The 461,373-nt window shown below is 42.1% G+C and carries 360 protein-coding genes, 5 tRNA genes, 1 other RNA gene and 1 riboswitch; of the genes, 123 read left to right on the top strand and 243 right to left on the bottom strand.

From position 1 onward, the window contains the following. Nucleotides 1-141: 141 nt before the first annotated feature. From J0L60_01830 to J0L60_01815, 4 genes are read left to right on the top strand one after another with little or no spacing between them, the layout of a single operon-like run. The gene (locus J0L60_01830) at nucleotides 142-834 is read left to right on the top strand and encodes a hypothetical protein (protein MBN8544846.1); all 693 of its coding nucleotides are present in this window, start codon (nucleotides 142-144) and stop codon (nucleotides 832-834) included. Next, the gene (locus J0L60_01825; protein ID MBN8544845.1) at nucleotides 831-1,400 is read left to right on the top strand and encodes a hypothetical protein; all 570 of its coding nucleotides are present in this window, start codon (nucleotides 831-833) and stop codon (nucleotides 1,398-1,400) included. The genes J0L60_01830 and J0L60_01825 overlap by 4 nt, the downstream gene beginning before the upstream one ends. After that, nucleotides 1,387-1,779: a hypothetical protein gene (locus J0L60_01820; GenBank protein ID MBN8544844.1), complete on the top strand. Its 393-nt coding sequence runs from the start codon at nucleotides 1,387-1,389 to the stop codon at nucleotides 1,777-1,779. The genes J0L60_01825 and J0L60_01820 overlap by 14 nt, the downstream gene beginning before the upstream one ends. 54 nt (nucleotides 1,780-1,833) lie before the next feature. Further along, a complete protein-coding gene (locus J0L60_01815; protein ID MBN8544843.1) occupies nucleotides 1,834-2,046 on the top strand; it encodes a hypothetical protein in 213 nt (70 codons plus the stop codon). Between the two features lie 2 nt (nucleotides 2,047-2,048). Here J0L60_01815 and J0L60_01810 read toward each other — a convergent pair whose 3' ends face one another. Further along, complete coding sequence (locus tag J0L60_01810) at nucleotides 2,049-3,065, bottom strand: site-specific integrase (protein MBN8544842.1); 1,017 nt, start codon at nucleotides 3,063-3,065, stop codon at nucleotides 2,049-2,051. 290 nt (nucleotides 3,066-3,355) lie between these two features. Here J0L60_01810 and J0L60_01805 point away from each other — a divergent pair, with 290 nt between their 5' ends. Together J0L60_01805 and J0L60_01800 are read left to right on the top strand one after the other, a co-directional pair. Further along, on the top strand, nucleotides 3,356-3,688 hold the full coding sequence (locus J0L60_01805) for a DUF4286 family protein (protein ID MBN8544841.1): 333 nt from the start codon (nucleotides 3,356-3,358) through the stop codon (nucleotides 3,686-3,688). 122 nt (nucleotides 3,689-3,810) lie between these two features. Beyond that, on the top strand, nucleotides 3,811-4,899 hold the full coding sequence (locus J0L60_01800; GenBank protein ID MBN8544840.1) for a T9SS type A sorting domain-containing protein: 1,089 nt from the start codon (nucleotides 3,811-3,813) through the stop codon (nucleotides 4,897-4,899). Nucleotides 4,900-4,990: 91 nt separating this feature from the next. On the opposite strand, the gene J0L60_01795 is transcribed toward J0L60_01800, so the two are convergent. The 14 genes from J0L60_01795 to J0L60_01730 form a co-directional block, all read right to left on the bottom strand. Continuing rightward, on the bottom strand, nucleotides 4,991-5,491 hold the full coding sequence (locus J0L60_01795; GenBank protein ID MBN8544839.1) for an HIT domain-containing protein: 501 nt from the start codon (nucleotides 5,489-5,491) through the stop codon (nucleotides 4,991-4,993). Between the two features lie 133 nt (nucleotides 5,492-5,624). After that, a complete protein-coding gene (gene fusA, locus J0L60_01790; protein MBN8544838.1) occupies nucleotides 5,625-7,715 on the bottom strand; it encodes an elongation factor G in 2,091 nt (696 codons plus the stop codon). Between the two features lie 12 nt (nucleotides 7,716-7,727). Next, a complete protein-coding gene (locus J0L60_01785; GenBank protein MBN8544837.1) occupies nucleotides 7,728-8,114 on the bottom strand; it encodes a DUF948 domain-containing protein in 387 nt (128 codons plus the stop codon). Nucleotides 8,115-8,137: 23 nt separating this feature from the next. Further along, a complete protein-coding gene (locus J0L60_01780) occupies nucleotides 8,138-8,476 on the bottom strand; it encodes a YtxH domain-containing protein (GenBank protein ID MBN8544836.1) in 339 nt (112 codons plus the stop codon). A gap of 242 nt (nucleotides 8,477-8,718) precedes the next feature. Beyond that, complete coding sequence (gene icd, locus J0L60_01775) at nucleotides 8,719-9,972, bottom strand: isocitrate dehydrogenase (NADP(+)) (GenBank protein MBN8544835.1); 1,254 nt, start codon at nucleotides 9,970-9,972, stop codon at nucleotides 8,719-8,721. Further along, nucleotides 9,972-10,940, bottom strand: coding sequence for a flippase-like domain-containing protein (locus tag J0L60_01770; protein ID MBN8544834.1), 969 nt, complete (start codon nucleotides 10,938-10,940; stop codon nucleotides 9,972-9,974). The genes icd and J0L60_01770 overlap by 1 nt, the downstream gene beginning before the upstream one ends. Further along, nucleotides 10,937-11,515: a septum formation protein Maf gene (gene maf, locus J0L60_01765; GenBank protein ID MBN8544833.1), complete on the bottom strand. Its 579-nt coding sequence runs from the start codon at nucleotides 11,513-11,515 to the stop codon at nucleotides 10,937-10,939. Before maf ends, J0L60_01770 begins: the two co-directional genes overlap by 4 nt. Further along, the gene (locus tag J0L60_01760) at nucleotides 11,505-12,776 is read right to left on the bottom strand and encodes a SpoIID/LytB domain-containing protein (GenBank protein MBN8544832.1); all 1,272 of its coding nucleotides are present in this window, start codon (nucleotides 12,774-12,776) and stop codon (nucleotides 11,505-11,507) included. The genes maf and J0L60_01760 overlap by 11 nt, the downstream gene beginning before the upstream one ends. A gap of 13 nt (nucleotides 12,777-12,789) precedes the next feature. After that, a complete protein-coding gene (locus tag J0L60_01755) occupies nucleotides 12,790-13,185 on the bottom strand; it encodes a hypothetical protein (GenBank protein ID MBN8544831.1) in 396 nt (131 codons plus the stop codon). Nucleotides 13,186-13,335: 150 nt separating this feature from the next. Then, nucleotides 13,336-14,250: a ribosome small subunit-dependent GTPase A gene (rsgA, locus tag J0L60_01750; protein MBN8544830.1), complete on the bottom strand. Its 915-nt coding sequence runs from the start codon at nucleotides 14,248-14,250 to the stop codon at nucleotides 13,336-13,338. Between the two features lie 59 nt (nucleotides 14,251-14,309). Then, on the bottom strand, nucleotides 14,310-15,725 hold the full coding sequence (locus J0L60_01745; GenBank protein ID MBN8544829.1) for a hypothetical protein: 1,416 nt from the start codon (nucleotides 15,723-15,725) through the stop codon (nucleotides 14,310-14,312). Beyond that, entirely contained in the window at nucleotides 15,722-16,264 is a 543-nt protein-coding gene (locus tag J0L60_01740) for a hypothetical protein (protein MBN8544828.1), read from the bottom strand. The genes J0L60_01745 and J0L60_01740 overlap by 4 nt, the downstream gene beginning before the upstream one ends. Before the next feature lie 11 nt (nucleotides 16,265-16,275). Then, entirely contained in the window at nucleotides 16,276-17,574 is a 1,299-nt protein-coding gene (locus J0L60_01735) for a hypothetical protein (GenBank protein ID MBN8544827.1), read from the bottom strand. Between the two features lie 202 nt (nucleotides 17,575-17,776). Then, nucleotides 17,777-18,121: a hypothetical protein gene (locus tag J0L60_01730; protein ID MBN8544826.1), complete on the bottom strand. Its 345-nt coding sequence runs from the start codon at nucleotides 18,119-18,121 to the stop codon at nucleotides 17,777-17,779. Nucleotides 18,122-18,299: 178 nt separating this feature from the next. On the opposite strand from J0L60_01730, the gene J0L60_01725 reads away from it, so the two are divergent. The 10 genes from J0L60_01725 (at nucleotide 18,300) to menD (ending at nucleotide 30,990) form a co-directional block, all read left to right on the top strand. Next, nucleotides 18,300-19,202 (top strand): hypothetical protein, encoded by a 903-nt coding sequence (locus tag J0L60_01725; protein ID MBN8544825.1) that lies wholly within the window; start codon nucleotides 18,300-18,302, stop codon nucleotides 19,200-19,202. An 82-nt stretch (nucleotides 19,203-19,284) separates the two neighbouring features. Next, the gene (locus J0L60_01720; GenBank protein ID MBN8544824.1) at nucleotides 19,285-21,813 is read left to right on the top strand and encodes a TonB-dependent receptor; all 2,529 of its coding nucleotides are present in this window, start codon (nucleotides 19,285-19,287) and stop codon (nucleotides 21,811-21,813) included. A gap of 35 nt (nucleotides 21,814-21,848) precedes the next feature. Further along, a complete protein-coding gene (gene xseA, locus J0L60_01715; GenBank protein MBN8544823.1) occupies nucleotides 21,849-23,039 on the top strand; it encodes an exodeoxyribonuclease VII large subunit in 1,191 nt (396 codons plus the stop codon). Further along, nucleotides 23,032-23,244 (top strand): exodeoxyribonuclease VII small subunit, encoded by a 213-nt coding sequence (gene xseB, locus J0L60_01710; protein MBN8544822.1) that lies wholly within the window; start codon nucleotides 23,032-23,034, stop codon nucleotides 23,242-23,244. Before xseA ends, xseB begins: the two co-directional genes overlap by 8 nt. A 39-nt stretch (nucleotides 23,245-23,283) precedes the next feature. Continuing rightward, a complete protein-coding gene (locus tag J0L60_01705) occupies nucleotides 23,284-25,203 on the top strand; it encodes a 1-deoxy-D-xylulose-5-phosphate synthase (protein ID MBN8544821.1) in 1,920 nt (639 codons plus the stop codon). Then, nucleotides 25,203-26,204, top strand: coding sequence for a Gfo/Idh/MocA family oxidoreductase (locus tag J0L60_01700; GenBank protein MBN8544820.1), 1,002 nt, complete (start codon nucleotides 25,203-25,205; stop codon nucleotides 26,202-26,204). Before J0L60_01705 ends, J0L60_01700 begins: the two co-directional genes overlap by 1 nt. A 2-nt stretch (nucleotides 26,205-26,206) precedes the next feature. Further along, the gene (locus tag J0L60_01695; protein ID MBN8544819.1) at nucleotides 26,207-26,902 is read left to right on the top strand and encodes a response regulator transcription factor; all 696 of its coding nucleotides are present in this window, start codon (nucleotides 26,207-26,209) and stop codon (nucleotides 26,900-26,902) included. 25 nt (nucleotides 26,903-26,927) lie between these two features. After that, complete coding sequence (locus J0L60_01690; protein ID MBN8544818.1) at nucleotides 26,928-27,911, top strand: ATP-binding protein; 984 nt, start codon at nucleotides 26,928-26,930, stop codon at nucleotides 27,909-27,911. 6 nt (nucleotides 27,912-27,917) lie between these two features. Further along, entirely contained in the window at nucleotides 27,918-29,261 is a 1,344-nt protein-coding gene (locus tag J0L60_01685) for a chorismate-binding protein (GenBank protein MBN8544817.1), read from the top strand. Next, nucleotides 29,245-30,990, top strand: coding sequence for a 2-succinyl-5-enolpyruvyl-6-hydroxy-3-cyclohexene-1-carboxylic-acid synthase (menD, locus tag J0L60_01680; protein MBN8544816.1), 1,746 nt, complete (start codon nucleotides 29,245-29,247; stop codon nucleotides 30,988-30,990). The genes J0L60_01685 and menD overlap by 17 nt, the downstream gene beginning before the upstream one ends. A gap of 2 nt (nucleotides 30,991-30,992) precedes the next feature. Here menD and J0L60_01675 read toward each other — a convergent pair whose 3' ends face one another. After that, complete coding sequence (locus J0L60_01675) at nucleotides 30,993-32,114, bottom strand: DUF5009 domain-containing protein (GenBank protein ID MBN8544815.1); 1,122 nt, start codon at nucleotides 32,112-32,114, stop codon at nucleotides 30,993-30,995. Nucleotides 32,115-32,198: 84 nt separating this feature from the next. Between J0L60_01675 and J0L60_01670 the strand changes: the two genes are divergently transcribed. Beyond that, nucleotides 32,199-32,813, top strand: a complete 615-nt coding sequence (locus J0L60_01670) for a DedA family protein (protein MBN8544814.1) — start codon at nucleotides 32,199-32,201, stop codon at nucleotides 32,811-32,813. A 60-nt stretch (nucleotides 32,814-32,873) separates the two neighbouring features. Here J0L60_01670 and J0L60_01665 read toward each other — a convergent pair whose 3' ends face one another. From J0L60_01665 to J0L60_01635, 7 genes are read right to left on the bottom strand one after another with little or no spacing between them, the layout of a single operon-like run. Beyond that, nucleotides 32,874-34,757, bottom strand: coding sequence for a family 10 glycosylhydrolase (locus tag J0L60_01665; protein ID MBN8544813.1), 1,884 nt, complete (start codon nucleotides 34,755-34,757; stop codon nucleotides 32,874-32,876). 4 nt (nucleotides 34,758-34,761) lie between these two features. Beyond that, complete coding sequence (locus J0L60_01660; protein ID MBN8544812.1) at nucleotides 34,762-35,952, bottom strand: family 10 glycosylhydrolase; 1,191 nt, start codon at nucleotides 35,950-35,952, stop codon at nucleotides 34,762-34,764. Between the two features lie 11 nt (nucleotides 35,953-35,963). After that, the gene (locus tag J0L60_01655) at nucleotides 35,964-36,659 is read right to left on the bottom strand and encodes a hypothetical protein (protein MBN8544811.1); all 696 of its coding nucleotides are present in this window, start codon (nucleotides 36,657-36,659) and stop codon (nucleotides 35,964-35,966) included. Between the two features lie 7 nt (nucleotides 36,660-36,666). Then, complete coding sequence (locus J0L60_01650) at nucleotides 36,667-37,386, bottom strand: outer membrane beta-barrel protein (GenBank protein MBN8544810.1); 720 nt, start codon at nucleotides 37,384-37,386, stop codon at nucleotides 36,667-36,669. A 10-nt stretch (nucleotides 37,387-37,396) separates the two neighbouring features. Further along, nucleotides 37,397-38,335, bottom strand: a complete 939-nt coding sequence (locus J0L60_01645) for a PorV/PorQ family protein (GenBank protein ID MBN8544809.1) — start codon at nucleotides 38,333-38,335, stop codon at nucleotides 37,397-37,399. 8 nt (nucleotides 38,336-38,343) lie between these two features. Next, complete coding sequence (locus J0L60_01640; GenBank protein MBN8544808.1) at nucleotides 38,344-40,380, bottom strand: hypothetical protein; 2,037 nt, start codon at nucleotides 40,378-40,380, stop codon at nucleotides 38,344-38,346. Between the two features lie 22 nt (nucleotides 40,381-40,402). Beyond that, entirely contained in the window at nucleotides 40,403-43,456 is a 3,054-nt protein-coding gene (locus J0L60_01635; GenBank protein MBN8544807.1) for a TonB-dependent receptor, read from the bottom strand. A 108-nt stretch (nucleotides 43,457-43,564) separates the two neighbouring features. Between J0L60_01635 and prmA the strand changes: the two genes are divergently transcribed. After that, nucleotides 43,565-44,416: a 50S ribosomal protein L11 methyltransferase gene (gene prmA, locus J0L60_01630; GenBank protein ID MBN8544806.1), complete on the top strand. Its 852-nt coding sequence runs from the start codon at nucleotides 43,565-43,567 to the stop codon at nucleotides 44,414-44,416. 62 nt (nucleotides 44,417-44,478) lie between these two features. Here prmA and J0L60_01625 read toward each other — a convergent pair whose 3' ends face one another. Further along, nucleotides 44,479-46,131, bottom strand: coding sequence for an amidohydrolase (locus J0L60_01625; GenBank protein MBN8544805.1), 1,653 nt, complete (start codon nucleotides 46,129-46,131; stop codon nucleotides 44,479-44,481). 110 nt (nucleotides 46,132-46,241) lie between these two features. Continuing rightward, on the bottom strand, nucleotides 46,242-47,495 hold the full coding sequence (locus J0L60_01620) for a choice-of-anchor J domain-containing protein (protein ID MBN8544804.1): 1,254 nt from the start codon (nucleotides 47,493-47,495) through the stop codon (nucleotides 46,242-46,244). A 213-nt stretch (nucleotides 47,496-47,708) separates the two neighbouring features. Here J0L60_01620 and J0L60_01615 point away from each other — a divergent pair, with 213 nt between their 5' ends. After that, nucleotides 47,709-48,689 (top strand): cation transporter, encoded by a 981-nt coding sequence (locus J0L60_01615; protein MBN8544803.1) that lies wholly within the window; start codon nucleotides 47,709-47,711, stop codon nucleotides 48,687-48,689. Nucleotides 48,690-48,708: 19 nt separating this feature from the next. Further along, entirely contained in the window at nucleotides 48,709-49,692 is a 984-nt protein-coding gene (locus tag J0L60_01610; GenBank protein ID MBN8544802.1) for a dihydroorotate dehydrogenase-like protein, read from the top strand. A gap of 10 nt (nucleotides 49,693-49,702) precedes the next feature. On the opposite strand, the gene ispE is transcribed toward J0L60_01610, so the two are convergent. From ispE to J0L60_01590, 4 genes are read right to left on the bottom strand one after another with little or no spacing between them, the layout of a single operon-like run. Continuing rightward, the gene (gene ispE, locus J0L60_01605; protein MBN8544801.1) at nucleotides 49,703-50,536 is read right to left on the bottom strand and encodes a 4-(cytidine 5'-diphospho)-2-C-methyl-D-erythritol kinase; all 834 of its coding nucleotides are present in this window, start codon (nucleotides 50,534-50,536) and stop codon (nucleotides 49,703-49,705) included. A gap of 32 nt (nucleotides 50,537-50,568) precedes the next feature. Continuing rightward, entirely contained in the window at nucleotides 50,569-51,690 is a 1,122-nt protein-coding gene (locus J0L60_01600; protein MBN8544800.1) for a glycosyltransferase family 9 protein, read from the bottom strand. Continuing rightward, a complete protein-coding gene (locus J0L60_01595) occupies nucleotides 51,671-52,771 on the bottom strand; it encodes a glycosyltransferase family 9 protein (protein ID MBN8544799.1) in 1,101 nt (366 codons plus the stop codon). Before J0L60_01595 ends, J0L60_01600 begins: the two co-directional genes overlap by 20 nt. After that, the gene (locus J0L60_01590) at nucleotides 52,758-53,804 is read right to left on the bottom strand and encodes a glycosyltransferase family 9 protein (GenBank protein MBN8544798.1); all 1,047 of its coding nucleotides are present in this window, start codon (nucleotides 53,802-53,804) and stop codon (nucleotides 52,758-52,760) included. The genes J0L60_01595 and J0L60_01590 overlap by 14 nt, the downstream gene beginning before the upstream one ends. A gap of 85 nt (nucleotides 53,805-53,889) precedes the next feature. Here J0L60_01590 and prmC point away from each other — a divergent pair, with 85 nt between their 5' ends. Genes prmC through purE form a run of 6 tightly spaced genes read left to right on the top strand, consistent with a single transcriptional unit; the run spans nucleotide 53,890 to nucleotide 60,274 of the window. Continuing rightward, nucleotides 53,890-54,753: a peptide chain release factor N(5)-glutamine methyltransferase gene (gene prmC, locus J0L60_01585; GenBank protein MBN8544797.1), complete on the top strand. Its 864-nt coding sequence runs from the start codon at nucleotides 53,890-53,892 to the stop codon at nucleotides 54,751-54,753. Beyond that, the gene (locus J0L60_01580; GenBank protein ID MBN8544796.1) at nucleotides 54,750-55,199 is read left to right on the top strand and encodes a D-tyrosyl-tRNA(Tyr) deacylase; all 450 of its coding nucleotides are present in this window, start codon (nucleotides 54,750-54,752) and stop codon (nucleotides 55,197-55,199) included. Before prmC ends, J0L60_01580 begins: the two co-directional genes overlap by 4 nt. A 1-nt stretch (nucleotide 55,200) precedes the next feature. Further along, nucleotides 55,201-56,145, top strand: coding sequence for a metalloenzyme (locus J0L60_01575; protein ID MBN8544795.1), 945 nt, complete (start codon nucleotides 55,201-55,203; stop codon nucleotides 56,143-56,145). Continuing rightward, a complete protein-coding gene (locus J0L60_01570; GenBank protein MBN8544794.1) occupies nucleotides 56,126-58,633 on the top strand; it encodes a DNA internalization-related competence protein ComEC/Rec2 in 2,508 nt (835 codons plus the stop codon). The genes J0L60_01575 and J0L60_01570 overlap by 20 nt, the downstream gene beginning before the upstream one ends. 48 nt (nucleotides 58,634-58,681) lie before the next feature. Then, complete coding sequence (locus tag J0L60_01565; GenBank protein ID MBN8544793.1) at nucleotides 58,682-59,776, top strand: 5-(carboxyamino)imidazole ribonucleotide synthase; 1,095 nt, start codon at nucleotides 58,682-58,684, stop codon at nucleotides 59,774-59,776. Continuing rightward, nucleotides 59,777-60,274, top strand: coding sequence for a 5-(carboxyamino)imidazole ribonucleotide mutase (gene purE, locus J0L60_01560; protein ID MBN8544792.1), 498 nt, complete (start codon nucleotides 59,777-59,779; stop codon nucleotides 60,272-60,274). Here the strand turns inward: purE and J0L60_01555 are convergent. Next, nucleotides 60,271-61,194: an LD-carboxypeptidase gene (locus J0L60_01555; GenBank protein MBN8544791.1), complete on the bottom strand. Its 924-nt coding sequence runs from the start codon at nucleotides 61,192-61,194 to the stop codon at nucleotides 60,271-60,273. The two genes, purE and J0L60_01555, sit on opposite strands and share 4 nt — an antisense overlap. Nucleotides 61,195-61,309: 115 nt before the next feature. Here J0L60_01555 and J0L60_01550 point away from each other — a divergent pair, with 115 nt between their 5' ends. The 7 genes from J0L60_01550 to J0L60_01520 all read left to right on the top strand — a co-directional run bounded on the left by J0L60_01550 (nucleotide 61,310) and on the right by J0L60_01520 (nucleotide 67,717). After that, a complete protein-coding gene (locus J0L60_01550) occupies nucleotides 61,310-62,416 on the top strand; it encodes a hypothetical protein (protein MBN8544790.1) in 1,107 nt (368 codons plus the stop codon). Nucleotides 62,417-62,459: 43 nt separating this feature from the next. Then, a complete protein-coding gene (locus tag J0L60_01545) occupies nucleotides 62,460-63,227 on the top strand; it encodes a glycosyltransferase family protein (protein MBN8544789.1) in 768 nt (255 codons plus the stop codon). Between the two features lie 27 nt (nucleotides 63,228-63,254). Next, the gene (locus tag J0L60_01540; GenBank protein MBN8544788.1) at nucleotides 63,255-64,592 is read left to right on the top strand and encodes an aminotransferase class III-fold pyridoxal phosphate-dependent enzyme; all 1,338 of its coding nucleotides are present in this window, start codon (nucleotides 63,255-63,257) and stop codon (nucleotides 64,590-64,592) included. A 1-nt stretch (nucleotide 64,593) separates the two neighbouring features. Then, nucleotides 64,594-65,415 (top strand): SDR family oxidoreductase, encoded by an 822-nt coding sequence (locus J0L60_01535; GenBank protein ID MBN8544787.1) that lies wholly within the window; start codon nucleotides 64,594-64,596, stop codon nucleotides 65,413-65,415. Beyond that, nucleotides 65,409-65,939 carry an HAD hydrolase family protein gene (locus J0L60_01530; protein ID MBN8544786.1) on the top strand — a complete coding sequence of 177 codons (531 nt, stop codon included), beginning with the start codon at nucleotides 65,409-65,411 and terminating at the stop codon, nucleotides 65,937-65,939. The genes J0L60_01535 and J0L60_01530 overlap by 7 nt, the downstream gene beginning before the upstream one ends. Nucleotides 65,940-66,005: 66 nt before the next feature. Further along, nucleotides 66,006-66,887, top strand: coding sequence for an N-acetylneuraminate synthase family protein (locus J0L60_01525; protein MBN8544785.1), 882 nt, complete (start codon nucleotides 66,006-66,008; stop codon nucleotides 66,885-66,887). A gap of 23 nt (nucleotides 66,888-66,910) precedes the next feature. Further along, nucleotides 66,911-67,717: a sterol desaturase family protein gene (locus tag J0L60_01520; protein ID MBN8544784.1), complete on the top strand. Its 807-nt coding sequence runs from the start codon at nucleotides 66,911-66,913 to the stop codon at nucleotides 67,715-67,717. Between the two features lie 120 nt (nucleotides 67,718-67,837). On the opposite strand, the gene J0L60_01515 is transcribed toward J0L60_01520, so the two are convergent. Next, on the bottom strand, nucleotides 67,838-69,826 hold the full coding sequence (locus J0L60_01515) for a T9SS type A sorting domain-containing protein (protein ID MBN8544783.1): 1,989 nt from the start codon (nucleotides 69,824-69,826) through the stop codon (nucleotides 67,838-67,840). A 320-nt stretch (nucleotides 69,827-70,146) separates the two neighbouring features. On the opposite strand from J0L60_01515, the gene J0L60_01510 reads away from it, so the two are divergent. After that, on the top strand, nucleotides 70,147-70,542 hold the full coding sequence (locus J0L60_01510; GenBank protein ID MBN8544782.1) for a hypothetical protein: 396 nt from the start codon (nucleotides 70,147-70,149) through the stop codon (nucleotides 70,540-70,542). Between the two features lie 5 nt (nucleotides 70,543-70,547). Here J0L60_01510 and J0L60_01505 read toward each other — a convergent pair. The 3 genes from J0L60_01505 to J0L60_01495 all read right to left on the bottom strand — a co-directional run bounded on the left by J0L60_01505 (nucleotide 70,548) and on the right by J0L60_01495 (nucleotide 71,737). Then, nucleotides 70,548-70,620: transfer RNA gene (locus J0L60_01505), tRNA-Ala, on the bottom strand. 65 nt (nucleotides 70,621-70,685) lie between these two features. Further along, nucleotides 70,686-71,129 (bottom strand): copper chaperone PCu(A)C, encoded by a 444-nt coding sequence (locus J0L60_01500; GenBank protein ID MBN8544781.1) that lies wholly within the window; start codon nucleotides 71,127-71,129, stop codon nucleotides 70,686-70,688. A gap of 2 nt (nucleotides 71,130-71,131) precedes the next feature. Beyond that, nucleotides 71,132-71,737 (bottom strand): SCO family protein, encoded by a 606-nt coding sequence (locus J0L60_01495; protein MBN8544780.1) that lies wholly within the window; start codon nucleotides 71,735-71,737, stop codon nucleotides 71,132-71,134. Nucleotides 71,738-71,885: 148 nt separating this feature from the next. Here J0L60_01495 and J0L60_01490 point away from each other — a divergent pair, with 148 nt between their 5' ends. Continuing rightward, nucleotides 71,886-74,669, top strand: coding sequence for a cation-translocating P-type ATPase (locus J0L60_01490; GenBank protein ID MBN8544779.1), 2,784 nt, complete (start codon nucleotides 71,886-71,888; stop codon nucleotides 74,667-74,669). Between the two features lie 2 nt (nucleotides 74,670-74,671). On the opposite strand, the gene J0L60_01485 is transcribed toward J0L60_01490, so the two are convergent. The 12 genes from J0L60_01485 to J0L60_01430 all read right to left on the bottom strand — a co-directional run bounded on the left by J0L60_01485 (nucleotide 74,672) and on the right by J0L60_01430 (nucleotide 89,271). Then, nucleotides 74,672-75,679 (bottom strand): DUF4837 family protein, encoded by a 1,008-nt coding sequence (locus J0L60_01485; protein MBN8544778.1) that lies wholly within the window; start codon nucleotides 75,677-75,679, stop codon nucleotides 74,672-74,674. Next, nucleotides 75,666-76,334, bottom strand: coding sequence for a dolichol kinase (locus tag J0L60_01480; GenBank protein MBN8544777.1), 669 nt, complete (start codon nucleotides 76,332-76,334; stop codon nucleotides 75,666-75,668). The genes J0L60_01485 and J0L60_01480 overlap by 14 nt, the downstream gene beginning before the upstream one ends. Further along, the gene (gene ftsH, locus J0L60_01475; GenBank protein MBN8544776.1) at nucleotides 76,327-78,270 is read right to left on the bottom strand and encodes an ATP-dependent zinc metalloprotease FtsH; all 1,944 of its coding nucleotides are present in this window, start codon (nucleotides 78,268-78,270) and stop codon (nucleotides 76,327-76,329) included. The genes J0L60_01480 and ftsH overlap by 8 nt, the downstream gene beginning before the upstream one ends. 81 nt (nucleotides 78,271-78,351) lie before the next feature. After that, nucleotides 78,352-78,903 carry a hypoxanthine phosphoribosyltransferase gene (gene hpt / locus J0L60_01470; GenBank protein ID MBN8544775.1) on the bottom strand — a complete coding sequence of 184 codons (552 nt, stop codon included), beginning with the start codon at nucleotides 78,901-78,903 and terminating at the stop codon, nucleotides 78,352-78,354. After that, a complete protein-coding gene (gene tilS, locus J0L60_01465) occupies nucleotides 78,896-80,254 on the bottom strand; it encodes a tRNA lysidine(34) synthetase TilS (protein MBN8544774.1) in 1,359 nt (452 codons plus the stop codon). The genes hpt and tilS overlap by 8 nt, the downstream gene beginning before the upstream one ends. Then, nucleotides 80,247-80,885, bottom strand: a complete 639-nt coding sequence (locus J0L60_01460) for a riboflavin synthase (GenBank protein MBN8544773.1) — start codon at nucleotides 80,883-80,885, stop codon at nucleotides 80,247-80,249. Before J0L60_01460 ends, tilS begins: the two co-directional genes overlap by 8 nt. Beyond that, a complete protein-coding gene (ribD, locus tag J0L60_01455; GenBank protein ID MBN8544772.1) occupies nucleotides 80,885-81,982 on the bottom strand; it encodes a bifunctional diaminohydroxyphosphoribosylaminopyrimidine deaminase/5-amino-6-(5-phosphoribosylamino)uracil reductase RibD in 1,098 nt (365 codons plus the stop codon). Before ribD ends, J0L60_01460 begins: the two co-directional genes overlap by 1 nt. A 4-nt stretch (nucleotides 81,983-81,986) precedes the next feature. Continuing rightward, nucleotides 81,987-82,457 carry a transcription elongation factor GreA gene (greA, locus tag J0L60_01450; protein MBN8544771.1) on the bottom strand — a complete coding sequence of 157 codons (471 nt, stop codon included), beginning with the start codon at nucleotides 82,455-82,457 and terminating at the stop codon, nucleotides 81,987-81,989. Between the two features lie 115 nt (nucleotides 82,458-82,572). Then, nucleotides 82,573-83,952 (bottom strand): M20/M25/M40 family metallo-hydrolase, encoded by a 1,380-nt coding sequence (locus tag J0L60_01445; GenBank protein ID MBN8544770.1) that lies wholly within the window; start codon nucleotides 83,950-83,952, stop codon nucleotides 82,573-82,575. Further along, complete coding sequence (locus J0L60_01440; GenBank protein MBN8544769.1) at nucleotides 83,953-85,431, bottom strand: MBOAT family protein; 1,479 nt, start codon at nucleotides 85,429-85,431, stop codon at nucleotides 83,953-83,955. A gap of 18 nt (nucleotides 85,432-85,449) precedes the next feature. Next, on the bottom strand, nucleotides 85,450-87,633 hold the full coding sequence (locus J0L60_01435) for a LysM peptidoglycan-binding domain-containing protein (protein ID MBN8544768.1): 2,184 nt from the start codon (nucleotides 87,631-87,633) through the stop codon (nucleotides 85,450-85,452). 21 nt (nucleotides 87,634-87,654) lie between these two features. Then, entirely contained in the window at nucleotides 87,655-89,271 is a 1,617-nt protein-coding gene (locus tag J0L60_01430) for a hypothetical protein (GenBank protein ID MBN8544767.1), read from the bottom strand. A gap of 225 nt (nucleotides 89,272-89,496) precedes the next feature. Here J0L60_01430 and J0L60_01425 point away from each other — a divergent pair, with 225 nt between their 5' ends. Further along, nucleotides 89,497-90,429: a hypothetical protein gene (locus J0L60_01425; protein MBN8544766.1), complete on the top strand. Its 933-nt coding sequence runs from the start codon at nucleotides 89,497-89,499 to the stop codon at nucleotides 90,427-90,429. A 4-nt stretch (nucleotides 90,430-90,433) separates the two neighbouring features. Here the strand turns inward: J0L60_01425 and J0L60_01420 are convergent, their stop codons facing one another. Then, nucleotides 90,434-90,871 carry an Rrf2 family transcriptional regulator gene (locus tag J0L60_01420; protein ID MBN8544765.1) on the bottom strand — a complete coding sequence of 146 codons (438 nt, stop codon included), beginning with the start codon at nucleotides 90,869-90,871 and terminating at the stop codon, nucleotides 90,434-90,436. Nucleotides 90,872-91,059: 188 nt separating this feature from the next. Between J0L60_01420 and J0L60_01415 the strand changes: the two genes are divergently transcribed. Continuing rightward, complete coding sequence (locus tag J0L60_01415; protein MBN8544764.1) at nucleotides 91,060-92,763, top strand: AMP-binding protein; 1,704 nt, start codon at nucleotides 91,060-91,062, stop codon at nucleotides 92,761-92,763. Between the two features lie 415 nt (nucleotides 92,764-93,178). Here the strand turns inward: J0L60_01415 and nuoF are convergent, their stop codons facing one another. The 6 genes from nuoF to J0L60_01385 are packed head-to-tail and all read right to left on the bottom strand — an operon-like array spanning nucleotide 93,179 to nucleotide 97,607. Next, complete coding sequence (gene nuoF / locus J0L60_01410) at nucleotides 93,179-94,489, bottom strand: NADH-quinone oxidoreductase subunit NuoF (protein MBN8544763.1); 1,311 nt, start codon at nucleotides 94,487-94,489, stop codon at nucleotides 93,179-93,181. A gap of 10 nt (nucleotides 94,490-94,499) precedes the next feature. Continuing rightward, nucleotides 94,500-94,973: an NAD(P)H-dependent oxidoreductase subunit E gene (locus tag J0L60_01405; GenBank protein ID MBN8544762.1), complete on the bottom strand. Its 474-nt coding sequence runs from the start codon at nucleotides 94,971-94,973 to the stop codon at nucleotides 94,500-94,502. A 13-nt stretch (nucleotides 94,974-94,986) separates the two neighbouring features. Next, nucleotides 94,987-96,240 (bottom strand): NADH dehydrogenase (quinone) subunit D, encoded by a 1,254-nt coding sequence (gene nuoD, locus J0L60_01400; protein ID MBN8544761.1) that lies wholly within the window; start codon nucleotides 96,238-96,240, stop codon nucleotides 94,987-94,989. Nucleotides 96,241-96,248: 8 nt separating this feature from the next. Next, entirely contained in the window at nucleotides 96,249-96,737 is a 489-nt protein-coding gene (locus tag J0L60_01395) for an NADH-quinone oxidoreductase subunit C (protein MBN8544760.1), read from the bottom strand. Beyond that, nucleotides 96,727-97,248 (bottom strand): NADH-quinone oxidoreductase subunit NuoB, encoded by a 522-nt coding sequence (gene nuoB, locus J0L60_01390; GenBank protein MBN8544759.1) that lies wholly within the window; start codon nucleotides 97,246-97,248, stop codon nucleotides 96,727-96,729. Before nuoB ends, J0L60_01395 begins: the two co-directional genes overlap by 11 nt. Further along, nucleotides 97,239-97,607, bottom strand: coding sequence for an NADH-quinone oxidoreductase subunit A (locus J0L60_01385; GenBank protein ID MBN8544758.1), 369 nt, complete (start codon nucleotides 97,605-97,607; stop codon nucleotides 97,239-97,241). The genes nuoB and J0L60_01385 overlap by 10 nt, the downstream gene beginning before the upstream one ends. A gap of 137 nt (nucleotides 97,608-97,744) precedes the next feature. On the opposite strand from J0L60_01385, the gene J0L60_01380 reads away from it, so the two are divergent. From J0L60_01380 to J0L60_01360, 5 genes are all read left to right on the top strand, one after another. After that, nucleotides 97,745-99,145: an MBL fold metallo-hydrolase gene (locus tag J0L60_01380; protein MBN8544757.1), complete on the top strand. Its 1,401-nt coding sequence runs from the start codon at nucleotides 97,745-97,747 to the stop codon at nucleotides 99,143-99,145. A 79-nt stretch (nucleotides 99,146-99,224) separates the two neighbouring features. Next, nucleotides 99,225-100,316, top strand: a complete 1,092-nt coding sequence (locus J0L60_01375) for a hypothetical protein (protein ID MBN8544756.1) — start codon at nucleotides 99,225-99,227, stop codon at nucleotides 100,314-100,316. A 208-nt stretch (nucleotides 100,317-100,524) separates the two neighbouring features. After that, complete coding sequence (locus J0L60_01370; protein MBN8544755.1) at nucleotides 100,525-101,418, top strand: fibronectin type III domain-containing protein; 894 nt, start codon at nucleotides 100,525-100,527, stop codon at nucleotides 101,416-101,418. Continuing rightward, entirely contained in the window at nucleotides 101,376-103,325 is a 1,950-nt protein-coding gene (locus J0L60_01365; protein ID MBN8544754.1) for a hypothetical protein, read from the top strand. The genes J0L60_01370 and J0L60_01365 overlap by 43 nt, the downstream gene beginning before the upstream one ends. Before the next feature lie 58 nt (nucleotides 103,326-103,383). Beyond that, on the top strand, nucleotides 103,384-103,794 hold the full coding sequence (locus J0L60_01360; protein MBN8544753.1) for an ATP-binding protein: 411 nt from the start codon (nucleotides 103,384-103,386) through the stop codon (nucleotides 103,792-103,794). 135 nt (nucleotides 103,795-103,929) lie between these two features. On the opposite strand, the gene J0L60_01355 is transcribed toward J0L60_01360, so the two are convergent. The 4 genes from J0L60_01355 to J0L60_01340 all read right to left on the bottom strand — a co-directional run bounded on the left by J0L60_01355 (nucleotide 103,930) and on the right by J0L60_01340 (nucleotide 118,339). After that, nucleotides 103,930-107,232 (bottom strand): T9SS type A sorting domain-containing protein, encoded by a 3,303-nt coding sequence (locus J0L60_01355; protein ID MBN8544752.1) that lies wholly within the window; start codon nucleotides 107,230-107,232, stop codon nucleotides 103,930-103,932. A gap of 202 nt (nucleotides 107,233-107,434) precedes the next feature. Then, on the bottom strand, nucleotides 107,435-113,152 hold the full coding sequence (locus J0L60_01350) for a choice-of-anchor J domain-containing protein (GenBank protein ID MBN8544751.1): 5,718 nt from the start codon (nucleotides 113,150-113,152) through the stop codon (nucleotides 107,435-107,437). Nucleotides 113,153-113,354: 202 nt separating this feature from the next. Beyond that, nucleotides 113,355-115,811 (bottom strand): AMP-binding protein, encoded by a 2,457-nt coding sequence (locus J0L60_01345; protein ID MBN8544750.1) that lies wholly within the window; start codon nucleotides 115,809-115,811, stop codon nucleotides 113,355-113,357. 137 nt (nucleotides 115,812-115,948) lie between these two features. Further along, nucleotides 115,949-118,339, bottom strand: a complete 2,391-nt coding sequence (locus J0L60_01340; protein MBN8544749.1) for a sodium-translocating pyrophosphatase — start codon at nucleotides 118,337-118,339, stop codon at nucleotides 115,949-115,951. Between the two features lie 223 nt (nucleotides 118,340-118,562). Between J0L60_01340 and rplU the strand changes: the two genes are divergently transcribed. The 4 genes from rplU (at nucleotide 118,563) to J0L60_01320 (ending at nucleotide 121,852) form a co-directional block, all read left to right on the top strand. Further along, the gene (gene rplU / locus J0L60_01335) at nucleotides 118,563-118,871 is read left to right on the top strand and encodes a 50S ribosomal protein L21 (GenBank protein MBN8544748.1); all 309 of its coding nucleotides are present in this window, start codon (nucleotides 118,563-118,565) and stop codon (nucleotides 118,869-118,871) included. An 11-nt stretch (nucleotides 118,872-118,882) separates the two neighbouring features. Further along, entirely contained in the window at nucleotides 118,883-119,143 is a 261-nt protein-coding gene (gene rpmA / locus J0L60_01330; protein ID MBN8544747.1) for a 50S ribosomal protein L27, read from the top strand. Nucleotides 119,144-119,157: 14 nt separating this feature from the next. After that, nucleotides 119,158-120,084, top strand: coding sequence for a malate dehydrogenase (gene mdh / locus J0L60_01325; protein MBN8544746.1), 927 nt, complete (start codon nucleotides 119,158-119,160; stop codon nucleotides 120,082-120,084). A 100-nt stretch (nucleotides 120,085-120,184) separates the two neighbouring features. Beyond that, on the top strand, nucleotides 120,185-121,852 hold the full coding sequence (locus J0L60_01320; protein MBN8544745.1) for a glycosyltransferase family 39 protein: 1,668 nt from the start codon (nucleotides 120,185-120,187) through the stop codon (nucleotides 121,850-121,852). A 1-nt stretch (nucleotide 121,853) separates the two neighbouring features. Here the strand turns inward: J0L60_01320 and J0L60_01315 are convergent, their stop codons facing one another. The 18 genes from J0L60_01315 to J0L60_01230 all read right to left on the bottom strand — a co-directional run bounded on the left by J0L60_01315 (nucleotide 121,854) and on the right by J0L60_01230 (nucleotide 148,013). Continuing rightward, nucleotides 121,854-122,594: a glycosyltransferase family 2 protein gene (locus J0L60_01315; GenBank protein MBN8544744.1), complete on the bottom strand. Its 741-nt coding sequence runs from the start codon at nucleotides 122,592-122,594 to the stop codon at nucleotides 121,854-121,856. Between the two features lie 4 nt (nucleotides 122,595-122,598). Then, nucleotides 122,599-126,000 carry a PAS domain S-box protein gene (locus J0L60_01310; protein MBN8544743.1) on the bottom strand — a complete coding sequence of 1,134 codons (3,402 nt, stop codon included), beginning with the start codon at nucleotides 125,998-126,000 and terminating at the stop codon, nucleotides 122,599-122,601. 9 nt (nucleotides 126,001-126,009) lie between these two features. Beyond that, nucleotides 126,010-127,311: a hypothetical protein gene (locus tag J0L60_01305; protein ID MBN8544742.1), complete on the bottom strand. Its 1,302-nt coding sequence runs from the start codon at nucleotides 127,309-127,311 to the stop codon at nucleotides 126,010-126,012. A gap of 17 nt (nucleotides 127,312-127,328) precedes the next feature. Beyond that, the gene (locus J0L60_01300; GenBank protein ID MBN8544741.1) at nucleotides 127,329-129,221 is read right to left on the bottom strand and encodes a polysaccharide deacetylase family protein; all 1,893 of its coding nucleotides are present in this window, start codon (nucleotides 129,219-129,221) and stop codon (nucleotides 127,329-127,331) included. Beyond that, the gene (locus tag J0L60_01295; GenBank protein MBN8544740.1) at nucleotides 129,212-129,688 is read right to left on the bottom strand and encodes a hypothetical protein; all 477 of its coding nucleotides are present in this window, start codon (nucleotides 129,686-129,688) and stop codon (nucleotides 129,212-129,214) included. The genes J0L60_01300 and J0L60_01295 overlap by 10 nt, the downstream gene beginning before the upstream one ends. 18 nt (nucleotides 129,689-129,706) lie before the next feature. Beyond that, nucleotides 129,707-131,005, bottom strand: a complete 1,299-nt coding sequence (locus J0L60_01290) for a glycosyltransferase family 2 protein (protein ID MBN8544739.1) — start codon at nucleotides 131,003-131,005, stop codon at nucleotides 129,707-129,709. 224 nt (nucleotides 131,006-131,229) lie between these two features. Next, a complete protein-coding gene (locus J0L60_01285) occupies nucleotides 131,230-134,124 on the bottom strand; it encodes a tetratricopeptide repeat protein (protein MBN8544738.1) in 2,895 nt (964 codons plus the stop codon). A gap of 8 nt (nucleotides 134,125-134,132) precedes the next feature. Next, nucleotides 134,133-135,431, bottom strand: a complete 1,299-nt coding sequence (locus tag J0L60_01280; GenBank protein MBN8544737.1) for a hypothetical protein — start codon at nucleotides 135,429-135,431, stop codon at nucleotides 134,133-134,135. 164 nt (nucleotides 135,432-135,595) lie between these two features. Continuing rightward, the gene (locus J0L60_01275) at nucleotides 135,596-137,299 is read right to left on the bottom strand and encodes a glycoside hydrolase family 9 protein (GenBank protein MBN8544736.1); all 1,704 of its coding nucleotides are present in this window, start codon (nucleotides 137,297-137,299) and stop codon (nucleotides 135,596-135,598) included. A gap of 18 nt (nucleotides 137,300-137,317) precedes the next feature. After that, nucleotides 137,318-137,947 (bottom strand): sterol desaturase family protein, encoded by a 630-nt coding sequence (locus J0L60_01270; GenBank protein ID MBN8544735.1) that lies wholly within the window; start codon nucleotides 137,945-137,947, stop codon nucleotides 137,318-137,320. Nucleotides 137,948-137,962: 15 nt separating this feature from the next. Then, entirely contained in the window at nucleotides 137,963-139,462 is a 1,500-nt protein-coding gene (locus J0L60_01265) for an insulinase family protein (protein ID MBN8544734.1), read from the bottom strand. A 4-nt stretch (nucleotides 139,463-139,466) separates the two neighbouring features. Then, nucleotides 139,467-140,795, bottom strand: a complete 1,329-nt coding sequence (locus tag J0L60_01260; protein ID MBN8544733.1) for an insulinase family protein — start codon at nucleotides 140,793-140,795, stop codon at nucleotides 139,467-139,469. 17 nt (nucleotides 140,796-140,812) lie between these two features. Continuing rightward, entirely contained in the window at nucleotides 140,813-141,943 is a 1,131-nt protein-coding gene (locus tag J0L60_01255) for a dipeptide epimerase (protein ID MBN8544732.1), read from the bottom strand. 7 nt (nucleotides 141,944-141,950) lie between these two features. Next, nucleotides 141,951-143,090, bottom strand: coding sequence for a C40 family peptidase (locus J0L60_01250; GenBank protein ID MBN8544731.1), 1,140 nt, complete (start codon nucleotides 143,088-143,090; stop codon nucleotides 141,951-141,953). A gap of 65 nt (nucleotides 143,091-143,155) precedes the next feature. After that, nucleotides 143,156-144,667, bottom strand: a complete 1,512-nt coding sequence (locus J0L60_01245; GenBank protein MBN8544730.1) for an MBOAT family protein — start codon at nucleotides 144,665-144,667, stop codon at nucleotides 143,156-143,158. A gap of 12 nt (nucleotides 144,668-144,679) precedes the next feature. After that, on the bottom strand, nucleotides 144,680-144,910 hold the full coding sequence (locus J0L60_01240; GenBank protein MBN8544729.1) for an acyl carrier protein: 231 nt from the start codon (nucleotides 144,908-144,910) through the stop codon (nucleotides 144,680-144,682). A gap of 15 nt (nucleotides 144,911-144,925) precedes the next feature. Further along, the gene (locus J0L60_01235) at nucleotides 144,926-146,632 is read right to left on the bottom strand and encodes an AMP-binding protein (protein ID MBN8544728.1); all 1,707 of its coding nucleotides are present in this window, start codon (nucleotides 146,630-146,632) and stop codon (nucleotides 144,926-144,928) included. 13 nt (nucleotides 146,633-146,645) lie between these two features. Further along, complete coding sequence (locus tag J0L60_01230) at nucleotides 146,646-148,013, bottom strand: hypothetical protein (GenBank protein ID MBN8544727.1); 1,368 nt, start codon at nucleotides 148,011-148,013, stop codon at nucleotides 146,646-146,648. Between the two features lie 131 nt (nucleotides 148,014-148,144). Here J0L60_01230 and J0L60_01225 point away from each other — a divergent pair, with 131 nt between their 5' ends. Then, complete coding sequence (locus J0L60_01225) at nucleotides 148,145-149,467, top strand: nodulation protein NfeD (protein MBN8544726.1); 1,323 nt, start codon at nucleotides 148,145-148,147, stop codon at nucleotides 149,465-149,467. Between the two features lie 62 nt (nucleotides 149,468-149,529). Here J0L60_01225 and J0L60_01220 read toward each other — a convergent pair whose 3' ends face one another. From J0L60_01220 to ccsA, 29 genes are all read right to left on the bottom strand, one after another. After that, on the bottom strand, nucleotides 149,530-150,564 hold the full coding sequence (locus J0L60_01220; GenBank protein MBN8544725.1) for a hypothetical protein: 1,035 nt from the start codon (nucleotides 150,562-150,564) through the stop codon (nucleotides 149,530-149,532). A 22-nt stretch (nucleotides 150,565-150,586) separates the two neighbouring features. Then, the gene (locus J0L60_01215; GenBank protein ID MBN8544724.1) at nucleotides 150,587-151,867 is read right to left on the bottom strand and encodes a DUF1343 domain-containing protein; all 1,281 of its coding nucleotides are present in this window, start codon (nucleotides 151,865-151,867) and stop codon (nucleotides 150,587-150,589) included. Next, a complete protein-coding gene (locus tag J0L60_01210) occupies nucleotides 151,864-152,415 on the bottom strand; it encodes an NUDIX hydrolase (protein MBN8544723.1) in 552 nt (183 codons plus the stop codon). The genes J0L60_01215 and J0L60_01210 overlap by 4 nt, the downstream gene beginning before the upstream one ends. Further along, a complete protein-coding gene (ndk, locus tag J0L60_01205; protein MBN8544722.1) occupies nucleotides 152,415-152,849 on the bottom strand; it encodes a nucleoside-diphosphate kinase in 435 nt (144 codons plus the stop codon). Before ndk ends, J0L60_01210 begins: the two co-directional genes overlap by 1 nt. Nucleotides 152,850-152,868: 19 nt before the next feature. Beyond that, nucleotides 152,869-153,765 carry a succinate--CoA ligase subunit alpha gene (sucD, locus tag J0L60_01200; GenBank protein ID MBN8544721.1) on the bottom strand — a complete coding sequence of 299 codons (897 nt, stop codon included), beginning with the start codon at nucleotides 153,763-153,765 and terminating at the stop codon, nucleotides 152,869-152,871. A gap of 156 nt (nucleotides 153,766-153,921) precedes the next feature. Then, nucleotides 153,922-157,191: a choice-of-anchor A family protein gene (locus J0L60_01195; protein ID MBN8544720.1), complete on the bottom strand. Its 3,270-nt coding sequence runs from the start codon at nucleotides 157,189-157,191 to the stop codon at nucleotides 153,922-153,924. Nucleotides 157,192-157,452: 261 nt separating this feature from the next. After that, on the bottom strand, nucleotides 157,453-158,283 hold the full coding sequence (locus J0L60_01190) for an alpha/beta hydrolase (protein MBN8544719.1): 831 nt from the start codon (nucleotides 158,281-158,283) through the stop codon (nucleotides 157,453-157,455). Nucleotides 158,284-158,318: 35 nt separating this feature from the next. Beyond that, nucleotides 158,319-159,260 carry an alpha/beta hydrolase gene (locus J0L60_01185; GenBank protein ID MBN8544718.1) on the bottom strand — a complete coding sequence of 314 codons (942 nt, stop codon included), beginning with the start codon at nucleotides 159,258-159,260 and terminating at the stop codon, nucleotides 158,319-158,321. 11 nt (nucleotides 159,261-159,271) lie between these two features. After that, entirely contained in the window at nucleotides 159,272-160,813 is a 1,542-nt protein-coding gene (locus J0L60_01180; GenBank protein ID MBN8544717.1) for a hypothetical protein, read from the bottom strand. 80 nt (nucleotides 160,814-160,893) lie between these two features. Then, on the bottom strand, nucleotides 160,894-161,820 hold the full coding sequence (locus tag J0L60_01175) for a hypothetical protein (GenBank protein ID MBN8544716.1): 927 nt from the start codon (nucleotides 161,818-161,820) through the stop codon (nucleotides 160,894-160,896). Nucleotides 161,821-161,832: 12 nt separating this feature from the next. Continuing rightward, nucleotides 161,833-163,341, bottom strand: a complete 1,509-nt coding sequence (locus J0L60_01170) for a long-chain fatty acid--CoA ligase (protein MBN8544715.1) — start codon at nucleotides 163,339-163,341, stop codon at nucleotides 161,833-161,835. Beyond that, nucleotides 163,338-164,846, bottom strand: coding sequence for a sodium:solute symporter (locus tag J0L60_01165; protein ID MBN8544714.1), 1,509 nt, complete (start codon nucleotides 164,844-164,846; stop codon nucleotides 163,338-163,340). Before J0L60_01165 ends, J0L60_01170 begins: the two co-directional genes overlap by 4 nt. A gap of 12 nt (nucleotides 164,847-164,858) precedes the next feature. Next, complete coding sequence (locus tag J0L60_01160) at nucleotides 164,859-165,848, bottom strand: ketoacyl-ACP synthase III (protein MBN8544713.1); 990 nt, start codon at nucleotides 165,846-165,848, stop codon at nucleotides 164,859-164,861. A gap of 4 nt (nucleotides 165,849-165,852) precedes the next feature. Continuing rightward, entirely contained in the window at nucleotides 165,853-166,596 is a 744-nt protein-coding gene (gene fabG / locus J0L60_01155; GenBank protein ID MBN8544712.1) for a 3-oxoacyl-ACP reductase FabG, read from the bottom strand. A gap of 75 nt (nucleotides 166,597-166,671) precedes the next feature. Continuing rightward, a complete protein-coding gene (locus J0L60_01150) occupies nucleotides 166,672-167,166 on the bottom strand; it encodes a MarR family transcriptional regulator (protein ID MBN8544711.1) in 495 nt (164 codons plus the stop codon). A gap of 72 nt (nucleotides 167,167-167,238) precedes the next feature. Continuing rightward, entirely contained in the window at nucleotides 167,239-169,974 is a 2,736-nt protein-coding gene (locus tag J0L60_01145; protein ID MBN8544710.1) for a response regulator, read from the bottom strand. Nucleotides 169,975-169,993: 19 nt separating this feature from the next. Next, nucleotides 169,994-170,266, bottom strand: coding sequence for a circadian clock KaiB family protein (locus J0L60_01140; protein ID MBN8544709.1), 273 nt, complete (start codon nucleotides 170,264-170,266; stop codon nucleotides 169,994-169,996). 1 nt (nucleotide 170,267) lies between these two features. Beyond that, nucleotides 170,268-171,458 (bottom strand): HAMP domain-containing histidine kinase, encoded by a 1,191-nt coding sequence (locus J0L60_01135; protein MBN8544708.1) that lies wholly within the window; start codon nucleotides 171,456-171,458, stop codon nucleotides 170,268-170,270. Nucleotides 171,459-171,472: 14 nt separating this feature from the next. Next, the gene (locus tag J0L60_01130) at nucleotides 171,473-171,982 is read right to left on the bottom strand and encodes a cobalamin-dependent protein (GenBank protein ID MBN8544707.1); all 510 of its coding nucleotides are present in this window, start codon (nucleotides 171,980-171,982) and stop codon (nucleotides 171,473-171,475) included. A gap of 32 nt (nucleotides 171,983-172,014) precedes the next feature. Further along, entirely contained in the window at nucleotides 172,015-172,536 is a 522-nt protein-coding gene (locus J0L60_01125; GenBank protein MBN8544706.1) for a hypothetical protein, read from the bottom strand. A 6-nt stretch (nucleotides 172,537-172,542) separates the two neighbouring features. Continuing rightward, on the bottom strand, nucleotides 172,543-173,688 hold the full coding sequence (locus J0L60_01120; protein ID MBN8544705.1) for a HAMP domain-containing histidine kinase: 1,146 nt from the start codon (nucleotides 173,686-173,688) through the stop codon (nucleotides 172,543-172,545). Nucleotides 173,689-173,762: 74 nt separating this feature from the next. Further along, nucleotides 173,763-175,139, bottom strand: a complete 1,377-nt coding sequence (gene hemG / locus J0L60_01115) for a protoporphyrinogen oxidase (protein MBN8544704.1) — start codon at nucleotides 175,137-175,139, stop codon at nucleotides 173,763-173,765. Nucleotide 175,140: 1 nt separating this feature from the next. Continuing rightward, nucleotides 175,141-176,145 carry a ferrochelatase gene (gene hemH, locus J0L60_01110; GenBank protein ID MBN8544703.1) on the bottom strand — a complete coding sequence of 335 codons (1,005 nt, stop codon included), beginning with the start codon at nucleotides 176,143-176,145 and terminating at the stop codon, nucleotides 175,141-175,143. 39 nt (nucleotides 176,146-176,184) lie between these two features. Beyond that, a complete protein-coding gene (gene hemN, locus J0L60_01105) occupies nucleotides 176,185-177,567 on the bottom strand; it encodes an oxygen-independent coproporphyrinogen III oxidase (GenBank protein MBN8544702.1) in 1,383 nt (460 codons plus the stop codon). A gap of 11 nt (nucleotides 177,568-177,578) precedes the next feature. Further along, entirely contained in the window at nucleotides 177,579-178,619 is a 1,041-nt protein-coding gene (gene hemE, locus J0L60_01100) for a uroporphyrinogen decarboxylase (GenBank protein ID MBN8544701.1), read from the bottom strand. A gap of 2 nt (nucleotides 178,620-178,621) precedes the next feature. Further along, nucleotides 178,622-179,416, bottom strand: a complete 795-nt coding sequence (locus tag J0L60_01095) for a uroporphyrinogen-III synthase (GenBank protein MBN8544700.1) — start codon at nucleotides 179,414-179,416, stop codon at nucleotides 178,622-178,624. 2 nt (nucleotides 179,417-179,418) lie between these two features. Then, the gene (hemC, locus tag J0L60_01090; GenBank protein MBN8544699.1) at nucleotides 179,419-180,345 is read right to left on the bottom strand and encodes a hydroxymethylbilane synthase; all 927 of its coding nucleotides are present in this window, start codon (nucleotides 180,343-180,345) and stop codon (nucleotides 179,419-179,421) included. A 21-nt stretch (nucleotides 180,346-180,366) separates the two neighbouring features. Beyond that, a complete protein-coding gene (locus J0L60_01085) occupies nucleotides 180,367-181,653 on the bottom strand; it encodes a glutamyl-tRNA reductase (GenBank protein MBN8544698.1) in 1,287 nt (428 codons plus the stop codon). A 33-nt stretch (nucleotides 181,654-181,686) separates the two neighbouring features. Continuing rightward, the gene (ccsA, locus tag J0L60_01080) at nucleotides 181,687-182,514 is read right to left on the bottom strand and encodes a cytochrome c biogenesis protein CcsA (GenBank protein MBN8544697.1); all 828 of its coding nucleotides are present in this window, start codon (nucleotides 182,512-182,514) and stop codon (nucleotides 181,687-181,689) included. A 193-nt stretch (nucleotides 182,515-182,707) separates the two neighbouring features. Between ccsA and J0L60_01075 the strand changes: the two genes are divergently transcribed. After that, the gene (locus J0L60_01075; GenBank protein ID MBN8544696.1) at nucleotides 182,708-183,448 is read left to right on the top strand and encodes a DNA-binding protein; all 741 of its coding nucleotides are present in this window, start codon (nucleotides 182,708-182,710) and stop codon (nucleotides 183,446-183,448) included. Between the two features lie 97 nt (nucleotides 183,449-183,545). Here J0L60_01075 and J0L60_01070 read toward each other — a convergent pair whose 3' ends face one another. Then, nucleotides 183,546-184,172 (bottom strand): YceH family protein, encoded by a 627-nt coding sequence (locus tag J0L60_01070; protein MBN8544695.1) that lies wholly within the window; start codon nucleotides 184,170-184,172, stop codon nucleotides 183,546-183,548. Between the two features lie 120 nt (nucleotides 184,173-184,292). On the opposite strand from J0L60_01070, the gene J0L60_01065 reads away from it, so the two are divergent. The 4 genes from J0L60_01065 to J0L60_01050 all read left to right on the top strand — a co-directional run bounded on the left by J0L60_01065 (nucleotide 184,293) and on the right by J0L60_01050 (nucleotide 188,000). Next, complete coding sequence (locus J0L60_01065) at nucleotides 184,293-185,213, top strand: hypothetical protein (GenBank protein ID MBN8544694.1); 921 nt, start codon at nucleotides 184,293-184,295, stop codon at nucleotides 185,211-185,213. A gap of 162 nt (nucleotides 185,214-185,375) precedes the next feature. Next, the gene (locus J0L60_01060; protein ID MBN8544693.1) at nucleotides 185,376-186,158 is read left to right on the top strand and encodes a sulfite exporter TauE/SafE family protein; all 783 of its coding nucleotides are present in this window, start codon (nucleotides 185,376-185,378) and stop codon (nucleotides 186,156-186,158) included. A 73-nt stretch (nucleotides 186,159-186,231) separates the two neighbouring features. Next, nucleotides 186,232-186,573 carry a rhodanese-like domain-containing protein gene (locus J0L60_01055; protein ID MBN8544692.1) on the top strand — a complete coding sequence of 114 codons (342 nt, stop codon included), beginning with the start codon at nucleotides 186,232-186,234 and terminating at the stop codon, nucleotides 186,571-186,573. 11 nt (nucleotides 186,574-186,584) lie between these two features. Then, a complete protein-coding gene (locus tag J0L60_01050) occupies nucleotides 186,585-188,000 on the top strand; it encodes an MBL fold metallo-hydrolase (GenBank protein ID MBN8544691.1) in 1,416 nt (471 codons plus the stop codon). 28 nt (nucleotides 188,001-188,028) lie between these two features. Here J0L60_01050 and J0L60_01045 read toward each other — a convergent pair whose 3' ends face one another. Genes J0L60_01045 through J0L60_01030 form a run of 4 tightly spaced genes read right to left on the bottom strand, consistent with a single transcriptional unit; the run spans nucleotide 188,029 to nucleotide 192,174 of the window. Further along, nucleotides 188,029-188,646 (bottom strand): hypothetical protein, encoded by a 618-nt coding sequence (locus J0L60_01045; protein MBN8544690.1) that lies wholly within the window; start codon nucleotides 188,644-188,646, stop codon nucleotides 188,029-188,031. Nucleotides 188,647-188,682: 36 nt separating this feature from the next. Beyond that, nucleotides 188,683-189,243, bottom strand: a complete 561-nt coding sequence (locus J0L60_01040) for an archemetzincin (GenBank protein ID MBN8544689.1) — start codon at nucleotides 189,241-189,243, stop codon at nucleotides 188,683-188,685. 19 nt (nucleotides 189,244-189,262) lie between these two features. Continuing rightward, nucleotides 189,263-190,594, bottom strand: a complete 1,332-nt coding sequence (locus J0L60_01035) for a sigma-54-dependent Fis family transcriptional regulator (GenBank protein MBN8544688.1) — start codon at nucleotides 190,592-190,594, stop codon at nucleotides 189,263-189,265. Beyond that, nucleotides 190,594-192,174, bottom strand: coding sequence for a HAMP domain-containing histidine kinase (locus J0L60_01030; protein ID MBN8544687.1), 1,581 nt, complete (start codon nucleotides 192,172-192,174; stop codon nucleotides 190,594-190,596). The genes J0L60_01035 and J0L60_01030 overlap by 1 nt, the downstream gene beginning before the upstream one ends. Before the next feature lie 353 nt (nucleotides 192,175-192,527). On the opposite strand from J0L60_01030, the gene J0L60_01025 reads away from it, so the two are divergent. Genes J0L60_01025 through J0L60_01015 form a run of 3 tightly spaced genes read left to right on the top strand, consistent with a single transcriptional unit; the run spans nucleotide 192,528 to nucleotide 195,749 of the window. Beyond that, entirely contained in the window at nucleotides 192,528-193,634 is a 1,107-nt protein-coding gene (locus J0L60_01025) for a hypothetical protein (GenBank protein ID MBN8544686.1), read from the top strand. 10 nt (nucleotides 193,635-193,644) lie between these two features. After that, a complete protein-coding gene (locus tag J0L60_01020) occupies nucleotides 193,645-194,862 on the top strand; it encodes a cytochrome C (GenBank protein MBN8544685.1) in 1,218 nt (405 codons plus the stop codon). 17 nt (nucleotides 194,863-194,879) lie between these two features. Further along, complete coding sequence (locus J0L60_01015; protein MBN8544684.1) at nucleotides 194,880-195,749, top strand: CxxxxCH/CxxCH domain-containing protein; 870 nt, start codon at nucleotides 194,880-194,882, stop codon at nucleotides 195,747-195,749. A 255-nt stretch (nucleotides 195,750-196,004) separates the two neighbouring features. On the opposite strand, the gene J0L60_01010 is transcribed toward J0L60_01015, so the two are convergent. The 4 genes from J0L60_01010 to J0L60_00995 form a co-directional block, all read right to left on the bottom strand. Beyond that, the gene (locus J0L60_01010; protein ID MBN8544683.1) at nucleotides 196,005-196,685 is read right to left on the bottom strand and encodes an ABC transporter ATP-binding protein; all 681 of its coding nucleotides are present in this window, start codon (nucleotides 196,683-196,685) and stop codon (nucleotides 196,005-196,007) included. An 80-nt stretch (nucleotides 196,686-196,765) separates the two neighbouring features. Beyond that, on the bottom strand, nucleotides 196,766-198,001 hold the full coding sequence (locus tag J0L60_01005; GenBank protein ID MBN8544682.1) for an ABC transporter permease: 1,236 nt from the start codon (nucleotides 197,999-198,001) through the stop codon (nucleotides 196,766-196,768). Beyond that, a complete protein-coding gene (locus J0L60_01000) occupies nucleotides 197,998-199,227 on the bottom strand; it encodes an ABC transporter permease (GenBank protein MBN8544681.1) in 1,230 nt (409 codons plus the stop codon). Before J0L60_01000 ends, J0L60_01005 begins: the two co-directional genes overlap by 4 nt. 1 nt (nucleotide 199,228) lies before the next feature. Beyond that, nucleotides 199,229-200,650, bottom strand: a complete 1,422-nt coding sequence (locus tag J0L60_00995; GenBank protein ID MBN8544680.1) for a hypothetical protein — start codon at nucleotides 200,648-200,650, stop codon at nucleotides 199,229-199,231. A 257-nt stretch (nucleotides 200,651-200,907) separates the two neighbouring features. On the opposite strand from J0L60_00995, the gene J0L60_00990 reads away from it, so the two are divergent. The 5 genes from J0L60_00990 to J0L60_00970 all read left to right on the top strand — a co-directional run bounded on the left by J0L60_00990 (nucleotide 200,908) and on the right by J0L60_00970 (nucleotide 203,312). After that, a tRNA-Pro gene (locus J0L60_00990) sits at nucleotides 200,908-200,982 on the top strand. Between the two features lie 28 nt (nucleotides 200,983-201,010). Continuing rightward, nucleotides 201,011-201,084, top strand: a tRNA-Arg gene (locus J0L60_00985). A gap of 56 nt (nucleotides 201,085-201,140) precedes the next feature. After that, a tRNA-Glu gene (locus tag J0L60_00980) sits at nucleotides 201,141-201,212 on the top strand. 115 nt (nucleotides 201,213-201,327) lie between these two features. Then, nucleotides 201,328-201,783, top strand: a complete 456-nt coding sequence (locus J0L60_00975) for a DUF2975 domain-containing protein (protein MBN8544679.1) — start codon at nucleotides 201,328-201,330, stop codon at nucleotides 201,781-201,783. A 500-nt stretch (nucleotides 201,784-202,283) separates the two neighbouring features. Beyond that, nucleotides 202,284-203,312: a virulence RhuM family protein gene (locus J0L60_00970; GenBank protein MBN8544678.1), complete on the top strand. Its 1,029-nt coding sequence runs from the start codon at nucleotides 202,284-202,286 to the stop codon at nucleotides 203,310-203,312. An 81-nt stretch (nucleotides 203,313-203,393) separates the two neighbouring features. On the opposite strand, the gene J0L60_00965 is transcribed toward J0L60_00970, so the two are convergent. From J0L60_00965 to J0L60_00955, 3 genes are all read right to left on the bottom strand, one after another. Continuing rightward, nucleotides 203,394-204,107: a YebC/PmpR family DNA-binding transcriptional regulator gene (locus tag J0L60_00965; protein ID MBN8544677.1), complete on the bottom strand. Its 714-nt coding sequence runs from the start codon at nucleotides 204,105-204,107 to the stop codon at nucleotides 203,394-203,396. Between the two features lie 105 nt (nucleotides 204,108-204,212). Continuing rightward, entirely contained in the window at nucleotides 204,213-208,145 is a 3,933-nt protein-coding gene (locus J0L60_00960; protein MBN8544676.1) for a CHAT domain-containing protein, read from the bottom strand. A 188-nt stretch (nucleotides 208,146-208,333) separates the two neighbouring features. Continuing rightward, nucleotides 208,334-208,978 (bottom strand): carbonic anhydrase, encoded by a 645-nt coding sequence (locus J0L60_00955; protein ID MBN8544675.1) that lies wholly within the window; start codon nucleotides 208,976-208,978, stop codon nucleotides 208,334-208,336. Between the two features lie 207 nt (nucleotides 208,979-209,185). On the opposite strand from J0L60_00955, the gene J0L60_00950 reads away from it, so the two are divergent. The 7 genes from J0L60_00950 to recG all read left to right on the top strand — a co-directional run bounded on the left by J0L60_00950 (nucleotide 209,186) and on the right by recG (nucleotide 219,509). After that, nucleotides 209,186-211,027 (top strand): 2-oxoacid:acceptor oxidoreductase subunit alpha, encoded by a 1,842-nt coding sequence (locus J0L60_00950; protein ID MBN8544674.1) that lies wholly within the window; start codon nucleotides 209,186-209,188, stop codon nucleotides 211,025-211,027. Then, a complete protein-coding gene (locus J0L60_00945) occupies nucleotides 211,020-212,054 on the top strand; it encodes a 2-oxoacid:ferredoxin oxidoreductase subunit beta (protein ID MBN8544673.1) in 1,035 nt (344 codons plus the stop codon). Before J0L60_00950 ends, J0L60_00945 begins: the two co-directional genes overlap by 8 nt. 226 nt (nucleotides 212,055-212,280) lie before the next feature. Next, the gene (locus J0L60_00940) at nucleotides 212,281-213,966 is read left to right on the top strand and encodes an STAS domain-containing protein (GenBank protein MBN8544672.1); all 1,686 of its coding nucleotides are present in this window, start codon (nucleotides 212,281-212,283) and stop codon (nucleotides 213,964-213,966) included. Nucleotides 213,967-213,992: 26 nt separating this feature from the next. Further along, a complete protein-coding gene (locus tag J0L60_00935; GenBank protein ID MBN8544671.1) occupies nucleotides 213,993-214,997 on the top strand; it encodes a bifunctional oligoribonuclease/PAP phosphatase NrnA in 1,005 nt (334 codons plus the stop codon). Then, a complete protein-coding gene (locus J0L60_00930) occupies nucleotides 214,990-216,462 on the top strand; it encodes a leucyl aminopeptidase (protein ID MBN8544670.1) in 1,473 nt (490 codons plus the stop codon). The genes J0L60_00935 and J0L60_00930 overlap by 8 nt, the downstream gene beginning before the upstream one ends. Continuing rightward, the gene (locus J0L60_00925) at nucleotides 216,459-217,301 is read left to right on the top strand and encodes an EcsC family protein (protein MBN8544669.1); all 843 of its coding nucleotides are present in this window, start codon (nucleotides 216,459-216,461) and stop codon (nucleotides 217,299-217,301) included. The genes J0L60_00930 and J0L60_00925 overlap by 4 nt, the downstream gene beginning before the upstream one ends. Before the next feature lie 12 nt (nucleotides 217,302-217,313). Beyond that, a complete protein-coding gene (recG, locus tag J0L60_00920; GenBank protein ID MBN8544668.1) occupies nucleotides 217,314-219,509 on the top strand; it encodes an ATP-dependent DNA helicase RecG in 2,196 nt (731 codons plus the stop codon). Here the strand turns inward: recG and J0L60_00915 are convergent. Continuing rightward, nucleotides 219,506-220,186, bottom strand: a complete 681-nt coding sequence (locus J0L60_00915; protein ID MBN8544667.1) for a DNA alkylation repair protein — start codon at nucleotides 220,184-220,186, stop codon at nucleotides 219,506-219,508. The two genes, recG and J0L60_00915, sit on opposite strands and share 4 nt — an antisense overlap. Nucleotides 220,187-220,247: 61 nt before the next feature. Here J0L60_00915 and J0L60_00910 point away from each other — a divergent pair, with 61 nt between their 5' ends. Further along, nucleotides 220,248-220,721: a nuclear transport factor 2 family protein gene (locus J0L60_00910; GenBank protein ID MBN8544666.1), complete on the top strand. Its 474-nt coding sequence runs from the start codon at nucleotides 220,248-220,250 to the stop codon at nucleotides 220,719-220,721. 225 nt (nucleotides 220,722-220,946) lie between these two features. Here J0L60_00910 and J0L60_00905 read toward each other — a convergent pair whose 3' ends face one another. Next, on the bottom strand, nucleotides 220,947-222,539 hold the full coding sequence (locus J0L60_00905) for a T9SS type A sorting domain-containing protein (protein ID MBN8544665.1): 1,593 nt from the start codon (nucleotides 222,537-222,539) through the stop codon (nucleotides 220,947-220,949). 31 nt (nucleotides 222,540-222,570) lie between these two features. After that, nucleotides 222,571-225,318 carry a carboxypeptidase-like regulatory domain-containing protein gene (locus J0L60_00900; protein ID MBN8544664.1) on the bottom strand — a complete coding sequence of 916 codons (2,748 nt, stop codon included), beginning with the start codon at nucleotides 225,316-225,318 and terminating at the stop codon, nucleotides 222,571-222,573. A gap of 210 nt (nucleotides 225,319-225,528) precedes the next feature. Between J0L60_00900 and J0L60_00895 the strand changes: the two genes are divergently transcribed. The 4 genes from J0L60_00895 to J0L60_00880 all read left to right on the top strand — a co-directional run bounded on the left by J0L60_00895 (nucleotide 225,529) and on the right by J0L60_00880 (nucleotide 233,219). After that, complete coding sequence (locus tag J0L60_00895; protein ID MBN8544663.1) at nucleotides 225,529-227,169, top strand: NAD+ synthase; 1,641 nt, start codon at nucleotides 225,529-225,531, stop codon at nucleotides 227,167-227,169. Nucleotides 227,170-227,510: 341 nt separating this feature from the next. Next, on the top strand, nucleotides 227,511-229,094 hold the full coding sequence (locus J0L60_00890; protein ID MBN8544662.1) for a thioredoxin fold domain-containing protein: 1,584 nt from the start codon (nucleotides 227,511-227,513) through the stop codon (nucleotides 229,092-229,094). A gap of 160 nt (nucleotides 229,095-229,254) precedes the next feature. Beyond that, nucleotides 229,255-231,846, top strand: coding sequence for a glycoside hydrolase family 9 protein (locus tag J0L60_00885; GenBank protein ID MBN8544661.1), 2,592 nt, complete (start codon nucleotides 229,255-229,257; stop codon nucleotides 231,844-231,846). Between the two features lie 38 nt (nucleotides 231,847-231,884). Then, a complete protein-coding gene (locus J0L60_00880; GenBank protein MBN8544660.1) occupies nucleotides 231,885-233,219 on the top strand; it encodes a sodium:alanine symporter family protein in 1,335 nt (444 codons plus the stop codon). Nucleotides 233,220-233,318: 99 nt separating this feature from the next. Here J0L60_00880 and J0L60_00875 read toward each other — a convergent pair whose 3' ends face one another. The 4 genes from J0L60_00875 to J0L60_00860 form a co-directional block, all read right to left on the bottom strand. Next, on the bottom strand, nucleotides 233,319-235,946 hold the full coding sequence (locus J0L60_00875; protein MBN8544659.1) for a T9SS type A sorting domain-containing protein: 2,628 nt from the start codon (nucleotides 235,944-235,946) through the stop codon (nucleotides 233,319-233,321). A gap of 10 nt (nucleotides 235,947-235,956) precedes the next feature. Continuing rightward, complete coding sequence (locus tag J0L60_00870; GenBank protein ID MBN8544658.1) at nucleotides 235,957-238,725, bottom strand: T9SS type A sorting domain-containing protein; 2,769 nt, start codon at nucleotides 238,723-238,725, stop codon at nucleotides 235,957-235,959. Nucleotides 238,726-238,735: 10 nt separating this feature from the next. Beyond that, nucleotides 238,736-243,715 (bottom strand): T9SS type A sorting domain-containing protein, encoded by a 4,980-nt coding sequence (locus tag J0L60_00865; protein MBN8544657.1) that lies wholly within the window; start codon nucleotides 243,713-243,715, stop codon nucleotides 238,736-238,738. 94 nt (nucleotides 243,716-243,809) lie between these two features. Continuing rightward, nucleotides 243,810-247,316: an SUMF1/EgtB/PvdO family nonheme iron enzyme gene (locus J0L60_00860; GenBank protein MBN8544656.1), complete on the bottom strand. Its 3,507-nt coding sequence runs from the start codon at nucleotides 247,314-247,316 to the stop codon at nucleotides 243,810-243,812. 537 nt (nucleotides 247,317-247,853) lie between these two features. Here J0L60_00860 and J0L60_00855 point away from each other — a divergent pair. From J0L60_00855 to J0L60_00835, 5 genes are all read left to right on the top strand, one after another. Next, nucleotides 247,854-249,872: a glycosyl hydrolase family 2 gene (locus J0L60_00855; GenBank protein ID MBN8544655.1), complete on the top strand. Its 2,019-nt coding sequence runs from the start codon at nucleotides 247,854-247,856 to the stop codon at nucleotides 249,870-249,872. Nucleotides 249,873-250,142: 270 nt separating this feature from the next. After that, on the top strand, nucleotides 250,143-251,072 hold the full coding sequence (locus tag J0L60_00850; protein MBN8544654.1) for a histidine kinase: 930 nt from the start codon (nucleotides 250,143-250,145) through the stop codon (nucleotides 251,070-251,072). Then, nucleotides 251,069-251,785, top strand: a complete 717-nt coding sequence (locus J0L60_00845) for a response regulator transcription factor (GenBank protein ID MBN8544653.1) — start codon at nucleotides 251,069-251,071, stop codon at nucleotides 251,783-251,785. Before J0L60_00850 ends, J0L60_00845 begins: the two co-directional genes overlap by 4 nt. Before the next feature lie 119 nt (nucleotides 251,786-251,904). Further along, on the top strand, nucleotides 251,905-253,656 hold the full coding sequence (locus J0L60_00840; protein ID MBN8544652.1) for a VCBS repeat-containing protein: 1,752 nt from the start codon (nucleotides 251,905-251,907) through the stop codon (nucleotides 253,654-253,656). Nucleotides 253,657-253,716: 60 nt separating this feature from the next. After that, complete coding sequence (locus tag J0L60_00835; protein MBN8544651.1) at nucleotides 253,717-254,790, top strand: transglutaminase domain-containing protein; 1,074 nt, start codon at nucleotides 253,717-253,719, stop codon at nucleotides 254,788-254,790. Nucleotides 254,791-254,795: 5 nt separating this feature from the next. On the opposite strand, the gene J0L60_00830 is transcribed toward J0L60_00835, so the two are convergent. The 8 genes from J0L60_00830 to J0L60_00795 all read right to left on the bottom strand — a co-directional run bounded on the left by J0L60_00830 (nucleotide 254,796) and on the right by J0L60_00795 (nucleotide 264,651). Next, nucleotides 254,796-255,434: a hypothetical protein gene (locus tag J0L60_00830; protein MBN8544650.1), complete on the bottom strand. Its 639-nt coding sequence runs from the start codon at nucleotides 255,432-255,434 to the stop codon at nucleotides 254,796-254,798. A 15-nt stretch (nucleotides 255,435-255,449) separates the two neighbouring features. Beyond that, nucleotides 255,450-257,564, bottom strand: coding sequence for a TonB-dependent receptor (locus J0L60_00825; GenBank protein ID MBN8544649.1), 2,115 nt, complete (start codon nucleotides 257,562-257,564; stop codon nucleotides 255,450-255,452). Between the two features lie 146 nt (nucleotides 257,565-257,710). Next, a complete protein-coding gene (locus J0L60_00820) occupies nucleotides 257,711-258,376 on the bottom strand; it encodes a hypothetical protein (GenBank protein ID MBN8544648.1) in 666 nt (221 codons plus the stop codon). Nucleotides 258,377-258,451: 75 nt separating this feature from the next. After that, nucleotides 258,452-259,768: a tRNA (N(6)-L-threonylcarbamoyladenosine(37)-C(2))-methylthiotransferase MtaB gene (mtaB, locus tag J0L60_00815; protein ID MBN8544647.1), complete on the bottom strand. Its 1,317-nt coding sequence runs from the start codon at nucleotides 259,766-259,768 to the stop codon at nucleotides 258,452-258,454. A 144-nt stretch (nucleotides 259,769-259,912) separates the two neighbouring features. Next, on the bottom strand, nucleotides 259,913-261,727 hold the full coding sequence (gene rpsA / locus J0L60_00810) for a 30S ribosomal protein S1 (protein MBN8544646.1): 1,815 nt from the start codon (nucleotides 261,725-261,727) through the stop codon (nucleotides 259,913-259,915). A gap of 108 nt (nucleotides 261,728-261,835) precedes the next feature. Continuing rightward, on the bottom strand, nucleotides 261,836-262,738 hold the full coding sequence (locus J0L60_00805; protein ID MBN8544645.1) for a 4-hydroxy-3-methylbut-2-enyl diphosphate reductase: 903 nt from the start codon (nucleotides 262,736-262,738) through the stop codon (nucleotides 261,836-261,838). A 32-nt stretch (nucleotides 262,739-262,770) separates the two neighbouring features. Continuing rightward, nucleotides 262,771-263,448 carry a (d)CMP kinase gene (locus J0L60_00800; GenBank protein ID MBN8544644.1) on the bottom strand — a complete coding sequence of 226 codons (678 nt, stop codon included), beginning with the start codon at nucleotides 263,446-263,448 and terminating at the stop codon, nucleotides 262,771-262,773. A 189-nt stretch (nucleotides 263,449-263,637) separates the two neighbouring features. Next, a complete protein-coding gene (locus J0L60_00795) occupies nucleotides 263,638-264,651 on the bottom strand; it encodes a glycosyltransferase family 9 protein (protein ID MBN8544643.1) in 1,014 nt (337 codons plus the stop codon). A gap of 62 nt (nucleotides 264,652-264,713) precedes the next feature. Here J0L60_00795 and J0L60_00790 point away from each other — a divergent pair, with 62 nt between their 5' ends. Beyond that, nucleotides 264,714-265,439, top strand: coding sequence for a class I SAM-dependent methyltransferase (locus tag J0L60_00790; protein ID MBN8544642.1), 726 nt, complete (start codon nucleotides 264,714-264,716; stop codon nucleotides 265,437-265,439). Between the two features lies 1 nt (nucleotide 265,440). On the opposite strand, the gene J0L60_00785 is transcribed toward J0L60_00790, so the two are convergent. The 3 genes from J0L60_00785 to J0L60_00775 all read right to left on the bottom strand — a co-directional run bounded on the left by J0L60_00785 (nucleotide 265,441) and on the right by J0L60_00775 (nucleotide 267,936). After that, entirely contained in the window at nucleotides 265,441-266,565 is a 1,125-nt protein-coding gene (locus tag J0L60_00785; GenBank protein ID MBN8544641.1) for a glycosyltransferase, read from the bottom strand. Continuing rightward, the gene (locus J0L60_00780) at nucleotides 266,555-267,517 is read right to left on the bottom strand and encodes a GNAT family N-acetyltransferase (GenBank protein ID MBN8544640.1); all 963 of its coding nucleotides are present in this window, start codon (nucleotides 267,515-267,517) and stop codon (nucleotides 266,555-266,557) included. The genes J0L60_00785 and J0L60_00780 overlap by 11 nt, the downstream gene beginning before the upstream one ends. Before the next feature lie 101 nt (nucleotides 267,518-267,618). Then, entirely contained in the window at nucleotides 267,619-267,936 is a 318-nt protein-coding gene (locus J0L60_00775) for an isoamylase early set domain-containing protein (protein ID MBN8544639.1), read from the bottom strand. Between the two features lie 382 nt (nucleotides 267,937-268,318). Between J0L60_00775 and J0L60_00770 the strand changes: the two genes are divergently transcribed. The 4 genes from J0L60_00770 to J0L60_00755 all read left to right on the top strand — a co-directional run bounded on the left by J0L60_00770 (nucleotide 268,319) and on the right by J0L60_00755 (nucleotide 273,725). Then, a complete protein-coding gene (locus tag J0L60_00770; protein MBN8544638.1) occupies nucleotides 268,319-269,656 on the top strand; it encodes an amino acid permease in 1,338 nt (445 codons plus the stop codon). A 15-nt stretch (nucleotides 269,657-269,671) separates the two neighbouring features. Beyond that, a complete protein-coding gene (locus J0L60_00765) occupies nucleotides 269,672-270,913 on the top strand; it encodes a hypothetical protein (protein ID MBN8544637.1) in 1,242 nt (413 codons plus the stop codon). A 167-nt stretch (nucleotides 270,914-271,080) separates the two neighbouring features. Then, nucleotides 271,081-272,226, top strand: coding sequence for an aminotransferase class V-fold PLP-dependent enzyme (locus J0L60_00760; protein ID MBN8544636.1), 1,146 nt, complete (start codon nucleotides 271,081-271,083; stop codon nucleotides 272,224-272,226). A 2-nt stretch (nucleotides 272,227-272,228) separates the two neighbouring features. Further along, a complete protein-coding gene (locus J0L60_00755; protein MBN8544635.1) occupies nucleotides 272,229-273,725 on the top strand; it encodes a PLP-dependent transferase in 1,497 nt (498 codons plus the stop codon). 12 nt (nucleotides 273,726-273,737) lie between these two features. Here the strand turns inward: J0L60_00755 and J0L60_00750 are convergent, their stop codons facing one another. The 6 genes from J0L60_00750 to J0L60_00725 all read right to left on the bottom strand — a co-directional run bounded on the left by J0L60_00750 (nucleotide 273,738) and on the right by J0L60_00725 (nucleotide 283,764). Beyond that, nucleotides 273,738-275,333, bottom strand: a complete 1,596-nt coding sequence (locus J0L60_00750) for a twin-arginine translocation signal domain-containing protein (protein ID MBN8544634.1) — start codon at nucleotides 275,331-275,333, stop codon at nucleotides 273,738-273,740. A 45-nt stretch (nucleotides 275,334-275,378) separates the two neighbouring features. Beyond that, a complete protein-coding gene (locus J0L60_00745; protein MBN8544633.1) occupies nucleotides 275,379-276,797 on the bottom strand; it encodes a hypothetical protein in 1,419 nt (472 codons plus the stop codon). After that, entirely contained in the window at nucleotides 276,751-277,419 is a 669-nt protein-coding gene (locus J0L60_00740) for a thiamine diphosphokinase (GenBank protein MBN8544632.1), read from the bottom strand. The genes J0L60_00745 and J0L60_00740 overlap by 47 nt, the downstream gene beginning before the upstream one ends. Then, nucleotides 277,419-279,812 (bottom strand): TonB-dependent receptor, encoded by a 2,394-nt coding sequence (locus J0L60_00735; GenBank protein ID MBN8544631.1) that lies wholly within the window; start codon nucleotides 279,810-279,812, stop codon nucleotides 277,419-277,421. Before J0L60_00735 ends, J0L60_00740 begins: the two co-directional genes overlap by 1 nt. Nucleotides 279,813-279,865: 53 nt before the next feature. Continuing rightward, a riboswitch (TPP riboswitch) is annotated at nucleotides 279,866-279,957 on the bottom strand. 34 nt (nucleotides 279,958-279,991) lie between these two features. After that, complete coding sequence (locus J0L60_00730; protein ID MBN8544630.1) at nucleotides 279,992-282,157, bottom strand: LysM peptidoglycan-binding domain-containing protein; 2,166 nt, start codon at nucleotides 282,155-282,157, stop codon at nucleotides 279,992-279,994. Nucleotides 282,158-282,219: 62 nt separating this feature from the next. Further along, on the bottom strand, nucleotides 282,220-283,764 hold the full coding sequence (locus J0L60_00725; protein ID MBN8544629.1) for an acyl-CoA carboxylase subunit beta: 1,545 nt from the start codon (nucleotides 283,762-283,764) through the stop codon (nucleotides 282,220-282,222). A 117-nt stretch (nucleotides 283,765-283,881) separates the two neighbouring features. Here J0L60_00725 and J0L60_00720 point away from each other — a divergent pair, with 117 nt between their 5' ends. Genes J0L60_00720 through J0L60_00710 form a run of 3 tightly spaced genes read left to right on the top strand, consistent with a single transcriptional unit; the run spans nucleotide 283,882 to nucleotide 285,697 of the window. Beyond that, on the top strand, nucleotides 283,882-284,727 hold the full coding sequence (locus J0L60_00720) for a hypothetical protein (GenBank protein ID MBN8544628.1): 846 nt from the start codon (nucleotides 283,882-283,884) through the stop codon (nucleotides 284,725-284,727). A gap of 42 nt (nucleotides 284,728-284,769) precedes the next feature. Beyond that, the gene (locus J0L60_00715) at nucleotides 284,770-285,186 is read left to right on the top strand and encodes a DUF2085 domain-containing protein (GenBank protein MBN8544627.1); all 417 of its coding nucleotides are present in this window, start codon (nucleotides 284,770-284,772) and stop codon (nucleotides 285,184-285,186) included. Continuing rightward, nucleotides 285,179-285,697, top strand: coding sequence for a DUF4199 family protein (locus tag J0L60_00710; GenBank protein MBN8544626.1), 519 nt, complete (start codon nucleotides 285,179-285,181; stop codon nucleotides 285,695-285,697). Before J0L60_00715 ends, J0L60_00710 begins: the two co-directional genes overlap by 8 nt. A 7-nt stretch (nucleotides 285,698-285,704) precedes the next feature. Here the strand turns inward: J0L60_00710 and J0L60_00705 are convergent, their stop codons facing one another. The 11 genes from J0L60_00705 to J0L60_00655 all read right to left on the bottom strand — a co-directional run bounded on the left by J0L60_00705 (nucleotide 285,705) and on the right by J0L60_00655 (nucleotide 298,591). After that, entirely contained in the window at nucleotides 285,705-286,379 is a 675-nt protein-coding gene (locus J0L60_00705; protein ID MBN8544625.1) for an energy transducer TonB, read from the bottom strand. After that, on the bottom strand, nucleotides 286,376-286,792 hold the full coding sequence (locus J0L60_00700) for a biopolymer transporter ExbD (protein MBN8544624.1): 417 nt from the start codon (nucleotides 286,790-286,792) through the stop codon (nucleotides 286,376-286,378). Before J0L60_00700 ends, J0L60_00705 begins: the two co-directional genes overlap by 4 nt. Before the next feature lie 7 nt (nucleotides 286,793-286,799). After that, a complete protein-coding gene (locus J0L60_00695; protein ID MBN8544623.1) occupies nucleotides 286,800-287,456 on the bottom strand; it encodes a MotA/TolQ/ExbB proton channel family protein in 657 nt (218 codons plus the stop codon). Nucleotides 287,457-287,472: 16 nt separating this feature from the next. Next, the gene (locus tag J0L60_00690; protein ID MBN8544622.1) at nucleotides 287,473-290,493 is read right to left on the bottom strand and encodes an SPOR domain-containing protein; all 3,021 of its coding nucleotides are present in this window, start codon (nucleotides 290,491-290,493) and stop codon (nucleotides 287,473-287,475) included. A gap of 98 nt (nucleotides 290,494-290,591) precedes the next feature. Next, the gene (locus tag J0L60_00685; protein ID MBN8544621.1) at nucleotides 290,592-292,187 is read right to left on the bottom strand and encodes a hypothetical protein; all 1,596 of its coding nucleotides are present in this window, start codon (nucleotides 292,185-292,187) and stop codon (nucleotides 290,592-290,594) included. Further along, nucleotides 292,184-295,021 (bottom strand): tetratricopeptide repeat protein, encoded by a 2,838-nt coding sequence (locus J0L60_00680; GenBank protein MBN8544620.1) that lies wholly within the window; start codon nucleotides 295,019-295,021, stop codon nucleotides 292,184-292,186. The genes J0L60_00685 and J0L60_00680 overlap by 4 nt, the downstream gene beginning before the upstream one ends. A 137-nt stretch (nucleotides 295,022-295,158) precedes the next feature. After that, a complete protein-coding gene (locus J0L60_00675; GenBank protein ID MBN8544619.1) occupies nucleotides 295,159-296,634 on the bottom strand; it encodes a DUF92 domain-containing protein in 1,476 nt (491 codons plus the stop codon). 75 nt (nucleotides 296,635-296,709) lie between these two features. Continuing rightward, nucleotides 296,710-296,794, bottom strand: a tRNA-Leu gene (locus J0L60_00670). 61 nt (nucleotides 296,795-296,855) lie between these two features. Continuing rightward, nucleotides 296,856-297,332, bottom strand: coding sequence for a hypothetical protein (locus J0L60_00665; GenBank protein MBN8544618.1), 477 nt, complete (start codon nucleotides 297,330-297,332; stop codon nucleotides 296,856-296,858). A gap of 10 nt (nucleotides 297,333-297,342) precedes the next feature. Then, nucleotides 297,343-298,056 (bottom strand): hypothetical protein, encoded by a 714-nt coding sequence (locus J0L60_00660; GenBank protein ID MBN8544617.1) that lies wholly within the window; start codon nucleotides 298,054-298,056, stop codon nucleotides 297,343-297,345. Further along, entirely contained in the window at nucleotides 298,007-298,591 is a 585-nt protein-coding gene (locus J0L60_00655) for an RNA polymerase sigma factor (GenBank protein ID MBN8544616.1), read from the bottom strand. Before J0L60_00655 ends, J0L60_00660 begins: the two co-directional genes overlap by 50 nt. Nucleotides 298,592-298,787: 196 nt before the next feature. On the opposite strand from J0L60_00655, the gene J0L60_00650 reads away from it, so the two are divergent. Both J0L60_00650 and J0L60_00645 read left to right on the top strand, forming a co-directional pair. Next, nucleotides 298,788-299,324, top strand: coding sequence for a Spy/CpxP family protein refolding chaperone (locus J0L60_00650; GenBank protein MBN8544615.1), 537 nt, complete (start codon nucleotides 298,788-298,790; stop codon nucleotides 299,322-299,324). A 160-nt stretch (nucleotides 299,325-299,484) separates the two neighbouring features. Continuing rightward, the gene (locus J0L60_00645; protein MBN8544614.1) at nucleotides 299,485-300,186 is read left to right on the top strand and encodes a prolyl oligopeptidase family serine peptidase; all 702 of its coding nucleotides are present in this window, start codon (nucleotides 299,485-299,487) and stop codon (nucleotides 300,184-300,186) included. Nucleotides 300,187-300,259: 73 nt separating this feature from the next. Here the strand turns inward: J0L60_00645 and J0L60_00640 are convergent, their stop codons facing one another. The 62 genes from J0L60_00640 to J0L60_00335 all read right to left on the bottom strand — a co-directional run bounded on the left by J0L60_00640 (nucleotide 300,260) and on the right by J0L60_00335 (nucleotide 379,643). Then, entirely contained in the window at nucleotides 300,260-302,359 is a 2,100-nt protein-coding gene (locus J0L60_00640; GenBank protein MBN8544613.1) for a glycoside hydrolase family 97 protein, read from the bottom strand. Nucleotides 302,360-302,426: 67 nt separating this feature from the next. Continuing rightward, nucleotides 302,427-305,375: a choice-of-anchor D domain-containing protein gene (locus tag J0L60_00635; GenBank protein ID MBN8544612.1), complete on the bottom strand. Its 2,949-nt coding sequence runs from the start codon at nucleotides 305,373-305,375 to the stop codon at nucleotides 302,427-302,429. A gap of 27 nt (nucleotides 305,376-305,402) precedes the next feature. After that, on the bottom strand, nucleotides 305,403-305,810 hold the full coding sequence (locus J0L60_00630) for a cobalamin B12-binding domain-containing protein (protein MBN8544611.1): 408 nt from the start codon (nucleotides 305,808-305,810) through the stop codon (nucleotides 305,403-305,405). Between the two features lie 13 nt (nucleotides 305,811-305,823). Beyond that, nucleotides 305,824-306,237 carry an HIT family protein gene (locus J0L60_00625; GenBank protein ID MBN8544610.1) on the bottom strand — a complete coding sequence of 138 codons (414 nt, stop codon included), beginning with the start codon at nucleotides 306,235-306,237 and terminating at the stop codon, nucleotides 305,824-305,826. Between the two features lie 27 nt (nucleotides 306,238-306,264). Then, nucleotides 306,265-307,017 (bottom strand): 3-deoxy-manno-octulosonate cytidylyltransferase, encoded by a 753-nt coding sequence (kdsB, locus tag J0L60_00620; GenBank protein ID MBN8544609.1) that lies wholly within the window; start codon nucleotides 307,015-307,017, stop codon nucleotides 306,265-306,267. Between the two features lie 63 nt (nucleotides 307,018-307,080). Then, entirely contained in the window at nucleotides 307,081-307,383 is a 303-nt protein-coding gene (gene gatC, locus J0L60_00615) for an Asp-tRNA(Asn)/Glu-tRNA(Gln) amidotransferase subunit GatC (GenBank protein MBN8544608.1), read from the bottom strand. Then, the gene (locus J0L60_00610; protein MBN8544607.1) at nucleotides 307,367-308,095 is read right to left on the bottom strand and encodes a 1-acyl-sn-glycerol-3-phosphate acyltransferase; all 729 of its coding nucleotides are present in this window, start codon (nucleotides 308,093-308,095) and stop codon (nucleotides 307,367-307,369) included. The genes gatC and J0L60_00610 overlap by 17 nt, the downstream gene beginning before the upstream one ends. A gap of 86 nt (nucleotides 308,096-308,181) precedes the next feature. Next, on the bottom strand, nucleotides 308,182-308,955 hold the full coding sequence (locus J0L60_00605; GenBank protein ID MBN8544606.1) for an SH3 domain-containing protein: 774 nt from the start codon (nucleotides 308,953-308,955) through the stop codon (nucleotides 308,182-308,184). Further along, on the bottom strand, nucleotides 308,952-310,721 hold the full coding sequence (locus tag J0L60_00600; protein ID MBN8544605.1) for a protein BatD: 1,770 nt from the start codon (nucleotides 310,719-310,721) through the stop codon (nucleotides 308,952-308,954). Before J0L60_00600 ends, J0L60_00605 begins: the two co-directional genes overlap by 4 nt. After that, complete coding sequence (locus J0L60_00595; GenBank protein ID MBN8544604.1) at nucleotides 310,715-311,473, bottom strand: tetratricopeptide repeat protein; 759 nt, start codon at nucleotides 311,471-311,473, stop codon at nucleotides 310,715-310,717. The genes J0L60_00600 and J0L60_00595 overlap by 7 nt, the downstream gene beginning before the upstream one ends. Before the next feature lie 69 nt (nucleotides 311,474-311,542). Next, a complete protein-coding gene (locus J0L60_00590; protein MBN8544603.1) occupies nucleotides 311,543-312,544 on the bottom strand; it encodes a VWA domain-containing protein in 1,002 nt (333 codons plus the stop codon). Nucleotide 312,545: 1 nt separating this feature from the next. Then, entirely contained in the window at nucleotides 312,546-313,535 is a 990-nt protein-coding gene (locus tag J0L60_00585; protein MBN8544602.1) for a VWA domain-containing protein, read from the bottom strand. Next, entirely contained in the window at nucleotides 313,528-314,478 is a 951-nt protein-coding gene (locus J0L60_00580; GenBank protein MBN8544601.1) for a hypothetical protein, read from the bottom strand. The genes J0L60_00585 and J0L60_00580 overlap by 8 nt, the downstream gene beginning before the upstream one ends. 1 nt (nucleotide 314,479) lies before the next feature. After that, a complete protein-coding gene (locus J0L60_00575) occupies nucleotides 314,480-315,355 on the bottom strand; it encodes a DUF58 domain-containing protein (protein ID MBN8544600.1) in 876 nt (291 codons plus the stop codon). Nucleotides 315,356-315,416: 61 nt separating this feature from the next. Beyond that, on the bottom strand, nucleotides 315,417-316,400 hold the full coding sequence (locus J0L60_00570) for an AAA family ATPase (protein MBN8544599.1): 984 nt from the start codon (nucleotides 316,398-316,400) through the stop codon (nucleotides 315,417-315,419). Between the two features lie 51 nt (nucleotides 316,401-316,451). Then, nucleotides 316,452-317,006: a BMC domain-containing protein gene (locus tag J0L60_00565; protein MBN8544598.1), complete on the bottom strand. Its 555-nt coding sequence runs from the start codon at nucleotides 317,004-317,006 to the stop codon at nucleotides 316,452-316,454. A gap of 7 nt (nucleotides 317,007-317,013) precedes the next feature. After that, nucleotides 317,014-318,330, bottom strand: a complete 1,317-nt coding sequence (locus J0L60_00560; GenBank protein MBN8544597.1) for a 4Fe-4S dicluster domain-containing protein — start codon at nucleotides 318,328-318,330, stop codon at nucleotides 317,014-317,016. A gap of 1 nt (nucleotide 318,331) precedes the next feature. Then, on the bottom strand, nucleotides 318,332-319,897 hold the full coding sequence (locus tag J0L60_00555; GenBank protein MBN8544596.1) for an aldehyde dehydrogenase family protein: 1,566 nt from the start codon (nucleotides 319,895-319,897) through the stop codon (nucleotides 318,332-318,334). Further along, nucleotides 319,894-320,718 (bottom strand): SDR family oxidoreductase, encoded by an 825-nt coding sequence (locus tag J0L60_00550; GenBank protein ID MBN8544595.1) that lies wholly within the window; start codon nucleotides 320,716-320,718, stop codon nucleotides 319,894-319,896. Before J0L60_00550 ends, J0L60_00555 begins: the two co-directional genes overlap by 4 nt. Before the next feature lie 101 nt (nucleotides 320,719-320,819). Further along, complete coding sequence (locus J0L60_00545) at nucleotides 320,820-321,320, bottom strand: Rrf2 family transcriptional regulator (GenBank protein MBN8544594.1); 501 nt, start codon at nucleotides 321,318-321,320, stop codon at nucleotides 320,820-320,822. A gap of 9 nt (nucleotides 321,321-321,329) precedes the next feature. Continuing rightward, on the bottom strand, nucleotides 321,330-321,860 hold the full coding sequence (locus J0L60_00540) for a BrxA/BrxB family bacilliredoxin (protein MBN8544593.1): 531 nt from the start codon (nucleotides 321,858-321,860) through the stop codon (nucleotides 321,330-321,332). A 59-nt stretch (nucleotides 321,861-321,919) separates the two neighbouring features. After that, nucleotides 321,920-322,240 carry a DUF59 domain-containing protein gene (locus tag J0L60_00535; protein ID MBN8544592.1) on the bottom strand — a complete coding sequence of 107 codons (321 nt, stop codon included), beginning with the start codon at nucleotides 322,238-322,240 and terminating at the stop codon, nucleotides 321,920-321,922. 4 nt (nucleotides 322,241-322,244) lie between these two features. Continuing rightward, nucleotides 322,245-322,700: an SUF system NifU family Fe-S cluster assembly protein gene (locus tag J0L60_00530; GenBank protein MBN8544591.1), complete on the bottom strand. Its 456-nt coding sequence runs from the start codon at nucleotides 322,698-322,700 to the stop codon at nucleotides 322,245-322,247. Then, on the bottom strand, nucleotides 322,697-323,920 hold the full coding sequence (locus tag J0L60_00525; protein ID MBN8544590.1) for a cysteine desulfurase: 1,224 nt from the start codon (nucleotides 323,918-323,920) through the stop codon (nucleotides 322,697-322,699). The genes J0L60_00530 and J0L60_00525 overlap by 4 nt, the downstream gene beginning before the upstream one ends. Then, nucleotides 323,917-325,224, bottom strand: coding sequence for a Fe-S cluster assembly protein SufD (gene sufD / locus J0L60_00520; protein MBN8544589.1), 1,308 nt, complete (start codon nucleotides 325,222-325,224; stop codon nucleotides 323,917-323,919). The genes J0L60_00525 and sufD overlap by 4 nt, the downstream gene beginning before the upstream one ends. After that, nucleotides 325,221-325,991: a Fe-S cluster assembly ATPase SufC gene (gene sufC, locus J0L60_00515; GenBank protein ID MBN8544588.1), complete on the bottom strand. Its 771-nt coding sequence runs from the start codon at nucleotides 325,989-325,991 to the stop codon at nucleotides 325,221-325,223. The genes sufD and sufC overlap by 4 nt, the downstream gene beginning before the upstream one ends. An 18-nt stretch (nucleotides 325,992-326,009) precedes the next feature. Continuing rightward, entirely contained in the window at nucleotides 326,010-327,458 is a 1,449-nt protein-coding gene (sufB, locus tag J0L60_00510; GenBank protein MBN8544587.1) for a Fe-S cluster assembly protein SufB, read from the bottom strand. A gap of 1,139 nt (nucleotides 327,459-328,597) precedes the next feature. Next, a complete protein-coding gene (locus J0L60_00505) occupies nucleotides 328,598-330,055 on the bottom strand; it encodes a cryptochrome/photolyase family protein (GenBank protein ID MBN8544586.1) in 1,458 nt (485 codons plus the stop codon). 455 nt (nucleotides 330,056-330,510) lie between these two features. Beyond that, a complete protein-coding gene (locus tag J0L60_00500) occupies nucleotides 330,511-330,966 on the bottom strand; it encodes a hypothetical protein (GenBank protein MBN8544585.1) in 456 nt (151 codons plus the stop codon). Between the two features lie 37 nt (nucleotides 330,967-331,003). After that, complete coding sequence (locus J0L60_00495) at nucleotides 331,004-332,863, bottom strand: ABC transporter ATP-binding protein (protein ID MBN8544584.1); 1,860 nt, start codon at nucleotides 332,861-332,863, stop codon at nucleotides 331,004-331,006. Nucleotides 332,864-332,871: 8 nt separating this feature from the next. Continuing rightward, nucleotides 332,872-333,840: a hypothetical protein gene (locus tag J0L60_00490; protein ID MBN8544583.1), complete on the bottom strand. Its 969-nt coding sequence runs from the start codon at nucleotides 333,838-333,840 to the stop codon at nucleotides 332,872-332,874. Nucleotides 333,841-333,956: 116 nt separating this feature from the next. Beyond that, a complete protein-coding gene (gene xerD / locus J0L60_00485) occupies nucleotides 333,957-334,874 on the bottom strand; it encodes a site-specific tyrosine recombinase XerD (protein MBN8544582.1) in 918 nt (305 codons plus the stop codon). Next, the gene (locus J0L60_00480; GenBank protein ID MBN8544581.1) at nucleotides 334,858-337,017 is read right to left on the bottom strand and encodes an HDIG domain-containing protein; all 2,160 of its coding nucleotides are present in this window, start codon (nucleotides 337,015-337,017) and stop codon (nucleotides 334,858-334,860) included. Before J0L60_00480 ends, xerD begins: the two co-directional genes overlap by 17 nt. Nucleotides 337,018-337,025: 8 nt before the next feature. Further along, nucleotides 337,026-337,853: a Cof-type HAD-IIB family hydrolase gene (locus J0L60_00475; GenBank protein ID MBN8544580.1), complete on the bottom strand. Its 828-nt coding sequence runs from the start codon at nucleotides 337,851-337,853 to the stop codon at nucleotides 337,026-337,028. Next, nucleotides 337,853-339,607: a Na+:solute symporter gene (locus J0L60_00470; protein ID MBN8544579.1), complete on the bottom strand. Its 1,755-nt coding sequence runs from the start codon at nucleotides 339,605-339,607 to the stop codon at nucleotides 337,853-337,855. Before J0L60_00470 ends, J0L60_00475 begins: the two co-directional genes overlap by 1 nt. Before the next feature lie 43 nt (nucleotides 339,608-339,650). Then, complete coding sequence (locus J0L60_00465) at nucleotides 339,651-341,105, bottom strand: sodium:solute symporter (GenBank protein MBN8544578.1); 1,455 nt, start codon at nucleotides 341,103-341,105, stop codon at nucleotides 339,651-339,653. A gap of 43 nt (nucleotides 341,106-341,148) precedes the next feature. Then, nucleotides 341,149-341,499 carry an STAS domain-containing protein gene (locus J0L60_00460; GenBank protein ID MBN8544577.1) on the bottom strand — a complete coding sequence of 117 codons (351 nt, stop codon included), beginning with the start codon at nucleotides 341,497-341,499 and terminating at the stop codon, nucleotides 341,149-341,151. 62 nt (nucleotides 341,500-341,561) lie between these two features. Further along, nucleotides 341,562-343,598, bottom strand: coding sequence for an NAD-dependent DNA ligase LigA (ligA, locus tag J0L60_00455; protein MBN8544576.1), 2,037 nt, complete (start codon nucleotides 343,596-343,598; stop codon nucleotides 341,562-341,564). Further along, nucleotides 343,555-344,532, bottom strand: a complete 978-nt coding sequence (locus J0L60_00450; GenBank protein MBN8544575.1) for a helix-turn-helix domain-containing protein — start codon at nucleotides 344,530-344,532, stop codon at nucleotides 343,555-343,557. Before J0L60_00450 ends, ligA begins: the two co-directional genes overlap by 44 nt. Nucleotides 344,533-344,545: 13 nt before the next feature. Then, nucleotides 344,546-345,907: a 16S rRNA (cytosine(967)-C(5))-methyltransferase RsmB gene (gene rsmB / locus J0L60_00445; GenBank protein MBN8544574.1), complete on the bottom strand. Its 1,362-nt coding sequence runs from the start codon at nucleotides 345,905-345,907 to the stop codon at nucleotides 344,546-344,548. 88 nt (nucleotides 345,908-345,995) lie between these two features. Next, a complete protein-coding gene (locus J0L60_00440) occupies nucleotides 345,996-347,267 on the bottom strand; it encodes a GlmU family protein (GenBank protein MBN8544573.1) in 1,272 nt (423 codons plus the stop codon). A 128-nt stretch (nucleotides 347,268-347,395) separates the two neighbouring features. After that, a complete protein-coding gene (locus J0L60_00435) occupies nucleotides 347,396-347,647 on the bottom strand; it encodes a type B 50S ribosomal protein L31 (GenBank protein MBN8544572.1) in 252 nt (83 codons plus the stop codon). Between the two features lie 81 nt (nucleotides 347,648-347,728). Continuing rightward, nucleotides 347,729-349,606 carry a mechanosensitive ion channel gene (locus J0L60_00430; protein ID MBN8544571.1) on the bottom strand — a complete coding sequence of 626 codons (1,878 nt, stop codon included), beginning with the start codon at nucleotides 349,604-349,606 and terminating at the stop codon, nucleotides 347,729-347,731. Between the two features lie 36 nt (nucleotides 349,607-349,642). Then, nucleotides 349,643-350,155: a hypothetical protein gene (locus J0L60_00425; GenBank protein MBN8544570.1), complete on the bottom strand. Its 513-nt coding sequence runs from the start codon at nucleotides 350,153-350,155 to the stop codon at nucleotides 349,643-349,645. A 127-nt stretch (nucleotides 350,156-350,282) separates the two neighbouring features. Then, the gene (locus J0L60_00420) at nucleotides 350,283-350,510 is read right to left on the bottom strand and encodes a DUF433 domain-containing protein (protein ID MBN8544569.1); all 228 of its coding nucleotides are present in this window, start codon (nucleotides 350,508-350,510) and stop codon (nucleotides 350,283-350,285) included. Nucleotides 350,511-350,696: 186 nt separating this feature from the next. Beyond that, nucleotides 350,697-353,960: a T9SS type A sorting domain-containing protein gene (locus J0L60_00415; GenBank protein MBN8544568.1), complete on the bottom strand. Its 3,264-nt coding sequence runs from the start codon at nucleotides 353,958-353,960 to the stop codon at nucleotides 350,697-350,699. A gap of 386 nt (nucleotides 353,961-354,346) precedes the next feature. Next, entirely contained in the window at nucleotides 354,347-355,984 is a 1,638-nt protein-coding gene (locus J0L60_00410; protein MBN8544567.1) for a T9SS type A sorting domain-containing protein, read from the bottom strand. A gap of 447 nt (nucleotides 355,985-356,431) precedes the next feature. Beyond that, nucleotides 356,432-358,549, bottom strand: coding sequence for a hypothetical protein (locus J0L60_00405; protein MBN8544566.1), 2,118 nt, complete (start codon nucleotides 358,547-358,549; stop codon nucleotides 356,432-356,434). Nucleotides 358,550-358,762: 213 nt separating this feature from the next. Then, nucleotides 358,763-359,860 (bottom strand): T9SS type A sorting domain-containing protein, encoded by a 1,098-nt coding sequence (locus J0L60_00400; protein MBN8544565.1) that lies wholly within the window; start codon nucleotides 359,858-359,860, stop codon nucleotides 358,763-358,765. Nucleotides 359,861-360,484: 624 nt separating this feature from the next. Then, the gene (locus tag J0L60_00395; protein MBN8544564.1) at nucleotides 360,485-361,825 is read right to left on the bottom strand and encodes a T9SS type A sorting domain-containing protein; all 1,341 of its coding nucleotides are present in this window, start codon (nucleotides 361,823-361,825) and stop codon (nucleotides 360,485-360,487) included. 511 nt (nucleotides 361,826-362,336) lie between these two features. Beyond that, nucleotides 362,337-365,537 carry a PD40 domain-containing protein gene (locus J0L60_00390; protein MBN8544563.1) on the bottom strand — a complete coding sequence of 1,067 codons (3,201 nt, stop codon included), beginning with the start codon at nucleotides 365,535-365,537 and terminating at the stop codon, nucleotides 362,337-362,339. 24 nt (nucleotides 365,538-365,561) lie between these two features. Next, a complete protein-coding gene (gene rnr, locus J0L60_00385) occupies nucleotides 365,562-367,670 on the bottom strand; it encodes a ribonuclease R (GenBank protein ID MBN8544562.1) in 2,109 nt (702 codons plus the stop codon). Further along, nucleotides 367,670-372,199, bottom strand: coding sequence for a hypothetical protein (locus J0L60_00380; GenBank protein ID MBN8544561.1), 4,530 nt, complete (start codon nucleotides 372,197-372,199; stop codon nucleotides 367,670-367,672). The genes rnr and J0L60_00380 overlap by 1 nt, the downstream gene beginning before the upstream one ends. Before the next feature lie 4 nt (nucleotides 372,200-372,203). After that, complete coding sequence (rfaE2, locus tag J0L60_00375; GenBank protein MBN8544560.1) at nucleotides 372,204-372,683, bottom strand: D-glycero-beta-D-manno-heptose 1-phosphate adenylyltransferase; 480 nt, start codon at nucleotides 372,681-372,683, stop codon at nucleotides 372,204-372,206. Continuing rightward, the gene (gene rfaE1, locus J0L60_00370) at nucleotides 372,680-373,675 is read right to left on the bottom strand and encodes a D-glycero-beta-D-manno-heptose-7-phosphate kinase (GenBank protein ID MBN8544559.1); all 996 of its coding nucleotides are present in this window, start codon (nucleotides 373,673-373,675) and stop codon (nucleotides 372,680-372,682) included. Before rfaE1 ends, rfaE2 begins: the two co-directional genes overlap by 4 nt. Nucleotides 373,676-373,699: 24 nt before the next feature. Further along, a complete protein-coding gene (locus tag J0L60_00365; protein MBN8544558.1) occupies nucleotides 373,700-374,800 on the bottom strand; it encodes a hypothetical protein in 1,101 nt (366 codons plus the stop codon). 4 nt (nucleotides 374,801-374,804) lie between these two features. Then, nucleotides 374,805-375,620, bottom strand: coding sequence for a 3-methyl-2-oxobutanoate hydroxymethyltransferase (gene panB / locus J0L60_00360; GenBank protein MBN8544557.1), 816 nt, complete (start codon nucleotides 375,618-375,620; stop codon nucleotides 374,805-374,807). Between the two features lie 8 nt (nucleotides 375,621-375,628). Next, nucleotides 375,629-376,381, bottom strand: coding sequence for a hypothetical protein (locus tag J0L60_00355; GenBank protein MBN8544556.1), 753 nt, complete (start codon nucleotides 376,379-376,381; stop codon nucleotides 375,629-375,631). Nucleotides 376,382-376,397: 16 nt separating this feature from the next. Next, on the bottom strand, nucleotides 376,398-377,171 hold the full coding sequence (gene lpxA, locus J0L60_00350; protein ID MBN8544555.1) for an acyl-ACP--UDP-N-acetylglucosamine O-acyltransferase: 774 nt from the start codon (nucleotides 377,169-377,171) through the stop codon (nucleotides 376,398-376,400). Beyond that, nucleotides 377,164-378,570, bottom strand: coding sequence for a bifunctional UDP-3-O-[3-hydroxymyristoyl] N-acetylglucosamine deacetylase/3-hydroxyacyl-ACP dehydratase (locus tag J0L60_00345; GenBank protein ID MBN8544554.1), 1,407 nt, complete (start codon nucleotides 378,568-378,570; stop codon nucleotides 377,164-377,166). Before J0L60_00345 ends, lpxA begins: the two co-directional genes overlap by 8 nt. A 135-nt stretch (nucleotides 378,571-378,705) precedes the next feature. Continuing rightward, on the bottom strand, nucleotides 378,706-379,386 hold the full coding sequence (gene rsmI / locus J0L60_00340) for a 16S rRNA (cytidine(1402)-2'-O)-methyltransferase (GenBank protein ID MBN8544553.1): 681 nt from the start codon (nucleotides 379,384-379,386) through the stop codon (nucleotides 378,706-378,708). Beyond that, nucleotides 379,386-379,643, bottom strand: coding sequence for a hypothetical protein (locus tag J0L60_00335; protein MBN8544552.1), 258 nt, complete (start codon nucleotides 379,641-379,643; stop codon nucleotides 379,386-379,388). The genes rsmI and J0L60_00335 overlap by 1 nt, the downstream gene beginning before the upstream one ends. A gap of 116 nt (nucleotides 379,644-379,759) precedes the next feature. Here J0L60_00335 and J0L60_00330 point away from each other — a divergent pair, with 116 nt between their 5' ends. Then, complete coding sequence (locus J0L60_00330; GenBank protein MBN8544551.1) at nucleotides 379,760-381,853, top strand: response regulator; 2,094 nt, start codon at nucleotides 379,760-379,762, stop codon at nucleotides 381,851-381,853. A 158-nt stretch (nucleotides 381,854-382,011) separates the two neighbouring features. After that, nucleotides 382,012-383,322, top strand: a complete 1,311-nt coding sequence (locus J0L60_00325) for an ammonium transporter (protein ID MBN8544550.1) — start codon at nucleotides 382,012-382,014, stop codon at nucleotides 383,320-383,322. On the opposite strand, the gene acs is transcribed toward J0L60_00325, so the two are convergent. Both acs and J0L60_00315 read right to left on the bottom strand, forming a co-directional pair. Then, complete coding sequence (gene acs, locus J0L60_00320; protein ID MBN8544549.1) at nucleotides 383,319-385,292, bottom strand: acetate--CoA ligase; 1,974 nt, start codon at nucleotides 385,290-385,292, stop codon at nucleotides 383,319-383,321. The two genes, J0L60_00325 and acs, sit on opposite strands and share 4 nt — an antisense overlap. Before the next feature lie 60 nt (nucleotides 385,293-385,352). After that, nucleotides 385,353-386,114, bottom strand: coding sequence for an alpha/beta hydrolase (locus J0L60_00315; protein MBN8544548.1), 762 nt, complete (start codon nucleotides 386,112-386,114; stop codon nucleotides 385,353-385,355). Between the two features lie 177 nt (nucleotides 386,115-386,291). Between J0L60_00315 and J0L60_00310 the strand changes: the two genes are divergently transcribed. Next, on the top strand, nucleotides 386,292-387,047 hold the full coding sequence (locus J0L60_00310) for a hypothetical protein (GenBank protein ID MBN8544547.1): 756 nt from the start codon (nucleotides 386,292-386,294) through the stop codon (nucleotides 387,045-387,047). Between the two features lie 28 nt (nucleotides 387,048-387,075). Here the strand turns inward: J0L60_00310 and J0L60_00305 are convergent, their stop codons facing one another. Continuing rightward, a complete protein-coding gene (locus tag J0L60_00305) occupies nucleotides 387,076-388,416 on the bottom strand; it encodes a SpoIID/LytB domain-containing protein (protein MBN8544546.1) in 1,341 nt (446 codons plus the stop codon). A 124-nt stretch (nucleotides 388,417-388,540) separates the two neighbouring features. Here J0L60_00305 and rocF point away from each other — a divergent pair, with 124 nt between their 5' ends. Together rocF and J0L60_00295 are read left to right on the top strand one after the other, a co-directional pair. Beyond that, entirely contained in the window at nucleotides 388,541-389,452 is a 912-nt protein-coding gene (gene rocF, locus J0L60_00300) for an arginase (protein ID MBN8544545.1), read from the top strand. 2 nt (nucleotides 389,453-389,454) lie between these two features. Further along, nucleotides 389,455-389,994 carry a hypothetical protein gene (locus tag J0L60_00295; protein MBN8544544.1) on the top strand — a complete coding sequence of 180 codons (540 nt, stop codon included), beginning with the start codon at nucleotides 389,455-389,457 and terminating at the stop codon, nucleotides 389,992-389,994. Here the strand turns inward: J0L60_00295 and J0L60_00290 are convergent. Together J0L60_00290 and J0L60_00285 are read right to left on the bottom strand one after the other, a co-directional pair. Then, the gene (locus J0L60_00290) at nucleotides 389,987-391,447 is read right to left on the bottom strand and encodes a hypothetical protein (GenBank protein ID MBN8544543.1); all 1,461 of its coding nucleotides are present in this window, start codon (nucleotides 391,445-391,447) and stop codon (nucleotides 389,987-389,989) included. The genes J0L60_00295 and J0L60_00290 overlap by 8 nt on opposite strands. Further along, nucleotides 391,444-392,007: a sigma-70 family RNA polymerase sigma factor gene (locus J0L60_00285; protein MBN8544542.1), complete on the bottom strand. Its 564-nt coding sequence runs from the start codon at nucleotides 392,005-392,007 to the stop codon at nucleotides 391,444-391,446. Before J0L60_00285 ends, J0L60_00290 begins: the two co-directional genes overlap by 4 nt. Before the next feature lie 110 nt (nucleotides 392,008-392,117). On the opposite strand from J0L60_00285, the gene J0L60_00280 reads away from it, so the two are divergent. Then, nucleotides 392,118-392,639, top strand: a complete 522-nt coding sequence (locus tag J0L60_00280; GenBank protein MBN8544541.1) for a hypothetical protein — start codon at nucleotides 392,118-392,120, stop codon at nucleotides 392,637-392,639. A 229-nt stretch (nucleotides 392,640-392,868) separates the two neighbouring features. Here the strand turns inward: J0L60_00280 and J0L60_00275 are convergent, their stop codons facing one another. From J0L60_00275 to J0L60_00255, 5 genes are read right to left on the bottom strand one after another with little or no spacing between them, the layout of a single operon-like run. Continuing rightward, a complete protein-coding gene (locus J0L60_00275) occupies nucleotides 392,869-395,478 on the bottom strand; it encodes a valine--tRNA ligase (GenBank protein ID MBN8544540.1) in 2,610 nt (869 codons plus the stop codon). A 23-nt stretch (nucleotides 395,479-395,501) separates the two neighbouring features. Then, a complete protein-coding gene (locus tag J0L60_00270; GenBank protein MBN8544539.1) occupies nucleotides 395,502-395,678 on the bottom strand; it encodes a hypothetical protein in 177 nt (58 codons plus the stop codon). Nucleotides 395,679-395,719: 41 nt separating this feature from the next. After that, complete coding sequence (locus tag J0L60_00265; protein MBN8544538.1) at nucleotides 395,720-396,493, bottom strand: hypothetical protein; 774 nt, start codon at nucleotides 396,491-396,493, stop codon at nucleotides 395,720-395,722. Beyond that, complete coding sequence (gene rdgB / locus J0L60_00260) at nucleotides 396,490-397,080, bottom strand: RdgB/HAM1 family non-canonical purine NTP pyrophosphatase (protein MBN8544537.1); 591 nt, start codon at nucleotides 397,078-397,080, stop codon at nucleotides 396,490-396,492. The genes J0L60_00265 and rdgB overlap by 4 nt, the downstream gene beginning before the upstream one ends. A gap of 23 nt (nucleotides 397,081-397,103) precedes the next feature. Then, nucleotides 397,104-397,466, bottom strand: a complete 363-nt coding sequence (locus J0L60_00255) for a carboxymuconolactone decarboxylase family protein (GenBank protein ID MBN8544536.1) — start codon at nucleotides 397,464-397,466, stop codon at nucleotides 397,104-397,106. A 142-nt stretch (nucleotides 397,467-397,608) separates the two neighbouring features. On the opposite strand from J0L60_00255, the gene J0L60_00250 reads away from it, so the two are divergent. The 3 genes from J0L60_00250 to J0L60_00240 are packed head-to-tail and all read left to right on the top strand — an operon-like array spanning nucleotide 397,609 to nucleotide 400,254. Then, on the top strand, nucleotides 397,609-398,187 hold the full coding sequence (locus tag J0L60_00250; protein ID MBN8544535.1) for an RNA polymerase sigma factor: 579 nt from the start codon (nucleotides 397,609-397,611) through the stop codon (nucleotides 398,185-398,187). An 8-nt stretch (nucleotides 398,188-398,195) separates the two neighbouring features. Continuing rightward, complete coding sequence (locus J0L60_00245) at nucleotides 398,196-399,137, top strand: HEAT repeat domain-containing protein (protein MBN8544534.1); 942 nt, start codon at nucleotides 398,196-398,198, stop codon at nucleotides 399,135-399,137. A 1-nt stretch (nucleotide 399,138) separates the two neighbouring features. Beyond that, a complete protein-coding gene (locus J0L60_00240) occupies nucleotides 399,139-400,254 on the top strand; it encodes a hypothetical protein (GenBank protein MBN8544533.1) in 1,116 nt (371 codons plus the stop codon). Between the two features lie 4 nt (nucleotides 400,255-400,258). Here the strand turns inward: J0L60_00240 and J0L60_00235 are convergent, their stop codons facing one another. Further along, the gene (locus J0L60_00235; protein MBN8544532.1) at nucleotides 400,259-401,392 is read right to left on the bottom strand and encodes an aminotransferase class V-fold PLP-dependent enzyme; all 1,134 of its coding nucleotides are present in this window, start codon (nucleotides 401,390-401,392) and stop codon (nucleotides 400,259-400,261) included. 112 nt (nucleotides 401,393-401,504) lie between these two features. Here J0L60_00235 and J0L60_00230 point away from each other — a divergent pair, with 112 nt between their 5' ends. Continuing rightward, the gene (locus tag J0L60_00230; GenBank protein MBN8544531.1) at nucleotides 401,505-401,891 is read left to right on the top strand and encodes a TerB family tellurite resistance protein; all 387 of its coding nucleotides are present in this window, start codon (nucleotides 401,505-401,507) and stop codon (nucleotides 401,889-401,891) included. On the opposite strand, the gene J0L60_00225 is transcribed toward J0L60_00230, so the two are convergent. Continuing rightward, nucleotides 401,888-403,333, bottom strand: coding sequence for a nitronate monooxygenase (locus J0L60_00225; protein MBN8544530.1), 1,446 nt, complete (start codon nucleotides 403,331-403,333; stop codon nucleotides 401,888-401,890). The two genes, J0L60_00230 and J0L60_00225, sit on opposite strands and share 4 nt — an antisense overlap. Before the next feature lie 205 nt (nucleotides 403,334-403,538). Next, nucleotides 403,539-404,663, bottom strand: a complete 1,125-nt coding sequence (locus tag J0L60_00220; GenBank protein ID MBN8544529.1) for a 4Fe-4S binding protein — start codon at nucleotides 404,661-404,663, stop codon at nucleotides 403,539-403,541. A gap of 257 nt (nucleotides 404,664-404,920) precedes the next feature. Here J0L60_00220 and J0L60_00215 point away from each other — a divergent pair, with 257 nt between their 5' ends. From J0L60_00215 to tsaA, 3 genes are all read left to right on the top strand, one after another. After that, the gene (locus J0L60_00215; GenBank protein MBN8544528.1) at nucleotides 404,921-407,995 is read left to right on the top strand and encodes a DUF4082 domain-containing protein; all 3,075 of its coding nucleotides are present in this window, start codon (nucleotides 404,921-404,923) and stop codon (nucleotides 407,993-407,995) included. A gap of 179 nt (nucleotides 407,996-408,174) precedes the next feature. Further along, nucleotides 408,175-410,871: a T9SS type A sorting domain-containing protein gene (locus tag J0L60_00210; protein MBN8544527.1), complete on the top strand. Its 2,697-nt coding sequence runs from the start codon at nucleotides 408,175-408,177 to the stop codon at nucleotides 410,869-410,871. Between the two features lie 6 nt (nucleotides 410,872-410,877). After that, nucleotides 410,878-411,585: a tRNA (N6-threonylcarbamoyladenosine(37)-N6)-methyltransferase TrmO gene (gene tsaA, locus J0L60_00205; protein ID MBN8544526.1), complete on the top strand. Its 708-nt coding sequence runs from the start codon at nucleotides 410,878-410,880 to the stop codon at nucleotides 411,583-411,585. On the opposite strand, the gene J0L60_00200 is transcribed toward tsaA, so the two are convergent. From J0L60_00200 to J0L60_00190, 3 genes are read right to left on the bottom strand one after another with little or no spacing between them, the layout of a single operon-like run. Further along, a complete protein-coding gene (locus J0L60_00200) occupies nucleotides 411,575-412,126 on the bottom strand; it encodes a GNAT family N-acetyltransferase (GenBank protein MBN8544525.1) in 552 nt (183 codons plus the stop codon). The two genes, tsaA and J0L60_00200, sit on opposite strands and share 11 nt — an antisense overlap. Continuing rightward, nucleotides 412,126-413,319 carry a PAS domain-containing sensor histidine kinase gene (locus J0L60_00195; GenBank protein MBN8544524.1) on the bottom strand — a complete coding sequence of 398 codons (1,194 nt, stop codon included), beginning with the start codon at nucleotides 413,317-413,319 and terminating at the stop codon, nucleotides 412,126-412,128. The genes J0L60_00200 and J0L60_00195 overlap by 1 nt, the downstream gene beginning before the upstream one ends. Continuing rightward, complete coding sequence (locus J0L60_00190; protein ID MBN8544523.1) at nucleotides 413,316-415,397, bottom strand: PAS domain S-box protein; 2,082 nt, start codon at nucleotides 415,395-415,397, stop codon at nucleotides 413,316-413,318. The genes J0L60_00195 and J0L60_00190 overlap by 4 nt, the downstream gene beginning before the upstream one ends. A 348-nt stretch (nucleotides 415,398-415,745) precedes the next feature. Between J0L60_00190 and J0L60_00185 the strand changes: the two genes are divergently transcribed. Both J0L60_00185 and J0L60_00180 read left to right on the top strand, forming a co-directional pair. After that, nucleotides 415,746-418,646: a PAS domain-containing protein gene (locus J0L60_00185; GenBank protein MBN8544522.1), complete on the top strand. Its 2,901-nt coding sequence runs from the start codon at nucleotides 415,746-415,748 to the stop codon at nucleotides 418,644-418,646. Between the two features lie 18 nt (nucleotides 418,647-418,664). Beyond that, nucleotides 418,665-419,939 carry a PAS domain-containing protein gene (locus J0L60_00180; GenBank protein ID MBN8544521.1) on the top strand — a complete coding sequence of 425 codons (1,275 nt, stop codon included), beginning with the start codon at nucleotides 418,665-418,667 and terminating at the stop codon, nucleotides 419,937-419,939. A gap of 30 nt (nucleotides 419,940-419,969) precedes the next feature. Here the strand turns inward: J0L60_00180 and J0L60_00175 are convergent, their stop codons facing one another. From J0L60_00175 to J0L60_00145, 7 genes are all read right to left on the bottom strand, one after another. Continuing rightward, on the bottom strand, nucleotides 419,970-421,379 hold the full coding sequence (locus J0L60_00175) for an endonuclease (protein MBN8544520.1): 1,410 nt from the start codon (nucleotides 421,377-421,379) through the stop codon (nucleotides 419,970-419,972). 148 nt (nucleotides 421,380-421,527) lie between these two features. Further along, nucleotides 421,528-421,880, bottom strand: a transfer-messenger RNA (tmRNA) gene (gene ssrA, locus J0L60_00170). Nucleotides 421,881-421,893: 13 nt separating this feature from the next. Further along, entirely contained in the window at nucleotides 421,894-422,442 is a 549-nt protein-coding gene (locus tag J0L60_00165; GenBank protein MBN8544519.1) for a cob(I)yrinic acid a,c-diamide adenosyltransferase, read from the bottom strand. Between the two features lie 41 nt (nucleotides 422,443-422,483). After that, a complete protein-coding gene (locus tag J0L60_00160; protein MBN8544518.1) occupies nucleotides 422,484-423,563 on the bottom strand; it encodes an aminomethyltransferase family protein in 1,080 nt (359 codons plus the stop codon). Between the two features lie 87 nt (nucleotides 423,564-423,650). Next, nucleotides 423,651-424,529 (bottom strand): hypothetical protein, encoded by an 879-nt coding sequence (locus J0L60_00155; protein MBN8544517.1) that lies wholly within the window; start codon nucleotides 424,527-424,529, stop codon nucleotides 423,651-423,653. Between the two features lie 14 nt (nucleotides 424,530-424,543). Then, on the bottom strand, nucleotides 424,544-425,911 hold the full coding sequence (locus tag J0L60_00150) for a dipeptidase (GenBank protein ID MBN8544516.1): 1,368 nt from the start codon (nucleotides 425,909-425,911) through the stop codon (nucleotides 424,544-424,546). Between the two features lie 14 nt (nucleotides 425,912-425,925). Continuing rightward, nucleotides 425,926-426,936: a hypothetical protein gene (locus tag J0L60_00145; protein ID MBN8544515.1), complete on the bottom strand. Its 1,011-nt coding sequence runs from the start codon at nucleotides 426,934-426,936 to the stop codon at nucleotides 425,926-425,928. Between the two features lie 115 nt (nucleotides 426,937-427,051). Between J0L60_00145 and J0L60_00140 the strand changes: the two genes are divergently transcribed. Genes J0L60_00140 through J0L60_00130 form a run of 3 tightly spaced genes read left to right on the top strand, consistent with a single transcriptional unit; the run spans nucleotide 427,052 to nucleotide 430,967 of the window. Continuing rightward, a complete protein-coding gene (locus tag J0L60_00140; GenBank protein ID MBN8544514.1) occupies nucleotides 427,052-428,356 on the top strand; it encodes an LptF/LptG family permease in 1,305 nt (434 codons plus the stop codon). Then, nucleotides 428,349-429,434 carry an LptF/LptG family permease gene (locus J0L60_00135; protein MBN8544513.1) on the top strand — a complete coding sequence of 362 codons (1,086 nt, stop codon included), beginning with the start codon at nucleotides 428,349-428,351 and terminating at the stop codon, nucleotides 429,432-429,434. Before J0L60_00140 ends, J0L60_00135 begins: the two co-directional genes overlap by 8 nt. Nucleotides 429,435-429,488: 54 nt before the next feature. After that, the gene (locus tag J0L60_00130) at nucleotides 429,489-430,967 is read left to right on the top strand and encodes a protein kinase family protein (protein ID MBN8544512.1); all 1,479 of its coding nucleotides are present in this window, start codon (nucleotides 429,489-429,491) and stop codon (nucleotides 430,965-430,967) included. A 63-nt stretch (nucleotides 430,968-431,030) separates the two neighbouring features. Here J0L60_00130 and J0L60_00125 read toward each other — a convergent pair whose 3' ends face one another. The 3 genes from J0L60_00125 to J0L60_00115 all read right to left on the bottom strand — a co-directional run bounded on the left by J0L60_00125 (nucleotide 431,031) and on the right by J0L60_00115 (nucleotide 435,382). After that, nucleotides 431,031-431,675: a PorT family protein gene (locus J0L60_00125; GenBank protein ID MBN8544511.1), complete on the bottom strand. Its 645-nt coding sequence runs from the start codon at nucleotides 431,673-431,675 to the stop codon at nucleotides 431,031-431,033. Nucleotides 431,676-431,717: 42 nt separating this feature from the next. Beyond that, nucleotides 431,718-432,860 (bottom strand): DUF3095 family protein, encoded by a 1,143-nt coding sequence (locus J0L60_00120; GenBank protein ID MBN8544510.1) that lies wholly within the window; start codon nucleotides 432,858-432,860, stop codon nucleotides 431,718-431,720. 167 nt (nucleotides 432,861-433,027) lie between these two features. Then, complete coding sequence (locus J0L60_00115; protein MBN8544509.1) at nucleotides 433,028-435,382, bottom strand: family 10 glycosylhydrolase; 2,355 nt, start codon at nucleotides 435,380-435,382, stop codon at nucleotides 433,028-433,030. Nucleotides 435,383-435,536: 154 nt separating this feature from the next. On the opposite strand from J0L60_00115, the gene J0L60_00110 reads away from it, so the two are divergent. After that, nucleotides 435,537-435,854: a hypothetical protein gene (locus J0L60_00110; GenBank protein MBN8544508.1), complete on the top strand. Its 318-nt coding sequence runs from the start codon at nucleotides 435,537-435,539 to the stop codon at nucleotides 435,852-435,854. Here the strand turns inward: J0L60_00110 and J0L60_00105 are convergent, their stop codons facing one another. After that, complete coding sequence (locus J0L60_00105; GenBank protein MBN8544507.1) at nucleotides 435,855-436,847, bottom strand: NAD-dependent epimerase/dehydratase family protein; 993 nt, start codon at nucleotides 436,845-436,847, stop codon at nucleotides 435,855-435,857. It lies immediately after the preceding gene. Between the two features lie 246 nt (nucleotides 436,848-437,093). Between J0L60_00105 and J0L60_00100 the strand changes: the two genes are divergently transcribed. The 16 genes from J0L60_00100 (at nucleotide 437,094) to J0L60_00025 (ending at nucleotide 456,333) form a co-directional block, all read left to right on the top strand. Continuing rightward, entirely contained in the window at nucleotides 437,094-438,230 is a 1,137-nt protein-coding gene (locus tag J0L60_00100; GenBank protein MBN8544506.1) for a pyridoxal phosphate-dependent aminotransferase family protein, read from the top strand. 116 nt (nucleotides 438,231-438,346) lie between these two features. Beyond that, a complete protein-coding gene (locus J0L60_00095; protein MBN8544505.1) occupies nucleotides 438,347-439,468 on the top strand; it encodes a hypothetical protein in 1,122 nt (373 codons plus the stop codon). A 1,486-nt stretch (nucleotides 439,469-440,954) separates the two neighbouring features. Continuing rightward, complete coding sequence (locus J0L60_00090; GenBank protein ID MBN8544504.1) at nucleotides 440,955-441,437, top strand: peptidylprolyl isomerase; 483 nt, start codon at nucleotides 440,955-440,957, stop codon at nucleotides 441,435-441,437. Beyond that, nucleotides 441,430-443,316 (top strand): ATP-binding cassette domain-containing protein, encoded by a 1,887-nt coding sequence (locus tag J0L60_00085; GenBank protein MBN8544503.1) that lies wholly within the window; start codon nucleotides 441,430-441,432, stop codon nucleotides 443,314-443,316. Before J0L60_00090 ends, J0L60_00085 begins: the two co-directional genes overlap by 8 nt. A gap of 112 nt (nucleotides 443,317-443,428) precedes the next feature. Then, nucleotides 443,429-444,553, top strand: coding sequence for an N-acetyl-alpha-D-glucosaminyl L-malate synthase BshA (gene bshA / locus J0L60_00080; protein ID MBN8544502.1), 1,125 nt, complete (start codon nucleotides 443,429-443,431; stop codon nucleotides 444,551-444,553). A gap of 3 nt (nucleotides 444,554-444,556) precedes the next feature. Then, entirely contained in the window at nucleotides 444,557-445,999 is a 1,443-nt protein-coding gene (locus tag J0L60_00075; protein ID MBN8544501.1) for an NOL1/NOP2/sun family putative RNA methylase, read from the top strand. 331 nt (nucleotides 446,000-446,330) lie between these two features. Continuing rightward, the gene (locus J0L60_00070; GenBank protein MBN8544500.1) at nucleotides 446,331-446,714 is read left to right on the top strand and encodes a hypothetical protein; all 384 of its coding nucleotides are present in this window, start codon (nucleotides 446,331-446,333) and stop codon (nucleotides 446,712-446,714) included. Between the two features lie 24 nt (nucleotides 446,715-446,738). Further along, nucleotides 446,739-447,128 (top strand): cyclic nucleotide-binding domain-containing protein, encoded by a 390-nt coding sequence (locus J0L60_00065; GenBank protein MBN8544499.1) that lies wholly within the window; start codon nucleotides 446,739-446,741, stop codon nucleotides 447,126-447,128. A gap of 147 nt (nucleotides 447,129-447,275) precedes the next feature. Beyond that, a complete protein-coding gene (locus J0L60_00060) occupies nucleotides 447,276-447,668 on the top strand; it encodes a hypothetical protein (GenBank protein MBN8544498.1) in 393 nt (130 codons plus the stop codon). Nucleotides 447,669-447,735: 67 nt separating this feature from the next. Continuing rightward, the gene (locus tag J0L60_00055) at nucleotides 447,736-449,175 is read left to right on the top strand and encodes a type II secretion system F family protein (GenBank protein ID MBN8544497.1); all 1,440 of its coding nucleotides are present in this window, start codon (nucleotides 447,736-447,738) and stop codon (nucleotides 449,173-449,175) included. Further along, entirely contained in the window at nucleotides 449,112-450,905 is a 1,794-nt protein-coding gene (locus tag J0L60_00050) for a type II/IV secretion system protein (GenBank protein ID MBN8544496.1), read from the top strand. Before J0L60_00055 ends, J0L60_00050 begins: the two co-directional genes overlap by 64 nt. A gap of 81 nt (nucleotides 450,906-450,986) precedes the next feature. After that, complete coding sequence (locus tag J0L60_00045) at nucleotides 450,987-452,234, top strand: PilT/PilU family type 4a pilus ATPase (GenBank protein ID MBN8544495.1); 1,248 nt, start codon at nucleotides 450,987-450,989, stop codon at nucleotides 452,232-452,234. Next, nucleotides 452,235-453,764, top strand: coding sequence for a hypothetical protein (locus tag J0L60_00040; protein MBN8544494.1), 1,530 nt, complete (start codon nucleotides 452,235-452,237; stop codon nucleotides 453,762-453,764). It begins immediately after the preceding gene. Beyond that, entirely contained in the window at nucleotides 453,742-454,653 is a 912-nt protein-coding gene (locus J0L60_00035) for a hypothetical protein (protein MBN8544493.1), read from the top strand. Before J0L60_00040 ends, J0L60_00035 begins: the two co-directional genes overlap by 23 nt. 5 nt (nucleotides 454,654-454,658) lie before the next feature. Beyond that, nucleotides 454,659-455,924 carry a hypothetical protein gene (locus tag J0L60_00030; protein ID MBN8544492.1) on the top strand — a complete coding sequence of 422 codons (1,266 nt, stop codon included), beginning with the start codon at nucleotides 454,659-454,661 and terminating at the stop codon, nucleotides 455,922-455,924. Between the two features lie 49 nt (nucleotides 455,925-455,973). Beyond that, the gene (locus J0L60_00025; protein ID MBN8544491.1) at nucleotides 455,974-456,333 is read left to right on the top strand and encodes a response regulator; all 360 of its coding nucleotides are present in this window, start codon (nucleotides 455,974-455,976) and stop codon (nucleotides 456,331-456,333) included. Between the two features lie 5 nt (nucleotides 456,334-456,338). Here J0L60_00025 and J0L60_00020 read toward each other — a convergent pair whose 3' ends face one another. After that, a complete protein-coding gene (locus J0L60_00020) occupies nucleotides 456,339-457,448 on the bottom strand; it encodes a response regulator (protein MBN8544490.1) in 1,110 nt (369 codons plus the stop codon). Between the two features lie 75 nt (nucleotides 457,449-457,523). On the opposite strand from J0L60_00020, the gene J0L60_00015 reads away from it, so the two are divergent. After that, nucleotides 457,524-458,108, top strand: a complete 585-nt coding sequence (locus J0L60_00015; GenBank protein ID MBN8544489.1) for an isoprenylcysteine carboxylmethyltransferase family protein — start codon at nucleotides 457,524-457,526, stop codon at nucleotides 458,106-458,108. Between the two features lie 3 nt (nucleotides 458,109-458,111). Here the strand turns inward: J0L60_00015 and J0L60_00010 are convergent, their stop codons facing one another. Both J0L60_00010 and J0L60_00005 read right to left on the bottom strand, forming a co-directional pair. Next, nucleotides 458,112-459,515, bottom strand: coding sequence for a carboxypeptidase regulatory-like domain-containing protein (locus J0L60_00010; protein ID MBN8544488.1), 1,404 nt, complete (start codon nucleotides 459,513-459,515; stop codon nucleotides 458,112-458,114). Between the two features lie 78 nt (nucleotides 459,516-459,593). Beyond that, the coding region (locus tag J0L60_00005; protein ID MBN8544487.1) for a penicillin acylase family protein at nucleotides 459,594-461,373 on the bottom strand (1,780 nt) is incomplete at its 5' end.

Below are 461,373 nucleotides of genomic sequence, written 5' to 3'. Positions count from 1 at the left end.
CACCAGACCTTTGATAATCATGGTGACGAAGACGAGGAGAAGAAACAGTAAAACTCAAAGAACACCTAAAAGAAACACCGGAAAGATATTATCGTGAAAGAAATACAGATCAGCACATTATACCATTTTATGAGATTTCAATTGTTTATCGAAAAGCAGACGAATCTCTCATCCTACTTCAAGGATTTTGATGCAATCCTAAAGGAATATCATCCTGACAGCAATATGATCCTCTGGAGGTATAAGGAACATGTACCTGATGATAGCCCTGTAATGAGTGCTGATTTTATGGAGTCAGATTCCTCAGCTCAGGTTCGTTTGAACATCAGCAGCGTTAATATTGGGGTGGGGATTGCTTTTTATAATCATGTCTCGCTTGAAGATGCGAAATCCCGTTTAAGGAGTTTCGCTAATATCATACTTAAGTTTGGTGAGAAGGTACAGAAAATATCTTACATGAAGATCGACACTAACATCGAATACACTTTTAATGATTCCAGTCTGATTAACCAATACTTGCGAGAGAATGGTCTCGATTACTTTGTGGATGACAGATTCAAAGCATTTTCTTTTAACTACTTAAGATCCTTTAAAGACGATTATTTGCTCCGTGTGAACAATTCGATGGATGAAAGGTCTAATATTGGTACCGAGGATAAACTTACTATGGAAAGATATCGACTTTTTGTTATCAATGTCATTCAGGACACGATACCTTTACTTGAAAAAAGAGTAAAAATGAATGATTATGTTTTTCAACTCCTTTGGGATTCGTACTTTAGTATATTAGAAAATAACAATTTAATAAACTTTTTGTCGAACAAACTAAAATGAGTGCAATTAAACCACAAACCGCCCATAATTCGGTCGTCTATCGGTCTGTGAGACTGGATCCTAAAATTGATCGACCGGACACAGGTGATAACTATTATATAAACACCCGTCTCCGTGATCAGTTTGCTTCAGATGCAGATTCCGTTAAACGATTCCGGTACATTGCGATCTTCGGTGACTATCTCAGGCAGATTATTAACGATGATAATCTTGAGCAAAGAAAACTCTCCAAGAATATTCAAAAATTAGTGGAATTTCAAAATCTCAAAGAAGATTGGGACGATGATGGTGCTCTTCCCATCCCGCAGCAATTGATTTTTGAAGTTTTCGACATTCTTAAGGATGCTAAACTACTGAAGCAACCTTTCCTGTCGCCGTTGGCAACAGGTGGTATTTTACTCTCTTTCACCAGTTGGAAGAATAACACCATGGATGTCTTTATCACATTGGAACGGTACATTGCAATTATTACTTCCACAAAAAAAGGGAAGAAGAACTTCAAAGAGATAGAATCAGACAGATCAAAAATTTTCGAAACAATTAATTTTTTCTATGCTAATTACTGATCCTTCAGAACATGTTTATAGGGCAAAAATCAATTTGGATGATAATGACAGAATACTCCCTACCTCATTTACAGTGCAAGGAAAAGGAATAAGCGTGCATCTCGGGATGAACAGGGATACCCCAACCATCTGTGAACATCTCTTTAATAATGTTGGCAATTCAAGAGGAAAGCCGGTCGGCATAGTCAGCGTCCCTGATGTCCTTTTAGTTCCACTTGAGATTCATAAGACGAATGCCGCCTCAAATCCCCATGTAGAAATTACAAATATTGGCGGCAGTAAACATATTGAATATCTAAAATCAGTAAGACTTGCAAGTTTTTGTTCACTCGTTGATTGTGCATGCGGAGATAACACAACCTTTGACAATGAAAATTAAAGACGAATAGTAAGATTACTAATATTTTTAATAAACACAATTCTGAGATTAAAAATGAACTACTCAGAAATAGCAGCAATGCTCGCATTTTTATTTACCGGGATTTTCTGGTTGGGTGCTATCTTTCTGAAGTATCGTCTAAAGGAGAGTGACCCGCCGGTAATTGTTCCGAAGTTCAGAACTGAATCGAAGGCAGCTCTCACCATTATCTCCTGGATAACAACATTCATTCTGTTTAACCTGTTCTTCGACTGGATCCGTTCCTGATCTCACTCGAAACTCGGGAACTTCTTCATGTCTTCTATCTTTGCTTCATCCAACAGGCGTGCATATATCTTTGTTGTCTTCAGATCACTGTGCCCCAGTACCGAGCTGACAACCTCAAGACGCATATTGGCATTTAGTGCCAGGGTTGCAAATGTATGCCTTGCACAATGAAATGTGACATCCTCAATCCCCGCACTACGGGTCCAGTACCTCACAATTTTTGACATCACCGTTCTGTTCGGCAGATTAAACAACCTGCCTGTTTCGGGTCTCCCCTCCAGCAGATTCAGAGCATCGGGACCCAAAGGAATTGTAACAAGGTTCTTCGTCTTCTTCTGGATGATTCTGATACTCCCTTCCCTGATATCACTTCTTGTAAGTCGCTCGATGTCTGAAAGTCTGAGACCGGTATAGCAGCTAAAGAGGAATGCATCTTTTATTTCAGGGTTTTCAAAGTAGTCGGTTGCACGGAGTTTCGCCTCTTCCTTGAATGTGAGGAACCGTCTGTCGCTCTGGTAAACTTTCCCCTTCACACCCTTAAGCGGCTTCGAGGGAATATACTTGTTCTTCACTGCCTGATTAAGAACGAACTTCAGGATGTAGAGCGTGTGAGTGATCGTATTCGGTTTCAACTCTTTCATCTCCATGAATCTTTTGAATCGCTTCCAGAATTCTTTATCGATCTCATGGAAAAGCAACTTTCCGTAAGTAAATTTTTGTAAATTTAGAAGTGCATATTTTTTGAATTTGTGTTCCGGGTGATCGGCGATCAACTTCGAAAAGAAATCAATAAAATTCTGTCCGTTCTTTTTGATACTGTTAAGATTAAAATCGTTCTCCGACAATTTTAAGGTCATCATCGCCGCAGTCTTTTCCGCCTGCTGCATGATTTTTTTGTCGATAGAACTGTTTCCGGTCAGCTTGAAACCGGTTGCTTTGTTGGTTCTTTGCCTTTTATAATCGATATCGAGGTAGAGATATACACCATTTTTCCGTTTTCGTTGGATTACCTTTATCATACAACGCACCTGTATTTTGGGTTGAAAAATCCGGTACTCAATGTACCTGTTTGAAAATGTCCGGTGCTCAACTATTGTGCTCAATGCCGGTACTCTTAAATACGAAAAAGACGGGAAATAATGGTAATAATGACGATGTTTAAAATGTTGCACTATCATTGTAACTATCAACAAAAACAACAATATAGAGGATTTGAGGCGGATTTACACAGTTTAAGTTAGCTTCAGATATAATAAATATTTATGTAATACACTTTCTTTTAATTTCGGAACAACACGGGAGATCCCAAATGATTTATTATTATGTTCAAATTTCCGTAAATACTTCAGTTCAGACCGACTGGATTCAATGGATGATGGAAACCCATATTCCTGATGTGGTTAAAACAGGTCACTTTAAAAATTGTTATTTTCAGCAGATCATCGATCCGATGCCGACAAATGAAAAAGTTGAATTTCTCGTTGTTTACGAATGTGAATCTGTGGAAATACTGAGAAAATACCGTGAAAACGATGCACCCGGTTTAATGGCTGAGCATGAAAAAAAATTCGGCGGTTCGTTTGAGGCTAAAAGATTCGTCGGAGCCCCCCTTAGAATACCTGAAGGCAAAGTAAAATTCTAAATTTCAACGGGGAGTGATGTAAAACACCACTCCCCTTTTTTCTGCTGTTTTCATCGATTTATTCGCTATTTTGCGGATTAATACTTTAATATTTCCGATGCTTTTACAAATTCCGGACTCTCATGCGATACTTTAAAATATTTCTGTTTTTATGTCTTCCTCTGTTGGCATTTGCTCAACAGGCTACAGATTACTTTCCTGCAACCAGTGGATTCAAATGGTACACCAAAACCGCAATCCTCGACTCACTGAACAGGGAAATAGATTCTCTTACAACTTTTTCGATCGATTCACTCGCCGGTGAAACCACTTACAAAGGTTTTCAATCAAAATATATTCTCGGCAAGACTGGATTATACCTTACTGTCCCGTTCCAACCATATATCGATACTTCTTATGTTTCGCTGCAAGGTAGTGAAGGTAAAACTTATTTTGGTATAGGTAACCTGAGCAGTCTTTTGGGTTTGGCTGATACAACCCTTTTGGACAGTAATCTTGCAGGTTTCCTTGGACTGCTTTCATCTCTCGAAGGCTGGTATTCCACGTATAAATTTGCAAGTTCGCTTGGAGATAATTATGAACTTTTCAAAAAAGATACAAATATCACCATCGATTCCATTTCTGTGCCGCTCAGATTTCAGGTTAGAGCAAAACGGGTGGCAGATGGTCTGGTGTCTACCGAAATCGGTGACTTCAATTGTAAAAAATTCGTACTTTCTTATTCGGTTAGTTATATCCTTATCCCGATATTTCCCATAACCCTGATATCAATCCCTGATACACACTATGTAGCACCCGGAAATTGGGTAGTCAAAACTTTTGCACCATCCTCAAGACTGGATCTGTCTGTAATCGGTCAAGGATCATTCACTTTCCCGGGACGATTTGAGGTGGTGATACCACCAATTTATCCGGTTTCTGTTGAAGACGAGAATTCAGGAGAAATTCGTGGTTTTGAACTGCTTCAAAATTTCCCCAACCCGTTCAACCCGGTGACAACCATTAAATTCAGCATTCCAAAAGATGCCCCTGTATCTCTAAAAGTGTATGATAATCTAGGCAATGAGGTTTCTGTTTTGCTTAATGAGTTCAGACATGCAGGTCAGCACAGGATCAGTTTTGACGGTACGAATTTCTCGAGCGGTGTATATTTTTACAGGCTTGAAGCAGCTGGTACCTCAAAAACGGGACGAATGATTCTTTTGAAATAGTGTTATGAGAAGTTTTTTGTACGGGAAGGGAAAAAGCAAATTAGACTGTAGCAGTTGTTTATTTTCGCTTCCCGTACAACTAAAATAGAGGTTAGATTATCCCAAGTTCTTTCTGAAGTTGAATTTTTGTGGTCAACAAATCCTGAGAAAGCACTTTCACACTTCCAATCACCGGCATAAAATTGGTATCCCCGTTCCATCTTGGTACGACATGAAAATGAATGTGATCCGCAATTCCTGCACCTGACACTTTACCCAAATTGGCTCCAATATTAAATCCTTCTGGATTGCTCGTTGCCCGCAACGCTGCAATCAACCTTTGTATTGTTGTTAATACTTCAGTCATCTCTTCCATCGTCAATTCTGCGATATCGGAAATATGTCTGTAAGGGACCACCATCAAATGCCCATTATTATATGGGTAGAGATTAAGAACTGTAAAAGTCTTTTCTCCTTTATAAACAACCAGTGACTGATCATCATCCAAACTGTCGTTCATCGACCCGCAAAAAACACACCCCTTGATATCACTCTTTTTTTCCTTGAAAGATTCAATATATTGTGAACGCCATGGAGACCACATCTTTTCCATCAATTACCTCATTTGATTTATATTAAAGCACAAAAATAGCGATATTAAAACCATTTTTTACCATTGACCCCCGTGCATAAAAAAAAGGCTGCCCGAATGAACAGCCTCTTCTGAATTACTGTAAGGTTGAAGTTTAATCTTCTTCCTGTCTTGACTTGTTGTACTCTTCGATAATCTTGACTTCCTGTTCTTTCGGAACTTCCTCATAGAAAGAGAATCTCTCTTTATGAGTGCCTCTTCCGGCAGTGATACCACGAAGATCGACTGAATACTTGTAGAGAGACGAAAGTGGCACATTTGCCTTCAGAATCTGGAAATGTCCGTCTGATTCCATACCAAGAATTCTTCCGCGTCTTGAAGTGAAATCGCTCATTACATCACCCATGAACTCTTCGGGCACCTTAACCGTAACTTCGTAAATAGGCTCAAGAAGCACAGGTTTTGCAGCCGCAAAAGCTTTTTTGAAGCACTGCGAGGAAGCGAGTTTGAACGACATTTCATCTGAATCCACATCGTGGAATTTACCGTCAAAAAGTGTCACTTTAACATCGACAACATTGTAACCGGCAATTACGCCTTTTTCCATCTGTTCGATGATACCTTTTTCAACCGCCGGAATGAATCTGCCAGGAACGACACCACCAACGATGGCGTTCACGAATTCAAATCCTTTACCTCTTTCGACCGGTTCCATCTTGAAGAATACATGAGCAAACTGTCCGCGACCACCCGATTGTTTTTTGTGGCGGTAATCGACGCTGTCAACTCTTCCTTTGATAGTTTCTCTGTAAGGGATTCTTGGTTGAACCAGATCCACTTCAACATTGTATCTCTCTTTCAGTCTTTTTACTGCAAAAGTAAGCTGGGTCTGGCCCTGGCCTGTGATGATAGTCTGTCCGATTTCAGGATCGAATCTCACATTGAATGAAGGGTCTTCTTCGTGAAGTGCATGGAGACATGCAGCAATTTTATCTTCATCTCCCTTTGCTTTCGGGATGATGGCTCCTCTGATCGAGGGTTCCTGGAATTCAATCGGTTTAACTTTAACCGAATAATTCTTTGAGCTAAGAGTATTATTTGTATGCGAGTCTTTTAATTTAACTACTGCGCCTATGTCGCCGCATACCAGATTTGGGATTTCTTTTCTGTTGTGACCATTCAGCATGAAAAACTGGTTGAGTCTTTCAGGTTTACCGCTGTTCTGATTGATCAAATCCATTCCGGGCTTTAATGTTCCCGAATAGACTCTGAACAGGGAGAGCTCTCCTACATGCTGCTCGGCTATGATCTTAAAGATAAATAATACCGGTTCACCATCTTTATTGGCGACAATTTCAACTTCCTTGCCATCACCGAGCAAACCTTTTGCTGGTGGCATATCGACCGGTGAAGGGAAGTAATCAACTGCAAAATCAAGAAAATTGTTGATTCCGATGCCTTTTGTTGCTGCTGTAGCAAAAACGGGTACGAGATCACCATTTCTGATTGCTATTTTTAAACCTTTTGTTGCCTCTTCAGGGGTAAGATCCCCGTTCTCGAAATAATTATTCATTAAATCTTCGTCGGCTTCGGCAACTTTTTCTATGAGTATTGTTCTGTACTCCTCCGCCTGAGCTTTCACATCGGCAGGAATATCAATTTCAGTTACTGATTTTGAACCGGGCGCACCATATTTGTACGCTTTCATTTTCAGTACATCAACTACGGTGTCGAACTGCAGTCCTTCCTTTGCCGGGAAAGTAACAACAACAACTCCGTGCGAGAGTCTGTCGTTAGCCTGTTCGACTATTCTTTTAAAGTCTGATCTTTCATGATCTATTTTATTTATAACAACCGCTGCCGGTTTACTGTCTGCTTTCAGATATTCCCAGGCATGTTCAGTCCCTACTTCAACACCTTCCACTGCTTTAACAAAAATAACACCCGTATCGACAACCTTTGCACCTGCAAGCACTTCGCCTTCGAAATCTGATGTGCCCGGCACATCAATGATATTCAATTTTGCATTTTTCCATTCGAGGTGGCAGGCTGACAGAGAGATGGAAATTTTTCTTTCAACTTCATTTGCTGTGTAATCTGAAATTGTATTTCCTTCTTCGATTTTGCCGATACGGGTGGTTTCACCGCCAATAAACAATGCCAGTTCGTTAAAAGTTGTCTTTCCGGCACTGGCATGACCAAAAAGACCGATGTTCCGGAGGACTTCCGGAGTATAATCTTTCACAGATGATCTCCTTTATTTCTTTACAAAAAAAGCTCTGAAGATGGCAGAAATGCCACCTCTCAGAGCCGTTAAATTAGATAATAACTTTTCAACAGGAGACTCAAGGCTTTCCTTGACTTTCTCTTCGAAACCAAAAAGACTTTCCAGTCTCATTTTGACCTGATCCACTATCCAACCCGTTTTATCGAGTTGTTGTTGCACTTCAGTTGAAGTCTGATTCAATGAGTCAGAGAGTGTTTTCACTGAGTCAATCAGAGGTTCCATTCTGTCTTTCATCTGTCCGATATCTTCCTGCATCCGCTGAACGCTGATTGTCAGCTTTTTCAAATAGATGATGAGAGCGATACAGAGAGCCGAAGCACACAAATAAAGGATTACCTGAAAAATCTCCGTTAACATAAGCTAATCTTTCAAATTAATTGTTAGGCGTGTTCAGTTTCCTGTTCTGCTGCAGGTTTTTCCTTTGCACCTCTCATGAGTTTTTCAGCATCGGATTTTATTTCCTCTGCTTTTTTCTTTGCATCTTCAATGATCTGCTGACCTTTTTTCTTGCCTTCGTTGAGCACTTCCTGTGCTTTTTCTTTGGCTTTTACCAACTGGTTTTCAGCTTCTTTTTTGAAGTCATCCGCCTTGTCTTGAATATCCTTGCGGAGTTCTTTGCCACTCTTGGGAGCGAAAAGCAGAGCTAATGAAGCGCCTACCAATCCACCGGCCAATAAGCCCAAAAGTAATCCTTTGCTTAGATCTTTGTCACTTGACATTGCTACCTCCAATTTTTTTATGGGTTTACAACAATTTTTTAATTGTAATATAATATACTTCCATTTTGAAATAAAATCAAAGACAATCTTTGATGTTCCTTAAAAATAAAAATATATAATACTGTCAAAAATAATAGTTATTAAGATACCGTCAAATAAAAAAAGGAGACCGAAGCCTCCTTTTTGAAAAAATAGTATGATTAATGGATTTCAGGGTTCGGATGGAACCTCGAATCCGGAAATCAGCCCATGTTTTTTACTATTTCGTTTGCGAATTCGCTCGTCTTCACTTCCCTTGCACCTTCCATCAGTCTTGCGAAGTCGTAAGTAACCACTTTGCTCGAAATGGTTTTCTGAAGCGCTGATTCAATAAGTCTGGCAACTTCTGTCCAGCCAAGATAATCAAACATCATCACACCGGAAAGGATAACCGAACCGGGATTGATTTTATCGAGATTTGCATATTTTGGTGCTGTACCGTGTGTTGCTTCAAACAAACCGATTGAGTAGCTGAGATTTGCACCCGGAGCTATTCCAAGCCCGCCAACCTGTGCAGCTGCAGCATCTGAAAGGTAATCACCGTTAAGGTTTGGAGTAGCTACCACATCATACTCATCAGGTCTCAAAAGCACCTGCTGGAACATGCTGTCTGCTATTCTGTCTTTAATAAGCAGTTTGCCTTCGGGTATCTTACCACCGTATGTCGACCATACTTCATCTTCTGTTACGGTCACATTTCCGAACTCTTCCTTGGCAACCTCATAACCCCACTCTTTAAATGAGCCTTCGGTAAATTTCATTATATTACCTTTGTGCACGAGGGTTACGCTTTTTCTGTTATGATCAAGTGCGTATTCAATAGCTTTCTTTATTAATCTTTTCGAGCCAAAAGCCGACATTGGTTTAACACCAATTCCTGATTCGGGACGAATATTTTTTCCGAACTTTTTATTAATAAGTTCGATTATCTCATTCGCTTCAGGCGAACCTGCTTTGAATTCGACTCCGGCATACACATCCTCTGTGTTCTCTCTAAAAAGAACGATATCGAGCTTTTCAGGTGTTTTTACAGGGCTTGGGGTCCCTGTGTAATATTTGACAGGACGAACACAAGCAAAAAGATCGAGTCGTTGTCTTAGAGTAACATTCAGGCTTCTTATTCCGCCACCTACAGGAGTAGTGAGAGGTCCTTTGATAGCAACGAGATACTCTTCAATCGCCTGAAGTGTCTCCTCAGGAAGCCATTCGTTTTCACCATAAACTGCGAGTGATTTTTCACCTGCAAATATTTCAGCCCAGGCAACTTTTTTCTTTCCGCCATATGCTTTTTCCACAGCTGCGTCAAATACTGTCTGTGATGCTTTCCAAATATCCGGACCCGTACCATCACCTTCAATATATAACAACACCGGATTATCGGGCACTACAAGTTTCCCTTTATCAACCGTAATTTTTTCACCAAAAGCGGGAACTTTAATGTGTTTGTAGTTTCCCATTAGCTGACCTCCTTCTCATTAAGTTTGTTTAAATCGATTTTCCCTGAGCGCCTCTGAAAAAAGCCAAATGCAACCAGTCCAACGATCACTGCAAACCAGAGTGTTGCAACTCTGATCAGTATCGTTGAAGATACGGCTATGGCCTCAGACTTCCCAAGGGACTGAATGAACAGTGTAAAAAGTGCATCCGCAGCTCCAAGCCCCCCCGGCAGAAACGACAAGGCTCCTGCAACAGTTGCGAATGAATAATAAAATGATGCTCTAAATAAAGAGACATCAACAGAAAAATCTTCCAAAATCAAAAAATACGCATAACATTCGAAAAACCATGACACTAAACTGAATATCGTCATTAGGAAAATCGGCTTGGGTTTTAACAAAATATACGCACTCTCATACAACTCATGCAGGTGCGGAATAATTTTCTTCAGAAAACCGATTTTCCCCAGTAAATCTATCATCCCCAGAGAAAGCTTACGGCTTGAGATCACCACAATCATAATAATGAAAGCAATGATCGCTCCGATGGCGAACACCCTCCCGTAATTGAAGCTCATCGCCCCCACCAAAGCGATAATCATAAGTGCAGTCATATCAGTTACTCTCTCAGCGAAGATGACCGGAGCAGTCCTGCTGACGGCAACTCCCGTTCTTTCTTTCAGGAGAAAAGATTTCAACACTTCTCCCATCTTCCCGGGAGTAACACTTAAAACAAATCCGCTAAGAAAAATGAGGAATGACTCCCCTGCCCCGATTTTCACCCCTATCAGGCCGAGGTAATAGTGCCATTTGATGAAGCGGAAAAGGTAATTTGCAAAAACCAGTAAAAGAATTACAGGAATGAGGTACAGACTGAATCCCGATAGTGCCTTTAACACCTTATCGAGATCGGCATAAATCGAAAAACCCAAATATATGATCACCGATGCGATTATGGAAATGATGATCTTTTGCTTGTAGTTTTTCAATTCAAAACTTTCTTCAGTGCCTTGTAAACGGCATTCGTAGGAAGACCCATGACATTATAGTAACACCCCGAGATACTCTCCATAAAAATGGAACCGTAGCCATCCTGTACACCGTACCCGCCTGCTTTGTCGAAAGAACTTCCAGTAGCTACATAACCATCTATTTCTTCTTCGGTAAGATGAGTGAACCTTACTTTGGTTTCTACAGAAGAATCGATCCTTTTTCCGTTTCTTGTATTGACCACAGAGAATCCCGTAACAACCGTATGTTCATTTCCACTTAGCATTCCAAGCATCTTTTTTGCTTCATTGGCATCTGCGGGTTTTCCGAGTATTTCATCGTCCAACACCACTATTGTATCTGCAGTAACAACAATACCCTGGATGCCCCGGGAAAGTGCATCATCCATTTTCCTTTTTGCGAGAAGTGTCGCCACTTCCTTTTTGGGAATTGCTGGATCAAAAGATTCATCGGTATCAAGGGAAATAAATTCCAGTTTACGGACTATCTGACCGAGGAGAAAACGCCTTCTTGGGGAAGCGGATGCCAAAACCACTTCAATATCAATTATCATAAGCTTGAGTTATTTCAGTTCCCGGAAAATAGTGTTGTAGAATTTCAGTAAATGGGGTTTTGCTCCGGCTTTGATTTAATGCTCCCCATTGGCACATGCCAACACCGTGACCATTACCTTTGCCTGTAAAGACTATTTTGCTGAGAATCCCGTCCTTTTCGCTCATTTCAATAGTAAAATTGGAACTTCTAAGAATTGAATTATCTTTTTTACTCTTAATGACATCCCTGATTTTTGAACCGGGGATTGAAAATGGTTTTTGATCTCTTATATAAACAACAAGACTTTTTGCCCGTCCCGATCGATGGCGCTCTTTTATCTCAAGTCCCTCGAGAACAAGGTTTTTTGACTTAATAAGTTGAGCATCAAACAGATACCTGATAATTTCAAATGGAGTGTATGACTCTGTCCAACGGAATGAGGGGGATTTTTCGCAATATGGCGGATCTCCATCGGGAATCCCTTTCAGATAAGGGAGATCAACAGGGCCAAAGACATTTGCAATATCCTCAGTATGCCCGCCGCAGTTGGCATGATAAAATACAAGTGCAGGTTTTTTATTATAGGTCAGGATTAAGCCTTCAGTCTCCCTCACAGCCCGGCTGTCAATACCTGTTTCGACATCCAAACCACCATAAGCCTGATCTTTAACTCCATCAGTTACATCAAAAAAAGCTCTCTTCTCGACGATACGATTCAAGGCAAAGGTTCGTCCGGCAACTGCAGCACACTTCAGAGCTTCGAAAAAATGATTGTCCTTCAACCCAATCTCAAGAGGAACCACCCCAAGGAGGTAATCTTCAAGATCGAGATAGTTGACCACAAAAGTTTTTGATCCCTGAGCCAAAAACCAGAGCTCACCCCTGTAAGTTTTTTTATGGAAATTGATAAATTCCTGCTTGTTAGCGGGTTTCAGTTTTATAAACTGAGCAGAAATCACACCCGAAGGTAATGTTATATTTACAACTCCTCTTGCTGAATTGACAACAATTTTTTCACCGTCACCTATAGCTCCTTTTTTTTCTTCACCGATAAGAAATTCTGCATCAATGTCCAGTTTGAAAGAAAATTCCTTAACCTCTTCATCTATCAAGACGCGAATGTTTTGCCTTAATTTTGATGTGGTGCTATTGTTGTTTTGTTCGGGAACCTTGCCCGATGAACTCCGCACAGTGGTTGAACAGGATGAGAATAGAAATGGAAAAACTAAAAGGAGGTAAAAGAAAATTCTTTGTGGTGAATTGAGAGGAAGAGGAACCAATTTAGCGTTTATTCTAACGGAACATTGCCTTTATACTGCCCCAGGTCTTTTTGAAACCTGAAACTGAATGACTGACCGACACTTCTTTTGAATAGGAAGCAGAATTATCTCTGTCATTAATTCTAAGCCGGTAAACATATATAACATCGGTGGTTTTGTATGCACCTTCGTCATAATAGACATAGTAGGAGTTGTTACCTTTGGGTCTTACAGTGGTAACTTCTGTGAAGGGAGTATTGTGAGTTCTTCTCTCAATGGTAAACTCTCTGAGATTGCTTTCAGAGGTGGTTTTCCATTCAACCTTCACTTTCCCGTCTTCACTCTTTGCGTAGAAAAAGTCGAGAAAAGCGCCGGCTACAAGGGTGCCGATCGAAAAAAGGAGTGCGAGAAAAATTACTTTTACTTTCATACATGCAATATAAGGGGTTTACAACAAAAATCAAAGAGAAAAAGAAATATTTTTTTGTCCTGTGTGACGGGGAGTACCTCGGTACTTCGGAACTTCAGAGGTTCAGTATCTGCAAAGTTCAAAGGTTCCGAAGCTCTGAGGTTCTGAACTTCAATATACCATATCCTCTTCAATGTTATCCAAAAGCCGGAGATAACTGTCGTATCTCTCGGGAGATATCTCTTCCCTTTCGACAGCTTCGATTACTCCACAGCCGGGTTCATGCAGATGAGTGCAGGGTTTGTATTTACATTTTTGGAGATGATCAGCAAATTCGATGAAATAATGGCTTAAATCATCTTTTTGAATACCGAAGGGGGCGATTTCTCTAATTCCTGGAGTATCGATAAGAAAAGTATCATTGTCAATTCTGTTCATATTAACAATAACTGTGGTGTGTTTTCCCCTTTGCGAGAAGGCACTTACATCCCCGGTAGCAAGATTGAGTTCGGGGAAAAGTGCATTTATCAGAGACGACTTGCCAACACCTGAGTGTCCCCAAAACAGACTCTTCTTTCCCGTGAATCCTTTTCTTAATTCAGCAATACCCTCACCTGTCAGAGCAGAGACAGCGTATAATTCATAACCCAATCCGGTATAAAGGTCGGCCCAGAGTTCGGGTTCCTCGGGAATCTCGACAAGATCCAGTTTGTTAAACACAACTACCGGATGGATATTTGAACTTTCGGCAATCACAAGAAACCGGTCGAGAGCTTTGTTATTGAATGGCGGCACACCAAATGAGCAGATGATAAAAATCTGATCTATGTTGGCTGCAATTACCTGTTCGAGGCGTTCTCCCCTGAGGGTTGAGCCTTTGATTTTGGGTGCTTTTCTTGAAATGTAATTTTTTCTGGAATCAACGGCAAAAATCACGCCTGAAGTGTCATCTATCTGGTCAAATTCAACATAATCTCCAACAACTGCAATGTCGGTAAGCAGGAGTTTGTCTTTTTTCATACGGAGGTCATGCTTGAACCTGCCTCGAAGAACACACCTGATAACCCGGTTTTCCTTTTCGGGCATCACCCAGTGGCTTTGGCCCTCTATCCGGATAAGTAAACCCTTAATAGGAGACTCCGGATTTAGAAACGGAAAGAAACACCAAAAACTGCATTGTGATAGGTTATATCCTGAAGAGTTCTTGACTGGTTAAACCCGTAGTTTTCACCGAAATCTTTCCACCAGCCATACATGTAAGCCACATCAAAAGACAATTCACCGTCGAGAAGATAACCAAGACCAAAAGTCAGGAATTTTCTGTCATATTCTGACGGATCCTCTTTATAAGGCGATTTCAAAGTGAAATATCCGGCCCTTACCCGTGCATCAATGAAGGGAATGGTGTATTCAGCCCCAAAATTGTAATTGAGTACTGCCCTTAAAGTTGCCTGCACATCTTTATTCAGACCGCTAACAAATGAATTTCCAAGTCCTGAAATATCCCTGAACTTTGTCTGAGAGTAATCCATAAATGACGCCTGTCCGGAAATAATCAGTCCTCTGAAATTGAATGAAACTCCTCCCGTAAACTTAAACGGTTTCGAAATCTCATATTCAACATCACTTGCATAATCAGCCGGGTCAACTGAAACTACCCTGCCCGTGCCCCACGATGAGGAAGCTTCGACACCATATTTTTCCTTGATGGTGTAGGTCGTAGGCATTTCAACGGTCATTCCTACTCTTGCCAGGTCCCTGACCTGATAAAGCATACCTAATTTTATGTCGTAGAAACTGACATCCCAGTTCAGAATTGTTTTGTAGTCAAATGCTCTGAACTGTTTGGTGAAGGTATTTCCGGGAGCCAATTCATTACCTTCATAAACTCCATTGATATCACTTTCCCTTAGATCAAAATTGTTTTCATAATCTCCGCGTCCAATACCTATGGTTACACCGAGAAAGAGATTTTTATAGGCTTCATAGGCTGCGGAGAAATTCCAGATTCCGGTTGATCCTGTCTGTAACCGCGTCCCTGACTGATTGAGTCTTCCGTTGATTTTCGTGACCGAATTATCATCTGTAAGATACAACTCAAAAGGAATATTGGAATAACTGTTCAGATCCTGAATCATGGAATTGCTGCCACCGTTGAAACCATTGAAAGCCAGCTTACCCGAAAAGTCATGTACGTTATTGTAGGAAGTGCCGAGCACAAGACTTCCTCTCAATGTGGGAACAGGGATAAGAATCGAGAAATTATCCAGAAGTGCTGCAGAATTGTTCACACTGTTCTGATTGCCGAAAAATGTGGTATTATTCCCTGTGCTTGAGTATTTGAATCCTGTTCCAAGTTCGAACCTTCTGACTAATGCAATTCCGGCAGGATTGGAATTCATGCCCAATCCGTCATCGCTCATCGCTACGAATGCATTGCCCATACCTATCGATCTTGCTCCCGATCCAAATCCGGGCATTACAAGCCTTACTGCATCATTCACAGTTTGAGAATAAATGAAACCCGTCGTAAAGAGAAATAATATCATCAATTTTTTCATTTTCTTCCGCCTCCTGAATTCGTACGCCCTGAACTGTTCTTATTATCACCGGAATTCCCGCTTCTGCTTCCACTGTCATCACTGTTGGATGATTTTGTTGCAGGTGCAGTTGAATTCGTGGTAGTGGGGGTCGTTGAACCCGAATTTCCGCCAGAACTTCCTGAACCACTTCTTGTGGTAGTAGCTCCTGAATATTCACCCGATGAATTCCTTCCACCATCACGGTTTCTAAGATTCGTCTTTTCCTTGTCTCTTTTTCTTGTAACCACGGACTCGGTCTCCGTACCATCTGAAGAACCGCTTGAACCTACTGTTACGGGGGTTATGGAGTACCACCATGGCAGACTGTGGTAGCTTGAATATCCACCAAAATAATTTCCTGAATAGTAGGACTGCACATAATCTTCTTCATCATAGTCTCTTTCTATCTCGGTTATCTCCTCTTCAGAGAGACTTTGTCCACTGTCAACTATTGTATAACAACCGCTCAAAATGAGGGGAGAAAAGAGCAACAGGAACATCAAAATCAAATTTTTCATTTTATACCTCGTTATCTGGAACCTGACCGTCTGCTGCTGCCTGAGCTCGAACCTGAATTTGAACGGGACGAACCTGATGAATGACCACTGCTACCTGATGAGGAAGAGGGTGACCTGTAAGTTCCGCTGCTCGAACCGCCGTCATTTCTGCCGGAACCTCTGCTGCTGCTTCTGCCTGAACTTCCCGAACCGCTTGAATTACCGTCATTCCTTGATGGTGATCTATAGGTTTTTCCCGAACTTCCCGATCCACTTGAGTTACCGTCATTTCTGGACGGGGATTTGTATGTTTTTCCGGAACTGTTGTTATCACCATCATTTCTTGAAGGTCGTTTTGTTTCTCTTCCGGTACTTCCTGAATTGTCATTTTTCTTGGTTTCACGGGTTGATTTTCTGCTACCGGAGTTATTGTTACCCTTTTTCTCGCCGTCTGTACGGTTATCTTTTCTGCGAGTTACAGTTGTAGATTCGCCGTCATTTCTGTCGGTTGATCTTTTTTCAATCTTTTTGGTATCGTTTCCTGTGCCATCGGTTCTGTCGCCTGAACGGACATCCCGTTTTGTGACTTCCCTGCCGGAATTTCTTTTAACTACCGGTTCTTCATCCCTATTCCAGGTATCAAATCCGCCCCGTTTGCGTTCAGTTTTTACTTCATCATCTGTACTTCCTGAACCGGTTCGTGAACCATCATTTCTTACACCGGAGCGTTTCGCAACCTGATCATTGCCTCCTGTAATACCGGGAGTTCTCGCACCTGATCCGTCACCTCCTGAACCTCTCGATCCTCTGCCTCCATCTCTGCCACGAATCGAACTGATATCTCTGTCACGATATTTGTATTTCGAGAAACCATCGTTGTAACCATAATATCCGCCATAATGATGTCCGTAGCCGTAGTTCCATCCATAGTAGTAAGGATAGGGGTCATACCAGTAGTACCACGGATGGTAAACCCATCTTGGATAGTATATGTAAGGATTGTAATACCATGCCCAGAAAGGATCATAGCAAAAATTATCCCAGACATAGCCGTAGCCGTAACCAATGTTGACGGAAACTACCGGACGGGTCCAGTAATCATCCTGTTCCACATATTTATATCTCTTGATGGTTATATTATAGTCCGTATCATTTTCATTCGCGGAGACGATGGTAGTATCAGCAATATCAGAGACTGAATCATCAGACTCTCTTTGCACTACCTCAACCTCTACCTCTTTGGTTTCGGGTCGCTGCACTTCAAACTGGGTGTAGCATCCCGTAGCCCAAATGGCGAACAATAAAACTGGTAAAAAAATCGTGGTTTTCATGACGGCTCCTTTTTTTTAATGATTCAGCAAATATCGTGCCTGATCATTTGTGCCTTGTTTCTTCTAAATTCAAACATAATCAAATAGTACATTGTTCAATAAAACAAACAACTGTTTAATTTATTGAACAAATTACAATTATCCAATAGTTTAATATATTAATTGGATTTCCAATAAAAAGGGTAAAAAGGGGTTGGAAGTGCTAATTTGCCATCAAAATGTCGATTTTTCCCGACATTTCTTCGAAATCAAATGGCTTGTAAAGAATCGCGTTTACATAGCTGCGAATCTGGGATTCCAGCGACAAAATATTCCTCGTGAATACATATGTCATTATGATGGGCATGGGTTGTATATTCTTGATGAGATTTTCAATCTTCTCATTAGGCTGGCAGTCGATAATAAGCATGTCGAAGTCTGAACTCTTCAGAAATCTTTCGATTTGATCAAAATCATTGGTCGTGGTAACTGCGTACTTCTTCTCAAAGTACATCAGCACACTGGCACAAAAACTAAGATCCGGTGAATAAAAAAGTATGTTTTTCATTTTCTTCATGCTTGTTGCTTTTTATTAAGCGAATTTTATGCCAAACTCTTTGATATATTAATTTTTAAAGATTTTTTGCGTTTTTATACAGATTTTGGGTAATTTGCCCGGGAAATAATTCTCTTTTTCGGTAATACTTTTACTCAATTCTCAATTTTGAAAATCTAACTGATACAAAATGAAAACTATGAAGCTGATATCCATTTTTGTTTTACTCCTGCTTGCAACAAATTTTGCGCAGGAAAACCCTGATACTTCGTCTGTAATTGATGAACAGGATTCTCTTGCTGCCGGGACTGATTCAAATTTTGTATTTGCTGAGGATTCCGTCGGAGTTTATGTCATAGAGTCATATGTAAGAGAGGAAGAGAAAAATGAAATCGTTATCTATTTCTTCACAACCTCACCCGCAAAAGCATCAGTCGTTTTTGAGGGGAAACAACGATTTGTTGTATCTGACACTCTCGGTGAAAGTTTTCGATTTACCACTGATGTTTCAAATGTGAAGGCCTCTTCCCAATTGTTAAAGGTAATAATTTATGTTGAGGATGCCTTGGGAAACAAGAGTTCAAGTGAGGAATTTGAAATAAAGTTGCCTTTCGAACCTCAGATTGAGGGAACATGGCTTGGCTATCTTACTGATTGTACATTGGGTGGACTTGCTTTTCTTGTCCCTTCGGTTGGTACCTCCCTTTTCAAAAATGAGAACAGATTTTCGTTTTTTAAGGAAATCCCCGTTGTAGTTTTTCAAAGCGAGATTTCAGAACTGCCATGGATGGCGTTCTCTTTGGAATATGCTCACACTCCTGATATCGACTTCAGAAATCGGTTTTTCGCAGGCGTAAAATTCCCCTTTGATGTTCCGATAATTAAATACGCAGCTCCGGGAATAAGCTATACAACCAATTTTCTTGGTGTGAACGGCATTTCTCCTGAAATATCCTTAGGATTTTTCGAGATTTTCAGAGTGATTAATTTCAACCTAAAAGCGAGATACAACTATTTCCCATCCGCTGAAGGCTTGAATCATTTTGACATCAACATAGGTCTCACCTCCTACTTTCTGACTTTCTCATTCTAAATTAAAAGAAAGAGGGCAACTTTGGAATTTATGTTATCAGTCATGTGTTATAACATATGATGTGTATCATAACCGAGGAACCATGTTTAAGAAATTTGCTTTCATATATTTTATATCTGTTGTTTCACTTTTAGCTCAATCAGGAAGTGTAAAAGGCGTAGTCTCAAGTCAGGGAGAACCTCTCCCGGGAGTAACTGTAAAAATCAAAGATACCAGACTTGGTGCAGTTACAGATCTTGATGGTTATTATGAAATAAAAAACATTCCCGCCGGAAAAAAGACTATCTCTTTTACATATATTGGCTTTTCAATGGTTGAAAAGAGCATTCTGATAGAAGCTGGTAAAACGCTCACTGCCAATATTTCCCTCTCTGAAACAAATATTCTTCTCGATGAGGTTGTCATTTCAGAGAAATCACGGGATGCTTCCGACACCGAAACGAGTGTAATAGAACTTGAACCCGAACAGGCTAAAGTACTCCCGGGTGCCGGTGAAGATGTTCTAAGAACGCTACAGGCTCTCCCAGGAATTGTAGCCCCAAATGATTTTTCCTCCCAACTCGTTGTAAGAGGTTCAGGTCCCGACCAGAATCTAATAATAATGGACAATGTCGAGGTTTTCAATCCCTACAGGCTTTACGGATTCATAAGCATGTTCAACCCCGATGCAGTTTCAGATATTACTCTTATTACCGGCGGTTTTCCGACAAATTACGGTGACAGACTTTCCGCAGTCCTCGAAGTATCCAACAGAGAGGGTTCTACCAAGAAAGGAATCACCGGAAGTTTAAACGCTTCCATCACCAACGCAAATCTGGTACTCGAAGGAAAAAATCCCTTTAACATTAAAGGGAGCTGGTTGATAAACAGCAGAAGAACTTATTATGATTTGATTCTTGAACCGTTCGCAAAAAGTGCCGGACTTATCGAGGACGACTCGGCTTTCCCCAATTTTTATGATGTGCAGGCAAAATTCACCTTCGGTCCCTTCGATGGTCATAAAATCAAACTTTTCGGAATCTACTCCGCTGATGGTGTAAACATTGTCTCCGGTAAGGACAGGGTTTCACCGGACAGCATTTCCGTTAACAATGTGACGCGAAATGATGTTATAGGCTTGACCTGGGATTATGCACCGAACTCAGACCTTTTTATTCAGTCAACCCTTTCCTGGTATAAAAACAGCGGCGATGCCGGGTTTGACTCGGAAGTGCTTGATCCCTCACTAAACAGAGAAAGCTTTAAAGGATTCGATTCTGATACCTTAAGCCCCTATCTCCTGAATTTTAAGTTTAAGTCTGAATTTATTTTCGAAAAATACTCCTGGGACTCAAAACTCAATCTCCTTTGGGGAAACAATAATCTTCTCGAAACCGGATTTGGGCTCGACCGCCTAACAACCACACTGGCATTTGATTTTGAATTTGACCCCCAGCTCCGTGCATTGTTTTCTGCAAATCCAAATTTTCGTTCCTCAATTGACGATCTGAACGACACGAAAACCTATTTCCGCTACAGGGCATATCTCCAAAACAGATTTAATCTTTGGGACAGGTTTTACATAAGTGCAGGACTAAGATTCGATAATTATCAGATTCTTGAAAAATCATACATCGCCCCAAGAATATCAGCTTCCTGGGCATACGATGACCTTACGACCATAAGAGCTTCATGGGGTATATTCTACCAGTCTCCCGGATATGAAAAACTTCAGGATGCAGGTGTCCTCTACGATTTTTCCCGCCAAAACACTGAGACACTTGAAGCATCAAAAGCTATTCATTATATCCTGGGTGTAGAAAGATGGCTTTCCTTCGAATGGAACCTGAAAGTGGAAGCTTACTACAAGGATTTTCGTGATCTTGTGGTTCCAAAAATAGTTACCGGTACCCGCTTCTACACTGAACGGATTCCCGGACAGGACCCCAACTCGAGTTCCGGTTGGACAAGACCGGTAAGAGTCCAATCAGATTCACTCACCCAGATTCCGGTAAATGATTCCTACGGTGAATCATACGGACTGGAAGTAATGCTGGCGAAGAAGAATCTTGACAGAAATTCAAAGATAAGTGGCTGGATATCATATTCCTTTGCAGTAGCTGATCGATTCGAGAGAAATTTTACAGTTCCATTCAGATTTGACCAGCGACATACAATAAACATTGTGCTCGATTACCAGTTTGCCAAATCCTGGAATCTGGGTGTCAGATGGCAATATGGTTCAGGATTTCCTCTAACCACACCCGAGGGAGTTGCGCCCAGAGTCATATTTATGGATACTGATGGCGATCGTCAACTCGACTCCCCCATCCTCGCTGTCAGAAGGAGCGCCAACGGAAGTTTCTCGGAAGTAATCTATGATGTGGCGTTCGAAGACAGAAACCGGTTCAACTCGAGAAAACCGGAATATCACAGGCTCGATGTACGAGTAACTGCTCTCGCCCGGTTCTGGGGTCTCGACTGGAGTTTTTATCTCGATGTTATAAATGTATACAACAAATCGAACATTATCGGCTATAATTATTATGTAACGGAGGATAAAAAACTGGGTGTCAGACCGACCTCCATGTTTCCAATTCTTCCCACTCTGGGTTTTAGCATAAAGTTTTAATTTCGTATTATTATAGTTTCATTTTTTAAATATTTATGCAACTCCCGCAATACAAATCTGTATCAAAACTGACGCTCGAAATCAAGGCGACCCTGGAGATGGGTTTCCGTTATGAGACGATAATTGGTGAAATATCCAACTTCAAATCTCATTCATCGGGGCACTGGTATTTCACACTGAAAGATTCAGATGCTTCCATCTCCTGTTCCATGTGGAGCGGTAACAACAGAAAGCTTGGATTTACTCCGAAAGATGGAATGCAGGTAATTTGCAGCGGACCGGTAACGGTTTATGCACCCAGGGGAAGTTATCAGCTCGATGTTCAGACGATGAAAAATGTCGGAGTCGGGGACCTTCAGGTTGCATTCGAATTTCTTAAGGAAAAGCTTGGAAAAGAGGGACTTTTTGATGCCTCACGGAAGAAGCCAATTAGCTCGTTTCCTTCCAAAATCGGAGTTGTTACCTCCTCCACCGGTGCTGCGTGGCAGGATATAATAGCGGTCGCCCACAGAAGATTTCCGATGGTCGAGCTTGTTCTCGCCCCGGCCAGGGTACAGGGTGAAGGTGCCGCTGAAAGCATTGCCGGAGCAATCGACGATCTTAATAAAATGGATGATATCGATGTAATGATTGTCGGCAGAGGTGGAGGCAGCCTGGAAGATCTCTGGGCTTTTAACGAAGAAGCAACAGCCCGAGCAATCGCCCGCTCCCGGATTCCTGTGATTTCTGCTGTCGGTCATGAAGTTGATTTCACAATTTCAGATTTTGTAGCCGACTTGAGAGCAGCCACTCCCACGGCAGCAATGGAGCTCGTTACCCCCGATTCAAATGAGGTTTTTTCAGCCATAAAGAACCTCGCACAAATAATTGAAAACAGAACTCTGGCCAATTTTAAATCAAAACAGGATCGGGTTTTCAGGTTTGTTGAATCTCCGGTGATGTCTGCTCCTCTGAACCTTATCAAATTTAACAGCCAACGACTCGATTTTGCCATGATGCAAATCGACAATAACATAAATAATCTCGTAAAGGATTTTAAGAACAGAGTAAATTCAGCATTGCTCCACTTGAAATCCAATGATCACAAACGAATTCTTAAAAAGGGATTTGTCTATGTTACACAGGATGGAAGATTTGTAAAACTTTCCACGGCGCTCGACAAAGAAAAATCTTTCGACTTGAACTTTTTTGACGGAAAAATTCTTATTAAAGGTAAAGATGAGTAACAATACCAGCGAAGTGTCGCAATTTAAAATAAAACTCGAGAGGATTGAGCAAATATCCTCGCTGTTAGAGGATCCTGATCTGGACCTTGAACAGGCTATAAAACTTTACGAAGAAGGGATGAAACTTTCTCAGGAATGTCTCTCTTCGCTCAAACAGGCTGAACTTAAAATCACGGAATTGAAAAATTCCTTTAAATCAAATTAATGATCACCAATGTTTTAATCTATTTTTTGGAGAATAAGAATGGTTGATATGAACAACTACCCCGCTCTTTCGAAGGTAAATGTTCCTGCTGATTTCAGAGACTTTTCCATCCCTGAACTGCGGCAACTCTGTACCGATGTCAGACAATATATGGTAGATGTTATTTCTGTAGTCGGTGGTCATTTCGGTGGCGGACTCGGAGCAGTAGAACTTACCGTCGCGATGCACAAAGTTTTCAATACACCCGAAGATCAAATTGTTTGGGATACAGGTCATCAGGCATATCCGCATAAAATTCTGACCGGTAGAAAAGAACTGCTCCCCACGATCAGACAGTTGAACGGGCTTTCGGGGTTCCTGAAAAGAAATGAAAGCGAATATGATGCCTTCGGTGCCGGTCATGCTTCAACCTCCATTTCCGCTGCACTCGGTATTGCTGAAGCAAACAAGTATATGAATACAAACCGGAAAGTGATTGCGGTCATCGGCGATGGCGCAATGACAGGTGGCATGGCTTATGAAGCGATGAACAATGCCGGTATGCTCCATTCGAATCTCATTGTCGTGCTGAACGATAATAATATGTCAATAGCACAAAATGTCTGGCAGTTTTCCAACTATTTTACATCAATTATTACAAGTCCTGATTACAACAAATTTAAAGGTTATGTTTGGGATCTAACAGGCAAAATGGACAACTTTGGAGACAGACTGAGAAAAGTCGTCGGCAGAGTAGAAGGAGGTATCAAATCGATAGTGACTCCCGGTATGCTGTTCGAAGCGCTGGGTTTCAGATATTTCGGACCTGTAAACGGTCATAATGTTCATCAGCTTGTCAAGGTTTTTGAGGCCGCCAGGAATTTAACCGGACCCATCCTTATTCACGCTAATACGGAAAAAGGCAAAGGTTACGCCCCCGCTGAAAAACATGTACAAAGGCTTCATGCTTCCACTCCTTTTGACAAGGTTACAGGGGTTGCATATAAGAAAGAGGGTGCGCCCCCTGCCTACACTACGATCTTCGGGGAAGCTCTCGTTGAACTTGTAAAGGAAAACCCTAAGATTGTGGGAGTTACGGCTGCCATGCCCGACGGAACAGGTCTTAACATTCTGCAAAAATGTTGTCCGGAAAACTATTATGATGTGGGTATTGCGGAGGAACACGGAGTTACATTTGCTGCCGGTTTGGCAACACAAGGTGTGATTCCTGTTGTCGCCATCTACTCAACATTCATTCAAAGAGCAATCGATCAAATAATTCATGACATTGCACTTCAAAAACTGCATGTAGTATTTGTGCTCGACAGAGCAGGACTTGTTGGTGCGGATGGTCCGACTCACCATGGTACACTCGATCTTACATTCCTGAGAATGATTCCACATCTGGTATTAATGGCTCCGAAAGATGAAAATGAATTGAGAAACATGCTTTATACCGCCACAAAACTAAAGGGTGGTCCCGTTGCAATAAGATACCCAAGAGGAAATGCTCTCGGTGTGCCCCTAAGCGATGAGTTTGTTGAGTATGAGGTCGGTAAAGCCGAGGTGATGGAAGAAGGAAATGATGTTGCTATTCTCGCTGTTGGTTCAATGGTAGATTATGCCGTCAAAACTCTTCCCAAACTCGAAGCTGCCGGCATTTCTGCAAAACTTGTTAACATGCGATTCATTAAGCCCCTCGATGAGAAACTTCTTGATGAAATTTCGGGTACCCACAAAAAAATCGTCACGCTCGAAGAAAATACAATCGTGGGTGGTTTCGGTTCTGCGGTTGCGGAATACTTTGTTGACAAGGGGTATAAAAATGATATCCTGCGTATCGGACTCCCGGATAAATTTGTTGATCACGGTACCCAGGCAGAGCTTCACAGGATTCTCGAAATCGACCCCGAAGGTATCCTGAAAAGAATCACTGATTTTGTTGAAATAGATAATCATATAAACAAGGTTTTAGTCTGATGTCAAAAATCAAATTCGGCATAATCGGGCTGGGCGGCATCTCCCAATTGATACACCTCCCCGACCTCTACCGAAACAAAGAGGTTGAGATTACAGCCATTGCTGATATTAACAAAAACGCACTCCATGAAGTTGCGTCAAAATTCAAAGTGAGCCATGCGTTTACTGATTACCATAAAATGCTGGAGCAGGTCGAGATTGACGCAGTGATCGTTGCAACACCAACAAAATCACACATGCAAATCGCTCTCGATTGTCTCAATGCCGGTAAACACATACTTGTTGAGAAACCCCTTGCCAGAACCATTGACGAAGCACAAAAAATTGCCGATACCGCCAAGGAAAAGGGGCTGATTGCTATGGTGGGAATGAACATGAGATACAGGCCGGATATCATGCTCTTAAAGGGTATCATAAATTCAGGAGACCTTGGCGATCCTTTCTTTGTAAAGTGCTCCTGGTTCAAGTCCCAGTCAAGTTCATCAAAATGGTTCACTAAAAAAGATGAATCAGGAGGCGGAGTAATTTTTGACCTTGGTATTGTTTTACTTGATGTTGCGTTATGGTTCCTAAATTTTCCCGAGATACTTTCGGTTTCGACCCATAATTTTTTCATCAATACAAAAAATGTTGAGGATTCCTCTGTTAGTATGATAAGAGCCAAGTCAAACTCGATGATTTACCTTGAATCATCCTGGGCGATTGCTTCACAAAAGAATACTTTCGATCTGGAAATCTACTGTACCAAAGGAAATGCCCTCATTAATCCACTTAGGATTATAAAAAACATTGACGGTCAGGATGTCGAATTGAAACCGATGTTGAATGACAACAGGAAAACCCATCTGGAAAAATCTTATCAAAATGAACTGAATCATTTCATTGGTGCTATTAAAGGACTTAACCCTGTGCTCTCCTCTGCTGAGGATTCGGTAGCCCGGTTGAAAATTATCCAAAATATGTACTTGTCAGCATCCACCAGAAAAGAGGTCTTGGTTTAACAATGGCTACTAAAATACTCATCATTGAAGACGAAAAAGATATTATCGAGTTTATCAAGTACAATTTGGAAGAGGATGGATTCGAAGTAATTTCTGCAACCGATGGTGAAGAGGGCCTGAAGATGATGAGTCACGACCCTGATCTCGTTTTGCTTGATATAATGATGCCTAAACTTGACGGGTACGAAGTGTGCCGTAAGATAAGAGCGAACAAAGCTACTGAAAAAACTCCCGTTATCTTCCTTACTGCCAAATCAAGTGAGTTTGATGAGATAAAAGGTCTGGAACTTGGTGCCAATGATTACATTACAAAACCAATTTCTCCTTCCAAACTTGTCGCGAGAATTAAAGCAACTTTAAGAAACTCCATCCGGGCAGAATTCAGTTTTGAAGATGCTGCCAACCTGATAAAATACGGGCCGATTGAGATTGATCGCGATAAGTACATTGTGGTAGTTGATTCCGAGGAAAAGATTTTTCCGAGGAAAGAATTTGAACTTCTTTTTTTCCTGTTGAACAGCCCCGGTATCGTCCACAGCAGATCTGCTCTGCTGAAATATGTCTGGGGTTCGGATGTTTATGTGGTTGAAAGAACTGTTGATGTCCATGTTAGAAAAATAAGGGAAAAACTGGGTGCATTCCAGGATCTCATAGAGACTGTCAAGGGTGTCGGATACCGGTTCAAAGAACTTGATTAACAGCATCCGTGCTGCGTCACGATACATGAAGGAATTGCTCTATTCACTGGGCATATTTCTTTTGTTGTCGTTGTGTTTGTTCCTTTTCGAACTTGATTCAATCTTCATGCTCCTCCCGGGACTGGTTTCGTTTGCTTTCTTCTTTTATTATATTGGTAAAAAAAGGCAATCTGATTTGTCCAATATAAAGCAAACTCTGAACCTGATTGCTTCCAAGGAGATAGACCTTACTGCCGAACTTGTTTTGAACGAAGGTCTGGAGGATATTCAGCTTGAAATGAATGAGATGGTTAAAAAGATTCAGTCCGATTTTATCTATCTCAAAAAACTTGAACAAATGAGGAAAGAGTTTCTGGGAAATGTCTCCCATGAATTGAAAACACCCATTTTCGCGATCAGTGGATACATAGAAACACTCTTAAACGGGGCTATTGCAGATCCAAAAGTAAATATGCATTTCCTGAGAAAAGCTTACGAGCACACGGGAAATCTGAGCAACCTCCTGAACGATTTGATCGACATCTCTTTGATTGAATCAGGTCAGATGAAGATGAGTTTCAGGTATTTTAACCTGAAGAACTCGCTTGATGAGTTGTTGGACGAGTTTGAACCAACCATCGAAAATGATAATATTGAGCTACTCCTTCATCCCGTCAGAAAGGGTTTACAAGTTTACAGTGACAAAGCGAGATTCCGTCAGGTAATGGTCAACTTGCTTCAGAATGCTGTAAAATATACAAACGAAGGCAAAGTTGAAATAATTGTTGAAGAAGAGGACAGCGATTGTATCATCAAGGTCAAAGATTCCGGGGTCGGCATTCATTCCGAGGATCTTTCCAGGATATTTGAAAGATTTTATCGCGTAGATAAGGCAAGATCGAGAGATGTCGGCGGAACGGGACTGGGGCTCGCGATAGTTAAGCATATTCTCGAAGCACATGATTCAAAAATCGAAGTTGAAAGCAGATTTGGCGAAGGCTCCACTTTTTACTTCAGACTTAAAAAATAGACTATTATGAGAGACATTAAGGACCGGGTTTTCGAATTAAAAGAATCCCGAAGGTTCTGTTCAATAAACAAAATTACTACACGCATATTCGAGACAGAACACTCCGGAAGAAGACTGTCTTCACTGCTCACTGATCCTGATTTGGCGACTTTTTATGTAGCCTCGCCGGAAGAAGATTCTGAAATAATTGCATTTGGAGTCGTTCAAGATATTTCAGTAGATGATTATAACGCGTTACAAAAACTTGAATTGCCTCATCCGGCCCAAGATATCAAATATTCCGGTTCACCACTACCCGATTTTTTTTCTTACATCTCCTTCCCTTGGCACAGTTCGGAAGACTCGCTCTTTTCACGCTGGGTGATGCCTGTTTCGGTTTTCAGAAGAGAAGGAAGTAAATATCATCTCAGACTAAATATGCCTGAAGGTGACGAAACCATACCGGAATTCATCTACAATTTCTTTACTGCAACCGATTTTGATAACCATTTCTCTCCTCGAATAAAACAGCAGATATTTGTTGAGGGAATTAATGATGAATCTTATGAAATATTTGCCTCCAAAATCTCTCAAATGAAAGACGAGATAGCTGCAGGAAATATTTCAAAAGGAGTTATCTCGAGAGTAAGAAAAATTAAATTCTCAGGCGATTTTGATTTCGAAGCTGCCGTATCATCACTGGCACTCTCTTATCCGGAGTGTACAATTATACTTACTAATTACTCAGGTAGATATTTCCTCTGCGCAACCCCCGAAAAACTTTTTAAACTGCAGAACGGAAAACTAACGGCTGAAGCTTTGGCCGGTTCGATCAGATCATCCGAGAAACCCCGTTTGCAGGACACTTTGGAAGATGAATTGCTCGGTTCTTCAAAAAACCTTTTGGAGCATATGATCGTAAGGGATTTTATCGTATCAAATCTCAGTAAGATATCTGACGACATAAAATATGATGAAATGCCTTCAACCAAAAGACTTTCGAATGTGACCCATTTGAGGACTCCTGTAACTGCAATCGTTGATAAAGAGATGGTCCCTCTCGTGCCGTTGAATCTTCTATTCCCTACACCCGCACTCTGTGGTGAGCCAAAAATGGAAGCCGCACGGATTATTAACAAAATAGAGGGGAAACCACGCGATCTCTACGGAGGAGTTTTGGGCTACACCTCTACAAGAGGAGTAACAGAATTTTTTGTTTCCATCCGGTGTGGATACATCGATGAAAGGTCTGCCACACTTTATGCGGGAGGCGGCATTGTTGGTGAATCCGACCCGCAAAGTGAATATTCCGAGACAGAACTGAAGTTCATTCCACTCACTGCACTGTTTCTCGATGAAAACCAATCTTAATTATTTCTTTTCTTCAATTATTGTCGGTACCCTAAAGCAATTAGGGCTCAAACATGTGTGTATCTCCCCTGGTTCGCGAAATACGCCAATCACACTCGCGTTTGCAGCAAATGACTTTATAAAGAAACACTTGATAATAGATGAGAGAGCATCAGCATTTTTTGCGTTGGGAATTGCAAAAATTACAAGAGAACCGGTTGCTGTTGTGTGTACATCAGGAACTGCCGTTGCAGAGTTGTATCCGGCGATAATCGAGGCATATAACTCACAAATTCCGCTGATTGTTCTTACCGCTGACAGACCTTCAAGGCTGTTAAATACCGGCTCGAATCAAACAATCAACCAAATTGGAATTTTTAAGTCAAATTGTGATTTCTTCTACAACCTGAAAATAGATGAGCCCTCGGAATCCCGATTTTTGGAAACAATTTTCGAACTCGGTATAGCCTGGAGCAACTCGCTGTTCCCCTATCCTGGACCGGTGCATATCAACCTTCCTTTCGAAAAGCCTTTGGAACCTGATACCTTTAATGTGGAAATCGACGATGACACTGTATTAAGACTAAAAGACACTGTTTCACAACAGGGAGTTCAAAATTTTTATAAAGACCTTGTATACGGACCCGGTCACGAATTTGAGATTTCAAGCGACAGTAACACCCTCATTTTACTCGGAAATGATAATTATACTGATCTCTTTATTCAGGATTGTGTACAGCTAAGCCAAAAATATTCAATACCTGTTTGTCTCGAATCACCTCTCCTGAATCCAACAACACTCAAGCCCGGAATTATTAGAAACTTTGGCAATCTCCTTCAGTCAACTGAATTTGTTGAAAAACTTGAGATCGATAAAATCATAATTTTTGGACGGAATTTCACCTCCAAAAACATCGAAAGGTTCCTGGACAGGTTTAAGAACAAAATACTAAAAATCAGTCAAAAAGGTGAAGGTTTCGGGGAGTTCTCTGAGACGAGGGAAACAGTCATTATCTCAAATGAAGATGCGATAAAAATTCTTGACGGCTTGTTAACTAATCCTTCGAAGGAACGGAATTCATTTTATAATCTGCTTCAATCTTTTGATTCACGATTCGCTGCTCAAATGGTAAAACAGTTTGGAGAGGATAACATCTCTTCTGAATTGGAGGCAATGGCTTCGCTGGCTCACCTGGTGGAAGAATTCAGCACTGCTCCCGTCTTCTTTTCTAACAGTCTCCCTGTCAGGGATTACGACTATCTGAAAGAAATGTTCCGCAATCCCGTGCTTGTGAGCCGGGGTGCGAGCGGAATTGATGGTATCCTGGCTACCGCAGGCGGTATTTCCACAGGATCCGGTTCGCCTTCTATACTTGTAGTTGGTGATATAGCTTTTCACTATGATTCGAATTCACTTCAGTTTATAAAAAAATACTCCATCCCTCTGTTAATTATTTTGATCAATAATGGTGGTGGCAGCATATTTGAATACCTGCCTGTCTACAAAGAATCCGAGGAATTCTCGACCTACTTTAAAACTGAAACGGGTTTGAATTTTGGAAATCTGGTGAGGGCTTACGGTATCGATTATAGACTTATCAGTACTGTTAGCGAATTCAGAGCCGGTGTTGACAATTTCTACAAAACTCCTTCACCGATGGTGATCGAGCTTCAATTTGACTCCCAAATATCAAAAAAGAGGAAAGATACCATTAAAAATGATATCATTTCCTCTCTTAAAGTCAATTAAATCTATATCTTTATAAAAATCTTATAATGATAGAGTACCCACAAAATTCCCAGCCAAAATGTGATAAAGAGTATCGCAAAGACCAGCGAGGCGTTTATCGGATCAAAGTATGGAAGAAGTAAAGTCTGATAAATGTAATCTTTCGAATTTATTTCTTTTCCGTCAAGTCCTGTAACTTTTATCATTCCCATTATTTTTGCCATCAAACCGGAACCTGCAAAAACTGTGATTGCATTCATTCCGTAAACGACAAATGGTTTCGCCCACTTCTTATAACCTTGAACATCTGCTATCCAATAACAAAAGCCGAAGAATATCAAAGCTACACCCGTTGTGTAAACAACATATGAACTGCTCCAAAGACCTTTGTTCAACGGGAAGAAAATACTCCAGATAGAACCGGCAAAAATGAAGAAAGCTCCTGCGGTAAATATCCAGGAGACCTTTTCAGCATCGCTGAGTTTCGTACGCAGAAAATGACCAAGAAGAACGCCACTCAAGCAGGTTGAAATCGCAGGAATAGTGGAGAGAACTCCTTCAGGATCCCATGTTTTTGTCACTTTCCACATATGCCCGGTCAGAATTTGACTGTCTACCCAGGCAGCGAGGTTTTTGCCCATTTCATAATTTGCATCACCCACACCCGGTACCGGTATCAGTGCCATCGCGAGCCAGTAAACCACCAGCAAACCGATTGCGATATAAATCTGGCTTTTTAATGAGGCTTTTAGAAAAATGACTGCAGTAATAAAATAGACCACACCTATTCTTTGTAAAACACCGGGAATCCGGAGTTCTGCAAGATTGAAATAAGGAAAGGCATTGAGAAAGAGACCAACGAGAAAAATCATTGATCCTCTTCTGAAAATATTCAGGATTAGTTTATTCTGGTCATCGCCTCTTTCTTTTCGTTTGGTTAGCGACAGGGTTACCGCCACACCAACTATGAAAAGAAAGAACGGGAAAATCCAGTCAGTAGGTGTACATCCATGCCATTCAGCATGTTTCAAGGGTGGATAAATTGCACTCCATGAGCCGGGGTTGTTCACCATTATCATTCCGGCAATAGTGATCCCTCGAAAAATGTCAAGAGAGATCAGTCGCGTAGTTTTTACTTCTTCCATATTGTTTCCGGTTGTTCGTTAAGTTGTCTATATGCTATCGTTTTAGCATATTAGAAGTTTGTAAAAAAATTAATTTCGAGCCTTATGAAATACATTAGACGATTATATGACTGGATGCTGCACTGGGCGGACACGCCCTACGGTCCAATAGCTTTATTCCTTATTGCTTTTGCCGAATCCTCTTTTTTCCCCATTCCCCCGGATGCTCTTCTTATTGCACTTGTGCTTGGAGCAAAAACAAAAGCCTTCAAATTTGCACTGAACTGTACAATTGGTTCAGTCCTCGGAGGTATTGCCGGTTACCTCATCGGTTTCCTGGTCTGGTGGTCATCCCCGGGAGAGTTTTCCGGTGTTGCAAACTTCTTTTTTGCATACATCCCAAGTTTCACACACGCACTTTTTTATGACATCCAAAAACTGTTCGAACAATACAATTTCTGGATCGTCTTTACTGCCGGTTTCACTCCCATCCCCTATAAGGTCTTCACGATTGCCGCTGGTGCATTCGATGTAAATTTTGTTATGTTCATGCTCGCATCAGTCATTAGTCGTGGAGCGAGATTTTTCTTGGTGGCCACTCTTTTATGGAAATATGGTGAACCGATTAAGGCATTCATCGACAAATATTTTGACTGGCTCGCAATCGGATTTACTCTGCTGCTAATCGGTGGTTTTGTTGTAATAAAATTTGCGATCTGACAGCCTGTTTTAAATTAAAAAAAGGATATCGTTAAATCGACCGATATCCTTTTTTTATCTTTATTTCAAAAGAACCATTTTTCGTGTAATCCTTGTTTCCCCTGTCGATAACCGGTAGAAATAGACACCGCTCGTTAGTGAATGCTTTGCCGCATCGAACACAATCTCATGTTTCCCGGCCTGCTTAAATCCTTCAAACAATTTCACAACCAAACTTCCCGTGATATCGTAAACATCGAGTGAAACCATAGAACCTGCTGATAGTGAATATGTAATTCTTGTCTCAGGATTGAAAGGATTCGGATAATTTTGTTGCAGAGAATAACCGGATGGAATTTCTTCTTCACCGGTTTCAATTTCATCTCCGGTCGAGGTAACAACGATATTTGGTGATAATTTTCTATTAAGAATGAGCATTGTCGCATCTGCGATCAGGTATTTTCCGTTTTCAACAAAACTGTTATCAACTTTAAGTACAGTCTTTTTACCGGGAGTGACATAGACATCTCCAAGTTTTATCCATGATTTATTAGCTGTATTGCGCTGACTGAAGAGAAACTTTAGCGAATCATTGTTGCTGTACAATGTATAATAAGCACTGTCAGTGAAAGTAAAATTTGGGATAAAATAAGAGTAAAGACTGTACCAGGCAGGAACCGCAACATCAAACTGCCATTCAAAAGATGCATAACTGGTATCTTTCGTCCAGTATATTTTAGGATTGTAACCCAAAACGCTAACCTGTTCCCAGTTGCCCTTCCTAATTGTGTTGGAAGAACTGTCTTCATTAATTATGGAAGCTTTTGGTCGCCAAAGGTTGTCTCCCCGGTAAGGAAGTGTGGCCCTCTCTTTGTAAATCCGTTTGAGTGTATCTCCAAGGGCTCCGTTATTTGCTTTTAAAGCTTCATAAAAGAAAAGACTTTCACCGTTTACACCCTGAAATCTGTTTTCCTGTATACAGTCTTTCAGCAGTTGCTGATTTACCACATACGACCCGGCCTTAGCCAGTACACCTGCGAAAAAGATATTCTTTTTACCGGGAGGTATATAAGTCAATGCCTGACCAAGCTCGTAACGATATGAAATAATATCCTGGCGGTACAGTTGAGGGATAAAATTGTCGAGAAGTGAAGAGTCCATCCATGCTTTGGAATCCTGCAAATAATTGTCATATCCCCAAGGGTAAACACTCGGTGCAACTGACAGAATATAGTTCTCACTTCGTGTTTTTACACTGTCGCGCCATCTTTTCAAAAAGCTGCTGAGTTTATTTGCCCGCCACTTTTTCCAGTTTGCATCATATTCATTTGCAGGTGGATTCTGCCCGGAATTCTCAAGTTTATAGATAGCAACTGTTGTGCTGTCATACCCTCCCTCAAACGGCATCGCAGGCAGTCTGTCGTCTCCCTGAACTCCGTCGACTTCGTAATTGTCAAGTACTTCAGTTGTTAAAGAGATAAGAAAATCCTGAACCTCGGGGTTGGTTCCCGCCATCCAGTCAAAACCGTTTTTTACGACCAGTTCGCCGTTATATTTTTTCGCTGCCCATGAGGGTTTAGTAGCGAGAATGTGTCCGCCGTTTTCGGAATAACCACATGAGAACCCAAACTCGAACCATGGAATCACTTCGATACCGTTTCTGTGAGCTTCGATAATAAGTTTTTTAAGCGGGTCTCTGCCGGTAAACTGAGGAATGATTGGCTTCTGAAATATTGAATCCATTATCCTGCTGGGATAAAGGGTATACCCTTTATTCCAAACCACCGGAAAAACAACATTTATTCCGATTGAGGCAAGATAATCCATCGCAGAAGCAATTTTTGCATCGTCAAACAGGACATCGCTGTCAACATTAGTGATCCAAACTGCCCTCATCTCCTTTTTAGGCTGAGCCAACAGGATGAGAGGTAAAATAATAAAAACGACAAACAGCTTCTTAATCATAAACTCACTTTAATAATTTCGGAAAATCGACTCTGTCAGTGTAAATCTCATTTTTCAATAAATCGGAGTACTTTTTGATACCTTCATAGAAGAAAAAGACCTCTCCCTGGATTCCGAGTTTTCTGTTCTCCTCGATCATTTGAACAAAAAGTTCATCCGTCGGTTGATAACCTCCAACCTTGATGAGAACTCCGGGGAAGAAAATATTTTCATATCCTTTTGGAAGCCATGTCAAGAATGCCTCAGAAAGGGTACTTGAATATTCTTCAATTTTATATCTGTAAACCTGTGGACAGAGGAGCTCAACATATCCTCTTCGAACCCATTCGGGCCAGTCCTGAAGATATTCCTCTTTGCTCCAAGGGTAGATACTCGGAGACATTGAAACAATACATTTTGGATTGATCGCTTTCACAGTTTTGAATATTTTCCCTCCAAATTCTGTCAGGATATTAGCACGCCACTGAACCCATTTCTCATTTTTCGAATCCTCGGGTGGTAAGGCTCCATTATTTTGTTGTTTGTAGAGATTAGTCGTGTAAGTGTCGTATCCTGCTTCACTTGGCATTGCGGGCAGTCTGTCATCTCCCTGGATCCCGTCCACTTCGTAGTTTGTAACCACTTCGGCTATCAGAGACAGCATAAAACTCTGGACATCGGGATGGAATCCGTTCATCCATTCGAAACCGTTTTTCGTTGTAAGGTTACCTTTTCTGTCCTTCGATGCCCACTCAGGCTTAGCCTGTAGAAGATGGCCACCACCGAGCTTGAAAGAGGAGGCAAATCCAAACTCAAACCAGGCAAAAACCTTTATATTTTGTGCATGAGCTTCTTCAATGAGTTCCTTTAAAGGGTCCCTTCCGGTTAGTGCAGTGTCAATTTCGATGCCGAAAGTATTCTTCATTACCTTACTCGGGTAGAGAGTGAATCCTTTGTTCCAAACAACGGAAAAAATTGTGTTTATACCGAGCTTTTTGCAAAGAGTTACCGCCTCTTTTATTCCTTCCCGTGAATTAAGAACCTTGCTGTCCACATTGGTCAACCAGACTCCCCTGACTGCCGGAACCCCCGTTCGCTCCGTGGCGGGTGGAGGTGGTGCGCCACCACTTCCTCCACTACCGTGTGAGGTGTCGGAGTACGAGCTGCAACCCTGGATTAGCAAAGCGAAGAACAGTCCAAGAGACAAACGAAATATTACCCGAACCACTAAAACCTCGCTCTTAGCGTGGCTTTTATGTCGATCATCTGCATTGAAGCTACATTCTCAAAATCGAGTTTTAATGTTGACCACAACTCGCCAAGAATGTTTTTATAACCCGCAGAGATTGAAAACCACAACGGATCAACAATCTGCACACCAAATTCCGCTCCAACATTGAATGTTCCGCTCCAGTCATCCTGATCGAGAGTCGGGACCTGAAGAGCTTCCTGCAATTTGCTGACGCCCGCTGTATCAGGAGCAAAAAGTGAATCTGAGTAACTTCCTCTGCTGAAATTCCATTTGTAGATGCCAAAACCAAGATTCAATTTAACATCATACCATGTATCTCGAAAAATATGGTAGTCAGCCTGAAAAGAAGCTCCATAGGCTTTAAGATCCATCTTCAGGGACTTTATCGGGTAAGAGAATGATTTATTTTGAGTTCCAATCAGGTATTCCCGTTTGATGTTCATTTTATCTTCGTTTATTTTATCGAAGACGAGGTACTCAAGTTTTCCGCTTAAAGTCCATTTAGCAGACATATCCTTGCCGAAGAACACCGAGGCTCCATAACCCGGACTAAACCGGTTCTTCAACTCACCAACCGGAGTAAGGTAGGAGTAACCGGCACCCGCGAAATATTTGCCCTGTGCGAGCAATCCTGTTGACAACAGTAATAGTATTGTAAATATCTTTTTCATAATCTGATCAATAACTGAATGATAAACCGAATTTAAAGTTTAAGCTGTTTCCGAAAGGAAGTTCCGAATAACCCATCCCGTCAGTCTCCACAAAATGAGTGTAATTAAACTCACCCGTCAGATTCACAAAATCGATCAATGGATATTCCAGGGAAATTCCTCCGTGCAACATTATCGGATTACCCTGCTTGGATGGAGCAAAGTTCCGGTAATTGTAATTGAAAGTTGAATTAAGTTTAGTCAATTTCTTGGTCCAGTCTTCCACAACATAAAACCAGCGGGTAAAGAAAAAGATACCAGCTCCCGCATATGGTTTTATTTTTAAATCACCCAGCTTTGTTTCATATCCAACAAGCACAGAAACAGGAATGCTGCTGATGCCCTGGTTTGGAGTAATGACCAACTGATACTTTGCGGTGTCGGTGAGATCAGCCCGTATGCTTCCGTAGTACCTGTTATCCCAAAAATACCACTTCCATTGTGTCAATGCTGAGTCCTGATCGATTGAAAATGACTGATAACCGGCAGACAGAGAGATATAAAAGTTATCAAATGTCTTAAAATTCACTTTTATTCCGCCTCCAAAACCATTTGCCTTCGTAACGGCATTTTTAAGGGAACCCGCCGTCGAGAATGATCCGGTGGTCTCTATAGTAGTTAACTGGGCAAAAAGTGCCGGTGATATAATCAGTGAAAAAATGCACAAAAGTAAAATTCTTGATTTCATTTTCTCCTCCCTAATAATTCAGATTAAGAGTAAAACGGAGAATATTTCCAAGCCGTCCATAGTCGGCAAATGAAAAATCTACACCGACCGGAATCTGAGCAGAAGGAGTCAGACCGACACCAAAGCTCCATGTTTCTTCGTCGTAGAAGAATTTATAGCCTCCCCGCAAAAAGATCATGTTCTTCCAACCGACTTCGAGACCGGCATTCATTTTTTCATCACCATCATTAGGATGCAATGCCTCTACGATTCCGGTGACGCGGTATTCTGATTTCATGTCACCAAGAAGTTCTGCTGCCAGCCCGAGTTTAAGAACGGATGGCATCTTGAAAGGATCATTGATATATTTGGTTTCGACGCCAAAATTTTGGATGGAAGCTCCAATCCTGAGAGAAGAAAGACCGGTGTAATATAACACTCCTCCATCGAACAGAATGTTGCTTGCTGAATAGTCATCAATCCCTTCTCTTACATATTTTACCGTAACGCCAAACGAGAATTTGTCTGTAAGAGCCCGGGAATAACTTAATCCCACAGCGAGAGCATTGGCACTGAAATTACCTAAGACTTCGTAGACTTTTTGTCCTGCAGTCCGCTTGGTTTTTGGCATCGTGCCATAATCTACGGCGAGAGCACCGAGAGCAATCACACCAAAATCGGTGTTTAAGGAATATGCTGCTGCATAGTGTTTGATATCAGCTATCCATGGGGAGTAGGAAGCTGAAAATGAATGCTGTTTTTCATTGAATCCCATCCCGGCAGGGTTGGTAAAGAAGGATCCGGAACCCATATCTGCGAGTGCAACAGATGACTCACCAAGTGAGGCACTTCTTGCAGTTACCGGCAGTTGCAGAAATACAAATCCGGCAGTTGCGGTTTTCTTAAACTCCTGCCCGTAGTTCAAAAGCGAGCAGAGCATCACAAAAAATATTATTGTTCTAATTTTCATATCAGCGCTCACCTTATAATTGCGAATTTACCGGTTGAGTTTCCATACTGCGATTCGATATGGAAAATATAAACACCGCTTTCGACATACTGACCAAAATCTGTGACCTGATTCCATGTAACGATTCCACCTCTGGCATCACTGACTGCAATCGTTTTTACCAGATCGCCTCTAACGCTGTAAATTCTGATTGTACATGGATTTGGCACATTCACAAACTGAATCTGATCAGACTCTCCGGGCTGGCTTGATCCTTCACCGATTACAAACGGATTGGGCACTACAAGTACCTCATTCACGCTGTTGGGAGCAGGAAGTGTGGCAAGGAACGGTCTGGTTGTCCTGTTGGCAAAGAGTGACGATTCCATTGCGGGAACTCTTACCGTATTTCCTGTTTCGGGAAATCTCTGAGTCGGATTTATCGCCCAGTTCACTTTTCCTGTATCGTAGGCTGTAATTGAGTAATAATAACCTGTACCGATCTGTACCGTTGAATCGACAAATGTGTATTTAGTGCCCGAAATGTAGCCGGGATCACCTTTTTTAATGTCTGCGATCTGTGTCCAGGGACCCATTGGCAGAAAGTCCGATCTGTAAATCCGGTACCCGGCGAGATCAAAGAGTCCGTCATCGGGATCAGGGAGTGATTCAGAACTGTTTTCCCATGTCACCACATTGGCCACTTTACGGTCTGCTCCAGAGTAAAAATTGACATTGAATTTTGGTGCTGCCGGTGGATCGGGATGGTTGAACTTGTTTTCATAGGTCAACTGTGCCCTTCTCATCGCCGGAATAAAATTCTGGGTGTAGCTCAAATTGAAGATAAGGCTCGGGGAAATCGACTTGTCAAGTGCATAGGAATAATCCATTCCCGCTACGATTTCTGCCAAAACAATTTTAATCGTATCTTTTGGCTTCATTGTCCACGGACCCAAAGACATCAATGACCATTTTCTTGCATTATTGATGAATGTTGTATCAGTAAGATTTCTGGGAAACTGAACAAACCGGAATGCATTTGTCGGATACTTAAGAACCTGATACTTTACTTCATTGAATCCGGATACACCGTTGAAGGGACCGCTTAGATCAAGCGTCGCCTCTCCTTGTGACCAGCCAACTTTCGTTTCATCAACTCTGGTTGCAATTCCTGATGAATCAGGAGAAGAGTAGATTAGCTTTACTCCTGCATAACCTGGGGCGAGCCACTCTCCCTGTGGGTTTCCGTTTACAACCCTGCCAAGTGAATTCGTAAAGCCATAATTGGCGTTCTCAGCCTGAAACATCTTGTTTACGCGATCATACACAACTTTGGTATTCCTCGCGCCATTTGTCTCTTGGGGGAACAAGACTCGCCATGAACGGGAATTTGCCTGCATCGCGTAGGTAAGAAGCATCTGAACTCCATAAAGTGTATCAGAGACCTTCTTTTGCGGGTATGCCGCTTTTATTTCATCAGAAATGTTGATAAAATAATATTCGTATAAAATATAATTTTCATCTCTCTTCGAGCCACTCCACTGATGAGCGCGCCTTACCACTCTCATTGGCAACTGAAGTTCGTCTTCCTGACTTGGAGTGTAATAATTGGGGTTGTATTCCCACACCGACTCTATCACTTCCTCACCAACAAGCGGATTTGCCTGAAGCCAGTAGTTTTCACCATTTGGAAAGAGCTTCCTGTGGGTTTTCAGAGTGTATTTTGACGACTGTTCTGTAGAGACTGTCGAGCCGTAAATTGCCCAGTCTTCAACTGTAATCACCGAGTCTTTTTTATTTTTGGCACCAATCCAAAAGCCACCTGTAGCCATATGACTCGCGGTACCGCCAATGTTTTCACCAATCCACGAAGCATCGAATCCAGGCCAATCGAGAGTGGGTCCCGTGGGTGCCCAGTTATTGTAAGCAGGACCCGATTTTGACGGAGAAAGTGAATGCCAAAGGGATCCACGGTTGAAAATGAGAAGTGGAGATTCCACTTGTGCCATCAAACCGGTGGTCGCAATTAAAAGAAATACTGTTAATTTAATCTTTATGTTCTTCATCTTTATTTCACTGCCTTTATGGTTAGAATCCAAATCCAAGTGTCAGATACACCTGTCTTGGAACATTTCTGTAAGCTTTATAGAATGATGAAATATAGCTAATCCTGTAGGGATCATTACCCGGCTGATCAATCGTAGTTCCGTAGTCAACCCAGTTGATAAGATCATTTCCTGATACAGGTGTAAGCCACTTGTTCTCGAACAGGTTCATGACTCTAAGTCCGATTACGAATCTGTAACCTCCCTCGAGCACCACATTCTTTGTGAAATTAAGATCAAACATCGATTCAAGCGGATACCTTCTGTTATTCACTACATCCTTCAGGTCGAAAGAAGTACGATAAGTGAACGGTGTGCCCGACTGAACAGAATAAGTGAAACTTATGCTTGAGTTTTCGAGCAGATTTACACCAAACAGTTCAGGTCCCTCTCCGGTACCCCAATTATACTGAAGTAATGCTCTGAAATTATGGGTTCTGTCGTTGCCTGATATAAACTCACCGGTATAGTCTCTCGATTCACCTGCAGCAGATGTAACAGGGTATATTACCTGAGGACCGTAGTTTCCTTCTGATGTCTGTGAAATACTGTAAGTCAGCCTGTACATCCAGTTTCTTGCATTCACTTTCTCGAGCGAAATCTCGAAACCCAGTGTGGCTCCGAAGGCATTATTCGAGAATGTTGTGTAGTTGAACAATGGAGTATTGTCTGAAGTGTAAGCTGAAGGACTGTTCAACACTGTCCCTGTAAAGGCTGCATACCGGAGAAGTCCGATTTGAGTCACTCTGTCATTGTAATAGAGTGCCATGTCGATTCGGTTGTCATCATCTATCACCTGTTGAAGACCAAATTCATATTGAATGGTCTTTTTGGGCTCAAGATTTGCATTACCATATCCGGTTATGCCTTTATTGCCACGATTCGAAAGGGCCTGACTAAAAGTAGGCATGGAAGTAAAATGACCGTATTGAAGTCTGAACGCTGTGTTCTCCCCAATCGGGAATGAAAGTCCGACGCGCGGCAGCAACATGAAATAAGTTTTTGATTTTTCAGTGTTAAGGTTACCGTTTTCAGGTCCTTCAGTTCCAATATATACGATATTGAAAGGATCAACCGGCACATTGGCACCAAAATTGTAAGCCTCTGCCCTCACACCGATATTGGCTATCATTCCTTCATATTCCATTTTATCCTGAATGTAGAAGGCGATGTTGTATGGTTTTGCAGTGTAATATTCTGCAACACCTGTCGTAGCTACAAGGGCATTTGCTTTAAAGCGCGAATTTACCCCATTATTGTAGAGATCCCAGTAATAGAATCTTAATCCGGCTTTTAAGAGATTTCCCTGGTTTATCTGGCTTGTAAAGTCGAGATTAGCTGCAATATATTCTGTCCTCGTATCCTGATAATACAGTGTACTGAATGCATCGGGAGCTCTGAAATATTGGGTATCCCACCAGGCTCCGGCTTTAAGCAGATTTCCCTGCTTGTCATACAAACTGTCCAATCTGTCTCTCTCCTGCGAATAACTTGTCAGATATTCATAGGGCAGCTCATACTTTTCGCTCATGTGTGTAAGAGTAGCTTCAAAGAACGACTTTGCATCAATTGTGTAAACATAATTCAGACTTTGAGTTACAGTCTGTTCTGTCCTGATCGGGTCGATCAAAACATAATATTTGTAAGAGGTGGAAGGGGGTGAAAAAGCCAGACCCGACCATCTAATATCATCGGAACCTGACCAAATACCACCACGGTAATTCTGATATCCGAGCATCAATTTAAATTTATGAGCGGAAAGTGGTGTCCAAGTTAGATTCAGGATATAATTCTGAAAAATCTGATCTTTCTCAGCGGTCGGCAGTCTTGTCGGATTCTTTTTATACTCACCCGAGAAAAAGAACTTCAGTTTGTCAGGATTTTTCCCCAACGGACCGCCAAAACCAACCATCACTCTTGCATATCCGCGTTCCCTGTAGTCATAAACTCCAAGAGGATTGTTATCTCCGGGCATGTGGTTATTCAACCAGGTATTAAAAGCCCAGTTAATCTCACGATTCAAAACATCATTCCATGCGGCAACCTGATCAGGGGTGGCTGTACCGTTTTTAACTTTGTCATAAAGCCATTTGTATCTGCCTTCGGAGGTAATCCCGAGATCCTGAAGGAAAAATGCCGAGTCTTTGTATGCCATCCATCGGTCAATATTACCCCATCTCTGCCACTCATAAGTCGAAGGATCATAGATATATTTTCCGAAATGGTATTGTCCCGGTGGTCTGTATTCAACCCTTACCTCGCCTGAGAGCCGCGGGGAACCTTCTTTGAGAACAACTTTCACTACACCGGCCTGAGCATTACCATATTCAGCCGAAAATCCACCTGATATCAACTGCATCTGTTGAACTCCGATAGGATTAACATCATATTTCCACGAGTTATTGGCTTTTTCAACACCGAATGACCCGGGTGATGTTGTAGTTGAATTTATCTGATCCACTCCGTTGATCTGGTAATTCACCTCATATGAACCGGAACCTCTAACCGAGTAGGTTCCTTTTTCATTTTTCTGGAAACCGGCGGTAAGGTCAAGGATACCCCTTAATCCTTCGATTGGGGCAGCAGAGATTTGTTCGTCGTCGATTGTTGATGAGGAGGAGGTTTGATCTTTTATGATCTTCGGCTTTTCAGCGACGACGATCACTTCATCCATTTCCATTGTGGATTGTTTGAGCTTGATATCAAGTTCGGTGGTTCGGTCAACATTGATATCAACATTGGAGACAATGTACTTTGCATATCCGACATAACTGGCAGTAACTGTGTACTTGCCTGCCGGAATATTCAGAACGAAAAATTTCCCGTTCAGGTCTGATACGCCACCAAGAGTGGTTCCGTCAATCCTGACAGCCACTCCGGGAAGCCTGTCGCCCGTCTGTGCATCTTTAATTTCGCCTGACAGCTTTCCTCTTTGTGCGTGGACTAATGATACTCCCGTTAAAAGTATCAATAAAAATAGTATTTTAGCCGGCACAAATTGTCTTTTTTCCCGATAATAGTGTAGATTATTCTCCATAGTGTCTTCGTTTCTACATATTATGAAATATTTTCATTTAAAAATAAATAATTATCAGTATCTAAATCTCTATATTTATTCCTTAACTAACAAGCACTTTTTACAATTATGAAATATTTTTATCAAGTAGATATCATTTCTGATCCCGCATTGAATGATGAGGATGCAGCCTTTCTTTGGATGTTCAATCCAGACGGTATTAATTTCGAAAACAACACCACAAGGCTTTTCTTCTCTGAATTGCCCGACGGCGTGATCGATCAGTTAAGGTCAGGAATGAATGATCTTCTCTCCTCGAATATCGTTGAAAAATTTGATATTTCCGTAACCAAAGAGCTCCAGAAAAACTGGAACGAGGAGTGGCAGAAAAATCTAAAAGTGCTGAAAGCCGGCAAACACTTCGCAATTAAGCCTACTTTTGTGGACTATACCCCTGCCGAAAATGAGATTGTGATAGAAATTGATCCGAAAATGTCATTTGGAACAGGAGAGCACGAAACAACAAGACTGATTCTTTCTCTCCTCGAAAAACACGGTCACAACAGGGAATTCGTTCTCGATGCAGGTGCCGGAACTGCGATACTTGCAATCGCTGCAGTAAAACTTGGCAGCAAAATGGCAATTGCTTTCGACAACGATGACTGGTGTCTCGAAAACGGTATTGAAAATGTAAAGTTGAATAATGTTGAAGAGCAGGTTGAAATCAGAATCTGTGAAACCAGCGACATTTCCGAGAACAATTTTGATCTGATTCTTGCGAATATTCAGAGAGATGTTCTTTTGATGATCGCCGAGGAATTGCGGAAAAGACAAAAACCGGGTGGAACCCTGATCCTTTCAGGTCTCCTGATGACTGATGAAGAGATTATTCTTCCTTTTTACGAAGCTCTCGGTTACAGAATGGTCGAAAAAACAGGCGAGAACGAATGGATCAGCCTTGTTATGGAACTGGCAGTTTAATTTAATATTATCGGAAAGAGTTAAAGTAATTTAGCTTTAACTCTCTCCCTTAATCTGATAAATTATCTTTTGTAGACGATCTTTCCATCCACAATTGTGTAAAGAACTTTTGTTTCCTTGATCTCCTCAGGATCAATTTTGAATATGTTCCTATCCAAAATTGTAAAATCTGCATACTTACCTGTTTCTATAGTCCCGAGTTTATCCTCCATAAAAGCCGCATAAGCATTGTTAATGGTATAACCTCTTACCGCATCCTCAACACTTATTTTTTGATCAGGAATCCAGCCGTCAGGGTTCTTGCCGTCAAGTGTTCTTCTTGTCACAGCAGCATAAATTCCCAACAATGGATTCAGTGGAGCAACTGTCCAGTCAGAACCAAAACAAAGCTTTACTCCTTCATCGATCATTTGTTTAAACCGGTAGGATGATGATACTCTCTCTTTTCCGATTCTTTTATGTGCCCAGACACCATCGTCGATACAATGATAAGGCTGTGCTGAAGCAATCACTCCCAGTTTTTTGAACCTCGTAACATCTGTAATGCGTAAATGTTGAGCATGTTCAATCCTGAATCTTCTGTCTCGTGCTGGGTTTGTTTTTACAATCTCTTCGAACATATCGAGTACAAAGCTGTTCGCTCTGTCCCCAATTGCATGAATTGAAAGCTGTAATCCTGCTTTGTCTGCCTCGAGAGACCAGACTCTTAAACTGTCGTTTGTTATTATCTCCATTGGCAGCCCGCAGGTTGAATGATCACTTTCGTAGGGATCAAAAAACCATGCAGTGGAAGAACCCAATGAACCATCTGCAAAAGCTTTTAAAGAACCAATCTTCAGAAAATCGCTTCCAAAGCCATTCTCAATACCAAGTTCCGAGTGCTTTCTTACTTCAGCAATGGGAAGTCTGCAATATATTCTGCATGAAAGTTTTCCCTCTTTCTCAAATTTTTGATAGACTTTCAAATCATTTCTGTAGGTTATATCATGCACCATGGTTACTCCAAGTCTCGCAGCTTCCTGCAATGCAAGAGTCAGTGCGGATTCCATCTCCTTTTCTGAAGATGAAGGAATCAGCTTCGAAACAAGATCCATGGCATTGTCTTTCAGTATCCCGGTTGGTTCTCCTGTGGTTTTGTCAAGGACAATCTCCCCCCCTGCAGGTACGGGAGTTTTGGAATTTATTCCCGCAAGTCGAAGTGCGGCACTGTTTGCAAGTGCAAGATGGCCGTCAAACCTGTTTATAAAAACGGGATTATCTCCGGTAAAGTCATCTATCATCTCCTTCGTTGGAAGATTTTTAACTTCCCATGCCTCATGATCCCAGTCTCCCCCTGTAATCCACTCCCCTTTTTGCTTTTTGGCGACATATGCTTTCAAAATCGATTTGAATTCAGCGGTGGATTTTGCGGGTCTAAGATCGAGCCCCCCAAGGTAAAATCCCCCTGCAGTAAAGTGGACATGGTTATCTGTCAATCCGGGAAGCATAAGAGTACCCTTAAGATCGATAACCGTTTCCATTTGTGGAAAGAGTTTATTAGCCCCGCTCAAATCTCCGGTATATACAATTTTGTTCCCCTCAGTGACAACGCATTCTACATATTTTTTTTGACTGTCACCTGTGTAGATTATTCCGTTTTTATATAAAATTCGTGGCATCTGGCAAACTCCTTCGACTGAAAGAAGAAATACAAAAAATAAAATCAGTTGTCGCATCTTAAGAATGTTTTTTGTTGGGAAAGTCTAATTTAAGCAAATTCTGACAAAAAAGACATAAAAAAAGGCTGCCGTTTCGGGCAGCCTTATTAATCTTTAAGAAGGAATTTTTATTTGTTGAGCATCATTTTGATGTTTGAAACAAAATTCTGTCCGTCAACTCCGATTGCGTTGATTTTTGCAATGTAAAGACCGGAAACAAGAGCTGAAGCATCAAAGTTTACACTGTGAACGCCGGCTGAAATGTTACCGTTTACGAGTGTTGCAACTTCCTGACCAAGTACATTGAATACTGAAAGAGTAACTTTTGCATCTGAAGCGAGGCTAAAGCTGATCTTGGTTGAAGGGTTGAACGGGTTAGGATAGTTCTGGCTGAGAGCAAATGTGTTTGGAGCAGCTACATCAACTTCAACTGATTTTGAGTAAGCGGATGTACCGTCAAAATCAACCTGTTTCAGTCTGTATGTATATGTGCCAACATTTACGCCTTTATCTGTAAAGCTGTATTCTCTGTTGGATGTTGAAGATCCTGCACCGGAAACAAATCCGACATTTGCAAATTCACCGTTAACAGTTTTTCTTTCAACGAAGAAACCCTGGTTGTTGGTTTCAGTTGCAGTTGACCAGCTAAGCTGTACATCTGAGCCGACTGAAGCTGCATTAAAGGAAACAAATTCGACTGGAACAACACCACCACCAGCTTGTACATCATCAATAAAGAATGCTGCACCATCGTTCAGATTGTCAGTAACTCTTTCTCTGAAAGCAATATAGATGTTTGATCCGGCAGGAACTGCAGGAACCAAAGCATATGATTTCAATGACCAGCCTGAATCAGCAGCGGCATATGTCAAGGTTGCAAGATTTACTGTGAAAGCTGCAGTAGATGAGTTTGTTGTAGTCGAAATCTTTATGTCAAGGTTGTCAAGATAGGTTCCGAATTTTCTAACCCAGAACTTCAATGAATCACCAGCCTGGACATTCAGAAGCTGTGGAGTGATTAACCATGAATCATTTGATGTGGCGCCACCGAACTGATATGACATAAAAGCCATGCCTGTACCTGTGTTTCCTGTGTAGTTGATTACGGTACCGCCATTCCATCCGGGAATCGGGGTTGTTCCTACAACTGCGTTTGTCCAGCCTGTTCCACCGTCAGGTGTCAGTTTAGCCCAACCTGCAGGTGGAAAAGTACCGCCTTCAAAGTTCTCATTGATTGAGTTGGTACTCTCTACCCATGGTCCTTTAACAAATTCAGGAGCTTCGGATTTAGCGCCTCTTTTTATATTTTCAGCTTTTTGCTGTGCATGAGCATAAGTGAAAACAAAAACGGTTAACATGAAAATACTGAAGATTTTTTTCATGGATTGTTCCTTTGATTGATGATGAGATTATTGATAGATATAAAATTCGTTTGCTGTTCAGATCAATTGGAATTTCAAATAAATTCCGCTGCTAATATTACGGCTTTTTTTTTATTTGTCCAAATTTTTTAAAGATTTTTCCATTAATTTCGTTTATTTTTGATTTTATAGCTACATTCGTATCAGTCTATTTAAAGATTTATTGCAAATATTATGTACGCTCAAAGATTAAAAGCCGGTCAGATATCCCTCTTTGTTGGTATCTCCATGTTGATTATGAAATTTGGTGCCTACCTCCTTACAGGTTCCGCAGCCATCTTTTCTGACGCCCTCGAATCAGTTGTCCATATCGCTGCCACTTCCATGGCACTTTTCAGCATAATCTATTCTTCAAAGCCACCTGACAAGGAGCATCCATACGGTCACGGCAATATGGAATATTTCTCGGCCGGAGTTGAGGGACTGTTGATCCTGATAGCCGCAATCGGGATAATTTACTATGCAACTATGGATATTATATATCCCCCCGAGATCAAAAAACTTGATATTGGTATGGGAATCATTGCCTTTGCCGGTTTGATTAACCTCTTTTTAGGGCTTTTTCTTATTCGTACCGGGAAAAAAACCAACTCGATCACACTGATCGCTGATGGTAAACATGTTCTCACAGATTCATATACGAGTCTTGGTGTGATAATTGGGTTAACAATCGTTTACTTTACTGACTTCGCAATTATCGATCCCCTGTTCGCAATTTTTGTCGGTATGAACATTATATACACAGGTTACAAACTGCTCCGGGAAGCCTTCGGTGGTCTGATGCATGAAGCTGATCCGGCAACTGTTACAACAGTATCAAACGAGATTGTCTCTCTTCGAAAAGAAGACTGGATTGATGTTCATGAACTCAGATGCAGACGGTCAGGTAGCTTCATATCTATCGATTTTCATCTGATTCTCCCCTTTTACAGAACCATAAAAGAGTCACACGATGAAGAGACGCGTATTAAACACGACTTGCGGGAAAAATTCAGCGAGTCTGATGTAAAAATACACTTCGATTATTGCCAACCAAAATTGTGTAAATACTGCTCGTATGCAAATTGTGCAGACCGGGCCGAATCACATTCGGTAAATTTTGACTGGAATGAGGAAAAAACTGCAGGTCGCCCAATTTATGAATTTTTAACTTAACTATTAAACAGGACTGAATATGCCTGATCTTAGTGTAAATTATCTGAATCTAAAACTAAATAATCCTGTAATTGCCGCATCTTCCGGTCAAACAAAAACTCTGGACAATCTCGTAAAATTACAGGATAACGGTGTTGGTGCCGTGGTGCTAAAGAGTTTCTTCGAGGAGTCACTTACCAAATCACAAAAGCTTGATCCTGCAGAAAATTATCACCCGGAGATTTATGAATATTTCGGCTACGAACATGACAAATACTTTGGGTTAAAGGATTATTGCGATCTGGTATCAACCGCAAAAGCCAAACTGTCGATTCCTGTAATTGCCAGTATCAATTGTGTAAGTGCCGACTGGTGGTTTAGATTTTCGGAACAACTCGAAGCAGCCGGTGCAGACGCAATCGAATTGAATGTATTTAATTATGCATCATCGAAAAATTTCGCATCTCCGAATATCGAAAAGATCTATCTTGACATCGTGAAGGGTGTGAAAAACATTGTCAAAATACCGGTTGCCATCAAAATAGGACAGAATTTTAGCAGTATTCCAAATTTTGTCTCATCCCTTGAAAGAAACGGTGTAAATGGAATCGTCCTCTTCAATCGATTTACAGATCTTGATATCGACATCAACACATTTAAATTTAAGACAACATTTGAATTCAGCGACAGACACGAGTTTTTTGTACCTCTAAGGTGGATCGCAATACTCTACAGACAGGTGAAGTGCAGCCTGAGTGCTTCAACAGGAGCCAAAAGCCACGAAGAAATCATTAAATTCCTGCTTGCCGGTGCATCAACTGTCCAACTGGCTTCTGTGATTTATCAGAAAGGACCGTCAGTTGTTTCAGACATTCTGAAGAATATTGAGCGATGGATGGGAGAGCACAATATAGAAAAACTGGAGAGTATCAAAGGGAAATTGAGCTTTTCACAGGATGCTGAAGGGATTGCCAATTACTATATGCGTTCGCAATTCATGGAAAAAATTACTGAAGTGGAATAGAATCGGTTTTTTACAGTTCCTCAATGTGGACAAAATAATTTTGCGGAAGAGTTTTTGTGAATTCTTCCGCTTTTTTTGTACTCTCAAAAATTCCAAAAACAGTCGAACCGCTGCCACTCATTAGTGCAAATTCCGCGCCCGCTTTGAAGAACCGTTCTTTCACCTCACCAATTTCAGGGTGGTCCATAAACACCGTCTCTTCAAACGAGTTTTTAATCACATACCTTAACTTGTTGTAATCAAATGATTTTTGCTCATTTAGTTCAAGCAGGTTGAAGGGAGCTTTTCCCGGTTTACAGTTTTTGTAAGCAGGTCCCGTTGCAACATGAATACCGGGGTTTACAACAACCATCACACCCTCGAGTTCAAAATCCAGAGGTGTGAGTATTTCACCACTGCCTGCTCCAAATGAAGGAACGGGATGAATAAAAAATGGAACATCCGAACCAAGTTCTGCACCAAATCCTCTCAGATCATCCTTTGAGAATTTAAGATCAAACAAGTCATTCAACCCAAGTAAAACTGAAGCAGCGTTTGACGATCCACCCCCAAGACCAGCTCCCATCGGAATTCTTTTTTCAAGCCTTATCCTGCAATTTAGGGGCCTGCCTGTCTTTGATTCCATCAATTTTACTGCTTTAAAGATGAGATTGTTTTCAATATCGATATTCAGTTCAGGATTGTCCGTCTCAATCAGAAGGTGATCACATTCCCGCATGACGATCTCGTCACACAACTGTAAAGGGTAAAAAATTGTTTCAATGTTATGAAAACCATCCTCGCGTCTTTGAGTGATGAAAAGTCCAAAATTTATCTTTGCAGGTGAGTTTATGATCAGTTTCATTCTGTATTGTACCGGAAATGTTCTCTCTTAAGCTATTTAATCAACTTTGTGGCTGCATCGATCACGGCATTATACATTCCATCGAGATCGATTTGATCGATGCACTCAAGTTTGTAAGGACAGCTTTTCTTCCAACACGGTGCGCACTCCAGATCCTTCGGATAAAACATCACGCCGTGATCATAAAGATCAATCTCTGTCCAGCAACTCAACCCAAACCAGGAAACAATATATTTTTCCAGTGCAATCCCAAGGTGCATTCCAAATGAATCACCTGTCACGATTATGTCTGCCAAAGCTTCATAAACTGCACCCATGCGAACGCCCTCATTTGTCGGAGTACTGATCACTTCGAGAGGAAATGCATTTGCTATCTCTTTATTCCTCTCTGCGTCTTCAGGTCCCCCGAGAAGGATAACTCTGTAATCTGTTTCCTTCAATAATCTGTCAATAATCTTGATGTGCTGGTCGACCCTCATTTTTTTGTTCGGAAATAGAGTGGAGCAACCTGTATTAAATCCAATAACTATCTCTTTTTTATTGAAACTGAAGCGTCTCCTTAAGCTTTCCACCTTCTCTTTCTCTTTTTCGGAAAGTTCGAAAACATACCGGGTTCTTTCGTACTCCAGATCAAGAGTCTCGGCTACATATTCCTGTTTCGTGCGTCTGTTCACTCTGAATTTCAGATGATCATCCAGCCCAAGTCTGTAGTTGTACCATGCTCCGTCATTTACAGGAACAATTTTTCCGTCAGGGTTCAGTCCGAATCCCTTCTTTTCATTTGCGTGAATCGAATTCAGAAGTGCACAAGCACGATGAGATTTGTCAAGATTTGCAGCCAAATCAAACTGCATGTTCCTCATTACATTCAGCGATTCAAAATTATAAACGAAGACCCTTTCCAACAAAGGATTATTCTCAAGCAGTGGGGCCGAAATCTTGTCGGTAACCCAAAATATTGAAGAAATCGGGTATTTCTTTTTAAGCAATGGTAATTGAGCGGTAGTCATAATTACATCGCCCATCGCATCCAGATTGATGATCAGTATCTTCACACCCATAGGGTTATCTTCTTTGCATCCGTGTTCAAGGCAGTTATATCCGGGGAAACAAGGTTTGTAGCCGTTGAAGTTTTTACAATTTGGAATCTTCATAAGTCTTTACTTCACGATTTAGAAATGGTTCGAATTTTTCAATTACTTTATGCCAGTTCACAAATTTGAGAGTTGGCTCTTTTGTTACAACGGCATCATACCGGGTGTTGTATGGATACCAGATAACATCCTCAGTGTCATATTTTACATATAACCCAAAAACTGGAACACCATAAATGGAAGCAAGGTGAACTGTTGCCGTATCAGGACTGAACAAGAGGTTTATTCTCCCGATCATGGCACAGAACTCACCAAAATCTGGTGTATAGTAGGTTCTCTCAGAATATGGATCAATTTCGAGGCTTAATTTAATATCTCTGGTCGAACATAACAAAAGATATTCAATATTTTTTTCTTTTAGGTACTTCACCAGATGTCTGAAATTTTCTGTACCCCAGTATCTTGCCAGACTTCCTGCGGATATATTGATGCCGACCACGAACTTTCCGGGTTCGAACTTTGACTCAAAATATTTCTTTGTGACCGAAATATTCTCTTTGGTTGGAAAGTATCTTATCCGGCTGAGATCCTCGTTTAATTCATCCGGAAACAAATCAGTTGTAACTTCGAATAAATCAGCCAGTCCCAGTGATCTTTCTATAACATGATGATCAATTGAACTTAGTCTGGATGCTATGTGAGTGTATATCGCACGATTCCCCTTTTCCAAACCGGCAATGTATTCAGTTTTTAACTTGGTCAGAAGAAAACTTACAGTTACAGAGACATCATCATGCAAATCGAGTACAACCTTGTAGCCGGCTTTTTTAATCTGTCTGATGATCTTCTTTGTCCCTTTACTCCCCTTCTCAAAAATGATCACCTCGTCAATGTCGGGATTGTTTCTGAAAACAAAATGGTTGTGCCTGTCGGCCAACACTGAAATACTGCACCCCGTTCTCCTTTTTATTTTGTGGATCAGGGGGGTGACCACAAGAGCATCCCCAATCCTGTTTAATCTGATACACAGGATTTTATCCCCCTCTTTTAACACGATTTTACCTGTTTCTTTTTTTCTTTTCCCGATAAAAAGAATCCACTTCAAAAAGAGATTTTTAAAGAATATTTCAATTTTTTTCATCTGTATTCATGTTTATGTGGTTTTTGTTGATGAGGACATCAATCTTCGACATAATCCTCTCCAAGGGCAGATCAAGAAAACATTCATGTTTTCGATTGCAAACAAGAAGATTACAGCAGATACAGTCCAGTTCATCCAATCGTACAGTTTCATGATTTTTCCCAAATGGTCCCTGTAGTGACGGGTCTGTTGGACCATGCAGAGCCAGCACTGGAACTCCGAGTGATGAAATAAGGTGCATCGGCCCGCTGTCGTTGGCAACGGCAAATTTGCAGAATTCAGCTACAGCACCCATCTCAATGAATGTCGTTTTTGGTGCAAGGAAAGCCCTCTCCCCCATCAATTTCTTTATTTCTTCAGCTTCCTCAAGGTCCCCTTTACCCCAAAGTATCAGGCACTTTACCCCAAATCTGTCATAAACAGCATTCCCGATCTCCGCAAACTTTACAGGATCACATCTTTTAGATTCCCAGCCACCGCCCGGAACAAGTGCAACAAAATTTTTACCGGTGTCGGTTGTTTTGAAATAGTTTCCTGCAAAGTTTTTGGCTTCCCCCGGAATTACTATGTATTGTTCTGAATATCTGACGGGAATCCCGATTTTCTCGAGGAATTTTAGATGGAGATCACCCGCATGGTGAACTCCTCTCTCTTCAGGTCCGAAAAGATTATAAGCATATTTCCTTCCTCTGTAAGGGAAACCGGCTCTGAAGCGGGCGCCACTTGCAAATGTCAGTTGTGCAGATTTTGGATTCGAATAAAGGTCGAGAACCAGATCGTATCTGTTCTTTCGTACAGCAAGAATCTGTTTTACGATTTCAAATTTGTTCTTTGTATTGTAAACCAAAACCTGATTAATCAAGGGGATTTCGGTCAATAATGGAGCAGAAGGTTTTTCGGTCAGGAAATCAATTTTTGCCCCCGGAAACATCGCCCTGATGTTCTTTAGCACAACCGTGCTAAGAATAACATCGCCAATTCCTTTGAATTTTATCAATAATATTTTCTTTACGGGAGATTTCGGAGTTAGCATGGCTGATTTTCTTAACCTTGTTCATATATTTCACCGTTGCAAATCTATAAATTCTGAATTAGTTATACAATTATTGAAGAGCCCAATGCCCACTGTACTGGAAATTTTAGACAAATCCACGACTTTTTTAAATGAAAAAGGTATCGAATCGCCCAGACTGAATGCCGATCTTCTCATGGCTAATGTGTTGAACTGCAGAAGACTCGATCTATATCTTATGTTCGACCGTCCGCTTAAGGAGAATGAACTGGAAAAGTACAGGGAATTTATCAGGAGACGAATCAAGTTTGAACCACTTCAGTACATAGTCGGAAATGTTGAGTTTTACGGTTTAAATCTTACAGTTACTCCTGCAGTTCTGATTCCCAGACAGGAAACTGAACTCCTTGTCGACATCATTGTAAATGAAAATAAAGAGATTCCAAATCTTAGAATACTTGATCTGGGCTGCGGCAGCGGCAACATTTCGATTGCCCTTGCCAGGTCACTCCCCGGTTCCGAAGTTACTGCTTTGGAGATCAGCAAAGATTCAATTGAGATTGCAAAAAAAAATGCTATTGACAACGGAATTGAAAACATCTCCTTCATCAATTCAGATATGTTTGATTTTTTCCACTACAATGGAGAGCCAGACCGCATTTTCGATCTAATTATCTCGAACCCGCCATATGTCTCGGAAGTTGATTACAAAACAGTTCAGGAGGAAGTGCTTCGATACGAGCCCTCGATAGCTGTTACAGATTTTTCAGATGGTTACAAGTTTCACTCAGAAATTATTAAAAATGCCGGAGAGATTCTCAACGGTAACGGGAAAGTATATCTCGAGATGGCGCTTGGACAGGACACTCTGCTAAAGGAATTGATGGAGAGCGAAGGTTACTCGGCTATCGAGATTTACAAGGATTATAATCGCATCAGCCGGTTTATCAGAGGGGTAAAATCAAAATGATAGCACTTGTACAAAGAGTCTCGGAAGCCGGAGTTTACATCGAAGAACCTGTTTACTCAGCAGAAACAGGACCGGGTATGGTGATTCTGCTGGGTGTAAAGGAAGGAGACACGCCAAGTGATGTTGTCTTCACCGCCGATAAATGCGCCAACCTCCGGATTTTCGAGGATTCAGAGGGTAAAATGAACATCTCCATAAAAGAAACACAGGGTGAGGTGCTCATTATATCTCAATTTACGCTGTATGGTGAGACTGCAAAAGGTAACCGTCCAAATTTCACAAAAGCAGCAAAACCTGATGTCGCAAATACTCTTTATGAAGCATTCGTTGAAAAGATGAGACAAAACCTGGGAAGTGAAAAAGTAAAAACTGGTGTGTTCGCTGCCATGATGTCGGTAAAAATAATTAACGACGGTCCCGTGACCCTGATTGTTGAATCGAAGTAAAATGGACGGAAAAAAATGTAACGGGTCTATTTCACTGTTTTTCATTGATGGTGTGGGCATTGGTGAACCGGATCCCGCCAAAAATCCATTTTTCTCTTATCCTTTCAAAATATTTTCCGAGTTTTTCACACAAATACCACATTTGGATAATGTGCCTTTGTCAGCAGGTAGAGCGGTACTGTTCCCCGTGGATGCTTCTCATGGATACCCCGGTTTTCCTCAGAGTGGAACCGGACAACTTTCCATTTTTGGTGGATATGACGCCATAGAATCATTTGGAGGTCACTTTGGTCCTTATGCACCCCTGTCTCAAGTCGACAGAATTTATGAGTCAAATCTGTTCAAAAATGCCATCTCCAATAGCTATAATTTCAAATTTTTAAACGCCTATCCCCGTCCGTTTTTTAACTATTTGCGTAAGAAGCCAAAACGGTTGAATGTAACTGCTCACTGTATGATCTCCTCAGGGACAGGATTTAACAGTTCAAGGCAAGTATATGATAAACAAGCACTTACCGCAGAAGTAACAAACTATCGCTGGAGGCAAAAGCTTGGTTCTAAACTGCCTGAAATCTCTCCGGAAGAAGCAGGAAAGATATTTTTAAGAAATTCGCGAAAAGCGGACATTTCTGTTTTCGAATACTATCTCACCGACTATGCCGGTCACCGGAGATATGATGGGAAGATCGAAGAAATATGTGAAATTATCGACAGGTTTCTGCTGCACTTGTTCACGAATCTTGATAATGAAAACGATACCCTCCTTGTCTGCTCAGATCATGGAAATTTCGAAGACATCTCAATAAAGACACATACAAAAAACCCGGCGATGTTCATCGCTTGTGGGAAATATGCAACAGATGCAGAAAACGAAATCAAAAACCTGTCGGATATTACCCCTTTCATCTTTCGAAAATTGAAAGAAAATGAAAAAACTGAGTCTTGATGATATAAAATATTTTCCGGCTATCCCTTTCACAATAGCACTTTGTTTTGGGATAATAATCTCGAATGTTTCACCCTTCCCAATCTGGTTCTCAATTCCTCTTTTTGTCATCTCCACTACACTTTTTTTTCTGCTAAAATTCAGAAATCTTGAAAAATTCGTCCTGATGTTTGCATTACTGTCCGGGTTCGGATTTGGCATCGCAGCAATCAAGATTTCGAATGATTCGCTTATGTTGAACCCGTTTAACACACCAAGAAAATCGGGTATGGAGGTAACTGCAAGAATTATTGAGGTAAGAGAGATGAGCAGGGATAACTTCATCTTCACCGGTGAGGTAACTACAGCTAGCTTCGATTCTTCATTCGTTAATGAGAAGGGAAAGAAAAACAGGAAAAGAGTTTCTCATGCTTACAACCCTGCTCCCGAACTTATATTTAAAATTAGAGATGCTGAACCGGCTGTCTTCAGTTATGTGAAGCAGAATATCAAACCCGGTAGAAGTATCAGGTTGTTTGGCACTTTTAATCTTCCACAGGGCAAACGAAACCCCAGTGGATTCGATTATGCTGCATATCTAAAGCACGAAATGATTTCCGGTACTTTTTCAGTCTATTCGGATTCAGTACTCGAAATTTCAGGAGAAAAGGATTTTATTTCAGGAAACATCTTCGATCTAAGAAAAAATATTGCCGAAATGCTCGATTCACTGCACGATCCGGAGACCGCTGCCATTCTAAAAGGACTGATTATAGCTGACAGGAGCGAAATCGATGAGGAAACTGTTAATTCTTACATAGATACCGGAATTGCTCATATTCTGGCGGTTTCGGGTTTCAATGTCGGTATCATCTATCTTCTGACCCTCCTCCTCTTTCAAAAAATAAAACCACACAGCAGGTGGTTCGATATAATTGCCCGTTTAACTATTTTGTTCCTTTTCCTTATGCTGACTCAATTTCAGGTAACTGTTTTGAGGGCGGTGATAATGTTCTCAGTGCATTCTTTATTGAAATTTTCCGGCAGGTTGACCAACAGGTGGAATACATTAGCGATCGCCGTTTTTATTATTCTGCTGTTCAATCCTCAGGATCTTTTTAGCACCAGTTTTCAACTTTCGGCTGCCGCCGTGGCAAGCCTTTTTATTGCAGAATCAATTTACTCATCTTTCAGATTTACCATCACCTCATTTTTTAACTCAAAAAAGGCAGAAATCAAAAGAAAAGCATCTTCGTTTTTCGATTCTTTTGTATTCAGAAATTTGTCAGAACTCATCGTTGTGACTTTTTTCGTGCAATTGGGGATGTTGCCGTTTTTACTCATTTACTTCGGAAAAATTACCCTCCTCTCGTTACCTGCGAATATAGTTGCTGTTCCGGTCTCCTCACTTATGCTACTCAATGGTCTTTTGACACTGTTTGTTTCGGTCTTCTCCACTTCGGCTGCGGCATTATTAGCCTCTGCTTCCGGGCTGCTAAATAAGATACTGAATATTACCATCGTCGCACTAAAAGATACAAATTGGGGCAAAATTGAATTGCAAAATTTCTCTTTAGCCGACGGTATCGTCTTTTATCTCCTGATTTTCTCCTTAATTATGATCTATTCAAGAAAAAGGGATCTGAAATGGAGGTTGTCATCCGCTGTATTTGCTTTACTCATCATGGTTATTACCCACTCTGCATTTAAAGCAACAGAGTTGAGCAAAAACGCGTCATACATTGTTGCAATAGACACCGGTCAGGGTGATTGCTATCTCCTAAAAGATAAATCCGGAAGAACGGTTCTCATAGACGCAGGTGTTCTCAGTGAACGGTATGACGCAGGAAAATCAACCGTTCTCCCCACCCTTAAACGACTGGGAGTCGACTCAATCGATATTGCCTTTATCTCCCACTACGATATCGATCACGCCGGAGGAATGGTTACTCTTTCAAGGCAGGGTGTGATAAAAAGACTGTTTGTACCCCCACCTGACTCATCTGATATTTCTGATCTGTCGCTCTTTGCACTCTTTTCCACATTCATAACTCCAACCGTTTTCAAGGAGGGGGAAACTCTAAAAACGGGAGAGTTTGCAATAAAATCACTAATCCACACAGATTCATTGGATGTAAACACAGAAAGCAACCGTAGAAGCATGGTTTTAAGTATTTCTGTGAATAACTTCAAAATGTTGTTTACCGGTGATCTTGACAGAGTTGGGGAAAGGAAGTTAATCAGAAATAATATAAATTTGGAATCTGATTTGTTAAAAGTTAGTCACCACGGCAGTAATTCAGCCACGACAAACCTCTTCCTGAATGCGGTAAAACCAAAGGTGGCAATAATCAGTGCCGGTGTGGCAAACAGGTACAATCTTCCGCACCCCCCGGTGATTGAGAGGCTTGAGGGTTTTGGATGTTCGATTTTACGAACCGATATTGAGGGATGTATCATTCTTGAAATTGATGATGATAAACATTTACAAAAAATTGACTGGAGATAGTTGGTAGTGTACACAATAGGTTTTCTGGGTGGTGGTCAACTCGCAAGAATGTCTGCTATGGCAGCTTACAGACTCGGTTTTAGGGTTGCTGTGTATGAATCGAAACTTGATTCACCCGCTGGTATGATGACAAAACTGGACTTTGCGGGATCGATTGATGATGATGCGACTCTAAGCAAATTCGCTGATGTTTGTGATATCATTACTTTGGAGAATGAGTTTATAAACCCCGACAGATTACGGTTTCTGGAATCTCTTGGAAAAAAAGTGTATCCGACTCCTGAGACCATCGGACTCATTCAGGATAAACTTACTCAAAAAAGAACTTTTCAGGAGGCCGGTCTTCCTGTCCCCCGTTTTCACTCTGTTTCAGATTCAGATAATTATGAAGATCTGAAATCTGTCCTGGGTTCTGAATTCATACTGAAATCAAGAAAAATGGGATATGACGGTTACGGCAACCACTTTGTCAGAACTGAAAAGGATTTTCTTGAAGGCATGAAAAAACTTTCTTCAAGACACTCGACAGTGATGGCAGAAGAGGTTATACAATTCACCAAAGAGCTCGCGGTAATGGTTGCCATAAATACTCATGAAGTTGCCGTCTATCCCGTAGTCGAAACAGTGCAGGAAAATCACATTTGTAAATTCGTGCTCGCTCCCGCTGAAATAAGCAAAGCCACAGAAAAACGGGTTTTGGATACAGCAGTCAATGCCGTAAGAAGTGTTCACGGGAAAGGTATATTCGGCGTTGAACTTTTCCTTACTGCTGACAACGAAATATATATAAATGAAATAGCTCCCAGACCCCATAATTCAGGGCATTATTCGATCGAAGGATGTGTAACATCACAATTTGAAAATCACATCAGAGCCGTTCTTGAGCTCCCTCTGGGCAACACTTCCCTGCTGAAGAATTGTGCCGTTATGGTGAATACTCTCGGAAAGTCGGATGGTGAAGGAAAAATATTTAACTACGATGAAATTTTATTCGATTCAGCGGTTCATCTCCATTTTTATGGTAAGTCGGAATCAAGAAAAGGACGGAAAATGGGGCATCTTACCAAAACAGGAGAGAATATTAACACTTTAAGACTTGAACTCGAAAAACTTGAAACTATAATAAAAATTGGAAAGCCATAAATGACAAAAGCAGCATCACCTCTCGTAGGAATTATCATGGGCAGCGATTCAGACCTTACGGTCATGAAAGAAGCTGCCGTCGTTCTCGAAAATTTTGGGATAGAATATGAGCTCAATATCGTTTCTGCGCACAGAACTCCCGAATTGATGGCAGAGTATGCATCAAATGCCCATTTGAGGGGTATCAAGGTGATTATTGCAGGGGCTGGTGGTGCTGCACATCTTCCGGGAATGACGGCGGCTTATTCCCCGCTTCCTGTTATTGGTGTACCGGTAAAATTAAAGTCGCTCGATGGACTCGATTCGTTAATGTCAATAGTCCAAATGCCGGGAGGAGTGCCTGTGGCGACAGTTGCGATAGATCAGGCAAAAAATGCAGGAATTCTTGCAGCTCAGATACTAGCAACCTCTGACAGTTCTCTGTTACAAAAAATTATCGAATACAAAAACTCCCTTCGCGAAATGGTGCTCGCGAAAAACCAAAACCTTTCAACTTAGATTACGGCACTCTCCTTATAAACGACGATACCTGAATCTGAGTCTATCTCCACTTCGATGCCGAATGGTATCGTGTAAAGGTCTTTTACATGACCAAACGGGAAATTGGTTATCACCGGCTTGTTGATTTTTGAAATGTAGTGTTCAAATACCTCGGCTTGGGAGAGTGTTGGTCCATCCCCGGGATCACCTTCGGTAAACTGACCAAAAATAAATCCTGCCGCTTTTTCGAAATATCCGTTAAGAAAGAGTTGATTCAGAAAACGGTCAATCCTGTAAGGAGGTTCGGAAACATCCTCAAAAAAGAAAATCTTTCCTGACGGATCAGGCAGATATTCACTCCCCAGCATGGAACAATAAACAGCGAGATTTCCGCCATAAATCTTTCCGGATGCCATGCCCTTCCGGTTTCCTGACATCGAAATTCCTTTTGGAGCGATTACTTCCCCGCTTTTCCCTGATTCAACAATGTCAAAAAAACTTTTCAAAGTATATTCGCTCAGTTCACCCGCAAAATCCACTGCAGCCATGGGTGCAGCGAATGAAACAAGGCCTGTCTTTACAAGAAACGCCATTTGAAGTGTTGTCAAATCGCTGTATCCGCAAAATATTTTCGGGTTTGACCGGATAATCGAATAATCAATTCCTTGCAGTAACCTGCCGGCACCGTACCCGCCTCTCAAAGAAATTATGGCTTTTACTTCCTCATTCGAAAATGCACTGTGGATGTCATCAATTCTCTCCTGATCACTACCTGCAAGATATCCTTTTTGCTTCATACAGTTGGGTAACATGACCGTTCTGTATCCCCTCTCGTTGAGAAATTTAATCCCTTCTTCCACCCGGCTAATTTTTGAGGGTGAGGATGCGGGAGTGATTAAAGCAATCAGGTCATTTTCTTGCAGTCTGGAAGGTTTCATTTTCTGTTTTCTCGATGTGTTATTTTATCGTTATGTTTGAAAGTGCTAATTGATTTACAATTCATTTATCACTAATTTTGAAAGTGCAAATTTACAATTTAATACGATTTATATATTGCTACAAAATAAAACTGAAACAAAAAATCATAATATTCTGTTCATCGGTGGCTCTCTTAATCAGACCACAATGATGCATGAAATTTCCAAGCACTTTGAAAAAGACAACTTGTATTTTACACCCTATTATGGTGACGGTTATATTCATTTATTGAGACGGGCAGGAATTCTCGATTTCTCCATTCTTGGAGGTAAATTCTTCGATACTACAATGAAGTACCTGAAAGAAAATAATCTGAAAATCGACTATAGAGGGTTGCAAAGAAAATACGACCTTGTTTTTACCTGCTCCGATCTTATCTTTCCAAAAAATATTAAAGATACAAGAGTTATACTTGTCCAGGAAGGAATGACGGACCCTGAGAACTTAATGTACTACCTGGTCAAACATCTTGGATTCCCCCGCTACGCGGCCAGCACATCAACCACAGGCCTCTCTGATTTGTACGACCGCTTTTGTGTTGCATCACAAGGCTACAAGGATCACTTTATCAAAAAAGGAATAAAGGAAGAAAAACTGGTAGTTACCGGCATCCCGAATTTTGATAATTGTGAACAGTTCCTGGAAAACGATTTCCCTCACAAACATTTTGTACTCGTGGCTACTTCCGATGCCAGAGAAACTCTCAAATTTGAGAATCGTAAAAAGTTTATAAGAGAAGCCATTAAGATTGCCAACGGCAAACAATTGATATTTAAACTCCATCCAAATGAAAAAGTAGAAAGGGCAACAGCCGAAATTAAGGCTCTCGCCCCCGATGCAATGGTATATCCGACCGGTAACATCAACGAGATGATAGCCAATGCAGATGTTCTCATCACGAAGTACTCCTCATGTTCGTATGTGGGATTGGCACTAGGCAAGGAAGTTCACTCATACTTCAACATAGAAGACCTCAAAAAGATGATGCCGCTCCAAAACAAGGGTACATCCGCGAAATCCATAGCCCAAGTGGGTATGTCGCTCCTTGAAATGTCAATCGAGGAGGTGAAGGCTGGCAATAACGGAGGCCAAACTTCTTCAAAAATTTACTTTACTGACAAATCGAAATCTTTTTCACAATCCCGGTCAAACCATTCACTTTCAACAAGAGAGAAGCTTTAGATTGATACCTGTTGAAAAAATCGCCACAGTTATTCAGGCAAGAATGTCCTCTACCAGACTTCCATACAAAGTGATGCTATCACTGGCCGGAAAACCCCTTTTACAAAGATTGTACGAAAGAGTAAATGCCTCAGTACTAAAAGGAAGTGTAATAATTGCAACCTCAACAGATCAATCCGATGATCCGGTGGAAAACTTCTGCAAAAGTGAAGGAATCAGATGTTATCGCGGGAGTTTGAATGATCTGCTTCAAAGGCATCTTGGTGCCGCCGAAACCATGGGCGCAGAGTTCGTAATCAAAATTCCTTCAGATGTCCCGCTTATTGATGTGGGTGTTATCGGACGCGTTGTTACTGAATTTTTTAGAGAGGGTTCAGACTGTGATTACATCTCCAACCTCCATCCTGCAACTTATCCCGATGGAAATGATGTGGAGATCATGAAAATTGATGCTCTGCGAAAAGCTGACCGGGAAGCAACCAGAGACTTTGAAAGAGAACATACTACTCCCTATCTGTGGGAGAATCCTCACCTTTTCAAAATCGGTAATGTCACCTGGGAAACGGGTTATGACTATTCAATGTCTCACAGATGGACGATTGATTATGAAGAGGATTACCTTTTTATAAAAACTGTTTACGATGAGCTCTGGTCTCCAAATTACCATTTTTCCATGATTGATATCCTGAATCTGATCGACAGAAAACCATCTATTGCCGCAATAAACAGCAAATTTGCGGGAGTAAACTGGTACAGGCACCATCTCGGCGAACTTCGCACAATTTCGAATGAACAGACCAAAATTTTATAATTGTTACAAATGCACGAAAGAATTTGAATGAGCAATAAAATAGCTTTTAACAAAAACTACCCGGATATCACAGAGTCGAACAAACTTTATGAGCGATCGAAGGGGCTTATACCCGCTTTCACTCAGACTTTGGCAAAAGGACCTGCACAGTATGTAAACGGTGTCGCACCGAAATATCTCAAAAGAGGCAAAAATGCCCATGTTTGGGATGTGGATGGAAACGAATATATCGATTTAAATATGGCTATCGGTCCCCTCTCTCTCGGGTACGCCATCCCTGAGGTTGATCAGGCGATAAAAGATCAACTCGAAGACGGAATCACTTTTTCACTGATGCATCCGTTGGAGGTGGAAGTCGCAGAATTGATAAGAGAAGTTGTGCCGAATGCTGAATCGGTAAGATACAGTAAGACAGGTGCCGACGTGGTTAGTGCTGCTGTACGGCTTGCAAGAGCATTTACAAAAAAGAATAAAATTCTCTGCTGCGGATATCACGGGTGGCATGACTGGTATATTTCTGTCACAGATCGTAACGCAGGTATACCAAAGGTAATCGAGGATATGAGTTTTACCATCAACTACAACGACATCCAATCGGTTATCGATTCAATCGATGAAGATGTCGCATGCATTATCCTTGAGCCTTTCGTTTTTCAGGAACCAAAGAATGATTTTCTTCAGGAACTCAGACGAATCTGCGATGAAAAAGAGATACTTCTTGTCTTTGATGAAATGTGGACCGGATTTCGTATCGCGCTCGGAGGTGCTCAGGAGTATTTCGGAGTAAGGGCGGACCTCGCTCTCTTTTCAAAGGCAGTGGCAAACGGAATGCCTATCGGAATCATTACGGGTCGTAAAGACATAATGACATTGCTTGACAAAGATGTATTTTTCTTCACAACTTTTGGTGGTGAAGCTCTTTCATTAGCCGCAACTAAAGCCACGATCGAATTCATGAAAAAGAACAGTGTTCAGGCTGTAATTGCTGAAAAAGGAAGAAAACTGAAGGATGGCTATAACAGAATTGCTTCAGAACTCGGAATGGAATACACTTCCTGCTCGGGATTCGACTGCAGGACTATTATGACTTTCGACGCCTCTGCCGGTAATCCACTTGAGATGAAATCACTGGTTCAGCAGGAAATGATAAAGAGAGGTGTACTCTGGGGTGGTTTCCATAATGTAAGTTTTTCACTTACTGATGAGGATATCGAACATGTTATTGCCTGCTACGGTGAAGTACTCCCGATACTGAAAAAAGCTGTTCAGGATGGCAATGTGAAAGACCTGCTTCGCGGTGAACCTGTCGGTCCCGTTTTCCGGAAAACTTCCAATTTCAATATGAAACCAAGGAATATGGGTTAAAATGGAAAATATATTTAACCTTTCCGGAAAGGTAGCCATTGTAACAGGCTCCCTCGGACTGATCGGAAAAAATCACTGCCGGGCACTTGTAAATGCGGGAGCGAATGTTGTGGTCACCGATTTAAATGGTTCACAATGTGAAGAGTTTGCAAAAGAAATCTCCCCTTTCGATGACGCGATTAAAGTTATTGGATTTGGTGCGGACATCACTTCTCCAAAGGAAATAGAGAATCTGCGGGATTTCACTCTGGAAAAATTGGGAAGGATCGACATTCTTGTCAACAATGCTGCAATTAACGATAAATTTGAAGATCCTGCAGCACTTTTTGAGCAATCCAAATTTGAAAACTACCCTCTTGACCTGTGGAACAAGTCTCTGACTGTGAATGTCACAGGTATGTTCCTCTGTTCTCAAATCATCGGAAAAGTGATGGCTGATGCCGGGAAAGGAAGCATTATCAATGTTGCTTCCACCTACGGAGTTGTTGCTCCCAACCAGGACATGTATATCGATTCAGAGGGTGTTCAGAAATTCTACAAGACTCCCGCTTATCCCGTAACAAAAGGAGCAGTCATCTCGTTCACGAGATATCTCGCTGCCTATTGGGGCGAAAAGGGAGTCAGAGTGAATACACTTACTCCCGGCGGAGTCGAAAACAATCAGGATGATTTTTTTATAAATGAATATTCAAAACGCACACCATTAAAAAGAATGGCTAGACCTGATGATTATATGGGGGCGCTTGTTTTCCTTGCATCAGATTCCTCTGCTTACATGACGGGAGCCAACCTTGTAGTGGATGGAGGATTCACTATATGGTAGATTTGTCAGGACTCAAAATTCCACTCGAAGAAGCAGTTTCGAGAGCAAAAAAATTAAAAATAATAATCACGGATGTTGACGGCGTTCTTACTGATACGGGGGTTTTTTACTCCGCAGAAGGTGAGGCGATGAAACGGTTTTCCATCCGGGACGGAATGGGAGTCGAAAGACTGCGCACTGAATGTGGTGTTGAAACTGGTATAATGACGGGTGAAAACTCTCCGGCTGTTTCTAAACGGGCGGAAAAACTAAAGATTGTTCATTATTTCCCCGGAATTAAGGATAAAAAATCTGTCTTCAAGGAAATTGTTGCTTCAGGAAATTTTTCTCCGGAAGAAATAGCGTTTATCGGTGACGATTATAACGATATCGGGATTATTAAGGAGGCAGCTTTCACAGCTTCCCCTGCCGATGGAATGCCTTACATCAGATCCCTTGTAAATTATGTCTGTTCCGTAAACGCCGGTTATGGTGCCTTCAGGGATTTTGCCGAATTGATTATCTATCTCAGGCAGAATTTTTAACCGAAATGCCTTAGCACAAATTTTACAAGTTAAGCGGACTAAATTTTTATATACTTGAGGTTTTTTTTGAGAAATGAAAGATTAATTAAGGTTGGCAATCGATTCATTGGTGACGGGCAACCTTGTTTTGTAATTGCTGAGATTGGCATCAATCATAATGGATCAGTTGAGATTGCTAAAAAACTGATTGATGGTGCCGCAAATGCAGGTTGCGATGCGGTCAAATTTCAGAAGCGAACTCCGGAAATTTGTGTACCAAAGGATCAGTGGAATATCGAAAGAGACACTCCGTGGGGTAGAATGACCTATATCGATTACCGTCACAGGATGGAGTTTACACCGGAACAGTTCGGAGAGATAGCAGATCATTGCAGCACGAAAGGGATTGAATGGTTCGCTTCATGCTGGGATGAAGAAGCTGTTGATTTTATTGACCAGTTTAATCCCTCACTTTATAAAATCGCATCTGCTTCACTGACAGATCATAAATTGCTAAAAAGACATTCGAAGCTCTCGAAGCCGTGTATTTTATCAACCGGGATGTCAACTATTGATGAAATTGAGGAAGCTGTAGAAGTTTTTGGCACTGAAAATCTTTTGCTGGCGCACGCCACCTCCACATACCCGTGTGTACTCGAGGAATTAAACCTCAAGATGATTTTAACTCTCAAAACCATGTTCCCTCACACAGTTATTGGATATTCAGGTCATGAAACCGGCTTGGCACCAACTGAGGCTGCCGTTGCGATGGGTGCTGCTTTTGTAGAACGACACATTACTCTCGACAGGGCGATGTGGGGCTCTGATCAGGCTGCTTCAGTAGAAGTCGGAGGTTTTGCCAAACTTGTGGCCAACATAAGAGATATTGAGACTGCTCTTGGAGACGGTATCAAAAAAGTATATGACAGTGAAATTGGTCCCCGGAAAAAACTGAGAAGAGTTCAATAGGAGGTTCTGTTTTGGAAAGCATCATAAATTATATCAAGAACTACCTGCTTCATCTTGATACGACGACCATCGTAACCGGTTCGATCATAGTAATTTTTGCAATAGCTCTTATTCTTCTCGAGAAAAAGTTTCCCTACACCAAAGGGCAAAAGCTCCTCAGGGAAGGATTTTTCAACGATCTTGTTCTTTACACCATTGTTCAGTCATATGTCCTGGGTCTGGTCATCGGTGAATTAATTAAGTTTATCGACGGTCAGACTGGTATCCAAAGATACCAGCTTCTTTCCGATGTGCCTGTATGGATTATCGTACTCGGTTCCCTCTTCTTTCATGATTTCTATATCTACTGGTTTCACAGATGGATGCACAACAACAAATATCTGTGGAGATTACATGAGGCTCACCACTCGACAAAAGAGGTTGATTGGTTGTCCGGATCACGGTCACATGCCCTCGAAATCCTTATCAACCAGACTGTTGAGTTTGCCCCTTTCATTCTGCTGGGTGCTCCTGCAGAGGCAGCAATTATTAAAGGATGTATTTCCGCTGTCTGGGGAATGTGGATCCACGCAAATCTGGACATCCATACAGGGAAACTTCACTACATTATTAACGGTCCCGAGATGCATCGCTGGCACCATTCCGATAAACACGAGGAAGCATACAACACCAACTACGCAACCAAATTTGCTTTCTGGGATTATCTATTCGGCTCTGCCTTCTTCCCCGAAGGCGAAAAGCCAAAGTATTACGGATTATCTGAGTTTTTCCCCTCCAATTATGTAAAGCAGTTCTTCTTTGCTTTCAGAAAAATGAAATCGGAAGGATGAATAGCGAGGGCTGAAGGATGAAATCAGAGGGATGAAAATTGAAGGATGAATTTTAAAATAAAAAAAGGCTGCCGGGTTTTGGCAGCCTTTAGCTAATAGTTCACAGGTAAAAGATAACAGCTACTTTAGATAGACTATTTTAACCACTCCGGTAGTTTTACTGTTGGAAACTGAAAACAGATAAACGCCCGAGGGTACTGAAAGTTCCGAGAAATCAATTGAATAGTCAATCACTCCTGATTGAGTAACATTTATTACTTTCCTTGAAATCACCTCACCCGTAATTCCGGTAATTTGCACAAAATATTCACCTGCATCTGCAAATGAAATCTGTACCTTAGCCATATTATTGAATGGATTAGGGTATGCATTTGAGATCGTGAATGAATGTGGCACAGGAGTCAGGTCGTTTACAGAAACAGGTGCAAAAAGATTTTTGAATGCGAAGAAGTTGCCGTCAGAATCTCCGATTATCAAATCTTTTCTTGTGTCTCCATCTATATCAGCGAAATATGGTGTGGAATTCTGATCCATCTCAATACCCGCAACCAGGGTGCTGTTGTTTGTCCACACAGGTGCAGTCGCTGTTCCTGTGTTTTCGTAATACTTAAGGTCTCCCCAGAGGCTTCCAATGATAAGATCGTAATCTCCATCATTGTCAGCATCTCCGAACGACGGACGGTTGTACGAACCAAAGTTGATACCTGTGATCATCGAAGGATTGGATGTGAAGGTGTTATTTCCGACATTTTCCATAAATACCACATTTGCTGATGTCTCAGCTCCAACGAGGAGATCCATGTCTCCGTCTCCGTCCAAATCAACAGGTGCCGGTATGCTCGTCCAACCAATATCAACCGCAGAAAACCAGTTGGCAAGTGTGAAACTGCCATTATTATTGAGATACAGGTAAACTTTTCCATCAGTTGCACCGGTCACAACATCATAATCTCCATCTTTGTCGAAGTCTGCAAATCTCGGTACCGAATAGGAGGATGTTGACAAATTCCCGTAATTCCCGGAAGTAAGCGCAAACTGAGGTATAAATTTAGTGCCGTTGTTTTGCACAAGTCTGATTTGTCCTCCGGAAGTTCCCGTTATCAAATCGAGATCGCCATCGTTATCGATGTCTGCAAGCGAGGCAGTGGAGTTACCCGACACTTTAACAACCGGGAAATATGTCCCATTATATGCAAAAACCGGAGATGTGAGAGTGCCGTTATTCTGATACATTAACATGTTGCCATCATCAGTCCCGTAGATAAGGTCACGGTCGCCATCGTTATCGATATCCACGAGGTCAGGGTTTTTCCAGTAGTGGGAAGTTTCGGTTGTAAATACATCAGCAACCCCCGTCCAAACCGGTGCGTTTAGGGTACCGCTGTTTCTGTAGTAGAGAAAAGAAGCAAGGTCTCTGCCGAGCAGGAGATCAAGCTTCCCGTCATTATTCATATCTGCAAGCCTTGGGTAAGAATTTCTGCCGATATCCGGAATTCCGGAAACGAATGCCTGATATTGTTCGAATACAGGTTCTGTCGTAGTGCCAATATTTCTGAAACCGAGAGTGATACCGGGTGTTGGTCCTCCGAGAAGCGACTCCCCTATCCCGGCTAAAAGGTCGAAATCACCATCTCCGTCAAGATCGCCAAATTCAGGTTTGGCATCCGACCCGATCAGGGTATTCACACTCATAAAAACTGAGTCTTTTTTCACCCATTCAGGAGCTGAGATCGTCCCAAAGTTAAGAAAACAGGTAAATCCTCTGAATCCTCCTGTTACAAAATCCATTTTACCGTCACCATTCAAATCCACAAAAACACCATAAGAATAGCTGTTTGTTGGATCCAGGACAGCAATTTGTGCAAGATAGACGGTATCTTCTGTAAAATACGGTTTCCCGTTTACCGGATCGTTCCTGTAAAATTTGGCATCGCTGCTCAGATAACAGAGACTTAAGTCCTGGTCACCATCATTGTCGTAATCAATAAAAAATGGTGCAGTGAAATGCTTCATCAACAAGCCTGTGGGATTAAATACTCCCTTCATTTCAGACCAGTTTTGAGAAAAGAGGTTGATTGTAAATAATACAGATAATATCAGGTATCGCATGTTTTCTTCACTTATTTATAATAATAATTTGTGTATGCAATTTAGGAATTTTTAACCAATTATGAGGGGTTCTGCGTGCCCTCTTGCAGTTTCACTACATAAACGGAGTATAAGAAAGACAAAAGGCAACAATTAATCGGGCATAGTCGGATCACGGACTTGCAAAACTCACCGTGCAGAAAAAAAATTTGAGAATTCAAAATTGTATGCAAATAATATGAGATTTTTTTTGTAATTTTCAGTCATACTAGATGTGAAATAGTATACAATCAAAAATACTAAACTTAATTAATGGTGAACAATACAAAAAGAGGCAGGATATGTTAAGTGATAGCACAAAGAAGGAGATAGCTGACAGATTACGGTATTATGCGCACATGAAGTTTGGCAGTCTGAAGTTGTTGGCAAGGCAACTCGGAGTAACTTCCAGCACATTATCGCAATATGCAACAGGGAAAAGCATTCCCGGTAACACAATGCAGAACAGATTGCGTGAGATAGGGTGTGATGTAGAGTGGTTAATGACGGGAAATTCGGAAAACATGGATGCGGAAGTGATTTCGATTCCAAACGAGTTCAAACTTTTAAGACGGGATTTCACAGTCTTGATGAGAGATAATGAAATTTTTAATCTGCGTCTTCAAAGGATTGAATCAGCCTTGGAATCTCTCTCAATCGATCTAAATTCTTACAGGCGGGAAAACGATATGAGATGACTAAGTGGAGCTACGGGGATTCGAACCCCGGGCCTTTTCATTGCGAACGAAACGCTCTACCAACTGAGCTATAGCCCCCTGTCATAAAGTACGCGGGATTTGGGTACCTGTCCTCTTTGATTGAGAAGAGGTACCTCTGAATTCTATTTTTTCTTTTTGCTTGGTTTGGTATTCTTTGCAGGAGCTTTATCTGATGCCAGGGCACTGACTTTTACTTTACCTGCTCTTTTGAATTTGTATATCAAAGAGTACTTCTTCCCTTTTGCAATGTCTTTGTTCAGCTTGATCAGCATTATGTGCATCCCGCCGGGTTTCAACTCAATGGTCTTTTTTGCAGGAATTACGATGAAATCGACTTTTCGCATTCCGGTCTTGCCGTTTTCTTCGTAGGATTCGTGTATCTCTGTTACTTTTGCAAGATCAGATTCGACTGCATACAGCGTGTCAGCTTTATCGCCTTTGTTTGTGATCTTTGCATATACTGCAGTGTTTGTGCCCTTCGAATTGGGCCTTATCCAATTGGACGAAACCTCCATTTTGGGAGCGAGTGCGGTTATTAATAACAGGCTTGTGACTAATTTAAACATTTTTACCTCAGTTTTTCAATATCTTGGACAATTTCGGAAGTGTTGGCTTTGCTTCCCGAATATTCTTTTCTTAAAAATCCTTTTTTGTCGATCAATGATATCCTGTCGGTATGTGTGAAGAAATATGACAGGGTGCCGTCAACTATGGTTGAATCTTCAGGCACCGCAACTATCCTCATTATTGACATCAGAGAATCGGTTGTCCTCTTATCGCCGGTAAGAAACCTAAAATTCTTCTCGTTTATCTCCCGAAGTGCTGCAAACTTTTTTAACAGGGCAACAGTATCTCTTTCGGGATCGAAGGAAATGGCAACAAAAACTATATCGTCAGTTTCCCCCTTGCCAATAAGTTCGTTTTGAACCAATTGCATATTATTTACTGTTAAAGGACATATATCGGGACAGTGTGTGAAGACAAATCCAACTACAACCACTTTGTTCTCAAAACCGGTTGGAAAATCCACGGTTTGTCCGTCCTGATCCAGCAACTTAAAAGAAAAACCTTTTAGATTCTCGTCAAGTTCGAATTTTGATTTGCATCCCGCAAAAAGAAGCAAAAGAAAAACGAATGAAGCTAATAAATACTTTTGAAATTGAAAAATTATCATAGGTAAATATCAGCAAAATTATCAAGAACTAAAAGTCAAAATCATGAAGCTAATTTAGAGAAAATATTCTTTTTATGCGATTATTAATCTTCTACAAATTATATTCAGGTTCGGAATTTATCCATTTCTAATCATCAGGTAGTGAATAATGAACAACATTCAATGGCATTCTCTTAAATCGGACGAAACGCTCAGAAAGCTAAATTCTCACACCGACGGTCTGACTACTCAGGAAGTCAGTGAAAGAATTGCGAAGTATGGTTACAACGAAATAGAAGAAAAGGCAGCAGTCTCCCCTCTTGCGCTGTTTATCTCACAGTTTAACAGTCTGCTGATCATTATACTCTTCGTGGCAGCAATTGTTTCACTAAGCTTTGGAAAAATTACTGAAGCGATCTCGATCATCATCATCGTGATATTTGCCGGTGTTTTGGGATTCATTCAGGAATTCAGAGCTGGTAAGGCATTGCAATCGCTAAAGAAGATGGCAGCGCCTCTTGCTATCGTTATAAGAAACGGCAAGGAACAGGAAATTGCGTCAAGAGAACTGGTGCCAGGAGATATTATCAAGATATCGATGGGAGCTAAAATTCCTGCCGATGCACGGATAATAAAATGTGCAAATCTTAAGGTTGAAGAAGCCGCTCTAACCGGAGAATCTGTTCCGGTGGATAAACACACGGACCCTGTTCAAGGTGAAAACATCCCATTGGGTGACCGGAACAACATTCTGTTTGCCGGTACCGCTGTTTCATTCGGAAGAGGAACTGCTATTGTGGTTGCTACCGGAATGGAAACAGAGTTCGGTAAAATAGCCACCATGCTTCAAAATACCGAAGATGAAAGAACCCCAATCCAGGTAAATCTTGACCAGCTCGGAAAAAAACTCGGCATTTTTGCCATTTCGCTTTCGGTCATTATGTCGGTATTTCAGCTCATCAGAGTGTTTTCCTCAGGTGAACTCACTTCCGACAAGATAATGGATGTGTTTATTTGGGGTGTCGCTCTTGCTGTAGCGGTTATTCCGGAGGCACTTCCCGCTGTAGTGACCATTTCTTTGGCACTCGGTGTTAGAAGAATGGTAAAAAGAAAAGCTCTTATACGGAAACTTCCTGCGGTTGAAACTTTAGGTGCAACCAATATAATCTGTTCCGACAAAACAGGTACCCTGACACAGGACGCAATGACCATTAAAAAGATGTTTACAGGCGGCACCGTTTACAAGGTTACAGGAAACGGTTACAAACCCGAAGGGAGCATTCTTGTCGATGAGACTGAAGTCAAGGAATTGCCGCTTCCCCTGAAACATACTCTGGAGAGTGGTGTACTTTGTAATGACACAAAACTCGTAAAAGAGGATGATGAGTGGGAAATCATCGGTGATCCAACCGAGGGAGCTATTGTCGTGGTTGCCGAAAAAGCCGGCATCAGTAACAGTGCATTTAATTCAAATAATCCCCGCTTGTATGAAATTCCCTTTTCATCCGAAACAAAAAAGATGACAACCGTGAACAAGACTGAAGAGGGGCTTTGGGTTTCTTCCAAAGGTGCACTTGAGATGTTACTTGCTTCCTGTAAGTATATCTACAGGGCTGATGGCATTGGTGAGATCACACAGGATGACATCGATCTGATTCAGAAACATTACAAGGAATTTGCTGACGATGCCCTGCGTGTTTTGACAATATGCGGTAAGAGAGTTGAACTGGATATCGATGCCTTTAAAACTGTCGCAGAAGAAGCGAATGAGAAAGAGGACATCCGGCAGGATCTGATTCATATAATTGAAAATGATCTTATATTTCTCGGACTGGTAGGTATGTTCGATCCACCCCGCGAAGAGGTTAAGGAAGCCATCAAAATTTGCGACAAAGCCGGCATCAGACCAATCATGATCACAGGTGATCACAAGGATACAGCAGTGGCTATCGCCCGTGAACTCGGTATTCTGAAGCATGGAGGGGCATTATCCGGACAGGAACTGGATAAACTGACCGACGAGGAATTTTTGGACAGTGTGGACAATACGGATGTTTACGCCAGAATCTCCCCCGCTCACAAGATGAAAATCGTGGAATCTTTGATGAAAAAGGGTAATATCGTTGCAATGACGGGAGACGGTGTGAATGATGCACCTTCGCTCAAGAAAGCCAATATCGGCGTTGCGATGGGTATTACAGGAACGGATGTGAGCAAGGAAGCAGCCGACATGATCCTTACGGACGATAACTTCACTTCGATTGTATCTGCGATTGAGGAAGGCAGAAGTATCTTCGAGAATATCCGGAAATATCTCGTATATCTTCTCAGTGGTAATCTGGGAACCGTTTTTGGTATCCTGATTACTTTTTTCCTTGGTTATTCGCTTCCCATTAATGCAGTACAGATTTTGTTCATTAACTTTATAATGGACGGACTTGTAGCTATCGCCTTGGGGGTTGAACCACCCGAGCCCGGCATAATGGACAGAAAACCAAGAAACACGAAGGAAGGAATTCTTAATACACCAGCTCTTCGTTCCATCGGAATTCTTAGCGTCTGGATTGCGATAATTACCACCGCTGCCTACGCGTACTCAATGGAATATGGTCATGCAGCCGGAGTTACTGATATCAAATTGATTGAGAAAGAAGCTTCAACAGTATTCTTCATCACCCTGCTTGCAGCGAGATTCTTCAATGGATTCAACTGCCGTTCGGTTTCCAGATCAATGTTCGCAATTCCGTTTCTCAGCAACAAGACACTTATCTACAATATTTTGGCATCAATTGGTATCATCGCCCTAATTTTCATCATTGAGCCATTGAGAAATGCTTTTGATTTGTCAACTGTAACCACAAGTGAAATAATTGCTGCAGCAATCACTTCATTCTCAGTCATTATTTTCTCAGAATTGCTTAAGCTGTTTTACAAAAACAAAACAGAGAAGTGATTCTAAGGAAGATTCCTTATCATATTTTCAAGCCGGAGCAGATTCAAAGTTTTTGGTCTGCCCGGCGAATATATTCCTGCCTCGATATAAAACACTTTAGTCCCCAATTTTAGAATTCTTCCTGTAAACACCCCCGCCATCGGATATGGACTTGTAGTCCAGTCTCCCCGAAAAGAGTTAATTACGATAGAGTCTAAAAGCAGTCTGCCCGTTTTCATCACGGAACCATCTCTGTAAACAATCGCCTTTGGGATGACAACATCCCTGATCTTAATGATTTGTGAAGTGTCATAATTGGAAATCGTATCGGTAATCTCAGCAATCAGAATCCATTCTTCTGTTTTTGTTCCGGCTCCCCTCCTCAGTAGCGAGAATCCTTTCTTATTCAGGGGCAATGCCGCTTCAAAACCAACCGGAATTTTAAAATCAATACCGTGGATCAGCTTGACAGAGTCAGATATTTCTTTTTCATATTTTTCCGGCTTTTTTTCAGACCGGGAGGTACTCAAGCAATTGTCTTTTATTTTCTGTATCAAAGAAACAGAGGAGGAGGTCAGGAAACTATCAAGGTTAAACTCCCTTCCATATATCAGAAACCAGACAGTCTGTCCGTTAAAAAATAAATTTTCCTTCCTGATTATGACGGGTTCACTTCCCTTTTCCGCCCGGGAAATTACTTCATCTCTAAAAATACTTTTGAAGCGTTGATTCATAAGTGAGGAAGAAGTCCTCAGAAATATGAGTAGATTTTTCCCTGACGGGGTTTTATCGAAGTTCTGTTTTATAAAGGTTACTGATTCGAAAAATGGTTCACTCATTCCGTCGAGCGACACGGTTGAAATAACTGAATCGACAATTCCCTTCTGAGAACCTGTTACGGTCTCATCGGTAATTATTTGAATGTCAGTAAGTTTTCCGGAGGATTCAGGTTGCTGGTTGTTGCAACTGATAAAAATGAGCGAGAGAAGAAGGAGGAGAGAAGAAAATCTGAAGTTGCTACACCGGAACATTCTTCAGAACCAGTTCCAGATTCGGGAAGAAGAGCCAGTATAAAAGCCACAGGACAGTCCCTGTTGAGAGCGGAATGGCTACATTGTCATCGAGTACACCTGAGGCTATATTCTCCGCTATAGCCGCAATAAAGCCACTAAAAACTATCATCCCGATTTCGATCCAGGAATCGGTGAATTTCGGTGTCAGAAATGCGATGACAACTGTACTAAGGAAAAACGCTCCTGTGCCCTCAAGGCTTTTTTTGAGAAAACGGGTTTTGCCCCATTTCCTGCCGATAAGAGCAGCTACGGTATCTCCTACAATAAGAAAGAGGAGAGCAACGATGGCAATTGCCTTTGGGAAGACGATAATACACAGAATGGCTGCACCGAGCAAATATGTTGCTCCTGACAGTTGTTTTTTTCCCTCATCGAGCTCGTGCTTTCTAAAGATGGAGCCGAAAAACTTGTAAACAAATTTGGCAAATGGCGGGCTGATAAATCTTCCGACATCAACAATCAGTGAGATTATCAGAACGAGACCGAGAATTATCAGTCCCGTATTTTTGGGAATAAAGTAATAAATGATGGGAATAGACAGACTACAAGTATGGATCATCTTACGATAGATCTCATATTTGTAGTCTATCTGAGTCTGTTCAGAGCTATTCATCTGCCGGTTTAACAACTGATGATCTGCTTTTCAGCATCTCTTTTACATGGTCCGGCAGTTCTTCTTTTTTGTCAGCTTTGGGTACAGGAGGCAACTCTTCGCCTCTCATAATTTTGTCGATTTCCTCTGAATCAAGGATTTCTCTCTCGAGCAATTCAGCGGAGAGTTTGTGAAGCATCTCAATATTGTCTTTGAGGATGATCATAGCCCTGTCCATGCATGAATTAATGATTCGTTTAATCTCCTCATCAATTTCAATTGCAGTTTTTTCGCTGTAATCCCTGTGCTGCTGAATTTCCTTTCCGAGGAAAATTTCTTCATGCTTTGTACCATAGTTAAGTGGTCCGAGTTTGTCGCTCATACCCCACTCACAGACCATTTTTCTGGCGAGATTTGTAGCCCGCTCAATGTCGTTTCCGGCACCTGTTGTATAATGGTCGAAGATTATCTTTTCCGCTGCTCTGCCGCCCAATGCGTAAGTAATAACAGCTTCAAGGTACGATTTTGAATAAGTGTGTTTCTCATCCACAGGCAGGTAACTTGTTACGCCAAGAGCCCTTCCACGCGGAATGATTGTAACTTTGTGTACAGGATCGGCCTCGGGAATCATTTTCGCTACAAGAACATGTCCAATTTCATGATATGAAGTGGTTTTCTTTTCTGCATCGGAAATAATCATGCTTTTCCGCTCCATGCCCATCATAACTTTGTCTTTTGCCTCTTCGAAATCATCCATATCAACTTTGGATTTATTCTTTCTTGCGGCAAGAAGAGAAGCTTCATTAACAAGATTGGCAAGCTCAGCACCTGCGAGTCCTGGTGTTCCTTTAGCGAGAATCGAAAGTTCAACATCATCAGCCAGTGGAGTGTTCTTGGTATGCACCTTTAGAATGCCTTCTCTTCCCTTAACATCAGGTCTGTCGACTACAATCTGTCTGTCGAACCTGCCGGGACGGAGCAGAGCAGGATCAAGAACATCGGGTCTGTTTGTGGCTGCAATAATTATTACGCCACTGTTTTGTTCAAATCCATCCATCTCAACGAGGAGCTGGTTTAAAGTCTGTTCCCTCTCATCGTGACCGCCACCAAGACCGGCACCTCTGTGACGACCGACAGCGTCAATCTCATCGATAAAAATAATACAAGGGGCGCTTCTCTTTCCTTGTTCAAAAAGGTCTCTTACACGGCTTGCACCCACGCCTACAAACATCTCGACGAAATCAGCACCCGATATCGAGAAGAATGGGACACCTGCTTCACCAGCAACAGCTCTCGCGAGAAGGGTCTTGCCTGTCCCCGGAGGTCCCAGCAGGAGAACACCTCTTGGAATTTTTCCACCAAGTTTTTGGAATTTTGAAGGTTCTTTAAGGAATTCTATAACTTCCTGCAATTCAACTTTAGCTTCATCGGCACCGGCAACATTTTTAAATGTCACTTTATTGTTCGACTGATTGATCAGTTTGGCTTTACTCTTGCCAAAATTGAAGATACCGCGCTGACCACCGGCTCCGCCACCACCCTGCATTCTTCTCATGAAGAAGAACCACAGACCTATGATGAGAATCCAGGGAATCATGCTGATAAGAATTGTCATGAAATTATTTGATTGCTGATTAATAGTCAGATCAATCTTTTTTTCATCCCATTTTTTCTTTTCAAGTTCAAAATCCGGCTCGGCTATGTTCACAGTAATTTTATCAGTTAACACTTTTTTGTCTGCAATTCCGACATTGACTTTTTCCCTGAGTTCCGCCTGAAAAGTATGAACCTTTGAATCAGTGATGTTCACTTCAGCCGATTTAATCAGGCTGTCATTAAGGATTTTAACATACTGATAGTAAGGTATTTCAACATATTTGACTGTTTCACCTTTGAAGAGTTGCATGGCAATAACGGCTGCGATAATAACAACCCCCCAGCCGAAAACCACCCTCATGATTTTATTCCAGTCGAAATTCTCGTCAGGTTTGTTACTATTCTTATTCTTGTTTTTTTGATCCATCTTAGTCGTATTTCCTTATTTGCTTCCTTCTTCGACCATTGAGTATACCGCCCTAAGATTGCGGTATTTTTGAACAAGGTCGAGTCCGTAACCTATTACAAAATTATTTGGAATATTAAATCCTACATAATCAACATTGATGTTATACTTAACACTTTTAGGCTTAAGTAGTAATGACGCTATTCTTACAGAAGCAGGGTTATGCTTTTTGAGGTGCGCCATGATAAATTCAGCGGACAAGCCGGAATCTATTATATCTTCAACAATTATAATATCTCTTTGGTTCAAGTCAGCGTTGATATCTTTTAACAAATCCACTTTGCCCGAAGATACTTTTGCCTCATGATAGCTGGAGAGTTTGAGGAAATCGACCTCACACTCACCGCAGAAATTTTTCAACAAATCAGAAAGAAACATAAAGGCACCATTAAGGATACCGATAAAAATGGGCACTTTGCCCTTGTAGTCCTCCGAAATTTGAGCACCAAGTTCAGATATTCTTTTTTGAATAACTTCTTCAGAAAGAAATATCTCAAATGTTTCGTTATTAACAACCAGCTTATCCATATGTTTCGATCTCTAACTTGTAAATTCTTTTTGTCTCGTTAGTTACTTTAAATCGGTCATCGAGCCTGAAACCACAAATCCAAACGATTTGGTCACCCGATGAGACAATGGGGTGATTCCATTTCTTCGAAGGTTCCAGCTTGATATCATTAAAAAAATCAGACACTTTCCTTTTCCCTTTGCCGTTTATTGGCAGGAACCATTCCCCTTTCTTTGGCGGACGGACAGACAGACTTCCTGCAATTTTGTCGCTGTCTATAAACTCAACACTCCCGGATTCAAAAACTTTGTAATCGCCAATTTCACAGAGATGGCAGGAAATCCTGAAATTGCCAAATTCCACGGTACTACCGGGATTAAGGTCAATTTCCGAAAGAATTTCTTCATTACTTGTGGAAACAAGCACCTTGTCTCTGGTTCTGACAGCGGTCAGGTTGTAACCAAGAGAAATCTTTTTGCCTGACTGAGCCCCAAATAATTTTTTTAGACTATAAAAATTTTCGAACTTTAAATTTAAACTAAAAAGTTCAATAAATCTAATTGATAACTCGTTGTAGAGGTTGAATTCGTTTGATTTTTTAACCGCTGCCAAATCTATCACAAGGATTTTCCCGTCCTGTGAAGAAGTAACCGGTTCAGTAGCGATGATTGAAGCAGGGAGTGAGTGCATCATTTCCGAGAATCGAAAAAGTGCTTCACCGGCATGGGGATTTATCTTCTCGAAGAGTGGAAATATTTCGTTGCGAATCAGATTTCTCTGGTAGATGGAATCGAAGTTGGAACTGTCTGTTACAAAACCTGATTTGATTGTGTCCAGATACTTGATAATCTCTTTTTTTGAGATGCAAAGAAGCGGTCTGATAAGATTATCTCTTTTTACGGGGATACCTGAGACTGCAGTGAGACCTTTCCCTTTTATCATATTGAGAATTACCGTTTCGGCATTATCATCCAGGTTGTGACCTGTTGCAATTTTGTCAAAATTCAATTCCTTCAGAAGGGTTTTCAGCGATTGATACCTTAATTCCCTTGCCGCCATTTCGATCGATATTTTATAGCCTGTGGAATACTCCTTTACCGGAAGTTCCCTCACGACTAATTCGACATTCAACGAATTGCAGAGTCCGATACAAAAATCACGGTCTCTGACAGATTCTTCGCCTCTTAGCTGATGGTTAAGGTGAACAGCTACAAGTTGCAAATCAAGGCGGGATTTTAGTTTAAGAAGGAAATGGAGCAGGAGTACCGAATCAGCCCCTCCACTGAGCGCCACAAGAATTTTATCACCTTGTGCGAGAAATTTTTGATCAGTACAAAACTTCGTAAATTTTAAGAAAAGTGTATCAGGCAAACCCGGATTCTTTAAGTTTCTCTATGGAAATGCCCCCGTAATTTGTCCCGCTTACTAAATTGAGAACATACTTACCCAGAACATCAAATTCCAGATTCACAGGGGAATTGGCTTTAAGAGATGCAAGAGTTGTGTTCTCCCAAGTGTGAGGGATTATTGCAGTTTTCAACCACCCACTCCCCTTTTCTGCCACCGTCAGGCTCACTCCATCGATGCAGATAGATCCCACAGGAATAACATACTTATCAAATCTTGAGTCGAAAGAAATTTTCAGATTGTAGCTTCCCGACAATTTTACAACCTCAGTCACTCTGCCGGTTGTATCCACATGTCCGAGGACAAAATGCCCTCCGAGTCGTGAATCTGCACGAAGAGCCCGTTCGAGGTTTACCCTGTCTCCTTTTTTGAGTGTACCCAATGTTGTTTTTTTCAGTGTTTCCTGAACAGTATCGAACAGCAGCAGGTCACCATGTACCTCCACCACCGTTTGACAGGCACCGTTAATATTGATGCTGTCACCAACTTTCACATCCCCTGGAATGACACTTGCCCTAAGCTGCAGAGAAATCTCATTTCCTCTGTTTCTTATATCGATGATAACACCTGTTTCTTCCACCAGTCCGGTAAACATTATTGCTCCATTTTTGAAAAGAAGAGTGCAACATCACCATTCAGTTGCTTCACATGATCCAGTTTCAATTTCTTGGCTTTTGCCAATCCATGATTACTGATGCCATCGAAGAGATTTATTCCATTGCCCATGAGTTTGGGGGCAATAAAGCAGACAAATTCATCAAACAGATCGGAGTTAATCATTTCTGTAGTCAATTTGGCTCCCGCCTCCACCATAACGGAGGTAATTCCAAGAGAATGCAGACTCTTCAAGGTCTGTACCATATCCGGTTTACCTTCTTTGTCGGGTTTTACAAAAATGATCGGGATTTGAAACCAGTTGAGTTTTTGAAGGATTTCCTCGTTCTGCTGCTCCTCTTCGAGGGTCACGATAAAAGATTTTCGATCATCGTTCCGGAAGAAATTGTATCCGTCTTGAAAGAAAAGTTTTGATGTAACCATCACTCTTTTTGGTGAGGGTTTGTGGTTGTGCCTGACCGTAAGCATCGGGTCATCCACGAGAACTGTTTTGGATGAGGTAAGCACAGCGTCATGTTTGCTTCTCAAGAGATGGACCAGTCGCCGGGATTTTTCACCCGTAATCCATTTGGATTCACCGGACACACCTGCAATTTTTCCATCGAGGGTGAGTGCTGACTTAATGGTCACAAACGGGAAATCACTAGTAATATACTTTGTAAATTTCCTGTAAAAATTTCTATATAAGGGGAGGTCAGCGACCTCCACCTCAATTCCTGCATTTTTTAACTTTGCTATTCCCTTTCCGGACACCAGAGGATTCGGATCGGTCATACCGATCACTACCCTCGCAATATTCTTCGAAACAAGAAGATCCGCACATGGAGGAGTTTTGCCAAAGTGGGAGCAAGGTTCAAGACTCACATAGACAGTTGCACCTGTAATATCCTGTTTGCTTCTTGCTATTGCATCCACTTCTGCATGAGCCCCGCCAAATTCCCGGTGATAACCGACTGAAAGTACTCTGCCATCTTTTACAATGATACAACCGACGGCTGGATTGGGGCTGACCTTCCCTTCGGCTCGCGATCCCAGAATGATACAATCACCAAGATACTTCCTGTCTTCTTTTGTCATGATATCAACGGATCTCGAGGATCTCGAATTGTATCAAACCGGCCGGAGCTTTTACCTGTGCAATGTCTCCTACTTTCTTGCCGAGCAATCCCTGTCCTACCGGAGAGGAAACTGAAATCTTTCCATTTTCCAGATTGGATTCTTCGTTGGAAACAATCTGATACTCAATTGTTTTAAGCGTCTTAAGGTTTTTAATTTTAACCTTCGCAAGGATGTGCACTTTATCCTTCGGCATCGATGCAGGATCAATCACCTTTGCACGAGCAAGCACAGCCTCAAGTTTGTGAATTCTAAGTTCAAACAGTCCCTGTGCTTCTTTTGCAGCATCGTATTCAGCATTTTCAGAAAGGTCACCGTGTGCACGGGCTTCGGCAATTTTGCCGGCGATTTCCTTTCTTCCTGATGACTTCATTTCCGCGAGCTCTTTCTCGAGCTCAATCAATCTTTCTTGTGACAGATATACAATATCGTACATGACACTCCAGTATGAAAATTTACAAAAAAAATTGCCACTCCTCCGGGAATACCGGGGGTGTGGCATTGCAAATTTAAACAATTTTTATCAGATAATCAAGCCCTTATCGCAGAGCCTAAAATGGATATTCTTCCTGCTTTTTCAACCGTTTCTCAAGGTTGTGCTTCTTCAGGAGTTCCTTCACCTCATCAGGCGAGAACCGGAATAATTTGAAGTCAGAATCTGCGAGACCTGCCGCAAGAAATGCAACTGCAGCCGCGCCGTGAGAAATGTAATCTTTATCGAGTTTATCAAAGGAATCGCCAAAATCGTGATAGTGATCAGTCATTTCCTTGGTCATTCCTCCAACCGGAGTGATAACCGGGATCCCGTTGAACATAAAAAACATATGGTCGCTGTTTGTCCAGGCTGTGCTCATTGATTTTGAGAGATCAAAAGAACCGGAAGTATCGGTGATTTCTTTGATTGCCGGTAACAATGGGTCAAAGCCCATCACATTAAATCCGTTAATTTTGCCGGGCATATCGAGATTTATCATCGCAAATATTTTATCATTCCTGTGGGCTTCCACATATTTTTTCGAACCCCACAGCCCAGTTTCTTCTCCGTTGAACCAGACAAACTCGATGGTTCTTTTTGGTTTGATTCCAAATTCCTTTAGAAGTGCGGCTGCTTCAAACATGACAGCACTTCCGTGACCATTGTCCGCAGCACCATCACCCAGGTCCCAACTGTCGAAGTGACCACCAATCACCAGCTTCTCGTCACTTGTTCCGTCTATTCGGGCTACAAGATTATTGGACTCCCCTGTTTCCACCCGTGAATTGGATACGACATCAAGAACGACATTCACCTTGCGTTCCAAAAGTCTTCTAAGTTTTGCACCCTCCTCAAATGTGAGTGTAAAAGCCGGTATTTTAAGAGGGTCACCCTTGAAATTCCCCACCCCGCACAACACTTTTCCGCCTTTTGCCTCATTTATGAAAAGGCATGCGACCGCACCTTTGGCAGCAGCAATCTTGATTGCCTCTCCCCTGAGAAGTTCATCTCTTCCTGCAGGTCTTTCCTGACTGATTACGACAATTTTTCCTGCCACATCTATATTCCGGTAATCTTCCTCATATCCCGAATAAACAAAAACCGCTTTGGCATCTTCAATCTTCGCAGGTGAGACCCAGGCAAGGGCGTATGCTCGAAGGTTCTTTCGATAAGGCAGCTTTAAGACGACCTTGTCTTCACCTCTGAACCAGACCGGTGATGTAAATTTCTCGTAAAAAGGCTTCATACCTTTATTTTCCAACTCTTTTTTTAGCATTTCGAATGCTTTTTTGTTGGACTCGCTGCCCATCAACCTTCCTCCTGCAAGATCACAAACATCCCTTATCATATAGTATCCATAATTGGATGTAAAAGCTTTGCCGGTCAGGGTTGCGATAAAGGATTGTGTAAAAAAGGATGGTGATACAAAAACGAGGAGAAACAGCAGTTTTTTCATTTAAAACTCGATGTAAACGAATGGTAAGGTAGAGGTTCCGAGAACCTGATAAACAAAAATAATAACGACTGCAAATGTGAGGGCTTTCAAACTCCAGTGGATGGAGGCAAATCGAATGTAGAGTGACTTATAAAATCTCTCAGGAACGATCGCGAGAATCAGCCCTCCTGCCATCACGAGGAACGGAACAAGATAGAAACTCAACCACTTTTCAATATGAGCAAATTTTATTTCACTGAAAAGTTTCCCTATAAAGACCATTGCACTGTCCAGGGATGGCGACTTGAAAATAATAAATGAAAATGCTATGACATGGAAAGTGATAACAATCTCGACCATTCTGAAAAATTTTTCATTCACAACAGCAACAATCTTTTTCCGGGTGTTTCGGAACATGGTATCGAAGACGATGCAAGCCCCGTGTATCAGTCCCCAAACAATAAAAGTCAGATTCGCACCATGCCAGGTTCCGGAAACCAGAAAGGTCACAAGAATGGCAATATAAATGCCGTAAACTCCGAGTCGTCTGAGAGCGAAACTTAACGGATTGAATACATTTTCACTCAGGAAAGTGTAGAGGGTAATATGCCAGCGCCGCCAAAACTCACTGACAGAATTGGCGAGGAACGGTTTTTTGAAATTTTCTTCAAGTTCAAAACCGAACAGATACGCCATTCCACGAACAATGTCGGTATATCCCGAAAAGTCAAAATAAATCTGCAGGAAAGCTCCATATCCGGCGAGCAGGCATTCGATTGATGTGAAAAGATCGGGATTTTCAAAAACTCTGTCCACGAAATTGAGGGCGATGAAATCTGCAATAAGCACCTTTTTAAGGGTTCCCGTGATCAGAAGGAAAATTCCCTTGCTTACATTTTCCCGTGTAATCCTGGTAGGACTGTTAAACTGAGGCAGCAGATTAGCAGCCTTGGAAATTGGACCGGCTACTATTGTCGGGAAAAACGAGACATAAAGAAGGTAGGTAAAAAGATTTTGCTCGGCTTCCTCTATTTCCTCTCTGTAGATCGAAAGAGTGTAGCCGACGGATTTAAAGATATAATAGGAAATTCCGACAGGAGTAAGAATTTCTCTGGTAAAATAGGAAAAGAACTGAGATGATTGCAGTCCAAATTCATTCACAATGAAAAAAGTGTACTTAAAATAGACAAGAATTCCAATGTTTACCAGAACAGAAAAGGAAAGCAACAGTTTTCTTTTGATATCTGATTTTTCGCGTACAAGAAACTTCCCTACGAAAAAATCAATTATGCCTACAGCAATCAGAATACCAATGTATCCCCCTGATATCTTGTAATAAAAGTAGAGGCTGAATAGCAGAAGCACAAGGTTTCTTGCTTTGATATTCTTCTCGAAACCGGTATATATCAGATAAACAATAGTAAACAGGAAAAAGAACAATACCGAGTTGAACAGTAATGGATTTCCGGAATTATATTTTAGTAACTCAATTACATCCAAGAAACAGAATATTCCTTTTTATTTCTTTTTAGCCGGTTTTTGATTGTTTTTATTGGTTGTTGGCGTTTTGGTGGTAGCCTTTGGTTTTGTTTTATTAGGAGTCGTACCTGGTTTTACGGTAGACTTCTTGGTTGTGGTTTTCCCCTGATTAACAGTCGTTTTCTTGGTAGTTTTATTCGCGTTGTATTTTGTACCATATTTGGCAGTGGTTTTTGGGGCGGTATAGGTTGTTTTCGCCGGAACCTTTATCTTCTGTCCGGGTCTGATAATATCACCTTTTGTGCCGTTGGCTGCTTTCAACTGATTGACGGGTATTCCGGTTCTCTGAGAAATTGCAAACCAGGTGTCTCCGTTCCTCACGCTGTAGTTTGTTGCAGGTGGAGTGTATTTTGGAGTTGCATTATAGCTGTAGTTTTTACCATAATAGGTATTTCTTGCGGAATAACTCCCTGGCACAGTGGTATTACCTGGTTTCACAGGTGTAGTCACCTTTGCTGTGAGTGCAGGGTTCGATTTCCCCTTCTTCACATATATCTTTAATTCCTGGTTGATCGAGAGAGCACCGTAAAAATCGTTCCAGGATCTTATATCGCTGATTTCCACATTATAAAGTTTTGCAATAGAGCGGATTGATTCTCCACCCAAAACTTTGTGCATTTTGTACTCGCCTTTATCATCCTTCAGAGTCCCGGCAGCAGAGACACCGTTGATTACAGTTGTGTTTGCTGCGGAGACACTCTGGCTTTCATTGTTGTCAACATAGATTGCGAGTCCTTCAGGCACTTCACTTTCAAGTTGCTTGTTTGCAACGAGAAGCGTCGATTCACCTGCAACAAATTTGTCATAGGAGTTCTGGATTGCAGTAACAAAAAGTTCACCCTTAAGATTATACCCCTTTGAAGTGAGGTGTATCTGATCCACATTGGCGAGATAGTTTGCCCGCCAGTTGAGCATTGAATTTTTACCACCGCTGACATTGTAGATATCGTAAAGCAGACAGTCGTTTTCAACCGCCACATCTGCCACAAGTTTTGCAAAGTCGAGACAGGCGGAAACATTCGTTCTTTTATTGAAGGCATCCTGCACATTCATAAGAAGAATTACAGCATCAGGTGAAGATTTTTTTACTTTTTGGATAATGGAAACGAGATTTTCCTTTGTTGAGGCGGCATTGAAACCACCACCAAAAAAATCATTAATCCCGAGATCGAGAATAAACAGGTCAGGTTCAAAAGCCTTAACTTCCTCTTCAAATCTTGACTCACGAACTATACTTGAGAGAGTCGCACCGTTTACACCTGTGCTGGCATACAGAATACCATTCTGACTGTCCGCCTCGATCAGAATACCATACAGGACAAACTCATTTTGCAGATCGGATGATTTTTTGAACGAAATTTCAATGCTTTCGCAATCGGAATTAACTGGTACTGTGATGTAAGGACCCGAATTCGCATCGGACTTGACCGTAATCGGCTCACTGATCCCTTTAATATTCAACACCATGTCAAAAACCGAAGGACCGGTTTTCGAAAATATTTTGAGAATGTTATTTGAGGCTTTTTGAATTGTCTTCGAAAATACAAGTTTGAAGTTGGAATTGGGATCAACGGTACGAATCGAGTAACCCGTCAATCCGATGTCAAGCGCCGGATTTTGCTCGGTGTTTTTTGCGAAAGTCCAGCTTCCTTTAGAGTAGGTAAAGTAATCGTATGCCGAGTGGGTCTTTGCTGCGGAATAAGGAAAAACCAGTCCTCTTCCGCCGGTTCCATAAATTTTTTGGAGTTCTTCACGCACATAACCGGTGTAAATGTCCGCCTGGAGGTGGGAATCTCCTACATGAAGTACACGAAACTTTTTTTGCTTTGCATTTGCAAGTTTCGAAAAGAACTTTTGTGCCACTTCCCTGTTTTTCCACTCAATAAAATTCTGGTTTGTACGCAAAAACGGGAAACTGCCAAGTCTGGTCGAACCTCCATCGGTTGTAGAAACGGAATTGATAACGGGCTGCTTCTCGGTCTCACTGATCGAATCCTGTGATTGTGAGATGATTGAATCGGGTGGGGAGAATTTCGTTTGGTGGTTCAGGTCATAGTTGTTAGAACCGGCGAAAAGGACTCCCAGACTGCCAAACGAAGCAATCAAGAAGAGCTTTCCGCTTTTCTTCATTGCTCCGGTCAGATAATGTAACTGATAGGTCATATTGCCATCCGTTCTGTTTATTTAACGGTTATTTGAATTTTTTTTGTCTAAATATTGCCTGTACGAATCATTAATCCCCTTGAACAGTTCGGCAGCTATAATTTTTTGCCCTCTGTTAATGAAATGACCGTCGCGGGCTGCATATCCCTTCTGAGCCCATGCAGCAATTGAGTTTTCTCCCCCCATAAGTTCATATGTATTCCAAAAGGCACAGCCGTTCTCTATGGCGCATTCTTTCATAATTTTTACCACTTCTGCAATGTATGGATGCGAAACAGAACTTCCCCTTCTGATAACACCCATATCGCCCGGACCAACAACGAGAACTGAAGCATTTTGTGCTCTCTCCCTGATTCCCGCATAGAGACGGTTATAGTAATCCCTGACCCGTTTCAAATCCTTTTCTTTTGTTACGGTCGGCATTATATTCATACCGAACTGCAAGATAATAAGTTTTACATTCAATTCATCATATTGCGCTGATAATAGTTCTTTATCTATCTTCAAAAGTCCGTCACCGGAGTGACCACGAATAGCGAAATTATCAACCTGAACCCCTCTGTCCCCGTCAAAAAAGAAGCCAAAAATCTCGGGATTTCTCCCGCTTGAGATGTCAAATCTAATGGAACTTCCATCACCCCTGAAAGCGGTTGTTGCAAGATTGAAAGGATTTTCACCGTTGAGTTGCAAAGTACCGATTTCAGTTCCGGTTTTTTGGTCACTAATTCTGACTTCGCATTCATCCCCGACTTTTCCGTAAAAAACCTTTATTTTGGAGAACTTAGCATTTTTCACAAAATTAAGGGATACTCTCCCCCGAAGTGCAGCCACCACTTCTGTTTTATCTCTCGGAGAGGCGAGAAAAGCAGATTTGACTGCGAACCAGGTGTCCGCAAGTAATAAATGCGGTAAACCGTATTTATTTAAGACGGTTGAGCTGTCAACAGGTTGCTCTTCTTCAGCAGGTTTTTCATCCTTTTGCTTCTTCTTTTTTTTCCCTTTTGGCTCCTGCTCATCATTTTCCTTCTTGGATTTGCCGTTTCCGTATTTGAAAACCAGCCCAGAAAGTGCATATTTTCCTGAAGAATATGCATGGTTAAAAACATTATATCTCTCCCAGTTTTCAGAGGTGCTTCTAAAGTAGTTTACATTGTCGGTTATGTCATCCACAGGAGCATAGCCGATACCCTCACCGCCAAATTCCTTCTGAAAGTTTTCCCGGAGATAGGAGGTGATTCTGTCCCCTTCTATCTGGGAGTCACCGTAATGAGCAACTCTCACCGTTCTGGATTTGCTTTCCTTGTCAAGGGCTTCGAAAAAATTGTCGAGCGCCTTCTTTCCCCTTGTCTCAGGATTTATCAGAAATCCGTTCTCTTCATTATTGTCAACTGACGGTTTTTCATCAATTACTGCGTTTTCATCAGCTGTTTCATATTTGCTGAGAAAATTTTCTGCATTCTCGTTTTTCTGTTCAGCCGATTTAAAGAGACTCTCTTTTATGTCAGGAAAACTGATGACCAAATCCTCATCGGAGAAGGGATTAGGCACACTGAATTCGGGACCTGCCAGAGAGAACGACAGAAGTATCCCATTTACTATAAGGATGCTGAAGAGTATTTGAAGAGAATATTTATTCATTTTTTTCCGTATATTCAAACATCAAATTTAATTAATCCTGTCCTTTTACGCGGTATAATAAAATATCCCTGAAAAATGCCATAAATGAATTCGATCTTGAAAAAAGTTATAATTTGCCTGCTTTTGTGTTTTTCCATTGCATATTCACAAAAATCCAATAACGAGTTTCCTTTTCTGCGACCGGATCTAAACAAAATCGGGAATCCGCAATCACTCAAAGTTAAATTGCAGAAAACTTTTTCTGACAGCTCCACTTCAAAGATATTTAAAATATTCGTGATTGGTGACTCCTATACTGCCTCGGGGGAGTTTGTTCACTGCCTTGAAGAAGAACTTGCAGCGGAATTTGGAGACGGCGGGAAAATTAAACTTTCTCTTAAAAGTGAATTTCCGACTCTTCTTCCGTACAACCCGTTGCCGATGAAGAAAAAATCATCACTTCTGAGAGGATTTGAGCTTTACTCGATCGCCGACTCAAGTTCAATTGAAGTAATGGATGCATCTTCACAGAAGATTCCTTTTGCAATCAACCCCATAAACAAAGGTCGTGCAATTAAGGTCACTTTTTCGTCACCTGTCGAGAGTTTTTACATAAATAACCGGCAAAATGTTCCACAAAAATCGACAAAAGGAATCCTTGCTTTCTCTGAAAAAGGGGTTGTTTCAACCTTTTTTGGCAAGATTTCGGCTTCGATTAGGACATATAACACAGAACTGAATTACCTCTACCCCTTCATTGAAACAGTAAATCCTGATCTGGTGATTGTCTATCTCGGTACGAACGACTGTGCCGGACCAAATTTCAACAAGAATTATTTTGATGTTGAATATGGGAATTTGCTCAAACGGCTTAAAAAAGGGGCACCGGCAGCATCATATTTGTTGATTTCGCCGCCGACATTTTATTCGTATGGAAAGGAAGGATTCAAGCCTAACAAAAATATTAAGATTTTGAAAGAAGGGATAACTTCCCTCTCGTTAAAAGAGGGGTTGAGTTACTGGGATCTAAGCGAAGTGATGGGAGGAGATACGATAATGCCTGTTTGGGTCAAGTCGAAACTTGCAGTTCAGGACTATATTCATCTGACCAAGGAAGGTCACGAAACAGCAGCAAAATTCCTCGCCAAAGCAATCATCGATTTATATAAGGAGGATTAACAGACTATTTCGCAAGTGATTCGATCTTGTCGATCGATTTATGTTTCATACTCTCCAAAGTTTCTGCGTTCAACATCGAAAAAGCCATATTTCTGATTTTCCCCCATTCGTCATGCATCGGACATGGAGTGGAGACGGAACAACCCGGGAAACCCAGAATACAGGTATTAAAGACATCCCCTCCATCCAAAACCATGACTATGTCGATTAGTTTTATTTCAGACGGATTTTTCCCGAGATAGAATCCGCCGTTTTTCCCCTTCTTTGAAGCAACTATCCCCGAATCTGTAAGGATTTGCATCACTTTTGAAACGAACTCTTTAGGCACTTTCAGTTTGGTAGCCACATGAGCAGCACTTACCCTCTGATCTTTGTCGAGTGTTGACAAATATAATACAGCTTGTAAACCAAGTTCACATTTTTTTGAGAAGATTACGGTCATTTACTTTAAATCCCGGAATAATAAATCAGATAAAAAAGACCGTTTAATATAGCATTTCTCTCTTATAATTCAAAAGGAAAAAGGAGATTTGGAAGTTGAACATACTTTAAAATATTTTTATTCTTCACAATCGTTAATGAAATATTAATTAAGTTTCCTGTTATTAAAACAAGATTTTTGAGGAAAAAATGGATCTTAAACACAAACTTTATGATGTTCCTAAAATTTCCAATATTCAGGAAATGGTGCTTCTAAACAGTAAAAAATATGCAGGGAAAATTGCTCTTGAGGATTTGAACGATACTCCGTTTAAGCGGCTTACTTTTGACGGATTGCTTGAGACTGTTCTGAGGTTTGGCACAGGCCTACAAAAGTTGGGTCTAAAAGAACGCTCCCATATAGCTGTTATTTCTGAAAACCGCGTGCAGTGGAGCATTACATATCTTACTGCGATGACATTTAATTATGTAATTGTGCCTATTGATAAAAATCTTACATCGAATGAAATTTTAAACATTATCTACGAGAGTGAATCAGAAGCCATTGTCTTCTCAAAAGGATTCAGCAATCTGATGAATGAAGAGGCCGCTGCCATTAAAAGACTCAAAATGAAAATAAACATGGACATCCTTCAAAATGAAGGAGATGTAATCTCCATGACCGCTCTGATAAATTCCTCCACTCCCATCGACATCAATTCCCTGCCAAAAATCAATAATGAGGAGATGGCGGAGATAATTTTTACCTCCGGCTCTCTTGGAAGAGCAAAAGGGGTTATGCTTACTCAGAAAAATCTTGCAGTTAACCTGGTAAGTATGACAAGCATGATGTTTATTTTCCCCGAAGACAAATTCCTTTCTGTATTGCCGATACACCACACCTATGAATGTACTTGTGGAATGCTATGCCCTCTCTATTCGGGTGCCTCCGTGCATTTTGCCAGATCATTAAAAACAATTGTGGATGATTTGCAGGTCGTGAAAGCAACAGTACTGCTTGGAGTACCGTTACTGTTTGACAAAATGTTCAAAAGAATTTCCAAATCGATCAAGGAAGACAAGGTAAAATCTAAAATTGTGCCTCCTCTCGTAACAGTCACCGGGTTTTTGCAGAAACTGGGTCTTAAAGAGATAAAAGCAAAAGTTTTCAAAGAGCTCCATGCGAGATTCGGCGGACATGTCAGAATTTTCATTGCAGGTGGTGCTGCCCCCGACCCTGAGGTAGCTAAAGGACTCCGTGATTTTGGCTTTACATTTGTGCAGGGTTACGGACTAACAGAAACCGCTCCCATAGTCGCCTTGAACAGACTGATGGCTTTCAAGGATGATGCTGCCGGACTGCCACTACCCGGAGTTGATATAAAAATTGTTGACCCCGATCAGGATGGTGTTGGTGAAGTTTTCGTGAAAGGCGGAAATGTCATGCTCGGATATTACAAAAACGAAGCATTAACCAAAGAAGCTTTCGTGGATGGTTACTTCAGAACGGGTGACCTCGGTTATATCGATTCAGACGGTTTCCTCCACATCAGAGGACGGAAAAAGAATGTCATAATTGCGAGCAATGGCAAGAATGTGTTCCCTGAGGAAATCGAGGATATAATTAACAGAAATCCATTGATTCTTGAGTCATTTGTTTATGGAGAAGAGGATGCAAAACACACCGAAATAATTGCTGTTCAGGTCGTTCTCAATGCCGAAACCCTCATCGAATATTCTGAAAAGAACGGCATAAAAATCGACAAAGATATGATGGAAAAAATTGTTGCCGAAATTGTAAAAGAAACAAACAAACACCTCCCGGTATACAAACAAATCAAAAAGTTCTATCTGAGAGAAAAAGAATTCGAAAAAACCACCACTCAGAAGATCAAGAGGTACCTGGTTAAGTAGCTATTAACTATGATCTATGATCTATGAGCTGACCGAAACCTTTAATTTCGGAAAAGGAGCGACAATCGTCTCGATTGTCCTACCGGAAAACTTTGCGTTCCATACGCAAAAAAAATAATACCTGATTATCCCCAGGAGTGGGGTTGAATGTTCGTAGATTAAAATCGTTATTCATTGAATACTCCCGGAGTGGGTTTAAATGTTCGTAGATAATAATCGTTGTTCATTGAATAACCCCGGAGTGGGTTTGAATGTTCGTAGATTATAATCGTTGTTCATTGAATAACCCCTCTACGGGGGTTACATCCTTTTTATTCTTTGACATCCTGAAGATCGTGTTCAAAAAAAAAAGCCTGTGATTTCTCACAGGCTTAAAACAAACAACCAACAATTTCAAATTAATCAGGTACTCAGTTCACTCCACACCAATGCCGGTATGTCTCATTGAGTGAACTTTGTTTCTGGAGGGGAGGTCAACGGTATCGTTCATTCTGGCTTCGAATTCATCTCTGAATCTTGTGACCATAAATTTCACGGGCCAGGCAGCAGCTTCCCCGAGTGCACAGATGGTGTTGCCGTCAATGTTGTTGGCAACATTCAGGAGCAATTCGATATCGCTTTTCTGACCTTTTCCTTCAGCCATCCGGTTAAGGATTTTAAGCATCCAGCCTGTTCCCTCACGGCACGGTGTACACTGTCCGCAGCTTTCGTGGTAATAGAATTTGGTGATTCGGGCTAGTACTCTGACGAGATCTGTATCTTCATCCATTACCATAATTCCTGCAGTACCGATAGAGCTTCCTGCAGCCTTCAGGGATTCCGCATCCATGGCGATTCCTTCGAGCTGATCACCACGAAGTGGTGGCATGGAGGAACCTCCGGGGATGACACATTTAATCTTTTTATTGCCGGGTACTCCACCTGCATAATTATAAATTATATCTGTGAGGAGAGTTCCGGAAGGAAGTTCGTAAACACCGGGCTTGTTAACATGACCGCTTACGCCATACAAGATTGTCCCGGGATGCTTTTCGGCTCCAATTTTTGAAAACCATTCCCAACCTTTGTTAATGATGGCAGGAACATTTGTAAGAGTTTCCACATTATTGATGGTGGTCGGATTGCCCCAAAGACCATTCTGAGCAGGAAATGGAGGTTTTACTCTTGGGTATCCCCTTTTTCCTTCGATGGAATTCATGAGTGATGACTCTTCGCCACAAATGTAGGCTCCGGCACCCTTGTGAACATAAATATTCACATGGAATTTTGTGCCGTAAGTCTGTTTCATTTTCTCACCGACCAGACCTGCTTCATAAGCATCATCAAGTGCTTTCTGGAAGAGTTTTATCCATTTATGGTATTCACCGCGAATATAGACATAAGCATCATGAGCACCAATTGCATAGGATGCAATCAGAATGCCTTCGATACACTGGTGTGGATTATACTCGAAAATTTGTCTGTCTTTGAAAGAGCCGGGTTCTGATTCGTCACCGTTTATGCAGAGATATTTTGGTTTATCAGTTGTTTTAGGCATGAATGACCATTTTAGTCCCGCTGAAAATGCGGCACCACCTCTGCCCCTAAGACCCGATTTCTTAACAATATCGATAACATCATCAGGTGTTGTGGCGAGAGCTTTTTTAATGGCTTCATATCCACCGTTCGCACGGTAGACATCCAGTTTATGTAAATTTTCTATTTCAGGTAAAACAATCTTTTCCATATCACCACTTCTACTTTAGGGAGTCAATTAATTCGAGGGCTTTTTCTTTAGTCAGATTTTCATGGAAATCTTCATTGACGGCAATCATTGGAGCAGTTCCGCACGATCCCATGCACTCCACTTCCTCGAGTGAGAAGAGTCCGTCTTCTGAAGTTTGTCCATTTTGGAGCCCGGTACGCTCTTTAACCGCATTCCAGATATCGTAGGCACCACGAAGCATGCACGAAACATTGGTGCAGACCTGCAAGTGGTACTTGCCCGGCTGGTGCTGATGATACATGGTGTAGAAAGTTACGACACCCATAACTTCTTCTTCGGTGATCTCGAGAATTTTGGCAACCTCTTGGATCACTTCGCCTGAAATGTAACGGTTTTGATCCTGTGCGATGTAGAGCACCGGCATAACCGCAGCTTTTTTCGTCGGGTAGTTCTTAAATACCCGGTTCACTTTTTCAAGATTTTCTTCAGTGAATTTGAATTCCATTAATATCCTCTTATTATTTATCGGCTTCACCCATTACAGGGTCGAGACTACCGATTATTGCCACAACATCAGAGATCATGTGCCCCTTGACCAATGGTCCGAGGGCTTGTAAATTAGAGAAGGAAGGAGATTTTATTTTCATTTTCCATGGATGTCCCTCACCGGTGCTGACAATGTAGAAGCCGAGTTCGCCTTTTGGATTTTCGACAGCCTGATACACTTCACCAACAGGAGGCTTCACACCAAAATTGACGATCATAAAATCATGAATCAATTCTTCCATTTTTGTGTAAATCTCAGTTTTTCTGGGAAGTACCTTCTTGGGAGAATTCAACATGATATCGCCTTTTGGCATTTTATCGAGGCACTGCAAAATTATTTTGCAGCTTTCGCGAAGTTCATCTGCCCTCACGAAATATCTTGCAAGGCTGTCACCTTCATTGTAAACAGGTACCTTGAAATCGATTTCGTTATACTGTAAATAGGGATTTGCTCTTCTAAGATCGAAATCAACACCCGAACCTCTTAGACTTGGACCTGTCATCCCCAAGGAAATAGCATCTTCCCTGGAAACCACACCAACGCCTTCAAGTCTTTCGACAAAAATTCTGTTTGTATTCAGAAGTCTTTCAGCTTCATCGATCTTTTCTTCGAACTGGGCAATAAAATCTTTGATAATTTTAATTGCATTATCAGGCATATCAGCAGCCACACCACCGATTCTGGTATAACTCGTGGTGAATCTTGCTCCGCAAATTATATCATATGCATCAAGAACTTTTTCGCGTTCACGAAGACACCAGAGGAAAACGGTGAGAGCACCGACATCCATTGCCAGGGCACCGATTGCCACGAGGTGTGAGGTAATTCTCGCCAGCTCCGACATGATCATCCTGATGTACTGAGCTCTCAATGGAGCTTCAATTCCTACAAGTTTTTCAACTGCGAGGCAGAAAGCATTATTGTTTGCCGGTGGTGAAATGTAGTCAAGTCTGTCGGTATGAGGTATAAACTCATAATATGACATGTTTTCAGCCATTTTCTCATAACCTCTATGGAGGTAGCCGAGATCGGGAACGGCAGCCACAACTGTTTCACCATCGAGTCTGAGCAGCACTCTAAGTACACCGTGTGTAGCGGGGTGCTGAGGACCCATGTTCAGGATCATTTCATTTTCCAGTGCATCCTCGAAAGAAATATTTGATTCCTGATCCAAAAGAGCTTTCACAATACTTGGATGCACATCGTCTTTAGTTAATCTTTCCATAAACTCACTTATTTCTTGGGGAGGGTTAAATCACCGGGAATTCCCATCAGCGGATATTCTTTCCGGAGAGGATGGTATTCATATTCTTCGGGCATATACATTCTTCTAAGATCCGGATGACCGTCAAATTTGATTCCGTACATATCATAAGTTTCCCGCTCATACCAGTTTGCTGATTTCCAGACTGATGTTACAGTATTGATATGTGCTTCATGCTCTTCCACATCACATGCAAGGCGAAGGCGGAATCTGTTTTCGATCGAGTAGATATGGTAGACCACTGTGAATCTTCCCTTTTTCTTTGCCCAGTCGACAGCAGTTACATCTTCACACATTTCGAAGTGAAGTTCAGGGTGATTTTTAAGGAATTCGCAGACCGGAATGATCAGCGCCTTGTCAAACTTTATCTTAAGATCTCCCCTGAAATCCGTGGTTTCGAACTTTGTTTCGGGGAATCTTTCCTCAAGAAGTCTGAGGATATTCTCTTTAATTTCCATTTACTTTCACAGGCTCCAAAAGTGGTATATCTTGAAATTCTCTGGCTTTTGTGTGTTTTATTTTATCCTGAATGAGCATAAGAGCGTTCAACAGGTTGTCGGGTCTTGGCGGACATCCGGCAAGATAAAGATCGACAGGGAGAAACTGATCGATACCCTGAACAACAGGATATGAACGGTACATTCCACCGGTGGAAGTACAAACACCCATTGCAATTACCCATTTGGGATCGGGCATCTGATCATAAATTTTCTTGACAACATGCGACATCTTATATGTTACAGTTCCTGCAACTATCATCAAATCACACTGTCTTGGTGTAAAACGCATCACTTCAGAACCAAACCTGGCGATGTCATATTTAGGTCCACCTACTGCCATCATCTCGATGCCGCAGCAGGAAATTCCCATCGGCATAGGCCAAACGGAACTTTCTCTTGCCCAGCCAACTATGGCATCAATGGTGGTCGTTATAAAACCATCATTCATCAATTTCGCTTCTAATCCCATCTAAAACCTCCTTTTTTGTAAGCATACAAGAAACCAAGCTCAAAAACAACTAAAAATATAAACATCGAAACGAAGACGGAAATTCCAATTTCTTTGAACAGGGAGATAAATTTGACCGCCCAGGGATAAACAAAAATCACTTCGAGGTCAAAAATGATGAAGAGCATTGCGACAACATAATATTTAACCGAAACCCTCTCCTCTGTGGAGCCGATCGGTTTCATTCCACTCTCGTAAGGCGACATTTTCACTTTTGTGGGCCTTTGGGGTCCGAACAGCTTCGACGAAGCCACCACGGCTACGGCAAAGACCACAGCGAAACCTAAAACTACAATTAATGGAATATAATTTTCAAGCATTATTTATCCGGCAATTATTTCTTAAAACTCAAACTTTAAATTTATTATAATTTTTCAATATAGTCAATTTTTAATTTGATTATTGATAAATCTCGTAACTTTTTTGTAATTTTACGGGACAATTACACGGGAGAATTATGGACATTCAATTTATTGGCGCCGCCGGAACTGTTACCGGTTCAAATCATCTTCTTAGAACAGCAGCCGGGAAAATTGTTCTCGATTGTGGTATGTTTCAAGGTAAGAGAAAAGAGGCTTTTGAATTAAACAGAACATTCGATTTTTACAATCCTAAAGATATTGATGCAGTAATTTTGTCTCATGCACATATCGACCATGCAGGTAACCTGCCAAATCTCGTAAAAAAGGGCTTCAGAGGACCAATTTACTGCACACACGCTACGAAAGACCTCTGCGAGATCATGCTTGCAGATTCAGCTCATATCCAGCAAAAAGATACTGAATTCGTTAACAAAAAGAGGGCCAGACAAGGAAAAAACCTTTTCGAACCTCTTTATACGCAGGAGGATGTTGATGAGACTCTTCAACTAATGCAGGGCGTTAATTATCATCAGGAGTTTGAAGTTATTCCGGGAGTTACTGCCTCATTTTACGATGCCGGTCATATCCTCGGAAGTGCCGTCACTTATCTCAAGATTATCGAAAATGGAAAACTAATTGAACTCGGTTTTTCTGGTGATCTCGGGCGACCGAACATGCCAATTCTTCGCGACCCGGAGATAATTCCGGATGTCGATTATTTTATCTGTGAAAGCACTTACGGTGGCAGATTCCATGAAGACTTCGATATGTCTGAAGCCAAAGTTGTTGAAGTGATAAAGCGGGCAATTGAAAGGAGAGGAAAGATAATCACCCCTGCTTTCAGTCTCGGTAGAACTCAGGAACTGGTATATCTTCTGCATACAATTTTTGAAAAAGGTTTGGTGCCCAACATCCCTGTTTATGTTGACTCTCCCCTCTCCTTCAATGCAACTGCTGTGTTTAGAAGGCACACCGAGTGTTACGATCTCGAAACTTCAGCTCACATCCTGCAGAATGAAGACCCTCTGGGTTTCAACAAATTAACCTATATAACCGAGGTTGAGGAATCGAAGAGGCTGAATGACAGAGAGGGTCCGATGATGATTATCTCTGCATCAGGTATGGCAGAGTCCGGAAGAATTCTGCATCATCTTGCCAACAATATCGAAAACCCGAACAACATCATAATGATGACGGGATACTGTGCAGAACACACTCTTGGCAAGCGAATTATTGAACGAAATCCTGAAATAAACATTTTTGGAGAGCCCTACAAGTTGAAAGCGGAAGTGGTGGTTTTCAACTCACTTTCTGCACATGCTGATTCTGATGAACTTATCTACTATGTGAATAAATTCAGCCGTGAAAAAATGAAGGAGATTTTCCTTGTCCATGGTGAACCCGACCAGCAGGAGAAGTTTGCGAATCGCCTCACTCTGAACCACTTCAAATCAGTGAAGATTCCGAAAAAAGGAGAGTATTTTACTCTAAAATAAAAAAACAGTTTAACTGTCTATTTAACAGGCTGTTTTAGGCAGCCTGTTATTTAAAGGAATTTGTATGAAGCTTGAACATATAACAAAAATTATTTTATCAGCTATCCTTTTAATTCATGGCTTAATCCATCTTATGGGATTTGTGAAAGGATTTGGCTTTGCTGAAGTACCCCAAATTACTGAATCGATATGGAAACAGGAAGGGGTTTTCTGGCTTATTGTCACACTTCTCTTCGGGGTCTCTACCATTTTGTATCTAACCGGAAACCGGAACTGGTGGTTGGTGTGCGGAATTGCGGTAATCATCTCGCAGATACTGATATTTAACAACTGGCAGTCGGCAAAGTATGGCACTGTGTTAAATATCATCATTCTACTGCCCGTTATTGCTCACTTTGGGATGTGGAACTTTGAGAACAAATTCATCAATGATTATGATGAAAACATAAAAAGAGTTGCATTACAAAAATCTGATATTCTCTCAGAGAATGACATTCTCCACCTTCCCGTTCCGGTTCAGAAGTACCTCCACTACACAGGAGTTGTCGGAAAAGAGAAAGTAAAATCTGTCCGGATTGTATTCGAAGGTCAGATGAGAGATAAGGGGAAGGAATGGTTCACTTTCAGGTCGGAGCAATACAACTTTTTTGATGACCCGACACGCCTTTTCTTTATGAAAGGTGAAATGTTTGGTCTGACCGTACCCGGATATCACAAATATTCAAAAGAGAAGGCTTCCATGGATGTGCGGCTCTTTGGATTCTTTACGGTCATGGGTGTTGATGGCGAAATTATGAATAAGGCGGAAACCGTTACCTTGTTTAACGACATGTGTTTAATGGCTCCGGCTTCACTTATCGATAAAAGAATAAAATGGGAGGAAATCGACACGCTTTCAACTAAAGCAACTTTTAAAAATGGAAATATCACCATCTCTGCCACCTTGATTTTTAACTCCGAAGGACAATTGATAAATTTTGTCTCTGACGACAGATACGCTGTTTCAGATATGAAAAGTTACAGATTCTCCACTCCCCTACAGGAATATATAAAGATAAACGGAGTTAATGTTCTTTCGAGAGGTGAGGCAGTGTGGCACTATCCTGACGGAGAATTTACATACGGAGTATTCAACCTTGTTGATATCGAATATAATCCCGGTTTGAAGTAAGGCGGTCTGAGGTTCGAGTATCCGTTTTTACCCGTTATTCGGGCTTTAAATCTCGTCAAAATCTGTTATTTTGAAATGCTGATTTATACAAATTGCGGATTTAACCATCTTACTAAAATCGCCACCAGTTCTGTTTTTTTTATTCCTGCTGATACTACCCTTTTCAGGGTGTGAGCAGGTTACACCTCTTTCGCCCTACGATTCGGGATTGCCTCCTGCCGTTCCCGAGAACCTGAGGGTGGTTACGGCGACTGATGGAGTTATCATTCTTCGTTGGTGGGAGAACATTGACCCTGAATACTCTTCCTACAAGCTTTACAGGGGGTTAAATGATTCTGTTAATCTTGTTATGTATAAAGAACTTCGCACCAATTTTTTCAGGGATGAGGGATTGTTTTACGATTCCACTTACTATTACGCAGTGTCAGCAGTTGGAAGAAACGGAAAGGAGAGCAGAAAAGCATTTTTCCCCGGTACCAAACCCGTTAACAACTCAGACCCCGTGCTCCCCTTCATAATTAATGTCAGACCTGTAAATTTTGAAGGAAGATTACTCGTATCTTTTGAATGGAGCAGGGATGAAAATCCCGATCTTAAGGGACTCGAGGTCTACAGATCAACAATTGCCGGATTCGTCCCTTCGCAAAACGATTTTGTACTTCTTTTGGATGATTCAAATGATACCGATTCCCTTGCCCTCTCCCACTCGGTCAACTATTACTATAGATTCAGGACAGCCGACAAAGGTGGAAGATACAGCGGGTTTTCAAAAGATTATCCGGCGTTTCTATATCCACAATCAGAAAAACTCTTTCCACTGAATGGAGCCATACTTCCCTTGTTCGATGTGTTTTCTGTCAAGTCTCTCGCCTACGATCTCGAATATGAAATTATCGTTTACGAGTCGCCTGTAATCAATGAAATCTGGAGGTCAAACAGATACAGAAAAGCAGAACAAGGTGAGCTTTTTATTCCTTTTACCGCTTACTCCTTGGTTCTCAATAAAAAATATTACTGGAGGGTTGCTGTTTATCTTCCCGGATCAACAAATGCTGTCTATTGGTCAGACTTCTCATCATTCCAAATTTCTCAGTTCAATTGAACCGGCATCTGATCATTCTCCTTCTTTTGGCTCTATTCCCTGCTTCACTGTTCGGTCAGTATGAAGGTGATTCAACGGGCTCGTATATTTTCCCTCTTTCGAAACAAAATTCGATTTCTACAGTATTCAACAAGGAATTGAGCATTTACTCTCTTGTTACTAATATTGAGTATACGACATCCCTTGGCGGACTTAACCTCAGACTAAATGAAAATCTGAATTCCTCACTTCTGAAATACTCGGGTTCGAATACAACAAGAGATGAAAATGTTCTGAAGCTCTCGGGTGACTACAGATTCAACAACTGGTTTAATCCCGGTGCACTTGTCAGCAGCAAAATATACAGTGACTCACGAACGAGTGATATCAACACCGCAGCTTCGAACTATGGGATGCTGTATAATCGCTTACTGGTTGAAAATCTGTTGGATATACTTCCCTTTGCGGGCTACATTGAGGATGTGCAGTCCGGCATCTCAAACAACGGAGGCATCTACGGTATTCAGGCAGGGATGGACAAGACGCAGCTCTCCGAATTCCTCATCGGGGGAAATTTTATTTTCAGAAATGAAGATATTAGTCCCAGGAAAAACACATTGAGAGAATTCCGAACCACAATTGAAAATTTTCTTGACCCGGGAATCCAAAACCGTTTTGCATTTAACTATCACGAATCGGGAAGGGATTTTTTCTTCGATGCTGATTCAACCCTCAAACCGCTCTTTGCTATTGAGAAGAACCTGCAGCGAAGGAATGACAGACAAATAGCCTTTTCCGATGAATTCATGTACAGCGATGTGGTGCAAAATACCTCTGTTAATTTTCGACTCAATTTTTCCGATCGAATTGTCGAACGAACAACAAAATACAAACTTCCCGGCGACCGCTTCCCAACCTCCTTTGACTCGCAAATTGAGGAATTGAAATTTGATCTTGGTGGCGGTATAAATTATCTCTCGGAGATTCTTGATTTGAAACTGTTTGCGAGTTATGCAGAAAGAAATGAAAAATTTCTCCTGATTAATCCATCGGATGCAAATTCCGACTACTTCGAACAGAAACAGAAGAATGAAGGAGTGAAGAACAACATAGCCTCACAAGTGTTTCTCTCTTTTACCGGTGCCTTTCTTATAAGTCCATACGACAGAGTGGATTTAACAGTTTCACATTTCAAACTAAGATACGACACTCCATCGATCGAGAACTTTGACGAAAGAGATGAATTGTTATCCCAGTTCCGAACCCGCTACACCAGGGTTCTAAACTCAAATCTTTCTGTCTTTGCCGGGTTTGACTTCTCTTACGGTAAACTGGTTTACATCCTTGCAGCCCGGAGCTCGAATAATAACACTAACAGAATTTTTAGACTAAATACGGGCTACAGCTACAACTCTGCCGCAGTAAGAAATTACGGGACTTTCGAAATAATAGCCAATTATCTCGTCTATGATTTTGAAGACCTGAATCCGGGATTTAAAAGTTTCAGTTTTAGACAAATTTCTTTGGTTGATTCCGCCTCCATTTCGATTTCCAAAGACTTTCAATTTGAATTCACAGGTTTCTACAAGTTGAGTGAACAAGGTGACTTGAGGTGGAGTGAATACAAAATCAAACCAAGCCGTGAGATAAGGGAACTCCTCTTGCTGCCCGCACTTGTTACAAATTTTGGGAATTATTCCTTCAAAGTAGGTCTGAGATATTACTCATATAATTCTGATATTATATTAAACGGAGTAAACAAGGAGGAAAATTTTTATTCCGGGATTGCCCCGTTAACAGAAATCAGCGCGCTGTTTTACAACTCTTTTTTGCTCTCAATAAAGGGCTGGTACGAGAGAATCGATTCAAAAGGAAACGACCGACGCTATTTAACCACTTTAAATATGAATGTGAAGTGGTTTTTATGATTTTCCGGCTTGAAATAAATTAATTTTTTACTATTTTGCAATAAAAAAAACAGAGTTAGTGGAAACAAAAAAGTTTTTTCTGGAATTACAAAGCATCCCCGACAATCTTTACACTGTCGAGGAGTTTCTTCTTAAAATTGCCGAGGAAATGGCAATAGAGGAAGACAAACTTTATGGTATTATGCTCTCAGTTTCTGAAGCAACTACCAATGCCATATTCCATGCCAACAAGCAAAACCCGGATAAAACCGTCACCATTAACATCACTGTTTCAGATGGACTTTTTGTCGTCTCAATAAAAGATCAGGGACCCGGATTTAATCCCACTTCAATACCTGACCCCACAAAACCCGAGAACCTGCTTAAAGATTCCGGAAGAGGCCTCTTCCTCATGAGAATCTACTCAAAGTCACTCAGTTTCAACCCCTCCCCTCTCGGAACCGAAACCGTTCTCGAATTCGAAATATAACTCACCCAAAAATTCAAAATTGATATCTCACACCCCTTAAATAAAAAAGCCCCCCATTTTCATGAGAGGCTTTAAATTATTTTTGGATTAAGATTACGATTTCGCCATTAATGACGGCTAAATCATAACTCACAACTACTTAACAAGTATCATCTTCTTAACTGAGGAGAACTTGTCAGCCTGAATTTTGTAGATGTATGTACCTGAAGACATTCCGTACTTCACAGCATCCATATCAACAAAATGATATCCGGCATTCATGAAACCTGAAACGAGAGTTGCAATCTTCTGACCGGAAATGTCAAATACCTCGAGGGTAACATTTGCGGCTGTTGGGATTGCGAAATTGATCCTTGTTGTCGGGTTAAATGGATTTGGATAGTTCTGGCTTAAATCGAATGCAGTCGGTATTCCAACTTCAACTTCAACTGCGTCAAATGTCTGGGTAGAACCATCAAAATCAACTTGTTTTAGTCTGTAGGAATATTTTCCTGCTGTAAGATTCTTCTCCGAGAATGAATAAGTTTTGGTTGTGGTAGAGGTTCCGGCAGCTTTAACTGTTCCGGCTTCTGTCCACTCACTACCCGCTGTTTTTCTCTCAACGATAAACTGATTCGAGTTTGTCTCAGTAGCTGTTGACCATGCAAGATTAACATTGTTTTTATCAGCGGTTACTGTAAATGATGTCAGTTCAACAGGAACGATTGTAACAACCTGAGCCTGATTTGAGTAAGCAGAGCTGATTTGTCCGTTGAAGGCTTTGATTCTGTATGTGTACGATGTTGAACCCTGAATCGAGGAATCCCTTACAGAGGTCGCACCTGCAATGAGGGTTTTGATAACAGAATAAGCATTCACGCTTGTTGAGTCACCATCTTTACGCTCAAGGTAGAAACCTTCTTCGTTACCTGAATTGTCTGTCCATGTCAGTTGAACATAGAAAGGATTGTTACTTGTAGCTGCAAGATTTGAAGGGGCGTTTACTTCATTTGTGAACTCTTCTGCACCAATGTCAGGTGTATTTGCATTTCTGAAGTTACCATAGAAATCGGTTGTAACACCTGCAATCGGAAGTGCACCGGCGTTAGCCTGGGTTGGCATGCCTGTGTTGATTCTTGGATTTACAGGAGCTGCGTAGCTCTGGAATGGCACTTTCTCAGTTACTGCAAATGTATCTCTTGGAGTTACATAAGCTTTGTAATCAGCAAGGGTTACATAGTCAAGGGCTGCGTTGTAAGCTATCACATCAAGAACCTGTGCTGTATCAGCATAAAGCAGGTTGTTGTTTGTGGTTGCAGCAAGTTTCAGGAAGTTTGTTCCCGATGAGGCAAAGAGAACAGAATTTCTTCCTGTACCTGATTGTGTCATGTTCACAAGAATATTATTTCTTAAGTCAAGAACACCGTTACCAAAGTTTCCCCAAAAGAGGTTTGTTGAATGGGTGGCTGCAAGAGTTGGAGCAGTATTACCATCGAGAAGTACTGTATTGTAGTAAACTTCATAAGTAACCGGTCCGGCTGTAGCCTGAAGGTTCATTCCATGAAGTGCGGGACCTGTTGCAGTACCTGATGCAGTGGAACGAGGCGCTCTGAGATCATAAATATAACAATTCTGTATTCTGGTAACATTTGCACCGGTTGCGAAACCGTTGTTCATCTGAAGACCAAAAGCTCTACCGGTAGTGCTGCCATTGCTGTAAATGTCTTTAATGGAGCATTTATCAATAAGCAATGTTGAATTTAGACCCAATTGCTGAATGTCCATACCGACTGCAAGACTGGTGGTTGGTGTAGTTCCATCTGACCAGATGCCTTCTATACTTACATTTCTGATAACAACATTACCTGAGACATGATCTGTGGCAGAGTTGGCCGGATTCAATCTGATACCATAAACACTGTTTGTAACCATGACTGAAGCTTTGATATTGGATATCTTTACATTTTCAATTAGCGGGTTAAATTGAGCATTCATCTCGATAGTTCTGATATCGGCTGCTGCACCTGCATTGACATTAACATTTCTGAATTCGCAGAAATTGCCATCAGTACCGATAATTCTGTTGCCTCTGTCAGGATTGGTAACGCCCTGGAAACCATACATTTGTACAGCAGCTCTCCAGAAATCTTCGATGATACAATTCTGAATTGTGTTGTAACTGTTCGCACCCAGGGTATCAGTAGCGTTAGTTCCCAATGTTCCGAGTCTGATACCAATTGCTCCGGCATTTGGCTGGCCGTTCATTGCATTAAGATCGATAGAAACATTTTTAATTGTATTGTATTTCGCACCAATGAATGTTGCGACACCTGACACAGGGTAAACAGCATTACGCATCAGAACACCCATGTTGAATTTGGTTCTGGTTGTCAGGTTGTTCAGGTTGTCAACCAACTGAAGACCTTCAATGGTTACATATTGAGCACCTTCGAGTCTGATAATAGCATCACCTGATGCTGCACCCGGAGATGTGGTTGAATAACTTCCGTTAAGTGGAGAAAGCACCACAGTACCTGAACCAACAAGTTTAATTGTATTAGTTGACGAGGTTCCTGCAACATCTATAAGATGAAAAATGTCATCATATGTGCCTGAATTAACCGTAAGTGTAACAGGACCCGAAACACCATTTCTATTTAAAAACATTGCTGCAGCACTAAGTGTTGCAAAGTTTCCACCACTACCAACAGTATAGTTGCCGGAGAGAGGATTGGGTGTTGTCGGTGTAAAAGTAAAAACGGTTCCTGAATCAGGAAAAGCAGCCACGCCGTTAAATTCCTGACCCATGGACTGATGGAATACTCGTGCACCCGCGATTCCACCGATATTGATCGAAAAGAATTGACCCGTTGCCTGGCTTGCAGTCAGAATCGTGGTTGAGTTCGACATTCCAATTGATGCAGTAGGAATAGTAGTTGAAGTAGGTACAACGAAACCGCCATACACATACTCAATGATATTTGTAGTCTCATAGAGTTTGACCATGAAATTTGAATTTGGGTCAACATTATTGTATGGGAAGTGCATTAATTTCCACTCAACAGTCAGGATTCTGTTAGGAGCATCTCCTGTAACCTGGTAGGTTACTTTAGAGGAATCCGAGGCTTTTAAATCATCCCACAACGGTGCCAGAATGCTTCTGAGAGTACCGTTTAATGCGTTAGAAAATGTGGAATTTGCAAGACCTGATCCAAATCTAAAAAAACCATTCGTCGATACCTGGAATGTATCGCGGGCTACTCCGGCGTATGTAAAAGGAAATCCTATAAGAACAGGAGCTGAATATCCATCGTCTGCGGTACCTGTCCATGTGAATTGAGAACCGGCAGTATTACCCTCATAAGCTGCGGTAGCCCTGCCGAAATTATACTGCATTTGTGCAAAAGCAAAACTTGATGCTATACTCAAAAACAGTAAGACTGTAACAAGTTTTTTCATAACTCGTTCCTTATTTATTTGATTGTAGTGAATAATTAAATTAATCGTTTCTATGACATGCAAATTAATCATTATTTAGCTTATATCAAGTGATTTAAACAAAAAAAGCTGCCCCATTTCTGAGACAGCTTAATTTTCTTCTTGGTATTAGGTATTAGGCATCAGGTATTATTTTACATACCTCATACTTCATACTTCCTACTTATTTCATCAGAATCATCTTCTTTGTTGAAGTAAACTGACCTGCCGATAATTTATAGAGATAAATACCGGAGGAAAGTCCAAACTTCTGTGCATCGATGTCTGCTGAATGATAACCTGCAGTCAGGTAACCTGAGATTACAGTAGCTACCTTCTGACCCGAGATATCAAAGACTTCGAGAGTAACATTCGATGCTGTTGGCAGCGAGAAGTTAACTCTGGTGCTTGGATTGAACGGGTTAGGATAGTTCTGACTCAGATCAAATGTTGCGGGTGTTCCGACTTCAACTTCAACTGCTGCGAAAGTAGTGGAAGTTCCGTCAAGATCAACCTGTTTCAGTCTGTAGGAATATTTGCCTGAGGCAACATTCTTATCGACGAACGAGTATGCTCTTGGTGAAGTGGTGGTACCTGCAGCTTTTACTGAACCTGCTGATTCCCAGTTTCCGGTGTTTGCTTTTCTTTCAACCACAAATTCCGAAGAATTGGTTTCAGTTGCAGTTGCCCAGCTAAGATTCACATTTGAACCAGTGGCAGTTGCAGTGAAAGAAGTCAATTCAACAGGAACGGTATTCAATAGCTTGTAAGCACCGAAACCGTTGTTCGTCGAAAGAACGAAAACGGTGATGGAATTGTCAGAATTAAACATGTAAGCAACATCACCTGTTCCGTTCGCGTTGGAGTTGGCGCCGAGTGTAGTTGATTTACCATACAAGGTACCGAGTTTTGGATTACCATCAGGAACCTGAGCGATAAATCCATTCTCATTTCCTGCACCATGTGCGAATGTAACTACATATTCATTTGTTGCTCTGGATACACTTCCAAGAAATTGAATCGAGTTGGAGCCCGTTCCGATAATGGAACCGGGGATGGTATCGATGATTGTACCTGTTGAAGTGTATTTCATAACATTTTTGCCGCCGGCATTATAGTAGAACGAACCGTCAGGAAGCGGAGCCACTGAGGCTGATCCACCAAAAGCACCGTTGCTAAGTGTAATAATCTCTGGAATGTTGCTAAAAGCACCATTACTCATAGAGAATTTATAGACTTTTGCATTCGAAGCATCGGCTGCCCAGAGAACTGCTGTGTTGTTGTAGAAGTTTCCGGTAACTCTGAATTTGTCTCCAATTCTGATAGCTGGTGTGTTTGCGGGAGTCATATATGAAAGTGCCAAAACAGGGGTAGCTGTCAGACTGTTCCACATATATACTCTGTATTCGGCACCGGCAGTTGAACCGACAACATTGGAAGCAAGAATTTTACCGTCATATGTAACTTCGATGTCATTTATCACGATAAGACCGCCTGCAATTATGGCATCCATTGTCAGTGAACCGGCGTCAGCACCTGTAGCAGGATCGACGACTTTAACGCTGTTTCCGCCATTTCTTGAAACAACAAGGAGTCTTCCGACTTTACTTCCCGTTCCATCATCAACCATACCATAAGCAAATCCTCTTTCATTGTTCGTAGTCGAGAACCATGAAGGAAGTGATGCTTGTGCAGCGGATTTTTCCCACAATGTGCTGTAGACCGGTGGTGGTGGAGGTGTATAAGGTACACCCACAGAACGCATAGTCCATGCATAAGGTGTGGATGAAAGTACCAATGGCAACCAAACAGATCCGCCATCGGATGACAGGAAGCTTCTTCCCGGTTTAGGAATTGTACCTGTGTGAGCACCCATCGGGAATTGGATTGCAGCAACGAATGAAATACTAACCCAGAAATCGCTTCCGTTAAGGAATGTCGGAGCGTCATTTCCAAGTGGAAGTGTCACGAGCTGAGTTGCGGCACCACCGTTAATGTAGTTGATACCGGCAAATTTCTTCGAATAAAGGAGAGCACCAGGAGCAAGTGTATCAACACCGGCAGCCCATACTTTCACTTCGATCGAATCGGGAGCGTTTTCATTTCTGTAAATCGCATCTATGTTTGCAAGTCTCATGTTTCTGTCAGCGGTAAAACGAACTCCTGCCGTCAGCGGGAGATTATTTGTTCCGAAACCGACAGATGTTAGAGGGTTGTTTTCTGCATCATCGTTTTTGAGAACTATTGCTGAATCCGGATAAACGCGGATTTTATGATTGTAGAGAGAATCATTTGATGAAACGGAATCACCCGCCGATGTTACAAACGACAGCACGGAGAAAGTTCCTCTTGCTGTTGGGGTAAACTGGAACGGTACATTTTCTATCTCTCCAATAGTTCCGATACCGGGTCTGTTCACAGGTGCAGCACTGGTTCCATCGAATGATGCATTTACTGTAAATGCAGGCCCTGTGCTTCCGAGTCTCTTTATTGTTGACTGGATGTATACAGGAAGAAGTCCGGCCAGTTCGGTTGTAAGTATGTCTGATTTAATCAGCGAACTGTTATTTACATTCGAAGCAGCTCTTCCGGTATTCTTCATGTCGAGCTGAAGTGTAGGATTTTTCTTCGACATATTGAATGATTTGAAACCTTCTCCCTGACCGGTAGTCTGGGTTAGGCCAACAACAGCATAATCAACAATTCTTGGAGCTGAGATGGTGATATCATCAACATCAAGATTCCATTGATCTGCTATCGAATATGCCTGGAATCCAAAGTAATAGACTCCTGTTGCAGGCGCAGTGAAGAAAACAGCATTGTTTTCATAGACAGTATTGATAATGTTCGGGTGATCTGCGAGAACTGTTGTTAAACTGTCTGCAGTCTGTGCGCCTTTACCTACAAGAACTTTTAATTTCTCGGGGTAAGCATTGGAAGCGGCCTTAAACCAGTATGACAATTGGAGTGATTGACCGGCCGTCATCTGGACCCCGGGTGAAATCATCCAGTCGTTACCAGGAGTTGTTCCGTTATATGTATAACGCATATGACCGAGACCGGTTCTTGGTGAAGCAGTTGCTCTCGTCCATGTGGTACCACCGTTTTTATCTTCTCTTACCCATCCTGTTGGCGGGAAAGCGACATCTTCAAAACCCTGGAAATAAGGGAATGAAGTAATTGTCCAAGGATTAACTGTGAGAACACCACTTACATTGGTGGTTCCATCCCAGAATCCACCGCCACCTGAACTGTAACCTCCGTAACGGAAAGGTCCGCCCAGGTATTCATATCTGTAGGCGTAATAGTAGGTTCCGGGTGCAAGAGTTTTTCCGATGGAAGCCATGAACTCATCGTTATTACCTGACTGAACATTGAAAGTTGCTTGTGTCCAGTTAGGCCACGTTGATGGATCTGTGTTTGTAGCACTAACACCAACCCATGCCTTCAAGCCAAATGCCTGACCCGTAGAGTCAGTCACACCGGCTTTATAAGCCTGACCGTAAACGGTAACTGAGTCACCTGCGGTGATGGTTGCAGTTGCGGGCCATTGCAGGTTACCCCAATCAATGGCTACTACAGGAGGAGTTCCCATGAACCAGTCATCAAAATCAGAGTAGAAATCGGCTGTATTTAATCTTGTGCCATCTATCTTTACCTGGATATTTTGACCGGCATAAGCGCTCAGATTCCAAGATTTTTGGACATAGTTGGTATCTGGATTGTGATTATGGGCTCCTATTGAATCAACAACGGTGAATGATCCACCATAGTTGGTTGACACTGAAATCCAAATCTTGAAATCAGAAGCAGGAGTAGCTGTAGCTGTACCGGTGCCGTATCCGCTAAAATTCACTGCTCTGTATTTAAATCTCAGAACTGAAGAGGCAGTTGCAGAGAAAAATGGAGTTGTGAACAGACCGGTCATATTGGTTGATGTACCATAAAGATTCTTGGTGAGTCTCTTTGACCAGCCAACTCCTCCACCAGCTACAACGGTGTAATTGCCTGTCCAGTTTGCAGGAATTGTACCTGTGGAAGTATCAAAATTTTGTACTACTTCATTAAGTACGAAAGGAGTTACAGCGGTACCTGTGAGTTTATAGTAAAAATCACTCGCTGTTGCATCATTCGTTACGAATCTTATCGAATCACTGTATGCACCCGCACCTGTTGGTGTCCATGTCAGAATAAGATTGAATGACTGTCCGTTTGGAACATTCAACGAGGTTGAATTCGCTGTTATTCCTGTTGGCAAAGTCAATGTAGCTGTAAGAGGTACGCCACCTGTATTGCTGACGACAACTGTTTTTTGCATGTTGCCACCAACATAGGTTGTTCCAAATGCAGTAGTTGTTGGATTCAATCCAATAACTGCAACCTGTGGAACAGGTTCAATGAGAATATCATCAAGACCAAAACCATAAGCAGAGAATGTACCGTTGGTTTTATCTCTCCATCTCATTCTGAAATTGTTTCCTGCATATGCGCTCAGATCAAAAATTGCTTCTTCATAAGCAGCCATTGAGCTGGCTCTCGACATAAACCCAAGGGTGGTCCATGTCGAACCGTTATTGGTTGATACTTCAAAAAATGTTGTATCCTGACCAATTACGGCAGTAATATCATCATCTTTCCACCAGAATTTAACCCTGTGCCCTGCAGGAAGCTGAATTTTAGGTGAAGTAAGGTTACCAAATGTTAAACCGGCCTGAGTGGTCGGAATATAATTGTAGAGGTATCTGGCGGCATAATTGGTCCTGGATTCAGTACCTCTGTCAATAAAATTACCAGACCAGCCGTTACCGGTGATTAAACCATTGCTAAAATCATAGGTATAAGGGAAAGTAGTAACAGTATTTGTCTCAGGTAATCCATTAAAGAAGTATTTATACGCAGCGATACCATTGTTTGTCGCAAGTACATAAAAAGTCACTTCTCCTGAACCAAGCAACATCGCAACATCACCTGTTCCATTAGCGTTAGCAGTAGTACCTATACTCGGGGTATAGTCAAGAACCAGGTGTTGTGTGCTGTACTGGTTGGTTACATCTATCAAACGAATTCCATTTTGTGGATTTCCTGTGTAGAGATAAATGGCAATGTACTTCCGTCCGTTCATCGTAAAGTAACGAAGAGCATTGGATCCTGTGTTCCCAACTGCATTCGCACTTAAAGAGTCTATTACAGTTCCATCAGCATTGAATCTTCTGCCCTGTGAACCGTTTGACTTGTAAACGAATTCCGATAAACCGGCTGTTAGAGGATATACTACTGGAGTTGAACCGGGCGATGTGGTTGAAACACCTGTAAGTGTTATTGAATCTTGTAAATAGGTAGTACCGTTGTCTGCGGTTGTCCACTTGTAAACCTTGTTGGTGGTTGAAGTGGCAGCATATATTACAAGTGAATTGTTATTCGTGGAACCAACTACTGTAAACTTGTCACCAAGTCTTGCAGCAGGAGTTGATGAAGAAATGATATTTACCGGCACTGCCGCATCATTCGCCCATCTGTAAATTTTGAATGCCGAAGTTGTGGCAGTAACAACAAGGTTGCAGGCATAGATTGCTCCATCTGCATCCACTTCAACATCAGCAATTGCTGCTCCAGAACCACCGGAGACGCCTGTCATGTCAAGAACGCCAACAGAATCTCCCGTAGCAGCATCCAGAACAAGCACTCTGGTCCCGTATTTAGTTGTTGAAACATAAATTTTACCATTGCCGTAAGCAAGGCCACGCTCTGAGTTAGCGGTGCCAAACCACGCCGGAAGAGAGGCGAGCTTTGCACCCTTCTCCCAAAGTGTCGTCCGGTATTGTGCTTGCGATTGATTTATTCCTAGAATCAGGAATAAAGCAATCATCCAGGCACTAACCGTAAAAGTAAGTTTATTTCGCATAAACCACCTGTCTTTAATGAATGATTGATTGATGAAATTTTCCGGATAACTGTTGTCAGCAACCCGTATGTACCTCTTCAAAAATGAATTCGAAGAGGAAAAAAATTATGATATCACAACTTTCTTCATCCTCAAGGTAAACATTTTCCCTGAACTAAAAAAAGCAAAAAGGGAAGGATAATTATAAGTTCAATTATACTAATTATGCCTTCTTCAACTCACCGGAAACCTGTTCGAAAACTGCATCCACGAGCGAGTCGTAATTATGTCCTTCGGGATAAACAGGTTTGTGAAACTTTACTTTGATCTTTTTCCAGGGTCTCGGGACGAAACTCCCTCTTGGCAATGCATCAATTGCACCATCAATTGAAACAGGAACCACCGGGACATTCTTCTCGTGAGCAAGAATGGCAAAAGCCTTCTTAAACTCTCCCAAGGCACCTGTGCGGGTTCTCGTACCTTCAGGGAAAATTATGATGTTTTTCCCTTTTTCGAGCAGTGACGCAAGTTTTTGCAATGACTCTTTCAAATCTTTGTTTATATCCATCACAACTACATTATTCCTGTTCGCAAGAGCCTTCAGGAACTTACCTTTCACATGCTTCTCTTTGGCATAGAAATATGTGTTTTTAAAAATGGAATTTTTAATGAACATCGAAACAAACAGTCCGTCAAAGAAGCTTTGATGATTTGGTGCGAGAATAAACGGACCTGAAGGAAGATTTTCGAGACCCTCACCTTTTATTCTGAAATAAAGCTTGAACAGAACCTTGGAGGAGTTTTTGAACAGATTTTGAGTAAACCAGCTTTTTGGAAGCTTAAGGTCAACTTTTTCCTTGAAAATCTCCGACCATTTTACGGTTTCAACACTGATTTTCGCTTTGTTCTCTTTCATGAAACGGGAGAGTTTTTCAACGGTCGGATGATGGACAAAAATGTCCTCTTTTACCTTGATACCGAAAGTTGATTCGAGAAAGACATGAAAATTGACTTTGTCAAGACTGTCGAGAGCAAGATCCATTTCGAAATGATCATCAGCATAAACAGCGGTTTTCTTCTGTTCTGTCAGATAATCTCTGATCACAATGAATTCTTCGAATTCAGGTTGCGGCTTTTTATCGACTGCCTTGTCTCGTGAGGTATCCGCTACCATTGAAGCAATTTTAAACCGTTGTATTTTACCAAGTCTTGTCTTTGGAAGTTCTTCCTTAAACAAAACAAATTTGGCAATCTTTTTTGACGGGTGTGAATTTTTGTTGTATTTGTCGATCACTTCCCATCTGAAAGTTTCTTCATAGTTGTGGATTTCTTTTTCAGCGAGTTTTTTGAAATTCGGGAAGATTGCTACGGCAATATTATCGTTTTCAGCATAGGCAGCAACTTCAGACACATAATCAGAGGTTTCTTTCAACTTTCCCTCTATCTCCTCGGGCGAAATATTTTTCCCGTTTGAGAGGATTATTATCTCTTTCGATCTTCCGGTGATGTGGATGTACCCTTCCTCATCGAGGTGACCTAAATCTCCTGTCCTCAACCATCCGTCCTGAAGCACTTCGGCTGTTGCCTCGGGTTTGTTGTAGTAGCCCTTCATCACATTTCTGCCTCTGACGAAAATCTCACCGTCACGGGTTTCAAGTTCAACACCCTGAAGCAACTCGCCTGCTGAACCGATTTTCCATCTGCCTGGTCTGGTGAATGTGATCATTGGTGCACATTCTGTCATACCGTAGCCCTCAAGCATCTCGAATCCGAGCGTCTTGTAATCAGATGCAACTTCCTCATTGAGTTTTGCTCCACCACAAACCATAAATTCAACTTTGCCCCCAAACTTTCTGTGGACAGTACCAAATATCTTTTTGGAAAAACTTCTTGAATTCACTTTTTTTGCCAGTGCAAAGAGGGCTCTTGCCACAGGACTTTTCTTAATCTTGTCCATTATCCCCTTGCGAATGGCTTCATATAACCTGGGAACTCCGATGATGATAGCAATTCCATTGTTTTGAAGTGTCGCAATAATATCCTCTGAAACCATTGAAGGCGAAAAGGCAAGTGTCCCACCTGAATAGATCGGTGCGATGAATGAACCTAAAAGGGGAAGGATGTGATGCATTGGCAAAAGAGCAAGTGTGTTTCGTTCCGGTGTGTATATCGGTACACTTTCACAGACTCCTTCAAGATTCTTCAAAATATTTTCGAATGAAAGCATCACTCCCTTCGGGTTTCCTGTCGTGCCTGAAGTGTAGGTTATCACCGCAGTTTTATCGTGATCATCCTGAATAAAATCCTGAGCTGTAAATTTCTCAAAATCGCCGGTCAGTTCTTCAAAAACCACTACTTTCGGTTTGTATTGGAGAGATTCTTCAATTTTCGAAAAATTTTCACGAAACTCTTCCGGAATAAAAACCACCTCGGGTCTTGAATCATTGAGAATGTATGAAACTTCCGAAGGCTGTGACATAAAGTCAATCGGGACAGCGGTTGCATTATTCAACCAGGCGGAGAAAAATGCAAAAGTCCACTCAGGGCGATTTGGTGAATAAATCGCAACTTTATCTGCTTTGATTTCAGAGTAAAGAGAAGCATAGTACTGTGACTGCTGAAAGAATTCCTGATACGAAATTTTTCGGTCTTTCCAGATTATTGCTGTCTTGTTTCTTATGGTAAATTTCAATCTAATCTCCGTTTATTTTTCAATCTTTAAAATACGGAAAATCCTGCAATCAGTTACGACTTGTTTTTCCGACATAAAAAAAAGCTGCCTCCTCACAGAAGCAGCTTGGAAAATAAAACGACAATCTATTTTTTGATAATTCGCATCTTATAAAAAGATCTCCAGACAAAATAAAGGGCGATGGCAAAAAACAACAATCCCACAAGAGGTGCGGTATCTCTAAAACTCTCTTCAATGGCAATTTCCATTGCAAGGAGTCCAAAGAGAGTTGTAAACTTAATTACCGGATTAAGTGCCACGGAGGATGTATCTTTAAATGGATCTCCGACTGTATCCCCTACTACAGTTGCATCGTGAAGCGGGGTTCCCTTCTCTTTGAGGACAACTTCCACATATTTTTTTGCATTATCCCAGGCTCCTCCGGCATTTGCCATAAACACTGCCTGCGAAAGCCCAAAAATAGCAATGGAAATAAGAAAACTGACAAAGAAGGCGACGGGCTCTTTCGCTCCGTGCGCGGGAGCGGATAGAAATGCAAAAGCCAAGGCGAAACTGAAAACAGCGACAAAGATATTGAACATTCCGCTCTGAGCATACTGAGTACAGATTTTAACAACCTCTTTCGAAGTCTCAATTGATGCACTCTTCTCTGCAGAATCTCCAAGCTTGATGTTTTTCTTAATATACTCCACCGCTCTGTAAGCCCCGGTAGTAACAGCCTGAGTTGATGCTCCTGTAAACCAGTAAACCACAGCACCTCCCGCAATCAACCCAAAGATAGTGTAAGGATTCAGCAGGTTCAGAAGTGCTTCGGGCTCAATACCAAGTGACTTTTTGATGACAAGAATCAGTGAGAATATCATTGTTGTAGCACCAACCACCGCTGTACCAATCAGTACAGGTTTTGCGGTTGCCTTGAATGTGTTGCCCGCACCGTCATTCTCTTCGAGATAGTGTTTCGCTTTTTCGAAATCGGGTTTGAATCCGAAATCGCGCTCAATGTCTCTTGAGGCATTTTTATCTTCTTCAATGAGTGAAAGTTCATAAATCGATTGAGCGTTGTCGGTAACGGGACCGTAACTGTCAACCGCGATGGTAACAGGTCCCATTCCCAGCATACCAAATGCAACAAGTCCGAATGCAAAGATTGCCTGATAAGCCATCATACCTTCGGGAATGTACTGAGAGAAGTAGAAAGAGGAATACATGAGAACAATGAAGAGTATTCCTTTCCAGAATGCACTGAAGTTTCCGGCTACAAATCCTGAGAGAATATTCAATGACGGTCCGCCCTCTTTCGATGCAGCTACAATTTCAGCCACATGCTTGGATTTCGTGCTGGTAAAAATCTTGGTAAATTCAGGAATAAGAGCAGCACCAAGCGTCCCGCAACTTATAATGGCTGACAAGGTTAACCATAAATCGTTAGGGAGATGTCCTATTTGAATTTTGCTAACGATGAATGTTACGATGATTGATAGTATCGAAGTGATCCATACAAGATTAGTGAGAGGCTTTTCGAAGTCGATATCATCGCTATTACCGTAGAGGAGACTGCTTAGTGCCCGGTTCAAGCCGAAGGCAACTACTGATGTCACAATCATGAGTATTCTCATGACAAATATCCAGGTCAACAAATCCTTTTGATGTTCCACTGAGCCAACGGCAAGCACTATGAAGCTGATGAGGGCAACTCCGGTAACTCCGTAGGTTTCAAAACCATCCGCTGTGGGTCCAACACTGTCTCCCGCATTGTCCCCGGTACAGTCAGCGATTACACCCGGATTTCTGGGGTCATCTTCTTTTATCTTGAACTCAATCTTCATAAGATCACTGCCAATATCTGCGATCTTTGTAAAAATTCCTCCGGCAATTCTTAATGCGCTTGCTCCGAGTGATTCACCAATTGCGAATCCGATGAAACTCGCTCCGGCAAGTGTGCTCGGAACAAAAAGAAGGATAATGAGCATCATTACAAGCTCAACACAGATCAACATCACACCGATACTCATCCCCGAATCGAGAGGAATGTTGAGTAATTTGATTGGTTTACGCTCCAGTGAGGCAAACGCCATTCTGGAGTTGGCCAGGGTGTTCATCCTTATACCAAACCATGCAACGCTGTAAGAACCGAGAATTCCAATCACAGTCCAGCCTAAAATGAAAAGGACATTACCCACACCGTTTCCTTGAAGGAAGCCAAAGTAGAAAGCAACACAAACTGCGATGAATGCAAAGAGAATGGCAAGGAACTTTCCTTGCTGAACAAGGTAGGTTTTGCTGGTCTCAAAAATCACCTGTGCGATGTCAAGCATCGATTTGTGAGCTTTCAGTTTTTTGACCTTCAGGTACTGATATATACCAAAAGCCAGTCCCGCCACGCAAACCACCAAACCATAGTATAAAAGTATGGTTTGATTGTCATTCAAAGCGGGAATTTTCAGATCTGCTTCGCTTGCGAACAAATCGACAGACAAGAACAGAAAAGAAAAAGCGAAAAGTAGTTTTTTGAACATGACTCCTCAATTTGAGTTGTTTATTAATGAATAAATTATCAAGTTATTGCAGTTATATCAGTACAAAATCGCTGTTGCGGGTGGGGTAAAAAACAATGGACTAAATTACTACAAATTCTTCATACTGTCAAAATAATTTAAAGATTTTTTTTGCATTCGGTGTTTACTTGACTATATTTGTAATCTGTTAAAAATGTTTTTTTACAAACCATAAAGGACCGCAATGTTTGCAGTTGTAGATATAGCAGGACAGCAGTTTAAAGTTTTAGAACAGGAGAAACATTATGTTCCCCTTCTAAACGCTGAGCCTGAAAGTGAAGTAGTATTCGATAATGTATTGCTTTACTCAGACGATGCCGGCGTAAAAGTTGGCAAGCCGTATGTGGACGGCTTAAAAGTTACCGCAAAAGTTCTGAGCCATGTTCAAGATGATAAAGTTCTCGTTTTCAAGAAAAAGAGACGCAAAGACTATGACAAGCTCAATGGACACAGACAGCAACTTACCAGAATTGAAATTTTAAAAATCGGATAAGGAGTTAGTAAATGGCACATAAAAAAGGACAAGGATCGACCAAGAACGGTAGAGACAGTAATGCCCAGAGATTGGGAGTGAAAGCTTTCGGCGGTCAATTCGTTGAAGCAGGCTCCATAATCGTCCGCCAGAGAGGCACTAAATTCCATCCGGGACTTAATGTTGGCAAAGGCAAAGATGACACTCTGTTTGCTCTCACAGATGGAACGGTTCAATTCAGAGCCCGGGCAAACGACCGTCAGTTTATCTCCATAATACCTCCAACTGAATAGTTTAAGAGGCTATAATGAAAAAAATCACCGTGGTAGGCGCCGGAAATGTCGGTGCAACTGCAGCTCAGAGGATTGCTGAAAAACACCTCGCAGAGAATGTTGTTCTGCTTGATGTTATTGAAGGAATTCCACAAGGTAAAGCCCTCGACATGTGGGAAAGTGCCCCAGTTGAGGATTTTGACAGCTCCGTAATTGGTACTAACGATTATAAAGATACAGCCGGATCAGATATCATTGTGATAACAGCCGGTCTTGCAAGAAAACCCGGTATGACCCGCGATGACCTTCTGATGAAAAACGCAGAAATTGTCAAGTCAGTTACCGAACAGATTGTTCCGGGGTCGCCGAATTCAGTCATTGTTGTTGTTTCCAACCCCCTCGATGTAATGACCTGGGTTTCCATGAAAACAAGTGGTTTCCCAAAACACCGCGTGGTTGGTATGGCAGGAATTCTTGATTCAGCCCGTTTCCGTCTTTTTATTGCTAAAGAGCTAAATGTATCTGTTATGGATGTGCAGGCTCTCGTTCTTGGTGGTCATGGTGATTCAATGGTTCCCCTCGTAAGATACTCAACAGTTTCAGGTATTCCCATTAGTGAACTCCTTCCGGCTGAGCGAATTGCTCAACTCGTTGACAGAGCTCGTAACGGGGGTATTGAGATAGTTAACTACCTTAAAACAGGCAGCGCATACTATGCTCCTTCTTCTTCAGCAGTTGAAATGGTTGACGCCATTGTGAAAAACAGGCAGAGAATCCTCCCCTGTGCTGCTTATCTCGAAGGTGAATATGGTCTTGATGGCATGTATGTTGGTGTTCCTGTTCAACTGGGAAGTAACGGTATTGAAAAAATCATCGAACTTAAATTGACGGATAGTGAACTTGAAGAACTTCACCGCTCTGCCAACGATGTGAAAGCTAATATCGCTAAACTCAGTTTGTAAGGTGACTGCTTCCTGCAAATCAGTTGATTAATAAATTTAAAACCCTCCGTCAGAAATGGTGAAGGGTTTTTCTATTTTAAATAACAGGCAACTTGAAGTTATGATTGAAACCATTAAAAATCTTTCCGATCTGAAATTAAAGCTGAGTATTATTGTTATCGCGGCTGTTTTGTTCCTTCCATTTCTGGGGAGTGTACATCTGTTTGATTGGGACGAAATCAATTTTGCTGAAGCTTCCCGGGAGATGATCGAAACGGGTGACTGGTTACGCGTCCACATCGATTATGAACCATTCTACGAAAAACCTCCTCTTTTCTTCTGGGTTCAGGTAATCTCGATGAAAATCTTTGGCATCAATGAATTTGGCGCAAGATTTCCAAATGCAATCATCGGCATCATTACACTTCTGTTGCTCTATTCCTTCGGTAAGAGACTGTTCGACAGGTCATTTGGTTTGTTATGGGTGGTTGCCTATGCAGGTTCAATCCTTCCCTACTTCTACTTCAGGTCCGGTATCCTCGATCCCCTCTTCAATCTGTTCATGTTTATTTCAGCGTGGTACATATTTCGTTTTTTTGATGATGAAGAGGGAAAGAACTACAATTACCTCTATGCAGGTTTCTTTTCCGGACTTGCGATTCTAGTAAAGGGACCCGTCGGGTTACTTCTTCCCGGACTGTCGTTCATCATATTTAACCTGATTACGATAAAAAAATTCAGATTCAAAATCATTCAGATGCTCCTTTTCGGAGTTGTCGCAATTCTTACAGCAGGTGTCTGGTTCGGTGTCGAATTGTCTGTGAATGGTCCTGTTTTTCTCGAAGCTTTTTTCAAATACCAGATCAGGCTGCTTACGACCGGCGATGCAGGATTCAGCGGTCCGATCTACTATCATTTGGTTGTAGTTCTTATTGGTTGTTTCCCTGCTTCTCTTTTTATTTTCAATTCATTTAAAAAGCAGGATTCACTGACGGACGGACAGAAAAATTTCAAACTGGTGATGTTGATTCTGCTCGCAGTGGTAATGATAATTTTTTCAGTCGTCAAAACAAAAATTGTGCATTACTCATCTCTCTCCTACTACCCAGTGACTTTTCTTGGCGCACTTGTTTTGTATGAGATTGTGAATGAGAGACTCACAAATTTCAAATGGACGAAAATTGCAATCGTCATAACCGGGGTTTTTATCGGATTACTTATCTCTGCTCTTGCAATGATCGGAATTTTCAAAGAGGATATCATCCCTTATGTGCAGGATGAATTTGTAAGGGCAAACCTTCAGGCAGATTCCCTGTGGTACGGTTATGAACCTGTGATTGGACTATTGCTCGTCGGAACGACAATTTTCGCTGTAATCCTTTTCAACAAAAGAAAGCCAATGCGCGGAATTTTGTTCCTTTTTGGTGGGACCGCTCTCACACTTTCTCTGATGTTGCCTCTTATGTTACCACAAATCGAAAATTATGTACAAGGTGCACCGGTCGGATTTTATGAATCGCTTCAGGGGAAGGATGTCTATGTGAAAGCTGTTGGATTCCGGAGTTATGCTGATATCTACTACAGTAAAAAGGAGAAGAAAAACAGTGCATCCGGGATTGGAATATTACACAAAGACATCGAAGATTTCTTGATAAATGGTGACATAAAGAAGCCTGCCTATTTCGTGACAAAGATTAATGAACGCGACAAGTGGACAAAAATCCACAATCTCAAGGTTCTTTACGAGAAAAACGGGTTTATTTTTTTACAGAGGAGAGAAAAACCGTAGACTAATTGTAGATATCAAATCTGGCAAGCCCCATTTTCTGGAGACGGTGTTTTACGGAGGTAACAAGAACCCCGATTCCGTAGATGGAACTTCGTTTGAAATTTATAGAGGAAGCTTCTTCAAAATATTTTGTTGGGCAGGTTACTTCTCCGATCTCATATCCTTTAAAGATAATCTGGGAGAGCATCTGATTATCGAAAACGAAATCATCAGAATTGGCTTCAAGATTCAGATCCCGCAACACTTCCGCCGAAAACGCCCTGTATCCTGTATGGTATTCTGACAATTTCTGCCCAACCAGCCAGTTTTGTACAAGTGTGAGAACTCTGTTTGCAATGTATTTATATATTGGCATTCCCCCTTTCAATGCACCCTTCCCCAATATCCTTGAGGCGAGTACAACAGGATAGAGCCCGTTGGCTATGATCCATGAAATTGAAGGAATAAGTTTAGGAGTGTACTGATAATCGGGATGCAGCATGATAACAATATCAGCGTTTAGTTCGAGCGCCTTTTTGTAACACGATTTCTGATTTCCCCCGTACCCTTTATTTTTATCGTGTTTTATAATGTGCTTTATCCCGAGGGCTTTCCCGACCTCGGATGTATCGTCTTTGCTCGCATCATCCACAAGCACCACATCGTCCACTATATCAAATGGTATTTCTTTGTAAGTTTGTTCAAGAGTTTTAGCTGCATTATAGGCAGGTAAAACTACAACTATCTTCTTATTATTTATCATTTAATCAGAATATTTTACTAAGTACTTCCACAAGTTTGTTTCGGAAGATAGGTTTTGATACAAAATCGGTAAACCCGGTTGCAATAAATTTCTCTTTGTCACCCGGGAGAACATATGCAGTTACGGCGATTATTGGAATCAACTCAAGACCTTCCATAGTCCTGATAACTTTTAGCGCATCCAGTCCATTGTACTCACCTTGAAGATTGATGTCAAGCACAATAAAATCAAATTTCTCGTTTTCAAGCAAAGGAATCGCATCTTCAAAACTTTGAGAAAATTTGATCGATTTCAGTTCTTTCATCTGGACTTTAAAGAGTATCTGTGAATCCAGTTGATCCTCGATATAAAGACAACTCATATTGCGGAGATCGATCGAGGATGGCTCCCTGTTCTCAGTGACCTTGGCAACAGAAGCTGACCGGCTTTCTGGTGGCTCAGGGGCTTGTGGTGGCGAATAAGTCCTTACCGGCTCTTTTGGTACAGAGGGCGGTTCTTCTCTTAGCGGAGGCTTCTGTGGCGTAACCTCTCGGGAGGAAGTGTCAGGATATGAGGTTTGCACCGGTTTAGCCGGCTTCTTTTCACTATAATCCGAACGGGAGAAACCCGAATCGAAATCAAACGAAGTGTCGGATCGTCTTGCCGGCTCCCTCAATTCCTCCCTTTGCAACGGCGGCTCCTCGAAAGACCGGCGGAAGTTCCTTGTTTCACTTCTCTCGCTTTCTCTCCTGTCGGCTTCTCTCTTTTTTCGTCTGCTTAAGAAATCGAGTTCGCTGTCAAAATCAAAATCGATATACTCGCTTTTCTCCTTTTCGACGGATTTCGCAGGCGGTTCCTGTTTGGGCATCAGATAATCATACTGAGAACCGCTTACATTTTCGATTGGATTGCTGCGAGCGGAAGTGTCGGCATATTCGGCTGAGGCCCGGGGAGAATTAACTTTTTCAGCGGTGATCGCCGGTCTGAAAATATTTTCCTTCTGCTCCTCCACGGCTTCCGTTTCCGAAACAAATTCCGCATTAATTGGAAGAATCAATCCAATCTCAAACGGTAAACCCGATTTTTGAACAATTTCAAATCTGCCGTTCAAGAGAGTAAACAGTCGTTGCGCGGAAAAGATAGTAAATCTGGAAACTCCAAATGCCCTCAACTTCGAGACATCCTGTTCCGAAAAGAGATTTTGGATGATGTAAAGGAGCTTTTGCTGAATTTTCAGGTGGTGATCTCTAAAGGTCACAATGAAATTTGCATCATCGAGCTGGTAGGCGCTGATTATTATTTCGCGCTCATCAGTTACATGAGAAATTATTTTAAGAATCAGGCAGACTATATTCAGAACTTTTTCCTGATCTGAATTTATCTGAACCCCCATCGAAATCCTGTCATGCACAATTTCTTTTTTCCACGGACTCTGGGAATCATGCATCTCTTTAAATACTTTCTGCACAAGTTCATCAAGGTTGAACTGTGTTTTTGTTATATCACCAAAATGCTGCTCGATTTGTGCATATTCCGATATGGAATCCATGGTATAGAGGAGTTTTTTTCTGTTCTCGTCTATATATCCGATTGCTTCTTCCTGCTCCTCGGAAGGAGTCTCGAGTGTATCCTTCAATTCTGAGATAAACCCGACAATCACATTTATCGGAGTCAGAATTTCATGGAAGATAAATGAGAGCTGACCCGGATCAATACCACCGGCTTTAATCTCGTGGTTGCCTTGTGTCTGTTTTTCGACATAAACAATTTTTTCGACCGGTTTGTCGACATAAACAATTTTTTCGACTTCCTTTTCGACAACAACTTCTTTTGGTTCCGAAACCGCATCTGCGATTCTGCCAATATATGCCACCTGAGAAACTTCGCCGTCAATCCCCGCGAATGCAACCGAGGTTACCTCAACTGCAACATCAGCTTTGGAACTGTTTTTTATTGTGGCACTAAAGTTATAGGGCGTTTCGCTTTTCTTGAGAAAATCAGCACGCGAACTCTCGGAGGCGAGACTGATAATACTGTTATTGAGAAGATCGGTTCTCCTAAAACCAAGATGTTTTTCTACGGCCGGATTAATATAATTTATAAAACCTGTATTGTCAGTTACTATTAAAATGTCCTGTGAATATTCGAAAACTGTCCGCATCATCTGCAACTGCTCTTCGATTTCAAGAATTTTTGTTATGTCTCTGACAATGTTGAAGTGGGCTTCCGCACCTTCATAAGTAAAGGATATTTTGCATATTTCCACTTGAATAAGGGAACCATCCTTCTTGCGATGGTTGAAGGGACCGACGAATCTGCCTTCCTCATTTTTTGCTGATTCAGCAATTGTTTGAATTTCCTCGGGAAGATAAAGGTCAGTCAGATCCATTTGCAAAAATTCCTGCCTTGAATAGCCGTATATGCTCAAGGCGGCATCGTTTACATCAAGAAACTTGAAGGATTCCAGATCATAAATAAAGATTGCATCAGGATTTTTGCTGATTATAAATTCATACATCTTGTTTTTTAACTTTAGGATGGTTTCAAGATTAAAATTAATGTCGTCCGTAAATATAAGATTATTCTCTGAATCCTTTCCCCCAAGGAGCTTTTTTTCATCGGACGGTCTTGCAACACCAACAATGGCAACAAGATTATCATCAAGATCGAGAAGCGGGATTTCGATAATTTCGTGAGGTGTATCCACGGCAATCCCTTTGACTTTATCGGAAGTCAGGATCGCGATGGAAAGACTCTCTTTCAGGTATTTTTCGAGAGCTGTGTAAAAATCGTTGATAAAGTTAGGGATGAAGTTTTTTTCTGCCCTGCCCTCCATCTGCCCCGGTTTCAGGTTAAGATGGTTTGAGAACTTGTCATTTACAAGGACATACTTCCCTTCCGAATCTTTCAACCAGATCATCTCAGAGAACTGGTTTGCCTTCGTTTGAAGTTTGTTTTTTGCAAGGTAAGTAAAGGGATATGAGGACTCTATCTCACCCAGAAATGTTGAAAGTTCATCCTGAATTCCAAGATCCTTCATCTCTTTTCTGGTTACATTCAGATTAAAGTGGTTGACACCTCTTTGTGATGATTCCCTGAACTGGAAAAAAAGATACTTCTCACCGGCCACTTCAGGCGATTGTACAGCGTAACTTACAGTTATCTCTTTCCCATTCCTTAAATAGAGGGTCACAGTATCAGAAAAATCGGTTTTAGTCTCAGGAATAAGCAAACTCTTGAGTTTAAGCCCCTCCGAGATCAGAAACAAATCAGCAAACGAATCATTCCCCTCTTTGATGGCGAAGAGAGTTTCTGCTTTCTCATTGAAGGAGAGCAACTTCCCTTTCAAATCCATTATCACAAACGGATAGACTGCACTTCCTGCGAAGCTGTCAAAAAGTTGTTTCAGAGAAGAGGCGTCGATCATCACACCCTTCTATTTACTCTTTTTCTGATCACGCATATATGCCCTGGCTGGTTCCGAAACAGTAACAAATACTTCATTTGATGGCTTTGAAACATATCCGTTGCGGCTGATTTTTATTCTGTAATAATATGTTCGCCCTTTAACAATCAATGTATCATCAAATGCAGTTACATCCTGACTGAGGATTGCAATCGCCTGATAGGTACCACCGGCTCCATCTTTTCTTTCGACAATGTTATTCTCTTCCTGGTTGGAATTATCTTTCCAGGTAAGTTTGACCATCTTCTTCGATACTGCGGGAGTATCGGCAAATACACCAACAAGATTTGTAACGGGCGTCAAATCGAATGGCCAAGTTGTAACTGAAACTTCTTTAGAAAAACCTGAATCAGATTGAGCCACAACTTTCAGGCGGTAGTAAAAGGTACCTCCTGATGATAAACCACCGGAATTGTCGGTATAGGAAGTCCTGCTCAAAGAAAGAGTGGCTATATTCGTCCAGAGCACTGAACTTGCCGCCCTTCGTTGAACATTAAGAAATACTGCATTTGAAGCCCTGTTTACCCATGTAAGCTCCACTTCCCTGGTTCCCCAAGGGGTTGCTGTAAGACTGGTTGGTGCAAGTACACCACTTCCCGAACCACCCTCTGAATTGATTATGGTGCTGAAATTCGATTTACCAATCTTGTTGAAACCTTTGATTTTGTAATAGTTAATCAAAAATGGCTTTGGCAAGGGCAGCAGTCGCGTATTCCCCGAAACTGTTGTATATAGAAAGAATGACGAATTATCAGTGTTTACTTCACTCAACCAAATCTCATAACCCTCAACAAGCTTTGATGTGTCCTTCCAGGACAAAATAATATCTGATGAACCTTCGGGTTCAATTATCTCGAGTCCGTAAGGCGCAGACGGTGGTGATTTCGAAGTCACGACGGCTATTTTGGTTTTTGTATCACTTGCAGTTGAATTACCACCGAGATCGTACACTTTGATGTAATAGCTGAATGATTTGTTTACGAAAGTTGCTGAATCAAGGTTAAGAGTAACTTTGGGTCTGTTTCCACTTTCCGCCGGGAAGCTGCCTGCGAGTAATCCGTCAACATAAATTTCCACTTTTGCAATACCCTGGTCATCAGATGCATCATAGATGATCTCCTGTGGTCCCAGGATTATTGTATCATTCGTGGTTGGTTTATAAAGCGCAACTGACGGGGGAATGGAGTCACTTCCTCCCAATGGTTCAACACACGAGGATAGAGTCAAAACTGTTATTAGAAGAAGCGCGATCGAAGCAAACTTTTTTATCATGATTAAATACCAAATTCTTAATTTTTGTAGTCTATGTAATAAATTCTGGATTCTGACGGTTTTAAATTCTTAATTTTTAGTGTCAATTTTCTAAGTTCTCTGTTCACATCTGTGTCAGGCAGAGGTGTGTTTATAATTTCGGTTGAAATTTTATAGGTTTTCGGCATTAGAGTGAAATCAACAGGAACGAGTACCTCTTTCAATATTGTATTTCCCACATTCGATAGAGCAATTACCATCCTGCTGGTACCTCTGGCTTCAACTCTAAGTTCAACCCTGTTATTGTTTGTCCACCATGTATATAAAACCGGCATGCTTGTTATCCACATGTCTTTCTCTTTCATATACTTGATTACATCTTTGACAACTGAGACATATTCAGGTTTCAACTGATAATTGGTATGTAACTTGAGAACATACAGTCCACCTTCAAAAATCAGTCTGTCAACATCTTCCAGGTAAGTGTAGAGCTGATAATCGTGCTCGACAAGCCCGTATTTTCCGACAATTTCCTTGTCGTCCCTTACAGTCTTGGTAACCGTTATGATTGCTTCCTCACCTTTAACGACATATTTTGGAACCGATCTGTCGGTCAAAGAATCGGTAATTATATACTTTATTCCACTTGCAGCAGCGGCCATCAGAGAGTTGTCATCAAACAATCCGTAAAGCGGCTTAACCCCTTTTAGTGTACCACCCGTGGCAGTTTTGAATGTCTTAATTGAGTTATTAAAATCAGCTTCCTGAACCTCGAGCTTTTTAAGCTTGTTCACGGTATCATTTACCGAATTCATAAATCCGATATCAACGACCCCCGAAATGTCGCCATAAGCTGAAAGACTCTTAACGAGATCCGCGTTCGTACCGGCAAGCGCCCCCTCTACAAGAAATGTAGCCTTTACCCCCTCCTGAGCAAGAATTGGAAGGAGATTTTTGATATTTCCCGGTTCTTCACCTATTGAGGCAAGAATTACGGCAGCAGCTTTTTTATTTCCGGGCCAGTCAACAATATAAGCACTCGGTTTTTTTGCAAGCCAGTTTAAAGAATTTCTTATCAGCTTGTCGAGAACAAGGTATTCTTCTCTTTGTCCTACAATGGTAATAATATCAAATCCGTACCACACAAATCTCCCCTTGCCATAAGTACCATAGCAGAGTCCCGAAGTATTAAGAACTTCTTCTCTAACAAGACCTGAGTCAATTTTAAAGTCATACCAAAAACTCAGTTGTTGAGTTCTGGGATCCAAAACTCTCGTCGCAACCATGTTATCCCATGTAGCAATCTTTAACCGGTACCCGGTGGGAATGTCGAACGTGATTGGAGAGCCGCCTTTTAAAGTCAGCAAGCGAGGTGACGGAATTTTTGCGGTCTCTTTCGTAAAAAGTGTTCCGTAAACTTCCTTAAAATACTCCCATCCGCGCCACTTGCCATCAGCAGAGAATGTGCCGGTTGCCCCGGTCGCCATAATGTTGCCGCCCTTGTCAAGATAATCTTTAATTGTAAGAATTTCCCTGTCGCTAAGAGCCTTGATACTGGGCATGATGAGAATCTGAAAATTTTCGGGAGTGAGGACGCCTTTTTCAAGATCGTCTTCAGTTATCACGGTAACAGGGAATTTATTCCCCTGGGTGTACCGCTCCCATGCAGTCACATTATCTTTGATCCAAGTGGAACCTTTAGGGAGAAAATTCTCGGTTTTCTTTGAATAAAGAATGGCAACCTTGGTCTGGTCAGCACCAAATATTTTGGAAAATGCCTCGAGGGAAAATCCATCAGACGCAAATGCATAAGACCCGAAGACGCCCTGAAGAATGTAATTGTAAATCAGGACGGAGGTCACAAGCATCAGCCCTCCTGCGATTAAAATCAGGAGCGATGTAAAAAAGGCATTTCTCTTTTTTAACGCCACTTAAGGTTCCCGCCTTGTCTTTGCTGTTGTGGAGCCTGTTGCTGCTGCTGTTCCTGTGCGGTTTCAGAGGTGACTTTAACAAATTTCTTTGCATTAGTGGTAACTGCAGAAATAGGAGCTTCCCTTCTGGGAGGAGCATACTGCTGAGCAGCCGGAACATTCTCTGTGGCAAAATTACCGGTAACTCTGCTTGGAGCACTCGTTGCTCTGTATTCAGGCGCATGAGTTGTCTCGAAGGTTTGTCCGGTTCTTCTCTGTGTTTCACGAGTCGACATGGTGGCGGAGGTCCGTTCAGAAGCCAGTTCAGGAGTTACAAGTTCAGCCTGAATTGTTGCCGGAGGCACTGCTTTTGCCCTGACTCCCTGAGCCTCCCTGATCTTGAAGAGTATATAAGCTCCGATCGAGAGGAAGAAAGTACTGATGGTTGCCACCAGAATAATTGTTGCGAGAATAGGTATTAATTCCATATAAATTCCTTGTTTTTTCTATTTACCGGTTCCGATGCGTTCCAGTTTTCCCCAGTTCATATCCAAACCGAGAAACTCTTCAATGGTCGACATCATCTTACAAATATCAATTGCGAATACGAAAAACATTCTGTACACTAAAGAATAAGGTACAAGTCGTAATTCTTCATCTTCCACAGCTACACAATATAGTGCCGTCACTGTATCAAGTAAAGCCAAAAATACCCACCAGAAAAAAATCAGACTGGTGTAACCGTAAAAAATCGATACCACGATGAAGAAAAAGTTGGCAACTATATTCATCGTGGGCCAGATAAGCGCTTCATAGAACATGGTCCAGAGAATGAAGGTATCACCAAAGTTAATCGTGGGATTGTAAAGCAAATTTTTATGTTTTCTGATCGCCTGGAGAATTCCCCTCGTCCAGCGATATCTTTGTTTCAGAAGCTGTTGCAGCTTGACCGGAGCCTCTGTCCATGCGATTGCTGTTGGTTCATAATAAACCTTCCATCCCTTGGATAATATCTTCAGGGTCAGATCTGCGTCTTCAGCAAATGTGTCGCTTGAATAGTAACCGACCTCTTCAATTGCCTTTTTTCTGAACAAACCGATGGGTCCCGGTATAATGTTTACCAGCTTAAGAAAACTCTGTGCTGCCCGCGCCATGTTTAGACCTTCGATGTACTCGAGAGCCTGAAGGTCGGCGTAAAATCTTTTTCTGTTCAATACTTTAACATTACCGGCAACCGCACCGATTCTAGGATCGATAAAGTGCCTGGCCGCATTTCTGATCGTTTCGGGTGAAAGCTGACTGTCACCGTCCATACAGAGTACAATCTCGGATTTCGAATAGCTGATTCCTGCATTCAAAGCTCTCGCTTTTCCACCATTAGGTTTGCTAATCAGTGAAACCTTTACCTTACCGTATAAACCTTGCTGGAACCCGACAAGTGTCTTCGCAACATCGTAAGTATTGTCGGATGAACCGTCGTTGACAATGATAATTTCATAATTTGAGTATTCAAGTTCAAGAAGCGACATAATCGCATCTTTAAGTAATAATCCTTCATTGTATACAGGCACTATTACCGATACGAACGGTTGAAAATCGGGTCTCTTCGAAAAGGTGTAGTTATTCAGCCACAAATAAGCCATCCCCAACAATCCAAAATATCTGATGAGGAGAATCAAGAGAAATAGAAGCAAGGAAATCATTGTCGAATACTCAAAGAGAGCAGAATACGACAAAACAGTCATTGGCATCGTAAAGACGATCACGAGAATCAATGCAAGCGAAGATACTCCGGATGAGATCATCCTTCTAAGAATTTGTCTTAGACGATTCTCTCCGGCAACTTCAGTCGCTTCAGTGTTTTTAACAGTGATCCGGGTAGATCTTATCTTATTTTGAGCCATTGGTTCCTTTATGCTTTTCCACAGTTATTCATCAAATTCCATACCAAACTACAAAGTTGCATTTACAGTGCAAATAATCAATTTTTTCATTTTTCATTTTCATCGAATATCTCATTTTGAGACGACTAAAGCATCCAGAAAATTGAGGCACTAAAGGATCTCGAGCTGTATCCGGTTGTTTCTCTGGAGGTACTGCCGATCTGGGCTCTCCCGTTTATCCTGAGATTGGAAAGAAGGTTATAAGATCCCTGGAAGTAGAATTCCCTTAGCCAGTATGAACTTTCAGGAATGTAACCAAATCTTCCGCCCGCAGAAAGATCAAGCTGATCAGCCTTGTAGAAATTCCAGTCAGCAAACAAACTGTGCGACAGGAAGCTCTGCGGGGAATAATAGAATATTGACTTTCTGGCGTATATCGTCGAATAGAATTCGTAACCCGCCAGCAACTCCGGATAGAAGTATCTGCCGATTCTCAATTCGGTATTGGCTCCCCTGTTGCCATCTGATATCATCAAATATGTATAAGCACCTGATACCCGATATTTGGAGGGCAGGTTATACCATCCCTCACCCTTTATCATTTCCACTCTAAGTCTGTCTTTTAACGATCCAAAAGGATAAACCAGTGCTGCCGAATAAAGCATGGTGGCAGCTTCCTGTTGGATGTAAGTTATCTGAGCGTGATACTCTTTCTCTACATTGGCACGAATAAATGCCTCGTACAAAGGATACTTTTTCTTTGGTGACAAAAATGACTGTTCGCCATAAGAAAGTCCGATCAGAAAAGGTTCAAAAGGTCGAATGAACAGAGACCCTTTCCAGGTATTCAACTCCACTTTAGTGTAGGGACTCGAAAGTCGCCCCAGACTTCCCTGCAAACCAAGAGATAAGAAGGAAGTAATTCCCATATCTGAGGCAATGCCGTAATTTAAATAGCTAAAATCAGTATTGTCACCGAAGTATGAGATGAACGGATTTAACAGAATGTACTGTGGGAACGAACCAAGCAATGCACCGAGTCCTGTAACCGGCAACCAGCCAAGTCTCTGATTAATCAGAGCTATTTGGGTTGTGTCAGTATTTCCGACCAGAAGCGAATCGTAAATATCTCTCGCTCTCCCATACTCTTGAGTTTGCGCGTAGGCGTCACCAAGGAAAAGTTTAACTGCAAAATCTGCATTATCCTCTTTCACAAGCCTTTCGAACTCGGTGATCGATTTATTATAGTCACCTTTGAAGAAAAATACTTTCGCTCTCTCGAGATCGATAAGGTAATCGTATTCACCTGTCAGAAGAGAATCATAAATTTGAATTGCCCTGTCATAATTCTTCAAACAGGAATTGATGTCAGCATATTCCTTCAGGATTGTCCTGTTGCCTTCATGTTTCGAAAGAAAGTCATCATATACTGCAAGGGCACCGGCACAATCACCCGCCCGAATCATCTCTCTTCCCTTTTCGAGACTCTCAAAAAGTGCTTCTTCGGCAGCTCTTGCTTTCGAGGTCTCCAGATTTGAAAGAAGTGTCTCAAGCTCGGGGTGTGTAGGCTCGATGGCTTTGATCATCTCGATATATTCGGCAGATTTGTCAAAATTATTTTTTTTCATCTCGAGAGATGCCAGTCCGACAAGTGCTGTAACTTCTTTCGGTTTCGCTTTAAGTACTTCATTCAAGTACTGATATGCCAGGTCTTCATCTTTTCCGAGCCAGACAGATACGATTCCTCTTTGTAATTTCAATTCAAGATCTGTTGGATCTTTTGCGATACAGAAGTCAAGCTGATCTATTGCGGTGTAATTATCTTGATAATCAACGGCAATTCTTGCATATATCTTCCTCAATTTACAGTCTGGAGAATCAGGATTTGCTTCAAAGTAAGCTTTTAACAGGTTGAAAGCTTCCTCATTCCTCTCAAGATTACTTAGCAATCCAACCATCTCGGTGAGAGCCTTGATGTCGTTTGGATTCTTCTGAAGCAGTTTTTCAAGCTCTAAAATCCGTTTTGTATAGCTTTCAACTCTTACGGCTTTCACCTTCTCATACAAAGCCATCCATTTTTTGTCTTCTTTATACTTTTCCTGAAGAATAATGAGTTGCTGCCAAGCCTCTTCCCATCTTTTATAAACAATAAGTTCATCAATAAGAAGGAAACGGGTTTTATCGTCTTTTGGATTGTTTCTAAGAATCCTGTAATATTTATCAATTGCAAACTCCGGAGGAGGTGGAGGTGGCTTCTGATTTTTCTGCTCCCAGGTTCCGGTTGTGTCTTTGTAAAGATTTGTAAAATATTTACCGAGCACCTGATCAAGTCCGTCCTGTGCCTCTTTAAAGTAGGGCCTCAGTTTTAATGCGGTCTCGAAAGCAACTTTTGCTTCTTCGCTCTTTCCCAGCCAGTAAAGAATGTAGCCGTAACGACTCCACAGTCTGTGGTCGTTCGGGAATTTTTTTACGAATCTTGCGAGGATGGGCTCGGCTTTTGCGTATTTTTTAAGATAGCTCAAGACCTCGGTGTATCTGATAACTTCATCAGAGGAGGGCTCTTCCAGTTCGAGATACTTGTCGTACCACTCTTCACTCTGAACCCAGTTAAACATCAGTTTATAACACTTTGCGATCTCAAGATAGTTTTTTGGGTTCTTTGGATTGATGGCTATTTCACGCTGGTATCCCTTGATTAGAGCGTTAAGATCACTGTTCAGCTTCTGGTTTACCCTGGCGAGATCATTTTGATATTCGTTGTTACCGGGTGCGAGTTTAGCAGCAATTCTGTAGTCATTTTGAGCATTTACAAGCTGGTTACGCTTTTCATAACATTTCCCTCTCAGATTGTATCCGTCAGGTTTTGAGGGAAATGCACCCACATATTTATTCAATAAATCGATTGCTTCCCCATACTTGCCTCCATTCATCATGGTTATGGCATCGTTTTTATACTTCTCAGGATTTCCCTGAGCATGTGCCAATGAGACAAAAGCAAGAAAAAACAGTGCTGCAAAAATCAGGATACGGGGATTTATCATGCAAAAGCCTATAAAACTTCTCTTAAAATTGCATCTGCATTCTCAGTAGATGCATTTGATACATACGAGCACGAGTAGATCAAACCAAAGGCACGCTGGATAAAATTCGGGTCATTCGACTGCAGATTTGCTCTTAATTTTGCGACTAACACACTAAGTGCCCTTTCGTCAGCCTTACTTAAAAGGACAAGTATTGTATATCCATCAATACACAATTTCTCTTTTAATGTCAAGGATAACCTGACAGCATTTCCAAACTGGTTCATCGAAACTATTCCGGCAGCCTCTGCCTGTGGATCGAGTTTAAGTGCGATCAGAGTAAAGGGCTGTCCGGTACTTTTGTAGAGTGCTACCTGATTATTTAAAATCAGATTAAATTCTTCCTTGCTGTACTGATTAGTATGGGTCATGGGAGCCTGAACCACTTCCACTTCAATAATCGGGCGATATTTGGGAGGAATATTAGCCGTTACCTGAGCCGGCGCCGATGCATTTGCAGTATTACCGTGAGGAGCTACCGGAAATGCCTGTGCAGTAGGAATTACGGACTGTTGAAATCCCTGACCCTGTGAAGGGTTTAACATCTCTGATCTGGTGCCGGTTGTCGATTCAAAAACGACTCCTTTGTAGGGTTCAAACGAGAACGGTGTTGTAAACTGACCTTCAGTGTGCCCAATGTTTGGGGTAATAGTGGCTTTTCCGCCCTGTCCCCTGCTCCCTTCACCTTTTTGAAGATAAATAATTGCAGTGGTGTACTGAACAATATTATCCACAATATTTTGAGCGAATGGTGTGGCTGGTTCACCGAGTATATATAAACTCGTTACATTTTTATCTTCTATACTTTCAATAGTACGGAGAAACGCCTGCTGAAGCAGGGTAATGTTTTCAAATCCAACAAAATAAGTCAACTCATCGAAGACGAGCCGTGCCGGTTGATATTGCTCCACGACATTGACGATATCGTTCAGATACTCGACAAGATAGTTGTCTGGATTCCCCGACTCGTAAACATCGAGAGGTGGTGTCACCTTTACAACTATAAGTTCACCGTTATCCATATGAGTTTGGAGATCAAAATCAACTGAAGCAGCAAGGATCATCAAATCCTTCGGACGCATGCTCGTGAAATAGAGACACACCTCTTTTTGCTCGATACCTGCCATGGCGTACTGAAGACCGAGAGTAGTTCTTCCTGATTTGCGGGGACCTATGAGAACATAAGTTCCACCACGGTAAAAACCACCCCAGGACTCATCAACTATTGAGATGCCGGTGTTTATAAGATTTATTTTTCCGTTTGCCATATCTTCTTTGCTTTTTGTTGTCGTGTATAATTAGCAATAATCATGCCAACCGATACATGTTCGAAAACGGCGAAAATAACGCATTTTCAAAACATTTTTGTAAACTTTTAGTCGATTAATTCTCATTATGAGACACTTTTTCATAGTGTATCATTATGAGACAATTATTTATAAAAATGAGAAAAAACGAAAACTGCTGTAGCGTTCGTCACAATTGTTGGTTCGTTTGTAATATAATCCTGTCTGTCGTCATAATATTTTACTTCCGGCGAATTGAATTTGTCGTAAGTCGAATTCGTCCGTTGTATATTATAACCCTTCAAAATTTCCGCCGGAACAGGTCCTGCAGCTACCGCACCGGGGAGATAACCATTATTAAAATAGCCGACCTGTGAATGAAAATTTCTGGTGGATCTGCTACCGATGTTGTAAATAAAGGATACACCCCATGGATTTTTGCCCAGAACATAATCCCTTTGATAGCTTGCAACGGAATCGTATAGTGAAGATTTTGTCAGATCCCTGAAAAGTATGGATTGCATCGCTATGCCGAGAAGCGTATGAGTGGTCCCCCATGAAAAAGTTGTACCTTCTCCAAATGGAGTTTTTTTCCTGGTCTCATTAAACGCTGAAAGATTGTTCTCGATATACTGTTTCATATCTGTCGAGTATTTTGCCACTCTGTACTGCGCCAGGGAGTTAATATTCCCCCAGCTCCACCAGTAGTCTGAATCTGCTTTTTTAGCGAGGTTTTTAGCCTCCTCAAGGTATGCGTTATTACCTGTTGTGATATACATTTCGATAGCTCCCAAGGCAAGTTTTCCCTCATACTTGCTGTCCTGATACAGCCCTATCGGATTTGTATCAACATCAGGTGCACTGTTTCTTAATGCGAAAATATTGTTTGCAGCCTTCATCAGTTTATCAGAGAAAGCAGCATCCTGAAAACGGGTCTTCCAGATCCTGCTTCCCATTGCGAGTGCTGCTGTATAGATACCAATGAGGTTTTTACCCATTCCGGCAAAAGCAGGTCTGTCAAATTTGAGAGTATCATTCTCAGGCATTCGCCACCCGACTGTCTGATCTCTTTTGTCCTGTACCTGGATAATCAGGTTATTAGGTTTATAATTCATTCTGAGTAAGAGATCAAGCCCGACTCTTGCCTCTTCGAGTACATCGGGCGCCCCGTCCTTGTTTTTATCAAATTCCATTTTCTTGGAATTGAATTCGTAAGCAAAAAGGAGCATGTAGGTTGAAAATGCAGTTGTGTTCAGAAATTTTGTAAAATCGCCTGCATCATGCCATCCTCCTGTCACATCTGTCTTTCCTGCCCGGTCGTCGCCGACAACATTTGGGGAATCGTAAAGATGACATACCTTATGGAGATAAGGTCCTGTCGGTCCGCATCTTTGAACTCTAAAAAACAACAGAAGAGAATCAACTATTGTATTATATATTCCCTCTCCAATTTTGAAATTGGAGGAACGGCTTCCTTCTACATCAATGACGAAAGTGCCTTCCGATCCAAAACCGGTAAAATCTATCACATGACAGAAGTTGAACCCACCCCACCCCGCGATGCTTGGTTGAATCCGGCTCTCGAAGACATCCTTTCCGGACTTCACATCTTTTATGTAGAACTTAATGCCACCCATGTCTTTTTTTGAAAGTACAACGGCAGTTTTTACATCAAGCCTTCTGAATCCGACCTGATTTACTCTGATAAAGACATCCGATGCGAAGTCTCCCCTGTCATCTGTAACCACCGGAATAAGTTTGACATTATCGTCAGCCTTGTTGGTAGAGGAAAAGAAACAGGATGAAAACAAAAGTCCTGCGAAGAAAATAAAAATGGTTTTTCTATTCATGTATTACCGCTTTGAAGATTATCCTTTTTTTTCAAGCTGATTGAAATCACTTCCAAAAAATTTATCGAACCAGGGAAGGCTTATTGCAAATCCTGCCTTGTCCGTTTGGAAATGGTGTTTCATATGATGATTTTTAATCGCCAGCCAGAATTTATTCTTAATCCTGAAATGGTGGATCGCATAATGCGTCATATCGTAGAAGAGGTAACCTCCTACATATCCCGTATAGAAGGGATAAAAGTAAACTTCACCTAAAAGAACCAGAAAGACGAAATAGAACAATACCGCTAATGGAATACTTACCGATGGAGGCAAAACCAGTCGAAATGGATCAGACGGATAATCGTGATGCACACCATGAATAAGGAAATGGATCCTCTTCCCGAACGCAGAATCAAATTCGAAATGGAACAGAAACCTGTGAATGGTGTACTCGGACATCTGCCATGCAATAAAACCTGCTAATACGAGCAAAAATATAGTCAGCGCTGATAGCCCGGTGAGTGTAGCCTTATAAAAAAGGTATGCAATCACAGGAACAAAAATAATCGCCGGAATGGAAGGGTGCACCTTCGAGAAAAATTCGAGAATGTCATTCTCGAACATTCGCGGTGTTTCTTTTTTATTTGAAATGAAGTTTTTAGACATCTAATCTCTCCAATGTTAATTAAAAAGGTCTTCCACTTTTACTACTTTAATATTCTCAGGTTTAATTTTGAGTTGAAACTCGGAAATAAATTTATCCTCTTTCAAAACGCTTTCAGGTTTTGGAGTCTGGTAAACTATCGGCGAAGATGTGTTCTTTACAAGTTTATCCTTAAGATCATTCGCATTCTCGGTTACAAACACCACTACCATGTTCTCGGGGCTAAGATACTTCTTTATCGCCGCATTAACTGCGTCAATCGTCACACCTGCCATCATCTCTCTGAATTTTTGCAAATGACCCGGTTCTTTAATGCCGTAATACTTGTCATCGAGTGCATAACCGAGTCGCATATCTGTATTAGGAGCGTAATGCAACACATATTTTTGCAGAAACTTTCGTGTCATCTCAAAATCATCTTTTCCGAGACCGTTCTTTACAAGGAGATCAAGCTCACGCATTGCGGCTCTGAAAGCAAAATGTTTGGTCTCATTTGGAACCGGTCTGATCCACATCTCAAAAAGATGCTTTTTAAGCGGGACATTCACCGGTGGTTTCGAAAGTCTTCCACCGTTGGGATAATATTCAATGTAGCTGTAATCACCGTAGTTTAATCCTCTCGCCTCCCGTATCACCTGATAAAGATGTGAACTGGAATTTCGGTGTTCACCCAGCCAGGAATTTGCAAGAGCCAAGGGATACCATTCTTCATTGTTGCGTAACAAGTCAATCGGATAGCCCATCGAAATCGCAGTTGCATTCGTCTTTTTTTCAACGATCACAACTTTTAATCCTGAAACGGGATTCGGATTGATCTGCAAACCGGAATTAACCACTCCGTCAGGGAGTTTTTGCAATTCATCCCAGACCCGCTGAACAATTTTATCGTCGAATCCCCCACCGATACCGAGGATGTAATTCTCTTTGTTGAAATATTTTTTATAAAACCATTTAACATCGTCGAGAGTTATGTTTTTCAAACTACTAATCGTCCCTGTTGCAAGGTGACCGTAAGGTGTTCCCTGAAAAATCTCGTTGTAAAGGACTGCTTTGCCGAGCTCTTCATCACTCGAATACCTCAGGGTGGTTGAGAGATAACTGATCGCCTCATCCTTTACTCTTTGAAAATCCTCTTCTCTGAATCCGGGATCCAAAAGCTGCCCTGTGAAAAGACTGAGATACTCGTCAAGATTATCCAAATGGACAGAACCGGAATAAACAGAATTCTCTTTCGAAACAGATGCAGAATAACCTGCAGCCAATGGATAGAGTTTTTCCAGTATCTGCGAATAAGTAAGTTTGGATGTGCCGCCTTCATTCAGCAAGGCAGCGGTAAGAGCAGCAAGCCCCTCCTTCCCTTTAGGATCATCCTTGGAACCCGCATTAAACCAGATTCTGAATGAAACTACCGGTTCCTGGGTTTTTAATAATACAATTCTGTTTTTATCCATTGCGTTTAAGCTCGTTACGAGGATCAGTAAAAATAAAAAGCCGGTGTATTTAAATGTTCGGTTCATAATGTCAATTTCCTGTGAGAATTACTTGGTTCCTGCTCTCTTTAACAAAATACTTTCTTACGGCATTTTGAATATCCTGTGGGGTTATGTCCATCATTTGGGTGTAAAATTCATCGAGTACTTCGATATCTCCCGAAAGCGTGATAAACATAGGTAGAACAGAGGCGACCGCCTCGGGACTGTCGAGACCCATGAGGAACTGATATTTCATCCTCTTCTTCAATTTGTCCAACTGTTCCTTGGAAACAAGATTGTTTTTGTAATAATCAATTGTTTTTTCGATTTCCTGATTTACATATTCCAAATCATTCTCTGATTTGACTCTCGAGTAAATCATAAAAGGAAACGGATCCCTTCTTGTTTGGGCTCCACCGGCAATAAACTGCACTTTCTGTTCGTCAAGCACCAGTTTCTTGTACAATTCACTCGTCTCTCCAAAAGCAATATCCGCAAACGGAATCATCGACATATAGTCTTTGTTAAAAACATTGAATCCATCATACTTGTACCCGATCGCCAGAAGAGGAAGGGTTTTTCCGTCATACTTAATTTTTGCTTCCCTGGGAGCTGTCTGTTTTGGCTCCATTTCGATCTTTGGAGGAGTATAGCCTGTTTTCCATGATGAATAATATTTATCGACCATACCTGTCACACTCGCCACATCAAAGTCACCTGTTATAACGAGTACACAGTTTTCGGGCCTGTAATAACGGTTGTAGAAAGAAAGGCTGTATTCATACTGGTTTGGCATCTCTTTTATGTCAGCTTCAAATCCGATTGTCGTATGCTTGTATGTGTGCTTGTCGAAAGCCATATCCTGAAATTTTTCGAAAAGTACTGAAAAAGGATTTGTAACACTTTTTCTGTATTCACCGTAAACGGCGCCCGCTTCCGTCATAAACTGATCTTTTTTATAATTCAGATTTTGAAAACGGTCGGATTCCAGATCCATCACTTTTTCAAGATCTTCTGCAGCAAAATTAAGATGGTAAACCGTCAGGTCATCATCTGTATAAGCATTTGCATCGGCACCTATTGAAGTGGTAACCGAGTCGTAAAGCGGGTACTTGTTGGTACCGCGAAACATCATGTGCTCAAAAAAGTGGGCAAAACCGCTTTTCCCGGGTTCCCACTCGTCACGGCTGCCTGTCCTTACAACGGTATAGTATGATACAAGACCGCTTCCCGGCATCGGGATTAGAAGGGCTTTAAATCCGTTTTGAAGTGTAACCCTGTGAACTTTGTAAGGGAAAACACCACCGGCAAATATTTCAGATGCTGTCATGATAATTAATAGCAGGATAATTTTAGTTATTGAATAACCGGGTTTCATTAAGATGTCTCCGTTAATTAAATTTTTTCTATTCCAATTCCTGGTAACGATGAAAGAGTAACCTTTCCATCTGTTATTGTAGTTCCTTTATAAATATCATTACTGATGAGAAGTGCCCCGTCAAGATCAGCCCACAGCGCCATCGGTGAGAGCTGTGCAGCAGCAGAGATGGCGCAGGAAGTTTCTGTCATACATCCTATCATCACCTTCAGACCCAAACCATCAGCCAGACTTACCATCTTGTTGGCAGTTCTCATTCCTCCACATTTCATCAGTTTGATGTTGATACCCGAGTAAACTCCTTTAGCTTTTAAAACATCCGCAAGCCCTTGAACCGCTTCATCACCTATGGTTGGGAGCGGACTGTTTTGTGTAAGCCAGGCGTTATCATCAGGATTCTTTTTATCCATTGGTTGTTCAACAAAAACGACACCTTTTTCTTTGAGCCAGTAGATCATGTCCAAAGCTGCCTGTTTGTCCTTCCAACCCTGATTAACATCAACACAGATCGGTTTATCGGTTACGGAGCGAATTGTTTCAATCATCTCTTTATCAGTATCACGACCGAGTTTTACCTTAAGGATTTTGTACTCGGCAGCCTCACGCACTTTCTCTTTCACCACATCAGGTTTGTCAATTCCGATTGTAAAACTCGTGTGGGGAGTTTTGACAGGATCATAGCCCCAGATTTTATACCATGGCTGTCCGATCAATTTACCAACCAGGTCATGTAAAGCTATATCAACTGAGGCTTTAGCTGCGTAGTTCCCCGTATCCACTGTATCGATGTAATCAATGATCTCCTCCAGTTTGAACGGGTCATTGAACTGTTCGAGTTTCACTTTGGAAAGAAAAGCAGTGGCTGTCTCGTGACTTTCACCCAGATAAGGTGGCATTGATGCTTCACCGTAGCCTGTTACATCGCCAAACTGAATTTCAGTCAGCATTACAGGGGTGGTGGTTCTTGAACTCGTTGCGAGAGTAAAAACATGTTTTAGTTCAAGGGTATAAGGTCTGAAACTTAGTTTTAGTTTATTGCTGTTCATTTTATTAATTGCGAATTTTGTTATTGAGGCTCCATTTCCAGCCACTACCGCAGCGGCTGACAGCAATGAAGCTTTTTTTATAAAATCTCTTCTGGAATCCATTATCGTCTCATTTGATATAGTCTGAAACCGAAATCTTTTTGACTCCGGGTGAATCAACCTTGGTCAAAATCCTTCTTGCCGAAACAAGCATCCCTGTTCTGTAAGCGCTAAAAACGGGACTTGCGGGGTCAAAACTGTTGATACCTACCATTCCGGCAGCGTGGATGAACTCTTTGTTTCCCATGTAAATCCCAACATGAGTAATTCGTTGTTTTTTACCCTCTTCAGGTTTCGGACCAAAGAAGAGTAAATCCCCTCTTTTCAGATTTTCATATCCTTTTGAAACATCGACTTCTTCACCATACAGACACTGTTGAGAAGCATCCCTGGCAAGCATAATTCCGTTCAGGAAATATACCGTTTTAGTAAATCCACTGCAGTCCATTCCTTTAGGGGAAGTACCGCCCCAGAGATAAGGCACACCGAGGAATTTTTTTGCGGTTTTGATTATAGTGTTTGAATCTGGATTTTGTCCCTTAATCCATTTTTTAAGAGGCGAAGCCGATTTTTTAGATACAAAACCTTCTCTGCCGTCGGGAAGTGCAACTTTATAACCGTTTTTGCCGGTCGATTTTATTTGAAGGATACCCCCTGCTGTAATGTCCGATATTGTGCCCCCTTTTGCATTCTCATCTTCATAAACAAAACCATAAACATCAGTGAAGATCACCTTGTCGGCTCTATACCAGCCTTCCATCTCTTTTTTATTGAACGATTGAACTCCCGCATCATCAACCCATCCAATATATCCTTCAGGAGTCTGCACCAAAAACCAATGGTCATCACCCTCTTTCAGAATAGTGACAGGTGTTCCAAGCAAAGCCTGAGTAACTAGTTCCGCAGGATGAAATGGTTTCGATCTGATATTTGCCACCGAAAGTGTGACTACTCCATACTCGTAACCATTAAGAGATTTAGCAGGAAGTCTTTCAACCACATCGTTGATTGTGTAATTGTGAAGCATTTTCCGCATATCTTCGAGTGCTGCCGGTACGGTCGTCTCACCGGAGACTGTAAGGATGTTTCGCGGCATATCCAAATCAAATTTAAGATCCAGAATAGCCGTTCGCTTATCCGGGGCATATTTGTCGGTAATAACCATATATACACCATCTATCTGCGATATGGTGGCAACTTGTGCTGACATTCCGGTTCCCAAAATTAAGATCAGTAATAAAACAACTGCGATATTTTTCATAAACCTTCGAAAAATTAAAATTCAAAATAGATAGGAGGCACCATTTCAGCCATCATTATCTGAGAAGCCAGGTAGATTACTAATCCAAGAACAAGTCCTTGTGCCCAGAAAGGCATATTCATAAGCCCTGTTTTTATCTTCTCTTTTGCCCCTTCAGGGAAGAAGATGATAATGAGCCCGATCACAAAAAAGATGAGCACTCCCGGGAATCCACCATAGAACTGTGTAAACACTACAGCATGCAGGTTCTCTGTGATCTGTGTGTAGATCATTGGAATTTTGTCTAATGAATCAACCTTGAAGAATATCCAGGTTAATGTAATGATGTTGAACGTGATGAAACCTCTCACGAAGTTTAGCACCTTTCCACCTTCCTTCACTCCAACCTTCATCAATCCTTTTGCACGAAGTTTTTTCGTTAAAACAGAATAACCCATAATAAAGCCATGGACTGTACCCCATATGATAAACCCCCAGGTAGCTCCGTGCCAAAGCCCGCAAACTGCGAATGTGACGATGAGTGCAATGGCATTTCCGTACTGCTTCATGTTCCTTAAACCCATTTGCATTGGAGTAAAAAGATAATCAAGCAGCCACCTCGAAAGAGAAATATGCCAGCGTCTCCAGAAGTCGGCAACACTGGTGGCTTTATATGGTGAATTGAAGTTGTCGATGATTTTGTATCCGAACAGCAGTGCCATCCCCACAGCCATATCGGAGTAACCCGAAAAATCGAAATAAATCTGAATCGAATAGCCGTAAATGGCGAGTATATTCTCTGCACCGGTGAATCTTAGAGGATCCTCAAAGACTCTTGTGATAAAATTCAGGGAAATATAGTCAGCGATAATCAGTTTTTTGATTATTCCCGATGCAAGATAAAATACAGCCAGGCCGGTTGATGTCTTACCTTCGGGGGAAGTAAGGAGGTTTTGTTTGATCTGTGGAATAAACTCATCAGCTCTGTCGATAGGACCTGCCTGAATATTCCCGAAAAAGGTTACATAGAGCATGAAATCGTCGAGACGCGGCAATTCCTCATATTTCTCGTAATATATATCGAAAAGGAAGCTTAAAACCTTGAATATGTAAAACGAGATACCGATCGGTAGCATAATGTCAAGTGCCGTAAATTCTGTCTCCTGAAGAGTCGCAATTTGACTGAGCACAAAATTTGTGTATTTGAAGTATGCAAGCAATCCAACATTCAGGATTACCATTCCCCAAAGTACATACCTTCTCTTGTCGGTATCAGCTATTCCGAAGAGTATTTTTCCAAAAAAGTAGTTTACAACCCCGACCCCCAACAGAAGGATGAGGAATAAACCGCCAATTTTGTAGTAGATAAATGCGGAGAACAACAGTAGAAATGTAGCTCTTAATCTCTGGTTTGGATATATTGCATGATAAACAAGAAGTCCCAAAGCAAGAAAGAACATAAAAGTAAGCGTACCAAACTGAAGCGGGTTGTCCGGACTGTAAACGAACAGCCCCGCCAGCTTGGAAAAATCGATGACAGAATTCAATACAGTACCTTTTTACGAAATTTTGGAATCGACTAATCTCTGAAGGTCTCCGAGGTTCTTGCATTTAAGAACTTCTATGTGCTTCAGTCTTATGTTGTATTCTTTCTCAATCGAGAGTATCACATTGGCATGACTGAGTGAGTCCCAACCTGGTACAGTATTTGCTTTAGTTTCATCCTGAATGTCGTAATCTTCGAGTTCAAGTTGTTTGAGTATCGTATTCTTTAGTCTCTCTGATATCATTATGGTTCTCTCTGTCTAATGTTTGTTCAATTCTTTCATTTCGGCGATTCTCTCCTTGTTGGCTTTTCTACTTGGTTTACCGGCAGAACTTTTAATTAGCCACCTTGGAGGAACAAGATATACATGTGTGATCGTGAGATCAACCGATGTCCCTTTTTCCTTCACACGCTGAATCAGTCTTTTCTTCTCTTTTTCATCAGTCAAGGGAGTTTCAGCCACAACGCTGATTTCCTCGGTACCGAGTTCCACATTATCTTCGCCAAATGCAATTACCCTGCCGGGGATTATGTCGCTAACCACTCCGATGGCATCTTCGACATCTTCGGGATAAATGTTTTTACCGGCAACGATAATTATGTCTTTTTTACGACCAATTACGAAGAGTTCATCATTTTGCTTAAAGCCGTAATCACCGCTGTAATACCAGCCGTCCTTAAGTACTTCAGCAGTCTTCTCGGGATAGTTTCTGTAGCCGTCGAACATCGAAACCGATGTGATGATAATCTCCCCTACTCCATGTTCGGGAAGCTCATTTCCTTTTTCATCCACAATCCTGACTTCACATCCTTTTATCACTTTTCCGGACGAAACGCAAATTCTTGATGTTTTTCCGGGAATTGGAGGTGTAACCACTCCCTGAGCGAGGCTTTCACGATCCACTTCGATAGTGGTAATCGGTTTACCCGGTTCTGTTTGTGTTGCAGCAAATGTTGTTTCTGCCATCGCATAGGAAGCCGATAGCCCGAGAGGATTAAAACCATATTTTTCAAAAGCGGCGCTGAACTTTTTGTGACTCTCATTTCTTACAGGTTCACTGCAATTGATGACGAGTCGCAAAGATTCAAGAGAAACGGATTCCATCTCATCTTCCTCAATTCTGTCTGCCATGAAATTGTAAGCAAAATTAGGCAGCCAGCACACTGTGGCTTTTTCAGCATTCAAAGCTTCGAACTGAAGAGAGGGTGCGAGTACCCATTCAAAAGGATCAACCTGCACTGAAGTGATTCCAAAAGCAAGTGGAAGATGAAAAGCAGCTATCAGCCCCATGTCATGATATAACGGGAGCCAACTGACAATTTTGTCATTCTCGGTTAGGTTGATGGAAAGGGCGTAATTGTCAACATGATCCAAAACAGCCCTTTGTGAAAGAAGTACCGGTTTCTGAAGACCTGTCGTTCCCGATGAATGTTGCAGAAGGAAAGGATCCGATTCAACAATTGAGTCTCTGACTGATGTTAAATCATTGATTTCTTCCGCTGAAGGTGTAAATTCCCTGTCCCATTCCAATGGAAAGAACAGACCTTTTATCGTACTCCCCTCGTGATGCACGAGTGGGGAAATAATCGGTTCAAGGTCGGCCTCAGTAAATATCCAGTCGAGACCGGAGCGCTGGGACATTCCCTCCACACCGGATTTAAACTTGTCAGGATGAAGTCTTGGATTTGGATATGCAAGCACTGCAGGTATAGCACCCAAGCCCGCAACACCGAGATATAAAGGGAAAAACATCGGATTGTGCCTGATTATGATGGCACACACTTCATTTCTCTTTATTCCTTGTTTCTTTAATAAAATGGAAAATTTGTTGGCGGTTTCCAACAAATCTTTGAATGACCATCTAAATGGCTCCTCACCGGCTCTCCAGTGGACTATGGCGTCTTTATTGGGAAAACGCCGGGAGTTATCCTCCCAGCGTTGCCAAACATTATTATAATGTTTCAAATGGTTCTCTGTTTTAGTTTTTACCGTAATAATCCATCAGTGCATCAAAAAGCATGCGGGCTACTTTCTTGTAACCTTCTGCACTGAGATGTGTCATGTCAGCAGTGGTAAGTTTGTCTTTACCCCAACGCTCCATTGCACCTTCACCACCCATCGCTGCAAAAAGATCCCAGAATGCTACACCGGCTTTCGAAGCGACATTCTTTTGAACTGTTACAAGCTTTTTAACCATATCGTTTGTTTCAAACTTCGAACCAACCTTTTTGCCTTTATCACCGACTCCAACAATCAAAATCGGAACACCGGGCATTGCACTTTTGATATGGTTTACTACATCGGTAAATTCTTTTTCATAGTTCGATGTGTTCTTCACTTTGTCAACTGAATTCAGACCAAAACTAAGAATTACCAAATCATAGTTCAAATAGCCATGAAAAGCTTTTATATTGTCTTTTGGAATCCTTTTGAGAGCGTTACCATCATCTCCTCTAAGCGGGAAATTATCGACATAAACGCCGTTGCCTGATTCAAGGCTAACTCCATAAAGTGCAGCCTGATTATCTTTGTCAGCAGTAAGTTTGAACGATTTTGAACCTTTGTAGGTAATGTCGGTGACATTTACACCTTTTCCGGATTTGAAAGGAGCTGAATTTTCGCCACCTTTGTCAAATTCGTATTTGAATGTACCTGAACCCTCGGTGTAGAATACTCTCACTTTGTCGAAAGTTCTTACGGTTTTATATTTCCAGGTTGTCTCATACTTTACCCAGCTTCCGCTTTTTGGAATAAAGACTCCGCCGGAAATACCGGCACCTCTTTTAGGGTTGCCATTGATTACGAGCTGTGAGTCCCAGTTCCCGGAAAAATCGAGTTTCGTGGTTGCTCTGTATGCTTTATCCTGAGTTGTGATCGCTACGAAACCGACACCGGTTCCGCCAAACTTCTCCTGAAGTGCCTCACGGAAGTCTGCACAGATGTTGTCACCTTCGATGGCTGAATCACCAAAATAAGCGATCCTTACGGTACCGCTTTTTGAGCCCTTTAAGGCAGAGGCAAAACCCTTAAGCTGGGCTGTGTTTCCCGATATGGGCACTTTAGATTGTAAATCACCCTCTATTCTAAGCTCTGAGCTGTAATTCTCTACACTTAAAACATCGTTGTTTACGAGTACGCCATAAGCATCAGCGAGACCTCTGAAATAGTTGTATTCGTCAATTCTTTGAGTTATCTCGTCAGTTTTTACATCGGAAAGGACATCCACTTTCTTGGTTGTAAACGGACCGATTTCGATTCCTTCGGGAATGTAAGTAAAACCGTACATGGTAACAGCGGCGATTGCCAACAGAAGGAAAGACCGAAATCCGGCAAATTTGTTTGACATGTTATTCTCCATATTAAATTGTTTTCGTTAAAGCGAAAAATGAGGTCTGATTTAAATACAAATTTAATAAATTATTCCGATAAATCGCATTATATTAGCAAACAAGATTGCAAAATAATCCATTAAAAGTCATGAAATCAAAAACTTCGCTTCTAATTTGTACAATCGTAATCCTTTTAAGTTCCTTCGGCTTTTCTCAATCGACCGTTTACCGTGTTACATTTAATGAGGAAATCTCTCTTTCCCTTGTCCCTTATCTAAAAAGGGCACTGGAATTGGCAACAAAAGAGAAGGCTGATGCTCTGATTGTGGAGATAAACACCTTTGGTGGCAGAGTTGATGCTGCGACTCAACTGAAAGACCTGCTGATTGATGCAAAAATTCCTACCATAGCTTTTGTGAACAAAAGAGCCATTTCAGCGGGTGCACTCATCACCCTCTCCTGCAAAAAAATTGCCATGGCACCCGGGAGCACAATCGGAGCTGCTACGGTGGTTGACCAGGAGGGTAAAAAGGGTTCTGAAAAATATCAGTCGTATATGCGTGCTGAGATGAGATCAACGGCTCAAAAAAACGGCAGAAATCCTAAAATTGCTGAAGGCATGGTCGACGAAAGAGTTGTCATACCCGGGCTGGTGGATTCTACCCAACTTGTCTCCCTTGATGATGCCGAGGCAGTGAACCTGAAAATGGCTGACACAATAGTCAACTCGGCAAAAGCTGCGGCGGAAGCTTTTGGTTACTCCAATCCCTTGATCATCGATGTGAAAACCAACTGGGCTGAAGAGTTCGTAAGATTTTTGAACAACCCGATTATCGCCTCCCTGCTGATAATGCTCGGTCTCGCGGGTGTCTATACCGAAATCAAGACTCCCGGGTTCGGAGTACCGGGGATACTTGGCATTGTATTTCTCACCCTGTTTTTCGGATCCTCTCTAATACTTGATCTGGCTTCGTGGTTCGAGGTGGTGCTTTTTATCCTCGGACTTGCTGCGATTCTGGTTGAAATATTCCTCATACCCGGATTTGGAGTTGCAGGGGTGGTCGGAATCCTCCTGATGATCGCCTCGCTGTTCTTTTCACTGGTTAATACCGAAGGATATTTCGACTCTTCCCTTATTCAGATGGCCATTATTCAGTTGGGTTCGGCAATTTTTGGATTCTTTTTCCTCGGATTTCTTGCATATAAGTTCCTGCCAAACACCAGGACATTCAAAAATTTCGTACTGGATACTGAATCGGGTTCTAAATCCGGCTTTACTTCGGCTCCGGATCATTCCGGACTTGTCGGAAAGGAAGGCACGGCGCTGACAGTCTTAAGACCTGCCGGCACGGCGTTGATTGAGGGAACGAGGTACGATGTTGTGACTCAGGGAGATTATATCGAGAAGGACTCACCTCTCAAAGTAATTTTGGTGGAGGGTGTGAGAATAGTGGTTCAGAGACGGATGTAAAAAAAAGAGGCTGCAGGACAGTTAATATCCGGACAGCCTCTTAGAACACTTTTTAATTGAGATTATTTAATTTTCTCAACTATATTCACGATAAGTGATTTTTTAACACTCGTGAATGGAATCTTTTTACCTGTTTTATCGGGTATCTCACCACTGAATGCGATTTCTTCAACAAGATTTGTTCTTGACTTCTGAAGTTTGCCTTCTTTATCGTTGTAATAAACCTTGCCGCCACCGGTAATCAAACTTTTATCAACTTTGATTCCCTGCTGTGCAAGTTCAGGATTAAATTCATACGAAGCATCATATCCTGCTTCAATAATTGAAATGTCGCTTCCGTTGAATTTACCTTTCTCTTTAAGCGTGTAGAGCTGTGTGGCATTCAATTGGTACATTCTGCTTGGATCTGCAACAGGTGGTTTTTTGTCACTATAGGTCTCGTTGGCTTTAAGGCTGCCGTTCGAAAAGTTTCTAAACACCTGAAGAATCATACCCTTAAGATTCTCAGCAACTTCAGTGGTTGCCATTTCTCTCTGCTGTGCAGAAATTGAATCTTTACCATTAGTTTTTGGGAGTGCATTGTCAACAATTTTGTCAACTTTGTACACTTCGCGGATTGTCCCTTTTTTGTCGATTCTTGCCATAAAAGAATTACCGGATAAAGCCTCATAGAAGCCAAAATCGATTCTGCTTGTTGAATCGAGTTTATCACCCGTTTTGTACTCTTTTACCTTGCCATTGAGGTCTGATTTCACATATACGCTTCTGGTTGTTACTTCAACCTCTGCGATTGTGTCTTTGTCAACATCCTTCACTTCAAAATCGATGATAAGAACATTTCGCTGATCAACTTTTTGCGAAATGACTGTATCAGCTTTCATATCCTGTGAAATCTTGTTGATAAAAGCCACCTTATAACTGAATTTATCTCCTTTTTCCAGTTTGTAACCGAAAGTTGTAACACCTTCAGCTGCTTTTACATCTTCTACTTTGAGATAGTTGGTATCGATATCTGTGGCACCCTGAACGGCTTCAGAACCTTTTTCTCCACATCCCGAAAGAATCACGACGGAAGACAGAACGAATATTGAAAACATTAGTTTTCTTAATAACATATTGTTACCTTAAGTTAGTGTATAATAAATACTTGTTTCTAAGTTGCATGAACTGCTGCAGTTCCGATTTGTAACCTTGAACGACAGCCTCCCACCCTGACTTTTCCAAAACTTCCCTTATTCCATTTTTTCCGGCTTTACCGTTGAATCCTTTTTCCCTGATTTCAAATTTCCCCGGATAAGCCTTTAACAGATGATCAAGGAGGAAAAAACCAAATTTCACAGACTCGAATTCAGAAGATGTTTCTTTAATTCTTACCCCGTAGCATTTTTCATTCAGGTACTTCGGCTTTGTTGCCGCAGCACTTTCTCGGGGTGTAAATTCAATTGTTTCCACCTTTTTAATGCCGGGGAATCGTGAAATTGCATCGGCCAGTTCACCGGAATTTACAAAAGGAGCACCAAAGATAAGAAACGGGTCCTCTGTACCTCTCCCTTCCGAAAGATTCGTGTTCTCAAGAAGACAGGTACCGGGATAAACTTTTGCTGCAAGTACCGATCTGAGATTAGGTGATGGATTCAACCATTGCATCCCTGTCGAATCAAATTCTGTCTCCCTGTAATAACCTTTCATCTTGACAACTCCAACTTCACATTTAATCCCTTTTCTCTTTAAAATATCATCCTTGAAGAAGTATGCAAGTTCGCCGACTGTCATCCCGTGAGCAATCGGCAACGCTGTTATGCCGACAAATGAAAAAAGAGATTCGTCAACAATTGGACCATCCACATATGTGCATGCAATGATATTTGGTTGATCGATAACCAACACTGGTATCCCCTTTTCACCACACGCTTCCATCACATAGTAAAGTGTTGAAATGTAGGTGTAGAATCTCACTCCGACATCCCTTATCGAGAAAATCATGACATCAACCCCTGAAAGCATTTCAGCAGTCGGTTTTTTGGTCGCCCCATACAATGAGTACACCGGCAATCCCGTCTTTTCATCTTTGGAATCGTCTATTTTCTTTCCGGCCGCTGCATCACCACGGAAGCCATGTTCAGGACCAAATACTGCGGAGATATTGATCTTTTTATCGAAATGGAGTGCATCAACAAGATGTTTACCATCTGCTGTAATTGCAGAATGATTTGTAACCACACCAACCCGTTTCCCTGCCAGCTCCGAAACCTTCTCCTCAAGGAACACATCAACACCGTTCTTGAATTTCTTGTTTTCGGCCGTTTTTGCAGGATCGCCTGAATCTGCTGCGGGATTTTTCTGACACCCGAATAAAGCAACAGGCAGGAATAGAAAAAACAGGGTAATAATATTCCTCATCGAAGTTTCTCCACGATGCGGTGTTTCGCCATAGCCCAGGCGGCAAGTGTCATACCATCAAATATTTTACCTTGAATGACAAGTGTTTCAAATTGAGAGACGGTTAATTCCACAACATTCAACTCCTCTGTTTCATCAGGTTTCTTCATGTCGGGAACCAAATCGAGGGCAAAATAAACAAAACAATTTTCATTCGTCACACCGTTAAATGGACAGAATTTGCCTATTTTCGTAATTTTTCTTGCAGAATAACCTGTTTCCTCCCTTAATTCCAGCATGGCAGTTTCTTCGGGTGTTGAATCGGTTTTGATTCCACCACACGGGAATTCAAGCGAAAACCTCTTGTTCAGGTAACGGTATTGTTCGACAAGCAGAAGATTCCCTTTTTCGTTGACCGGTATGACCATGGAAGAGCCGTTAGTATCCACATAATAGTATTTTCCTTTGAACCCCGTAGAGGGGATCACAAAATCATCAATGCGGTAATTCCAGAAAGGATTTCTGTGATACTCCCGGCTCTTAAGTTTTTTCCAGCGGGAAATTGGCATTAAAGAGGGTAGTTATTCAACCGTTCATCACGGGAAAAGAAATGGGAAATCTCTATAAGCGCATTTTCATCACTGTCGGAACCGTGTACAGCATTTTCAGCTTTACTGCCGGCATATTTTTTTCTGATTGTGCCTTCTTCGGCTTGTGCCGGGTCAGTGGCTCCGATCAGTTTTCTGAAATCAGCGACTGCATTTTCTTTTTCGAGCATTAATGGTACACAGGGTCCTGATGACATGAATTCAACCAGCTCACCGTAGAATGGTCTCTCTTTGTGAACTTCGTAGAATCCTTTCGCTGAATCCACGCTCATTCTCGTCATTTTCATCGCTTTTACTTTGAATCCGGCTTCGGTTATCATTGTGATAATTTGACCGACATAATTGTTTCTTACTGCATCAGGTTTAATGATTGCAAAAGTCAGATTGCTCAATATTTTCTCCTAAAATTTAGATTTATGCGTTAACTTTTTTCTTGGATTTGGCATCGAGTGCCTTTTTCATTGTGATACCAATCTCTGCAGGCGAATTTACTACTTTGATACCTGCTTTTTTCATCGCCTCCATCTTTTCGGCGGCAGTACCTTTACCTCCGGAAATAATTGCACCGGCATGTCCCATTCTTCTTCCGGGAGGTGCAGTCTGTCCGGCAATAAATCCTACGACAGGTTTTTTAACATTCTTTTTGATAAATTCGGCAGCTTCTTCTTCAGCGGATCCGCCAATCTCACCAATCATTACGATTCCCTCGGTTTCAGGATCTTCATTGAACAGTTTTATAATGTCAATGAATCTTGAACCAATGACGGGGTCTCCACCAATTCCAACACAGGTTGACTGCCCGATACCGAGATCACTTAATTGCTTTACAGCTTCATAAGTCAAAGTTCCGGAACGGGAGACAACGCCAACATTTCCGGGTTTATGAATGAAACCCGGCATAATTCCAATTTTTCCTTTTCCGGGGGAAATAACTCCGGGGCAGTTTGGTCCAATAAGTACGATACCTTTTTGTCTGATCAGGTGATAGACAGGAATCATATCAGCCGCAGGAATCCCTTCGGTAATGCAAATAATCACTTTTATTCCTGCGTCTGCAGCTTCAAGTATGGCATCTGCAGCGAACGATGCAGGGACAAAAATAACAGAAGTGTTGGCTTTTGCTATATCCACTGCTTCCTGAACTGTATTGAATACGGGTATTCCCTCAAACTCAGTTCCACCTTTTCCGGGTGTTACTCCCGCAACTACCTTTGTCTTATATTCCACCATCTGTCTGGTGTGAAAAGATCCCTCTCCTCCCGTAATCCCTTGTACTACAAGGCGGGTTTTCTTGTCAACAAGAATGCTCATATTCGTATCCTTTATTCTGCAAAATTTTTCAAAATAATCATACAAGATAACTATTTGTAAAGAATTAATTTATCTGAAAAAAAAAGGCTGCCCGTTTTAATGAGCAGCCTTAGGTTCCAAAATATTATTGGATTATTGCATTACTGCATTATTGGATTATTTCACGAGCATCATCTTTTTTGTGCTGCTGAATTTACCTGCATCTATCTTGTAAATGTAGACACCTGTAGGAAGTGCTGCAGCATCAAAACTGACTTCATATTCACCTGCAGTTTTTACTTCGTTGAGTATGGTTGCTACCATCTCTCCTGTGATCGAGTAAACCTTTATTGTCACCGAACTTTCGGTCGGGATGGCGAATCTGATAACCGTTGAAGGATTAAAAGGATTCGGGTAATTCTGCGAAAGGTTGTACTCTACCGGTACTGTGGCACCTGTGGTCTTGACAGACATTGGTGAGTCGAGTGAGTAGAGTACTCCACTCTCTGTTCCTGCCCATACGACATTCGAAGAAGGTGTTGAGAATACCGAACCGGCACCGAGACCTGAGAGCCCCAGGTTAGTCCAAGTGCTTCCATTATCTGAGCTTCCAAAAATACCATTTGACCATGAAGCCGCATAAACATTGTTGTTTGCATCTGTCGTTACTCCATAAATGAATGCCTGTCCGACCGGTGTGGAGGTCCAGGTAGTCCCGTTGTTTGTTGATCTGATGACACCGGCACCATATGTTCCGGCATAAATATTTCCATTTGGCGAGATCGTAAGTGCCCAAATGTGAGGGAAACCTGAGTTAAGATCTGTCCAGGCTGCTCCACCATTGGTCGACTTGATAATGCCACCACCGAATGAGCCCGCATATATGTTGCCGGAGGCATCAATTGCGAGTGCATGAATGGCAGTACTAAGTACTCCGGTATTCAATGAGGTAAATGAAGCACCTTGATCTGCTGATTTAAGTACTCCAAAGCCCCATGTACCTGCATACAGATTACCTGATTGATCTATCTTGATCGCTCTTACATCTTTGCCTGTGAGCGAAGTCAGCGACCATGTGGTTCCACCGTTAGTGGATTTGAACAATCCCTGTTCTGTTCCCGCATATATGGTGCCCGATCCATCCACCGCGATTGACCATACATATCCAACGGTCATGGTTGAATTGATTCTTTCAAATGTTGAGCCATTTTTTCTGTAGATTTTTCCACCAATGGTTCCTATAAGGAGATTACCATTGTTGTCAGATGTGATTGCCCATATAAATTCATTGCTCATGAACTGACCCTGTGTTGTCCAGTTGCCGGTTCCTGATCCTGAACCACCCGATCCACCGGATCCGCCTGAGCCACCCGATCCACCTGTGTAGTTGAACAAGTGTACTGTTACTGAAGCGTAATCATCTTCTGTGGTAATTCCATTGTTCGGTGTTGAATCAGGATCATACTGATCTGAATGAGTTATTTCAGCAATATTCATCACATTTGCATCAACAGGGATGTTTCCCGTAAATCCGGTATTGTTCATCTGTCCCTGACCTGTGAAGTTTTTGCAAATCATCTGACCGTTAATTACACCGGTTACAAAGTTCATGTCTGCTTTTGGAGCAAGAATCGAACCTCTTATGTCAATGCCCTGAATGGTTACATTGGTAGCCTGATGGAAATTGTAAAGTACATTGCTGATCGATGTGCCTGTAACTGTGAGTCCGCCTCTCCAGCTTACACTGGTTCCACTGATGTTTACGAGTACTACTGAACCGTTTGGCACATTGATTGCCATATTATTTGCCTGTGAAAGTTGTGCACCGTCTACATTGAAGACATTCAGCAGTGGATGAGTTCCGTTCAGTTCCAAACCACCCCACTGGAAGGTTACACTTCCATTTGCAGGATAGGTGGAGAGTGAAGTTGACAAATTTAAGAGATATGAGGAAGCGGCTGCGAAATCGACTACACTTCCCTGTCTTAGTGAACCGTTATTGATACTTACTGCATTTATCGGGAGATTCGTTGAATGACCGTAAACAACATTTCCCGAATAAACAGCGCCCGAGATGTAGGTAAGATCGTTGCCTACTACAAGCACATCCTCAGTTCCGGGAGCGAATGTCAGTTTGTCACCAACACTGTATCCGGCAAAGTGTGCATTGTGTCCGACAGCAACTTTTCCTTCTGTATCGGATGAAGGCTGAAATGCATCATTTAATACAAACAGGTTGTAACCTGTTGCAGGTCCAAGATTGAAATAGTTTGAATTTAGTGACTGAAGGTTAACGGTTGTCGTCATCTGCAGGGTTGCTGAAGCTCCGTTTGCAAGACTTCCCACTGTCCATACACCGGTATTGCTGTTGTAGCTTCCCTGTGATGCTGAGGCAGAATTAAAAGTTAATCCTGAAGGAAGATGATCAGTTACAGCAACATTTGTTGCTCCACTTAAACCATGGTTGGTAACTGTGATGGTGAAAGTGATGACATCACCGTGGTTACCGCTTGTAGAAGAGGCGGTTTTCGAAATGCTTAAATCTGCTGATGAAACCCAGGTTACACTTGCATTAGTTGTCACTATTGTGTTCACAGGAGTTGCCAAAACAATTTTCTGCTGATCATTCGGTCTGGTTTTGTGAATGTAACGGGTTCCCTGTGGAATGATATGATGTGCAGTCGCTGACACTGTTGCTGTATTCTGTGAGCCTTGAGTAAGTATCAGATTGCTTACTGTTCCGGTAGCGTCTGTAACTGCTGATGAGAAACTCAAACTTCCTGAAGTGGATGCAAAATCAACATTCACACCCTGCATAGTCTGGAAGGATGCATTATATGCTGTAAGATTAAATACTGCATTCTGTCCCACAGGAATCGATTGTGTTCCGGGATTAAAGAGCAAAGTTGAGAGTATCGAACCGCTGTTTGAATTCGCGTTCGCATCGGCTATTATGCTCAATGCCCTGTTTTTAATTGTTGAATTTGTTACTGTGCTTGCATCAACTCCATCACTAAAGTGCCAGATTGCAATCTGAATTGCTGCTGCTTCAGTTGCAGTTGGAGTTCCCGTAAAAGGAGCATAGTTATTTAAAATGTAGGAAATATACTGGTTGGTAGGACCATCATCAGTATATTCGTTTGGATTCGAGTTAGACCATGTAGCAAGCCAGTGTGAAATGTCTATGCAATAGAACTTTGCTGCTGTCCCGTTCAAATCTCCATTAAGAGTTCCTGCCCAGACATTCATAGTTGTCCCGATTGGGAACTGGAAACTGACATTTTGTCCGGTTCCTACTCCAAAGACCCTCACGGTAGTGCCGCTTGACATCACAGGTGGTGTTACCGGGATAACCGAAGGTTTATTAGAAACTGAATCAGGTACCACTGCAAAAAGCTGTGATACGGTGATTGATAAAAACAGAATAAAAAGGTTGATTCTTTTCACTATTTGACCTCATGTGATTAAAATTTGAATCACTTTGTTCAAAAAGCATGCCAAACTATCATTTCACGGTTTTTCCCCTGAAATTGCAACTATACTAATAAAAGTACACTGTTTGATGTGTATTATTTTGAGATTGAGTAACTATTGCTGAATCAAAATGGACAGGATAAAAAAGAGGTTTTTGAATGGTTAATCCGGCTATCTGCGCTGATTTCTGTTTTTTTGAATACTTCGTTGATTTTAATGCCTCATTATGAGACATTATTGCATCATAAACTTAAGAAAATCGCTGTTAAAACTGTGAGGCTGTTCGAACTGGATAAAATGGCCTGTTTCGTGGTATGTATTTATGGTGATGTTTGAAATTTTACTTCGGAATGTTTCGATGATATCCGCAGGGGTCAGTGTTGGATGGACGAATGTATTTGGAATCAGTTTGTCCCGTTCACCGAAGAGTCCTAGTGTGGGAGTTCTAATTTCACCAAGCCGGTAAGGTACATCAGAGTTGATTACCCCGAGAGCGCTTCTTGCAATTATAGTGGCGTGCAGGAGGAATTCAGGTGAATTTCTTATCGCTATACGATCGTCGATCATGAACTGTGCATCGTGAGGGAATCTGTGGAAGTTGACCTTAACATTATTGGCAATTTGCGGATCATTATTCGAGATTATCTTCTCTGCGTTCAAATAGCTTTCAATGAGGAGCTTTTCGTCATCAGTATAGGTTTCCGCTCCTCCGGGTGCAACAAGAACCATTTTGTTAATTTTGTCAGGGTGGTCGATCGCGAGTTTTAATGCTATAACCCCTCCCATTGAATGTCCACATACTGTAAATTGATCATAACCCAGAATTTTCATCAGATATATGATCACCGCGGCATAGTATTCCATTGTTGCAGGATGGAGAATTTTGGACGATTTACCATATCCGGGAAGGTCGACAGCTATACAACGGAAATGTTTTGAGAGGAAGTCCAGATTTTTGTTCCAGGCGGGAATGTAACTGCCAAGACCGTGAAGGAAGACGACGGGTTCGCCATCGCCCATGTCAGTGTGGGCGATGACGGTTCCCGGTTCAATTTCGGTTTTCATTATCTCAAACTTATAGTTGAGGTTTTCGAATTCCATTACTTTATGAAATCGAGTATGGCTTTATTGACTTCAGAGGCTTTTTCTATTATCAACATGTGTCCGCACTGATCGATTTCAACCAGCTTGCTGTTTGGAATTTTAGCAGCACCGGGTTTGAAGATATCTTCAGTGAATCCGGGATTAAGATACGGATTAGGGATAAGTCCATCCTGTTTTCCATAAACAATAAGTGTCGGCACAGTAATGTTTTGGAGCCTGTTCCAGGTGGGTTCGTCAAGCATCGCACCTACGCATTTCAGCACCGCATAAGTGAATTCCTTCATCTCAGTGGCTTTTGCGTTTCTGGCACGCTCCTCCACCATCCATTCCCATTTGTCATCCCAACTGTAAAAATTACTCGCCAGATTTCTTCTGATACCGTCTTCGGGGTTCAGGCGAACACCTTTGGGGGTCAGTGCGTTTCTAAGCCACTCCCCTTCCCCATACTGGAATCGTTCAAAACCTGCCGGGGCAGCAAGAACGATGCTTTTAATCAATCCGGGGTATTTCAGGGCGAAAATCATCGAAATCTGCCCACCCATCGAGTGACCAACTAATGAAACATTTTTCAGTTTGAGAGTTTCGATCAATTTTTTGACCGTTTCAGCATAAAAACTGAGAGTATAAGGGTAATCACCTTTTTGTGATTTGCCGTAACCGGGAAGATCGACAACAATTACTCTGTGTTTTTTTGCGAGCTCGGGAGCAACATATCTCCAGAATCCGGCGTTGCTTGCCAAGCCGTGAATCAGAATCAATGTGTTGTCACCCGACCCAAGGTCAGCATAAGCCACAGACGGATTTTCGAGAACGGTCTTCGTTGGATATGAGTAATCGACATCCTGAAATTGAAGTGCCGGTGCATCTGTGTATTTAAAGCCCGCACATCCTGTAAAAAGGAAGAGTCCTGTAAGCGCAATTGCAAATATTTTTTTCATCGTATCCTCCTTTAGAACATGAGCCAGCTAAGCGTTGTAAAAAATGTCCAAGGGTCTTTCGGCTTCTCTCCGGTATAAGTTGAGAGTGGAGAGTCGTAAAAGTCACCTACCATCATATAGGCTGCATGCACTCCGACTGTGAGGAAGACTTTGAGATTATACTTCATTTCAAAGTTGACTTCACTGCCCATGTAGTTTCCACCGCCTTTTAGACTGTTGTTCGAAAGAGCTGTGGCAAATCCGACTTTTCCGTAGAGTTTGTTTGGCACAAAATCCTTGTAAAAGTTGAGGAATCCTGCTGTGACTCCAAGTCCCATGTTGGAAATGTCGTGCACGGCTGAATAGTATCTGTTGACAACCTGAGGATCAGGGAAGAGCAGGAATGCTCTGTGGTTTGAGTAAATTCCTACCGGTGAACCGTAAACATTTCCGGTTATTACTGATGAAAGTGTTCCGTCAGCAACTCCGTTAGCATCTCCTGATGTGTAGAGCGCTTCAAACGAAACTTTATCGTTTGCGGTCATACCATATTTGTACTGAACCGATGCATTGGCAGAAAAGCCAAAAATATCTGATATCTTGCCGTTTGAGCTGCCAACAGTATCAAGAATACCAAAATTTGACATGAAGAAACCGTCGATCCACCAGCGGGAAGCCAAAAAGTCGCGGTTCCATGCAAAATGACCACCGAGCCAGCCGATATGTCCTTCATATTTCTGGTTAACACCGGGGAATTTAACTCTCGTTGCACCGTTATAATCTGCGAGAGCCGAGTTTAAACCCTGTCCGAGAATCGAGATACCACCACCGCCTTTGCCTTTATCATAAACATACCAGGCATCTATTCCTGCTTCGATCAATGGAGACGGGTGCCAGAGGAAATCAGTCATCCAAAGGATAACATCATCGTCTTTACTTATCTCATTTTCCCAAAGCTGGAACATTCCAAGTCTTAGTTTGGTCGATGGTGAGGGGTCAATGTATGATGAAATACCTACACCCTGTGTTCCCCAGTATGAAAGTTTATAAGCACTCGTTTGTGCTGTAGTTAGGGTATTAATATTCGGGTCTCTGACATTGTCGAATATGCGTTGCATACCGATTACCACATTCCAGTTGGCATCTTCAGGTCTGATTTCGACATTCGCCATAAGAGTCTGGAGGTTAATTTGCCCGCCGTTTATAGCCCCGCCACGATTGTTGCCTACTCCGTAAGCCTGATCTCCCCAGGTATAATCAATTTTAAATAATGCACGGAAAGTGGCGTAATCATCGAGTATTTGTGGTTTGTAGATAAACATGGGAACAAACCTTTGTTCGAAATACCATGTTGTCTGAGGAATCGTGAATGTAGAGTTTTGTCCGAAAAGTCTTCCGATAACCTGTCCCTGAAGGACATCATTGGTTGGAGACACATTTCCTGATGTCATTCGTGTAAATGAATATCCGATAAACTGGAATTCACGGGGAGGTTTTTCTTCGAGTCTGGTGTCCTGTGCAAAAGCAATCAGCGGTATCGCAAGGGCGAGAATAAGAAGTCTGATTTGTTTCATTGTTTCTCCGGTATGGAACGGGGTTACCGGGGCCGGATGCTTTTTCCGACCCCGTTATGCCCGTGTTCAGGAATTTTTGTTTAGTTTTTTACATATTTTTGGATCCAGGTAACACCAAGAGCAAAACCATTATATTTGGTGCTGCCAAATCCTTCTGCTGCTGTCGGGGCTGTGAAACCTGTGATCGCAGGGGTGGTCTGAATAACTTCATACCAGAGTCCTGCTGTATTTACTCTGTAGATACCGGTGGATGTAAGAGCTGATGGAACTGTCTGGTTCAGGGTGATTTCTCTGATAGACATGTTGGCAACTGCTTTGGTTGAGTATGTACCTTCAAATGTAACCTGTACATTTGATGAGTCTGTTGAGATTACTTTATATGTACCATTTGCATTGAAAGTAGCGTCAATTTTCTTGGTTTTGGAAACTGTCTTAAGTCCTGGAGCCACATTTGCACCTTCCGAAAGCCATGTACCAATAAGTGGTTCGGTTACGGGAGCCTGTGGAACATATTTCTGTGTCCATGTTGCACCAAGTTTAATACCGTTGTATTTTGTTGATCCAAATCCTTCGGCTGCCGTTGGAGCAGTAAAACCTGTAATTGCAGGATTTGTTTGAATTACTTCATAAGTAAGGTTACCGCTTGTGCTGACTTCGAAAATACCCGTTGATGTAAGTGAAGTTGGAACTGTCTGAGCAAGAGTAATGGTCTTAATGGTCGAACCGGTATTATCCGTATAAGTCCATGTACCTTCGAATGTTACCTGTACATTTGAAGAGTCGGTTGAAACCACTTTGTAGGTTTTGTTTGCGTTGAAGGTGGCTACAACTCTTTTTGTTTTTGAAACAGAAACGAGTCCGGGAGCCACATCGGTACCTTCAGAAACCCATGTTCCAACGAGGGGATCAACGGTTGGTGTTGGTGGTACTACTGGATTTTCGTCTTTGTTGCAACCTGTCAGCATGATTGCGAGGAAAAGGATTGAGAGTGAAAAGAGCTTTTTCATGTTTTTCTCCGGTTATTTTTGGTTGGTTAATTGTTGTCGGTTTATTTTCCCTGCCTCGTTTTTGGGGAGAGCCTGGAGGAATTCAATGTGTTTAGGAATTTTATATTTTGCAAGTCCCTGTTTGCAGTAGCTGATAATGTCTTCAGCGGATAATTTATGATCCTGATTAAGAACGATAAAGGCTTTCCCTGTTTCACCCCATCTTTCATCCGGAACACCAATGACGGCACATTCTTTTATTGCAGGATTCTGATAAAGATATTTTTCAACCTCTGATGGATATACATTCTCACCGCCGCTTATATACATGTTTTTCTTCCGGTCAACCACAAAAAAGAATCCGTCGGAGTCTTTTAACAGAATGTCTCCTGTATGAAACCATCCATCGGTGATTGCCTCAGCGGTTTGCTTCGGTTTTCGCCAATAGCCTTGAGTAACTACAGGTGATTTCAGCCACAGTTCCCCGGGAGTATCAATCGGGAGTTCATTTCCTTGTTCATCAACAATTTTTGCCTGAATATAGGTATTTGGAAATCCTATTGAACCTTTTTTACTTATCGCATGATCGTGATGTAGTGAAAAACAATTTGGACCCACTTCGGTAAGACCGAAACCCTGTCTGATCGGAATTCCTTTTTTGTGCCAAAGATTTATCAGAGGAATCGGCATCGGCGCACCGCCAACAATGGCAAATCTCACTGAACTCAGGTCAGTTTCCTCGAAGCGTGGAGAATCAGATAACATCTGAAGCATTGTCGGAACACCAAAAAGAAGAGTTGTCTTTTCCTTCTCCATCAGATCGAGAATAGTATCAGGTTCGAAAGAATTTAATAATGTATGTGATCCACCGACAAAAAGGAACGGAGTTAAGAGAACATTCCACCCGCCTGTATGGAAAAACGGAGCGTAGCTTTGTGTATGATCCGTATGCGTCAGATTTAACCGCAGGACAGTATTAACCGCATTCCAGAAAAGTTGTTTATTTGTGATTATGACTCCTTTTGAAAGGCCGGTTGTCCCGGCTGTATAAAGGATCATTACCGGGTCTTCAAAGTCAGCGACATTTTTGAACTGCAATTTTGTATCTGAAAATTCATCCGTCAAAAATGTGTTTATGCTTTCCATTTCAATTTTATGTGGAATCGGTTCGAGAGTCGTAAGTGCTTTTACTTCACCGGAAAAAACCGACTCATGGATAAAAACCGATGGTTCCGCATCGTAAATAAGAGTATCAAGCTCTCTCGGAGTAAGTCTGAAATTTAACGGAACGAGTATCATTCCGGCTTTTACACAGGCAACAAAAAGCAGTATAAATTCTGCTCTGTTTTTCGAGTAAACAGCGATCCTGTCTCCTTTTTCGAGTTTGAGATCATAAATGAACCAGTTGGCAAGTGCGTTTGCACGACAGTTGAAATCGTAGTAGTTCCATTCCTTCCCTGTCGAATGCTCCCTAAGGAAAAATTTATCGGGCGAATATGTCGCCCATTTACCGCACCAGTCGGTTTCCAAAAACTCTTTCATTTCTTTCCTCCCGGCAATTTTTGAAACAGAAGTGCCAGCAAACATGAAATAATAATCGCTACAGCAGCAGCCACTCCCGGATTCTCTCCTGTGGCAACAGTGAATGGAACAGCAATCTTGCCATAATACATTGTAAAATGAACTGCGACTGCTGCCACAGATGCAACCATCACACCGGTTCTGTTAACATTTTTGACAAACATACCGAAAATAATCGGCACAAATGCCGCTGAAAAATAAGCATAGACGCCATTTTGTGCAAAAATGGCAACACTCAATTTCGGGTTAATTAACTGATCATATGTCAGCAATATTGAGACAACTGCGAGGATTGCTATTACTCCCCTGTTTATTAGGATCATCTTTCTTTGGTCAGGTTCAGACTTGAAGTATTTGTCGATCACAAAAGGCTTCAGAATATCCTGTGTTATTGTACTTGAAAGTGACTGAATCAGTCCCTCAAGTGTGGAAATTCCGGCAGAAATCAGTCCTAAAACCACAAACAACGAAACAAAAACCGGGAAAACTGTTACTACATAGGCAGGAATAATACCGTCGGTTTTCAGGGCAATCTCTCCTGCTTTCAGTTCAGGGAACTGTAACCTGGCGTAAAGTCCGACAAATACAACGAGGAAAAATATCCCCTGGGCAATTGCACCACTTATCAGATAAGCTTTCACCCCTTTCGGATCTTTTATCAACAATGATTTTGTAATTATGTGGGGTTGGCATACTATCGCAGCCCCGATCACAATTTGTGCGATAAATATCTCGAAGAAATCCCTGAAAAGAAAACTTGACTCGTTATAGACCTGAACCAGTTTTCCGTCGATGTTTCCAAGTTTGTCTATGAAACCGCCTATTCCATCATTGAAATAATGATAACCTGATCCGAGCATGATAAATGCCACAAACAGCATTATTATTGCCTGGACGGTATTGGTATAGACCATCGAATTGGCACCACCAAACATCATATAACCAAAGACAAATATTACTGTTCCAATGAGAACATATATTTCGGGTACATCAAGTGTTTTAGCAATCACTTTTGTGAGTCCGACTGCTATCAGCACAATAAAAGTCAGGAGCAGAAGTGATAAAACTGCAAAATAGAGTCCGAATCCCTTGCTTTCATACTTCTTACCCATCCACTGTGCGAGTGTACCCGCCTTAACTGAGGAGCCAAATTTTCTAAATCCAATCGTCAGGACAATCAGCGAAATTATAGCAGCCGCCGGATAAACCAGTCCGTAAGAAATAAATCCGCTGATACCATATGTCGCCACAAGACCGGGATTAATAACGAAAGTAGCAGCGCTTGTCATCGAGGCAGCAAGTGCAAACCCGACAGTCCATGGAGGGAAATTTACACTTCCAACTGCATAGTCATCCATCGATTTGACTTTGAGCGCACCTCTGATTACAAAGAAAAGAGTCACAGCGATATAAGCCGATATTAAAACCCAACCCGCAGTTACAAGTTCACTTGAGGCAAGTCCCATTTCGTTTCTCCTTTAGAATTTTACCAAAGCTGACGCAAATGCAAGACCGCCACCTGAGCCAACGAACATCAGATAGTCGCCCCTTTTAATTCTGCCCGATTTGTACGCTTCATTCAAAGCCATCGGAATACATGCAGAACCAGTATAGCCGTAGGTCGACATTATAACTTCACCTTTGTCTCGTGACACGCCCAGATTGTCGAGTGTCTGCCAGATTGAATTGATATTGATCTGAGTAAAGAAATATCTGTCAACTTTATCCGCAGAAATTCCTTCCTTTTGACACGCTTTTAAAACCATCTTTGTCCAGATTTCAGGATTCAGCTCTTTTGGGAATTTTTTCACAAATTTAAGCAGGTGATCCTTATTTTCCAGGACTTCAGAAGTTAACGGATATTTAGTTCCACCGGCATAAATTCCCATCCACTCGTTGTATTGCCCGTCCGAGAAAAGTTCTCCGTTAAGGAAACCTTCACCATCGTTTGAAGATGTCAGGACAACCGCTCCGGCACCATCGGCAAAAAGGGTTACAGTTTTTTTATCATGTAAATCAAGGAATTTACTCATTGCATACCCGCCAATCACAAGAACGGTATTGCAATCCGGGTCCCCGGCAACAAATTTTGCTGCAGTATTTAAAGCTGTAACAAAACCCGCACAAGCGGTATTAATGTCGAATGTTCCGGCATTGACGGCACCAATTCTGTGTTGAATGATTGATGCTGTGGACGGTGACACGAATTCGGGAGTGTCTGTCGCAATTATTATCAGATTAATGTCAGCCGGTAAAATCCCGGCATCCTTGATTGCTTCCAGAGCCGCTTTTTCGCAAAGATCGGCTGTGGACTCATTCTCCGAACACCATCTGCGTTCTCTGATCGTAAGGTTTTCTCTCAACCAGGTGTCGACATCTTCTCCGAGAATATCGTTGAAAAATTGATTCGTCACCACTTTTTCCGGTGCAAAGGCACCAATACCTGCAATTCTGGCTTTTCTGATCATCTTCTTACATCACCAGTCCACCGTCGACACTAAGGACGGTTCCATTTACATAATTGGATTCATTAGAAGCGAGGAAAAGATATGCGTTTGCAATATCTTCAGGGGCACCAAGCCTTCCGAGTGGAGTTTTTTCAACAAGCATGTTAATTACTTTTTCAGGAATTGTACCCACCATCTCGGTGGCTATGAATCCGGGAGCTACAGCATTAACACATATTCCTTTTCTGCCAAGCTCTCTTGCCCAAACCTTTGTCATCCCGATAACTCCTGATTTTGTGGCTACATAGTTTGTCTGACCAAAATTTCCGTAGAGACCGACAACAGACGAAGTGTTGATGATTTTGCCCGATCCTTTTTCAATCATTACATTCATGACTGACTTTGTGCAGTTGAAAACACCGGTCAAATTTACATCAATTACCATCTTCCACTGTTCGGGTGTCATTTTGGCGAGACTCGCATCACGGGTGATTCCGGCATTGTTAACAAGGATGTCAATGGTCCCGAGAGTCTCAACTGTTTTTGCGGCAGCTTCGGTTGTTGAATTGAAGTCTGTCACATCCACCTTTACAAACAGAGCCTTTTTACCCTCATTAGTAAGGGAAGACACAAGTTCATTTCCAAGTTCTTCATTTACATCCCAAATTGCAACGGCTGCGCCTTCTTCAGCAAATCTCAGAACTGCTGCTTTCCCGATGCCTCTTGCGCCACCGGTGACGATTGCAACTTTGTTTTCAAGTCTTTTCATATTTTTTAATCTCCATTTTTATCGTTTGAAAAATTTAAAACGAAAAGAGCGCAACCTTCCATGAATATTTTTCATTTAATATTCAGAGTAGAGTCTTTTTCTCTCTTCTTCCCACTCGGTTTGAAAATTCAAATAATGAATTTCCATCAATTTGTAAAATCTTTCCATCTCTTCAAGCCGTCTAGCGGTAACACTGTTTTTCTCGAGATCCGCATCCTTTGCCATATCTCTCAGAATACCTGCGATTCTTGTATTATTCCGGATAAGATCAAAATTATTAAGAAATGCGTTCTCGAATATTTCGGGTTCGATCTCGTAATAATCTTTTCTGTTGTTTTCAGCTACCCAGGCTTTCCTGATCAGCTTTTTGTCGCGAAGTCGCCTGAGAATCTGGCTGACGGGGCCCTTGCTTCTGCCGAGTTGATCGCAAATATCGTCGAGAGAAACAGGTTGCGGACTGAATATTAGCAAAGCTACTATATGACCCATCAGCTTGTTCAAGCCGAAAGCCTTGTAGGCATCGCCAAAGCGACGAATCATATCATTTTTTATCTGTTCGTTTTCTATCATTGAGTTTTTAACATTTCAAAAATTTGAAACGATTAAAATTAAGCAAAAGATAATTCCTGTGCAAGAAAAAAATCAGACGATGTACTTTTTTATCGTATGGATGAGACTGTCACGCTTAAACGGCTTGGCAATATAGTCGGTGCACCCCTCACTCAGGAAAATTTCCCTGTCACCCGGCATCGCAAATGCTGTGATGGCAACGATCGGCAAAAGAGCAAACCGGGGAATCTTACGAATAAGTCTTGTAAGTTCCACGCCATCCAGACCTTCCCTGAGGTTTATATCCATGAGGATGGCAGCAAATTTTTCATCCCCTTCCAAAAGTCTTAATGCCTCTTCTCCATTTCTGGCATGCTGTACTTTACAAATTTTTGCAAGATGCATCGACACTATTTCAAAAGGTGTATCTTCATCGTCAACATACAGAAGTGTAGCCAACTTGTCGGAAGAAACCGTTAATTCCTCAACTGAAGTGCGGGTTACTGTTTTTCTTTTTTTGGTCGAGGTTGACTTCGGTAATTTCAACAGAAATGTCGTTCCAATATTTTCTTTGCTTTCAACTCGAATTTTCACTCCGAGGAGATCACAAAGTTTCTTTGTTATGGTCAAGCCGAGGCCTGTTCCTTCAAAATTACGCCCCATCCCCTCACTAACCTGTCTGAATTCCTGCCAGATCAGATTCAGATTTTCCGGTTTTATCCCGATTCCGGTGTCTGCAATTGCAATCTCTACAAATTCGGTTTCATCCTCGTCCACAACAGAAATTGAGATGGTCACACTTCCGTTAAGTGTATATTTAAGAGCATTGCTGATTATATTGTTAAATATTTGAAAGAATGCTCTCTCATCCGAGTAGACTGTAACCTGTTTGTGATCAGATTTTAACTCGACTGACAGGTTCTTTTTCTTTGCAGTTTTATCGTTCAGTCGGATTACTTCTTGTGCAAGGGTCAACAGATCAAAATCGAACAAATCGAAAGATTGCTTTTCCGCTTCAAGTCTTGAATAATCAAGAATCAAATTCAGAGTCTCGATTAATCTTTGAGCTCCCGAATTTATAATTTTTGCCATCTCGAGAATTTCAGAGTCCGTGGCAACTTCTTCCAGAATCTCTGCATATCCAAGTATACCTATCATTGGAGTTCTGAGCTCATGGCTCATGTTAGCCATCAGATTGGCTTTGATTCTGCTCAGCTCCTCTCCTTTTATTTGTGCATACTTTATTGTCGATTCGATCAGTTTTTTGTCGGTAAGATCGATTCCAATTCCGATCAGGAGACCGCTTGACAACCGGATGTTTGACCAGATTGAATCAAGATATCCACCGTCATGTTTTCTCACACGGAATTCTTCCCATGCAATTTCTGCCCGAAGCATATAATCAGCAGCCCGTTGTCTTTCTCCTTCATCGGGATATGCCTCCTCCATCAGATTAATCCTGTTGATCAGATCGTTCGAATAACCCGTCTTCTTTTCAAACTCGGCATTGACCATTGTTACATTAGTTTTCGGGTCAAACCGGGTAATCATAACTGGAATAGTGTTGATTATCCTCTCAAACAGCTCCTTCTGTGCTGCGAGTTGCTGCTCGTCTTCTTTTCGGATTCTTTCGCTCTCTACATGTTTGAGCACAAAGGAAATATCACCCGATATCTCATTTATCAGGTCTATCTCGCTTTTATCAAAAAAACCGGGCTCTTTCGAAAAGAGTTGAAGAATAAATCTTACTTCTTCATTAACAACCACCGGGAAAATACCAAGGGAACGGAGTTCATACTGATTGATGACAGAATTTTTGATCGAATTAAAAATCAATTGCTTCTTGTGAGTAAGAATATTCTCTCTTACCATCGGCTCATCCAGGTAAATAAAAAGATCTGATTCAGGGATTCTTTTTTGATCATTACCAAAAACAAATTTTTCCGGCTCTGCTGTCTTGAAATGACAGGGACACAGGAGAAGGGTTACAAGATCAAATTCGGCAGTTTCAAGGAAAATGGAACCAATCGTTTGTATCAGAACCGTTTCCTCTTCGATAGTCATCAGACTTCTGTTTACCATGCTCAGAACTCTGTATAACCTGTTAAGTTTTTCAAGTTCATTCTCGTAACGGATAAGATGAGAAACATCTCTTATCGAGCACAGGTATGACTGTCTGAGATCAAATTCAATGGGGGTGACTCTCAATTCACCGGTTTTGATTTCATTGGTACCGGTCAAAAGATTGATTATTGATTTGGTGCCGGTTACTACCGGGAATCCGAATTCTCTTCCAATCAGTGAAGTCTTTAACCTGAACATCTCTTCAGCCGCCGGATTCGAAAAGATGATAATCCCATCCTGATTGACTACAAGCATCGGATCAGGATTTTGCTGAATTACCTTGTTTAATTTTGCTTCCGATTTTTTGACAAGATTTAGAGCCATCACATGATCGGCGTAAACCTGGAACTGTGCGAGGAAGAGCTTGGCGGGGAGCGGACGGGTTAGATATGCATCGGCACCTGATTCAAGTCCTTCGACCTGATGGTCGCTTTCTTTAAGGTATGCGGTTATCAATATTACAAATATGTTATTGGTAAGGGTATCCGCTTTTAGGATTTTGAGGAGCTCAATGCCTGAGAGATCCGGCATTTCGATGTCGAGCAAAATGATATCGGGGAAGATACTCTGAGCCATTCTCAAACCATCTTTTCCCCCAACCGCAGTGAATGTTCTAAATCCTGCCTTCTTGAGAGTATATTCCTGACTCTGAATTAAATCAGGATTATCGTCAACAATCAGTACCGAGATAGCTTCGTTCTTCATTTCTGTTTCTAATTTCAATTTACACTTTTATTTCAAGTCCGAGTAATACCTTTTGAGTATCTGTGAGATCACCAATAATCCTTCTTACGGGAAGAGGAAGAATTTTTATCAGTGTCGGAGTTGCAAGCACCTGATCCTGCTCGGCAAGTTCAGGACTGTCCAAAACATCTATGATAAGAAGTTCATATTCATCATTAAATTTTGATTTACAAAGGTTTTTCAGATTTGATACTGCCTGTTCCGAGCGGGTGGTTTTACCGGTTATGTAAAGTTTTAATTGATATTTCCTCATTCTATTCCTCTGCCAGGGGTAATTCCACGGTAAAAGTCGATCCTGTTCCTACTTCACTTTCCACTGAAATTGTGCCGCCGTGACCTTCAACTATTTTCTTTACGATCATCAATCCCAATCCGGTACTTTTTTCACCCCCGGTACTTTTCACACTCGTTTTGGCAAAAGGTTTGAAAAGTTTTACAATTTCATTCGAAGGAATCCCCTGCCCCTGATCTTTTACCACCAGTCTCGCTTTGTTCAGGTCTCTCATAATAGCAACTACTGTGGTGGTGTTTTGGTTTGAGTATTTTACAGCGTTTGTTAAAAGGTTGGTGATTACCTGATCGATCTTGTTCAGATCTGCGTATAGTTGAAGTGATTGCTCCGAGGAGATAAAATTTATGAAGATATTCTTTTTTTCTGCAAGCGATTTATTCAGATTCACTGAATCCCTTACAAGTTGTACAAGATCAAACCGGGTTTTGTTCAAATTCATCTGTCCTGACTCTATACTGGAGATATCCAGCAACTCGGTCACCATATTGAGCATGAACCGCGACAAAGAATCAATTTTTTCCAAAAAACTGACTGCTTCCTCTGAGAGTTTTTCTTTTTCCTCCAGAATAAATTCTGAAAGATTCATGATAACCCCGAGTGGATTGCGTAAATCGTGAGCAGCCATGCCCAAAAACTGATTTTTTAATTTATTCAGAGCCTCGAGTTCATGGTTTTTCTTGGCAAGTTCTCTCTGAATATTAACCAGATCGTTATTCACTCTGCTCAATTCTTCATAAAGGACAGTCTCTATTACCCGTTCCTTTTTATCCTCGGGGGCCAACTGTGCCTTAAACAACTGACGGAGCATATTGGTTTGGTCGTTATTTATCGACATCATCTGAGACATCATGTCATCAAAGTTTGCCCTGTGATTTGTTCCCAGGATAATGATTTTGTTGTCGATCTTCACCGAACTGAAAAAAAACTTGGCTGTTTTTTCTCCACTAATAATGGATAGCTGTTTACTGAAGGATGCACCAACAGATTTGGTTTCAACGAAAAACTCTAGGACTTTGGAGATATCCTCGTTCGAAAATATATCGATTAGAAGCCGGTCAACAAAACGATCGTTTTCAAATCCGGTATTGTTTATCTCTACCGATAAAACCCGTCCGGAAATATCACAAGTGAGTACAAGTCCGGTATTTTCCATAATGTCTGTTTCTTTTAGTTCAGAACAAAGCCGTTAGCTAATTCGATGGCACCTTTTGCATCTTCTGCGAAGCCATCGGCACCGATTTCTTTCCAAAGATTTTTTGCGATCTTAAATGGATAACCTCCGACAAGAATCTTTATATTCTCAAATCCGGGGGTGTTTTTTACTTTGATAATAAAATTCTCAACATCTTTTATATGGTAGGTCATTGTCGCAGAGATTGCGAGCACTTTGGCATTGTGGTTCTCAAGTGCCCTGAGAATGCTGTCAACCGGGGTATTCGCACCAAAATAGTAACTGCTCCATCCCTCCATTTCAAAAAAATCAGCGACCATTCTCGCACCAATTTCATGGAGTTCGTTGGCTACACAACTGACGACAATATTTCTGTTGATTAAATTGTCATAATTGAAGAGAAAAGGATAAAGTTGAGACATTATAAGTTGGGTCGCGGCTGTTACAAAATGCTCATGGGTTACGGTTATTTTGCCCTTCTGCCAAAGAAGTCCCGTCTCAAGCATTGCCGGTTGAAAAACATTCAGATAGATATCTTTTATGGGTGGCCCGAATGATACATGTTCATAACAATGTTCATCGCCGATCTTCTGTCCCCTTTTAATAGATAGTCGAGATATTCAGCAGCTTTTTCCTTAAGAGGATTTTCTTCACTAAAATAACTGAATTCAGCAGACAAATTCTTTCTGAATGCAGCAACACCATCGTCGAAAACTGTAGCTGTCACCGGAAATTCCTCTTCGGACAGAAATTTCTTCAAATTCTCCCGCAACAGGTCGAAAAAACGATACGACTCGTCATTTACAATATATAGAGAGGAGAAAAATATTTTTGCCCATCTCATGTACTCGATAAACAATTCGGGCTGGGAAAGTCTGACAGCTTCTGCGAGATAGCTGAGCTTGTATTCGCAGTCCTGCAGATAAAGATCGATGTGCCTCTGAGTGTAGCTGCTCTTGAAAGATGGAGATACCTCAAAATGGTTGTCCAATACCATCCGGGAAATTATTTTTTTGTTTTCCTCGAGTTTCCTGCCGATTTGATTCAAATGTTCTTTCATTTCGGATTACTCAGTCTGTTTTATTGCTGTAGGATACTCGGCATAAAAAGTTGTGCCCTTTTCACTTGACGATTCAAAATAGACTTTTCCCTGTAAATATTTTTCAGAAAGAAGCTTCATGCTGTAAGTTCCAAGTCCTCTTCCTTTTCCCTTGCTCGAAAAAGAACGGTTAAAAATCTGAAGTTGTACGATGCTCGGCATAAAAGAACGATTATTAACGGAAAAAATTATTCTTTCCTCTTTTTCCACACACGAAACTGTTATCACAGAACCGGCAGGATCCGCTTCAAGGGCATTTTTTACCATGTTTCCAAGAACTCTCCCAAGCAGACTTCGATCATTGACAACCTCAATGTCAGTCATTTCACCCGGAACAAGTGATTTCCCTTCTGCAACAACATGATTTTTGTATAACTCGATTGTCTCCTGAACCATCCTGGCACTGCTGAATTTTACGGGCCGGATGTCGAGTTGTCCACCTTCAGCAGCAATAAGCTGTTTTTGAGCCTGTATTTCTTCGATGAGACGATTGGACAGTTCTTCAATGCTTTCACTGAAGATTTCAAGTTCATCCGGTTCGGCTTCCCTGAGAATCTGAGTGTAACCTAAAATACCGCCGGCAGTGTTGAGTATGTCGTGAAAGAAAATTCTTTCGAGAGCCTGTCGCCTCTTTTCATTGGAAATGTCAGCAACAGTGAATACTGTAAAATCCTCTCCCTCAAGCGAAAGTCGAGTCGATTTCACACGCAAGTCAAGCGCTGTACACCCGTCACCTTGAATAATCCTGCATTCCTGAACATCTTCATACTGCCCGCTCTGTGAATTGAGAATGGATATAACCGCCCCGCAGGTTTTGCAAAATTCAGATGTTCCACATCCTGCTTCATTCTCGAAAGCATGCTGGCAATTAATCGCCTCACCGGGTCTGAAGCCCCTTTTCAAAAAATCGTCTTCGGCAGCAAGGTACTTCAGCAGGCTCTTATTTGCAAAGACTATTTCCCGCTCTTTATTTAGTATCATGACAAATTCGGGGATGGCGTGCAATACAGAAGTTATATCTGAATGAGACTCAATTTTATTAATTTGAGCCAGAAGTATGTGATCTGGGGTTCGTTCGGGAGGAGCGAACGATGTTTTGAGTGCGGTACTCATAATTGTCTCGTTATTTAAATTATCTCTACTTCAAGTTAAAATAATTTTAACTAATATTCAAGCATTTTCAGAGACTATAAGTATTTTTTTACCTTTTCCGCTGCTGGTTTTGAGTTTTTAAAGCAATCACCGATTGAAATACCTTCCCTGAAATTACCTGAAAATAACAGTCCGGGGTTTTCCGTTTCAATTTTATTGAAATAGATATCGTGAAGGTAATATCCAAGGTTATACTGAGGTATCGCTTTATCCCACATCCTGGATTTGGAGAATACGGGTTCTCCGGAAATTTTCATGATGTGGCGTAACTCCTCAATCACTTTCGATTCGATTTCTTTACCAAAGCGTCTGAACACATCAAAGTTCTTGGCACCACCAATAAAAACAGTGAAGGCAGCAAGATTCGAATTGCATCTGTTTTCAAAAATTACAGAACTCCAGATGGCACCAAGAAATATCTTCTTCTCCTTGCTCGGAATCAGAAACCCAAATCCGTCAAGAGGAGTCCTGATTTCACTCTTTTTGAAAGCGACGAAGAGTACTTTTACAGGTGGATGGTAGATCTCTCTGAAATGAGATGAAAGATTCTGATCAAAATCGGCAAACACATCTGCAGAGACATGTGCTGGAAGAGTCGAGAGGAGTATGTCGCATTTGATAGTGTGAGTGGTACCGTTCTTCTCGTAGGTAACGGAATATCCGTTCTCCTCTTTAGTCACCTTAGAAACTTTACAGTTGTAGTTAATTCTGTCAGGAAATTGTGCAGCTATTGTGTCAGGAAGAATCCCCATCCCCGAACGGAAAGAGAACATTTTCGCACTCTGTTTCGACTCTTCATTGCGGGCTTTTGCCTGTTTCCGCTCTCTTGCGCCTTTTATCACACCTTTGATGAGTCCGCCATATAGCTCCTCCAGACGGTAGAGCTTCGGAAAGGCTGATTTGACACTCAGTTTCTCTGCGTCCCCCGCAAAAACACCCGATACGAATGGATCGATCGCATAATCAAGAAATTCCCTGCCCAGTCTTCTTGTAACAAATTCGGCGAGGCTCTGATTGTAGCCATCCTTCGATTTTCCAACAAACGGTTCTTTCATCACTCGAATTTTCGCCATTGGTGAGAAGAGCCTTGTTTTAAGGAAAGCGCCGGGACTGGTTGGCAATGGCATCAGTTCATCATTTTTAAGGATGTATCTTTTATTTGAGGTCTCACTTGCATAAATCATCTCATCATCCAGCCCAAGCTGGCTGACCATTTCTCGAATGTAGGGTGAAGTTTCGAGTCCGCTGTTGGGACCAAAATCCATCAGAAAGCCATTTTCCTTCTCAGTCTTGATACTTCCGCCCGGTTTGTCACCCGCTTCAAGTATGGTGAAATCCACTTTATCACGAAACAACCAGTGTGCGGCTGTAAGGCCTGAGATTCCTGCGCCGAGTATTACTATATTTTTCATATCAGGGGTTCAATATTTCTTTTTTTCCGGTAAGTTCGGATAAAACAAGTTCGGCAAGACCTTCCACAAAAGTCTTGGAGTCGTTCAATCCGGTCATTACTATGTAATTTTCAATTTTTGCTTCTTCAGCATTATGGCGGTATTCGATGTCCAGTTCAAATGAAGTCTCTACATGATCTGAGACAAAACTTATCGGTACTACCAGCACATCCTTCACTCCCTTGCTTCCGAGCTCCATTAGTTTGTCGTCTGTGGCCGGTTCCAGCCATTTTACAGGACCTACTTTACTCTGAAACGAAAGATGATACATGTGAGAATAACTCCTGAGTTTCATTACCGTCTCCATGGTGTTCCTGATTTCACCGCTGTACGGATCACCTTTTTTAACAAGACTGACCGGTGTGCCATGTGCACTGAAAAGTATGTTCACCATATTCCTCCGTTCTTCGGGGAATCTCAAGAGACATTCATCGATTCGTTCATTGATCGCTTTAACATAAAGCGGCTGGTTGTAGTAGTTTCGGATATATGCAACCTTGGACATATCGCCTTTGTACACCCGTTTCCATTCATTGAATGATGAACCTGTCGTGGTGATTGAGTAATGAGGGTAGAGAGGGAGCAAGATAACCTTGTCATAGTTACCTGCAGCAACCTTTTGAGCTGTCTCTGCTGTGAGTGGATTCCAGTAACGCATTGCCGTGAATACATCTATGGAAAAAGATAATTCTCCGCTTTCAGAAGAATATATTTCCCTAAGTCTTGTTTCAAGCATAGATCTTTGCAGTTCGGTCCATTCGTTGATAGGTGACTTTCCCCCAATCAAATGGTACTCTTCCGCAACTTTCGGGGCTCTCCTCTTCGAAATAATCTTTGCAAAAAGTTTCTGCCCGAAAGGGAGATTAAATATATCGGGATCGCTAAACAGATTGCGAAGAAATGGTTCTATCGCATCCATCGAGTCGGGACCACCCAGATTCATTATTACAACAGCTATCTTGTTCATATTTTTCAATTCCTGATCATTTTCATCATATGTATTAACTTATACCGTTCTTGAATATCTTCCCTGGTCTTCTTTTCGTTCGATGAAACCGTCAAATTTCATGGCAATATTCCTGATAAGAAGTCTGCCTTTGTTGGAAACCTGAAGTCCGTTTTCATTAATTGTGAGGAGACCGTCCTCTTCCATCCCTTTCAGGTTTTCAAGAGAGCCGGCAAAATATTCTTTGAAATTTATATTGAATTCCTTCTCAAAGTTTGAAAACTGCAGTTCAAAGTCGCACATCACTTTTGTGATAACCTCTCTTCTCAGGAGGTCATCGTCCGTAAGATAGATACCTTTGTGAACAGGCAGTTTTTCATCATTTAGAGCATCAAAATACTCTTTTTCCTTCTTCAGGTTTTGGGCATACACTCTTCCGATCTGACTGATGCTGGTAATTCCAAACGCATAAAGATCGGCACCGGCATTGGTACTGTATCCCTGGAAGTTTCTGTAAAGTTTTTTGTCTCTGAGAGCAATCGCCATTTCATCGGTTGGTTTTGCAAAGTGATCCATACCGATAAACACATAACCTGCCTTCACAAGTTCTTCAATTGTCTGTTGCAGTATCTCGAGTTTTTCCTCAGGTTTCGGAAGGTCTTCCTGTTTTATGAGCCCCATATGTTTTTTCATCCAGGGGACATGTGCATAATTGAAGACGGCAATTCTGTCGGGAGAAATATCAATGACCGCTCTTACAGTTTTGAGAAAATCTGCTTTGGTCTGGAACGGAAGACCGTAAATCAGATCAAGATTGATGCTTGAAAAACCAAGCTCCCTCACCCAGTCAACCACCTGCCGGGTCATGCTTTCAGGCTGAATTCTGTTTACCGCTTTCTGAACCTCGGGAGTGAAATCCTGTACTCCCATTGAAATCCTGTTGAACCCGCCGTTTCTTAACGCTTCGAGGTGGGCTCTCTCGAGACCTCTCGGGTCAATTTCACATCCGGCTTCGATTGAAGGATCAATCTTGAAGGAAGTATTGATATAAGAGACGAGGTCAAATATTTCATCCGGGTCAAGGTGCGTTGGTGTTCCTCCGCCCCAGTGCAACTGGGTTACAGGTCTGTCTACATCAAGATAGGTTCTTAGCAGGTCGATCTCGTTCTTGACATATTTTATATACTCTTTTATTCTGTCTCTGTTCCGTGTAATAATCATGTTACATCCGCAGAAATAGCAGAGTGTATCACAGAACGGAAGATGATAATAGAGTGAAAGGGGTGGCTTTACTGCTGCAGTATTCGTCCTTACTATCTCGTCGAGATAATTGTCAGCAGTGAATCCATCGTGAAAGTGAGGAGCAGTCGGGTAGCTGGTATATCGGGGTCCCGGCTGGTCATATTTTTTTATAAGGTCTATGTCAAAATCGAGTTCAAACATTTTAAGTCCAATCAGTTATGATATTTATGGCTGTCGCTCTTAATATAATCAACAAGAGTCTTAAGATTTTCTGGTTTTACATCCGGAAGAATTCCATGTCCCAGATTGAAGATGTGGCGGTGCCCCGAATCAAGGGATGCAAGAATTTTGTCCGCTTCTTCTCTTATGGTTTGTTTCGGTGCGTAAAGAATTGTCGGGTCCATGTTTCCCTGCACAACCGCACGGTCACCGATTTCTCTTTTGACCGCTGCAAGGTCAACCGTCCAGTCGAAACTGTAACCATCGGCTTCAAGTTCTGCAAGTTTTGAAAAATTGTAATTCACTCCTTTGGCGAAGACGATAACGGGAGCGTGAGGTTTTAACTCATCGACAATTCTTTTAATATATGGCTTCGAAAATTCCTCGAACTGTGATGGTGAGAGAATGCTTCCCCAGGTATCAAAAACCTGAACAGCATCAGCACCGGCTGCAACCTTCGCTTTAAGATACCCTATGATGACATTTGTCAGCATGTCGAGTATCTTGTGAGCTGATTTTCTCTCGTTGTAAACAAATTCTTTAATTTTGCTGAAATTCTTGGATCCCTTCCCTTCTACCATGTATGTTAGGAGAGTCCATGGTGCACCTGAAAAACCAATAAGCGGCACCCTGCCGTCAAGTTCCTTTGCAGTAAGGGAAACAGCATCCATTACATATTTAAGTTTGTCAATCGGGTCGAATTCCGAGATCCTTGCAAGGTCAGCCGCATTTCTTATCGGGCTCGGGAAAACAGGTCCTGTCCCCTCATTCATTATAAATTCAAGTCCCATCGCTTCAGGTATTACCAGGATGTCTGAAAAAATAATGGCAACATCAACCCCGATTATATCAACGGGCTGAATCGTCACTTCAGCAGCAAGTTCAGGGGTTTTACACATGGTAATGAAGTCGGCTTTCTCACGGACAGCCCGGTATTCAGGAAGGTATCTTCCTGCCTGTCTCATCACCCAGATTGGAGTTCTTTCAGTTTTTTCCCCTCTCAGGGTACGAAGAAAGAGATCGTTCTTAAATATTTTCAAAATTTATTCTCCGAAATTTTATTTTTCAATTCAATCAATAATGTTTCCAAAGTATAGACGGAAGGGACAAGAAAAACCGGATATCCGCTCTTTTCTATTACTTCGGCAGTTACATCCCCTATGGCACAAGCCGGATACACTTTTAATGCCTGGTCTGCGAATTCACCAAACACCCTTAAAAAATTCTTAAATGTTGAGGGACTGGTAAAGATCAAATAGTCCGGTGCAAAATGTGTCAGATACTCCCTGATCGACTGATATTCATCCTGTAAAGGCGGATCATTTTTGTAAACGATAACTTTTTCCACTTCAGCCCCGAGTGCTTCCAGATTGTCTGCCAATGATTCTTTGGAAAGATTACCCACAGGCAGAAGAATCTTTTTGTTCCCAATGCTCGCCTTGCTCAAAAAATCCACCAGTCCGTCAGCAGTAAAAGTAGCAGGGATTATCACTTCGTTTTCCGGAAAATATTCCAGCACCTTTTTAGCTGTTTTTTCTCCGACACATGCTATGGAAAGAGACTTAAAATCCGACAGGCTTATTCCAAGTTTATCCATTATTTGGACTGTGGAATAAAGTGCGTGCACAGAAGTGAAGATTATTATCTCAAATTCCCCTGTTCTGGCAATTGCATCAACTGATGAATCATTGATCACCGGAGTCATTCTAATCAGGGGGATGTTTCTTCCATCAAACCCATGTTTCTGAAAAAGTTCAAGTGTTTCATCAGACTCTGATTCAGCCCTGAACGAAATAACGAAAGGTTTTCTCACAACCGGATTGGAAGCCAATATCAGGAAATCCTGTCAATTGTGGCAATTATTTCTTTCCCACCATCGTCAAACATGTCTTTGGCAAGTCCGATGCCGAGTTCTTCAGCTTCGAATTTGCTGCCTCTTACATATCCTCTCATCGCCTGTGTCCCGTCAATTGTCCCAATATACGCCTTCAGGAAAAGTCCGTTTGGTTTAGTGATAGCATGAGCGGCGATCGGCACCTGACAACCTCCTTCAAGTTGACGGAGAAACGCTCTTTCAGCAGAAACCGCAGCGAAGATATTATTATCATGCAGGCAATCGACTATTTTCATCGATTCCACATCATCTTCACGGGTTTGAAGCCCGAGTGCACCCTGACCGACTGCGGGTAGCATCAAATCAATCGGAATGATTGAGGATATATGTTCTTCCAGCCCAAGTCTCTCAACTCCTGCTCTCGCAAGGATAATGGCATCCCAATCGCTGTCGAGAAATTTTTGAATTCTGGTTGGTACATTTCCCCTAAGTTCGGCAACTTTAAGATCGGGTCTTAAATTTAAGAGCTGACTCCTTCGTCTAAGCGATCCTGTTGCTACAGTTCCGTTTTCAGGGAGTGAATCTATTGTCGTCCCCTTTTCACGGGCGATCAGTACATCGTTTACATCATGTCTTTTTGAAACTGCAGCCAAAGCGAGTCCCTTCGGCATGTTTGTTTCCAGATCCTTCAGAGAGTGAACAGCGAGGTCAACCTGTCCTTCAAGAAGTGCTGTTTCAAGTTCTTTCGTAAAAAGTCCCTTGTCACCGATTTTTGAGAGTGCGACATCCAGAATCTTGTCTCCCTTGGTGTTTATGTGAATTACTTCCACTTCGATACCAGGGTGATGTCTCATCAACTCTGATTTTACATGTTCAGTCTGCCATAAAGCAAGTTTGCTTTGTCTTGTACCAATTCTAATTTTCATAAAAAAAAGTATCTCTATTTATTAATCTTTTTTGATTTCTTCGTTAATGCCTTGTGGTTCAAACAGACTTGAGATAACGGAAGTGTAGTTCGCTACTTCCTGATAATTCAGACCGCTTTCCGCCACCTGTCTTAGCCTGATCGTAGGATTGTGGAGCAAACGCCCGACAAGCCTCTTTGTCATGTCATCAAGCTTTTTGAGGTCATCCTCATGAATTTTGTGTCTTATTTTTTCAATCTCTTCCTGTCTGATATCCTCGAAGAAATCACGAATTTTTTTAATGGTCGGTATTACTTCAAGGGTGTTGTACCAGCTAAAAAGATTCTGCATCTCCTCAAGAATGATATTCTCTACTGCAGGAATCTCTTTTTCCCGCCTCTTGATGTTCTGATCGATTATCTTCCCAAGGGAATCGATATCATTATAGAACACACCATCAAGTTTTGCAACTGCAGGGTCAATGTCTCTTGGAAGTGCCAGGTCCATCAAACAGACGGGCGTCCCCCTTCTTTTCTTAACTATCGCCTTAACCTCATCAAGATTGATAATTACTCCCGGAGCGGAAGTCGCGGAAACAATTATATCAAAATTGTGCAAATTCTCTTTAAGGTTTTCGAACGGGACTATTTCACCATAAACTTTTCTTGCGAGCTCCTCCGCCCTTGAAAGGGTTCTGTTCGCAATTGCTATTTTTCCGATCCCTTTGTCCTTCAAGTGAACTGCCGCCAGTTCACCCGTCTCGCCTGCGCCTATCACGATTGCTGATTTGTTTTCAAAAGAGGAAAAAATCTTTTCAACAACCTGAATCGCTGCATAACTCACTGATACCGCGCCTTCACCTATTGCAGTTTCGGATATGCTTCTCTTTCCCACTTTTACTGCGGTATCAAAAATTCTCCTCATTACCGTTCCCGCAAAATTCATGTCAATTGCGAGTTGGAAAGCCTCTTTCATCTGGCCGTGTATCTGACTGTCACCAAGAATCAAAGAATCAATGCCTGAAGTGACACTAAACAGATGTTTAACAGCACCACATGAGAAAAAGTTGAGGAAATTTTTATTCGACAGCCCCTCCACTTTTTTAAAATTGAGAAGTGCATCCTGAATCTTTGCTATATTCAGGTCGTTCTCAACCGGTAACCCGAATATCTCTGTTCGGTTACAGGTGGATATTACAAATCCGTCAGTAAGATATTCTCTTCTGAGGACATCCATGAACTCGGTTATCTCGTTCTTCGAAAGGTGAAGTGCCTCTCTCTGTTCGATGGATGCTGTATGATGATTTATTGAAGTACCAATCAGGTTCATATTGAATCTCCGGTCAAACCGGGAATAAAATTTTTATTTGTTAAATTGATGGAAACTTGACCCCAGGATACCGGTGATCCCAAGTGCTATGATTGCAGCTACAAAACCGGTTATCGAGTAGATCATGAATTTTTTACCGTAAAGACCGGTTGTGAAACGGGTTACGATTCCAATCCCGTATATGAGCCATACTGCTCCGGTAGAGAGGAGTTTTGGATCGAGAAGGCTAAAATTCGGAAATGCCACAGGTAACCAGATCGTTCCGATCAGTATGGCTATGGTAAGAAGAGCAAATCCCACAAAAACCGAATTTACTGCGAGTTTTTCGAGCATTTCAAGACTCGGAAGCCTGTTGAATATCAACCCGAACTGATTAAGTTTGATTTTCTTGTACTGCACGGTAAACAAAATGGCATAGACCGCAGAAATGGTAATGGCTGCATATCCGAACAGTGCCGAAATTACATGCAAGCCAAGAAGTCTGTTCTTTAATACGGCAGGAACATCAACCAAATCCTGTATGAAAAGTGACGATATGGTTTGAAAAACGAGTGAAAACAGAATGATGAAAGAACCGGTTGCTCTTATGTCTGAAGACAACTCGATCAGAAAATAGGAAAAGGCGACCGAACAAGCCAAAACTGTGAATATTTCAAACTTTGTTGTAATTGGCGGATGGTCAAAATGAATAGTCCACAAAAGAAGATATACAGTGTGTATGATCAGTGTTACGAATAAAAATATCCTCTTCACATTGTGCAATACAGGTTTATCTTTGAAAAAATCGACGAGATAAACGGAAAATATCACAGCATAAAGGATCGGGAGAGAATAATTTAGCAGGTGAATGGTCTCAAGCATTGTATGTTTGCCGGGCTTAAAAAATATTTATTTGTACTGACAAATATACGAAAAAAACCTTTTATTTGGGTTTGTTCTTATACTGTCATTTATTAAATTTGTGGACATTTTCTTAAATTATTTTTTTAATTTAGCATCTAAAATAACTTATAATTTTTTAAATATCATAACCAAAAAGAGAACCGGAAGTACAATGAAAAAAACAATCCTGGCATTAGTTACCATAGCCTTCATTTTTGCAGGCTGTGGCGGCAAAGAAACACCAAAAACACCCACAAAAGGGAATGAAGCTGCTGTAATGGCTGTAAGAGGCGGAGAAATTCTTGAAATTATTCAAACCTCTGCTTATACATATATGAGAGTTAAAGAGGAGTCGGGCGAAATCTGGATCGCTGTTCAGAAAGTGGACGCAAAAGTCGGCGAAAACCTTTACTTTACCCAGTCAATGGAAATGAAAAATTTCGAGGGCAAGGAAGCCGGAAAAACTTTTGAAAGCATCCTTTTCGTAAATGATCCTGCCAAAGACAAAGCTTCGTTCGGCGGTCAGGTCGGAAGTGCAACCGAACTTCCTGCAGACTTCAAACATCCTGAAAAAGAAACAGCACCACAGGAAGCAGTAAAAGTTGAAAAAGCTCCCGGTGGAGTTACCGTTGCTGAAGTCTTCTCGAAAAAGAATGAGCTGAAAAACAAATCAGTCAAACTGAGAGGAAAAGTAATGAAAGTTAACGCCGGAATTATGAACACCAATTGGATTCATATTCAGGACGGAACTGCGGCCGGAAAAGAATACGATCTTACCATCACCTCAGGTGAAGTTCCGGAAGTTGGAAAAACCATTCTCATCGAAGGAAAGGTTTCTGTCGATAAAGATTTTGGCGCCGGCTACAAGTATGATGTGATTATCGAAGAAGCAAAAATTCTCGAGAAAAAATAATCAGGTTTCCCAGTTTAAGTAGAATCTTAATCTGAATTTTATGAGGCTGTTACGGTAACATTATCCGGCAGCCTCTATTTTTTTTTAATTCCGGAGATCACCCTATACCGAGTTCCCGTTTGATTCCGGCTATCTCTTCTTTGAGAGTCTCAACTTCAAGCCTTAATAACCTCACTTCATCCTCGATGAGAGGCTTGTAGGCAACTTCGAAGGCATCTTCACTTTTCTGAATCTCGGGCTGCCCGTAGAAAAGATGCATGTACTTTAATCCCCTTCCCCGCGTTCCCGGAACCACAGAGCAAAGAGGATCCTCTCTCGAAGTGAGCTTTGCAACTGTCTCCTCCACCGCTGTCAGATCGTTGAAATCATAAATTCTTTCACATCTGTTTTTTATCTCTCCTGAGGTTTGTGCACCCCGCAGCACAAGTATACAGATGACAGCTTCTTCGGGAAGCAACACTGAAAGCTGTTCCGTCAACAATTCCCGGTACTTTGGCACTTTGATCCCCGCCCCGGTGACCCGAATAACAAGTCTTTTTTCGCGAAGCTGCTCGATACACTTTTCAATTTGATCCTCGGAATACTCCGTTACAGGATCCCGGTTGCTTTTCTGATTGCATGCGTTTGTGATTGCGTTCAGACTCATCGGATAATACTCCGGAGTGGTATGCTTTTTCTCGATCAGTGAACCGAGAATTCTGACTTCGATTGCTGAAAGTAACATTCTCTTTTTTCTTTTTGTTTGACTTTTAAAGTTAAGGAGTTTTCGTAAATTACAGATTGATTTTTTATGATTAATCCTTTTTAAAAACTTATTCGATTAATAAAGAAAAGAGACTTCTGAATGACGAATGTAAAGATGTTTTTATTGTTAGCTCTTCTGATGAGCCAGGCAGCATTTCCACAATTGAACAATTTCCTTGTAAAAACCTCTGACGGAGAACTTCAATTCCTCGTTTACGGTGAAACGGTTAATCCTTTTGCCCCTTTCGACGGTCCCGGATCCATCCAAAAAGTAAAGAAAATTTCCAAACCGGTGGTTACCGACAAGGTATTGAGCCTCGACACTTCGAAAATGGATTTCAAAATCTTCGAAACATCGGTTCAGGGTATTGCGGGTCTGAAATTTTACTATTTCGACAAACAGGAAATTTATCTCATTAAACTGAATTTTGAGAACGACAAATCCTTTCAAAATTTGCAGCAGTTTCTGGGAACCCTCTTTCAGGAATTAAAAATTGTAAAAGCTGAACCGGGCTTAAGTTTCAGGAAAGCACAATACAAAGCTGATGTTACAGGGACCGGAGCAAAGACCCCACTCACTGTCTCTGCCCTTATAGATACAAGAGCCGGTAAGAAGGAAGTGATATTTGGATTTACAGACGAGCCGGAAGTATATTCAAAAGTGGCTGAATTTGGATATCCCCGAATCGAGGTTGATCTTAACGCCCTTTCTGAACAAAAACTTTTCGAATACTACAATATCATGGCTTCGGAACTTTACGAGGTGGTGACGGATGCTCAGGCATACTACAAAAAAGACAAGGCAAGTGGTGGTGGCGGAAACTCTTTTGTTGGTTACCAGATCCCCGCTCAGATGAAAGAGACTCAGAACTGCATTTTCAGCATTGAATCGGTAACTCCGGGTGAAATAAAACTGATTGCCACATCAAAGCTAAAAGTCATGGGGCAGGACGGACAGAACCCGCTTAAGGTAAGATTTACCACAAGACCCGATGATATGCAACCTGAAGTGGCTAACTGATTCCCTGTTTTTTATAGTAAATACCGTGTTTTTGAGGCTGTCTTTTGAGGCAGCCTCTTTTTATTTTAAATGATTTTGAAAAATTACATGTATTTACCCCACTGTTTGAATCCTTTTCGATACTTAATGCATCGGATTAATACGGAAAGGAAATAATTATTAATGGAAATTATCACCCTCTTAATCGCGTTTATCGTTGGAGTTGTTATGGGTTTGACGGGTGCCGGAGGATCGATCCTCACTGTTCCTGTCTTTGCATACCTTCTCAAACTTGATGTATTGACGGCAATAACATATTCCTTGTTCGTTGTAGGGGCTACTTCGCTGGTAGGCGCAATCAGGAACATAATATCACGGAATATCGACATTAAACCTGCACTCTATTTTGCAGTGCCTTCTCTGGTAACGGTGGTCGTTACACGCGCAGTAATTGTTCCTCTCATTCCTGAAGTATTGCTTTCTGTCTCCGGTTTTCAGATAACCAGGCAGAATTTTCTATTGGGGCTTTTCGCCATAATGATTATTTACGCCGGAATCTCCATGCTAAAGAAAAAGGATTCTGAAAAGTTAATTGCGCAAAACAACCTTCGCCTCTTTATTCAGGGTGCGATTCTTGGGGTAATCATGGGACTTCTCGGTGCCGGTGGCGGCTTCATGATTGTCCCCGTCCTTGTTCTTTTTGCAGGTATGGAGATGAAAAAAGCGATCGGAACTTCCCTGCTGATAATTTCGATAAATGCAATGAGCGGCTTCTTCGCAGGATTTTTAGCGATACAACAAATCGACTGGGTACTGCTGATCAAATTTTCTCTTCTGATGATCGCAGGTATCCTGACCGGCGGATATTTCACACCAAAAATTGATACTGCTACACTAAAAAAGGGGTTTGGATACTTTATACTGATAGTAGCTCTCTATATGATTCTGAAAGAGTTCATCCTGTAATTCACCCGGCAGAGTAACGCTTCCGGCGCACCGGGTATCTGAATAGATTTTATTAAAAACTAAAGGAAACAAAATGTTAAGAAATCTTTTTTTTGGAAACAGCAAGGTTAAAAACCTTTCTGCAACGGAATTTCATGACGGGTTCAAGAGCGATCCCGACGCAGTCGTTATCGATGTAAGAACTTCAGGAGAAGTGGCTGCCGGATACATCCCGGGTGCAAAACACATCGATTTGATGTCTGCGGGTTTTGCAGGTCAGGTTGAAAAACTTGATAAAAACAAAAGCTACTACATCTACTGCCGAAGCGGAAACAGAAGCTACCAGGCAGGTTTGATGATGACGAAAGCCGGATTCGAAAAGGTTTTCAACCTTTCGGGCGGCATCATGAGCTGGAAATACGAAACTAAAAGATAAGGAGTTGAAAAATGTTCTTTAAACATATATACGAACCCGGACTTGCCCACGCCAGCTATATTGTTGGTTGCCAAAAAACAGGTGAAGCTCTCGTGATCGATGCAAAAAGAGATATCGAAGACTATATAAAAATTGCCGAACAGGAAAAATTAAGAATCACTCATATTGCGGAGACTCACATCCACGCTGATTTTCTCGCCGGTTCACAGGAACTTGCTGAAGTCACAGGAGCAAAACACTACTTATCGGATGAAGGTGGTGCTGACTGGCAGTATTCATTTCCCCATGTTGGATTAAAAGATGGCGATTCCTTCATGGTGGGAAATCTTAAGATCGAGGTGATGCACTCACCCGGTCATACACCTGAACATATTTCATTTATTCTAACCGATACCCCCGCTTCCCCACATCCGGTTATGATTTTTACCGGTGATTTTGTTTTTGTCGGAGATGTCGGAAGACCTGACCTCCTCGAAAAAGCTGCAGGAATTGCAGGCACAAAAGAAGCAGGTGCCCGTCAGATGTTTCATTCCCTGAAGAAGTTCAGAGCCCTGCCCGACCATCTTCAGGTTTGGCCGGCTCATGGAGCAGGTTCTGCTTGTGGAAAAGCTCTAGGGGCCGTTCCTTCTTCAACGGTCGGATATGAAAAACTCGTAAACTGGGCATTCAAGATCGAAGACGAAGACAAATTTGTTGAAGCACTGCTTGAAGGACAGCCGGAACCTCCCAAGTATTTCGCAATGATGAAAAAACTGAATAAAACCACAAGACCGCTGCTTACCCGCGTGCCTGAACCCCGTAAATTAAATACTGAGGGAATGCTCGAAGCTCTCAAATTTGGTACCCGTGTCATTGATACAAGGAATAAACTGTCATTTTCCGGTGGCCATATTCCCGGAAGCATCAACATACAGGATAATTCCGCCTTCAGTACATGGGCAGGCTGGATACTCAATTATCAGGATCCGTTTATTCTGGTTGCTCCATCTCTCCGGATTGAAGCCCTTACAAAAGCATTGATAAGAATAGGACTCGATAACATTTACGGCTATCTGGAGGATGTGGAAGAACTTGCAGACTCAGGACTTGAGCTGGAAACGCTGCAACAGTTCACATGTAAGGATCTGGAGGATCACAGAGATGAAATTTTTATTCTCGATGTTCGTAACGAGTCTGAAAGAATTGCTGCAAGAATCGAAGGTTCTCATCATATCTTTGCAGGCTGGCTGACAGAACATGTCGGCAGTCTGCCTTCGGACAAGACTATCGTCGTCCATTGCGCCGGGGGTGACAGGTCTGCAATAGCTGCAAGCCTGTTGATGTCAATGGGTTTTGAAAATGTTGCCAACCTCACAGGCGGTATCAATGCATGGATTCAGAGCGGACACCCCGTATTAAGCGGAGTCGAACTTGAACCGGTTGTATAAAATTCCGCCAGGAATTAAAAAACTTTAATTATTTTCTCTGGTACACAATCCCGAGCGAAAGAGGCGATTTCTCCAATTTTGAAAGAATCATCCCTATTTGAGTTCCGGGATTGTCGTTCCAGTCAGTTGTGTAAATTTTATTCTCCGTCAACAGACCAGCACCGGGAGATTTCATGTCTTCTGTCTTCGTGGAATCGTTGAGCAGCACTTCATCCACAGAAGGTTTACCGAGTTGTTTTTCAAGTTCCGATCTAACCGCCTTGTAGATTGAAACTGCCCCGTCAGGATTCTTTTCATCGATTACGAATTTTATTGTTCCCGAGAACAGGGTTCCCGACTCATCAAAAAAGTAGAATACTTCCGCCTTATAGCCGTAGACTTCACCTGAAAACACGAGTGCTGTAGAATCTTCTTTTGTAACCTTCAGCTTCTCGCCTTTTTTCACCTCATCTGCTGTCATCCCCCATTGAGCAGCACGGAATCCTTTGATCGCCGGTTGTTCCAAAGTCTGAGTTTCGGCCGGTTTTTCTTCTTTTGAACAACCTGTCAGCAAAGTGATTACAGGCAGGAACAGGGAAACAAGAAATATAATTCGGAATTTGGCAGGGATATTTAAAGTTGTTGTGGTCAGGAATCGTAAATTCATTTGTAATGTCCGTATGTAAAAAATATAAACTTAAATTTACGAAATATTTATTTTTTTGAAGCATTCGGGACAGTAAAATCCCCCTTTAATATCTATTTCTTCCACCGAAGTTGATGTGTGCATTACACAATCCCACTCAAGGCAGTGAACCAACCCCATGTTGTGCCCAAGTTCGTGATAAATTTCCTTCAGGGTGCGTGTGAACAGAAGGTCGAAGTCGGCTTCACCTGTATAAAGTTCCTCATGCAACCTGAAAAGGGAGACAACCGAGAGTTTACCCCTCAATTGTGCCTCCCCGTAAACATATTTGAACACCGGATTAAAGAGATCAACATTCAGCAGCGCCATTCGGAAGGCAGTATTACCGTTATGAGTAATTACAAGGTGCTGCAGGATGTCGGGGGTATAATACTGATTCCTCTCCTCATTCAGAGCTGATTCCAAATCGAACAACGATTCATATTGATGTACCTCTAAAGGAAGTCGCATTTCAATGTCGGCCTTAATTTTCTTAAAGAGAATCGAATCTGTAAAACCGAGAAACTCGATCTCAAAAACCTTCCGGTTGTTCTTTTTTGAGAAGAAATTTTTTAACAATCGTGCATCCTGGCCGGGATCACCGTTCGATGTTGTATTTACTCATCTTGTTGTACAAGGTAACCCTGTCAATCCCGAGTACCTTGGCAACTTTGGAGATGTTGAACCCGTATTTTTCGAGCATCCTGATGATGTGTTTCTTCTCGACTATCTCCAAAGCCTCTTCCTCATCAGATTTTTGAGCATGGATATTAAACGGAAGATCATCGGGCTTTATCTCACCACTTCTTCTCATCACAACTGCTCTCTCGATGGCATTTTCCAGTTCCCTCACATTTCCGGGCCAGGGATATGACTGCAGAAACTCCATTGCATCTTTTGAAATTCCCTTAATGTTTCGGTTCATTCCCGATGCAAACTTGGTCAAAAAATGCTCAGCCAGATGTGGAATATCCTCTTTCCTGTCCCGAAGTGGTGGTATAGTAATGCTGAACACATTCAGCCGGTAATAGAGATCTTCCCTGAACCTGCCATCTTTTACCATCTCCTCAAGAGATTCATTCGTCGCACAGATCACTCGGAAATTACTCGAGATCAGATCATTTCCACCCACCCGTGTAAACTGTTTCGACTCAATAACCCTGAGAAGGTCAATTTGTGTTTTGGGCGAAACGAGTCCGATTTCATCCAGAAAAATAGTGCCGTTGTCGGCAAGTTCAAACTTGCCTTTTCTTTTATATTGAGCACCCGTAAAAGCACCCCTCTCATGACCAAACAGCTCACTTTCGAGAAGTGATTCGGGGAGTGCACCGCAGTTGACGGTTATCATGGGAAAATATTTTCTGGGTGAATTTATGTGAATCGCTTTGGCGACAAGTTCCTTCCCGGTCCCGCTTTCACCGTAAATGAGCACAGTGGTGTCCGCTCCAGCTACGGTATTGATCAATTCATAAATCTTCCGCATTTCAGGAGATTCGCCGATAAGATTGTCAGGCTTTATCAGGTCCTCAATCCGCTCTTTCAGCTTTCTGTTTTCATTAACCAGTTCCCTGTCTTTCAACGCCTTGTGAATCAGATGAGTAAGTTCATCGGGATCAACAGGCTTCGTCACATAGTCGTATGCACCCTCTTTTAACGCCTGAATTGCAGTGGTTACAGAAGCAAAGGCAGTGATCATTATCACTGTTGCGTGAATGTCAATCTGTTTTATTTTTGCAAGGAGTTCAAGACCACTCATTCCCGGCATTTTAATATCGAGAAGTACAATGTCAAATTTATCGACATCATATACTTTTAGTGCCTCTTCCCCGCTGTCCACGGGGGTTACTTCGAATCCTTCCTCTTCAAACCAGTGAAAGAGCGATTCTCTAAATATTTTTTCATCGTCAACGACAAGAATTTTCTTTCCCATTATTTAACTTTCGGCAATGTTATCAAAATTGTTGTTCCGCTGTTCGAGGTCTTCTCAACCTCAACATTTCCCTCGTGCGCATGAATAATTCCATACACAACCGACAACCCGAGCCCCGTACCTCTGACTGCTTCTTTGGTCGAGTAGAAAGGTTCAAAGATATGCGGCAAATCTTTCTCGGATATTCCACATCCCTGATCGATAATTCTTATATTAATATGTTCCCCGGCATCATCTACTTTAATGGTAATAGTGCCTCCACCGCTCATCGCCTCGATGGCATTTATGAGAAGTGAAAGAATTACCTGTTGAATTTTCTGAGGATTACCGTTCACGATTACGGGTTCAGAGGGAATTTCTTTTACAAGTTTTATCCTGTTTATCTCGAGGTGATGGTTAATCAGCATCTCTGACCGGGTGATAATCTCTGCAAGATTGGAATAAAGATACTGTTCATCGCCTCTGTGTGAGAAGAGGAGAAGGTCCTTCACAATACCCCCGCATCTTTCTGATTCTTCAGCTATAAGCGTGAGGAATTTGATAATGTCTTCGAATTCAGCTTTGTTTTCGAGTTTGTTCAGTTTCTTTATTATTAGTCTCGAATAGTTCAATATTCCGGCAAGCGGGTTGTTCAACTCGTGCGCCACCGTTGCGGAAAGCTTTCCGAGTGAGGCAAGTTTTTCGACCTGAATTATTCCCGCATAGACATTTTTAAGCTCGTCGGTTTTTTCTTCGATCTTCGTATTAAGTGTGTCATTCCACTCTTTGATCTCTTTGTATGCAGAGTCAAGTTTCATTGACATGTCGTTAAACTGGGATGCCATTTCACCAAACTCATCGTTGCTGTTTAGTTTGATCCTGTAGTTAAGGTTCCCACCCGCTATCTGTCCAATGCCTTTGGTGATTTTTTTAATCGGTCTTACTACAAGAAATGTAACAAGAAGAGCTGTAAGTATCGAAATGACCGTCATCCCGACCAGCGAGTTTGTTATTACTGTCTCTATATTCGCCTCAACAATGTCATCTATGTTCTCAAGCGACATTTTTACTTCAAGAATCCCAAGAATTTTCGAACTGTGTGCATCGGAGTGACATCCGGATGTGGAACAGTCTTTTTCATTTTCAATCGGATTCAGCAGGAGCATATATTTGTTGGTGCCGTCATTAACTATCCTTCTACGGTCAATCAGCGAAAGTTTTTCAAGTGGTCGCTGATCAGACGAGTGACATGGCGAGCAAATGTCCGACTTAATACTGACACTCTGCTTCAGATATTTCTTGTCACCCGCAAATCTTACAAATCCTTCTTTATCATAAAGTTTGATGGAGAGAATTCCATCCTTTTTCTCAAGATTTTTAAATATCTCATTCACATGTTCTTTGGAATTAAGAATCATGCTGTACCGTGTTGAATTTTTTATCAATTCGCTTAGATTGTAGGCATTTGTGGAGAGTGATTCAATCATGTCCTCCCGGAGTTTTGCTGTGGTCAGCAGTGTCTGTGTGACAAGCATAATCACCAAAACAGCGGAGGTGATGAATACCAATTTGAAGCTCAGGCTTCCGGTAATTTTTTTCATTTTAAGTTTCGTAAATAAAAAAATGAATTCTTAGTGTTAAATTATAATAATTTAGTATATTAAAACAATGAAAATTTAGATTTTTTGCACTGTGAAAAAAATATTTTTGAGTTTTCAAAGATTTAATTTGCAGGAGTCGAAAAAATACCTTAATTTTTAGTATCTCAAAATTGTTATAATTATATCGGTTCTATTTTATGCGAACAATTTCCACACTTTTTGTCCTCCTCATCCTGGCAGCACCTGTGTTTGGCCAGAGTATAAACGGCAGGATCAGTTCATCTGTCTACATGTTTGAGAGATATGATGCCCCTGCCACCTCCGACTTCCAAGCCAGAGGTTACCATTCTGCGATCCTTAATCTGAATTACGAAAAATTCTCTTTAAGGACTCATTTAAATTACGAGAATTACTTCAACACAAGCGCCGATTCAAGGTTGAGGGTTTATAACCTCTATTTTGAAGCAAGAAAACTTTTTGACATAGCAACTGTGAAGATAGGCAGACAACCTGTCTTTTCAACAATTGCCGGCGGGGTTTTCGATGGTGTTTCGGTAAATGCTGCTTACAAAATGTTCGGACTCGATGCATGGTATGGCGGAAATGTTCCCGCTTACCAAAAACTTGAGATCACCGACAGTTGGAAAGATGACTATTTACTCGGTGGAGAATTGAAGGCTCAGATTATCCCCCAGCTACTCGTTGGTGTCGGCGGATTTGTCAAGAACTTTAAGCCTTATTCATATACGGCTACCCGTCTTGATGACGCTTTCAACCCCATCTCGGTGCTGATTCAGGAAAAATCGAACCAGTATAAATTCCTCCAGGGAAGAATCTCGTACGATCAGGGCGAAGGTTTTCAGTTTAACGCACGATATGAATATGACATGAATTATCAGAAAACATCCAGAATTGAGTTCGATGGTGTCTCAAGTCCTGTGAAAAACTGGCACTTCAATGTCTATTATAACTACCTCGCACCACGGATCAGATACAATTCAATCTTCTCTGTGTTCGATTTTGCCAACACGACGGAAATCGAAGTCGGTGCAGGATACGACCTGACAAAAAGCATTACTCTCAACGGCAGAGTTGGTGTTGTAAGCTATCAGGGAGATAACGCAAGCAGATTCACAATCTCTGCAAACACAAACTTTGGCTCACTAAGCTACAGAAAAAGTATGGGTTATGCCGGTGAACAGGATGCAATCTCGTTGTATCTCGCCAAATCGCTTTTCGACGGGCTTATCACCCCTTCAGCAGGAATTGCTTATACAAGTTATAAACTCTCTCCTGATGCAGAAACAAACAGTCTGACAACAATTATGGGTGGTCTGAATATCAGAGCCATCAGATGGTTGTCTTTCGACCTTCAGGCTCAATACCTGAACAACAAAATATACAAGAACGATCTCAGAATGTTCTTCAAAGCTAATTACTGGTTTAACACAATTTTTTAGATAGATGGCTATGAAAACAAAATATATTTACTCAAGTCTGACGATCCTTGCTGTTGCGTTTCTGCTCTTTTCGGCTTTTACTTCAAGAAGCCATCTGACTTCAGATTCAACATCAAAGGTCATCAAATTTTCACACGAGCTCCATTCCTCAGTGATGGAATGTGCGGATTGCCACACCGGAATCACAACCGCCACTTCTCTTAACCAAAGAATGCTGCCTGAGAAATCAGTCTGCGCAAGCTGCCACGATGTCGAAAATTCCGACAAATGCGGCACCTGCCACTTCGAAGATGTCTACGAACCTCTTAAACAAAAAACTTCAGGCCTTATTTTCAACCACGCTTTTCATCTTAAAAACGCTCCTCTTGCAAAAAATGGAGAGAAGTGTCTCGGATGCCATAAAGATGTGAACCTCTCAACAGGCGTAGAAATAAGAGGAAAATACAATCCGACAATGGAAGCATGCTGGACATGTCACGCAGAGACAAAACTTGCAACTAATGCATGCGAAGCCTGCCACATATCCACTGCAAGTCTGGTTCCACAAACTCACAAGCTTGCTGAATTCTCAACAAGACACAAATTTGCTGCGATGGCTCCCGGAGCCAACTGCATGATGTGCCACGATAATTCGTCATGCCAGGAATGCCATCTTGCCAATTCAGTTATGACTGAAGGCAACACAGATGAAAGTTTCTACAAACCGGGCGAAGGCAGCAATTTCACAGATGGTGCAAAGGTTCAAAAACTTTCCAGAGTACACGACCTTAACTACAGATTCTCACACGGAATCGATTTTAAGGGAAAAGCCTCTGATTGTCAGACCTGCCACCAGACTGAAACTTTCTGCTCCACCTGTCACAACCAAAAAGGCGGCGATTTTGCTCAGGCAGGGTTCGTCCCCTACTCGCATACCAAAACTAATTTTGTTATGATTGGTGTTGGCTCAGGTGGCGGTGAACACGCACTGCTGGCTAAAAGAGACCTTGGTTCATGTGCTTCCTGCCACGATGCATCAGGTGCTGATCCTGTCTGCGTACAGTGTCATAACGATGCTGACGGAATAAAAGGAACCAATCCGAAAACTCACCTTTCCGGATTCATGAAAAGCGAAAATGGAGACTGGCATAAAGACATGAATTCAGTCTGCTACAATTGTCACACTGATGCAAACGCAAAACCTAACGGAATAACCGGCATAGGATTCTGCGGTTATTGCCATAAATAATCGCCGAGGTTAAGTAAATGAAAAAGTTATATTTTTATTCTGTTTTGTTGTCCGTATCATTGGCGTTCCTCTTTGCAGGTTGCAGCAAGTTGAAGGAAGACATTCCTGCAGCTCCTGCTGTTAATGCTCATACCGAAGGAATTGTTAAAAGAGGTGCACCCGACCATCATTCCGTTCTGATCAAAAATCAGAAGTATAATATGAAACCGTGTACTGCATGTCACGGCAGTAATTATGCCGGCGGAATTATGGGAGCAAGTGCATCCTGCTTAAAATGCCACACCCAGCCAAAGGGACCCGAAGCATGTAATACATGCCATGGAAGTTACAGAGACCCGTCAGTTATTGCTCCGACTACAAATGGTGCACATAATCCACATCTCTATGTAAATGTCCAGGGTAAAAAAGTTGCCTGCGTCGAGTGTCACACTGTTCCTGCAACATATTATGCTGCCGGTCATATTGATAATCCTGATGATCCTGCTGAAATTGTGTTTGGTACTTTTACCAAAACCCAGTCGAATAAACCGGGTACAGCAAATTATGCAGCATCGTTGCCAACTTACACTCCTGCGCCGACTTATTCAACTACGAATGGTTGTGCAAACACTTACTGCCATGGTTACTTCAAAAACGGTAACCTGACAAACGCCGTTAAATGGACAGATGGAGTCAATGGTAAGAAATGCGGCAGTTGCCACGGAGATCCTGTAACAGGAAATCCTTTACCAAAAGGAACCCACATTCAGGGCTCATTTGCAAACAATTGCACAGGATGTCACAACTCCACGAAATACAATGCCACAACAAGTACCTGGACTGTTGATTCAACCAGAGTACATGTTGACGGAAAACTTCGTATCTTCGGAAATGATATCGATTACTAAGCAAAGTTAACGGACGGTTATAGTCCGCTTCAAAACTTAAATCAAAAAGGCTGCCTCAAAAGGGGCAGCTTTTTTTTATGAACACGATATTCAGAAAATTTATTACATCGGAAATGGGATTTTTTTGAAGTGTTTGGTGGTAAAATTTTGGCTGGTGAAAATTTAGTTTTGCGGCAGGACAATCGAGACGATTGTCGCTCCTCTTCCGAAATTCAAGTTGAAGTCAGCTCATAGTTCACAGATCATAGCTCATACCTAATACCTAACAACCTTTCCATCTGCCATTTCGATGAGGTTGTCGCCGATAGCCATGAGGTCTTTGTTATGGGTGACAATTACGAAGGTTTTCCCAAATTCATCTCTCAGCTTAAGAAACAGATCGTTTATTGCGTTTGCGTTGTTGGAATCGAGGTTTCCGGTGGGTTCATCGGCAAGGATGACTTTTGGATTGTTGCTGAGAGCTCTTGCCAGGGCGGCTCTCTGCTGCTCACCTCCGGAAAGTTCTGCCGGCTTATGGTTTTTTCGTGATTCGAGACCTGTAATGGAAATGAGCTGAAGTGCTCTTTCGAAGGCCTCTTTCTTCCCTTTTCCGGCTATTAACAAAGGAATCGAAACATTTTCAAGAGCCGTAAACTCAGGTAAAAGGTGATGAAACTGAAAAACAAATCCGATGTTTTCGTTTCTGAATTTCGAGAGTTTCTTTTGACTTAACGAAAAAATATCCGTCCCCATTATATTCACATTTCCGGCATCAGGTTTATCAAGTCCACTGATAATATGCAGAAGGGTGCTTTTTCCGGCACCTGACGCACCGACTATCACGGAAATTTTGTTCTCCGGAATCGAAATGTCAACACCTTTCAAAACTTCAAGTGTGTTTTGTTTTGAAACTTTGTAGGACTTCACCAGTCCGCTGCCGTTAATTATGTTATTCATACTGCTCATTTTTAATTTCTGATCTGTGCTACCGCTGACGGTCTTAATTTTTCACTAAAAGAATAGATACCGGAATCATCTCACTCCCACCTGATTGCGTCTATCGGGTCAATTTCTGCTGCTTTTTTTGCCGGATAGACAGAAGCAAGAAGTGACAACCCGATTGAAGCGGAAAGTATGAGGAAATAGTCGATAAAATTGAGCTCCATAGGCATGTATGCCATTTTGAAACGCAGCGGATCGAGAGCGATTATGTGATAGTTAATTTGCAGATAGTAAAGTCCAAATCCGATGAGTCCGCCTGCAAGGGTACCAATCACTCCGGTCAGAAACCCCTGAATGACAAAAATGCGAATAATTGTCGATTTTTCCATCCCCATCGCAGTCAAAACACCTATATCCCTTTTTTTCTCCATTACCGACATGGTAAGGGATGCCAGGATATTGAAGACCGCTACGAGAATAATCAACGACAAAAGGAACCAGGCTACAAGTCTTTCGAGCATCATCACATTGTAAATGTCACTGTGGAGGTCATACCAGGTGGAAAAGACCAGGTCCTTGTTACCGAATTTTTCACTCATGATTTCCTTAAGACCATCAGCCTTTTTGTAGTCGTCAAACCGGATTTCATATCCCTGCACTTCATCACCATAACCGAGAACAAATCCGGCATGCTCAAGATCGGTAAAAATGTATTCTCCATCATACTCGTTGTTTTTCGACTGGTAAATGCCCTTCACAACCAACTGAATGTTTTGGACATTCCCGGCACCAGAGACAAGATTCTCGATACCGGCCGGCGATAAAACTGTGAGAGTATCACCAATTCCAAGACCCAATTTTTCTGACAAATTTATGCCGATAAATGCAGCCCCCAACTCGCCTGAGAAATTGTACTCACCCGACCAAAGTGCCTCTTTTATGCCGTAAACATCTTTTCCCTTCCCCGGATCAATTCCTTTTAAGCGGGCAATCCTGTTGTAATCCTTCGAAATTACGGCAGTCTTCCCTTCAACAAATCCCGAAAAGCTGTCTTTATAAGGACTTTGTTCGATGTATCGCTTAACGGAATCGAGTGAAGACCCCGGGTCTTCAGCGACTGATTCAATACGGAGGTGTGGTTCAAAACTTACTAAAAATGACCTGACCATCCCGGCAAATCCATTGAAAATTGCCAGAACAATGATTAAAGCTGCTACTCCGAGAGTAATTCCGCCAATCGAAAGAAATGAAATGATGGAAATAAAATTTATGTGTCGCTTGCTGAGAAGATATCGCAAAGCAAAGAAAAGTGAAAGTGATCCTGTTTTCAATTGAACCTCAACGCTTTTACAGGATCAATTCTTGATGCAGCGAATGCGGGAATTAGCGATGACAGGAAACTGAGCGCAACTGAAATTCCAAATACGATAAGGAAATATGTCGGATTGATGGATATCGGTACCTTGTCGACAAAATAAATGGTCGGATTCAGTTGAACCAATCCGAATTCCATTTGAATATAGCACAGTATGTAACCAAATATTACACCAACAACAGCACCTCCAACTCCAAGCAGCAAACCTCTGACAAGGAAAATCCTAGTAATAAATCCGGGTGAGGCACCGATTGCTTTCAGCGTACCGATGGTATTCGTTTTATCGAGAACGAGCATCAAAAGAGCACTTATAATGTTAAATGCTGCAACAACGATGATAAGACCCAGAACTATCGGAATCGGTTTCCTCTGCAGTTCTATCCAGTTGAACATCTGCCTGTTGGCATCAACAAAAGTGACAGCGAAGAACGGATGCCCCAGCGTCTGTTGCAACTCATTTTTCAAAGAATCAGCAGGTATCCCCCGCTTTAACTTCACTTCGATCAGATTTATCTTGTCGTCCATCTCATACAATCTTTGCAACTGCGAAATGGCGGTATAGGCAAAAGCATCATCATACTTCCCCATTCCCGTCTGATAGATACCTGATACAACGAAATTTTCAACTGCAGGAAGTGCTGTCATGCTCTTTAAATCGACGGCATTTATAGCGAAGAAATTTACAACATCACCCGGCTTCACCCTCAGTTTTGTTGCGAGTGTCTTGCCGATTACCACACGGTTCAACGAGTCATCATCAAGTCCAAGATCGAAGCTGCCCGCTACAAGTTTCAATCCTTCTCTCTTCTCAAGGTAACCGTCAGATATCCCTTTAAGGGTTACACCTTCATTAATGCGGCTTTTTCCCAGAATACAAATTTTCTGGGCACCGAATTCTATCGATTGAAGACCTGAACCAATGACCTTCTTTATCGTTTTTTCTGCCTTTTCGGGCTCGGGTAAATCCTGATTACCATATCCGTAAATCTGAATGTCGGAATCGAAAGTTACAAGCTTTTCGCTGATTACTTTTTCATATCCCTCGAGCACGCTCAATGCGACCACAAGAGTCGTCACACCAAGGGCAATGCCGGCAAGGGCAGCAACCGAGAAAAATGTATATGTCTTCGACTTGTTGCCGGGTTTCAGATACCTCTTAAGCAGAAATAATGATGCACTCAAGTTATTTTCCTGCGGCTCTGCAAAGAAATTTCAATATATCAAGCTCAAAACTGTCCGATGTTGCCGTTTTGTTCACTGGTTTTGATGAATTCGGTTTCGACACATCTTTGCCCGTCGGATCAAATTTCTTTTCAAAATTCTGCACAAAATCATTTTTCCCGCAGACAAATGTCCAGTTGTACTCATTTTGTCCATATTTGCTCTTCAATACCTTGTCGATATTGTCGGGAGCGGTCTGATCAAACTCCGACTGGAAAACATTCAACATGTTTAAATCCACATCTGCAGTAACAACCGATTTTATGGTGGCTGTCACGCTGGAATCAGGATTTGTCTTAAGTTCAGCCGGGGAATAAAAGAAGTATTCATTTCCGTGTTTGATAAACTGTGCATCCTTCACGACCGGCATCCACCCGTTTTTCGACAACTCGTTCAGAATTGTCATTTTTTTCAATAGCTCGATCAGCTTTTTATTCTTTTTATACTTGTAGGCTTCTGCATAAAAATTCAGCGACTCCTCATACGACTTCGAATTGAATTTGAGGTGCCCCTTTTCCATCTTTGTATTGTAAATGATATTTGCGATGTACTGAATCGAATCTTTAGGTGCATCTTTCCTCTTCATCAAAGCATCATAAGTAACTGACATCATCGAATCGATCCTGTTCACGACGATGAAACCTTTGTCGTAGTCACCCGCATCGAAATACATGCCGTAAAGCTCACTCAATGCGTTGATGTTTTTTGGATCCACTTCCAACACTTTGTTGAAGTGGTGCACAGAACTGTCGAGAATGCCGACGAATTTATATATCTGTGCCAATCCAAAATGTGAGATCGTGTAATATTTGTTATCCTTGTCAGCCCCAATTGCATCCAGACACAACTGGAAGTATTTTTTCCCGTTTTCAGCATCATTTATCATCATGGATACTCTGCCGACATCGTTATAAATGTTTACTTTGGAAAAGTCGAAGTCATTCCATCTGAAAACAGGAACTTCGAGATAATCCAGCGACTCAAGATAATATCTGATTGCCTCTGAGAAGTGCTTCTTGATCTTGTTTGTGTCTTTTGTATCAGGCGGCACAAACTCCTTTACCATCCCTTTGTAGTAGGTAAGGATGGCTTTCATGTTCGATTTCCCCTCTTTGAACAACTTAAGTCCCTGATCCAGATTCATGTTTGCACTTCTCTCATCTTTTGCATAAATGAAAGTAATCGCGATCTTTATATAAACTTCAGGATCGTTTTTCTCTTTGTTGAGAGCTTCAAGATATTTCATGCGGGCATTCAACACATCAGGCGGGCGTTTGTTCAAAAGTTTATCCCCCTCCAGAAGCAGTTCCTTATACCCGTTCTGAGCCAGTAAACCGAATTGCAACAAAATTAAACACATCAGGCCACTTAAAAGTCGCGACATTATTTCCTCATTGTAAGAATTTCAAAAATCAAACTCTAAATTTACCTATTTATACGAAATGAAGGACTAATAGTTTCGTGCATTTTTTTTGCCTGTTCACAACGCTTCTGAAAAAAATGAAACAATTTTTAAGAAAATTTCAAAAAATGTTTGGATAAATTTATTCAGAAGCCTATATTTGTAGTCTGTTTATTTTTAGTTCTGTAACATAATGTTTGCGGCAGAAAATACTGCCCATAGATACCAAAACCGTATATCGGGGTATAGCGTAGCCCGGCTAGCGCGCCTGGTTTGGGACCAGGAGGTCGCAGGTTCGAATCCTGCTACCCCGACAAATCCAGTTATCTGACGATTTTCTATGGGCCCGTAGCTCAATCGGATAGAGCATCAGCCTTCTAAGCTGAGGGTTAGTGGTTCGAGTCCACTCGGGCTCACAAGAATTTTGTTCCGGAACTTTTAAATAAACTTGTTTTGTTGTATTACTTTAGATGGCCCCATCGTCTAAAGGTTAGGACATCGCCCTTTCACGGCGGTAATAGGGGTTCGAATCCCCTTGGGGTCACAAAAAAACCCTCATTTTCTTCTGAAGATGAGGGTTTTGACTTTTTAAATCCAACTCTGTTTTATCCGGGAAAGATGACTATATTTTCAGATTCAATTTTCTGAAATCACACTCGATGAAAAAAATCTCAATCCTTCTCCAAACAGCCATTTTAATTATCGGACTCACTGCCTTTGTGTTTATGCTTTGGGAACCGCACCTCGAAGGGAGAAATGCACATTCCACCACTTTCCAAATTTACTTCAACGATCCGTTTCTTGCCTTCGCTTATTTGGCATCAATCCCATTCTTCATTGCACTCTATGAGGGATTCAAACTCTCCGGCCTTTACGGTCAAAACAGGCTATTTTCGCAAACTGCCGTAAATTCCTTAAAAACAATAAGATTCTGTGCCTTCCTCCTCATTATTTTTGTCACAATAGGAGAAATCATCATCCTTTCAAGTAACAGCGATGACCCTGCCGGTGGAGTTTTTATGGGTGTAATCATCGCAACGGGTTCACTATTGGTAGCTGTTGCTGCCACGAAGGCTGAAAAATATGTACAAAAATCATCTGTACAAATCCGTTAAATCCGTGTGCCATTTTCTACCCATATGTCGCCGCAAGGGCTCTTTTAAAGTTTGTTGACTGATTTTTCTACCCACATGTCGCCACAAGGGCTAAAATACAGCAACTCATAGTTCATAGATCATAGTTCATACCTATTTACCCATATGTCGCCACAAGGGCTAAAATACAACAGCTCATAGTTCATAGATCATAGCTCATACCTGTTTCTACCCACATGTCGCCACAAGGGCTCAAAATCCAATCCGTAGAATCCGTGTTCAATCCGTGATATCCGTGGAACTATAAAAACCTTTGCTTAACTCGAGAATTTTTTCTAATTTCCATTGCGTCATTGTTAAATTTATCAAATTCAAAAATCGATGATTATAAAAATTAGAGTTTAAAGGTTTGTCATGTTGGAAGACCAAAAAAAGCAACTCGAATCACGGCTCTGGGAAATAGCCAATACCTCATTCCTGACTGGCATCACAAAGATTAAACTTTTCTTACGGAGAATATTATGACCGACGGACAGGAAATAATTATCTATAACACCCCCGACGGAAAAGGCTCCGTGGCCCTCATGGCAAAAGACGGATCCGTCTGGTTGAGTCAGGATCAAATCGCAGAACTTTTTGACACCTCTAAACAAAATATAGGCGATCATGTTCGTAAGATTTTTAATAGCAATGAGTTACAGCAAAATTCAGTTGTAAAGTATTACTTTACAACTGCCGCTGACGGAAAAAAATATAATGTAAGATTCTATTCCCTTGATATGATTCTCGCTATCGGTTTTCGCGTTAAGAGCTTCAGAGGCACACAGTTCAGACAATGGGCAAACCGGAACCTCAAGGAATTTATGGTAAAAGGGTTTGTCATGGATGATGACAGACTCAAAAATCCCGACGGCAGACCCGACTATTTTGACGAACTCCTCGCCCGGATAAGGGATGTCCGAGCCTCCGAAAAAAGATTCTATCAAAAAGTACGGGACCTCTTCGCCCTCTCGAGTGATTATGACTCTTCAGATAAAGCCACACAGATGTTTTTTGCCGAAACACAAAACAAACTCCTCTTTGCTATCACAGGTAAAACCGCCGCTGAAATTGTTATAAGCAGAGCGGATGAGAACAAACCAAATATGGCTCTTACCTCATGGAAGGGTGCCGTTGTCAGAAAACAGGATATCTATATCGCAAAAAACTACCTGACTGAGGATGAAATTGACTCGCTAAACCGTTTTGTTGTCGTCTTCCTCGAAACCGCCGAACTAAGAGCAAAAAACAGAAAAGATATCACGATGAAATTCTGGAAGGAAAATATCAATAAGATTATCGAACTGAACGACAAAAATCTCCTTAAAGGATCAGGAAAAGTTACGAATGCTGAAATGGAAGAGAAGGTAAACGAGATTTACGATAAGTTTAACGAACGCAGAAGAAAGGAAGACGCTTACAATTCCGATCGTGACGACTTCGAAGAACTCCGTCTTCTTGAACAACAACACAAATATAACGAGGCGAAAACACAGATGCTTCAAGATTAATTGTTTCCCCGATTAATCAATTTTATATCAAAAAAAAGGCTGCCCGAAATCAGACAGCCTTTTGTAAAGTTTTAGCGGAAATTATGTTTGCATGTTATGGTAAACAGCCACCACATCTTCGTCGTCCTCGAGGAGATCGATGAGTTCGGTCATCTCTTTTCTCTGCTCTTCGTCGAGTTCTTTGTACATGTTTGGAATGTACTGAAGTTCGGCGCTCTCCACTTCAACACCTTTGTCTTCGAGAGCTTTCTGCATCTTACCGAATTCCTCGTAAGGACAATAGATGTAAACGAAGTCATCGTCACTATCCAGTTCATCCAAACCGAAATCGATAAGTTCAAGCTCGAGCTCGTCGACATCAGCCACGGAAGCTCTCTTCAATTTGAAGAATGCCTTGTGCTCAAAGTTGAACGCTACACTTCCTGAGTTTCCAAGAGTGCCGTTCCCTTTTTTGAAGTGGTGCCGCACATTAGCAACCGTTCTGGTTGTGTTGTCGGTGGCACATGCAACAATTACATAGATACCGTGAGGTCCAATTCCCTCATAGGTAATTTCCTGATACCCGGTGGTATCCTTGTTCGAAGCCCTTTTAATGGCGGCTTCGACTCTGTCTTTTGGCATGTTGACGCTTTTAGCGTTTTGCATTGCCAGTCTGAGTTTCGAATTGGTGGAAGGATCGGGACCACCCGCTTTCACCGCAATTTCTATTTCTTTTCTTGCACGATTAAATGCAACCGACATTTTGGCATAGCGTGCAAACATCGTATGTTTACGCGTCTCAAATATCCTGCCCATAAGTCTCGTTTTTTTGATTAATTAATATGCAAATTTAAACAGAAATTAGCTGTTCATCAAATCTAATTGGGGGTTCCGGGAACATTGACCGCCAAAATTCCCGAATTAATCCTGAATTATAACAAATGCACCCCAATAATAGGGAAGTTTGTATTTGTTTCTGATTTCGGTTCTTGCCATGTCGAATGCACGCAACTTGTTACCTGTCGTTACCCAGTTTGAATAGAAGCTAACCATAAACTCCATCGTTGCGGTATCGTGCACCCTCCAAAGACTCATGATGATACTCTCTGCACCGGCAACCATAAGAGCTCTTTGAAGTCCATAAACCCCCTCTGCATTCTGGACTGTTCCAAGACCGGTTTCACATGCCGAGAGAACCACAAGATTTGTTGAGGCGAGATCCAGATTCAGACATTCCTGTGCAGTAAGGATTCCGTTTTCAGGGCTTTTCCACTGAAACGGGTCGCTGTCCAAAAACACTCCCGCACCGGCAAGGAACAAACCCGACCTTAGGAGAGGATTTTGGGCTACAATTCCCCTGTCGAATCCATAAACCTTGTCTTCAGCCACATCCTCGTCTTTTATGAAATATCCGTGAGATGCGATGTGCAGCACGCGCGGCAGTTTTATTTGTTTGATTTTTGTCTCATTGGCATCGACACCGGTAAAAAGATGCGATTCCAAACCGCGGACCTTGATTAACGAATCGATGGTCTCCACTTCCCTCTTTGTACCGGGAATGTCAGAAAGCCAGTACCTTTTTATGTCATTTCCCGCTTCGACGGGAATCATGCTCCGGTCACTTTCCTGATTTACAGATTTATTCCTGTCAAATTCGAAATTGTACAGGTCGGGATATCCAAAAAACCAGTTTCCTTTTCCTTCACTGCGCTTTTTCTCCTTGCCTGCCAAAACCCTTGTGCTGGTTACATATTCTATCTCGTATTCCTCGTAGAGATACTTCCCCGTGGCGGGATTAATCAAAACAGCGGGATTTATTTTATGGTACACCCCGTCAGCCGAGAAATATATCTTTTTTACCCCTTGCAGATGATACTGGATCGGCAACCAAAAGAAGTTGTACGAATCTTTGAGGGTTTTTATCTCATTTTCGGTGAAATAATCGGTATCCACTGTTCTTGAAGCATCCTGCAAGGCACGGAATGCCTCCCCTTCGAGTTGCCTTCCGAGATACTGAAAGCCGATCTCAGGGTGGTCGATGGTTTGAGGTGTAACTATGAGATAGAGATAGTGAACAGAATCAGGAGAAGCTGCATCATACGGCTTAAACCTGAAAACCTCGATAGCCGCCTCCCCTTCCTTCAGGTTTTCTCTGATTTCCTGCCATGTAATTGAAAGGTCGATCAGTGAGTCACCTGTCAGAGTGGAAGTGTTCAGTTCATTTTGAATCATTTTTGCTTCAATCTCAAGCGATTCAAGGTCATATCCTGTTTTAGCTCTTTCAGCTTTCGTGAAACTGTAAAGTTTTCCGATGAGGTTTTTTATGTCATCGAGCTTTCTGATCTTCTCAATTTTTCCCGGATCACTGATTTTTCTCATCCGTTGCCGCTCGTTTTTCAGGGCAGCAAGCTTCAATCCCTTTATCCGCAACAGGTTATCATAATAAAGTCCGTATGCAGCGAGATTAAATTCAAAATGTTTCATCGAAACCGACATGCACAATTCGTTTATCTGAATGAATTTCCTCATCATCACTTCCCGCTCGTTCTCGGTAAGAAGTGGAAGTGTCTCCCTCAAATATTTCGCCTGCACATCGATGAGTTCTTTGTAGAGCTTAAAGAACTCTTCACCTTTTCCTCTGCGTCCCATAAGTTCGATCAACTTCACAGTCATAAGGAGGTAGTCGGGATTCAATTCACTGAAGTTCTGTTTTTGCTTTTTGATTACCTCCAGCAGGAAATCCTGAGCGGGATTGAAATCGCCCTCCCGATGGTAAAACTCCACAATGTTGGTAAGTGCATTTACGAAATAAGGATCTCTCACCTGAAGAATCAGTTCTGAATTTTTTTTCAGAAATTTATAAAAATTGCGGTGTCCCTTGTTATAGGACATGTTGTTGTGCAAAAAAGCAAGGTTCCCGAATGCCTTCATCCAGTCGTTGTCGGAAGCTACGGGAAGTTCGATAAATGATTTTGAAAGTTCACCGAGCAAAACTCCCGATTTTTCCTTGTCGCCCTTCCTGAACAAAATCATGGCAAGTTCGGAGCGCATCCTGATGACCCTGAACCTGTAGCCCAAATCCCCGCCTGACACAGATTTTTCGAATAATTCCAGCAGTTTTTCCGATTTCTCAGGGTTCCCCTTCTGGTTGTAGTAATCGATCAACTGTGGAATCAGCTTTATTTTCTGTTGATTTTGCTCAACTTTACCTGATATAATCAGGTTGTAAACAGAATCAATAAACAGGTCGCATTTTTCGGTTTCACCTGCCTGCTGCATCGTAAAGGCCATTCCAAGCAAGGCATCGGTATAACTGTCGCTTCCTTTAATATCCAAAGAATCGATTACCCGCAACAACTCCGTCAGAATCTCCCTGGATTCGATAAATTTACCGAGATACCGGTAGTTTTCGGCGAGTTGGTTCTCATTACGCATTCGCAGCTCATTCCCCGGCATGAAGTATTGTTTTAACAATCCATATTTTTGTTTCTGCACTTCAAATGACTTCGAATATTCACCTGTTTTGATGTAGAGGTCTCGAAGCATCTCCGTTAGATCGAAATATTCGGTAGAGAGAAAGAGAAAATCATTTTCAAGCTGCGATTTTAGTTTTATCAACGAGTCCTCGGCAGCTTTGAACCGGAGAGAATCGATCATTGACGCGATCCGGCCCATTGCGATTTTATACGACCATTCCTTAGGTGTGAATTCCTCCAGTTGCTTTTCAACCTCCGAAAGTTTGATTTTGTCGGGAACAACTTCGGTGAAATAGTACTTTTTCCATTCAAGTGCCATCAGCGATTTCGGATTTTTCCGCTGAAAGCCCTCAATGACAGATAATAATTTTTTAGGATTGTTCTTCAGATTGTAAGCTGCCAGCCATGGAAAAGTTGTCTCATGAATGTTTTCGACAGAACCTGTAAGTTGCTCATTTTGAGCTTTCAAAAGTGGAGAATTACTGTTGTTTGCAGCCAGATAACAGAAAACCGTCTCCACGATGGGGATTGAAGCCTCAGATCCATCGTCAGCCATAGCCGCTGTTCTCAGCAGGTACTCTTCATCATAAATCCCTGCAAAGAGAGGAACAAAATAGCCGTTGTAAGCAGCAATCAAGCCGGATTCATCATTTGCGTAAGCCGGCTCAACCCACTTTTCTTTTCCTTTAATCCTGATTAGTTCTTCAGCAATCGCAGGTTCATATTTTATGAAGAGGCTCAAAGGGAATTGAGTATCGTTCACGATTTCAAGGGTGTCGAACCATGCAAGCCCTTTATGATAGTTGTCCCTGAAATATTCCTTTTCGTCGGGAAAAATGTTTTTATTCCGCTCTGTCCTGTCTTTAAGAAGTGAAATGTCGCCCGCTTTTGGGGTGGCATCATCCTCTTTTGCGGGAAGAGAAGACCAGCATTCGATGAAATAGAGATAAGCAGGTGAAATTTGAAACGGAATCTTCCCCTTCAATTTCGAAAATAGTGCCGTCACTTCAGGATAGAACTCTTTTTCGGTTATTATATATTCGTAAAGAGCGAGCATCACGAGATCACCTTTTTCGGGAGAGGTTGTCTTTGCATATTCGAGGAGCGCAGGTTTGATTCCTTTGCTGAATGTAAGGTTCAGGTGTATCAATTTGAGGAGGTCCCGGGAGGGGTCTTTGTTGATTATTCTCTTAAGCGCGGTCACAGCTTTTAAGTAAGTGCTGTCGGTAGCTCCGTCTTCTATGTTTACGGTTGAAATTGTTCCGGCGAAGTTCGCAAAATATGCTGCGAACAATTTTTCATCCTCACTCAGATCCTGTCCATAAGTCCGGGTGAAGATTGTGGCTGCGATCAAAATCAGAAAAACGGTCGTTTTCATGATCACAAATACCTTTCGTTTTACGGTTTCCTTTTGTTGATTCCCTTGTCTCAACAATCAAAAATTTGATCAACTAAACTAATCAATTATGATCTAATTTCCCATAAAAACAGTAAAAACAAAAAAAAGAGGCTGCCCGGAACATCTCCCGGATCAACCTCTTCATATCAAAATTGAAAACTTTTGTTTTAATGCATTATAACCTGACCGGTTGCCAGATCATAATATGCACCGATTATTTGCAGAGCGCCGGAGTGATGTTTATGTTCAAGTGTCGGGCTGTTCTTTGTCAGATTTTTGACCTGAAGATCCACATTGAAGTGAATGGATCTGTTTAACAGATCAGCGTCTCCGCCGTCATTTCTCGCACTGACAACAGCAGGTTCGATACATTGAGCAATTTTCTCAATATTTGGTGTAAGTTCTCCACCGCTTACAGTTGCTGATACCGCGCCGCATTTGGCATGCCCGAGTACAAGAATAAGATTTGCACCGAGATGCTCAACCGCATATTCAATACTCCCGATTGCTTCCGGTGTGGCAACATTTCCAGCCAGTCTCACGATAAACAATTTGCCCAATGACTCATCAAAAACTATTTCAGGGGCAACTCTCGAATCGGAACAGGAGAGTATTACCGCATAGGGTTTTTGACCGTCTTTCAAATTTTGGACTTCAGTTGCAAAATCTTTTTGCATTAATTCGCCTGTAACGAAACGATTGTTTCCTGCAATAAGTAAATTTATTGCCTGATCAGCCGGGACTTGTGCGAAAAGTGATAAACTGCAGAAGATGATTAAAGAAAAGATTAGATTTATACGGCGCTTCGCCATAATAGTACTCCGATTAAATAATGAATAAATGGATGGTAAATATCAGTTATTTTTATTCAATTTTAAAAATAATTCTTTCACACTGTAAAATATTTTTTCAGGTAACGGTAAATCATTAGTTTTTAATAACAACATTTATTAAATTTCTTTACCATTTTGGAGAATTTTCCAAAACGGGGATACATTTTTTAACTAAGAGATGAAAAAATGGCTGAAAAACAACTTGTAAAGGTTGAAGATGTTACCGTCAGGTTCGCGGGAGATTCGGGCGACGGTATGCAGTTAACGGGATTGCAGTTTTCCACTTCCTCCGCAATCGCCGGCAATGATTTAAACACACTTCCTGACTACCCTGCAGAGATTCGCGCCCCCGCCGGCTCTCTCAATGGCGTTTCAGGTTTCCAGATACACTTTTCCAGCGGTGAAAGCACAACTCACGGCGATCATCCTGATGTGCTCGTTGCGATGAATCCTGCTGCGTTAAAAGTGAACATAAAAGATTTAAAACCTACTGCCACGATCATTGTCAATGAGTCATCTTTTGATTCAAAGAACTTGTCACTGGCAAAATATGAGAGCAATCCACTTGAAGATGACACTTTAAAAGGATACAATGTTCTACGGGTCCCCATGACCAAAGCGGTCATGAATGCTCTCGACGGCGTTAATATTTCCATTAAAGAAAAAGAGAGATGCAAAAACTTCTTTGCACTCGGAATAATGTTCTGGATGTTCAGTCGCCCGGTCGAACCCACTATCAAATGGATTGAAAACAAGTTCAGAGTGAAACCTGACATCCTGGAAGCAAACAAAAAAGCTTTGATGGCTGGTTATCACTACAGTGAAATGACAGAGCTCTTTACAACCAGATTTTTCCTTGAGCCCGTAAAGCTTCCCCCCGGAAAATATAAAAATGTTACCGGTAACGAAGCAGTTGCACTCGGTATGGTTGCCGCATCATGGAAGAGTGGAGTTCCCCTTTTCCTCGGTTCGTATCCTATTACCCCGGCATCGGAAATTTTGCATGAGCTAAGCAACTTTAAGCACTTCGGAGTAAAAACATTCCAGGCTGAAGATGAGATTGCTGCTATATGTGCCTGCATTGGAGCTGCTTTTGCAGGAAATATTGCTCTTACCACCACTTCAGGACCCGGGCTTGCACTCAAAATGGAAGCCGTTGGACTTGGTGTGATGACCGAACTTCCGCTGATCATTGTCGATGTTCAGAGAGGCGGTCCAAGTACCGGTCTTCCCACAAAAACAGAACAGGCAGATCTTTGGCAGGCTCTCTACGGCAGAAACGGCGAAGCCCCTGTCTGCGTTCTCGCTGCTTCAACTCCTGCTGACTGTTTCCACATGGCTTACGAAGCTGCAAGAATAGCAACCAAATACATGACACCGGTAATTCTTCTCTCCGACGGTTACCTCTCGCAGGGTTCGGAACCTTTCAGAATCCCTGCTGAAAATGAACTTCCTGAACTGAAAATTGAATTCAGAACGGAAAAAGAGGAATTTTATCCATATCTCAGAGATGAAAATCTCTCGAGACCATGGGCGATACCCGGTACCCCAGGTCTGGAACACAGAATCGGCGGACTGGAAAAATCCCACATTTATGGTAATGTAAGTTATGTCCCTGAAAATCACGAGTTTATGATCAATTTGAGAGATCAAAAGATTAAGAATATCGCAAATGACATTCCTGAACTTGAAGTTCGCGGTGAACAGGAAGGCGACCTTCTCGTTCTCGGATGGGGTTCAACATACGGTGCAATAAACGAAGCAATGAACAGAATTCAAGCCCGGGATATTAAAATTTCCCAGGCTCACTTAAAATATATCAACCCCCTTCCTAAAAACCTCGGTGATGTTCTGAAGAGATTCAAGAGGATTCTCGTCCCTGAGATAAATCTTGGACAGCTTGCCATGGTACTTAGGAGCGAATATCTCATAGATATCATTCAATACAACAAAGTTCAGGGCTTGCCTTTCAAAGCATCTGAAATTGAAGAAAAGATACTAAATCTGCTCGGAGTCGAAAATGAGTAATGAAAATCAGATCCCAACAGTTCAACTGACTGCAAAAGATTTTGCGTCAAATCAGGATGTTAAATGGTGTCCCGGTTGCGGCGATTATTCGATTCTTGCTCAGATGCAAAGAGTATCCCCTTCTCTTGGTGTAAAGAAGGAAGATTTCGTTTGGATTTCCGGTATCGGATGTTCTTCCCGTTTCCCCTATTACATGGATACCTTTGGAATGCACGGAATTCACGGTCGGGCCCCTTCAATTGCAAGTGGTGTGAAAATTGCCCGTCCCGAACTCGCCGTCTGGATGGCAACAGGTGACGGTGACCTCCTTTCAATCGGTGGAAACCACTTCATCCATACCTGCAGAAGAAACATCGGGATTAAAATGGTCCTTTTCAACAACCGTATCTACGGTTTGACTAAGGGTCAGTATTCCCCGACTTCCGAACAGGGAAAGAAAACAAAATCAACTCCATTCGGAAGTGTCGATTATCCTTTCAAACCTGCAATGGTTGCTCTCGGTGCCGGAATCGGCTTCTACGCAAGAACCATCGACCGCGAACCGAAACACATGCAGGAGATGATGCAAAAGGCTGCAGCTCATCACGGAACCACCCTGATAGAAGTGTACCAGAATTGCAACATCTTCAACGATGGTGCTTATGCTCATCTTACCGACAAAGAAACCAAAGCTGACCATGTACTCGTTCTCGAAGATGGTCAACCGATGATTTTCGGTAAAAACCGCGACAAAGGCATCAAACTTGACGGTGATATCCCCATAGTTATCGATCTGAATGATGGTGTTCACTCGATTAACGATGTTTGGGTACACAAGGAAGTGGATCCTTCACCGGTAAGAGCCTTCATCCTGGCTGAATTTATCGAAAACCCTGATCTCCCTGTTCCGATTGGTTGCTTCAGAAGATTCGAGAAACCAACCTATGAAGACCTCGTTGTCGAGCAGATCAATCATGTGAAAGAAGTGAAAAAAGTCACCTCCTTTGAGCAGTTGATTGGCCAGGGCAATGTCTGGACGGTGGAATAGGTAAATCCAATAATGCAGTAATCCAATAATGCAGTAATATTTGGATGGATTTTAAGGGGCAGAATTTAATTTTCTGCCTCTTTTTTTTGTTTTTTAATTTTCGGCAGTTGAATCGTTGGGGTACAATCAACTTCAAGATTGTGATGAGATCGCTCCTCCGCAACCTTTCTTCCCTCGTTTATTGGTATATTTAAGGTTTAATTTTTAGATTTTTGTAAGAACAACAATGAAAATCAAGTTTTCCTGGCCTAAAGAGTTCGTTCCTAAAATTTATTCCCTCCTTGCAAAAGGCTACTCAAAAGAAACATTCTTCTCAGATTTAAGCGCCGGTGTTATAGTCGGAATTGTCGCGCTTCCCCTCGCAATTGCATTTGCCATAGCATCAGGTGTAAAACCGGAACAAGGGCTCTACGCTGCTATAGTTGCAGGGTTGTTTGTTTCCCTTTTGAGCGGATCAAGATCGCAGGTTTCGGGACCCACAGGGGCATTTATCGTAATAATATACGGAATCGTGCAGCTGTACGGATATGACGGACTCGCAGTTGCTACACTTCTTGCGGGAATTTTTCTTGTAGTGCTTGGACTGTTGAAGTTCGGCATACTCCTCAGGTTTATCCCCTACTCTCTGACCATCGGGTTTACCACAGGTATCGCAATTATCATCTTTACCAGTCAAATAAATGATTTTCTGGGACTTGGAATTGCCAAGGTACCCGCTGACTTTGTAGATAAATGGATCGTCTTCTCGGAAAATATTCAAAAAATAAATTACTACGCTTTGGGAATTGGAGCGATTTCTCTACTCTTTATATTTGTATGGGGAAGATACAATTTCAAAATTCCCGGATCACTGATCGCCATCATTGTAGGAACTCTCGCAGTTTATTATTTTAACCTGCCCGTCGATACCATCGGATCAAAGTTTGGAGCTGTTCCCAACTCACTTCCGGAACCGAGATTGCCACAGATTTCCTGGCAGGTGTTCACTCAAATGTTCTCGCCAGCATTTACAATAGCGATGCTGGCGGCAATTGAATCGCTTCTCTCTGCAGTGGTTGCCGATGGAATGATGGGTTCAAGGCACCGATCGAACATGGAACTGGTATCTCAAGGTGTGGGTAACATTATATCGCCGATATTCTTTGGTATTCCTGTTACAGGTGCCATTGCGAGAACTGCAACAAATATCAAAAGTGGAGCAAAAACTCCCGTTGCCGGAGTAATTCATGGTATCGTAATTCTCGTGACGATGCTGCTTTTTGCTGATCTTGCTTCGCTGATTCCACTTCCTGTTCTTGCTGCCATCCTGATCTATGTAGCCTGGAACATGAGCGAAATGCACGCTTTTTTCAGAACCTTAAAGGGTACAGGTGCCGACAAACTTATTTTGTTGAACACTTTTCTTCTGACACTTTTTATCGATTTAACCGTCGCAATTGAAGTGGGACTGGTTCTCGCAGCACTTACTTTCATCAAAAAAATGTCGGATGTCACTCAGACTCAACTCATCACCCAAAGCTTGTACCTGCCTGATGAGGGTGAGGACAAGATGACGAAACCTTCACTTCCCGTTCCGAAAGGTGTCGAAATCTTCGAAGTGTATGGTACTCTTTTCTTCGGTGCTGTCGATCAATTTAGAGACACTATCCGCGGGATGAACAAAAAACCGGAAGTTCTTGTTTTAGAAGTAAGCAAACTTCTTGTAATTGACGGTTCAGGACTTAAAGCCATTGAAGACCTGGTGGATGTCTTGAAAAAAGACGGCACATCACTCGTTATTTCAGGCATTCACAAACAGCCTCTTTTCGAACTGACCAGAAGCGGGATCATAGACAAAATAGGAGAGGACAATCTTTTCGGCTCTCTTGATGAGACTCTGAAATACCTGACCGACAAAACTGTTATGACCTGATTTTTTAACTTATTGAAACATATTGAATGATCGACTTTATCAAAATAGCAGAAATACTTAAAGGAAACAATTCGTTCCTGATAACAACTCATGTGAATCCGGATGCTGATGCAATCGGTTCGGAAATGGCAGTGTATACGATTCTCAAAAGACTTGGGAAAAAGATTAAAGTTGTGAATTTCAGTAAAACGCCCCCCTTCCTCGAATTTCTGGACAATGATGGGGTAATTGAGAATTTTGATCCTGCGATTCACTCTGAGTATTTCCTGAGTTGTGATGTAGTTGTCGCTCTGGACTTCAATCGAGCAGACAGGACAGTAAAAATGTCTCCCCTCTTCTACCAAAGAGAGAAATTGAAAATTTGTATCGATCACCACCTCGAGCCCGAAGAAATTTTTGATAACATTTTCGATGATCCCGGTTATGCAGCTACCTGTCACATAATTTATGATTTGGTAGCAAAAACAGATATTACAGAACTCGACTATGAAATTTCCGTCCCCGTCTATTCGGGTATTGCAACTGACACAGGAAATTTCAAGTATGACAGAACCACCCCCGAACTTCACAGAATTGCAGCTACACTTCTCGAAAAAGGAGTGATTCCAATTGAAATTAACGACCTGATCTACGGTCAGGATGATCTTTGTAAATTTGCACTCCTCGGCAAGGCGTTAAATTCCTTGAAGATTTACGGGGAAGATAAAAGATTCGCTGTTATGACACTTACCCAGTCCGATTTCATTGAAACAGGCGCAGTTGAGTCGGATACCGAGGGTTTCATTAATTATTGCATGACCATCAAAGGTGTAAAACTCGGTGCAATGTTCATCGAACTTAGAGAAGGTTTTAAGGTTTCTCTTAGAGGTAAAAGAGATTATAATGTCAGAGATCTTGCTGCAAACTTCGGCGGCGGCGGACACCGTCAGGCATCGGGAATAAGAATCAGAGATCACCATCTTCTTGAGAAACAGGAAGAAATAATCAATTACATTTTAGACAATACTACAGAGGTCACTCAGAATGCTTAAACCTGTTTTTTATTTCACAGATTCAATAGAAGTATCTCCAAAAAGTTTAACCCTCTTTTTTATTAATGACAATGATAATCTTGAAGGTAATCTTGATAAATTCTGTGAGGAATATTCGATTAAATTGACTCCTCTTAACAGGGAAGCATTTCTCGGGAAAAGTTCGCGACTAAATTGCCACAACGATGTTACCAACTTCTCAATCCTGAGGATGAAGCGGAAAGACCTGTCAGCCGACATGTTTCGTGATAAAACCGCTGATTTTTTTATTTCACTCTCATCCGCTGTTGAAGTTGTCAACATAATTCTCCCCTGTCACCTTGAGTACGACGAAATTTTTAAGTCATCAGACTATCTTTATCAGTCACTTATCGAAGGTGTGTGGCTGGGTTGCTATAAATTTGACCGTTACCTTTCAGATAAAAATGAAGGTGAAATTAAAATAAACCTGATTGGCGGAACTCTTGATGAGAGAGAAAGAACTACAAAAGCTGCAAATCAGGTAATGGAAGGCGTTTTTCTTGCACGCGAGCTCGCAAATGAACCCGCAAGTGTGATAAATCCCGTGACATTCTCCGTTAAAATCGCTGAAATATTTTCCAATCTGCCACATACGACCGTCGAAATATTTGACATCGAAAAACTTGAAGCAATGGGCATGGGCGGAATTCTGGCAGTTGGTGGCGGAAGTGCTGTTCCTCCAAGACTGGCAATTATTAAATATGAACACCCTGAAGCAGTAAAAAGCATAGCCCTGGTTGGCAAAGGAGTAACCTTCGATTCAGGCGGCGTCTCAATAAAGCCGGCTCAAAACATGGGATGGATGAAAGCTGACATGGGAGGTGCTGCGGCGGTTACCGGAACAATGCTTAATGTGATCAATATGGGAATGCCACTCAGGGTTTTTGCGGCTATTCCCCTTGCTGAAAACATGTTGAGTGGTTCGGCATACAGACCCGGCGACATCGTCACCACATATTCGGGTAAGACTGTCGAAGTGGACAACACCGATGCGGAAGGAAGGATAATTCTTGCAGACGCCCTGACTTACGCCTCGGAACAAAAACCTGAAATCATGATCGATCTTGCAACTCTCACGGGTGCGTGCGCCGTGGCTCTCGCCGAAGTGGCAGCGGGACTATTTACAAAAGATGATGAACTTGCCGACAAGCTCTATAAATCGGGTCTCGAAACCTCTGAATTCGTATGGAGACTGCCAATGTGGGACCACTACAACCGATACAACAAAAGTGATGTGGCAGATGTAAAAAATACAGGCGGAAGATATGGCGGAGCAATAACTGCAGCAAAATTCCTTGAGAAGTTTGTCAAAGAAGAGATATCATGGGCACACCTCGATATCGCAGCACCCGCAATTCACAACAACACAACCAGTTACTCCAAAACATGGATGACCGGTTTTGGTGTAAGACTTTTAACCGGTTTCCTTGGAGATATAAAATGAGCAACGACCCAAAACTTTTTTCGGCAGAAATGAGTTATGACGATTTTCTTGAACTCGAAAAATGCGTGGAAATAATCGAGAAACCTTCGTTTTTTATCAAGGTTTCCAACTTTATTGGCTCACCAATTGAAAAACTGGTTGAAAAACTTCCCGAGGGAAGCAGAAACAAGATTACAGACATTACCAACGATGCCCTTCTGAAAGGTACCAACCTTGCAGTAAAGACTCTCGAGTATGTCGAGTCAAATACCGAACACGACAGTAAAAAGATACACAAACTAGTTGCAAGTGTTCTCGGAGGTGGTGCCGGTCTATTCGGCTTTACGGCTCTCGCCATCGAACTTCCACTCACTACGACCGTTATGCTTCGCTCAATAGCCGAAATTGCCAAAATGAACGGAGAGGATATGTCTTCTCTCGAAACCCGTTTGAATTGTGTTCAGGTTTTCGCTTTTGGTTCAAAAAACAAAGCTGATGATGCCATGAATTCCTCATACTATGCAATCAGAATTCTACTTTCGCGGGAAATTGCAGCGCTGGCAGGCAGACTGGAAGCACATTTTGCTGGTGAGCTGGCGTCAGGTATTCTCGGCAAATTTCTTGGCAAGATTACAGAAAGATTCAGTCAGAATGTTCTGATCAAATTCGTAGGACAGGCGACACCCATTATCGGAGCTGCCGGCGGAGCGACAATCAACTACCTCTTTACCGAATTTTATCAGCAGATTGCCACAGCACATTTCTCAATCAGAAGACTGGAGAGAAAATATACACCCGAACTGATTGAGGCAGAGTACGACAGAATCGCTGCCCGGTTGAAAACAAAAAAAGAAGACTGATATCAACTTAACATGGACAGGCTCTCCCAACCCGTAAGTACTCTCCCTCTGATCGGTCCTGCGAGAGCAAAGGCATTCAAGAGTGCAGGCTTGAATACGGTAAGGGATATACTGTTCTACTTCCCTTTCAGACATATCGACCGGACCACAATCCTGACAATCGGGAAAGCTTACGAACATGTAAAAAAAGGCTATACAGGCGAAATCACTCTGATTGGAAAGGTGCAGGAATCAAAAGTGATGCACTTCGGCAATAAAAAAGTGCTCGCTGTGAGGGTAATTGACAACACTGCAGAACTTGATTGCATCTGGTTTCAGGGAATTGAATATTTTGCAAAGACTTTCCAAACAGGACAAACTCTCGCCATTTCAGGTAAACCATCCCTCTCGAAAAGAGGCGATTTCCAGATTATGCATCCTGCCTTTGACAAGCTAACGAACGAAGAGAGTGAAAACTTCTTCAATACGGGAAAAATAATCCCTGTCTATTCTGTAAATCAGTTTTTCAAAGAAGCTAACCTAGGTGAAACGGGAATCAGAAAAATAATAGAGGGAGCGCTTAACAGGTTTCTCCCCGTTGTTCATGAAACTCTTCCCAAATATATCCTCGAAAAACTCGAGTTACTGCCGTTGCAGGCAACAATAAAAGCCCTGCACTTGCCTGAATCGATGGAGATTATCTCAAAAGCTCATCATCGTCTGAAATTTGAAGAGTTCTTCTACTACCAGTTGAATGCTTTTTCCAAAAAAGAGCGCTATAAAAAGGAATCGAATGGTATTGAATTTAAACCAAAAACCTCGCTTATCAAAGATTTCCTGAACTCACTCCCCTTTTCCTTAACCAAGGCACAGCTTAAAGTACTGCACGAAATTAAGCTTGACATGCTCTCCCCTCAGCCTATGATGAGACTACTTCAGGGGGATGTGGGAAGCGGTAAGACTGTCGTTTCCCTTATCTCAATGTTGATTGCCGTCGATTCGGGGTATCAGGCTGCTTTGATGGTTCCTACTGAAGTGCTGGCATCACAACATTTTAAGTCGATTTCAAAGCTTCTGAGTAATATTGAATCCTCTAAAAGCGCCACTTCCCCGGTGATTGAAATTTTGACGGGAAGCACCAAGGTCAAGGAGAAAAAGAGAATTCTCGAAGCTTTGGCCGGCGGTGAAATTGATATCATAGTCGGTACGCACGCCCTGTTCGAGGAAAATATTGAATTCAAAAATCTTGGTTTTCTTGTAATAGATGAGCAACACAGATTCGGTGTGGAACAAAGGGCAAGACTGATGAGAAAATCAGCAACTCCCGATGTTCTCGTTATGACCGCCACTCCCATTCCGAGAACTCTGTCTCTGACAGTCTTTGGCGAACTGGATGTCTCAATTATCGATGAACTGCCTGCAAACCGAATTCCTGTCAGAACAGCTATCCGCGGAGAATCTGCTTTGTCAGGAATATATGATTTTATCAGGTCACAAGTACGGGAAGGTCGTCAGGCGTTTATAGTCTTTCCCCTTGTCGAGGAATCGGAAAAACTGGACTTAAAAGCCGCTGAGCAGGGATTCACAGAAATCTGCACCAACTGGCTCCCGGATCTAAAAATCGTTCTCCTGCACGGTAGAATGAAATGGAACGAAAAAGAGGAGATAATGAACAGGTTCGCTGCCGGTGAATATGATGTTCTCGTTTCCACGACAATCATTGAAGTGGGTGTTGATATTCCAAATGCGACAGTGATGGTGATTAATGAAGCCCACAGGTTTGGTCTATCACAGCTCCATCAACTCCGTGGAAGAATCGGAAGGGGCGCCTCACAGTCTTATTGTATTCTGGTAACAAAAGACGAAATTGTAGCCTCTGCCGCAAGAATCAAACAAAAAGCGGAATACCTCCCCCAGGCTGTTATGGACAGACTAAGGTCTATCACCCGCTTAAAGGCAATGGAAGAAAGCAGCGACGGGTTTAAGCTTTCGGAAATCGATCTGAAAATGAGGGGTCCCGGTGATATCTTCGGCAAAAAACAGAGCGGTATCCCCGAATTCAAGTATTGCGACCTCGCCAATGATTCAGTAATCATGCTAAAAGCGAAAGACCTCGCCCAAAATATCATCCAGAACGACCCCGACCTTAAACAGGTTGAACATCAAATAATTGCAGAGACACTTGAAGCACAGATTGCTTCGGGTGAGAACTTTTACGGAGTCGGCTAACCCAGTTTTGCCTGCAACCTCGGTGAAGTAAGGTGTTTCACACAGTCAGGTGCCTCACACGAGTTATCCCCGTAATCAACCACCACTTTACCGATTCTTTTAGCTACGGCAACCGCTTTTTCATTGAGTTCCCTGTTGATTTGTCCCAAACTGAGAAGACAATTGTTCATTGCATCTTTTACAAAATTCTCCTCTGAATTTATTTCCTTCTCAATCCGGTCGATTATTGCGGAGGCGAACTCAACATTCACCGGTTTTTCGGCACTAATCACACCCGACAGCATCGCAAATCCCATTCTTCTCTTCAGATTGTCCTTTTCATTGATCCACTCGAACACCAGGTCCCTCTTGAATGGAGCTTCCTTCAAGAGATTCGAAACATAAGCATAAGACATCATCCAAAAATGTGCATGTTTTATCTGTTCCTCAACCCTCTCCCGTGTCAGAAGTTTAGGATCGTCAACCAGTACCGACAGAATCCTGCAATCATAAACAGGCTCTTCCCACAATTCACCGGCAAGCCTGGGATCTTTTTTAATCTTTTTCGCAAAAGTTTTCAGTTTGGTCAGCCCGATGCCGTAAGTGGACATTTCTTTTAACCCTGCTTTTTCCCACGATTTTATCCCTCGTTCTTCTTTATTCTCCTCAAGCCACTTCTTAATTTCATCAAGCGTCATCTTTTTCTCACTTCCTTTTATTAAAAAATCTATATTGCATATTAAAAAAAATACGGTTCTTATGAAAAAGATTTTTTTCGCTGTTACTCTTCTGTCTCTTTTCCTCTCGGGTTGTGTGAGAGAAAACAAACAACCTCAGGAAAATTTCCATGTCTTTAATACCATCGACAAACTTTTCAAAGCCTTCGAAACAAGAGATACACTCTCCCACGACTCACTCTGGTTCAAATCGCCCGAACTGGTGGTCTTCGGACTATACGACAAATCAGAATTTTTCGGTTGGGACGAAACAAGGAAACACCTGGTTCAGGCTGCCAAAATTATGCAGTCAGCACATTTTACGATAAAATGTAAAGAAATCAGGATGTCCCAATCAAAAACCACCGCATGGTTTGCGATCATCGCCGACCAGCAATATCAGACCGCTGCCGGGGTATTCGAAAACAATAACATCCGCTACACCGGTGTCCTCGAAAAGCACGGCTCCCGTTGGCTAATCACTCAATTCCATGGATCATTACCAAAAATAAAGTGAAGGATGAATCGAGAAGGCTGAATTTCTGAGGGCTGAATTTTCGAAGGCTGAAGTTTGAAGTTTGAAGGCTGAAATTCCGCCCATTATTGGATTACTGCATTATTGAATTATTGAATTATTGGATTACTGCATTACTGCATTATTGGATTACTGCATTACTGCATTTAAAAAAAAGACTCCCTCTTGCGAAGGAGCCCCGGTGTCGAAGTATGTTGAGTAGAGGTACTATTTCAACAAGTTCATTGTGCGGTTAATGTTTTTTGTTCCTGACTCAAGTCTGTAAACATAAACACCGCTGGAAAGATTGTCTGCCTGCCAGTCAACTTCATAAGTGCCGGCTGCTCTGAATTCATTTACCAGTTCAGCTACCTGTCTGCCAAGTACATCGTAAACTGAAAGTTTTACATTGCCGGCTTCAGGAAGGGCAAATCTGATTTTAGTCGAAGGATTGAATGGATTTGGATAATTCTGCGACAGTTCAAAATCAGCAGGAGTGTTTGAAAGTTGGTCTTCCTTTACACTTGTTGCACCCGAAGGATTGAAGTTTGCCCAGCCTGCTGTCCAGTCTGTACTTCCAAAAGCACCAACGAAAGTGGCAGTTGGATCAAAGAAGGCATCGGTTGGAGGAGTCAAACCTCCTGTAAGAAGTGGTGAGCCGGAAACAAGAGTGGCGTTTGGTGAGGCAAGATTAAAAGGATTCACCATCTGAAGGTCGGCTGCTGCAGAGAAGGTTCTTCCGCTCATTGTTGTGTTGAACCAGGTCGAAATATTAAAAGTACCGTTTGAACTTGCAGTATCGAGAAGTTTATTGCACTGGGCAATTACGGAATTCTTGACATACATGGTTGAATTGGCAGCACCGTTGATAGTACCTTTGCTGTCGAGAAGGAGGCCTGTGGGCCATCCAACTATCACTGCGTTGGCAATTCTGTTCTGTGAGTTTCTGCGGAGGTGCATTCCTCTTCTGAAGAGACTGTTGATCTGCTGTCCCGATGTGGATATTGGGCCAATCAGGGTTACATTCCACCATTCAGGTGAAGTAAGTGGCTGATTGGTTGAGCCCGTTCCGTCGTTGTCTGATTCAAATCCGTTTGAACCTGACTGATCGGCAATTTCAGGATCTCTCAATCCAAAAAGGAACTGCAACTTGCCGGTATATCCAAAATCAGTATCGAAATCGTCATCCCATCCTCTAAATGCAATGAGATATTTTGCATTTACAGTTCCGCCGAAGAATTCGAAGGAGTCGTCACCGCTGTAGGATACCTGAATATACTCTACCAAAGTGCCTCTTCCTACACCGCCGAGGGTGAGACCATTAATTTCGTTATTCAGTGAGAATGCGATACCGGGGTATTCGATTCTTACATATTTGAGAACACCACTGTTGTCATCGGGATTGTTGCCGCCGTATGAATCTCCGGGTCCTTCTATTGAAGTTGTGCCGCCGGGTACATTTATCGGTGCATTTCCGAGAATAATCACTCCACCCCAGTCACCGTATGTTGGTGGTCTGCTTGCGCCGGGCTTTGTGAACTCGGAGGTGAAAACGATTGGCTGACTGGCAGTTCCTTCCGCAAATATTTTACCGCCGGGTTTCACAACCAAAGAGCCCTGAGTTGAATTCTCACCGAAGATCTTTGTTCCCGGTTGAATGTTCAGGATACCACCCGACTGTACTCTCACAAAACCTCTAAGAAGATAGGTGTTGTTCGAAGTCAGATTCACTGTGGTTGTGATATCACCTTCCAAAACCGTTTGAGCGAAAGCTGAAACCGCCAGTAAAAGTGTGAAAACGAAAGTTAATGATTTAGACATGTTGCCTCATTATATTGTTGATGATTGTTTATCAAAACTTCCAGGAAACGCCCAGAGACATGTCGCTTCCTCTTTTTATTCTGCTCGAAGCTCTGTCACCCAATGGTGATTTTTGCATTGCTATGTAATCCTGTGCGAGCAGATTCTTTACCGTAAACTTAAGTGTAAGTGATTCCAGGATTCTTTGAGAAACCGAAATGTCAACCTGATCTCTCGGAAGCTCAACGATATCTCCAAGACCGGCAAAGCCGACTTTCAAAATTTTCTGTCCAACTTTGTTGTAAACCAGTGATGCAGAGAACCCGCCTTCAAAATGGTCATAGTACAGACCGGCATTCAGAACATATTCAGCCTGACCTTGCATAGGTCTTGTTGCTTCCTGATATGTGGACTGTGTATTGCCGGTTTCAAATTCAACCTCTGACTTGATCCAAGTTGCATTTCCGACAAAAGCCACACCAAAAAGTGTCGGACTTATGAAATCGAGTGATTTTCTCACTTCGAGTTCAAGTCCAAAATTGTTTGCGCTCTTCGCATTTTTGAATCCTCTGATCGGTTCGAATGATGAGGATGGAAGGAAAACCTGCTCGATCGGGTCAGCGAAGTTTTTATAGAAGAGTCCGACTGCAAACATGTCCGCAGCTCTTGCAGGATAATACTCGAATCTGAGGTCATAATTTGTTACGAGTGTTCGTTTCAGATCGGGATTTCCCTGTACAATTTCATTTTCAAGAAAATCAAAATAGCTGAATGGTGCAGTCTCTCTGAATTCAGGTCTTGCCAGTGTTTTGGTATAAGCAAGTCTAACATTCATCTGTTCGGTTGGCTGAATGGTAAGATTCACACTCGGAAGAATGTCGTTATATTCAGGTTTGCTCTTCACATTTTCGCCTGTGAGGGTTTTTGACGAGAGTTCAAGCTCCGATTTTTCATATCTGAAGCCGGTGATCAGTTTTACTCTCTCAAAAAGGGAGAAATCGAGTGCAAAGTATGATGCCATAATTGTCTGGTTCGACTGATATGAATCAGACGGTTTCGTCATCTCTGTTATCTGGATGAAATTTGGAACTATGTTTTCATCCTTAAAAATCTGATCAACTGAAAGTTGAAGAATGCTGTCCTCTTTAGCAAAATTGCCGCCGGGTACATTTTTGTATCCGAAACTTCTTGCACCAAATTCACGGTTTTTGAAGTCAAAGGCGAAACCTGCTTTTATCGAGGGCAGATTGGGGTCTTCGAACGGCTTAAGATTGAAATCAATATTTGCACCACGGTTGATGTCAGTAAGTCCGGCAAAATATCTGGTTGCAACCGACTGATCCATCTGGAATCTTAACGGCTGATCAGTCTCATCAAGGAGTCTGGAGTAGACAAATCTTCTTGCATCGGGTTCATCCCTTTTCGAGATCGCATAATTTGCATTCCACATTACTCTCAATCCCTGTAAAACATCGAGGTAGTGCTCACCAAGAAGCTGAGTGGAAAGAAGATTTCTGGTTACATATCTTAGAGTCGTCTGCTCTCTGTAATCGGGATTTGTGTAATAGTCACCTTTGTATTTTGTCACCTCGTCATCAGAGTTCTGACTGAAAACATTTTTCCAGCTTACCTTGTTGTTTGCTCCGATTCTGTAGGAGAGATTTAACAATCCTCCCATCATTACAGAATTTCTGTAGTTGTTACCGGTGTATTCAAATCTCGGACCTGAGAAAGTGTAGTTGTTCCTTTCAAGTGATTCAGATTCATTCGAGTTTGAATATGTGACTGAAGCAATAATTCCTAATAGATGATCTTCGAAAAATGAATATCTGTTTCCGAGAGAGATGTTAAAACCGGTATTCATCGGAAGTGATGTGTTTGAAGTAGCCCACTTGTTTGAGAAAGATCTGCCTATTGTCTGCAAAGCGACGGGGTCTGCGCTGCTCAATCTGCCCGAGGGGACTGTTGAGGGAAGTGCTCTCGTACCGTCGTCATTTCCAAGCCATCTTCTGCCACCCTGATAGGTCAGTGCATCTTTTCCTGTTCCGAAAGTGTTGTAGCTCGAGGAAAGACTTAGATTTACGAAAAATCTGTCGGGGAATTCAATTGTTTTGATGTGTACAAGCCCGCCTGAAAAATCTGCCGGTTTGTCGGGAGTAAAGGTTTTTGAAGTGACGATACTCTCAATAAGGTTTGCCGGGAAAATATCGTATGAAAATGACTTTTTCTCAGGATCAGTGCTCGGAAGGTTTGCTCCATTCAGCATCGTATTGTTATATCTATCACCAACTCCGCGAATATATGCATACTTTCCATCGGTAATCGTTACACCGGTCATCTTCTTAAGGACATCGGCACCGTCTGAACTGCTCGTTTTACTAATCATTTCGCCGGAGAAGCCCTCGACAATCACAAGGGAATTTTTCGAATTTTTAACCATCGATGTTTCTGTGTTTTGAAGAGCGTCTGCGGTTACAACAACTTCTTTCATTGTTGCAGTGGCAGCTTCGAGCGAAACATCAACTTTGGTGGTCTGTCCCTGTTTTACAACCACTTTCTCAATTTTAACTGCATTGTAAGAGATGAAAGAAACTTTAATGGTGTAAACGCCCTCTGGGACTTTGGCAATTGTATAGTTACCATCCAGATCGGCAGTCGCGCCAAGTTTGGTTCCTTCCGCCACAACATTTGCACCTGTTAAAAGATCACCGTTAGATTTATCCTTTATTTTTCCGGTGATGCTTCCTGTTTGGGCAAAGATTGCCGTTGTTGATAAAAACAAGAAAATTATAAACTTCATTAAACTGTTCTTTTTTGTGCGAATCATTTTTTCCTCTATTTTTTTTCTTCGACGCTCCAAATAACGGGTTCAAATGTTAAGGTAATGTTAAGCGAAGGTTAAGCTATCGTTAATACTGAACGCTTGTCCTCGGTACTCATGGCGAAGTGCCTCTCTGTTCTATCTCTCTATTCCGTATATTTGGGGTTTGAATAATTAAAATTTGAGACAATGAAGATTGCTGTTTGCCAGATAAACCCGGTAATTGGAGATATTGACGGGAACAAAGGGAAAATAATTGATGGATACAAAAGGGCTGTCACTGACGGTGCTGATATTGCAGTGTTTCCCGAATTGGCACTGACGGGATATCCACCGCTCGATTTCGTCGAAAAAAAAGCATTTCGTAAAAAAGTTGCGGCTGCTGCCGTCGAAATTGCATCTGCAACCAACAGTGAAACCGCTCTCGTATTCGGATCTATTACCGAGTTTGAAGACAACATCGGCACGAACATTGAAAACAGTGCCCTCTTCTGCTTCGATGGTGAAATAAAGGTAGTTCAGAACAAATCCCTGATCCCGAATTACGATGTATTTGACGAGGTCCGATATTTTGAAGCAGCAGATGAAGTGAAGGTTTTTGAATTCAAGGGTGAAACCATCGGTCTTTCTGTCTGTGAAGATATCTGGAATGATGAGGACTACTGGAAAAAAAGATTATATCCCGTTGATCCCGTTAAGGAACAGATTGAAAAGGGAGCTACACTTCTGATTAATATTTCCGCAAGTCCCTACTCCTTCGGGAAACGAAAAGCCCGTTACAAAATGTTGCAAACCATCGCCAAAAAGGACAGGGTCAAACTCGTTTACAACTGCTGTGCCGCAGCTCAGACTGAACTGATCTTCGATGGCGCAAGTATGTGTTTCAATAACCGCGGCGAACTCGTAAAACTCGGGAAAACATTCGAAGAGGATTATTTAATCTATGATACTTCCCTCGAATATGATGAAATCAAAGCCGTTGAATCTTCTTTTGAAGAGGAAGTGCACAACTCACTCATTTTTGGACTGAAAGATTACTGCAGAAAGCTTAATTTCAAATCTATCTGTCTCGGTTTAAGCGGCGGAATCGACTCGGCAATCGTCGCATACTTCGCGGTGAAAGCTCTCGGAGCGGAAAATGTCTTTGTTTTAATGATGCCCTCCGAGTTCTCGAGCAAAGGCAGTATAGACGATTCTTTGAAACTGATCGATAATCTCGGCATCTCACACAATACGGTTCCAATTCAACCTGTATTTGAAAAAATAAAGGAGATGTTGAATCCCGTTTTTGGTGACCGTGCCGAAGATGTGACCGAGGAAAATATGCAGTCCCGTATCCGAGGACTCTATATGATGGCAATCAGCAACAAATTCAACCATTTACTTGTTACTACTGGTAACAAATCGGAACTCGCCACGGGTTATGCGACTCTCTATGGCGACATGTGTGGCGGACTCGCTGTCATCGGTGATGTTTATAAAACTGATGTTTACAGATTATGTGAGTATATAAATCGCGAGAAGGAAATCATCCCCCGCGAAATAATCGACAAGGTGCCGTCGGCTGAATTGAAGCCCAACCAGACTGATCAGGATTCACTTCCTCCATATCCCGTTCTCGACAGAATTCTGAGCATGTATCTCGAGGAAAACAAGGAAGTGGATGAGATCGCTCCCGTCATAGGTGACAGGGCACTGGTTATAAAAATGCTGAACCTCGTCGACAGAAACGAATTTAAACGGAAACAGGGTGCACCTGTTCTCCGTGTCTCAAACAAGGCTTTTGGTTACGGAAGAAGATTTCCAATAGTTCAAAGATGGAGCAGATAATGAAAAAATTGACGGCAATTGTCCTCTTTTTATCAGTCATATTGTCTTTCACAACTTCAGCACAATTCGGAGGTGGTGACAAACTCACGCTTGGCACTCCCCTTCTCTCACGCGACATCGTAAGACCGGGCGACGAGATCAAGATTGCTGTACCCGCTTCGGTCGATGCCGGCTACCATGTTAATTCAAACAAGCCAAAAGAACCGAATCTGATAGCTACAGTTCTTTCTGTTACTTCAGCCGAGGGAATAAAAACCACTGCCACTGTCTACCCGAAAGCCAAAGATTATACTTTTGAGTTCTCCGATAAACCTGTTTCTGTTTACGAAGGCAATTTTTACATCTTTGCAAAAGTTAGAATTCCGGAAAAACTGAAACCCGGCAACTACAAACTGTCATTAAATGTGGAATATCAGGCTTGTAACGACCATTCTTGCCTTGCTCCGAACTCAGCAGCCACAACGGTAACAATTCGTGTCGGTAAAAAGGAATCTGTTGTAACCGAAACCAACTCAGCAGCCTTTGCCGCTTCAGGACTGGCATATATTGATAAATCAGCCGATGAGGAAGCCGCAAAAAAGGATTCAGTTAAAAAAGCGGAGGCTGAAAGAGATTCACTTGCAGAAATCGACAGCCTGAAAGCTCTCGAAGAGAAAGATTCTGTCGCTCTCGATTCCTACAGCTCGAAAGATTCTGCAACTGTAAGCGAATCAAAAGATGACGATGTCTCCTCCACTCTCGAGAAAAGCGGACTCTTTTTTTCACTCCTTTTTGTGTTTCTCGGAGGGCTTGCGCTAAATTTGACTCCCTGCGTATATCCTCTGATACCGATAACAATCGGATATTTCGGCGGTCAGGCTGAAGGAAAAACCTCCCGACTCGCTCTAATGGGTTTCCTTTATGTGATGGGAATTGCGATTACATACTCGATTATCGGCGTGATTACCGCCCTGACAGGTGGAATCCTCGGCTCGCTCCTGCAGGAATGGTATGTACTGGTAATAATTTCTCTGATTTTTGTTGGGCTTGCCCTCTCGCAGTTTGGATTTTACGAATTTAAACTCCCCGATTCCCTCATGAATATGGCAGGTGGAGCAAAATCGGGACTTTTCGGTGCATTCTTCATGGGTCTTACCCTTGGAATTGTAGCCGCTCCCTGCATCGGACCATTTGTTCTCGGACTCGTAACCTATGTCGCAAAAATCGGAAATGTCCTGACAGGCTTCCTCCTTTTCTTCTTCCTTGCTGTGGGTCTCGGTACTCCCTACTTTATCCTCGCGCTCTTCTCAGGAAAAATTAAAAGTCTTCCGAGAGCCGGAATGTGGATGGAAGGAATCAAACATATATTCGGCGTGATAATGATCGGTATGGCAATTTACTTTGTACTTCCTCTCCTTCCAAAAGAGTGGTCGGGATACCTTTTGCCCGTTTACATCATCATCTCGGTTCCATATCTTGCAATATTCGATCCTCTCGACGAAAAAATGAAAGCATTCAGAATTTTCAAATATGCGCTCTCTGTCGTTTTCATAGGACTCGCTGTATGGTGGTTCCCTGCAAATGCATCGGGAAGTGAAGGTGCAAAACTGAAATTTGAAACCTACACCGACAGCTCATTCACCGCTGCCAAAGGTCAGAAGAAAATTATTATCGACTTCTATGCCGACTGGTGCATCCCCTGCAAGGAACTCGATGCCATTACATTTGTCGATCCCAAAGTGGTCGGAGTAGGAAAGAGTTTTGTCTCCTTCAAAGCAGACCTTACCAAGTCGGGTGACGATAAGGTCAAGAAACTCGTCAAAGATTTTAACATCAAAGGTGTTCCTACCATCCTCATCTTCAACGAAAAAGGTGAAGAGGTCTATCGCCTCACCGGCTTCGTAAACGGAGAAGAATTCCTCAAACTGATGAAAAAAGCAGAGTAAATCAAGTAATAGGTTTTAGGTATTAGGTATTATTTTTTTTGGCTGTTCGGAGACGGGCAGCCTTTTTTATTTTTGGGGGAACAGGTTCCTTAATTATGCCCTGCTCATCGAAAAATCTTATATTTGAGGGGTATTTTTGATTCTTTAATTGTGGTTTGAAATGCACCTGAACTATTTATCGCTTCTCATTTTCTTTACTCTCTCCATTCCCCTCTTCCCGCAATCCGTCATCCGGATAAACCAGCTTGGGTACCAGCCAGATGCAATAAAGGTTGCGGTCTTGATGTCTGCAGATGGACTCGTCCCCAATGAATTTACCATACAGGATATTTTCACGGGGAAAACCGTTTTCTCATCAAAAGTGATAAAACCGACAGGTTCCCTCGGAAATTTTAAGGAAACTGCCCGTCTCGATTTTTCAAAGCTGACCAAAGAAGGTACATACCAAATAATCTCGGGTGATACAAAATCCCCGAATTTCAGAATTTCCGACACCATTTACAATTCAACTGCCGATTACCTCCTCTATTACATGCGGCAGCAAAGATGCGGCTACAATCCATATCTAAAAGATTCCTGCCACACTCATGATGGCTTTCCCGTCTATTCCGAAGATGCCCCCTCTTCAAGTTCAGTTATCAATCCCGAATCTTCAAAAATAATACCTGATACCTCATACCTAATACCTGAAATAATACCTAATACCTCATACCTAATACCTGCTATCGGTGGCTGGCACGATGCTTCCGACTACCTTCAGTACGCCACAACTTCCGCTACTGCAGCATATCAGTTGTTGCTGGCGTACAAAAGAAATCCGCAGGCGTTTGGTGACTGGTTTGATAAAAACGGAGACCCGGGAGCAAATGGACTCCCTGATGTTCTTGATGAAGCGAAGTGGGGACTCGACTGGCTGAACAGAATGTACCCGGGTGGTGAGGAGATGTATCAGCAAATCGCAGATGACCGCGATCACCAAATGTTCCGGCTCCCGACTGAGGATTCGGTGAACTACGGCAAAGGACTCGAGAGACCCGTTTATCGTGTGACGGGTAAACCACAGGGATTGCTTAAGTACAAAAACAGATCGACGGGTGTTGCTTCAATTGCAGGAAAATTTGCATCGACTATGGCACTTGGTTCTGAATTGTTGCAAAAATATGACCCTGAATTTGCAGCAGTACTTCATAAAAAAGCCCTCGAAGCTTATGAATTCGGAAAAAAATATCCCGGAGTCTCCCAAACAGCCCCTTGCAAGGCACCTTATTTTTATGAGGAGGATAACTGGGTAGATGACATGGAACTGGCAGCAGCCCAGCTTTATTCGGTGACCGGATCTAAAAACTATCTCGATGACGCAATCAAGTACGGGAAAATGGAGGAGATTACTCCTTGGATTGGGGCGGACACTGCATCGCATTACCAGTGGTTTCCTTTTATCAATCTTGGGCACTGGCTTCTTGCGGGCAATAAAACGGATTCTTCAGATCAGTTTGCAAAGTTTTATCGTCTTGGACTCGAAAAACTGTATAACTGTGGAGTGAAAGACCCGTTCTTTATCGGTGTCCCATACATCTGGTGCTCGAACAACCTCGTTTCTGCGGCTATGACTCAGGCAAAACTGTATCACGAACTCACCAAAGACCAAAAATATCTTGAAATGGAGGCAGCACTTCGGGACTGGCTTTTTGGGTGCAATCCGTGGGGTACAAGCATGATTGTCGGACTTCCGAAGTGGGGCGACTTCCCCGTCGATCCTCATTCCGCTTTCACTCATGTTTACAATTATCCTGTAGATGGCGGACTTGTCGATGGTCCGATTTATTCAACCATTTTTGGTAAACTGATCGGAATCCACCTCGCCGAACCCGATGAGTACGCACGGTTCCAACCCGGCAGAGCTGTCTATCATGACGACTGGGGCGATTATTCAACCAATGAACCTACCATGGACGGAACGGCAGGTCTTGCGATTTATTTGTCGTCTTTATATAAAACCGCAGAGAGCGCAAAGGACGCAAAGAAAAAATCCGTTGAATCCCTAAAATCCGCCTCATTCGTGTTCCATTCGACCTATTTTAATGGGGCCATTATCAGGATGGACAGCGCAAGGAAGAATATCGCTTTGGTGTTCACAGGACATGAATTTGCAGATGGATATAAGACCATAACTTCGACCTTAAATAAATTTGGTATCAAAGGAAATTTCTTCTTTACGGGAGATTTTTATAGAAATCCTGATTATTCTGAAATCATCAGGGACTTAAAAAACTCGGGTCACTACCTCGGTGCTCACTCGGATAAACATCTTCTTTACAATTCATGGGAAAAGCGGGATTCCACTCTCATTACCCGGCTGCAATTCGAGAAAGATGTGATCGACAATTACAAAGAGATGGCAAAATTTGGCATATCAAAAGATGATGCTCCATTTTTTCTGCCTCCCTTTGAATGGTATAATCGGGAGATAGCTGCTTGGACAGAGGGTATGGGACTGAAACTTATCAATTTCACTCCAGGGACCAAATCGAATCAGGACTGGACGATTCCATCCGGTTCCTACTATTATTCCTCCGATTCACTTTACAATTCGATTATTAATTTCGAGAGTAAATCCCGTTCCGGACTTAATGGATTTCTGCTTTTGATGCATTTTGGTACCCATCCTGAAAGAACAGACAAGTTTTATTTCAAATTAGACGAATTAATATTGTACCTTAAACAAAAAGGTTATAATTTTGTTGCATTGTAAATCATCACTTCTTTATACCTCTATTATCGCGGAGTTTTATGGAAATCCTGAACATTATTGAATCTTCTGTAAAGGCAGCTGCCGGATTCGTCTGGGGATGGCCCCTCATCATTTTGCTGTTTGGCACTCACTTGTATCTGACCGTAAGAACGGGATTTATCCAAAAATACATCTTTAAGGCGATCAAAATCTCCTTCCAGAAAGATGAAGGAGCGGCGGGTGATGTCAGTCAGTTCGGTGCCCTGGCCACGGCTCTTGCAGCCACCATCGGAACGGGTAATATCGTCGGCGTTTCCACTGCCATTGTTGCAGGCGGTCCCGGAGCTGTCCTTTGGATGTGGCTGACGGGTATTTTTGGAATTGCAACAAAGTATTCAGAAGCACTTCTTTCTGTAAAGTACCGTGTTCACACCGAATCTGGATATGCAGGCGGACCGATGTATGTTCTCGAGAGAGGTTTGAACATGAAGTGGCTCGGAGTAATTTTCGCAGCTCTTACCGCTATCGCAGCATTTGGTATCGGAAACATGGTTCAGGCAAACTCGATCGCCCATTTAAGCAGCGACACCCTTGGAATCAATCCCCACATCGCAGGTGTTGTGATGGCGTTGTTTACTGCACTCGTTATCCTCGGAGGAATCAAATCGATCGCGAAAGTTTGTGAAGCACTCGTCCCATTCATGGCGATCATCTACATTATCGGATGTGTCGTTTTGCTCATCGTCAATTTTTCGACACTCGGTGATACCTTCATCAAAATTTTTGAATCAGCATTTACCGGAAATGCAGCCATTGGAGGATTTGCCGGCGCTGCAATGAAAGAAGTGGTAAAGGCAGGTATTTCAAGAGGACTTTTCAGCAATGAATCCGGTTTGGGAAGTGCGCCTATTGTAGCCGCTGCAGCCCAAACGAGGAATCCTGTTCGCCAGGCACTTGTCTCCTCCACAGGTACATTTTGGGATACAGTTGTTGTTTGTGCTCTCACAGGTCTTGTGGTGGTAAACAGCGGATTCTGGACAGAAAAAGGACTTAACGGCTCGGCTCTCACGAGCGAAGCCTTTGGGCATGTAGGAATAATCGGTCCGATTTTTCTCACATTTTCACTTCTGACATTCGTTTTTTCGACCATTCTCGGCTGGTCATACTACGGTGAAAAAGCTGCCGAATACCTCTTTGGAGAAAAAGTACTCCTCCCCTATCGAATCCTGTGGGTAATTTTTGTTTATGTAGGGTCGGTTCAAACCCTCGATCTCGTCTGGGATTTCGCCGATCTTGCCAACGGCTTGATGGCAATCCCGAATATCATCTCCCTCATCATGCTGACCAAGATTCTGAAATCGGAAACGGAAAAATATATTCATGAGGTGGAGTGATGATTAACTTTTAGTTAGAATTAGCTAAAAAAAAGAGGCTGCCGGAAATCGACAGCCTCTTTTCCATTACACCACAACAATAGAGATTAAGACTTTAACTCATTTTAACAGAAGCATTTTGATTGTTCTGACAAACTTGTCATTTGATGAAATTGCTTCGAGTTTAGCGAAATAAATTCCGCTTGGCAGATTGTCCGCTCTGAATTCACTTTCATACCATCCACTGCTCAGTATTTCATTCCTGATCATTCCTACTGCCTCACCAAGAGAATTGTACACAGTAATAGTGACCTTCGATTCCTGGGGAATACTGAATCTCACAATTGTGCCTGGATTGAACGGATTTGGATAGTTTTGTTGCAACACAAATTCTGATGGAATGTTTGCGTCTGCATTTATATCAGTAAGTGTAGTATTTACAACAAAATTACGCTCACCTGTATATGTGAATGAATAAACGCTGTCCGTTTTCATATCTACTTGTGATCCGGTAATAAAATCAGTCAGTTTGACTGAAACACTATCAGGAAGTGTGGCAAGTGCAGATCTGTTCCATCTAAGAGTGACGGTCTGGTTAGCTTGATTATTCATCTTAACTTTTAAATTCCATGCCGCTGCATCAACAGGTCTATAGTCTATCGCATATTTATTACCCAGGAATTGGGGGTAACTGCTTCCCGTCACTTCGGAAAAAATCTCTACATAATTACCTGCAGGAGGAACCGGAGGTCTGGGAGAATCGAACTGAGTATCAAAGCCGATCGTTGCATTTTCGCTAACTCCCAACGAAAGGGAACGATCAACCAGGTTTCCCGATTCAACTGCGATTTTTATATTCCAATTATCTGCAGTAAACTGCTTTTCGGGATTGGAATCTGCTAAATCTGTCACTTGAGTTGTTGTCGGTTTTTGAACCATCTCAACCCCATCTACAAGTGCTGCCAGCCAATAACCGTTAAACAGTCCAAGCTGATTTGTAGCAACATACCCTCCACCGGAATATTCATATATCGAATTTGTGATCCAACCTGCTGTCGCCGCGTCATCAAAACTTTTATTTTGTCCGGCTTTGATGAACCTGAGATCATTCTTTTTAACAGGACGAACATATTTAGTGCCTATTATGTTATAGCCGGTAAGTAATGTTTGGAGAGTACTGTCATTCTCCACTGCCAATCCTCTAACATCCCAAGGTGAATGAGCCAGGAGACCCAACCAATACCCCGTACCGAAGTTGATATCGGTTGCAAAATTATAACCTTCAGATAACTTGTAGCCCCACACAAAATAAGGATTACCGGTTATGTCATCATCAAAAATTGAAGATTTGCTTAAATTGTACGACTCCAAAGGAGTTGAGAAAAGGCTCCATCCAATCGGAGAACCGGTAGCGAGGGAATCCCCGACTACTGTAAATGCAAGAGGACTTGCGATTTCATTCTGGTTTCCGAGAGAATCTCTCACAACTGTTTTTACACGGTAACCATTGTTTAAGTATTCTTGTGGGATACTCCAGTTGTAATTTGATATGTTTCCGATTGAAGCAAACTCTGTATAGTTTGTTCCATTGTTGTTGCTTGAATAAAGGAAGACAGAGTCTATTCCTGTTCCATCACTCATTGTCCAGGAAACAGTTTTATTGGTATTGCTCCTCCAGATTTCATCTCCCTTTGGAATGAGATTCGAAATTGCAGGAGAAGTGCTGTCGCCAATTATCAACTGAAATTTCCTGGGTGCAGTAGATGAGTTTAAGTAAGTATACGAGTCGATATTCTTAAGATTTATTCTTTCACCCGTAAGCATATCTGTCAGAAACTTGCCAAACTTTGCAGGAATGTTGGTTCCTGTAAAATTGAGGGTAACATTCTGGTTTGTGACATTCGATTCAACTTCAAAGAACCACCTCTTTACTGTATCAGAAAGATTGGTTGATTTCTTTACATCGCTCGCGAACTTGGCACCCAAAGGTGAATTCCACTCGGGATGATAGAAGTATGCATCTATATAATTTCCCGGAGGGGTTGGTGGATTGGGAGTGTCCAGTGCCGGATCATATCCTTCGGTGGCATTAGTATCCACACCAGCATAATTGAGTTGATCAAAAAGGCTTTGAACAGAAGTATTGATCTGCATTTTCCAATTGGAAAAACTTCCTGTATTGCCGGTTTCGCGCAATTCGTATAAACTTAGATTCATTGTACCTGAATTATCCCCGTATACAGGATCGGCGAAAGCAATCCAGATTAAACCATCGGGTGCATTCAAAGTGTAGTAGTAAGTGTGATCTAAATTATAGACATCGTTATCAGGTCTTCTGGGTCTAAATGAAGCACTCCAAAATTCATTCATCGGTATATTTGGAGAGGCTAATCTAAAAGCTGCATCAAATTCAGGCTGTCCACCGGCACCTCCGAAAATTCCCGTAACTTTCAATAGATAGGTTTTCGCAGGATTGATTGTCCAGTCCTCACGCCATGCCGAAAAGAAATCATGACTCGCTGAATAGACAAGTATTGTATCGAATCCCTGAGAAGCAGGACTAACCGGGAATGTTCCATTTTTTTCAGATATACTTATCCAATCGATGTCTTCAACTGAATTCATCTTAATCGCAGAATTACTTTGCGTACTATTTGCCCTCCATTGTGTTCCTTCCTTGGCAGAGATTGTGGCCAAAATCAGCGCCGGAACAAAAACCAATAAAATGGTTTTTAGCAAATTTTTCATCTCTCACTCCTTATTTAATTAACAACATTTTGATTGTTTGGATAAACTGCTTATTCGATTGTATCGACTGTGCTTCAATCTTTGCAAAGTATATTCCTGACGGTATTTGTGTCGCTTCAAAGGTTGTTTCGTACCAACCTCTCTGTGCTGTTTCATTCGTCAGGACTTTTACTATCTCTCCAAGTGAGTTGTAAACTGTAATCTTTACTCTGCTCTCTTCAGGGAGACTGTAACGAATCTTCGTACTTGGGTTGAATGGATTCGGATAGTTCTGACTTAAACTGAAATCCGTTGGTGCTGTTACTGCATCTTCTATTCCCGTCGCTGTCCCGTTTATTTGGAATGTTCTCTCTTCACTGTAAGTAAATGAGTAACTGCTGTCTCTCCTCATGTCAATCGATTGACCTGTGGCGAGATCTGTCATCGTTATTCTCATTCCGTCAGGTAGATTACCAAGTTCATTCCTGTTCCAGTTAATCGTTACTTCGTTGCTTCCGGTGTTACCCTTCTTAACCTTGATTGTCCAGTTAGGTGTGTTCTTGAAGTCTCTGGCATACTTGTTACCAAGGAACTGAGGATAACCTGTACCGCTTACTTCTGAGTAGATTTCTATGAACTTGTCTACAGGTGGTACCGGGGGTCTTGCTGCATCATATTCTGTGTCATATCCTGCAGTTGCTGTTTCTGTTACACCGATCTCTGTTATGTTGTCACTTTGTGTTCCGGACTCTGCATTAAGTCTGAGTCTCCAGTTGTTCTCCGTAAAGAGTTCAGTTTCCTGATTCCCTTTGCTTATGGGGAGTTGTGTACTTACAGGTTTCTGATACAGTGTCACTCCCTCCTGTAATACTCCGAGCCAGTAGCCTCCGAATAATGACATTGTATCCTTTGCCACATAGCCACTTCCGTTGTATCCAAATATTGCATTAGAGATTAATCCTGCTGTTACCGCCTGATAAAAATTGTAAGAAGTTCCCGACTTAACGAATGTCATTCTGTCTTTCGATACTTCTCTTACATACTTGGTACCTATAAGATTATATCCAAGATTAAGGGATTGTCCAATGGAATCTGATTCGACTGCCGTTCCTCTTACATCCCATGTATGATTGTTCAGAAGTCCAAGCCAGTAACCTGTTCCGAATGACATTCCCAAAGGAAGGGTGTATCCTGTTGCAAGAGTATATCCCCAGACAAAGTATGGACTTGTAGTTATATCATCTCCCAGTATTCCAGTCAAGGTTGTATCGTTTGGTGAGAGAGGAGTACCCGTAAGATTCCATCCTGCTATTGATTGTGTAAGTAATGAATCCCCGACAACTGTAAATGCAAGTGGACTTGCGATTTCATTCTGGTTTCCGAGGGAATCTTTGACTATTGTTTTTACACGGTAACCATTGTTCAGATATTCCTGTGGGATACTCCAGTTGTAATTTGATAAGTTTCCTATTGAGGCAAACCGTGTGTAGTTTGTGCCATTGTCGTTGCTTGAATACAGGAAGACTGAATCTATTCCTGTTCCGTCACTCATTGTCCAGGAGACTGTCTTTTGGGTATTACTCCTCCAGATTTCATCTCCCTTGGGAATAATATTCGAAACTGCAGGAGAAGTGCTGTCTCCAATGATCAATTGGAATTTGCGGGGGGATGTTGATGAGTTTAAGTAGGTGTACGAATTGGTATTCTTAAGATTTATTCTTTCGCCCGTTAACATATCCGTAAGATACCTGCCAAATTTCGCAGGAATGTTGGTACCTGTAAAATTCAGGGTAACATTCTGGTTTGTGACATTCGATTCAACTTCAAAGAACCACCTCTTTACTGTATCGGATAAATTAGTACTTTTTTTGATGTCTGATGCAAATTTACTTCCTAATGGTGAGTTCCATTCAGGGTGATAGAAGTATGCATCAATATAATTCCCCGGAGGGGTTGGGGGATTCGGTGTATCTAACGCCGGATCATATCCTTCTGTGGCATTTGTGTCCACCCCAGCATGGTTCAACTGATCGAACAGACTTTGAATTGTTGTTGTTATCTGCATTTTCCAACTGTCTGCGGATGTGGTGGGCTCAGGTGGAGTCGTACCATCGTAAAGATATCTGACCTCTGAGGTACTCAATACCCGATTGTAAATTGCTATATCATCAATCTTTCCACGAAAGGAATAATTTGTGGATCCAAATTGTAATGGAGCTGTATTGTTATATGGTTGATTTGGTACAGCAAAACTTGGACTGGTTGAAACCAAAACTCCATTCCTGAAGATTCTCAATTTTAAACCATCATTAATCCCAACGATGTGTTCCCATTGATTTAAGGGTGGAGTTGGAAATATATTCGCGGTATAATCCACCAAGTTCCGTTGGGTTGTGAATGTGAGCCCATAGTTTGGATATGAATTGGGATCATGGTAGCGAATTCCAAATGTTTCGGTAAAGGAATCATTCAGCTTACGCATAATGTCTCCAACACTGAAGCCCGGATAAATATTGACCCAAACAGATACGGAATACCCTGTTCCTGTCGGGTTAAGCTCTTCATGATGGGGTACATTAATATTTTGTCCGCTACCCCCAAACTCATAAGCTGAATTTGGTGTCCCATTACGGTCCGTTGTTAGCTGAGCTCCATTGACGGTACCATTATGTCCATTTCCAGATGCATCATTCGCATTCCCATTAAATGGATAATACGCTACCAGACCATTCGTGGGGATGTTCTGTGCCTGTATCACAATACAGAATACAAACAGAAATATTGCGAGTATCTTTTTCATCTCACGCTCCTTATTTAATTAATAACATTTTGATTGTCTGAGTAAACTGTTTACTCGATTGCAACGATTGTGCTTCAATCTTTGCAAAGTAAATTCCGGAAGGTATTTGTGTTGCCTCAAAGGTTGTTTCATACCAACCTCTTTGTGCTGTCTCATTTGTCAGGATTTTTACCATCTCTCCAAGTGAGTTGTAAACGGTTATCTTTACTCTGCTCTCTTCAGGGAGACTGTATCTGATCTTTGTACTTGGATTGAATGGATTCGGATAGTTCTGACTTAAACTGAAATCCGTAGGTGCTGTTGCTGCATCCTCGATTCCTGTCGGTGTTCCGTTTATTTGGAATGTTCTCTCTTCACTGTAAGTAAATGAATAACTGCTGTCTCTTCTCATGTCTATCGTTTGACCTGTGACAAGATCTGTCATCATTATTCTCATTCCGTCAGGTAGATTCCCAAGTTCATTCCTGTTCCAGTTAATCGTTACTTCATTACTTCCGGTGTTTCCCTTCTTAACCTTGATTGTCCAGTTAGGTGTGTTCTTGAAGTCTCTGGCATACCTGTTTCCAAGGAACTGAGGATAACCTGTACCGCTTACTTCTGAGTAGATCTCTATGAACTTATCCACAGGTGGAACGGGTGGTCTTGCTGCGTCATATTCTGTGTCATACCCTGCTGTTGCTGTTTCTGTTACACCAATCTCTGTGATGTTGTCACTTTGTATTCCGGACTCTGCATTAAGTCTGAGTTTCCAGTTGTTCTCTGTAAAGAGTTCAGGTTCCTGATTCCCTTTGCTTATGGGGAGTTGTGTACTTACAGGTTTCTGATACAGTGTCACTCCCTCCTGCAATACTCCAAGCCAGTAGCCTCCAAATAATGACAAAGTGTCTTCTTCTGTATATCCGCTTCCGTTGTATGCGAATATCGCATTCGAAATCAGTCCTGCTGTTACCGCACTATTAAAACTGTATGGTGTTCCCGACTTGACAAATGTCATTCTGTCTTTTGATACTTCTCTTACATACTTTGTACCTATTAGATTATATCCAAGATTAAGAGATTGTCCAATGGAATCTGATTCGACTGCTGTTCCTCTTACATCCCATGTATGATTGTTCAGAAGTCCAAGCCAGTAACCTGTTCCGAATGACATTCCCAAAGGAAGGGTGTATCCTGTTGCGAGAGTATATCCCCAGACAAAGTATGGACTTGTGGTTATATCATCTCCCAGTATTCCTGTCATTGTTGTATCGTTTGGTGAGAGAGGAGTACCTGTAAGGTTCCACCCTGCTGTTGATTGTGTAAGCAATGAATCCCCGACTACTGTAAATGCAAGAGGACTTGTGATTTCATTCTGGTTTCCGAGAGAATCTCTCACAACTGTTTTTACACGGTAACCATTGTTCAGATATTCCTGTGGGATACTCCAGTTGTAATTTGATAAGTTTCCTATTGAGGCAAACCGTGTATAGTTTGCACCATTGTTGTTGCTTGAATAAAGGAAGACAGAGTCTATTCCTGTTCCGTCACTCATTGTCCAAGAAACAGTTTTATTGCTATTACTCCTCCAGATTTCATCTCCCTTGGGGATGAGATTGGAAATTGCAGGTGAAGTACTGTCACCGATGATCAACTGGAATTTGCGGGGTGATGAGCTTGTATTGTAATATTTGTATGTATCTGTATAACGAAGGTCAACCCTCTTTCCGGTTTGCAAATCTGTGAGATATTTGCCGAACTTGGAGGGAACATTCTCCTGTGTAAATTGAAGTTTTACTGTGTCGTTAAGTACATTTGTCTCAACTTCAAAAAACCATCTTTTTACTGTATCTGCCAGATCTGTTGATTTTTTTACATCGCTCGCGAACTTGGTACCCAACGGTGAATTCCATTCGGGATGATAGAAGTAGGCATCGATATAATTCCCCGGAGGAGTTGGCGGGTTGGGGGTATCGAGGGAAGGGTCGTAACCTTCCGTGGCGAGGGAATCAACGCCGGCGTAGTTTAGGTTGTCAGCAAGATTAGATGTGGAAGTGGTCATTTTTACTCTCCAAGTACTGTACCCGCTCGTAATAACACCTGGATTTGTACCATTATACAATGCCGTTATTTCCTGATCAGATATTACTCTGTTAAAGATGCTGACTTCATCTATTAATCCTTGGAAATATTCACCCCCATTGTGATTAATATTTCCGTTGCTTCCAATGAAAAAATTAGTATTGGTAAGATTAGTATTCCCAACAGTACCCGTTCCAATCAAGTTACCATTAAGATAAAATTTTAATTGATTAACTTGCTTTACAAATGTTATATGATTCCATTGAGAATGAATAATGTTTGAGTAGCAGTAATAATCATTTCTCTCTCCGATGAATACTATCACTCCCGGGTAGTAAGAAATGGTAATTCTTTGACTTTGTGATGTTGTCCCCAGAGATAACAAAACATCTCCGAGGGCACCAAAGTTTTCCCTGGTATTCTTAAACCAGAATGAATAGGAGATATCCGGATTACCTGTTGGTATTTGCGTTAAATTTGATGTTAAATCAGCATTTACACCATTAAAGCTGTAAGCAGAATTGTTGACACCAAATCTATCGGGTGATAAAACGACATTTCGAGGGGTTAAATGATTTCCATACCCACTTTCATCGTTTGCATTTCCATTAAATGGGTAATAAGCAATCGGTCCATCCGGTGCTGCTGCAGGAGGAGTACCCATGAACCAGTCGTCGAAATCGGAATAGAAATCGGCTACATTAAGTCTCTCGCCATCAATCTTAACCTGAATGGTTTGACCGACATAAGCTGCAAGATTCCACATTTTCTCAACATAATTTGTATCCGCAATGTGGTTATGCGAACCGATTGAATCAACAACTGTGAAGCTGCTTCCATAGTTTGTTGAAACAGAGATATAATACTTGAAGTCGGTTGCAGGTGTGGCAGTTGCAGTTCCTGTTCCATATCCAGCGTAATTCACAAATCTGTACTTAAATTTCAGGACTGAAGAGGCAGTTGCAGAGAAAAACGGAGTTGTGAACAAACCAGTCATGTTGGTAGCAGTTCCGTAAAGATTCCTTGTGAGTCTCCTAGACCAGCCAACTCCTCCACCAGCTAAAACAGTATAATTGCCTGTCCAGTTTGCAGGAATTGAACCAGTAGAGGTATCAAAATTTTGAACAACCTCATTTACCACAAAAGGCGTTTCTGCGGTACCTGTGAGTTTGTAGTAGAAATCACTCGCCGTTGCGTCATTCGTAATAAACCTTATGGAATCACTGAACGCCCCTGCACTGGTAGGAGTCCAGGTTAATATGAGGTTAAATGACTGCCCATTTGGGATGTTTAGAGAGGTGGTATTTGCAGTTATCTTTGGGGGAAGAGTGAGGGTCGCCATCAAAGGCACCCCGCCATTGTTGCTTACAACCACGGTTTTCTGCATGTAGCCGCCGACATAAGTCGTTCCAAATGCTGTAGAAGTTGGATTTAATGCAATCACAGCCGCCTGAGCAACCGGTTCAATGAGGATATCATCAAGACCAAAACCATAAGCAGAGAAAGATCCATTAGTTTTGTCTCTCCATCTCATTCTGAAGTTGTTTCCGGCGAATTCGCTTAAATCAAAAATAGCTTCTTCATAGGCTGCCATGGAACTTGCTCTTGACATAAATCCTAAAGTAGCCCATGTAGTGCCATTATCAGTTGATACCTCAAAAAATGTGGTATCCTGACCGACCACAGCAGTAATGTCATCATCCTTCCACCAGAATTTAACTCTGTGATTAGCAGGGAGGTGAATTTTTGGAGAAACCAAGTACCCGAAAGTCAATCCTGATTGCGCCGCAGGGATGTAATTATAAGTAAATCTTGCCGAGTAATTGGTTTTTGATTCAGTACCTCTATCGATAAAGTTACCTGACCATCCACCATTTGTAATCATGCCGTTTGAAAAATCATAAGAATATGGGAATGATGTTATTGTATTGGTTTCTGGTAAAGTATCAAAAAAGTATTTATAAGCAGCCATACCGTTATTTGTCGCAAGAACATAGAAAGTTACCTCTCCTGTACCGAGCAACATTGCTATATCACCTGTACCATTGGCATTCGCTGTGGTTCCCAAACCCGGTGTGTAATCAAGAACTGAATGTTGGGTGCTGTATTGCCTGGTAGCATCTATCAGGCGAATTCCATTTTGAGGGGTGTTGGAATATTGATATCCTATAAGATATTTTATGCCGTTTTGACTAAAATATCTAACAGCATTGCCTGAAGTTGGCAGCATTGTTGTTGAGATTGAGTCAATTATCGATCCATCAGCATTAAATCTTCTTCCCTGGGAACCGTTTGATTTGTAAACGAATTCTGACAATCCGGCCGTAAGCGGATATACGACAGGAGACGGACCGGGTGCAGTGGCTGAAACTCCGGAAAGAATTATTGAATCCTGGAGAAAAGTATTGCCTTTATCTGCTGTTGTCCACTTATAAACTTTGTTGGTGGTGGAGGTGGCTGCATAAATTGTGAGAGTATTATTGTTTGAGGAACCCACAACAGTAAATTTGTCTCCCAGTCTTGCGGCCGGTGTGGATGAAGAAATGATGTTAACAGGCACAGCTGAATCATTTGCCCATCTGTAAATTTTGAATGCCGAGGTTGTGGCTGTTAAAACAAGATTACAGGCATAGATTGCTCCGTCTGCATCCACTTCCACATCGGCAATTGATGCTCCGGAACCTCCCGAGACTCCTGTCATATTTAAAACGCCAACCGAATCTCCGGTTGCGGCATCAAGTACAAGCACTCTGGTTCCATACTTTGTTGTTGAAACATAAATTTTGCCGTTCCCGTACGCCAATCCGCGCTCGGTATTAGTGTTGCTAAACCACGGTGGCAGGGTAGTAAGCTTTGCACTCTTCTCCCATAATGTTGTCCTACTCTGAGCTTGGATAAGAAAGTTTAAAATAAAAACAATGAATCCAACCATCAACCAAAATGTATTTAACCTATTTATTAATCTCAAAACCTTATCGGATTTTCTATTTTGAGGATTTAAATGTAATCTTAGCTTCATTTTACACCTACTTTATTAATAACATTTTGATTGTTTGAATAAACTGTTTATTCGATTGTATCGACTGTGCTTCAATTTTTGCAAAGTATATTCCTGACGGTATTTGTGTCGCTTCAAAGGTTGTTTCATACCAACCTCTTTGTGCTGTTTCATTCGTCAGGATTTTTACCATCTCTCCAAGTGAGTTGTAAACTGTTATCTTTACTCTGCTCTCTTCAGGAATGCTGTATCTTATCTTCGTACTTGGATTAAATGGATTCGGATAGTTCTGACTTAAACTGAAATCTGTCGGTGCTGTTACTGCATCTTCAATTCCTGTCGCTGTTCCGTTTATTTGGAATGTTCTCTCTTCACTGTAAGTAAATGAATAACTGCTGTCTCTTCTCATGTCTATCGCTTGACCTGTGACAAGATCTGTCATCATTATTCTCATTCCATCAGGAAGATTTCCAATTTCATTCCTGTTCCAGTTAATCGTTACTTCATTGCTTCCGGTGTTTCCCTTCTTAACCTTGATTGTCCAGCTAGGTGTGTTCTTGAAGTCTCTTGCATACTTGTTACCAAGGAACTGAGGATAACCCGTGCCGCTTACTTCCGAGTAGATTTCTATGAACTTATCTACAGGTGGTACCGGTGGTCTTGCTGCATCATATTCTGTGTCATACCCTGCAGTTGCTGTTTCTGTTACACCAATCTCTGTTATGTTGTCACTTTGTATCCCTGACTCTGCATTAAGTCTGAGTTTCCAGTTGTTCTCTGTAAAGAGTTCAGGTTCCTGATTACCTTTGCTTAAGGGGAGTTGTGTACTTACAGGTTTCTGATACAGTGTCACTCCCTCTTGAAGTACTCCAAGCCAGTAGCCTCCAAATAATGACAAAGTGTCTTCTTCTGTATATCCGCTTCCGTTGTATCCAAATATTGCATTAGAGATTAATCCTGCTGTTACCGCCTGATTAAAATTGTAGGCTGTTCCCGACTTAACGAATGTCATTCTGTCTTTTGATACTTCTCTTACATACTTTGTACCTATTAGATTATAACCAAGATTAAGGGATTGTCCAATGGAATCTGATTCGACTGCTGTTCCTCTTACATCCCATGTATGATTGTTCAGAAGTCCAAGCCAGTAACCTGTTCCGAATGACATTCCCAAAGGAAGGGTGTATCCTGTTGCGAGAGTATATCCCCAAACAAAGTATGGACTTGTGGTTATATCATCTCCCAGTATTCCTGTCAGTGTTGTATCGTTTGGTGAGAGAGGAGTACCTGTAAGGTTCCACCCTGCTGTTGATTGTGTAAGTAATGAATCCCCGACGACTGTAAATGCCAGAGGACTGAAGATTTCTTTCAGATTTCCGAGGGAATCTCTCACAACTGTTTTTACGCGGTAACCATTGTTCAGATATTCCTGTGGGATACTCCAATTGTAATTTGATATGTTTCCTATGGATGCAAACCTTGTATAGTTTGTTCCATTGTTGTTGCTTGAATAAAGGAAGACAGAGTCTATTCCTGTTCCGTCACTCATTGTCCAAGAAACAGTTTTATTGCTATTACTCCTCCAGATTTCATCTCCCTTGGGGATAAGATTGGAAATTACAGGTGAAGTACTGTCTCCAATGATCAACTGGAATTTGCGGGGGGAAGAGCTTGTGTTGTAGTACCTATATGTATCTGTGTATCGAAGGTCAACCCTCTTGCCTGTTTGCATATCTGTCAGATACTTACCAAACTTGGAGGGCACATTCTCCTGTGTAAATTGAAGTTTCACTGTGTCGTTGAGTACATTCGTTTCAACTTCAAAGAACCATCTTTTTACTGTATCAGCGAGATCTGTTGACTGTTTTACATCACTCGCGAACTTGGAACCCAAGGGTGAATTCCACTCGGGATGATAGAAGTATGCATCGATGTAATTCCCCGGAGGGGTTGGCGGATTGGGAGTATCGAGAGAAGGATCGTAGCCTTCCGTGGCGAGGGAGTCAACGCCTGCATAATTGAGTTGGTCAAACAAATTTTGAGTTGAACCATTTACAATTAATTTCCAATCATCACCGCTAGAAACAGAAGATTGTATTGTCCTTGCAACGCGAAATCCATAATCTATTCGTTGAGAAGGACCATTTATGCTCCCGCGATTAACAACTCTACACTGACTTGCTTGACCGTATAACCAACTACCTCCCCTTAAAGAATGATAAGTACCCGATAACGGACCTGTAGGATTATTTTGAGAGTCAGCTGTATAGTAAGTCTCTGAATACCAGTCCCAGCACCATTCGTATACATTTCCACTCATGTCATATATCCCTATTTGATTTGGTGCGAGTGTCCCGACATTATGTGATTCACTACCGGCGTTACCCTCTTGCCAGGCAATTGAGTTAATATCATTGCTGCCACTGTATATCGTGTTTGTAGATTGGGACCCACCTCTGGCAGCAAATTCCCATTCAGCTTCGGTGGGGAGTCTGTATCCATTTGCATTCCAATCTGCAGTAACTACTGAGCCATTTATACTATATACCGGTGTAAGACCTGACCTCATGCTTAGTGTATTGCAAAAATTAATTGCATCTATCCACTGCAGATTATCAACAGGTTTATTATCTCCGGTAAAATAAGAAGGATTAGTTCCCATAACTGTTCGCCACTCTCGTTGCGTAATTTCGTATTTGCCTATTTCATAAGCTGACAGGGATACTTGGTGAGTAGGATATTCATCATCATCGCAACTATTTTGTTCCCCAGTACATCCCATAGTAAATGTTCCATCCTGGATTGTGATCATCGGGATTGAAACTGTTTGGGGCGTATTATTGAATTTCCCCTCGACCCAGAGGATATTTGAAGTGGAAAAAGTACCGGCAGTCCAACTGTTGGAAACATAGTTGGCTGTTTGTGTCCCGGAACCCTCATTAAAGTGGTATAGTGAGACCGTGTTCGCATCGGTCACGAACTCTGTCGAGGAAGGGGTGAAATTGCCGGTATATCGAATACTATTTGACACACGCAACTCATCAATAACCGCATTCGACACTCCATACTCGTACGGATTATTATAAGATCCAATTTTTGCCATGTCTGTAGGTTGTAGAGCACCAAGCTGAATAGAAGTCCCCTCCTCAGTCCCGTTGATAAAAAGTCTCATCATACCATGCGATTGAGCCACGATTGCAACATGATACCATACGCCCTCTTGAATTGTACTGGCCCCGGTAACATGCCTTTGGGTGTTATCATATGTATAATGACACAACTTGCCGTTGTGCATGTGTATTGCCCGATTGTAGCCACCACCATAAAAATTGAATATGGAGCCGGCGCCTGCATCAGTACCGCCGTAGGTGACTGCACCATCAAACTTGATCCATAATTCTATTGTGTAAGTCTCTAATGGGATAACATTTGAAAATGTTACCTCTTGTGTTGTATGGGTCAGTTTAACCGCTGAATTATTTTGCGTATAAATCAGCACATTCAAAACCAAAAAAAGCTGTAACATATGTTTCATCGAATATTCCTTGTCAAGTTATATTGTAGTAATCTCTTGATCAACCTCAGAAAATTTTAAATACGGACTGAAGTTAAATCATCTCAAAAAGCGATTCTCTAGGTGGATGAATCGGTTGTTAAAAAAATGATGAACAAACTACGAATAATTATTTTAACTGCAAAATCTAATAATACCCAAACTTATCAATAATTAGTAGATCTACTAATTAAATTAGTAAGCTGACACAAAAATATTTTTCAGGGGTTACTGAAACGATTAATAAAACTGGCAAAAGTCAAAAAAAATGATTTTCATAAAAAATAAATAATTTATTTTTCTCCCCTCTATCAGGAGGACCATATTGTTTGGGATTTGATTGTGAAAAATCTTTATAATAGCGTTGTTGATTTTTTGTTCTTCGCTCCCGCTGAAAGTTGAAGACATCTAATTCATCCTGTGAAGAATCTGTTATTGAAAAACGAGTAGCATTCCCAAAAACCAAACAACCATATTAACATGCACCAGTCAATTAAAAACCGTAACAAATTAAATATCCTGAAGCCACTTGCATTTATGCTGGTGGCTTTACTTCTCTCTTCATGCTCGAATGCACAGATTCAATCGGGCAAACTGTCCCTCCCGGCAATATTCTCCAACAATATGGTGTTGCAGAGAAACAGTGACATCACGATTTGGGGAAATGGAACCCCCGGGAAAACTGTCGATGTAAAAACGGACTGGGGACAAACTGCGAGCAGTGTTGTATCCAAAGAAGGAAAGTGGAGCCTGAAGCTAAAAACTCCCGATGCAGGTGGTCCGCATTATTTAACTGTTGTCAGCGGTTCTGATTCGATCTCATATAAAAATGTATTGATCGGGGAAGTGTGGCTATGTTCCGGCCAATCGAATATGGAGATGCCTCTGGGTGGATGGCCGCCTCTTGATACAATCTTCACTGCTGCAGTCGAAATTCCAAAGGCGAACTATCCCAATTTGCGGTTTTTTACTGTTGAGAGAACCACCTCGGTCACGCCGGAACTCGATTGTAAAGGTACCTGGAGCATTTGTACACCACAAACGGCATCCGCTTTCAGTGCTACTGCATTTTTCTTCGGAAAAAAATTGATGAATGAACTCAATGTCCCGATTGGATTGATTCACTCAAGCTGGGGCGGATCCCCAATTGAAGCCTGGATGGGGGCAAAATCGCTCGATAAATTTCCCGAATACAGGGAATTTTTGGCCGGCATGGCAAAAAGCAAGGAAGAATCTGAAAAACTAAAATCATGGCTCGAAAAGCTTCCGCAAATCGACATGAGTGAGAAAACAGGTGCCAACAGATGGGAAAATCTTGATTTTAAGGATGCTGCCTTCTCCACAACCGCCTTCGATGACTCAAAATGGCCCGTTGCAGACATGCCCGCAGACTGGATGAAATTTGGCTTTGGCAATTTTGACGGAGTAATATGGTTCAGAACAAAAATTGATATCCCGGCTAACTGGTTAAATAAAGAGCTCACTCTTTCCCTCGGTCCAATCGATGATATGGATGCAACATTCGTAAATGGCGTCAAAGTCGGTGGATACGAAACTGAAGGTCACTGGCAGACGGAACGAAATTACACAATTCCTGCAAATCTTGTCAATTCGAAGAGACTCGTTATTGCTGTCCGTGTTCTTGACAATATGCAAGGGGGTGGAATGTACGGACGGACTGAAAATTTTCGTTTGTCTTTGAAAGATACAAAGGAATCTGTTTCAATCGCTGGAGCCTGGAGATATCTTCCCGTGGCTGAATTCAGGAATCCGAAATTTTATCTCTATTCGGGCAATAATTTCGATTACGCTTCAAGACCTAAGGTAACTTCGGAAATAAATTTTCACTCCCCGACTGTCCTCCACAACGGCATGATCACACCGATAGCTCCCTTCAAAATCCGCGGAGCCATCTGGTATCAGGGGGAATCGAATACTTACAATCCCGGTCGGTATAAAGAGCTTTTTCCCGCGATGGTGGAAAACTGGAGAAACCTCTGGGGTAACGAGCTTCCTTTTTATTATACCCAGATTGCCCCTTACAGATATGGCGAAGGCACCAACTCCCAGCTCCTGAGGGAAGCACAATTTCAATCATTGTCGGTACCCAAAACAGGCATGGCAGTAACTCTCGATATCGGAAATATCATTAATATCCACCCCGGGAACAAAAAGGATGTTGGCGAGAGGCTAGCACTTTGGGCACTTGCGAAGGATTATAACAGAAATATCGCGTACTCAGGACCCGTCTATAAATCATTTGTCACTGAGCAGGATAAAATTATCCTGACATTTGGCCATGCCGAAGGAATAAAACTGGTTCCAAAAAACGGCAGTCTTAACTTTCAAATAGCGGGAGCAGACAAGGTATTCCATGAAGCAGATGCGAAAATTAGCGGTTCAACTGTCGTTGTATCTTCCCCCAAAGTGAAAGCACCCGTTGCAGTAAGGTATTGCTGGAGCGACACTTCCGAAGCTACACTCTTTAACGGGGCGGGACTTCCGGCATCCTCATTCAGGACAGACAATTGGAAGTAGATCTGTCGAGCGTATTGTGATTAAATTTTACATCAACAAAACAGTCAGTTATCAATATTTTTAGTTTTACAAAATCTGTCTATCGGAGCGATTATTTTATTTCAAAAAACAAGTCTTTTTGACAACAAATACAAAATCTGGCTGATCCTGTTTGGTGTAGCCCTCTTTTTTGGACTCTCTTCCACGGTTTCCTCATTCCTTTATTACATAGGCAACAACCAGGAATTCCATTGGGATGTGTATCTGCCGCAAAGATTACCGAGCTATTTCATGTGGGCTTTGTTTGTCCCGTTGATTCACTCCAAGGTTGCAAAACAGTTCAGTCATTTCGGATCTGTTACAGAGAAGGTTATCAAACTGACCGGGTGGATAATTCTGATTTCGGTAATGCACCGTCTCCTGGCGTTTATTTCCATTGGTCTGATAATGGAAAATCTTGGCGAGATTCTTTCAACTCTTTTTTCCAATCCAAAAGAGATAATTTTACCTCTGATTTCCCTTTCAGCAGACAGTTTTATGCTAACCGTGATCATCGGTCTGACGGCAGGTGTGATCGAATACTCCCGGTTTATCAAGCAGGAAAATGTAAAGCAGGAAGAGATTAAAAGAAGACTTGTTGAGTCACAATTGCAGAATCTGACGGGCAATCTTCATCCCCATTTCCTCTTTAATGCCCTCCATGGCATCTCGATGATGATCTACAAAGACCCCATGCTCGCCGATAAGATGATTTCATCCCTTAGCGACCTGCTGAGAAGCACATTCCAGAACTCCGAGGATCAGTTTATTACCCTGAAAAAAGAGATTGAGATCGGAAGAAATTACCTTTCCATTCAAAAACTAAGATTTGGTGCAAGGATTGTAGAGACTGTCGAACTCCCCGGTATGGGTGGAGATGTGATGGTACCAAAATTCATTCTTCTGCCTCTTCTGGAAAACTGTATCAAACACAATGTCGATATTTCACCCGAATCAGTTGAAATTGGTTTGAAAGTCACGGTTTCAGAGAGTGAAATTTCGATTGTCGTAAGAAACAGCAGACCCGTCAGGAAAATAAAAGATCCCCTCCCTTCAGGTGAAGGATTAAAACAGATAAAAGCACGACTCGAAATCCTTTATGGAGAAAATTTTAAATTCGAGATAAAGGAAACCGACTCCGAATACACTGTTGAAATAAAAGTCCCCGTCTCAAAGCAATGATTAGAGCGATAATTGTGGAAGATGAAGTGCTTGCACGCGAAAAACTCCGGTTTTTTCTTGAAGACTTCCCCAATGTCTCTGTGTTGGATGAGTGCGGGGATGCAGTTTCAGCTCTCGAAGCGATAAAAAAACACAACCCCGACTTGATCTTTCTCGATATCCAACTCCCCGGCATTTCCGGTATGGAATTGATCCGCTCGATAACCAAAAATTCGCCCGGGGTTATCTTTACAACGGCCTTCGACAATTATGCAATCGAGGCATTCGATTTCCGCACCCTCGGCTATCTTCTCAAACCGTTTGACAGACAAAGATTCCGAACCACTATGTTGAAGGCTCTCGAAAAACTCGAAGAGACTTCCCCGGTAAAGGCTCCTGCAAACAAAATTCCCGTAAAAAAAGAGGGTGACAAAGGGAAATTTGTACTGCTTGACACAAATGAAATAAATAATGTCCAATCAAACGGCAACACAATCCTGATTCATACCGACACTTCCCTCTTTACCATGCAGACCACACTCGATTCAATGGAAAAACTCCTCGGCAGCACACAATTTATCAGAGTTCATCGAACGGCAATCGTTAACAGGGAAAAAATTGTCGAAATTGAAAATCTCTCGAACAACGAATATCAACTGAAACTGAAAAACGGAAAGAAAATCTGGACAGGCAGAAAATATGCCGCTGCAATTCAGGCACTTCTAAAAATTTAGTCATCACTTCATAACAGTTCACCACTTCCATATAACTATTCGTCATCCCGTCGTAAAATTACTTCATCACCGTTATTTAATTGCGTTCGAATTTGAAACTTTATTTAAGGAGCAGCCAAATGAGATATGCGATTATTTTCCTGATCTTCCTCTCTTTTGCGTTAAATGCGCAAAGATTCATCAAAATCACCGAAGGTGCCATCGTGAACGACGGGGGTGACTCCCGCTCCGTCAACTGGATTGATCATGACAGGGACGGAGACCTCGACCTCTTCGTAAGTAACGGAAAGAACGGCGGACAAAACAATTTTTTCTACCAAAACAACGGCGATGGTACTTTTACCAAAATTGATTCTTTAGTGATAACAAAAGACAATTCCCCCTCTGTTGGTGCCTCATGGGGTGATTTCGACAATGACGGATTCCCCGATCTGTTTGTCTCCACATGGTACAACAAAATAAACTACCTTTACAAAAACAACGGAGACGGCACTTACACACAGCTATCATCTTCGGCGGTGATGGCTGATCTGACATACTCCGAAACGGGAACATGGGGAGACTACAACAAAGACGGCTGGCTCGATCTCTATGTAACAAACAGTGCGGGCAACACTCGAAACCTCCTCTACAAAAACAATGGAAACGGTTCGTTCACAAAACAGCCTCAAACGGGATTCCTGACCGACCAGTTTTTTTCAAGAAATGCCGATTTCATCGAATACAATGGAGATTTCCTCCCCGATCTTTTCGTCGTAAATGAAGGGAGTCAGAATGAAAACCTCTATACAAATCTCGGAAATGGTTCGTTCAGCAGAACGGGTAATGCTCCCCTTCTGAATAACGGAGGAAGTTCCATCAGTTCAAATTATGAAGATGTGGACAACGACGGTGACATGGATTTTTTCATTACCAATGCCGAAGGTGGCAGAAACTGGTTGTTCCTGAATGACGGAAAGAACAATTTCACCAAAGTGGCAGAACCCTTCAACAGCGATGTCGCAAATTCATTCTCAAGCATTTTTGGGGACATCGATAATGACGGCGACCTCGATCTTTTTGTTTCAAATGCCTTCAATGCCGACAACACGCCGATGACAAATTATCTCTACATCAATCAGGGAAACGGAAATTTTGTTCGCGACACTGTGACTCTGTCAGATCAAAAAGGCTGGACATACGGTGCAGCTTTAGCCGACTATAACAAGGACGGCTGGCTCGATCTCTTTACCGCAAACTGTTTTGGTGCAAATCAGAATAATTCACTCTATCGAAATTCGGGCGGCTCAAATAACTGGATAATGATCGATCTTGAGGGAAGAAAAAGCAACAGAAGTGGAATCGGTGCGGTTGTAAAACTGAAAGTGACTGAAAACGGGACTCCGCGCTGGATGACAAGACGGGTATCTGCACAATCGGGGCATTGCAGTCAGAACATGCAACTGCATTTTGGACTTGGAACAGCTACCGCAATCGATTCCGTTGTCATTATGTGGAGTTCGGGGATTGTTCAGCTTGTTAACGGTTTACTCCCCGGTTCATTCAACCGGATTGTGGAAGACACGACCCTTACGGATGTGGAACCTGAAACAGATCATTCCGGTATTCATGGTTTTAACCTGATGCAGAACTACCCGAATCCATTTAATCCCGAAACCAGAATCTCTTTTACCACTGCAAAAGGAGGGACCGTAACACTTAAAGTTTACGATATCCTCGGAAACATCGTTAAAGAACTGATCAACGAATACAGACATGCCGGTCAGCACACTGTCACTCTGAATGCAGAGGGTATGAGTTCGGGAATTTACCTTTATGAACTGGCATCAAATGGCAACAGGATTGTAAAGAAACTCTCAGTGCTGAAATAATGAATCAGGAGTAACCTCAATTATATTCATAAGTGGCAGATTTTTTGTAAATTGCCACTTATGAAAATATACAAATTAATTCTGCTGCTTGGTCTTGGCATCCTTGCCACCGGCATAAACTCTTGTGCATTGTATGAGGCATCACCGGGTCGTGCCCATGACAAATTGCTTGCGAGCTGGTTGAGTGAACCCAGATATGTCGAAACCGAATTACGAATCACCATTAAAAATTTTAAGGTGCTGCATGGTGAGGAACTTGTAAAGGCAAACAGAGAGATGAATATCCCCGACTATACTCCTCCGACTTTCAGAATCTGGAGTTCACAACCGTTCGAGTACATCAACCAAAGGAATGTTAAATTTCTCGGGGTTTCTCCCGAACCCGATGAGCGATGGACTGATGCAGAGAACGGAAATGTAATTTTCTACTGGGATATTGCAAAAAGAATGAAAGATGGTGATTCACTTGTCATTACACGGCGATTCAGATACGATTTATTTAATTTTACTGTTCCGCAGGATATCCAGACAGCCAATGCACCTGATGGCATGCTTGACGATGCAGAAAGGTACCTTGTTTCCGAGGAGTTTCTTGAGTTGACAGACAGCATTAAGGCAATGTCTGTGTCTATCGCCGGGGGCGAAAATGATCCGCTAAAAAAGGCAAGACTTTTTTATGACTGGATGAGGGGTAACATGAAATATGAATGGCCCGTCCTCGCGAGAGGTGCCGGTGAGGCACTTAAAACTTGCAAAGGTGACTGTGGCCAGTACTCCTACCTCTATATTGCGTTTTGTCGTGCTTCAAACATTCCCGCAAGACTTGTCTCCGGTTTTATGCTGGCACCCGATACTCTAAGCTATCATGTATGGTCGGAAATTCAACTGCCCGGTCTCGGCTGGCTGCCGGTTGATTGCACCGATAAAAACGGTTTTCTTTCCCTGGACAACAGAAGGCTTGTCACTTCCAGAGGAACTAACATCCCCCTCCCGAATGTACCGGCTTGGGCAACCTGGAAAAACAGCGAAGCCCAAAACGGGAAAACCGACTTCATGCAGATGATGACTACAGTTATCAGCGGAGTAAAAGCCGAAGTTTCTACCCGACGAATTCTTCACAAATATTCAAAATAATCCTTTTACGGCTTGTCCACATATTCCAGAAGTTCTGCAAGATGAGGTCTCCCCCAGTTTGGGTGAATCGAGGATGCAGGAACAAATTTTTCATATTTTTCCTTGGCTGTAAGAAACAGCGGTTTTGCTTTTGCTTTGCCCCCACCCATCATCTCCGGTGTAAACAGGAGAATCAATCCGCTTTGCAGGTAGGTTCGAGGGTTTTCAGGGTCAAGTTCAGTGGCAGTCGCCATATATTTGGTTGCCAATGGCAGCATTGTCATATATCTTTCCATGGGACTTATACTGATTCTGGCGTAAACAATTACTGATTTGATGAGATAAATCTCGGAGTTGTTCGGATTAAGTGAATCAGCTCTGTTAATATAAAACTCAGCTTTGTCGATTATTTTTTCCTTAAGAACATTGTCCTTCTCTCTCATCGAATAGGCGGAATTTGCTACAGATGCATAATACTGAGCTATCCACTCACCTGTTTCAACATCTGCAATCCTCTCGAAATTATTAATTAGCAGTTTTGCCGTCTCCGCATTTTTTGTGGTATCAAGAATGGCAATATTTTTTTCGAGGGCTTTTATCATCTTCTCATTTTGAGAGAAAAGAGAGATCATTCCAAGAACAAGTATCAAGAGTAATTTTTTCATGGCTAAACTTTATTTTTATTTGTAATCAAATGAGATAAACACTCCGACAAAATATGTCCTGAGTGCGGGTGCGATAACTTCCTGCCTCCTGGCTCCATCAGTCGAAAATCTGTACCCGTAAATATTCTCGTAACCCGGCAGGTTTGTGATGGAAACATACACGATTGCAAAATTACCAAAAACGGTGGTCAACCAGCTCCCGTTAAAGCTAAGGCTGTGCTGTACGGGAGTTCTGTCACCATTAAATATCGGATTGTTGGGATTGAAATAGGGTCTGCCCGAAGAAAATGTGTAAGTGAACCCTATAAAACTGTTAAGCGCTCGGAAAGCCTGTTTGTAAACCAATGTGAGGGTGTGTTCTGATGCGAATGTTGGAGTCGCAAGTGTTGGGAAATCCCGGTAGTCCCTCTCAGTATCAAGCCAGGAATAGGATATCCAATAGTCAATATTTTCGAAAGTGGCACCCCTGTCACGCCAAAAAACATCAATTCCTTTTGCATAGCCGGTACCATTGTTTTTATATTCGGGGACTCCAAAAACAGGTCCGGTGATATTTCGTTTCATCAGTGACTTATAGTCCTTGTAATACCCTTCAATCCTGAATGTGGTTTTTGCACCAATATACTGGTAGTTCAAGATATAATGATCAGCCCTTTCATAATCAAGGTTTTTTCCCTGATAGAGAAATTGTCTGTCAGGCGTTTGATAAAACTGCCCGTAGGCAAAATTTATCTGATCGTCATCGCGGACTCTTATCGCCATCGAGACTCTTGGAGCGATATTTGCTTTATTAAGATAATCTGAATATTCATACCTTGTTCCAATTCTGAATGCGGCAAAATCGGAAAGGAAAAAATCAGTTTCAGCAAAGCCTGCATAATACTTATCCTCCAGACTTGCTTTTAAGGATGAAAACGAATCATCCGCTTTCAAGAACCAGGTTTCAGCACCCACTGTAAGGAAAGCAAAGTCTGCTATATTTTTAGTACCCTTAACCTTGAATTGATGCAGTTGGTCGTCCCGGTTAGCCGGGAAAGTATTTAACTGAAGATCATCATTATTGTTGCTGTATGAATAACCGGCAAAAAGGGCAACATCACTTAATCCTATATCAGTATAACTGGTGTTTACATAAAAATTGGTGTTGTTCAACTGGAACCGTGGCTTGAATGTCGGATCATCCAGACTCTGCTGGTAAAGGGACAACTGACTGTTTGAGAAAGTGCCATAAAACTTGTACATACCCGATTTACCCGTTTTTTGGCGAAACAGAAAAGTCCCTGCCTTGCCGACCGGAGCTTCATCCCACTCAACTCTTTGTGGAATTATATTGTTATACGGGGCGAGATTAAAATAGTCAGCAGAGACACTGATTGCAGTGTTCTCCCATCGTTGTGTGTGTACCGCATTAAATCCCGCTGCCAGAAGACCAAATGAGCTCCTCGTATCGGGCGGAAGGTCAATGCTCTTCAGGATTAATGTGGATGACAATGCCTGACCATACTGGGCTGAGTATCCACCTGTACTGAAGATCGTACCCTTAAACAATATTGCTGAGAATCTGCCTCTTTGAGGAACATCAGGAACATTGGAAAAATAGGGATTTTGAACAATCATTTCGTCAATAATTGTTTTTGTCTCTGCGGATGAGCCTCCTCTGACAAAAAGCCCTTCGGTTTCACCAACCTGAGAGGTACCGGGAAGTGTGTTCAAAGCACTTGAAAGATCACCTGTTGCTCCGGCTGTTGTCAGAATATCGAGGGGTTTAAGAACAACTGATTTCCGCTCATCTGAGGCTTCAAATGAACCGGCAGAGATTGTTACCTGTTTCAAAATCTTGGAATCGGGATCGAGTTTCAAGTCGAATGTAAGCGATTTCCCGTCAAGTACAACCTTTGTTTCTTTTGTTTTATAACCAATGTAACTCGAGACCAATATCTGCTCACCGGTCTCAGTGGTTGTAAACTCGAAATTGCCTTTTGCATCACTTGAGGCACCATCATAACTTCCCTTTATAAAAACATTGGCTCCCGTCAGCAGTTCTCCCTGTGTGGAACGAATGGTTCCCGATATTTTTGTCTGGGCTAATAGTGTGAACGGCAATATTAAAAGCAGTAATAAAAACTTCACAGCAGTCCTTCAATTGTTTAAACTAAAACCTCTGAAATTTAACTAAAAGTTTCAAAAAGCTTCTTATTTATATGATAAACGGAAAAAAAGTGTGGATTGATAGAAGTAAAGAGAAGAAACCGGTTGATTTCTTCTCTTTATCTATATTAAAAGTTCTTTACAAAATTGAGGGAAATGTTGGCGGGTGCAGCCTGGGAGATATTATAATCAAAATAAAAATTCCAGGTCGTTTCAATGCTCTTGTTGTAGGATGATACAAGACGCACAGCATTAATTGCACTGGCGATTCTGTTAAGGATCATACCGCCGACTACAAATCTGATATTGTTGTTCCAGCTCTCGGATGATGACCAAAGTTCACGGTAACTTTTCCGCTCGGTGTTGGTCGCCCAGTTCCATGAATGGGTGGCAGTATTGTACATTTTGTTGAATCTGCCCTGCTTTGCCATGTCGTCGTTGAAATCACTTATATTAAGATAGTTCCCGATGTCTGCGTAATAATCGCCGTTTTTTGCAGACATGTTTTTCACTCCTCCATACGATTCAGCGTATGAGAAATAGTTATCTTTTTGCCTGTCGGAATAGTATCTCATTCCTCCGTACGCCAGCCACAAGCCCGCCTCTGCAATTGTAAAATACTTTCCGCTTGCATACCCTTCGGCATATAACTCACCCATTCCGGGGAGTAAAACGGAGTACAGAATTGCAAGACCGACATTTTTCTTGCCGGGAGCCTGGAGAGAAAGTTTCATGGAAGTGCTGCCGTTATCGGGCATTTCCTTCAACTTCATGGATGATTTGAACTCCGCCAAAGATCCCTTTTCCTGGGCAGAGAGAATAAATGAGGATAACAAAAATATAACAATTAAACTTTTCATTGACAGACCTTAAACGGTAATCGATTCGGTTTCAAGTATCTCACCATAACAATGCTCTGCATCGCTCGAGAGAATTCTGAATTTTGAAAATTTGTTTGTGAATTCAGGCATAAAAGGATGACTTATTCTTACATACTCTGAAGAAAAGCCCTTCATTTCACCCGAATTATTTGTGTTTTCGAACAAAACATCAACTTCTTTTCCGATAACGGAGGTGTAAAAATCAGCCTTTTTCTTCTGGCTGAGAATCCTTAAAACATTCGTACGACGCCTTCTCTCTGCTACATCGACCACGCCCGGCATGTTGATTGCTTTCGTTCTGGGCCTCTCTGAATATGTAAACACATGCAGGTAGGAGACAGGAAGATTCAGAAGAAAATTGTGAGTCTCGGTAAATTCCTTCTCACCCTCTCCGGGGAAACCCGTTATCACATCAACACCAATTCCCAAACCCGGAATAATCCTGTTCGCTTTATAAATCAGTTTGTCATAATCCGCGGTGTTATATCTCCTCTGCATCAAACGCAAAATAGAGGGACTTCCGCTCTGAAGTGGTATATGAAAATGTTTAGCCATTTTCTCCGAACCCGCTGTCAGTTCCAGAATCCTGTCCGTCAACAAATTCGGCTCGATTGAGGAAATTCTGATTCTGTAATCACCCGGCACTTCAAGAAGTTTTCGTAAAAGTTTGTAGAACGACATGTCAACATTCTTGCCGTAATCCCCGACATTCACACCGGTCAATATAATTTCTTTGTAGCCCGCATCAAGGAGTTCTGCAAATTTTTCTACCGCCTTGCCGGGATCCATGCTTCTGCTGCTTCCTCTCGCCAAAGGTATTGTACAGAAGGTGCATTTGTAGTCGCAACCGTCCTGAATCTTGAAATAGGCTCTGGTGCGGTTGTCAGATTCACCTGATGATGCAAAACCAAATTCACTCGATAGGTCTTCTGTTGGAGAAACGAAGATGCAGGCGAGTTCTTTTTTCTCAAAATTGTCTATAAATGAAAAAACATCGAATTTTTCCTTGCTCCCGAGAACCATGTCAACTCCGTCAATCGCTGCAATCTCTTCAGGACGCAACTGTGCATAACACCCTGTGACGAGTACATAGGCATCAGGATTTGACCGAAGTGCTTTTCTGACTATCTGACGACAGTCTTTCTCGGCATTCTCGGTAACTGTGCATGTATTTATTACATAAACATCAGCTTCATGGTTGAAATCAACCACTTCAAATCCGTTTTTCAGGAATTGCTTCCCGATCGAGGAGGTTTCGGAAAAATTAAGTTTACAACCTAATGTGTGTAAAGCGACTTTCTTCATCAACTATCTATAAAACTGAATCTCAAATTTAATTCACAACGGGATTCCAAAAAAGGCAGTTCTTTATGTGAAATCAGACCGCGATAATAAAAAAGAGGCTGCACTTTAAATGCAGCCTCTAATTACATGATCAATTACTGATCATTAATTTCCTTCTTTTTTAGGTTTTCCGGCAGCCGGCGAAACTTCAAATGTAGGGAAATCGAGATTTTCAACTTTGGAGGTTTCTGCGTTCTGGAAATCAGAAACATTGACTTTCTCAAGTTTATGAGTAGCCATGTATTCTTTTATTTCCTCTTCGTCCTTGTCTTTAAGATAAGCAACGGAGCTAAGAACGATTTTCTTGTTCTCTTTGTCGAAATCAATTACTTTAAGGTTTACTTCCTGATCGATAAGGAAATGGTTTCCAACATTTTTAACCTTGCCGGGTGAAAGTTGTGAAGTAGGAACAAAAGCGTCAACGCCTTCTTCCAGTTCAACAATTACACCTTTTTCGATCAATCTTGAAATTTTTCCTTTTGTTTCAGTTCCTGTACCGTAAAGGGTTTCAAATCTGTCCCAGGGGTTATCCTGAATCTGTTTGTGACCCAATGAGATTTTTCTCTGTTCGGTATCAACAGTAAGAACTACAACATCAATTCTTTCACCTTTTTTGACAACTTCCCCGGGATGGCGAATTTTCTTTGTCCATGAAAGGTCACTGATGTGGATGAGTCCGTCGATACCCGGTTCCAGTTCAACAAATACACCAAATGTGGTAAGATTTCTTACTATACCTGTGTGTTTGCTGCCGACAGGATATTTAGCCATCAATTCATGCCATGGATCGGGTTCAAGCTGTTTCATACCGAGAGAAATTTTCTTCTCTTCAGCATCAAGGCTAAGGATTACTGCCTCGATTACCTGTCCCATTGAAACCATCTGCGATGGATGTTTGATATGCTGAGTCCAGCTCATTTCACTGTTGTGAATGAGACCTTCGATGCCTTTTTCGATTTCGATAAATGCACCATACTCGGTAAGAGAAACAACTCTGCCTGAAACTTTTTTGCCAATCTCATATTTCTCGGCAATGTTTTCCCATGGGTGCGGGAGAAGTTTTTTCAGACTGAGAGAAATTCTTCTCTTTTCTTCGTCGAAGTCGGTAACAACAACTTTGATTTTCTCATCAAGTTTAACCACTTCGTTAGGGTGATTGATTCTGCCCCAGCTGAGGTCGGTGATATGGATAAGACCATCTACACCGCCAAGATCCACAAACACACCAAAATCTGTAATTGCTTTAACAGTACCTTCGAGGATTTGACCCTTGTCAAGGCTGTGTAAAATTGCGTGTCTCTGATCAGCGAGTTCTTCTTCAACGAGTACTTTGTGTGATACAACAACATTCTCGGTAGGGATATTAACTTTAACAACTTTAAAGTCCATCTCTCTGCCGACAAATGCGTCAAAGTCTCTTATAGGACGCACATCGATCTGTGAACCGGGAAGGAATGCATCCATACCCATAAGATCCACAACCATGCCGCCTTTAATTCTGCGGGTGATTCTTCCCTGAATAACATCACCGCTGTCGTGTGCTGCAAGAACTCTTTCCCAAACTCTCAAGAAATCTGCTCTCTTCTTGCTGAGTACCAGGTTACCTTCCTGATCTTCAACGGATTCGAGAACCACTTCGACTTCGGTTCCAAGCTTAAGGTCGGTCATACCTTCAAATTCTGAAATGGGTATCTGACCTTCTGATTTGAAACCAACATCTACTATGACATAGTCGGGCTGAATACGAACAATTTTACCCTTGACCATCTCTTTCTCTTTGACATTTCTAAACGATTCACCAAAGAGGGATGCGAGTTCTGAAAATTCTTCCTGTGTATATTCGTCATCAAAGAAATATTTCTTTGATTTGTTAAACAAGACCTCAAGATCCAATGTTGGGGTCTTCTTTTCTTCGGACATTAATCCTCCAATGTACGGTTATTGCTGTCTGCTCAAAACTGCCAAAGGGCGCGCAGCATTATTGATTGGTTAGTGTAACATATATCTGACTAACTGCAGTTTGTTGTGCTATAAAACTTCTTCTTCTATTCCAAATTTCTCTTCAATCAGCCGTTTGAAATCCCTCATCACCCAGTGAGGTGTTGAAGTGGCGCCTGTAATTCCGACGGAATTTGCACCTTCAAACCAGCTCCAGTCAATCTCTTCTTTTGTCTCGGCAAAGTATGTTCTCTCATTCACATCGTGACAGATGTGATAGAGCACCTTTCCGTTACTCGATTTTCTTCCCGCAGTAAAAATTATAATATCATTCTCAGCGGCAAACAACTGAAGTTTCTTTTCTCTCCCTGAAACCTGCCCGCAAATTGTGTCTTTGGCATGGTATTCAACCGCTGTCTCTTCTATCGAACCGATAACCAGAGTATCCAGTTTTTGGCGAAGAGCGTCCGCCACTTCCTTGAACTCCTGCTTGTCCATGGTGGTCTGCGAAAAAAGAACTGTCGGTTTTGTAAAATCAACCGATTCCAGTGCCTCTTCCTTGTTCAAAACCACTATTGAAGTGTTTCCGGTTACTCCGTTAATCCCGATAACTTCGGCATGATTTTTTTTGCCAAATATCACGACCTGAAAACCTTTGTCAACAAATTTTCTTACCCGTTCCTGAACCTTGATCACTATGGGACATGTGGCATCCACAAGTTCGAGCCCAAACTCAAGTGCAAGTTTGTATGTTGCAGGCGGTTCACCGTGTGCACGAATCAGTACCCGGCTTCCTTTTGGAAGTTTTGGAAAATCTTCCACGGTGATGGTTTCAAGGCCAAGGTTATTCAATCTCTGAACTTCAACAGTGTTGTGAATTACATCCCCAAGGCAAAAAACCTTTGGTTTATCTTTCAGCGAATCTTCGGCAATATCAATTGTTCGAACCACTCCCCAGCAAAATCCGGCATTTTTATCAATCGTAACTTTCATCTGTTCACCTTTTTCTTAATCAAACCGAAATCTCAGCCCAACTGTTCCTTTTCGCGCACCAGTTTTACAATATGATCGCACTGCTGTTCAAGTGTCATGGAAGTGGTATCAATCTCTATTGCGTCATCAGTTTTGCTCAATGGTGAAACTTCTCTCCCCGAATCGTATTTATCGCGTCTGATGATGCTTGCCCGAACTTCGTCGAACGACATTTTTGCTCCCTGAGCCTGAAGTTCGGAGAGGCGTCTTTTCGCCCTTTCATCAACCGTTGCAGTGAAAAAGAACTTGAAATCCGCATCGGGGAACACAACCGATCCGATATCCCTTCCCTCCATTACAACTCCACCCTCTTTCCCCATTTCCTGCTGCATCCTGACAAGTTCGGTCCTTATTTCAGAAATGCTGCTTATTTTCGACACATTTTGATTGATCTCTTCAGTTCTTATGGCTGCAGAAACATCCTCATCATTCAGGAAGACAATGTTGCCGTCCTCACCCGGTTTCAGCGTTATTTTATACTCCGGAAGCAGCGATAGAAGAGCCTCTTTATTATCAAGATTACCCGTTCTGATAGCGAGAAGTGTAACCGCTCTGTACATCGCTCCGGTATCTATAAACAGATATCCAAGCCTCTTTGCAACAAGCTTTGCAGTACTGCTCTTACCCGATCCGGCGGGTCCGTCTATTGCCACTGTAAACATTTTTTTCATAGCTTGGAAATATACGGAATTTTTAGCTTTTATGCAATTTTGAGACCAGTTGAGATTCAAATCCGACTGATATATATTTTGGGGTCTTTGAGTAGTAGAAGGCATCAGTTTATTTCACCAAAAAAGGCTGCCCCCTTATTGGAAACAGCCTTGAATTCAATCTTCAGGAATTCATCCTTCAGCCCTATTTCAACGCAAATTCTTCATCGTTTTGGAATAAATTATCCCGGCATCGATTCCCCCTTCACCGGAGAAATCACACTTTTTAGGATCGCCGGGACAGCGGGTGGCACAGTAGTTTTGTGAAGGGAGAATAAATTCAGCTTTGTTTCCGACTGGTCCCCAAAGAGATGGTTTACATGCAGGAAGAGGACAAAAAAGGGAAAGGGTATCAACCCCCAATGCCGCAGCTATGTGCATGGTGCCTGTTGAAGAGGAAATTAAAAGGTCGAGGACAGAAAAATTGATTATCGATTCTCTTAAGGATTTACCTTCATTTATCAGCGGAATGCCTTCAGGAAGTGTCAAGTCATGAGGTAGCCGGTTATCCGTAACCACCACTTTGATTTCCGGATTTGATGAAAGAAGATTTATGAGCCTGAGATACTCACCCGCCGGCATGTTTGGAGCAGAGCCGCCACTGGTTATATGCACACCGGTTATCTTCTCACCGTTTGGTGCTGTTTCCTTCTTGAATTTCTCCGCGGTGAACTGTTCTTCTTCGCTTAAATAAATTTTTGTTGAGAAATCCGTGACTTCCCCGCCGGCTGATCTGACAAAATCGAGACAATAATCGGCTTCACTTCTCTCTTCGGCATATTTTTTACGATCCAAAGAGATGGTATTGGTCAGAAGATGGTAGAGTTTTCTGCTTGTTCCATATCTTCTTTTTATCCCTGCCAGAAAAAATGAATACGCCAGTGTTTCATTCGGAAGAAGCATAAAACCATCGGTGAAGCCGTGGGGTTTAAGAAATTTTGCAAGACTCCGGATTTTTGAAATCCCCTTTGAAAAATCGTCCCAAACGAGAATATGATCGACAAATGGATTGTGAAGGAAAATATCCTTTGTGTAGCTTCTGACCAGTACCGACACTTCACAACCGGGGAAACTTTTTTTTAGCTCGCGCGGAAGTGGAGTTGCCAGAACGGTGTCACCGATTCTGTCGATTCTTGCGATAAGAAATTTTCGTTTGTCGCTCATTTTCCTGGAATTGCGTTATCTTTCGTTTTGAATTCTGAAATTTATGAAAAAATCAGCTAATAATGAGAAAAGCCGACTTTAATTACATCGATCACTATAAAACCGACGCCCGTGAATTCGACTATTTTGTAGAGAGAACGGGGGCAACTGCCCATGATGAAAGACGGGTTCATGAATATATCATGTCGGAAGTGGATGTGAAACAGGGGAAAATTCTAGATGTTGGTGCCGGAAATGCATGGATTGCAGAGCATTACATCAAAAAAGGGTTTGAAGTGGTTTCAATGGATATTTCCCTAGTCAACCTGAAGAAGGCGAAGGAAAAAGTACCACATCCGCACCATTCCTGTGTCAGCAGCGACGCTTTCTCTCTCCCGTACAAAGATTCCTCATTCGATCTTGTTGTTGCAAGTGAAGTGATTGAGCATGTACACGATCCCGAAGGTTTTGTAAAGGAACTTTCCCGGGTTGTAAAGAAGGGGGGACAATTAATCATAACCACTCCCTACAAAGAAAAACTTCAGTATTCACTCTGCATCCATTGCAATAAACCCACCCCTCTGCACGCCCATATTCATTCTTTTGATGAGAAGATTCTCGCTTCTTTATTTAAGGATGTGGAGCATGATAAACTTGAATGGGAAACATTTGGCAATAAAATTCTCATTTTTGCCAGAACCTATGTAATAATGAAAATTTTCCCGTTCCCGCTTTGGAAATTCAAGGATAAAGCCGCCAATTTTCTCTATAATCTGCCCGCACACATCATCGTGAAATGCACACGCTGATCTAAACAAAATGGTGGCTCTCGTTTGAAAACTCTCTCTCCCAGTTTAATTCTTCTGCCGCCTTCATTGAATTGAGCTTTATCTCTCTGCGAATTTCAGGATCGCAAAGATGGTTTAGAGCCTCAATAATTTCATCTTCATTTTCGGGATTAACATATCTTCCAACCCCGTAGAGATCTATAATCTGTTTTATTTGTGGAAGGTTGCTGGCAAGGACGGGAATCCCGGCTGCTACATATTCGAAAAGTTTGTTTGGCAGCGCATAATAGTAGCTTTTGCTTATGTTCTCAATAAGGGTACAACCGATATCAGCCCCTGCTGTGTATGAAAGAAGTTCATCCTGTGTTACGGAGCCTGCAAATATAACCCTGGAGGCGACACCCAGCCCCTGTGCGTATTTTTCAAGTTCAACTCTGAGTTCCCCCTCTCCGAGAATTATCAGGTGTAGAGAACCATTCTCCGGCAACAGTTCAATTATTTTCCGTAATCCCCTTCCTTTAACTATAACTCCCTGGTAAATCAGGATTACGGCATCGTGAGGAAGATTAAATTCTTTGCGTAAATCTTTTGCTTCTGATCGTGCAGATTTCCGGGGTAAATTTCTGAGGAGTATGAATTTGTCTTGGGACAAGCCGTAATCCTCGATTAAGACTCCGGCATCCATCATACCCGTCACGATTATTTTATCGCAATCCCTTATATATGATTCTTCAATAAATGAAAGAAGAGTCTGAACACTTTTTTTGCCTGTCAGTCCAGCAAGATAGCGGAAAAGTTCTCTGGAATCATAAAAAAGCGGTTTACTGCGAAATTTTGCAAAGAAGGAGAGGAAAGGCAGATTGTAGATATCGGCTGCTATGTACAAATCGTACTTGTTAAAGAGCAGTTTAAGGATGACGGTAAAGGCAAATTTGAGGTAGAAACCGGCGGAGGATTTTCCTTTTGTCAGCTTCACGACGGGGATATCACCCCCTTGTGGACGGTCGAACCAGTCGAAACTGACAGTCTCCACCTCGAATCCTCTTTCAATCAGTGAGGCGCGAAGATTCCTCGCCCTCGTATCGTAATTGATGTTTCCAAGAAAGGAAATTAAAATCCGGCGGTTTTTTCCTGAATCAGAGATCAATTTTCAGGGTGTTTCTCATTACTGTTCTTGCGTCAAACTTCTCTTTAAATTCGATCAGGTTCATGCTCGGGGTCATGGGATTTGCAGCTTTAGTATCCTGCGAAACACCGATATCCACATATTTATAGCCGCTTTCTGTTGCCCACTTCACTACTTCATACATAACCCGCTGAATCGGCTTCATGTGATCATATTCGTATTTGAGCATATTGTAGAAACAAAGAGTCACCTGTTTGTTGGTGTTGAACATCAGACTCCCGCCAATCGGATTACTTTTGTGGTAAACCATGAAAAGCTTCATCATCCCAGGCATCAGTTCGTTAATTCTGTAAATGTCTTCAAGGGAGTGAGTGGGTTTAACATTGTGTCGAGCTTTGTTTTCAATCAAAATGGGATAAAATTCATCAAACTTTTCGTTTACCTCAACATCGAGCCACCCCTCTTTAAAGGTTTTTCTGATGTTTCTTCTTGTGGTGGGTGCAAATTTTTCCAAAAAATCCTCTGAGGGATCGAGCTTTATGCAGCTTGAGATATAATGCAAATCGTATTTGAATCCTCGCCACAACATTGCAAAATCGAGACTCTGGTTTCTGGTTTTTTCATAGATATCGGGTGCGGAGGTAAGGATATAACCTTTGAATCCCTTTTCTTTTCCATAGGCAATTAAAAGATCAATCATGTCAAGTGCTTCAGCAAACCGGATGTCACCTGTTACCAGGGAACCGTAACTCGCTCCGATTGGTGACTCAAAATAGCCATCGGGCATTATTCTTCCCGGAAGAACACCTTTAATGTTCCCTCTCTCGAGGATTATCAGATGATTATATGAGAATTTTCCGGGGGTGTGGTAATCAAAAAATATCTGTTTATGAAATACCGTTCCGTTATTTGAAGTGTCAACAAATCTGTCCCAGCGCTCTTTCCATTCGGGACTGTATTCTATTATTTCCATTTTTCCACAAGTATAAATTATCGAACTTTTAAAAATATGAATTTTTAAAATAAAAAAGCCCCGGATAAACCAGGGCCGGATACATACGGGAGATCAATTTCTTATTTGGTAAGGTCGAGCAAGCCGTTTTGGGAATCACCGTAAGGTGAATTTACAAAGCCATCAGCTTCGCTGTCGTTAACCCACTCTTTACCATCGAGTACATATCTGAACTGATAAACTGAACCTGTCGGAATTTCAGCTACTAAAGAAAATGAACCATCTTTTTTGAGTTTGCTCATTTGATGTGCTTCCTGATTCCATCCGTTGAAATCACCTACCACACTGGCTGACTCAAATGGTTTACCGATCTCTTTAGCTATTCTAAATGTGACCTTGCAAACCGGTTCACTCTTCAAAAACTGTTTTTTAACAGACATTCATACCTCGAAAACTTGTTGACTAATATTAATTATCAAAATCTTTGATTCAAATATAGGGGGTCCTGTGCCTTCTTGCAAGAAAAAAAGACCGTTCGGGCAGCCGACCGAGCATTTTTTAGACATTTTTACCCTGATTTTAGCTCGTTCGGTCAGCCGACCGAGCTGTTTTAATGCATCGGGCAGGGCACAATGAGGTGTTTAGCCTCCCCGTTCGGGCAGCCGACCGAGATATTCAGTCTGTTCCTCCCTCTCTTACTACAGTATTGATGGTGCAACAGAGCACGGAAAATGGAAATCGTTCAGTGAAAATTCAACTATATTTATTGGCTCTTTTTCAGTAAATTTTGGTTTGTATTTAATAATATTTTCCGGAAAATTAATGGCTTCTGCTCCAAAGAAACACAGTCTTGTAACTGCCATAACCGTAACCATCTCGACCATGATTGGAACGGGTGTTTTTACAAGCCTTGGCTTTCAAGTTTTTGATATTAAATCGGTTCCCCCACTTCTTGCATTGTGGATTATCGGCGGTATAATTGCGACTGCAGGTGCTCTCACATATGGTGAGTTGACCTCGGCTTTTCCAAGATCGGGAGGCGAATACAACTTTCTCTCGAGATTGTATCATCCAATAGTCGGTTTCCTTTCGGGCTATGTCTCGGCAACCGTCGCATTCGCAGCTCCCATTGCCCTCGCCGGTATGGCACTCGGTACTTATTTTGGGGGCGTCATCGCTGATAAAACTGCACCTGACTTTGAGTCGGTGAAATTGATGATTGCTGTCGGGGCCGTAGCGTTAATGACTGTGATACATATTATAAAGGTGAGCATCAGTGGAAATTTCCAAAAGTATATTACCTCCCTTGTGGTACTCCTTATAGTTGCTCTGATTATGGCAGCGTTTATTTTTGGAACTCCTACTCAACTCCCTTTCCTTGGTTTTGATTATGACTTGAAATCTTTACTGAGTGCACCATTTGCAGTTTCACTGATTTATGTATCATATTCATATTCAGGCTGGAACGGTGCTGCATACATTACTGAAGAGGTTGAGAATCCCACTCGGAATGTGCCTCTTGCTCTTTTTATAGGCACAATGATCGTGATGGGATTGTATGTTCTCCTTAATTTTTCATTTCTCTACATGGTTCCTGTTGATCAGCTACAGGGACAGATTGATGTAGGCCTCCTGGCAGCAAAACATATTTTTGGTGATTACGGAGCTGTAATAGTGGGACTCCTCATTTCCGTGTGCCTTTTGTCAGCAGTTTCGGGTATGACATTTATTGGACCAAGAGTCACCCAAACGATGATGAAGGATGTAATTCCAAACATCTACAACAGATTTAAATTCCTCAGCAAGGAAGTGCCGGTTGTCCCCATCCTCTTCCAGAGCCTTGTTGCTGTTTTTATGATAGTTACCTACACTTTTGAACAGGTTCTGGTTTATATTGGTTTTACTCTTAGCCTCTCGACGACAGCTACCGTGTTTGGAATTTTCATTCTTCGCACAAAGTTGAAACATATACCAAGGACATACAAGACATTCGGGTACCCGTTTACTCCGATACTTTTTATTCTTTTTGAAATCTGGATGCTTACGCACATTCTGATGGACAAACCAAAGGAATCACTTGCTGGTCTTGCAACTGTTCTGTCAGGAATAGTTGTTTACTATATTGCAAAACATTTTAACACAAAATTCGAAAATCAATAAACAGGTAAAAAAAGGATGAACTCAAATATTTCATCGATAGTAAAAAGGATTGTCTCTCTTAATCTGGCGACACTTACCCTTATCATATTTCTATTTTCGGGATGCAACAAGACAGCATCAACCACTCCCGTAAAAGAGGACTCGACAAAAGCGAAAACCGAAACACCCGCTAAGGAAGAACCCAAAGCCGGTGTTGACCTCTCCAAATATGACATGCAATACAATGACATGGCAAAAATTCTTGGCGGTTTCGAGGTCTCGGCTTCTTCAAAATTCTTCAAACTTACCGAAGAAAAAGCATGGAAGAACCATCAGAAATTCTTCACTTCCAAATGGGCTAATCTTCAAAAGGAAATTCTTGATTCAGTTGAATACTGGGCGAAAACAGAACTCGCAGATTTCGATCCAAAAGCTAGAACAGTTTTCTATCCTTTTGGCGGACCCGATTTCCTTTTCGCTCACGAGTTCTTCCCGAACGCAAACACCTATATTTTGCAGGGACTTGAACCAGTAAACAAACTTCCTGAATCAATAAAGGCAAACGATCCAAGTCTTGCAACTTACCTCGATGACCTTCAGGGTTCACTTAGAATTCTTACCACCCGTGGATACTTCATTACAAAGCAGATGAGCAGCGATCTCAGAAAAGGTGTATTCAGAGGCGTCATCCCTGTTTTCTTCCTCTTCATGGCAAGATCAGAGCTTACAGTACTGGATGTTAAGTATATAACGAGTGAAAAAAGTGGCGACTTTAATCTTGAGGAGAGCCAGCTCGTCTCAGGTGATCAGCTTAAAGGCGAGGCAAAGGGATGCGTTATCTACTTTACCGACAAAGAGCAAAAAGAGGTTAAGAAGCTTTACTACTTCAGTACAGACACCCAGAATAAATCATGGGCAAACAGAAAAAACCTCCAGAAACTCGTGACCGATAATTCACCTGTTATCTTTTTCACAAAAGCCGCTTCATACCTTCTTCACGGAGAGGATTTCGCTTCACTTCGTTCATTTATTCTCGAAAACGCAAAATACCTTGTTCAAACAGATACAGGTATTCCCGTTAAATTCCTCGAGAACGGACAATGGGACATGACCTACTACGGTACATACATCAGACCAATTGGTGATTTCCCGTGGGCTTATCAGGCAGGAATGAAAAAGATTTACAGCGAAACTGACAAAATTAAACACATGCCTTTTGGTATTTGCTACCGCTGGAAAAAAAGCGAATCGAATATCATGAAAGGTATCAAAAAGTAGATTCAGGGGTTTAATCCCTTTACATTTTCCCAAATTCCACAGGAAGAACAGGAACGATGAGATTACTCTCTAACTTCCTTTCTTCTTGTGGAATTTCTTTATATAGTGATCTAACAGATCTTCAGACCGATAATTACTAATTATTCTAAATATACAGATATAAACCCATGGAATTAGAAACCCTTCTCGCAAGAATCCCGGACTTTAGCAACATACAAGATCCTCACGGGGCAACACACCTTCCTATTTATCAGACTGCTACATTCGACCTGAAGAAACAATCTGGCGAAAAAATATATGATTACTCAAGAACTGATAACCCGACCCGAGGAGCTCTTGAGCGAATCTTCACTATTGCTGAAAATGGAAGCGGTTGCGTTTGTACAAATACAGGTCTTTCCGCACTTGCACTTCTTTTTGAGACTGTGCTTTCGACGGGTGATGAAATTCTGGTGGAAATGGACTCATACGGTGGCACTTACAGACTTCTAAAAATATTCAGTGGCAAGTTCGGTGTGAAAGTCACCTCTACCGATTTTCTTGATATGACAAATGTTGAAAAGATTTTGCAAAATAAAAAAGTAAAGATGGTGCTGTGCGAGTCTCCTACAAATCCGGGCTTAAAAATTATAGATATCAAGGCAGTTGCTGAATTGTGTAAAAAACATGATACCCTTTTTGCTGTGGATAACAGTCTTGCAACATTTGCTTCTCAGAAACCGCTCGATCTGGGTGCCGATTTTTCTGTATTCTCCGGAACGAAATACATTTCAGGGCACGGCAGTGTGATATCAGGGGCTGTTGTATCGAAGGATAGAGAATGGGCTGAAAAGATAGCATATTTTTCAAACGCCGAAGGAAGGGCACAAAGTCCTCTTGATTCTTTTCTGATTACCCTTGGTCTGCCAACACTTCCCTACCGGATGAAAATTCAGGAGCAAAGTGCCCTGAAACTTGCGGAATATTTCTCAACACGAAATGACATAGTAAAAGTAAGATTCCCGTTTCATCCTTCACACCCGCAGTTTGAACTGGCCAAAAAACAGATGAAGGTGTGTCCCGGAGTGTTGACCATACAGATGGAATCTGTTCATAAGGCTGAGCAGTTTGTCAGGAACACAAAACTCTTTGGTGAGAAAGCTTCATTTGGCACTGCGGATTCCAGAGTTGAACAACCTGCCAGAATAAGTCACGCTTCATATTCCGATGAGGATCTGCTTGGGATTGGCATTACAAATGCCTCTCTGAGAATATCAGCGGGTCTTGAGAGCGTTGATGACCTCATCGACGATATAGAACAGGCACTGAGGTAATTATGGCTTCAGAGTATCTTAAAAGAATTGATTGCGGTGAACCGCTCCCGTTTAATAATCCACATGCCGTTTCGGTAAGCCTGCCGGCTCTTTCCGATGTGATCGGTTATGAGGAAGGCGATCCACAAATAATTAATAAAATGAGAGCAGGTTATCCAAGATTCAGAATGAACAACTTTCTGACTGAATCTGTAATCCTTTACCGTGAAAGAAAAGGGACTGACGACAAATATGAAGTGCTGCCCCTCTCCTCCTTTTCTGCCGTTAAGCTACTGATGGATAAGTTCGGAGAAGAATTTTCCACTGATCATAACGGTCACTTCCCTTTGATCAAAATTGAAAAAACATCAGCAGCACTCCCCGGTGTAAAGTCATTCCTGCAAAACACAGGAATAATTCCATCATCAAGACAAGCCGAAGATTTCCTGATCGAGGAAGGGAAATTAAAATCACCCTATGAGGAAGAAGTTGAAAGCCGGGAAAGCGCTCTCGAAATAATTCTTGAGACCCTCTCTGATGCCTACTCCTGCAACTCAGGCGATATTATCCTTGCCAACGGTGGAATGAACGCAGTCTATTCTGTTTTTGAATCGATCAGAGGGATACAATCAAAAGCCGGAAGAACAATATTTGTTCAGTTTGGATGGATGTACCTCGACACCATTTCCATTCTGAAAAATTTCGGAACAAACTATACAAATGTCTCAACTGTTGAGGAACTTGAAGCGTTGCTGAGAGCAAGAGGCAATGAAGTGGCGGCACTTTTCCTTGAGATACCAAACAATCCGTTTGTAAGAACGCCTGATCTCCCTAAGATTTCCGGTCTGCTAAAGCAGTATGATGTCCCTTTAATAGTCGACGGTACGGTTGGGACTCCGTATAATGTCGAGGTACTTACCCGGTCAGATATTGTGATCGAAAGTCTGACAAAGTATGCCTGCGGAAATGCAGATTTATTGATGGGAGCGATCGTACTCAATCGGAAGAGTGAATTCTCCGGATCTGTAGCAAAGTCAATCAGCGAAATGGTGGAACCCCCATACATCAGGGAACTGCAAAGACTGGCGTTTGAGATCAAGGGGTATCGTGAAAGAATGGGAAAAATTTCGGCAAATACTGCCGGACTCGCAGATTATCTGAGTGGCAACCCAAAAATTAAAAAATTATACTGGGCACTTGGTGAAGATTCTTCCGAGAACTACAAAAAGTTGATGATGGGGGAAGGCTCTGTTGCAGGAATGATTTCAATTGTTTTCGACAAACCTCTGCAAAATTACTATGACAGGCTCAGAATTGCCCAGGGACCTAGTCTCGGCACCGAATTCACTCTCGGGATGCCATATTTTTACATGGCACATTACGATCTTCTAAAAACCACTGAGGGAAGAAAATATCTCAGCGGTCTCGGTATTGATCCCGAACTTATCCGTATATCTGTTGGTACAGAACCTCTTGAAGAACTGATTGTTGTTTTTGAGGATCTGTTTAAGGCAGACTGATATCCGGCCTAATTATCCGAGAGCATAAAGATATCCGTCTCTGCTTGAACAGTAAACCGTATCGTTCCAGATTACCGGTGTAGCTTCAAAAGATGTATCAGAATGAAATGTTTCGAGTTTTTTCAACTTGACACCATATTCAACACCTGCGGCATTCTTCGCTGTTTCACCATCGCCTTTTTTACCTTTCACAAATTCCATCTGTACGAGATGAAGTCCGTTGTAGGTCGGGGCAACGATTTTGTTTCCACTTGTGAGAATCGGGCTGCCAATTGAAGGTCCTACATAAATTTTTGCGAGAAGTTTTGGAACAGCACATTTCTTTTTGTTGAGTGTGTCGAGAGTCGTCTCACCGGAAAGTTCGTGCTGGCTTCCAACATACAAATTGCCATCGATTGCTAAAGTAATCCAGATGTCAGGATATTCGTTGTTTGGATTGTATTCATCGTTGATTGCGGCAGTTCCGATAATGCCACCCTGCCATTCAGCAACAGTTGTGTTTTTGGTCGGGAAAAACCATTCTACAGAATCTTCAGCAGGTTTGGAAGGATCAAGTTTCAGCACTCCACCTTTCCCCGGGATATACTGTTTTTCGATGGTGGCAATAATCTTGTTCTCTTTTGTTACAACCGTCGAACCATCGATATCCGAACCTGTGTAGTAATCGTAATCAATAGCCATTTTCTTGATATCGATTCCATAAATATGTCCTGCACCGGAGGCTATGAAAAGCCTGTCACCCATTCTTGCGGGACTCGCTTCAACCACGATGTTATTGCCGTGTTTGGCTGCATCAGAATCTTCAAACAGTTTTACTTTCCCAAGAACCTTGGGCTGATTGATTCCATCCAGCATGGCTGCATCACTAATTTTACTGCTGAGGAAGAATCCAAATCCACTTTCAACGGCATTGAAGATCATCCCGTCACCCAAATAAAGTGGAGAACTGTCATTGTCACGACTGTAACAGACACTTCTCGGGACATTAAATTTCCATATTTCCTTCCCTGTTCTGTAGGAAATTGCCCTGAAACTTGGAATGACCTTACTGCCCTGGACAGAATTTCCATTTCCCAGGCGACTTCCTTGAAGAAGAACTATACGATCAGGTTCGGCTGCAGTCGTATCGATATAGACAGAACCGGCTCCTTTCATAATATCATTATTTTTGTACTTCCAGACTTCCTTCAAGCCATCGGCTTCAAACTTCCTTAAGTACTGGTCATATCCGCCAAGTACAAGCATCAGCTTTCCTGCCTCCATGTAGACTGTAGGTGTGCCCGTCCAGCCGGCTCCGCAAAATGATTTTCGTCTGCTACCGACTACTGACTCGGAACATCCAAGCCTGAATTTTGACTTTATCTTGAGCTTGTTCACATCACCTTTGCCATAAAACCGTCTGCACTCATTACCAAGGAATGTATACATCAACACTTCTGTATCACCGTCAACCCAGGGGTTGGGGGGAAGTTTTGGTTTGTCGTCCTCTGCTTTGGGAATCTGTCCGTTCCCCTTGCCACAACCAAGAATTGAAATGCTGCCCGCTCCTGTAGCTGTTACAGCTGTGATTATGCCAAGTGCTCTTAAAAAGTCTCTTCGTGTTGTCATTTTACAAATTTATTTATTGAAATCAAAAATGAAATTTACGAAAGATCAGCGAGTTAAAAAGTGGTTTTTAAGCCATCCAATCAAATAAATTACTCCTCCTGTTAACAGTCCTATGATCATTGGTTCAACTTGTGACAAAAATGATTCTGCCGGTAATTTATTTTTGATGATTATCCAGATCAGACCTGAAACCGGAATAAAAATCAACTGTAGCATGGCGAGTCCATTTCCCTGCTTGAATTTTTTAAAATATGCACCTGTGATAAGGAAAATCAAAGCGGGAACAAACAATGAGCCAATATAATACCAGATATCAACGATGGAACGCAGAGTAAGGGAAAGTATGATGGCTATAAGCGTTGACAGGATCATCCCAATAGCAGTATATCGTTTAAGATGAAATTTTTCTGCGGGAACGATCTCCTTGACTATATCATTTGAGAAAGTGACGCCACTCAGAAAGATAAAACTGTTAAGAGTTGTATAAACTGTTGCAAAAAGTGAAGCGAGGAAAAGTCCTTTAATCCCGACCGGTAAGTAACCTGCCGCAAGTGCAGGAAAGGCAGATACCGGATTCTGCAAGTCAGGCAGTAATGCCCGTGCAAAAAGCCCTGTTGCATTAGTGAAGAAATCGAACAGTGCCCATAGCAGTATCGAGATAAGTATCCCCTTTTTCGCAATTTGAGCTGTTTTTGCAGCATAAACCCTTTGGTGAAAACCGGGATCGGCAATGGTCCATGCTGCAACAAGATACCACACCAGCAGATAAAAGAAACTGCTTCCACCGGTTAATGAGAGATGTTCCGCAGGCAGTCTCTGCTCAAGAAACGGCATTCCGCCATGCGTAATGAACAGGTAGATACCCGCTGCTATGAATCCCGCAAACATGAAGAAAAAGAGAAATACATCAACCTTTATGTTCGATCTGAATCCACCGAGTGAGAGATAGATGATCAATGGGATTGGAATAACGAAGAGCATCAAATCAACGGGCACATCAAAGATTGTTGCGATTATTTGCGCCGCAGTGAGCAGGTAAGGCGCAGGAGAGGTGATGGTGAAGATCAGAATTGAAGCGACAATTGCAACCTTGTTATTGTATTCAATTCGCAGTTTTGCCGGAATCGAGAGCAGTCCTGTCGACCTTACTTTTCCTGCAAAAACAAATGCAAAGATGAAAGCAAAAATATAGTACGGCAGTCCCTGAGTAAACCATGAGGAGATGCCGTATCTGTATGAATATTCGCCTATACCGAGAATTCCACCGTACCATGTGCTTACATTTACGGCAACAAATGTAAAGAGTCCCATGTTACGATCATTGACAATATATGAGTCAGCCTCACCAGAAGACTTTCTTGAAGTGTAGAAACCTGTACCGATCGTTACTAAAAGAACAAACGATATGATGATTACATCAAGCATATCCGTAGAAGTATCCACCCTTAATCGCTTCCCTGGCATTCCGTATCAGAATTGCATTTCCTCCTTCGGCTGTTACCTCAAACTTTTCCTCCAGTACCTCATTACTTGTTCCGTCCCTGACACCGAAGGGCAGCACCTCACCATTCAACGGATACTTCAATCCTTTTGTTGTAATCCGTGTATTTGAATCGAAACCATAGATTGATACCGTTTCTCCCTGGAACCCATCGATTTGCAGGGTACCGGTAAATACTTCAAGAAGAGACTGCTCGCTGTATATAAAAATCCTGATTTTGTCGCCATACTTAAGAGCGAGTCCGATGTTATTGAGCGTATGATCCAGCCTGTCACCCGTCACTCCCAGCAGCGCACACTGTGTGAACCCTTTTTCAATGGCGAACTTAAGGCATTTTTCAACATCGGTATCGTCCTGTCTTTCAATTTTAATTACCGAAACTCTGTTTTTATAATGATCTAGAATTGATTCACTTATCGAATCAAGATCTCCGATTATGTAATCAGGTATTCCACCGATATCATACGCGACATTTGCCCCGCCGTCAGCACAAATAAGGACAGGAAATCCGTTGTCAAGAAAGAAACTTAGATCACCGGTTGCAGGGGGCCTTCCATTGCCAAGAATAACACATCCTTTTGTCATCATAACTCCATCTTTAAAGTTGTCATGAAATTTCTGCCGGCAGCAGGGAAAAAGTTATCCCATCCAAATCCATTCATCAGATATTTTTTGTCGAACAGATTATTGACCTCTACTACAAATTTCAATCTCGCCCCGAACATGTCATAGTTGATCCCTGCACTGAGATTTACTACAGAAAAAGGATCAACCGTTACTTCCTCAACCTTCGCTCCATCAGGGTTAGTCGAATTATCCGTGTACTGGGCTCCAGTAAAGTTGAAACTCAACGAAGTATAAAAAAGTGAACTGCCGTATGTCAGTCCCCCGTTAAGGATAATCTCAGGAGCATTCGCAATATAATTATCGTTCCGCGAAACCGGATTTCCGAAACCGTCATATTCGGTAAAATCAATGAACCGGTTACGACTGAAATTACCATTAAAATTTAATACCAAACCCCATGGAAGACGGGCGAATCCTTCAAATTCCAACCCGTAATGGACAGTTTTAGAAGCATTTCCCACCCGGGGCTGACCAAAAACATCAAGACCTCCCGAGGGAACAATCTCATTTTCGAAGTTCATATAATACAGATTTATCGATCCGTTCATTCCGGAAAAGGCGAATCGCGATCCCAGTTCGATATTTAGAAGTGATTCCGGTTTTACAAGCGGGTTATTGTAATCGTATGTCCCGTCCGGTTTCTTCTCAAATTGAGGAACCACTCCCCAACTCGCTGACTCAGCTTCGTACAAATTCTTCAGGGGCGGCTCTCTTCTTGTGAGCGAAAGCGAAGTGTAGAGAGATATTTTATCGTTTAGAGAATAACTGATGCCGAGTTGCGGATTGAGAAAAAAGTATGGAGTGGTGAAATCATTATTCGCAAATTTTTCTTCATAGAGCCTGTATTGCTGGTAGATCGATTGTACCCGTGCAATTAGATCAATCTTCTCCGTCAGCTTGCTCTGAACACCAACAAAAGCAGAATAGATGTTCTTTGAACCTTTATACTCATAGAACTTCCTGTTCCCTCCTTCACCCACTACATCAGAGGGCAGACCGGTACCCGATTCAATTCTTCCCCAGTGCAATGAACGGTGTAATCTAATCTCACCCCCGGCCATAAGTTTACCACCCGAAAACCTGTATTCGATGGATGGCAACCATCCAAACTGGTCGTTATCGACAAATGCACGCATCATTATATCGCCCGGAATTGTAATTGACGGATCGAGCCTGAAATAATCATTTGTTCCGTAGTTTGCGCTAAAATCAAAAAATCCGTCTCCGGACAGGAAAAAGAGAGTATTCTTAAGCCAAAGGTCGTTGCCAAGTTTAATATCATGAACCAAAGAGACCTGTGGCTGGTTAAGCACTTCCCTGTCGCGTGAGGCAGCTCCGTAATTATATTTCCTGGTGTTTTCGTCACCATTTGCAGACTTGCTGATACCATAGAATGCCAGACCGTCCTCCTGGGGACCACCATAGGCATTTACTGATATTGTTTGAATATCGTCAAAATAAGAGGCACTTACAAAATACCGCCAGAATTCAGACCATGACCAATCCCGGTAACCGTCACTTGTCACTCTGCTCCCTCTCACTCTCACCATAAACCTGTCTGCAAGAATACCGCTGTTGGCGCTGAAAGCATATTTTTTCGTGTTGTAACTTCCCATCCCTGCTTCAAATGAAACACCCGGATTCACGAGGGGTTTGTTGGTTACCAGGTTAATCGACGCTCCTATTGCCGGTGGACCGTAAAACGAAATACTCGAACCCCTTTGAACCTGTACATCCTCAAGGGAATTTGCAAGATCGTAAACATTGATCCAATACACAGAGTGATCTTCAGGATCATTCTGTGGCACTCCATTAATTAATACTGAAATCCTTCTCTGGTCAAAACCCCTTATTCTTACATAGCCGTACCCAATTCCAGTCCCGGACTCTGAATAATATGAGGTGGAAGGAAGTGTATTCAGGATGGAAGGGATATCCCTCGTTATTGAAAGTCTTTCAATGTCAAGTTTTGTGAGATTGGAAAAGGAAATGCTACTGCCCTTGTCACTTGCGCGGGTACCGTTTACAATGACCTCGGGAATCTCAACCAGATCTTTTTTCATTGCAATTTGAAGAGTGAGCCTGTCACCCGAAATTGATACCACTCTGCGCTCCGTCTTAAAACCGACAAAAGAACAAATGAGTCTCCATTCACCCGGAGGAATTGATTTGAGAATAAATTTCCCCTCCCTGTTCGTCACACCTGCGAGCGGTAACTCCTCAAATTTTATCACCGCACCCTGCAGTCTCTGTCCCGTTTCCTCGTCCATCACATCCACTTCCAAAACCGATGTCACCTGTGAAAATGTTACGACAGAAAAAAAGATAAAACTAAAAAACAATCTGTACATGTTATTACCTGTATTTAAAATGAAAAAGCCGTTTTTCAGAGGGGTAACTGAAAAGCGGCTTTTAATTTGTTCCCTACGCCGGAATTACCCGGATCAGGTTCAAGGGTTTGATCTCAGCCCGTTAAGGGCACCCCTACATTCAACTAGCGTTGACAAACAATATATTCAGAACAAAAGAACTATTTTTTCTTTGTCTTTGTCGTATTTCCGGTTTTTGGTGTTGTAGTTGCCTTTTTAGTGGTCTTGTTGTTCGAACCGGTTTTTACTGTAGCTTTTTTATTGGTATTTGTACCCGTTTTTGGAGTTACAGTTGTTTTCGACTTTTTGTTGTAATTATTACCATAACTGACACCTGTTTTTGACTTTGTGGTGCTGTTATTGTTTTTGTATGCGGTGTTGTTCTTCTTGTTGTAATTGTAGTTGGTGTTCGTGTTGGCTTTTACGGTAGTCTTTACATCTGTAACCGTTTTATTGGAATAGATTTTCAGATTCTGACCGGCTAACACTTTATCCGAAGAAAGATTGTTCCAGGTTTTGATGTCATCAACCGACACACCATATTTGGCAGCGATCGCAGTAATATTGTCGTTGTTCTGAACCTTGTAAGTATTCAGAGTGGCAGTATTCTTTGATGCATTATCACCATAAGAAACAGGCACTGTACCGGTGTAAATGGTAAGAGATGTATTTGCATACACGAGACCATTTTTAATTTTGGTACCATTCCAGCTTTTTATGTCGTTTATCGAAACCTTGTACTTTTCAGCAATCTCGGCGAGAGTTTCGCCATACTTCACTGTGTGATAGTATGTTTTAGAGTCGTTGTTGTTTGCTGTTATGGTAGTTGAAGATTTCTTTTTTGAGGTGTTGCCGGCGAGTGCTGAGTATGTTTCATATTTGGATGCAGGTACATTAATTACGAGTTCCTGACCAATTTTGGCATTCTCAAATGCTGAAATATTATTCCATTTTCTCAATTCGGTAACTGTTACATTGAACTTGGAAGCGACCTGAACGAGGCTTTCGTCATTCTTTATCGCGTAACGAATTGTTGCTGTTGTTCCGTCACCGCCTGCGAGCTGAATATTCGGATTACTGTTCTGGAGACCTGCGAGAACCGTACTGCTGCTGCCTTTAGGCACACGAAGTACATAATCACCGGTACCCGGTGTATTGTTCTGCAACAATTCAGGATTAAGATCTTTGATATCCGTCAGTGAAACACCGGAGAGATTCGCAACAGTGATAAGCGGAGTTGCTTTTGCTACATTGATCGACTCATACTCAAATGTTGTCTGGTAACTGATTTCGGTCAAACCGAACTTTTCAGGATTCATGGCAACAAGTGTAGCTGCAATATATGCGGGCACATAGTTACGGGTTTCCTGAGGAAGCAGTTGTTGGATAGCCCAGAAAGTGTTTTCTGTACCGCGTTTCATTGCTCTGGAAATTCTGCCTTCGCCTGCATTGTAAGCTGCGAGAGCAAGATGCCAGTCACCGAGTGAATTCTTAAGGTCGCGAAGATGTCTTGCAGCAGCTCTGGTCGCCTTTACAGGGTCTTTTCTCTCGTCAATGTTGTAATCGACTTTGAGATTGTACATCTGTCCGGTTCCCTTCATGAACTGCCAGAGACCCATTGCGCCGGCGATTGAGCGGGCATTTGGATTCAAACCACTTTCGATCAGTGTCAGGTAAGCGAGCTCTAGTGGAACTCCTTCTTCCTTAAGAATCGGAATGATAACAGGGAAATATTTTCCGGTTCTTCCTACCCACTGTTTGAAGAAGTTTTTACCTTTTCCGGTGTAGAAAGTGATCCATTTTTCAACCTGATCGTTGATTACAAGTGGAATTTCACCGGAATTGAAGTTGGAATTGGAATTGGTAGCTGCTATCTCAATTTCTGAAACAGAAGTCAGAAGATGGCCGGCAGTGAGATTCTTGTCGCCATTCTTTAAGAGATCTTTGAATGCATCCACTGATACATCTTCGATCGTCTCATCGATATTGTTGACGAGTTCACTGGTTTCGTCCATTATGAGAAGCTTTAACTCGGCATAACGCGGATTTGCGTCGATTCCGGGGTAGTTGTCAAGACCGTTCATGATCTCAACTGCAGAAGTCAAGCTGTTGATGGCTTCCTGAGTTGAGTTTTTTCTTGCTTTCTCGACTGATTGCTGATAATAAGCATATGCTCTGTCAAGTTCCTGCGGTACAATGTCTTGTGTGCTTATGTTCTGTTGCGTTACAGGTGTTGTGACCTGCGTATTTGCGGTTTCAGTCCCGGGGATACAGCCTGTTAGCCCCAAAACTGAAACTGCAAATATCAGGAGTGCTGCTTTACGCATTAAACCTCCATGGTTGTGTTTGATTGTTGAATAAATAAATTTTTGCCTGATACTCTATTCTCCTACAAGGGAATATTTGAATGTTTTTTACCCGGATTTTTATCCTTTTTAGTTTTTAGCAACTGAAAAGAATTTATCAATTTTATTCTTGTGTCTGCCGGTTCTATCACATCATCGATAAAACCCCGCTCTGCAGCTGTATAAGGATTCGCAAACTTTTTGATGTATTCGTCAAGTTTTTCTGCCAAAGCCGCTTCCGGATCATCGGCAGATGAAATCTCTTTTTTGAAAATTATTTCCACTGCACCTTTGGGACCCATGACCGCTATCTCTGCAGAGGGCCAGGCGAAATTAAAATCACCTCTTATGTGCTTCGAGTTCATCACATCGTATGCACCGCCGTAAGCTTTTCTGGTGATGACGGTTATTTTTGGAACCGTCGCTTCACTAAAAGCAAACAGGAGTTTTGCTCCGTGTCTTATAATTCCGTTCCATTCCTGATCAGTTCCGGGCAAAAATCCCGGTACATCCTCCAAAACGAGGAGAGGAATGTTGAAAGCGTCGCAAAATCTTACGAATCTTGCCCCTTTGACCGAAGCGTTGATGTCAAGCACTCCCGCTAATACCGATGGCTGGTTAGCCACAATTCCGATGCTCATTCCACCCATTCTCGCAAAACCACAAACGATGTTTTCCGCATAATTGGCATGAACTTCAAAAAACTCCTCGTTATCAACGAGTAACGATATCACCTGTTTGATGTCGTAAGGCTTGTTAGCGTTGTCTGGTATAATAGAGTTTAGACGCTCGTCCCGCTTAATGGTTCCCTTTTTGAATGGCTTCTCCAATGGTCTGTCCTTGTAATTCAAAGGAACGAAACTCATTAGATGCCTTACATTCATTAAGGTTTCAATCTCATTATCGAATGCAAAATGTGCGACACCGCTCTTTACCGAGTGTGTCTCCGCCCCTCCCAAATCCTCGAATGTTACATCTTCATGTGTTACAGTCTTGACCACATTTGGTCCCGTAACAAACATGTAACTCGAGTTCTTGACCATAAATATAAAATCTGTAATCGCCGGGGAGTAAACAGCACCGCCGGCACAGGGACCCAATATAACACTTATTTGTGGAATAACACCGCTTGCAAGGGTATTTAGCAGAAAAATATCCGCATACCCGCCAAGACTTACAACACCTTCCTGAATTCTGGCACCCCCGGAATCGTTCAATCCGATCACCGGAATCCCCGTTTTCATCGCCATTTTCATCACTTTGCAGATTTTTTCTGCATGTGTTTCAGAAAGTGATCCGCCAAATACGGTAAAATCCTGGCTGTAAACAGCAACAGGTCTTCCTTCTATTGTTCCAAAACCTGTAACAACCCCGTCCCCGTAATAAGTCTGTTTTTCAAGACCAAAATCTTTCGACCGGTGCTTTACGAATACATCAATCTCTTCGAAACTTCCTTCATCAAGAAGAATCTCCAGTCGCTCACGGGCTGACAGTTTCCCTTGTTCGTGCTGCTTCGCAAGCTTCGCTTCCCCTCCCCCTTTTCGGGACAATTCTCGTTTTTCTTTGAGCTCAGCAATTTTATGATGCATTATTCTCGGCTTACTGCTTATATTTCAGTTGGTTATCGGGAATTTTAGAAAAATACAGAATTCCGTAAAGCTAATTTAATTAATTTATAACTGATATGAAAATTATTTAAAATTTATATGATTGTTTCTTTTTTGCGTCAGCTTTTGATCCTTGTCACCTTTTTTACCGGAATTTTGAATTCCCAACCCTGGAATTTTGTAAAAGAGATCGGGAATTTCAACAGGGCATCTTCTTTCTCACTCTCTCCTGAAGGGTATTTTTATGTCACCGATCTTGGTGCAAGCCAGGTGTTAAAACTCGACATGGATGGCGCCGTTTTTAATACTTCGGGGGGATACGGATGGGATTCCAGGTCACTGACGACCCCGCTGGATGTTTGTGCCGAGATGGTTTATGTTCTTGTGGCAGACGAAGAAAACAACAAGATAAACAAATATGACAAAAGCCTTAATCTGGCAGGAACCGTTTACAAAAAAGAGAGCCTCCTCAACGACGAAGTTTTCGGGTATCCGCTTTCCGTTACAGTTTCAGCCATGGGAGATCTTTATGTTCTCGATGGTGAGAACAAGAGGATAGTCTATTTCAATTTTTTTGGCGATTACAAAGGCAATTTCGGCGGTTACAATTCAGGTTTTTATACACTTGACAGACCAAGGAAGATAACAGCACTAAAAAACACCCTCGCAGTACTGGACGGAAGAGACCTGGTTATATTCGATCTCTTCGGAAATTACATTTACAAACTGCCGCTTGATGACAGGTTTCTTTCAGTCAAAGCTACCGATGGGGTGGTTACCCTCACCTCAAAAACTGAAATTTATATCGCTAATGACGCTCATAATCTGGAATTCACAAAACTGGATGTTTCTGAACACCTCTGGTTTGTCGATTCAATAGTTTCGGGTGATATACTCTATATTCTTACAGAGAATTCCATTCGTATCTATAAAAAAGGGAACTGAAAGCTGCGTCTTCTTCGCTCAAGATATCTTCCGGTTGCAGGGTTGTTCCTGCTTCTTGCTGTGTCATTTTTACCTTTTTATACAGGTGATCTAAAATTCATCTACCCCTTTACAAAGTCGCTCTATTCGAGAATTTGTCACGGCTTGGAAAGCCGTTGTTTTCACATCGATGGCTTTCCACTTCATCTGTGTGCAAGATGCCTCGGCATCTATTCCGGTCTGTTTATGGGCAGTACCACAGCTCTTTTCATCCGGAAAAGATATGAAGGGTTTTTGAGCAGATATTTTTTACTGATCGCATTCATCCCAATAGGCACAAGCAAGCTTCTCGAATGGACCGGCATAATCGAGTATTCTCTTTGGGGTGCATTATTTTCGGGATTTCTAAGCGGTTACATTCTCTTTTTATATATTTCAAATCGGTTTTTATTTAATTATCAATACAGAGTTAATGGTTAACAGTAAATATTTCCCCACTCTTGTCTCGGGTTTTGCCGCAGGTGTCCTGAGCACCGTGCCAATTCTGAAATCGACCGCCTGTTGCATCCTGGTTCCTGCTGCAGTGATTTTTGCACTCTACGCAGACAGACGAATCAATAACGACAAATTCCCCTTGCAAATGTCGTACGCTTTAGTGTTCGGGCTTCTGACCGGGGTTTTCACTGCATTTTTTGGGACCACCTTTGATGTTCTGATCTCATTCATAACAAGACATAACGAATTCGTGGACTCATATCCTCAAATTCTACAAATGCTGAATGAAATGCCGTTTCTGCAGGGTTCAGACCCTTCTGTAAAAGAGGCGATGGATATTCTTGAGGCAACACGAGACGATCTTGTAAATACAGGATTCTCAGGATTTTATGCGGTGATGTCGTTTATCAATAATTTGATATTCTATCCGTTGTTTGGATTGTTGGGCGGGCTTTTGGGTAAGGCAATATTGGACAGATCAAACAAATCATTTTGATTTGTAGCTATCTCAGCCTGAAGGGGAATGTTATCGTTACCTGCTGAACAAAACTCTCACCCCCGGGCAGTTTTTCAAATCGCCAGGTTTTGAGAGCAGTAATACAGAGGTTGTCGAGTTTTGGATCAAGTTTTTTTACAGGAACCACACTTCCCACAGTACCGTTGGGAAGAATTGTAAAAGAGAGAACAACATTTCCCTCTATGTTCACCCCTGCAGGATATTTGGGAACATTCCAGCTTAATATTGCCCTCTTCCCTTTTCCTCCCCAGCCGATGGAGTAGCCTGTACCGTATGTGGTTCCTCCGCCTGTTCCGGGATTGGTGGTGGTACCCTTTTTATCTTCATTTCCTTTTTTACCGGAATCATCCTTCTTTTTGGTTTTTACACCATCCTTGTCGGTATTTTTGGCTTCAGGAGTCTTTACTTTATCCTCTTTTTTGTTGTCTTTTACTTCCTTTTCAACTTTTTCCTCATTGGTCTCTGCCTCAACTCCCTGATCTCCCATCTTCCCTGCTTCACCCCCTAACTCAGGAGGTGTTTCGATTTCCATCACTATCACACTTTTTGACTGTTTTGGCATACTTCCGCCAAAATAGAGAAAAAACATCAGACCGAATCCAATCAGATGCAAAACCAGTGAAATACCAATTGAAATACTTCGATTCTTGTTCACAATCACTTTTTCTCTTGTTCAGTGGTTTTTTCAGTCTGAAGAGTAAATTTATCGAAGCCTGATCCTTTTGCTGCATCAATTACTTTTACAACTTTTTCGATCGCAACATCCTTGTCAGATGCTATTATGAGATTTGCCTCTTCGTTCGATTCACGGAGCGCTTTCAGTTTAATCTCAAGTTCAGGCTCGGCAACCACCGTCTCTCCTACATAGTAGGTACCTTCCTTGGTAATTGTAACCACATAATCCGATGGAATTACCTGCTCTGTGTTTTTTGACCCGGGGAGCTTTACCTTAACTCCTGATTGCACTACAAATTGTGATGTAATCATGAAAAAAATGAGCAATAGCATCACAACATCAGTCAAAGATGAAAAACTGAACTCTGCGAGTGGCTTGTTTCTTCGTTTAAATCGCATCTCTCACCTAAAAATCGATATCTATCTGAGATTTTTGAGGAATGTTGCCGTGACTTACATCTTCCAATGTATCTATCACATCTGTCGAGATGGCTTCCATGTCAAGCACAACCTTATTTATCGAACTCAAAAGATAGTTATAAATGATAAGAGCCGGAATACCGACTGCGAGTCCGAAAACAGTAGTGATCAGTGCTTCATAGATACCGCCCGCAAGATCCGAAGGGCTGGCAGTACCCTTCAACTGCTCTACAGTCATGAACGCTGAAACAAGACCTGTTACCGTTCCAAGAAATCCGAGAAGTGGTGCAGAACCTGCAACAGTGGCTAAAACCCACAATCCTCTTTCCAGTTTGGCTATTTCCTGATTTCCCGAATCTTCGATCGCTTCTCTGACTCTCTGATACCCGTATTTGTGTTTCTTCAAGCCTTTTTTTATAATGGCAGCGATTGGTGATCTTTCACCCTTGAGTACCTGGATGGTCCCCGCCACATCATTTTTTCTCAGAAGTGTCTCAACCGTCAAAATAAACTTCGGAACATTTACTTTTGCCTTGCGTAAAGCGATCAACTTCTCGATTATCACAGCAAGTCCGATTATTGAAAGGAGAAGTATGGGCCACATAACGACCCCGCCTTTTAAAAACATTTCTATAAGATTCATTTATGTCTTTCCGTTTCTACTTTTTCTTTTTTGTATTCAACGCAGTATTAATTTCCATTGCTTTATCCTCTTTATCAAAAGGACCCACCCGGACCCGATACCAGATCCCGTTTTCCCCCTCGACACCGTCTTTCTTTATTTTCATAATAAAAGCCTTGTACCCTTTATGACTGAGATCTTTTGCCAGATTTTCAGCGGTATCAAACGATCTGTGGGCAGACACCTGTACATAATATTTCTTCCCTGCTTTAAAAACATAATCAGCAAGTTTTTTCTCTTTAACCTTGTTTTTTACAGCATCCTGAAGCGCAATGTTCCCGGGATCTGTCTTTTTACCCGGCTCCTTTTCTTTTTTGTCCTTCGACTTCTCGCCTTTTTTCGCTTTTGGTTCATTTTTGTTCAGAAGGCTGTCAGGTGGGACGGTAACTTTGTAATTTTTTACTTTTGCAGTATCGTATTGTATTGGATTTAATGTCCCGTTCTCAGCAACTTCATAGTATTGACCGGATTTAACACTGACTCCTGTTACATTCAAATCATTTTGTGTGTCCCTGTTGAACGGGTATTCTCTTTTGTCAGCAAACGAGGAGCTGTCGCCTATAACAACCGCACCCTTTGCCAAATAGTCTTCGGTAATGGCTGCACTTTTACCCTTCAAAAACCCCGATGCGGACAGTATGAAATAAGTTGCGATAATTACTATTAAAACAATCAACATTTTTATCAGAACTGAAAATGTCCCCTTATTCTCTTCAGGTTCACTCTCAACTGTGTTTTTCTCACTTTTCATCTCTACCGTCTCCTCTGTTTGATTGTTCGGGATCTCAACTTTATCATATTCAAAATTTTCAGATGATTTATCATAGCTTTCAATCCTCGCACCTGAATCATACTCCAAATTTTTAGATGAATCGTCAATGCTTTCAACCCTCGCAACCGGGGGTTCCAAATGATGAAAGACTTCACCACTGAGTTCTTCCTGATGAGTGATTGTTGCAACAGGTTCCTGTGGAGGATACTCCTGATCTACAACAGACTGATCAAAATGCAGTATCTGCTCGGCTTCGCCTTCGATTTTTTCTTCGGTCTCGAAAACGGAATCTTCGAAAAATACAGGTTCTTCGGTAGCAGGTATTTCTTCCTGAAAAGCGGGTACCTCTTCCTCGCTAACACTGCCTTCCGTACCCGGAGTTTCGATCACATCATCAAAAAATGACTCATCAAAAAGCAGTTTTTCAGGTTCTTCTTCATCATTCTGAGAATCCGGTTTTGAAACTTCGACCGGTTCTTCCGTTATGGGTTCGGTTGTCTCTTCAGGTGTCTCTTGAAATACTGGCTCAACTGTCTCTTCCGGAATTTCTTCGGCAACCAGTTCTACCACATCGGATTCGATCTTCTCTTCCGAAATTTCTTCGGCAACCGGTTCTACCACATCGGATTCGATCTTCTCTTCCGGAATCTCTTCGGCAATCGGTTCCTCCTTAACGGGTTCAATCTGTTCTTCCGGAATTTCTTCGACAACAGGCTCTACCACATCGGATTCGACCTGTTCTTCCGGAATTTCTTCGGCAACCGATTCCTCCTTAACGGGTTCAGAAGGTTGCTCTTCATTTTCTTCAGGCTCTTCAATGACTTCAGGGAGTTCATTCACCTCCGGAATGAGTTCTTCTTTCTGTGGTAAATCTGTCGGTTCTTCAGTTTGGAGCTTAGATTCAGGATGTTCATCCTGTAGGACAGTTTCTTCAGCCTCCGGCTCATCCTCAATGTCGTCGAAAATGCTGATCCTCTGCTTGCGAACCGGGAACGGTGTAATATCTTCAGGATTTTCTTCTGACATAAATTCATTCTTTATGGGAGAATCTTCTTCGCCGGTCACTGTAACTTCCTCTGGTTCTTCGGGCGTATCCTCCGGTTTTTCACCGGATTCCTCAACCTCCGGTTCTACTTCGGTAAACTCCGGTAAAGCCTCGATGATCAAATCCTCACTTTTCATTTCGATCGGCAGTTCTTCGGGATTCAAGTCAGGTTCAGTGAACGCCTCAGTAATTTCAGGTGAATCAGGAACCGATTCACTCTCTTCCAACTCATCATTTTTGGCAACTTCTTCGGAGTCAGATGAATCCGTTGCAACAATCTCTTCAAATTCGGTTGCTTCGGGTTCGGAAGGGACTTCAATTTCTTCAACAGGGAGTGCCCCGCTTTCGTCCTGTTCAACAAGACTTTCGATAAAAATATCCAAAGCATCATCACCGTTAGGTTCACTCAGTTTTTCAGGTTCTGCCTCAACAGGTGCCACCTTCATTCCGCCTTCAAATACTGTAAACTCCTCCTCATCTTCATCGTCAGGTTCTGCTGTAACAATCGAGGAGTGGGTAAAAACAGGTTCAGGCTCTTCCTGAAGTGGTACAACTTCCTTTTTCTCAACAATTTCTTCTTTTTCCGGATGCAACCCTATCTCTGAGAACAAATCCGGTTCTTCTGAAAACGGGGGTTTAAATGAAATTTCATCATCTGCCGCAAATGCTCTGGAAACAGGATGAACCTTTTGGTAACCGTCCTCAGACTCCTCAAACAATGGTACATCGGGTCGTTCGCTGTACTGGTTACCATTTCGCTCTTCTTCCAACAAAATTTTAGGAAGAGAGCTGCTCTTTCTGACAGGAGAATCGGGGTCATTTAGGGCGAGGGTTCTCTCAAAAAAATCCCGCATCAGGGGTGATACGGCTACCTGGAGATCCCGCTCCTCTTCTTCGTTGAACGAGAGGAATTCATTCAGCACCAGTTGTTCAGATGCGCGGTTTCGAAGGGTGACTTCCTCGATTAGATCGAGCTTGTTGTCGAGAAATTGCAAAATTTCTTCATCTCCACCGGCAGAGAGTTTCCTTTTGACTAAACAAAACCCGTTCAGATCGTAAACTTTATCCAACTCAAAATGTTTTTTCACCAAAAACTCAAATTGAGAAAGAAAATCGATCATCTGCATGCTGCTCCCGAAAAAGTTTTCGAGAATCTTTTGGAGGATGCCTGACTGGCTCATCTTAATACCTGATAAATGATGTGCAAAATAACAAATTTATACCAAACAATTCAAGTAGTTCATTCACTATTTCTTATAACTCTTTTATTTTTTACCAGTTACCATGAAAAAACCACTCCTCCAGAGACACTCAAACCGGGTGACTGATATCTCCCCCACTTCATCAGCTTTGTGTTCAGCAAATCTGTTCCCCGCCCGAATAACTTTATATTATTGGTCAAATTATACTCAACATTTACCGAAAGGTCCAATCCGCCCTCGACTTCAACTTTGTTCTGAATGTCAGAATAAACCTTTGAAATGTATCCAAGCCGGACATCATAGCTGATTATTTTGTTATAATTGTTACCATAGGAGGCATAAAATTCGAGTTGCGGAATGAAAGGTACATATTTTGAGGAGTCGTCTTTAACGGAATTGAATTTTACTTCACCGACAAATCTTCCGAGTATTCCGGGATGAAATGCTGCAGAAACGAATCCGGTGATACCTTTCACATCAGCACTTCCCAAAGTAAAAAAGCCTTTGTTCGCTGTCTCCGTGTAAAAAGGATATGTATCTGACATAAACCAGGATGCGCCGGCTTCAAATTCAATTAATTTCTCATACTCAAATTTTAATACTGCATTTATATCGTGTGTCTTTCGGAGTACCGAATATGAAACACTGTCGGACAGGTGAAAATACTGATTTTCAGCCACACGGTCCTGATTGTACATTATTGTAGTGCTCGGATTGTAGGATGCGATAAGAAACAATCCGTTGGCAAACCGGGCAGAGTATTTCACAACCGGAGATATGTAGGTTTTGTCAGGAGTTGTGGTTAATTCGATTCCTCCCAGCAGTTTCATCGTCCTGCCGATAACTATTCCTCCAAGTCCGCTTAGATTAATGAAGTTATTGTTAAACTTGTTACCGGACGAATCAGTTAAATTTTGTTGGCGTATGGCAAGATTCGAGAATATTTCGACGAATTCATATCTTGTGTTAAAAAATCCTTCGGCAGAGATAATATTCTCGGAGTAATCTCCGGAATTTGGAGCGAAGATATCACCTTTGATTTTACCACCATATTGAAGGTACTGTGAAGACAGATTTCTGAATCCAAGTTCGGGATTGAAGAAACTGTTGTCCCCTTTTCTCGAGGGATCATCACTGCCATAGAACTGGTAAAGCGATTTACTCATCCTGAAGTTTGCGAAATACTCGGTTCCGGGATCCAAAAGACTGTCGTTGTAGGCGTAATATTTGAAACCGGCATTCACTTTAAAGTTTGTCTCGTCGGCATTCTCCACAAATGCCTGTCTGCGGTTAAATTCTCCTCCTGCAAACAGGACAACATCCTTCATCGGTGCCGAAATAAAACCTTTAACCGAAGGCTGAAACATGTTTCCGAATGAACCCGAGGCATACCCTGTTGTATATTCGGAAGTGTCTCTTAGAATCTCCCTCGTCACCTTGGGATCGAAGTTCTTTGTCAGTCTGAAAACGGAATCTGCAAGTTTTGGTGTTTTGAAACCGTCAGATAAAATTGAGTAAAAATCGGGATTAATCTTCTCTCTCGCAGGAAAATCATACGATCTTAACCCCGTGATAACAAAACTGGGGAGCTCCACTTCAGGCTGAGTCTGTGCTTCGACCGAAAATGTGGCGAGCAAGAGAAAAAGAAGTATGGCAAATCTGAATTTTTTCATTTTTTCTTGTTCCTTAAATCTCTTAGTTTCTTCTTTGCCTGTGTACCATAATCGTCATCAGGATGTTTTTCGATAAGTTTTTCAAGTATCGAGATGGCTTTTTTGTTGTCTTTCAACTTCACATACGAATCAGAGAGATTCAAATATGCCTTGGCAAGCCAGTCATTAAACTCGGAAAATACCGATTCCACACGCACAAAAGCGGTAATCGCATCCTTGTACTCGCCTTTTTCATAATATGCAACACCGAGCATATATTGAGCCTCTGCTCCAATTATATCCTCTCTCCTCATGGCAACATTCATGAAGGCTTTTATTGCATTGTCGTATCGTCTGCTACGGAGTTCAATTCTCCCCTTCTCGATGTACGACTTGTCTGCAAACTGGTTTCCGACAAAATTGTTTATTACATCATCGAACTGATCAAAACCCGAAAGAGTATCTCCCTTCAGGAGAAACCACAAACCTTTTAGATATTTAATCTCAGGGATTGTTTGGTCTTTCGGATATTTAGTGATCGCTGCATCGATTATGCTTCCGGCATCATCAAGCTGGTTCTCATCCATCAAAACATGCGCCAATTCCACAGATGCCAAAGGCGCGAACGATGTTGTATCATACTTCTCAATCACCCAACGGAACGAATTCATCGCCTGACCACTTTCACCGCTTGCCTGATGAGATTTACCCAACCAGTAATATGCCTCTGCAAGATGTGGGGATGAAGGATAAAATTCGATAAAACTGAGATAGTTTTCCTTCGCCCGACTGAAGTCACCCGCATTGAAAAACAATTCAGCCCGTTTCAAATAAAGTCTGTCAGCATCCTTCAGTCTGGGATTACTCGAAAGAAACTGGTCGATAAGGGCGAAGGCAGTATCCTGCAGTCCCTGCGCGAAATAACTGAAGAACAGACCGTTAAAAGCGTCATAAACCTGCGGTGAGTTGGGATAATTGTTCAATACCTTCTCATAGTATCCGGCTGCTGTACCAAACTGTTCAAGGTTATAATAGCTGTCACCAAGATTATAGTAAACAATCGGTACAATGGTCGAGTCGTCGGAATTTTCGAGAAAATCGTTGTAACTTGCGATGGCTTTGTCGTAATCCTGTCCTTTGAAGTAAATCCATCCGATCATAAACCGGGAATTTTCTTCAAGCTGAGTTCCCTGTGCATCTTTAATTACTTTCTTTAATTCCTTTATCGCATCCTCTTTTTTCCCCATGTTATAAAGAGTGAGGGCGTATTGATAACGAAGCAGATTTTTATCGGTCTGGTCGTTCCCTTTCAGCAGATTATCGTAAATCTTCGCGGAATTTTCAAAATCGCGAGTGGCGTAGTAGCTCTCTGCGAGCCTAACCTTCGAGTCGACGATGCGTTCATCTTTGGGAAATCTAGCAATAAAATCGATAAATGTGAACTTGGCGTTCTGGTAATCCTTGATATTGAAGTATGAGTAAGCTTTACCGTACAGAGAAAGTTTTCCAAATGCGCCATTTTCGATGTTAACACGGGAGTAATTCTCGAGGGCTTCACGAAATTTAAGTCTTTGGAAGAAGATCTCTCCGAGATAAAAATTATAGACATCAGGTTCAAAATTGCTTCTCTTCCCTTGAATATCTCTCAAGATATCGTATGCCTTGTCCAGACTCCCCATCAGGAAATAGCAGACTCCGAGTCCAAGTTGGCCTCTGGTATGCAAATCACTGCTTTTCGGTGCAACCTGTGTTGCAACTTCAAAGTTGGTAATGGCTTCCACATAGTTCTTTTTATTCGAATTGAGTTCACCCAAAAAGATGTTCGCTTTTGCCTTAATTCCATCATCTTTCGAATTTTTAAGATCTGAAAAAAGATCAAACGCCTTTTTATACTCTTTCAACTCGATGAGCGCAATTCCCAGTCCGGTTTTCGCCACTCCATAATAGTTACTCTTTGGATACTTTGAAATGAACCCCTCAAAGAGCGAAATGGAATTTTTGAAATCACCTTTATATCTCTGAGTTTCTGCTCTCCAAAAAGAAGCCGCCTCGGCAATTGAATCTTTTCCGTTTGCGACGATGCTGAAAAGAATCTGAGCCGAATCAAATTTTGCCGTCTGAAATTTGCACCATGCAAGTCCGTAAAGAGCTTCCCTGCCTGTCTCGGAATCCTTCTCCTGCTTGTAAAGCTTTAGAAATTCTTCTTCCGCCCTGCCATATTCCTGAGTGTGAAAGAGGGATGATGCGAGTATCAGGGTTGATTCCTTCTTCTTTTCGGGTGGCAGATTCTGAAAATCGGGTCCCATCAATTCCAAAATGGCTTTTTCATACTCACCTGCTTTGAAATAACTTACTCCGAGTTTTATCTGTGCACTTAAGGAGAAAGGATTGTCGGGGTAATTATTCAAAATTTCTTCGTAAGTATTTGCTGCATCTGAGAATTTACCCGTATACTCATAACACTCCCCAATATAAAACAGAGTTTCAATCCTGTATTTGTTGCTGTTCCGGTTCGATTTTGCCTGCTCATAGTAATAGAGTGCATCGGTGTAGTTTTTTTCATATCTGTAGGTTTCACCGATATAAAAAAGAACCGATCCATAGTTGTTGTTCCCAGGATAATTCCGGGCAAATGTCATTAATCTAACGCGGGCTTTGTCGATTTGTCCGTTATAAATGTAAATTAAAGAGAGCTTGTATAACGCAACAGCTCTAAAGGAAGTGTATTCGAATTTATTTACAAGATATTCATAGCCGCTCATCGCTCCGCCATACTGACCAAGATTGAAGAGGGCTTCCGATGAGTAAAATTTTGCGGAGGCGTAGAGTTCATCCTCGGGGATTTTTATCTTCAAAAATTTCTCAAAAAGGAGGTAAGACTCATAATACCTTCCGTCCTGGAAATATTTTACAGCATTGTAATATTCCTCTGAAGATTGGGCTTTAACGAAAAAAACCGGTATAACTAACAATAACAGAAGCTTTTTAAATTTCATAGCCGGGCTTTATATATAATTATAAAAACTAAAATTGATAATATTGCTGATCCAAAATTTACGATGTCGTTGGTAATAAATTGAAAACCTTTGTGCCTTGAAGTTGAGTCATCGCAGTGCGATTTTCTTTCAGTTACAATACCACATTTGAGACACTTGTACTGAATTTGCAGGTACTCTCCCAACAGCGAATCTATGATGCTGCCGGCAAAACCAAGTGTAATCAGAATTACGAATATAAATAAATCACCTGTCCAATAATATGAACTTATTACTACCATCAGGGCACCTCCGAGTGCACCAACCGTTCCCGGCAGCGACACACCACCTGATAATCCCTGCGGGACTTCGCGGAAATTTCGAAGTGAAACCGTTTTTGTTTTCCACATCGTCCCGAATTCGGTTCCCCAGGTATCTGAGCAGACCGCTGCAAAGTTCAAAACGAACAGATAGTAGAGCCAGCCCGACTGAAAATAACTCTCCAAAAGGAGGATTAACCCGCCAATACCTCCGTTTGCAAGTACCTGCCCAATGTTCCTCGTCCCTGATTTCTCAAACCTCTCCTCCACCTCCCTGTTACGCTTCAGACGGATTTTGGATAAAATGCTTGACAGGATGAAAAAGGACAGGACCGGAATTGTCCACTGCAACCCGCCAAAACCAAAAACGAAAGTACCAAGAATGATGGCGCCCGCTGCACCATCCATTGTAAGGAATCTGAATTTCAATGATAGCGCGCCCACAAGAAGTGATGCACAAAATCCGGTTAACAACGACACTTCAATACCCGGTAAAGGAGAACTTAAAAAAATATTTGCCAAAAATGCGACTCCAACCGGGACAGTCAGGTTGTCCAGACCTGCAGAAGATAATCCTTCGAGTAGTGTTGCGATGAAAGCTATTATCAGGACAAAAGAAAAAACGAACAACGGATTGTACTTGTGATCAGGTGTCCCGTTACCGAAAAGAATGAAAAGTGAGAGTATAATGACGGAAACCAGGAAGAATGTGAGACTGCCGGCCACCGATTTTTTGTCTCTGGTCAGGTGATATTCCTCGCTTTTTATCTTTTTACCGAATATCGAGGCGAGAGAATCTGAGAATGTCATTATTAAAAAACCAAGGGTAAATATCTCAGGTTTGTCTGGTATGAAAAACAGAATAAGGAGAATAAATGAGACAGGAAAATAAACAATACCCCAGCTTTTTCTTTCCAAATCGTCAATACCGGTGAGTTTATTCTTTGAGACAAGATAGTAAAGGAGAATCAGTACTGTGACTCCAATAACAAGGAGAGTCGTTGACGATTTTATAAAAAACGGAAGAAAGGAAACAAGTGTTCCCGCTACGATATGCAGAACTTTCCTGCCGGTATTCTTTTCCAGATTGCCGTTCCGGGAAAGTATCTCGGTTGTACCGGCTGATACAGCTATTATTAACAGAAAAATTAATGACCAGGTGACCTCTCCCAACCATTCTCCTAATTAAGTAAAACTCATCTTTTAAAATACAAAAAGCAGTCCGATTAAGGACTGCTTTTGTAATTCTGGTGCGGAAGACGGGACTTGAACCCGTACAGGTCTCCCCACACGCCCCTCAAACGTGCGCGTCTACCAATTTCGCCACTTCCGCAGAATTTAGACTGTAAATTTAAGGTTTTCTGCGGTTTTATGCAAATCGCTTTTTCAATATTTTAATCTTTTTTTAGAATATCTCTAATTTCTCTTCGGAAATTCCTCTCAAACACTATGTATTTGGCAAGTTTTTCCGGTGAAAGAAGATCAGACAGTGACATAACAAACTGCCTTTGCAGCTTGTGTGACTCATCAATATGGTTGTTAAACTCACTTATCTTTGCTTTCAATTCTTCATCTTTCGATCCGTTTTTGTTAGCAGCAATCAGGTCTTCCATCTGGTCAAGCAACTTGTCAGCAAATTCATTCCGTTCTTCCATCATCTTTTTGTGATCACCACGCCTCGAGAAAAGCTTCAGCATTGTGGATTCATCAAGATCTAGCACCTCAATCAACTTTACTTTTTCAAGTTGTTCGAGTTTCTTAAGCGGGTCTCCTCCCCGGTTCCTGAATTTTCCCTTTCCTGGTCCGGGTTGTGCGCTCGCAGCTCCATCCAACAAAAAAAGAATGCAAATAAATAATAAAATATATCTCATGATTTTTTCCTCAATTAACAATTGGGTCTATTTGTCCTGAAAGTTTTTCAATTTCTTCTTCACTTAAGTTTTGAACCACTTCATCCAGTGAAATTCCATATTTTTCAGCAATTTCAAGCAAACTTGTGGTGTTCATTTCAAGAAGCGAATTATACGCCTCATGAAATTTTGAATGCCCGGCCAGTGTTGCATCATCGACTAAAGTCGTGGAACCAAGTAAAATCTCATTCTTGTCACTTTTTTCCAATACAGGTGAATTATTCGATTGAGTCGAAGTGTATCTGTATTGCGGTTTTACGGCAACAGGTTCATTTTGTTCCGTTTTAACAGGTGATTCTGTTTTGATTCCGGGAGTTGTTGCAAGAGTGTTTTCCTGATCGACCTTTGCGGGTACTTGAATCTGTGTACTCCAGGGCTGGGTTATAAACAGAGTTACTGCCAAAACCGGAATCGCGAGTCCGGCAGCCAGTTTAGCAAAAACCGGAACGAATCGTTTTTGTTTCCGTAATTCAAGATTTTCTCTGAATCTCGGCAGAACACTCTCAAAATAAAGAGTGTCCGACTCCACATTAGCAAGATTGTCAAGTTTTAAGAGGGAGTCTTTAACCTTGACATACTCACTGTAGAGCTCATCGTCTTCTTTTATGTCAGCTTCGAAATTTGAAGTCCCGGTTTTACCCGGCTTGCTGTCCAAATATTCGAAGATCCGTTTCTTTTTTTCCATACTCTTTCTCCATCAGAGAAGTAACTTTGTTTAAAGCGTGAAAATAGTTTGCTTTTAGTCCGCCGGTGCTTTTGCCGGTAATCTCGGCTATTTCTTCATAGCTCAATTCATCGAAGTGTCTCATTACAAACACTTCCCTCTGTTTCACAGGCAGTTGTTTCAATATTTTATCGAGCAACAGGAGTTTTTCCCTGTTTTCAACATCTCTTACCACATCCACATCACCACTTATTTCAGGTGTATCTTCATCCCCAATCGAAAAAAATCTTTTAAGCTTGTTCTTGTTAATAAGATTTAGTGACCTGGTATAAGTTATCTTGAATATCCATGTGTACAATGACGACTCGAACTTGTAGTCCTTCAACTTGCTGTAAATCACCATCAAAACTTCCTGCAGAATATCATCAGCGTCAAAATGGTTGCCCGTAAGTCGACGGGCATGCCAGTATATCTTCTGTTGATATTTTCTAACAAGCAAATTAAATGCTGATTCTTCGCCGTTAAGAAATCTCTTTACTAATTCTTCGTCGGTCATCAATAACTTTTAGTGAATTTATTAGTTTGACATTCAAACAATGTAATTGGTTTAATCAAAATATAACAATTTTTTCGTTGCAAATTCACTGAAAGAAAAAGCAACTTAAATTGAATGCACCTTTAAACCCTCCCCTCTCTTCATCATGTCACATAACCAGAAAGTTAATAAATTCAAAACAAATGGAGAATAAATTATGAGACACCTAATCTCATCTATGGTTATCGTCCTTGCAATAATACTTGTTTTACCTGCAACGACATTTGCCCAACCCGGATTTGAAGGTCACGGACGCGGCAGAATGATGGAAAAACTTGACCTCACAAAAGATCAGGAAACAAAAATTGAGGCATTGCGAAATGATCACCTCAAAAAGATGATTGATCTCAGAGCTGAGCTCGAAAAAGCCAGAATAGAGATGAAACAGCTTTTATCCAAGGGTGAATACACCAGAGCTGAATACCTCAATATGACTGCTAAAATCTCGAAAATTCACGAGTCGCTGCAGAATTCAAGAGCCAATCATCAGATGGATGTCTATGATCTGCTTACAAAAGAACAAAAAGCCAAGTGGAATGAATTCAGAGCGAACAGACCCGGAAAAGGTGGCATGGGGTTCAGAGGAGACTGTGGAAACTGTGACGGAAGAGGAAAAGGATATCATCGTGGTGGCGGAAGAGGTCCTAAAGGTGGTGGAAAAGGTTTTAGAGACGGCAGATGCTTGAACAGATGAACTGATTCCTGAAAAAGGAGCAGCTAAACCGGCTGTCGGTGCTCCCCGGCAGCCTTTTTTATTTTAAACCCGGTCAAAAATCAGAATTTAATAATTGATTCACCAAATTGTTTTATTTAAGTTTGTATGATGATTTTCTATTAATTAACAGACCAAAACAATGAAAAAAATTACCCTCCTGTCAATGATTTTTCTGTCAACTGCGATTTTCCCGCAGATAATGAAACCACAACAATTTTCCGGAAAGGTCGAAAAAGATGTCTCTTTCGATTTTCTCGAATACCTGCCTGACGGCTACTCGGAAACCAGTCAGACATATCCACTTCTGATATTTTTGCACGGATCAGGCGAAAGAGGAGAAAATCTTGAACTTGTGAAAACACACGGCGTGCCGAAACATATCGAAAAAGGTGAGAAGTTTCCGTTTATTGTTATTGCTCCTCAATGCAAACCCAAAGAGTGGTGGAAAGGATCTGACCTTGTGGCTCTTCTCGATTTCCTCGAAACAAAATACAGAGTTGACAAATCAAGAATTTATGTTACGGGCTTAAGCATGGGTGGATATGGAACCTGGGCGATGGCTTTGGAGGCACCAAAAAGAATAGCAGCCATAATTCCCGTATGTGGCGGCGGACTCCCTCATCGCATCTGCGAAGTCGGTGGAGTACCAACCTGGGCATTCCACGGTGAGAAAGACGATGTGGTTCCTCTCTCAGAATCAGAAAGAATGATAAACGCAACAAAGAAATGTGGAGTGGAAGCTATACTCACAATATACGAAGGTGGCAACCACAACGCATGGGATGCCACCTATTCAAATCCCGAAATCTATCAATGGCTATTGAAGCATAAACTTCCCTGAATTATTAGTTATGACTTATGAATTATGAGTTACCTCTGAAAATTCATCCAATTCATAACTAATAACTCATAAGTCATAACTTAACAGTAACCGCCACCCCTCCCGAAGGGGCAAGCTTAACCTTTACTTTGGAAGTGGAGGTTACGGTTTTCTTTTCGATTTTGTATTTCATGGGATTTTTCTCCCAACTTGCATCGTCTCCATCCATGTAGAAGTCAGCAGTGAATGATTTTCCCGCAGGGAGGAAATCAAATGATATTTCCATTTCCCGTGCATTTTCATCAGTAATCCCTCCGATATACCACTCGTTTTTCCCTTTTGCTTTTCTTGCAATCAGGAGATAATCACCAGGTTCAGCGGATAGTATCTTTGTGTCATCCCAGTCAACGGCGACATCTTTAATAAACTGAAAAGCATCCATGTGCTTTTCATAGTTTTCAGGGATGTCTGCTGCCATTTGCAACGGACTGTACATCGTAACATAAAGCGCCAGTTGCTTTACAAGTGTGGTATGTACCTGGAATTTGCTTCCCGGGGTGTAATAATCCATTTTTATCTGGAAAATTCCCGGAGTGTAGTCCATCGCACCGCCCATCAGTCTGGTGAAAGGTAAAATTGTTTCATGCTCGGGCGGGTTTCCCCTGCTCCAGGCATTAAACTCATTCCCTCTCGCTGCTTCCGCTGCGAACCAGTTTGGCCAGGTTCTTGACTGCCCGGTTGGCCTGTGCGACTCATGCGAATTGACCATTATCTTGTATTTGGCGGCTTTTTCAGCTACTCTGAAGTAATGAGCAACCATCCATTGACCGTCATGTCGTTCACCTCTGGGAATAATCCGACCGACATAACCGGTTTTTACCGCATCGTATCCGTGCTCTTTCATAAAACGGAAAGCATCGTCGAGTCTTCTCTCATAGTTTGTTGCTGAGGCACTCGTCTCGTGGTGCATGATAAGTTTCACACCCTTTGACTTGGCATAATTCTGCAACTCTTTTACATCGAAATCGGGATACGGCGTTACAAAATCAAAAACATTTTCCTTCCACTGACCAAACCAGTCCTCCCAGCCTACATTCCATCCCTCAACCAAAACGCCGTCAAAACCGTTTTTAGCAGCAAAATCAATATAATATTTGGTTCTTTCAGTTGTGGCTCCGTGTCTGCCGTTCGGCTTCAGGCTTGCCCAGTCGGTTTCACCAATTTTTACATTGTTGATGTCTGAGTAATTCCAGCTCGATTTCCCCACATGAAGTTCCCACCAGATGCCGACATACTTATTCCCTTTAATCCAGCTTGCATCAGCAATTTTTGATGGTTCATTCAAATTGAGGATCATTTTTGAAGCAAGAATTTCCTCTGCCTTGGAAGAAACAATAACAGTTCTCCAAGGAGTCGAACACGGTGCCTGCATGTAGGCAGGATTACCTACTGCGTCAGGTGCCAGAACTGCCGAGAGAGCGAACTCCTTTTTATCAACCAGAAGATGCATAACGGGATAATTTGTTACGGCAGCTTCAAAAATATTGATGTAAAGTCCGTCTGAGGATTTCATCATAAGAGGAGTTTGAACAGCATTCGGAGCAATAATCGAACGGGTGCTAATCTCAAAAAAGCCCTGTCCCTTTTCTGCATCCACTTCACTCAATTTACTCGTCATATATGGATATTCGTTGCTGTCGAAATCACCCGGAATCCAGAAAGTTTTGTGATCTCCCGTCAGGACAAACTGGGTTTTCTCACCCATGATGGTGAAGTACCTCTGATTTTCCATTTCAGGAAATTCGTACCTGAAACCGAGTCCATCATTAAAGAGTCTGAAGACAATCGCCATCTGTTTTTTTGTGGTGAAGTGCTGAAGAGTTACTTTCAGTTGATTGTAGTGGTTTCTGATCTCTTTTACTTCACCAAGAACCGGGTTCCAGGTCTCGTCAAACGAGGAATTTTCAACCGTCAATTCACTAAGTTCACTCACAAAACCTGGATCATCTCTTATTTCGATCCCCAGCGCCGATTCCTTAATAACATATTTACCATCGAACTTTAATGTATAATACGGAATCCCTCCCTTGCTCATCATAAAGTCAAGTTCGAGTCTCCCGTTAGGAGATTTAAGATTTTGCGAAAAGGTTACTCCTACCGTAACCAGAATAAATAAAAGAATTTTCTTAATCATACTTTTAGACCAGTCAACATTACTGCATTACTGCATTATTGGATTATTGGATTACTGCATTATTGCATTATTTAAGCATCACCATTTTACGGGTGGAATAAAAATCTCCCGCTTTAATAGTGTAGAAATAAATTCCCGAATTAACACTGTTTCCGGTATTGTTCTTACCCGTCCATTGTACGAAATGAGTACCCGCAGGTTTAATTTCATTTACCAAAGTGGCAACCTCACCGCCAAGAATGTCAAATATCTTAAGGCTAACAGGACCCGCAGAAGCGGTCCGGAACTCGATTATTGTCGACGGATTGAATGGATTCGGGTAGTTTTGTTTAAGCTCATATTGTTGTGGAATTTGAGTGTAATCGCCTTTTATTCCAACCGGGATATCGAAACCACCCGAAAAAGCGACAACTTTTCCGTCTCTGGAACCTGCCATGAATTCGAGTGTCCCGTTAAGGTCGATGTCAGGCATTCCCCAAATCGCCTCTGCAGCGTAGGAGTTGGAACCACCGCCAAAAGCGTAAGTGAAGAGGGTGTCGCTGTTCTTACCGCCAAAAACATAAATTTTATTGTCGAGAGATGCGACACCGATCTCAGGATATCCGTCCGCAGTTAAATCACCAAGAATTCCGGCACCCAGATTGTTACCCCCCGTCGGAATGGCAGTGATCGCAACTCCACTTTTTCCACTCAGCACATAAATGTAAGGTGTAAGTGCCTGCACCAGAACATCAGATACGCCATCATTATCAATGTCGCCGATGATTATCAGATCTTCGATAAATCCTCCACCTACCTGACCTGTCCAGTTCAGCGAGCCATTGGAAACATCAACAGAATAAACTTTACCGGCGATATCCCCTGCTATCACAGAGCGTTTGTTAGCTACGGTATCAAAAAGCACATCCAGTGCCCAGCAGGAAGCGTCTGTATTGTAAGTCCAGAGCCGTTGAGCAAGATCATTAAAAGCATATATCTCAGCAGCAGTTGCATTTGATACACGGGTAGTAAACGCACCACCTCCGGGGAAAGAGACAACCGCATCTTTCATCTTCTTGCTCGGGGAATCGTCAATTCTCCAGATTTGAGCTCCTGTTTTCCCGTCGAGCAGATATGTTGAAAAGCGTCCACTGCCATTGAATTCATTTCCGCTTGCAGTCGCCAAAATGTCAATTGTGCCGTCATTGTTCCAGTCACGCCTGCCATCGATACCGTTGACATCACCCAGATCATAATTAACCGAATCACCAAATTCCCACAGTTTTTCGCCGGTTGCACCATCTATCATATAGACATATTCACTTCCGCCTGCTGTTCCGATACAGACATCGCCAATACCGTCATTGTTGACATCTGCAACAGGTTGAAGCGATCCAACACGGGATACCGAACCCGCATCATTGTTGTTTCTGTAGGAATTGAACATCCAGAGAATATCTGCACTCACTGAGGAATTGCCGTTGTAAGCAATCGTAAAATAGTTGTCTGTTGCAACTATCATATCAGCAATGCCGTCACCGTTCAAATCACCCGCTTTTTTAATATACTTGGCTGATAAATCATCCGCACTCGTCATTGGATTGTCGGGAATTACCCCTTCCCAGTATTTCGCTCCCAAAGAGGAATCAACTGCAGTCACATTTGTAATGAGCGGTATTTTTAATTGTATCGCGTTTGAAGCATTTGAATAAACTCTGAGTGTATCCTGGTGCAAACCATAGGTTTTAGGATTTGTCCAAACTCTGAAAGTAACCGACCCCACAGAATCAATCGAAAAATTCGACGGAGCCTTTGGTATGAAATAGGTCTCAGTATCGAACCTGAGAGAGTCAACATTAATCTTTGCAGATCCGGTGTTGCTGAATGTTATCTCTTTATAACCCGAACTCCTTACCCGCTTGATTCCATAATCGAGGGATGCGGAAGAGGACGAAATTACGGGTCCGACATAGATTCCCCGTCCACTCAGTTTTGTCTTCGAAAATGCAAAATTGATGTCATTATGATAAATCAGCACACTGTCTTTGTAATATACAGGGTCTGTTGGTGTAAATTTAATCTCCAAAGGAGTAATTTGATTTGGCTGAATTGTAACCGGAAAGACAGCCGAGGAAGAAAATGCGGATGACGAAAATTTCAGCGAATCGATTTTTAGAGGAGCTGTCCCGACATTGTTCAGGTACAGTTGTGAAGTTGAAGAAGAACCTATCTGAACATTACCGTACTCAATGGAGGCAGTAACCACCTGAATCTGTGGAGTACCACTGCCACCAAGATCAAACTTGTAGAGTGCCCTTTGTGTTCCGCTGAGCATCCGGGCAAGAAGCCAAAGATATTTCCCGTCCCAGGCGAGCCCCCGGGGTGAGATGCTTGCTCCCGTTCCTTTGGGTACAGGAAATGAGAAAAGTGTATCCTCCGTTGAAATATTTACAGCATAAATTCTCTCGGCATCACCTTCAAAATTTTCCATCACATAAAACAGAGTGTCGCCTTTCACTGTAACTCCCTGAGGCTGCAATCCAAAAACAGAAATTGTATCCACAAGTTGCTGAGTTGTTACATCAATTTTGTATACTCCCGCTTGAGGGTTGGGATAATACACGCTGAACCACAACCCACTCCGGTCGTATGCCGTACCACCCATATAATAGGTCTGCATCAAAATAGAGTCAAGTACAGTCCCCGAGGTGGTCACCTTTCTGAAGTTATGACGCGAAATCAGTCGCTCATTATACCAGAAATTGGTACCATCCCATCCCAATCCCTGGGATTCCCTGATTGTCGGGTAGTTAATCATTAGACTGTCCACAACATTTCCGAGTGTATCTATTGCTATAAGCTTGTTTTTCAAACCGGTTGTGGAACTTGATGTGGATAGCCACAATTTCCCGTTTGCAAAAACGAGTCCATACGCACTGTTATAATATGCCGAGGTGGGCAGGGGGATGGTTTTAATCAATGACTGGGCATTTAACCCAATTATCAAAAGGGAAAAAAGTACAAACAACTTTTTCATTTGATTCTCACTCTTTAGTTGTGTGAGTTAGTCGCGGGGATGCTCCTCGCACCATTTTTTTATGTAATCAGCAATCTCATGTGTTGGAGTTCCGGGGGTAAAAAGTTCTCCCGTTCCAATCTTCTTTAATGCTTCCTTGTCACTCTCGGGTATTATTCCACCCCCGGTCAAAAGTACATCGTCAATCCCCTTTTCCTTCATCAAGCCGAGGACTTTTGGGAAAAGAGTCATATGCGCACCTGAAAGAATGCTTAAACCAATTACATCCACATCTTCCTGAAGTGCTGCTTCAACAATCGTTTCGGGGGTCTGCCTCAATCCGGTATAGATCACTTCCATGCCTGCATCCCGAAGTGCAGCAGCAATAACTTTCGCTCCCCTGTCGTGGCCGTCAAGTCCGGCTTTACCGACTAAAACTCTGATCTTCTTCTCCATTTAATCTCTCGTATTATTCTAAATGTTTTTTGATTTTTTCGGCATATGACTGCATGGTGATCACTTCATCATACTTTTTAAAATCGAGCCGTTTGAAAATATTATCGTCGTGAAATCTTGGTATTATATGAAAGTGGAGATGAAAGACCGTCTGTGTGGCAGCTTCTCCAGTATTGCATATGATATTGAAACCGTGTGCACCAGTGGCTTTCTCTACTGCAAGAGCAATCTTCTGAACCTTTTCAAAATAATACCCCATCATTTCAACCGGCATTTCCCTGAAATCTTTGTGATGCTCCACAGGTACAACCAAAGTATGTCCGTAGCTCAATGGTCTGATATCGAGAAATGATACCACCTTCTCATCCCGGTATATCAGTCCCTCATGATTATCATTTTTTATGATGTCGCAAAATATACAATTCATATCAAATATAAAAACTCTTTAATATTTCTAAGAAAATGATAACGCATAGGTTCTTGCCTTGTAGAGGTCTTCAGCCGTATCCACAGAAATGCTCTCAATCTCGGTTTCCACTACTCTTATGTCGTATCCGTTCTCGAGAATTCTCAATTGCTCAAGTTTCTCAGCATCCTCCAGTGACGATTGTGGCAGCCTTGTATAATAAAGAAGGAATTCCTTCCGGTAAACATAAAGCCCGATATGCTTATAAAACCTTCCCGAATCGAGAGCGGATTGAATTAAATCACCCTCCCTCAAATAAGGAATTGGCGACCTGGAGAAATAGATTGCATTGCTGAAATTATCAAAAACAACTTTCACAACTGATGGATTGTTGAGATCATCCTGTGTGGAAATTTTTTTAACAAGAGTTGAAACCTGAAGTTTTGGATCAACCAAAAGAGGCATTACAGCGTCATCAATTATGCTGCCTGAAATAAATGGTTCATCTCCCTGAACATTTATAACTATCTCTGCATCGGGAAGCTGATTTGCCACATAAGCGATACGGTCAGAGCCCGTCTGCATATCCGCAGGTGTCATCACAACTTCACCGCCAAAATTCTTCACCGCATCGTAAACTCTCTGATCGTCCGTAGCCACAATTATTCTCTCAACAAGCCTTGATTTCCTGACGCTTTTGTAAACCCACTCGATCATAGGTTTGTCGAGTATCTGAGCCAAAGGTTTCCCCGGTAAACGGGTGGAACCGTACCTTGCGGGGATAATTGCAACTATTTTCATAAAATTTTCTTGATATTCTTCCTGATTGCCGGTTTTAGAAGGATTATTTGATTATGATTGTCACTATCTGTTGTCGGAATTGATTACTTTTGGTACCGCAAAATGGTCTCCCTCCCTTTGGGGTGCATTTTTAAAGGCTTTCTCATGATTTAAAGAGGGTGCCGGCTCATCGTTTCGAAGTGTTGCCTCACTTCCCTCAATGGGGTGGTAAAGCGGTTCGACATCAGATAAATCAATATCATTCAACTGGTCAACATATTCAATAATTTTGTTGAATTCCTGTGTAAACTGTTCAATCTCCTTTTCATCAAATCGAAGCATTGAAAGTTTTGCGATGTATTTTACATCATCAACTGTTACGCTCATTTTCCATCCTGATTTTATTTTCAATTATTTTGTTTCGCACCTTTTCCATCAACTCAAGTTCCTCTTTTTTACCAATATTTCCTTCGGGTGGAAATACCGGTTTGTCGTAATGAACATATATCGTCCCGGGTACAATTTTGAATTTCCCTCCTGCATTTACTCTCTCACGGGCTCCCACGATTGTGACAGGAACAATCGGATGCTTAACCTTGACTGCGAGATAAAAAGCCCCCCGCTTGAACTCATGTACCTCTCCATCCTTGCTCCTTGTCCCTTCCGCAAAAAGAAGAACTGAATATTTTCTCTCGTTCAGAAGTCTGTCGGCTTCTTCGATACTGTGCATTCCACTTTTAGGATTTTTTCTGTCAACGGATATATAGGGTCCCATCAGCAGTTGCCATCCGAAAAACGGGATCCGCCCAAGTTCTTTTTTAAAAATCATCACCATTCTGTTTGGCACAGAATATTGCATGGCAGGTATATCGTAAAGCCCCGAGTGATTCGGCACATATACATAAGCCCGCTCCTTGTCGATGTTCTCGGTGCCTGTTACAACCAGTTTTATACCACTGATCTTGAGGATTCCCCAAGGGAAAATTCGGGCAAGTTTGAAATAAATATTGTGTTTTTTATCGAAAGGAAGTGTAATTATTCCATAAATGGAAACTACAGTTACATAAATTACAAGGGCAATAATTCGGAGGATCGTCAATTATGGTCTCGAGTTGGTTCTTTTGATACTAAATTTTTACTCTTTCAACCCCAAAGTTAACATAATGATTTGAAGAGACAAAGAAGTCAGACTTCCTCAACCCCTGTTTTTAGGATCCAGCCCTCTTTGCCGTTCGGAAGTTTTACCCTGTACCAGTCCGTCAACACTTCCAAAATCTCGAGTTTGTTTCCTTCTGAAATCAACCCCTCTTTATTTCCTCCCGGCTCAGGTACGGAATAAAGATGGACATTTTCCGAGATTACTACACATTCATTGACATTGGATGCCAGGTCGTAGTTTATGAACAATGATGAAACCGAAAAGAGCATCACTAAAAGAATTGGCGGCAGAAAAAGACTGAGATTTCGATTTCCTGCATAATCTTTTTTCAGGATAAAACCCGCAATGAAAAACAATAAGATTATATAGGCAACCAGGGCAATGAATAACCAGGACCATATGTTTAGAAGTGCTGCCACATCCTTAAAGAACTTGAAAATGAAAAAATCAGGCAGTCTTACAATCTTGTCTTTAATTTTAAGATGCTCATTTACAAGAAGTGCATTAACTCTGGAATTATTTTTACTGAAAAGAAGTGCTCTCTCGAGGTTTAAAATACTCTTTCCCGTTTCCCCTGTTTTCGAATATGTGTATCCGAGGTTGAAGTAGAGTTCTTCCCCCTTGTAGCCTTCTTTTGCCAGTTCTTCATAAATCTTTAAAGCTGATGTATATTTTTTATCCTTGAATAGTCTGTTTGCCTCTTCAAATTTTACAGAAGCGCTATCCTGAGCGGCAAGATTTGGTACAAAAATCGTAAGCAGAACAAGGATAGTCAATTTAATCAGGAGGAAGTGTTTCATGATTCAGCCCCTTCAAACTTTAAAATGATGTTCGAAGTTCTGTCATAAAACTCTTTCATTCTCTCTCTTTTGCCATCTACAGGAGCAAACCTCATCATTTCACACTCGTCAAGAAGTTTTTTCACCTCAAGAGCAAGTGTTTCATCTGTTCCGGAGGTCACAAGTGTGGAATAAACTTTTTCCGAAGTGAATTCAATTTTTTGCAGTTTGTATTTGGTTTCGAGATATCCCTCAAGGGCAGTAGCCGTCTCAGTGTAGAATTGATCAAAACCGTCGCTGTTCATCAAAGCGGATGCTTTTGCAAGTCGTTCCTTCGCAATCTTCTGAGCTGCACGCCTGATCTTTAACAGAGGATCGTTCAGTCTCTCTTCTTCCCGTTTTTTCATCTTAATAAAAATTCCTGTACCTGCAGCAGGAAGTAAAAAGAGGAATGAGATCAGCCAAAGTGTTGGATATGACGGAAAATCTTTGGAAAACCCGACAGGTCCGGTATAAATATCGATTCCCTCGGTGTCACCGCCCGTTGCACCCTGATTGTAAGAATCCGCAGAAACAGTAATCGGTATTTCTTCAGTTTTTATCGTTTTTATTGTCTTTGTTTCAAGATCAAAATAATTGAACTCCACCGATGGAAGGGTATATTTTCCGCCATCCCTGGGAATCAGAACATACTCAATTGTTTTACTGCCTGAAATTATTCCCTGACGATTGATCTTTTTGTCGATATTGGGATCGAGCACTTCAAAACTTTTGTCAAATTCCAGTTTCCCTGCATCCACCAGTTCAATGTTCCCTCTCCCCGTGATAACTATCTCAAACCTGATCGGCTCATTTTTTTTGAATACCCGTTTTTTTGTCGAGGTTTTTATGTCGAAACTTCCCGTTCCCCCGGAAAAATTAATTTTTGAAAGGTCTGCAGGTATGGGGAGGATCTCAACCTTCACAGGTGAGGAAGTCATCTTGTAATCGACTTTTTGGAAATTCCTGAAAAACGGATCATTGAGGGGGTCGTTCGGATTGCCCGAAGCAGATACATTTACAGGAATCGTAAGAATCAAAGGAGCGATGTCAATGGTACCGGTCTTTGTGGCAAAAAGAGCGGCGGTTTTTACAACCCCCGCATAGTAGGTTCTGCCGTTGTAAAATTCCTGATCGAGCATGATTTTTCCGGGCATGTCGAGTTCCTCCGCCCAGAAACCCTCGAAAGTCGGCAACTTGACATAGTTCGGATTATCAGGTTGAAGTGCCGGATTAAAATAAAGTTTGTAGTCAACAGTTATCTGTTCACCCAGATAAGCTGACTGTTTGTTCACAATCGTCCTGATAAAAATTTCGTTTTCAAGTCCCGCTGTGTTATTATCAGCCTGAGGATTTCTTGTATTTGCACCTTTTTTAACGATAATCTTAACGGAATTGGTGCGGAAGGTTCTCCCGTCAATTTTTAGAAGTGCACCCGGAATTTCATAAGTTCCCTCCTTCTTTGCAGAAAGAATATATGAGAAACTCCCGCTTACATGAAGATCCATGTTAACGAGGGAGGTTTGTTTTGACTCGTTAGGTCCCGAGAAAACATAAAAATTGCCAAGATTCGGAGGTGTAAACCTGACATCACCCGTGGTTTTCATCTCGTAACTGAAGGAGAGTTCAAACTCCTGCCCGACAGCTACCTCAGTCCTGCTGACTGTTGCCTTTACACTCTGACTTTGTGCGGTCAGCGATAACAAAATTCCAAACAGAAGAAGATAACCAACCCTTGCGATTACCAATCTTTTTCCCTTCCGAATCCTCTTAATTGCTGATTTTTCTTATTCTTCCTGACATCCCGTTCCTTGTCCTTAAGGGCATTCAATATCTTTTCCGCGTCTTCCTTGCTCAGGTTCTTGTCAGGCCTTGGATTTTTGGGCTGCTGCTGATCTTTTTTGTCTTTGTTGTCTTTTTTATCTTCGTTTTTGTTCTGGTTGTTTTTATTCTGATCGTCTTTTTTCTTGTCCTCTTTTTTATCGTCCTGCTTTGGCTGATCCTTCTTCTTATCCTCTTTCTTATCGTCCTTTTTGTCGTCTTTCTTCTTTTCGTCCTGTTTCTTTTTCTCTTCTTCCTGTTTTTGTTTCAGTTTTTTGAGTGAGTAGGAGAGATTGTATTTGGCATCGGCATCGTTCGGATCAAGTTTTAATGAATTTTTATAGGCTTCAACCGCAGCCTGATAATCTCCTGCCTTCAGGTGGGCATTCCCCATGTTGTACCATGCTTTCGACTGAAAATCGGGATCACTGCTCTTACCCAAAGCGTTCTGAAACGACTGAACCGACTCTTTGTAGTTCCCTTTTTTGTAATATCCTGCACCAAGATTAAAATCAGGAATTGCAGATTTATTATCAAGTTCGGTTCCTTTTTTAAACAAACCAATTGCCTCATCGAATTTGCCCCCCTCGTACTTGTCCACACCTTCATTATTGGTGCCTTTCAACGATTGGGCAATCAACGGGAGAGCCATAAAAAACAGCAAAATAATTATTCTCATAAATTTCTCAATATTTCAATTTCTGTCAAACTTAAATTTCATGTTAAACTGTAATTACAGTCGATAATCTTAATTTCTTTTTTTGTCACCGATGAAGAATCCGGCGATCAGCAGGAGAATTGCCGGTACCAGAAACCAGTGAAAAACTTCATCATATTCAACCACTTTGAAGGCACCAAATTCCGATTTCTCAAGATTGCTGATATCCTCGTATAACTTTGCCAGGTACTCGGAATTGTCATCACTTCTGAAAAATTGACCGCCCCCAAGCGAGGCAAGTTTTTTCAATTTCTCCTCATTTACTTTCGTGACAACTTCATTTCCTTCACCATCCACTTTGAACCCTGTCACGGTTTCACCAGAATAGATGGGAATTTTTGCTCCATTGGGAGAACCGATTGCCACTGTAAATACCCTGATTCCGTCACCGGCCGCTGCTTTCACGGCATCCTCGGCACCTTTTTCATGATCTTCACCATCGGAAAAGATTAGCACTGCCTTACCCTTGTTTTTCGAGGAGGAAAAGCCTTTCATCGCCATCTCCATGGCACCGGCTATATCTGTCCCCTGTTGTGCAACACTTGTGATGTCGATTGTCCCGAGAATCAGCTTCCCGATTGAGTGATCGAGAGTCAGAGGGAATTGCAGGTAACTCTGGCCCGCAAAAATGATCATTCCGATTCTGTCTCCCGCCATCTTTTTGAGCATAATCTCGATATCATTTTTGGCTTTTTCGAGCCGGCTTGGTTTCAAATCCTCTGCTGCCATCGAGTTCGAAACATCAAGAAGGAAAAAGACATCAATACCGGTCTGCTTCACTGTTTCAACTTTGGAACCGACCTGCGGTCTCGCAAGTGTAAAAATCAGCAGAATTCCGGCAACAAAAAAGAGCCCAAAACGGATCAATTCCCTGTTATAGATCTTGTTTTCGATAAGCCCGTCATGATCCATCCCCGAAAAGAATCCTGAAATTATCTCTTTTTTCGCGCTGTAGTAGAAGAAAAAGAGGGGGACTGTAACCACAAGAGCCACGATAAAAATCAGGTTAAGGTCATAGGCAAATTTTAGCATCTTACGGTAGCCTCCTCAACCAGGTAAATCCGAGCAATCTTGACAACAGCAACATTATCAAACCTGCTGAAGCAAAGAAAATAAATTTTTCCGACTTCCTTTTAAACGAACTAACCTCTATTCTGGTTCTCTCCAGTCTGTCAATTTCCTGATAAATGCTCTCAAGTTTCTGATTGTCTGTAGCACGGAAATATTTTCCACCCGTTCCCGAAGCAATCTTCTGAAGGAGTGGTTCATCAATCTCAACGGGCACCATCTGCCTCTGCATCCCGAAAGGTCCGGGAATATCATACGGAGCTTCACCCATCGTTCCGACTCCGACAGTATAAACTCTCACTCCGAATTGACCGGCAATCTCCGCAGCCGAGTTCGGGTCTATTTCACCCGCATTATTGACGCCGTCAGTCAGGAGAATTATCACCTTGCTCTTGCTTTCAGAGTCTTTCAACCGGTTTACACCGCTTGCAAGGGCATTCCCGATTGCTGTACCATCCTCAAGAAATCCGCTCTGAATTTCATCAAGCAACGAGACCACAGCGTTATGATCGACTGTAAGAGGGCACTGGGTAAAGGCTTCCTTCGCAAAAATAACCAGACCGATGCGGTCGTTATCCCTCCCCGATATAAACTCCCTCGTAATCACTTTCGCAGCCTCAAGCCGGTTCGGTTCGAAATCTTTTGCGAGCATGCTTCCCGACACATCGAGTACCACACAGATATCGATCCCCTCAGCATATACACTCTCCTCCGAAAGTTCAGTCTGAGGTCTTGCCAGAGCTATTATCAACAGGGCAAGTGCCGCAATATCAAGATATTTTGGCAGGTCACTCAAGCGGGAACGAATATCCTTAAATTTTGCAGCCTCCCCCGCCTTGGAATATTGAATTGCCGCCCGTCCTTCCCCCTTTTTCTTTAAGTACCAAAGAATAAAAGGGATTACGAGCAGAAGGAGCAAAACAAATGGATAAGCAAAACCGGCACCGTTAAACATTAATACTCCCTGCCGAACTCTTTTTATCACACGCTTTCAGAAGTGTAACCGCTCCCGCAATGTAGTTGCTCTGCTCAATTTCCGAAGGGGTGTATTTCGCAAATTTCACCATGTCAGCCCTGGTAAGGAAGTCATCCACACCTGAAATAATTTCCTGTGACATCCCTTTTTTGTTAAGGGACTGGATGGTCTCACGGGTAGTCATCTCCAGTGAAAGGAAACCAAATTCAACTTCAAAAAACCACCTGAGCGTGTCTGAGACCTCGCTGAAATGTTCTTTTACTTTCCTTTCATTCAGATAACCCTTTTGATCGATTTCCTCAAGTTTTGCCAACGCTTTATCGAAATTTGTCAATATTTTCACGGGCTCTTCAACAATTTTCTCTTCAACCGGTTTTTTCTTGAACCTACGATAGATCAGCCATCCAAGAAATGCCGCTAGGGCAAGTCCGCCGAACAAAATTGAATATTCCAGCCACCCCCAAGGAATTCTCTCGGGAGGCTTCACATCACTTATCTCTTTTGTGGTATCGATTTCAAGCGGTCTGATTTTAATAACAAACGGAGTAGTGCTTTTTACAAGGGTATCGGTTCCCTTTACAAATCTAAAATCATATTTGTTTATTTTTACATCAAGGGAATCAAAACCGGAAAAAGAATAGTTGAAATCACGGGAAATAACTCCGTTCTTTTCGATGTTTTGAAGTGTATCCGTCGTTAAATATTCAAGACCGGCAGCCGAAATTGAATCAATCAGCGGAGTCTCCAGCAATTTATACTCTCCCGGGTACTCAAGCCGGAATGTAAAAAATATCTTGTCACCGACTTGATATTCCCTTTTCTCCGTTTCAAGAGTTAACTTTATATCGGGTGCCTGGGAATAAATCGCCCCTGACAAAACTGCTGCAAAAAAGAGAAGCAGAACCAAAAAATTATTTCTCATCCTACCACCTTTTTTCCCTTAATTTGAAAAACGCCGTCAACGGTTTTACATAACTCTGTCCCGTCTTAATCTCAATCCGGTCAACTTTACAGGCTTTCATCAGGTTCTCTCGGTATTCCCTGTCAGCGTGCCATTTCTCAAAAAAGTATTTCCGAAACTCCATTGAGGAGGTGTTGATTGTGGTTCTTTCCCCCGTCTCGGGATCAACAAAATCCACAAGTCCGATTTTAGGAAGTGCGATTTCCCTGTCATCTTCCAAAACCACCGACACAAGATCATGCTTCTTCGCTACAGTCTTAAATATGGTATCATATCCCCTGTCCTGAAAATCGGAAATTAAAAAGACAATTGCCCTTTTAGTAATCATGCTGTTAAGATACTCGAGGGCTGCTTTTATGTTGGTCCCTTTTCCCTCGGGGACGGCATTGATCACTTCACGGATAATCCTTAGGGGATGTGAACGGCTCTTTTTCGGGGGGATAAACTTTTCGACTTTGTCGGTGAACAAAATGAGTCCCGTCTTGTCATTGTTTTTCAGGGCACTGAACGCGAATATTGCCGAGAGTTCAGCGGCAAGTTCCTGCTTCGTCTGTTTTCTCGTTCCGAATTGTTGCGAACCGCTCATGTCAACCAGAAGCATTACCGTAAGCTCCCGTTCCTCTTCAAACACTTTTACAAAAGGATGAGCGAAGCGGGCACTTACATTCCAGTCAATGTTTCGAACATCGTCGCCGACCGAATATTCCCTGACCTCCGAGAATGTCATACCCCTCCCTTTGAATACCGAATGATATTCACCCGAGAAGAGGTCGTTAACCACGCCTCTGGTCTTCAGTTCAACACGGCGAACTTTTTTAAGTATCTCTTTGGTGTCCAATTATTTTCCTGTTTGTTCGGGATTCACGATTTTAACTTCTTCAACAACAAACGAATTGACATCAAGGTACTTCAATTTTGTTCAATATCTCTTTGATGATGAACTCGGATGTGATTTCTTCCGCTTCAGCCTCGTAGCTCACCGAAATTCTGTGTCTCAAAACATCCATAGCGATCGATCTGACATCATCGGGTATTACATATCCTCTCCTCCTGAGGAGTGCCATGCCTCTGGCAGCAAGAGAGAGGTTGATGGTGGCTCTTGGTGAGGCACCATACCCGATGAGGTCTTTCAGTTTTTCGAGCCGGAACTGTCCCGGATTTCTAGTGGCAAAAACGATATCAAGAATATATTTTTCAATCTTTTCATCGAGATAAACTTCCTTAAGGAGCTGTCGCCCTTTCATAATCTGTTCTTTGGTCACCACTTTATTCAAACCTATGGTATCCTGATACAGATTTTGCCTCATGATCACCAGTTCCTCTTCTCTGGAGGGGTAGGTAATCTTTATTTTAAGCATGAATCTGTCAACCTGTGCTTCGGGAAGCGGATAGGTACCTTCCTGTTCGATTGGATTCTGAGTGGCAAGAACGAGAAACGGCTCTTCGAGTTTGAAGGTGGTTTCACCAATTGTTACCTGTCTCTCCTGCATAGCCTCGAGTAGCGCACTTTGAACTTTTGCAGGGGCTCTGTTGATCTCATCAGCAAGTATGAAATTTGAAAAGACGGGACCTTTCCTTATCGTGAAGTTCCCCTCTTTCTGATTGTAAATCTGAGTACCTGTCAAGTCGGCAGGAAGGAGGTCGGGAGTGAATTGTATCCTCTGAAACTTTGCATCCATAACAGATGCGAGGGTTTTGATGGCAAGAGTTTTAGCCAGTCCGGGAACCCCCTCGAGTAGAATGTGCCCGTTTGCAAACAAGCCGATCAACAACCTTTCGAGCATTTCAGACTGCCCGATTACAACTTTGTGCATCTCCTGCAACATTTCATCGATAAACCAGCTCTCGCTTTTTATCCGTTCATTTAATTCGGCGATATCCATTTTTGTCTCTTAATTTTAATCTTAATTTATATTGTATGTGAAATTTTCAGATCAGATCATTTCACGCAACAGTTCCTGACGGGGTTGCGGAATCACAATTTTGTTAACCAGTAATCCTTTCTCCTGTATAACCTGAGCCCCGGCATCAACTGCAGCCTGAACAGCCGCCACTTCACCTGTAATGGTGCAAAACGCTTTACCACCAAGAGCCATCGCGAGACGAATCTCAATCAGTCTCACTTTTGCAGCTTTTACGGCGGCATCTGCGGCTTCAATTAATGAGGCGACCGAAAAGCTTTCGAGTATGCCGAGTGCCTGCAGCAAATCAACATTGGAATGACCTGCAAGTGCCGGAAAGACATCGGGATGGACATTCGGAATGATGAAGTAGTCTATCACTCCAAATCCTATTGTGTCAATCGCGGTCTCAACGGATGATCTCACTGCCGCCACATCCCCGCCGATAATGCTCATGTATTTACCTGAACAGATCGTACGCGAGATAACGAGCTCAACATCAGCAGTCTTCAGCATGATATCCGCTGCGTGCATCCCCGAGGCAATACTGCTTAATTCTATTAGTCCTAACGAATTTTTCTTGATCATGGTTCTTCTAATTGTTAATAATTCTTATAAAATCGTTGTTTACATCAACCACGGTACCTGAAATGGAGGCATGGATGTTGGAACCGAGTTTTCCTTCCGGAATTTGTGCCACTAAGTCCCCTTTTGCCACTCTGTCACGCAATCCCACAACGGGAAGTGATGCATCACCCACAGCCTGTTTAAGTTTTATTTTTACTTCACTCGGCTGGTGGTTCACATTAATAAATGGGGTATCGGCCGCAAGATCCTGCACCTTGAGTTTTTTCATCAACATCTTCAGGGGGACTCTTCTTCCCTCCTTCATCGGATGCACTTTAACCGGATGCTTCTGCACATATTTTACCCCCTCAATCCGCATGTTTCGCTTCGACTGATCGCATGCTTCCTTTGGGAACAGTTCTTCGGGACATGCATAAAGGGTACATAATCCGCATGAACAACAAAGCTCTGCCATCTGATTCCAGTAACCGGCTCCAGAGGAAGTGAAGCCAAGCGACCTCATCACCTTGTGCGGCTGAACATCATAACCTAACAGATATCTCGGACAAAATTCGGTGCAGTAGCTGCACTGGTCACAGGCTGATTTCCCTATCCTGTGCCAGCTCGATTCGGGCTGACTCATCCTGAATACGAGGTGGTGCTTTTTTGGTAAAACTATGAAACCGCCCGTTGTTTTTGTTACGGGTTCATCAAGATTGTCCATCAGTTTTCCCATCATCAAACCGCCGTTGAATACTGCATATTCACTCTCGCTGCTACCACCTGCAAGCTCTATCACTTCCCTTGCAGATGTACCGACAGGGACAAAGAAACTGGATGGTTTTTTAACCGCACCCGCTACACATATAAACTTTTCCGTAACGGGTTTTTCTTCAGCGGCGTGTTTAATATTCATAAGGGTCTCAACATTGTTGACCACACAACCGACATTCAATGGGATTCCGCCAGCCGGAATCAATCTTCCCGTCGCTGTATAAACCAGCTCGTATTCATCTCCCGAGGGATAAAAGTCGCCGAGTTCGGTGATTTCTATCGGGTGATTTCCGATTTTTGATTTCACAACTTCAATGGCGGCAGCATTTTTTGATTTGATGCCAAAGTATCCTTTTTTTGCACCCGTGGCTTTGATCATTAGAGCCATCCCCTCAATCATCTCCTCTGCCTTCAACAGCATCAGTTCATAATCTTTGTGGAGAAGGGGTTCACATTCGGCACCGTTTGCCAGTACAAATTCCACTTTTGAACCGGATTTCACATGTGTCGGAAATCCCGCACCGCCCGCACCGACAACTCCGGCATTTTTTATCAGACTCGATAAATCCATCTTATTTGTTTTCTGTAAATGTTCTGAAAAATGTTTTAACAAGGTTTATTGCACCATTAAATCTTACAGGGATTGAATCTCCATAGAGAAGTTCCAATCCTCCTTTTAGTCCGTCATAAACCTTTTTCCCGTGAGGATACCACCACATGTTCCTTTTTACACCGGGCAGAATGTCATCCACTACACACCTTGGCTGTGTCATGGCTTCGAGACCAACAGACCCGTGGGTTCTTCCATAACCCGATTCCTTGAATCCGCCCCAGGGGGTTTCCGCAAGGCCGTGAGACATCAAATGGTCGTTAATGGTTACGGTACCTGCTTCCAACCGTGAGGCAAGTGCATGCCCCTTCTTACGGTCGGTTGTCCAAACGGATGCAGTGAGACCAAGATTTGAATTATTGGCGAGAGCCACTGCCTCATCGTGTGTCGAAAATTTCTGTATCCCGAGCAGAGGTCCGAAAGTCTCCTCCTGCATCATAATCATATCACCTGATACATTTTCCACCAGGTAAGGAGTGTGGAACTGACCTTTTGAGATATCGCCTTTCACGGAACCGAGAGGTGTGGCAATTCCCCCTTTTGAAATTGCATCCTCGAGATGGGATTCAACAGTTTTCAACTGATTCACGGTTGTCATCGCACCAATTTCAACATCGAAGGAGGTGCCGGGTCCCTGCCGAAGTGCCGCTCCCTGTCTTTTAAGTTCATCGACGAAATTTGTGTAAATTTTTTCGTGGACATAGATTCGTTCAACACCTGCACACGATTGTCCCGAGTTACTCAATCCCGCCCAAAGTGCACCCGCAGCAGCGCGGTATATGTCGGCATCTTCAAGAACTATCATTGCATCATTTCCGCCAAGCTCAAGGGAGATCGGAAGGAGCTTTTCGGATGCCTTTTTCATCAGTTTTTTGCCGACAGGAACGGAACCCGTGAAGAAAAGTTTGTCTATCCCCGATTCGATAAATGCATCACCGGCTATATTTCCAGGAATATTCAGCAGTCTGAACAATCCGTCGGGCAAACCAGAAGCATTAACCGATTCTTCAATCAGCTTCGCAACTTCCTGTGTCTGGGACGCAGCTTTAAGAACCACTCCATTCCCTGCTATTAATGCCATTGCCACTTCATGAACGGGAATCCCGAAGGGGTAGTTCCACGGACTTATAATCCCTATCACCCCGTAAGGTACACGATCTATATATGAAATTTTGTTGGAGAGAAGGATGTTTCCCGGTTTAAGTCTTTTCCGTTTTAAAATTCTTTTTGCATTTTTTGCATAATAGTTAACCGCAAGCACCGAAGGCATCACCTCCGTGGAAAGAGCATCGAAGGTGGTTTTTCCCGCATCCTTTGCTATGGTTTCCGAGAATCTGTCGGCATTTGCGGAGATATAATCCCTCATTTTAAGGAGACAATCCCTTCTTTTATCGAAGGAGAATGATCCCCACTTGATCTGAGCTGATTTTGCCCTCGCTACAGCCTCCTTCAGTTCCTCTACGGTGTTAAGAGGTGTCTCCCCGATTTTTTCTCCTGTTGCAGAATTATAAGAAACGGTAGTGCTCATTTTTCTCTCCCTTTAAAGGTGTTCATGCTGTCTGTGACTTTGAGGAATCGAAGAGTCCACTGGAACCATGAGTCAGGCATCAGCCTCATTCTCGGCGTAAGATGAACTGTATATGGTCGTTTGGGTGAATTCCTCCCCTTTTTTATCGCCGATTCCACAATTGCCTTGGCGATTACATCATGGCTCTTCAACAAAGGTACAATCAATCCTCCCGGGAAAGGAATTTTTGCCCCCTCAAACATTCCCGTCCTTATATAGGAAGGATGGATCGATGAAAATTTGACTCCTTTCTTTCCAAGGTTCTGAGCCTCAAATCGAAGTGATTCCGTCAGTCCCCAAACAGCCCATTTTGTAGCTGCATACATTGCAAGCCCCGGAACGCCGATTGTTCCTGCAGCGGATGAAATATTAACCACATGCCCCCTGTCATTCTCATACATAGCAGGAAGAAAAGCTTTCGTAGTGTAAATAAAGCTTGTGAGGTTCACATCTATTGTCTTTTCCCACTCTTCATCGGGTCTTTCATGGAAGTAGCCGCTTCTTACGAAACCTGCATTGTTCACGAGAATATCCACACTTCCCATCTCCTTAAAAGCGGTTTCAGCCAGAGCATACACACGATTTTTATCACAAACATCACATTCATGGTAGAAGACTTTCCCCTTCCCATCAAGTTCTTTTTTCGCATTCTCTATTGAGGCGGGGTTCAGATCCCAGATGGTCACCGTTACACCTTCGGCAAGAAGTCTTTTTACGGTAGCCAGGCCAATTCCCATGGCACCACCCGTAACTACAGCAGTAGCTCTCGATAACTCTTTCATCAAAATAATCCCGATTTTAAACCCGTAATTTAGAGATTTTTGCTTTGAGAATAAGGGGTAATTTCAGAGGAGAGGATTTTTTGAGGAAGGGGTATTAATTGTCACAGTTCTTTTTTGAGTTGTTTGACGGCTTGGAATGCGGAGATGGAGTCATGAGCGATGGGAGAGAGTTTTTGGTGGAGTGATTGTTCGTTTGTCATGAGGTCCTGGAGGGTGGTTTGGAGGAGAACGGCGTCGACTACGGATTGGATGACAGACCAGAGGGAACGGACGGAACAGTTGATTTCGTGTGTGCAAGCGGCATCGATACCGGAGTGATGGGTGCAAAAGGTGTGGTCGAAAAGCCTGCCACCAAGATCGTTCATGACATCTGCCACAAGGATGGATGAGGGATGACGGGAGAGCCTGTAACCCCCCCGCTGCCCTCTTAGAGATTCAATGTAACCACCAAGACGAAGAGCCCTGAGAAGCTTTGCCACATTTGCACTTCCCAACCCCTCGGCTTCTGCAAGCTCAGGTATGGTCATGCCTAAAGTGTCAGAGTGCTTTGCAATACGAAGCAAAAGCCGTAAGCCGTATTCTTCCTGTGAGCTAAACTTCATCTAAAGGGATTATCCTTTGTAAAGGGGAATTTTAGAGCCGCACATCTTTGCATACATTACTTTGTCAAATGCGTCAGGTGGTATGGAGGGACCTTCGGCAGAACAAAACTGATCGTATGCAGAGATTAAGTCGTGAGAGATTTGTGCCGCACTTCTGCCCTCGATCTGAAGACGGGGCATAAAGAAGATAACTTCACCATCTTTGAACAAAGCAACTGAGGGAGATGAAGGGGGGTAACCCTTGAGATGACCTCTGAGGGTATCGACGGCATCTCTCTCCTGACCGGCAAAGACGGTAATGAGTTTGTCGGGTATTACGGTATGCTGGAGTGAAAGTGAGACTCCGGGACGGGCTGAACCGGCGGCACATCCGCATACTGAGTTGATGACTGCCAGGACGGTTTTGCCGGGGTTGTTTAGTATGGCTGCATCTACTTCTGCAGGTGTTGTTGCTTCCCGGAAACCGACTGCAAGGAGTTCGTCTCTGAAGGGTTGGACGGATTCCTGATCGTATAGGGGGGGTCTGAGTGTGTTTAACATTTGCTCTCCTTTTCAGGGTTTGCTTGTTTGTATCTCTGTCTGTTGTGACAGGTTATGTTTTATAAAAATCCGAGTTCGAGTTTTGCTACTTCGCTCATCATGTCTTTGTCCCATGGGGGGTCCCAGATGAGTTGTATTTTGACATTGTTTATTCCGGGGATTGTTTTGAGTTTGGTTTCGACTTCCACGGGGAGTGATTCGGCTACGGGGCACATTGGGCTTGTGAGTGTCATTTGGACGATGAGGTTGCCTTCGAGGTCGAATTTGAGGTGGTAGATGAGTCCGAGTTCCCAGATGTCGACGGGTATTTCGGGGTCATAGATGTTTTTGAGGGTGTCTATGACTTTGTCCTGGAGTTGTTGTACGGTTTCTTTTGTCATGTGTTTACTCTGTTGTGACTGCGGTGTCTTTTTGGTGTAGTGCAGCGTGCATGGTGTGCCATGGGAGGCTTGCGCATTTTACGCGTACGGGGTAGTCTCTGACTCCGAGGAAGATGGCGGGTTTGCCGAGTTGTTCTATTTGTTGGGGGTCGTCGAGCTTTCCGGTTACCATGTCGTGAAATTGTTGAAAGAGTTGTTCGGCTTGTTCGAGGGTTTTGCCTTTGAGTTCTGCTGTCATTATGGATGCGGATGATTTTGAGATTGCGCATCCGTTGCCCTGGAAGGAGATGTCTTTTATTATGCCGTCGTGGATGTCGAGGTATATGTGGATATGGTCGCCGCAGAGGGGGTTTAGTCCTTCGGATGTGTGTGTTGGGGGGTTTATTTCCCTGAAGTTGCGGGGATTTTTGTTGTGGTCGAGTATGACCTGCTGGTAGAGTTCTTTTAGTTCGTCGTTCATGAGTTGAAAACTTCTATTACTTTGTTGATTGCACGGGCTGCGAGGTCGATTTCGTGTTTTGTGTTATAGTATGCGAGTGAGATTCGGGAGAGTGCGGGGACGCCGAACCGCTGCATTACGGGTTGTGTGCACATGTGTCCTGTTCTTATTGCGATTCCTTCGAGGTCGAGTATTGTTCCGACGTCGTGGGGGTGTATGCCTTCGAGTTTGAATGAGAATACTGCTGTTTTGTGGGGGGCGTTACCGATGAGGGTAAGTCCGGGTATTGGGAGGAGTTTTTCGAGGGCATATTGGTAGAGTTGGTTTTCGTATTGTGCGATGTTTTGGATGCCGATTGTGTTTATGTAGTCGATTGCTGTTCCGAGTGCGATGGTGTCGGCGATGTTTGGTGTTCCTGCCTCGAATTTGTAGGGTATTTGGTTGTAAATGGTTTTTTCGAGTGTGACGGAGAGTATCATGTCGCCGCCTCCTTGCCACGGGGGCATTTGTTCGAGGATTTGTTGTTTTGCCCAGAGGACTCCGATGCCTGTTGGGGCGTAGAGTTTGTGTCCGGAGAAGGTGTAGAAGTCGCAGCCGATGTCCTGGATGTCGATTTTGAGGTGCTGGACTGCCTGTGCGCCGTCGATGAGGACTTTTGCTCCGGCGTCGTGTGCGAGTTGTGTTATTTCTTTTACGGGGTTTATTGTGCCGAGTGTGTTGGATGCGTGGACTACGGCTACGAGTTTTGTTTTGTTGTTGAGGAGTTTTTTGTATTCCTCGAGTATGAGTTCGCCGTTGTCGTTGACGGGGATTGCTTTGAGGGTTGCTCCTGTTCGTTGTGCGAGGAGCTGCCACGGGACGATGTTGGAGTGGTGCTCCATTTGGGTGATGATTATCTGGTCGCCTTGTTTTATGTTTTGTGTTCCCCAGGTGTTGGCGACGAGGTTTATGGCTTCGGTTGTTCCTCGGAGGAGGATGACTTCTTCTGTTTTTGGCGCGTTGATGAAGGTGCGGATTTTTTCTCTGGCCTGTTCGTATTTGTCGGTTGCGATTTGGCTGAGGTGGTGGACTCCGCGGTGGATGTTTGAGTTGTAGTTTGTGTAATAGTCTGTGAGTGCGTCTATGACGACTTGCGGCTTTTGGGTTGTTGCTGCGTTGTCGAGGTAAACGAGTGGTTTCCCGTGGACGGTTTGGTTGAGGATTGGGAAATGGCTGCGTATTTTCTGGATGTCGAGTGTCATGTGTTTTTCGAGAGTTTTGTGGCTACGCGTTCTTCTATTTGCTGACGGACGGAGTCGATGGTGATTGTGTGGACTGCGTCGTTTGCGAATGCGTTTATTATGATTGTTTTTGCGAGCTGTTCGCTGATTCCTCTTGCGCGGAGGTAGAATATTGATTGGTCGGAGAGTTTTCCGATGGTTGCTCCGTGTGAGCATTTTACATCGTCGGCGAATATTTCGAGTTGGGGTTTTGTGTCTATTCGTGCGCTGTCTGAGAGGAGAACGGTTTTGTTTTCCTGGAATGCGTTTGTTTTTTGTGCGTCTTTGCGGACGAAGACTTTTCCGTTGAAGACCGCGCGGCTTGTGTGGTCGAGGACTCCTTTGTACATTTCATGGCTTTCGCAGTTTGGCACTGCGTGGTCGATGAGTGTGTGGTTGTCGATGTGCTGTGTGCCTTGGGCGATGTAGAGTCCGTTGAGGGTGCAGTGTGCGTGTTCTCCGTTGAAGCGTGCGTTGAGGTCGTTGCGGACGATTGAGCCTCCGAAGTTTATGTTGTAGGAGGCGTATGTGCTCTCTTTTTCGAGTGTTATTCCGGTGTTTGATATGTGGAAGGTTTTGAGGCTTTCTTCCTGTATTTTTATGTGTTCGAGTCTGCCGTTCCGGTCAACGACTGATTCTGTGACTGCGTTTGTGAAGCTGGTGCTTTGGTCTTGGGCGGTGTATGTTTCGACGACTTTTGCCTGTGCGTTTTTGCCGATGATGAAGAGGTTACGCGGCTGTATGAGGAGGTTGTGGGCTCCTGTGGTGATGTAGAGGATTTGCACGGGTTTGTCGAGGGTGTAGCCGGATTTTACTTTGAGGAATACTCCATCGTTTATGTACGCCGTGGAGAGAGCGGTGAAGATGGAGGATTCCGTTTTGGCAAGCTTACCAATGTGGAGATTTACTTCTTCGGGATATTTTTTTATTGCAGTTTTAAGATTGCAAAGTGTTATCCCGGGTTCGTCAAGTTCCTGCGAGTTAGCTTCATCATATATGCCGTTTACAAAAACCAGTTTATAGGTATTAGGTATTAGGTATGAGGTATTAGGTATTAGGTATGAGGTATTAGGTATTATTTTTGGTACTTCAAACCTGGTCGCTAATAATGGCGCAAGATTGGTGTATTTCCATTCTTCGTCTTTGAGTGTCGGGAATTTGGCTTTGTTGAACTCCTCGATGGCGGAGATTCGGGTTTGGTGAATGGGGAGTTTAGACTCTCCGTTCAAGCTCTCTTCAAATTTCTTGAAGCCTTCGGCATACCATTTTTTGATGTCGGCGCTCATATTGTTCCTGCCACGAATTCTTCCACATGGTCTTTTACCCAGTCGTATCCTTTTTCTTCGAGGAAGAGGGCGAGGGATTTGTCGCCTGATTTGATTATTCTTCCTTTGTAGAGGACATGTACGAAGTCGGGTACGATGTAGTCGAGGAGTCTTTGGTAGTGTGTTACGACTATGAATGAGTTGTCGGGTCTGCGGAGCGAGTTTACGCCGCTTGCGACGATGCGGAGTGCGTCGATGTCGAGGCCTGAGTCGGTCTCGTCAAGGATTGCGAGTTTTGGGTCGAGCACTGCCATTTGGAAGACTTCGTTTCTCTTCTTTTCACCGCCTGAGAATCCTTCGTTTACGGAACGGCTGAGGAGATCCTGCGGCATTTCAACGAGTTTCATTTTTTCTTTAATCATTTTGAGGAAGTCCATGGCATCAAGCGGGTCTTCGCCTCTGTATTTTTTAATTTCGTTTACGGCGTTTTTCAGGAGGTTTGTGTTTGAGACGCCGGGAATTTCAATGGGGTACTGGAATGCGAGGAAGACTCCTTCTCTTGCTCGGTCTTCAGGGGACATGTCGAGGAGGTCTTTGCCGTTGAATGTTACGGTGCCTTCGAGTACTTCGTACTCTTCCCTGCCTGCGAGAACCTGTGCCAGGGTGCTTTTGCCTGAACCGTTTGGTCCCATTATTGCGTGGACTTCACCGGGTTTTACGGTGAGGTTTATTCCTTTTAAAATTTCTTTGCCGTCGATGGCTGCTCTTAAATTTTTAATTTCTATCATTTTCGTCTTTCTTATTTATTAACCAACACTGCCTTCGAGGCTGATGCTTAAAAGTTTGGTTGCTTCGACTGCGAATTCCATCGGGAGTTCTTTGAAGACTTCCTTGCAGTAACCGTTAACTATCATGCTGACCGCATCTTCGGTCGAGAGTCCCCTTTGGTTGAGGTAGAATATCTGGTCGGCACCGATTTTTGAGGTTGTTGCTTCATGTTCAACAGTAGCCGTCGGATTGCTTACTTCAAGATAAGGGAAGGTGTGTGCACCGCATTTATCGCCGATGAGGAGTGAATCGCACTGGGAGAAATTTCGGGCGCCATCCGCTTTTTTACCGATTCTTACGAGACCTCTGTAGGAATTGTTGCTGAATCCGGCGGAGATACCTTTGCTTACGATGTTGCTTTTGGTGTTTTTACCGATGTGAATCATTTTCGTGCCGGTGTCTGCCTGCTGCATGTTGTTTGTGACTGCAACGGAGTAGAATTCACCGACGGAATTATCGCCCGAGAGGATACAGCTTGGATATTTCCATGTGATGGCAGAACCTGTTTCGACCTGTGTCCAGGAGATTTTTGAGTTGACTCCTTTGCAGAGTCCCCTTTTGGTTACAAAGTTGTAGATGCCGCCTTTGCCGTTTTTGTCGCCGGCGTACCAGTTTTGTATCGTTGAATATTTTATCTGTGCGTTATCCATTGCCACCAGTTCAACCACTGCGGCATGTAGCTGGTTTTCGTCTCTCATTGGGGCGGTACAGCCTTCAAGGTAGCTAACATAGGAGTATTCATCTGCGACGATGAGGGTTCTTTCGAACTGGCCTGTGTTGGCAGCGTTTATCCTGAAGTAGGTTGAGAGTTCCATCGGGCATCTGACGCCTTTAGGGATGTAAACAAAGGAACCATCGCTGAAAACAGCGGAATTGAGAGCCGAGTAATAGTTATCGGCAGCGGGGACCACGGAACCGAGATATTTTCTCACCAGATCGCCGTGTTCTCTTATCGCTTCAGACATTGAGCAAAAGATAATGCCGAGCTCGTTCAATTTTGCTTTGTAGGTGGTGGCAACCGAGACGGAGTCGAATACTGCATCGACTGCTACATTTGCCAACACTTTCTGTTCTTCGAGAGGGATTCCGAGTTTCGCAAAAGCGCTGAGGATTTCAGGATCCACTTCATCCAGGCTGTTAAGTTTTTTCTTCTGCTTCGGAGCGGAATAGTAGCTTATCTCCTGAAAATCAACGGGTGGATAGTGGACATTGGGCCATTTCGGCTCTTCAAGTTTCAGCCAGTGTCTGTATGATTTCAGTCGCCACTCGAGCATCCATTCGGGTTCTTCCTTTTTTGCGGAGAGTGCCCGGATAACATTTTCGTCTAACCCCGGAGGAAATGTGTCGGCATCGATATCAGTTACAAATCCGTATTTGTACTCCTGATTCGCTAATTGCTCTATCTCATTTATCTCGGTATTGCTCATTAAAAGTCCTTGTTTCAAAAAAAATTAAATTCGATATATAAACTTATCGAATCTGTACAAAAAAGTCAAGATTAATTACAAAATAGTAACAAGATGAGATTGTATTCAGTTCCAAAGCATGTATTAGAAACCGCAGAGGCCGCAAAGATCGCAAAGAAGGCTATAAACCACAGAGCACACAGAGAACACAGAGGGTTTTTTTTGAAACCGCAAAGGACGCAAAGATCGCAAAGAGGGCTATAAACCACAGAGAACATAGAGAACACAGAGGGTTTTTTTTTGAAACCGGAAAGGTCGCAAAGAAGAGCCCTTGCGGCGATATATGGGTAGAAACCCTAAGACCATAATTAAGAAAGCCCTCTGGGCGACATGTGTGTAGAAATATTTAAAATCAGAAAAAGGAGCGACAATCGTCTCGATTGTCCAATCGACCAATCTCCATTCCACCGACGGAGATGATATCGATTAGAGATTTTGACCCCGGATGGGGTCATGTGTGGGTAGAGATGAATAACGAATGAATGATTTGGCCCCGGCAGGGGTCATGTGTGGGTAGAGATGAATAACGAATGAATGATTTGGCCCCGGATGGGGTCTTGTGTGGGTAGAGATGAATAACGAATGAATGATTTGGCCCCGCAAGGGGTCATGTATGGGTAGAGATGAATAACGAATGAATGATTTGGCCCCGGATGGGGTCTTGTGTGGGTAGAGAAACGAAAATATTGCCGAATTGCGTTTATAACCCGCAGAAAAGCATGACTTTTTGTGGATTATAACCACAAAAAGTTAAAAATGTAAGAGTAAAAGTGTTGAACCTCCGGGTACAAATTTCCTCGGAATTCATTCGGAGTGGTAAAGATTTGATTATCCGGTTTGAATTTTATTCTGAAATCGAATATATTTTTTGTCTGAATCAGGAATTGCAGGATTTAAGGATTTTCAGGATTCGCTCTTGTGGATTCCAGCCCTCTGGGCGAAATATGTGTAGAAAACCAGTCAACCCCCGTTCATAAAGAGCCCTCGTGGCGACATGTGGATAGAAAATAATCGATACAATCCCCGAACTTTTCACCAAGACAATCGAGATGTTTGTCGCTCCTTTTCCGAGGGATGGAGTTTCTACCTTTATTTCAAGATCAGGACATCCAGGATTCTGCGGTTTTGATGTGGGTGGCGAGTTTTTCTTTATCCATTTTTTGGAGGAGGTTGGTTACCATGCCCATGCGGGGGTTGAGTTTGAGGATTTCGAGATGTTTGTGGATGAAGTTCCAATAGAGGGAATCCCAGAGGGGGCACCAGTTTTCTTTTGGGTAGTTGCTCATTTTGAGGATGTAGTTTGAGCCGGAGATGTAGGGTTTGGATGTGATCAGTCCCCCGTCGGCGTATTGGGACATGCCATAGATATTGGGGACCATGACCCAGTCGTAGGAATCGATGTAGAGTTCCATGAACCATTTGTAAACGGCATCGGGATGGAAACCTGACAGGAGCATGAAATTTCCAAGTATCATCAATCTTTCGATGTGGTGGGTGTAGCCATGTTTCAGGAGCTTCTTGATGGAATCATCTACCGGGGTTATTCCTGTTGTACCCGTGTAGAATGATTCGGGAATTGGTGCGGTGTGTCCGAAGAAATTGGAATTTCGTTGCTGTGTCCCTTTAATCAGGTAGATGCCACGGATGAATTCCCTCCAGCCGATTATTTGACGAATGAATCCCTCGAGGGAGTTGAGGGGGATTTTGAGTTCGGGTGCCCTTTCAAGAATTTCATTTACCACAAATTGGGGAATCAGCAGTCCGATATTTAGCACGGGGCTCAGTACAGAATGGTAAAGCCAAGTTTCATTGGAATGGATTGCGTCTTCGTAGATTCCGAAATTTTGAGCCCGTTGTTCGAGGAAGTTAGAGAACGCGGTTCGTGCATCGTGGAAGGTCACAAGATAAGAGAAGTCAGAAGTGTCGCCCGGATTGTTGGGGAAATGGTGATTCACATAAGTTGTTGCTTCGGTGACATATTTGTTTGTTGGAAAGGAAGCGGGTTTTGGGGGTGTCAGTCCCGCGGGCAGTTTTTTCCTGTTGTCTTCATCGAAGCTCCACTTCCCGCCGACGGGCTCGTTGTTAGTAACAAGAATGTCGAGTCGTTTTCTCTGTTTTTGGTAGAATCCCGCCATGAGGTAATGTTTTTTGTCCCCAAGAAGGTTCTTAATTTCATTTTCGTCAGAAAGAAAGAGAGGAGAAGGAATTGTTTTGAGCTCCATTCCGTGTAGATCGCAATATCTTCGTACCCGCCGTTCGAGCAGATAATCGTTGAATTCGTAAGTGATGATTTGCTTCACTTCATCGGTTGCGAGTCGAGTGAAGAGTTGTGAGAGTTTTGGAATTGTCGCAGTTTCGAAATATTCGGCGTTTATTTCGTTTGCATTGAGAAAGTCGTGATAGAATTTCATGGAAGCGCGGTGCAGAAGGAGTATCTTTTTGTGGAACTTGTACTGACGAAAGAAGAGAAGGTCTTCGAAGAGTATAGCTCTCGCGTTGCGGAGTTCATCGGGGATTTGTTCGAAGAGCTGGTTTGGGAAAATGAGGAATGTTTTCATGTGAGAGGAACAGATGAGGTGGGTGTTTTGGTTCCTTTCCTACCTCACCCCCGACCCCTCTCCTAAAAGGCGAGGGGAGGATTGGTTGGGATTTGTTGCCTTATTCTACCCATACATGACCCCATCCGGGGCCAAAATTTCCCATCCGTGAAATCCGTGTTACCATCTCTACCCATACATGACCCCATCCGGGGCCAAAATCTTCTCGGCGTTCATCCGTTTAATCCGCGTGCATCTGCGTCCTCTACCCATACATGACCCCTTCCGGGGCCAAATCATTCATTGGTTTACATCTCTACCCATACATGACCTCTACCCATACATGACCCCTTGCGGGGCCAAAATCTTCTCCTTGGCGGTTTACACGCGCAAAAATAAAAAAAGAGCAATCGTTTTGAGATTGCTCTTTTGGGATGATAAGTGTTTTCCCGAAGGTGTGTACAGGGAAGCGATATCTATTTGATATTTTCTTCGATAGTGTACCAGGGATCGATATATTTGATGTCGGAGGCAACTTTCCCGGGGTAAAAGGTAAGTTTGCCGTTGTCGTTGAAGACTACGAATGTGAGCCTGTGAGCCCAATTGCCGCCTTCACCGACGATTTTGGCTACGACATTGTATGAATTGGTAACATCGGGTGACGGATAAGATCTTTCGATGATGAATGTTTTTGGGAAGTAAGTATTTACCGAGAACTCTGCAGCATTGATACCGGCTGCCTTGATGTATGACGGTGAAATGAAATCCATTAATGTTGCAGGTTTGTTGCCGCCTGTCATGATCTGGAGGAATTCAGTAACTTTCGCTACCGATTTTCCCTGCAGGTCACCACTGCTCTCCTGTGTTGAACCACATCCTGCAAAGAAGATAATTACTGCTGCGAGTCCTAACAATGATATTGTTTTTCTCATTTGGCTACCTCATTCTTGTGTTTTTGATTGATTAAAATTATTTATCACGAAACTGCATTTCGTAAAGTTTTTTATAGAGTCCGCCCTGTTCGAGGAGTGAATTGTGAGTACCAGTCTGCACAACTTTCCCTGCCTGAAGGACGAGGATTTTATCGGCATTTTGAATAGTGGAAAGGCGATGAGCGATAACCACTACAGTTCTGCTGGTCATAAGATTATCGAGTGCTTCCTGCACAAGTTTTTCCGATTCGTTGTCGAGAGCGCTGGTTGCTTCATCGAAAATCATAATGTCGGGGTTTTTCAACAGTGCCCTGGCGATTGCAATTCTTTGCCGTTGACCACCTGAGAGCTTCACGCCCCTCTCCCCAATTTCCGTGTCGTATCCATTGGGCATATCGGAGATAAAATTGTGAGCATTGGCAATTTTAGCCGCTTCGTAAATTTTTTCTTCGCTGAAGTTTTTGCTTCCGTAGCAGATATTGTTTTTAATGGAGTCGTTGAAAAGGATTATTTCCTGAGTAACGATTCCAATAAATTTCCGCAGGTCCTCCATCTTGACATCACGGATATCGTGACCGTCAAATTTTATTGCGCCGGAAGTGACATCATAAAATCTTGGTATCAGATCGACAAGTGTTGACTTACCTCCACCGCTGGGACCGACGAGTGCCACCACTTCCCCTTTTTTGATGGTAAAATTGATATCCTCGAGCACCATTTCCCCGGGTTCATCGGGATACGCGAATCCGACATTTTCGAATGTAATATCGGAATTAAACTCTTTTACTTCTGTTGCGTCAGGTTTGTTCACGATATCGGGATTTGTATCTATGATATCGAAAATTCTTGCACCCGCAGCGGAGGATTCCTGAATTCTGTTGTTTACGCTGCTGAGTTCCTTGATGGGAGGAATCAACTGAAAAATTGCGAAGAGGAAGCCGAGAAATTCGCTCGCCTTAATCTGGTTTGTGCTTAAAACAAGTGTTCCGCCATAATAAATGATGACAACACCTACCATTACGCTAAGGGTTTCGCTGATTGGAGAGGATAAATTTCTGATCCTGGTAATTCTAAGGACCATTCTGAGATAGCCTTCGGTCTCTTTTCTGAATTTGTCATTTTCGTATTTTTCGGTGCCAAATGCCTTCACAATCTTCACACCCGAGATGGTTTCCTGGATCACGCTGGTGATGTCTGCAATTTTTTCCTGAATCTGGGTGCTGTACTTCCGGAGTTTAATTCCGATCCACGATATGATTCCCGCACTGAAAGGAAGTGTAATCAGAGAAATAAGAGTGAGCTGCCAGCTTATGCTTATAGCAATTCCAAGAAAGACGATTATTGAGAGAGGCTCTCTTATAAGATTAAGAAATGTAGCTGAGACGCTGTTTTGAACCGCGGTAACATCATTCACGATGATTGAGATCAGGTTCCCAACTCTTTCACTTTTAAAGTAACTGATTGGCAGGCGGTGTAACTGCTCGTAGGCGTCATCCCTGAGATCTCTTACAATTCCCTGTTCAACAAAATTGAGGAAGTATGCCTGCATGTAACCGGCGACATTTTTCAGGATAAAAGCGAGAAAAATTATAACACATATTTTAAACAAAGCATCTGTTTTCCCACCCGAGAAGATGAAACTCTGAAACCATGCCGAGGCAGATTCCTTGAATGAGACTATAAAATCAGGGAGAAACGATGAACCGGTATTTTGAGTCGTGCTTCCGGCAACTGATGTTGTGGACTGAGAAGCGTTGAAGAGAGTATCGAGCAACGGAATTGAGAGATAGACCGAGGCACCATTAAGCAATGCATAGATTATGGTGCAAAATATTGAAAGAAGGAGGAATTTCCAGTATTTGGACGAGTATTTCAGAAGACGGTAGTAGGTGCTCACAACTGACTTTAATAAAATGGTAAAAAGCGGATACTGCAGCCATTTTTCATTTTTATTCTGCGAATATCGGTTAATTTTTTCAAATTATAAACTCTAACGACTCTGATTTGATTTTCAAGATCATCGAAAATGAGGAGGTCTTTTTTGACAGCAAAATTCCGGTAGCCTTGACCCGAGAATTTAGCGACATAGTCCATTTTTTTAAGTGAATAGACCATCAGAGTGGAAGAAGTGTCGCTGTCGGTTTTATGCACATCGAGATTTGAAGTAAGCAGGATTAGAGTCTCTTTGTCGGGAGTCCAGTAGATTCTGTCAACATTCTGGTCAGTTGAAAGGATCATTTTTCCGACAGTGTCTTTAGCATCGGAAAGAAAAATCTGATTCGATTTCCCTTTTACCACCGAGACCACCCTTGTACTGTCGGGAGAGACATTGTTGACTTTGATGGCAGGAACCTCGGGAATTTCCCCCTGCATCAATTCATACTTCTCCTTGGCTTTATCGACAATTCTTCCGGTGCTGTCGATAATATAGTTGTCCTTGTAAATTCTTTGATTAACGAGTTCAAGGTGATAGAGCACAAGATTGAGGGTATTGCCATCCAGAATATTTGCGAAAATCTTAGAGACTTTGTGAGAACCGAGGATGTTCCTGATGCCACTCGAATTATGGCTGAATACTCTGATGCTGTCGATGTAGCCTTCGATCTTGTTGTAACTGTTTCCAGTGATGAAAAAGTAATTTCCCCTTTCCCCTGTACCTGTAATAAGAAAAGGAGTATAGGCAACCAAAGGAGCAAAAACAACAGTTTCGCCGGACTCAAGATCGTGGACAAAAACTTTTTTTCCCGTTCCGTCATCGCCCACAACAGGAATCGACTCCTCTTCAAGGAGGGGTGAAACCGGTTCTTCTTCCTTGCAGGAGAAGAAGAAGGAGGCAAGAACGAGGATTGAGAGAGCAAGAGAAAGTTTTTTCATTTATTAAAAATTTGTTGACAGATAAGGTCTTCGCAGTTGATTTTTAGCTTAAAAAGTGAAATTCTTTCATACAAACATAACAATTCCACCTTAAAAATCCCGAACTGATTACGGGGTCACCCCCTTGGGTGGAACTGGTGCACCACTTCTCTTATGTAAGTAATGTCGATGTGAGTATAAATCTGGGTGACTGAGATGTCGGTGTGCCCGAGCATTTCCTGCACAGCTCTGATGTTTGCTCCCCCTTCGATAAGGTGAGTAGCGAAGGAATGACGGAATATGTGGGGATAGACTCTTTTTGAGAGGCCTGCAAGTTCGGCATACTCCTTGATGATTTTCCAGATACCCATTCTGGTGAGAGCACCTCCGAGTTTGGAATTGAGAAAAAGGTATGTTCCACTGCCGGGTTTCGCGAGCACCGTTCTGCCGAGGAGCAGATATTTTTTAAGGGCCTCCAAAGCAGGAGTTCCGATAGGGACGAACCTCTCCTTACTCCCCTTCCCTAAGACTCTTATCATTTCCTCATCGAAGAAGATGTCGCTCTTTTTCATTCCGGCAAGTTCCGAGACTCTGATTCCGCAGGCATATAAAACTTCGATGATAGCCCTGTCCCTCAAGCCGGTGGGGGTTTCTTCGTCAGTCTGTGCGATTAAGAGTTCTATTTCCTGAGGAGATAGAACTTCGGGGAGTTTTCTTTTAATTCGTGGTGGTTTCAGTCTGGACAGGGGGCTTTTTTTGATATACTCGGAGACGACGAGGAATGAGAAAAAACCTTTTAGAGAAGAGTGAAATCGTGCGAGGGACAAACCTGAGAGTCCCGAAGCAGTAAGTGATGCAAAAAATTCCCTTGCGTGATCGGCAGTAATTTCCGAAAGGTCGCCGATATTTTCCTCTCTGACGAAGTCGAGAAAGGAGTTTATATCCCGCTTGTAAGCTTCAAGGGAGTTGGCGGCGAGATTTCGTTCAACTCTCAGTTCTGTGAGATAGTCAGCGAGGAACTGATCGAGATAATCTCGTTTATGAGCTTTTTTCAAGTTTTTCCTGCTCAGGATATCTCATCCTGGCGTGTTTGGTAGTCATCAGGGTGTTGAAGAAGACTTTCTTTATTTCCTCAACCTCGGAGAGAGTAACAGCAGCTTCATCGAGCTCTTTTTCCTGCAGAGTCTGATTTATCAGATTATTGATAAGATTCTCGAGAGTCTGTGGATCAGGCGTTGAGATACTTCGTGAAGCGGATTCGCATTTGTCAGCGAGCATGAGAATAGCCTGTTCGCGGGTGTGTGGTTTGGGACCGAGGTACCTGTAGTCGTCTTTGTTGACATTTTCCTTGCCGTATTTGTGGACGGCTTTGTCGTAGAAAATTCTGATGAGCCCTTTGCCGTGATGGGTCGGGATAAACTCGATAATTTCCTGCGGCAGGTTGTGTTTTCGTCCGAGTTCCATCCCCTGCAGGACATGTTCTCTGATAACTTTAACACTGGTTTCGGGCGAAAGTTCATTGTGGGGGTTGTGTCCATCCCCCTGATTTTCGATAAAATAGTAAGGTGAGATCATCTTACCGATGTCGTGATAGAGAGCGCCGACACTTACAAGGAGTGTATCTGCTCCGATTCTTTCAGCGGCGCTTTCTGCCAGTCGAGCAACCGCCTGTGAGTGGTAAAAAGTACCCGGTGAGGCATGATTCAATTCTTTGAGAAGAGGGTGATCGGTACTTGAAAGTTCAACGAGTGTAAGATCTGTTGTAATTTTGAATGTCCGTTCAAAGAACCTCAAGAGGGTGTAAGTGAGCATCGGGCAGACGAGAGCATTGATTCCGGAGTAGAGAATATCGTTCAGGAGTTTTGACCAGTTGCTGAGACTTTCAAACGAGAGGAAGACATTTCCTGCGAGATAACCGAGAAAGATGTAGATCATTGCACGGTAGATCTGCTGCCTGTTTTTTATATCTCTGACGGAATAAACAGCAAACGAACCCGCTATTACATTGAGAACCACGAGGGAATAGTCGTTACCCCTGAGACCGGCACTAATCAGTGAAATAACCAGAGTTGAATAAAGACCTACTCTCGAATCGAACATTATAGTCGTGAGAAGAGAGATGGTCGGGATGATAATAAGCAATTGCTGTGAGCTGCCTACATTAATGGAGTTTATGTAAAAAGTAAGAAAGGAAATCGCAAGAAAAAGAACGGAAAAAACAGTAAGCTTTGCATTATCTTCAAAAATGGTTTTCCGGAAATTGAAAAGGAAGGCTCCCAGGAGGAGGAGTAGAACAGCAATGTGGAGAAACTTTCCTGTAAATTGTCTTATTTTTTCCAGAGGATTTAGATCTTCAACCCGGGCGGTTTTATAGGAGTCGAGTTTAACCTTAATTTCAGGAGTAATTCTCTCGTGTTTGCCAACAATTCTCTCGTTGAGAACAACAATTCCCGAGTTTCTGCTTACCCTGTTTTTGGCAATTTCGGTGTACTCGCGGGTCAGTTCACTGCTGTAAACGAGGCTGGGAATGAACAGCGCGAGAGCTATTTCATCGAAAGCGGCACTTTTCACCGAATCCTTGAACGATTCGAATACCTTTCGGGTGATCAGGGTTTTGGCACCCTTGTAGTCGATAAAATCGAGTTTCTTTTTGTGATCCTGAAAGTTACCTTTCCTGATAGCGAGAGTGTCTTTAGATATCTGATCGTGATCGAGGCTCAGGGTTCCGACAGCGGAAGTTTTAAGAAGAATTTCCTCGATGATGTCGAGTGAAGCGTAGAGGTCTGATGCCTTGTTCCCGGTGGAGTCGACGAAACTTTTTAAGAAATTCCGGGTTTGATCGGTAAATTTGGAAACACGGGGATCTGACTCGAAAAGGGAGGGATTTACAAAAGCCCGTTCGAGAGCCTTGCGAAGTGATTTAACCGTATCCTTTGTCAGGCTGTCGGAGGGAATAAGAACAAAAACCTGCAATACAGATTTTATTGCACTGTCGACTTCGGCAGCATAGACTTTGTCATCCTTGAGAATGGGAAAACTTTTATCGGCAATCAAATCTTCATTGAGCCAGATATTCCCGACAGCCGACTGCACATCGACCACCTCTGCTTTTGGGAAAAGCATTGCTATAACAACAGATGTAATCACCCAAAGTAAAATTTTTACACGGGTGCTCGATTTAATTTTTTCGTAAGTCACAAAAGATTTTATTTCTGTTTGTAAATTCTTTCGAGAAGTTCGCCTACACCATCTTCGTCGTTACTGAATTCCAGTTTGAGATCGGAGAGATACTTTATCTCCGGAACTGCATTGGTCAGTGAAACCTTAAGAGCTTTGGTTTTGAAAAGCGCCACATCGTTGTACCAGTCGCCAATAACAATGGTGTCTTTTATTGAGATACCAAGTTTTTTGTTGAGATATGTAAGAGCAGAAGCCTTGGATACATCATCTTTTTTAACTTCGAGATAATACTGATAATGGGACTGGCTTTTCGAATAAGTCAATTTAAGACCAAACGAGTACGGGAAAGAGAAATGTTTTTTGATCTCCTGAAAAGAATGGCGATTTTCGCCGACATAGACGAGCTCAATAACTTCGTCAGAGATGTTTTTATAGTCGTCGACGCACCTGAAGCGGGCACCAAATCTGTCAATCAGTTGAAGTGTTGCTTCGTTATGTTCGGTGTAAAGGACTTCGGAATCGGTGCACATAACCATTTTCACAAGATGCTTCTCAGAAAGCTCGATCCCCTTTTTCACTTTGGAATCTTTGAGACAAATCTTTCTGAGAACCCTGCCTGATGGATATTCCATGATGACTGCACCGTCTGAACAGATCATAATACCTTCAAGGTTCATTTCTTTGGCATAACCTTCAAGAGCCGTGCTCATCCTTCCGCTGGCGAAAGTGACCAAAATCCCTTTTTCTTTTAATAGTTTCGAATATTTTAGACTCTTTTCACCGATTGAACCGTCACTTCTGAGTAAAGTGCCGTCAAGGTCGAGTAAAACGAGTTTTATATTACTTAAATTCATTAAGTCCTGTTTTCTGTTGACGAGAACATTTTATTTAGGGCGAAGACCACTCCACCGATTGCAAATATAATAAAAATTGAGTAAATAAGCGTATTAGCCAGATCACCAAAAATCAAACTTCCGCTTCCAAAGAGGAGGGAGTAGATAAGAACGACACCTGCGAACCAGCCGAGGAACTGATATTTAAGCACGCCTTTTTCGAGAGGAAGGCCGCTTTTAAGTCTGACGGGTTCCCACAACTTGCCTCCCGGTCTGATTTTTTTATAGAAACTGAGGAGTATTTCATCTGGCTCGGGCTTAGTCAGGAAAGTAACCGTGAGCCAGACCAAAGTGGTTCCGATGACCAGGACATAGAGGCTGTCGGGGAAAGGAATTCCGAGATACCTGACAACGGGAAGGAGAATAAAAGGAGCAGCCATCCCGGAGATTTCGCTCCAGGCGTTAATTCTCCACCAGTACCACCGCATGATGAGTACAAGTCCCAACCCGGCACCACACTCGATAATAAACTCCCATGCACCTGATATTCTGTCGATATAGAGAGTGACGACAGCCGAGACGAGCATGAGCAGAATGGTTACAAATTTTGATGCGAAGACATACTGTTTTTCAGTTTTGCCCGGTTTCATGAATCTTCGATAGAGGTCGTTGACCAGGTATGATGTTCCCCAGTTGAGTTGGGTAGCGACCGTACTCATGTAGGCGGCAAAAAAGGCAGCGAGCATAAGCCCCTTGAGACCTGCAGGCATAAAATCGTTGATCAGATTGATATAGCCGAGTTTTGAAGTTTCGCTCGTGAGTTCGGGATATAGTACAACTGATGCGAGAGCCGCAAGGATCCATGGCCAAGGACGAAGTGCATAATGAGCACCCTGGAAAAAGAGAGTCGCCAGAATGGAGTGTTTTTCATTTTTGGCGGACATCATTCTTTGGGCTACATATCCCCCGCCGCCGGGTTCGGATCCCGGATACCAGGAAGCCCACCATTGGATGCCGATGAAAGCAAAAAACGAGAAGAGCGTGAGGGAGAAGACCCTTCCCCCTGTTTCAGGTGAAGATGCGAGATTCGGGAAGAACTCGAATGCCTGGGAAGGGAGTTTTTCCTTTAATCCGCTGATTCCACCAATTTGTTCGGAGCTGATAACAATAACTGCAAGCACGATGCAAGCGGTCATTGCGAGAATAAATTGAAACGCATCGGTAACGACCACACCCCACAAGCCTGAGAGAGCGGAATAAACAGCCACGAGTCCCATGCACAGGAAGACATAGATAATGACATCCTCTTTTGGAATTCCAAAAATGCCAGTCAGGACTGCGATCATGGCGCTGTTGACCCAGCCGATTATGATGACATTCATAAACAAACCGAGATAAATGGATTTGAAGCCTCTGAGGAATTTTGCAGGTTTTCCCGCATATCTGATTTCAGCAAACTCAACTTCGGTAAGAATGCCCGCCCTTCTCCAGAGCTTTGCAAAGAAAAAGACGGTGAGAATGCCGCCAAAGGCGAAGTTCCACCAAACCCAGTTTCCCGAGATACCGTTGTTCCATACAAGTTCGGTGACAGCGAGGGGTGTATCTGCAGCAAAGGTGGTAGCAACCATGGAGAGGCCTGCGAGGTACCAGGGGAGATTTCTTCCTGAGAGGAAAAATTCTTCACTGTTTTTGCTGCCTCTTTTGGAGTAAATGAGTGCTATACCAAGACTTACAACAAAATAGAGTCCAATTATTAACCAGTCTATCAGTTCCATTTGTCAACCTGTAAAGAGTGAAAAAGTTTTATGAGCTTGAGTGTCATTCGGGTAAGGTTTTCTTCCGTAAAAGGGAGGAGATTCCGCCTGCGATGAGACAAACAGAAACGCCGGTGAGTGTAAACCAGGTCCATGCGTAAAGTTTCAAAGAGACAATAATGGTCATTGCGGCGATTGAAACGAGAAAACCCGTGATGGCATCGCGCTGGTCAGCCCGTTTGTTTACAATTCCGAGAAGGAAGGTACCAAGCAGTCCGCCAAAGGTGAAGGATGCGATGCTCAGCGCCACTTCCACAGCTGCACCTTTTATCTCCATAAAGAAAAAAGCTGAAACAGCAAGAACCCCCGCCCAGACTATTATGAGTCTCTTGGAGAGTTTTAACTGCTGTTCTTCGGAAAGTTTATTTTTGCCAAATATACTTGAAATATCATAAAAAGAGGAGGAAGCGAGCGAGCTGACAGAACCTGCCAAAGTGGAGAGAGCTGCTGCCATAAGACCCGCCACAAGTATCCCCTTTACACCCATTGGAAGATCGTGAATAATAAAATATGGAAAGACCTCGTCGGGTTTGGCGAACTGTCTTCCCTCGAAAAAGATATAGAGGAGAATTCCGAGGAAGAGAAACAGAGCAAACTGAAAAACAATAATGACACCACTCATGATGACAGATTTTTGTGCACTTTTCAGGTCGCCGGTTGCAAGGAGTCTTTGAACAACGAGCTGGTCAGTTCCATGCGATGCCATCGATAAAAATGCACCTCCCGTTAGTCCGGCAAGGAGTGTATATGGCGTTTGGAAAAATTCGCTAATACTTTTACCAAATCCCAAATTGAAGACATCGAGCTTTTGTGAGAGTGTGTCGGCGGAAAGTCTTGTAAAAAGGTCTCCGGGAATTACATAATAAAGGAAGATACATGAAATTATAGCCCCGCCGATATAGATAAACATCTGAATTGCATCCACCCAAATAACACCCCGCAATCCGCCAGTGTATGTGTAAACGAGTGTAACAGCCACGATGATAAGGATCGCAAATGGATAGTCGATATTGAGGAGGAGTTTTACGGGTATTGCGGTGGCAAACAGTCTGACTCCATCACCTGCAACCCGGGTAAAAATGAAAACAATTGAGGCTGTGGTTCTGGTTTTTTTTCCAAATCTTTCTTCAAGAAAGGCGTAAGCAGTCGAGAGTTCCCCCTTGAAGTAGAGAGGAAGCAGAAGCCGGGCCACGATAATTCTGCCGATGAGATAGCCAAGAGTGACCTGCAGGAAATTGAGATTTGTGAGGTATGCAACACCGGGAATTGAAATAAAAGTGAGGGTGCTGGTTTCGGCTGCCACTATGGAAAATGTTGCGAGCCACCAGTTTACTTTTTTATCACCGAGGAAATAGTCTTTTACACTTTTCTGCTCACCACCGATAAATCTACCCCAAAGTGCGGCAAAAATGAGGTAAACAACAACAATTGCATAATCGATAAAGGAAAAAGAGTTCAATACATGTCTCCCGGGCAACTATGGTGTGCCGGATTTTAGCCCGTCAGTGAATCAATTTGAGATCGCTCAAAGCTTCGTCAATGGTTTTGCTGAGAGTAAGCACCCGGTCGAGTTTCGTCACTTCAATTAAATTGAGTATCTTTTTTGACGGACAGACAATACGAAGCCCGCCATGAACAGAACTTATCAACCGGTTGGCAACCAGAAGGGTACTAAGCCCGCTGCTGTCGCAACTTTCGACATCGGAAAGATCTATAACCAGTTTTCTAACATTCATGTTTTTCACAAGGTTAGTAAACTCACCTTTTACGAGACCCGAGATATTGGCATCGAGTCGTCGTTCACTCAATTTTACAACTGAAACCTGGTCGATATGACTGATTGCAAAATTCATAGGCAGATTAGTATTCAAATTTCATGGTGAACAAAAAAGGTAAATAACATCTTACAAACATATTACAAAATATCGGCAGAAGAAAGTTTTTGGAGAAATTCTTCTTCGTCCATAATTTTTACCCCGAGTTTTTGAGCCTTGTCAAGTTTGGAACCCGCACTCTCGCCCGCAATTACGAAATCGGTGTTTTTACTGACGCTTGAGGTGGTTTTGCCACCGAGAGAGGCGATTTTTTCGGCTGCATCTTCCCTTTTCATTTGTGAAAGAGTACCCGTGAGGACAAAAGATTTCCCTTTGAAGAAGTTTTCGCTTACTTCGGCTCTTTTTTCCGATTCGAAAGTAAGTCCGGCATCCTTCAGAGTTTGAATCAGGTGGCGGTTATGCTCATCGGCAAAAAATCTTTTCACGCTTGCGGCTATGGATTCACCAATTTCATAAACTTCGGTGATCTCTTCGATGGAAGCATTTGCCAGATTATCCATACTTTGGAAGTGATCCGCCAGTTTTTTAGCAGCACCTGCTCCCACATATCTGATTCCGATGGCAAAAAGAACTTTGTGAAAAGGTCTGGTTTTGCTTGCTTCGATGGCATTAAGGAGGTTGTCGATGCTTTTGTCACCAAACCTGTCCATCATCTTAAGTTCAAGCTCGCGTGTGTGAAGAGAGTAGATATCGGCATAAGTTTTCAAGTATCCCAGTTCGACAAAAAGGTCGATGATAGAGGTACCGAGTCCTTCGATATCCATCGCACCGCGGGAAGCGAAGTGCTCGATGCGCCCCTTTATTTGTGCGGCACATTCGCTGTTTTCGCAATAGAATGCCACTTCATTTTCAGGACGGTAAACACCCGAACCGCATACCGGGCAGCTTGTCGGGGGCTGCTCTTCCGGAGAACCGGTGAGTCTTTCCTCGATAACCACAGAGACGACTTTGGGAATGACATCACCTCCCTTTTCGATGATTACGGTGTCTCCCCTTCTGATATCTTTTTTCTGAATTTCATCAAAATTGTGAAGTGTAGCCCTGCTAATGGTGGAGCCGGCGAGAAAAACGGGTTCGAGCTCGGCGACGGGAGTGATTGCACCTGTACGCCCCACCTGCCAGGTGATGTCGTTTAATTTTGTTTTTGCCTGTTTGGCTTTGAATTTAAAGGCACAAGCCCAACGGGGAGATTTTGCGATACTACCGAGAATTTCCTGATGGCGGAAGGAGTTTATTTTTATAACCACTCCATCCACTTCGTAAGGGAGGTCTTCCCTGATCTCTTCGAGTTTGTGGCAGTATTCCAGCACTTCGGAGATTGAATTGCAGAGTTTGAAGTGTTTATTTACGCGAAAACCGAGTTTTTGGAGATATTCGAGATTCTCAAACTGGGTTTTATTCGGGTTGCTGTCACTTAAAAAGTAATAGGTAAAGATGGAAAGAGGGCGTTTTGCTGATTCTGCAGGATTAAGGAGTTTTAAGGTACCAGACGCCAGATTTCGCGGATTTGCAAAGGTTTTTTCCCCTTTTCGTGCCCGTTCTTCGTTTAAACGGTTGAAAACAGCTTTTTCCATATAGACTTCGCCGCGGACCTCGAAATGAGCCACGGTTTCCGGTTGAAGGAGTGAAACATCCACGGAAAGGGGTATCGACCTGATGGTTTTTACATTTCCGGTGACATCTTCACCCGTAACGCCGTCACCGCGGGTGGCACCTGTGACGAGGTAGCCGTTTTCGTAGTGGAGGCTGACAGAAAGCCCGTCAATTTTATATTCTACAACATATTCAATCGTTTCACCGGGAGGGAGGCCTTCCCTTACCCTGCGGTCGAAATCGAAGAGTTCGCCTTCGTTGTAGGTGTTGGCAAGGCTGAGCATCGGATATTTATGAGGGACAGGCTTGAAATCATTTTCGAGATCGCTGCCTACCCTTTTTGTCGGGCTGTCGGCTAATACAAATTCAGGAAATTCCTTTTCGAGCAGTTCCAGCTCTTTATAGAGCATGTCGTATTCGAGATCGGTAATCTCCGGATCAGAGAGGACATAGTATCTGTGATCGTGATACTTTATCTCGTCACTTAGTTTTTGTATCCTTTTTTCTGGGTTTTTTGGTGTCATTTTTGGCAGCCGTTTTAGTTATCAGACCATTTTTACCGATATTAAAGACCTGAACTCCTTTTTTCTTGGGGAGTTCGAGAGGTTTGTCATTCAGAATGACAGAGAGCAGAGCTGAATTTTCAACCCGCAGATCGATCTGTTTGCTCGCATTCAGCGTTTTTGGCACAGCGGGTTCGAGTGTATATTTCAGAGTGTCGTGTTTGTCGATGACCGCTCTGATTTTAGTGGTGTCTTTGGTATTGATCACGATTATAACTGTATCGGCATCAGGCGGCAGTTTTGTTTCGGGAAGTGCTGCGCCTTCGAATTTATTTTTTGAGGTGTCCTTCACACCATTGAGGAGTTCGTCGACCTGACGGTTGTCAGTGGTAATTTCCTTGCTCCCTGATTTTCCGGCGAAGATGGCATAGAGAATGACAGCAAGAAGTATAATTACTCCGCCGATTGCAAAATAACCCTTTTTGGTAGCGAGAAGCCGTTTGAAATAATTTTTGTCATGATTCGACATGAAGGCAAGAAGCCAGTCCCTGATTTTCTGCTGAAAATCAACTTTGGGAGCCGCGGGGGTCTGATTGACATACTGAGGTTCCTCGACAGGATCGTTGTATAACGAATCTTTTTTTGGTGGAGGAGGCGGCTGTGGAGTGGGTACCACAGGCGGTGGTGCGACTACGGGCTTTTGATGCTTTGTTTCTGGTTCCTTACGGAGACCTTTGTAGGCTTCCATCACTTCATCAGCATCGAGATGAAGGACCACGGCATACTCTTTAAGGAATGATTTCACATAGACTTCCGCGAGGAAAGTGAAATCGCCCTGTTCCATTTTGTCAATAAACTTTGCGTCAATTCTTATCGAATTGGCAGCTTCCTTAACCTCGAGTCCCAATCGCTCTCTGGCGATTTTTAACTGTTCACCTAATTCCTGGTGGGTCATATAAATCCTCTAACTATTCTTTTCTTATTAACCTTGCAGAGAATGCACCGTCCATCTTGTCCCTGTGAGGCAGAGACTGGATGCACCCATTCTCATCAACAATTCTTTTATCAACGAAGTTTGACGCATCATCGAGCGCGAAGTTCGGATTTTCGAGAAGGAACTTCGTGATGATCTCATAATTTTCTTCGGGTTCGATGGTACAGGTACTGTAAACCACGGCACCACCCGGTTTTACCATCTCACTCGCCTTTTGAAGCAGATCGGACTGTAGCGGAGTGAGCTTTTTGATATCCAACAGGTCTCTCTTCCATTTGATATCAGGTTTTTTTGAGAGAGTCCCCAATCCCGAGCAAGGGGCATCGAGCAGAACGCGATCGAAAAGTTCATCCTCATATTCGAGGGCGTCGGCGGTGACGAATTTAACGATCGAGATGCCAAGACGATCGAGATTTGCCTGCATAAGTTTTACTCGGCTTTCGAACTTGTCGAGAGAAACTATTTCGCCTGAATTGTTCATCAAATCTGCGATGTAAGCACTTTTGCCTCCCGGAGCCGCACACATATCGAGCACTCTCATGCCGGGTTTCACATCCAAAAGGAGACACGGCATTCCGGTGCTTTCATCCTGAATTGCAAAATACCCTTCGGCGAAGTATTGCCAGCTTTGGATATTCGTAAGAATCTGGAGGCGATAGAAATCCTTGCTGAAACTGCCGATTGCGTACTTTAGATTAACGGACTGAAGAAGTGACTCAAATTCCTGCCTGTCGACTTTGAGCTGATTTATTCTCAGGGTCAGCACGGGTCTCTCGTTATTGGCATTCATGAGGGCTTCCACATTTTCACGCCCGTATCTTTCAACCCATCTTTTCGCAAGCCATGTGGGATGCGAATAGTATGCTGCAAGATAGCTGATCAGGTTTTCGTTGGGATCAGGGTAGCGAAGTCCGTTTTTTGATCTGATTATATTCCTTAAGACTGCATTTGTGATGTCAGCAGGTTTTTGCCCCTGAAGTTTTTTCACAAAATCGACCGCCTCATTGACGATGGCATACTCGGGAATTTTGTCGAGAAACATGACCTGATAGAGAGCCACACGAAGAGCATTTTTCAGGACAGGAATCGCCTTGGAGAACTGACCTTTGTAGAACCCGCTAAGGATCCAGTCGAGCCTCCCCATCCACCTGACAACACCGTGAACCAGTTCATATAGCAAAGCCTTGTCCTGCCCTGAAAGATCGGTGTGCTTCATTTCGTGGTCGAGCAACTTGTCGAGATAAGAGTCTGTTCTCTCGATCCTGTCAAGAATTTTGACCGCAGTTCCTCTTACACCCGTATAAAGATCTTTCACTCTGTGTTCTTCTATTTGCATTTTGTTACTGATTCATGTTTCATTGTTTTTACTTCCCGGAAATTATTTCCACTCCAACAGCTCATAGTTCATAGATCATAGTTCATAGCTAGTACGGGAATCCCATCTTTCTTCTCTGTTTGTGAGTAAGATCGAAGACTTTTCTGAAGAGTTTTTCTTCCGTTTCGGAAATAACCCTGTTTCTTCTTTGTACCACCCTTTTGGCGGTTTCGAGGCTTTTTTCGATATCGTAGGTGGTCATCATGTCTGCACCTCCCCAGGAGAAGCTCGGGATATATTTCGCCGGGAACCCTGCACCAAAGATGTTGCTTGAGAAACCGACTACCGTGCCGGTATTGAACATGGTATTGATAGCCGTTTTTGAGTGATCACCCATAATCAGACCGAGGAACTGCTGTCCGCTGTCGACCTGCTCACCATTTACCATTATTTTTACGGTACCGTAGTTGTTTTTAAGATCACTGTTGTTGGTATCAGCGCCGATGTTTACCCAACTTCCGATATAGGCATGGCCCATGAATCCGGAGTGTTGCTTGTTGGAATAGGGTGAAATGATACTTCCTTCAATCTCACCTCCGACTTTGCAGACCTTACCAACTGTAACACCGTGATAAATTGAGGCGCATGGCTTAACTTTTGTTCCGCGACCTATACAAACAGGACCTTCGATAACTGCATTTGGATAAACGATGGCATCAGCATTGATGAAGACGGGTCCGTCTGTGGCATCAATTACCGCACCGGGCATAATCCTGGCAGTTTCGTGGATGTAGATATTTTCCCTTGCGAGAAGAACGGCACCATCGTAAACCGTACCTCTCACTCTCGTTTTCTCAGGGATATTATTAATTTCCATATAAGCAAAGAAATCGTTAACGATCTCTTTTGGATTTGCATGGATAAGATCCCATATGTAGGTGGCATATTTTACATCCACCTGTTCAACGGGAATGCCGTCAAAATTGGAGAGGGTGATCAGATCATCCAAGCCCTCTTTTACGCTTTCAAGCTTTTTTCCGGAAACTTTCGCTGCGATAATCGTTTCACCGTTTAGATAGAGTCTGTCGCCCGGAGCGTCAATTTTCACTATTTTGGCGATATCAGGGGGAGCGATTACCCTTCCGTTGATGAACAGACATTCGTCATGTTCAATTTCGTTAACCTTGAAAGTCGGGTTCTTCAAACCGATGAACGCCTTAAGATAGCCTCTGGTATGGAAGACTATGTCGACTCCCGGAAAAGCCCTTTTTACTTTGTCCCGAAGTGTATGAATCCCACAAAACAGGTTGTAAGTGGGCCTTGTGAGGATCATTGGTTCAAAATGATCGAAATAGATATCCTCAAAAAGACAAATCTGCATTTTGTTACTCTACTAAAAGATTCTAATGATAATGCAATATAAATAAATAGAGAGAAAGAGTTTAGTGGTAAAACAAAAAAAGCTATCCCGAATTTTCAGGATAGCTTAATTCAAAAACCTAAACGGGCTTAGTTCCCTGGTTTTGAGTACTTTCTCATAAACTTCTCTACTCTACCGGCGGTATCAAGAAGTTTCTGCTTACCGGTAAAGAACGGATGTGAACCACTGGAAATCTCAAGCCTAACTAGCGGATAAGTATTTCCATCTTCCCATACGATCGTTTCAGTGGCTTTTATAGTTGATTTCGACAAAACTGCGAACTCACATGAAAAGTCTTTGAAAACTACCGGCCTATAGTGAGGATGAATGCCTTTTTTCATTTTACTCGTGCTTTTAGTTAACGAATTTTACTAAACAGACATGCAATATAAGTAATTTTTCGTTTGTGATAAAATACTTTCTCAACTATCATCTCCCGATTTTTTCTTCAGATCTACTCCGAATGCGGGAGCGACATAATCAGAAGGGAGATAATCAGTGGGAATTGTTGTCATATTGCCGTCGCGAGCTGCCCGATAGTGAGGAGACATGATTTCCACGCCCGACTCATTGAAGCTGTCCTGAATATTTTGGTGCAGATCGGAATAAATTTTTGCCTGTAGTGCCGACTCCCTAGTGAAGGCGTTCAGTTCGTAACTGACATAGAAATCATCCAGACTCGTTTGCAGAACGAACGGTTTTGGTTCGGCGAGCAACATTTCAGTTCGCTTTGCGGCCTCCAAAAGCATCTCATGGACTTTTCGCCAGGGCACATCATACCCGATTGTTACGGTAGTCTTGATTATCAAGCCGTTAATTCTTGCCTCAATTGAGTAATTTATCGTGTTTGAATTCATAATGGTGGCATTAGGAATTGTAATGATTTCATTGTAGCGGGTGCGCACACGGGTAACAAGGAGCGTTTTCTCGACGATATCCCCGAGAGTGTCCCCTATTTTTACCCTGTCACCCAGTTGGAAAGCTCTCATATAAGTCAGTACAGTTCCGGCAATAATATTCGAAAGTGACCCGGCGGAAGAAAGTGTGAACATGAAACCCAGGAACACCGAAACCCCCTGAAACACCGGTGAGTCGGAGCCGGGAAGGTATGGAAAGATTACTATCACAGCAAATGCCATAACAAGAATTCGCACAATGTTGTAAGTCGGTTGTGCCCAGTCGGGATAGAACCCAGGTATTTTCAGTCTTTCCGATTCAATCTCAGTTGTCAGATATCGTATTGCTTTCAGAATATATCTGAAAACGATTAAAATAACGAGAATCGTGAAAAGATTTGGCAAAAATTCGATGAAAGCTGAGACGATTTTTTTTAGAGGATTCAGAATAAAGCCAAGAAAAACGGTGGCCAGATTCTCGGTCCAAGGGAATATATAAAATATGAGAGGAAGTGCAAGGTAAACAATCAGAAGAATGATGACCAGCCTAACAATGTTTGAGATAAAAAAGAATATCTCTATCTGTTTGTTTGCAGACACAAATTCGTAGTCTTTGAAGCTGAATCCTTTGAATAATTTATTCCGGTTTGACAAAATTTTAAGTTTGAAAAACCTGTATCCCTTGTTCATGAATTTTATAATCAGAACCATTGCTATCAGAATAAGGAGAGCAAAAACAGCCTTCAATGCAAGAGTTTGAAGATTTGTGGAATCCTTGTATTTCGTGACGGATGAAACAATTCTTTCACGGTACCGTTTGGCGAGTTCGCTTTTTGTTGTTCCCATCCACAGGGCATCTTTGTCTGTTACACTAAGGATGATGATATCGCCATACATCAAATCGATGTGAGTTTCACCGGGAAAGAGTTTGATGGAATCAGGTGAAAAAAAGTAATCACCGGCAAGTTTTTCAATTTTTTCGGAGTTCGACTTTGCTCTTGTTTCTGCAGAAAATGAGCCAATATTGGTATAAACTACAAGGATGGTGTCTCCCAAGGGAGCAACGGGATGACCTTTGGAGACGGCTTTTAAGGAGTCCACCTGCCTCTGCAGAATTTCCTTTTTCTTTATCTCAGCAGCTTTGAGAACCTCAAGCTCCTTTAGTAACTCAGCTTTTTTTAGATTATCGGTGGTTTTAAGACTTAAAAGCTCCGCCTCAATTTTGATTTTGTAAAGCGAGTCGGCAACTCTCACAGAATCGAGGCGAAGTAGCAACTCGGTTCCGTTTCCGGATTGGGTCGTGTCTTTCAGAGGCTGCTGAGCGAATATTGGTGATAAAAAACCGGTAACAGAGAGAGCCACCAACGATGTGATATAAAAGTTTCTGAAATATTTTGAGATCATCGGTACCTCTTTTGTTAAAGGATTATTCCAATAGATTTATGCCGCTGCTGCCGCGTGTCTTTCGCTGATTCTGATTATCAGGTACCATACAAAGGCAAGAAGCACCGGGAACTCTTCTTTTTGAATAAAAACAGGTTCAACCTTAACTTCCGCCTGTGTTTTGAACCAACTGTTCATTTCAAACTCGAGCTGGATGGCATCCGAGTCATTTTTAATGAAGAACTTTCTGTTGAAAAGAGAGTTTGAGAAAATGAATTTTTTATCACCCACAAAAATTTCACTTCCACCAAAGACTTTCTCGACCTTTAAAGTTGCAAGAATTACACCGGTTCTTTTGTCCTTAAGTTCCATTCTGCTTTTGAACATGCTTGGAGAGTATGCTTCCCACTCGTGGTCGAGAAGTTTAATAGTTGCGGTTGTACTAAAAAATTTGGGAAATCTGAGTTCTCCTATATTTTCGTTGTCAGACAGGAGTTTGAACTCTCTCGAAAAAACGCTTTCTTTTATCCAGCGGATTTTTTTACCGCGAAATTTTTCTGTCAGTGTCATTTTTTTACCGGTTAAATGGAAAAACTATGTTGACAAAGATAGTTAATTTGTTGTAGAAAACATGTAAATGAGGGAAATTGATGGGAGAAGGAGGGTCTAACTCGTTTGAATTAAAAAAAATGACAACTCAATTAAAAAGGGGTAATTTCCTTATTCTGAAAAATTCCGATGCATACTTTAAAACGGCCTTGATATCTTCCGGCTCAAGTTCATCATGTTCTTCAATAATTTCTTTAGCTTCAAACCCTTCAGCAAGAAGTGCAAGAATGGTAGCCACCGGCATTCTTAAATTTCTTACACAAGGGACTCCATCCATTACTTTTGGATTTACTGTTATTCTGTCTTTTAATTCCATTTTTTCCTCAAGATATAATGCTAATTTAATAAAAATTTCGAAAGTTGTGTGGTATATAACTCCATCCACAAAAGTAAAAAAAACTCCCGATTTCTCAGGAGCTTTAATTATAAACCTAAACTTAACGAATCATTCTTCCCATCTTTTTAAATCTTGATTATCGTGTTCTAAAAAGGGGGTGAGGTACTATTTCATCAGCAACATTTTCTTAACTGAAACATAGTCACCTGCCACAAGTTTATAGATATAGAAGCCCGAAGCGAGTTCATTTCCGCCGAACTTAAGATCGTAGTACCTGCCGGCTTCTGCTGTTCCGTCGAAGAGAACCACTACTTCGGCACCAAGTGAGTTGTAAACTTTCAATGTAGCTTTGGTGTCCTCTTTCAACGCAAACCTGATGGAAGTTTCAGGATTGAAAGGATTAGGATAATTTTGCTCCAGTACGAATCCGTTTGGAAGATTGTCAACAAGCACCTCAACAACAGGGCTGTACTCAAACTGCCCGTCGTTGTCAATTTGTTTTAATCTGTAGGAAATTTTTCCCGTTCCCGAGGGTCTGTCCTTAAAGCTGTAGAACTTCGGTGAATTGGACATCCCGTATCCCTCAACAAATCCTATTTTTGTCCAGTCAGAATTCACCAGTTTTCTCTCCACTTCGAAGCCGTAGTTGTTCATTTCGGTTTTGGTTTCCCAGTCGAGAAGGACCGTGCCGGCGGAAACTTTTGCGTTGAAGGAGGAGAGTTCGACTGGGAGGGCAGAAGGCTCCCCACCAGTAAATTGGGAAAATGAAGTCTGACTCGAAACGGTGAGGGTATTAGCAGTCGCATCGAGAGTTGTTGGCAAAACAGTCCAGAGCGTACCGTTAAATTTTCCCATCACTAAGGAAGATTCTTGAGCGGGTTCGCTTACATCCCCATCCAAATAATTAAGAGTGAGGTCATAATTAATACTTGAATTACCATCCCTGGAAATATCCCAATAACGGGTGAGATAGAGAGCACCCGGTCCTTTACTTGGGTGTGCTCCATCTACGACTTTAACACCTATGGTTTCGGTACCGGAATTCAGAATTACCTGTGCGGGAGAATATTCAGCTGTTCCTGTTTCATCGCCAATCGGAAAGAGAAGCGTTGAAGGGCCGGTACCGGTAAATTTTAACATCCCTGTTCCGTTGGTCACAATCATCTGTGTTGCAGAAGGCGTTCCGGAATAAGTTGCACCCGAAGACAATGAAAGATTAAAGTTGGTTAAGCGGAGAACTCCCTCATCGAATCGTAACCTGTTTTGAATGGTTGTGTTTACTCCCAGCTCAACTCCCGCAGGATTCGAAAGAGCAAAGTAAGTGAAAACTGGTGAAGTAGTACCTGAGATTGTTTGAACTGAGGTACCATCGAAAACTACTTCCCTGGTGTTTGAATTAAATGTTCCATTGTTTGTGAAGTTTCCTTTTACGATCAGGTCTCCGGCATCAGGACCATTGATGCCTCCCAACTTAAGAGTCCCGCCGTTCGTGATATTTCCAAACACAGTAAGGGGACGCTCCATCACACTTCCCGAAACAGACATATCCAAAGCAGAGCCAGCATCAATCGTTAAGTTACCTGCCATTTGACGGGCAGTAGTCGTTCCGGCATTACCGAGATTCAATGTCGTATTATTTGAAATCTGAACATGATTCGGGTAACCTGCTCCTGATGTGCTGCTCCATTCAAGACCTCTGCCGTAAATGGTACCGGAATTGTATTTGAGAGTGGAGGATGGACCGTATGTGGGAAAATTTGTTAATAAAAATCCTCCCGGATTGATTTGAAGCGTCCCGTTTATCGTAACTCCGGCACCAAGATTAACTCCCCCGCCGATAGTAACATTGTTGAATGTGCTTGTGGAATTATTGACTGTTCCTGATCCGGAAAATACAAGTGTTCCGGTTCCGGTCGTTAATGGTGCTGAACCCGTTACGGTCGCACCGCTTCCAAAAGTTATGACACTTGAACCACAGTCGAGAGAGGAGAGTGAGTTAACATTAATATTATTGGAAACGGAGATATTTGCATTGACTGTAACGGCTGAGTTGTTGACTGCATTAAGATAGCTAAAATTGAATGTGCCGGTTCCTGATATTTCTTGAGCTGCACCTCCATTGAAATCGACACTTCTTGAGTTGGTGTGAAGTGTCCCGTTGTTTACAAGATTTCCTTTTATCTTTAAGTCACCCCCGGAAGATTGTGACAAAGAAAATGCCTTACCATTGTTTATTGTTAAATTGCCATTCAGTTGTCTGTAGACATTTGCAATTATAGCAAAATATACATTCCCTCCATTTATCACAACATTCTGAGGAACACCCTGCCCGGAAGCGACATTTGCATACCATTCTGAAGCGAGTTCGTAATCGTTATTGTATTGGAGTGTGGATGAAGAACCATAAGTCGGTGCATTAACAGAGACAAAACCGCCTGAGTTAAGGGCTAAAGTTCCGTTTATGGTGGAAGAACTCCCAAAATTAACACCACAGCCAAGATTAACATTATTGAAGACATTTGTACCTGTTATGGTAAGAACAGAAGTGCCTCCAAAAGATACGCTTCCTCCGGTCGTCATATCAAGAGTGCCGCTGTTTGTCCAGTTGCCTTGAACCGACAACGAGCCTGACGCACCAAATGTCAATGATTTAGTGGAATTAATTGTAACAGAAGAGGTGTTAGCTGAAACTGCTGAATTTACCGTTACCGCACTGTTGATTTCAATTAATGAATTTGCAACAGGTGTGCTTGAACCCCATGTTGAAGCCGTATTCCAGTCACCATCGGCAATTGAAGTGTATTTTGGCTGGGATATGTCAAGTGAATTGAAATAGAGGTTGTTGTCATCGCCTGCAATCGTGTTTGCCACATAGAATTCCACACCATCAATCGTTCCACTTGACAGTGTAAAATCGGTCGCTGAAAGGCCTGTACCTGTACTTCTGTCTATTTGGACATTCAGAACATTTCCCGATTTTTTAATCAGAGTAACCGTAAACGCCATATTACCATCATAGGTGGCATCCATATTTACAACGGAACCGCCATTTTTGTTTTGATATGAATACTGGTCACCGCCAATATTAATATTGAACAAAACAGTTGAGCCACTTAGAATATCGACACCTTTGTTTCCATTTCTAAATCGGGTTGACATTTTAAAGGTGAATTTTTCATTCTCTTTCAAAAAGGTAAAAGTCCTCTTGGCTTTACCAACATTTGAGCCGGCAGGATTTCCATAAACTCCAAATGACTTTCCACCAACATCTATTGATGTGGCATAAGCCGAACCAAGAAACTGGCCACTTGTTCCAGTATTTGTAAAAACCCAGGCATTGAAACCGGTACCTAGATTGTTACCGTTTGCCCAAGTGGAGTAATTTCCTGCATTGTCGGCAGCACGGGAAACATATGTCTGTGCGTTCACACTAAGAAATGAAATGAACAACAAAAAAAATGTCTTGGATATGAAATTTCGATTATAGCATAGCATTGCAATCACCATCGGTCGCTTGTTGTGGTTTGATAAACTTAAATAATAAATGCCTCCGCAGACTACGGAGCCGGACTAATAACTGTGAGTTATTTGCTTTCGAAGCATTTATGTGAGGGGAATTGGATAAATGCTATAATAATGAATGCAAGATAGTAAAATTTAGTTCAATTTGTCAAGAACTATTTTACCAATGTGAATCATGTCATAAAAAAAGCTCCCGATTTCTCAGGAGCTTTAAAATTATTCACCGATCAAACTCCCCTCGCCTCTGAGGAGAGGGGTCGTGCCACAGGCATCCCTTTGGGAGGGGTGAGGTATTATTTCATCAGCAACATTTTCTTTACAGAAACATACTCGCCTGCAACAAGTTTATAAATGTAGAATCCGGAAGCAAGTTCACCACTCCCAAATTTCACATCGTAGTATCTGCCGGCCTCTGCTGTACCATCAAAAAGGGTTGCAATCTCTGAACCGAGTGAGTTGTAAACTTTAAGTGTTGCTTTTGTATCTTCCCTCAATGCAAATCTGATTGAAGTCTCGGGATTGAACGGGTTCGGATAATTCTGTTCCAATACAAACCCGTTCGGAAGATTATCAACAAGAACCTCAACTGTCGGGCTATATTCGAACATGCCATCATTATCTATTTGTTTTAGTCTGTATGAAATTTTTCCCGTTCCCGTTGGTTTGTCAGAGAAGCTGTAAAACTTCGGAGAATTGGAAGTACCATTTCCTTCAACAAATCCGATTTTATACCAGTCAGAGGTGGAAATTTTTCGTTCAACTTCGAATCCGTTGTTATTGACTTCAGTAGCAGTTTGCCAGGTCAGGTCTACATTTCCGTGATCGCAAGATGCATTAAAGGAGACTAATTCAACAGGTAGCGGGATTGATCCACCTGACAGTGCTGTACTTGAAATTGTTGTAGCTAATGATCCACCAGAAAATAACAATGCACTGTTATCAATCAAATCTGCCTGAATCATACCCGTTGCCCCGGCAGTCAGATCGCAAGTGAGGAAAAAGTAAGTGGCGGACGAAGACAATGCACGGGAAATTGTAAGAAATCCTACGCTACCACCATTTCCGGGATCCAAGGCTGTTGTTAACCCAATTTGAGTATCGGTGCCTGAATTGAAGGTATTGTCGGTACTCGCCCAAAGTTTAAAGTTGGATGCCCCAGTCCGTACTCCATTCAAGCGTATATTCACATCAGTAAGAGATGAACCCGCATTGAAATCTGTTAGGGCAAAACGACCAATAGGTTGATTTGTAGAACCGGGAGTAACCTCATAAGTGTAGCTCGAACCGTCCGTCAAAGTAATTCCCGCAAATTTATAGGAAAAAATTCCATTTGTTGCATTAGAAGTATATGAATCACCCCAACCGACGATTGAAACTGTTGGCTTTGCTAAAGCATCCACCGCACCATCAGAGCCACCACCACCGGAGGAATATGCATCAAAATACAACAAATCACCTGCGTTCAATCCCAGGGAAGCGGCTGTCACAGTAATGTTTATTGTGCTTCCTGAAAATGTATATCCCGATGGTGCAGTCGGACCAGCCCAACCCCCACCTGTATAATTCCACAATTGTCCACCACCCCCACCATCTACCCATGTTCCAATCCAGTAGTCCATTCCACCCAAGTCCGAATTTAAATTGATGGGCCTTCCCCACCCGTTTCCCGTGTTTGTTGAGGCCGTGGAACCGGTTGAAATACCCATCATGAATTTACCCCAGTCGGTTGTTGTCAAATTACCGTTAACGGTAAGTTTAAACAAAATATCGGTTGAGGTGTTCGATACTTCCATTTTGACCAAATCGAGTGTACCACCCCCTGTGGCGATTCCGGGATCGATGTCACCTGTTGCATCATTATATGTCTTCTGTGCCCAAATTTGGGGCACGAGACACAAGATTACGAAAAACCTGAAAAAAATGTTTCGCATGGTTTTCTCTTCTCCTTATTTAATTGTTGACCAAATACCAATAATACTTCCATATCTCAAAAATGAGAGAATGTGGAAATATGCATAACTTGCCCAATTCTGATTGTTAGATTTCTTGCACAACAAGAAGCAGAAACAATTGAACTGTGACTGAAACAGACTAAAATGTATGTTATTTTAGGTAGATGTGGTTTGACCTCTATCAGATCAAGTTATGAAGGAGCTAAATAGAGTGAAGAGATTTTAGGGTATTTATTTAAAAAGTTGGCAGTTTTTCCCTCACTAACCAAACTTAATGGAGCGGAAATCTCTCAAATAATTGTTACTAATAGAAAAAGAATACCTCCGTATTTTATAATTGAAAAGTCCTCACATAACCTGTATGCAAATTAACAATTTTTTATAATATGTCAAGTATTTTTGTCTGAAAAATAAGTTTTTCACAAATTATTTTTTATTAGCAAGCGATTTTCTTAATTTTTCGTATACCCCGACAAACTTTCCTCCACGCCTGATGCCATTTTCGACGAGAATTAATGCTTCATTTGTTTTTCCGGTCTTTATATAAGAGAGATATAGAGCCTGATCAGCAGCCACCAAATCCTCTTCCTTGAGTCGTTTTACCGCCTCGAAAAGATATGGGATTGCCTGATCCCACTCCTCTCTAAGCTGGTGTAACCTCCCCATGTATCTTTCTGTTAACCCTGTTTCAGAATAACCATTTTTAAGGAGGAATTTGCCCTGCCTAATTGCCATTAGCGCATCATCGAGGTCTGATTTGTCGACTGTCTTGTTAATGGATGCCTTTAAGGCAATCGAAAAATAGACATACTCGAGAAACCACGAAGTATATTCAGGAACTTGAATCCGTGCAATTTGGAAGTACTTCAGTGCCTCTTCCAGTCGGTTCTCTTTTACCATTGCTTTGGCTACAAGACCAGTGATCGGCATTAAACCGCCTGCGTGAGGGGTTTCGGTTTGCCACTCCCTTACTGCACTAAGTACCCCTTTGCTCATCTTTGACTCTGCTGTCAGTATATAGTTCAGATACCTGTTAAATGCATCACCATTATTTTTCTTAAGAAACGGCACATTAAACAGTATACGCATGGTGTGAGCCACTCGATATTGATCATACTCATTACTGCCAAGATTTTTAGTATATTCTTCCCAGGTTTTAAGACTGTCGATACTGTGTGCTGTTAAACCTTGCTTTTCCAGATTTTTTAGTATGACATTTGTCATTAGTTTGGCTGCTTCCGCCTGCCCTCTTAGCGATAAATGCACATGATCATCCATCAATTCCCATCCTGTGGCACCGTCAGTCGACAACCTCCTGAACTCCTCAGCTATGTCGCACAGCGGGAGTTTATGATTCAGTGCCACTTCCCTGATCGCCTGTTCTGTCAAAGAGATTGGCCGCCAGGGCATTTTGTCAAGGTCCCGCGCCTTAAGAAAATACTTCTTTGCAGTTTTGATATCCCCGGTCCCCAAATACGCTCTTCCCAATAAAAATGCTGCACCCGCATGCTCAGGAAATATTTCTGTCGCACTTCTTAGCAGAGTTACTGAATGTAAAGAATTGGAGTCGAGATTTTTAACACCTTGAGTCAACAAGTTCTCAAACTCGATTTTCTTTTTTTCACCGAGGGAATTCATATCCTCCGAACCCAATGGATAGAGAGATGATTCATTCGAAGCAGTAGTACACAAAATCAAAGGAACTCCCGCTTCATTGCAAGACTCGGCGATTTCCCCAAGATTGTATTTCAGATTAGCAGCCGCACTTTCTCTAAGGTCGGAATCAGATGGTATTACAGTCTCCCCAATCATCTGCTCCATCAAAGTAATATCCTTTCCAGGTTTACTTTCTGTGTAATGATTGTATGCCTGGATCATTGCCAGACCATTAATCCACCTGATGACATTAAGTAATGCCGGAGAAAGTGCCCCTGATGAATTAATAGAAGCAGTGCCGTAGGAGCCAAAAAACTCATTGTTTCCAGTGTAGGAAATAATAAAATCAGGATTATATTTAAGTGCTTCCTTTGCAATAAAAGTAATCGGGAAACTCGCCACAGCGGTTGTGCCAAGATTAATAACTTCGATCTTTTTACCGGGGAACAAGTCACTTAACATTGCCTGCAGAAATGAACTCATTGAAAGATTTTTCGGCTGAGGATACCCTTTTGCTGCTGATTCTCCCAACAGGAATATTCTGATTGTATTCTTAGGTTTTGGCATGACAAAATTATATTGTTCTGCGTATCCCGGTCGGGAAGGATTTGAATAAAAATAGGGCTTTGATGCAGCCGGCTCCACGATAATCAGTGTATCGCCCGACTCCAGTATACCCACAGGTTTTAGAAATGACGGATAACCTCCCCAACCTGAAAAACGAAAAATAACCTCAATAAGAAAAATGAGGAAAAAAGGAAATAAGAGCGTCGATATCCTGAAAACATTTTTTCTGAATGGTGATATTTCCGGTTTCTCAGTAATGACTTCCGGAGTAGAATCATCTTTAACAACTTTTGACTGAATTCGTTTGGAGTGCTTCTTCATAAAATTTATTGCTTCTCTAAATCATAAGCTTCTTGCAAAATACATGGGCAGTAACTTTCCCAACTACCGGCTTCAAAAATCCGAAAAATCCATATGACAACAAAAAAAAGCTCCCGATTTCTCAGGAGCTTCAAAATTATTCACCGATCAAACTCCCCTCGCCTCTTAGGAGATGAGCCGTGCCACAGGCATCCCTTTGGGAGGGGTAAGGTATTACTTCATCAGCAACATTTTCTTTACAGAAACATGATCGCCGGCAACGAGTTTATAAATGTAGAAACCGGAGGCAAGTTCACTGCTTCCAAATTTTACATCATAGTATCTGCCGGCTTCTGCTGTACCATCAAAGAGAGTTGCAACTTCAGCACCAAGTGAGTTGTAAACTTTAAGTGTTGCCTTGGTATCTTCTTTTAATGCGAATCTAATTGAAGTTTCGGGATTGAACGGATTCGGATAATTTTGTTCCAGTACAAAACCATTTGGAAGATTATCTACCAAAACCTCAACGATTGGGCTGTATTCATACTTTCCGTCGTTGTCGATTTGTTTCAGTCTGTAGGAAATTTTTCCCATTCCTGTCGGTTTGTCTGAAAAGCTGTAATATTTTGGTGAGTTGGTAGATCCATGTCCTTCAATAAAACCGATTTTGTTCCAATCGGAAGATGACGATTTTCTCTCAACTTCAAAACCATAGTTGTTGACCTCGGTTGCGGTTTCCCACTTCAAATCTACAAGGCCATTTCTGATAGCAGCGTTGAAGGAGGTAAGCTCGACAGGGAGGGCGCCGACAGAACTAAATGTAGGTTTGTAATTAGCTCCGCTAACATTATCATACAGTGTAGTTGAGGGTGTCGTGCCGGTTACGGCGATATACACTTCCAAAGTATAGTTTTTATTTGTTACAAATGGTGAATGTGCTAGTTCTGCAGAACCAGTAAAACCCCATTTTTGATCACCATTACCCAATTCCGTTACATAACTTGACCCAACAGAGTTAAAACTGCCACTAGGACTTCCTGTTTCATAAATCCGATAATAAAGTGTGGCACTGGTTACATCTCCACCATTATTTTTCCAAGTTTTTATATCCCAATAGGTGATCAGTATCTTGTCATTGATATCTGAAATAAGTCCCATATCAGCAGCAAGAAAATTTCCTGCTCCAGAATTCCACATGACATAATTCCCAACCGAATTACCTCCAACTTTTACTCCGATATAACTCTGATCCGCGCCAAAAAATCCCCAAGCTGCAAACAAAGCAGATTGTCCTAAAAACAAGATGGTAAGAAAAGTAATCAACTTTTTCATATACATTCCTCCGAAGAGTTTTGATTAAACATATTTATTTCTATTTTCTCTAAAACCTCACTGATAATGAATCCTCACATTAGCTAAACCCTGCGGCACAAAATGTATGATAAAATGCATTTTTTACCGCAACACAATTTACGGTATATTTAATTTATTGCAAAATATTTTTTAAATAAAATTAAAGAAATATTGCGATTTTAACCCCCTGTGATGAATTTCTCGTGGATTTTTGAATTTTCCATGATAATCTGGGCTTCTCAGAATGAATTCGTCCCGATGGATCGGGAGATTGGTTTGTCTTGGGAAGGATTTTTGAATCAATAGTCCCGAGGATTCGGGAGGATTAATCCTTACGGGAATGAAATACAAAAATTAAACAAATGCCTGCCATAATTATTAACTTTTTGCGATTGGACAATCGAGACGATTGTCGCTCCTTTTCCAAAACTCTGCATTTCTACCCGTATTTCTGGTAATATTAAATTGATCCTAAATTCCGATTAAACAAAAAAAAGACCGCCCCTCTCGAGACAGTCTTGTAAAAATATTAACCATTCTTTCTTTCCCCCGCCTTTTGGAAAGGGAGAACTCCGCGGGAATCCCTGCGGAAGGGGTGAAGTACTACTTCATCAAAAGCATTTTCTTCACTGAAACATATTCACCTGCTACAAGCCTGTAAAAGTAGAATCCGGATGCGAGATCGCCTCCACCAAATTTTACATCATAATACCTGCCCGCCTCAGCGGTACCATCGAATAGTGTGGCTATTTCGGCACCAAGTGAATTGTAAACCTTCAGGGTAGCTTTTGTATCTTTTTTCAGTACAAATCTGATTGAAGTCTCAGGATTAAATGGATTTGGGTAGTTCTGTTCCAAAACAAAACCATTTAGAAGATTTTCAACCAATATTTCAACCTCAGGACTGTATTCGAACTGCCCATCATTGTCGATTTGTTTTAATCGATAGGTAATTTTACCGGTCGCTACCGGTTTGTCGGTATAACTGTAATATTTAGGCGAGTTGGTGGTTCCATGTCCCTCAACAAATCCAATCTTGATCCAGTCGGATGAAACTGATTTTCTCTCGATTTCAAAACCGTAGTTACTGACTTCCGTAGCGGTTTCCCAATTTAAGTGAACGGTTCCGTTATCTGAAACTTTCGCAGTAAAACTTGTGAGCTCAACAGGTAGAGGGTAATTCAATCCACTGTTGTCTGTGGAATTTATGGTCTGTAAATCAGCATTCGTGTGATTGGGAAGAGCAACAGTTGTTGTCATAACATAGAATTCGTTACCGGCCATTCCTGTATTCCCTGTACCCGGGATAATTGCACTCCAAACTATATCCGCTCCGGTTGCCTGGATAAAACTTGAGGAAACCCAATTATCGGTTGTGTATCTTACATATATTTTCTCTGTAGTCGCCGGTACAAAACTTGAGGCTATGTTTACAGTAACCGGGCTGTCCGGCGTTGATATAGAATAGTTAACATTTGTAATAGTGATTGGTACAGCGTCAGTCTGCATCCAGATTGCTTCAGTGTTTGCATAACCTGCATCTCTGAAAACCACAGTATACCAGTAAGCATCAGTCAAAGTAACCGTGTTCCTGGTCGTATCTTGATGTGTGTACCCTTGAATTACATCCATCACTACAGTCGTGCCTCCCCACTTGTGATTTGAATAATCACCTGCCGGACCACTGGTAAATCTCCACTTATGTATTCCACCAATTATATCGCTTGCAGTCGCAGCAGATTTAATGGTAGTCTTATATCTCTTGACGCCTTTTGTGCTAACGAGCAGATTACCGGCACCTTGAATTCCCGCGAATGCAGCCACAGTTGGAGGATTTAACCAACCATTATAAGCAGTAGGTAAATTTAAACCTTCCGATTCGGTAATAAACTGCCCGAAGACTGTAAATCCGAATAAAACTAAAATTATAATAAATTTTTTCATAATATATCTCCGCGATTCAAAACAATGAACGCACTTAAGTTTTCTCTGCAATATTAAAAATGACGACTCTCACTAACACCCATACGGTTTTGGCTGAAGTGTTAATGATTTGAGAGTAACTCTCTCTTTCCCGTCTATAATATACAATAATTATTGATATATGCAACAATTATTTTCACTTTTTTAAGAAATATTTTGCTTTTTGTGATAATTCACACATCTCTACCCACACATGACCCCTTACAGGGCCAAGTCATTCTTTCGTTATCATCGTTGTCAGTGTAATGGAAGTTTGGCGGTAGGACAATCGAGACGATTGTCGCTCCTTTTTCGATGTTTAAGGTTTGTACCCTTTTGTCACCACAAAGACTTAATTCAATAGTCTATTACAGTAAAAATAAAAAAAGCTGCCATTTCTGACAGCTTCAAATAACTTAACAATAAAATTTCATACTTCAAACTACTGACTTCATATTTCAGCTCATAGTTCATACTTCATAGCTAATAGCTATTAAAAGTCTGTTCCGAGTGAGAAGTAGAATATCGGTTTGCTGAAACCGTCCACATTGTAAGCCCATGCGAGATCGAACCTGAGGAGGAAGTATAGAAAATATGTCCTGATGCCGAAACCGGTACCCATGAGCAGGTCTTTGGTGATGGTATTCCCTTTTTCATCTTTTGTGAAGAGTCGTAGCTGGTCGTTATTTGTCCATGCAGCTCCTGCATCAAAGAAAATGGTACCCATGATGTTGCTGAAGAAAAGGGGCAGACCACCTGTGATGAGGTATCTAATAAACGGAAAACGAAGTTCAACATTCATAAGTCCGTATTTGGTACCCACTACCTCTGCATAGTTGTAACCGCGCATTGGAAGTGCCGTGGAGAGAAACACAAAATCACTCGGTGAATCGAGAGGAAGTCTTCCTGTTGACCAGTCACGGTTTATCCAGTTCTCTGTTCCACCGATAAAGAACCGTTGCGGATTGGTACCCCAGGAATATCCAAAGGAACCTCTTACGGCGAGGGAGTAATCTCCCCAGAATCTTAGATACTCACGATAATCGCCCAGAACGGAGTAAAATCCATATTTATCAGCCTGAATTACCGGATTGGCCATAAATTCGAAGCGGTATCTCGTCCCGTCAATCGGGGCGGTATAACCAAAAATGGTGTTGTCATGTACAAAAGCGATCGAAGGAACCAGAAAAGTATTTTCCCTCTGTGGTTCAAGAGTGTTATCCAGATTGGTTTGGGTGGCGTTTGTTACACCGAGGCTAAGATCCAGTCTGTAGAATCTGTTCAGAGGATAACTCGCTGAAATAACTGCGCCATAATTTCTGAATCTGAAGAAATTGAGGAAATTTCCTCTCTGCTGATAGATAAATCTTGCAGTGTGGAATGCCGATATCCCAATATCCCATCTCCCCTTCAGATAGTAGTAAGCCAGACCGTAATCGCTGTTCTTAAGATCAATTTGAAGTGAAGTGAATCCGATCAGTTTATGGTCACCGAGTACATCGCTAAAAGAGAGTACCGTGGTTCCGAGCAGTCCGTAATAGGTACTGTAACCCGCATTCGCATATACGAGATCAGGTGAAAAATTGACTTTATACTTCCTTATCTTGAAATCGCCGTCATCTTCCAGCCTGTCGGGGAGTAAAAACTCAAGGTTGGGCAGTTTTGTGGTGTCTTTCGCTTTCGGGGCGTTATCGCCGAATGCAATTGTGGAATAGTCGATGAGTACAGAATCACCATAAGCTTTTACTGTATCTCCAAAAACACCTGTAAACACTTCAACCTTTGTTTGTGAAGAATCCTTGTCGAGGGCGTCGGGTTTCTCCTGTTCGAATTTCTTTACCTTGTAAGTGGTATCGAAAGGATTGTTACCATTTCCACCCTTGAACTCGCTTCCACCATTTACAAGTTCATTCATATAATCTGTAAAAGGGATAGAATCCTTATCGATGGAAAGTCCGAAAGGATTGTTTACAGTGAAGATATTATACGAAGCCTTGTACATGGCGTTCATGGCGAGTTTCTTGCCGTCATAGGAAGTGCTGATCTGGTCGAGTCCATTCAGGGAATTTGTCACAGGAGTCGGTTTATTGGTCGGTTTCCAGTCTGCATTTGGTTTAATCTTATAAATATTGTTAATTCCATTATAGTCGGAAATGAAGAGGACTTCCTCACCCGATTGTGATGGAAGCGCATATTTTTCATCGCTTAACGGATAATCAGTCAGCCTTCTGATCGCTCTGGTTTCAACATCAATTTCGTAAATGTCCATCTGACTGTAATCGTGACGGTACATTTCATAACCCTCCAGTTTGCTCTTTGTCAGGGTAAGAGTATCACGATCAGAGGAGAAATAAACTTTTTTACCGTCATAAGACCATCTTGGATCAGAATCGGAAAAAATGTCGTTTGACAGATTTTCAACTTTTCCTGTTTCAAAATCGTAGATATAGATATCGGATGTATGGTAATTTTGGGCTGCGAAAACGAGTCTCTTTCCGTCTTTTGACCAGTCAACTGTTTCGATGCCCGGGAATCTGACGGGTACACTGACTGCATCACCACTTTCAGCATCGACAATGAAAATGGCATCTTCCGCACCACTTTTTGCCGATATAGCGATCTTTTTTCCGTCAGGTGACCAGGAGATACCGGGAGTGAGGATATTCAATTCCTCAAAATCGACCGTTCTGTTTCCTTTTACAAGTCTTTTTATTTCCTTCCCGGTGTTCGCATCCATAAGATAAACATCGAAGAAATAATCCTTGTTGGAGATGTAGACGATCTTGTCACCCTGCGGAGAAATTGCAGGAGAAATGTTGTAAGAGGAATTATCCTTTTTTGGATCGGTCAGTCTCTTGGCGAATTCGTCGGGGTCTTTACGATTTGTAATATCGGGCCAGAACACCCTTTTGATGTCCTTCTTCCATCTTTCATTCAGTTCATCAACAGTCAGACCGATAGAAGCCTTCATTCCCTGATCGACTCCCCCTTTCCCTTTTACATTCATCACAAGTTCGGCAACTTTTTCCCTGCCGTACTTTTTGGCGATGTAATAGAAAACCGCCTGTCCGCCTCTGTAGGCAAAATAACCGTCAAGATTTTTGATATCGGGGAGATACTCATTGATAGCCGCATCTCTGATAAACTGATCGGTGTTGGTATCCCAGCCGAGTGACAGATACTCAGCCAGCCCTTCCGAGAACCATAATGGTAGATTTACTGCAGAATTGCTGGAAATAATATTTTGAAGTGCGCCTCCGTAAAACATGTCGTTCATTACACCGTGAACCAGTTCATGGTGGATTACATGTCTGAACATCTTGTAGTTTCCGGAAAAAGGAAGTACAATTCTGTTCTTGAAGAGTTCGGTGAAACCACCGGTTCCCTCTCCAAGATAGGAATCGATTACATTGGTTTCCTGAAATTCATTCTGCGAGTCATAAAGAATTACGCTGATTCTCTTTTGAATTGTGTAATTCAATGAGGAATGAATCTGAGCCAGAGCATCCTCAATTGCAGTAGCAGCAAACTCCGCAATATTTTTCCCTTCCATGGTAAAATATATATCGAAGTGTTTTGTCTGAATGTAGTACCAGTCATAGTCCTTGTACTGAACCTTGTTCCTGCCAAACTGCCCGAAAGACTGTGAAACGATAACTGCAACAAAAACAAAAAATAACGCCGCTTTTCTCATCTTTTCTGCCTCGAATAAAAATCATTAAGCAATTGTAAAATCAACATTTGATCTCTCGGGATTCACCCGGATAAGTTTGGTTCTCACTTTGTCGCCAAGTCTGTAAACCCTGCCGCTTCTTTCACCGCGAAGACAATAATTCTTCTCCTCAAAAGTGAAATAGTCTCCCTCGATATCGCGGACATGTACCAAACCTTCTGCAAGAGAATCTGCAAGTTTAACAAAAAATCCGAAACTTGTCACACCTGAAATTATTCCGTCAAATTCCTCTCCCACAAGCGGAGTAAGGTACTCGATATATTTCTTTCTTACCGACAGTCTCTCTGCTTCAACCGCAGTTCTTTCGGTAAGTGAAATGTGGGCACAGATGCCACGAAGTTCGGTTTCGTTGTACAAAATCTTCCCTTTTGTGGAAGCATGGTGGAAAAGGATTCTGTGAACCAGCAGATCAGCGTATCTTCTGATCGGCGATGTAAAATGGGAATAGTATCCAAATCCCAGACCGTAATGCCCGATGTTATCGGTGGAATATATCGCTTTGGCCATGGTTCTGATGGAAAGCTCGCTCACAAGCACTTCCTCCTCTTTCTGCTTCACTGCTTCCATAAGAGCATTGAACTGCTGCGGAGTCGGAGAGTCAGAAAAATTGACCAAAAATCCGAGTGACTTCACGAATCTTGCGAATTCTCTCATCTTCTCTTTGTCGGGTTTATCGTGGATTCTGTACACAAACGGAACCACTTCGGTTTCACTTTTACTCTTATTTATATGTTCGGAGACAATCTTATTCGCAAGCAACATGAACTCTTCTATCATCTTGTTGCTGTCCTTCATCTCTTTTCGCTTTACCCCGAGCACTTCACCTTCAGCACCGATGAGGAATTTTACTTCATCTGTAGCAAAATCGATACTCCCCGCTTTCATCCTCTTTGACCGAAGAATTTTGGCAAGTTTGTTCAAAATAGTGATTTCCGAAGCGAGGTCACCTTTGCCTGTCTCAATGACCTGTTGAGCTTCCTCATAAGAGAATCTTCTTTTACTGTTTATGACAGTCTTGGCAATTCTGTAGTTTAAAACCTTCCCTCGGGAGGTCATTTCAACAACCACCGAATATGTCAACCTGTCTCTATAGGGAACCAAAGAGCAAATACCGTTTGAAAGTTCTTCAGGCAACATCGGAATAACAGCTCCAACGAGATAGACACTGTTTCCTCTTTCAAGGGCTTCCTTGTCGAGCGATGTTCCGGGTCTTACATAATGGCTTACATCGGCAATGTGAATACCTATTTCATAATTACCGTTCTCGAGGGTCTCGATCGAGAGTGCATCATCAAAATCCTTTGCATCTTCAGGATCAATGGTGAAAACATTTTTGTTCCTGAAATCCTCCCTTTTTTCCGCTTCCTCTTCCGGTACTTCCTCAGAGAATGCCCTTGCTTCTTCGAAAGTTTTTTTGGCAAATTTGAAAGGGAGATTGTATTCACGGGCAATTGTGATGACATCGACATCCACACCTTCCCCTTTACCAACCACCTCCACAACCTTTGCCTCAGGATTAATCTTTGGATTACTCCAGTTGATCTCTCCAACAAATACTCTGTCACCAGGTACAGCTCCGTTAAGGTCTGCTTCCGGGATGTATATGTTCCTGTGAATTTCGGGAATATCCGGTTTTAATATGTAAAACGAACCTTCTTTTGATAAAATTCCCGAAATTTCATGCCATTTTCTTTCCACAACGGAAACTATCTGACCTGTCATCAAGACACGGTTTCTTCCTTTAAGTTCCTTCGCGGCAACTGAGAGTTCGACGGTATCACCATGAAAAGCAGTATTGAAGTAACGGGAGGAGATATAATACCCGCCACCCTGCACTCTGTCCTTGAAAACAAAACCCGAACCATCCTTTTGGATGTTAAATTCACCCTTCACAGTCTTGTCCTGTGCTCTGGGCATATATTTGAATCTTTTTCCATCGCGTACAAGAAATCCTTCTTCACTTAACTGGTGAAGAAATGCCTTGAGTGCCTCGTACTCCTGTTCGGTGAAAATATCGAGGTGTTTTGCCAGTTGCTTTGCCTTTACAGGCGTGTTTGCATTCCTTTGAAAGTATGCTTTGATCTTGTTTTTCATTAAAACTCTATTTTGTATTTTAGACCCATTTCGTTGATCATCGTATTATTTGATGATCCTTCGCCAATCGACTCCCGTCTCTCAATCCTGATAAGGAAATTTTTTATCACGGGAATCTCAAACCTGAATGTGGCTGCAGAAAGGTCCTGGAAAACATTGGTGGTACCACCAAATGAATATTTAATTGTGGATATCTGCCCGGAAAGATTGAACTTTGTTTGATTTCCGGCAGCCCTGACTTCGAGTGATTTTACATAATCACCGAGATAACTTGATAACAGCCCTCCCAGGAGCGAACCTGCAAGTGAGGTTGCCGTCCCTTGAATTGTGTTTATCTGCCCTTCGGCACTCGATTTATCCGCCTCTGTCAAATCTGATTTGAACTTACCTGTAAGAATAAACCAGACTGCATCCGCTTTATCATATTGAGGAGAAGGCACAGCATTCTTTATATTATCCTCACCAACATAGACCGCAATGTTATCTGTTTCCTTTGCAAACTTTGTAGAGAGTTCGTCCATACTTCCCTTAAGTTTCAGCTTTACCTGCACAGGTTGTTCATTGCTTGTCCCCTTCGAGGAGAAAATATAGTAGGAATTGTAGTTTGCAACAATATCGAGATATGGATTGAAAATTTCCTTCTCGAATCTTAAAGTACCCAATGCTGCGAAAGTTTTAAGATTTAAAAATTCAAGCGTCGACTCCTCCGATACTCTCAGCTCGCCCTGTACATTTTCGAACCCGCCGAGTTTTTCATAGTTCAGTTCTCCCTCAAGATAGGTGGTCAGTTTCTGATTTGCCTCCTGCGAGAGAATCATCGTCATCTTTGAGTTCTTCGACATTGTTATTTTGATTTGATACTCGAGATTAAAAGGTGTCTGCTTCACCCCTGCTATTGCGGAATCCTTGTACTGCCTTTCATCCTCAAGGAAGGAGAGGAAAGTGGAATCGAGCACCCCGCCGGTGTAATCATAGTTCATATACTTGTAAATGTAATTGTCACCGGCGTTCGCAACCCCGCTCTGAGTGGGCGGAATTGTGAGATCTGTTTTATCGAGATTTATTGATGCTTTTACAAAGTAGTTGTTCCTGTTGATATTTAGAACAATATCTTCATTTGTTGAGACTACCAGCTTACCGAAAATCGGGAATTCCTTTGTCGGCTTCTTACTGTCCATTACCGTCAGATTGCCGCCCAGTTTTATCTGTCCTGATTTTAGTTCATAACCTGTAAGGTGAAGTGAACCTGTACCTGTTATTTTTCCGTAAAAATCGAGATTGCCTTCATTTGTAATCACAAACTTTTCGACACTCAAAGTGGAATCGTTAAGGACGATACCTGCCTCGAGTCCGTAAATCAGATTTGTCATCGCTACCCGGAACAATCCCCCTTTTATCTCGGCAACTCCACTTTTTACCAGATCAGGGTAATAACCCGAGATTTTAATCTGCGACTCAAACAAACCATCGAGGTCTTTTATACTCGGAATAAAACCATTAAGTGCACTGAGTGAGAAGTGACGGGCATCTATCCTGATATCAGTCAGTTTTTCCTTGACAAATTCAAAATTTGTTTTTCCGAAGGAAATCCTGTAGGGTATCACTCCGGTGATAGCTATAAGTGAGTCATCTCCCACGGTCTCACCCGAATAGAAGTAACCGTTCGGCCTGATCTCTTCATCCTTATACTCAGCGGAAAATATCAGTTTACCCAGTGTTTCCTTCTGATACATGATTGAATCAATTCTGAACTCGGCATTTATCTTCGGGTCATCGTAGGGACCTCTCGCCTGCATGGTGAATTTGATATCTGCATCCACAGGTTGCGTCATCGGTTGCTTTATGATATCATTCATTATCTCATGCAGGGAGATGTTTTCAATTCTGGCATCCGCCATCAGGGAATCTTTATCGAGTCTGGCGTCAAGATGAACTATTTCCCTCTTACCAATACCCAATGAAAAATTCTTCACAAAGAGTGCATCATTACTAAAGGATATCACGGCATTCGCCATGTTTTCGAGTTTGTAACCTTTGTAGTCAATTTTGGTTTCATACATGTCGAGTTCGAGAGAATCTTTCATGAAATCGACAACCATGGCAACTCTTGCCTTTACCATCTCATTATAATTGATGTCCAGCCTTTCGAGATCGAGAATCGATTTGTCGAGGGATACCACAAGTTCGGTATTCGAAAGGGTATCGGCTCTACCCCTCTCAATCATAAAAATCTTTTTTGTCGTGCTCTGTATGGAACCCTTGATGCTCCCGATCTGAATCTCATTCGAAGGGTGTGAAAGTTTTATTTTTGAATTCGAACCCCACAATATCAAAGTACTGGATGAATCAGAAGCACGCAAACGAAGAAGATCAAGATCGTTATTCAATGAAAACAAAACTTTCGTAGTATCCAGCACAATCAGTCCGGAAAGAGAACCTTGAATATCAAAGGTTCGAAGTTTCAGAAACCTTTTTAAGGGTCCTAAATCCTTGACCTGAAGTGAATAAGAGAGAGAGTCATTGGACTTTACACTAAATCCCCTGTTTGTGGGAACGGGGGCTTTTGCATTTGCGACAGCCGCTGAATCCTCGAAGAAATCGGGGTAGTAGTTGGAAAGAATTTTTGAGAGGTCTGCAAACAAATTTGTCGATTCTGTCCCCAGATTAGTCCCAAGAGTGGCATAACTGAACCTCCCTGCTGTGGACATGGTGAAGAGGTTCGAGGTTATAAAAATATCCTTTTGCATATCGGGTGTTGCCGTCAGTTTGATATTGGCATCTATCTCACCGAGGGAATCCCCTTTTATCTTTGTATCAAGAAGATTGAGATTTGCATTCAGCACCATGTCGTCTGGATTGAAACCTTTTCCCTCTGCATCGAAAGTAAAATTGATTGATGAATTTTCCATCGAATTGCCGGCAAAATACTCCAGGTCAATATTCCTGAAAGTGGAACTGATCGAGTAAGACGGACTCTTAAGGTCAGACATGTCCAAACCACCTTTTATCTCACCCTGCTGTGCACCCGGTAAACTGGCTGAGAGTTGAAAGCCGATTTTGCCGTTGTTTCCTTTGGTTTTTACAGTAAAACGGTCAAAGAAATATTTCCCGATCGTTGACTGATCACCGTCAAAATCAAGTTCAAACTCGGCATTTTCCGGATTGAAACCGTAACCTCTGGCTCTTATTTTCGATGTAAGATTAAAAGGCAGGTTCACATATTTGCTTATGTCAAGTTTTTCAGTTCTCGCATCCACTTCATAGTAAGATGCCGCCTTCGAGAAATCAAATTTATAACTGCCACTGATATTTCCGGCAGTCGATCTGAGCCCCATGCCACCAGAAAATGTAAGAGGTGATCCGATGAACCCGAGACTGTCGATCTGAATTGAAGGGAAATCGAGATATTTTTGGAGCTGCAATGAAGGCATTAATGTGTGTATATCACCAGGTGTAAGCACTGATTTTTTTATACTCGCAGTCATTCTTAATTTGTCAAAATCCATCAAATTAAGAAGCGTCCCGGTTAACGACAGGTCGGTTTTCAAAGTCTTAAGTTTTAGCTTTGCAATCTTTGTATTAACCAGATCCCCGGACGCAGCCAGATCTATCTCCATCGCACCCTTCATGAAGTCGAAACCTGCGATCAAAGACGAAATGTCATCAAAATGAAACGGGGCACAAACGAGATCCATCTCGAAATTTGCTTTTTTCAGAGAATCGGTTGTAAAATTATTAAAAACATTCAGCTCATCCGTCTTGTAGTTGAGAGTTATCTCACTTTTCCTGGTGACTACTTTAAGATCACCAACATTTATGCTCCTGCCGGCAAGTTTCAATTCCCCCGACAACGATATTTCAGGTGTATTTAATAAATTGGGCTCAAGATGGAATTTTTTGATCTTTACATCGTATCCGTTTTTCGCAATATCCACACTTAAATCGTCCAATTTTATATCGATGTTCAGTAGTCTTAAATCATCGTAATTGAGAGAAGAGTATTCCTCTGTTGAAGAAAGTTTGTCCCACTTTCGATATAAAATTGAGGAGTTGGTCAACTCTATTGTGCCGGCTTTAATAACAAAGGGAAACGGTTTTGAAACGGTATCGATTTCTTTTTTTTCGGAAGGTTTGGGGAGTATCTTCACAAGATTCAATACACCGTTGGAATCAACAACAAGATTCGCATGCAGCCCGTCTATCACTATTTTGTCGGCATTTAATCTGTCGCTTAAAAACTCGAGCAATTTAGGATACACTTCCATTCGCTTAATGAAAAATATTTCCGTATTGGCAGAGTCTGCAACCCTGATATCATTTATTATCAGTGAGGTAACAATTGTTCCCTCGATGCTGCCAATTGTGATATTACCGCGGAAAGTTTCGTTGAGGATAGTGGTAACTTTGTCTTTAACGATCGAACGGAATAATGAGGTTTGGGAAAAAACCAGAATTGCGACCACCAGCATCAACAGGAAGTAGAGTGTACCTCTTGTATATTTAAGGATGTATGCCGGTATTCGCTTCATGCTTCTATCCGCCGTATTTCTGCAGTATCAATTCGATTATGCTCGTGGTTGAACGGGAAGTGACAAAAGGAATGTTGGTGGTTACTCCCCCGTTTGCTTCTACTATATCCCTGCCCACAATGTTGTCGAGAGACCAGTCACCACCTTTAACAAGTATGTCTGGCACCAGAGTTTTGATCAGCTCAAACGGGGTATCTTCATTAAATATTGTTACAAAATCCACAGGTTTCAGGTTTGCCATCGCAAATGCCCTCTCATCCTGTGGAAGCAGGGGTCTTTTATCCCCTTTTATTCTTCTCATTGATTCGTCAGAATTAAGGCCTACCACAAGAATATCGCCCAAAGCCTTTGCTTTTGTTAAATAATCGATATGCCCTTTGTGAATAAGGTCAAAACAACCGTTCGTGAAGACAACTTTCTTGCCGGATTTCCGAAATCCAGCACGAAGTAGTGCGAGTTCTTCCCAGTCGTATAAATATTTCATCGTCTCCCCTCAATGATGGTTTCGAACAGGTTGTCAATCTCGACAGGAACTATCCCGACCTCTTCACAGACGATACCCGCAGCGTAATTTGCAATAAAACACGCTTCGTAAATGTCAGCTCCTGCACTTAGGGCGAGGGTAAGAGTTGAGATTACTGTATCACCGGCACCCGAGACATCAGCAACTTTTCGTGCTTTTGTGGGCATCATTTTTGGTTCGTTCTTTCTATTAAATACCGCTATTCCATCTTCTCCGAGTGTCAGGAGTATGTTTTCAGCTTCGAGTTTCTCGAGGAGAATCTCACCGGCCTTCAGAGCATCATTTATCGTTCTGATTCTGAACCCCAAAATGTCACTTGCTTCTTTTCGGTTTGGTTTGAAAACAGTAACCCCCTTGTACATAAAAAAGTTATGAAACTTGGGATCAACTGTAACCAGTTTCCTCTTATTATTGCAGAGTTCAATAACTCTGCTGATCAGCGAAGCTGTGAGAACACCTTTGTTGTAGTCCTGAAGAATAACCGCATCGATCTGATCAATATTTTTTTCCAGGAGTTTAAAAAGCCGGTTCTCGGTTTCTTCACTTATATCGTCCTTGCTCTCGCTGTCAATTCTGACAACATGCTGTGACCCGGCTATCACTCTCGTCTTCAGTGTTGTGGGTCTTTGTGTGTCCACAACCAGCCCGTCTGACTTAATATTCAATCCCGACAGAAGGCTCTTAAAAATCCCTCCGGCGCGATCATCTCCTATGATTCCCAGTGGAAACGGCTCTGCATTCAGATGAAGAATGTTGTTCGCGCAGTTGGCAGCTCCGCCAAATCTGTAAAATTCGTTTTCCACATCAACAACAGGGACGGGTGCTTCGGGAGAAATTCTCTTTGCACCACCCATAATATAACCATCTAGCATCATATCACCAATTATGGCGATTTTTCTCCCCGAAAAGGAGTTTTTTAATTGAATTAATCTTTCGTTTTCTACCTTAATCATTCTCTGGTCTCTAAATCAAAATTATTATTTTTTATTCCCCTTTTTTGCAACACCACCCCAGGTACCGAGAGGGTTACTCAAATCGATCCTCCACAGTCCGTTCTCGGAAGCCAGCCAAATATACCGTTTATCGAATTCCATCGCAAAAAAGCTGTTCGCCGGGATATTAAGATCACCGGGATTGCTCGAGATTATTTTGGTACTGTTTCTGTCGATTATTGTGATTCCTCTCCCGTACTCCTTTTTAATATCAGTATCGAACTCATAGACTGCCGCCCAAATTGTGTTCCCGACTTTAATCATGGAATATACTCCATTTCCGGGCAAGCCTGAACGGTTGTCAAGTTTATCCCACTTCGCCATCCGGTTAAACCGGTAAATACCGCCAACATTAAAATCGGGCATTTCGGGAGACCGAAAATCCTGATTGCCAAACCAGATATATTCCTTATCAAAGAGGATCGAATTGACCGAGACCCTCATCCCTTCGGACCGGAAGGCTCCGTCTTTATTTGTAATGAACTCACATTTTCCCGCCTCAAATTCACCGTCAGCTTTGTCGAATTTGTAGAGTCCGCCCTCAGTGACAATCCAGACATACCTGTCATTTTCGATGAAAAAGCGTTTTACATTGTTAGTTGCAGTTTCACTTCCTCTGGCAAGATTAAAGTCTTCATACTTCTGTCTCTTGACATTGAGTATTGAGAGATTGATAAATCTCCCTATCCACAAAAGTCCGGTTGACTTGTCATATTTCAAACCTCTGATCCAGTTGCCATACTCACCACCCTCGGCAAATTTTCTCTTCTTCCATGAGTCTTTTTTCTTGTCATAGATGAGGAGTCCGTCGCTGGTTCCTGCCCAGACATAATCTTCATTTGCTTCGATACAGTCGATAAGGCGGTCCTTAACTCCCTTTTCACCTTCTGCCATTGAAATCAACTGATTGGAAGATGCTTCATACCTGAAAATTCCATTTCCGTATGTCGCCAGCCAAAAATCATTACCGTCTCGTACAAAACCGGTAACTTTTGCACCACCGGCAATCTGGAAGAAATCAGGAGGGGAAGCAAAAACCGTAAGGCTTACTAATAATACAACCGTAAATATTCTTTTAATCTGCACCTTGTTAATAACTCTCCGCATCTGTTGGGAAATGACTCTCTCTTACATCCTCGATGTAGTTCTTGAAAGCACCATTGAGGACATCGGCAAGATTTGCGTAATACCGCAGGAATTTGGGGTGGAACTCCTTGTTGAGCCCGAGCATGTCGGGTGTTACGAGTATTTGCCCGTCACAGTAAGGACCGGCACCAATTCCAATTGTTGGAATTGAAACACTCTCAGTGACTTTTTTGGCAAGTTCCTTTGGAATTTTTTCGAGAACGATTGAAAAAGCTCCGGCTTCTTCCAAAATTTTGGCATCCGAGAGAATTTCCGCAGCTTCCTCTTCCTCGGTTCCTCTCTGTTTATAACTTCCAAACTTGTGAATACTCTGAGGTGTAAGCCCTAGATGCCCCATTACCGGTATGCCATTCTCGGTAATCTTTCTGATGGTTTCTGCAACCCTCTTCCCGCCTTCAATCTTTACACCACCAGCGGGAGTTTCCTTAAGAATTCTGCCTGCATTCCTGAATGCCTCATCGACACTCAACTGGTATGACATAAAAGGCATGTCACATATAAGCATCGACCGTGTAATCCCTTTTGCGACAGCTTTTGTGTGATATATCATCTCATCCATAGTTACAGGAAGTGTTGTCTCATTCCCCTGAAAAACATTCCCAAGCGAATCGCCGACGAGAATAAGATCAATTCCTGCCTCATCGAGCAACTTTGCTGTGATAAAATCGTATGCAGTAAGAGCAGCTATCTTTTTGTTTTCCTTTTTCATAAGACTGAGTGTCTTGGTGGAAACCCGCTGAAATTTTCCAAATGTGCTCATGTATTCTCTTAAACTTTCTTTTCAATTACTAATTCTTCAAAATCGATGGAAAATCTGTCTCGAAACCCTTTTATTATCGAAAACTTCAACCTTTCCATATTCACTTCTTCACCTGTTATATTTTTGATATCCGAAGTCTTTTCGTTCAAAAGCATCTTAAGGCTCTCCTTTTCAAACAGATCGATATTAAGATAATCAACTATCTTTTTATGAAAACTTCCTGTATTTATCGATCCGTGCTGAAGGATAACATTACCTGTTTTTCGTTGTGCACTTCCTATCAGCTTCCTCCCATCCATCTTTACTTCAGATTTGGAAGGGACGGAAAAACAGGCAGCACTTTCGACCGAACGATAGTGCTCCTTAAAATTTACCTCTTCACTTGAGAGTCCCGCTCCCCCGAGTCTCTGATCATATTCTGTAAGACCCAACAGGAGTGCCTCGTTGATCGCATTGTAGGCGTCCTTCGGAGACATATTCAGTTTGTTCAATATAACTGAATAAGTCAACTCTTCCGAATGAAAAACAGCCCTCCCTCCCGTTGGCCTTCTAACCCAGTCAAATCCGTCCCGGTGGAGCGCTTCTTTATTTAGACTCTCCTCAGACTGATTTGCCCCGAGTGAAATACAATATGGATTCCATTGGTAGAGCCGGAGACACATGAAACCTTCTTTGCTTTCACCGGCAAGTTGAAGATCAAAGTCCATATTGAACCTGCCGGTAGAAGCCCCGGTATCTATATAATATCCTTTTACAGACATGCGATTTGTCGGCTGATTACCTGATCAATCCCCTTGTGCTGCGGGAGATAAAATCGAGAATTTCTGCAGCAAATTTGTCGTCTGCAAACTTCTGGTTTATCTGTTCTTTCGCCTGTGTAAGATTCAGATGCGACTGATAAATCAGTTCATAAATCTTTTTTATTCTCATTATTTCATCATTCGTAAATCCGCGTCTTCTAAGTCCGATCAGGTTCAATCCTTCATATTTAAGCGGTTCGTGTCCGGCAAGAATATAAGGCGGAACATCCTGCACCACTCTGAAGCCGCCGCCAATCATACAATGTTTACCAATTTTACAGAATTGATGAACGGGTGTGCAACCGCCTATAATTGTATAATCTTCTATTGTCGCGTGACCGCCGACCTGAACTGTGTTTGCCAGAATAACATTATTCCCGATTCTGCAATCGTGAGCTACATGAGAGTAAGCCATCAACAAACAGTTCTCACCGATCGATGTGAGGCGCGTCTCCACCGTACCCCGGTGAAGTGTTACAAACTCGTGTATCGTTGTTCCATTTCCGACAACTGTGTGCGACTCTTCTCCTGCATACTTCAAATCCTGAGGAACATGCGAAATGGAAGCTCCCTGATAAATCGTTACACTCGAACCGATTCTTGCACCGTCATATAAACAGGCATGCGGACCGATTTTTGAATTATTACCAATCTCAACATCTGCTTCAATATACGCGAATGGACCGATTACAACACCCTCACCAATTCTGGCTTTCGGATCAACAACTGCGGTTTTATGTATCTCAGACATGGCTCACCCTGTCAACTATTGCTGCCGTAAAATCAGCTTCGGCTACAAGGGCACCTTCAACAAAAATCTCACCGCGCATTATTACAAATTTTCTTCTCATTTCTTTCATCTCAACTTCAATTCGAAGAACATCTCCGGGAATTACAGTTCTCCTGAATTTCGCATTATTTATCTGCATAAAATAGGCGTTCTTTTCTTCAGGATTTCCGATCGAATTCAGAAGCAACAATCCGCCGGTTTGTGCCATGGCTTCTATCAACAGCACTCCGGGCATTATTGGATTCCCCGGGAAGTGTCCGTTGAAAAACGGCTCATTTATGGAAACACACTTCAATCCTGTAATTTTCTTCTCCATTTCCATGCTGATAATTCTGTCTACAAGAAGGAAGGGATATCTGTGTGGAAGTATCTTTGTGATAGCATTAATGTCAAAAACAATGCCTTGTTTACTGGCATGCTGATATTTCTTCACGAGTTTTTTCTGCTGATACATTTTCCGGATCATCTTTGCGAATTCTACATTCGCTTTATGACCGGGTCTTGCAGCGAGAATCTGAGCTTTAATCGGAACACCGATCAGTGCGAGATCACCAATGAGGTCGAGCAATTTGTGTCTCACCGGTTCATTTTTAAATCTGAATGATTTATTGTTGAGTATCCCGGTTTCACCCAAAACGAATTTCTCCTCTATCCCAAGTTTCTCACCGAGTTTATCGAGTTCATCAACTTCCAGATCCTTATCCACAATTACAACAGCATTCTCAAGGTCTCCTCCCTTTATCAAGCCCTGATTAGCGAGCATTTCAACTTCACTCAAAAAGCAGAAAGTACGGGAAGGGGCGAACTCACTTACAAATTCCTTTTCGAGGTCAAAAAGTCCGGAGTGCTGACTTCCCAGTGCAGGATTCTGATAGTCGACCATCACTGTTATGCGATAATTATCGAGAGGAAGTGCCACAATATCCACACCTCTGTCTTCCTCGTGATAGGTAACGGTCTGATCGATTATAAGGTAATCTTTCGGGGCTTCCTGCTCCACAAATCCGGCTGCAACGAGTTTTTCGACATAGGGAAGCGAACTTCCGTCCCCTATTGGCGGTTCGATACCGTCGAGCTCTATTTTAAGGTTATCTATTTGCAGACCGTAAACAGCAGCCATGACATGTTCTACAGTATGAACTTTTGCCTCTCCGATTCCGATTGTTGTTCCGCGGGATATATCCACAACATAATCCACTACCGCAGGTATTTCAGGATTTCCTCCCAAATCGGTTCTTATAAATCTTACCCCGTAATTCTCCGGAGCAGGTTTAAATGTCATTTTGCATTCGTGGCCGGTATGTATCCCGATACCGCTCATCGAAACTTCTTTTGCTATTGTGCGTTGTTTTATTAACATTTGTTCCTTTGGATAGAATTATGCCAATTTGTTAAAGTGTAAAAAATAAACATAAAATTTACGCAATTATTATTAAATATTGATTAAATCTTCAAAAACTGCCTGACTGACAAAAGGGAAAATCTGCCGGAATGTTCATTTTTTTCGGTTGTCCACCATCAAAACGAACTCCCCTTTGAGATTTTTTTTCGTTACTTCATCGAGCAGTTTCCCTGCACTTCCTCTGATAATCTTTTCGGTGGGTTGTGTCAGATCGAATGCCAGCACGGTTTCTGCACCTCTTCCAAAATTATCCACAATCTCTCTTATGATGTTCTTCAATCTGTAAGGAGTCTCGAGAAAGATGATCAACTCGTTCAACCTCATCAATCTTTTTAGTTCTTTTACCCGCAGATCTTTTTTTACAGGCAACCACCCGTAGTAATAAAACTTTTCTGCATGGAGTGCAGATACACTAAGAGCAGTGGTGAGAGAGGAAACCCCGGGAACAGGAACTACATCGATACCAAATGCGAGAAGATTATCGAGAAGGTGGTGCCCCGGGTCGGCAAACATTGGTGTTCCACAGTCGGAGATCAAAGCCGCACTCTCTCCGTTTACCAGTCTGTCCACAATAACCGGGGTGTTCTCAGTCTCATCGTGTTCATTCAGAGTCACAAGTTCTTTCTTGATCTCCAACTTGCTTAAAAGCCTGCGGGCATCTTTCAGATCCTCACAGATAATAAAATCAACCGATTGAAGCACTTTTATCGCACGAAGAGTAATATCCTCAAAATTACCAATGGGAGTTGCAGTAACGAATAGGGTACCGGGCATTACTTGTCCTGTAAATGAGGGGGTTTGAATCCTCTGTAGATGTCAAATTTTGGAATGTATTCAATGATATTAAATGATTTATCGCGAATGGTTCCACCACTTGGGTAATAATAATAGGTCTCAACCTCACCCGTTTCCATTGTGGCAGGTCTTCCATTCAGCGTATAGAATTGCAGCCTGTAAAATCCGCCCTCGTACTGCGAATTTGTGAGTTGCATCAAAAAGTTTTCTTCAGAAAATAATAAATTATCGTTCATCAATTTTTTCTTTAATTAATTGAATTTTATGATTATTTTAGTGCAAAGATACTAATGAATTATTGTATCACCACACAAATTTTCCAAACAGCCATTTTGTAAATCATCAGGACTGAATGTTAAGTTCCATTATCAACACACTCGCCAGAAGCAACAATGCTTCTGAGACACGGGCACTGATAACCGCTTTGCCGCTGATGATCGTGGCAACTGATTCAAAAGGGATATTTGTCGAATGGAATCATGAATGTGAAAGGGTGACAGGTTTTAAAGCCGAAGAAATTATCGGGAATCCCAATCCCAGTTCCCTCCTCTACCCTGACGAAGGGTATCTCGAAGATCTGTTTGAATTCTGGAAAAAAAACAAAGGTACCTACCACAACGAGGTGTGGAAAGTACATTGCAAAAATGGACTTAAAAAAGCAATAAGCTGGTCAAATATTTCACGGGAATATCCCATTGATGGCTGGTATTCCTGGGCTATTGGTCTCGATGTTTCCGAATTGAAAGATTTTTCCGAGAAACTTGAAAAAAGTGAAGACAAGATCAGGGATGTCGTAAAAATTTCCGAGACTCTCCTTACCGAACCCGACTTTGAAACCGGAATTCAAAAGGTTTTCGAAATTTTGGGAAAATCTTCGGGTGCCGACCGTATCTATATATTTGAGAATGAAACCGATCCTGAAACGGATGAGGTTTTTATGAGCCAGACTTATGAGTGGACTAAAGGGGAAGTCAATATTCAGATCGATAATCCTGTCCTTCAAAAACTCTCCTATGGATTGGCTTGCCCGAGGTGGCAGGAACAAATGTCGAGGAAGGAATCAATAAACGGATTAGTAAAAGATTTTCCTGCCTGCGAAAGGGACTTCCTTGAGCCGCAGGGGATTCTATCCCTTTTAGCAGTCCCGGTTTTCTTCAATGATCTTTGGTGGGGATTTATTGGTTTTGATAATTGCACTGATGACAGAGTGTACTCGCCTGCTGAGGAATCGATGCTGAAATCTGCTGCCATTGCTATCGGAGGAGCGATTCAAAGAGAAAACACCAATCGTCAACTCCTCGCAGCCAAGTTCAAAGCTGAAGAAATGAGCAGGTTAAAGTCCAACTTCCTGGCGAATATGTCTCATGAATTGAGAACACCTCTGATTGGTGTGCTGGGCTTCGCTGAAATTCTAAAAGAGGATATACAAGACACCTACCACAGGAAACTTGCAGAAAATATTTATGCTGCGGGACAAAGATTAAGCGATTCACTCAGCCTTATTCTCGATCTTTCCAGAATTGAAGCTGACCGCCTTACCCTGAATCTCGAACATGTGGATATCTCAGAGATAATCTCCGAAAGCATCTCATATCTCGAGTCAGAGGCAAAAAACAGGGGTCTCTACATTAAAACCACATTCCCGGAGATAATACCGCTGCTTAAATCCGACAGAAGAATGTTACTTACCATAGTTGATAATCTTTTAAGCAATGCGATCAAGTTTACGAAAGAAGGTGGTATCCATTTTATTGTGACTGTCGATAAAGGAATTTCTGTAAGAAGAGTGAACATAGTGATCAGGGATACAGGAATCGGAATCTCACCGGATTATCAGCAACTTATATTCGATGAGTTCAGGCAGGTATCCGAGGGCTTGACACGCTCGTTTGAAGGAGTTGGTCTCGGACTCACAATTGTTAAAAAATTTACCGAAAAACTCGGCGGGCAGGTTGAGATGAACAGTCAACCCGGTTTCGGGACAACCTTCACAATATCCTTCCCTGTCAGTCTTGATACGGATGCTTCACCGGATCATGATTCTTATGGTAACAACTCTTCCTTGGATCAATACCTTCCGGCGGAAAAGAAACGGATTTTGCTAATCAATCAGGATGTTCTCACACAAACTCTTGTGAGGGTATTCACTCGAAAATTTGCCGATGTGGAAGTCGCTGACAATGTGGTTCAAGCTCAGGAAATCGCATCCAAGAAAAAAATAGATGTTGCCCTTCTCGAAATTAATGCCGGTAACTCAGAATCCGGAATTGAAATTCTCAAAAAATTAAGGGAACAAAAAGAAAATAAAAATGTCCCCTTTATTGCTTTCACTTCTTATGTGGTTTCCACACCCGAACACAAATTTCTGGAAGCCGGGTTTAATGGTTTTATCCCAAAACCTGTAACTAAAGCAGACTTTCTGCGGGTTCTCAAAAAATTCCTCTGATTCACACATACCATCTGATCTCCTCAATCAATACTTGATTTCTTTAAATTTTTTCGGTCTGTCTTGCGTAATATTTAAGTAATTTTTCATATATTGCCTTATTAATTTATGTTTTAATCGTTTTAACCTTATTTATTTAGTCATTTAACGGAATTAGCATGAAAAAATTTGGTTTACTCGCTTTTTCAATCCTGATTGTACTCTCTGTATTAAGTCTTTTTCTGAAAGGAAGCTCAATCCCGGGTGATACTTCAGCAATAAGTGCCGGGGATACCGCCTGGCTACTAACTGCCACGGGTCTGGTACTGCTGATGACTCCCGGTCTGTCGTTCTTTTACGGTGGCATGGTTCAGAGTAAGAATGTAATCTCCACTATGTTTCAGAGTTTTATTGCGATGGGAATAATCTCAATATTGTGGGTTGTAGTCGGTTTCAGCCTCTCATTCGGAGAAAGTTTCCACGGGATAATTGGCAATCCCTTTACTTTTCTGTTTTTCAAAAATGTGGGCGTAACTCCAAATCCGGCATTTGCTCCGACGATTCCCTTCCTTCTTTTTGCGATGTTTCAGCTGAAGTTTGCAATCATCACGCCGGCGCTTATAACAGGATCGTTCGCCGAAAGAGTAAGCTTCAAAGCCTACCTCCTCTTTATGGTACTTTTTTCACTTTTCATTTATGCTCCTTTAGCACACATGACCTGGCACCCGGATGGAATATTGAGACAAATGGGGGTACTCGATTTTGCAGGTGGTACCGTGGTGCACATGTCAGCGGGATATGCGGCTCTTGCGGGTGCATTGATTCTGGGAAGAAGGAAAATTCACATAGAAAATCAAAAACATGAGCCGGCAAATATCCCCTATGTTCTTCTCGGAACGGGATTAATCTGGTTTGGCTGGTTTGGATTCAATGCGGGTTCCTCACTGGCAGCTTCGGGACAGGCAGTTCTCGCCTTTTCAACCACCAATACCGCGTCAGCGGCAGCAGCACTTGCATGGATATTTTTTGATGCAATGATGGGAAGAAAACCTTCTGCACTCGGTGCGTGCATAGGAGCTGTGGTAGGGCTGGTAGCAATTACCCCCGCTGCGGGATTTGTGACGGTAGGTGAAAGTCTTTTTATCGGAACAATTGCAAGCGTTATCAGCAACATCGCTGTGTCATTGAAATCCAAAACAACTTTGGACGACACTCTGGATGTTTTTCCCTGCCATGGAATCGGAGGAATTACCGGAATGATTGCCACAGGAATATTCGCTCAACAGTCAGGACTGATATACGGAACCTCTACAACATTTCTGAATCATCTCATAGCACTTGTAATTGTGTCCGTTTTTGCCTTTTTCGGGTCTGCTTTGCTTTACTATCTCACCAATTTAATTACACCGCTTCGTGTAAATAAAGAGATGGAGGAAGAAGGACTGGATATCTCCCAGCATGGAGAGAGCATCAATCAGTTCGCCGACTAAAATTCTTCCTCAAGTTCACGCAACGATTCAACGGCGGAGATATCTTCTATTGAAGAGAGGTCACCAAGCACCACTCCGCCGGCTGCAATCTCACGAAGAAGCCGTCTGACAATCTTGCCGTTTCTGGTTTTAGGAAGAGCTTCGGTAAACCTGATTTCATCGGGTCTTGCGATATGTCCGATTTCCACCATAACATGATTCCGCATCTCTTCCTTTAAAAGAAGCGACGGGGAAACATTCTCTTTCAATGTAACAAAAGCGACAATTGAATTTCCTTTCAAGTCGTCTGGTCTTCCGACAACCGCAACCTCGGCCACATCTTTGTGAGTATGCAAGGCATTCTCAATTTCGAGTGTACTAAGTCTGTGCCCTGAAACAGTCACTACATCATCCACCCTTCCGAGCATCCAGAAGTAACCGTCCTTGTCCTTTCGGGCGCCGTCACCTGTGAAAAAATCACCGCCGAATCCTGCCCAGTAATCATCTTTGAAGCGTTTTTTGTTTCCAAAAACCGTTCGTGAAATGGAAGGCCAACTGTCTTTAAGCACCAGAAAACCATTTTCACCCGGCTTCACGGGTTTCCCGTTTTTATCCACTACATCTGCAAGAATTCCGGGAAGAGGAAGAGTAGCTGATCCCGGTTTCAACGGGGTAACTCCGGGAATCGGAGCAATCATAAATGAGCCTGTTTCCGTTTGCCACCATCCGTCTATTATCGGACAACGCTCTTTGCCTACCGTTTTGTAAAACCAGTACCAGACTTTTGGGTTCACGGGCTCACCACCCAAAGCAAGAATACGGAGACTGTCAAGTTTATGTTTGTTTACCCAACTGTCCCCCATCCTCATCAAAGTTTTCACAAATGTAGGTGCTGTGAAGAAGATTGTCACTTTGTGCTTTTCGATCAATTTCCAGAACCTGTCGGGTTCAGGTGTTGCAACTGCGCCTTCATACATTAAGATGGTTGCACCATTAAGAAGTGGGGCGTAAAGCCCGTAGGTGTGCCCTGTGGAAAAGCCTGCATCGGTGGTGCACCAGTAAATATCAGTTTCCTGAATGTCAAAGATCAGTTTAAATGAATAGTATGCCGATATCATATATCCTGCTGTCGTATGAAGGATTCCCTTGGCTTTTCCCGTAGTACCGCTTGTAAAAAGAATGAACAGAGGATGCTCAGAGTCAAGCTGAAGGGCATTACACTCATCCGACACTGATTCCATCAACTCATGCCACCAAAAATCCCTCCCGGCTACCATCTTCACGGATGATTCATGAAGTCTTTTGAAAAGAATTACCGTTTTTACTTCAGGACAACTCTCGAGAGCATTGTCAATTGCGGGCTTCAGGTAAATATTGCTCCCTCGTCTTACAGCAAGATCACTTCCTATAACGATTTTAGCTTTCAGTTCTCTGATTCTGTCTTTTAGGGCTTCTGCAGAGAATCCGGCGAATACAACAGAATGAATTGCACCTATCCTCGCACAGGCAAGAAGAGCAATCGCCATCTCAGGCACCATCCCCATGTAGATAATAACCCTGTCACCCTTCTGAACCCCTTTCTGCTTAAGTACATTCGCAAATTTTGAAACCTCCCTGTGAAGTTGAAGATATGTCAGGGTTCTTGTTTCACCCGGTTCCCCTTCCCAGATTATCGCTGCTTTATTTCGGGTATGTCCGGTTAGGTGACGATCGATACAATTGTAACTCAGATTGGTTTTTGCTCCCACGAACCATTTCGATTCATACATCGAACCTTCCCTGACATGACTCCAGTATTTGAACCAGTGAAGTTCGTCGGCTACACTTCCCCAAAAAGCTTCCGGATTCAGAACCGACTCTTTGTAAAGCTTTTTGTATTCGTCGAGGGTTTTGACCACTGCCCTTTCACTGAATTCCTTCATAGGGTGGTAAATCTTCTTCAAAGAAGAGTTCATCTTAATGATCCGTTTTGTTTCTCTTTTGTCGTTCATCTCTGTATCAATTTAAATTTCATATTGGTTATTCATTCGATATTCAGGCGCTGTAACAGTTTACTTCCCGAAGAAAAATTTTAATGGCCTTTCAAGCCGGTTTGCCCAGGCAAGTTCGTTGTGACCGGCACCCCTGTCAAAATAGTAGTCGAAATTATCTCCGATTACATATCCCTTTTGTGCAAGAAGACAAAACATTCTTTGAGCATCTTTTTTGCCGTCCTCTCCACTGTCAAAGTATATCTTTACATTTCTTCTTTCCTGAGTCGATTCCAAAATCTTGAAAATCGCATCATCCCCAAAGTAAAATGATGAAGAAAGACAACCGGCTTTTCCAAAAACATGGGGATATTTCCAAACCATCCTCAAAGAACACAATCCCCCCATCGAGGATCCCATAATGGCTGTAGCTTCTCTGTCGGGTATCGTTCTGAAATTACTGTCGATAAAATGTTTTAGTTCTTCCACGATGAATTTGAGGTAGTTATTCCCTTTCTCACTCTCACTGTATTCTTCCAGTCTGTCGTGAGTATTATAAATTCCGACAATAATTACTTCCTCGATGGCATTTTGCTTTATCAATCTTGTTGCAGTCTCATCCACCTGCCAGTCCTGTCCTGCAAAAGATGTGGCAGGGTCTATGATATTTTGCCCGTCGTGCATGTATAAAACCGGGTAATATCTGTGTCTGTCTTTTTTGTATGAAGGTGGAAGCCAGACGAGAAGATCCCGTTCTAATATTGGATAACGGCTTCTAAACTTACGATAATATATCACCGAGCCAACTATTTCCGCTTTGCCGTTGTTTCTTCTATTAGCCAATCGTTATGGGGTTTTTCTTTTTTTGTTGATAAATTATTCTTTGGATAGACAAATTAAGAACCTTTGAGATGAAAAAAAAGGGATTTTACGCTTTTTAACGATTGTTTTTTATTTTTTTATTTCTCAAATTTAAATTTTCTGAATTTTTTCACTTTTTTGACGAATCGAACCGAGATAATGAGTAAAAACGGTATTTTATGGACAGTGGCTGTCGTAGTGGTAATTGTTTTCAGTCTTGCACAACCTCTTCTAAAGGGGACACAACCACTTTCAGGCACCATTGGAATCGAGGGGAAAAAAATAACCTACCTATTTCCAAAAGAAATTGAAAGCGGTCAGGATTATCAGTTCCTCATCAGGAATGATAACCCGAAGGTAACAGGTTACTTCATATATCAAATACAGGGCTCCAAACCTGTAAAAAAAGAATTAACCGCCGGTGATGGAGAACTTTCAGGCACCATACCATCGCAGGCTTCCGGTTCGGTTGTCTCATACTCGGTCTTTTTAAGATATGGCGACAGGGAAACCCAAATCCCATATAAAACCACCCTTCAAACCGGATTTACGGGTAAGGTGAGCATCATCATCAAAGTTATTTATCCCCTGTTTCTCTTTCTTGGATTGCTCTTCGCATCGAGAAGCGGACTCGAATATTTTAATCCCGTTCCAAAATTCAAACTCTACACAATTTTTACTACAATATTCTTCATCTGTCTGGGATTTTTTATCATCCCCGTCAAGAACTTCATGTATCTCGCTCCGGCACCCGGAGTTGTCCCGGGACCTTCGTCAATGTTCACCATGGAAAGCATATTTTACCCGGTTCTTTGGATTACTGTAAGTATTTTTGTTTTTTTCAGGATAAAACCGGGAGAGATGCTTTTGGCAGGTTCAATATTAACTTTTGCAGGCTATATTTTCTTAGGGTGAGATGTCTCACCCCAAGAACTATGCATTTCTAATAAATTTTGACGAGGTCGACACCTCTGTAGTAGTGAAGGAGAATCTCATCAAATGAGTATCCTTTTTCTGCCATGACTGCGGCTCCAATTTGACAGAGACCTACTCCATGACCCCAACCTGCTCCACGAAGGAGAAATCCGGAAGGGATGCCATTTTCAACTTTTAGCGGTTGTACAACGAAAGCAGACGAATAGAGGTGGGATTCAGAAAGAGACCGGCGGATTTCAAGTTCCTTCCCTATTGTAATACTTTTCTTTGTTCCTTCTATCCTGAGTTTGTATATCCTTCCAGACTCACCCCTCGCAAGCGGGATCATTTGTCGGATATCTCCCAAGTCGACATTCAATTTTTTCTTCAGTAAATCCTTGAGATTTTGCTGAGAGAGTTCAACCTTCCATCTGTAAAAATCAACAGTTTCCTGATCATAATGCAGAAGTACCTGTGAAAGGACAGATTTGTCCTTGGTATTGCAGAACGCCTCCGGCTCACCGAGTATCCATTTATGGGCGTTCGTTTCATCCTTCAGTTCAGTATTGAACTCATCCGGTTCATATTTGTAATCAATAACTCTGCTAAGATATGGTACTTCCTTGTTCTCCCAGACATAGCCAAAAGCTTCTGAAACACCACCGCACGATTTTGAAAACCTTGCATCGCAAATTTCAGAACCTGACTTGAGAACGAGTCCTTTTGTTTCATCCACTGCCTTGCTGGCAGCCTCGGTAAAAATCTTTGTTATTCCCTGATACCTCTGGCAATGGTCATCGGCACACACATCAAAATCTTCATGATCCTCCCTGTCGTACCACCTGACAATTTCATCGTCACTGATGATTATTCCTTTTTCTTTGCTGCTCAGATTTTTTTTGACCTTCGATTGCTCAATCTGGGAAAGAAGCCAGCTCCTCGAAATCACTGCATGAGCCTTTAAGAGGGAGACACTGCTCTTGGCGCTCATCTCGGATGATATCACACTTTTTAGGTATTCTTCAATATTGATGATATTGATCGCACATACTTTATCCCCTTTTCTGAGAAGTTTCAGGGCACCTTTAAAATTTTCCTTTTCTTTCCTCTCCCAATGGAACTGAACGCCAATTACCACATCTTTTATCATGAAGTGTTCGGTCTCCGGAGAATTGGGGGTTAGAATGAACGATTCATCTTCAATCAGCTTTTTACCCGCTCCTTCAAGAACGAGTTTACCGTTTTTCACACCGGCTTGAAATACCCCGCTGAAAAAGTCTTCCTGATTATTTATGTAATAATCGCCGTAACAAGTAAAATTTATAACCGAATCGGTCAGTATTCCCACACTAATCAGTGGTTCGTCCATAAAACAATCCTTACAATGTAAATCGAAATTTGTATTTTAATATACAAAACCGTTCATAAAATTTTAATTATTCAGTAAAATTATCTTTTATATTTTTGTAACTTTCAATCAAAAAGTATTTCCAATGAAGAAAAAAGTCAAGATTATCGGATTCCCCATGGACCTCGGCGCCGGACGACGCGGTGTGGATATGGGTCCTTCTGCATTACGGATCGCCAACCTTAACGAAAAGCTGAAAGAACTCGGCTATGATGTGGAAGATCACGGTGATATAGATATCGAAATCATGGAGACCCAAAAGGTCAAAAATGACAAACTCAAGTATATCGATGAGATTGAAAGGACTTCACTAAAACTTGCAGAACTTGTTGAAGAAACCCTCGAGCACGATGACTTCCCGCTTTGTATTGGCGGGGACCATTCAATGGCTCTGGGTACTCTCGGGGGAATCTCAGCATATTGCAGAAAACGAAACCTGCGACTTGGAGTAATATGGATTGATGCTCATGCAGACATGAACACCGATGAGACAACGCCTTCAGGAAATATTCATGGGATGTCCCTGGCTGCCTCGATCGGCCTGGGATCACCGAGATTGACAGAACTTTACTCTCCTGCTCCCAAGGTGCTCCCGGAAAATGCAGTGATTATCGGAGCACGGAGCATCGACACCGAGGAACGACTGAATATTAAAAAAACCGGGATCACGGTGTATACAATGTCAGATATTGATAAACTCGGGATTCATCGTATCACTTCACGAGTTTTGAAGCAGTTTAAGAACAAGGTGGATCACATCCATGTCAGTTTTGATGTCGACAGTGTTGAACCGACTATTGTACCGGGAGTAGGAACACCCGTGCCGGGAGGTCTGAGTTACAGAGAGGCTCACTTGCTAATGGAAACGATTGCAGAGTGCGGTTGCATGTCGTCACTCGAAATCACGGAAGTGAATCCTATCCTGGATAATCAAAACGCAACTGCAGTTTTTGCAGTCGATTTAATAGCATCAAGCATGGGAATGAGAATTTTGTAGCCATGAACAATATTAAACAATTCATCGCTTTTGTCCTTTTGATAGGCTCCGTTATGTGGGGGCTGAAAGCTTTTAATGTACTTGATATAACATTCCCGTTCATCTTCTCGTTTTTGTTTATTTTGATTGGTCTGGCAACCGTGGTGGTGGTGTTCGGGAAGCATGATATTCCCGCACTTCTAATCGGGACAACAATGTTTTTAATCGGGATTCTTATTTACCTCAATCAAAATTTTTATTCCATTCCTTGGGCGGATCTCCTGCTCCCGACTGCAATGTTCATGATTGGGGTGAACCTCATTGTACTCTTTTTGGATAACCCAAAAGCTCCGCAGTTTCTTCTTGTTTCAGCGGTCTTTATCGGTTTCCCCTTCTTTTTCCTTAGCAAGGAAAATTCGATGACTGTTACATCGATGCTCGAAGCCATTCTGGAAATGGCTTCGAAATACTGGCTGATAATCTTCCTGGCAGCTATATCAGTGTTTTTTATTCTCCTTCAGGGTAATTTCACAAGAAAAGACGACGAAGATCATCTCAGTTAGCCTGAGCTTTCATTATCAACAATCCACTCATAATCACAGTGTTCGATGGTGTTTCGCTGCCATTCACACTTTCTTCCGTAAGAATGACCTTAAATGTACCGGTCTGTGCCAGGTCAGGAAGATCGTTCAGCTCAAAAAATTCGACATTCTGATCGGGGATGTTTAACCCGCCTGCCTTCACATATTTTTCACCGGTCTGAATCCAGAGTTGAAATCCTTTTCCCGAATTGAACGACATTATATTTGAAAACTGGAGGAAACCTTTCTTCTCTTTTACACCGTAGAAAAACTTACCGAATGTCTCCGGAAAATCGTCGGAACCGTAAAGATTCACCAGGCCGGCGGTCTTTACAGAGCTGAAAAAGAGAAGCAGATTCTGATTCATCATCACCGTGCTTTTTAGCAGTTCTGTCTTCGCTTGGGCAGTTCCGAGATCCTTAATCTTGTTGTCAAGTTTTTCTTCAGATGCCTGAATCATTGAAAACATGAAATACACCACGACGGCAAAGCAGATGACTATTGTCGCGGTAACTCCCCAAAAAGCAGTGGCTGTGACACTCCCGCTCACATCTATGATATTGCCTCTGAAAGACTTCCGGCTCTTAACCCCTTGTTCCTGTGCACGCGGCTCGGGGATCTGATCCTCTGCCATTTCAACCGTCTCTTCCTGAAACTCCTCGCCAACTTCTTTCTCAATTAACTGTTTTCGTCTGGCTCTGCGCGGACTGATAGGATGGACGGGAGCATCTTCAGCATCCGGTTCATCGATTTTAATATCATAAAAGGGCGGGTCCGGTTCCTGTTGTTCCGCTGAGTACAGAGGCTCAACGGGAGCATCAGGTACTATCTGCTCACGGGAAAGATGCGGGAAAAATCCGCTTTCAGTCTCGTTACCGTTTTCAACAGGTTCTTCTCCCGGTTCATCTCTACCAACGGCAGGTCGATCCCCGTTTCCGGGTCTTTCCTGAGGCTCTCCACCTCGGGCATTCAATTGAGTACTCAAACCGGGTCTTTGAAATCCCGGCTGTCTGTTGAATGATGGCCTTGCCTGGTCATTTCGGACGATGTTGTACGGATCAACCTCAGGTGATTCAATTAGCTCTTCAACATTTTTTGTAGCATCTTTCGCTTTGTTATCTTCAGATTCTTCAACAAAACTGGTCAGTTTTGTAAAACTGATGGTTTTTCTCTCAGGTGACCGTGACGGGCTTGAATTCCCCAGTTCATCTATTCGGGTAAGGATCCTCTCCAACGACTGCTGTGGGGGCTCCTTGGGGTTTATAAACGAAACCAGCAGAGCTGTCAGGTTCTGATATTCTCCAAGCTCCTGTCTTGCAAAATCTTCATTCGATTCCATGTAGTGGACAAACTCAATGAAATCATCCTTGTCAAGTGCTCCCAGAGCGAACGCCTGAATCAGGTTTTCAAATTTCTTTTTCTCTTCAGTTGTCATCCTTCACCATGCAATAAATTGTCTCTTAATGAACCGAGTGCAATCCGGATTTTGGAATTCACGGTCTGTATCGGAATATTCAAATTTTTACTGATCTCCGATTGTGTAAATCCATAGTACATTCCAAGATAAATGACATGCTGCTGAGCCTCCGTCAGCGTCATCAAAGCTTTCTCAATATTTTCACTGATATTCATTCCCATTTCCAAATCAAGCGGATCTATCTGTGAAGAGAGATGTGGCACGATAATATAGTTCTCGTAATCATCACTGTAAGGATCCATCGGTGTGGTGTTCCATTTCCGTCTTTTCGTGTCAATGGCTTTATTTCTCGCGAGGGTAATAATCCAGCAATATGCGTTCTGCGAATTTACATTATAGAGATGTGCCTTGTTCCAGATAATGAGAAATACCTCTTCGTAGGTGGTATCGGCAAGAGCTTCTTCTTCAATAATCTTCGTTACAAGAGCATAAACAAGTTTGCTGTAACGACGGTACAAATCCTTAAAGGCTGCTACATCCTTTTTGGCTACATTCACTAAAAGTTCGTGGTCACTCATTCTTTGTCCATTCTGAATGAATCAATTTTGATCAACTATAACTATTTTACACAATCGTAAAACACAAATTTACCAATTTTCACACCCTTGTCAACTATTTTTTACACGATATGAAACTTACACTAAAACCATTCTCAAATGAAATCAAATTATCCGCCACTTTTTCAATAAATCAGGGAAAAACCGGACTCGAATGCACATGGGAAATCACAGGTGACATCCCCTCTCTCAGTGTCCCTAACTACGAATCAAAGGGACGCAGACTTTACCTCTGGCTTGATACCTGTTTCGAATTATTCCTGAAGTTCGAAGGAAAAGAGGACTACTACGAGTTTAATTTTGCTCCTGACGGTTGCTTCAATGTTTTCCATCTCGACTACTATCGTGCTCCCATCATTGAATCAACTGATTTTTCGGTTTCCGGATTAGCCATGGAATTGAGTGATAATCTTCTTCAATTTCATGCCCTTATAACACCTGCCATTGAGCTCCTGGCTATTAAGGCAAACTTTCTTTCTTCGATGGTAATCAAGAATAAAAAAGGAGATATTTCGTTTTGGGCGTCTGATCATTCTGAACTCAAACCCGATTTTCATGATTCAAGTACTTATAAAAATCAACTCATATTTTAAAATTCCATGTTAAACTGAAGGATCAGAAGAGCAACTTTAAATTTAGTTATTCTTAATTATTAGATGACTCTATTTAATGTTTAGCTTTAATATAAATTATAAAATTTTTAAGCACCATTATTTCATTATTGAAATTTTACACCGTGAATTTTTCTGCATGAATTCCGGCATGAACAAAAAAAAAGCTGTCCTGATTCAGGACAGCTTTTTGATTTTCTCTTCTTTTAATCTATGAAAGATCTGCCAGTATCGCCTCAAGTTTCGAGAGACTCTCTTCCCAATCGCGTTTCTTGTTTCTCTCTCTCTCGATGATATCAACGGGAGCACGGGAAACAAACTCCTCGTTCGACAGCTTTCTGTCAAGGCCGGTCAAGCCGCCTTTGATTCGTTCTATCTCTTTTTCGAGTCTGGTTCTTTCTACCTCGATATCTATGAGTCCTTCGAGTGGCACATAAATTTCGCAGTCTTTTATTACGGCCGAGGCGCTTTTGTGTGGTTTAACTGTGTCGCCACCTGAAAAAATTTCCTCAACCTTCGCCAGTTTCTTTATCAGATCGCCATATAGCGGGTCAAAAACATCCGTCTTTAAGTAGAGTTTTACTGGTTTCGAGGGAGCTATTTTCATTTCGCCCCGTATATTCCTCACGGCGGTAATCAAATTCTGAAGGAATTCCATCTGCTTTTCGCCGGTAACATCAACTTTGGTTTCGTCAACTTCGGGGAATTTTGCAACACTGATCGAGTCACCTGTGTTTCTCGTTTTAATAAGCTGCCAAAGTTCCTCGGTAATGTAAGGCATGAATGGATGGAGAAGTCTGAGTATATTATCAAATATTCCAACCGCCTTTTGAGCCGCATCAGCCTTTACTGCAGGATCATCGCTGTAAAATCTGTTCTTGATTAACTCTATGTACCAGTCGCAGAAGTCCGTCCAAATAAAGCTGTAGATCAGTTTGGAGGAATTCGTCAATTCGAAATCATCAAGATTTTTATTCAACTCTTTTATTGTCGAATTTAATCTGGAGTTTATCCACTTGTCAACGAAATCTTCGTTCGCTGGTTTGTAATTCTCATCGTAAACAAATCCATCTGGTGTGTTCATTAATATGAACCTTCCCGCATTCCAGATTTTATTTGCAAAGTTTCTTCCGATCTCACACTTGTCTTCACTAAAACGGACATCCTGTCCAAGTGGCGCGAGGAACATCATCGTAAATCTTAACGCATCCGCTCCATATTTGTCGATTACATCCAGCGGATCAGGAGAATTCCCGAGCGATTTACTCATTTTTCTGCCGAGATCATCCCTGATAACACTCGTAAAATAAACATGTTTGAATGGAACCTCACCCTGGAAATAATAGCCTGCCATAATCATTCTGGCAACCCAGAAGAAAATGATATCAGGAGCTGTAACCAGTGCATCGGTGGGATAATAATATTTTTGCTCTTCTTCGGTCATAAAGACATCATGAGCCCAAAGCCAGCTCGACGCCCATGTATCAAGAACATCGTTGTCCTGCCGCCAGTTTTCAGGATCAGAAGGTGGTACAGTATCGCAATAGATTTCACCGGTTTCGTTGTGATACCAAACGGGAATTCTGTGTCCCCACCATAACTGACGGGATATGCACCAGTCCTTTATGTTTGCCATCCAGTGTTCATAGGTTTTCACCCAGTGTGGAGGATAAAATTTAATTTCGCCTTCACTTACTGCCTTGAGGGCAGGTTTTGCAAGTTCATCCATTTTCATAAACCACTGTTCCGACATATATGGCTCAACCTGAACATTACCGCGCTGCGAGAAACCAATATTGGTTGTATAGTCTTCGGTTTTCACCATGAAACCCTGTTCTTCGAGCATTTTTACAGCTTTTTTACGGGCATCATATCTGTCGAGTCCATGGAATTCTGCAGGAGCATTGTGATTAAGGGTAGCATCCGGATTGAGAATGTTGATGAACTGCAGCTTGTGTCTGAGTCCAACTTCATAATCATTGACATCATGGGCAGGAGTCATCTTTACCGCACCCGTTCCAAATGTGGAATCGACATAAGTGTCGGCTATAATCTCAATCTCACGACCTGTAAGCGGCAGAATAAGCTTCTTCCCGATAAAGTCTTTGTATCTCTCATCTTCAGGATTAACTGCGACAGCGGTATCACCAAACATCGTTTCGGGTCTTGTGGTAGCTACCACAACTTCGCCACTGCCATCCACCATCGGGTATCTTATGTGGTACAATTTGATATTCATGGTCTGGTAGTAAACTTCCTCATCTGATATGGCGCTCTGGGTTTTTGGATCCCAGTTTACCATCCTGTAACCTCTGTAGATAAGGCCGTCTTTATACAGTTTCACAAACGATTCTATTACTTTACCGTAATAATGATCGTCCATAGTAAAGCGAAGTCTCTCCCAGTCACAGCTTATACCAAGCTTTTTAAGCTGGCTTATGATAATTCCGCCATACTTCTCTTTCCACTCATGGCAATGCTCCAGGAATTTCTCGCGACCAGTATCTTTTTTGGTTATTCCCTGGGAGGCAAGATGTGCAACCACTTTTGATTCAGTAGCTATCGATGCATGATCGGTACCGGGTACCCAGCAGGCATTGAATCCCTGCATCCTTTTGTGTCTGATCAGGATGTCCTGAATTGAATTATTCAAAACATGTCCCAGATGGAGCATTCCGGTGATATTGGGTGGAGGAATTACGATAGTGTAGGGAGTTCTTGTTTCATCAACCTCGGATCTGAAAAGTTTGTGGTCTTGCCAGTATTTATACCACTTCGCCTCAACGGGTGACGGGCTGTATGCTTTGTCTATTTCAATCATCAATTTTCCAAAAATTATAAAATTCAAGCCTTAAATATACTGAAATCAGATTGAAGTCTGTGGGTTGAAGGCAGAAGGATGAAGGATGATGGCTGAAGTTTGAGGTTTAAAGGCTGAGGTTTGAAGGCTGAAGGCTGAGGTTTGAAGGCTGAAGGCTGAGGTTTGAAGGCTGAAGGCTGAGGTTTGAGGTAATATTTCATACCTCAAAACTCATAACTCATAACTCATAACTCTTTCAAGTCTATCTCACTACCTCAATCAGTCTTTCTCTGATCTTGTAGTTTGGCAGAAGAAGATCAATTTCACTTCCGGCGAGGAATTGAAAAAGGAAATAATCCCCTTCCTTTCTTACGACACCGGTTTCTTCTGCATACCAAACCTCACCCGAGTAAGTGAGATTTAGAGGACCCTGACCCAAATCAGGGATGCTGATTGTAAGGTTGTATGCGACTCTCTCGGCTTTTACAGTTCCGGCTACACCTCTGATTGTATCGGACACAGTAACGCTCCCAAGATAGGTGGCTGTACAATTGATAACAGGAATGATAACGACATTAAATTTGAAAGCCGACCATGTTTGTCCCGAATAAAATGGCAGCGATAACGGGGTTATTTCCCTGTCTATCTGCACAAATGGTTTCAATGTGTCAGGGATGAGACTCGTTACGCCGGTTGTATCCAGATAATAGTATAGACCCCGCTGGGTTTTACGCACCTTCGCTCTTTGAGTTACACTTCCACCTGAAAAATAGTCGATCTGATCATTTTGCTGAAAATAAGGGGTTCCGGCAGTTACCTGTTCACCGCCAAAAGTGGTGACTTTGGTTCCAATATTAAAATACTGCGACCCGCCCGATACCGAATCAACAGAATATCTGTAGGTTGCTCCGTTGGGAAGTGGAAAATAATTTTTTACGACAGCAGGTGGCTCCGGTGATACTGAGTCTTTACATGAAGTAAAAAATAGTGCCTGAAAAAGGATTACCGGTATTAGAATTGCTCGTTTAATATTCATGTAAGAAGTGCTTCCTTCATTTTTTCCAATGCTTTAAATCTGTGACTAAGTTTGTTTTTAATTTCCGGGTTCAGTTCCGCCATTGTTTTGTTGAAACCCTCGGGAACAAAAATTGGATCATAACCAAATCCGTTGTTTCCCCTTTTTTCCATGATCAATTCACCTTCACACTCTCCCCGGGTGGTGATTAATCTCTCACCGTCATAAAAAGCCAGCACACAAACATATCTTGCTTTGTACGGTGGAGAAAAATTTTTTATTTCACTCAAAACCTTCTGAAGATTTCCTTCGTCATCTGCGTTTTCACCCGCATAGCGGGCAGAATAAACTCCGGGAGCCCCGTCAAGACAATCAACGGATAACCCTGAATCATCTGCCAGCGATGGAATTCCCGTCAATTTAAAAGATTCCTCTGCTTTAATAATCGCATTTTCCTCGAAAGAAGTTCCTGTTTCTTCAATATCAGGAAATCCATCAATGGTTTGCACAGAAATAAACTCAAACTCACCTGTTCCAAGTATTGACCGTATTTCCTTGAGTTTCCCCTGATTCTGAGTGGAAACGAATATTTTTTTACCTGTAGGCATCGGAGGTTCCTTTCGAATTGTCGTTATGCAGAAGTGTTTCTTCTCGATTCAAAAACCTGCTCCATAAACTCAAAAGCTGATCTGAGATGTGGGATTACTATTGATCCGCCAACGATTAGGGACACATTAAATGTCTCCATCAGTTCTTCCCGGCTCGCACCCTCGATTATAGATCTTTCGATGTGATAATAGATGCAGTCGTTGCACCTTAAAACCATTGAGGCAGAGAGCCCCATCAATTCCTTCGTCTTGGCATCAAGCGCACCCGGATGATATGCTTTGTTGTCGAGTGCAAAAAATTTCTTAAAATCACTGAACCCGCTGTTCAAAATTTTATCATTCATTTCAGAACGGTAAGCGTTAAATTCTGTCACTTTGGTTTTCATTGTCTGCTCCTTTTTCCATTTGTCGCAAAATATCGCCACTCAAGAAACAATTTTTATAGTTGATGAAAGATTGATAATTTTTGCCTCTGTAACACAACCTTTTTTATTCAAGCCGGGTCTAACCAGTCAGGAAACGGAGGATATGGTTCAAGACAATTATAATCTGATAAAGATGGCAGCAAAAGGCGACAAGGATGCCTTTGAAGCCCTGATCAAAAAGTATGACAGAAAAGTCATTACTTTAGCCTTGAAATATACCCGCTCTGAAGAAGATGCAAAAGACATTTATCAGGAAGTCTTTATAAGAGTTTATAAAAATATTTCAAAGTTTGAGTTCAAGAGTGAATTTTCCACCTGGCTTTTCAGGATTACCACGAATGTTTGTCTCTCTTACATTGAAAACAGCAAAAAGAGACAAACGGTTGATCTTTTGGAAAATAATTCACAATCCGATGATGAAGATGCGCCTGCATTCGAAATTGCAGGTTCTGACCTCAACCCGGAAATGCAAATGGGAAATTCCGAATTGAACGAAGCAATCAGACACGCTGTCGACAATCTGTCGGCAAAACAGAAACTTGTTTTTACCATGAAACATTATGAAGGCTATAAATTGAAAGAAATTGCAGAATTGACAGGTCTCGTGGAGGGAACGGTAAAACGGTATCTTTTCGATGCCACCCTTAAATTGAGAGAATCACTAAAGCAATTTTACAATTAGGTAAAAAAATGGAACACAAAATTTATTCAGAAAAAATTACACTTCTGCTCACTGGCGAGTTGCCCGATAATGAAGTAAAAGCCCTCAATTCACACATCGAATCGTGTAAAGAGTGCAGAGAGGAATTTGAGGCTCAAAAGGCTTTCTTTTCGGATATCGAAAATTCCACTCCACAATTTAATGTAGAACGGATTCTTTCAGACTCAAGACGGAATCTGAGAAACAGCATTTACGAGATGGAAAATTCTGCAAGTGTTTGGGTAAAAATCAGAAATTTCTTTTCCTCACCTCTCCTCGTTCCTGCACTTACGGGTTCATTTGGAATTGTAGCCGGTATCCTCGTCGGAGTCTTCTTTTTTGCACACAAATCCCCGAATGTCGATGCACTTTTCTCCAATGTGGTCGATGGCAAGGAACCTCAAACCCGTATAACCAATGTTAGATTCAGCGATTCCGACACCCGGGATGGAAATATAACCTTCACATTTGATGCTTACAAAAGAGTAACAATCTCAGGATCACCCGAGGACCCTGAAATACAGAAGCTCCTCACCTTCTCGATTTTGAACGAGAAAAACCCGGGGACAAGGCTGAACTCAATCAATCTCGTCAACGACAGTTACGACAAAAAGGAGATCGCCGGTGTGAAGGAAGCATTGATAAGTGCCGCAAAGAACGATGAGAATCCAGGGGTCAGACTCCAGGCATTAAAAACACTCGCCGCACTTCAGTTTGATAATGAAATTAAGAAAACATGTCTTCATGTTCTCGTTAACGATAAAGTACCCGGTAACAGAATTGAAGCCATTAACACTCTCGTTAAAGCGATTGAGTCGGGCTTCAAGGCAGATGATGAAATACTCTCTGTCTTCAAAAACCGTCTTGAACAGGAAGACAACCCCTACATAAAAATAAGAGCAAAATCAGTTTTGGATGGAAAGGATCTGTAAAATGAAAAGAATACTTTTGTTAGCGCTGTTACTTGCCTTGCCGGTGACCATTACTCACGGTGATGAATTTGATTTCAAGGAATCATTCGCAGTAACGCCGGGTGGTACCTTCAATCTCCTCTCCGATTATGGTGAAGTGGAGATAAAAACATGGGAGAAGAATGAAGTGCTGGTTATTGGTGAAGGCATATCTGACAAAAATCAGGCAGGCTTCACCGTCGACCAAAGAGGTAACTCCATCTATATAGTTTTCAAAAACAATAAAAGATGGGGTGACGGGATAAAATTTATCGTTACCATACCTTCAAAATTCAACCTTAATATCAATACTGCTGCGGGTGACATTTCCCTGCTCAACAATATCACCGGAAACCATATCCTCTTTACAGCGGGTGGTGACATAACAACTAAAAATATTGCTGGTGACCTTGATGCCTCCACTTCAGGCGGTGAGATTAAGATGGGAAGTGTGACCGGGAAAGTAAAAGCAAAAACTGCAGGTGGAGATGTTATCGCCGCCGATATCTCAGGTGATACGCACCTCCTCACTTCCGGAGGAAATATTGTGGCAGGCACACTCGGCGGTAACGCAAAACTCGGAACCGCAGGAGGAGATATTCAGGTGAATACTGTCACAGGAGAGGCATCTCTAAAGACTTCGGGTGGAAATGTGTCTGCAAGCCTTCTTAAAGGAAACAGCGAACTTGCAACTGCCGGAGGTTCCATAAATGTGAATTCTGCCGTCGGAAAACTTATCGCAAAAACTTCAGGAGGTGAAGTAGTGATAAAAAATCTTGGATCGGATGCTGAAATAAAAACCGCTGCCGGTGATATCAGTGTCTCTTTCTCAGCCAATAACACGGGGAAAGTAAGGATTTCCAACTCGGCGGGTGATGTCGTTGTCAATCTCCCCTCCACAATTAAGGCAACTCTAAAGGGAAATGTATCGTCATTCGGATGGGGTGATGAAGTTACTGACGAAGTTCAATCTGACTTCCCTGTCACGACTAAAAAATCGGGCGGGAAGGTTTTGGTGAACTGCAGCATAAATGGCGGAAACGGTGCAAGCATTTCTGTTGACCTTACCATGGGGTCACTAAAAATCAGGAAAATATAATCAGCTACGAAATACAGGACCTGATAATATCAACTGCTGTGTCGAGTTCCTCAAAAGTATTGTAAAAATGATGGGACATCCTAACATACCCCTCACGAAGTGAAGTACTTACTTTCTCCTCGGTTAATCTCTGATTTATCATCTTTGACTGAGGAGAAGTAAAACTCACGATCCCCGACAGATTTTTCTCTTTGTACCTGCCGCAAACAGGTTTGATCCCGATTGAATGCAGCCTCTCTATCAAATGTTTGGTATTTTCAATTATTCTTTTCTCAATGTTTTTCGGTCCAAAATCGAGTAAAAGGTCGAGTGATCCGAGAAGGGCATTCACACCGATCATATTGATAGTCCCGTTTTGAAGAGCATCTGCGCTTTTCTTAAAGACAAAACTGTAGTCAAGCAGTGATGTCTGGTTCTCCATCGATGCCCAACCGACAAATCTTGGAGTTATTTCATGCTGAAGTTCTTCTGTGATATAAATGAATGAAAGCCCCATCAAACCAAGCAGCCACTTTTGTGTACCGCAAGACAGAAAATCGATATGACAATCTTTAACATCGATTTGCAAGGCTCCCAGAGCCTGAATCGCATCCACACTGAAGATTATATTATGCTCACGGCAATAATCACCAATCTTCTTCAAATTACTTCTGTAACCGCTCAGGAACTGAACGGCACTGATCGAGATCAGTCTGGTTTCAGGTTTCACAGCAGCGAGTATGTCAACAGAATTTACAGCACCCTTTTTAGAGTGAACAAAATCAATTTCCACGCCCTGATTCTTTAAGTTCAAAAAAGGATAAACATTCGAGGGAAATTCCACATCATTAAGAAGAATTCTGTCACCCGGTTTCCAATTGATTCCTTGTGCGAGAATGTTCAATCCGGTCGATGTGTTGTCAAAAAATGCGAACCGATCGGGATCACCATTTATCAGCCTTCCAAGTTTAATTTTCGCTTCTTCCGCATCTGCCATCCACTGACTCATATCATCGATGTGAGTTTCGCTTCTTCGCTTAAGAAAAAGATTTGCATGATTTATAACGGGTTGAGGTACGGGGGAAAGTGAGGCATGATTCAGATATATCTTCCCCAGCTTGAGGTAGGGAAACTGCTCACGGACTTGATCGATCGTCATTTTTGTGACTCTTATTTTGAACGCAAATTTTAAATAATTAGCTTGCAAGTTAATATTTTAATTTGATACCTGACAAATATTCCATATAATTGCGAATTAAACAGGAGTTTTTTTGTCTATAAATCATTACGCAAAACTAAAAAATCTCGGATATCTCTATCTGGCTTTCGCACACCTTTCGGATACAGTTCTGAGTGAGGAAGAGACTGAAGAAATCAAAAGAATTCTTTCAAAGAGATCAGAGGGCACTGACCTGAAAGAGATCTCCTCATTGTGGGATGATATTGTTGGCTGGTATAACAAATCGGCTGATCAGAGAATTCAGGTAGTCTACTCCATCGCAGCAAAACTGAATGTGGATCTCGAGACGGACATCGAAAAAGGTGCCATACTTGACGACCTCCTGAGCATAGCCAATGCAGATCAGGATCTCGCTGATAATGAGAAATCCTTCATCAGGTCTTTAGCCGAAGCCTGGGGAATCGATTTTAGCCTTTAAGTTTTCCTGATTTCCGGCTTCTCCTGATACTGACACAAAAGATATTTAATTGCGTCACCAGCACTGTAAGTGTCGTCGCTGTGTTTCATTAACAGAGGCAGGAACTCCAGATCATCACCTAGAGTGATCATTGGAGGCTCAACTTCATCGCCTACACCGGCGGTTGCGAGCAGACCGTTGCAAAGACATCCTCTACCTTCGAGATCATCGGGATTTCCACCCTTTTCGATAAATTTTTCGTAAGGTTCCGCTGCACATCTCAGCCCGGTTTTCCCGTCTTCTTTTTCATAAGGAGTTACAAGAAGCCCTTTATTGCAGACTCTCACCCTCGAATCATAGGTTTCTTTCTCGGAAATGGTGCCGTCAACCTCTGCCAGTTTGAAAGGAAAACCTGTCGGAGATATTCTGGCATCAGTTCTTACTTTTAACTTCCCTTCAAAACCCGACTTTCTGATTTTTTTTCGCAATTCCGGGTTCATTCCTGATTCTTCAGAAAGAGCAAAGATACTTCCTGCCTGAATTCCTGCAGCTCCGATCGAAAGGGCATATTTGAGTTTTTCAGGTGTGGCATGCGAACCGCCAATCCAAAAAGGCAATCCCAGCGAAGCAATTTCCTTGTAATTCACTATGTCTTTTTCGCCGTAAACAGGGGCTGCTCCGGGCAAGGCATGCGGGTCGGGTCTTCGTGGCGGGGCATTATGACCACCGGCTGTAGGTTCCTCGATTACAAATCCATCGACACTGCCTTCGGGTGATTTCTTAAGAAACAATGTTGCGAGCAGATTGGATGCTATTATTGGAAGAAATTTTGGTCTCTTCAAATCAGGGAGTCTTGTTCCAAAAAATTTTGCAGGATCAAACTTCATCGCAAAACTTTTGATAGTGTCACCTGTTACGGGTATAGTATAGGTTGTCTCACGATGATTTACAATATCATTGATCAGATGAGGAATCTGCAGGGGTATCCCCGCACCCATTGTGATAATATCCACACCTGCCATTATTGCACCCGTTAGTGCATATACATGCGGCATTGCAATCTTTTCAAGATAATTGATACTTACAGGCTTGTCGTGCCCTTCTTTTGCCAGTGTAACCATGGCAAAATTGGCGCATATTATCAGTGCGATCAACAATCCGGAAGGTTTTAAATTGATGTGTGAAATTCCCTTGAATGGAGCGGATTTCGCTTTTCCACCGGGAAGATAAAACTTGTTAAAAATCTCCTTCACAGTTTCCTGGAAGGGAAAGGATGCAAGAGCTCTCCGGAAATTTTCTCCCGGGTCACCCATCTGCAGAGAACGCACCATAACCCATTCCAATGCCGTACCTGAAATTGTACCTTGCTGGTTTAATCGGGAAACTGTGCTCGCCAAAAGTGGACTGGATATATTTACACCCATTCCACCTTGAATTATCAACGGAAGTTTATTGTGGTTCATGGCTAAACTTCCTCCTTTATTAAAATGATTCTTGATTCTTCAATCCTTCTACACGGATCAAATCCCACATTGCACGGTACTTCGCGGTCTATAACTGCCTCTTCGCTAAAATTATGAATGTCCCTGACAATCTATTATTTATTTATATATATAAAGGTACTATAATTATACCCTCAAAATCCAATTCTCCCTCCCGATCTCTCGGTTACTTTGTTGCAGCTTCCCTTGCTTCCCGGTTTCTCTGTTCTATCAGTCTTTTCCCCTCTTCATTTTCCATGCCAGTGGGATGACCCAGACTGTTTCGCATCTGAATATAAACTTCATATTCCTCTTTTGTTACTTTGTTTTGCCAGTTGCCCGATATGATACCCAATGCTATAAAAAAGAAGAAAACACCGAGTACAAGAGGAGTCACGAATTTTTTTGTAACCCGTCTCCCCGTAACTACTTCTTTAAGATATAGTGCATCTCTAACCGGACATGCATCCACACATTTCATACACGACGAACACTCGTCTGAAAGAACTACATTTACCTTTTCAACTTTTATCTTGTTGGGGCACGCCAAAGTACACAGACTGCATGAGGTGCACTTTGCGGCATCCCGCTTTATTTTAACCGGACTCATCAAAGAAAATATCCCCAATAGGGCACCGTATGGACAAAGATAGCGGCACCAGAAGTTCCTCACCACAATCGATAAAAGAAAAAGAACCGCTATTACACCAAAAGCAAACTGCGATATATCTGCAAAGAAGTAGTACATTTTTACATCAGATATAACATTATAGGGGCTGTCGAGAAATGATTTAAGGGCTGCAACTTCCATTGAGAGAAATATCGCATACACAAAAAAGCCAAGTAAAAGATACTTCAAACTCCTTAAAAGATAATCCAGCCAGCGGGGCATTCTTAGTTTACGCTTAAAAATCTTCATTGCGATGGTGTCACCAAAATCACCTATCGCCTCTGAAATTGATCCGACAGGACAGATCCAACTGCAGAATGATTTTCCAAAAGCAAATGAAAGGCTTACTATACCAAGGAAAATGAAAAAACCTGCCGGATGGGCTTTATGAAGCTCACCTGTAACCGCAAAGTAGTAAACGCTCATCATCGAACTTATCGGGAGAAATGCCTCCACCCCCGGTGGGCGTGAGAAACTCCCTTCCGCTCCTCCCGTTTCAAAAAACTTTGTGAAGTAATAGAACTCCACTCCAATCCAAAGACAGATGATGATGAATGCCAGTTGAACCCATAACCTGTGATTCTGAAGTTTTATTTCTCTGGGTTTTTTTATGCTTTTAGGTTTTATTTGTTCCTGTTCCATGGTGCTTTTCCAAATCAGATAAAATTGTCTGATTAAATTTACAGCTATTTTTACAATTAAAAAAATGATTTTTTTATCATTTTGTTCACGATCATATTCTCATTATGAGACAGTGATCATTCTCATTATGAGACACTTTGCTAAACCCGCCTTTCCATGATGCTGATTACACCCGGTTTTAGCACATTAAATTTGGCACTATTTTTGCATCATAAGTTCATTATTTATATTTAATCATACCAAAGTGAGAAATCAAAATGCAACGATTATTACGCATTTGCAGCTTTATATTTCTGTTTTCCTTATTGCTGCTGCTTCCGGCACAGACATTTGGACAGATAACCATTTTCACTACACAGGTACCTGCCTCAACGGGTACAGACGGTGATTATGAGCTTGGCACTAAATTTACTGCCTCACAACCCGCTTTAATCCAGGCTATCAGATTTTACAAAACCGCCGGAGAAACGGGATCTCATACAGGCAAGCTTTTCTCAGCTTCAGGTACTCTACTTTCATCGGTGGTCTTTACCGGTGAAACCGGCTCGGGCTGGCAAACTGCCGTCCTGCCTTCTCCTTACCTTGTCGATGCTAATACAGTTTTTGTGGTATCTGTAAATGTCAACACAGAATATCCTATTACACAAAACGGACTTGCCGCTTCAATTACAAACGGATTTCTATCTACTGTCGCTGATGGTAACAACGGTGTTTTCAATGTCGACCCGGGACTTTTCCCGGCTCAGTCATTCAACAACTCCAACTATTTTGTTGATGTGGTCGCGGTTACACCTCCAAACTCAATCTTTACTACCCAGGTGCCCTCCGGCGAATTTAATGATGGTCCATACGAACTCGGTGTAAAGTTTTCCGTTTCTAAAGTGTCCACTATTAAAGCCATAAAATACTACAAAATGCCCGGCGAAACTGGTACACATATTGGACGCATTTGGGATATTTACGGTAGACAGCTTGGTCAGTTTACCTTTGCAAACGAGACAGGTTCCGGATGGCAGACTGTCGAAGTTACCGGTAACTACGAGATTTACCCTGAAAATGTCTATTTCGTTTCCGTTAACTCCAACACAGCTTATGGTGCGACCCAAAACGCTCTTGCAACACCTGTCACAAACGGTATAATATCAACCGTCGCTGACGGAGCCAACGGTGTTTACGGCAGCCCCGGAACTTTTCCGACCAATTCCTATCAGAATTCCAACTATTTCCGTGATATCGTTGTAGAAGAAATTTTAAATCCGTGGGTTCCACCCGTCGAGCTCTCATGGCCGATAAACGGTGCTCAGATTTACTCCAACAGTGCTCAGTTCTCCTGGTATCTCCCATGGGGTATGGGTGCGGGATTCCATTTCGACCTGCTTCTTTCAACAGACCCGAACATGGCTACCTACACTCTGTATAATCCGGGATCCAACCAGCTTTACACAGTAAATGGACTTCTCCCCGGAACCACTTACTACTGGAGAGTCAGAGTCCACAATATCATTGGATGGGTTTACAACACTTCCGTGATCGAGAGTTTTGTAACTCCTGCCGGTCCAAGTGTTCCCCTCCCTGTACTCTCGTGGCCAATTGGTAACCCGACGGTTTATACCCTTTCCCCAACGCTCTACTGGTATCACAATGAACCGGCGTTCGGGCTCTCTTACGAGGTGGAAGTTGTTCAGGGTGAACCCGCTGCCCTTACCGGCACCGCAAACATGCTGCCAACAACAAACAAATTTATTCAGTTAAACGGACTTACCCCGGGTACAAAGTACAGTTGGGCAATTCGTTCAGTTTCAGGAAGTGGTGCATCCGCATGGTCAACACCTGCTTCCTTTACAACTCTCACCGTCCCGTCTGTCGTGGTACCAACTCCGTCCTGGCCTCTCGGTGGTGCTGTCATCTATACCACCAGCCCAAAACTTTACTGGTATCTCGGAAGTGATGGTACCGGATTGACTTATGAAGTCGAGATTGTTTCCGGCAATTCTCCTTTTACTGGAAACGCTACTTATCCCAATATTACTTCCATGAATTTCCAACTTACTGGACTTGCAAACGGTACAGATTACAAATGGAAAGTCCGTTCAAAACGAGGTACTCAATATTCCAACTGGTCAGATGAGGCACTCTTCACCACTGTAGCGGGAGTTGTGAATACCCCGCCGGTGGTTCCGACACCTTCCTGGCCGGTAGGTGGTGCTACTGTTTATTCCACTTCCACTACCCTAAGGTGGTGGCTCGGAACGGGTTCCGATGGATATACTTACGAAGTTGAACTCAGGGCAGGTGCTCTGCAGGGCTCAGCTACAACCCTCGCAATATCCAATCCATACCTTGATTTACCGCTTTTGCTTGCAGGCACTACCTATAACTGGGCTGTCCGGTCACTGAAGAATGGTGTTTACTCTGCCTGGTCTGCAGGTGAATCTTTTACGACCACCGGCACAACTCCAACTGCTGTTACTCCGGTGCCTTCGTGGCCCGTTGGTGGTACAACCGTTTACACAACCACACAGCAATTGTCATGGTATATGAACTCGGCATCGGCCGGTCTTACCTTTAATTTGAGATACTCACAGTCACCCACAATGGAAAATGCAACTGTGGTTACCGGACTGACAAACATGTATTATGTACTGACAAACATGCCACAAGGTACCATCTATTACTGGCAGGTACAATCAACGGATGGAACCGTAACATCTTCATGGTCAACCAATGCTACATTCGTTACATGGTCGGGCACATGGGCTGTTACTCCTGTTACAGGTAGCCCTGTCGAAGGAATTCAACTTTCGACCTCCGCACCAGTGCTCTCATGGATTGTTCCGACAAGTGGTAACATTGCCGGTTACGAAGTTCAGTACGCTGACAATCCTGCATTTAATAATGCAACCACTCAGCCTTCGGTAACAACAAATTTCGTTGTGACATCGGGTCTTCAAAATATTACATACTGGAGAGTCCGTTCGAAAAATGCAAGTGGTGATTTCTCAGCCTGGTCAGATGTTGCATCATTTATTCCGGCATCACCAAACTCAGTAAAGGATCAAAGCATTCCGGAGAATTTTGTTCTCGAACAGAATTACCCCAATCCTTTTAATCCTTCGACCACTATTAAATTTGGTGTACCGGTGACAGGAAATGTATCCCTGAAGGTTTATGACAATCTTGGTAATCTTGTTGCCACCCTTGTTAATGATGTTAAAGAAGCCGGAACACATCTGGTTTCCTTCAATGCATCAAATCTCGCAAGCGGAATTTATTTCTACAGACTTGAAGCTGCAGGCACTTCCGTCTCAAAGAAAATGCTTCTGCTTAAGTAAATAGATTGTTGAATGTGTGCCCTCATCCTGCAACCTTGCGGGATGAGGGTTTTTTTTGCTTATAAGGACAACTACCCACTCTTCGAAAAAGATCCGGATTCCTCCAACAGTTATTAGCTTGTAATCTCGAAAAAATTTACTTAAGTTAGTTTATATTTTAAATTTTCTTGGTGGCTGAAATGAAAATGAATCATTTCCTGATCTTTTTAATCGCCCTCTCTTCTTTTCTTGTACCACAAGGAAAAGTGTACATAGTTCTTGGTTCCGATACCGCAATCTGGGACGGGATGAACACCGCCCGGTACAACTGCACCTACAATATCCAATTGTTTACAGATGTCAATAAAAATCCATATAAAGTTATGGAGCCCTCATTTAGAAATCGTTTTACCGACTCCTTCGGCACTCCTGTTAAACTGACATGGTGGATGATGGCGGGAAATATCTTCCGTTATGCGACCAATAACAATGTCCCTGTACCTAACACAATGACGCTTTGGTTGATGAAAAAATATTACGGACAGAGCATTTCGAGGTGGGGAGATGAACTTACTCTCCATTATCACACTTTTGGCTGGACTGATTACGATAATGACGGTGTTTTTTGGTGGAATCAAACTGAACAGTTTAATGAATTGAAAGATGATTTCGATGTCACCCTTGCACAGTATCTCCTCGAAGAAAATACTTTTCCCGTTTCGTTCAGAAGTGGCTGGCACTACATGGATAACGGATGGCAAAATTATCTGAATACCCTTCTCCCCTACAGCCTTCATAACGATTACCCTGCCAAGCGGACTGATCTGACGGAACCTCGCGACAACAATTTCGACTGGTCACTTGCTTCCCCCGAATTTGTTCCATTTCACCCTTCTCCTGAGAACTATCAACTTGCCGGAACCGGAAAGGGATGGAATGTAAGATCAAAGTATATGGGGTCTGTAACCACTTCAATGATGAACAATATCTTTTCAAAAGCGAATCAGGGTACCGACCAGCTTGCATGCTTCTGGTCTCACCTCCCTGAAGGGACTTTTCTCGATGAAATTGCTCATGTCGATTCCCTTGCTCACAAGGCTGCGCTTCTCTACCCAAATGTTAAGTTTCAATACTGTACAGCCGTTGAAGCATATCAACTTTGGAGAAAAGGAACAGATACAATAAAACCCGAGCTGACACTTTCAGAAGAAGTTTCGGGGATTCAGAGGAAATTTGTAATCTCAACGAACGAACCAATTTTTCAAAGTCAGCCTTTTATCGCAATCAAGGATATCTATGACCGTTATTTTGTTGCCGATTGCATTCAGACAGCACCCGGCACCTGGAAAACCGTCAACTCTTTTTTTGTTGATGATCTTTTGAAGGTTGGAACCGCAATAACCGACACAATGGGAAACCTTTCGACTGCGTTCATAAGATATAAACCCGATGATATTTTTATTGACAATCTTGACCAGGGCTACTCAGAACTGGCAGGATCCTGGTCGAATAATACTGCTGCATCCTGGGGTATCGATTCCAGAGTGGCGACCATACCACCCGGTGATTCCGCAAAAGTGAGATGGAACTTTGTCCCATCTCAATCCACCTGGCATTCGCTCCACCTGCAATTCCCCGATGTCGCCAATCAACTCGAATTGCTCGATATTCAAATGTTTAAAAACGGCTTCCCGGTTGAAAATTTTAGCTGGCAAAATAAATCACCCCGAAATAAATGGTCATATCTGACATCAAAGGAATTTGAGTCAGGTTCCCTCTACAGTTTTGTTGTTACCGGAAAGAATCCGACCTCCTCTCCGAAAACCATGTCGGCTGATGTAATCAGGATTTCTGCTAATGTCCGGAACAGATACCTTGTATGTGAAAAAACATTCCTCGATCTTGGTGAAGTAAACGAGATGGATACATTGATTTTTGACATTCCCGTCAGAAACGAAGGAATCAACAACCTCACTCTTTATTCTGTACTGTCTGTTACCGGAAAGATAAAACCGGCGATAAATTATCCGCAGACTGTCCCGGGTATGTCCCCATACAGCATTGGATTAAAATTCATTCCAACTCAAAGAGGTATACACACCGATACTGTTATAGTAATTAGCAACGACCCGGTTAACGGTTTTCTCAAAATTCCTGTGACCTTTACTGTTGTGCCTTATTTTGAAATCGTTGATGATACTGATACTCTAAATTACAGTGAGACAGGTGCATGGTATAAAAGTGTGGCTCAGGCATACGGTAACTCAAGCAGATATGCTTACATCAACACGACAACACCTCCGCCAGTGGCAACTTTTTCGTGTGTAATCCGAAAAACAGGCTTGTTTGATGTTTCCTTCATAGTTCCTGTAACCACAAACAGCGCCAACAATGCACTCTATATCGTTAAGAGGGGTGGTCTTCCAATCGATTCATTTCATGTAAATCAAAATTCAAACAGTGGATCATGGAGGACTCTCGGAAGATACGAGTTTACTGCCGGAGATAATATTTCTGTATCAGTTGTGGATTCCAGAGAGAGCACGACAGGTCCCGTGATAAGGGCTGACGCCGTCAAAATTTCAACAACAGATCCAACCGGGACGAAAGATGAAACAAATACCCTTCTTCCTGATAAGACCATGCTCTATCAAAATTTCCCGAATCCATTTAATCCGGTTACAACTATTCGATTTAGTCTCGCGGAATCGGGTCATATTAGATTGACTGTTTACAATGCTGTCGGAGAACTGGTGGCAACTCCATTGCAACAGTTTATGCAAGAAGGAGCCCATTCCTATATTTTTGATGCCTCAGGTTTGACCAGCGGAATTTACCTCTACCGTTTGGAGACAGGAAATGAAAAGCTATCAGGCAAGATGATAATATTGAGATGACACTTGATGGCTGAAAAATACGAATTTGAACCAATCGGTTTTGTTGAATCCAGACTCAAAGAGAGGTATGAAACTCCGCAACAGGGGGTTTTATCTTCAGATGATCTTTCTATCATAAACCTGGTACCTTACAAAAATTTTGAGCAGGCTGTAAAGGATCTTGATGGATTTGAGAGAATCTGGGTAATCTACATGTTTCACTTGAACAATTCGTGGAAGCCTTTTGTCACTCCACCGGGTAACAAGGGTAAAAAAGTCGGGGTTTTTGCATCCAGATCACCACACAGACCAAACAACATCGGTCTAAGTTGTGTCACTCTCGTGAAAGTGGAGGGATTGAAATTATATATTAAAAACTCCGATATTCTCGATGGCAGCCCGGTGCTTGATATTAAACCTTACATTCCTTATGCCGATTCTTTTCCTGAGTCTGAAAGCGGCTGGGTGAAAACGGGAGAGAAACCGAAGTTTACGGTGAAATTTTCGGACTCAGCATTATTAACAGGCGGAGAGATCGTGACGACACATGGAGAGAACATCTCGGGATATTCGACCGTTCAGTTGACAATGGACCCGAAGGATACCATGCGAAAAAGGATCCGTTGTGTCGAAGAAGGTCTTTTTATTCTTTCATACAAGAAGTGGGAGGTCCTCTATACAGTAAATGTTGATCTGCTGGAAGTTTTTGTGATCGAAATCCGGATCAGGAGCTGAGATAATACTCCTCTTTTGCGAGGGTATAAATCGAACATTTGATCTCCCTTCCATCGATCGAAGACTTCTCATCCAATTCTTTTGCAAGCGAGAACCCGGATTTTTTCATCAGTCCGACGGAACGGAAGTTTGCTGATTCGACGAATCCATCAATTTTGTCCAGCGACAGTTCATAGAATCCATACCTCAATACCGCAGAAAGTGCTTCTGAAGCAAAACCTCTCCCCTGATATTCGGGTAGTATTTCAAATCCAACTTCGGCACTTTTTCTGTCGTCTGAAAAATTCCAGAGACAGATGGTTCCGAGACAATTCCCGGAATCTTTTTTAGTAATAATCCAGTAAAGCCAGTTCATCCCGGCGATGCCGTTAATTATTTTATCAAGAAACTCTTCTGCTTCCTGCATTTTTGTCTGAAGTTTCCTGTCAAGATATTTCCCTACTTCGACATTGGAGCGAAGTTTGAATATGAACTCCGTGTCCTCTAATGACGGTTTTCTCAGGACTACGCGGCTCTGTTGCAGTTCGGGGAAGTTTTTCATTATTGCCCTACCGGCAGGGTTATGGTAAAGGTTGAACCCTTCCCTTCTTCACTCACTGCAGTGAGAGTGCCCATGTGTTTATGAATAAACTCCTTGCAAAGAAGCAATCCCAACCCGCTGCTCGGCTCTTTTTCCGTACCGGTTCTTCTGACTTTTTCGCCAATTCTGAACAACCGTGCCCGCAGACTTTCCGGCATCCCTATCCCGTTATCCTGAACAGAAATGGTGACGGCTTTATCTGTCGCCTCAGAAGTGATAACCACAGTCCCCCCTCTGTTGGTAAATTTGATTGCATTCGTAATCAGATTGCGAATTACGGAGCAAATCATTTTCTCGTCAGCAAAAATCATCTGAGTCCTGGCTACATTATTTATAACGGTAATTTCCTTCTGAATAGCCTTTTGGTTGACCTCAGAGATACATTGCAGAACAATCGGGTACAAACCGGTCGTTACAGGTTGAAAAGTCAGTTTTCCCTTCTGTACCAGACTCCAGTCGAGGAGATTCTCAATGAGTTTGTAGATGCTCATGGCCGTAATGTGCAACTCCCTGCTGAACCTGACTATTTCAGTCTTTTCCAAGGATTCAGCGTCCGTCGAGAGAACCTCCGTGAGTCCGAGAAGTCCATGCAACGGGCTCCGCAGATCATGAGCAATTATCGAGAAGAGTTTGTTCTTTTCAATGTCTGACTGCCTCAATTCTTCGTTTAACTGTGTCAACCGGGCTTCAGTCAGTTTCCGTTCAGTAACATCTCTCTGAATTCCGAAATGCCCCGTGATTCTTTTATCCTTATCATACATACAAATGTAATCACCTTCAATAAACATTTGGCTTCCATCGAATCTTCTCTCTTCTGTTTCAACATGGAGGTGACCCTGGTCAAAAAATTCCTTCCATACAGATTTACCATATGCAATATCATGTGCAAAAAAATCGTTTGGAGTAAGATTCAGGAACTGATCCCGCTCTGCCCCATACTGTTTCAACATTGCATCGTTAATCTTCGTTACCCTTTGATGGGCAAACACATATTCCAGCGTGGCATCCTTGTCAATATCATCGTTCCAGACTACCGGTTCGTCAAGCATCATAAAGAAAAAACCGTCGAGAGACTGTGAGAAAAACATCTCAAGCTTTTCCTCACTCTCCTTTAGAGTCTCTATTATATCCTTGACCCCCCCCGATTTGTTCATTTTTTCTCCAATGGTAAATGTTTTTTTAAAAGATTTAGGATATCCTGCCTGAAAAAAGGCTTCGAAATGTAGTCATCACAACCCGCTGCAAGAAATTCCTCCATGTCACCTTCGAGGGCATATGCTGTCATGGCAATCACCGGAATTCCCGATACTCTTGGATCTGATTTTACGATGGTAGCGAGTTCAACTCCCGTCATTCCACCGCCAAGATTTATATCAGCCAGAATAAGATCAAATTGACCAATCTCCAACATCCCGAGCGCAGCCTCACCCGAGTCAGCAACATCCACAAAATATTGCACCTTTAAATGCTCTCTGATTATAGTGGAGTTTAACACTTCATCTTCCACAATCAAAATTCTGTATTTTTTCGCCGGGTCCGTTTCAACACCGGAAATAACTTTGTCAGCCCCCTTTTCGAATTTTTCAGGAAGTTGGGGAAGGAACCTCTCAACCTGGACCGGGAACGACAGTCTAAATATGGAGCCGGTTGAGTCACTTTTCAACAGGATTAAATCTCCACCTGTTATCTCCATCAGTTTCTTCGAAACAGAAAGCCCAAGGCCGGTCCCTTCATACATCCTCCCCTGACCTTCACTCGCCTGTCGAAAGTTTTCAAATATTACATCCTTCAACTTGTCAGGGATTCCGATACCTGTGTCTTTTACAAGAATTTCAACTGTTCCGGAGGAGACGGGGAATTTCGGGATATGGATCTCAATTTTCCCTTTTTCTGTAAATTTTATTGCGTTGTTCAGAATATTGTGAAGCGCCTGTTCAAGGGTATTTTTGTCCTGAATGATAACGGGTCGATCACGAGGAATCTGTAATTCGAGTTCCAGTCCTTTGTCGCGGGCTATTAGGGTATAGAATCTGGCTGTTTTTTTCATCAATTCAACCAGATCGAACGATTCAGATTTTGCAATCACTTTTCCCGACTCCAGTCTCGACATATCCAGAATCAAGTCCATCGTAGAGAGGAGTCTTCTGCTTCCAAAGATGATCTTTTCCACCAGTTCCCTAATGTTCTGATCGATATTCTCGTGATAAATCAACTCCGAGTAACCCATGATACTCACCATAGGTGTGCGTACTTCATGACTCATGTTTGCCAGGATGCTGGTTTTAACTCTTGCAGCAGTCTCGGCTTTTTCTTTTGCCTGGGTGAGAGCGAACTGCACTTTTTTGATTTCATCAATATTCTGGATAAAAGCGAGAAACTGATTATCGGTAAGTTTCACTGCACTTACGAGGCAATACATTTCCTTCCCGTTTTTCAAGCGAAGATTCAATTCACCTGAATGATGCCCGGATTTTTTCACATTTTCGACCATTTGAAGAGCGGGCGGGTAAACATCTTTCTCGAGAAACTGAAATAATTTGTTGTTGATTAACGATTCTCTCTCAACCCCGAACATTTCGCACAGACTATTATTAATTTCCAGAAAATGACCTTCTTCATCCACGATAAAAATACCAATGGGAGCGGATTCAATATAGCTTCTGAATTTTTTTTCATTCGCCTTTAAGCTGTCTGCCTGCTCCTTTATTTTCGTGATATCTGTAAAAGTAACAAAAACCTGATACGGTGTTGTTTCACCCGGATAAAACTCGGGCACTGCATCTATCTCGACCCATCTGTAACTGTCTTCAATCGGGTGGTAAACCCCCATAATTACATTTCTTACCGGCTTGCCCGTCCTTCGCGCCTCCACAATGGGGTGTGTATCTCCGGGGAAATCACTTCCATCCTCGTGGATTGCGCGCCATCTCGGATCCATGGAAGTCCTTCCCTGAAGCTGTTCAATAGTCAGCCCGAGTATCTCTTCCGCAGCAGGATTGGCCACAACAATTTCACCTGCTGCATTCTGGTAAAGTACGCCTTGATTCATTGACATGAACAGTGTTTCATAGTTGTGTTCAGTCTCCTTAAGTACCTCCTCCATCCTTCTTCTGTGGGGGTGTGAATCACTCTGAGGGTCAATTTCCAGTTCCCTTAACCGGCGCCTGAGTCTTTCATTTTCGGCTTCAAGACCGGCGACCAGTTTATTCAATTCATCGAAGGATTCTTTCATATGATCTATACCTTGTTGCGGTAAATTAAGACAGTTGGCTGCAAATTAAACTGAATTAATTTGACACTAAATTGTAAAAATTGTTCATGTCAAAATCAAAAAAAAACAACTTAAGAATTGCTTTAATATCAAAATTTTTTATCAGTTAAATTTAATCATTTTTTTTGAAACAAAACATCAGTTTGGCTCATTCACAGATTTAAATCGAAGTTGTGTGATTTAACCTTACAAAAGAAAAAAGATATAATTTGTGTTTGGTCTGATTATTGTGTATTATACAATTTGAATCGGTATAAATTATTATATTAAATTACATTTGTACTAAAACTTTTAATCCAACGAAAGCATTTGGTCAAAAAAGTGTCCAATATTCCAAAAGCCGGGAGAACCAGCAATAATCTCAAGGCAAAAATAAACTTCCATATTGCAGGCATCGGTGCTTCTGCCGGAGGGTTTGAAGCTCTTGAACAGTTTTTCCAGAACATGCCTGTCGATTCAGGAATTGGTTTTGTGGTCATTCAGCACCTCGATCCGAAATCAAAAGGAATGATGCCTGAACTTCTTCGTAGAATTACCAAAATGAAGGTTGTGGAAGTGAAGGAAAGCATGCCGGTCGAGCCGAATGTGCTTTACACAATCCCCCCCAACACCGTCATGTCTGTCATGAATGGAATTCTTCATCTTTTTGAGCCACCGGCCGATTCAGGCGTTAGATACCCTATTGATACTTTTTTTGCTTCTCTTGCAAAAGACAATGGATGTAATTGCTCCGGAACTATTCTCTCTGGAATGGGAGATGATGGTGTAAAAGGTGTTGCAGAGATACAAAAATCGGGTGGATATGTTCTTGTGCAGGACCCCGCATCGGCAAAATATGATGCCATGCCCTCGAACACAATTGAAACTCTGGAACCCGATGTGGTGGATATCCCGGCAGCTTTACCTGCCAAATTGCTTGAACTTTTGAAAAAAAACACCAGAAGACAAAAACTCCTCTCAATCGACAAATCATCTTTCCAAAAGATACTTCTTTTACTCAGATCAAGTACTGGCACCGATTTCTCCGGCTATAAAAAAAACACTCTCTACAGACGCATCGAAAGACGGATGTCAGTGCATCAGATCACCAAAGTGCAACAGTATATCAAGTTTCTAATGGAGAATAACACCGAAACAGAAATACTTTTTAAGGAAATTCTTATAGGTGTTACTTCTTTCTTTAGAGATTCAGCAACTTGGGAACATCTCAGGGACAGAATCCTGCCTGAAATTCTAAGCACCTCCTCCACACCTGATGTGATCAGAGTTTGGATTCCTGCGTGTTCCACCGGTGAGGAAGCGTATTCTCTGGCAATTATCTTCAAAGAAGCGGTTGAAAAGATCAGACCCGACAGACACTTTATTCTTCAGATATTTGCCACTGACCTCGACTCCGACTCGATTGATCACGCTCGCAAAGGGACATTCCCGCTCACAATTGCTGAAACTGTATCACAGGTCAGACTCGACCGTTTTTTTATAAGAGAGAATTCAGGCTACAGGGTAAGGCCCGAAATAAGGGAAATGATCATTTTCGCCGTACAAAATGTGATCTCAAATCCTCCGTTCACTAAAATTGACCTTCTGCTTTGTAGAAACTTCCTCATATATATCGAGCCGGAATTACAAAAAAAACTCCTGCACCTCTTTCATTACAGTCTGCAACCGGGAGGGATTCTACTTCTTGGTAATGCTGAATCCATCGGTAACTGTCATAACCTTTTCGATACTTTGGAACCGAGATTCAGGCTTTTTATCAAAAAAGGAATCACCCAACCTGCTGAAGTCCTTGAAATTCCTGCCGGAATCACTTCAAAAAAAACTGGTCAAAACAAGACCGGCTCATCTGCAGTTCAAACCGATAATTTTCAATCGGTCGTGGAGCAACTGCTTTTAAAGGAATTTGCTCCTCTCGGCCTTTTGTTAAATCAAAGTGGTGACATCCTGTATATCAGCGGCAGATCAGGTCAGTTTCTCGAACCTCCCACCGGAAAGGTGAACTGGAATATATTTGCAATGTTGCACGAACGGTTGAGAAGTGATTTTTCCATACTGTTCAGAAGAGCACTTCAATCAGGGAACAAAGAAACCGCGCTCGATATCCGGTTCCAGAATGATGGAGTCAACAGATCCGTGGATATGATTATACAGCTTCTTCAGAAACCGGAACAGTTGTTTGGCCTGGTGCTTGTTGTCCTGTCAAGTAAAATTGTTCCAATTGAGATTCAAACCAACATATCGGTACAGGATAAAGAAAACATCCTCGAGTACGAACTGCAAAAAGCGCGAGAGAATCTGCAATCGCTGCAGGAGGAAATGCAGACATCACAGGAGGAACTGAAATCATCAAATGAGGAATTGCAATCGACAAATGAGGAATTGCAGTCGACTAATGAAGAACTTACTACCTCCAAGGAAGAGATGCAAAGCCTGAATGAGGAACTTCAGTCTGTGAATCTGGAACTCCAGATGAAAGTTGATGAATATTCGCGCATCAACAACGATATGGAAAATTTACTCAACAGCACCGAAATCGCAACTATTTTCCTCGACAAAAACCTGAATATCAGACGGTTCACACAACAGGCAACTAAAATAGCAAAACTTATTCAATCTGATATTGGAAGACCCTTTACAGATCTTACTTCCGAAATTAATTACCCGGAACTGGCACATGATGCCCGGGAAGTACTCAGATCTCTGATTTTCATCGAGAAACCGGTTGCATCACTCGATGGAAGGTGGTTTAATGTCCGGATAATCCCCTACCGTACATTCGATGACCGGATTGACGGGCTTGTGATTACATTCACAGACATCACAAATATAATGCTCCTGAAAGAGGGATTCAGAGAAACAAGTCAGGTATTGGGAAACCTGATCAAATTATCAAAATCAGTTGCTTTTGCTATTTCACCGGCTGGAAAAATTCTGGAGTTCAATGAAGCAGCAGAAAAACTCTTCGGCAAATCAAGAACTGAGGTAATAGACAGAAACTATTTCGAGATGTTCGTCCCGGATGATTTGAGATCCGCTGCCAAGATAGAAATGCTCTCAAAATTCGCTGAAAAAAATCCGGTCTCCCTTACCAATTTTGTCACAGGAAAAAACGGCGAGAACATTAGAGTTGAGTGGTCGTTTAGTAAAATGTACGATGAAGAAGGAAAAGTTTCCGGTTTGATAGCGACAGGGATTAACATCACCTCGTAGAGGTGAGAAAGAAATTTTATGAAAAAGAACATCCCCACTCCTGATTTTGAAGAACTCAGAATTCAGGCAGAAAAAAAACTTTCGGAGAACGAGTCTCCTGCCCCTTCTGTGATTAACACCATGGACAACCTTCGTTTGATTCACGAATTAAGTGTCCATCAAATGGAACTTGAACTGCAAAATGAAGAATTGCAAAATTCGGTTCAATTATCCCAATCACTCCTGAACAAATACAGATTGCTTTTCGATTTCGCCCCGATTCCTTACTTTACGCTCGACCGGCTTGGAAACTTCGTGGATTGTAATAAACATGCGTTTGAATTGCTGGGAATTGAGGGGGGCAATATTAAAAACAGAAATTTCTCCGGGTTTGTTGATCCATCATCTCTGGTGGTTTTTGACCGGTTTTTCAACGAAATTTTCTCTTCTTCTTCACATGCAAAGTGTGATGTCATACTCGAAGGTGCAGATGCTAAAGAGGTGTTTGCCGTCCTAACGGGGATACAATTTCACGACAGCGCCACTTGTCTTATTGCTATCGTGGATAGTACAGAAGAAGTAATCGTCCATAGGAAACTGGAGGAGTATTCGAGGGTACTTGAAGAAGCAAACAACACAAAAGACAAGTTTTTTGCCATCATATCTCACGACCTCCGAAGCCCTTTTCACATTTTATTGAATCTTTCAGAACTCCTGCTGACCGATTTTGACTTGATGAATCGGGATGAAAAAATTAACCTGATCACTTCATTAAATGTGAGCATAAAGCGACAGTATGATTTGCTTAGTGATTTGCTCGACTGGTCAATTTTCCACAAAAAAGGTTTCACCATCAAGCGTGTCTTCGTCGACATCCAACAGTTGATTGATTCACAGTTTCTCGATTTTGAGGCAACTGCATCCTTCAAAAAGATCTCGTTCGTAAACAATACACGAAAAAACGCAACCGTCTGGGCTGATCTCTACATGCTGAAGCTCATCTTCAGAAATCTGATATCGAATGCGATCAAATTCAGTTATCCCGGTGGGAAAATAGTCATATCTTCAGAGGAAGTGGCCAATTTTACCGAGATTTCAGTTGAAGATCAAGGTACGGGAATTGGTGAAGATGACCTTGGTAAACTTTTCAGAATCGATACGCGATTATCCACGGAGGGAACCTTGAAGGAAAAAGGGACGGGACTGGGTTTGAATATTTCAAAGGGAGTTATCGACCTTCATGGAGGAACCATTAATATTCAGAGTGCTTTGGGAAAGGGAACGAAAGTTACTTTTTCGCTCCCCAAAAAATAATACCCGTACTGACGGGAGATCGAGAAGTATCTACTTCATTAATATCAGTTTGTTCATTTTTACAAACCCGCCTGCACGGAGCTGGTAAAAATAAATGCCGCTCGAAAGATTCGCACCATTGAAGTTAACGGAATGACTGCCGGCACTTTGATCTTCATTAACCAGCACTGCTATCTCATTTCCGATTGAATCGAAGACCTTAATTGAAACATGATTCTCTGCAGGGATTTGGTACCGTATCACAGTCGAGGGGTTGAAAGGATTTGGATAGTTCTGTTCGAGATTATAGGCGATCACAGTGTTCTCAGACTCAACCACGCCTGTGGTTCCACTCGTGGTAAAATTTACTGTGGTGTCGTTCATCAACACCCCGTTTATGCTTTTCAAACCTTTTAACTGAAGTGCATACTGAGTCCCGCTCGCCAGACCCTGAAATGTAAGAAGAAGTTTCGACACATCATTACCCACCCCCCATTGAACTGAAACAGGATTCCCGCCATTGTTGCTGCAGGTGAAATTTAACGGATTGACCGCGACGCTGGAGTCGATGTACCTTGAAAAATCTATAACTAATGAATTCGCATCGGGATAAAGTTTCACTACCTGTGGTTTCATATCTGTCTGCCAGATTTCGGCTGCAAATTCAGGATGATCAATAAACGGATTCCGGTTTTTCTGATATACAAAAATGGCGTTGTTCCGGTTGATTTCTTTAGTGCTGACGGTATCCTTTATGTGCCACGAATAAAGCAGATTGGCATACCATGGCAGGAGATTCGATTTATTGGTTGCAGGACTTGTTGAAAAACCGCTGTCTTCCAAATAGTATCTTACAGACATGTACATCTGCGACCTTGCAAGATCACCTTTAAATTCATTAATTGGTTCAAAAACAGTGGATGTGTAACCGGGGAATGAACAGCTTCCTACTTTGCTCCCGTTTGTGGAAGTCCAGGTTGCCGAAGCGACCGTGCCGAACGGATAGTTGCTTCTTCTGTTGTTCACATATCCGTCTGTAGGGTACATGTGGAAAAGATCTGATCTTGCAGGATTTGTGGCACCCAGCCAACTGTCAGGCCATGAATGTTCACGATTGTAACAGTCTCCTTCACCTGAATAGCTGCCGCATTTCTTTAAGCCGTGCACATAAAGATAAGACGGTGTGCCGCCCGGTTTGTCGGAGTATATATCCCAGACATTGTTTGTACCGGGTTTGGAATCGGTGGAAGGGAAAGCTGTGTAAAGTCCATCATAGCTGATCACCGTGTGACCTTTAACAATATTATGAAGTGCCGTTCTTAGTGCGGTTCCGTAGAGTTTATAAGCATTTTGATAATAATCCGCCTCTGTGTTCTGTGCTTGAAGGGATGAGAGGCTGAATGTTAGTGACAGGCAAACGACTGTTATTGTGGAGAGAGAGAAATTGTTTTTTTTCATCATTTGATGACTTCCATACACAGGACGCACGCAGAATGCGACCTCAAATTACTGAACAAGTTAATTATTTACCATTAGAGATAAGCGACCGGTTGATCGCAGAAGGAGTGTCACCCGAAAAGGAGGGTACAACAGATACTATCACATAAAATGGTGGAGGTGGCGGGAGTCGAACCCGCGTCCGAAGTTGAGGCTCAGAGGATATACTACGCACATAGTCAGAATTTTAATTTCCTTCCGTTTGCTCCGTCTGACTGGATCGCACGGCTAATATCCGGTAAAAGATTCGCCTCACCTGCCCGGAAATCGGATCAGCTATCGTATCTAAATGGCGTTCACTACAGAGTCGATACGAGAACTCTGCGTAAACGGCAGCCTAACTAATTAGGCTGCGAGGGCGTAAGATTCGCCTGTTGTTTTTTTACCGCTGTTTAACGTGTCTGCGGATAACACGGTACGCAATCCAAGGCTCCTGTCAACCCCGTCGAAGCCAATTTCACCCCCGTGAAACTTTAATCTATTTTTCCCATTTCAGATCTTCATTACCTGTGATATGATTTTCATACCGGGCCGCAACAAAGAAAAAATCTGAAAGACGGTTCAGAAATATAACAATATTTTTGTTCAATTCCTCATGGTGCATCAATTCCACTACCAGTCTCTCCCCTCTTCTGCAGACCGTTCGGCATACATGAAGAAGTGATGCCCCTTTGCTTCCCCCCGGAAGTATGAAATTCCGAAGCTCTTCCAATTGAATAGAGTAAAAATCTATCCTTTTTTCCAGATCTTCAAAAAATATTTCTTCGGTTCTAGGTAAATTAAAATTTTTGATCTTTGAATCGAGCGGAGTCGCAAGGTCGGAACCAACGGTAAAAAGCCGGTCTTGTATAAGTCTCAAATCATCAATAAGGTCTTTACTTTTGACTTCACACAAAGCGAGTCCGATAAATGAATTTAATTCGTCTACGGTTCCGTATGCTTCTATCCGTGTGCTGTCTTTGCCCACCCTTTGACCACCAAAGAGTCCTGTATCACCACTATCACCGGTTTTTGTATAAATTTTCATCTTTCTCAGTTTTGTTTACTATTGTAATCAAAATGAAATGGTTAAAGTTCCTTTACCGCGACACTTATTCTGTCCGCACCTGATTGGGCAAACAAAACGGTCCCCTTTTGAAGGTGGTTTTTGCGAACGAGTCCAAGTGCCTTCACCTTTCCATTGGTATGGTAAGCTGAAATTGATGTCAGCACTCCAGCGTCTTTGTCGTCAATGTCGAGAAGTTGTGCCGGGAGAACCACTTGGGAACCCTCGCTCACCTCAAGCTGCACGAGAAATTTTTGGACTTTTTCGTAAGTGTCAAGTCTGGCAATCACTTCCTGACCGATAAAGCAACCCTTTCTAAGTGACACTTCACTCATTAATTTGACTTCATGTGGATTGAAGGAATCAGATATTTCAGTCTCTCCCGGTGTGATGTTTTCAATATTATAATGCTGAAATGCAGGTTCACTAACGAAATCGATATTGAAGGGTCCGTCATACTTCAAAATATAACCGGCAAGTTTTTCGAAGCATCTTGGCTCCCCAAACAGGAGATAACGATCCGATTTTCCGGCATAGTTGTACTTGAGAATGCTGAACAACTTGTCTTCAAACTCAAAGTTATAAATCCTGTTTGGTTCCTCATCTTTTATTCCCGAGAGGAGGATGATAACAGTCTGAGCCTGTGGGCCATAGATTTCGAAACTGCCAAATGAACCGGTAATATCCTTCACATTTACATCATCTGTGATAATATATCTATTGATCCATCTGGTCAGTTTATCAGAACTTCCTCCCGTGCCAAAAATCAGAAATCTGAGTCCTTCATTGACAACAAGTACGGAGTCGATGATTCTGCCCTTGTCAGAGCAGAAAATCGTGCGGATACTCTCACCCGGCTTTAAACCGCGAAGATCGTTGGTGCTAATTCTGTTCAGGAAGTCGAGAGAATCGTCCCCTTTTATTTCCAGGGTACAAAAAGAGGAGGTGTCGCGAATCGCTGTTCCACTTTTCAATAATTCGATATCCCCTCTCAAACCTCTCTTCGACAGAGCGAGAAAGCAATGGTTCGTCCCGGCTTCATAGGTGTAACCATTCTCGGTTAGCATATTCTGAATTACTGATGTAAAAATTTTATCGGTCATGTTCACTTGAAAATATTATTAAATTTTGATTTAGATGCAGTTAGCCGGAAAGCTGATCAACTTCCCGGCACACTAACGGTTGAATTGTCAGTAAGGGGTAACCTTTTCAGGATATCTGGTATTCACATAAAGTGAGTCCTTCCAGATATAGGTAACAGAATCGACGACAGAAATAACCTGGTCGTTATCCACAAACACATATTCTATGTAATCCGGGAACTTATCACCATTCGCATCTGTCATCACTCTCCTCTGGTTTATTCCTTCATATGTAAGCAGAAGATGTGGTTTCTGATTAAATCCATTCAAAAAGAAATAATTGAAGTAAAAAGTGGCATTCTTGAATTGGGCATAGAAATCCACTTTGATGTAGGGAATGTTCTTCACAGCCCAGTTTTGAAGTGTCATCAATCTGAATCCACCATGGGAAGGAGTATATTTTTCCCAGATTCGGCTGAAATTTCTGCCGTCTATCGTGAACCCGGTCATAAAGAAAAGTGCTGTTCCAAGCCGTGTACTGTCGTAGTCAATAAAACTTTGATCATACCCGATTACATTTTTCGACTCGATCAGACGGTCCCGTTCCATCCCTTCACGGGATGTGGCGATGAGGGCAAAGACCATCTTGTTTGCACCATCCTGTCTGTAGATCACAGCAGCAGGAGGAATACCAAGCGAGTTTGGAATATCCTCTTCGATAACATAACTACCTTTTGGGTAGGTTTTCAGAACAGCTTCCATCAGATCAATTGTGTCGCCAGGGAATCTGGTTTTTGTCTGTTTCTTCCTCTTTTCCAGATTGAATTCCTGAATCGATTTATCCTTGTCAGGCTGATCCTCCACAAGTTCTGTTGTGGCAGTGGAACCTGTATCTGCCGGATCCGCTGTCTCATCATCACCACATCCGGCGACAAAAATTGCCAATCCGTAAAAAAGAACAAAAACTATTAAATATTTAAACTTCATCTTAAAACCGTTATTTACTTTCCGGAATATTCTTCCATGAAATATGCTGAGCTGATTATTCCCAGTCTGAAATGATTGAGATCAAAATGCTCATCAGGTGAGTGAAGATTCTCAGTGTTTAGTCCCAAACCCATCAAAACGGAGTCGGCTCCGAGGTATTTCTTGAACTTGGCAACCACAGGAATGCTTCCGCCCTCCCTTTGATAAACCGTTTCCTTGCCAAATGCTCTGCTTAAGGCTTTTGCTGCTGCAGTAATGGCTTTTGATTCAATTGGCACGAGACATGCCTCAGCACCATGAACAGCGCTGACTTTTACTTTTACCGATTCTGGAGCAATACTGTTCACAAAATCAGTGAAACATACTCCAATTTTCTCAGGATCCTGATTTGCAACAAGTCGCATGCTTATTTTGGCGGATGCTTTAGAAGGAATGACAGTTTTAGCACCTGCACCCGAGAAGCCACCCCAAATGCCATTACAATCAAGTGTGGGTCTGGCACCCGTTCTTTCAATTACTGTGTATCCTTTTTCACCCCAAAGAGCGTTCACTTCGAGGTGTGCTTTATATTCATCCTCAGAGAATTCAAGTTTGGCAAGCTCCTCTCTCTCATGGGTTGTCAGGTCAAGCACATCATCATAAAAGCCCGGGATTGCCACTTTTCCGTTTTCATCGTGCATTTTTGAAATCATCTGAGACAGGATATTGATCGGATTTGCCACAGCACCTCCAAAGGTCCCCGAATGAAGATCTCTATTAGGTCCGGTTACTTCAATTTCCATGTAACAAAGACCTCTAAGTCCATATGTCAGTGTTGGCAACATTGGAGCATAGAGCGCAGTATCGGAAACCAGCACAACATCACACTTTAATAGTTCTTTGTTAGCCTTAAGGAAAGGTTCAAGGCTCGGACTCCCGATCTCCTCTTCTCCCTCGATAATGAATTTAACATTCACCGGAAGTTCGGCAGAGTTGGCGAGAATAGACTGAACAGCTTTTATATGCATGTAAAGCTGACCTTTGTCATCGGTTGCACCTCTTGCAAATATCTTACCGTCCTTTATGACCGGATCGAAAGGAGCACTGCTCCATAATTCAACGGGGTCCACAGGCTGCACATCATAGTGACCATATATAAGAACTGTTGGTGCCCCCGGCACTCTTAAGCGTTCACCATATACGACCGGATGTCCACCGGTTTCGAGTACGACCGCTTTGTCGAGACCGGCTTCCAGCATCTTCGCTGCCGTGAATTCGGCACATTTTTTCATTTCTTCCGTTTTTTCGGGAAGAGTACTGATACTTTCAAATTTTAGAAATTCGCCAAGTTCGGCTATGAATTTATCTATGTTATCGTTTACAAATTTTTCTGTCTTGTTCATGGTCTTCCTGTGGATCACTCCATTTTGTACTTGTAAATTATAGGAACAAGTTCCTTGAATCTTTTTTCTGTCTTCTTGTCCATTTTTCTTAATATGTTCTCTACAGGTACATATTCTTTTGTGAATGGATCATCGATTAAATAAACAAAACCTGTTTTATCGAGTGAAATTGCCTCGATTGCGGCTGCATACCGGTACTGATGATAGCCCGGAATGTAGTTTGTGATGTTAAAAACTCTAATATTCGTGACTGTAAATTTATTATCAAATTTTAAATTAAAAAAGTTCAACCTGTTTCTGTCGACACCCCAAAGTGTTCCGTCATCTGCCATTGCCAGTCCGGTAATTGTGTTTACCCCCAACGAATCCAATAGCATGGTTGCAACTATTTTTAGCGTTTTTTTGTCAACCACTCTAATTATACTGCCGTCGAATGAGGTTTCCCCTCTTTTAATTCCTTCAAGACCCAAATATAAACAGTTTGAGTCGACTGCAAGCCCCTCATACCCTGTATTATCTTCAATATATTGATGAAACAGAGAATCGGGGGTAATTACGAGCCGTTTTAATCCGGTCACTCTCCCTGAGAATATATCATTGTCCTTAAACACAAGTTCATATATCCCAAATTGCTGCCTGTATCTTTTCTCAGGCTCGATACTTATGTACACCTTGTTTGTGTACTTGTCGTAGGCGATGTCCTCCATGTCCAGTTTAACTTTAGGTGGAATTGTGTCAGTTACCGAGGAATCAATCTCTATTGATGTCAGGGTGAACTCAGCATCAACGACCTTCAAATAATGAAGTGCCTGCTTGTCATCGCAAATTATAAACACCGGCTGACCAAGCTCATCATTTTTTATGAAGGTGATACCTGAAGTCTGCTGAGGATACTTTTCACCGTCAACAAGCCATGCGGGGTAACCGGGTACCAATCCTGCAGCCGTACTGCAGCGGCTCAATTCAAAAAATAGTGCTGCTATAGTTAGGATCAGAATTGCTATATTTAAATATTTTAATTTCATTTAATTACAAAACTAAGCAGTTTTACACTCACAAAAAATTCCGAGAGTTCGCCCGGCCAAAATGATCTTAAGTTTTTACATTGCAAGGAAATTTTTCATACCTTTTCTGTTCTCAGTGTTCTCACTTTTTTCGGTATTTATCCTCCAGTTTCTCATGAGATTTGCGGAACAGTTGATCGGGAAAGGGATAGATACACTGCTGATCCTGCAACTGATTGCTTACAATCTTGCATGGATGATGGTTTTGGTGGTGCCCATGTCAGTCCTTGTCGCAACCTTGATGGCATTCGGCGGCCTGTCCCAAAATAATGAAATTACCGCAATCAGGGCGGCCGGGCTTAGCCTTTACAGGCTTACCGCCATCCCTTTTATCATGGCAGCCTCACTCGTCTGGTTCCTTATTTATTTCAATAACAACATCTTACCTGATGCCAACCACAAAACTAAAAACCTTATGTGGGAAATCACAGCCACAAGGCCGGCGCTCTCGATTGTCCCGAATGTTTTTATGACCGACATCATTGGGTATGCAATTCTTGCCGAAAAAATCACGCAGGATTCAAACAAACTTGTAAATGTAAAGATTTACGATAACAGCAGGTCCGGCTCAGTAAATATCCTAACTGCAAAAAAGGCTGACTTGAATTTTAATCAGGATCGCTCCAAACTCTTGATGAATCTTTATGATGGCGAAATACATGAACAAGGTGACGGACACCTCTACAGAAAATTGAAATTTAAAAAACATATCCTCCTGATGAACTCTGAGCAATTTTCTTTAAAGAAAATTACTGACGAGTACCGTTCTGACCGTGAACTCGGAATAGTGGAACTTCGGCAGCGTGCCGACAGTCTTGCCCGGGTTTTTGAGGAGCATGTGCAGATAATGAAGCGGGTGGCAAATCCGTTTTTTTACGGTGATTCAGCAGGCTCAGCACTGCCGGCAATGAACGCCGGGGACACCGGCAAGGATACCTGGAAAGCCAGACTCTCTTCACGCATCAAGCAACAACTTGCAACTATCGAAACCACCCTCGCCGCTCAGGACTATCTGATCATGCAACAAAATGCTTATATGGTTGAAGTGGAGAAAAAATATTCCATCCCCGCGGCGTGTATCGTTTTCCTTTTGCTCGGTGTTCCCCTCGGTATGATGACCCGGCGAGGAGGCTTTGGAGCGGCCGCAAGCATCAGCCTTTTCTTTTTTCTCCTTTACTGGTCATTCCTGATTGGTGGAGAGAAACTGGCTGACAGAGGCCTTGTTTCTCCATTTTTAGGAATGTGGGCAGCCAATGTCATTCTTGCCGCGATGGGAGTTTATCTCTTCTTCAGATCTGTCCGTGATAACGCAACTATCGATTTCTCGGGATTGCAGCGGTTTATTCCTAAAAAATTCAGAAGAGTCTCCGACGATGCTTAAGATTCTCGACAGGTACATTATCAAGAGCTTTATAGCTTCTGTCTTCTACGGATTGTTAGCCTTTACTCTCCTCTTCGTCATCATTGACCTGATGGAAAACCTTGATAATTTTATCGATAATGATGTGGATTTTCCGATAATTCTCAATTATTATCTCGTTTTTATTCCTGAGATACTGAAGCTTATGACACCCGTTGCGGTTCTTTTCGGGGGTTTGTTTACTGCCGGTAAGATGTCGAACAACAATGAACTTACGGCAATAAAATCAAGCGGCATTTCTATTTACAGATTCATGCTGCCGTTTCTGTTGGTATGTGTTGGCATTTCCGGCTTGATCTTCTACTTTGGCGGTTATGTTGTTCCTGAAGCGAATACTATTAAAACCAGAATTGAAGCAGAATACCTGAAAAAAGGTGAGGCTTCGGCAATTAGCAATCTTTACTTCCAGGACCCCCCGGGTAAGATTGTAAATATTTTTTATTTCAATCATGAAAAGCTGGAAGCTTACAAAGTGGGTATTCAGACATACGATTCCTCATCTTCGATAAGAATGACCCAACGCATCGATGCCGAGCGGATGGTATACAATCCGAGGAAAAAAGTATGGACCGCATTTAAGGGAACTGTTCGGGTTTTTGGACGGCTCAACGATCAATTCACACCGTTTGAAGAAATGGAAGTGGCGGGACTCAAATTCACACCGGAAGATCTGCAGGTTAAACAGCAGCGACTCGAGATTCTGAGTAATCCCCAGTTGAAAAAGCTGATCCAGGATACAAAAAATGCCGGGTACGACTCCCAAAGAGTGGAAATAGAATACTATTCCAGGTTCTCGTTTCCCTTCACCGCAATTATTATTATCATCTTTGGGCTGCCAATCTCTACCGTAAAAAGACGCACCGGACTGGCACTTCAATTCGGAATTAATATCCTTGTAACTTTTGTCTATTTGAGTGTAATGCAGATTGTCTCAGCACTCGGGAAAAACGGGTCACTCGATCCTCTTGTTACTGCCTGGCTGGTAAACCTCCTGTTTCTGGCGGCAGCTTTATTTAATCTTTCAAGAATTAAAGGATGAAATTTTTCAATTTCATTTCTTTTTCTTATTTTCACTAAAAAGTGATGAGTAATTATGGAAACAACAATAATTGGTAATTACAGCCTTCTTATGCAAAGAGGCACCTGGAAAGATTTTGACTACTTCGAAGCAGTTCATGCCTCTCTTGGAATGAAAGTACAGCTTCTGATTTCAAAATCTGAAACTGAACCGGTCAACCTCGAAGGTCTTAAAAAACTTCGTAAACTCGGTTTTGAGTCAGTCCTCAAGATTTTCGAACTGTTTTACCACGAAGGCAGACTCGTTGTAATCACCGAGTACCCTTCTCAGATGTCTCTCTTTGATTATTTCTACACTTTAAATCGCCCGCTCGATCCTGTAAAAGCAGTTGACATCGTAACAGAGATACTCGAAGCATTGGAAGAACTCCACAACCTCGGATATGCCGTCGGGTTCCTTGATGAAAGTATGATTTTTTTCATTCAGGGGAAAAAAATAAAAATCGGTGGGAACTGGCTTGTGCATTTTGAAAATGTCAGGGTAACAGGCGAATATGAACTGGCTGAAAACGATGCTTTCGAAGCACGGATCAGGGATGTAGCCAGATGTGGAGCCATTCTGTTTCGTTTCCTGAATCAGGATACCCTGCTGCAAACCAATCTGAATTTCGCGGCCGTCTTGCAGGCAAAACCCGCAAGTATTCCAAAACAACTCCTCGAGATTATTCATAAAGCGGTGAACCTCGACTCCCCCACTTATCGTGATGCCTCAGGATTGATTGCTGATCTGAAAAGCGTCAGGACTCAACTTGAAGCTGATGCAGCAAAAAAATTTGAAGCTCCTCCGGAAGCCGGTAGGGTGGATAGCGGCTCGAGAGTAAAAGTTACAGCCATTCTGAAAGGTTCTGATACCATCGCAGAATCCACCGCTGATAATTTGATCAAGGAAAAAAGTGCAAGACCAAAAATGTCTTTGGTCAACATATTTCTTATTCTTCTCATCATAACTTTTGCGGCCGGGGGTTTGCTCTATATCTTCAAAGGATCCATTTTTGGAACTAAAAGTCCCGATCCTGCTCTGCTGGAACAGTCACGACAGGCTGCAACTCCAAAACTTGTTCAGAGTGATTCTTTGAAAGTTTTAGCAAAGGAAACTTCAGAGATTATTCTTCAGTCAGCCTCTGTAGAGAGAGACCTGCTTCTGACAAGACAAAATCAACTCGATTCAACAGGGAAAATTTCCCTTGAGTTTTTCACCGAACTTTATAATGGACTGGTTGATCTGAAGTCGGATAAGCTTGAATCAGCTTATCCCAAACTTGAGAAAGCCTCGAACAAGTCTGACAAATCGGTCAAACAACTCGACGCATCACTGGCTCTCGGATGCTATTCAATCCTTAAAAATGAGGGTGAAAACGCTTGGCTCTACCTCGAAAATTATGCAGTTTCACTGGAGTCAAAATTACCTGAAACGGCAAATTTCAGTGCCGATGAGAAAACCAGACTGGAACTCAAAAAGAATTATCTCAGCAGGCTAAGAGCCAATTTCAAATAGCCTGTGGGGCGGTTTTCATCTTACAGGCGACAAACATTTCTGCAGGGATTCGGGAATATGATTCTACAGATCTGCCCTGTACGCAATTCCGAGTCCCTGGGCAAAGTTTTTCAAACTCAAGCCTGAATTTGCTTCGACCGATGAGTTGAACTGGGTGTAGAAAACAGCTCTGAAATCTATTTCTCCTCCCGGCACCAGAAAACTGAACCCGGCTCCATAAACAAGTCCGAGTGAAACACTCGTAATCCCCTCCACATCCTTTGGTCCCAAAGTACCTCCAACAGCGTAATACTCCTTTACTTTACCTCCAAGCAGGTATGACACCGATGGCCCCGCAAATGCCGAGACTGTCAGCGGTCCATCCTCGGGAGTGTACCGTGATTTTAAGAGGATCGTGAAATCGAGATAATTCAGATCATACTCATATTTTGTGGCTTTTGGTGTGAGCGCAACCGGAGAGGTGACGGGCGACGAAAGCAGTGAGAGATCACCACCCCGCTTTGAAAATCCAAACTGTGGGCTGACATAAAGATAATTTGAAATTTGTACATCGGAGAAAACCGCAACAAACGGTTTCAAAACCGCGGTTTCTTGATGTGTGGTTATGGTTGCGAATCCGGCTTTCGAGAGTCCGGCTTCAATTCCAATATTTCCTTGAGCTTTTACAAATACTGAAATCAATAAAATTAAAACTGCTGTCTTTTTCATCTCTTTGTCTTTGGTTAATTTATACTGGTTTTATAATAATTGCTACAATTCAACACTTCCGGCACGAAGTTTTTCTTTCAACTGTTTTGCTGCAAGAGCATAACCGCCGTCGCTGGCATCAATCAAATGGAAATGTTCATCTTCATATTTATCAACGATACAGGTAAGAAGTGCAGAGTCCGTGATGTGAATCCCGTAACAGATCAAACCTTTCCTGCTGAATTCATCGAGAGTGCCTAGCAGTCTGTCTTTCTGCTCCTCACTGCTGGCGATTACCATCCTTATCATATCATCCATCTTGATGTAATCAACATTCTTTTTCACATCTTCCTTATACCTGCTCCAGTGACTCCCCTTCTTCCCAAGCACTCCGTTGAAAAAAAGTGCACCTGCGATGTTAAGCCATATCAACCTGAAATAATATCTTAATTTTGAAAATCCCTTACCACCTCTGACCAGAATTTCGTTTTTGAGTTTTTTATAACTGAAAACCAAATTAAGATTTTGCGATTGAATCGGATTAAAATCGTTTTCGGTTCCGTAAATGTTAAAAATTTCACCTATGATGGTATCAAAAATTTCATTTTCCCTCTCCCCTCTAACCTTCGCCTTCACGAGCAACGCCAAAGTAAGTCCCTTGTGAGAAGGGATGCTGTTCCAACGACATTCGAAACCTGTCAGGTCGGGAATCTCTTCAATTTTTTCTCTTATCAATTTGAAACATGTGGAATCGTCTCCCTCCTTTAACTGTCTCTCAACCTCTTCAAATCCCGATCCGCGAAAAAGTGCCTGCTGGTAGTAGTCAGAAAATTTATATTTGGCTGTCTTGAACTCAAAGCCCTCTCGCCTTAATCCTGCTATTAATGCATATCCTGTCCTCAGTTCGAGACCAAAACTGATTTCTGCAAAATATTTCATTTTCTGCAATGACTCAACGACCACTGCCTCAAATCTTTGCGGCACAAGCATAATTGCTCCGTCACCTCCAAAGATGAAAGGGAATTTTTCTTTACCTGTTGCGTTCCTGACCGCAGCAATAACGGCAGCCCCGCAGGAATTAACATCCTTGTACCTTCCCTCTGCGATGGCGATGGTGGAATTGGTAATGTCCGTTATCAACACGATCCAGTCACCCGGTACATCCTTGTAGTTTGATAACTTTGCAGCATCAATAAATCTGGTCAATGTCTCCAACTCCAGGAAAAAATTTTCAAAACGCATCATTTAATCGAAATTTCAAAATTTAAATATCCAACATATGACGGTAATAAAAAAAAGCTGCCCCGTTTCTGAAGCAGCTTAATTTTGGTATTATGACGAAAGTCACGAGAAATCTAACTAATAACTAATAACTATTTGATCAGCATCAGTTTCTTGGTAATCGATTTATTGCCTGCTTCAAGTTTATAGATATAAACTCCTGAAGGAAGCTGTGACGCATCAAATTTAACAAGATAATTGCCTGCCGAATAGTATCCGTCAGCAAGAACAGCTACCTGCATGCCTGTTGCATCATATACCTTCAGTGTAATCTGACTCGATTCAGGAAGCGCAAATTTAATCGTGGTCACCGGGTTGAAAGGATTAGGATAGTTTTGCGACATTTGGAAATCTGTCGGAAGCCCTTCCTCCTTTTCGATGTCTGTGGTAACCTTTGTTTTGAATCTGAAAGGCTCTGACCACTCGCCCTGACCATTTTGATTCACTCCTTTTACTCTCCAGTAATAAATTTTATTCAGAGAAAGTCCGTTAAATGCAATTGTTGTGTCAGTATAGTTGGTTGCATTAACTACAAGTGAACCCGGATCAAAAACATTCGTGCTCGAGAGTTGAACGCTGTAACTGTTTGCAATCGGGTTTCTTCCCCATACAAGTACTGAATCAAGTCCCACATTAGTGGTTTTATCCAGCGGAGCCAGCAGTTGAGGAGCACCCGGAGTAAGGGTTACAAATGTGAAGGAAGATGACCATGCACCCACACCCGCAGCATTTTGTGCTCTCACTCTCCAGTAATATGTTTTCTGACCTTTCAGATTGCTGAACACAGCAAATGTGTCGACAAGTGAGCTTACATTTACTACTACGAGTGAATCGAAAGAAGGATCTTCTCCCACCTGCAAAGTGTAGTTTGAAGCACCAAGAAGATAATTCCATCTCACTGTTACTGTGTCCCTTTGCCCACTGCCGTTTGCCGGTGAGGCCAGAACGACAGAAGCGAGAGGAGAAACCTGCACAATATTGCTGACAGCGCTCTCATTGTAGTTTCTGTCAAGAGCTGTTACCGCAAAATAGTAGGTGGTTGGCGTGGTTGAAGGAGCCGGTCTGGCTTCTCTGACTCCATAAACATCTTCGATATTTACGCTGTTGTCAAAATCCTGCGGAGTGGGGTTCGGCGTGGTAAATTTATAGACTACATATCTAACAGCCGTATCTCCATCAGCAGCGGTAAGGGGCACATCCCATCTCAATGCAGAAGTTCCGTTACCGGGGACTCTTTCAAAATGGAAATTCCTCGGTGGATTTGGAGCAACATTATCTTTCCAGCTCATTATTGGAAGCAGGGCTTTTGTGTTATACAGATTCTGTTTCAATGAGTCTGCAAATCCTTTGAAATTCGAGATAAAATCCTGTGCACGGAAGAATACACTTCCTCGTGTCTTTGGATTTGCCCGGTTTGCTCTGATCTGATTGTGAATTTCGCTGGCGTTGTTCCAGCTTGGTATTCTGTAAGTCGCCTGACCAGGATAGAAATGACGGTCGTTTGCAAACACACTGTCCGCCCACCATGGCATCAGTTTTGCGTAATCCTGTCCTCCACCAAAGGGCCAGTAGAGCTGTGGAGTAAGGTAATCAACAGCTCTCCACCGCAACCAGGTAATGGCATCGCAATATATGGATGAATATGCGTCCAGTCCGGTTATTCCGGGAGGTACGCCGTTTTTCCATATACCAAAAGGACTCATGCCAAACTTGATGTGATTCTTGTAGAAATGGACACTGTCGTTGATAGCTTTGATAAGGATGTTGATATTATCTCTTCTCCAGTCACCAATATTTGTGAATCCGCGGTTATAAAGTCTCCATGAGGCGGAATCCTGATTTGTTATCTGGTTATTGGGATATGGGTAGAAATAATCATCCATATGGATTCCATCCACATCGTATCTTTTAATAACATCCAGAATCACTGAAAGTACATAATCACGAACCATTGGGAGTCCGGGATCGAGGAATTTTGCGGTTCCTGTCTGAAGACCCCATTCAGGATGCTCCACAAGAACATGGCTCGGATGAAGAGTGTAGTTACCTACCGCTCTTTCTGCTCTGTAGGGATTGAACCAGGCATGAAGTTCCATTCCCCTTTTATGAGCTTCTTCAATTGCAAATTGAAGTGGATCATAACTGGGTGCGAGGCCCTGTTGTCCCGTAAGCCAGAAAGACCACGGCTCGATCTGTGAGGGATACATTGCATCACTCTCACTTCTGATCTGGAAGATTACGGTGTTGATTCCGGTCGCCTTCAAGGCGTCAAGAAGCGTAATCAGTTCATTTTTCTGTGCAGTCGCGTTTAGTCCGCGAGTCAGAGGCCAATCGAGATTGGTTACTGTGGCTATCCAGGATGCCCTGAATTCTCTTTTTGGGTTCTGGGCATTCGAAATTCCCATCACAAGGACGAGAATCAGGAACAAAATTTTAACATTTTTCATTGTACCTCAACAATATATTTTTCGAAAACACTTTTAATCTTTTATTTCTCTGAGCCCGATGAAACAATTTTTTGTATATATACTAATATCTCTATTTTTTCTCTCAATTACAACTTTATTTTACGGTTGTAAAGATACTATTAATCAGGCAGATGTGGATTCGGTAATTATCCCCGACAAGGGAGTTTCTTACCAGGCTCACATCCAACCTGTAATGCTCCTTAAATGCGCCTTTTCGGGCTGTCACGACGATCAATCCCGTGCAGGGGGACTTAGCTTCACCAATTACTTTAACACCGTGGCAGACCTTACAGTGGTCGTACCCAATGAACCTCAGAACAGCAGGCTCATCTGGTCAATAGAAGGTATTTCGGGAGGCAGCCCAATGCCGCCTGTCGGTTACCCCAGAATGACCATCAACCAGATTAAAGGTTTCAGAACCTGGGTGGGTGAAGGCGCCAAAAACAACTGATTATTTTATCCAGCCTTCTTTTTTCGACCAGGCTACAGTTCTTTTTATTCCCTCTTCAAGACTGACTTCCTGACGGAATCCAAAATCTTTCATCGCTTTAGCAGGACTTGTCACCCAGTGCATCTGAACAAGGTCTCTGGCCTTCTCCAGATTCAAAGTAGCAGCTTTACTGCTGAACATTGAAAAAAACTGTGCGACTGCCGAAACCACATAAACCATGGCGTGTGGGAAAACGAGCTTAAAAGCCTTTTTACCGAATATCTTGTTACAAATTTCGCCAACCTCATCCCAGGTATAGACTTTCTCGCTGCTGAGGAAATAAACCTCACCCGATGATTTTGGACTCATCGCCGCCAAATAAAGTCCGTTTACAACATCGTGAACATGGAGGAGTGAAATGGTCTTTTTCGCAAAGCCCACTTTAGTAAAAAGTCCTTTTGCATAGGTCTGGAAAAATATCCCCACTTCAGTATCCCGTTCTCCATAAATTGCAGGGCATCTTAATACTGTTACCGGAAGCCGGTCTTTATACGAAATTACAAGCTTTTCCTGCTCAAGTTTGCTTTTACCGTAAGTGGTCAAAGGATTTGGTGTGTGTGATTCGGTAATAGGTTTGCCATCAGGCGAGGGCCCTGCTGCGGTCTGACTGCCGGAAACTACAAATTTCTTTATCGGGGCACCTGACTCAAGGGCCGCGTCCAGCAAAGTCCGGGTATTTTCCACATTTGATTCAAAATAACCTTCAGGTTTCTTCGATTTTACTGTTCCTGCGATATGAAAAACATACGAGCAACCTGTCAGGGCTTTTACAAGTTCTGATTTATTTCCAAGCCCGGCATTTATCAGCTCAACATCTTTATCTTTTAGCCATTTCAGATCACTTGTCTTCCTCACGATGCATTTTACAGCGAATCCTTCACTCAGAAGTCTGTCGACAAGGTGACTTCCAACAAATCCGTTTGCTCCTGTCACTACGGCTATTTCTTTACTCATTTTCTCCAATCCGCGTTATTAATGAACTTTCAATCAGTTAATTCACTTATATCCTTGTAAGTGCAATTAAAATAATGATTTATATCACTTTTTTTTGTTTTTAACCAAAAATAAATTTACATTCGAGTTTTAAATTTAACGAATTTTTATTTATATAAGTATTGCATAAACTAAAATCTCCCCGGAGGAAATTTGAGCCTGTTCAAAAAATGTTATGAATTTACCAGAGCCGATGAAGTTAAAGAGATGGGACTGTACCCTTATTTTAGACCGATTGAAGCAAATGAAGGACCCGTTGTACAGATTGAGGGGAAAAAAATCGTTATGGCAGGATCCAATAATTATCTTGGATTGACTGCCCATCCAAAAGTAAAAGAAGCTGCCATCAAAGCTGTAGAAAAATATGGAACAGGGTGTTCCGGGTCCCGCTACCTCACAGGTACACTTGACCTGCACAACGAACTTGAAGCCAGAATGGCAAAATTCTTTAACGCCGAAGCTGTTCTCCTTTATTCCACCGGTTTCCAGACTGCCCTCGGTGTTATCCCCACACTCGTTCAAAAAGGTGATTATGTTATCTCAGACAAAGACAACCATGCCTGTATAGTTACCGGAAACCTGATTGCAAAAGGTTCAATGGTGGAAATGGTGCGTTACAAGCACAATGATATGAAAGACCTCGAGAGAGTTATTTCCAAATTGCCACTCGAAGCCGGAAAACTTATCGTTAGCGATGGTGTTTTCTCGACAGGTGGTGAAATTGTTGATCTGCCGACACTTAATCAGGTAGCAAAACAGTATAATGCCCAGATCCTTATCGATGACGCCCATTCAGTGGGTGTGATTGGTGTTGGAGGAAGAGGAACCGCATCTGAATTCGGACTTGAAAAAGAAATCGATCTCGGAATGGGTACCTTCTCAAAAACTTTTGCCTCACTCGGTGGTTTCGTTTACGGACCTGAAAGAGTGATCAACTTCCTTAAACATCAGTCTCCTGCACTTATTTTCTCTGCTTCTCCAACTCCTGCTTCAGTAGCGGCTGCTCTCGCGGCTCTCGATATCCTCGAAGCTGAACCGGAAAGAGTAACCAAACTTATCAGTAATGCAAATTATGCAAGAACAAAACTGAGAGATGCCGGATTTAAGGTAACCGACGGAAGAACGGCAATAGTACCCGTAATCGTCGGTGATGATGCACTCGCTTTCCAGATGTGGCGCAAACTTTATGACAATGGTGTATTCGTGAATGTATTTATCTCACCCGGTGTACCTCCCGGAAGACAGATGATGAGAACTTCCTACATGTCTACACATGAAACAGAACATCTTGATTATATTGTCGATACTTTCAAAAAAGTCGGAAGCGAACTCGGAATAATCTGATATTCTTTCGGTTGATTTTAAAGCTGCTGTTCTTCAAGGACAGCAGCTTTTTTTGTTATCAACATTATTCATTATTTTTAAATTTCATTTACAGATAAAAATTCAAAAGAAATACCATGAGCAAGATAGAAATTAGAAAGATTGAATCTCCTTCCGAGATAATGCAATTCATTAAATTCCAGTGGAAAATCTACAAAGACTACCCTAACTGGGTGCCCCCTTTGATCATGGATCGAAAGAAAATGCTGGACAAGAAAAAGAATCCTTTCTTCCTCCATGGTTCTGCTGATTTTTTCATGGCATTCAGAGATGGTGAACCTGTCGGAAGAATTGCTGCCATTCAAAATGATCTTCACAACGAAATTCATGAAGAAAAAATCGGCTTCTTCGGGTTTTTTGAGTCAATTAATGATCAGGAAGTTGCAAATGCACTCCTTGACACAGCTAAAGAGTGGATTATGTCTCGCGGTCTCACCCTTATGAGAGGACCTGCAAGTTATTCGAGTAACGACGAATGGGGAATGCTTATTTTTGGATATGACGACCCTCCTACTCTTCTTATGCCATACAACCCGCCCTACTACCATGATTTGCTTCTGAACTACGGTTTTGTTAAAGTGAAAGATTTGAATGGCTACAAAATTGTAAATGAAAAGATTATTCAGGTAAACAAAATTCCGAGGGTTGCCGCTCTCGCAACTCAGAAGTTCAATGTCAAAATCAGACAGATGGACTTGAAAAACTACAAACAGGAACTCGTTCTGATCAAACAAATCTACAACGAGAACTGGGAACGCAACTGGGGGTTTGTACCTCTTACCAACGAAGAGCTCGATGCGATGGCTGAGGACTTGAAACAACTCGCCACTCCAAGCCTTGCCTTCTTCCTCGAGATAGATGGAAAACCTGTCGGTTTTTCACTCTCAATCCTCGACTACAATCAGATATTCAAACAGATGAACGGAAGACTCTTTCCCTTCAACTTCATCAAACTCTTTACCCGGAAAAAAGATATCACCCGATGCAGAATCATCCTTCTCGGTGTTGCGAAGGCATGGCAGGGCAAGGGACTTGATGCAATCATGTATAACACTATCATTCACGAAGCAGACAAGGTTGGCATTCATATCGGTGATGCAAGCTGGATAGTTGAAGACAATCTCAAAATGGTCCGCGGAGCTGAGATGATGGAAGGTGAATTATACAGAAAATACAGAGTATATGACTACCACTTCTAAATCACTTTTTGTTGCCCTTCTTATTCTCTCCATTTTTCGGGCAGAAGGGCAATATTCGATCTCTGATAAAGAGCTTGTCAGGGCAATTTTCCTCAGAGATGGGAAAAGCCTCGTTGTATCGGATTACCTGAACTCCGGTGATGATAGAAAAGTGAGGGCAGGTCTCCTTGCCGCTGCAAATCTGAACGACTCCTCCCTGCACAGTAAGATAACAAACTGTGACTATACAAAATTCGGAAAATTTATAGCATTTGCCCTGGGTTGCAATTCACCAAGTGAATTATCATTATCCTGGTTGAGAAAAAAAATTAATTCCGAAAGGGGTGTTAACACAAAATATCTACTCGATGCAATCGGGAAGATCGGTGATAAAACAGACCTGGATAAAGTTCTGGAGATCCATGAATCAAACAATGCTTCATTTGCTGAGGGAATCTCGCTTGCAATCGCAAATTTCGCCCTCAGAGGGATAAAATCAGACAGGTCGCCCGCCGTACTGCTTTCACTCGTCAGCCACAAGGATTTCGACAATAAAACACGCTCAATTGCTGCATATTCACTTTTCAGAAGCAGACCCTCAAAGGATCAGATTAAGAAAATCACAGAAGTGCTTGCTGATGTTGTTCGTGACGATGTTACAGAAGAAGAGGAAGACCTTGCAAAATATCTGATTCTTTCGCTCCGTTTTCTTAAAGTTTCACCTTACTCCCCAAAAGAAGTTGAATTCATCAGTTTCACTCTCGATTTTGCACAACAGATCGATCTTGTCTCCACCCTTCAATATTATGATTTTAAGAGCAAAGAAGATCTTGACCGTCTCTTTGTTTTCATGTCGAACGCCAACGGAAATATTGCCATCACAGCAACGAGCGTATTTAAAAATGCGACAATCGAAAAAAAACTTATCAAATCGAAATTTTCAGACCTCGATAAACTCATTGCTTCTGCAATTAATAGACCTGCTCTCATTGAAGAATTACTCGGCACTGCATTCAAACTCTACCCCGAAAAAGCCAATACCCTTTATAACGATTACCGAGGCAAACTGTCTCCCGCCTCAGTTGCCAATCTGATTGGTACAAATCCTGATCTGTTAAAATATCCTGTAGATACACTTGTAACTATTTACTTTTCAGGAAATGAAAGAGCAAAACTTGCTGTAGCTACAGCTTTAAGTGAAATCAAAAAATCCGGCAGGGATTCACTGGTTATCCAAAACTTTGCAGTCAGCCAGCTCACTTCGGGATTTGCGTCGGTTGTATCAACTTGCTCTGAGCTTCTTGATTCGGCTTTTATAGTCAGCAACAAATCAAAACTTGAAAACATCATCCTTAAGGTTGTTAATGATGAATTAAACAATCCAAATTTTCTCGAGGCACATCAGTCTTTACTGAAGCTGTGCGATAATATAAGTACTGATTTTGCACGGTCGATAAAAGAACTGTTTGCAAACTCTGCAGTAAGTTCAATAAAAACCTTGTCCGGTATGAAGGTGCCAAACTCGCTTAATTCAAATTTTGACGAAATTTGGAACAACGCTTTCAAGTACAGAAGAGCTGTGATTGAAACGGAATTTGGTAATATTAAACTTGAACTTTATCCCGGTTATGCCCCAATATCAGTCGGCAATTTTTGTTCCCTCGCTCAAACCTCATTTTACAGAGATGTCCTTTTCCACAGAGTTGTTCCGGGTTTTGTCATTCAGGCAGGTGACCCCTCAGGAACCGGCTGGGGCGGTCCCGGATATGACATTATTTCGGAATATTCCCCACTTGAATACACTCCGGGTGCACTCGGAATGGCAAGTGCCGGGAAAGACACAGAAGGATCGCAGTTTTTTATTATGACCGGCACTTTCCCTCATCTAAACTCGAGATACTCCCTTTTTGGCAGAGTGACAGAAGGACAGGATATTGCCAACGCCATTACTCAACAATCCCTCATAAAAAAGATATCCCTGTTTGAGTAACAACCCTTCCCCCGTTCTGCTTACTGCAAAAGAACTCGTTGTGGAATATGGTGAACAGAAGATTCTTTCATCTGCTTCTCTGACGATACATGATGAAGACCGGATTGGTCTCGTTGGAAGAAATGGTGCCGGGAAATCGACTTTCCTGAAAATTATTGCCGGACTGCAAGAACCTGACTCTGGTGAGGTGTCGAAGCAAAGGGACATTCGGATAAGTTTCCTCTCACAGGAATTTACACTCGATGAAAATTCCACCGTGGAGGAAAATATTCTCTCCGGCGCTTCACATATCATGGCGGTTTTGGCAGAGTATGAATCACTCCCCCCTGATTCACACCAGAGACACATCCTTGAAGAAAAAATTGCTCATATCGGCGGGTGGGACCTCGACAGAAGACTGGAACAGTTGATGGCTTCCCTTGATGCTCCACCAAAAGACAGAGTGGTAAACACCCTCTCCGGTGGTGAAAAGAGAAGAACCGCTCTCTGCCGCACGCTACTGGCACAACCCGATATACTTATCCTTGATGAACCGACAAACCACCTCGATACGGATACAATTGAGTGGATAGAAAACTTTCTCGCATCTTACAAAGGTGCATGTATCTTCGTTACCCACGACCGTTACTTCCTCGACAGAATCGCAAATCGAATTGTGGAACTCGCAAACGGCGTTTTCTTCTCCCACAAAGGTAATTACACAGACTACCTCTTGAATAAAGCCGAGAGAACTTCACTTCAAATTGCCGGTGAAAGGAAAAGAGAAAGTTTCCTCAGAAAGGAACTCGACTGGGTTATGAGGGGCCCCCGGGCAAGAAGAACAAAGGCAAAAAGCCGGCTGGATAAATACTACGAAATTGCAGAGCAAAGACCCGTCGAAAAAGAGATCGATATCGAACTCATTATACCCGTCCCTGAGAGACTCGGCAACAAGATTCTCGAAATTGAAAACCTTTCTGTGAATATGAATGGAAGAGTGCTCGTCGATTCCTTTTCTCTCAATTTTGAATCCGGGAGGAGACTTGGCATAATCGGGAAAAACGGGACAGGTAAAACAACCCTGCTTAGGACCATTCTTGGAGAAAGGAAACCTGATGCCGGCTCAATCGAAGCCGGTGAGAGGACCATGTTTAATTATGTGGATCAGTCCCGTTTGATATTAAACGATGAGGAAACTGTTTTTGATGCCATTGGTGAAGGAAGCGACACGGTAAAATTCGGAAAGCAGACACTCCCCGTCTGGACATATATGAGAAGGTTCCTCTTTACCGATGAAAGAACAATGACAAAAGTCGGAAAACTTTCGGGTGGTGAGCGCAGCAGACTTACACTTGCAAAAATTCTTAAAAATGGCGGTAATTTCATTATTCTCGATGAACCTACCAACGACCTTGATCTACCGTCACTTCGCATTCTCGAAGAAGCATTGATCTCTTTTGAAGGTTGCGTAATCGTTGTAAGCCACGACAGATATTTCCTGAACAGGGTATGTACCGGCATCCTCGCTTTCGAAGGGAATGGCAAAACTTCATTCAGCGAGGGTGATTATGACTACTACATCGAAAAAAGAGACCGCGCCAAGAACAGTGCACCTGTTACAGAATCAAAGGAAAAGCGCGGAGATACCCGCATCAAAACACAGGCAAAAAAACTTTCCTATCTCGAACAAAAAGAGCTCGATGCCATCGAAGAGAAGATTCTGGCAGCGGAAGAGGAAGTCGAAAAAATTGAAGCTCTATTTGCAGATCCCCTTTTTTATGAAAAATATGCCTCCCAGACCGATGATTTAAATAAAAAACACAGTGAAGCCAAATTTCTCGTAAAATCTCTCTACGACAGATGGGAAGAACTCGAAACCAAAAAAGCATCCCTCAATTAAGCGAATAACTTCAACGCCCCAAACCGGGGGACCCTGCCTGGTATAAGATACCTCACTCATTTTTAGTAAATTACATGAGTAAATTTAAAAATTTAGAAGAAAAGAAGTTTGTATGAAAATCGGGATTACCTGTTATCCTACTTATGGTGGAAGTGGTGTTGTGGCAACTGAACTGGGGATTGAACTGGCAAAAAAAGGTCATCAGATACACTTTATCAGCTACGCAATTCCATTTAGATTGAACCATTTCATGGACAATGTTTTCTTCCACGAAGTTGAAATGGGTACCTATCCCCTCTTTGAATTTCCTCTCTATTCCGATGCCCTTGCCGGCAAGATGGTCGAGGTGATGAAATATGAGAATCTCGATCTTATTCATGTCCACTATGCCATACCACACGCAACAAGTGCATATCTCGCAAAGCAGATTTGTAAAGATACCCAGGATGTAAAAATCATCACAACTCTTCACGGTACTGACATTACACTCGTAGGACTGGAACCGACCTATATCCACCTCCTTAAGTTTGGAATACTGCAAAGTGACGGTGTAACAGCGGTTTCCAGATACCTTAAAGAAAAAACCCTCACAAACTATTCGATCGAAAAAGAGATAGAAGTAATCCCAAACTTTGTGGACATAAATCTGTACGCTCCCCGTGAAGTCAATGAATTCAGAAGCAGAATTGCTCCAAACAATGAAAAAATCCTGATCCACACTTCCAATTTCAGAGTGGTTAAAAGAGTTCAGGATACCATAAGAATACTTGAACTTGTAAAAAAAGAAATCCCGGCGAAACTTGTTTTAATAGGTGATGGACCCGACCGCTCCGAGTGTGAAAGACTCTCCCGTGAACTGGGTATCGAAAAGGATGTAATATTCCTCGGAAAACAGGAAGCCCTTCCACAGATTCTTTCCTGTGCTGATATCTTCCTGATACCATCGCAGTCAGAAAGCTTTGGTTTGGCCGCCCTCGAAGCAATGGCAGTTGGATTACCTGTGATCAGCACAAGCGTTGGTGGATTGCCAGAAGTTATCACCCACAACCACTCCGGATTCATTGCCGAAATCGGGGATGTGGAGAGAATGGCAAAATATGCAGTCGACCTTTTGACAAATGATAGAAAGTACAAAATATTTTCAAAAAATGCCCGTGAAATTGCCGTTGAGAAATACTCCGCGACCAAGATAGTGCCCATGTACGAAGAGTACTATGAGAAAGTTCTGAATTCGTAAGCGATGAATTTAATCAGCGAAAACATTCAGTCTTACCTTCTCGGTCTTTTTGGAGATGAGCAGGTCTCCAGATTTGTGGAACTCCTTGGTAATCCCAGGAAACAGTCAGTTAGAGTTAATTCTCTTAAAAGCACCCCTGCCAAAATAAAACCCGTTCTCGAAAGAAAATACGGGATTTACACCTCTTTTCATCCGGATATCACTGATGCTCTTGTAATCGATTCAGACCCTGAAAATCTGATCGGGAAAACATTTGAACATCTGCTGGGATATTATTACATCCAAAGTACTTCTTCAATGTTGCCTCCTGTCTATCTGCAACCTGAAAAAGGGAGCAAAGTGCTCGACCTTTGTGCAGCTCCCGGCTCCAAGTCCACTCAGCTCGGTGCAATGATGGAAAATACGGGGATGCTCGTTGTGAATGAGGTGCAGGGCGACCGGCTCAGAACACTTTCGTTCAATATTGAACGGACGAACATCTACAACTGCGGCATAATCCAGGACAAGGGTGAATGGCTTGGGAAGTATTATCAAAATTATTTCGATAAAATACTGGTTGATGTCCCATGTTCCGGATTGGGAATTATTCAGAAAAAAGAAGAAGTGAACAAGTGGTGGAGCACTTCCTCAATCACAGGTTTAATAAATCTGCAACTCAGCCTTATCATTGCAGCAGTCAAAATGCTTAAACCTGGCGGCGAGTTGGTTTATTCCACTTGTACCCTGACAACTGAAGAAAACGAAGAAATTGTAAACAAGGTACTCGAAAAATATCCCGTCGAACTGATTCCTGTTTCAATACCCGGTGGAATTGAAGGTTTTACTTCAACCCGCGATAAAAAATTCTCTTCTGAACTCTCAAAAACCGCAAGGGTTCTCCCCTGGCTTTCAAATTCGGAAGGCTTTTACCTTGCAAAGATGATTAAAACTGATAAGACAGAGCATATAAAATCTTCCGAACCCCGCGAAGGAAGAACTGTCATCAAACCATTCAAAAAAGTTAAGCACACTCTCGCTTCAATAATTAATAATTTTGGAATCGATGAGGATGTCCTGAACGCCTTCAAATATCCCGACCATGGGAAGAAACTCTATTTCGTTTCGGGTGACTGGGATGACAACCGAACAGGTATCTACGACCGTATCGGACTAAAACTCGGCTCCTACGAAAAGAACGACCAGGTGATTTTGAACAGCATAGCTGCACAGGCACTCTCGCAACACTTCACAAAGGGAATAATAGATCTCGACGACCCCGAGGAATTAAAAACCTATATGGAGGGGGGCACAGTAAAAAAATATGCCGACTCATCCAGATCATCAGGTGCCGACCGTCAGGTTATACTGCGCTCCGATGGAGAGATAATTGGTACAGGTGTGGTTACTGAAAGAGGGTTGAAAAGTCAGTTCCCAAGAGGACACAGAAACCAGAATTTCCGGTTTTGACGACCCGGTAACCCGATTGCAGCCTGTTTTTCCCCTTATTTCACGGTATCGTGCCACAAGTCACAGTATATGCAAAAAATAATTGTTGCTAATCCACTTTTTTTTAACTAACTTAAAGTAATGTTTCTGTAAGATTTATAGAGACACCAGTCAACCGGATCTTTTATCCTAATTTAGGATTTCAATGTTGCTGAGCCATGGTGTTGGTTTGTTGATAACCAGCACTTACCGATTACACGAACTGCAAAAGCTCGATCTGATTTCGGAACCTTCTTCCGCTTTGATCAGATTTGTTGCCCATCATATTCGTTTTAGAAGGAATTCTTAGAATATGGGACAGCAACAACTCCTGCTTATCACTCTCGGCGTCATTATTGTTGGTGTTGCAGTCATCACAGGCTTAATGGTTTTTGATCAGGCAGCTACCGAGAATAAAAAAAATCAGATCCAAATTGAATGTGTGACCCTTGCTTCAATGGCACAACAATTCTGGCGTGTACCAAGTGCGAGAGGCGGTGGCGGAAATTCTTTCATCGGTTTTACAATTCCGCCAACGCTCGATACAACCGATTCCGGTATATACACCATAAAATCCGTCGCTAACGATTTGATTACTATTTCCGGAGTTGACAGAATGTTACAGCTTGGACAGGACACAATCAAAGTGGTGATTGAAACCACGCCTAATAATTTCACTATCACAGATGACAATTAACTTTACACTTTTTTCGGAGTTTAGATGATTTTTCAAAAAGGCGAATCAATTGTTAAAGAAGGAGATACTACTTTCAATCTTTTTGTATTGATGAAAGGGAGTATTGGAATCTTCAAAGGAGATGTACAGGTCGGCACTTTCTCTGAGAAAGGCGGAATTCTCGGTGAAATGAGTGCAATCCTTGGGAAACCGCGAACAGCATCGCTCGTAGCTATGGAACCCACTACCGTTGTTCCTATTCCAAGCGATTTCGATCTGTTGATAAGAGAAAATCCTGATATCGCAAAAGCCGTCATGGTAAATCTTGCAAAGAATCTTGAGCGGATGACAAATGAATATTTGAAGATTGCCACTCAAGACCAGAGAGAAGAAGCAACCCAAAAACTGAGAGAAGACGGAAGCCTTATTATCTAATTTTCTTCAATCGAGAGAAAAATTAAATAAGTTTATTAAATTTATTTTATATCACACTTAAATTTAGATTACATTTATTATATTAAACTGTATATTAAATCATTTTTCAAACAACACATTCACCAACAAATCAATTGAGGAATCACTATGGGACAACAACAGTTGTTACTTATTGTTCTTGGCGTAATCATCGTCGGTATCGCAGTAGTAGTCGGTATCAGCGTATTCACAGCAAGCAGTTCATCATCCAATCAGGATGCTGTTATCTCTGATTTGCAGAACATTGCAGCTAATGCTCAGCAATGGTTCCGCAAACCAACCGGTATGGGTGGCGGCGGAAACTCTTTCGTCGGCTATACCATTCCTGCCAGCATGGATACAACAGCTAATGGTACTTATTCCATTAAGACCGCCGGTACAGCAACAACTATCGTGTTTACAGGTATTGGTAACCAGCCAGGTACTAAAGATCCAACAGGAACTGTAGAAGTAGACATGACCGTCACCTCGACAGCTCAAACAGCTTCAATCGTTAAGTAGATTTAATTATTTTTATCTATTCAGGGAAGGTTGTAAATATTATAGCCTTCCCTTTATCTGTTTTTAGATGACTGAATTACGATTTACTGCTGTTAAGCCAAACGGACAGATAATAAGTGGATCTCTTACTGCCGACTCCACTTCAGACGGCAAAAAAAAGATCCAAAAACTTGCTGCCCAAAGTAATCTCACCGTTCGTTCGATTGAGAAGAGGGGGACTTTTCTCTATAAGGTCCAAAAAGGGGCTGAAAAGCCAATTATGGGCGAGCAGAAAGCTTTCAATCGACAGGAAGTTATAGATGCCTTCCAAAAACTCGGCTACAAGATTCTCTATGTAAGATCCAAACTCTTCGACTACCAGGCAAAGCCGGGTATGCAGGATTTGCTAATGTTTGTAAAGATCAGTGCCGAACTGTTGGATCAGAAACTCCCCTACGGTGAAATCCTCACACTCCTGATCAATGACACAGCAAATAAAACACTTAAAGAAACACTAAAAGAAATTAATTCAGAGTTAAAAAAGGGAACGGACCCCGAACAGGTCTTCACACGCTATCAAAATATTTTCGGGAAATTTACAGCTTTTATGCTCGGTCTCGCCGCAAAAAGCGGTAATATGGGGGAAATCTACAGAGCCACGGCTAAATTTCTCGAAAGACGCGCAGAATTTAAGAAAAACCTCAAAAGTGCACTTGTAACCCCTCTTATTACTATGGTGGTTCTCGCAGGAGCAGTTTTGTTTTATGTGATGTACATATTTCCCGAGACCGCAAATATGTTCAAAAGATTTGGTATCGAACTGCCACCGATGACAAAATTCACTCTGGAAATGAGTGATTTTATGATGGCACATCCAATAATGATTTTTTTGGTGATGTTCGGTCCTCTTATCGGATTCGTTATATTTATCAATACAGAAAAGGGACGGTTCTTAAAAGACAAATATATGCTCAGAATGCCAGTGATTGGGCAAATTGTGCATAAAACGGCTATTGAAGTTTTTTGCAGAGTGTTTTACACTCTCTATTCAGGTTCAGCAGAGAGCATTACTCCTCTGAGAATTTCTGCTGAAGCCACGGACAACAAATATTTTGAAGACAGAATTAAGAGAGTCGCAATCCCTATCATGACAAAACAGGGTGTGGGAATTACTGATGCCCTTGAAGCCACAGGGGTTTTTACCGATACTGCCATCTCCCGTATCCACTCGGGTGAAGAAACCGGTAACATCAAAAACAGTATGCTGCAGCTTGCGAATTACTACGAGAGTGAAACAGTTTACAAACTTAAAAACATTATAGAGCTGGTACAGGTAGTCATTTCCCTCATCATCATGGTAGTGATGACTGCGCTGACCCTGGTCTCCGCAGAAACAGCCACAATCAGCCCTAAACCTCCGGGTGTATCAAAAAATGAAATTTTCCTGGAAAAACAGATTGCCCAATGCTTGACCCCAGACTGGAAACTGCTGACAAAATCGGATATACCCTTTTACGAAAAGGTATAATTGATGCGCAGACATTAGAAAAAGCACTTGACGCCAAGGCGAATGATGTAAACAAGATCAAAAGGAATCTTGCACAAATTCTTGTGGAAGATTTTAAGTATGATCATGACATCGTTTTCGCCGAGGTAGCTTCTTTATATGCGTTCCGGGATTTCGATTCCATTTCCGACCGTTTTACCGATGAAAAAATTGAAGAAATAAAACGATATGTAAAATCACTCCCTGACTCTCTTCAACAACTCCTGAGTTTGCAAAAAGTAATCCCCCTTCTTTTTGATCCTGTCATCAAGGACAAACTTATTCTTGGTGCGGTCGATCCCACAAATAAAAAGATTTCCAAAATAGCGTTTGACCTTAAAGCCAAGAAATATGAAGTAACTTTCATTAAGAAATCACGCTACGACAAACTTATCTCACATATCAATCCTGTTGAAAATGAATTCCTGAAGAACATTCAGGACCAGCCTCAGGAAATGATTACAGATATGCCCGATGACACCCAGCTTGATGAAGAAGCGCTCGAAGCGGAAATCAATAAATCCGCCCTTATCAATCTTGTTGAAGCGGCACTTGTTGAAGGAACCAGAAGGGGCGTATCCGATGTTCATATCGTTCCACAGGGTGCAAAAAGAACCGACATCATGTTCAGAATTGACGGTAACCTTCAAGTGTGGTACTCTCAAGAAAATACCTACCCCGAGGCAGTTATCGCAGTTGTAAAAGACAGAGCCAAGGGACTTGACCGTTTCGAAAGAGAAAAAGCTCAGGACGGTTTTATCCAAAGAGAAATTGATGGTACTGTGATCCGTTTTCGTGTTTCGATACTTCCCATGGTCGGAACCGAACTCAGAAGTAAATTTGAATCGGTCGTTATTCGTATTCTCGATGACAGAAAGGTTATTACCGACTTAAACAAACTCGGTCTTGCCGGTTACGCAAGAACCGCCTTCGACGATGCAATCAGAAAGCCGCAGGGAATGGTGATACTGACAGGTCCTACCGGTAGTGGTAAAAGTACAACACTCGTTGCAGCACTCTATCAGGTAATCGACCCTACTGTGAATGTACTAACTGTTGAAGATCCCGTTGAGTATGTAATCAAAGGTGCAAGACAGCTTAAAATCAGTCATAAAATGAATTTTGAACAGGCAATCAGAGCGATTCTTCGTCATGACCCTGATATTGTTCTTGTTGGTGAGATGCGTGACAAGGAGACCGCCGAGGTAGCTATTAAACTTGCGAACACTGGTCACTTGACTTTCTCGACACTTCACACAAACGATGCACCATCTGCTGTTTCCAGACTTTATAAAATGGGAATTGAGCCGTTCCTTATCGCATACGCTATCAATATTATTGTAGCTCAACGTCTTATCCGTCGTCTGTGTGTGGACTGCAAAAGAAGAACAACCGAGATTCCAGAGGAGGTAATCCATATCCTGGGGATTGACCCGGATGAATGGAAACAATATGAAGTGTATGAACCGGTAGGATGCCCCAAATGCTCAGGTACGGGATATAAAGGCAGAATTGCCATACACGAGGCTCTTTACTTCACCAAAGAACTTAAGCGGGTTATTGTATCATCAGGTGAAGAGGTTGATGAGGAAAAATTAAAAGCACAGGCGAAAAAAGATGGTTCGCTTAACCTCCGCGAAACCGGTCTTGAAAAGGTTAAACTCGGCATGACATCTTTTGATGAAGTAATTTCAGGAACGATGGAAGATTAAAACTTCTCTTCCTGTTTCTCATTCTTTTTTTTTATATTTTGAGTTGATATACTCGTTTTTACACACTAATTCAAGTAATAAATGATTCCGGCTTTAGATCAAATAGCACAACCCGCCAAGGCACTTCTTGCCGCGGTGGTATCACAAGTCCCGCGCTCGGTTATAAGTGCGGAGAGGCTTCCATTTCTTGCAAAATTGATCGCCGGGCTGAACTACGACCAAAAGGGTGTACTTCTTGATTTCATCAATTCCATTCTGGTTTTGATGGTGAAAAAAGACGCATCTGATATCGAATTTGGTGGAATGGCTACGGCCCGTAATGTATGGCTGCGTATCCACGGTAAAAAGGAGCGTGTTCCCGATCTTCCCTCGCTCACCGAGGACGAATCAGCAATTGTAATTCTAAACCTCCTCAGCGACAAGCAAAAAGAGGGGCTCTTCCAGAACAAAAACATCGATTTTTCACATTCATTTCTTGCCGGTGAACCAGAACGGACATACCGGTTCAGAGCTGATGCCTACTATGATATGGACTCGCTTGCACTGAATATGAGAGCCATCTCTCCAACGATCAGGAAAATTGATACTCTTGGCTTCAGTAAAACCGCCATTCAGTCGATGCACCATCTCTACATCAAACAGGGACTGGTTCTCATCACAGGAATTACAGGTTCAGGTAAATCTTCGACACTCGATGCCATTGTAGATATGCACAACGATACCGACAATGCGCAGGTAATAGTGATCGCTCAGCCGATCGAGTTTGTGCATTCTTCCAAAAAGTGTATTATCAGACACCGCGAAGTTGGAAAGGATGTTGCATCCTTCAAAGACGGCGTTATTCAGTCTCTGAGACAGGATCCCGATATTATAATCATCGGTGAGATGAGAGACCCTGAGACAATAATGGCATCTCTTGAAGTGGCTGATACGGGACATAAAGTGTTCTCGACTCTTCACACCTCATCTGCCGTTGAATCAATTGACAGAATTATTGCCGAAGTGCATCCAACAGAGCAACCCCGTGTTCGTCACAGACTGGCCGATGTACTTACAGTTGTTGTCTCGCAGAAACTCCTGCCGAGTCTCGACGGAAAGCGTGTGATGGCAAAAGAAGTATTGGTAATGACACCAAGTATTCAGTCAGCCATCAAGAACAATAACTCCGGTGAAATTTATATGATGATCAACCAGGGAGCCGCACAAGGGATGATCACCATGGAACAGGATATCAAGAATTTATACATCTCGAAGAAAATTTCTTTGGAGACCGCTATCTCATATGCTAACCAAAAAAATCGTATGAAACAGATTTTAGGTGTCCAGTAGATGGCTACAAAGTATGTTTTTTGCCTCTATCTTGAAGGCGCAGACAGCAAAGCAGCTCTTTTTGAACGAACCGGTTCTGGCATCAAGTTCCTCCGTGGCATGTCCATTGAACCGAACAAACCAGATGATCAGGCTTACGAAGATACAGGTATGCAGTTCGATTCACCCGAAATGGATCTCTCTGCCGACGCTGAACTTGCAGGTCTGACTACCCGTCAGGATTTTGATCAGGGATATGTTCGTTCACTCAGCACATTGCTCCTCGGAATAGACCTGTCGAAGATGGTGGTAATTCCGATTATCACGGAACCTTACATCAGCTTTCAGCGACCCGACAAAGGTGAAACCCAGATTTTCAAAAAAGAGGTTATTGAGAAGATTGACGCCGCTGACAATTCGATTGAAATGGCAGACGGTGGAAAACTTACAATCGTTCCAAGTTCCGATCTCTCTTATATCAACCTGATTGATTCGATTGCTCTCGCAAACGGGAAAAAACAGGTTAAGGTACCTTGTGTAAAAGCTGCAGATACTTCTCTCAGTTTCTATGTATCTTCGAAATTTAATTTCGCTCTTTCAGATTATATTCTGATTCTTTATATCGGCAAAGAGTACAGCAGGATGATTTTCCTCATGGGCGATCAGGTCAAGCACATCGCTCCCATGCTAAACATTGGAAAGCACAATATCGATTCATTCGATATCTTTGCTTCCAAAATAATGCTGGAAATGGAAAATGGTGACATAACCAACCTTGACAATATAGTTATTTGCGGTGAGGACTGGAGCGATACACTTCCTGATGCCTTAAGAGGTACATTCCCAAGAGCCAGAATTACAGGTATCGATTTCGACGAAATCGACACCTCACTTCTCGACAGGGAAATTGAAGATAACATCTCAATGTTTTCCGTCCCGATTGCTGCTGCAGTCGAGTATGAAAAAGAACTCAAAAAAGAACACAAAGGTGTAAACCTCATCCCCTCCATGCTCGTCGAGAGACAAAAAACTTTTCCTCTCGCATGGCATGGATATCTGGTAATTCTTCTCCTTTTTGGACTGACTTTCTTTGCGACAAAGAACATACTTGAGCAGATGAATGATCTTTCCAAACTCGACAAGGATATAGCCGCACTTACTGAACAACAGCGGCTTTATAAGGCTTTACTCGATGAAATTGCTAATTATGATTCAAAAGTAAAAGGATTCGATGAAACCCAGGCTGTCCTCGACAGCGTAACCAAAGATGCATCCGTCTGGCAGAGTTACATCAGCAACCTGTCTGGTTTTGCGGAACAAAGACCTTCGATGTGGATTACCAGCATAAATTCTCCTGATCCGAAAAAAATCGAAGTTTTTGGATTGAGCAGAAGCAGACCGCTGGTTAGTGAGTTTACACAGTTTTTAAAAGGTGCCACCCTTATGGGTGTCACATCAGAAAAAATTTCAAATGAAAGAGTCTACAAATTTTCAATAGTCGAAACAGATTCGGCTGGTCAGGCAGTGAATGGAACGCAAGTCAAAAAATAGCCTGATTATACTGGTACTCGTCTTTCTTGTTGCTGTCGCCTGGGCGATAATGCACTTCTTTATCTTTAGCGGGAAATTCAAAGCCAAGAACCAGCAGCTTAAAACCCTCAGGGAAAGTAATTCACAGTATGACACCGTTTCACTGAATGCACAACTTGATACACTGAGAAAAAAGTTTACCGCTCTCGACTCCCTTCTGGCAATGAGGAAATATAATATTCCCAAGGATGTGCATCAATCGAAATTTTATTCTTTTCTCGCTGCACAGACTCCGGGATTATCAGATCTCAGTTATGTCAACATGGAATATCTGGGAAGGCTGATGGATGGTTCATTCATTGTTCATAAATACAAGCTGTCGGGTCAGGCTTCGTTCAACGAACTTTGGCGTTTGATCTACGCTATTGAGGAGAGCAAGGAGCTTAAAAAAGTGAGCACAGTCACTTTCAGCCAGAATGTTGTTTTTGATGAGGACAAATCGCCATATTATTTCGTAAATTTCTCTTTCGAAGTAAAAGTTTACACCTCTACCGACGATCGGTTCACTTCCACTAAATTTACGGAAAACAACCTGAAGGCGGCAAACATTTATAATATTTTCTATCCGAAGGTCAGAACTGAAATCGAACCAAATATCTACGACCTGCTCGATGTAAAAAATTCAAAATTACTTGCACTTCTCCCTGATGGTGCATTTCTCATGGACGAAAGAGGAAGAACCTATGTTCTTGCCGAAGGAGATGAAGTCTATTTGGGCTTCCTCACCAGAATCGACAGAGAATCCAACAGTGTGACTTTTGTACTGAACAAGGGAGGCGTAATTGAAACAGTCACTATCAGATTATTGCAGGAATCTGATCACTCGCAACAACAAGAAACGAAAAGGTGATTGACATGAAAAAGTTTTTTTCAATATCAATATTTTTTATTCTGTTCGGATTCGCTGCTTTCTCACAGAAAGACCTTGAAAAAGAGTTGAGCCAATACAACTCCCCCGATGAAATTGTCACCCTGTCTCCCACCCTGACTTTCGATCAGACTATTGAAATTCTCGCTAAGATGTCATTAAAACTGACAGGCAAAAATATTGTATCCACAGTCCAGAGTTCGGAACAGATCGGACTTGAACTCGTGAACATCAATTATCTGAAAGCCTTAAAAATTGTCACTCAATACAAGGGCCTCCTGATAGAAGAAAAAGCGGATGTGATAGTGGTCGCAAAGCCGAAGGCACCGGAAGAAGTTGAAAAAGCTGCACCCCTTCCGAAAGATGTCTACGCTCCTGTAGATTCCCGCGAAGTGAAAATTTCAGCCATTTTCTTTGAAGCGGACAATACTGCCCTCAGGGATCGTGGTATCAACTGGAAAATGCTCCTTTCAGATCCAAACAATGGTTTTGGTGTGGATTTGAAGACCTTTGGACAGTCTGAAGGTACTGCCAACACACCGACTGATTTCCAGGTTTCAGGATCGACAAAGCTTGACCTCGGCGTTTTCAAAGGTGATCTCCTTGGTACATTCAGATTTTTTGAATCGGAAAATCTTGGTGAAATTATTGCGAATCCCTCCATTGTGGTGAGAACAGGAGAGGTTGGTAAAATTCAAATAGGGTCCGACTTTTCGATTAAACAGAGAGATTTTGCAGGAAATGTTACAGATCAGTTCTTTCAAACCGGGTCAATTATCGATGTTACTCCTCATGTTTACAATGAACAAGGTATTGATTATGTGGTTCTAAGACTCAATGTTGAAAGAAGCACCGCCTTTCCAAGTGAGCTTTCGACTGAAATCAGGAAAACCAAGGCAAGTTCCCAGATCATGATGCTTAATGGTGAAGAAACTGTTATAGGCGGTCTCTACATTACGGATGAGACTTATGTAAGAACAGGAATCCCTTTCTTGAAAGACCTTCCTTGGTGGGTACTCGGGATTCGATATCTTGCCGGTAGTGACCAGAAGAAAATTACAAAAAAGGAAATTATCATTGTCGTAAAAACCGAGTTGCTGCCTACTCTTAAAGACAGAATGAAAAATCTCGCTGACAAGAATAAATTCAAAGATCAACTTGAATTGCACAGATCGACAAACGATGAATATAACAACCAAAGCCCGAACAAGAACTTCAAATCCGGTGAAGAACCTGAAAAGAAAAAAGAATAAACCAGTTTAACAGTTTACACAAATTTTTATAAAGAAATCTTTTTGACAAATGGAAACAATCCTGATCGTTGATGACGAGATAAGTCTAAGCCAGATACTCAAAGAAGAATTAACCGAGGTGGGCTATACCGTCTATACGGTTGATTCTGCAGAAAAAGCACTCTTGCATATTCAGGATAATCGAATCGACCTGATGTTGTTGGATTTGAACATGCCTGAAAAAGATGGCTACTATGTGCTCGAAGAGATGGAAAAGAAAGGGATAGTACTGAAGGTAATTGTGCTCACCGCTTACGCAGATCTTACTTCTGCTATCAGGTCAGCAAAACTTGGTGCAAGTGATTTTATCACCAAACCGTATGATCTTGATGAATTACTCGTATCAATTAGAAAAGTACTGTATATGTAATCCTGTCAGGCAAGAGTCTCTATTAGCGATATGAGCGTTTCCAGCTCATATGGTTTCTGAAGTGTAGCGTCCACCCTTATTTCCTCATTCAATATTATCGACTTAACCCCAACCGATCCGGTGGAAAGTATGATTTTTATCTCCTCGTTGAAGTTCCTGATTATCTTTATTGCTTCAAGCCCTGTCATCTTCTCCATCCTGAAATCGATTATTAAAATATCAAACGAATTGTTTACATGCAAAATATCTATCGCGGCTTCTGCAGAGCTAACGGTCGTCACTGAGTACCCCGAGCCGGTAAGCAAATCTTCGAGTATTGAAACGAGCAGTGATTCATCATCCGCAATCAGCACATTTACCTTGTCCCCTGTTCTTTTCCTTCGTTTCTCAAACCATGCAGGAAGTAAAATTTCAAATCTGGTCCCTTTACCCGCTATACTCTCGAATTCGAGTTTCCCCCCGTGGACCTGGACTATGCTTTTTACTGTGTAGAGTCCGATACCGCTCATCCTGTTTTTGTTCTTTGTCGAGAAGTATGGCTCAAAAATTCTTTCATAATTTTCCGGATCAATACCCTCTCCGTCATCTTGCACCACAATTGAAACAGCAGGAATGGAATTACCATCTGCATCGTTCAATCGTTCGGAATCGAAAAGATTTTGTGCCTTTATCCTGACTTCGCCCTGCCCATGAATTGACTCAATAGCATTAATAAGAATGTTGGAAATTACCTGATACAATTCTGTGGAATTGCCTCTTAAATCAGCAAGAGCAACCGGCAGTTCTGTTTTTAACTTTATCTCCGGCAACACGGTATGTATGACGGATGACACTACCTCATTTATTAACAGTCTGGTGTTTATTTTTCTGTCGCGTGATTTTGATGACGGGTCAGTGGACAGTACATCAGCAGTGATGTCTGTGGCTCTTCGGGAACAATGTTCGATATTTTCAATGTAACCCATTGCCTCCTTATTTGAGGAAACGCACCTTTTTAGGAGTTCCAAATTTGAGAATATGCTACTGAACAGATTATTGATATCGTGAGCTGCTATTCTGTTTGGCTGAATTTCTTCAAGCTCCGGGTTTCGCTTTTTTTCCGGTTCGTTGTTCATTTTATCAGGTTTCACCGTTTTTTCTTATCAATATTCGAGAATTGAGTAATTTTGGGTATCACATTTTTGAAATTTATGGACCCTATAAATATACTTGTTCTTGTTGCCCTGATTTTTTTCACTACCGCCAACTGGTCCGGTTCTCAGAAGAGCTTTAAAGGCAAGGTCTCTGCGGTCTCAAGGAGAGCCTCCGGCTGGGTTCAAACTGTTCCCCCCAATGTACTGGGAATCTCAGCCCTGTTACAATATCTCGGGGTTTTCCCCATCCTGAATTTCGGTTTCTTTGGTTTTGAGCCCGACTCTTCAGTTCGAATAGTATGTCTTGTCCTGTTCATCCTCTTTTCGATCACTCATTTACTCAGCTTTAAATCACTGGGAAATAACTACTCAATCGAAATCCTTCTCTACAAAGAGCACAAACTAGTGACAACCGGACTTTACGGAATAGTAAGGCATCCTCAATATCTAAGTCAGTTGCTTGCTGATCTTTCTGTTGGAGTGGCTCTGTTGTCGATGCCGGTAGTACTTGTCACACTGCTGCTGTCAATACCCATGCTGATAATAAGAGCAAAGAAAGAAGATGAAATGTTACTGTCCCATTTCAAGGATCAGTTTGTAACATATCGGAAAAAGACCGGATTTTTTATACCGTTTTTATAACTTCTATCGCACCACGCCCGAAAAAATGAGTTGCGATTTCCCGTTCAATCCGTTCGATTTTATTGTAACAGTCAATGGATTAACCGCGGCAGTATCGACAAGATCACGAATTGTGAATGAGAATGAAGTCCATGATCTGCTTTGCGTATCAGGTAGAGTGATATCTTTATCTCCTGAGAGCTCATAGTCTTTCCCCTCTACTGTAACCGAGATCGCTGTCCCCTCCACAAGCGGATTACTGTTTTGATCCATAACGGAATAAATAAACTGTTGAGAACCTCTGTTGGGTATGTCAAAACTGGTTGGAGAACATGAAATGAATGCAATTCCTGAGAGTAAAACTATCGTGGATCTGTTTATTACAGAAAATGTTTCGTCTGTCGTGGATGCGGTGATTTGAGCGAAACCGGGTCCGAGTGTGGGATGATTAGGAAGCGGATTGGCTGAATAGAGCCGGACTGAGGCAACCCCCAGAGCATTTGTCAGGGCTGAACCTTCGACTATACCGCCATCGGTCTTAAAATAAACGGATGTTCCGGGTCTTACAGGATTCGAGTATTTGTCACCCACATATGCAGTTATTACATCCTCGACTCCATAGATATTAAATCCGGGGATATTTAACTTTGCGGGTACACAACTGAAATGATTCAGGTCAGGCAAGCCTCCATGGATGGAAACAGCGACCGGATTTGATGTAATAACCTTTCCGTCTGAATTGATGGTTGCAGAAATCTGAACCACACCGGCTTTTGTTCCGGAGGTCAATACAACCTTTACACTTCCACCGGCATCTGTCCGTGCTGTTGGAGGATTCAGAACCGCGCCCGACCCGGGTGATGCAGCAAGAACAAATCCGACATTCACCGCATTATCGAGATCAAGTGGAATACCAAGCGAATCAACGACCTGAAATACCAGTTGCACCGACTCAACTCCTCCGGCACCCTTAATACCAATGCTGGGCACTGAAGTACCAAGAAGATAGATGGAAGCGGGTTTTCTGACACCCGTTCCCCCGCCGGTTGCAGTCGATTTAAGAAGCAGTTTACTCGCCGTCAGGGTTCTTCCGGCAACTGCATACACATTGGTTGTGTCGGGTGTATAACCCTCTTTTTGGGCGATGACCTTAAGATCGATGCCCCCCTTCACTGTAAATTCAAAAGTGTACTTTCCATTATCATCTGTTACTGCACTCTTCAATATGGTAGAGTCGGAGATTTTTCCGTAAAGTTTTATCGCTGCATTTGTGATGGCTGCTCCTGTGGAAAAATCTATCACTTCTCCGTTTATAATAACCGTACCTGATTCATCACCTGTCACGGGATTGGAGGCGGTATCGGTCTTTTTACAACCGTTATATATCAATAAAGTGATCACAAAAAGGAATAGAACTGACTTTTTCATGGCAACAGATGGAATTATTAATTAAACACTTCTTAATTACTAATTTACAACGAATTTATAAATCTTTGGTAACCAATATCACAATTTTTTGATTAATCTTAGAACTTTATCATTCTTGCCATACATCGTGGCTCCGTCGATAAACTTCCCCTCTAAAAAATTTAAATATGTAACCACACTCATCTTGTCGGCAAAATTACCTGAATTACCAAGATAGGGCACGAAAATCAATCTGCCTTCTGAGGGCTTCGCAAAAAATCTGTAGAGAGTCCCCGACTCCCTGACATTACGACCTGATTTCAACTCCGTAAAGGGATTATAATTCACCCGGAATCTCGTATCTGTATAACCGCTGATTCCTGCCGGTTCTATCGCGATCGCATTGTTTATCCCTCCCAGAAAGTTTGTCACTATGTGTGAAGGCCGGATTGTATTGTACCTTCCCCATAACCACATAACCAGGTTTTCATCATACTTCCTGCGTATTTCTTCCAGGGCACTTCTAAAACTTCGTCTTATAATTTCATCCCTTGACTCAAGTTCACGGCTGTTTATGTTATCGAAAACCGGAGAATAATTTTCCTCCAAAAGTTTGTTTAACCTGGCAAAGGGAAGACCGCCCCAACCAAAAAGAAATTCAAAATCAGCCTTGTCGAGATCATCACCAAATGTATTAACAGTGAAAAACTTCATAAATGTTGCGATGATCAAAGGAGCCTGCAGCGAAGATTGATACTCACCACTCCATCTCGAAAGCACCTTCAGTGACTGATTCAGGATGGTATCCTTCTTCTCGTCATTGTTGAAGGCATTTAGAATAAACGGTACCAGTTTTAACGAAAAATCGGATGTAACATCATTCAGAAAGTAGGAATTGAGTTCCTTACCATCCGGTTTTGCAAGATAGAATCTGTTCCTGTTGTCCGAAGGGAGATCAAAAAACTCACCCTCGACAGGTTTTATATAATCGGTTATCGATAATTCTTCGCTGTTGGATGTTTCAGACTGATCATCGGTAACCACAGGTTTTGGCTTCTGAGTCTCCTTTTTTCTGGGGGTTTTCTTTCCTTTTGGTACGGGAGAGTCCTGATTTTGTTTTACTACTGCCCGTGCCGCACTTCTGACTGCCGGTTTGTCACCAGTTTTTACAATAATATCTGTATTCGCTTCGAGAGAAAAATATTTTGAAGAAACCGGCTCACTCCATAACTTCAATCCTGTTGTAAGAAAATCTGCGGCATCAAATCTGGATTGATTAATGGCGATGGCTGAAAAAAGATTTAACACTTCGGTGGAGTCATTGTTGTAGAATTCCTTTTTCCCCGGGAGTGAGATAATCGCTCCGGTACCGGCAGCGGTTTTTGTCTCCAAAATCAAGGGCTCCCGGTGCTTTATCAGAATCGTATCTTTTTTAATCTTTATCTCCCCTCTTCTTTTATTTTCAATATATATCCCACCTTTATCATCGAGGTAGATGAGGTTTTTCACCGGATTATACTTCGAAACGGAATTTAGCACCCAAAATTCATTTTTTTTCATTCCAAGAAAAAGAACCGGAACTCCCGGGATGGTTACTCCGCTGCCCGAAATACCCTCACTTTCATAAAACACCTGATAATATTTCCCCGGGAAAGTAAATCTGCCGTTGAGGGTCGCAAAAACACCATCATACCCCTGAATTTCACTCACTGTCAAACTGTTTTCGGATCTCAAACCGGTGAGTTCACGAATATCAATTTCCCGTTTTAGAAACTCTTCCTCATCTTTTGACCAAGATTCTTTTGATAATGAATCTGTATCACTTCCAAAAACTGCTGCAGCTTTTGCGAAGTCTATCTTTCCCCTAACCATTCCAACA

The sequence above is a fragment of the Ignavibacteria bacterium genome (assembly GCA_017302895.1).
Classification (GTDB): Bacteria; Bacteroidota; Ignavibacteria; order Ignavibacteriales; family Ignavibacteriaceae; genus UTCHB3.
This window is presented reverse-complemented; position numbering and strand designations above follow the sequence as displayed.

Bases quoted from the DNA above. Each gene is read 5' to 3' on its own strand.
- J0L60_01825 (MBN8544845.1), top strand. From the start codon at position 831: ATGAGTGCAATTAAACCACAAACCGCCCATAATTCGGTCGTCTATCGG.
- J0L60_01820 (MBN8544844.1), top strand. From the start codon at position 1,387: ATGCTAATTACTGATCCTTCAGAACATGTTTATAGGGCAAAAATCAAT.
- J0L60_01815 (MBN8544843.1), top strand. From the start codon at position 1,834: ATGAACTACTCAGAAATAGCAGCAATGCTCGCATTTTTATTTACCGGG.
- J0L60_01810 (MBN8544842.1), bottom strand. From the start codon at position 3,065: ATGATAAAGGTAATCCAACGAAAACGGAAAAATGGTGTATATCTCTAC.
- J0L60_01805 (MBN8544841.1), top strand. From the start codon at position 3,356: ATGATTTATTATTATGTTCAAATTTCCGTAAATACTTCAGTTCAGACC.
- J0L60_01800 (MBN8544840.1), top strand. From the start codon at position 3,811: ATGCGATACTTTAAAATATTTCTGTTTTTATGTCTTCCTCTGTTGGCA.
- J0L60_01795 (MBN8544839.1), bottom strand. From the start codon at position 5,491: ATGGAAAAGATGTGGTCTCCATGGCGTTCACAATATATTGAATCTTTC.
- J0L60_01785 (MBN8544837.1), bottom strand. From the start codon at position 8,114: ATGTTAACGGAGATTTTTCAGGTAATCCTTTATTTGTGTGCTTCGGCT.
- J0L60_01780 (MBN8544836.1), bottom strand. From the start codon at position 8,476: ATGTCAAGTGACAAAGATCTAAGCAAAGGATTACTTTTGGGCTTATTG.
- icd (MBN8544835.1), bottom strand. From the start codon at position 9,972: ATGGGAAACTACAAACACATTAAAGTTCCCGCTTTTGGTGAAAAAATT.
- maf (MBN8544833.1), bottom strand. From the start codon at position 11,515: ATGATAATTGATATTGAAGTGGTTTTGGCATCCGCTTCCCCAAGAAGG.
- J0L60_01755 (MBN8544831.1), bottom strand. From the start codon at position 13,185: ATGAAAGTAAAAGTAATTTTTCTCGCACTCCTTTTTTCGATCGGCACC.
- rsgA (MBN8544830.1), bottom strand. From the start codon at position 14,250: ATGCCCGAAAAGGAAAACCGGGTTATCAGGTGTGTTCTTCGAGGCAGG.
- J0L60_01745 (MBN8544829.1), bottom strand. From the start codon at position 15,725: ATGAAAAAATTGATGATATTATTTCTCTTTACGACGGGTTTCATTTAT.
- J0L60_01740 (MBN8544828.1), bottom strand. From the start codon at position 16,264: ATGAAAAATTTGATTTTGATGTTCCTGTTGCTCTTTTCTCCCCTCATT.
- J0L60_01735 (MBN8544827.1), bottom strand. From the start codon at position 17,574: ATGAAAACCACGATTTTTTTACCAGTTTTATTGTTCGCCATTTGGGCT.
- J0L60_01730 (MBN8544826.1), bottom strand. From the start codon at position 18,121: ATGAAAAACATACTTTTTTATTCACCGGATCTTAGTTTTTGTGCCAGT.
- J0L60_01725 (MBN8544825.1), top strand. From the start codon at position 18,300: ATGAAAACTATGAAGCTGATATCCATTTTTGTTTTACTCCTGCTTGCA.
- J0L60_01720 (MBN8544824.1), top strand. From the start codon at position 19,285: ATGTTTAAGAAATTTGCTTTCATATATTTTATATCTGTTGTTTCACTT.
- xseA (MBN8544823.1), top strand. From the start codon at position 21,849: ATGCAACTCCCGCAATACAAATCTGTATCAAAACTGACGCTCGAAATC.
- xseB (MBN8544822.1), top strand. From the start codon at position 23,032: ATGAGTAACAATACCAGCGAAGTGTCGCAATTTAAAATAAAACTCGAG.
- J0L60_01705 (MBN8544821.1), top strand. From the start codon at position 23,284: ATGGTTGATATGAACAACTACCCCGCTCTTTCGAAGGTAAATGTTCCT.
- J0L60_01700 (MBN8544820.1), top strand. From the start codon at position 25,203: ATGTCAAAAATCAAATTCGGCATAATCGGGCTGGGCGGCATCTCCCAA.
- J0L60_01695 (MBN8544819.1), top strand. From the start codon at position 26,207: ATGGCTACTAAAATACTCATCATTGAAGACGAAAAAGATATTATCGAG.
- J0L60_01690 (MBN8544818.1), top strand. From the start codon at position 26,928: ATGAAGGAATTGCTCTATTCACTGGGCATATTTCTTTTGTTGTCGTTG.
- J0L60_01685 (MBN8544817.1), top strand. From the start codon at position 27,918: ATGAGAGACATTAAGGACCGGGTTTTCGAATTAAAAGAATCCCGAAGG.
- menD (MBN8544816.1), top strand. From the start codon at position 29,245: ATGAAAACCAATCTTAATTATTTCTTTTCTTCAATTATTGTCGGTACC.
- J0L60_01675 (MBN8544815.1), bottom strand. From the start codon at position 32,114: ATGGAAGAAGTAAAAACTACGCGACTGATCTCTCTTGACATTTTTCGA.
- J0L60_01670 (MBN8544814.1), top strand. From the start codon at position 32,199: ATGAAATACATTAGACGATTATATGACTGGATGCTGCACTGGGCGGAC.
- J0L60_01665 (MBN8544813.1), bottom strand. From the start codon at position 34,757: ATGATTAAGAAGCTGTTTGTCGTTTTTATTATTTTACCTCTCATCCTG.
- J0L60_01655 (MBN8544811.1), bottom strand. From the start codon at position 36,659: ATGAAAAAGATATTTACAATACTATTACTGTTGTCAACAGGATTGCTC.
- J0L60_01650 (MBN8544810.1), bottom strand. From the start codon at position 37,386: ATGAAATCAAGAATTTTACTTTTGTGCATTTTTTCACTGATTATATCA.
- J0L60_01645 (MBN8544809.1), bottom strand. From the start codon at position 38,335: ATGAAAATTAGAACAATAATATTTTTTGTGATGCTCTGCTCGCTTTTG.
- J0L60_01640 (MBN8544808.1), bottom strand. From the start codon at position 40,380: ATGAAGAACATAAAGATTAAATTAACAGTATTTCTTTTAATTGCGACC.
- J0L60_01635 (MBN8544807.1), bottom strand. From the start codon at position 43,456: ATGGAGAATAATCTACACTATTATCGGGAAAAAAGACAATTTGTGCCG.
- prmA (MBN8544806.1), top strand. From the start codon at position 43,565: ATGAAATATTTTTATCAAGTAGATATCATTTCTGATCCCGCATTGAAT.
- J0L60_01625 (MBN8544805.1), bottom strand. From the start codon at position 46,131: ATGCGACAACTGATTTTATTTTTTGTATTTCTTCTTTCAGTCGAAGGA.
- J0L60_01620 (MBN8544804.1), bottom strand. From the start codon at position 47,495: ATGAAAAAAATCTTCAGTATTTTCATGTTAACCGTTTTTGTTTTCACT.
- J0L60_01615 (MBN8544803.1), top strand. From the start codon at position 47,709: ATGTACGCTCAAAGATTAAAAGCCGGTCAGATATCCCTCTTTGTTGGT.
- J0L60_01610 (MBN8544802.1), top strand. From the start codon at position 48,709: ATGCCTGATCTTAGTGTAAATTATCTGAATCTAAAACTAAATAATCCT.
- ispE (MBN8544801.1), bottom strand. From the start codon at position 50,536: ATGAAACTGATCATAAACTCACCTGCAAAGATAAATTTTGGACTTTTC.
- J0L60_01600 (MBN8544800.1), bottom strand. From the start codon at position 51,690: ATGAAGATTCCAAATTGTAAAAACTTCAACGGCTACAAACCTTGTTTC.
- J0L60_01595 (MBN8544799.1), bottom strand. From the start codon at position 52,771: ATGAAAAAAATTGAAATATTCTTTAAAAATCTCTTTTTGAAGTGGATT.
- J0L60_01590 (MBN8544798.1), bottom strand. From the start codon at position 53,804: ATGCTAACTCCGAAATCTCCCGTAAAGAAAATATTATTGATAAAATTC.
- prmC (MBN8544797.1), top strand. From the start codon at position 53,890: ATGCCCACTGTACTGGAAATTTTAGACAAATCCACGACTTTTTTAAAT.
- J0L60_01580 (MBN8544796.1), top strand. From the start codon at position 54,750: ATGATAGCACTTGTACAAAGAGTCTCGGAAGCCGGAGTTTACATCGAA.
- J0L60_01575 (MBN8544795.1), top strand. From the start codon at position 55,201: ATGGACGGAAAAAAATGTAACGGGTCTATTTCACTGTTTTTCATTGAT.
- J0L60_01570 (MBN8544794.1), top strand. From the start codon at position 56,126: ATGAAAAAACTGAGTCTTGATGATATAAAATATTTTCCGGCTATCCCT.
- J0L60_01565 (MBN8544793.1), top strand. From the start codon at position 58,682: ATGTCTGCTATGGCAGCTTACAGACTCGGTTTTAGGGTTGCTGTGTAT.
- purE (MBN8544792.1), top strand. From the start codon at position 59,777: ATGACAAAAGCAGCATCACCTCTCGTAGGAATTATCATGGGCAGCGAT.
- J0L60_01555 (MBN8544791.1), bottom strand. From the start codon at position 61,194: ATGAAACCTTCCAGACTGCAAGAAAATGACCTGATTGCTTTAATCACT.
- J0L60_01545 (MBN8544789.1), top strand. From the start codon at position 62,460: ATGTCCTCTACCAGACTTCCATACAAAGTGATGCTATCACTGGCCGGA.
- J0L60_01540 (MBN8544788.1), top strand. From the start codon at position 63,255: ATGAGCAATAAAATAGCTTTTAACAAAAACTACCCGGATATCACAGAG.
- J0L60_01535 (MBN8544787.1), top strand. From the start codon at position 64,594: ATGGAAAATATATTTAACCTTTCCGGAAAGGTAGCCATTGTAACAGGC.
- J0L60_01530 (MBN8544786.1), top strand. From the start codon at position 65,409: ATGGTAGATTTGTCAGGACTCAAAATTCCACTCGAAGAAGCAGTTTCG.
- J0L60_01515 (MBN8544783.1), bottom strand. From the start codon at position 69,826: ATGCGATACCTGATATTATCTGTATTATTTACAATCAACCTCTTTTCT.
- J0L60_01510 (MBN8544782.1), top strand. From the start codon at position 70,147: ATGTTAAGTGATAGCACAAAGAAGGAGATAGCTGACAGATTACGGTAT.
- J0L60_01500 (MBN8544781.1), bottom strand. From the start codon at position 71,129: ATGTTTAAATTAGTCACAAGCCTGTTATTAATAACCGCACTCGCTCCC.
- J0L60_01495 (MBN8544780.1), bottom strand. From the start codon at position 71,737: ATGATAATTTTTCAATTTCAAAAGTATTTATTAGCTTCATTCGTTTTT.
- J0L60_01490 (MBN8544779.1), top strand. From the start codon at position 71,886: ATGAACAACATTCAATGGCATTCTCTTAAATCGGACGAAACGCTCAGA.
- J0L60_01485 (MBN8544778.1), bottom strand. From the start codon at position 75,679: ATGTTCCGGTGTAGCAACTTCAGATTTTCTTCTCTCCTCCTTCTTCTC.
- J0L60_01480 (MBN8544777.1), bottom strand. From the start codon at position 76,334: ATGAATAGCTCTGAACAGACTCAGATAGACTACAAATATGAGATCTAT.
- ftsH (MBN8544776.1), bottom strand. From the start codon at position 78,270: ATGAGGGTGGTTTTCGGCTGGGGGGTTGTTATTATCGCAGCCGTTATT.
- hpt (MBN8544775.1), bottom strand. From the start codon at position 78,903: ATGGATAAGCTGGTTGTTAATAACGAAACATTTGAGATATTTCTTTCT.
- J0L60_01460 (MBN8544773.1), bottom strand. From the start codon at position 80,885: ATGTTTACCGGACTGGTGGAAGAAACAGGTGTTATCATCGATATAAGA.
- ribD (MBN8544772.1), bottom strand. From the start codon at position 81,982: ATGACAAAAGAAGACAGGAAGTATCTTGGTGATTGTATCATTCTGGGA.
- greA (MBN8544771.1), bottom strand. From the start codon at position 82,457: ATGTACGATATTGTATATCTGTCACAAGAAAGATTGATTGAGCTCGAG.
- J0L60_01445 (MBN8544770.1), bottom strand. From the start codon at position 83,952: ATGAAAAAACTGCTGTTTCTCCTCGTTTTTGTATCACCATCCTTTTTT.
- J0L60_01435 (MBN8544768.1), bottom strand. From the start codon at position 87,633: ATGACCTATCAGTTACATTATCTGACCGGAGCAATGAAGAAAAGCGGA.
- J0L60_01430 (MBN8544767.1), bottom strand. From the start codon at position 89,271: ATGAATAAATATTCTCTTCAAATACTCTTCAGCATCCTTATAGTAAAT.
- J0L60_01420 (MBN8544765.1), bottom strand. From the start codon at position 90,871: ATGACCGTAATCTTCTCAAAAAAATGTGAACTTGGTTTACAAGCTGTA.
- J0L60_01415 (MBN8544764.1), top strand. From the start codon at position 91,060: ATGGATCTTAAACACAAACTTTATGATGTTCCTAAAATTTCCAATATT.
- nuoF (MBN8544763.1), bottom strand. From the start codon at position 94,489: ATGGAAAAGATTGTTTTACCTGAAATAGAAAATTTACATAAACTGGAT.
- J0L60_01405 (MBN8544762.1), bottom strand. From the start codon at position 94,973: ATGGAATTCAAATTCACTGAAGAAAATCTTGAAAAAGTGAACCGGGTA.
- nuoD (MBN8544761.1), bottom strand. From the start codon at position 96,240: ATGGAAAGATTAACTAAAGACGATGTGCATCCAAGTATTGTGAAAGCT.
- J0L60_01395 (MBN8544760.1), bottom strand. From the start codon at position 96,737: ATGGAAATTAAAGAGAATATCCTCAGACTTCTTGAGGAAAGATTCCCC.
- nuoB (MBN8544759.1), bottom strand. From the start codon at position 97,248: ATGGGATTAGAAGCGAAATTGATGAATGATGGTTTTATAACGACCACC.
- J0L60_01385 (MBN8544758.1), bottom strand. From the start codon at position 97,607: ATGCTTGAAAATTATATTCCATTAATTGTAGTTTTAGGTTTCGCTGTG.
- J0L60_01380 (MBN8544757.1), top strand. From the start codon at position 97,745: ATGGACATTCAATTTATTGGCGCCGCCGGAACTGTTACCGGTTCAAAT.
- J0L60_01355 (MBN8544752.1), bottom strand. From the start codon at position 107,232: ATGAAAAAACTTGTTACAGTCTTACTGTTTTTGAGTATAGCATCAAGT.
- J0L60_01350 (MBN8544751.1), bottom strand. From the start codon at position 113,152: ATGCGAAATAAACTTACTTTTACGGTTAGTGCCTGGATGATTGCTTTA.
- J0L60_01340 (MBN8544749.1), bottom strand. From the start codon at position 118,339: ATGTTCAAAAAACTACTTTTCGCTTTTTCTTTTCTGTTCTTGTCTGTC.
- rplU (MBN8544748.1), top strand. From the start codon at position 118,563: ATGTTTGCAGTTGTAGATATAGCAGGACAGCAGTTTAAAGTTTTAGAA.
- rpmA (MBN8544747.1), top strand. From the start codon at position 118,883: ATGGCACATAAAAAAGGACAAGGATCGACCAAGAACGGTAGAGACAGT.
- mdh (MBN8544746.1), top strand. From the start codon at position 119,158: ATGAAAAAAATCACCGTGGTAGGCGCCGGAAATGTCGGTGCAACTGCA.
- J0L60_01320 (MBN8544745.1), top strand. From the start codon at position 120,185: ATGATTGAAACCATTAAAAATCTTTCCGATCTGAAATTAAAGCTGAGT.
- J0L60_01315 (MBN8544744.1), bottom strand. From the start codon at position 122,594: ATGATAAATAATAAGAAGATAGTTGTAGTTTTACCTGCCTATAATGCA.
- J0L60_01310 (MBN8544743.1), bottom strand. From the start codon at position 126,000: ATGATCGACGCCTCTTCTCTGAAACAACTTTTTGACAGCTTCGCAGGA.
- J0L60_01305 (MBN8544742.1), bottom strand. From the start codon at position 127,311: ATGATAAAAAAGTTTGCTTCGATCGCGCTTCTTCTAATAACAGTTTTG.
- J0L60_01295 (MBN8544740.1), bottom strand. From the start codon at position 129,688: ATGGAATTAATACCTATTCTCGCAACAATTATTCTGGTGGCAACCATC.
- J0L60_01290 (MBN8544739.1), bottom strand. From the start codon at position 131,005: ATGATCTCATCCGGAGTATCTTCGCTTGCATTGATTCTCGTGATCGTC.
- J0L60_01285 (MBN8544738.1), bottom strand. From the start codon at position 134,124: ATGATAAATCCCCGTATCCTGATTTTTGCAGCACTGTTTTTTCTTGCT.
- J0L60_01280 (MBN8544737.1), bottom strand. From the start codon at position 135,431: ATGGCAAACGGAAAAATAAATCTTATAAACACCGGCATCTCAATAGTT.
- J0L60_01275 (MBN8544736.1), bottom strand. From the start codon at position 137,299: ATGAATAGAAAAACCATTTTTATTTTCTTCGCAGGACTTTTGTTTTCA.
- J0L60_01270 (MBN8544735.1), bottom strand. From the start codon at position 137,947: ATGTCTAAAAACTTCATTTCAAATAAAAAAGAAACACCGCGAATGTTC.
- J0L60_01265 (MBN8544734.1), bottom strand. From the start codon at position 139,462: ATGAACCGAACATTTAAATACACCGGCTTTTTATTTTTACTGATCCTC.
- J0L60_01260 (MBN8544733.1), bottom strand. From the start codon at position 140,795: ATGAAACCCGGTTATTCAATAACTAAAATTATCCTGCTATTAATTATC.
- J0L60_01255 (MBN8544732.1), bottom strand. From the start codon at position 141,943: ATGGATTCCAGAAGAGATTTTATAAAAAAAGCTTCATTGCTGTCAGCC.
- J0L60_01250 (MBN8544731.1), bottom strand. From the start codon at position 143,090: ATGTCAGCACAAGTTGCCACCATATCGCAGATAGATGGTGTATATATG.
- J0L60_01240 (MBN8544729.1), bottom strand. From the start codon at position 144,910: ATGATATCAGAGAGACTAAAGAATACGATACTCAAACAACTTGAACTC.
- J0L60_01230 (MBN8544727.1), bottom strand. From the start codon at position 148,013: ATGTCAAACAAATTTGCCGGATTTCGGTCTTTCCTTCTGTTGGCAATC.
- J0L60_01225 (MBN8544726.1), top strand. From the start codon at position 148,145: ATGAAATCAAAAACTTCGCTTCTAATTTGTACAATCGTAATCCTTTTA.
- J0L60_01220 (MBN8544725.1), bottom strand. From the start codon at position 150,564: ATGTTTTCAATATTCGTTCTGTCTTCCGTCGTGATTCTTTCGGGATGT.
- J0L60_01215 (MBN8544724.1), bottom strand. From the start codon at position 151,867: ATGAGGAATATTATTACCCTGTTTTTTCTATTCCTGCCTGTTGCTTTA.
- J0L60_01210 (MBN8544723.1), bottom strand. From the start codon at position 152,415: ATGCCAATTTCCCGCTGGAAAAAACTTAAGAGCCGGGAGTATCACAGA.
- sucD (MBN8544721.1), bottom strand. From the start codon at position 153,765: ATGAGCATTCTTGTTGACAAGAAAACCCGCCTTGTAGTACAAGGGATT.
- J0L60_01190 (MBN8544719.1), bottom strand. From the start codon at position 158,283: ATGAAAACCGAAATTGAACCGGGAACCGTCATCGCCCACACTGACATG.
- J0L60_01185 (MBN8544718.1), bottom strand. From the start codon at position 159,260: ATGAAAAAAATATTTGCAATTGCGCTTACAGGACTCTTCCTTTTTACA.
- J0L60_01180 (MBN8544717.1), bottom strand. From the start codon at position 160,813: ATGAAACAAATCAGACTTCTTATTCTCGCCCTTGCGATACCGCTGATT.
- J0L60_01175 (MBN8544716.1), bottom strand. From the start codon at position 161,820: ATGAAAAAGCTCTTTTCACTCTCAATCCTTTTCCTCGCAATCATGCTG.
- J0L60_01170 (MBN8544715.1), bottom strand. From the start codon at position 163,341: ATGAAAGAGTTTTTGGAAACCGACTGGTGCGGTAAATGGGCGACATAT.
- J0L60_01165 (MBN8544714.1), bottom strand. From the start codon at position 164,846: ATGGGACTTGCCTCAAGTGAACTTGTAACTGCGGGTTGGGTTTTAATA.
- J0L60_01160 (MBN8544713.1), bottom strand. From the start codon at position 165,848: ATGATCAGAAAAGCCAGAATTGCAGGTATTGGTGCCTTTGCACCGGAA.
- fabG (MBN8544712.1), bottom strand. From the start codon at position 166,596: ATGAAAAGACTTGAAAACAAAGTTGCAATCGTCACCGGTGGCGCAAGA.
- J0L60_01150 (MBN8544711.1), bottom strand. From the start codon at position 167,166: ATGATAGAAAACGAACAGATAAAAAATGATATGATTCGTCGCTTTGGC.
- J0L60_01145 (MBN8544710.1), bottom strand. From the start codon at position 169,974: ATGAAGAACGAAGCTATCTCGGTACTGATTGTTGACGATAATCCTGAT.
- J0L60_01140 (MBN8544709.1), bottom strand. From the start codon at position 170,266: ATGAGGAAATATCAATTAAAACTTTACATAACCGGTAAAACCACCCGC.
- J0L60_01135 (MBN8544708.1), bottom strand. From the start codon at position 171,458: ATGGAAAATACCGGACTTGTACTCACTTGTGATATTTCCGGACGGGTT.
- J0L60_01130 (MBN8544707.1), bottom strand. From the start codon at position 171,982: ATGCTTGAGACGGGACTTCTTTGGCAGAAGGGCAAAATAACCGTAACC.
- J0L60_01125 (MBN8544706.1), bottom strand. From the start codon at position 172,536: ATGAAAGAACATTTGAATCAAATCGGCAGGAAACTCGAGGAAAACAAA.
- J0L60_01120 (MBN8544705.1), bottom strand. From the start codon at position 173,688: ATGAGTACCGCACTCAAAACATCGTTCGCTCCTCCCGAACGAACCCCA.
- hemG (MBN8544704.1), bottom strand. From the start codon at position 175,139: ATGAAAAATATAGTAATACTCGGCGCAGGAATCTCAGGCCTTACAGCC.
- hemH (MBN8544703.1), bottom strand. From the start codon at position 176,145: ATGAACAAGATAGCTGTTGTAATAATGAATCTGGGTGGTCCCGACTCG.
- hemN (MBN8544702.1), bottom strand. From the start codon at position 177,567: ATGTTTGAACTCGATTTTGACATAGACCTTATAAAAAAATATGACCAG.
- hemC (MBN8544699.1), bottom strand. From the start codon at position 180,345: ATGAAAATTAGAATTGGTACAAGACAAAGCAAACTTGCTTTATGGCAG.
- J0L60_01085 (MBN8544698.1), bottom strand. From the start codon at position 181,653: ATGAACCTGATTGGTACTTCAATAAATCATCATACAGCATCCATCGAA.
- ccsA (MBN8544697.1), bottom strand. From the start codon at position 182,514: ATGCTTGAGACCATTCACCTGCTAAATTATTCTCTCCCGATCCTTTAT.
- J0L60_01075 (MBN8544696.1), top strand. From the start codon at position 182,708: ATGAAAAAAACAATCCTGGCATTAGTTACCATAGCCTTCATTTTTGCA.
- J0L60_01070 (MBN8544695.1), bottom strand. From the start codon at position 184,172: ATGTTACTTTCAGCAATCGAAGTCAGAATTCTCGGTTCACTGATCGAG.
- J0L60_01065 (MBN8544694.1), top strand. From the start codon at position 184,293: ATGACGAATGTAAAGATGTTTTTATTGTTAGCTCTTCTGATGAGCCAG.
- J0L60_01060 (MBN8544693.1), top strand. From the start codon at position 185,376: ATGGAAATTATCACCCTCTTAATCGCGTTTATCGTTGGAGTTGTTATG.
- J0L60_01055 (MBN8544692.1), top strand. From the start codon at position 186,232: ATGTTAAGAAATCTTTTTTTTGGAAACAGCAAGGTTAAAAACCTTTCT.
- J0L60_01050 (MBN8544691.1), top strand. From the start codon at position 186,585: ATGTTCTTTAAACATATATACGAACCCGGACTTGCCCACGCCAGCTAT.
- J0L60_01045 (MBN8544690.1), bottom strand. From the start codon at position 188,646: ATGAATTTACGATTCCTGACCACAACAACTTTAAATATCCCTGCCAAA.
- J0L60_01035 (MBN8544688.1), bottom strand. From the start codon at position 190,594: ATGGGAAAGAAAATTCTTGTCGTTGACGATGAAAAAATATTTAGAGAA.
- J0L60_01030 (MBN8544687.1), bottom strand. From the start codon at position 192,174: ATGAAAAAAATTACCGGAAGCCTGAGCTTCAAATTGGTATTCATCACC.
- J0L60_01020 (MBN8544685.1), top strand. From the start codon at position 193,645: ATGAAAACAAAATATATTTACTCAAGTCTGACGATCCTTGCTGTTGCG.
- J0L60_01015 (MBN8544684.1), top strand. From the start codon at position 194,880: ATGAAAAAGTTATATTTTTATTCTGTTTTGTTGTCCGTATCATTGGCG.
- J0L60_01010 (MBN8544683.1), bottom strand. From the start codon at position 196,685: ATGAATAACATAATTAACGGCAGCGGACTGGTGAAGTCCTACAAAGTT.
- J0L60_00995 (MBN8544680.1), bottom strand. From the start codon at position 200,650: ATGTCGCGACTTTTAAGTGGCCTGATGTGTTTAATTTTGTTGCAATTC.
- J0L60_00975 (MBN8544679.1), top strand. From the start codon at position 201,328: ATGAAAAAAATCTCAATCCTTCTCCAAACAGCCATTTTAATTATCGGA.
- J0L60_00970 (MBN8544678.1), top strand. From the start codon at position 202,284: ATGACCGACGGACAGGAAATAATTATCTATAACACCCCCGACGGAAAA.
- J0L60_00965 (MBN8544677.1), bottom strand. From the start codon at position 204,107: ATGGGCAGGATATTTGAGACGCGTAAACATACGATGTTTGCACGCTAT.
- J0L60_00960 (MBN8544676.1), bottom strand. From the start codon at position 208,145: ATGAAAACGACCGTTTTTCTGATTTTGATCGCAGCCACAATCTTCACC.
- J0L60_00955 (MBN8544675.1), bottom strand. From the start codon at position 208,978: ATGGCGAAGCGCCGTATAAATCTAATCTTTTCTTTAATCATCTTCTGC.
- J0L60_00950 (MBN8544674.1), top strand. From the start codon at position 209,186: ATGGCTGAAAAACAACTTGTAAAGGTTGAAGATGTTACCGTCAGGTTC.
- J0L60_00945 (MBN8544673.1), top strand. From the start codon at position 211,020: ATGAGTAATGAAAATCAGATCCCAACAGTTCAACTGACTGCAAAAGAT.
- J0L60_00940 (MBN8544672.1), top strand. From the start codon at position 212,281: ATGAAAATCAAGTTTTCCTGGCCTAAAGAGTTCGTTCCTAAAATTTAT.
- J0L60_00935 (MBN8544671.1), top strand. From the start codon at position 213,993: ATGATCGACTTTATCAAAATAGCAGAAATACTTAAAGGAAACAATTCG.
- J0L60_00930 (MBN8544670.1), top strand. From the start codon at position 214,990: ATGCTTAAACCTGTTTTTTATTTCACAGATTCAATAGAAGTATCTCCA.
- J0L60_00925 (MBN8544669.1), top strand. From the start codon at position 216,459: ATGAGCAACGACCCAAAACTTTTTTCGGCAGAAATGAGTTATGACGAT.
- recG (MBN8544668.1), top strand. From the start codon at position 217,314: ATGGACAGGCTCTCCCAACCCGTAAGTACTCTCCCTCTGATCGGTCCT.
- J0L60_00915 (MBN8544667.1), bottom strand. From the start codon at position 220,186: ATGACGCTTGATGAAATTAAGAAGTGGCTTGAGGAGAATAAAGAAGAA.
- J0L60_00910 (MBN8544666.1), top strand. From the start codon at position 220,248: ATGAAAAAGATTTTTTTCGCTGTTACTCTTCTGTCTCTTTTCCTCTCG.
- J0L60_00905 (MBN8544665.1), bottom strand. From the start codon at position 222,539: ATGTCTAAATCATTAACTTTCGTTTTCACACTTTTACTGGCGGTTTCA.
- J0L60_00900 (MBN8544664.1), bottom strand. From the start codon at position 225,318: ATGAAGTTTATAATTTTCTTGTTTTTATCAACAACGGCAATCTTTGCC.
- J0L60_00895 (MBN8544663.1), top strand. From the start codon at position 225,529: ATGAAGATTGCTGTTTGCCAGATAAACCCGGTAATTGGAGATATTGAC.
- J0L60_00885 (MBN8544661.1), top strand. From the start codon at position 229,255: ATGCACCTGAACTATTTATCGCTTCTCATTTTCTTTACTCTCTCCATT.
- J0L60_00880 (MBN8544660.1), top strand. From the start codon at position 231,885: ATGGAAATCCTGAACATTATTGAATCTTCTGTAAAGGCAGCTGCCGGA.
- J0L60_00875 (MBN8544659.1), bottom strand. From the start codon at position 235,946: ATGAAAAATTTGCTAAAAACCATTTTATTGGTTTTTGTTCCGGCGCTG.
- J0L60_00870 (MBN8544658.1), bottom strand. From the start codon at position 238,725: ATGAAAAAGATACTCGCAATATTTCTGTTTGTATTCTGTATTGTGATA.
- J0L60_00865 (MBN8544657.1), bottom strand. From the start codon at position 243,715: ATGGTTGGATTCATTGTTTTTATTTTAAACTTTCTTATCCAAGCTCAG.
- J0L60_00860 (MBN8544656.1), bottom strand. From the start codon at position 247,316: ATGAAACATATGTTACAGCTTTTTTTGGTTTTGAATGTGCTGATTTAT.
- J0L60_00850 (MBN8544654.1), top strand. From the start codon at position 250,143: ATGTGGGCTTTGTTTGTCCCGTTGATTCACTCCAAGGTTGCAAAACAG.
- J0L60_00845 (MBN8544653.1), top strand. From the start codon at position 251,069: ATGATTAGAGCGATAATTGTGGAAGATGAAGTGCTTGCACGCGAAAAA.
- J0L60_00840 (MBN8544652.1), top strand. From the start codon at position 251,905: ATGAGATATGCGATTATTTTCCTGATCTTCCTCTCTTTTGCGTTAAAT.
- J0L60_00835 (MBN8544651.1), top strand. From the start codon at position 253,717: ATGAAAATATACAAATTAATTCTGCTGCTTGGTCTTGGCATCCTTGCC.
- J0L60_00830 (MBN8544650.1), bottom strand. From the start codon at position 255,434: ATGAAAAAATTACTCTTGATACTTGTTCTTGGAATGATCTCTCTTTTC.
- mtaB (MBN8544647.1), bottom strand. From the start codon at position 259,768: ATGAAGAAAGTCGCTTTACACACATTAGGTTGTAAACTTAATTTTTCC.
- rpsA (MBN8544646.1), bottom strand. From the start codon at position 261,727: ATGTCCGAAGAAAAGAAGACCCCAACATTGGATCTTGAGGTCTTGTTT.
- J0L60_00805 (MBN8544645.1), bottom strand. From the start codon at position 262,738: ATGAAAGTTACGATTGATAAAAATGCCGGATTTTGCTGGGGAGTGGTT.
- J0L60_00800 (MBN8544644.1), bottom strand. From the start codon at position 263,448: ATGAAAAAAATGTTTACAGTGGCAATAGACGGACCCGCCGGATCGGGT.
- J0L60_00795 (MBN8544643.1), bottom strand. From the start codon at position 264,651: ATGAGCGACAAACGAAAATTTCTTATCGCAAGAATCGACAGAATCGGT.
- J0L60_00790 (MBN8544642.1), top strand. From the start codon at position 264,714: ATGAGAAAAGCCGACTTTAATTACATCGATCACTATAAAACCGACGCC.
- J0L60_00780 (MBN8544640.1), bottom strand. From the start codon at position 267,517: ATGGAAATAATAGAATACAGTCCCGAATGGAAAGAGCGCTGGGACAGA.
- J0L60_00775 (MBN8544639.1), bottom strand. From the start codon at position 267,936: ATGTCTGTTAAAAAACAGTTTTTGAAGAGTGAACCGGTTTGCAAGGTC.
- J0L60_00770 (MBN8544638.1), top strand. From the start codon at position 268,319: ATGGCTTCTGCTCCAAAGAAACACAGTCTTGTAACTGCCATAACCGTA.
- J0L60_00765 (MBN8544637.1), top strand. From the start codon at position 269,672: ATGAACTCAAATATTTCATCGATAGTAAAAAGGATTGTCTCTCTTAAT.
- J0L60_00760 (MBN8544636.1), top strand. From the start codon at position 271,081: ATGGAATTAGAAACCCTTCTCGCAAGAATCCCGGACTTTAGCAACATA.
- J0L60_00755 (MBN8544635.1), top strand. From the start codon at position 272,229: ATGGCTTCAGAGTATCTTAAAAGAATTGATTGCGGTGAACCGCTCCCG.
- J0L60_00750 (MBN8544634.1), bottom strand. From the start codon at position 275,333: ATGACAACACGAAGAGACTTTTTAAGAGCACTTGGCATAATCACAGCT.
- J0L60_00745 (MBN8544633.1), bottom strand. From the start codon at position 276,797: ATGCCAGGGAAGCGATTAAGGGTGGATACTTCTACGGATATGCTTGAT.
- J0L60_00740 (MBN8544632.1), bottom strand. From the start codon at position 277,419: ATGACAAAAGGATGTGTTATTCTTGGCAATGGAAGGCCCCCTGCAACC.
- J0L60_00735 (MBN8544631.1), bottom strand. From the start codon at position 279,812: ATGTACAGATTGTTTTTTAGTTTTATCTTTTTTTCTGTCGTAACATTT.
- J0L60_00730 (MBN8544630.1), bottom strand. From the start codon at position 282,157: ATGCGTAAAGCAGCACTCCTGATATTTGCAGTTTCAGTTTTGGGGCTA.
- J0L60_00725 (MBN8544629.1), bottom strand. From the start codon at position 283,764: ATGCATCATAAAATTGCTGAGCTCAAAGAAAAACGAGAATTGTCCCGA.
- J0L60_00720 (MBN8544628.1), top strand. From the start codon at position 283,882: ATGATTGTTTCTTTTTTGCGTCAGCTTTTGATCCTTGTCACCTTTTTT.
- J0L60_00710 (MBN8544626.1), top strand. From the start codon at position 285,179: ATGGTTAACAGTAAATATTTCCCCACTCTTGTCTCGGGTTTTGCCGCA.
- J0L60_00700 (MBN8544624.1), bottom strand. From the start codon at position 286,792: ATGCGATTTAAACGAAGAAACAAGCCACTCGCAGAGTTCAGTTTTTCA.
- J0L60_00695 (MBN8544623.1), bottom strand. From the start codon at position 287,456: ATGAATCTTATAGAAATGTTTTTAAAAGGCGGGGTCGTTATGTGGCCC.
- J0L60_00690 (MBN8544622.1), bottom strand. From the start codon at position 290,493: ATGAGCCAGTCAGGCATCCTCCAAAAGATTCTCGAAAACTTTTTCGGG.
- J0L60_00685 (MBN8544621.1), bottom strand. From the start codon at position 292,187: ATGAAAAAATTCAGATTTGCCATACTTCTTTTTCTCTTGCTCGCCACA.
- J0L60_00665 (MBN8544618.1), bottom strand. From the start codon at position 297,332: ATGAGATATATTTTATTATTTATTTGCATTCTTTTTTTGTTGGATGGA.
- J0L60_00660 (MBN8544617.1), bottom strand. From the start codon at position 298,056: ATGGAAAAAAAGAAACGGATCTTCGAATATTTGGACAGCAAGCCGGGT.
- J0L60_00655 (MBN8544616.1), bottom strand. From the start codon at position 298,591: ATGACCGACGAAGAATTAGTAAAGAGATTTCTTAACGGCGAAGAATCA.
- J0L60_00650 (MBN8544615.1), top strand. From the start codon at position 298,788: ATGAGACACCTAATCTCATCTATGGTTATCGTCCTTGCAATAATACTT.
- J0L60_00645 (MBN8544614.1), top strand. From the start codon at position 299,485: ATGAAAAAAATTACCCTCCTGTCAATGATTTTTCTGTCAACTGCGATT.
- J0L60_00640 (MBN8544613.1), bottom strand. From the start codon at position 302,359: ATGATTAAGAAAATTCTTTTATTTATTCTGGTTACGGTAGGAGTAACC.
- J0L60_00635 (MBN8544612.1), bottom strand. From the start codon at position 305,375: ATGAAAAAGTTGTTTGTACTTTTTTCCCTTTTGATAATTGGGTTAAAT.
- J0L60_00630 (MBN8544611.1), bottom strand. From the start codon at position 305,810: ATGGAGAAGAAGATCAGAGTTTTAGTCGGTAAAGCCGGACTTGACGGC.
- J0L60_00625 (MBN8544610.1), bottom strand. From the start codon at position 306,237: ATGAATTGTATATTTTGCGACATCATAAAAAATGATAATCATGAGGGA.
- kdsB (MBN8544609.1), bottom strand. From the start codon at position 307,017: ATGAAAATAGTTGCAATTATCCCCGCAAGGTACGGTTCCACCCGTTTA.
- gatC (MBN8544608.1), bottom strand. From the start codon at position 307,383: ATGAGCGTAACAGTTGATGATGTAAAATACATCGCAAAACTTTCAATG.
- J0L60_00605 (MBN8544606.1), bottom strand. From the start codon at position 308,955: ATGAAACACTTCCTCCTGATTAAATTGACTATCCTTGTTCTGCTTACG.
- J0L60_00595 (MBN8544604.1), bottom strand. From the start codon at position 311,473: ATGAGAATAATTATTTTGCTGTTTTTTATGGCTCTCCCGTTGATTGCC.
- J0L60_00590 (MBN8544603.1), bottom strand. From the start codon at position 312,544: ATGCTAAAATTTGCCTATGACCTTAACCTGATTTTTATCGTGGCTCTT.
- J0L60_00585 (MBN8544602.1), bottom strand. From the start codon at position 313,535: ATGTTTAACGGTGCCGGTTTTGCTTATCCATTTGTTTTGCTCCTTCTG.
- J0L60_00580 (MBN8544601.1), bottom strand. From the start codon at position 314,478: ATGAGAAATAATTTTTTGGTTCTGCTTCTCTTTTTTGCAGCAGTTTTG.
- J0L60_00570 (MBN8544599.1), bottom strand. From the start codon at position 316,400: ATGGATATCGCCGAATTAAATGAACGGATAAAAAGCGAGAGCTGGTTT.
- J0L60_00565 (MBN8544598.1), bottom strand. From the start codon at position 317,006: ATGATCAAGAAAAATTCGTTAGGACTAATAGAATTAAGCAGTATTGCC.
- J0L60_00560 (MBN8544597.1), bottom strand. From the start codon at position 318,330: ATGGATTTATCGAGTCTGATAAAAAATGCCGGAGTTGTCGGTGCGGGC.
- J0L60_00555 (MBN8544596.1), bottom strand. From the start codon at position 319,897: ATGAGCACTACCGTTTCTTATAATTCTGCAACAGGAGAAAAAATCGGG.
- J0L60_00550 (MBN8544595.1), bottom strand. From the start codon at position 320,718: ATGAAAGAGTTATCGAGAGCTACTGCTGTAGTTACGGGTGGTGCCATG.
- J0L60_00545 (MBN8544594.1), bottom strand. From the start codon at position 321,320: ATGAAGTTTAGCTCACAGGAAGAATACGGCTTACGGCTTTTGCTTCGT.
- J0L60_00540 (MBN8544593.1), bottom strand. From the start codon at position 321,860: ATGTTAAACACACTCAGACCCCCCCTATACGATCAGGAATCCGTCCAA.
- J0L60_00535 (MBN8544592.1), bottom strand. From the start codon at position 322,240: ATGACAAAAGAAACCGTACAACAACTCCAGGACAAAGTCATAGACACC.
- J0L60_00530 (MBN8544591.1), bottom strand. From the start codon at position 322,700: ATGAACGACGAACTAAAAGAACTCTACCAGCAGGTCATACTCGACCAC.
- J0L60_00525 (MBN8544590.1), bottom strand. From the start codon at position 323,920: ATGACACTCGACATCCAGAAAATACGCAGCCATTTCCCAATCCTCAAC.
- sufD (MBN8544589.1), bottom strand. From the start codon at position 325,224: ATGAGCGCCGACATCAAAAAATGGTATGCCGAAGGCTTCAAGAAATTT.
- sufC (MBN8544588.1), bottom strand. From the start codon at position 325,991: ATGATAGAAATTAAAAATTTAAGAGCAGCCATCGACGGCAAAGAAATT.
- sufB (MBN8544587.1), bottom strand. From the start codon at position 327,458: ATGAGCAATACCGAGATAAATGAGATAGAGCAATTAGCGAATCAGGAG.
- J0L60_00505 (MBN8544586.1), bottom strand. From the start codon at position 330,055: ATGAAAACATTCCTCATTTTCCCAAACCAGCTCTTCGAACAAATCCCC.
- J0L60_00500 (MBN8544585.1), bottom strand. From the start codon at position 330,966: ATGAGAAAAACAATATCATTGTTAGGACTCGCAGCAGTAATTATCTTC.
- J0L60_00490 (MBN8544583.1), bottom strand. From the start codon at position 333,840: ATGAAAAAACTTTCTCTTGCTCTCTCAATCCTCGTTCTTGCCTCCTTC.
- J0L60_00475 (MBN8544580.1), bottom strand. From the start codon at position 337,853: ATGAATTTAAGTAATATAAAACTCGTTTTACTCGACCTTGACGGCACT.
- J0L60_00470 (MBN8544579.1), bottom strand. From the start codon at position 339,607: ATGGAACTGATAGACTGGTTAATAATTGGACTCTATTTTGTTGTAAGT.
- J0L60_00460 (MBN8544577.1), bottom strand. From the start codon at position 341,499: ATGAATTTTGCAATCAGTCATATCGACCAGGTTTCAGTTGTAAAATTG.
- ligA (MBN8544576.1), bottom strand. From the start codon at position 343,598: ATGACACCAAAAAACCCAGAAAAAAGGATACAAAAACTAAGTGACGAG.
- J0L60_00450 (MBN8544575.1), bottom strand. From the start codon at position 344,532: ATGACCCACCAGGAATTAGGTGAACAGTTAAAAATCGCCAGAGAGCGA.
- rsmB (MBN8544574.1), bottom strand. From the start codon at position 345,907: ATGCAAATAGAAGAACACAGAGTGAAAGATCTTTATACGGGTGTAAGA.
- J0L60_00440 (MBN8544573.1), bottom strand. From the start codon at position 347,267: ATGCAGATTTGTCTTTTTGAGGATATCTATTTCGATCATTTTGAACCA.
- J0L60_00435 (MBN8544572.1), bottom strand. From the start codon at position 347,647: ATGAAAAAAGGCATTCATCCTCACTATAGGCCGGTAGTTTTCAAAGAC.
- J0L60_00430 (MBN8544571.1), bottom strand. From the start codon at position 349,606: ATGATCTCAAAATATTTCAGAAACTTTTATATCACATCGTTGGTGGCT.
- J0L60_00425 (MBN8544570.1), bottom strand. From the start codon at position 350,155: ATGACACTGACAGAAAAATTTCGCGGTAAAAAAATCCGCTGGATAAAA.
- J0L60_00420 (MBN8544569.1), bottom strand. From the start codon at position 350,510: ATGGAATTAAAAGACAGAATAACAGTAAATCCAAAAGTAATGGATGGA.
- J0L60_00410 (MBN8544567.1), bottom strand. From the start codon at position 355,984: ATGCGAAACATTTTTTTCAGGTTTTTCGTAATCTTGTGTCTCGTGCCC.
- J0L60_00405 (MBN8544566.1), bottom strand. From the start codon at position 358,549: ATGAAGAAGCACTCCAAACGAATTCAGTCAAAAGTTGTTAAAGATGAT.
- J0L60_00400 (MBN8544565.1), bottom strand. From the start codon at position 359,860: ATGAAAAAGTTGATTACTTTTCTTACCATCTTGTTTTTAGGACAATCT.
- J0L60_00395 (MBN8544564.1), bottom strand. From the start codon at position 361,825: ATGAAAAAATTTATTATAATTTTAGTTTTATTCGGATTTACAGTCTTC.
- J0L60_00390 (MBN8544563.1), bottom strand. From the start codon at position 365,537: ATGAGAAAAGCGGCGTTATTTTTTGTTTTTGTTGCAGTTATCGTTTCA.
- rnr (MBN8544562.1), bottom strand. From the start codon at position 367,670: ATGAAAAACAAGATCAAAGCATACTTTCAAAGGAATGCAAACACGCCT.
- J0L60_00380 (MBN8544561.1), bottom strand. From the start codon at position 372,199: ATGAAGCGAATACCGGCATACATCCTTAAATATACAAGAGGTACACTC.
- rfaE2 (MBN8544560.1), bottom strand. From the start codon at position 372,683: ATGAAATATTTATACGACTGGGAAGAACTCGCACTACTTCGTGCTGGA.
- rfaE1 (MBN8544559.1), bottom strand. From the start codon at position 373,675: ATGATTAAGGTAGAAAACGAAAGATTAATTCAATTAAAAAACTCCTTT.
- panB (MBN8544557.1), bottom strand. From the start codon at position 375,620: ATGAGCACATTTGGAAAATTTCAGCGGGTTTCCACCAAGACACTCAGT.
- J0L60_00355 (MBN8544556.1), bottom strand. From the start codon at position 376,381: ATGTCTGTAAAAGGATATTATATAGATACCGGGGCTTCTACCGGCAGG.
- lpxA (MBN8544555.1), bottom strand. From the start codon at position 377,171: ATGTCTGAGATACATAAAACCGCAGTTGTTGATCCGAAAGCCAGAATT.
- J0L60_00345 (MBN8544554.1), bottom strand. From the start codon at position 378,570: ATGTTAATAAAACAACGCACAATAGCAAAAGAAGTTTCGATGAGCGGT.
- rsmI (MBN8544553.1), bottom strand. From the start codon at position 379,386: ATGCCCGGTACCCTATTCGTTACTGCAACTCCCATTGGTAATTTTGAG.
- J0L60_00335 (MBN8544552.1), bottom strand. From the start codon at position 379,643: ATGAACGATAATTTATTATTTTCTGAAGAAAACTTTTTGATGCAACTC.
- J0L60_00330 (MBN8544551.1), top strand. From the start codon at position 379,760: ATGTTAAGTTCCATTATCAACACACTCGCCAGAAGCAACAATGCTTCT.
- J0L60_00325 (MBN8544550.1), top strand. From the start codon at position 382,012: ATGAAAAAATTTGGTTTACTCGCTTTTTCAATCCTGATTGTACTCTCT.
- acs (MBN8544549.1), bottom strand. From the start codon at position 385,292: ATGAACGACAAAAGAGAAACAAAACGGATCATTAAGATGAACTCTTCT.
- J0L60_00310 (MBN8544547.1), top strand. From the start codon at position 386,292: ATGAGTAAAAACGGTATTTTATGGACAGTGGCTGTCGTAGTGGTAATT.
- J0L60_00305 (MBN8544546.1), bottom strand. From the start codon at position 388,416: ATGGACGAACCACTGATTAGTGTGGGAATACTGACCGATTCGGTTATA.
- rocF (MBN8544545.1), top strand. From the start codon at position 388,541: ATGAAGAAAAAAGTCAAGATTATCGGATTCCCCATGGACCTCGGCGCC.
- J0L60_00295 (MBN8544544.1), top strand. From the start codon at position 389,455: ATGAACAATATTAAACAATTCATCGCTTTTGTCCTTTTGATAGGCTCC.
- J0L60_00290 (MBN8544543.1), bottom strand. From the start codon at position 391,447: ATGACAACTGAAGAGAAAAAGAAATTTGAAAACCTGATTCAGGCGTTC.
- J0L60_00285 (MBN8544542.1), bottom strand. From the start codon at position 392,007: ATGAGTGACCACGAACTTTTAGTGAATGTAGCCAAAAAGGATGTAGCA.
- J0L60_00280 (MBN8544541.1), top strand. From the start codon at position 392,118: ATGAAACTTACACTAAAACCATTCTCAAATGAAATCAAATTATCCGCC.
- J0L60_00275 (MBN8544540.1), bottom strand. From the start codon at position 395,478: ATGATTGAAATAGACAAAGCATACAGCCCGTCACCCGTTGAGGCGAAG.
- J0L60_00270 (MBN8544539.1), bottom strand. From the start codon at position 395,678: ATGAAATATTACCTCAAACCTCAGCCTTCAGCCTTCAAACCTCAGCCT.
- J0L60_00265 (MBN8544538.1), bottom strand. From the start codon at position 396,493: ATGAATATTAAACGAGCAATTCTAATACCGGTAATCCTTTTTCAGGCA.
- rdgB (MBN8544537.1), bottom strand. From the start codon at position 397,080: ATGCCTACAGGTAAAAAAATATTCGTTTCCACTCAGAATCAGGGGAAA.
- J0L60_00255 (MBN8544536.1), bottom strand. From the start codon at position 397,466: ATGAAAACCAAAGTGACAGAATTTAACGCTTACCGTTCTGAAATGAAT.
- J0L60_00250 (MBN8544535.1), top strand. From the start codon at position 397,609: ATGGTTCAAGACAATTATAATCTGATAAAGATGGCAGCAAAAGGCGAC.
- J0L60_00245 (MBN8544534.1), top strand. From the start codon at position 398,196: ATGGAACACAAAATTTATTCAGAAAAAATTACACTTCTGCTCACTGGC.
- J0L60_00240 (MBN8544533.1), top strand. From the start codon at position 399,139: ATGAAAAGAATACTTTTGTTAGCGCTGTTACTTGCCTTGCCGGTGACC.
- J0L60_00235 (MBN8544532.1), bottom strand. From the start codon at position 401,392: ATGACGATCGATCAAGTCCGTGAGCAGTTTCCCTACCTCAAGCTGGGG.
- J0L60_00225 (MBN8544530.1), bottom strand. From the start codon at position 403,333: ATGAACCACAATAAACTTCCGTTGATAATTCAAGGTGGAATGGGTGTA.
- J0L60_00220 (MBN8544529.1), bottom strand. From the start codon at position 404,663: ATGGAACAGGAACAAATAAAACCTAAAAGCATAAAAAAACCCAGAGAA.
- J0L60_00215 (MBN8544528.1), top strand. From the start codon at position 404,921: ATGCAACGATTATTACGCATTTGCAGCTTTATATTTCTGTTTTCCTTA.
- J0L60_00210 (MBN8544527.1), top strand. From the start codon at position 408,175: ATGAAAATGAATCATTTCCTGATCTTTTTAATCGCCCTCTCTTCTTTT.
- tsaA (MBN8544526.1), top strand. From the start codon at position 410,878: ATGGCTGAAAAATACGAATTTGAACCAATCGGTTTTGTTGAATCCAGA.
- J0L60_00200 (MBN8544525.1), bottom strand. From the start codon at position 412,126: ATGAAAAACTTCCCCGAACTGCAACAGAGCCGCGTAGTCCTGAGAAAA.
- J0L60_00195 (MBN8544524.1), bottom strand. From the start codon at position 413,319: ATGAACAAATCGGGGGGGGTCAAGGATATAATAGAGACTCTAAAGGAG.
- J0L60_00190 (MBN8544523.1), bottom strand. From the start codon at position 415,397: ATGAAAGAATCCTTCGATGAATTGAATAAACTGGTCGCCGGTCTTGAA.
- J0L60_00180 (MBN8544521.1), top strand. From the start codon at position 418,665: ATGAAAAAGAACATCCCCACTCCTGATTTTGAAGAACTCAGAATTCAG.
- J0L60_00175 (MBN8544520.1), bottom strand. From the start codon at position 421,379: ATGATGAAAAAAAACAATTTCTCTCTCTCCACAATAACAGTCGTTTGC.
- J0L60_00165 (MBN8544519.1), bottom strand. From the start codon at position 422,442: ATGAAAATTTATACAAAAACCGGTGATAGTGGTGATACAGGACTCTTT.
- J0L60_00160 (MBN8544518.1), bottom strand. From the start codon at position 423,563: ATGACCGATAAAATTTTTACATCAGTAATTCAGAATATGCTAACCGAG.
- J0L60_00155 (MBN8544517.1), bottom strand. From the start codon at position 424,529: ATGAAGTTTAAATATTTAATAGTTTTTGTTCTTTTTTACGGATTGGCA.
- J0L60_00150 (MBN8544516.1), bottom strand. From the start codon at position 425,911: ATGAACAAGACAGAAAAATTTGTAAACGATAACATAGATAAATTCATA.
- J0L60_00145 (MBN8544515.1), bottom strand. From the start codon at position 426,936: ATGAAATTAAAATATTTAAATATAGCAATTCTGATCCTAACTATAGCA.
- J0L60_00135 (MBN8544513.1), top strand. From the start codon at position 428,349: ATGCTTAAGATTCTCGACAGGTACATTATCAAGAGCTTTATAGCTTCT.
- J0L60_00130 (MBN8544512.1), top strand. From the start codon at position 429,489: ATGGAAACAACAATAATTGGTAATTACAGCCTTCTTATGCAAAGAGGC.
- J0L60_00125 (MBN8544511.1), bottom strand. From the start codon at position 431,675: ATGAAAAAGACAGCAGTTTTAATTTTATTGATTTCAGTATTTGTAAAA.
- J0L60_00115 (MBN8544509.1), bottom strand. From the start codon at position 435,382: ATGAAAAATGTTAAAATTTTGTTCCTGATTCTCGTCCTTGTGATGGGA.
- J0L60_00105 (MBN8544507.1), bottom strand. From the start codon at position 436,847: ATGAGTAAAGAAATAGCCGTAGTGACAGGAGCAAACGGATTTGTTGGA.
- J0L60_00100 (MBN8544506.1), top strand. From the start codon at position 437,094: ATGGGACTGTACCCTTATTTTAGACCGATTGAAGCAAATGAAGGACCC.
- J0L60_00095 (MBN8544505.1), top strand. From the start codon at position 438,347: ATGAGCAAGATAGAAATTAGAAAGATTGAATCTCCTTCCGAGATAATG.
- J0L60_00090 (MBN8544504.1), top strand. From the start codon at position 440,955: ATGAAGGTGCCAAACTCGCTTAATTCAAATTTTGACGAAATTTGGAAC.
- bshA (MBN8544502.1), top strand. From the start codon at position 443,429: ATGAAAATCGGGATTACCTGTTATCCTACTTATGGTGGAAGTGGTGTT.
- J0L60_00075 (MBN8544501.1), top strand. From the start codon at position 444,557: ATGAATTTAATCAGCGAAAACATTCAGTCTTACCTTCTCGGTCTTTTT.
- J0L60_00070 (MBN8544500.1), top strand. From the start codon at position 446,331: ATGGGACAGCAACAACTCCTGCTTATCACTCTCGGCGTCATTATTGTT.
- J0L60_00065 (MBN8544499.1), top strand. From the start codon at position 446,739: ATGATTTTTCAAAAAGGCGAATCAATTGTTAAAGAAGGAGATACTACT.
- J0L60_00060 (MBN8544498.1), top strand. From the start codon at position 447,276: ATGGGACAACAACAGTTGTTACTTATTGTTCTTGGCGTAATCATCGTC.
- J0L60_00055 (MBN8544497.1), top strand. From the start codon at position 447,736: ATGACTGAATTACGATTTACTGCTGTTAAGCCAAACGGACAGATAATA.
- J0L60_00050 (MBN8544496.1), top strand. From the start codon at position 449,112: ATGCTTGACCCCAGACTGGAAACTGCTGACAAAATCGGATATACCCTT.
- J0L60_00045 (MBN8544495.1), top strand. From the start codon at position 450,987: ATGATTCCGGCTTTAGATCAAATAGCACAACCCGCCAAGGCACTTCTT.
- J0L60_00040 (MBN8544494.1), top strand. From the start codon at position 452,235: ATGGCTACAAAGTATGTTTTTTGCCTCTATCTTGAAGGCGCAGACAGC.
- J0L60_00035 (MBN8544493.1), top strand. From the start codon at position 453,742: ATGGAACGCAAGTCAAAAAATAGCCTGATTATACTGGTACTCGTCTTT.
- J0L60_00030 (MBN8544492.1), top strand. From the start codon at position 454,659: ATGAAAAAGTTTTTTTCAATATCAATATTTTTTATTCTGTTCGGATTC.
- J0L60_00025 (MBN8544491.1), top strand. From the start codon at position 455,974: ATGGAAACAATCCTGATCGTTGATGACGAGATAAGTCTAAGCCAGATA.
- J0L60_00020 (MBN8544490.1), bottom strand. From the start codon at position 457,448: ATGAACAACGAACCGGAAAAAAAGCGAAACCCGGAGCTTGAAGAAATT.
- J0L60_00015 (MBN8544489.1), top strand. From the start codon at position 457,524: ATGGACCCTATAAATATACTTGTTCTTGTTGCCCTGATTTTTTTCACT.
- J0L60_00010 (MBN8544488.1), bottom strand. From the start codon at position 459,515: ATGAAAAAGTCAGTTCTATTCCTTTTTGTGATCACTTTATTGATATAT.